This is a genomic window from Bradyrhizobium shewense (assembly GCF_900094605.1).
GTDB classification, from domain to species: domain Bacteria; phylum Pseudomonadota; class Alphaproteobacteria; order Rhizobiales; family Xanthobacteraceae; genus Bradyrhizobium; species Bradyrhizobium shewense.
In genome coordinates, this window is the sequence record NZ_FMAI01000003.1 from 112,480 (window position 1) to 483,324 (window position 370,845).

Sequence of the window (370,845 nt, forward strand, 5' to 3'; positions counted from 1 at the left end):
TGCAATTGCCCGAGCACGTGCCCGCGATCGGCCTTCCAGCGGCGATCCGCACCGTGACGAAGGCACCTGCCGAGGCGGTTGGCCTCACCGACCGCGGCGAGGTCGCGATCGGCAAGCGCGCCGACCTCATTCGCGTGCATGTCGCAGGCCACGTTCCCGTCGTCCGCAGCGTCTGGCGCGAAGGAAGCCGTGTCGCATGAGCGAGACCGTGACCACAGCGCATCATGAGGCGGGCGCGATCGGACCCGGACGGCTCGTGCTGGTGGTCGGTCCCAGTGGCGCGGGCAAGGACACGCTGCTGCGGCTGGCGCAGGCGGCCTGCGCTGACGATCACGACATTGTCTTCCCGCGCCGCATCGTGACGCGTGAATCCTCCGCCGACGAAGACAATGTCGCGCGCGGTCCCGACGAATTCCGCCACGCGTGCGAGCATGGCGATTTCGCCGTGCATTGGGACGCGCACGGGCATTCCTATGCGCTGCCGCTCGACATCAACGACGATATCCGCGCCGGCCGCACGGTCGTCGCCAACGTCTCGCGCACCGTGATCGGCGCGCTGCGCCAGACCTACGCTGACATCGTGGTGGTCGCGATCACGGCGCCGCCGGATGTGCTGGCCGCGCGGCTGGCTGCGCGCGCGCGACAAAGCGACGGCAACATCGCCGAGCGCCTCACCCGCAGCGTCGACGACAGGTCGGCGCAGGCGGACATCACCATCCTCAATGCTGGCAGCGCGGACTATCATGCCCGCCAGCTCGTGCGCGTGATCAGGAATGAGGGCTGGCACGATTAGCCAGTACAGCAAGGAGAACGGAATGTCGGTGATTGAAACGATCGAACAGCTGGAGGCCATCTACGGCGCCACCAACGACGCCTCGACCGTGAAAGTCGCCGACCACGTCACCCCGCTCTACCGCGTCTTCATCGAGAAGGCGCCGTTCGCCGCGCTTGCCACCATCGGCCCCGAGGGCATCGACTGCTCGCCGCGTGGTGATTTGCCCGGCTTCGTCCGTATCCACGATCCCAAGACGCTGATGCTGCCGGATCGCCGCGGCAACAACCGGGTCGATTCCCTGCGCAACATCGTGCGCGATCCCAGGGTGTCGTTGATGTTCCTGATCCCCGGCTCCGGCAATGCGGTGCGTGCCAACGGCCGCGCCCATCTCTCGATCGATCCGGAGCTGCTGGCATCGTTCAAGGTCGAGGGCAAGGCGCCGCGCAGCGTCATGGTGATGAAGGTCGACGAAATCTACTTCCAGTGCGCCCGCGCCATCGCCCGCTCTGACCTCTGGAATCCCGATAAGCGCATCGATCCCAAGACGCTGCCGACGCCCGGCCAGATCCTCGCCGAGATGAGCGACAACAAGGTCGGCGGCGCGGAGTACGATCGCATCTGGCCCGAGCGCGCCGCCGCGACGATGTGGTGAGAACTTTCTTCCCCTCTCCCCTTGTGGGAGAGGGTGGCTCGCCGCATAGCGGCGAGACGGGTGAGGGGGTTCTCTCCGCGCGCTAGTCTCGCTCATTTGAACCTGCGGAACGAACCCCTCATCCGGCGCTTCGCGCCACCTTCTCCCACAAGGGGAGAAGGAAGAGGAGCGAGCCGCGCGAGATAAATCCGGCTGCCACCGCTCACCGTGGGAGAAGCGCTCCAGCGCGCTCACGGCAAATATGGATGGCCATTTCATTGACCTGACGCGCCAATCGCTTGATATTCGGAGCCTCGAAACTGCTCTCCGAGCTTGAAGCCGCGACATGAAAACCGAACACCAGCGCAATCCCGATGACATGCAAGCCTGCATGACGCGGCGCTGTGTCTCGGTCGCAACCGGCGCCTGTTGTTGTTGCTGACGGCCTTCTAGCAACTCCCGCACGAAGAATCTTCAGACAGGAGCGCCGGAATTCCGGCGAACGAGCAGTCATGTCTCACACCCAGTCGAACGCCTACATCATCGAGATCCACGACCGTGCCGCGGGCATCGTCACGAGGGATGCCCGCGGCTTCCGCTTCTTCTCCTCCGAGCGCCTGTTCGACAGTCTCGAAGGCCGCCAGTTCCGCTCGGCGCGCGAAGCCGAACGCGCGGCGCGGGCCGTGTTCTCGGAGCGTCGCAATCGCCTGAGCTGATCACCTCCGGCGGCGTGCCCTGGTGCGGGCCGCTTTCTTCGCGGCAGCGGAGCGGGTCTTGGCGCCCTTGGTCTGGCTCGCCTTCCGCGCGGCAGCTGAACGCGACGCCGCGGTTCGCCGGTTTGCGGCTCGCTTGCTCTGTTTCGACAGCGCGCTGCGGGATGCGGTGGAGCGCGGCTCCTTCTTCAGGACCTTCTCGATGGCGCGCGACACCTTAGGCCGGCGCTTCGGCGTGCGTTTGCCTTGGCCGACCTCGTAAGCATATTTGGCGCTGCGGCGTGTCGATGCCTTGGTTCGCCCCTTGCGCGGCGGCGGCAGATCGACGCCGGCGCGGCGTGCCTCGGACAGGCCGATCGCGATGGCCTGCTTGGTCGACCGCGCGCCGTGCCTGCCCTTCCGGATCCTGTCGATCTCGTCCTTGACGAATTCGCCGGCCTGCGTGCTTGCCGATTTGCCCGCGCGCTTGTCCTGCTTCGCTTTGCGGATCACTTCTTGTCTTGGCATGGGTGAGTTCCCTCAAGATGTCCAGGGATGTCTCACCGCAACGCGCCGGATGATCGATTGATCCTTCTCAGTTCCGCAAGGCCGCCAGCAGTTCGTCCGGCCGCTCGGCCATGATCATGTGGCCGGCACCCGGTACCACGACGGTCTTCGCATGCGGGATGGCAGCGGCAAGCGCCTTGCCTGCCTTCGCCGGGGTCATCATGTCCCGTTCGCCGAGAATGAGCGTCGTGGGCACTTTGACAGTCGCCGCCGCGGTCAGCGCATTCGCGTAAGCATTGCAGGCCGACAAATCCCTGAACAGCACGCCGGGCTCGCAAGACCTCAGCACCGCCTGCGCGCCACCATGCATCCACAGGCCGGGCGCGAGACTGCCGCCGAGCTCGGCGTTGAAGCCGAGGCCCCAGATCGAGACCATGTCGTTGGCATCCTGGGAGTTGGCCTCGGCGGCCTTCAGCAGATCCGGGCCGACCGTCATGGTCGCGGCGGTGCCGATCAGGCTCAGCGCCGAAACCTTGTCGGGATGCCGGGCCGCCGTCTCCAGCGAGATCAGCGACCCCATGGAATGGCCGATCAGATGCGCCTTCGCGGCTCCTGCCGCATCGAGCAGCGCAGCGGTCCAGTCGGCCATCTCGGCGATGCTGCCGAGCGAAGGTCCGCTGGAGCGGCCGTGACCGGGAAGATCCGGCGCCAGTACGGAAAAACCGTGATGGGCGAACCAGCGTGTATGCAGCGCCCAGGTCGAATGGTCGAAGCCGGCGCCGTGGAGGAAGACGACCGCGGGCAGGGACTTGTCGAAGTCGCGGCCGCCGGTTGCGACGAACACCTCGATGCCGTTGACGGAAAGCTTCATGGTGTCAGACCTTCTGCGAGATGCGCAGCGCCTGCGCGAGATCGTCGATAATGTCGCTTGCGGTCTCGATGCCGACCGACAGCCGCACCAGCTCTTCGCCGATGCCGGCCGTCTTGAGCTGCTCGGCGTCCATCTGCTGATGCGTGGTCGACGCCGGGTGGATCACCAGTGTCTTGGCATCGCCGACATTGGCGAGGTGGCTGATCATGCGCAGCGATTCGATGAACTTGCGCCCCGCAGGGCGGCCGCCCTTGATGCCGAAGGAGATGATCGAGCCGGCGCCGCGCGGCAGCAGCTGTTTGGCGAGCTGATAGTCCGTGTGAGTCTCCAGCGAGGGATGCAGCACCCAGTCGACGGCTTTGCTGGATTTGAGTGCTTCCAGCACGAGATGCGTGTTCTGCATGTGACGGTCCATGCGCACGCCCAGCGTCTCGACGCCCTGCAACAGCTGGAACGCGTTGGTCGGCGACAGGCAGGCGCCGAAATCGCGCAGGCCCTCGGTGCGCGCGCGCATGATGAAGGCGGCGGTGCCGAACTGCTCGTCGAAGACGATGCCGTGATAGCCGCCATAGGGCTCGGTCAGCACGCCGAACTTGCCGGATGCGCGCCAGTCGAAGCGGCCGCCGTCGACGATGGCGCCGCCGATCGCGATGCCGTGGCCGCCGATCCATTTGGTCGCCGAATGCATCACGATGTCGGCGCCAAGCTCGACGGGCCGGCTGAGATAGGGCGTGGCAAAGGTGTTGTCGATCAGCAGCGGAATTTTTGCGTCATGTGCGATCTGAGCGACCTTGGGAATGTCCAGTACTTCCAGCCCGGGATTGCCGATGGTCTCGCCGATCACGAGCTTGGTGTTCGGCTTGATCGCTGCGCGGAACGCATCGAGATCGCGCGGCTTCACAAAGCTAGTGGTGATGCCGAAGCGCGGCAGCGTGTGCGCCAGCAGGTTGATGGTGCCGCCATAGAGCGAGCTCGACGCCACGATGTGATCGCCGGCGCTCAGCAGCGTCGCGATCGCCAGATGCAGCGCGGCCATGCCGCTCGCGGTGCAGATCGCGCCGACGCCGCCCTCCAGCGCGGCGAGCCGCTCCTCCAGCACGCCAGTGGTCGGGTTGGAGATGCGCGTATAGATGTGGCCGGCGCGCTCCAGGTTGAACAGCGCCGCGGCGTGGTCGGAATCCTGGAACACGTAGGACGTGGTCTGGTAGATCGGCACCGCGCGGGCTCCGGTCACGGGATCCGGATGCTGGCCCGCATGCAGGCTCAGGGTCTCGAAGGCAGGCGGTTTTGGCGCGGGCATGCGGGGGCCTCGTTGGTCGGTCGGCGGAGGGGGCGTTGTGCCATAAAATCGCGCACGAAGTCAGCCCATTGACTCTCCACAAGAGGTCGTCATGCCCGGGCCTCCACGTTCTTTGTACTAGGGAGGAAGACGTGGATGGCCGGGACAAGCCCGGCCATGACGCTGTAGCAGCATGCGCGCACCCAACTTCTACCGTCCGCGCCTAACCCCCGATCGCCTGCTCGATACTCCGCGCCTCCCGCAGCAAAATCTCCGCGACCTCCTGCTCGCGGCGGGGGCCGAGCCTCGTCCGAACCGCGGAGACGGTGATGGCCGCGGCCGGTCGCCCATCCGGGGTCTTGATCCAGGTCGAGATCGATTTCGTGCCCTGCACGAGGCCGATCTCCCTCAGGCCATATCCCAGCCGTCGCGCGGCGGTGACCTCGCCGAGGACCGTCGCCACATCGGTCTTGTAAGCCTCGAACCTCTTTTCGTTGGCTGCGACGATCTTTCGCGCGTCCTGCGCCGGCACCGCGGCGAGGATGGCGACGCCCGCACTGGAGACGCCGAGCGGCCGGCGCGCGCCGATCTCGATGGACAGCACCTGGATCGGATAGATTCCGATCCTGCGGTCGACGCACAGCGTGTCATTGCCGGTGCGCACCGTCAGGAACAGCGTGTCGCCGATCTCGGTGGAGGCACGTTGCAGCGACGGATTGGCGGCGATCAGCAGCCGCGACGGCCGCGGCCGTGCCAGCGCCAGCTCCGGCACCTGGTTGCCGACCGCGTAGCGGCCGGTCCGCTCGTGCCGCTCGACGATGCCTTCCTCAATCAGCACGTGGATGATGCGGTGCACGGTCGGACGGGTGAGGCCGATCGCGCGGATCACCTCGGCCAATGGCACACCGTCCTCGCGGCCTGCGGCAAGAATGCGCAGCACCGCGAGCGCGCGCCGGATCGCCTGCGCGCCCTGTCGCGGTGATGTCGCGTTGCGGGCGATTCTCGTCTTGTCCATAATATGGACAAGAACGCCACAATTCACTCGACAGGACAAGCGCGCATCTGAAGATTGCGCCCCGATCGAGCTGCCGTGCGCATCGCCGCACGCGACATGAAATTGGAAGCGCTGCCGGGAGGTTAACATGAGATTAATCTGGATTGCCATAGCTGCCGCCACCGCGATGCTGGCAGGGCCCGCGTCGGGCCAGCAATGGCCCGCCCGCAGCGTCAAGCTGATCGTGCCTTATCCGGCCGGCGGCAATGTCGACAGCGCCGCGCGCATCGTCGCCGACAAACTTCAGGAAAAGCTCGGCCAGCCCTTCATCATCGAGAACAAGGCCGGCGCCGGCGGCATGATCGCGGGCGAAGCCTTCGCGAAATCGGCACCTGACGGCTACACGCTGTTCGTCGGCGCCAACGGCCCGGTGCTGTTCGCAACCGAGATCAACAAGCGTGAAGCCTATAACTGGAAAAAGGACTTCATGCCGATCTCGACCATCTCGATGACGCCGCTGGTGCTCGAGGTGCATCCGTCGGTGCAGGCGACGACGCTGAAGGAATTCCTCGACCTCGCCAAGCGCGAGCCCGGCAAGTTGACCATGGCCTCGCCCGGCCCCGGCACCACCAACCATCTGCTCAGCGAGCTGATGCAGTCGAACCTTGAGCTGCAATGGGTCACCGCGCACTACCGCGGCAATGCGCCTGCGATCAACGATCTGCTCGGCGGCCAGGTGCAGTTCGCGTTCGACCAACTCACGGTCAGCCTTCAGCACATCAAGGCCGGCCTGTTCCGCGCGCTTGCCGTCACCAGCCCGCACCGGCTGAAGTCGCTGCCTGACGTGCCGACATTTGCCGAGCTCGGCTACAAGGACTTTGATGGCCAGACCTTCACCGGCCTGTTCGCGCCCGCGGGCACGCCGGCGCCCGTCATCGAGAAGCTGCACGAGACGCTGGTTGCGATCCTGAAGGATCCTGCCGTGGTCGACAAATTCGAAAAGCTTGGCGGCGAAGCCACGCCGATGACGCCGGACGAGTTTAGGGCATATCTCGAGCGCGAGGACGCCAAGTGGATTCCCGTCGTGCGCAAGGCCAACATCAGGGCGGATTGATCGATGCGGATCGATCCCACCGAGCTCGGGGCCGAGCGCATCTACCGCCTGATGACCGGCATCGTGGTGCCGCGTCCGATCGCCTGGGTGACCAGCCTGTCGAGCAAGGGCGTGCTCAACCTCGCGCCGTTCAGCGCCTTCACCTTCGTCTCGCAGAAGCCGCCGATGCTGGCCATCAGCGTCGGCCGCAAGGGCGCCGACTACAAGGACACCGCGCACAACATCCTCGATACCGAGGAATACGTCATCCACATCGCGGATACCCCGCTGATGTCGGCGGTGCACGACTCATCGGTCGAGCATCCGCCTGAAATCAGCGAGGTCGAGCATCTCGGCCTGGAGACGATTCCGAGCGAGCGCATCAAGGTGCCGCGGCTGGCCGCCGCGCCGGCGGCGATGGAATGCCGGTTCCGGCAGTGCCTCGAATTCGGCGAGGCCAAGAGCCGGCTGATCGTCGGCGAGGTCGTGATGTTCCATTTGCGCGACGGCCTCGTGAACGACGGTAAGGTCGAGACCAAGGCGCTCGACCCGATCGCGCGTATCGGCGGTCCCCGTTACGCCCGCCTCGGCGAGATCGTGACGCTGAACACCGTATTTCAGACGCCCAAATCGAAAGACTGAGCGCGCCGCCTGCCGCGCTGCCCGACACAAATTGGAGAACGACCATGCGACTCCTGAGCTATCTCGCGGACGGAGAGCCGCGTTACGGCGCGGCCGTCGAAGGCGGCGTGATCGATCTGACCAGGCGGATCGGCCGCGACTTCTCCGACGTGAAGGCGCTGATCGCGGCCAACGCGCTGTCCGATGCGCAGGAGGCAGTGGCCGGACAAAACCCGGACTATGCGCTCGACGATCTCGTCCTGCTGCCGCCGGTGCTATCGCCGGAAAAGCTCTGGTGCATCGGCGTCAACTACGCCGAGCGCAATGCCGAGTACAAGGACAATTCGGACCTGCCCAAATATCCCAGCCTGTTCGTGCGCAGCATGTCGTCGATGACAGGCTCCGGTCAGCCGCTGGAGAAACCCAGGGTTTCCGATCAGCTCGACTATGAAGGTGAGCTCGTCATCGTGATCGGGCAGGGCGGCCGTCATATCCCGCGCGAAAAAGCGTGGTCGCACATCTTCGGCATGACCTTGTGCAACGAGGGCACTATTCGCGACTGGCTGCGGCACGGCAAGTTCAACGTCACGCAAGGCAAGAATTTCGATCGCTCCGGCAGCATCGGCCCGTGCATCGTCACGTCGGACGAGCTCGACCCGCGCGGCCCGCACGACATCACCACGCGCGTCAACGGCGAGGTGCGGCAGCAGGATACGACCGAGCGGCTGATGTTCCCGTTCGATTATCTGATCTCCTATCTTTCGACTTTCGCGACGCTGAAGCCCGGCGACATGATCGTGACCGGCACGCCGACGGGGGCGGGCGTTCGCTTCGATCCGCCGCGCTGGCTGAAGGTGGGCGACGTCGTCGAGGTCGAGTCCAGCCGCATCGGCGTGCTGCGCAACACCGTCGCCGCGGAGCAGTAAACGATGCTTGATGCCACCACGATCGAACGGCTTGCGGCGCGCCTGGATGAGGCGGAGCGCACCAAGACGCTGATTCCGATGTTCACGAAGGAATATCCCGACTTCAGCATCGAGGATGCCTACGCCGTCCAGCGCAGCTGGACAAAACTCCAGCTCGGCCGCGGCCGCATCATCAAGGGCCACAAGATCGGCCTGACCTCGAAGGCGATGCAGAACGCGGTCGGTATCTCCGAGCCCGATTACGGCGTGCTGTTCGCCGACATGTTCTATGCCGACGCCACGCCTGTTCCGTTCGACCGCTTCCACGCGCCGCGGATCGAGGTCGAGCTCGCCTTCGTGCTGAAGGCGCCGCTTCGCGGTCCCGATTGCACCATCTTCGACGTGCTCAACGCCACCGACTACGTCACGCCGGCGCTGGAGATTCTTGAAACGCGCATGCACCGCGTCGACCCGGAGACGGGCAAGACGCGAAAAGTGATGGACACGATCTCCGACAACGCGGCGAATGCCGCACTCGTGCTGGGGGGGCGGCCGTTCCGGCCGCTCGATGCGGATTTACGCTGGATCGGCGCGCTCCTGTTCCGCAACGGCGAGGTCGAGGAAACCGGGCTCGCGGCCGGCGTGCTCAATCACCCCGCGAATGGCATCGCCTGGCTCGCCAATCGCCTCGCGCCGCATGACGAGCATCTTAAGGCCGGCGAAGTCGTGCTGGCGGGATCGTTCACACGCCCCGTCGACATCCGCCGCGGCGACACGTTCCATGCCGATTATGGCGCCTTCGGCTCGGTGTCGTGCCAGTTCGTCTGAATCAATAACAAAGAGGAAGCGCACCATGAGTGGTCACACGCGGCGCAAGAGCATCCACATCGGGGGCTTCAAGCACGCCAACCCGATTCCGAACGCCTGCCGCATCGGCAATCTCGTGATGTCCGGCGTCATCCTCGGCCGCGATAACGCCGGCGTCATGCCGGAGAGTCTCGACGCCCAGTGCGCCAACATGTTCGCGCATATGAAGGCGACGGTGGAAGCCGCCGGCGGCACCACGGGCGACATCATCAAGATGACGGTGTGGCTGAAGGACCGCACGCAGCGCGGCCCGGTCAATGTCGAGTGGCTCAAGATGTTTCCGGACGATCATTCGCGCCCGGCGCGTCACGCGCTGCCGATGGACAATATGGACGGCGGCGCGCTGGTGCAGTGCGACTTCACTGCCGTGATCGACTGAAGGAGTTTGCGCATGCCGACCTATCTGCCGTTCGATCCCAATCCGCGCCGCCCGGTCAAGGCCCCGCCGCCAAAGACCGTCGACAGCCAGTTCCACGTGCTCGGGCCCATCGACAAATATCCGGAACGTCCCGGCGCCGCCTACCGCATGCCGACCGCGACCTGGGAGGCCGCGCTGCGCGTCCACAAGACGCTCGGCATCGAGCGCGGCATCATCGTGCAGACCACGACCTACGGTGCCGACCATGCCGTCGTGCTCGACGGCCTCGCCGCGATGGGCCCGAACTATCGCGGCTGCGCCAACGCGCTGGTATTCGCGGAGGCGAACGACGCCTATCTCGCCAAGCTGCATGATGCCGGCGTGCGTGGCGCGCGCTTCAGCTTTCGCCAGGAACTCGGCGCGGTATTGTCGGATGCCGATTTCGCCCGCGCGATCGCCCGCATCCGCGAGCTCGGCTGGTACGTCAAGATCCAGCCCGAGAAGGACGGCATCATGTCGAGCGTCGCCAAATACGAGAATCTCGACGTCCCCGTGCTGATCGATCACATGGCGCGCCCCGATCCGGAAGCCGGCAAGAACGATCCGAATTTGCGCAAGATGCTGGAGCTGCTGGCCAAGGGCAATTTCTGGGTGATGCTGTCGCTCGGCGAGAAGACCTCGAAGGCCGGCGCGCCCTACGACGACGTGATCCCGATCGCGCGCGCCTATATCGAGGCCGCCGTCGACCGCTGCGTCTGGGCCAGCGACTGGCCGCACCCGGTCTCCGTGAAGCAGCCGCCCAACGACGCCGATCTGCTCGAGCTGATGTACCGCTACGCGCCCGATCAGGCGGAGCTGGAGAAGATTCTCGTCCACAATCCGGCAAAGCTGTTCAGCTTTCCGGACTAGTCGGAGCATTCACGGTCGGGGGGGCCGCATGTTGATCGTCTCGGCACGAAGGCTGCATCGTCCGGTTTGGCGGGCAGCGCTCGCTTGCATCGCAAGTGTTGCCTCCACCGCAATCGCAGCAGCAAGCGACACCATCCCGCCCGTGACCGCGTGCGACCGGCTCCACCAGGAGTCCGGTCCGACGATGCGCGTCGGCGAGGCGCAGTCACGTCCGGCGGCCGGCGGGCTGGCCGCCCATTGCGAAGTGATCGCGTATCTTCACGAGCGAACCGGCGCCGACGGTCAGAAGTTTGCCATCGGCCTGCATCTCCGATTGCCGGACGCCTGGAACGGCCGCTTCGTGTTCCAGGGGCAGGGAGGCACGGACGGCGTCCTCGGTAACGGTGATGCGCAGCCCGGCGGCGGCCAGCCGAGTGCGCTCAATCAGGGCTACGCGACGGTTACGACCGACGCCGGCCACAGCAACGCGCCGGGCGCCCTCGGCGGCGCCAGCTTCGGCCTCGATCCGCAGGCACGGATCGATTTCGGTTATCGCGCCGACGACGTCGTGACGCGGCAGGCGAAGCACTTCATCCAGGCCTATTACGGCCGCTTGCCAAAATACTCCTATTTCCTTGGCTGCTCCAACGGCGGGCGGCACGGCATGGTGATCACGCAGCGCTTCCCGGAGCATTTCGATGGCGTGGCAGCCGGCGCGCCGGCGTTTCGAATGCCCGAGAAGGGGCTCTCGGGCGCCGCGGTGACGCAAGGCTTTGCCGCGATCGCACCGAAAGCGCCGGACGGCCGCCCCATCCTGGCGCAGGCCTTGTCCCAGGCCGATATGGATTTGCTCTCCAAGGCGATCGTTCAGTCCTGTGATGCAGCCGACGGGCTTGCCGAAGGCATCATCGACAATGTGCCGGCCTGTCGTTTTTCGCCGCGCACGCTGCAATGTCCTGCCGAGAAAACCGCGAGCTGTCTCTCCGCCGTGCAGGTCGGCGCGCTCGAAAGCTATTTCCAGGGCCCAACCACGGCACAGGGGCGCCGGATCTATGCGTCCTATCCCTATGATTCCGGCGTTGCCACGGAGGGATGGCGGCGCTGGATTCTCGGCACGGCACCCGACAGCCGCGTCAACGCGTTCAACGTGTCCTTTGGCGCGACCCTGGCCTATCTCTACATGACGCCGCCCCACGCGCCGTTGGCGAACGAAGCTGAGGCCGTTTACGACTTCTATCGCTCCGTCGATGTGACGGAAGCCCACGCGAAAATCTTCGGCACGAGCGCGGCGATGCCGGAAAGTTCCGTGCAGACGATCTCCGCGAACTCAGTCGATCTCCCCGGCTTCCGCCAGCGGCGCGGCAAGCTGCTGCTCTATCACGGCGTCAGCGACCCCACGTTCTCCGCGCTGGATACGCTCGACTGGTACACGCGCCTCACGAATGCCGCGGGCGGAGAGGAGACCGCCGACTTCGCCCGGCTCTTCCTCGTGCCCGGCATGAACCACTGCTCGGGAGGGCCCGCCACCGACAGCTTCGACGTGCTGACCCCGCTGGTGAACTGGGTCGAGCAGGGCCACGCGCCGGACAGCATCCAAGCTCGCGCGGGCGCGAAGACGCCCTGGCCGGACCGCAGCCGGCCGCTGTGCCCCTATCCGCGCCAGGCGCGCTATCTCGGCACTGGCAGCATCGAGCAGGCCGAGAACTTCACCTGCGCCGTCCCTTAAGCCGCCGCGACGCTCGCGCTGCGCAGGGCTCACGCCGCCGGCTGCTTCGCCAGCCGATCCCGCACCTGCGCCGCGATCTCGAACGAGCGCAGCCGCGCGGCGTGGTCGTAGATCTGCCCCGTCGTGATCAGTTCGTCCGCGCCCGTCTCGGCAATCAACGCCTTCAGCTTCGCTTCGACCACATCAGGCGAGCCGACCGCAGAGCACGACAGCGACTGGCCGACCATGGCCTTCTCCGCCGGCGACCACAGCGCATCCATGTCGTCCACCGGCGGCGGCAGCGGGCCGGGCGTGCCGCGGCGCAAATTGATGAACTGCTGCTGCAGCGAGGAGAACATCCGCTGCGCCTCCGCGTCGCTATCGGCCGCGAACAAATTGACGCCGATCATCGCGTAGGGCTTGTCGAGCTGCGCCGACGGCTCGAAGCGCGCGCGATATTCGCGCAGCGCCGGCATCATCATCTGCGGCGCGAAATGCGAGGCGAACGCGAACGGCAGTCCGAGCATCGCGGCAAGCTGCGCGCCAAAGGTGCTCGATCCCAAAATCCACAGCGGCACCTTGGTTCCCATGCCGGGTACAGCGCGAATCGCCTGGTTCGGCTGCACATCGCCAAGCAGCGCCTGCAGCTCCAGCACGTCATGCGGAAAATTCTCGGACGTGGTGGCAAGGTCGCGCCGCAGCGCCCGCGCGGTGAACTGGTCGGTGCCCGGCGCCCGCCCGAGCCCGAGATCGATCCGCCCGGGATAGAGCGATTCCAGCGTGCCGAACTGCTCGGCGATGACCAGCGGCGAATGGTTCGGCAGCATGACCCCGCCGGAGCCGACGCGGATCGTCTTCGTTCCGCCCGCGATGTGCCCGATCACCACCGACGTCGCCGCGCTCGCGATGCCCGTCATGTTGTGATGCTCGGCCAGCCAGAACCGCTTGAAGCCCCAGCCTTCCGCATGCCGGGCGAGATCGAGCGAATTGCGGAACGCCTGCGCGGCGTCGCCGCCTTGGCAGATCGGCGCGAGGTCGAGCACGGAGAAGGGGATCATGGGGAGGGTACCGGTGGCAAGGAGTCGTGCCACCACATGTAGTGTCCGTGCGCAGGAAGGGTAGAGCACTTGCGAAACCCATCATGCCATCGAACAAGGCCTCGATGGTGTCCGCATCGCTCGCTTCTCCAAGACGCAGTTCGAGCGGCTCGCACCCCGTTCACAACACTGTTATTGCGACCTCGGGCGCCCGTCGCCTCAACTGGGCGTTTCACGCCTGTTGTTGTATCATCGGCGCTGCCATTGCATGGCGGACTCGTGTCCCGGACGCGGTGCAGCGTGAAACGCTGCTACGCAGAGCCGGGACCCATCAGGCTAGGCCCCGGCTCTGCGGCGCATCACTGCGTGCTGCACCGCGTCCGGGGCACGAGAAATCATCGTACGGCGCGCGATCGCGCCGACCGCCCGGAGGAACTGACATGGCCATTGTCGTATTCAATCGCCGCAATCTCCTCGTCGCCGGCGGCGCCGTTCTGGCAACCGGCTTGCCCGGCCTGCTGTTGCCCGCTCGCGCGAACGGCCTCGCGCCGACCGAAACGATGTCCGGTGGTGCGAACAACTACCGCAAGGGTGCGGCGATCATGGATCGCATCGGCAAGGGTGGCTTCTGGATGAGCGGCACCGTGCGCCGCGCCGGCGACGGGGCTCCGCTCGCCGGGCAGCGTATCCAGATCTGGGCGCACACGACCGAAGGCCAGGAGCACGAGCCGCAGAGCCACGGCGCCACGCTCACCGACAAGGACGGCAAGTTCCGGCTCGAGATGCCGCAGATCATTCCGATCTTCGGCCAGCCGCATGGTCACCTCGCCTATGACAGCGGCGAATTCAAAACCGTCTTCCTGCGGCCGGTGATGCGGAGCGCCAAGGAAACCAGCCTCGATGCGCATTTCGTCCTGCAGCCGGCCTGATCGGGCCAGCGAATGACGGGGTGGAGATCGGCCCGGGCGATCCTGATCTGGGTTGCCCTCGCCCTGGCCATCGGCGTGCCGATCGCCGCTGCTGCGGGCAGCGAGCAACTCGCCTGGCGCGGCCCGGTCTACATCCTCGCCGGATTCGCCGGAATTATCGCGCTCGGTCTCGTGCTGGTTCAGCCGCTGCTGATCGGCGGATATCTGACGCCGCTGTCGGCCTATCGCGGACGGCGTGCCCATCACTGGATCGGCGGCGCGCTCGCCTTCGCGGTGGTGATCCACGTCGCCGGGCTCTGGATCACCAGTCCGCCTGATATGATCGACGCCCTGACCTACGCGTCGCCGACGCCATTCTCGCCCTTCGGCGTGACCGCGATGTGGGCGATCTTCGCCGTTGCGCTTCTAGCTCTTATGCGCCGGCGGTTAGAGCTGCGGCCGCGAACCTGGCGCTTGATTCATATGCCGCTGGCGATCGTCATCGTCGTGGGCAGCGTGGTCCATTGCCTGCTGATCGAGGGAACGATGGAGACGATCTCGAAGGCGGTGCTGTGTGTGTTGGTCCTTGCGGCAACTGCAAAGGTCATGATTAACCTGCAGGTGTGGCGAAAGCGAAGGACGCTGCGCGGGGAAAGTGTCGCGCGGCAGTAGGCTGGATCGTGTAGGATGGGTAGAGCGAAGCGAAACCCATCTCGCTCGGTCTGCAGCGGAAGCTTGATGGGTTTCGCAAGTGCTCTACCCATCCTACGAAACTGCGTCCGTGGCCGACAGCCCCGGATTACGCTAACGCTCCATCCAGGCTACGCCGCTCTGCTTGCCGCAGATAGCGGCGGGGCGTATCTTAGCGCAATGGTTGTCACGGCCCCCGATCTGGAAGCGTTCCTGCTCGCGACGCCGTTCTTCGGCGGTCTTCCGGAGCCAGGTCTCGACCTGCTGATGTCCATGCTGGTCGAGCGCCGCTTCGACGCGGGCGCAACCGTCGTGGCGGAGGGCGAGCCGGGCCGCTCGCTGTTCATCGTCAAATCCGGCCGGCTCGCGGTGAGCAAACGGACGAAGGCGGGCAGCGTCATCCCGATTTCCGTGCTGGAGCGCGGCGACTTCTTCGGCGAGATGACGCTGATCGAAATGCAAAACCGCTCAGCAACGGTTGTCGCGGAAAGCCCGACAGTGCTGTACGAGCTGACCGCCCAAAATCTCTACGCCTGCTACAAGGCCGACATCCACGCCTATGTGATCGTGCTGCAGAACATCAACCGCGAGCTGTGCCGGCGGCTGCGTCGGGCGGATGATCGGTTTGCCCGACGTGCGGCGGGTAACGAAATTGATAGTGCGTAGGATGGGTAGAGCCCTTGCGAAACCCATCATGCTTCGTCACCACTCCGAAAGGATTTGATGGGTTTCGCTTCCGTCTTCGCTCCTTGGCTACGGCGGACAAGTCGCTTGACCCATTCTACGGACTTAGGCCGCCCGTTGGCCCGAGTCGTTGAGCCCGGCCCGTAGAAGCGGCTGTGGCGTGCCGTACATGAGCGTTCGCCATAACCATTCGACGGGACCATATCGGTGCCGACCCAACCACCATCCGCTGAAGATGACCTGGGCGACGTAGACCACGAGCCCGATCGCGAGCGCTTCGGCGGCGCCGAGATGACCGAAGAGCCCAAGGCCGTAGCCATAGAAGATCCACCCGAAGATTACGGATTGGGCGAGATAGTTCGTGAACGCCATGCGGCCCAGCGGCGCGGCCCAGCCCAGCAACGCGTTCCCCCTGGCCGAGCTGGCGATAGCGATGATGATGGCACCGTAGCCGAGCGCAAGCAGGATCGTGCCTGCGGGAGTGGCCAGTACGCCGAAACTCGTGCCGGCCATCGCGTTCCCTGCTCTCAACAGGATCATGGCTGCACCGAGACCAACGCAGCCGGCCCCCGCCGTGAACAGGAGGACGTGATTCGGCTTTTGCAGGACGCCGCTGCGCCACACAAATGCACCCAATAGAAACAGGCCCAGGGTGCGAGGGAAGACATAGATGTGCAGCGGGAGGATCAAAGCGATTTCGCGAAGCCGGAACGCCAGCACCTCACCGAAGTTTCCAGTTGCATAGACGCGGTTCGCCTCTTCCACATTGCTTTGGATCGACGCGAGGCTGGGGAACAGCCCAGGCGGCGACCATACCTGCATCGTCAGGTAAAGCCCGAGAAACGCGGCCGCGCCGGCCAGCAAGAGCCAACGGGGACCAAACAGGAACGGCAGAACGACGAGACCTGCTATCGCATATGCGGTGAGAATGTCGCCATTCCAGATCAGGCACAGGTGAATCAATCCGAATATCAGCAATACGAGGAGACGGCGAAACAACAGAAGCGCGCGACGCGAGTTCGCCGCAAGATGCTCAAACTGGATTGCGAGTCCCACGCCGAACAGGAGCGAGAACAGCGCAAAAGCCTTCATGTCCACGGCCAGCATCAAGACCGTCTCGACAGCTCGATCCAGGGACGATGCAGGCAGTGCAGCCGGCAGGAAATGCTGGAAGATCGAGACGCGGAATTCGGTAACCAGGTTGATCGCCAGAACGCCAAGCAGGGCCACGCCACGAAGTGCATCGATGCTTTCGATGCGGTCGGAAGGGCTTATGGGGCCGGGGAGGCTTTCGTGGATCGGAGCGTAGACCATTGTGCCACGACTATAGATTGTGGCGCGGGTTTGGGCACCCTCATTTCGCCTATGGCCCCCTGCACCGGTGCTCTACGCGCAGAACTCTTCGCGCGTGGGATGGATAGCGCACCTGCGAAACCCATCATGCTTCGTCACCACCCGAAAGGATTTGATGGGTTTCGCTTCCGCCTTCGCTCCTTGAGCTACGGCGGACAAGTCGACACCGATCCTGCGAGCCGGTGCCTTGATACGGCTACAGCAACGCCATCGCGTGCAGCGAGTTTCTATGAAAGCCGAAGGCAACGATGCCGGAGAGCAGCAACGCAATCCCAGTCACGATCAGGCAACACGCAATCACTATCGGAGCCCCTGGTTTTCATCATCCACGGCAAAGACGATAATAGATAAAATTTTACCGACAATCGAAAGGAAGGATTAACCTTACCTGCGCGGCCAAACCGGCCGGAGCTCGGTATCAGCGCGTAGGATGGGCGGCGCGCAGCGAAACCCATCGTGCCTTAGCCCGAACAAACGGCTGCGCGGACGGATGAGCGGTTCGCGGCACTGCAGATGAATGGCCGAAAATGGATGGTGCGCAGGGGACAGAGCCGCTGCGAAACCATCATGTTTCGCCACGGAGATCGGCCTCGACGGATCTTGGCAGTCACGACTTGTCGTGCGCGTACTTCTCCAAGACCAGCCGATTATACTCGTCCCTGACGGCCCTGCGGGAAATATGTCCCTTCCGGTCTTTGGCGATTTTCAGAAGATCAGGGTCGGTCGGTGCCTTCGATTTCCGCCGAAATCTCGCAAAGAGAGGGGTCGTCGGCTCCGACATCCTTACAAACAGGCGGTCGAACCATCCCATTGTGTCCTCCCGGACAGGCCGCGAGCTAAAAGACTATCACCATGAAACGAGGGGGCAACGTACAGTGCGACGGCATCTTTTCAAAAAAGCGCGCCAGCACACAGTTTGCAGCGGCCGCACGCTTGAGCGACACATGCCAAGCGTCTGGCGCCTCGGCCGTCCGCGAAAGCGTGACCTGCATCGGGTCAAAACCCGATACTAACCGCAACGCTTCTGACCCGTCGGGCAAAACACCCAAAATCCGTCAATCCCTCCCCGCAAAAATATTCCACTTTACCGAAATTCGGAATTGCGGCATATTCCCGCCATCCCGGCCCGATGGAGAGGGGCGATCGTACGTCGCAACGAACGTGGGCCGGGGTGCGGTGGACGCGGCTGCGTCGGGCACGGGAAGGCGGGACCAGGGCGGGTTAACCCCGTGAGGTCCTTCTCCGTGTGACGAACGGCGCTGTCGCGTACGGCTAAACCATGTGGTCCTGGCTGTCGTTGCTACAGCCAAGCTTTCGCGAAGATGCATCGGCCGACCGGACGTGGTGCATCGCCTTTCGCGAGGTGACGGAGGCCAGAAGGAACTCGGCTCCGGGGAGAGCAGGCATAAGCCGTCAACCCATCGCGCAGGGAAGGCCGGGTGTTTTCCGGCCCACCTGTTTTCCGCCTGCGCATTTGCGTGTGCAAATTCTTCGCGCAGCGGGTCATGGGTGCCAGCCGGCACCCGGTCTTCCCTGCGCCCTCTTCAAGGAAGAGGGTCAAGGAAAGCAGCAAAACTCGCACGCTTCGCGCCGCGAGAGCGTTGCTTGATGTGTGAACGCTGGAATGAACCGACGATCCGCCTCGCAGGTCGCGTGTCTCAGCGACGCTGGGAGCAATCGCAAATGAAACCGACTTCCCTTGCGGCCATCCTTCGAGACGCCCGCCGTTGGCGGGCCCTCAGGATGAGGACAGAATGCGTGGCTGCAGGCTCCACGAGCTTCGATGCTGCTTAGCCTCATCCTGAGGAGGCGCGTAAGCGCCGTCTCGAAGGACGAGGCGCGCGCTCAGGTCGCGCAAAATCCCATCTGCAACGGCTGCTCAGCGGCGGGCGGCGATCGCCGTCAGCTCCAGCTTGACGCCCGGGCCGAGATCCGCGACGCCAACGGCCGCACGCGCCGGCAGATGGGCCGCGGTGAAATAGCGCTTCCACACCTGATTGAACGCCGCCTTGTCGGCGAGATCAGCCACAAAGATCGTCACCTGCAGAACGCAGGAGAGATCGGAGCCGGCCCCATCGAGCAGGGTCTTCAACTGGCGCAGCACATCGTCGGCCTGGCCCGTCATATCGAGCCCCGCATCTTCAGGGACGATGCCGCCGAGATAAAGCACGCCATTATGCTCGACGATCTCGTGGAGCAGTCCTTCATAGGGCAGGGAACGTGTGATCACGATCGCATCCATGGGTGTTGCGGGCTCGCTGCCAAATGGAGCTCTCGCTTCAATGGGGAAAAATGGTGCTGCCAGACAGGATTGAACTGTCGACCTCTCCATTACCAATGGAGTGCTCTACCACTGAGCTACGGCAGCATGTGCTGGTGAAGAATCGGGCGCCCGAGGGGCGCTACCAAGCGGGCCGATATCTGCCACAAGCCCCCCTCCTGTGCAAGCTTGCTAGGCCCGTCAAACCGAGAAAATCGAGCCGATATCGAGGGCAAAATGCCCGTTTTGGCGCGAAACCACCGACTTTCCGGCGATTCGGGCTCCAATATCCCCCGCCAACTGGCCAGTTGCCCCGGGCCTCGGATTCGATCCATTTCGCGTTTCGCACGAATGGATCGCGCTCGCCTCTTGAGCTGTCGCCATTCGGTGGCATCCTGCCGCCGACCGTTGTGATGGACCCGTGATGGCTGACGAAACCGACAAGAGCACGAACCAGGCGAGGACGTCCCGAGACGACCGCCTGAAATCGGCGCTGCGCGAAAACCTGAAGCGGCGGAAGCTGCAGGCGCGCGAACGCGCCGCAAGCACTGACCCCTCGCAGAACGACGATAGTTCCCTAAATGAGGGGGCCGCTGGGAAAGCCGGCACTTAAGAAATTTGAATGAGCGAGCATGACGATGGGGCAGAACGGACAGCAACCAACCGGTGACGAGGCGCTGATGTCGCGCTTCACCCGCCCCGAGCAGACTTTTCCGGCGCTGACGCCGGCCGAGATCGAGCGCATCAGGCATTTCGGCGAAGTCCGCAGCTACGCGGACGGCGAGTTCCTGTTCGAGACCGGCAAGCCCGGGCCCGGCATGTTCGTAGTGCTGAAGGGCCATGTCGCCATTACCCAGCGCGATGGCCTCGGCCATGTCACCCCTGTCATCGACCAGGGGCCGGGGCAATTTCTGGCCGAGCTCAGCCAGCTCTCCGGACAGCCGGCGCTGGTCGACGGCCGCGCCGAGGGCGATGTCGAGACGCTGCTGTTGCCGCCGGACCGGCTGCGCGCGCTGCTGGTCGCCGAGGCTGATCTCGGCGAGCGCATCATGCGCGCGCTGATCCTGCGCCGGGTCAATCTGATCCAGGGCGGCATTGGCGGCCCGGTGCTGATCGGACCGTCGAACTCCGCCGGCGTGGTGCGGTTGCAGGGTTTTCTCACTCGCAACGGTCAGCCGCATCATCTGCTCGATCCCGATCGTGATCCCGACGCGGGCGAATTGATCGCGCGTTATTCGCCGAAGCCCGAAGACTGGCCGCTGGTCGTCGCCGCAAGCGGCGCGGTGCTGCGCAACCCCAGCGAGACCGAGCTTGCCCGCGCCATCGGCATGATCGGCGGCGCCAAGGACGGCCGCATCTACGACGTTGCGGTCGTCGGCTGCGGACCGGCCGGGCTCGCCACCGCCGTGTATGCGGCGTCCGAAGGGTTGTCCGTCGCGGTGCTCGACATCCGCGCCTTCGGCGGCCAGGCCGGCGCCAGCGCGCGCATCGAAAATTATCTGGGCTTTCCGACCGGCATCTCGGGCCAGGCGCTGACTGCGCGCGCCTTCACCCAGGCGCAGAAGTTCGGCGCCGACATCATGATTCCGGTGACGGTGAAGTCGCTCGATTGCACGCGCAAGGACGGCGCATTCGCGGTGGCGCTCGACGGCTGCGATCCCTTGCGCTCGCGCGCGGTCGTGGTTGCGAGCGGCGCGCGCTATCGCCGGCCGGAGATCGCGAACCTCGACACGTTCGAGGGGCGCGGCGTCTGGTACTGGGCCTCGCCGGTCGAGGCGAAGCTGTGCGCTGGCGAGGAGGTGGCGCTGGTCGGTGCCGGCAATTCGGCCGGCCAGGCCGCCGTGTTCCTGTCGGGGCACGCCAAGAAAGTCTTGATGATCATCCGCGGCGGCGGCTTAGGGGCCAGCATGTCGCGCTATCTCATCGAGCGCATCGAAGCGACGCCGAACATCGAATTGATGTTCAACACCGAGATCACAGCGCTCGAGGGCGACGAGGCCGCGCTGCTGCGGCGCATCCGCTGGAAGAGCCGGCTGTCCGATGACGAGGATTTTTCCGACATCCGCAATCTCTTTCTGTTCGTCGGCGCCGATCCCGCCACCGCCTGGCTTGACGGCTGCGGCGTGACGCTCGATCGCGGCGGCTTCGTCGTGACAGGCGCGCAGTCCGAGCAGAACCAGGGCAGGCTGGTGGCGCCGCTGGAGACCTCCGTGCCGGGCGTCTATGCCGTCGGCGACGTCCGCTCCGGCTCGGTCAAGCGCGTCGGTGGCGCCATCGGCGAGGGCGCGCAGGTGGTGGCCTCCCTGCACGGCTTTCTCGGCGACGCCGCAAAACCGGCGCTTTAGTCAAGGACAAGACAAGCGAATGGCAAGTCGAATGAGGCTTGCCATCGTGCCGCGTCCTGCGGACTATCGCGGCACCCGCGAGGCGTATCGCCCGCGGAACGAACAAGAGATCAATCGGGAGGACTAAATGGCTGAAGTCGTCGTGCTCTACAAGACACCCAAGGATGCTGCCGCCTTCGACAAGTACTACGCCGAGACGCACATTCCGCTCGCCAAGAAACTTCCCGGCCTGAAGAAATACGCCGTCAGCAAGGGCCCGGTCGCATCTCCCGCTGGTCCTTCCGGAATCCATCTCGTCGCCATTCTCACCTTCGACAGCGTGGCCGACATCCAGGCGGCCTTCGGCAGTCCGGAAGGCAAGGCCACCGGCGCCGACGTGCCGAAATTCGCCAGTGGCGGCGCCGACCTCTTGATCTTCGACACCAAGGAAGTGTGAGGCTCGATTCGACTTTCGTCGAAATCTGCCGTCGTTTGTGACAGCGGTGCAAAAAATTCAGCCATGCGTTTGTCGATTCGCACGATGACGCATGGCTTCGCACATGCATGTGACGACAACGCACGTGGCAATCCCATGAGGGTCGTAATACTACTCTCCTGACTTCAACGCTGGAAGAGTAGGAGAGATGTCATGGTCCTCGGCTTGAGCTTGCCCGCCCTCACGTTGGTCCATGTCGTCATCAGCCTGATCGCCATCGCCGCCGGCCTTGTCGTGATGTTCGGCCTGCTCGGGTCGAAGTCGATGCCGGGCCTCACCGCAATCTTCTTAGCTTTCACGATCCTGACCAGCGCCACCGGCTTCCTGTTTCCGTTCGAGAAGCTGCTGCCCTCGCACATCATCGGCATCATCTCGCTGGTGCTGCTCGCCATCGCCTGCTTCGCGCTGTACGGCATGAAGCTCACCGGGGCCTGGCGCCCGGTCTACGTCGTGACCGCGATGATCTCGCTGTATTTCAACGTCTTCGTGCTGGTCATCCAGTCGTTCCTCAAGGTGCCGGCCCTTGCCGCGCTCGCGCCGGCCGTGGCGCCGGCGCCGCCGTCGGGTCCCGTGTTCGCGGCGGTGCAGGGCATCGTGCTGGTGTTCTTCGTCGTGCTCACCATCGGCGCCTGGCGCCGCTACAAGCCGATGGCGTTGGCCTGATCACCGACATCCGGTCGTCATTCCGGGGCATCGCGCAGCGATGAACCCAGGTGCGCAATCGCGCACCTGAGAATCTCGCGCAACAATCTCCAGATTCCGGGTTCGCGCTCACGCGCCCCGGAATGACGTCTCTCACTGAAGGAGCAATCCATGCCCACCATCACCACCAAAGACGGCGTCGAGATCTTCTACAAGGATTGGGGCAGTGGCCAGCCGATCGTGTTCAGCCATGGTTGGCCGTTGTCGGCCGATGACTGGGACGCGCAGATGATTTTCTTCGCCAACAACGGCTATCGCGTCATCGCTCATGACCGCCGCGGCCATGGCCGCTCGTCGCAGGTTTCCGACGGCCACGACATGGATCATTATGCCGACGACCTCGCGGCCGTCACCGCGCATCTCGACCTCAAGAACGCCATCCATGTCGGCCATTCCACCGGCGGCGGCGAAGTCGTGCACTACATCGCGCGCCACGGCGAGAGCCGGGTGGCGAAGGCTGCGATCCTGTCCGCGGTGCCGCCGCTGATGCTGCAGACCGCGGCCAATCCCGGCGGCCTGCCGAAGAGCGTGTTCGACGATCTGCAGAAGCAGCTCGCCGCCAGCCGCACGCAATTCTATCGCGACCTCCCTGCCGGCCCATTCTACGGCTACAACCGTCCCGGCGCAAAGCCGTCGGAAGCGGTGATCCAGAACTGGTGGCGCCAGGGCATGATGGGTGGCGCCAAGGCGCACTACGACGGCATCGTCGCGTTCTCGCAGACCGACTTCACCGAGGATCTGAAGAAGATCAACGTGCCCGTGCTGGTGATGCACGGCGACGATGACCAGATCGTGCCTTACGCCGATTCCGCGCCGCTGTCGGCCAAGCTGCTGAAGAAGGGCACGCTGAAGACCTACAAGGGTTTCCCGCACGGCATGCCGACCACGCACGCCGAAACCATCAACGCAGACCTGCTGGCGTTCTTCAGGGAGTGAGCAGGATGACTCTTATCCCCTCTCCTCGCGGAGACGGGTGAGGGATCTCTCTCCGCGAGTCCGGAATCGTAGGGTGGGCAAAGGCGCACTTGCGCCGTGCCCACCACCTGCCATTGATTACGAAGAAGACGTGGGCACGCTTCCGCCTTCGCTCTGCGAGCTACGGCGGACGAGTCGCGTTGCCCACCCTACGATACTAGTCTGGAGGGTTAAGGCACCACTCACTTCAAGATCGCCCTGATCGCATCGAAGGTGCGCTTGACGAAAGCTTCCGGCTTCTCCCGCGCGCCTTCGCCGATCCAGCTCTCGCCGCCGACGCGCATCGCGCCGGTGGCGATCATGGCGACGAGCCGGGCCTGCAGCCGGTCGGATTTGGTTCGTGCGCGTTGGGCAAGGCCCTCGGCCAGCGCGCGCTCGAGCTTCTCGTATTTGAGCTGATCGCGCGCCTGCAGCGCGGGATTGTCGCGCTTGAGCCGCGACATGGCCGCGGCTTCCGCCGGATCGAGCCGCTTGACCGCCGCCGCGATCGCATTCTCCGCCGCCGTCAGCATGGATTCGTCCGCGGGCCGCACGACGACCTCGGCGACCAGCGCGCTGGCGGCATTCTCCTGCCAGGCCGCCACCACGTCCTCTTTCGACGCGAAATAGTGGAAGAAGCTCCGGCGCGACATCTCAGCCGCCGCCGCGATATCGTCGATGGTCGTGGCCTCGAAGCCGCGCTCCAGGAACAGCGTCATCGCCGCCCGGGTCAGCCGCTCGCGGGTCTGTTGCCGCTTGCGCTGGCGCAGACCGGGCACGGCCGGGGATTTTCCGCCCCCGGACAATGATTTGACGCGTTTCCGGACCACCTTCGAAGCCTTCAAATTAGTTCACCTCTTGCAAAATTGCACTAAGTGCACATTTAGACCGGTCGCGGGCCTCGTTCCAGCCCCGAACGGAGACATGGCATGACCGACTGGACCACGGCAGACATCCCCTCTCTCAGCGGCAAGACGACCGTCGTCACGGGGGCGACGGGTGGCCTCGGTTACGAGACGGCGATGGCGCTGGCTGGCGCCGGTGCCATTGTCATACTCACCGGCCGCAATGACGCAAAGGGCCTGCGGGCGATCGAAGGCATCTGCGAGCGGTTTCCCAATGCGCTGATCGCCTACGAGCCTCTCGATCTCGCCAGCCTTGCCTCCGTCGCCGACTTTGCCAGGCGCTTTGCCGCCGGCAACGAGCAGCTCGACCTCCTCGTCAACAATGCCGGCGTGATGGCGCTGCCGAAGCGGCAGCAGACCGAGGATGGTTTCGAGATGCAGCTCGGCACCAATTATCTCGGTCATTACGCACTGACGGCCCACCTGTTGCCGCAGCTTCGCCGCGCGAAGGCGCCTCGTGTTGTCAATCTCGCGAGCCTTGCGCACCGCTCCGGCACGATCAATTTCGACGATCTGCAAGCCAAGCATTCCTATCGTTCGTGGCGCGCCTATTGCCAGTCGAAATTGGCGATGCTGATGTTTTCGCTCGAATTGCAGCGTCGCAGCGACGCGGCCGGCTGGGGTGTGAGCAGCATTGCCGCGCATCCCGGCTTTGCGCGCACCGACCTCGTGGCGAACGGGCCGGGCGCCAACACGTTCCAGTGGCGGATCGGCCGGCTGCTCCAGCCGCTGTTCAGCCAGTCCGCCGCCGAGGGCGCACTGCCAACGCTGCTCGCCGCGACTTCGCCCGCGGCAGAGCCTGGCAGCTATTACGGCCCGAACGGATTCTACGAAATGAAGGGGGCGCCCGCGGCGGCGAAGATCATGCCACACGCGAAGGATTTCGCCACCGCTGCCATGCTGTGGGATGTCTCGGCGACGCTGACCGGTGTATCCTTCGACGAGATCGCGGCCGCGGCGTGAGCCGCGAGCCCGCCAGGAACATCTCGATGCAAGTCATCATCTTCGGCGCGACCGGCATGGTCGGGCAGGGCGTTCTGCGCGAATGCTTGGTCGACACCGGCATCGCCCGTGTGCTCGTGGTCGGCCGCAGCCCGACCGGGGTGCGCAACGCCAAGCTCACCGAGATCATCCACGACAATTTTCTGGACTATTCAACGATCGAGGCCCAGCTCACCGGCTTCGATGCCTGCTTCTTCTGCCTCGGCGTGTCCTCGATCGGCGTGAGCGAAGATCGCTACCGCCATCTCACCTATGACCTCACGCTTGCGGCTGCGACGACGCTGGCTCGCCTCAATCCGCAGATGGTCTTCACCTACGTCACCGGCGCCGGTACCGATTCCAGCGAGCAGGGTTCGCGGATGTGGGCGCGGATCAAGGGCAAGACCGAGAACGATCTCTTGAAGCTGCCGTTCCGGGCCGCCTACATGTTCCGGCCCGGCGCGATTCAGCCGCTGCACGGCGCCCGTTCCAAGACCGCCTGGGTGCAGGCGGTCTATGCCGCAACCGGGCCGCTCTGGTCGGTGCTGCGCAGGCTCTCGCCCCGGCTCGTCACCTCGACCGAGCAGATCGGCCGCGCCATGAATCCGCGTCGCCCGGGAGGGGTATCCGCGGAACGTGCTGGAGATGGAGGATATCAATAGCCTCTAGCCTGCCGGCCCGTTAGTTTGAGCGGAAATTTCGGGGCCTGTGTGCGTTGAGCCCTGTCCATTCCCAAGGAGACGCGTCGGCGATGTCGCCCCAGCTCAAACTGATCGCACTCGACGCCGACGATCTCGCCGTGATCTCGACCCATGTCCAGGACGCCCGTGTCCAGGCCTCCGACATCATCTGGCGGCAGAGCGAGAAGCGGCTTGTGGTCGGGATGAGCCGGCTGGACTGGGAGCAGACGCTGGAGGGCGAGGCCGAGCCGCGCCGGCTGGTCGCCGCGCTCCGCTTCGACCGCGTGCTCGCCTGCAAGTCGCGCAACATCGAGCTCGCGGCTCCCGACAAGGTCCTGGACCTCGTCGGTATCGAGTTTCATCCCCGGGACGGGCGCGACGAGGAGCCCGGCGGCAGCGCCCTGCTCTTGTTCGCCGAGGGCGGCGCCATCCGGCTCGACGTCGAATGCCTGGAATGTGAGCTGACCGACCTCGGGGCCGACGCACTGGGAACGGGATTGGAGATCGAAGGGGAGGGATGAGGTGACCTGTATACCAGCCGCACCGGCTCAGGCCTGCGCCAGAACGGCGGCTTGCGAGGGTTGACGCCGCTTCCCCGCCGCGCCATTGAGCAGGGGACCTGGTGCGCCAATCCGCCCCAAACACCAGCCAGAAGCCAAGCCAGACATGCCCGTTCGCCTCGACCGCAGCAGCGCCGATTTTGACCAGCGATTCGCGGCCTTCCTCGCCGCCAAACGCGAGGTCTCGGCCGACGTCGAAGCCGCCGCGCGCGCGATCGTCGACGACGTGGCCAAGCGGGGCGATGCCGCGCTGCTCGAGGCCACCGCAAAGTTCGACCGCTTGACGCTGGATGCATCCGGCCTTCGCGTCACCGCGGCCGAAATCGAGGCCGCGAACAAGGCGTGCGATGCCGCGACACTGGATGCGCTCAAGCTCGCGCGGGACCGCATCGAGATCTATCACCGCCGGCAGCTGCCGCAGGACGAGCGCTTCACGGACCCGCTCGGCGTCGAGCTCGGCTGGCGCTACACCGCGATCGAATCCGCCGGCCTCTACGTGCCCGGAGGCACTGCGGCCTATCCGTCCTCGGTGCTGATGAACGCGGTGCCCGCGAAGGTCGCCGGCGTCTCGCGCCTGGTGATGGTGGTGCCGTCGCCCGACGGCAAGCTCAATCCGCTGGTGCTGGCGGCGGCTTCGCTCGGCGGCGTCACCGAGATTTACCGCGTCGGCGGCGCGCAGGCCGTGGCGGCGCTGGCGCACGGCACCGCGACGATCGCGCCGGTCGCAAAGATCGTCGGCCCAGGCAATGCCTATGTCGCCGCCGCCAAGCGGCTGGTGTTCGGCAAGGTCGGCATCGACATGATCGCCGGCCCCTCCGAGGTGCTGGTGATCGCCGACGACACCGGCAATGCCGACTGGATCGCCGCGGATCTCCTCGCGCAGGCCGAGCATGATGCCAGCGCGCAGTCGATCCTGATCACCGATTCCGCACGCCTTGCCGCCGACGTCGAAAAGGCGGTCGAGGCGCAGTTGAAGACGCTGCCGCGTGCCGCGATTGCCAGCGCGTCCTGGGCCGATTTCGGCGCCATCATCATGGTGAAGAACTTAAGCGATAGCATTCCTCTCGCGGATGCGATTGCCGCCGAGCATCTCGAGATCATGACCGCGGATCCCGATGCGCTGGCTGCGAAGATCCGCAATGCCGGCGCGGTGTTCCTCGGGCCCCATACGCCGGAGGCGATCGGCGACTATGTCGGCGGCTCCAATCATGTGCTGCCGACGGCGCGCTCGGCGCGATTCTCCTCAGGGCTGTCGGTGCACGACTTCATGAAGCGCACCTCGATCCTGAAATGCGGCCCGGATCAGCTGCGTGCACTCGGACCGGCCGCGATGACGCTCGGACAAGCGGAGGGGCTGGACGCCCATTCGCGTTCGATTGGATTGCGCCTCAATCTGTCATGACAGTGCTGCCCGAACAGGACGACTCGACCAATCGCATCGTCGGCGTCACGCTCGACGAAGAATCGATCGGCCGTTCCGGGCCTGATATCGAGCATGAGCGCGCGATCGCGATCTACGATCTGATCGAGCAGAACCTGTTCGCGCCCGATGGCGCCGACGGGAAGGGCCCGTTCACGCTGCATATCGGCATCACCGGCAGCCGCCTGATGTTCGACATCCGCCGCGAGGACGGCACGCCCGTCGTCGCGCATCTGCTGTCGCTGACGCCGTTCCGTCGGATCGTGAAGGACTATTTCATGATCTGCGACAGCTACTACCAGGCGATCCGCACCGCGACCCCCGACAAGATCGAGGCCATCGACATGGGCCGTCGCGGCATCCATGACGAGGGATCGCGCACGCTGCAGGAGCGGCTGAAGGGCAAGGTGCGGGTCGATTTCGAGACCTCGCGCCGGCTGTTCACGCTCATTACTGTCCTGCACTGGAAGGGCTAAGCGCGATGGCGGGTCCGCCACGCGCACGCGATCCGCAATCGGTGCTGTTCGCCTGCGCGATGAACAGCGTGCGCTCGCCGATGGCCGAGAGCCTGTTGCAGCACATGTTTCCGCAAGGCCTCTACGTGAAATCGGCCGGCGCGAGGCGCGGCGAGCTCGATCCGTTCGCGGTGTCCGTGATGGCCGAACTCGGCCAGGACATCTCCGCCCACAAGCCGCAGACCTTCGAGGAGCTGGAGGATTGGGAGGGGCTGAATTTCGACCTCATCATCACGCTCTCGCCCGAGGCGCACCACAAGGCACTGGAGCTGACGCGGACGCTGGCGGCCGACGTCGAATATTGGCCGACGCAGGATCCAACCACCATCGAGGGCAGCCGCGACCAGAAGCTGGCAGCCTATCGCGACGTCTGCGACCAGCTGTTGATGCGCATCCGCCGGCGTTTTGCGAAGGTGGGCGCGGCGTCAGGTTGATCTCGTGCCGCGGACGCCTCTTACCCTCGCCCCTCGTGGGGAGAGAGGCGGAGAAGGCGTAACACCGGCGTCACAGACTGAGGGCACACGCATCTCGGCATCCCCTCGAATCACCAAAGCTCGGGTTCCCGGGTTGTGAAATCAGCCCCCTTCCGATAGGTTCCGCGCGCAATTCACCCCCTGCTCATCCCCCAAATCACCTGATGCTTGGCCGCCCCAAATTCGTACTTGCCTCCGGTTCGCCGCGGCGCCTGTCGCTGCTCAACCAGGCCGGCATCGAGCCGGACGCGCTCCGGCCGGCCGACGTCGACGAGACGCCGAAGCGGGGCGAGCTGCCGCGCGCCTGCGCCAATCGGCTCGCAAGGGCCAAGGCGGACGCAGCGCTCAAATCGGTGCAGCTGGATGACGAGCTGCGCGGCGCCTTCATCCTCTCCGCCGACACCGTGGTCGCTGTCGGCCGCCGCATCCTGCCCAAGGCGAATCTCGTGGACGAGGCGGCGCAGTGCCTGCGCCTGCTGTCGGGCCGCAACCACCGCGTCTACACCGCGATCACCCTGGTGACGCCGCGCGAGGCGTTCCGCCAGCGGCTGGTCGAAACCCGCGTCCGCTTCAAGCGCCTCTCGGAAGACGACATCCAGGCCTATATCGGCTCCGGCGAATGGCGCGGCAAAGCCGGCGGCTACGCCGTGCAGGGCATCGCCGGCTCCTTCGTGGTGAAGATGGTGGGGTCCTACACTAACGTCGTCGGCCTGCCGCTCTACGAGACCACCACGCTGCTCGGCGGCGAGGGCTTTCCGATCCGCTTCGGCTGGCTCAACGCCACCGCGGTGTGAGCCGACAAGCCGCGGCTCAACAAAATCGCGAAAACAACCCCATGCACAGTAGAATGGCCTGACGGGGTGCACGCGCCGCCGGTACGAGGAACCCGTTTGCCGACAGGCTCTTGAACCCCTTCACCCCGTGCAAGCCGCCGACATCATGGACAACCACGTTAAAAAGCCCGCCAGCCCGCTAAAAACCTGCCCGATCTGCGGCAAGCCGCAGTCCGAGGCCACCCGTCCGTTCTGTTCCTCGCGCTGCCGCGACGTCGACCTGAACCGCTGGCTGAAAGGCTCCTACGTCATCCCCGGCCGCGACGATGACGTGGATGACGTAGAATAAGACGTGATATCAATAATTTAGCAGATCGTTCGCCCTGCCGCGCGCCAGCCGCGGCAGCTTGTGCACAGCCGGGCCGCGCCCGGCGAAGCCACTTGGCGAAGCCGGGTGGACAGGCCGCTTCCGGCCCACTATAAACCGCCCGCTCGATGGGCTTTGGCCCCTCTCTTGGAGCACGCCCAGGTAGCTCAGTTGGTAGAGCATGCGACTGAAAATCGCAGTGTCGGTGGTTCGATTCCGCCCCTGGGCACCAAATCTGCGATTTTCTACGCCAAATTACGACTTTGCGCGATTTTGTGCGCTTGACGGTACGCCTGCGGGCTCCGTGAGAGAGGCTTGCGTGGCGGAGCTGTCCTCCCAATGGCCAGAGCGAATTGGAAGAGTGCTCGGCGCTCCGCAAACGCGACTAATCTATTTCCCGGTCAGACCCGGTTGGGATGATCCCGCGCATGGCCCTGACGAGCTGGTGCCGCTCTGAGCTCGTGGCTGCGCCGATACCATTGGAGGAACGCCTGTCGTGATTGGCGACGATGATCGACAGGAGCTCGCGGCGGGGGCGTCGGTCCGAAATTCACCCATCCTCTGACCCTCGCGGATCACCTCGTTGAGGCCGTCTTAGAATTTTCGACAGGCGAATTATCGGCCACTTCAGCAAGCAGTACGGCAGAAGGCTAGCGGCCGGAGCCGCTGGCGTGAATTTAATTGCGGCGACGGGATGCGAGACAGCAGCTTAACGAAATCTCAGCCTGCTTGGAACCTCTGCCTGTGCTGCGTGTTGCGTGCAAAAGTCTGGCTTCAACATTCGGCAACGGCGAAGGTCCTCCGCGCAGCGGGACCAGCGGATCATTCAATCCTGCTATCGGAACTGAGGCTAAGGCCCAAACGAGCGCCTTTTTTCTTTGAACTATGAGCACGAGAAACGGGGTCAACCGACCAGGACCCGCAAAGGTAGCTTGGCGGTGCATTTTGCGCCTGCCTGTGCTGTCCTCGTTCCGAAAAGACCCGCACCATTCAAAGGAGCGCACCCATGGCTAAGCTGTGTGATATCTGCGGTGTCCGTCCGGCAAGTGTGCGCGCCCGGGTAACGACCGGCGACGGGCAAAGCCAGACACTCGACCTGTGCGAGATCGACTATCGCCGCTTGGCGCGGCAGCAGCGTCCGAGCTCTCGCTTGGAGTCGTTGTTCGGGGGACGCGGGAGCCTGCTCGACGACTTCTTCGGCGATGACTTCTTTGGCGGGACCCCGTTCGGCGATCGAGCGGGGCCGACCGGCCAGTCCATCCCGATCGGATCGAGCCGCGGGCGTCGGACCGGCGATGCAGAGGAGCGCCTGAGCGAACACGCCAAGGAGCTGTTGCAGGTGGCGGCGCGCCGCGCCGTCGACTTCGGACGGCGGGAGGTTGACACTGAACATCTGCTTTTGGCACTCAGCGAGAGCGACGTCGTCCGCACGGTGCTCGGCCAATTCAATATCTCCGTCGACGAACTGCGCCGACAGGTCGAACAGGACGCGCCGCGCGGCGACACCAAGCCAGACGAAAGCGCCGAAATCGGTGTCACGCCGCGCCTGAAGAGCGTTCTCGGTCACGCTTTCAACGCCTCCCACGATCTCGGCCATTCCTATGTCGGCCCCGAGCACTTCCTGATCGGCCTCGCCGAGGAGGAGGAAGGCATTGCCGGCGAAGTGCTGCGCCGCTACGGGCTCACGCCGCAGGCGATCAGGCAGCAAATCGTCAAGGTAGTCGGGCGTGGAGCCGAGACAGGTCAGGTCGAAACGCCCACCAATACGCCGACCCTCGACAAATACTCCCGCGATCTGACGAAGCTCGCGCGCGAAGGAAAGCTCGACCCCGTGATTGGGCGCGCCCACGAGATCGAGACCACAATCGAGGTGCTCGCGCGGCGCAAGAAGAACAACCCCGTGCTGATCGGCGAGCCCGGCGTCGGGAAAACGGCAATCGTCGAGGGGCTGGCACAGCGCATCGTTGCGGGAGAAGTGCCGGAGACGCTGCGAGACAAGCGTCTTGTGGAACTGAGCATCAATTCCCTGGTGGCGGGCTCGAAATACCGCGGCGAATTCGAGGAACGCGTTCAGCAGGTGCTCAAGGAGGTGACGGAGCGCCAGGACCAGCAGATCCTGTTCATCGACGAGATTCACACCATAGTCGGGGCCGGCCAGGGTGGCGGCGAAGGCGGGCTCGATGTCGCCAATGTGTTCAAGCCGGCGCTTGCGCGGGGCGAGCTCAATCTCATTGGCGCCACCACGTTGAACGAATATCAGAAGCATGTTGAGAAGGATGCCGCACTGGAACGCCGGTTCCAGCCCATCTTTGTCCCGGAACCAAGTGTTGCGCAGACCATCATGATCCTGCGCGGCCTGCGCGACACGCTGGAGGCGCATCACAAGGTGACTATCACGGACGAAGCGATCATCGCGGCCGCGGAACTCTCGGATCGCTACGTCACCGGCCGTTTCTTGCCCGACAAGGCGATCGATCTGATCGACCAGTCCGCCGCACGGGTGAAGATCTCCGCGACCGCGCGGCCGGTCGACGTACAGGAACTGGAGGCGGAAACGCGGCAGCTCAAGCGTGAGCAGGACTACGCCACCTCGCGCAAGCAGTTCGACCGCGCCGCCGAGATTCAGAGACAGCACGAGGCCAAGAGCAATGAATTGCAGCAGGCGAACGAGCGTTGGCGCCGCAGCCGGGGCTCCGGAACCGCCGAGGTGCGCAGCGAGCATATCGCGCAGGTGGTCTCCAAGCTCACCGGCATTCCCGTCAGCGAGCTGACAACCGAGGAACGCGAGCGGCTGGTCAAGCTCGAGGAGCGGCTGCACCAGCGTGTGATCGGACAGGATGAGGCGGTCAAAGCCGTGAGCGACGCCGTGCGGCTCGCCCGCGCAGGCTTGCGCGAGGGTCGCCGGCCGATCGCCACCTTCCTGTTCCTGGGTCCGACGGGTGTCGGCAAGACCGAACTCGCCAAGGCACTGGCGGAGGCGGTGTATGGCGACGAGGATGCCATCGTGCGGCTCGACATGTCGGAATACATGGAGCGGCACACCGTCGCCCGGCTGATTGGCGCTCCGCCGGGCTATGTGGGCTATGAGGAAGGCGGGCAGCTCACCGAACGCGTGCGCCGGCGGCCCTACAGCGTGGTGCTTCTCGACGAAATCGAGAAGGCCCATCCGGATGTCTACAATGCTCTCTTGCAGGTATTCGATGATGGCCGGCTGACCGATGGCAAAGGCCGCGTCGTCGACTTCACCAATACGATCATCATCGCGACGAGCAATCTCGGTGCCGAGATCATCCAGCGGCAGCTGCGCATGGGAGAGAGGGACGCGGACGACCAGGCGAAGCTGCGGCGCGAGCTGATGGATATCTTGCGCGGGCATTTCCGGCCGGAGTTCCTCAACCGCATCGACGAGATCATTGTCTTCCATGCGCTCGATCGCGAACAGATCCGCAGCATCGTCGATCTGCAGCTTGAGCGCGTGAAGCGGACCGCGCACGGGCAGGGCGTCACGCTTGAGATCGATGACTCGCTGATCGAGCACGTTGCCGCCGCGGGCTTCCGACCGGAGTATGGCGCCCGCGAATTGCGTCGGCTAATCCGCTCCGAACTGGAAACCGAGCTGGCCCGTGCGCTGCTCGCCAACGATGTGCACGAGGGTGACATGGTCCTGGCACGGTGGGACGGCATTCGGCAGGCGGTTGTGCTGGAGCGACGTGCGACGTCGGAGCGGGGCAAGGCGGCCGCTTGAGCGACAGCGTGCCCAGAGCTTGGAAGGGAACGACCTATGGACGTTCAGTTGGGATCTCGGAGACGAGCCGATCTCGAACGCACCGACCAACCCGCTCGCGAGGATGACGAGACCAGGCGAGGGGACGATCGGCGGACGGAACAGAAAGAGATCCCGACGCTCGATTCGGTCGAAGAGGCGAGCATCGAATCCCTTCCGGCGAGCGATCCTCCGGCCTGGACCGGCGTGATCGTTCGCTGAAGGGTGGAGTCAGCCCGCTCTTGCCCGGCAGCGCAAGCCACGTGCCGATCCCCGCTCGGCGAGTACCCGCAGTCTCGCTTCAAGGTTTAAGCAAGAGCCGATCGCGGAGATCGACGACCGGACACCGATTCTGGCTGATCTCGGACGCAAAGCGACCGCGCAAGTGAAGCAAGCGCACGGGTTTCGAAGATGGCCAAGGACCCTGGCTTCCCGTCGATAGGAAGATGCCAAGGGAGATGCTCAAGTTGAGGGGCCGGCGCCGAGTCGTCACTCGTCGTCTTGGAGCATGAAGGGGAGAGGAGGCGCCTAATGTCGCTGAGAGAGGTGTTCGCTGCCGCGCGTGCGGAATGGACATTGATGACATTCTATCAGAGATTCGAGCACCTCGTGATCCTCGTGCTGACGGGGCTGATCGCTATTGTCGTCGTGTTTGCGGTGTGGAATTTGACGCTGAAGATTCTGATCAGCATCCTGTTGACGAGTTCGTTCGATCCGACCGACTATTCGATTTTCCAGGCGATATTCGGAACGATCCTCACGGTCATCATTGCCCTGGAATTCAAGCGATCGCTATTGGTCGTGGCGGAACGACGCGAAGGTGTTGTGCAAGTCCGCACCGTCATTCTCATTGCTCTTTTGGCCATCGTCCGAAAGATGATTATTATCGATCTCGCGAGCACTGATGCGACGCACCTCTTTGCGCTTGCTGTATCGATTCTGGCACTCGGTGGCGTCTATTGGCTTGTCCGAGATCAGGACAGACGCGAAGATATTTATCAGCGAGAACGCAATCGCCCTTTGCCTCCACGCGCGCAAGGCTAATGGAGGAGTAGCTGGGCGAGGGGAAGCTACGAGCTTGGTCGTATCGGGCAGCCATCTGCAACGACGAACCCCAGCCTCTCCGGCCCGGCGACTGCCATTTGCGTCGCCGACGCGGACTAGGCTCACACTGCTCGCAAGGTCTCCTTCGGCGTTTCGCGGATCAGCGCGTCGAGATCGTTCTGCTCAAGCGTCTCCTTCTCGAGTAGCTTCTTCGCGGCCCGATCGAGGATCGCACGCCGCGCGTTCAGGATGCCCTGGGTACGCTGGAACACGCGCTCGACGATCGCGCGTACCTCGTGATCGACGGCTGCCGCGGTCTCTTCCGCATAGTCGCGCTCGCGCACGGGATAGGCCCGGTCGGCGCTGGCCAGCAAGCTGCCGGGCTCGTGATCATAGGCGACGCTGCCGAGCTTTTCCGACATGCCGTAGCGCGTTACCATGCTGCGCGCGATGTCAGTGACGCGGCGGAGGTCGTCTGCGGCACCGGTCGAGAGATGGCCGAATACGATCAATTCGGCCGCGCGGCCGCCAAGCAGCACCGCCATCTTGTTCTCCAGCTCCTCTTTGGTCATCAGGAAACGGTCCTCGATCGGGCGCTGGATGGTGTAGCCGAGCGCGCCGACGCCGCGCGGAATGATCGACACCTTGTGCACGGGATCGACGCCCGGCAGTGACAGCGCCACCAGCGCATGCCCCATCTCGTGATGGGCCACGATCTCACGCTCCCTGGCATTGAGCAGGCGGTTGCGCTTTTCCAGTCCCGCGACGATGCGTTCCACCGCGTTGCTGAAATCGGTCATTGCGACCGCCTCGGCGCCGCGTCGGGTCGCCAGCAGCGCCGCTTCGTTGACGAGGTTGGCAAGGTCGGCTCCGGTAAACCCGGGCGTCAGAGATGCGACCGCTTCGGCATCGACGTCCGGGGCCAGCTGCACCTTCTTCATGTGCACCTTGAGGATTTCGATGCGCCCCTTCTTGTCGGGTCGGTCGACCAGCACCTGACGGTCGAAGCGGCCGGCGCGCAACAGCGCGGGATCCAGGATTTCCGGCCGGTTCGTGGCCGCGAGAATGACGAGGCCGGAACGCGAGTCGAAGCCATCGAGTTCGACCAGCAGCTGATTGAGTGTCTGCTCCTTCTCGTCGTGTCCGCCGGCGAACGGGCCGATGCCGCGTGCCCGGCCGAGCGCGTCGAGTTCGTCGATGAAGATGATGGCGGGGGCTTTTTCGCGTGCCTGCTGGAACAGGTCGCGCACCCTTGCCGCGCCGACGCCCACGAACATCTCGACGAATTCCGATCCGGAGATCGAGAAGAACGGAACCTTGGCTTGGCCGGCGACGGCCTTGGCCAGCAGCGTCTTGCCGGTTCCCGGCGGTCCCACCAGCAGAACGCCCTTCGGCATGCGTCCGCCAAGCCGGCCATATTCCTTTGGATTCCTGAGGAAGTCGACGATTTCGCACAGTTCGTCCTTCGCCTCATCGACGCCGGCGACGTCGGCGAAGGTCACGCCCGTATCCGACTCGACATAGATCTTGGCCTTGCTCTTGCCGATCGCCATCAACCCGCCGCCAAGCCCCTGGCCCTCGGCAACGCGCTTGCCGATGTACCACCACAGCCCGAAGAACAGGAGCACCGGCATCACCCAGGACAGCAAATCGCGCAGGAACGTGCTCTCGATCTGGCCGGTGAATCGGACGCCGTACTTTTCGAGCTCGCCGGCGAATTCCGGGTCGACCCGCGTGGTGACGAATTGCTTCTGACCGCCCGGCAGCGGCTCCTTCAGCGTGCCTTGCAGGAAGCGGTCGGAGACGCCGACGCTTTCGATCTTGCTCTCGCGCAGCAGTTGCTTGAACTGGCTGTAGGGAATCGGCGCCACCTGGCTTGCCGTGGCGACGAAGTACTGGATCAGCAGAATGCCGAGCAGGGCGGCGATCGTGTAGCCGATGTTGAAGCGGGTTTTGCTGGTCATCTCAAATCACTCCGGCCAAACATTCACGCCGCCTCTTGCGATCGAGTCGGCGTGGCTGTTGCATCGCGATGCGCCGCTGTGTCGATGGGGCGCTTGGCAGGATCGTGTGGGATCGCCCGAAGTTCTGGATCCCGCCCGGGTGATCCCAGCATGGTATAAGACAGGCCCTGCCGGTTGGCGTAGGCGATCGCCGATTTCGCCGACGGAAACGAGAGTTCGACCTGCGCCAGGGGATCGTCATCCTCGGTCCAGCCCATCAGGGGTTCGATCCGCAGCGGCGAGCGGCGCTCGAATCGCAGCTTCCACTCCCGCCGGCGCAAAGGGGCCGAGGTCATCGGCGAACGAGCCGGTCGGTAGATCAGCGCGTGCGCGTCGCGGGGAAAAATCGATCGGGTGACGGGCCGGGCCGCGTCATGCGACAGCGAGGTTGAGTTCAAAAAGGCTGAATGAAGCACGTTCATCGGAGCCTCCATCGGGTAAAAGGCGGCGGGCGGGAGCAGCGGGCTGCTCCCGCCCAACCAGCCTTAGTTGCTCTTGATCGCAATCTTCTTCACTTTTTCCTTTGCTGTCGGCGACTTCGGAAGCTTGACCGTCAGAACGCCGTTGTGGAACGACGCGTCAACCTTGTCAGTCTCGATTTCGTCGACAGGGATGCGCCGCTCGAAACGCCCGTAATAGCGTTCGCTGAAGCGACGCTCCTTGTCTTCGGTCTCGCTCTTCTTCTCGCCGCTGATGGTCAGCATGCCGTTGGCGAGTTCGACCGCGACGTCCTTCTGCTCGAGACCGGGAAGCTCGGCCGTCACCTTGACTTCCTTGTCGGTCTCGCTCACCTCGACATTCGGCCAGCCCATTGCGTGAGCCGATCCGAACGGGGCGACATCGAAGGACCGAAATGCGTCATCGAAGAGCCGGTTCATTTCGCGGTGCAGTGACAGGAAAGGGTTGCCCTCACCGCGGTAGGAGCCCAACTCACGAGAGCCGTTGTTCCACGGCATGAGATCGCGAAGTGCCATGTCATACTCCTTTCATTTTTTCTCGACTGTTCCATTCCCAAGGCACGCCAAGCCGCGCGCGGCATCGGCCGACGGCCTGCGCTGCCGCAGCTTGACGAGCCAGTCGTCAGGCCGCGCTCTTCTCGATATTCCGGTTGTCGTTGCCGGCAACGTCGATCGCGATGCGACGCGGTTTCATCGCTTCCGGCAGCTCCCGCACCAGGACGATCCTGAGCATGCCGTTCTCGAAATGCGCATCCTTCACCTGGACGAATTCGGCCAGGTTGAACACGCGGCGGAACGGCCGCAGCGAGATGCCCTGATAAAGATAGTCGTGATCAACCTTGTCGGCCTTGCGGCCTTCCACCGTGAGCATGTTCCGCTCGGCGGTGACGGTGATCTCATCAGGAGCGAAGCCGGCCAGTGCCAGCGAGATTTCGTAACTGTCCTCGCCGATGCGCTTGATGTCATACAGCGGATAGCTATCGCTGTCGTTCATCGCGCCGTTGACCAGGTCGAAAAGGCGGTCGAACCCGACGGTCGAGCGCCAGAGGTCGTTTAGATCATAGGCTCTCATAGCCACATCCTCCTTTGAGCAACATGGATACAAGTACCCCCGGGGAGTTCCCGTTGGCGTTGGCCGGACCCGTATGGCATCCGGCGCCACGTCACCGTGGCGAGGGATGAATTAGAAAGATCGGATTTCGTTTCAAGGGGGCTAAGTGTATTGCGCGGCAAGGACCCTGACCTAAATCCACGCTGCCGCGTTGGGTAAGGAACGAAACCCGGCGCCAGTGCAGTATTTGATCCATAGCCGCTTTTTTTGCGTTTTTTGCGCAGCCAAGGCGACCGCGAGGCGTCACCATGCGCGACGAAGACCTTGACCTCGCCCTTGAATAGACATTCCCGGCAAGCGAAAAGATACTCCCCGGTGAGCGCCATTATGCGCGGCGTCCTTGAATCTTCTGCAACCGCCTTCAGTGGGCCTCCGCTACCGTGCCAAGCGCTCACGCCACCATACTAAGGACAAACAGCGGTTCGTCGTGTCGGTGGTTGCGTATGATTCCCTCCCTGGGCACCATTCCCCTGACGTCGGACATCCCCGAGGTGTGGCTGCTCCTGAGGCACTACCCTCGTTCGCTATACGTGGCCGGCGGCCGCTGATATGATCCTTGGACGGTAAACGGCAGCTCGCCACCATACTGTTTCTGCGATGCCGGCCTTCTGATCGGACCTCGATCCCGCTCGCGCCCTTTCGCTTTGCCTCGACAAGAACGCTGAACAAATCGTCAACGGCTGCCGCGTCCCCGCTCACATTGGGAGATGTGCCATGGCTGCATCGGACTGGCGTCTCGAAGGCGAATGGATGAAGAACTGCACCTGCGCGTTTGGCTGCCCCTGCGATTTCAACGCACGGCCGACCCAAGGCTATTGCAAGGGATTGGTCGCCATGCGGATCGCCAAAGGACATTTCGAAGGGACCAGGCTCGATGGTCTCTGCTTTGCGATCACGGTCGATTTCCCTGGGCCGCTGCACGAGGGCAACGGGACAATCCAGCCCATCATCGACGAGCGCGCCACGGCGGAGCAGCGTCAGGCGTTGTTCGATATCTTTTCCGGCAAGCATTCGGCCGAAGGCACGCTTTTCCAGATCGTCAGCATGATCGTGACCAAGATCCACGATCCGGTGTTTGCGCCGTTCGAGTTTTCCTTCGACAAAGAAGGACGCGTCGCAAAACTCGTCGCCAGGGGCGTGCTCGAGACCGATGTCGAGCCGATCAAGAATCCGGTGACCGGTGATCCGCACCGCATCCAGGTGGTCATGCCCGAGGGGTTCGAACATCGGTCGGCCGAGGTCGCATCCGCCAACATCCGCTCGACCGGCGCGATCCCGTTCGAGACCCAGGGTACGCATAGCTCGCTCGCCAATGTCGTGCAGACGCCCGATGGCGTAGCGGCATGATGCAGCGCTGACACCGACACAAAACCTCGGTGTCAGCTCCTCATCGCTATGGACAAGTCGATGCAGGGGCGCTCGATACTGGAACACCTGCTCCACCGCGACCGGCTGATCGTCGCGATCGGGACTGCCGCAGTGGTGGCGCTCGCCTGGGCCTATCTCGCCGCGGGCGCCGGCATGGACACCGAGATGATGACCGACATGCCGGACATGGCGCCGATGCCGTGGACGCCATTCTATGGCGTGCTGCTGTTCGTGATGTGGTGGGTGATGATGGTCGCGATGATGGCGCCGAGCGCGGTGCCCACCGTTCTCTTGTATGCGACCGTCAAGCGCAAGCAGGAGACTGCCTCCCGCGCCGCAATCGATGCCTGGATCTTTCTCGCCGGCTATCTCGTGACGTGGGCGGGGTTCAGTCTCGCCGCGGTCCTGGTGCAAGGAGCGTTCGAACGCTTCGGATTGCTGTCGATGGCGATGGCAAGCACCAGCGCGATTCTGGGCGGCGGCGTTCTGATTGCAGCAGGGGTTTATCAGTTCACGCCTCTCAAACAGGCGTGCCTGCGCTACTGCGAGAGCCCGCTGTTGTTTCTCAGCCGACATTGGCGGCCCGGCACGCGCGGCGCATTGCGAATGGGATTTCGCCACGGCAGCTACTGCGTCGGCTGCTGCTGGTTTCTGATGGTATTGCTGTTCGTCGGCGGCGTGATGAACCTGGCCTGGATCATCGGCATCGCGCTCTATGTCGCCGGCGAGAAGCTGCTGCCGTTCGGCCGAAGATTGAGCTATGCGGCAGGCGGGGTCCTCATCCTGTCCGGCACCATCGTTCTTGCGCGCGCAATCTGAAAAGCCGCTCCAAAGGCGGCTAAAATGTGCAGCTTTCGACATGCCCATGTACCTGATTGCTCAAGGCCAGCCGACCTCCGTGATGATACGGATGCTTGAAGCTGAAGAATTGAGCTTTGCCCAAACAAAAACTTAAGGCTGTTTCAGCTACCTTTGCGCTATGAACAGCACCCGCGCGCCGCTGTCGGCCGCGGGTGTCCCTGTGCAGTCGAGGCGGAGACAAGGCGATGCCAATACTGCGGGCGAGCGCAGTTCTGCCCTGGCGGCCGAAGCGGGGGTGCGCGTCGTGATTCCCGCAGGGGCAGTCCGCAAAGCCGGAAGAACGATCCTGCGGAATGGTCCGCTGCAGATCGCATTGTTCTTTCTGCCCCTGGTCTGGATCGGCTATTTCGCAATCACCGCGTCGGAGCGGATGGATGCGGTCGTGCAGGCGCGGTCGCACGGCGACAGCGTCGCCGAACTGTTCGAGGAAAACACCGAACGCATCTTCGAGCGCGTCGATCAGTCATTGCTGGTGGTACGAGCGCTCTACGCCCAGGATCCGCTCACCTTCAGCTTGAAGTCATGGTCGGACAAGGCCCGCATTGCGACCGGCGACGTGGTTCAGCTCGCATTGATCGGATCGGGCGGATACATGATCGAGACGACTGCGGGCTATTCCGGCCCGCCGCTTTATCTTGGCGATCGCGAGCACTTCATCAATGTCATGGCGCAAGCCGACGATCGCCTCTACGTCGCCAAGCCGGTGCTGGGACGGGCCTCGAACAAATGGACGATACAGCTCGCAAGAAAGTTGTTCGACCTCGAGGGGAATCCGGCCGGGGTGATCGTCGGCTCGATCAGCGTCGACGTAGTCGGCAGGTTCTACGATACGGCAAAGCTCGGCGTCGGAGGAACGCTGGTGCTCAGAAATGCCAATTACGTCGTGCTCGCCGCCCGGGGCGTGGACCAGGGCTCCGTGCTGGGACAACGCACACCCAGCCGCGTCGAGGGCGAGCTCGGTGACGGCTTCTATGTGCAATATTGGAACGAGAACCGACCGAACCGCAGCGACCGGCTGATCACGGCGCGCAGGTCGCGCGCGTTTCCGCTCATCTTCACCGTCGGCATTTCGGAGCAGGAGATTTATTCCCGCTCCGCCGTCAGGCAGAAGGTCTATCTCGGCGGCGCGCTGCTGCTGACGTTCATTATCCTCGCCGCGACGACATTCCATTGGCGACGGCAGCAGGCGCTGGATCGCGCTCACCGCGAGCGGCGCGATTTTGCCAGCAAGTTCGAGGATGCGCTCAGGAACCTTCCCCAGGGCTTGAGCATGTTCGATGGCCGTGACCGTCTGATCGCATTCAACCGGCAATGGCTCGAACTCTATGGCCTCCTGCCGGAAGACATTCGGATCGGCATGCATTTCCGGGATATATTCGCAAAACAGACCGCCGTGCTCGACGTCGAGGCCTATCTCGTCGATTTGAAGAACCGGCTCGCCCGGTCGGAGCAGATCTCGAACACCGTGCAGTTTCCCGATGGACGGGTCGTCTACATCTCCTACGGCCGGCGCGAGGGTGGCGGCTGGGTCGCTACTCATGAGGACATCACCGAGCGCAAGGCGTCGGCGGACCGCATCGAGCGGCTGGCGCATTACGACAGCCTGACCGGCCTTGCCAACCGCAACCTGTTCAAGGAGCGCATCGACGAGGCGCTGGCCAGCTCGCGCCGGCTGGAGCCTGGGTTCGCCGTACTCCTGCTCGATCTCGACAAGTTCAAGTCCGTCAATGATGCGCTCGGCCATCAATGCGGCGACGCGTTGCTGAAGCAGGTTGCCGACCGGATCAAGGCGCAGATTCGTGATGCCGATACGGCGGCGCGAATTGGCGGCGACGAGTTTGCCGTGATCGTGGCCGCGATGCGCGACGGCGCTGCAAGCCTGGCCGAGCGGCTGGTCCAGGCCATTGCCGAGCCCTATCACATCGATGGCCATCCCGTCGTGATCGGCTGTAGCATTGGCCTTGCGCTCGTGCCCGAGCACGGCACGCGGGTCGATGAGATCCTTCGCAACGCCGATCTTGCGCTCTACAGGTCGAAGAATGCCGGCCGAAGCTGCTTCCACCTCTATTCAGCGGAGCTCAAGGCGGAAGCGGACCAGCGCAACGTGCTCGAGATCGAGCTGCGCGAAGCGATCTGGCGCGAGGAGCTGGAGGTATTTTATCAGCCCGTGATCGAGCTCGGCACCGGCCGGGTAAAATCGGTCGAAGCCCTGGCGCGCTGGCATCACGGCACCAGGGGCTACATTCCTCCGGCTGAGTTCATTGCGGTTGCGGAGGCGGGGGGCTTGATCGTCGAGCTCGGCAATCAGGTGCTTGCCCGGGCCTGTCGCGATGCGATGAGCATGCCGGCCGACGTTAAGGTCGCCGTCAATCTCTCTGCCCTGCAATTTGCCGGCACTAATCTCGTCGACAGCGTGACGTTTGCGTTGGCGCAGAGCGGCCTTCCGCAAACCCGGCTCGAGCTCGAGATCACCGAGAGCGTATTTCTCGCCGACACCGAGGAGAACCTCAAGACGCTGCAGCGCCTCAAGGCGCTCGGCGTCTCCATTGCCCTCGACGATTTCGGTGTCGGATACTCGTCTTTGTCCTATTTGACGGCCTTTCCTTTCGACAAGGTCAAGATCGACAAATCGTTCATCGACAGGATCGATCGCTGCGAGACCGTCGCCGTGCTGAAGTCCATCGTGCAGCTCGCGAAGACGTTGAAGCTCTCGATCGTCGCCGAGGGGGTCGAGTCCTCCGAGCAGGTCAAACGGCTCCAGTCACTCGGCATTCCGCTCGGCCAGGGATTTCACTTCAGCAAGCCCGTGCCGCTCGCCGACCTCTCGTGGCAAGGCCTCCCGGCGCGACGGAAACGGCGGGCGGCGTGAGCTGAATGCCTCCGGCGTTTGTCATCATCGCCCGCCGCCCAGGAGCTGAGCAGGTGAAGCCTCCCTATCAATAGCTTGGAAGGGGGCAAGACCTGGTGGTCCCCTGGCACGCTTCCGCTGAGAGCCGAAGGACCGCACCGCGCGGAGCCAATTCCCGAGCCAAATCGCACCCGCCGATCCTGGCATTCTGCTTGCTCAGTCATGACCAAAGCCGGGCCTCGGCAGGGAGGCCCGTTTCAGGTTGAGGCATGCGATGCAAGAAATGTCCCGTTCTGGTACTGCCGGCGAACTCCGGCTCGATGCGTTGATCGCCGATTTGTGGTGGCGCGTTCGGCTGTTGAATACCGACATTCTCGAGGAGGAAGCCAAAGCCGGCGTGTTCGACGTGCTTCAGCCGACATATCCGCTGCTTGCACTGAACCTCCGAGCGCGGCGCGACAATCTGGTCTCGACGATCGGCGTGCTCGAGGAGCGTGCGAAATCGGTGTCGGAAGCGGCTTGAGGGCGGTCTCCGGTGACACCGGAAACGTCAGCGAGGTGGCTCTTCACGGTGCTGACGGACACGCCGAGCGTCGAAGATCACGTCGCGTGTCTGTCCTTCGCAGATGGCCACGACAGACAAGCCGCCATGCGGGCTTCGTGCTGCGGATGACGCGTGATCGCCAGCGTCCCGATCGTCGCCGCGTGATCGGCGACACATATCATTCCAGCGGGTCGATCTAGCTTGGCGTCAGGTGGCTCGCAGTGATCCACCGGGAAGAGGACAAGACTTATGCGCAATACCATCCTTGTGGCCTTCGCAGCGATCACCTTGGCAAGCGCGGTGACGCCCGCGAGCGCGCTGACCATCGTCCGCGATCATCGCGACCCGCCCATCGTGCGCGACCATCGCAATCAGACCATTGTCAGGGACCACCGCACGCAGCCCGAGGTCCGCGATCATCGCCACTAAACGTCCCGGCGGCGGAGCCGAACCGAGCGGGTTCGGCTTCGTCGTCTTGTCGAAAAGCCCGACAATCGTCCCGCGCACAACGCCGATGTCCATTCGCGATTGTGAGGCCTGAGTACGCGCCAGGTTCCTGCCGCCATGCTATTGCTGCCTCCGCAACTTTCCCGTGAGGCCGCCATGCTCCCCATTCCCGCCGACATCTTCACCGAGCCCGAGGACGTCTCGCCCGACGGCCTTGCCAATCTCGGCCCGCTTCGCCGTCTCGCAGGGCATTGGCAGGCGGACAAGGGCATCGACATCAATCCGAAGGCGGAGGGGCCGGAGCGGCGGACCTTCATCGAGCGCATCCGCATGGACCCGATCGATCCGCAGGCCAACGGGCCGCAATTGCTGTACGGGCTGCGCTATCACATCCACATCAACACGCCCGAGGAAGACATCACCTTCCACGACCAGGTCGGCTATTGGCTGTGGGAGCCCGCGACCGGGTTGATCATGCAGACGCTGGCGATTCCACGCGGGCAGGTGCTGCTGGCTTCGGGCAAGGCCGGGCCCGACGACAAGACCATCTCCGTCACCGCGAAGCGCGGCGAGACCGGCTACGGGATCTGCTCGACCGACTTTCTGGAGCAGGCCTTCCGCACCGACTCCTACCGCTGCAACATCACCTTCAACGACGACGGCAGCTGGACCTATCTGATCCAGACCGAGTTGTTCGTGCGCGGCGCGCCGTTCGACCATCGCGACACCAACACGCTGCAGCTCGTTGCACCGCCGAAGCTCAATCCGCTCGCGGTGATCGTGAACGATCGCGCGAGGGGGGATGGGCCGGCAGAGTGAAGCGCGGCGTCGGAGACTTTGCATGAAGCCCTATGTCATCTGTCTGATGCACTCCAGCCTCGACGGTCGCACGCATCCCAGCCGCTGGCGCCCGAAGGGGGCGGGCACGGACTGGTTCGAGAAGATCCATGACGAGCTCGGCGGCGATGCCTGGGTGATCGGCCGCGTTACCGGCGCGGAGTTCGCCAAGGGCAAGCCCTATCCCGCGACGAATGACGCGAAACTGCCGCGTGAAAACTGGTTCGCGCGGCGGGACGCCAAGACCTATGGAATCGTGCTCGACGCGCAGGGCAAGATCGGCTGGGGGCGCTCGGACATCGGCGGCGATCCGATCGTCGTCGTGCTGACCGAGAGCGTGCCGGATTCGCATCTCGCGGGCCTGCGCGGCGAGGGCGTATCCTACATCTTCGCCGGCAAGTCCGAGCTCGATCTGGCGCTGGCGCTGGACATTCTCAGCCGCGAGTTGGGGGTGAAGCGCCTGCTGGTGGAGGGTGGCGGCGTCGCCAATGGCGCGTTCCTGCGTGCCGGTCTGATCGACGAGTTCAACTTGATTCTCAGCCCCGCGATCGATGGCGCAGAGGGCGCGCCCTTCGTGTTCTCTTCAACCGAGGCGGACAGCGACAAGCGCGCGCCGATCACCGCGATGACGCTGGAGAGCACGCGCGAGCTCGGCGGCGGTGTCCTGTTGCTGCGCTATCTGATCAAGAACGATCCGCAAGCCGCGAGCCGGTAACGCGCGGCCATGCCCGAGACATCAGAGCATATCGTCATCGTCGGCGCCGGCGCGGCCGGCCTGATGGCGGCGCGCGAGCTGGCGCGGACCGGCCGCAAGGTGACGGTGCTGGAGGCGCGCGAGCGCTGCGGCGGCCGGATCCTTCCGCTGCCGGTCTCCGAGTTCGGCTACCCCGCCGCGGGCGGCGCCGAATTCGTCCATGGCGAGGCGCCGGTCACGCGCGGGCTGCTGCGCGAGGCCGGGCTGTCCCTTCACGAGATCGAGGGCGAACAGTGGAGCTTTGACGGGATCAAGCTCACGCGCGAGGATCGCGACGATCCGCACAAGGCGGAGCTTCAGGCCGTGCTGAGGGACTTGAAGGACGATCTCTCCGTCGCCGAATTCCTGCGCCGGCATTTCGCGGGGGATGACTATGCGCCGATGCGCCAATCGATCGAGCGGATGGTCGAGGGCTATGACGCAGCCGACCCCGAGCGCGCCTCGACGCTGGCGCTGCGTGAGGAATGGATGGACGGCGGGCACGCGCCGCAGGCGCGCATCGATGGCGGCTATGGCGCGCTGATCGACTATCTGGCGGCCGACTGCCGCAGATGCGGCGTGACCATCCATTTCGGCTGTGTGGTATCGGCGATCGAGGAGGGCGGCGACACGGCGGCCGTTCGCTGCGGCGGGGGCGATGTCCACGCCTGCGATCGCGTGATCCTCACCGTGCCGCTGCCGCTGCTGCCCGAGATGGCTCTGCCGGCGAGCGCGCGCGCGAGGCTTGCTGCGACCCAGGACATCGGCTTCGGCAACGTCATCAAGATCGTGCTGCGGTTTGCGCGGCCGTGGTGGCGCGAGCGGCACCAGGATCTCGCAGCCATGACCTTCCTGTTGTCCGACCGGACCATCCCGGTGTGGTGGACGCAATATCCGAGCGGGCAGGCCGTGCTCACTGGCTGGTTCGGCGGCCCGCGCACGGCGGAGCTGGAAAGCCTCGATCCGCAAGGACTGATCCATGCCGGGCTCGATTCGCTCGCGGCCATCTTCAAGCTGTCGCGCGAGGACATCGCGCGCGAGCTCGTGGCGGCGGCGGCGACCAATTGGGCGCATGATCCCTTTGCCCGCGGCGCCTATTCCTGGGCGACGCCGCGGACGCGTGCGGCACAAGCGATCCTCGCGCGTGCCGATGGACTGGTGCTGTTTTCCGGCGAAGCTCTCTATCGCGGCCGTGACATGGGCACGGTGGAAGCGGCGCTTGCGAGCGGCCAGGAGACGGCAGGGATGATTTTGCGGGGGTAAGAAAAAGGCCCGCATCGCGGGCCTTTCCTTTTACCATCGGCTGCCGCCGAAGCCGAACGTCACGGAGGGACCGCCGCCGCCGTAATACCCGTACGGTCCGCCGCCGTAATAGCCGTGATGCCGCGGGTAGTAGCCGTAGTTCCTGTGGTGCGGACGATAGTAGCCGTGATGGTGGTGATGCTGACGCCAGTGATGATGGTGGCGATGGCCGTGGTGCCGGTGCTGCGCGCTGATGTCGGTCGATTGGGCTGCCGGCGCGTTCTGCTTCGCGCCTGAATTATTGGCCGCGTTCGCCGCCGATCCGCCGGCGAGCGCCGCAGCACCGACCGCCATCGCGACAATGAGATACTTCATGGTGTCATCACTCCAGTTGAATGTCGTGTGACAACAGATGGGCGCTCGCCGCGTTCCGGCCAGTGCGGGCGTCGAAACGACGCAGGATTGCGACGCCCGATTCGCTCGCATGAGTGTGCGTCGTGAGATTTATTGTCGCATCATCCGCATTGATCGCATTGCTGCCATCACTTGGCCGCGAACGAGGCGAGCACGTCGTCGCTGGTGACGATGCGCGCGAACTCGCCGTTGAGGTTCGACAGCGTCATTGCATGGATTTCTTCGGCGGAATGCTTGTCGCCGTCGGGCCCGATGCGGTCGAACGTCCATGTCGCATCGCGCACGAGATGCGCGTCGAAACCGAGATTGCCGGCCATCCGCGTCGTCGTCTCCACGCAATGATTGGTGGTGGCGCCGCAGATCACGAGCGTACCGATGCCGGCCGCGCGCAGGCGCTTTTCCAGGTCGGTGCCGATGAAGGCGCTGTTGACGCGCTTGATGATAACCGTCTCGCCCGGCTGCTCGTGTGCCTCGTCCTTGACGGCGTAGCCGGAACGCGATGGCAGAAACGATGAATTCGGCTTCGTGCCTTCATGGCGGATATGAAAGATCGGCGCGCCGCGCGCTCTGAATGCCTGCAACAGACTGGCGATCCGCGCCACCGCATCCGGATTGTTGCGCCGCTGTCCCGCCGCCTCCCATTCGTCGAACGCGCGCTGGACGTCGACGACGATGAGAGCGGGGAGGGGGCTGGTCATGATCGGACCTTTCGGGCGGGTGTGGTGGCGAATATGCGAGGCGACAGGGATGGTGCGCAATGCCGATCTTCCCTCGTTTCGGGCCCGTAGCCCGGATGGAGCGTAGCGTAATCCGGGGCCGCTTTATCCTCTGCGAGATTGTCCCGGATTGCGCTGCGCTCCATCCGGGCTACGGGACCCCTTTCTACGGATGCGGATCGGGAAAGCCGTGGCGTTCGGAGAGCGCGGCGAGGATCGCGTCCTTGTCGGCGATGAAGGCGCGGCCGTGATGACTGCCGGTCTGATGCGGCGAGGTCGCTCCGTCCGCCAGAACGAGCAGCGGCAGCGACTGGTTCTCTTCGCCGAGAAGTGCGATCACCAGCTGCCGCGGGCGCGGCCACGCGATGCGCTCGACATCCAGCTTTTCGGCGAGCTGCGGAAATGAAGCCAGCACGCCCTCGATCAGCGCGCAATGCCAGCAATAGAACAGGCGCCCCGGAAAGGCCGGATCCTCGAAACCGGGGCGCAGCAGAAACAGGCGGTCGCGCGTCATGGTCGCTCCTTGCATGGCCGCCTTGCTGAGGATCAAAGCGGCAAGGGCTGGCCGGCCTAGTGTCGAGGCACCAAATGGTTGGGAATCGATGAGACGCGAGAGGACGCCATGCCGGGGCTGACGAGTCAACCGGACGGACTTGCCGGAATCGGGACGCTGCCGCAACTGCTGCGCTGGCGCGTCGAGGCGACGCCGGCGGCGGAGGCCTATCGTCATTTCGATGCGACCGCGCAGCGCTGGGTCAGCCAGTCCTGGCACGAGATCGATGCGGGATTCGAGCTGTGGCGGCGCGCGCTCGCCGCGGAGGAGTTCGCGCCGGGCGAACGCGTCGCCATCCTGATGCCGAACGGCATTGCGCATATCGCCATGGACCAGGCGGCGCTGTCGCGCGGCCTCGTGCCGGTGCCGATGCATGCCGTCGACAACCCCGACAGCATCGCTTACGTCCTCGTCGATTCCGGCGCGCTGCTCTTGTTCGTCGATACGCTGGAGCGCTGGCAGGCGATCGTGGCGACCGGCCAGCCGCTCGACCATCTCAAGCGCGTCGTCTGCGCGGATGCAGGCGGGCTCATCACGCCGGACGCGCGCATCGTCGGGCTCGACCACTGGCTCGCACAAGCACCCGGCGCGACCGCGCCGCTGCCCGATGTCGTGATCCGGCCGGACGATCTCGCCGCCATCGTCTACACCTCGGGCACGACCGGGCGGCCAAAGGGCGTGATGCTGTCGCATGGCAATGTCGTCGCCAATGTGAAGGCGATCGCGCATCGCATCGCCGCCGAACCGCACGACGTCTTCCTGTCCTTCCTGCCGCTTTCGCACACCTTCGAGCGCACCGGCGGCTACTACTATCCGATCGCGGCCGGCGCCTGCGTCGCCTATGCCCGCTCGGTGCCGCAACTCTCGGAGGACCTGAAGCGTGTGCGGCCGACGGTGCTGGTCTCGGTGCCGCGGATCTACGAGCGCATTTACGCGCCGATCATGCAGCATCGCGCATCAGCAAGTTACATCGAGCGCTTGCTGCTCGACCTCACCATCGCCGTCGGCGGGCGGCGTTTCGATGCACGGCAGCGGCATGGCGTGCCGTCGCTGCTGGACCGGCTGGCCTGGCCGCTGCTCAAACGGCTCGTCGCCGACAAGGTGCTGGCGCGGCTCGGCGGCCGCCTGCGCGTCGCGATCTCCGGCGGCGCGCCGATCGCAGAGCCCGTCATTCGTCTGTTTCTCGCGCTCGGGCTGGATGTGCTCCAGGGCTACGGCATGACGGAGACCTCGCCGGTGGTCTCCGTCAACACCATCGAGGACAATGATCCGCACTCGGTCGGCCATGTCCTCGACGGCGTCGAGGTGAGGTTAGGCGAGAACGACGAATTGCTGGTGCGCGGCCCCAGCGTGATGCTCGGCTATTGGCACAAGCCGGAGGAGACACGCCGCGTCAAGGACGCCGACGGCTGGCTGCACACCGGCGACCAGGCCCGCATCGAGAACGGGCGTATCACCATCACCGGCCGCATCAAGGACATTCTGGTCACGTCCACCGGCGAGAAAATCGCGCCGGTCGATCTGGAGACCGCGATCCTCGCCGATCCCTTGTTCGAACAGGCGCTGGTGGTCGGCGAGCAGCGGCCGTTCCTCGCCGCGCTGGTCGTGCTGAATGCAAAAGCCTGGGTGCAGGAGAAGGAAAGACTGGCGGCGAGCGGCAAGCGAGGCGGCGCGGCGGAACGGGCTGCGCTGCTGGCCAGGATCGCGGCGGCCGTGAAGGCCTATCCGTCCTACGCGACGCCGCGCGCGGTGTGGTGGACGCTGGATCCGTGGACCATCGCGAGCGGCCTGCTCACGCCGACGCTGAAGAACAAGCGGCCCGCGCTCGAACGCCGCTTCGCGGACGAGATCGAGCACGTCTATGCGAAGAAGCCCGCGGCGATAACGTCGACGTGATTTCGCCGCTCCCCGCGGTTGATCCAGCGCAACTTCGGCCGCTGCCTCGCGATGCAATGTCGCTCGCGAATTCGAAGGCAATCGAGGCAAGTCATGAAGGCGTATTTCATCGGCGGTGGCATCGGATCGCTTGCGGGCGCGGCGTTCCTGATCCGCGATGCGCAGCAGGCCGGGCGCGACATCGTGATCTACGAAGCGCAGCCGCTGGTCGGCGGCAGCCTCGACGGCACGCTGCTCGCGAACGGCGCCTATTCACTGCGCGGCGGGCGAATGCTGACCACCGATCACTACGAATGCACCTGGGATCTGCTCTCCAGCATCCCTTCGCTCGAGCATCCCGGCCTCAGCGTGCGCGAGGAGACCATCGCATTCAACCAGGAGAACCCGGCGCACTCGAAGGCGCGGCTGGTCGATCGCAACCGTTTCAAGGTCGACGTCTCGCATATGGGTTTCTCCGCGCGCGACCGGCTCGAGCTGCTGCGGCTCACCGAGGCCTCGGAGGAGACGCTCGGCAATAGCCGCATCACCGACTGGCTCTCGCCGAAATTCTTCGAGTCCAATTTCTGGTACATGTGGCAGACCACCTTCGCGTTCCAGCCCTGGCACAGCGCGGTCGAGCTGAAGCGCTATCTGCACCGCTTCATGAACGAGTTTCCGCGCATCGAGACGCTCGCCGGCGTCAAGCGCACCGTCTACAATCAGTATGACGCGATCGTGCGGCCGCTTGCGGATTGGCTGAAGCGGCAGGGCGTGCAGTTCGTGCGCGGCACGCGCGTCACCGACATGGCGATCGAGCGCGAGGGCGGACGCTTGCGGGTACGCCAGCTCGTGCTCGATCGCGACGGCCGCATCGCCAATGTCCGGCTCGAGGACGGCGATCTCGTATTCTTCCAGAACGGCTCGATGACGGACGCCTCGAGCCTCGGCACGATGACAGAGCCGCCGCCGCATCTGACCAAGAAAGATAGCCAGGGCTGGGCGCTGTGGGAGACGATCGCGCAGGAGCGTCCCGAATTCGGCAATCCCGCCGCGTTCAACAGCTCGATCCCCGAATCCTATTGGCTGTCCTTCACCGTCACCTGCCGCGATCCACTCTTCTTCGAGAAGATGGAGGCGTTCTCCGGCAACCGGGCCGGCACCGGAGGCCTCGTCACGTTCAGGGATTCCAACTGGCTGATGTCGGTCGTGCTCTATCACCAGCCGCATTTCGCCGGACAGCCGAAGAATGTGCAGGTGTTCTGGGGCTATGCGCTGCATCCCGACCGCGTCGGCAATTTCGTCGCCAAGCCGATGTCCGATTGCGGCGGTGCGGAGATACTGAAGGAGCTGTGTGGCCATTTGAATTTCGATGTGGGCGTGTTCGAGGACGCGATCTGCGTGCCCTGCCGCATGCCCTACATCACCAGCATGTTCATGCCGCGCAATCTGACCGACCGGCCGCTGCCGGTGCCGAAGAATTCGGTCAACCTCGCTTTCGTCAGCCAGTTCGTCGAAATCCCCGACGACGTCGTGTTCACGGTCGAATATTCGGTGCGCGCGGCGCAGATGGCGGTCTATCAGCTGATGAAGATCGATCGCCCGGTGCCGCCGGTGACGCGGCACGACAAGTCGCTCGCGGTCATCTTCGCGACGCTGGAAAAGGCGTTCGCGTGACGGCTGGCCAGCGTCGCTGGCGCCTGCGATAGAAGCTATCGCGGCGCTGCCAGCGGCAGGCTGACGTGAAAGACGGCCCCCCCTGACGGTACGTTCTCGGCCCAGATGCGCCCGCCATGCGCCTCGACGATGGTATGGGCGATCGAGAGGCCGATGCCCATGCCTTGCGCCTTGGTCGTGAAGAACGGCTCGAAGATCTCCGTCACTTTCTCTGCGAGGATCCCGTCGCCGGCATCGGCGACCGAGACGAGGGCCACATTACCGTCGGCAAGACTGGTTCGGCCGATGACGCGGCGCCGCTTGTCCGGGAGATGCGCCACGGCATCGATGCCGTTCACGACGAGATTCAGGATGGCCTGCTGGAGCTGGACCTTATCGCCCCTGACGCGGATATCCGCGGATGAGGGTTCGGTCATGAGTTCGACGTCGTGGGTCAGGGCCTGCACGGAAAGGAATCGAAACACCTCGCCAACCATCGCATTAAGATCGAGCTCGCGCCGTTCGGTCGGGTCTCGCTTCAGAAACGAGCGCAGCCGGCTGATGACGTCGGCGGCCCGCTGATCGTCCCGGCGAATGTGGTCCAATATGTGCCTGATCTCGCCGAGGTCGGGCGCCGGATTCCGCAAGATCTGCTGGGCCGTCTCGGCATTGATCAGGATGGCGGCGAGTGGCTGGTTCAGCTCGTGGGCGAGCGAGGCGGACATCTCACCGGCGGTGGCGCGGCGATTCATGTGGGCGAGCTCCGACATGCGTTGCCGTGCCTCGACCTCGGCCACGAAGCGCAAGCGGCGCTCGCGAAGCAGAATGGCGATCATCAGCGCCTGCACCAGAACGACGCTGGCGACGATGGTGACGTGCCAGTGATACTTCTCCCAGAAGGTCGGTTCACGGAAACGCACCTCGCTGCCGGGAGGCAGATGGGCCTCGTCCACGTTCCAGCGTTTCAGCTCCCGCCAGTCGAAGATCGGCTTCACGTTATTTCCGCCGAAGGGGACGATGCTCGACGGGGCCTCGCCGTCGAGAATCCGCATGGCGACTTCGCCGGCTTCCCGTCCGATCATTTCGGGCAGCAGCAGGAAGCCGCCCACGCCCGAGCGCCCGAGGAACGTATCGGACGTGATGATGATCGGGCGGTTGGCGCTCTGGGCGATGCGTGCGAGCGCGGCGGCCGGGGAATAATAGGTGCCTTCGCCGTCGGAATACATCGCCGAGGTCAAGATCGCGGAGCGCGCGGGCAGTGAGGCGACGTGAGCGCGGACCTCGCGCAGCACCGCGCCCGACAGATCGGTGACTTCGAGGTCGGGCATTGCCGCCGCGAAGTCCTGCTTCCAGTGTCCGTATGTCAGCGGATTCTTCCAGGCCTCGCCGACGAGAACGACACGGTTGAGGTCGGGAACGACGGCGCGGGCTGCGGTCAGCAGCTGCGCCGGTCTCACCCGTGCGAAGACGGTCGTCGTGTTGGGCAGGAACAGCGCGCGGGTCTCGGGCAGATCGGGCACGAAGCCGTAGACGACCGGCGCTGCCGGCCAGATCTCCTGCTTGCGCTTCTGAAGGAATTTCGCCGATGAGACTCCGATCGAAACGATGACGTCGATCGGCTGCTGCGCATATTTGGTCTTGAAGTGACCGACCAGGCTCTCTTCGTAGTCCGGTCCCGGAAAGCGGGCGAGATCGAGGCTCTCGCCGTAGGTCACCGTGTGGCTCGTCCCGTTCGGCTTCGCGGCGGCGCGGATGCCGGCAAAGATCTCGGAATAGAAGGGCGAGCGAAAATCAGCCTCTTCCAGAACCAGGATTGAACGCTGCCGCTTGCCGTCGGCAGCGATGCATTCACGCGACAGGCTTGCGAGCAGGCAGATGATCAGGATGCGCATGAGCCCGGTGATCATACGCATTGCCGGGCTCTCGGCCCCGCCTCCAGTTGCAATCGGGCTTCCTCGGTGAGGACGCGCGAGAGCATACAAGCCGGACCTGGAGTTTCAAACGGAAGGATGCGCTTTCACTTCGCTGACACAGCAAGCGAGACGAAGTGCCGCTACTTGAACGGATCCTGGATCGACGGCGCCGATTGCCGGATGCGGCGCACGCTCACTGGGGTGCCGTCGGAGACGAAAAGCAATTCGTAGCGCCGGCCTTCGCTGTCGGTGGCGGAGCAAGTGACGTCGGTCACCCTCCTGGCGGCGAAATTGCCGGTCTGGCGGCAGAGGCCGGTGGAGGTCTGCTCGGCCGGCACCGGCAGGCCGTCGACCCTGGGGCGGTCCTTGGAGTTGAGCAGCATGCGGTCGATCGGCAGCTCGTAGGAATTGTCGTCGGCGCGCTTGCCGTTCTCGCCGGAGAACGACACGACATGGCTGTCGTCGGAGGGATCGTCGACAGCGACCGCGAAATTGACCCGGCCCTTGTCACCATGGGCGTAGGCCACCGTCTTGCAGGCGAAGGTGCGCCCGGCGACCTTGAAGGTCTTGCAGTGGCCGGACATCAGCGCCAGCAGGTCGATGAAGGCATTCTGCGGCGCCGGCGGATTGTTGACCGGGATCGGTCTGGAAGTCTCGGCAAAACAAGGACTTGCCCCCGCGGCAAGGGTCGCGGCGAAGACTAGCGTGGCGGCCTGAAGCGGTCGGCAGAGGCGCATCGGAAGGCTCACGTGCCAGGGAACCACGGTCAGGTTCCGCACCATAACGATCGAACCGCAAATTGGTTGCGATCCCGTTTGTCCTGCAAGTCCCGCCTGAAATACCACCGCGCCACCCCGACGGCGATTCATCCAAATCGCCCAAACCGTCCCGCAGGCACTTGCCGTCAGGCCGGTGTTTTTTTCGTGGCGGAACTCAGGCCATCGCCGCCTGCCAGCGCGTATCGCGAAGTGAGGGCCGGCGGTGCAGGCGGGCGTCCAGCAGGGCGCGGGCGCGGGCGAGCTCGCCGCCGCGCATGAGGGCGACGATGTAGGTGTCCTCGACCAGTTCGCGCTGGGCGTGGCTGCCGCCGATCCGCACGACCTCGCCGAGAACCGGCGCCAGCGTTTGCGCGCATGAAGCGTAATTCTCATCTGCAAAGGCCGCCAGCGCGCGGAAGATAGCCGGCACCACGGGGCCGGCCGGCAGCTTGCCCTCGGCGAGGCGCTGCTCGATGGCCGCAAGGCGCGTGGTGAGCGCCGGGTGATTCTGCGTCGCTACCGCGAACAGCGCCATATGGATATCGGCAAAGGACAGGCTCGACTTCGGAAACAGTTTTTGCGCGCTGGCGTCGGCTTCCAGCCACAGCGCCTCCGGCACGGAATGGCCGTAAGCCGACACGCGCCACAGCAGCGAGGCGGCGTCGGTGATGATGTTGAGCGGCGGCGCCTGCGTGACCGACGGCTGGAGCACGTCGGCATAGATCGACAGTGCGCGGGTCGCATCGCCATGCTCGAGCGCGCCGAGCGCCTGGTGCCAGCTTATATGGCCGTGCAGGATTCCGGCGTGGTCGTAAGTCGGCATCCAGTCGTTGACGAGGCGGTCGGCCGCCTCGATCGAGCCGTCCTCGAACATCGCATGCAGCACGGCGTGTGCGGCGTGGGCATTCCGACGGCGCAAATTGAAGCCGCGCTCGGTCATGGCGCGGCCGCGCGCGACGTCGCCGTTTTCGGTCATCGCCCAGCCGGCCATGGTCAGGAACCACCAGTCCTCGCCATAATGCTGCGCAAGCCGCTCGCACAGCTCATGCCGCGCACGGTCGTGGTCGGCCATGCCGGAGAAGGCGAACAGGCCGAACGCGCCGAGCGGCAGCGACAGCACCAATGCATCGCGTGGCGAGCTCTCGATATGCCTCAGCGTCGCTGCGATCGCCTCCGGCAGCCGGCCCTCGATCGCCAGCGCCAGCGTCTCGACATGCGAGCGCTCGCGCTCCGTGCCGCGCTTGGCGACCAGCTCGCGCGCGAGCGCCGCCTTGCTTCGGGCGAGATCGCCCTGCTGGTAGAAGGCGTGCACGCGCGCGCGGGCGATATGGGGAAGCGCAAAGTCCGGGTCGGCCGCGATCGCGCGCTCCAGCATCTCCGCCATGCCGGTCCAGCCCGCAAGCATGAGGTCGACGCCCTCGCGATAGGCGCCAGCGGCCACATCGGATGTGGTGGAGAGCGGCAGGCCGTAACGGTCTTCGTGCGGCATCGTCGTCTCCCGGTTTCACGCCGTCCGCGCGCGGCGGCCTTCGATCGGGTAGGCGGGATCGTTGTAGCCCGGCGTCGAGGGATGGCCTGGCACGACAAGCCGATCGATCAGTGCCTCGTCATCCCCAGTGAAGCGATAGTCGAGCGCGCTGATGTAGCCGTCCCACTGCTCCTCGGTGCGGGGCCCCGCGACGATCGAGGAGACGAAGGCGGAGTTGAGCACCCAGGCGACGGCGAACTGGCCGGCGGTGATGCCTTTCTTCTCGGCGTGCGACTTGATCTCCTGCGCGAGCTGAAGCGATTCCGGCCGCCATTCGGTCTGCATCATGCGGGTGTCGTTGCGGCCGGCGCGCGTCTCCTTGTCCGGGGTGGCATCGGGCTTGTATTTGCCGGTGAGGACGCCGCGCGCCAGCGGGCTGTAGGGCACGATGCCGAGGCCGTAATAGGAGCAGGCCGGAAAATGCTCGACCTCGGGCATGCGGTTCATCGCATTGTAATAGGGCTGGCTCACCGCAGGACGGTCGATGCCGAGGCGGTCGCAGATGTTGCAGATCTCGGCGACGCGCCAGGCGCGGTAGTTCGAGACGCCGAAATAGCGCACCTTGCCGGCGCGGATCAAATCGCCCATCGCGCGCACCGTCTCTTCCAGCGGTGTCGAATGGTCTTCCTTGTGCAGATAGTAGATGTCGATGTGGTCGGTGCCGAGCCGCGTCAGGCTTTCGTCGGCGGCCTGCAGCACCCAGCGCCGTGACAGTCCGCCGCGATTGGGATCGTCGCCCATGGGATTGGCGAGCTTTGTGGCCAGCACCCAGGCGTGGCGGCCTTTGCCGATCGCGCGGCCGACTACTTCTTCGGAGGCGCCCTTCGAATAGGCGTCCGCGGTGTCGATGAAGTTGATGCCGGCATCGCGCGCCTTGTCGATGATCCGCTTTGACGTGGCTTCATCGGTCGGCCCGCCGAACATCATGGTGCCCAGACAAATCGGCGACACTTTCAGGCCGCTGCGGCCGAGCTGACGGTATTGCATGGGCGGGTCCTCGATATCTTTATGGAGCGCAGCATAGCCAGCTACAGTCGTCATTGCGAGCGCAGCGAAGCAATCCAGCAATGCCGCTTCCTCTCGTCGTCCCGGACAAGCGCGCCCCAAGCGCGCGCAGATCCGGGACCCATAACCACAGGGTTGCGTTCGGCGAAGACTCGGAGTTACGAGCTTCGTGCCACAACTGCTCCCTGTGGTTATGGGTCCCGGCCTGCGCCGGGACGACAGCGGAGTGTGTGGTTGCGGCAGTGGCAACCTGACCGAACAGCTACCCCGGCCCCTTCAAAATCTTGAACACGCCATTCGCCATCACGATGCAGCGACCATCCACGGTCACCTCCGTGCTCATGAAGATCAGGCTGCGGGTCGAGCGCACCACGCGCGGGCGGGAGATCAGGATGTCGCCGATCTGGCCGGCCTCGACGAAATGGGTGTCGAGCTGCACCGTCGCCATGAACTCCTTACCGGAGACGTAGCGGGCGGTCATGCCGCAGGTGCGGTCGGCAAAGGTCATCATCACGCCACCCTGGACCATGCCGCGACGATTGTGGTGCTTGTCCTCGGTCGCGAGCGCGAATTCGTAATGACCGTCGATCTTGCGCTCCCACAGGGGACCGATCAGGTGCATGAAGCCCGTGGTCTCCAGGATGGTCCAGCCGTCTGATTTCAGCCTTGCGGCGGCCTTGTTGGTCATCTCGTCGTCCATTCCGGTGCGAGCCTTGCGATCTCGTTTCATCGGGGCCGGACGTGGTGTAGTCAAGCATCATGAGACCGTTCGACGATGCCACACGGCGGAATATTGCGGATGCCTGCGCGGCCTTCATGCGGCTGCCGGCGGGTGAAGCACCGACGACGCTGAAGCGTGCCGCGGTGGCGGTTGCGCTGACCGCGAGCGAGGACGATGACACCGCATTCCTGCTCACGCTGCGCGCATCACATCTGCGCGCCCATCGCGGCCAATGGGCGCTGCCGGGCGGCCGCTGCGATGCCGGCGAGACGCCGGTCGAGGCGGCGCTACGCGAGCTCGACGAGGAGCTTGGCCTTCGCCTCACCGGCGCGCAGGTGCTCGGCACGCTCGACGATTATCCAACCCGCTCAGGCTATTTGATCACGCCCGTCGTGGTCTGGGCCGCCGACAGTGCCGCGATCAAGCCAAACCCGGACGAGGTGGCTTCGGTCCATCGCATTGCGCTCGACACCATCGAGCGCGATGACGCTTTCGATTTCGTCGGGATCCCCGAGAGCGCGCGCCGCGTCATCCGTTTCCATCACCAGGAAAGCCTGATCCACGCGCCGACGGCGGCGCTGATCTACCAGTTCCGCGAGGTGCTGGCGGGCCGGCACACCCGCGTCACCGAGCTGGAACAGCCGGTGTTCGCCTGGAAGTGACGATGGTAAACGGCGCGTTAACGTGACGGTTACCGGATGCCTGCTAAGAGGGCAGCATGCATCATTCGATTCGAAACAACCTCTCTCGAAATAGCCTTGCGCTGGTTCCGCTTGCGCTCGTCCTGCTCGCGCCCGCCGCGCGTGGCGGCGAGATCGACGCGCTGCCGCCCGCCGTTCGCGATGCCAACGCCCAGCTGCTGTCGCAGTTTTTTGCGCAAGGCGGGGGAGCCTCGCCGGCCGTGCTCGAATATCGCCGCAAGCTTGCGGAATATCAGGCGGCGCGCGCGGCGTTCGACGCCGAGGCCGGCGCCTATTGGAGCCAGATCTCCGAGAAGCGGAAAGGCCGCAACGCCAAGCGGCGCAGCGGGCAGCAGGTGACGCTCGACGACTACGTGCTGGGGCATCCGCCGCTCTATAACGGGCCGAAGAAGCCGGTGAATCCCGACCCGGAGGAAACGCCGGATCGTCCCCCCAAAAAGCCGATCCCGGTGGTTGCCGATTTCCTGCGCGCGGCGCAGGAGCTCTACCAGTTCACGCCGCAGCGCCCGGCGAGCGAGATCGAGTTCAAGCGCGCCTATGCGCGCTACGCGCTCGCCTCCGGGCTGACGCGCGAGCAGGCCGTGCGGGTCTATTCGTTCGAGACCGGCGGCACCGGCAGCCACGACGTGCAGGCGGGAATCGAGCATGGCGGTAAGCGCGCGATCTCGACCGCTATGGGCTACAACCAGCTCCTGACCACCAACAGCGTCGAGCTGCTCGCCGAGCAGGGGCACGAACTCATTCGCGCGCTCTCCGAGAAGGTGGCGCGGACATCAGGACCGGCGCGCCAGTCGCTCGAGCACAAGCTCGTCGTGCTGAAGAAAATGGTGGCGCATGCGAAGTCGGTGCCCGACACCTGGTCGGAGCACGAGAAGATCGGCAACACCGCGCAGGGCTGGGCCATGCATGCCATGGTGCTCGACATCGATGTCGGTCCGATGCTGCAGACCCACAAGCTCCTGACCTCGGTGCTGTTCGCCCGCGCCAAGGGCTATACCCGTCCGCTGACGGCGGCCGAGCTCGAGATGATGAACCTCACCGGCGACGGCACCGGGCTCGACATGGTGACGATGCCGCAGGCGATGCGCGAGCAGGTGCCGACCTCGAACTTCTTCCAGCGCGGCGGCTACGAGCGCAACCCGGTCGCGATTCGCCACAACACGGTGGCCAAGCTGCTGGCGGTGACGGACGACCGGATGGACGCGAACAGCAGCAAACCCGGTGCAAGGGAATTGGCGGGCGCGTTTTAGGGAACTGGCGAGCTGCCGTAGGGTGGGCAAAGCGAAGCGTGCCCACCATTTCGATCAGAACGAGGTGCTAGATGGTGGGCACGGCACTAACGCGCCTTTGCCCACCCTACGGCAGCTTCGTTCGTGGCGAGAGCCGCCGCTCCTATTGATCCGGCCCGAACTTGAACTTGCCGTCGCCTTCCAGATAGGGGCCGCTGCGCATGTAGAGCTGGCCGTTGTGGCCGATGAAGAACAGCGTGCCCTTCGGGACCTTCTTGGCGCCCTTCAGGAGCTCGCCGGCGTTGCTGGTGCCCATCTTGTAGGAAAAGGTCTTGCCCTCCCTGTCATAAGCGTAGCCGGTGTCGGGCTTGAGCTCCCACGGCGTTGCCGGGGCTTGCGCGAAAGCGGGCGCGGCGAATGCGCCGAGCACCGTTACGAGTGCAGCCGATACAAGTGCAAATGTCTTGGTTGAAAATGCCATCATCCATCCTCCCCCGTCGCTGGGGTACCCGGCTTGAACAAATCACGAACGGCATATCCGGGTCAATTTGCGAAAGCGCCGCAGCGCATCACGTCTTGCCCAGCAGTTTGTGATTTTCCCTTCGTCCCCTCGCGACTATGTTCCGCTTTCCGTCTAGAACGCAACTCGACAAAATTATGGGTGGGGATGATTCGGATGCGCCATGTGATTAAACTTTGCTGGGCTGCTGCATTGTCGTTGACGGCGCTGGCACCGGCCGCCCGGGCCGATGATTACCAGCTCAGCCACAACCAGCGGATTTCGTGCAGCCGCGGCCTTGCCCCGGGCAAGCTGAACACGGCGACCTGCAAGTCCTACACCTACCTCTTCAACACCAAGACCTCGGAATATTTCCGCTGCCAGGTCTCGCTGGCGCTGACCCGCGACAACAAGGAAGTCATCAACGTCCAGACCGACGGTGGCTGCACCAAGAAGCCGCGCATCTTCGAGACCGACGGGAAGTATGATTTCGACGCGACCGAGACCGAGCCGCCGAACACCAATTCGTTCTTCGGCCCCGGCGGCTATTCGGTGTGGGCGGCCGATGTCGGCGCGCAGAAGGTGCGCGGCTGCATCATCATCTCCTCCGGCCTCGGTTCCGACATCTCCAAGTGCCTGGACATGACGTTCCAGTGAAACGTCGCTCGCGATGGCGGCGCTCCGGACTACGGCTGCGCCACCTCGCCGCACCTCGGGTTCCCGAAAAATCCAGCCGGATCGGCCGTTTACCGCAGTCCTGTTTTGTCTTTTGGATGGGTTGACCCGCATCCCTCATCCGGCCAATTTCGCCGCCGGTTTGGGGAGAACAACAACCATGAAACGGACCATTTTCGGCGCGGCCGCGGCTCTTGCTCTGGCGGCGTCGGCACCTTGCGCGCAGGCGCAATCCTTCATCAACGTGCTGACCGGCGGCACCTCCGGCGTCTATTATCCGCTCGGGGTCGCGATCGGGAAGATCTACGGCGACAGAATTCCGAACGTGAAGACGCAGGTGCAGGCCACCAAGGCGTCGGTCGAGAATTTGATCCTGCTGCAGCAGGGCCGCGGCGAGCTGGCGTTCACGCTGGGCGATTCGCTCAAAGCCGCCTGGGACGGCGAGGAGGAGGCGGGCTTCAAGACCAAGCTCGACAAGCTCAGGACCATCGGCGCGATCTATCCGAACTACATCCAGATCGTCGCGACCACTGAATCCGGCATCAAGACGCTGGCCGACCTCAAGGGCAAGAGCCTCTCTGTCGGTGCGCCGAAGTCCGGCACTGAGCTGAATTCGCGCGCGATCCTGGCCGCCGCCGGCATGAGCTACAAGGATCTCGGCAAGGTCGAATACCTGCCGTTCGCCGAATCCGTCGATCTCATGAAGAACCGCCAGCTTGCAGCGACGCTGCAATCGGCCGGCCTCGGCGTCGCCTCGCTGAAAGACCTTTCGACCTCGAGCCCGATCACGGTGGTGTCGGTGCCGAAGGAGACCGTCGACAAGATCGGCCCGCCCTTCGTCTCCGCAATCATTCCGGCCAACACCTATACCGGCCAGGACAAGGACGTGCCGACGGCGGCCGTGATCAATTATCTCGTCACGAGCTCCGCCGTGTCCGACGATCTCGCCTATCAGATGACCAAGCTGATCTACGAGTCGCTGCCGGAATTGCAGAACGCGCACGCGGCCGGCAAGGAGATCAAGCTCGAGACCGCAGCGACGGGCAGCCCGGTTCCGCTGCACCCCGGCGCGATCCGCTATTACAAGGAAAAAGGGCTGATCAAGTAACTTCCTCCGTCGTCATTCCGGGTTCGATGCTCCGCATCGCCCCGGAATGACGGTGGAGAGATCGTTCGCGAATGCCCGGGATCGTCCCGGGCATGACGTTTTTGGGGCCCTGTGCCAATGCTATTGGGCATGGACAGGCTGAGGACGAGATAGATGCTGGAAAAGGCAGAGGGCACGGCGACCGCGCCCGAGAAGGTCAAGGTCGAGTTCGACAATTTCGAGCACGGTTTCCCGGAAGGTTTCGGTCCGGGTTGGTGGGGGCAACTCGCCTACTGGATCGGCATCGCCTTCGCCACCTTCCAGCTCTATGTCGCCGCCTTCAACTATCTGCCGAGCCAGGTGGTGCGCGGTGTCCATGTCGGCTTCCTCGTCCTGCTCACCTTCGGCCTGATCGCCAATTTTACCGCGAAGAGCAATGTCGGCCGCGCGCTCGGCTGGGTGATCGGCGGCGCCGGCTTCCTGTGCGGGCTCTACCAGTGGATCTTCTATGCCGATTTGATCGCGCGCGACGGCGACCCGACGCGGCTTGATCTCGTGGTCGGCACGGTGCTGGCGGTGCTGATCTTCGAGGGCACGCGGCGCCTGATGGGCGCGGCGCTGCCGTTGATGTGCGGCGCGTGCCTCGTCTACTGGTTCTTCGGCCAGTACCTGCCGTCGCCGCTCAACCATCGCGGCTACGATTTCGACCAGATCATCACGCATCTGTCGTTCGGCACCGAAGGCTTCTACGGCGTGCCGATCTACGTGTCGGCGACCTACATCTTCCTGTTTATCCTGTTCGGTTCGTTCCTGGAGCGCGCCGGCATGATCCAGCTGTTCACCGACGTTTCGCTCGGCCTGTTCGGCCGCACCCGCGGGGGACCTGCGAAAGTCGCGGTGTTCGCCTCGGGCATGATGGGCACGATCTCCGGCTCGGGCGTCGCTAATGTCGTGACCGTCGGCCAGTTCACGATTCCCTTGATGATCAGGTTCGGCTATCGCCGCGCGTTTGCCGCGGGCGTCGAAGCCACGGCCTCGATGGGCGGGCAGATCATGCCGCCGGTGATGGGCGCGGTCGCCTTCATCATGGCCGAGACGCTCGGCGTGCAATATTCCGAGATCGTCAAGGCGGCGGCCATTCCCGCGATCCTCTATTTCGCGTCCGCGTTCTGGATGGTGCATCTGGAAGCCGGCAAGCACGGCCTCGTCGGCATGAAGCGCTCGGAAATCCCGAGCGCCTGGAGGGCGCTGGTGACGCGCTGGTACCTCGTGCTGCCGCTCGCCGCCCTCGTCTACATGCTGTTCGAGGGATTTACGCCGCTCTATGCCGGCAGCATGGGTCTGGCGCTGACGGTGGCGCTGATCCTCGGCACCGCCATCACCACCGGCGCCTCCTCGAATGTGATCCGCACCATCTTCTGGATCGGCCTTGCGCTCGTCGTCGCCGCGCTCTCGCGTGACGGCCTCAAGATCGTGCCGGTCGCCAGCGTCGTCGTGGGGCTGATCGTGATCACCGCCTTCGTGCGCGGGGGCTTTGCGGCGTTGCGTGCCTGCCGCGACGCGCTGGCCGAGAGCGCCAAATCCGCCATCACCGTCGGCATGGCCTGCGCCATCGTCGGCGTCATCATCGGCATGATGTCGCAGACCGGCGTCGGCACCATCTTCGGCGGCTGGGTGATCGGGCTCGGCGAGAAGAGCCTGTTCCTGGCGCTGATCATGACCATGCTGCTGTCGATCCTGCTCGGCACCGGCATCCCGACCATCCCGACCTACATCATCACCGCCGCGCTTGCCGCGCCCGCGTTGGCCAAGCTAGGGGTGCCCTTGATCGCGAGCCACATGTTCGCGTTCTACTACGGCATCATGGCCGACCTTTCGCCGCCGGTGGCACTGGCGGCGCTCGCGGCGGCACCGATCGCGAAGGAGAACCCGGACAAGATCGGCTGGGAGGCGATGCGCATCGCGCTCGCCGGCTACGTCATTCCGTTCATCTTCGTCTACTCGCCGGCATTGATGCTCCAGGCCGGCGACCCCATGGCGGCCAAGCTCGGCTTCTATGGCGCGGTGGCGCTGGCGACCGTCAAGGCATTGGCAGCGATCGGCCTGTTCGGCATGGTGGCGATCGGTTTCCTGTTCACCCGGCTGACGCTGATCGAGCGCCTGGTCGCGCTCGGCGCAGCGTTCTGCCTGCTCGGCGATTTTCCGTTCAGCGACACCGCGGGCTTTCTGCTGACGGCGGCGATCGTGCTGTGGCAATGGCGGCAGCGCCCGCCTGTAACGGTCGAGGCGGTGTGAGCCTCTGCTTCGCAACGGCTTTCGGCGGGAAGGCGCTGGTACTGTCTGCGTTCACGCTGGTGTGGACGCATTCGATCGCGAAAGTCGACTGGCAGGAGGATTGGCGCGTCACCCCCGCCGGTCTCGAACTGGTGCAGGCCCGCGTCAAGGGCACCGGCCCCGGCATGGAGCCGCCGCCCGAGGCGCGGCTGGTCGACGGCTGGTTTCAGTGGCAGCCCGCGCAGGCACCGATGCAGGAGGTCATGCTCGGCAATTCGGGCGCCGCCGGTGAATGGCGGCTGTGCCATGACGGACAGTGCCGGACGCTGTCGGAGATTGTCGGGCATCCCATTGGTGCTAACGTCACCATGATGAAGGTGTGCAACGATCCGTAGCCCGGATGGAGCGAAGCGCAATCCCGGACAGTGGCCCCGGATTACGCTTACGCTCCATCCGGGCTACAACAAGAACAACAACAAGGAGACACACGATGGATCGGCTCAAGGGCAAGGTTGCGATGGTGGTGGGGGCCGGGTCGATCGGTCCCGGCTGGGGCAACGGCAAGGCGACCGCGGTGACCTTTGCGCGCGAGGGCGCGCAGGTGTTTTGCGTCGATCGCAATGGCGCGGCCGCCGAGGAGACCGCAAAGATCATCACCGGCGAAGGCGGCAAGGCGACCGCGTTCACCGCCGATGTGTCCCGCGCGAGCGAGATCGAGGCGATGGTGGCGGCGTGCCTGAAGGCCTATGGCCGCATCGACGTGCTCGACAACAATGTCGGCATCGCCGAGATGGGTAGCGTGGTCGAGGTGACCGAGGAGAGCTGGGACCGCGTCTTCAGCGTCAACCTCAAGAGCGCCTATTTCGCCATGAAGCACGTCATTCCAGTGATGGTGAAGCAGGGCGGCGGCTCGATCATCAACATCTCCTCGATCGCCTCGATCCGCCACATGGGCATCTCCTACGTCACTTACGGCACCTCGAAGGCGGCGATGAATCAGATGACGCGCACCACCGCGATCGAGTTCGCGCGCCACCATGTGCGAGTGAATGCGATCCTGCCCGGCCTGATGAAGACGCCGATGGTCGAACACTCTGCCGGTCTTGCCGCCAGCTACGCCAAGGGCGATGTCGAGGCGATGTGGCGCGCGCGCGATGCGCAGGTGCCGATGGGGCACATGGGCGATGCCTTCGACGTCGCCAACGCCGCGCTGTTTCTGGCGTCGGACGAGTCGAAATATGTGACCGGGATCGAGCTCGTGGTCGACGGCGGGATCACGTGCAAGGCGGGGGCGTGATTTCAATCTCTGCTGTCGTCCCCGGGCGCGCAACGCGCGAACCCTGGACCCATAACCACAGGGAGAAGTCGTAGCGCGAGCCGGTAACTCCGAGTCTTCGCCAAACCACGGCCTGTGGTTATGGGTCCCGGATCTGCGCTACGCCCCAGTCAACGCTTCGCGTTGCCTGGAGCCTCGCTTGTCCGGGACGACAGCGGTGATTACTGCGCCAGCGCCAGAATTCCGCCGGCGAACGAATGCCACGCCGCGGTCTCGCTGATCGGCCAGTTCAGGACCTTCACCGCCAGCAGCGCGAGCGTGCCATAGATGTAGACCGGATGCACGCGGCCTTCGGTGCGCCAGTCGCGCACCATGGCGACGACGAGGAGCAGCGATGCGACGACGGCCGGCGCGATCGTCACCGGCACCGGCGGCGGGCCGGGCGGTCCCGGAGGCGCCAGGAAGGTCAGGAACCATCGCGCGATCGCGGCATCGAGGATCGAGACCGCGGCGAGCAGCATCAGGCGCTTGTGAATCTCGGGTCTGCGCGTGTTCATGATCGCGAGCACGAACACGATTGCGAAGAACGCAATCCCGCTCATCGGCACGATCGAGAAGCCGATGCCGGCCTCTTTCTGCCCGAGCGCGGCGGAATGCTGCATCACATGCACGGAGGCGAGGAAGCCGAAGATCGTCATCGCGGTGGCGAGCGACACGCCGGCGATGCCGAGCGAACGGTGATTGACCACGCGCCCCGAGGCCGCGAGCCAGGTCTGAAGCACGAAATAGACAGACCAGGTGAAGAACAACAATCCGTGAAAGTGAATCACGGGGCTCGCGGACAGCGTCCGGTTGGCGAGGGGAACCCAATAGGTCGGTGCGAAGCCGAGAAACGCGGTGGCCGCGCAGGCCAGGGCCATATGCAGATAAAAATATCGCGCAGGCGACGCATCTCGCGCGCGTACACGACGGTCGTCGGTCAGAGTCGTCATCAGGAATGAGTCTGGGGAGGTGGGGTTTGGTTCAAACCCCGCTGTCGTCCCGGGGCGCGCGTAGCGCGAGCCCGGGACCCATAACCACAGGACGTGGTTCTGTCGTTGGCTGGCAACTCCGTGTCTTCGCCAAACATAATTTCGTGGTTATGGGTCCCGGATCGGCGCGCGCTTAGGGCGCGCTTGTCCGGGACGACAGCGAGATTGTTGCGTCATCCCCCCGCGCTCAATTCTGCGCGATCGAGCTCCTCTTCGAGCCGGTGGAAGGCATCGTCGCCGATCACTTCGGTGGCGCGGAGGTCGAAGATCGATTTGCGGGCGGCCGCGATGGCGCGGCGGCGCAGGGGATCGGCGGGCAGCTCGCCACTGGCGATGCCACCGTGAGGATCGCTCCCGGCCTGCATCAGGATGGCGCGATATTCGAGCCGCAGGATCTCCGCCTCCTCCGACGGATCGCTCTCGATCGCATCGAGCGCGGCGCGATAAGCGACGGCGCGGGCGCGCGCGACCTCGGTGCCGACGGGGTCGTCGTCCCTAAGGCCGAACGCCAGGATCAGCGGCCGCAGCGTCAGGCCCTGGATCACCAGCGATCCCAGCACCACTGCAAAGGCGATGAAGACGATGAAGTCGCGGTAGGGAAAGGTTTCCGGCAGCGCAAAAGCTGTGGCGAGCGTGACGAGGCCGCGCATGCCGCACCAGGAGATGATGAGGCCGCCCTTGGTCGAGGCGACGGCCCTGGGATCATTCGGATGATAGATCCCCTGCGCGACCAGCACACGCAAGGTCGCGCGATAGAACGTCACCCAGGCGAGGCGCACCAGGATCACCGTCAGCAGGATCCAGCCGGCGGCCACGCAATATTCCCAACGCACGTCCGCATCCAGCCGCGTCCAGATCGGCCGCATCTGCATGCCGATCAGCATGAAGGCGAGCACGTTGAGCACGAACACCATCGTTTCCCACACCGCATAGGACGGCACCCGCAGCCGTGCTGGCATGCGCGCCCCCGCCGTGCGCGCCATGGTGATGGCGTAGACGACGATGGTGAGAATGCCGGAGAGGCCGAGATGCTCCGCGGCGATCCAGACCATGAAGGTGGTGGCGAACTGCACGATGATCGCGCTGGGTGCTTCCTTGACCCGTTCCAGGAGCAGCGGGATGATGTAGCCCGCGAGCAGGCCGCCGACGACACTGCCGACCAGGGCCAGCGCCATCGTCGGCGCGACCTGGCTCCATGTCAGATGCTCGGTGGCGACGGCACCGACCGCGATGCGATAGATCAGAAGCGCGCTCGCGTCGTTGAGCAGGCTTTCGCCCTCCAGGACTTTCACCATGCGGTGGGGCAGCTTGACCTGGCTCAGGATCGCGACCGCAGCGGCCGCATCGGGCGGCGCCACGATGGCACCGAGCGCGACCGCGGCGGCCCACGGCATATCGGGCATCAGCCGGTGCGCGACGAAGGCGACGCCCGCCGTGGTCAGGCCGACCGCGGCGACGACCAGGGTCGAGACCGGAACCCAATTGTTGCGCAGGTCGCGCAGCGAGGTGTCGAAGGCGGCATCGAGCAGCACCGGTGCGACAAAAAGCGCCAATGCCAGGTCCGGCTCCAGCGCCCAGGACGGGCTGGACGGCACGAAGGCGATCAGCGCGCCGCCGATGGCGAGAAAGGTCGGGTAGGGGACCTTGATCCGCCGCGCCAGCGCCGATAAGGCAACGGCGCCGAGCAGAAGCGCGATGATCCATTCGAATGTCGACACGATGATCCCCGAAGCCGGTTTGAGCGGCGCCACAAGCTAGCACCAATCCGGCCGTATGATGGATAGTACGGCCCCGAGGCAAGACTTAAGGCAAGCCAGAAAGCAAGACATCCGACTGCAACGAGCATGCGTTTTCAAAAACTCATTCAATCGTCAGGTGCCGTATTGTTTTGCGCGCTGTCGCTGAATGCCGCCCGGGCTGCGACCGGCGGCGAACCGGCTGCGGTGATACAGGTCGATGTCGCCTCATGCCTCGCGGCGACCGCGGCAGACGATGTGGACAAGGCTGCCACGGCCTGTGCCGCCGTGATCGACAATGAGAAGACGGCGAAGGGGGATCTGATCAAGGCGCTGATCGCGCGCGCCGCGTTCTATGCGCGCCACGACCAGGTCGACCGCGCCATCGCCGACGACAGCCGCGCTCTTTTGCTCGACCCTGCGCTCGCCGACATCTTGAATGCGCGCGGCGGGCTCTGGCTGAAGAAGGGCGACAAGCCCAAGGCGGTGCAGGATTTCGGCGCGGCGCTGAAGATCGATCCGAACCACGAGAAGGCCAAGGCCAATCACAAGGCAATGGCGCGCGAGCTGGAGCGGATTGGCGCGCAGATGGCGGTCGCCGGCAAGCCCAGCTTCAATTGCAGGCGTGCGGCTCGGGCGGTGGAGAAGGCGATCTGCGGCAACCGCGAGCTCGCCGATCTTGATCGCGAGATCTTTGCCTCCAATGCCCGTGTGATCCGGGAGGCGCGCAATCCGGCGGAAGCGAAGAACCTCCAGCGTGAACAGGACGAGTTCATTGCCCGCCGCAATGCCGGGTACGGCCGGGCGGGGTATGATCTGAAGAAGGCGATGCAGGAGCGGCTGCAGCGCCTGAATGGCGTGGACGGGTATTGACGATTCTTCGCCTCTCCCCGCAGGCGGGGCGAGGGAGTGATGCGCCGCGCGCCCCTAACTGTTCCCAAATTGAACCCATTTCTTCCCTGCCGCGACAATGGTGAGAACCCGACGCCACGGAGCCCTCTTGCCATGTGCGGCACGCATTCTTCCGCGCAAGCGCATTCGCTTGCCAAAATCTCGCTTCGCGCTTTTCTTCTCGGGGCGGCGATGAGCCTCGTCCTTGCAGCCCCCGCCTCGGCGGGCACCGATTGCGTGATGGGCAGCAAGGCTGCTCCCGCGGAGCTGATCCCGGCCTGCACCGTCATCATCAACCAGGGCGCAAGTCCCGCGTCCGACCGCGCGGCGGCGCTGCTGGTTCGCGCCGACGCCAATGCGCGGACTTCGGGCGGCCTCACGCAAGCCCTGCGGGACATCGACCGTGCCATCGCAATCGACGGCAAGAATGCAAAGTCCTGGCGCCTGCGCGGCGACCTCTTGCGCGAAGCCGGCGGCGATCTCAACCGCGCGGCGGCGGATCTGAGCAAGGCGATCGAGCTCGATCCGCGGGATGCGGAGGCTTACGAGCTGCGCGGTGTCGTGTATACCACCCAGCGCAGGCTTGACCGTGCGCTCGCCGATTACGACCAGGCGATCAAGCTGAAGCCGGATGATGCACAGGCATGGTCCGACCGCGGCGTGAACTACTATCTCGGCGGCGACAACGAGAAGGCGATCAAGGATCTCAGCGAGGCGCTGCGGCTCGATCCCAACCGTCCGCGCACCTACACCAACCGCGGCGCGGCATACAAGAAGCTCGGCCAGCTCGACAAGGCGGTGGCCGACGACGGCGAGGCGATCAGGCTCGATCCGAAGGTGCCCGAATATTTTGACAACCGCGGGCTCACCTATGCCGCCATGAAAGAGTACGACAAGGCGATCGCCGATTACGACCAGGCGCTGCGCCTGGCGCCCCGGCCGAACTTCTTCACCAACCGCGGCGATTCCTACCAGTTCAAGGGTGAGTTCGGAGCGGCGCTCAGCGACTACGACGCTGCGCTGAAGCTCGATCCGAATTTCGCGCAGACCTACAACAACCGCGCCGTGCTCTACAAGAAGATGGGCGAGCGCAAGAAGGCGCTGGCCGATTACGAGACGGCGCTCAAGCTCGATCCCGGTAACGAGAATGCTGCCAACGGCCGCCGCAGCACGATCGCGGAGATCGCGAAATTCGGCGGTGAGCCGCCGCGGGTGCTGAATGCGGCGTCCGGCAATGGTCCGTCCTTCGAATGCGCGACGGCCAGGCGTGAGGTCGAGAAGGTGATCTGCGCCGATCCGCAGCTGGGCGTGCTCGACCGCCAGATCGCCGAGACCTACGAGCGCGTGCTGAAATCGGCGGGCAAGCGCTCGGCTGGCGAAGTACGCAAGACCCAGCGCGATTTCCTTAGCCTCCGCAACGCCAGCTTCGGCCGGCCGGGCTATGATCTGAGGAAGGTCATGCAGGAGCGGTTACAGAAGCTGAATGCGACGGAGAGCTAGTCGCTGCCACGCGCAAGACGTTCCCTCCCCCTTGTGGGGGAGGGTTAGTGAGGGGGTAGCCACGAACTCGGAGCGGAGTTCGTGGCTACCCCCTCTCCGGCTCTCCCCCACAAAGGGGGAGAGAGCCCACCTATGCTGTCGCGCTAGTTTGCCTCGATCTCCACGGCTCGCTTATCGCTTCGACGATACCCATCCTTTTCAGCTTGAACCGCCGCCCGTTCCCGGGAAAATACCTCTCAAACAAGGCCGACACTTGATCCGGGTCATGGCGGGGCGACCGTCCGGCCGCAAGGTTCGAGGTCAGGCCAATAAAGGTAACGGGAGCGCGGGAATGAACATCCAGGGCAACAGCAGTTATCACGAGGTCCATGCCCGCTCGCTGACCGACCCCGAAGGCTTCTGGGCCGAGGCGGCGAAGGAGATCGACTGGATCGAGCCGCCCAAATCGATCTTCGACCCCTCGCAGGGAACCTATGGCCGCTGGTTCACGGGGGGAGTCGTCAATACCTGCTACAACGCGCTCGACCGCCATGTCGAAGGCGGCCGCGCCGACCAGGTCGCGCTGATCCACGATTCACCGCTGGCGGACAGCGTCACCAAATTCACCTATGCCGAACTGCTGAACGAGGTGCAGGCGCTCGCCGCCATCATGCAGGATTTCGGCGTCGCCAAGGGCGATCGCGTCATCCTTTATATGCCGATGGTGCCGGAGGCCGTGGTCGCGATGCTCGCCTGCGCGCGGATCGGTGCGGTGCACTCCGTGGTGTTCGGCGGCTTTGCCGCGAAGGAGCTTGCCACCCGCATCGACGACGCGCAGCCGAAACTCATCCTCTCCGCAAGCTGCGGCATCGAGCCCGGCCGCATCGTGCAGTACAAGCCGCTGCTCGACGAGGCGATCAGTCTTGCCGGCAGCAAGCCGAAGGCCTGCATCGTGCTGCAACGCCCGCAGCTCACTTGCGACCTGGCCCCGGGGCGGGACTACGATTGGGCAAGCCTGCGCCGCAAGGCGATGAACGACGGCAAGAAGGCCGCATGCGCGCCTGTCGCCGCGACCGATCCGCTCTACATCCTCTACACCTCGGGCACCACCGGCATCCCGAAGGGCGTCGTGCGCGACAATGGCGGCCATCTCGTCGCGGTGAAATGGTCGATGTTCAACCTCTATGGCGTCAAGCCCGGCGAGGTGTGGTGGTGCGGCTCCGACATCGGCTGGGTGGTCGGCCACAGCTACATCGTCTACGGCCCGCTGCTGCACGGTGCGACGACGATCATGTATGAGGGCAAGCCGGTCGGCACGCCCGACGCCGGCGCGTTCTGGCGCGTGATCGCCGAGCACAAGGCGGTCGCGTTCTTCACCGCGCCGACCGCGTTCCGCGCGATCCGGAAAGACGATCCGGAAGGAAAGTTCATCCGGCAATACGACCTGTCGAATTTCCGCACCCTGTTCCTCGCCGGCGAGCGTGCCGATCCGCCGACGGTCGCATGGGCGGAGCAGCAGCTGAAGGTGCCGGTGATCGACCATTGGTGGCAGACCGAAACCGGCTGGTGCATCGCCGGCAATCCGGTCGGGCTCGGCATGCTGCCGGTGAAGCACGGCTCGCCGACGGTGCCGATGCCGGGCTACCAGGTCGACGTGGTCGACGAGGCGGCAAAGCCGGTCGGGCCCAACACCATGGGCTCGATCGTCATCAAGCTGCCGATGCCGCCGGGCTGTCTGCCGACGCTGTGGAATCAGGATGCGCGCTTCAAGGAGGCTTATCTCAGCGAATTCCCCGGCTATTACAAAACCTCGGATGCCGGCTACAAGGACGAGGACGGCTATGTCTTCGTCATGGGCCGCACCGACGACATCATCAACGTCGCCGGCCATCGGCTCTCCACCGGCGGCATGGAGGAGATCCTGGCCTCGCATCCCGATGTTGCCGAATGTGCCGTGCTCGGCGTCAAGGACGCGATCAAGGGCGAGGTGCCGTGCGGCTTCCTGGTGCTCAAGGCCGGTGTGAAGCGTGCGCCCGCCGAGATCGAGAAGGAGATCGTCGCGCTGGTGCGCGACAAGCTCGGCCCGGTCGCCGCCTTCAAGCTCGCGATCACCGTGGGACGCCTGCCCAAGACGCGCTCCGGAAAGATTCTGCGCGGCACCATCAAGAAGATCGCCGACGGCGAGTCCTGGACCATGCCGGCGACGATCGAGGACCCCAAGACGCTCGACGAGATCGGGGAGGCGCTGAAGGGGCGGGTGTGAGGCGAAGCGTCATCCCGGGGCGGTCCGCAGGACCGAACCCGGGATCTCGAGATTCCCGGTGCGCAATTGCGCACCTGAGGGCTGTTGCTTACGCTCCATCCCGGGACGACCGACTCCATTGGGGGCTTGAATAGGCCGCATTTTTCCGCTCAACCCTCATCCTGAGGAGCGCGCTTGACGCCCGCTGCGCGGGCTCCTCACCATGAGGACGAAAGAGCTGCTATGAATGCGAAGCCGTTTCTTGCGATTGTGTTTGCGGGCCTCATGCTCTCCGCCTGCTCCGCGCGCTACCAGACGCCGGTGGCGATGGGCGGCGACGATGACGATGCGGTCTGCCTGAGCCGGGGCAATGCGCAGGGCTCGCCGGAATACGTGGCCTGCCGCAAGGACCGCGACGTGCAGCGCAACGCCGCCACCGCCCGTGCCGATCGCCGCCAGCGCGACCTCGGCGAATACATGCTGAACCATCCTGAGCGGCCGTAGGTCGCCCGGTTAACGGAGGGATTCATGAACGAGGACCAGTTCAACACGTCTTTGCGCAAATTCCTCAAGCAGGTCGGGGTCACCTCACAGCGCGAGATCGAGAAGGCCGTGCGCGATGCGATCGCCGCCGGCCGGATCAAGGGACACGAGAAGCTCAAGACGAAGATGGTGCTGACCATCGATGGAGTCGGACTCGTCCACGAAGTCGACGACGTGATCGAGCTCGGCTGAGCTCCTGCGTGCCATCCGCTCCACGTCCCTTCTGACTTTCGTCTTGGGGCTCGACTGTCCGGGCCGGGTCGTCCCGCCATCAAGCAAAAACGCGGCGGATGGCTCCGCCGCGTTCGAATCGATTTGGACGTTCGGCGCGAGGCGCGGAGCCTTACTCCTCCTCGTCTTCCTGCTTCTTGCCGCCGAGCGTCTTCAGCTTGGCGAACACGGCGTCGAGGTTGAGGTCGTCGCTCGATCGCTCGGCCGGCTCGAACTCGTCCTTCTTGGTGGTCTCGGACGCCGGCAGCAGGGTCGCGCCGCCATAGGCTGCGTCGATCGGCTTCTCCTTGGCCGCGCGCGCCACCTCGAAATCGAGCTCGATCTGCGAGCAGAGGCCGAGGGTGACAGGGTCGATCGGGGTCAGCTGGGAGGTGTTCCAGTGGGTTCGGTCCCGCACGCTCGCGATGGTGCTCTTGGTGGTGCCGACCAGACGCATGATCTGGGCGTCCTTGAGCTCGGCATGGTTGCGCAGCAGCCAGAGGATGGCGCTCGGACGCTCGTGGCGGCGCGAGACCGGGGTGTAGCGCGGGCCCTTGCGCTTGGGCTGGGGCGGCAGCACCACCTTGCTCTCCTGGAGGCGGAGCCGATAATCCGGACTCTTCTCGCCCTTCTCGATCTCCTCGCGGGTCAGCTGGCCGTTGGAGAGGGGATCCATGCCCTTGATGCCCTGGGCAGCATCGCCGTCGGCGATCGCGCGCACCTCGAGGGGGTGCATCTTGGTGAAATCGGCGACCTGGTCGAAGGTCAGCGCGGTGTTGTCGAGCAGCCAGACGGCGGTCGCCTTGGGCATCAGCGGTGCGTTGCTCATGGCAAATCTCCTTTGTGCTTCGCCCACCCCTCTGGAGGCGAAACCGGTGGTCATCAGCGATGACTGGGAATTCGCGCTATATAAGCCCGGAGGGGGTAGCCACGCAATGGTTCTGCTATAGATAGTGCCTTGACAGCGCCCGAAAGGGGGCCCAATTCCCTGTAAGCCCGTACCCAAGCCCTATTCCATCCATCGACCGCTTCCCGCCCATTTGGCGAGGTGATTCGGTCCCGAGATCGCTCAATGTCAGCCAAACCAGACCTCAAGATCGTGCTTTGTTCTCCCCGTGGCTTCTGCGCCGGGGTGGTCCGGGCGATCGACACCGTGGAACGGGCGCTCGATAAGTACGGTGCCCCCGTCTATGTTCGCCATGAGATTGTGCACAACAAGTATGTCGTCGACGGGTTGAAGAAGAAGGGCGCCATCTTCGTCGAGGAGCTGGCCGAAATCCCGGAAAACACCAGCGCCCCGGTGGTGTTCTCGGCCCACGGCGTGCCGAAGTCGGTTCCGGCCGATGCCCAGTCCCGCAATTTGTTCTCGCTGGATGCGACCTGCCCGCTGGTGACCAAGGTGCACCGCGAGGCCGCGATCCACTTCAAGCGTGGCCGCGAGATCTTCCTGATCGGCCACTCCCATCACCCCGAAGTGGTCGGCACGCTCGGCCAGCTTCCGACCGGCGCCGTGACCCTGATCGAGACCGCCGAGGACGCCAAGACGATCTCCCCGAAGGATCCCAACAACCTCGCCTTCGTGACCCAGACAACGCTGTCGATCGACGACACCGCGGAGATCGTGGCGCTGCTGAAGGAGCGCTTCCCGAACATCAACGGGCCGCACAAGGAAGACATCTGCTACGCCACCACCAACCGCCAGCTCGCGGTGAAGAAGGTGGCGCCGGTGGTCGACGCGCTCATCGTCGTCGGTGCCCCCAATTCGTCGAACTCGCAGCGCCTGCGCGAGGTCGCCGAGCGCGAGGGCTGCGGGATTGCGGTGCTGGCGCAGCGTGCCACCGACATCGACTGGGACAAGTTCGGCAACATCAAAAGCCTCGGCATCACCGCGGGCGCCTCCGCGCCGGAAGTGATCGTCGAGGAGATCATGGACGCGTTCGCCGAGCGCTACACGCTGCATGTGGAGACGGTCTCGGCCGCGGAGGAGAACGAGTTCTTCCCGTTGCCGCGTCAGGTGCGCCCCGAAGCCGCCGCCGAGTAGACTTTTATGGCGGTCTACACCGACGTTGCCGCCGAAGAGCTTGCGGATTTCCTGAAGCAATACGAGCTCGGCGAATTGCTCTCCTACAAGGGCATCGCCGAGGGTGTCGAGAACACCAACTTCCTGCTGCATACCAGCCAGGGTTCGTTCATCCTCACGCTCTACGAGAAGCGCGTGGCGAAGAATGACCTGCCGTTCTTCCTCGCCCTGATGACGCATCTGGCCGAGCACGGCATCAACTGCCCGCTGCCGGTGAAGGGAAGAGACGGCGAGGCGTTGCGCGAGCTGTCGGGGCGTCCCGCGGCGATCATCACCTTTCTCGAAGGCATGTGGCCGCGCAAGCCGAACGTGGCCCATTGCGCCGGTGTCGGTGGGGCGCTGGCGAAGATGCATCTGGCCGGTGCGAACTTTGCGGTTCGGCGCGCCAATGCGCTGTCGGTCGCGGGCTGGCGGCCGCTGTTCGATGCGGCTTCGAACCGCGCCGACGAGGTGCAGCCGGGCCTGCGCGCCTTTCTCGCGACCGAGCTCGACCATCTCTCGAGCGGGATCTGGCCGGACAATCTGCCGGAGGGCGTGATCCACGCCGACCTCTTCAACGACAACGTCTTCTTCCTCGGCGACCAGCTCTCGGGGATCATCGATTTCACCTTCGCCTGCAACGACATGCTGGCCTATGACGTCGCGATCTGCCTCAACGCCTGGTGCTTCGAGCCGGATCATTCCTTCAACGTCACCAAGGCGCGCGCTTTCCTCAACGCCTATGGCCGCGTGCGAAAGCTCTCTGGCGCCGAAGAGGCCGCGCTGCCGCTGCTGGCCCGTGGTGCCGCGATCCGCTTCCTGCTGACGCGGCTGGTGGATTGGCTCAACGTGCCCGAAGGCGCGCTGGTCAAGCCGAAGGACCCGCTGGAATATTTTCGCAAGCTGCGCTTCCACCAGAGCGTGACGAGCGTACGCGATTACGGGCTGATGCCGTCAGGATTGGTCGCGTGAGCGAGCGTCCCAATGTCACGATCTATACCGATGGCGCCTGCTCGGGAAATCCCGGGCCGGGCGGCTGGGGCGCGATCCTGAAGTTCGGCGACAAGGAAAAAGAGTTGAACGGCGGCGAGCGCCACACCACCAACAACCAGATGGAGTTGATGGCCGCGATCTCCGCGCTCGAGGCGCTGAAGAAGCCGTGCACGGTCGATCTCTATACCGACAGCCAGTATGTCCGGCAGGGCATCACCGGCTGGATCCACGGCTGGAAGCGCAACGGCTGGCGCACCGCCGACAAGAAGCCGGTGAAGAATGTCGAGCTATGGCAGCGCCTGGATGCCGCGCTGAAGCAGCACGAGGTCCGCTGGCACTGGGTCAAGGGCCACGCCGGCCACCCCGAGAACGAGCGCGCCGATCAGCTGGCGCGCGACGGCATCGTGAAGGCGCGGTTGCAGCAGCGGCTGGCGGAGTAGGGGCGAGCCGTCGGCGCGCCACCTTCAACTGTCATCGCCCGCGAAGGCGGGCGATCCAGTATCCCAGAGACGGTTGTGATTGAGCTGAGACGCCTCGGCGTACTGGATGCCCCGCCTTCGCGGGGCATGACAGTGTCATTTGTGGCCAAGAGCTACGCGCGGCTCAGAGCTGCCCCAGCAGCGTATCGCCGCCGGAGACCTCGACCTTGCCGGGCATCGCCTCGAGGTTGAGCTTCTTGACCACGCCGTCCTCGACCAGCATCGAATAGCGCTTGGAGCGGATGCCGAGGCCGTTGGCGGAGGCGTCCAGCTCCATGCCGATCGCCTTGGCGAATTCGGCATTGCCGTCGGCGAGGAAGATGGCCTCGTCGCGCTGGTCGGTGTCACGCTTCCAGGCGTTCATGACGAAGGCGTCGTTGACGGACACGATGGCGATGCTGTCGACGCCCTTGTCCTTCATGGCATAGGCGTTGAGGAAGATGCTCGGCAGATGCATCTTGTGGCAGGTGCCGGTATAGGCGCCGGGCACCGCGAACAGCGCCACCTTCTTGCCCTTGAAGATATCGTCGGTGGTCTTCACTTGCGGGCCTTCCGCCGTCATCACGCGGAATTTCGCCTCGGGCAGCTTGTCGCCAGTCTGGATCGCCATTGTCGGTCTCCCTGAATATCGATCCCGCTTATTAGACCGTGCGGCGGGCCCGCACAATATTGCCGGCGGGCGAAGCGGTGAGGGTGGGGCCCCTTCACCGTGATGTCATCAACCGGCGAAGCCGCCCTTGTCGAGGAAGGCCTGCTCTTCCTCGGTGCTGTCGCGGCCGAGCAGGTGGTTGCGGTGGGGAAACCGGCCGAACCGCTGGATGATGTCGGCGTGCTCCCGGGCGTATTTCAGGTTTTCGGCATTCTCGGTGTTCTGAAACAGCGCGACGCAGTGCAGCTGGTCGGGCAGGTGCTCGGAATGCATCAAGGGCAAATAGAGGAATTCGAGCAGGACCGGATCGATCCTGCCATCGACCCCGCGATCGATCGCCCGGCGGGCGACGTCGCGCGCCTGGGCATCGCTGGCAAAGGCCTGGGACGTGCCGCGGAACATGTTGCGGGGGAATTGGTCGAGCACGATGACCAGCGCGAGTGCGCCGTCATCGCTTGCCTCCCATGAAGCGAGCTCGCCGGCGACCGCCTTCTGCCACAAAGCAAGGAAGCGGCGCCTGACCTCGGCATCGAAGGCGTCGTCGCGCTTGTACCAGCGCTCGCGGCCGGCCTCGCGCCAGAAGGCGAGAATGCCCGATGGCGCGATATCGCCGCCCGCGGTCATGAAACGGCGACGCGCTTACGCCGCCTGAGCCTTCTTCTCGTCGCGCAGTTCGCGTCGCAGGATCTTGCCGACATTGGTCTTGGGCAGGTCGCTGCGGAATTCGATGTGCTTGGGCACCTTGTAGCCGGTGAGCTGCTCGTGACAGAATTTGATCACCGCCTCGGCGGTGAGGTTCTGATCCTTCTTCACCACGAAAGCCTTCACCGCTTCGCCCGACTTGGAATCGGGGATGCCGATCACGGCGCATTCGAGCACGCCCGGATGGCTCGCGATCACTTCCTCGATCTCGTTGGGATAGACGTTGAAGCCGGAGACCAGGATCATGTCCTTCTTGCGGTCGACGATCTTGGTGTAGCCCTTCTCGTCCATGATGCCGATGTCGCCGGTGCGGAAATAGCCGTCCGCGGTCATCACCTTGGCGGTCTCCTCGGGCCTGTTCCAGTAGCCGGACATCACCTGCGGACCCTTGGCGCAGATCTCGCCCGCCTGGCCGAGCGGGACTTCGTTGCCGTCATCGTCGCGGATCGAGATGTAGGTCGATGGCACGGGAATGCCGATCGTCCCCGTGAACTCGGTGGCCGTTGCCGGATTGCAGGTCAGCGTCGGCGAAGTCTCCGACAGGCCGTAACCCTCGGCGATGAAGCAGCCGGTGATCGCCTTCCATTGATCGGCCACGGGGCGCTGCACCGCCATGCCGCCGCCGTTGGAGATCTTCAGCTTGGAGAAGTCGAGCTTCTTGAAATCAGGGTGGTGCATCAGGCCGTTGTAGAGCGTGTTCACGGCCGGGAAGCTGTTGACCTGGTATTTCGCCAGCTCCTTGACGAAGCCGGCGATGTCGCGCGGGTTGGGGATCAGGAGATTGCAGCCGCCCGCGCGCACCGCGAGCAGGTAGCAGGCCGTCAGCGCGAAAATGTGATAGAGCGGCAGCGCGCAGACGATCATGAGCTGGTCGACATGCGGCGGCGCGGCGAGCGCCGGCTGGAGCCAGGCGTCGTTCTGCAGGACGTTGGCGACGATGTTGCGGTGGAGCAGGGTGGCGCCCTTGGAGACGCCGGTGGTGCCGCCGGTATATTGCAGGAAGGCGACGTCGCCCGGCGAGAGTTTTGGCTTGTTGAAGGTCATGCCGCGGCCGGCCGACACCGCATCGTTGAAAGAGACCGAGCCCGGCAGCGACCATGCCGGTACCATCTTCTTGACGCGGCGGACGACGAGATTGACGATCACGCCCTTGAAGCCGAGCAGATCGCCCATGCTGCCGACGATGACGTGCTTGACCTGCGTCTTGGCGATCACCTGCTCGACGGTGTGGGCGAAATTCTCCAGCACGATGATGGCTTCGGCGCCGGAATCCTTGAGCTGGTGCTCGAGCTCGCGCGGGGTGTAGAGCGGATTGACGTTGACCACCGCGAAACCGGCGCGCAGCGCGGCAGCCGTCGCGATCGGATATTGCAGCACGTTCGGCATCATGATGGCGATGCGGGCGCCGCGCTGCAGCCCGCGGCCCTGCAAATAGGCGGCGAGCGCGACCGACATCTGGTCGAGGTCGCGATAGCTGATGGACTTGTCCATGCAGATGAACGCCTTGCGGTCGGCGAACTTGGTGAAGCTCTCTTCAAGAAGATCGACCAGCGATGCGTATTGGGTCGGCTCGATATCGGCGGGCACGCCGGGCGGATATTGCTTGAGCCAGATGCGCTCCATGGAAAACTCCCCTCATCTACCAGAGCCCGCTGTGTCTCGGGCTTGCCTCATTGCTGCCAGTATCGAGCTTGCTGGAACGGGTGGCAAGTCGTTGAGGCTTAATAGGTCAGGAAGTGGCTACTGGAATCGTCGAGTAGCCGCGCTGCCGCAGGTGCGAAGCGCGGGGGCGGCTCGGCGCGCCGTTAACTGTTGTTGGCCGGCTTGGCGGCGGGCTTGGTCGCGGCCTTGGGCTTGGCGGGCTTCGGATCGCTGCTTGCTGCAGGCTTCTCGGCGGGTTTTGCCGCCGCGTCGTGCTTGGCGGCCGCATGCTTGGGCGCCGCCGGCTTCGCCGCAGTCTTGGTGTCGCTCTTGTCGTTGCTCTTATCGTTTTTCTTGGCCTCAGCCGGCTTGGCGACAGGCTTCACGGCCGCCGTCTTGGTGTCCTTGGCGGCGTCCTTGCCCGCGTCTTTCGGCTTGTCGGCCGCGTCAGGCTTCTTGGCCACGCGCGACTTCTTGCCACGCGGCTTTGACGCCGTCTGCTGGTCGGCATCGGCCGCGACCGCCGCGATCAGGGCGGTGCCGGTGCGGGTCGGGCCGGTATAGACCAGCACGGGCTCGGTCGCCGCTGGAGCCGAGGCCATCAGCTCGGAGGCCTTCATCAGGGGCGGCTGGAGGCCGGCGGTGAAGAAGGTCACCTGGGCTTCGCCGCCGGTGGCCGAGGCGGATCCGCTGGTGCCGCCATTGGCCGCAATCAGCGCATCGTCGTCGTCGCTGGCCGGCCGCTTGCGATGGCCGCCGCACATCTCGTCGCGCAGGTTCGGCGGCGAGGCGTCGACCGGCACGAGGTTATCGACCGTGCCGAGCGAGGGGCGCAGCCACGTCAGATTGTCCTGGCCGAAGCCGCGCTCCAGCAACTGCGCCGCCTTCACCGCGCGCGCGGTGCCGGAATTGGCGCCGAGCACCACCGCGATCAGCCGGCGGCCGTTGCGCGTGGCCGAGGCGACGAGGTTGTAGCCGGAGGCGCAGATGAAGCCGGTCTTGAAACCGTCGGCGCCAGGATAGCGGCCGATCAGCTTGTTGAAATTGCCGGTGGTGCGCTTGCCGAAGCGGATCGCCGGGATGTGCACGAAGTATTCGTATTCCGGAAGGTCGCGCAGGAACGAGCGGGCGAGGATGCCGAGGTCGCGCGCCGACGTGATCTGGCCGTCGGCAGGAAGGCCGTTCGGATTGACGTAGCTGGTCTGCGTCATGCCGAGCTTCTTCGCGGTATCGTTCATCATCGCGGAGAAACCGTCGATCGAACCGCCGACGCCTTCAGCGAGCACCACGGCCATGTCGTTCGCCGACTTGACCATCATCATCTTCAACGCGTTATCGACGGTGAGTTGCGTTCCCGGACGGAACCCCATCTTCGAGGGCGATTGCGAGGCTGCCGTCGGCGATACCGTAAGCAGCGAGTCGAGCGTCAGCCTGCCGTCCTTGACTGCCCTCAACGTCACATAGGCTGTCATGATCTTGGTGACGGAGGCCGGATACCAGGGAATGGTCGCGTTGTCGGCCTGCAACACCTTACCGGTATCGGCCTCGATCAGCAGCAGCGCTTCGGCGCTCGCCGCGCGCGGCGCAAGCAGCGCGGCACATGCGAGCGTCGCAGCGAACAGGTTGAACAGGGATTTGCGAAGCAGCGGGCGTAGGGCGTGCACTATCCGATTCCGGTCCTTGGAGACCCGCCTGATACGGGCGGTGCTCGTGATCTGATCGTCGGTTCTGAAATCCAGCGCCGCCGCTTGCGGCGCCGCAAACCTATACCGGCTGGTGCGTCGAGAACAGGGGCATGAGCGGGGTATTCCGCAATGAAATAGGCCGAATTTCGACGATCCTGTGGGGACTTGCTACGGGGATTTGGCGGCAGTCGCAGCAGCCTCAGCGGCTGTCACACTGGCCCGCGTGGTCTCGTGAACCATGAACTGGGCCCTGGCGAGCTCGGCGAAATGGCCGCTCTTGGCCACGAGTTCATCGAAAGTTCCGCTTTCGATCACCCGCCCGTTCTCGAACACCAGGATCCGCGTGGCGTTGCGGATGGTGGAGAGCCGGTGGGCAATCACGAAGGTGGTGCGGCCCTTCATCACTTCGTCGAGAGCGGCATTCACCTTGGCCTCGGTGACGGCGTCGAGCGCGGAGGTGGCCTCGTCCAGGATCAGGATCGGCGGGTCCTTCAACAGCGCGCGGGCGATTGACAGCCGCTGCCGCTCGCCGCCGGAGAGCATGCGGCCGCGCTCGCCGGCATTGGTCTCGAAGCCGCCGCTGCGCTCGATGAAATCGAGCGCCTGCGCACGCTCGGCCGCCTTGCGCAACTCGGCCTCGGTCGCATCCGGCTTGCCGACGCGCAGATTCTCCTCGATCGAGCGGTTGAACAGCAGCGCCTCCTGGAACACGACGCCGATATTCCGGCGCAGCGAGGTCAGCGTGACGCCGCGCACGTCCATGCCGTCGATCTTGATGAAGCCCGACTGCGGGTCGAAGGCGCGATGCAACAGCGCGATCGCGGTGGATTTGCCGGCGCCGGTCGGGCCGACCAGCGCGATGGTCTGGCCGGGCAGTGCGGTGAAGGTGAGGTCCTCGATCGCCGGTCGCTTGCCGTCATAGGAGAAGGTGACGTCGTTGAACTCCACGAGGCCGGACAGCCTGCCGGCGTCGATCGCGTCGGGCCTGTCGTGCACCGCGGGCACGGCGTCGAGCACATTGAAGAACTCGCGCAGGCGGGGCGCTTCCATGAACACGTTGTTGATGAAGCTCACCACCTGCTCGAGCTTCTGGATCAGCAGCGTCGCAAAGCTCACGAACATCACGATCTCGCCGACCGAGGTGAGCCCCTGGTCGTGCAGCGCGATGCCGAGCGTGAAGATCGCGAGCACGGTGATGGTGGTGGAGGCGCGCGTAATGACGGTGACGAGCGCCCACCATGACAACACCGGCATCTGCGCTTCGAGCAATTGATCGGCGATCGAGCGCAGCCCCTTTACCTCGGATTCGACGCGCACGAAGCTCTGAACCAGCGCGACATTGCCGAGCGCATCGGAGGCGCGCGCGGACAGCTCGCTATATTGCTCCTCGACCGCCATCTGCATGCCGAAGGTCTTGCGCACCACGAAGGTCGTCAGCGCGGTGAAGACGATGCAGAGCACGAACAGCAGGATCGCGAGCCGCCAGTTCAGGTAGAGCGACAGCGGTAGCAGCACCACGACCGAGAGGATCGCGGCAAAGTGCTCGCGGAAGAAGCCGAGCCACAGCCGCCACAAGGCGTCGGTGCCGTTGAGCATCACCTTCATCAGTCGGCCCGAATGGGTGCCGGAGTGGAAGGTCAGCGGCAATTGCAGGATGTGCTCGAAATAGTCGGTCAGCACCGCCTGGCGCTGGCGGTGCGAGAGCCGGTCGGCCTGCAAGGCCACGAGCGCGCTGCAGAGAATGGTGAACAGCCCGAAGGCGACCCAGGCTACCAGGAACGGCCAGGCCGAGCTCGACCCGGCCACCGTCTTGCCCGAGAGCACGTCGACGATCCGCCCGAACAGCACGGGTTCGGCGAATTGCGAGCCCGCGAGCAGGAGATTGGCGACCGCGAGCAGCCAGCCCAGCCGCGCCTCCTTGCCGAGCAGTTCGAGAACACGTGTGTAGAGACGGAGGATGGGCATGCGGGCGACGAACTCGAGCGGGTAACGGAGCCCGTATTTTAAGCAGGGATCGCGCGGGAGATATAGCGGAAGCTGTCAGTTTTGCTCAGTTGATCAGCCGGCCCGCCACCGGCGGCAGGAACCGGTCGTCGAAGATGTCGCCCGCCGTGGGCCGTTTGCGGAATTTGAAGTCCTGCGCGATCTGGTCGATCGAGCGCTCCAGGCGCGCGGGCTCGATGCCGCCGAGGCCGTTGCGCTTGACCTCGTCGGTCAGGATGTTGTCGGCGAGGACGGTGCGCAGGCGCTCCAGCTCCAGGTCGCGGTCGCCGTCGTCGATGCGGCCAGCGGCCTCGTCCGCCGCACGTGCCGGCTCCTTGATGGTCGCATTGATGCCGGCGATCAAGGCGCGGACGAAGCCCTTCACGGCGTCCGGCTTCGCCGCGGCGAAGGCGGGGTTGACGACCACGGCGAAGCCATAGGCCTCGCAGCCATAGTCGGCATAACGCAGCACGACGAGATCGGCTCCGGGCACGCCGCGGTCGCGCAGGTTCACCGCGGAGAGATAGTTGAAGCCTGCGACCGCATCGACCTGCCCTGCGGACAGGATCGGCTCGCGGACCGCGGCGCCAATCTTGTGGAATCTGACGCGCGATGCCTTGATGCCGTTCTGCTGCGCCAGCGCCGGCCACAGCCGCATCGACAGATCGCCGTCGGCAACGCCGACGGTCTTGCCGTCGAGATCGGGCAAGAGATGGATGCCGCGGCTCCTGCGCGCGACGATCGCGTAGGGCGCGCGGTTGGACAGCACGAACACCGCCTTGACCGGCGCCGAGTCCTCCTTGTCGCGAAGGCGGATCAGCTCGTTGATGTCGACCAGCGCAAGCTCGCTGTCGCCCTTGGCGACGCGTGCGAGCGCCTCCGGCGATCCGGCTGCGCTGTTGAAGGACACGTTGAGACGTTCGGCGCTGAACCTGCCGTCCTTCGCCGCAAGGAAGAACGGCGCCATGCTCGCGTCCAACGGACGGTCGAAGGTGAAGTGAATCGCAATGGACGGCGCAGCGGTCTCGGCCGCACTGACATCGCGTGCAACGAGCGTTGCAAGCGAGATCGAGAGAGCCAGCAGGCAACGGAGGGCGGTCGTCTTGAATCCTGACATCGATTGCGCCGGTTCCGCATTGTTATGGTTTCGTGACGCTTTGCGGCGCCGGCTGCGGCCAGTCTCTCCGCGCCAACATGAACGGCAGATGAGCGGCGGTTGCGGCACGATTACGCAACCCCGTTCAGCTTGTGTTGGGGTTGGGGAACCCAACTTAGGCTGTGCGGGTTTGAAAGGCATGAGCCTGTCCGCAGGCGTCCATTCCAGGTCCCAAGGAGGGCCCAAGACATGTTCGAGCGATTCTCCAAGTTTGCGGGCCGAAAGGCCGTTCTTGCCACCGCCGCGGTGCTGGCGCTGACCGCGCTTGCCCCGACCGCATCCTATGCAGGCGGCCGTCACTGGCATGGTGGTGGAGGCGGCGCGGCCGCAGCTGCGGCTTTCGCGGCCATCGGCACCGGTCTTGCCATCGCCGCGACCCGTGACTCCTATGCCTATGACTACGGTCCGGGCTATGGCTATTACGGCGGTCCCGCCTATTACAGCGGCCCTTCCTACGGGCCCTATTATGGTCCAGGCCCGAACTTCCAATATCAGCGCTACGGCGGCACTGCTCCGTCCGAGTTCTGCGGCCAAGGTTACTACCAGAACTGCTACTAGCTCTGGCAGCTGGAGTTGACCATGACAGGCCGTCGCGCTTGCCGCGCCGGCCTGTTTTCTGCTTTTATTGCCGCGCGTTAACACGCTCGCCATTTGTTTAGAGTAGTTTTGAGTACCATGAGTGATTCGCTTGAGCGGCTATATCTGGCTGTGCTCGCGGCCAGGGATCTTGATCCGGCAACATCGCGTACGGCCCGGCTGTTTCAGCGCGGGCCCTCGAAAATGGCAAAGAAGCTCGCCGAAGAGGCCATCGAGGTCGTGATCGACGCCGTCAACGGCGACACCGATGCCGTGATACGGGAAAGCGCCGACCTTCTGTACAATCTCACCGTGCTCTGGGCCTCTGCCGGCGTGCGCCCCGAGGACGTCTGGCGCGAGATGACGCGGCGGGAAGACATGCTCGGCATCGCCGAGAAGCTGCCGAAATCGCCGATGAAGCTGCCCAAGGTCGCGTCACCGCGCGTGGCTGCCAGGCGGCCAATTGTCGCGCTTGAGGGGCGTGCCGCGCGCAAGCGCCACTAAAGCGCGATAAGATCAGGGTGAATGGTTCATCGCGCTTTAGCTTCTTGTTTGAGCATGATCTTTCCGGAAAACCGCCGCATACTTTTCCGGATCATGCTCGAAACGTCATAATTCGCCTCAATCTCGGCATGGACAAATCCGTCCCATGGTGCTTCATCGCGGCGCCATGCTGAAACGTATTTACGACTGGTGCATCGACGCCGCTCACAAGCCCTACGCGCTCTGGATCATGGGAGCGGTATCTTTCGCCGAAAGCTCCTTCTTTCCGGTGCCGCCGGATGTGATGCTGATCCCGATGTCGCTGGCGCGCCCGCAGCGCGCCTGGCTCTACGCGACCGTCTGCACCATCACCTCTGTACTCGGCGGCATCCTGGGCTACGCCATCGGTGCGCTGCTGTTCGACTCGGTCGGTCATTGGCTGATCCAGGTCTACGGCCTCGGCGACAAGGTCGACGCCTTCCGTGCCTCCTATGCGGAGTGGGGCGCGGTGATCATCCTGCTCAAGGGTTTGACGCCGATCCCCTACAAGCTCGTCACCATCACCTCGGGCTTCGCCGGCTACAACATCTTGTTGTTCACCATCTGCTCGATCGTCGCGCGCGGCGGACGCTTCTTCATCGTCGCCATCCTGCTCAACCGCTATGGCGACTGGATCCGGGTCCAGATCGAGAAGCATCTCGGTCTCGTGGTGGCGGTCGGTGCCGCCGTGCTGGTGCTCGGCTTCGTGGTGGCGATCAAGTTGATCTAGATCCACAGCGCTTTGCCACCGGGCCGGGTTCGGCTACGGTTGCCGTCATGATGGTTCGATCCGGCAATCCGGCCTTGCGGCTCGGGACGCTGATATCAGCAGTGCTGCTGGTCCTGCTCGGTGCCGCCGGGACCGGATGGCCGCAATCCGCTCCGCCGGCGCTTGGCTTGCAGGAGCAGGGACCGCAGGCCGCGCCTCAGCCGTCGACACCCGCTCCATCGGCGCCGCCGGCGGCAGCGGAAAATCCCGGGCTGATCAATGAAATGGGCAAGCTGTTCGACAAGCTGCCCTCGATCCTGCCGCCGATCAAAAGCCCGAGCGAGACCATGAACGATCTGTCGCGGCTGGCGAAGCCTTCGACCATGGTGTCGGGCCGGGTGGCCTGTCCGGCCTCGTCCAACGGCGCGCCCGATTGCAAGCAGGCCGCCGACCAGCTCTGCCAGAGCAAGGGTTACAAGGACGGCAAGAGCCTGAATGCCGACTCCGCGGAAAAATGCTCGGCCAAGGTCCTGATTCCCGGCAGGGCTCGCAAGCCGGACGACTGCCGCACCGATACTTTCGTGACCAGCGCGCTGTGCCAGAACTAAAGGACGTCGCGCGAGCAACAAGGAGCGCCCATGAGCCGTACGGAGCAGGACTTCCTCGGACAGCGTGAGATCGCCGACGACATCTATTACGGCGTCCAGACCATCCGGGGTAAGGAGAACTTCCACATCACCGGCATTCCGATGAACCAGGAGCCTTACTTCGTGAAGGCGCTCGGTTACGTCAAGAAGGCAGCCGCTATGGCCAATCGCGATCTCGGCGCGATCGAGGCCAAGGTCGCGGACGCGATCATCCTCGGCTGTGACCGCGTGATCGCCGGCGACATGATGGACCAGTTCGTCACCGACTTCATCCAGGGCGGCGCCGGCACCTCCACCAACATGAACGCCAACGAGGTGATCGCGAACCTCGCGCTGGAATCGCTCGGCTTCGGCAAGGGCGACTATCAGCACGTCAGCCCGAACGATCACGTCAATTACGGCCAGTCGACCAACGACACCTATCCGACCGCCTTTCGTCTCGCGCTGATCCTGCGGCTCGAGAGCTACATGACCGCGCTGCGTCAGCTCCAGGAAGCTTTCTTCGTCAAGGGTCGCGAGTTCGACCGTGTGCTGAAGATGGGCCGCACGCATCTGCAGGATGCCGTGCCGATGTCGCTCGGGGCCGAATTCCGGGGCTGGGGCACCACGATCGGCGAGGAGGTCGACCGCATCTCGGAAGCGCGTGCGCTGTTGCGCGAGATCAATCTCGGCGCCACCGCGATCGGAACCTCCGTCACGGCTGCGGTCGGCTATCCCAAGCTCGCGGTCCGACACCTCAGCGCGCTGACCGGCGTCGACTTCATCCTCGCCGGCGATCTCGTCGAGGCGACCTCCGACACCGGCGCCTATGTCCAGCTCTCGGGCGTCCTGAAGCGCACCGCGAGCAAGCTGACCAAGATCTGCAACGACATCCGCCTGCTCGCCTCCGGCCCGCGTGCCGGCTTCAACGAGATCAACCTGCCGCAGTTGCAGCCGGGCTCCTCGATCATGCCGGGCAAGGTCAATCCCGTCATTCCCGAGGTCGTCAACCAGACCAGCTTCCTCGTCATCGGGCTCGACACCACGGTGACGCTCGCGGCATCCGCCGGCCAGCTCCAGCTCAACGTGATGGAGCCGGTGATCTCGTTCGCGCTGTTCTTCTCGATCCGCACCATGGAGCGCGCGGTCAACAGCCTGCGCGAGAATTGCGTCGTCGGCATCACCGCTAACGAGGAGCACACCCGCAACATGGTGCTCAACTCGCTCGGCATCGTCACGGTGCTGAAGCCGCTGCTCGGCTACAAGCAATGCGCCGAGATCGCGCGCGAAGGCTACAAGAGCGGCAAGTCGCTGCACCAGATCGTGGTGACCGAGCGCAAGCTGCTGACGCAAGAGAAGTGGGACGAGATGTTCTCGTTCGAGCGGCTGATCAATCCGGATCTGATCGGGTAGCGACGTCATTTTCAACTTTCGCCTCGTCATTGCGAGGAGCCCTTGCGACGAAGCAATCCAGACTTCCTCCGCGGAGGCAGCCTGTATTGCTTCGCTGCGCTCGCAATGACGGCTGTCAAAGAATTCCGCGCCTAGGAATTGCACTCGCGGCATCCGCTCCGGCGACAAAACGCAATACTTGACAGTGGAAAGATTGCCTTGTTGGTATGGCGGTCAACCTTCCATTGATTGCCAACAGAGGATCGTCCCGCAATGTCCATGCCTGCCTTGTTCAAAGGACGCCTGTCGATCCCCGTGATCGGCTCGCCGCTCTTCATCATCTCGGTGCCCGATCTCGTGATCGCGCAGTGCAAGGCAGGTGTGGTCGGCTCGTTTCCGTCCCTGAACGCGCGGCCGCCGGAGCTGCTCGACGAATGGCTGGCGCGCATCACCGAGGAGCTCGCGGCCTATGACCGCGCCCATCCCGACAAGCCCTCGGCGCCGTTCGCGGTCAACCAGATCGTGCACAAGTCGAACAACCGTCTCGACCACGACATGCAGCTCTGCGCCAAGTACAAGGTGCCGATGATCATCTCCTCGCTCGGCGCACGCGAGGAGCTGAACCAGGCGGTGCACGGCTGGGGCGGCATCGTCTTCCACGACGTGATCAACCAGAAATTCGCGCACAAGGCGATCGAGAAGGGCGCCGACGGCCTGATCCTGGTCGCGGCCGGCGCCGGCGGCCATGCCGGCACCATCTCGCCGCTGGCTTTCGTCGCCGAGACGCGAAAATGGTTCGACGGCCCGATCGCGCTGTCGGGTGCGATCGGCAACGGCAAGGCGATCCGCGCCGCGCGCATCTTGGGGGCCGACTTCGCCTATATCGGCTCGGCCTTCATCGCGACCAAGGAAGCCAATGCGGTGGAGAAGTACAAGGAGATGATCGCGGGATCGACCGCCGACGACATCGTCTATTCCAACCTCTTCACCGGCGTGCACGGCAATTATCTGAAACCCTCGATCCTCGCCGCCGGCATGGATCCGGAAAATCTGCCGACCTCCGATCCCTCCAAGATGAATTTCGGCACCGACGCTTCCGGCGAGCGCGCCAAGCCGAAGGCCTGGAAGGAAATCTGGGGCTCGGGCCAGGGCATCGGCAGCGTAGAGAAGGTTATGCCCGCCGCCGAGTTGATCGCGCGCTTCAAGAAGGAATACGACGAGGCGATCGATCCGCCGTTGTAGTTCTCGTGTCCCGGACGCGCCGCAGCGTGCTCTGCTGCGCACCGCTACGCGCTGCGCAGCGTCCGGGGAACGCCAGCCGAGAGACCGAGCCAATATGCCCCCCATCTACCGCGTCGACGGCAACAGCGTCGTCACCAGTCCGGATGCCGCCGGTCCCTGGGATCGGCGCATGCAGCACGGCTCGGCGCCGGCGTCGCTGGTGACCTGGGCGGCCGAGCGCATTCCGACACCTGCTCCGATGGATATCGCGCGCGTCACCATCGATCTGATGCGGCCCGTTCCGGTCGCGCCGCTGACGATCGCGACCGAGGTCTTGCGCGAGGGCCGCAAGATCCAGCTCTGCGAAATCAAGCTGCTCGCCGACGGCGTGCAGGTCGTCGGCGCCACCGTGCTCAAGATCAGGCGCCAGGCGCTGTCGTTGCCCGACGACGTCAAGGCGCTGCCGGTGATGCTGCCCATGCCGGAGGACTCGCTGGTCGAGGACGGTCACGCCGCCACCAGCCCGTTCGTGCGTTCGGTCTCGATGCGCGCCGCGCGCGGCCGCTTCGGCCAGGCCGGCGCCGGCGCGATCTGGTTTCGCGTCGACCATCCGCTGATTGCCGGCGAAGCAATCTCGCAGGCCATGCGTGCCGTGGTCGCCGCCGATTTCTCCAACGGCACCGCCTCGACCCTCGACTTCCGTGCCTGGACCTACATCAACGCCGACCTGACCGTGAATTTTTCGCGCCAGCCCGTCGGCGATTGGATCCTGCTCGACGGCGACTCCTGGATCGGACCGGACGGCGCGGGGCTCGCAATGTCGCGGCTGGCGGATAGGCAAGGCTATTTCGGCCGCGCGGTGCAGAGCCTGGTGATCGAGAAGCGGTAAGCGTGACGGCCTTTGCAGCGGTCGCTCTGTGAGCCGATTGAACGGGCAGGCTTCCGCCGCCGCGGAAGGGATGCTTGGTCGTGTGCGACGAGGCATCCTGCCAGTTCACATTCCGTAGAAGATCTTGATCTCCCACAGCACCACGACGATAGCCGTGATCAAGGTGACCGCGGCGACTGCACTTTCCAGGGAAGCGACTCTCATCTCTTACTCCGCTTCCCAGCCCCATCAGCGGTCTAGTTGATTCCCTGATTCGCCTGCAATCGGGCGGCCATCGCCGGCGCATACTCCGTTGCTCGTTGTGGTGCCGGGGCCACAATCACACCGTAAAATCCCGGGGTATTTAGCCCACCATCCGGTCCCGCCCGCTCCAGAACCCCGCACGCAATACCTTCTTGTCGACCTTGCCGACGCCGGTCATCGGCAATTGCTTGACGAACTGGATCTGCTTCGGGGCATGCGCCGAGCCTTTTCGCGTCTTCACGAGGTTGATCAGCTCGTCCGGATCGGGCCTTGCGCCCTCGCGCGGCACGACGATGGCGGTGACGGCCTCGCCCCATTTCTCGTCGGGAATGCCGACGACGGCGACCATCGCCACGTCCGCATGCTGCGACAGCACGTCCTCGACCTCGCGCGGAAAGATGTTGAAGCCGCCGGACACGATCATGTCCTTCTTGCGGTCGAGGATGAACATGTAGCCGCGCTCGTCCTTGCGCGCGATGTCGCCGGTGTGGACCCAGCCGTTCTTCAGCGTCTCGGCGGTGATGTCGGGCCGCTTCCAGTATTCCGCCATCACATGCGGGGCGCGCACGCAGATTTCGCCGGCCTCGCCCGTGTTCACCTCCTGGTCGTTGTCGTCGAGGATTTTGACCTCGCAGGCCGCGATCGGGAAGCCGCAGGACAAAAACAGCTCCGGCGTCCTGGGATCGTGATCGGCCTTGCGCAGCACAGAGACCGGATAGCATTCGGTCTGGCCATAGAGCTGCGAGAACACCGGCCCGATCCGCTCGATGCCCTCGACCAGCCGGCTCGGCGACATCGCCGACGCCCCGTAGAGCACGAGCTCGAGCGAGGACAGGTCGGTCTTCCCGAGCGAGGGATGATCGAGCAGCACGTAGATCATGGTCGGCACGAACAGCGTGAAGTTGATGCGCTCGCGCGCGATCGTGGTCAGCACGGCCTCGGGATCGAATCCCTTCAGCATGTGCACGGTGCCGCCGCGCATCAAGGTCGGCAGCACCTTCGTGCCCGCGACATGGCTGATCGGGGCGACCGTGAGGTAGCGTGCCGCGTCGGGGATCTCGAAATCGGCGAGGATCGCGGCGGCGGCTCCGGCATTCTCGCGGTGATAGCGCAGCGCGCCCTTGGATTTTCCGGTGGTGCCGCCGGTGTAGTTCAGCGTGGAGAGATCGTCGAGGCCGGCGAGGCACAGCGCGCTGGCGTGTCCCGCGCTCTCGACGGCCGCCAGCAGATCGACACCGTAACCGGCCGGCCCCATGGTGAAGACCGCCTTCAGCCGGCTCGCCCTCGCGGAAAGCTCGCCGCCGCGGTCGCGGAAGGCGGCCGCGTCGACCACCAGCATCTCGGCCTCGGAATCCTCGAGCTGGAACAGCTGGTCCTCCAGCGATCCCAGCGGATGCAGCCAGGTGATGCAGAGCCGCGACAATTGCGCGGCAACGCCGGCGCACCAGCTGTCGGCGCGGTTCGCGGTGAGGAAGGCGACGCGCGCGCCCGCCTGCAGTCCAAGCCGCATGAACACGCCCTGGATGCGTCCGATCAGGTCGATCGTTCCCTGATAGCTCAGCGATCCCTCGGGCCACGCGAAAGCAGTGCGACCGGGATAGCGCGACAACGCCCGTAGCGTCTGCGCACAAGTCGGGGACGATGCGTGGAGCGGATCGGACATATGTTTCCTCGTTGCTTTGTCATCGGCTTCTGGCGTGCCAATGTTGCCGGTGACGCTAGCACAGAGACTGCGGGAGGAAACGACAAAGCCCGCACGGCGAGGCAAGCGTGACGAGGAGATTTGCGTGCCATCAGATCGACTGCAACGCTTCGGCGATCGTCTCGCTCTGCCGCTGATCGCAGCGCCGATGTTCCTGGTGTCGGGCGTCGAGCTCATGGTCGCGGCCTGCCGCCATGGGGTGATCGGCAGCTTCCCCACCGCGAATTGCCGCAGCACGGACCAGCTCGATGATTGGCTCGCCGCGATCGCGATGCGGCTGCGCCAGCACGAAGATCAAACCGGCTGCAAGCCAGCACCACTCTGCCCGAACCTGATCGTGCACCGCTCCAATGCACGGCTCGCGCAGGATCTCGCCGTGCTGCTGCGGCACAGGCCGGAGATCGTCATCACCTCGGTCGGCTCGCCCGCGCCTGTGGTGAAGCCGCTGCATGACGCAGGCGCGCTGGTGCTGGCGGACGTCGCTTCCATCCGCCACGCCGAGCGGGCGGCGGAAGCAGGTGCCGATGGGCTGGTGCTGCTCACGGCGGGCGCGGGCGGGCAGACCGGCTGGCTCAATCCGTTCGCCTTCGTCCGCGCGGTGCGCGCATTCTACGACGGCATCATCGTGCTCGCCGGCGGCATCAGCGATGGCCGTGCGCTGCACGCGGCCGAAGTGCTCGGCTGCGATCTCGCCTATATGGGCACGAAATTCATCGCGACGCGCGAGAGCATGGCGGACGAACGCCACAAGCGCATGCTGGTCGAGAGCTGCGCTGACGACATCTTGCTCACCACTGCGTTCACGGGGTTGCAGACCAGCATGCTGAGGCCGTCGATCGTGGCCGCCGGCCTTGATCCCGACGATCTCCCGGCACGGGGCGCGATCGATATCGCTGAGGACATTGACGTTGCCGCGCGCGAGAGCCGGCCAAAGCGCTGGCGCGACATCTGGAGCGGCGGCCACTCGACCTCGGGGGTGACGGACGTGCCGGCGGTTGACGAACTGGTTGCGTGGACGCTCGCCGAATATCGTGCGGCGGGCGGGCCGTAGGCGCAGCCCGTCGAGCCCGGCCACGACGGTGTGGATCACGGTTAATCCCGGGCTCCTCCGCCCCCCTTATTTAACGGCAGATTAACCAACGCCGGCCAAGAATCCCCTCACGGTCCGCCATTCAGGGCCGAGAGGAACAGGCGATGGACTTCGATTTTCTCAACAGCAAGACAGCGGCTTCGCTGGACGAAATCCGCGTCCGCGTCGCTCATGCGCTGGCGCGCCACCCGATGTGCCGCAACGTCCGTTTCGACATCGTCAGCGTCCCCCGCACCCGCCGGGGCGGCAACTGGACGGTGACGCTGCAATCGGTCGAGCCGCGCGCGGTGTGGGAGGCCTCGGAGATCGTCGCCGACATCCAGGACGCCTACGACCTTTCGGCAGTTGCCTGATTTCCTTGAATTTTCCGGGCGATGTCGCCGCAGTCCGCGCGATTGCCGCCGCGATGGCACGGTTAAGCCTTAATTATCGCCCAGTTGTCGGGCAGTGATCACGTGGACTTGAAGTTGGGCGCGGAGAGACGTTTGTCCAAAGCCATCACCATCGTTGTGCTGACCTGTTTCCTCGTCCTGGGCGCCGCCACCACCGCCATTCTTGGCCGGGACAGCGTGCCCAGCGTCAGCGAAGAGATGATCGCGCAGACGCCTCCGGCCAAGCCGCTCGCCACCAACCGCGCCGCCAAGGCCGACCGTCTGGTTCCGACCCTGGCCCTGGCTTCGGCCGCGTTCGAGCCGGTCCAGGTGTCGGCCGACAGGCTTTCGCAGGCACCCGTGCTGGCCGAGCCGTTGCGCCAGGCTTTTGCCGCTGCCACGCCGTCCGATTTCCCGATGCCCAAGGCGTCGAGCCTGTCCGAAGCGCCCGCTGCGGCGGAGGTCCCCGCCGTCGAAGTTCCGGCCAAGCCGAAGGTTGTCGCCAAGCCGCAGCCGCAGAAACACTATACCCTGCTATCCGACGCACAGATCTCCGGCATCCGGGATCGCCTGAAGCTGTCCTCGTCGCAGGAATATTACTGGCCTTCGGTCGAGACCGCGCTGCGCAACGTTGTCCGCAAGATCTCGGCCAACAAGCTCTCCAATCCGAACGCGCCACCCAGCGCGCAGATCGATCCGAATTGCGACGAGGTCCAGCAGTTGAAGTCGGCAGCCATGCCGCTGCTGTTCCAACTGCGTGACGATCAGAAGGAAGAAGTGCGCAAGCTCGCCCGCCTCATCGGGCTCGAGAAAGTCGCGCAGCAGATCTGACGCGCGGGTTTCCTCCGGGAACCGCTCCTGCATCAGGAACATCTGGCAATCAACGTGCGTTGCTCGCCCCAAAGAGGGAGTGGATCAAATGCGCGCCTCGACAGCCTATTTCGTCGGTGCCGGAACCATTATCGCGGCCATTGCCATCGGTCTTGGCGGGGGCATCGTTGCCGGCAACATCATGAATCCGGTCGCGTCCAAACAGGGCCCGGACACCAGCAAGATGGCGCAGCGCGCGGAGTCCGCGGGCGCGCCGGCACAGACGAGCGCGCCTTCGGAACGCGTCAATTATCTCACCGGCTCGCAAGCCTTCGGCGCAATGATTGCCGCGCCGGCGCAAGCCGAAGCGAAGCCGGAAGTCGTCAAGCCTGACTCGCAGCCCACTCAGGCGAATGCCGGACCGCCGGCGCCGCCGCCTTCGCAAGCGGCCGCGGTCGAGCCGCCCAAGGAACAGTCCAAGGAACAGTTCAGGGAACAGTCGAAGTCAGCAATCGCATCGCCTCCGCAAGCCGCAAAGCCGGCTGAGCAGCAGGCCTCGACCGAGCCGGCCTCTTCACCCGAGAACGCCTATGCCAAAGCGAGGGACTCCGACGCGAAGCGCGCGGCGTCCGAGCGGCGCCGGATGGAGCGCCGCGAGCGCTGGGCCGAGCGCCGCCATTACGATTCCCGCGAGCAGCGCGGCTTGCGCGACCGCACCGATTGGGACGACGTCGCGCGCAACATCCGCGAAGATTCCGATGTGCGCGATTACGCCAGCCGGCCGCGCGGCGGCTTCCCGCAGATCAGGCTGTTCGGGCCCGACGACGACTAGCGCCTAAATTAGCTTGCGATCGCGGCTGCGATGGGAGAGGGCGGCGCCACCGTCACGTCATTCCCGCGCGCCGCAATCCTTCGAGATAGTGCGCACGATCCTCGTCCCGCAGCATCGGCAGCTCGCGCGTGATCCAGGCGAGCGAGACTTCGGGCTGGGCGCGGCGCAGGCCCTCCAGGGCCGAGGCCGCCAGCGCCGGATCTCCTGACATCCCGGCGGCGGCCGTCAGCACGCGGTGCGCGCCGACGAAATCGCCGCGCTGCCGCATCGACTCCCGCGCCATCTGCATAGCTCCGTCATAGTCACGGCCGACGAACCGGGCATAGGCAGCAACCCCGCAATAGATCGCTGCGAGCGGATCGCGCGGGCTCAGCCGCAGCGCGCGACGTGCGGCAGCATCGCCCTCCTGCCAACGTCCGGCGTAGCACAGCGTCACGCCGTAAAAGGCGTGCGCCATCGCGAAGTTCGGGTTGAGCGACAGCGCCAGCTCGAACTCTGCCAGCGCGTCGTCGAAGCGGCGGCGGAACAGATAGGTGTAGGCGAGGCCGTGATGGGCCCAGGCGTCCTCGCGATCGGCCTCCACCGCCGCGAGCGCCGCGCGTTCGGCGATCGGCACTGTCGCGGCCATGTCGGCCCAGCCCATATGCGCGCCGAAGATATGGCTGGTCGCGAGCAGGCCCAGCGCCTTGCCATAGGTGGGATCGATCGCGACGGCCTTTTCGAGCAGTCCCTGCGCGGCGGCATTGTCCTCGCGCGTGCTGCGCCAGTGATGCGACAAGGCGCGCATCACGAGGTCCCAGGCGTCCAGGCTCCCGGGCGGCTTCTGCTGGGCGCGGAAGCTCTCGGCGGCGTAGAGCTGCGGCTCGATCGCGGCAACGATCGCCTCGGTGATCTCGTCCTGCACGGCGAAGATGTCGGCGAGCTCGCGGTCGTAGCGCTCGGCCCAGAGATGGCTTCCGGTCGAGACGTCGTTGAGCTGGGCTGAGATGCGCAGGCGCTCGCCGCTCCGCCGCACGCTGCCTTCGACCACGTAGCGCACCCCGAGCTCCTGCGCGACCTCGCGGATGTGCACGGCGCGGCCCTTGTAGACGAAGGAGGAGTTGCGCGCGATGACGAAAAACCAGCGCAGCTTCGACAGCGCGGTGATGATGTCCTCGCTGATGCCGTCGGAGAAATAATCCTGCTCGGCCGCGCCGCTCATATTGGTGAAGGGCAGCACGGCGATCGCCGGCCGCTCGGGAAGCGCGAGTGCGGCGCGCTGCACCCGTGCGGCGTAACCGGGCTCCGGCGCGATCGCGCCACCCATCGTGCTACCTTTGGCCTCGACATCTCCGACGAAGCGAAAGCCCTTGCGGGCGATGGTGCGGATCAGCGCCTGGCTCGCGCCACTATCGCCGACGGCCTTGCGCGCCGCGTTGATCCGGCTAGTCAAGGTGGATTCGGAGACGCTGCGCCCGTGCCAGATCTTGTCGATCAACTCGTCCTTGCTGACCACCCGGTCGCGGTTCTGCATCAGGTGGACGACGAGATCGAAAACCTGCGGCTCCACGGCAACGGGAACCTGCTCGCGGCTCAGCTCGCGCCGGTCGGTATCGAGAAGGTGGTCCCGGAACAGAAACTGCACGTCGAAACTCAGGCCTCATTACGAATTGCGGCTAGCAAAAAACAAAATGAAATTTGGGTCGAAAACTGTGAGTCTGCCGAAGGGGCCGCTTGGTTCATCGCGATCGCGTGATGGCAGCCATGCCGTGCGATTGGGGCAGACGCTGTGGGCGACCTGTTGACCGGATATTCCGTCCGAAATCGACCCGTCGTCCTGAGGTGCGAGACGCGCGGCGCAAGGCGCCGCGTGGGGAGCCTCGAAGGATGAAACGGCCGCGATGCAGCCGGGCCGTCCATCCTCCGAGGCCTCCGCTTCGCTCCGGCACCTCAGAATGACGGGCGATCGTGCGACGTGCGCCGTATGTCGTCGTGCGGGACGAATGTGCGATCAACCGCGAATGTCCTTTGCCGGACCGCGTGCCCTGCGTAAGCTGTCGCCCACACAAACACCAACCACGAAGAAACGCCGATGCCCGCTTTTCCAGCCTCCACCACCGTGCTCGATTCCATGCTGTTCCGCGACGCCTTCGGTACGCCCGAGATGCGGGAGGTGTTCTCCGACGTCGCGCTGGTGGCTCGCTATGCCGAGGTCGAGGTGGCGCTGGCGAAGGCTGAGGCGAAGTGTGGCGTGATCCCGCAGGAGGCCGCCGATCAGATCGCGGCGCGGACCGACGTCGCCGCGCTCGATTTCGATCTGCTCAGGCAGGAGACCGACATCGTCGGCTATCCGATCCTCCCTCTGGTGCATCAGATGGTGAAGCAGTGCGGCGAGGCCGGCCGCTACGTGCATTGGGGCGCGACCACGCAGGACATTATGGACACCGCCGTGGTGTTGCAACTGCGCGCTGCGCTCGGGATCGTCGAGCGCGACATCGCCGAACTCCGCCGCATCCTCGCCGATCTCTCGCAGCGATATCGCGATACGCCGATGGCCGGCCGTACCCATCTCCAGCAGGCGCTGCCGGTGACCTTCGGTTACAAGACTGCGATCTGGCTCGCCATGTTCGACCGCCATGCCGAGCGTCTTGTGCAACTGAAGCCGCGCGTGCTGGTCGGCCAGTTTGCCGGCGCCGCCGGCACGCTGGCCTCGCTCGGCGACAAGGGTTTTGAGGTGCAGGAGGCGCTCTGCGCGGAGCTGCAGCTCGGCATTCCCGCCTCGACCTGGCACGTCGCGCGTGACGGCTTTGCAGAAGCCGTGAACTTTCTCGCGCTCGTCACCGGCTCGCTCGGCAAGATCGCACTCGACATCATGATCATGGCCTCGACCGAGTTCGCCGAAGTCTACGAGCCCTTCGTCAAGGGACGCGGTGCGTCCTCGACCATGCCGCAGAAGCGCAACCCGATCTCGTCGGAGCTGATGCTGGCGGCGTCCAAGGCGGTGCGCCAGCACGCCGGCCTGATGCTCGATGCTATGGTGCAGGATTTCGAACGCGCCACGGGCCCCTGGCACGCCGAATGGATGGCGATTCCGGAGAGCTTCGTGCTGACCGCCGGCGCGCTGCACCAGGCGAAGTTTGCACTCGCAGGCCTCATCGTGGATGAGGCGAAGATGAACGACAATCTTGCGGTCAGCCGCGGCCTGATCGTGGCCGAGGCGGTCATGATGGGGCTCGCGCCACAGCTCGGCCGGCAGGAGGCCCATGACGTGGTCTATGACGCCTGCCGTCAGGCCAACGAGAAGGGAATGAGCCTGGCCGACGCGCTGTCCGTGGACTCCCGGATAGCGAGCCGCATCGATCGCGCCACAATCGAGGCGCTCACCTCACCGAAAAATTACCTCGGGCTCGCGCCCGCCATGGTTGACCGGGTGCTGAAATCGGCAACGCGTTGAAAACCAAAATGCGTGAAACTGCGTACCTTCTCCATGTCGCAATGTGCTCGCGCACTTGCGTCCCGCGATGCTAGACTTAGATTGAACGACAGACTTTCGGCAGAGGGCCCCGCATGACTGATCACCGCAATTCCGCCACTCCCATCGATCCCGTGAAGCTCGACCGGCTGGCCGAGGTGGCGGTGAAGGTGGGCCTGGGCTTGCGGCCGGGACAGGATCTGCTTCTGACGGCGCCCGCGATCGCGCTGCCGCTGGTGCGGCGGATCGCCGTGCATGCCTACAAGGCCGGCGCCGGCATCGTGACACCGATCCTGTCGGACGAGGAGATGACGCTGGCGCGCTACCGCCACGGCCACGACAGCAGTTTCGATCGTGCCGCCGGCTGGCTTTACGAAGGCATGGCCAAGGCGTTCTCCGACAACACCGCGCGGCTCGCCATCGTCGGCGACAATCCGATGCTGTTGTCGGGTGAGGATCCTTCCAAGGTGGCGCGCGCCAGCAAGGCGAATTCGATGGCCTATCAGCCTGCGCTGGAAAAGATCGTCAATTTCGACACCAACTGGAACATCATCGCCTATCCGAGCCTGTCCTGGGCCAGGCAGGTGTTTCCTGATGATCCCGAGGACGTCGCGGTCGGCAAGCTCGCGGATGCGATTTTCGCGGCGTCCCGCGTCGATCGCGAGGACGCGATGGGCAATTGGGCGAGCCACAATGCGGTGTTGCGTGAGCGTACCAACTGGCTCAATGGCCAGCGCTTCCGCGCGCTCCAGTACAACGGACCGGGGGTCGACCTCACCATTGGCCTTGCCGATGGCCACGAATGGGAGGGCGGCGCCTCGCTCTCCAAGAACGGCATCAGCTGCAACGCCAACATCCCGACCGAAGAGGTCTTCACCACGCCGCATTGCCGCCGCGTCTACGGCCATGTCGTGAGCTCGAAGCCGCTGTCCTATCAGGGCACGCTGATCGACAACATCGCGGTGCGCTTCGAGGACGGCAAGATCGTCGATGCAAAGGCTTCGCGCGGCGCAGAGGTGCTGAACAAGGTGCTCGATACCGACGAGGGCGCCCGGCGCCTCGGCGAAGTGGCGCTGGTGCCGCATTCCTCGCCGATCTCGCAGAGCGGGCTGTTGTTCTACAACACGCTGTTCGACGAGAACGCAGCGTCCCACATCGCGCTCGGCCAGTGCTATTCGAAATGCTTCGTCAACGGCGCGCAGCTCACCCCACAGCAGATCGCCGCGCAAGGCGGCAACCAGAGCCTGATCCATATCGACTGGATGATCGGTTCGGCCGAGACCGATATCGACGGCATCTTGCCCGATGGCAGCAAGGTACCGGTATTCCGCAAGGGCGAGTGGGCGAAGTAAGCCGCCGCTCGTCATGCCCGGGCTTCCACGTTCTTTGTGCCGCAAGGTGTGGATGGCCGGGACAAGCCCGGCCATGACGGTGCAAATACATAAAGTCCAAGTGCTCGCGTCTAGCCCCCTCACGCCGCCGCGTTGCGCAGCATCGGATTGTTGTCGATGCTGAAGCGGTTGAACAGTGTCGTGAACGGGCTGCCGTCGGTGGCCCGCACGATGGCGTCGGAAGCAGCGATCGCCTCGTAGAGCGCGCCGACGGGATCGTCCGCCTCGTCCATGTCGAGGCTCTTGAGGATCTCCTCGCGAGCCTCGTTGATCTCGTCCTCGTCGTCGAGCGTCGTCTCCAGCGCCTCCGCCGCACGCCGCATCTCCGCGAGGTCGCCGCCGCCGGAAAATTTGAGGATGTCGAGCCAATAGGGACGGGCGACGACGAGCTGGACGAACGCCTCGAACCTATCGGCGATAATTCCGGCGCGGCCCTCCGATGAGACGTAGAGCACATTCTGCGGCGGCAGAAGCACGTACGCGCCCCCGGAGCCGTCACTGCCGATCTGCCTGGGGTTTTCGATGCCGTCGATGGTGAACCAGGGCTCCTCGTCCGGCGCGAAGGAGACATCGAGGCTGACCAGCCAGGCAACGGCCTCACGATTGGCTGTCAGAACCTCGGGCGTGAGGGGCATCGGCATGGCTCCGTTTTATGCTTCCGCGCACTTTGTCGCACCCCGGAAAAGATCGGTTCATGTGCTCGAATTTGCAGGGAAATCGCCGCGTTAACCGCTTCGCGCCTGCAACTTCCGGCTGATTGTCGGGGCCCGCGTAAGAAAGAATTAAAAACCGATGACTAGCGTTCCCGGCATCTTTCGAAACAATCCGGGCCGAGACCCGGCAATATTTTATTAAATCCGCTGGGGAAGAAGATGTCGCGCGCATTGATTGAAATCGGTAGTTGCAATGTCGAGCTTGAGCTGCGGCCGATCGAGCCGTCCTGGATCATCGAGGGCAATCCCGTGTCGCGCTCGCACATCCTGTCCACCAGTGCCGACGGCACCGCCTCGACCATCATCTGGCAGTGCACCGAAGGCCGCTTCAACTGGTACTACGATATCGACGAGACAATCATGATCATGGAAGGATCGATCGTGCTCGAGAGCGACGGCATGCCGCCCAAGCGCTACGGCCCCGGCGACGTGATCTTCTTCCGCGACGGTGCGCATGCCAAATGGCATGTCGAAGGCCACGTCAAGAAGATCGCCTTCTGCCGCAAGACCAATCCCGTTATGATCGGCTTCCTGATCCGCGTCGTCAACAAGCTGAAGAAGATCTTCGCCCTCACCGGAGAGCGCCGTCCGGCCTCCCTGATGGGTGCCGGCTAGAGCATGATCCGGAAAAGTGTGCAGCGGTTGTCCGAAAAGATCATGCTCAAACAATAGTCTCAATTCAAGAACGCTTCCCAGCGGCCACGACGGAAGAGGGGTCGGGATCAACATCCCGGCCCCTCTTCTCGTCATGACGGCAGCTCGAGCCGATAGACGTCGGTGGCGGTCTGCGAGAACAGCGCGGTCTTCTCGGCCTCGCTCAGGGGTGAGGCGATGCGCTTGAAGGCGTTGAAGATCACCTGGTAGCTGCACTGGCCCTTGTCCGGCGGGAAGTTGCTCTCGAACATCGCGCGCTTGGGTCCGAACGCCTCGATGCAGGTCTCGACGTAAGGGCGCCAGGCCGCGGCGAGCTCCTCGGATGACGGCGGCCTCTCGCGCAAATGGAAGTCGTAGCCGAGCAGGCACATGGCTAGGCCGCCGAGCTTCACCACCACGTTCTCGCATGTCGCGATCTCGCGGATCGAGGCGCGCCATTGCGCAAACACCTCTTCGCGCCGCCCTGCAAAGCGGCCGACGCCGGCCGGGCCGCCGCAATGGTCGAGCACGATCCTGGTGTCGGGGAAGGCGCGCGCCAATTCGGTCAGCTCGCCGATCTGTGGATGGAACAGCCACGCATCGAAGCTGAGGTTGAGTGGGGCCAGGCAGGCAAAGCCTTTGCGGAAAGCTGAATCCTGCAACAGTCCCTTCGGCCGGTTCGCATACATGCCGGCGACGACGGGATCCTCGTCCCAGGCCGAGGAATGCCGGATGCCGCGGAAGCGGCCATTGCCGGCCGCGATCTCGGCTTCCAGCAGCGGCTTGGCGGCCTCGCCCAGCAGCAGATTGGCGTGGCTGACGATGCCGGCGCAGATCGCCGCCTTGCCGTAAGCGCCGCTCGCGCTCATCGCGGCGACGCCGTTGGCGAACTCGACTTCGCCGACGGGCCGGAACGCTTCCGGCCCATGCGCGCGATACATCGAGCGGCAATCGACATAGACGGTCGCGATGACGTTGTGGCCGGAGGCGATGTCGGCCGCCATTTCCTCGATCAGATAGCGGTGGCCGCGATTCCAGAGATGGTGATGGGGATCGACGATCGGCCGCAAGGGATCAATGATCTCCTCCCGATGCAGCGCGAGCCAGTCCTCGCGCGGCTCGACGAACAGCCCGCTCGTATTGCCGGGCACGCTGCTTGCAGCCATCGGTGTTCGCTCCCTCATGTTCTTATGTCAGGAGCCTAACATCTCACACGCACGCACAGCAGCGCGCGTTGATCAGAGCACCATGGCAACGGCGGAAGAGGTGCGCTCCCTCTCCCGCTTGCGGGGAGGGCTGGGGTGGGGGTGCTTCCGCAATGGGACACTCCTGATGCGGAGAAAGCCCCCACCCGGCGCTACGCGCCGACCTCCCCCGCAAGCGGGAGAGGTTGCAGCGAGCCCGGAGCCCTCGGCTTCAACCAACAGCCATCAGATCTTTAGTCCTTCCGCCGCTTCGCCTTCACATCGACCATCAGCTGCCAATCACTTGCATCGGCCGGCTTGACCTCGCCGAGCCAGTGGAAGGAATCGCCGGTGATTTCCGTAAAGCTCCAGCGCGTCAGTTCGCCGGCCTCCGTCGTGCCTTCCTGCACGATGTCGGCGCCGCGCGGCCGGCCGATCTGCTGGCGGAAGACGCTGCGTCCGGGATCGAACCAGGAAATCCGCCACGCATCGATGGTCGGATCGTAGACGCGCAGCGTCGTGCCGTACCAATTGCCCGCAATCGGAAAGGCCTGAGAGCCCGCGGGGCGCGGGATGATCCAGACGTCCTGGACCGCGCGGCCCTCCAGCACCCAGCCAAAATGGATCTCGCCGCGCGCGGTATGTTTTGTTCCATCGAGGCCGTGGGCCGTGATTTCGGCGTCCCAATCGCCGACAAAGCGGCCATAAAGCTGCAGCGCCGCGGCGTACTCGGAATTCGGTCCATCGGCGTGCAATAGTCGCGCAAAGTCGTTCATGTCGATCTCCTGTTGCGAGGAGATCAGCACCGAAAGACGGCAGAAGGCTTGGAGAAAATTGCGCCTCAGACACCGTCGAGGATGATCACCGTCGGCTTCGACGGCAGCGCATCCCGCGACATCCGGAACGACCGCTCGGAGCGCCGGTCGATCTCGAACTGCTGGCCGATCCGGCGCATGAAATCGTCGAGCGGGGTGGCGAAGCGGTGCATCGGCAGCACCACCGAAGCGCGCAGCCGCCTGGTGATCTCGGAGACGCCGTCGAGCGACATGGTGTAGGTGCCGTCGATCGGCACCATCACGATATCGAGCCGTCCGATCTGGGCGAAATGGCTGTCGTCGAGCTTGTGATGGAGGTGGCCGAGATGGCCGATGCAGAGGCCGGCGACCTCGAAGATGAAGATCGAATTGCCGTCGCGGATCATGTCGGTGCCGGCGTCGTCGCCGAAATAGCGGCGGATGTCGGTTGTGACATTGCGGATGAAGGCGTCACTGATGCGTTCTGAAACGATCGCCGGCTTTCCGTCCTCGCCCCAACCATGCAGCACGTGAGGAATGCGCTTATCGGGAAACAGAGAGTAGTGCGTGCTGTGGGCCCGGTTCATGGTCACGACGTCGGGCAGCCGCCCGACCTGGTAGGCGCCGCTATAATCGGTCGCGATGCGCAAGCCGCCGGGCGTGTCGATGAAATAGGTGGAATGACCGGCATAGGTGATCTCGACCTCGCCTGTGCCGGCCGTCGGCCGGAACGCGACCGGCAGGATACGCGGTGCCGCGTTGGCCATCGCCAGGCATTCGCTGCGCTGTGGCTGCTGGGCGAGGGCAGGGGCGGCCAGCCAACTGAGAAACGCAAGAGCCGTCAGCAATGGTCGAAACATGCAGAACCGTCCGCCGCTCATCGACGATCTGCTGAGTGTATCTACGAATTATCCTCGCGTCATGTGGTGCCGGCCAGCCGCGCCAATCCGCCGCTTGCCTCGATCAGTTTCACGGCTTTCCTGTCGAAGGACACGAAAGTGTCGGCTCCAAGCCAATTGCCTTCATGGGCGATGACGCCATCGGCGAAATCGCCCCCGGCATCGAGGAACGCCAATCCAGCCTCGGCTGCCGGCCGATCGACGACGGCATTGGAGGCATTGATCAAATGCCGGATCGAAGCCGAGATATTCTCAGCCGAAGTTTTGTAGCCTCGAGAGAGAACCCAGGCCAGCTCGCACAGTGCGGGGATCGAGATGGCTATTAGGTCTGCCTTCTTGAGAAGGGCTTCGGCCACCTTGCTCTGTTCGGCGTCATCCCCGACCAGAACGCGCACCAACACGTTGGTGTCGGGCGTTATCTTCATCGCTTGCCGGTCCAGCCGTCAGCGATGACTTCGTTCATCTCCTCGATCGACAATGATCGACCGTTCGTTTTTCCTCTCAGGAAACCGAAGGCATCCGAAATCTTTCCGACGGGCCGAGCTGCCTTCACCTCAACCCGCCCTCCAGGAAGCTTCTCTATCGAGATCTTGTCGCCGGGATGCACACCGAGGTGCTCCAGGAGATCCTTCCGCAGCGTAACCTGCCCCTTTGCCGTGACAGTAAGCGTGCCCATGGGATCCTCAATCCTTGATAGCCAATAGGTAAGGTAATTTAGCCTTACTTTCAAGTGAGGCAGGCAAGGCTCCTCTCACACGCCTTCAATCCCGCCTTGGGCTGAACTTCCAGGTGATCGCAACGAGGCTCGCGGTGATCAGGCCGCTGATGAGGCCGGCGATGGGGAGTGCAAGCAGCAATGCCGCGGTTGCGGCCCAGCCGATCGAGGAGAACGCTTCGGCGAAGGTCGCAAGCCGCGACGAGGTCTGGCGGCGCCGGAATTGGCTGCGCCGGGCCTGCACCCGAAACCAGAGCTGGATCGCGGTCGCGGAGGCTGCGCTGAGGATGATCGCGCCGGCACTCACGGCAGCCTGGATCGGTGCGGCGAAGGCCAGCGCGCCGATCAGCGGGCAGAAGATCACGGCGATCGCGATCAGCACCACCTCGATCTTGGCGCGGATGACCGCGGATGGCGTCAGCGGCGCAGTCGCGACCAGGTCGGGGGCGTCTTCGCCCGAGATCGTCAGCCAGGCCAACCCGCCGGCAAGCTGTCCGGCCGCCATCACGACGACCGGCGTGATCAGCGTCAGCGCCGCGGAGCTGTCGGCAAAATTGCGCCAGAGCAGCAGCGCCGGCGGCACCAGATAGAGCAGCTGCATCAGGGTCTGCGAGATCAGCCAGGGATCGCGCCAGAGCAGCGAGAACTCCTTGCGCCGCAGCGCCTGCTGCCGCGACCCGGCGCGGAACGGGCGCTCCTTCGCGCGCCTGCTGCCGGAGGCGCCGTAAGCGGCGGCATCGATCGCCGTGTCGGCAAAGCGGTGCGAGAAGATCGCCATGACGCTTCCAAGCAGCACCAAAGCGAGCGCCAGGAGCGGCAGCAGCGCTTCGCTGTCGCCCATCGCCGCCCGCGCCGGCCACCACCAGATGCTGTCGACATCGGGGGCATGGGCGGCCACGCTGCCTGAAGTCAGGATGGTGAAGCGCGACAGCGTGCCGTAGGACATGATCGCCGCGATCTGGAGCGCGATCACGAAGCCGGCGCCGATGATCGCGGCGAGGATCTGGGCGATCAGGCGCGTGCGCGCCGGGCCAATCAGGCGAAACAACAGGATGGTGACGGCGATCGCGACCGCCGCGGCCGAGAGGCCCATGACGACGACCACCCCGAATGCGCTGAGCCAGCGCGCGCCGCCGCCGATCACGAGCACGTCGATGAAGGGCGTCGAGAACAGCAGCGCGATCGCGGTGACGGTCAGCGCGATCGCGGCGATGCGGACCGAGAACAGATTGGCGAGCGTCGCCGGCGAGGACATGATCAGGTCGAGATCGGCGCGGGCGTAGAACACCCGCGTCACCGATTCGATCGCCTGCGACAGCATCAAGGTCCAGGCGAGAAAGATCGTCGCCGAGATCACGATCAGCGAGGATTTGTCGAGCGGCAGCTGCAGATCGGCGAAACGGCCGATCACCGCCCAGGCCGGCAGATGCAGCAGCGCGGCGAAGCAGACGAGGCCGATGACCGCGGCGCGCGCCCGCTTGCGCCGTCCACCGGTCATCATGGCGAACCATTCGCGCCAGGCGAGCCGGAGCTCGTGGCGTGCGAACCAGGAGAGCGCGGTTGCCGAGCTCATGCGGCTTCCGGAAGCGTCACCAGCGCGATGAAGAGATCTTCCAGGCTGGTGTCGGCATGGCCGTTCTGCTGGCGCAGCTCGGTCAGCGTGCCCTCGGCCACCAGGCGGCCCGAGGCGATCACGCCGATGCGGTCGGCCATGCGCTCGGCGACTTCGAGAATATGCGTGGTCATGATGACGGTGCAGCCGGCGCGGACACGCTCGCTGAGCAGGCCCTTCACGTGGCGGGCGGAGACGGCATCGAGCCCCGTCAGCGGCTCGTCGAGAATGATGAGGCGGGGATCGTGCACCAGCGCGCCGGCGAGAGCGACCTTCTGGCGCATGCCCTTGGAAAAGCCCTCGCAGCGCTCGTGCCGATGCGGCTCCAGGCCGAGCGAGCCGAGCAGGTCCTGCGCCACCGGCTTCGAGACCGACGGCGCGATGCCCCAGAGGCCGGCGACGAATTCGAGATATTCGAGCGGGGTCAGCTTGTCGTAGATCATCGGCTCGTCGGAGACCCACGCCATCACCTGCTTGGCGGCGACGGGATTTTCGAGCGCATCGATGCCGAAGATTGAGACCGCGCCGGAATCGGGCCGCAACAGGCCCGCAACCATGCGCAAAGTGGTGGTCTTGCCGGCGCCGTTGGGGCCGACCAGCGCATAGAATTCGCCGGCGTGAATGGTGAGATCGAGGCTGTCGACCGCCAGACGGTCAAAACGCTTCGTTAACCCCAGGACTTCCAGTGCCGACTTGTCCCGCTTCATGACGGCCACACTATCCGGTTTTGCATCGCTCGTGACCATGATCCCAAGATGTTTCGGCACCGTGAATCTACGGCCCACAAATTCCGCCATCCGGTTTCGACTAATGGCAAGTCACCGTTTGTTGACAGCGCTGAACGGTTCAGGCTGAATTGGTTCCGGACAAATGGCGCTAACGCAGCGAAACGACTGCGCAGCGACTGGACACAAGATGCGGCAAGGCGGTCAGGAAGAACCGGCGGTTGCATCGGGAGGACGCGCGTCAATGCTGGATTTCGTTCAGCAGCTGGTCAGCGGTGTTGCGCTCGGCTGCGTCTACGGCCTGATCGCGCTCGGCTTCGTGCTCGTCTACAAGGCCACCGAGGTCGTCAATTTCGCCCAGGGCGATCTGATGATGCTCGGCGGCTTCTTCGCCTTCACCTTCATCGGCATGATGGGCCTGAACTACTGGATCGGCTTTGCCGGTGCGGTGGCCGCGATGGCCCTGTTCGGCATGCTGGCAGAGCGCGTGGTGGTGCGGCCGATCCTCGGCTATCCGCAATTCTCCATCATCATGGCCACCATCGGGCTCGGCTATTTCCTGCGCTCGGTCGCCGGCATGATCTGGGGCACCGATGATCTGAAGATCGAGACTCCGTTCAGCCAGGGCGTGCTCCGCATCGGCTCGCTGGTGCTCGCCTACGACAAGCTCTCGGTGATCGCGGCGACGATGATCCTGTGCACGCTGCTCTATCTCTTCTTCAACAAGACCACGCTCGGCACCGCGATGCGCGCCAGTTCCGAGAACATGCTCGCGGCCTACTACATGGGAATCCCGGTCAAGCGCGTGGTGTCGGTCGTCTGGGCGATCAGCGCGGCGGTCGCGACCTGCGCCGGCGTGCTGCTGGCGCCGATCACCTTCATCCATTCCAATGTCGGCCTCGTGCTCGGCCTGAAGGCGTTTCCCGCTGCGGTCCTCGGCGGCTTCGGCTCGATCCCGGGCGCCGTGGTCGGCGGCGTCCTGATCGGCGTGATCGAGAGCATGGCGGGCTTTTACCTGCCCGAAGGCTGGAAGGATGTGGCGCCCTACCTCGTGCTGCTCGCCGTGCTGCTCTTGAAGCCAGAAGGCCTGTTCGGCCACCACGTCCGCAAGAAGGTCTGAACGCAATGCGCTTCCTGTTCAAGACCGACTATGAGGACGACATTAAGCTGTTTCCGCATTCGGGCTATCTGGTCTCGTACGGCATCCTGCTCGCACTGCTGCTGATCGCGCCCTTTGTGCTCTCCAGCTATCTGATGAGCCAGCTCGTCTTCGTCTGCATCTATGCGATCGTCGGCGTCGCGCTGCTGATCCTGACCGGCTTTACCGGCCAGGCCTCACTCGGTCACGCCGCGTTCCTCGCCATCGGGGCCTACACGGCGGCATACTTGCAGAAGTACAACGTGCCGTTCCCGGTCTACTTCCTCGCCGCCGGAGGTTTGACCGGCATCATCGGCGCGATGGTCGGCTTTCCCGCTTTGCGCCTCACCGGCATCTACCTCGTCATCGCCACCATCTCCTTTGCCTTGATCGTCGAGGAGATCCTGGCGCGCTGGGAAAGCGTCACCCACGGCAACGAGGGCATGCGGGTGAAGACGCTGTCGCTGCTCGGCGTCACCGTCCCGCGCGACAGCCCCACCTTCTATTTCCTCTGCCTCTCCGTGCTGGTGCTGACCATCGTCGGCACGCTCAATCTGCTGCGCTCGCCGACGGGACGTGCCTTCGTCGCGATCCGCGACAGCGAGACGGCGGCGCGCAGCATGGGCGTCAATGTCGCGCTCTACAAGGTGAAGTCGTTCGCGATCTCGGCGGCGATCACCGGCTTTGCCGGCGTGCTGTTCGCGCACAAGCTCTCCTTCATCTCGCCGGAGATGTTCACGCTCCAGCTCTCGATCGAGTTCATCATCGTGATCCTGATCGGCGGCACCTTCAGCCTGCACGGCGCGGTGCTGGGAGCGATCTTCATCGTGATGATCGATCCGTTCCTGACGTATCTGAAGGACGACATGCCCGGCATGATCGCCGGGATCGCGGCGACGTTCGGTGCCAGCACGGCCACCGCGGGAAACATCCAGTCGAAGGTCGCGGCCTTCGCCTCGCTCAACGGCCTCAAGGGCGCGATCTACGGAATCATCATCGTGCTGTTCGTGCTGTTCGAGCCGCTCGGTCTCTACGGCCGCTGGCTCAAGATCAAGCTGTTCTTCCAGCTATTCCCGCTCTACAAGCGCGCCACCTTCAAGCGGCAGAAGATCTACGTGAAGTCGGAGCGGAACCGATGAGCTATTTCCGCGCCGACAATTTGTCGCTGCATTTCGGGGGCCTCAAGGCCGTCGATGCGGTCTCGTTCGCGGTGGAGAAGGGCGAGATCCTCTCGATCATCGGGCCGAACGGTGCCGGCAAGAGCTCGATCTTCAACCTGATCTCGCGGATCTACCGGCCGACCTCGGGCCGCATCTTCTTCGAGGACCAGGATATCACCGAAGAGCCGCCTTACGACATCGCCAAGCTCGGCATCGCCCGCACCTTCCAGAACATCGAGCTGTTTGAGAATGCGACCGTGCTCTCCAACCTCCTGGTCGGCCGTCACCGGCACTCGACCACGCAGCTCTGGCAGGAGCTCTTGTTCCTGCCGAGCGTGCGGGCCAACGAGAAGGTGCATCGCCGCAGGGTCGAGCAGGTCATCGAGTTCCTCGATCTCGAACCCTATCGCGACAAGCTGATCTCCGGCCTGCCTTACGGCGTGCGCAAGGTGATCGAGCTGGCGCGCGCACTGTGCTCGGAGCCGAAGCTGATCCTGCTCGACGAGCCGTCGTCCGGCCTCAATGTCGAGGAGACCGACGACATGTCGTTCTGGATCCGCGACATGAAGAGCGAGCTCGGCATCACCGTGCTGATGGTCGAGCACGACATGTCGCTGGTCAACCGCGTCTCCGATCGCGTCATCGCGCTCAACTACGGCCGCGTGCTGGCAATGGGCTCGCCCGCCGAGGTGCAGCAGCATCCTGACGTCGTCGCCGCGTATCTGGGAGCTTGACGCATGGACGCCGCCGTCACGCCCGAGATCATCCTGAAGCTCTCCAACATCGAGAGCTATTACGGGCCGATCATGGCGATCCGCGGCATCTCGCTGGAAGTGCCGCGCGGCCGCATCGTCACCCTGCTGGGGGCGAACGGCGCCGGCAAGACCACGGTGCTGAAGACCATCTCGGGCATTCTCGACCCGCAAAAGGGCTCGATCGAATTCCTGGGCAAGCCGATCCAGCGCATGGAGGCCGACCGCATCGTGCGGCTCGGCCTCAGCCATGTGCCGGAGGGACGCGAGGTGTTTCCGTTCCTGTCGGTGCGCGAGAACCTGATGATGGGGGCCTATCCGCGCAAGGACCGCGACGGCGTCGCGGAGGATCTCGAGCGCGTCTATGGTTACTTTCCGCGGCTGAAGGAGCGCATCAACCAGCCGGCCGGCCAGCTCTCCGGCGGCGAGCAGCAGATGCTGGCGATCGGCCGCGCCCTGATGAACCGGCCGACGCTGCTGCTGCTCGACGAGCCGTCGCTCGGCCTGTCGCCGCTGCTGGTGAAGGAGATCTTCACCATCATCCGCCGCGTCAACGAGGAGCAGGGCATGTCGATCCTGCTGGTCGAGCAGAACGCCAAGGTGGCGCTGGAGACGGCGCATTACGGCTACGTGCTGGAGATCGGCCGTATCGTGATGAACGACACCTGCGACCGCTTGATGCATTCCCAGGACATCCAGGAGTTCTACCTTGGCGCCAAGGAAGCGGGCGCGCGGGGCGAGCGGCGCTGGAAAAAGAAGAAGACGTGGCGGTGAGGAAGAGCTGGCAGTAAGATGAGCTTGCCATCCGCTATAGAGACCGCCGGCAAGGCAGGCAGCGGAGGCAGGCGACAAGGAGGAGAGGCGCATGGCCCGACCGGCGGTGCTGACGGTCGCTGATACGATTGCGAAGAGCTTCTTGCGCGCTGCGGAGACGCGGTGCGATCGGCCGGCCATCCGCGAGAAGAAATTCGGCATCTGGCAGCCGACCAGCTGGCGCGAATGGCTGGCGATATCGAAAGAGATCGCCTACGCGCTTCATGCGACCGGCTTCATGCCCGGCGACGTCGCCTCGATCATCGCCAACGCCGTGCCGGAATGGGTCCATGCCGACATGGGCATCCTGTGCGCCGGCGGCGTCGCTTCGGGCATCTACCCGACCGATGCGTCGTCCCAGGTCGAATATCTCATCAACGATTCCCGCACCAAAGTGATCTTCGCCGAGGACGAGGAGCAGCTCGACAAGATCCTCGCCTGCCGCGCGCGCTGCGCGAGCCTGCAGAAGATCATCGTGTTCGACATGGAGGGCCTCAGCGGCTTCTCCGACGACATGGTGATGTCGCTCGACGAGTTTCGCGCGCTCGGCCGCAATCACATGGTCGGCCGCGAGGCGCTGTGGCAGGAGATGATCGACAGCCGCAGCGCCGGCGATCTCGCGATCCTGGTCTATACATCCGGCACCACCGGTCCCCCCAAGGGCGCGATGCACGCCAACCGCAGCGTCACGCACCAGATGCGTCACGCCAATGACTTCATCCCGGCGCAGGAGGACGAGGACAGGCTGATCTTCCTGCCGCTGTGCCACGTCGCCGAACGCATCGGCGGCTACTACATCTCGGTCGCTCTCGGCTCGGTGATGAATTTCGCCGAGAGCCCGGAAACCGTGCCGGACAATTTGCGCGAGGTGCAGCCGACCGTCTTCCTCGCGGTCCCCCGCATCTGGGAAAAATTCTACTCCGCCATCACCATCGCGCTGAAGGATGCGACCCCGCTCCAGCAATGGGTCTATCGCCGCGCCATCGGCATCGGCTATCGCATGGTCGATTACCGGATCGAGGGCAAGGCGCCGCCGCTGTCGTTGCGCCTCGCAAGCCGGATCGCCTACCGGGTCGCATTCCGCAACATCCGCCGCATGATCGGGCTCGATCGCTGCCGCGTCGCCTTCACCGGCGCAGCGCCGATCGCGCCGGAGCTGATCCGCTGGTATCTCGCGCTCGGCATCGACATGCACGAGCTCTACGGCCAAACCGAGAATTGCGGCGTCGCCACCATGATGCCGGCGACGCGGATCAAGCTCGGCTCGGTCGGCACCGCCGTGTCCTGGGGCGAGGTCGCGCTGTCGCCCGAAGGCGAGATCCTGATCAAGGGCGACTTCCTGTTCATGGGCTATCTCAACCAGCCGGAGAAAACGGCGGAAGCGATCGATCAACGCGGCTGGCTGCACACCGGCGACGTCGGCACCATCGACAATGAAGGCTTCGTCCGCATCACCGACCGCATGAAGGACATCATCATCACCTCCGGCGGCAAGAACGTCACGCCCTCCGAGATCGAGAACCAGCTCAAGTTCTCGCCCTACATCTCCGATGCCGTCGTGATCGGCGACAAGCGGCCGTATCTGACCTGCCTCGTGATGATCGACCAGGAGAATGTCGAGAAGTTCGCCCAGGACCACGATATTCCCTTCACCAACTACGCGAGCCTGTGCCGGGCGACGGAGATTCAAGACCTGATCGGGCGCGAGATCGAGCAGGTCAACGGCAATTTTGCCCGCGTCGAAACCATCAAGAAGTTCTACCTGATCGAGCGCCAGCTCACTCCGGAGGACGAGGAGCTGACGCCGACCATGAAGCTGAAGCGCGGTTTCGTGAACAAGCGCTACGCCGCCGAGATCGAGGCGATGTATCGCGAGCGCGCGGTTGCTTGAGCATGATCCGGAGGATCATGCTCAAGAGAGATGGATTTGAGAAAACGGCGAAGGCTTAAGAGGCCCGATCCTTCGCTCAACACGGGCCACTGAAGGAGGAGACTGCAATGTCGAAATCGCTGAAGGCGCTGGGCCTGGCGGTGAGCGCCCTTGCGCTGACCTGTGTGCCGGCCGCCGCTCAAACCAAGGTCACCAATGAGGGCATCTCGGCATCCGAGATCGTCATCGGCACGCATCAGGACCTGTCGGGCCCGATCAAGGGCTGGGGCGTGCCGGTCTCCAACGGCATGAAGATGGCGGTCGAGGAGGTCAACGCGGCGGGCGGTGTCCAGGGTCGCAAGATCAAGCTTGTCGTCGAGGATAGCGGCTACGATCCGAAGAAAGCCGTGCTGGCGTCGCAAAAGCTGATCGAGCGCGACAAGATCTTCGCGATGGTGGGACCAATGGGATCGCCGACCGTGCTCGCTGCGCAGGATATCCTGCTCGACGCCGGCGTGCTTCAGCTCTTCCCGCTGACGGCGGCCGAGTTCACCTTCAAGTTCGATGCGGCCAAGCCGCAGGAGCGGCTGAAGTTCAACAACCTCCTGCCCTATGTCGAGAGCACGCGCGCAGCGCTCAAATACATGATTGAGGCAAAGAATTTCAAGAAGCCGTGCATCATGCATCAGGATGACGAGTACGGAAAAAACGTGCTCGATGGTTTTAACCAGCAGCTCGCCGCCATGAAGGTGCAGCCGGCCTCGATCACGAGCTACAAGCGCGGCGCCTCCGACTTCTCGGCGCAGGTCGCCAAGATGAAGTCCGACGGCTGCGACCTCGTCGTGCTCGGCGCGGTCCTCCGTGAGCCTATCGGCACCATGACCGAGGCCAGGAAGCTCGGCTGGGAGGTCACCTTCCTCGGTGCCACGCCCGTCAACGTGCTCGAAGTGCCGGCGCTCGGCAAGGAAGTGGTGGAAGGCTTGTATGCCGCTTCGAACTTCGAAATTCCCTACGAAGACACCGCGAAGGGAAAGGTGAAGGACTGGCTCGTCAATTACAAGAAGATGTTCAACGCCGACGCCAACACTCAGGCGATCATCGGCTACAATGCGGTGATGACGTTCGCGCATTATGCCAACAAGGCTGGCAAGGATCTCACTGGCCAGAAGATGCTCGACGCGCTGGAGTCCGGTGACAAGTTCCAGGATATCTTCAATTCGCCGCCGACCGTGTTCTCGAAGACCAACCATCTCGCCACCACTGTCACCCAGGTGCAGCAGGTGAAGAACGGCCGTTGGGTCCTGGTGAAGGACAATCTGATGTTTTGATGCGGGCTCTCTCGCGGCGAGTTCAGTGCACCCTCTCCCCTTGTGGGAGAGGGTGGCATAGGCGGCCTACGGCCGCCGTCCTCAGAACGCCGATGCTTCGCATCGGCTATGGCGTAGCGTCGAGCCGGGTGAGGGGTCTCTACCCTCACGAATAGTCTAGCGAGTGGAAAGAACCCCTCATCCGTCGCGCTCGCGCGCGCCATCTTCTCCCACAAGGGGGGAAGGAAGAAGCACCTACGATCCCCCGCTCGCCGTCCCCGAATTCACCGGCGCCAACTCGTCCTCGCGGCAGCGCCAGCCGTCGGCGGCCTTGACGAACGCAAAAGTGCGCTGGATCCTCAGGCGACGCGTCACGTTGAAGGCTTCTGCCGAACGCTCCTTGTTGGCGGCGCCCGGCTGCGGAAGACCCGTCCTGGCGTCCCAGCAGGTGCCGGTGCAGCTGGATGCGACCTTGCTGCACATGGTGAAGGGCGCCAGCACCGCCATCTCGATTTCGCCGGTGACCTGAGCCTCCTGCTCGGTCACCTGGCTGTCGAGCGCGTAGACGCGGTTGATGCGGAGGAAGCTGCCGCACGAATTGGCCGCATGGATCCGCGCCGCGCAGAAGTCGACCGCGTCGGTGTCGGGGATGCGGGCCGCGACCTGCCGGCCGAACACCTTCTTGGGATCGCCCTTCGCCGCGCGGATATCGTCGGCCTTGTGCTTCAAATGATCGGCGAGGCAATCCTCTGCGGATTCGAGCTCCTGGAGCGGCACGTTCTCCTTGCCGACCAGATTGCATTTGCGATCGCGCTCTCGTGTCCACCTGCCATATTCGGCGAAGGCAAAGCGCGCTGCGGTCGGGTCCAGCTTGCCGATCAGGCCGAGCACCTGGCCATTGAGCTCCGTTTCGGCAAGTGCCAGCGACGGGTCCGCACAAATCACCGCGCCCGCCGCGGTGTTGGCTGCGAGGCAGTCGAAATCCGGATCGCGCAGGATCGCGGCGCGCTCCTCGGTCACCTTGAGCAGGCACGCCTTCACCCGCTCGAAATCGTCGGGGCGGATCGCGGTCTGGCCGACGATGCCGCAGCCGAGATTGCGCTGGCGGATCCAGATCGCATTCTCCTCGATCGCAGGCAGGCGATCGGGCAGGCGGGCGAGCCGCGCCTCGATCGCGGTGTTCAGCTTCTCGGCGGCGGCGGCAAGCGTGGCATCACCGCAGAACAATTGATTGCCGGGGTCGCGAATCTGCTGGCAGTTGTTCTTGGCGAACAGCGGCAGCCGATCGGCGATGGAGCGGTCGGACTGCGCTGACGCGGGTGAGACGAGCGCCAGCAGCGCAATCACAGTCAGCACGATGAACCGCATTCCCGTCGCCCCCGCAAAGCCGTGGCCATGCTAGCCGCCCGGATCGCGTGGTGGAATGAGTTTTTGGTGAACGGAGGTTCGTAGCCCGGATGGAGCGAAGCGTAATCCGGGATTCGTGCGACAAGCGACAGCGGCCCCGAATTGCGCTGCGCTCGATCCGGGCTACAAGATGGATCAACGTGCCTCGGCGGCGACCATCGAGACCTGCATCGGTTCGTCGACATATTTCATCACGGCCGACTGATGGAGCGCGAACAGCGGCCGGTAGCTCCGCGCAGCGTCGTCCTCGACCATCGCCATGCGGCGGTTGTCGAGCATCAGCCAGCGGCCGTCGAGACGCGCGGCGACAACCGCGTGCTCCTCGCCGGCCCTGACGTCGCGCACCACGAGGATGCGGAGGTCCTCGGCGGCCACGCCCGCCAACCGCAGCGCGGCCAGCTTGGCGACGGCATAGTCCTCGCAATCGCCGGCACCGCGCGCGAAGGTCGCAAGCGGCGAGCTCCAGACGTCGTCGATGCCGTCATTGGCGGCCCGGATGGCAAGGTTGATGGCGCGGTTGGTCTCGCCGAGCCGGGCGCGCCCGTAGCGGGCGCGGGCCTGGTCGACGATGGCGAGCAGCTTCAGGGCCGCCGGCGAAGCGCAATTGTCGCGGTCACCGTCGCATAGCGCGAGCTGCACCATGTCGCCGTCGAGCTTGTCCTTCAGCGCGAGCCATTTCTGTTGCAGGCTGCCGGCGGAGATGGCGAAGGCGAACACGCCGAACGGCTCGGCGGATTTGCGCACGAGTAGGCCTGCGCCCGGCGACAGCAGCGTGCCGGCGCGAAGCTCGGCGGTCGACCCACACAGGACCAATCCGCACAGGACAAGGAATGCGCGCCAGGCGCGCGAGCGAGCAGCGGTCTCCATCTGACATCCCCTTCCAGCTTCGCCAGATCCCCCTCGACCTGAACGTGCCGGGCTTTGTTGCTTTCGCGGAGATAGTGCGAGACGGGCCGTTTTGTTCTGCTTAACGCGCCCGGCTGGGGTTCCAAAACCGGGGAACAGGCTGAAACGGGCCCGTCCAAATTGCGTAAAATTTTACGATTCGCCGGCTAGGAGGTGTCCGGCTGCCGCGAAATCGAGCCAATTGCAGACACAAGTTGTGGCAGTGCCGAATCTGGGCCCTATGGCTAACGACCCCCTATTTCATGGGGTTCTGTTAGTTAGGTCACAGATTTAAGTGCGTATTTGCCGCAGGATGCTGCGGGACCTCGCGAAGGAAAGATGACGCAAGTATCTGCTCCGTGATTATACGTCAGCTTACTTTGGATGACTGGAAATGCGTGGAAACAGGCTGAATTCGACTTCCGAATATTTGAGAGATTACTTTCGCTTCTCTATAGCGGCGCCAAGCCGTGTGGCCTCCTGGGGCCAAGTGATGCGAAATCACACAAGCAATAGATGGTATCGCTAAGGACTTGCTAATGCTATGCAAGCTTAGGCGGTCGATACTTACTTAAATTTTAACCCTTTTTACGGTGCCCGGTTGAATTACGCTGGCCAATTTGACGCCGCGATTCCTTTGGACGGCCAGGGTTCCCGTTCGCCCGGCGGCGCTCATGTCGATTCCTTTACGGCGAAAGCGCATGGCCACGTGCCGGAGGGCGCGTTCGTTGTTCCCGACCCCAACCTGATCTTCAACGGCGAGTTCAAGCGCGCGGGTCTTGATCTCGTGCTGTCCCACGAGGGGCACGAGTTCGTCGTTCACGATTATTTCAGGGGCGACAAGCGTGCCGCGCTCGCCTCACCCGACGGCGCCCATCTCGCCGGCGAAATTGTCAACGCGCTCACGGGCCATGTCCAGGTCGCTCAAGCCGCCCCCGGCGGCGCTGCCGCGGCCCAGGTCATCGGCCACGTCACCAAGCTCGTGGGCAGCGCGACCGCGATCCGCAATGGCGTCTCGGTCATCCTGAACAACGGCGACAATGTCGAGAAGGGCGACGTGGTTTCGACCGGCGCGGATTCCACGCTCGGCATCACCTTCATCGACGGCACCGTGTTCGGCCTGTCCTCGAATGCGCGGATGGTGCTGAACGAGATGGTCTACGACCCCAACGGGTCGAGCAATTCCTCGCTGCTGAGCCTGGTCGCCGGCACCATCACCTTCGTGGCCGGCGAGACCGCCAAGCACGGCGACATGAAGATCGACACGCCGGTCGCCACCATGGGCATCCGCGGCACCGCCGTGCTGACCCAGATCAACTTCGTCGTTCCGGCCGGAGGCGGCGATCCGCAGCCGCAGGCAAGCTTCCAGGTGCTGGTCGAGCCGAACGGCACGACGGGCTCCTACATCCTGTTCGACAAGGTCACGCTGCTGCCGATCGCGACGGTCAACCAGGCCGGCCAGATGATCCAGATCAGCGGCGGCAACGTCTCGATCTCCAATGCGCTGATGTCGCCGGACGTTCAGAAGCTGATCACGGACGTGTTCACGCTGAAGTTCACCGACAACAACACCAACACCAAGCTGACCACGAACTTCACCGACACGCTCACGCCGATGAGTCTGGACGTGGTGTTCAAGTCGGGGGGCGGCGCCGTCGCGACCGCGACATTCGTCAATCTCAATCCGCAGGGATCGGAGGCGCCCAGCACGTCCACGCCGCCCATCGTGCGTATTCCCGGCCAGCCGATTGTGCAAAGCTTCGACGCCGGCGGCAATGCGAAGACGGCGTTCGCGCTGACCGAGCGTGCTGACGCGACCGGCGACACGCATTCCGATACGATTTCCGGCCTGATCAGATTCGTCGATCAAAACCTCGGCGACCGGCCGACGGTGAGCATCAGCCTCGCCGAAGCGCCGAACTACGTCTACAAGGACGCCGGCCAGCACGACGTCACCGGCTCGCTCTCGGCGCTCCAGAAGCAGGACATTGCGGCGACCCAGATCCAGATCAACGTCGTCCACGACGCCGGCAACAACAACAACGGCTCGGCGGTCTGGACGTACACGATTCCCGACAACGTCTTCGACTTCCTCGCGGCCGGCGAAACGCTGACGCTGACCTATATGGTCCGCGTCGACACCAATTTCGCAGTCAATCCCGAGTCCAGGTTCATCCCGATCACCATTACGGTCACGGGAACGAACGACAAGCCCACCGTCGCGACGTTGGGCGGAACCGTCATCGAAAAGGTCGGAACCGGCAACGAGGCTCTGGATACCATCACGGGCACCGTCACCTTCACCGACGTCGATCTGACGGACCGCCCGATCGTGAGCGCGGCACTCTCGTCGACCCAGCCGTTCAAATATCTCGACGCCGAAGGCAACGATATCACGTCGCTGACGCCGCAGCAGCTCGCGGCGATCGCCGCCGTCGAGGTGCCGCTGACCGTGGTACAAGGCGCGGGAAACGGCAACAACGGTTCGGCCACCTGGACCTACAGCGTTCCCGACCATCTGTTCGATTTCCTCGCCAAAGGCGAGAAACTGACCCTCAACTACGTGGTGCAGGTCGATGACGGGCACGGCGGTGTCATCAGCACGCCGGTTACCGTGTCCATCGACGGTGCGGACGTCAATGTCGAGGGCACCAACGACGTGCCGACGATCGTCGAAGATCTGACCACGCCGACCGGTGCGGTGACCGAGGATACGGCGGCCACGCTCGCCGCCAACGGCACCATCACATTCAACGATCCTGATCTCACGGATACGCACACCGCGAGTTTTTCGCTGAAGTCGACGATTTCGAGCGCGCATCTGCCGGGCTTCAGCGACGGCACCTCGCATATCGGCACGTTCAGCCTCGGCTCAGTGAATGAAAGCCCGGGCGCCAGCTCCCGCGGGTCAGTGGGCTGGACCTTCACGCTCAACAATAACGACCCGGTGCTGCAGTCGCTGGCCAAAGGCCAGACGATCACGCAGGTCTACACCGTCACGGTGATCGACAACAACGGTGCGGCGGTAACGCAGGACGTCACGGTCACGATCACAGGGACCAACGATGCCCCGACCATCACCAGCGATGAAGACGCGGCGAAGGGCTGTGTCACCGAGGACGCGGGCCTGACACTCTCGATCGGCGGCACGTTGGCCATCCAGGATTTGGACCTGATCGACACCCACGGTGCGCAGGCGGTGTTCAAGTCGGCGACGTCGAACGCGCAGCTGCCCGGCTTCGACGGCAACACGCCGCTCGGCACTTTCACGATCGATTCCGACGTCGCGGAGTTCAATACCGACACCGATAATGGCGCGACGGTGGGCTGGCACTTCAGCCTCGGCAATAACAACGCCGTGCTCCAGTCGCTGGCCAAGGGCCAGACCATCACCCAGGTCTATACCGTCACCTTTACCGACAACCACGGTGCGCAGGTCTCGCAGGACGTGACCGTCACGATCAACGGCGCCAACGACGCGCCGACGGTCACGAGCGATGCCTGCGCGGCAAAAGGCGAGGTCCTCGAGGATGAGGGCACCTCGCTGACCACCGGCGGCACGCTCGCGATCCAGGACGTCGACCTGATCGACACCCATACGGCGCAGTGGTCGTTCAAGTCGTCGTCCGTCAGCACGGATCTGCCGGGCTTCGAAACCAGCTCGCCTATCGGCACCTTCTCCATCGGCACGTTGTCCGAATCCAACGCCGACACCAACAACGGCGCGACGCTCGACTGGCACTTCACGATCGACAACAGCGATCCCGTGCTGCAGTCGCTGGCGGAAGGGCAGACCATCACTCAGGTCTACACCGTCACGTTCACCGACAATCACGGCGCGCAAATCTCGCAAGACGTCATCGTCACCATCACCGGCACCAACGATGCGCCGGCGGTGTCCTATGTCACGTCGGACTACATGAACTTCGACGGTGCGACCATCGCGGTCGGCGACGTGCCGACGGTCGCCACGGACGACGTGACGTTGGGCGGCTGGGTGAACTGGAACGGGGACGCTGCCTCCGCCGGCCAGGTCTTGTTCTACAATGGCAATACATCGACCACCGGTTTCGGTCTCATGGGCACCGTCATCAGCGGCAAGCTGGAGATCGCGATTCTCGAGGGCGGTGTCGAGGTCCAGAACACCGGCTTCGCGCTCACTGCGGGGGAATGGCATAACCTCGCCTTGACGCGCGATAACGGCATCTTCACGCTCTATGTCGATGGCAGCGCCGTCTATTCCCACAGTGGAGGCGTGAACGCGATCGCTGGCGCTCCGGAACCGTCCTACATGATGATCGGGGCGGCGAGCGCAAGGTTCGCCCCGGGCTTCGGCGCGGAAGGCTTCTTCGGCTCGATCGCCGATGTCAGCGTCTGGACCGCCGCGCTCACGCAGACGCAGATCCAGTCGATCGATTTCACCGCGCTCACCGGCCACGAGGCGAATCTGGCCGGGTATTACCAGCTCGCCGACGGCAGCGGGACCACGGCCTCCAATGCGGTCAACCCCGCCAAGAGCCTCGCGATCGAGGGCGATGCGGATTGGGCAAGTGGCAGCTCCGGGCCGGGCGGCGCCGTTGCCGATCTGATGGAAACCAATGCCGGCCAGCTTGCGCATGGCGTGCTGGTGGTCTCCGACGTCGATGCGACCGATCACGTCACGGTGTCGGTCAGCCAGGTGCAAGCCTATCTCGGTGGCGCGCTGCAAACGGGCAGCGTCGGCGGGCTGTCGAATGCCGACCTCTTGGGCGATCTCACGGTCCCCTCGGGCGACATCCTCGACGGCACCGCGACTCATACGCAGTTCACCTGGAACTTCAATTCGCACGGGCAGGCGTTCGATTTCCTCGCCGCCGGCCAGACGCTGTCGCTGCAATACACCATCGTTCCGTCGGATGCCGAGGGCGCTGGCACGAGCGCAGTCGTTACCGTCAACATTGCCGGCAGCAACGACGCGCCGACGCTTGCGGATCTCCACATCGGTCCGCTCTCGGACACGGCTGCTGCCGACACCTTCTGCGATCTGACCGGAACGTTGGCGGGCAACGATGTCGACACCGGCGAGACGGCGACGCTGACCTATGCCGTCATCAATGCGGATCACCATGCGGCGACGACGGTCGGAGGATTGTACGGGACGCTGACGGTCAATTCCGACGGTACCTACAGCTACGTTCCGAATGCCGAGGCCATCAACGCGCTGGCGGCAGGACCCTACACCGATACGTTTACGGTCCAGACCACGGACGTGCATGGTGCGACCGGCACGGCCACGCTCACGGTGGACGTGACCGGCACGGACGACGCCACAGGCCCGGTCATCGACACCGAGCACTTCCAGGTCGAGCACATCATCGAGAACAGCAACGACATCGTCACAGAACTTGCCGTCATCGACACCGATGCAGGCGCAGCGGTCGATACGTTCACCGTCACCCTGTCGACCGCACATCCGAACGTCAGCAGCGTCTATTTCGCTCCCATGACGGGCTCGCTGGACGCAATCAACGCGGGCCTCGCGAGCGGCGGCACTGGCATCGTCTACGATCCGACAGGCGCCAGCACCGATGATTATCCGGAGCCGCCGGCGACCGACCAGATCATGCTGACTGTCACCGACTCGGCCGGCCACTCCGACACGGTCAATTTTATCTTCGCCGAGGGAGCGAGCGGCCAGGGTATCATCTTGCAAGGCGCCGGCGGCAAGGACGTCATTTTCGCGACCGAGTCGAGTGATACGTTGATCGGTGGCGGGGCCAAGGACCAGTTCGTGTTCGCGCCGACGTTGTCGCAGACCGCGGTTCAGCACACCGTGGACGACTTCCAGCTCGGCCTCGACAAGATCGATTTGCGCCAGTTCACCAGCATCACGTCGTGGACACAGGTCTCCCAGCTTGCGGAGCAGCAGGGTACCGATACCTTGGTGACGCTCGATAGCAGCGACAAGATCCTCCTGAAGAACATGGTCGCCGGCAATCTCCACGCCAGCGACTTCATTCTTCATGTGAGCTAAAGGCGTCCGATCAGGCGCGCGACATTTCATTCCACTTTGATCGCGGCAAAAAACCCTTATCCTGTGCGACCGAGCCATGGCCATCTGTGCCATTGCGATCCGAGATCGAACCCGAGGCGGTTGCAGGAAGTCCGATCGAAATGAAACGTCTCAAGATCCTGCGGCGGTGGTTTGCGCGCAAGTTCGGCTTCGCCCGGCTGATGTGCCTCGCGCTGCTGGTTATATTCGCCGGCGCGCGCCTGTGGGACCCGCCGCCGATCCAGGAATTGCGGCTGCGCACCTTCGACATGTTCCAGCTGATCGATCCCAGGCACAAGACGTCGCGGCCGGTCGTCATCGTCGACATCGACGACAAGAGCCTTGCAAGGCTCGGCCAATGGCCGTGGCCGCGCACGCGCATCGCCGACCTGATCCAGAACCTCACAGACAGCGGCGCGGTGGCGATCGGCTTCGACGTGGTGTTCTCGGAGCCCGACCGGCTCAACCCGGATCTGGTCGCGAGCCAGATGCGCTATCTCGACGACGCCACCCGCGCCAAGCTGCGCGAGCTGCCGAGCAATGACCAGGTCCTCGCCGACGCGATCAAGCGCTCGCGCGTCGTGCTGGGTGAGACCGGGCTTCCAGAGGTCCTGTCCGAGCTCGACAAATCGCTTCCGTTCACGGGCGTGGCTACGCTCGGGGAGGACGGGGCCGAGCGCTTCCTGTTCGAATTCCCCGGCCTGCTCCGCAACGTGCCGATCATCGAGAAGATCGCGGCCGGTCGCGGCCTGTTCTCGATCCGGACCGAGCGTGACGGATTGATCCGCCGCGTGCCGATGATCATGCGCGCCCAGGGCAACATCATGCCCTCGCTCAGCCTCGAGATCCTGCGCGTCGTCACGGGAACGCCGACCCTGCTGGTCCGCACGGACAAGGCCGGTATCAGGTCGATCCGCCTCAAGGGTCTGGAAGTTCCGACCGACAAGAACGGTCAGCTCTGGGTGCACTATGCCCGCCGGGATCCTTCGATCTACGTGTCCGCGGTCGACGTGCTCGACAACAGCCTGCCGCCCTCCAGGTTCGCCGGCAAGCTGGTGCTGGTCGGTACCTCTGCGGGCGGATTGAACGACATCAAGACCACGCCGGTGTCCCGGGCCATGCCGGGGGTCGAGATCCACGCCCAGGTGCTGGAGAGCGTGCTGAGCGGCGCGGTCATCTCGCAGCCGAATTATGCGCTCGGCGTCGAATTGCTGGCCGCGCTCGTCATCGGCCTGCTCGTGATCATCTTCACGCCGAATCTCGGCCCGGTGCGCCTCGTGCTCGCGGGTGCGACCTTCGCCGCCATCCTGGTCGGTGTGTCCTGGTTCTTCTACGCGCAGTACCGCTACCTCATCGATTTCACCTATCCGCTGCTCTCGACCACTGCGGTCTATTTGACGCTGATCTTCGCGAGCTTCGTGCGCGAGCAGCGACAGCGCGTGCAGATCCGCGGGCAGTTCGCGCAATACATGTCGCCGGTTCTGGTCGAGCAGCTGGCGCAGTCGCCGGAAAAGCTCGTGCTCGGCGGCGAAGAGCGCGAGATGACGATCATGTTCTCGGACGTGCGCGGCTTCACCACGATCTCGGAAAGCTACAAGCAGGACCCGCAAGGCCTGATTGCGCTGATGAACCGCTTCCTGACGCCGCTCACCGATGTGATCATCGAGCGGAAGGGCTACATCGACAAATACATGGGCGACGCCATCATGGCGTTCTGGAACGCGCCGCTCGACGATGCCGAGCACGAGGTCAACGCCTGCGAGGCCGCGATCCAGATGCTGGAGCAGATCGACGCGGTCAACAAGGAGCGTGAGCAGGAAGCCGCCGATGGCGGTCATGTCTACATTCCGCTCAATGTCGGCATCGGCCTCAACACCGGCATCGGCGTGGTCGGCAATATGGGATCGGACCTGAAGAAGAATTATTCGGTGCTCGGCGACAGCGTGAACCTGGCTTCACGCCTGGAAGGCCAGTCGAAGGAATACGGCTTCCCGATCATCGTTGGATCCAGGACCGCGCTTGCCGCCAAGGACAAGTTCGCGATCCTCGAGCTGGACTTCATCATGGTCAAGGGCAAGACCGAGCCGGAGGTGATCTACGCCATCGCCGGGCGCGAGGACGTGATGCAGTCGGGCGCCTTCCAGCGCCTGCGCAACATCACCATCGAAATGCTCGGCTGCTACCGCGGTCGCGACTGGCAGGGCGCACTCGATGCGATCGAACGCGGCCGTCACAGCGAGGACGCCGACACGCTTGAAAAGCTGTTCAGACTCTACGAGGCGAGGATCAGGGATTTCCAGCTCAACCCGCCGCCGGAAGGCTGGACCGGGGCGTATGCGCTCCTGACGAAGTAGTAGCGACAATCACCGCTCTCGTAGGGTGGGCAAAGGCGCGGTAGCGCCGTGCCCACGATCTTGCTCGGCAATGTAGAAATGGTGGGCACGCTTGCGCTTTGCCCACCCTACAACACCCGTGTTTGCCCTCACTCCATCCCGATGGTCGTCAGATCCTGAAACCAGTGTTGCGCCTGCACGAACTGCTTGATCTTCGGCGACAGCGCGTGCGGGTTGGTATCGTGCACGACCCAGACCAGCGTGGCATCGTCCACGATCAGCGCGTGCGCCTGCGCCAGCAGCTCGTCCTGCTTGGCGCTATCGAACGTCTGCTTGGCTTCGTCGATCAGAGCATCCACCTTCGGGTTCTTGTAGCCGCCCCAGTTGACGCCCACAGGCGCGATCTGGCCCGAATGGAAGAAGCGGACGATGGCGTAGAGCGGGTCTGACGTGACGTAGGCGATGTTGTTGGCGGTGATGCCGGCGTTGATCTCGTCGGCCGCGCCCTTGCGCCAGTGCGTATAGAGCGTTTCGAGCTCGACGACCTTGAAGTCGATGTCGATGCCGATCTCCTTGAAGCTCTGCTGCAGGAATTCGTTCATCGGCAGCGACAGCATCTGGCCGGTGCCGCCCTGTGCGATGATGAAGGTCGCCTTCAGCGGCTTGGCCTTGGAGTAGCCGGCTTCCTCGACCAGCTTCTTCGCTGCAGCCGGATCATATTTCAGCTCGAAGCCGGGCTTGCCGAACCACGGGCTGGACGGGTCGACCTGGCCCTTGGCAGGCTTGGCAAGGCCATTCATCAGCCCGACCACGGCGTCGCGGTCGATCGCGAGGTTCAGCGCCTTGCGCAGGCGGATGTCGGTCCAGGGCGAGCCCGGCAGCACGCTGAGATGATAATTCCAGACATGCGGTGTGACGTTGTCGACGAGCTTCATGCCGGCGGCTTTCAGCTGCGGCACGGCATCCGGCGCCGGCGTCTCGATCAGATCGACTTGCCCCGCGAGCAGCGCGTTGGTGCGGGTCAGCGCTTCCGGCATCGGCACCAGCACGATCTTGTCGGCCTTGGGAATGCGCTTCTTGTTCCAGTAGTCCGGGTTCTTGCTGAGTTCTGCAAGCTCGCGCGGTACCAGCTTGGTCAGCTTGAACGGGCCGGTGCCGGAGGGCTGGCTCGCGAACTTGTCCCAATCCTTGCCGAGCTTGTCATACTGCGCGGGGCTCGACACCAGGAACCACAGCATCTGATAGGGAAAGAAGGAATCGACCGTCTTGGTGGTGATCTCCACGGTGAAATCGTCGATCTTGGCGTAGCTCGCAACGGAGGGAAGGCGGGTCTTCACCTGCGCGCTTTGGCGCTTGTCGAATTGCGGCGCCTTGTCGTTGAGCACCTTGTCCAGATTCCAGATCACGGCGTCGGCGTTGAACTCGCTGCCGTCGTGAAACTTCACGCCCTTGCGAAGCGTGAAGCGCCATTTGGTCTTGTCGGCATCATCGACCTTCCACTCGGTGGCGAGCCCCGGCACCAGCTTGCCGGGCCGGTCGGCGACGTCCATCTCCCAGGCCACCAAGGGATCGTAGATCGTATAGGCCGTGAACTGATAGGCGCCGGCGCCGCGATCGGGCTGACCCGTGGTGAGCGGAATGTCCGCCATCGAGATGCCGTAGCGCACCACCGTTTCGGCGCGCGCCGAGATTGCGGACAACGCCAGTGCAAGCACGACGAGACAAATCGATAGACGAACACGCATGGCCTAGAGCTCCCAGGGATTTCGGGACCGAACTTGCAATCTTGATGCCAGAATAGGCAGCGCGGCGCGTGCACCCGCCTGCGACCTACAAGGACTTGTCGTCGCAGGGCCAAATTGCAGAATAAGTTTCTCTTTGGCATAGCCATTGCATACGATTGCATCAAAAATAGTCATCGAAGCCGGAAAAGGATTGAGGCGATGCTTACTAAGAAGAAGAACACGCGCGCGGCATGGATCGCGGTGCTCGCTCTAACGACGGTGGCTGCATGGCCGCGTGAGGCCAGTGCCGAAACCGTGCTGCGCATCGGCATGACCGCTGCCGATATTCCGCGCACACTGGGCCAGCCCGATCAGGGTTTTGAAGGCAACCGCTTCACCGGCCTCACCATGTACGACGCGCTGACCGGCTGGGACCTGTCCTCCGCCGAGAAGGCGAGCGTGGTCATTCCCGGCCTTGCCACCGAGTGGAAGGTCGACGATGCCGACAAGACCAAGTGGGTTTTCAAGCTGCGCCCCGGCGTGACCTTCCATGATGGCTCCCCGTTCAATGCGGATGCGGTGGTGTGGAACGTCGAGAAGGTGTTGAAGCAGGACGCGCCGCAGTTCGACGCCAGCCAGGTCGGCGTCACGGCCTCGCGCATGCCGACGCTCGCCTCGGCGAAGAAGATCGACGACATGACGGTCGAGCTCACCACCAAGGAGCCCGACAGCTTCCTGCCGATCAACCTCACCAATTTGTTCATGGCGAGCCCGGCGAAGTGGCAGCATTTCTACGACAAGGCCGAAGGCGCCGACGCCAAGGCCAAGTCGCAGGCGGCGTGGACGGCGTTTGCCAAGGACGCCGCAGGCACCGGCCCGTGGAAAATGGCGAGCTTCACGCCGCGCGAGCGGCTAGAGCTCGTCAAGAACGCGAGCTATTGGGACAAGGCGCGCGTGCCCAAGGTCGACAAGATGGTGCTGTTGCCGATGCCGGAAGCCAACGCGCGCACCGCGGCGCTGCTCTCCGGTCAGGTCGACTGGGTTGAGGCGCCGGCGCCGGACGCACTGCCCGAGCTCAAGCAGCGCGGCTTCAAGCTCTACGCCAACGAGCAGCCGCATGTCTGGCCGTGGCAGTTCTCGCGCGTCGAGGGTTCGCCCTGGAACGACATCCGCGTGCGCAAGGCCGCCAACCTCTGCGTCGATCGCGAAGGTCTCAAGGACGGCCTGCTCGCCGGCCTGATGGTGCCGGCGACCGGCACCTTCGAGCCCGGCCATCCCTGGCGCGGCAAGCCGAGCTTCGAGATCAAGTATGACAAGGCGGCTGCGCAGAAGCTGATGCAGGAGGCCGGGTTTGGCCCCAACAAGAAGCTGACGGTCAAGACCCAGACCTCCGCCTCTGGTTCGGGCCAGATGCAGCCCTTGCCGATGAATGAGTATCTCCAGCAGGCCCTTGCCGAATGCTACTTCGATGTGCAGCTCGACGTCATCGAATGGAATACGCTGTTCACGAACTGGCGCCGCGGCGCCAAGGATCCCTCGGCCAACGGTTCGCACGCGACCAACGTGACCTATGCGGCGATGGACCCGTTCTTCGCGCTGGTGCGCTTCCTGCAATCGGGCATGGCGCCGCCGGTCTCGAACAATTGGGGTTTCATCAACAATCCCAAGTTCGACGAGCTGGTGAAGAAGGCCCGCCAGACCTTCGATCCCGCCGCGCGTGACGCCGCGCTCGCCGAGCTGCACGCGGCCTCGGTCGACGATGCCGCCTTCCTCTACGTCGCCCACGACGTCGGCCCCCGCGCCATCAGCCCAAAGGTCACGGGCGTGGTGCAGCCGAAGAGCTGGTTCATCGACTTCTCGCTGGTGTCGATGAAGTAGTTCGCACCACACGAACAGTGCACCCTCTCCCCTTGTGGGAGAGGGTGGCTTCGCGACAGCGAAGCCGGGTGAGGGGTCTCTCTCCGCGAGTGGCCCTTTCTCTCATTCGATAACGCTGTATCCGCGGGTAGAACCCTCATCCGGCGCCGTAGCCGAAGCTTCGCTTCGGCGTCGACTTAAAAACGGCCGCCGGAGGCGGCCTATGCCACCTTTTCCCACAAGGGGAGAAGGAAGAAAGAAACAACGTGCTCGCCTATATCGCCAGACGCATCGTCTATGTCGTTCCGATCGTCATCAGCGTCGCGCTGGTGTGTTTTCTGCTCGTGCACATCACGCCGGGCGATCCGCTGGTCGCGGTGCTGCCGGCCGATGCCTCGCAGGAGCTAGCCGCGCAGCTCCGTTCCGCCTATGGCTTTGACCGCAAGCTGCCGGTGCAGTTCGGCTTGTGGCTGATGCGCGCGCTGCACGGCGATCTCGGCAATTCCATTGCGACAGGGCGCCCCGTGCTCGCCGAAGTCATGCGCGCGGTCAGCAACACCGTCACGCTGGCGATTGCCGCCGCGATCATCGGCTTCACCATGGGCATCCTGCTCGGCCTGATCGCCGGCTATTTTCGCGAGACCTGGATCGACAAGCTCGCGACGTCCTTTGCCATCGCGGGCGTATCCGTGCCGCATTATTGGCTCGGCATGGTGCTCGTCATCATTTTCTCGGTGCAGCTGAACTGGCTGCCCGCGGTCGGCGCCGGGCCGGGCGGCTCCGCCACCTGGGCCTGGGACTGGGCACACCTGCAATACCTCGTGCTGCCGGCGATCACGACATCCGTGATTCCCATGGGTATCGTCACCCGCACGGTGCGCGCGCTGACCGGCGACATCCTGAGCCAGGATTTTGTCGAGGCCTTGCGCGCCAAGGGGCTGCATGAGCGCGGAGTGTTCCGCCACGTCATCAAGAACGCCGCGCCCACCGCGCTCGCGGTGATGGGGCTTCAGCTCGGTTATATGCTCGGCGGCTCGATCCTGATCGAGACCGTGTTCTCCTGGCCGGGCTCGGGTTTCCTGCTCAACTCGGCGATCTTCCAGCGCGACTTGCCGCTGCTTCAAGGCACGATCCTGATCCTGGCGCTGTTCTTCGTCTTCCTCAATCTCATGGTCGACATCGCGCAAGCCGCGATCGATCCGCGCATCAAGCGGGGCTAGCAATGAGCGAGCTTCCGTTGTCTGCCACAGCCGACGCCGCGCTGCAGGCTGCGCCCGCGACCAAGGCGCGCGGTTATTGGGCGACCGTCGGCCGCCGCATCCGGCGCGACAAGGTCAGCATGGCCTGCGCGCTGGTGCTGCTGTTGATCTTCCTGTCCGCGATCCTCGCACCGTGGCTGGGTCTGGAAGATCCCTACAAGGGCTCCATGATCCGCCGCCTGCGCCACATCGGCACTGTTGGCTACCCGCTCGGCACCGACGAGCTCGGCCGCGACATGCTGGCGCGACTGATCTATGGCGGGCGGCTGTCGCTGGTCATCGGCATCCTGCCTGTGATCCTCGCCTTCTGCATCGGCACCTCGTTGGGCCTCGTCGCCGGCTATGTCGGCGGCAAGCTCAACACCGCGATCATGCGCACGATCGACGTGTTCTACGCCTTTCCCTCCGTGCTGCTGGCGATCGCGATCTCCGGCGCGCTGGGCGCCGGCATCCTCAATTCCATCGTGTCGTTGACGGTCGTGTTCGTGCCGCAGATCACCCGCGTCGCCGAAAGCGTCACCACGGGCGTGCGCAACATGGACTTCGTCGAGGCCGCGCGTGCCTCCGGCGCTGGACCCATCACCATCATGCGGGTGCACATCCTCGGCAATGTGCTCGGCGCGATCTTCGTTTATGCTACCAGTCTCATTTCGGTCTCAATGATCCTGGCCGCCGGTCTTTCCTTCCTCGGTCTCGGCACCAAGCCGCCGGAGCCGGAATGGGGCCTGATGCTCAACACCTTACGCACCGCGATCTACGTCAATCCCTGGGTCGCCGCATTGCCGGGCGCGATGATCTTTGCGGTCTCGATCTGCTTCAACCTGCTCTCGGACGGCCTACGCAGCGCCATGGACATCAGGAACTAGGCCATGAGCGAGAGCAACACTTCCGTTGAAATGCTCGAGCCGGTCGAAGACCGCGGCGGCCTCGCGCAGCCGCTGCTTCAGGTCAACGGCTTGACCAAGCACTTCCCTGTTCGCGGCGGGCTGTTTGCCGCAAAGCGCACCGTGCGTGCCGTGGACAATGTCTCGTTCTCCGTCGCCAAGGGCGAGACCGTCGGCATCGTCGGCGAATCCGGCTGCGGCAAGTCCACCACCGCGCGCCTGCTGATGCATCTGATGCCGCGCGACACCGGCGACATCATCTATGACGGCATGACCGTCGGCCAGTCGCTGAGCTTGCGCGAATTGCGCCGCGGCATGCAGATGGTGTTCCAGGACTCCTATGCTTCGCTCAACCCGCGCCTGACGATCGAGGAATCGATCGCTTTTGGCCCCAAGGTGCACGGCATGGCCGATGGCGCGGCGCGCGCATTGGCGCGCGAGCTGCTCGGCAAGGTCGGCTTGCGCTCGGAGAACTTCGCCAACCGCTATCCGCACGAGATCTCCGGCGGCCAGCGCCAGCGCGTCAACATCGCGCGCGCGCTGGCCCTGTCGCCGCGGTTGGTGATTTTGGATGAAGCCGTCTCCGCGCTCGACAAATCCGTCGAGGCGCAGGTGCTCAACCTGCTCGCCGATCTCAAGCGCGAGTTCGGGCTGACCTATCTCTTCATCAGCCATGACCTCAACGTCGTCCGCTACATCAGCGATCGCGTGCTGGTGATGTATCTTGGCGAAGTCGTCGAGCTCGGCCCGGTCGACCAGGTCTGGGACAACCCTGCGCATCCCTACACGCGCGCACTCCTTGCGGCGATGCCGTCGTCTGACCCCGACAGGCGCACCGAGCAACCGCCGATCACCGGCGATCCGCCCAACCCGATCGATCCGCCCCCGGGCTGCCGCTTCCACACCCGTTGCCCGTTTGCGGAGCCGCTCTGCGCAAATGCGACACCAAAGCTCACCGCGCTGGATAATATGGGCCACGAGGCCGCGTGCTACATGGCGATACCGGGTTCAGGCCACAGCCGCGCGCCCAGGGAGAAGACCGCATGACGAGACCGACACCGAAAGAGATCAAGCCGATTGCGCTAGTTGCCGGCGTCCCCGTGGATGACGAGATCGCGACGCGCATCTCCAATTCCATCGGGCCTGCCTTCGAAGGCTTCGCGGCCATCGCCGGCACGCTGCCGTTCGACCTCGAGCCCGCGCTCTATCCGATCGCGCAGACGCAGAAGGTGTCGAAATGAGCACTGAGCCTGCATTGATGACGCTCACCGAGGTCGCGCGCGCGATCGCGATGAAGCAGGTGTCCTCGCATGAGGTGACGCGCGCGCTGCTGCACCGCATCGAGCAGTGGCAGCCGCATCTCAACGCCTTCATGTCGATCGAGGCCGAGGCTGCATTGAAAGCGGCGGATGCCGCCGATTCCGAGCTCGCCAAGGGCAATGTCCGTGGTCCACTGCATGGCGTGCCGCTCGCGCACAAGGACATGTATTACGATTCCGGTCACGTTGCGACCTGCGGCTCGCTGATCCGCCGCGACTTCGTGCCGACCGTGACCTCCACGGCGCTGCAACGCTTGAAGGACGCCGGCCAGGTCCGACTCGGCACCCTGCACCTCGCTGAGTTCGCCTACGGTCCGACCGGGCACAACGCCCATTACGGTCCGGTGCGCAATCCCTGGAATGTCGCGCACATCACCGGCGGCTCCTCGTCGGGCTCCGGCTCGGCGGTCGCCGCGCGGCTGACCTATGCGGCGCTGGGCTCGGACACCGGCGGCTCGATCCGGATGCCCGCGCACTTCTGCGGAGTTACCGGGTTGAAGACCACGGTCGGTCGCGTCAGCCGGGCCGGCGCGATGCCGCTGTCGCAGTCGCTGGACACCGTCGGCCCGCTTGCCCGCACCGCCGAGGATTGCGCGCTGCTGCTGGCGCTGATGGCCGGCGCGGACCCTGCGGATTCGACCTGCAGCCACGAGCCGCTGTCGGACTATGTCGGCGCGACCAAGGGCTCGCTGAAAGGCCTGAAGATCGGCGTGCCTGCGTCGTTCTATGTCGACGATCTCGACAGCGAGGTCGCGCGCGTGCTGGACGAGACCATCGCGGTGCTCAAGCGCGAGGGCGCCGACATCGTCACGGTCGAGCTGCCGGACCAGCGGCAATTGTCCTCGGCGAGCCAGCTCGTGCTTGCCGCCGAAGCTGCCGCCTTCCACAAGCGCTGGATGATCGAGCGTCCGCAGGACTATGGCCCGCAGGTCTTGATGCGGCTTCAGAACGGTCTCGCCGTTCCCGCCATCACTTATCTCGAGGCGATGCGCTGGCGCGGCCCCGCGCTCGCTGCGCACAACGCGGCCACTGCAGGCGTCGATGCGGTGATCGCGCCGGCGTCCCCGGTGCCGGCGCCGACGATCGAGGAGAGCGATGTCGGCGGCGGCCCGAACGCACCGGCCATGGTGCAGCGGCTGACGCTGTTCACCCGCCCGGTGAACTTTTTGGGCCTGCCGTCGCTCACCGTACCCTCCGGCTTCACCAAAAGCGGCCTGCCGGTCGGCATGCAGCTGATCGGCCGTTCCTTCGACGAAGCGACCCTGCTCACCATCGGCGCCGCCTTCCAGCGCGTCACCGACTATCACGATCGATTGCCGAAACTGCCGTCATGACAAAGCTCGTCGAGATTTCAGGCCTCAACATCCGCTTCACCGGGGAGCGCACGGTTTATGCCGTGAACGATCTCAGTCTCTCGCTGGGCAACAGTGAGGTGTTGGGCCTGCTCGGCGAGTCCGGTTCGGGCAAGAGCGTGACGCTGCGTGCGCTGATGCGGCTGTTGCCGAAGAAGCGCACGCAGATTTCGGGTACCGTCAACGTCATGGGCCGCGACGTGCTCGCCATGAACGACGTGGAGCTGTCGTCCTTCCGCGGCCAGACCGTGTCGATGATCTTCCAGGAGCCGGCACTGGCGCTGGATCCGGTCTACACCATCGGGGCGCAGATCGCCGAAAGCGTCGTGCGCCACGAGGGCAAAAGCTACGCTGAGGGCAGGGCACGCGCACTCGAAATGCTCGAGGTCGTGCGCATTCCCTCAGCAAAACGCCGGCTCGATGCCTATCCGCACGAGATGTCCGGCGGCATGCGCCAGCGCGCCATGATCGCGCTGGCGCTGGCCTGCCGGCCAAAAATCCTGCTCGCGGACGAGCCGACCACCGCGCTCGATGCCACCGTGCAGATCCAGATCCTGCTCTTGCTGCGCGAGCTGCAGCGCGAGTTCGGCATGTCCGTCATCTTCGTCACCCACGATATCGGCGTCGCCATCGAGATCTGCGACCGTGTCGCGGTGATGTATGCCGGTCAGATCGTGGAGCAGGGCACGCTTCGCGACATCGTCCGCAGCCCGGTGCATCCCTATGCCAAGGGCCTGCTCGCCTCGACGATTCACGGCGCCAAGCGTGGCGCCCGCCTCGAAACCATCCCCGGCACGCCGCCCTCACTGGCCGAGAAACCCCACAACTGCTCCTTCGCCCCGCGCTGCGCCGTGGCGCAGCCCCGTTGCTTGGAGCAATTGCCTGCCAATGTGGCGGTCGGGCCGGGCCGGGCGGCGCTATGTGTTCTGGCGGAGCAGGCGGCGGCGCTGTCATAATATTTGAACGGCGCTGCAGCAGCGCTCCTTCCTTTGAAAGTCCTCCACGGCAACACCGAGTTGTCACAGTTCACCGGCGACTGCAGGCAGAAGCCGTTCTACTTTGCATGGGGTTGTTTTCGACATTTTTGTCGGAGCCGGGTGAAGCGACTAGCATTCAGACGCCATTCATCCCGGTTCCCGTTCCATGCGGCCGTTCATGCAGAGGGACCAGACTTATGTACATTTCAAACGAAGGCCTGCTCGTCATCCTGTTCGTCGGCCTCGTCGCCGGCTGGCTCGCCGGCAAGGTGGTGCGCGGAACGGGGTTCGGTATCATCGGCGACATCGTGGTCGGCATCGCCGGTGCGCTGGTGGCAAGCTTCCTGTTTCCAAAGCTCGGCATTCGCCTCGGCACGGGCCTGGTATCCGAGATCGTCTATTCCGCCATCGGCGCGGTCATCCTGTTGCTGGTGGTGCGGCTGGTGCGGGGCGGCGGCCGGTTCTAGTAACCGCCCGGTTCGGTCGATCGGAACTAGCCGCCTCTCCAGAACTGGGGAGGGGCGGCGGCTACGCACCAAAAAGCCGCAAAGACTGTGAAATACCGGACTTGCGTGCGGGGCCATCAGGGGTAGATGTGGGCCATCAGGGTTTTGGATGAACCCGGCTGCGTTGGACGCAGGGCGAACATGATGTTAATCCGGGGCGAGTACCCTGAATTGCCCGTGAAATCAGGGGCCTTGGCCCCCACCTGAAAGAGATCAGACTGATGGCAGCCGGTCCTGGCGTCCGCCGTTCAGAACTCGGTGACGCCTTGCGCGCTTGTCGCACGGCGTTCATCGGCGTCGGTTTCATGAGCTGCATGATCAACCTGCTCTATCTGACCGGGTCGATCTTCATGCTGGAGGTTTACGACCGGGTGCTGCCGAGCCGCAGCGTCCCGACCCTGGTCGGCCTGATCATCCTCGCCAGCTTCCTCTACATGGCGCAGGGCGTGCTCGACATGATCCGCAACCGGATCCTGGGGCGGATCGGCACCGCGCTCGATGAAGCCCTCAACAAGCGCGTGTTCGACACCATCGTGCGCCTGCCGCTTCTGGTCGGCAGCCGTAACGAAGGCCTCCAGCCGCTGCGTGATCTCGACAACGTCCGCTCCTTCCTCGGCAGCATGGGCCCGAGCGCGTTCTTCGACCTGCCCTGGCTGCCGCTCTATCTTGCCATCTGTTTCGCCTTCCACGTCATGATCGGCGTCACCGCGCTGGTCGGCGCCATCATCCTGGTCGGGCTGACGCTGGTCACCGAGTTCATGTCCCGCCAGCCGGCGCGCGAGGCGATGGGGCTTGCCGCCCAGCGCAACGATCTCGCCCAGGCCAGCCGCCGCAACGCCGAAGTCATGGTGGCGATGGGCATGGCCGGCCGGATGAACCAGCGCTGGAGCGAGACCAACGAAAAATATCTCGCCGGCAATCAGCGCGCGAGCGACGTTGCCGGTGGTCTCGGCGCAGTCGCAAAGGTACTGCGCATGATGCTGCAATCGGCCGTGCTGGCGGTCGGCGCCTATCTCGTCATCCACCAGGAGGCGACCGCCGGCATCATCATCGCCGGCTCGATCCTATCCGCCCGCGCGCTTGCGCCGGTCGATCTCGCCATTGCGCACTGGAAATCCTTCGTCGCGGCGCGCCAGAGCTGGCACCGCCTCACGCGCTTGCTGGAGCAGATGCCGGCGCAGACCATGCCGACCCAGTTGCAGGCGCCCACCAGCCGGCTCTCGGTCGAAGGCGTCGCCATGGTGCCGCCCGGCGACCAGCGCCTCATCGTGCAGGACGTCACCTTCGCGCTCGCCGCCGGCAACGGCCTCGGCGTGATCGGCCCGAGCGGCTCCGGCAAATCGTCGCTGATCCGGGCGCTGGTCGGGGTCTGGCAGCCGGTGCGCGGCAAGGTGCGGCTCGACGGCGCGGCGCTCGATCAATGGTCGTCCGACATGCTTGGCCGGCACATCGGCTATCTGCCGCAGGACGTCGAACTGTTCGGCGGCACCATCGCCCAGAACATCAGCCGGTTCGATCCCGAGGCGACGTCCGAGGGCATCATCGCGGCTGCGAAAGAAGCCGGCGTGCACGAGATGATCATCAAGATGCGCGAGGGCTACAACACCCAGGTGGGTGAGCAGGGCACAGCGCTTTCCGCCGGCCAGGCGCAGCGCGTGGCGCTGGCGCGCGCGCTCTATGGCAACCCCTTCCTGATCGTGCTCGACGAGCCCAACTCCAATCTCGACACCGAAGGCGACGAGGCGCTGACCCGCGCCGTCCGCGCCGCTCGCGAGCGCGGCGCCATCGTGGTCGTGGTGGCGCACCGTCCGATCGGCGTCGAGGCGGTCGACCAGGTCCTGGTGCTGCGTGACGGCCGCATGCAGGCGTTCGGCCCCAAGGAGCAGGTGCTCGCCCAGGTTCTGCAGCCGCGCGTGACGCCGCCGGCCCCGATCAAGATCGTCAGCGAAGGCGGAGTGGCCAAACCATGAGCACGATGGCCATCGGCGGCCCGAAGCCCGCCGCGAACAAGACCGTACGCGAATCCATCAGGTTTCACCTGATCCTCGGCTTCGTGATCGTGCTGGTGCTTGTCGTCGGTCTCGGCGGCTGGGCCTCGACCGTGCTGATCTCGGGCGCGCTGATCGCGCCGGGCCAGATCGTGGTCGAATCCAACGTCAAGAAGGTGCAGCATCCGACCGGCGGCGTGGTCGGCGAGGTGCGCGCCCGCGACGGCGACCTGGTCAAGGCCGGCGATATCGTGGTGCGGCTCGACGACACCGTCACCAAGGCCAACCTTGCCATCGTCACCAAGAATCTCGACGCCGCGCAGGCGCGTGCGGCGCGCTTGCAGGCCGAGCAGCGCGGGGTCGACAGGATCGAATTTCCGCAAGCCCTGATCGAGCGCGCCAGCGATCCCGACGTCAAGCTGCTGCTCTCCGCCGAAACCAAGCTGTTCGACGTCCGCGTCAACGGCCGCACCGGACAGAAGGCTCAGCTTCGCGAGCGCATTACGCAGCTCAACGAGGAGATCGCGGGTCTCAGCGCCCAGGAGAAGGCCAAGGATCAGGAGATCGCGCTGGTGCAGAACGAGCTCACCGGCGTGCGCGAGCTCTACGACAAGCGTCTGGTGCAGATCTCGCGCCTGACCCAGCTCGAACGCGACTCGGCCCGTCTCAACGGCGAACGCGCGCAATACATCGCTTCGCGCGCCCAGGCCAAGGGCAAGATCACGGAGACCGAGCTCCAGATCATCCAGGTCGACAAGGACGTGGTGAGCGAGGTCTCCAAGGATCTGCGCGAGACCAACGACAAGATCGGCGAGCTGATCGAGCGCAAGGTCGCCGCCGAAGACCAGCTTCGCCGCATCGACATCCGCGCGCCGCAGGATGGCATGGTGCTGCAATCCACGGTGCACACGGTCGGCGGCGTCATCACCGCCGGCGACGCTCTCATGCTGATCGTGCCGCAGGCCGACGATCTCCAGGTCGAGGCCAAGGTCAATCCGGTCGACATCGACAAGCTCCAGATCGGCCAGAAGACGCTGCTGCGCCTCTCCGCCTTCAATCAGCGCACCACGCCGGAGCTCAACGGCCTCGTCAGCCGCGTCTCGCCCGACGTCACCACCGACCAGCGCACCGGCCAGAGCTACTACACCATCCGCGTCTCGATGCCGGCCGAGGAGATCGCCCGTCTCGGCGACGTCAAGATGATCCCGGGCATGCCGGTGGAAGCCTTCGTCCAGACCGGTGACCGCACCATGCTGTCCTATCTGATGAAGCCGCTGCACGACCAGCTGATGCGAGCGTTCCGGGAGAAGTGACGCGCGAACGCGCGTCATCCCGGAGCGCGCTTAGCGCGCATCCGGGATCTCGAGCGGCAGCCTCGGTCTCGTAGGGTGGGCAAAGGCGCGATGCGCCGTGCCCACCGTCTCTTACACGACGAGCATATTGGTGGGCACGCTCCGCTTTGCCCACCCTACGGCACTGACTTCTTTGCTATAGTTCGACTCAAGCCCATCAACCCGGCGGTCGACCATGCAATCCCCATCCTCCATCGCCACCGAATCCTTCGCCGACGCGTCAGCGGCCGTCACCCGCCTCGAAGAGATCTACGAGCGCAACACAAAATTCCTGCGCGATCGGTTCGAGGCCTATGTCGGCGGCGAAGCGATCACGACGCGGGTGCGCGCCTATTATCCCTTCGTCCGCCTCACCACCGCGACCCACGCGCGGCTGGATTCGCGTCTCGCCTACGGCTTCGTCGCCGGGCCCGGCGTCCATGAAACCAGCGTGACGCGTCCGGATTTGTTCCGGAGCTACCTTGTCGAGCAGATCGGCCTCCTGATCCAGAATCACGGCGTGCCCGTCGAGATCGGCGAGTCCGCCGAGCCGATCCCGATCCACTTCGCCTATCGACGCGACATCAACATCGAAGCTGCGATCACCACGAGCGAGAATTCCCCTGTCGCGCGATCGCTGCGCGACGCCTTCGACGTGCCCGATCTCGCCACCATGGACGATTCGATTGCCGACGGCACCTTCGAGCTTCAGCCTGGCGCGCCCGAGCCGCTGTCGCTGTTCCGTGCTGCCCGTGTCGATTACTCGCTGCGCCGGCTCTATCACTACACCGGCACCGACCCCGAGCATTTCCAGAATTTTGTCATTTTCACCAACTACCAGTTCTATGTCGACGCCTTCGCGCAGCTCTGTCAGCAGCGGCTCCAATCGAGTGAGGCCGGCCTTGAAGCCTTCGTCGCGCCGGGCAACGTCATCACGCGCAGCGGCGGCGCAATCAGCGGCGTTGCGCCGGCGCGCATGCCGCAGATGCCGGCCTTCCACCTCGTCGCATCGGGCTATCGCGGCATCACGCTGATCAACATCGGCACCGGTCCGTCCAACGCGCGCAACGTCACCGACCATGTCGCCGTGCTGCGCCCGCATGCCTGGCTGATGCTCGGCCATTGCGCGGGCCTGCGCAACACGCAGCGCCTCGGCGATTACGTACTCGCGCACGGCTATGTGCGCGAAGACCACGTGCTCGATCGCGAGCTGCCATTGTGGGTCCCGATCCCCGCGCTGGCCGAAATGCAGGTCGCGCTGGAAGAGGCCGTTGAGTACGTTACCGGCCTCGAAGGTTTCGAGCTCAAGCGCCTGATGCGCACGGGGACGGTGGCAAGCGTCGACAACCGCAATTGGGAGATCTCCGGGCCTGAGGTGATCCGACGTATGTCGCAGTCGCGCGCGGTCGCGCTAGACATGGAATCGGCCGCGATCGCCGCCAACGGCTATCGCTTCCGCGTTCCCTATGGCACGCTGCTCTGCGTCTCCGACAAGCCGCTGCACGGCGAGATCAAGCTCGCGGGCATGGCCAGCGAATTCTACCGCCGCCGCGTCGGCCAGCATCTCGAGATCGGCCTGAAGGCGCTGGAACGGCTCAAGCAGCAGGAATCGGAGCGGCTGCATTCGCGAAAGCTGCGCAGCTTTGCCGAGGTCGCCTTCCAGTAAAGGACACAGGAACTGTCGTACGCATGCTGACGCCTCCGTGAGCGCAGCGTCCTGGAATATTGCCGCCGAGGCAGGGTTATCAATTGGTCCGGGGCCGCTTGAAACACTGAGGAGGCAGACATGATCGCAGCGATGATCAGGCGCGTCGTGTTGGGTACGTTCGCGGCAGCCCTATTGTGCTCGCCGGCCTTTGCCGCGGGCGGAGGCGGCGGTGGTGGAGGCGGGGGCGGCGCCAGCTCCACGGATCCGTACGCCGGCGCCTATTCGGATCAGAAACCGCAGCCGACCTATCCGAAGCGCCCGGGCGCCAAGGCAACCCAGAAAGGCAAGAAGCCGAACAATCAGTCCAGCATCGGCGATCCCGCATTCGCGGCCGGCTACCGCGTGGCCTACGACACCATCTACGAGCGCAACGACTATGCGGCAGCGATCGCGCAATTGAAGTCGCTCGGCCATGATGACCATCCGAACGTCGCCAACCTCATCGGCTACTCCTATCGCAAGCTCGGCGACTACGAGCAGTCGCAGGTTTGGTATGAGCGCGCATTGAAGGCCGATCCGAACCACGTGCTGACGTGGCAATATTACGGGCTGTGGCAGCTGGAGCGGGGCAATCGCGAGCAGGCGCTGTATCATTTGAGCCGGATTGCCTCCATCTGCGGGACCGGTTGCGAGGAGTATCGGTCGCTGGCCGCCGCGCTCGACAGGCCGACCGGCACGGCGCTCGTCTACTGAAGCTGGAGAGCAGCCGGTTCGTCAGCCGCGCTCTTGATGGGCGCCGGATGACCGCCACGTCCTTCGGCGCGGATAGTGACAAGGCGTCAGATTTTCAGCATTGTCCCGTTCGGGGGCGCGACGGGACAATTGGATGCCGCTGACGCGCGACAAGATCATTGGCCATGACCTCGAACGGCTGGCCTTTCGCTTCACCATGCTAAGCGGCGACGAGGTCGTGCAGTGCCAGATCAGCGACGCCGCGATGGACGAGCTCGCGGGCATGCAGGGCACCGAAAGCAGCGCACGGCAGGCGCAGTTCTTGTCGTTGCGTGAGACCATCGAGCGGATTGCGTCAGATCTCTACGACGAAGCACCGCGATTCCAGGGATATGTGGTGCGGATCTTCATGCGGCATTTGGGGCGGTGATGCCACATAATCCAGTGTCATCGCCCGCGCAGGCAGGCGGGCGATCCAGTACTGCGAGACAGTTGTGATTGAATCGATAGGCCGCCGCGTACTGGATGCCCCGCTTTCGCGGGGCATGACAGCGGTATTTGCTGCGAGACTACCCCCACTCATTCGAGAAGCAGCTCACCCCTGCAGCTTCCTCAACAACAGCCTCAGCGCCGTCGCAGCAAACATTTGCATGTTGCCGAACCGGTCGTTATTGCCGGTCTCCAGCGTCATGACCTCCGCCACAGGTCCGCTCACCGCCATGCAGCTATGGCCGGCGGCGTCGCCGTAGCGGTTGCCGGTGGGGCCGGCTGCGCCGGTCTCGGACAGGCCCCAGTCGCTGTCGAAGCGCATTCGCATCTGCTCCGCCAGCAGTTGCGCGTAGGGCTCCGACGAGGAGCGAAAGCCCTTCATTCCCTCGTCCGAAATATCCATCAGCACGCGCCTGGCATCGCGGGTGTAGACCACCGCGCCGCCGAGGAAATAGGCGGACGCGCCGGGCACCGCGAGCAGGCTGGCCGCGATCAGGCCGCCGGTTGAGGATTCTGCCACGGCGATGGTCTGTTTGCGCGCGATCAGCTTCGCTGCGACCTGTTCCGCAATGCCGACGAGCTCTTTCATCCCTAACCCCTTATCTCTTCGCAACCGAGCTCAGCCTTCCTAGCATATGACAGGACGCTTGGCTGAGTTGCGGGCGACGGGCAGGCCTGCTTGAATGCCGGGTACAAGAAGAGACATGCGAGGAAACGTGAGAAGGGAGACGTCATGGCGTCCCTGATCGCCGGCGGGGTGGATTGCGACGTGCATCCGGCCGTGCCGCATCTGACCAGCCTGCTGCCCTACCTGAACGACTATTGGCGCGATCAGGTGACGACGCGCGGCATGGTCGACCTCGTCTCGCAATCCTACCCGCAGAACTCGCCGATCGTGGCACGCCCTGATTGGCGCCCCGAGAGCGGCAAGCCGGGCGAGAGCCTCGACGACATGCGGCGCCATGTGCTCGATCCGTTTCAGCTCAGCTACGCCATCTGCAATCCGCTCTACGGCGTGCAGATGGTGTTTTCGGAAGATTTGCAGGCTGCCTTCTGCCGCGCGCTGAACGACTGGCTGGTGAAGGAGTGGCTCGATCGCGACAAGCGGCTGCGCGGCTCGATCGTGATCCCGACGCAAAGCGTCGAGAAGGCCGTGGCAGAAATCGAGCGCTGCGCGCAGGACAAGCGCTTCGTCCAGGTGCTGATGCTTGTGATGGGCGATACGCCGCTCGGCAAGCGCGCGCTGTGGCCGATCTATGAAGCCGCGGAACGGCTGGAACTACCCGTCGGCGTCCACGCGGGTTCCGCCTATCACAATCCGCCGACCGCCGTGGGATGGGGTTCCTATCACATCGAGGACTATGTCGGGCAGGCCCAGGCGTTCCAGACGCAGCTCACCAGCCTGATCGTCGAGGGCGTGTTCGCCAAATATCCGCGCCTGAAAATGGTGATGCTGGAATCCGGCGTCTCCTGGATCTCTCCCTATCTCTGGCGCCTGCACAAGTTCTGGCGCGGGGTGCGGATGGAGACACCCTGGGTTGATCGCGCGCCGCTGGATATTGTGCGCAGCAACATCCGCTTCTCCTTACAGCCATTTGATGCACCGCCAGACGAGGCGACATTAATTCGCCTGTTTGATCATATGCAGTCCGACGAATTGGTCCTATTCTCCACGGACTATCCGCACTGGCAGTTCGAGGGCCAGGACGCGCTGCCCGAAGGTCTCACCCCCGATCTCGTGCGCAAGATCATGATCGAAAATCCACATGCGACCTATCCCCGCCTGAAATGAGCCCGCTGCCAAAGGAGGCAAGGCGATGAATATCCAATTCCGCGAGAGCCAAGAAGCCGCTTCCCCACTGACCGTCAAAACCGCGATCGCGGACTGCGACATCCATCCGGCACGCGCCACCCGCACCGAGCTTTATCCCTATCTCGCCAAACGCTGGCAGCATCATCTCGAAGTCTATGGCGTCCATGCCTATCAGGGCATGACGGAAGGCCCGCCCTATCCGAAGGCCCAGCCCAATGCCTCGCGCCGCGATGCCTATCCGCCCGAAGGCGGCCCGCAGGGCTCCTCGCTGTCCTTCATGCAGAAGCAGCTGCTCGATCCCAACAACGTGCAGCTGGGCGTGCTCAATCCGCTCAACACCGGGCAGGGCATCCGCAATCACGAGCTCTCGGCCGCTTTGTGTTCGGCGATCAACGACTGGCAGATCGACAAATGGACCAGCAAGGACAAGCGGCTCAAAGCCTCGATCGTCGTCGGCAATGAGGACGGGCTGTCGGCCGCCGCCGAAATCCGCGAGCGCGCCGGCGACAAGAACTTCGTGCAGGTGCTGCTGCTCAGCCGCAATGTCGAGCCGCTCGGCCAACGCCGTTACTGGCCGATCTACCAGGCCGCGGAGGAAGCCGGCCTTCCCGTCGGCGTCCACGCCTTCGGCTTCGGCGGCAATCCGATCACGCCGTCGGGCTGGCCGTCCTATTACATCGAGGAGATGGTGGGGCACTCGCAATGCCAGCAATCGGCGCTGGCCAGTCTTGTTTTGGAAGGCGTGTTCGAGCGTTTCCCGAAACTGAAGATGGTGATGATCGAGGCCGGCTTCGGCTGGGCGCCGTCGCTGGCGTGGCGGCTCGACAAGACCTGGCAGCGCCTGCGCAGCGAGGTGCCGCATGTGAAGCGGCCGCCGTCGGAATATATTCGCGAGCAGGTGTGGTGGACCACGCAGCCGATGGAGGACCCGGAGCGGCGCGAGGATCTGTTCGACGTCATCAACTGGATCGGCTGGGACCGCCTGTTGTTCGCCACCGATTATCCGCATTGGGACTATGACGAACCCTCCCGCGTCTTGCCGGCGGGCGTCAGCGAAGTCAATCGCGAGGCGTTCTATCTCGGCAATGCGCGCGCGCTGTACGGGATTGGTTGATGGCGCGGCATGTGATCGCGCCGGTCGATGAACTGCCGCCGGGGACGCGAAAATTTCTGGAGATCGACGGGCGGCCGATTGCGGTCTTCAACATCAAGGGTGAATATTTCGGCCTGATGAACCGTTGCCCGCATCAGGGCGCGGCGCTGTGCGAGGGCCCGCTGATCGGTCTCGCGCAGTCGAAGGAGCCCGGCGAGATCGAATACACCAAGCTCGGCGAGATCATCCGCTGTCCCTGGCACGGCTGGGAGTTCGACATCCGCACCGGTCAGTCCTATTGCGATCCCCGCCGCTTCCGCGTGAAGGCCTATCCGGCGCATGTCGAGCCGGGCGCGAGCGTGGTGAAGGGGCCGTATGTCGCCGAGACCGTTACGGTGAAGGTCGAGAGCGATTACGTGGTGGTGGAGCTGTAGCCTCATCTCTTCACCCTCCCCTGGAGGGGGAGGGTTGATCGCGCGGAGCGCGAGCGGGGTGGGGTGATCTCTCCCCACGGACAGCGTTCGATGCGGAGGGACCTTCACCCCACCCCGTCTCACATTATCGCTGCGCTCAATGTGAGCCGACCCTCCCCTCCAGGGGAGGGTAAGAGGCGGCGATGATCGAAGCGACCATCAACGCCCCGCCACAGGCTCGGCCACCGCATCATATGTCAGCACCGCCTTGCCGCCGCCGCGGTACACCGTCGAGGCCGCGATGATGCCGAGCAGTGCGGCGAGCATCAGCCAGAAGCCGGGCGAGGCCTTGTCGCCGGTATGCTCGATCAGCAAGGTCGAGGCGAACGGCGTGAAGGTGCCGAACAGGGCGGCGGCGAGCGCGAAGGCGAGCGAGAAGCAGGTGGTGCGCACATCCGCCGGCACGATCTCGACCAGCGCGCCGAGCATGGTGCCGCTGTAGACGCCGAAATAGAACGAGAACATCATCTCGACCGCGAGCAGCTTGCCGAAGCTCGGCGCCGCCACCAGCCAGTGCAGTGCCGGGTAGGCGGTGACGAGCGACAGGCCGGCGATGGTGAGCAGCACCGGCTTGCGGCCGATGCGGTCGGACAATGCGCCGCCGATCGGGTTCCAGAAGAAGTTGGTGACAGCGACGAGCAACGTCACCAGCAGCGCGTCCTGCGTCGACAGCTTCAGCACCGTCTTGCCGAAGGTCGGCGTGTACACCGTGACGAAGTAGAACGTCGTCGTGGTCAGGATTGCGATCATCATGCCGAGGATGACGATGCGCCAGTTGGCGAGCGCGGAGGCGAACACCTCGCTGGCCGTCGGATGCTTCTTCATGGCGAGGAAGGCCGGCGTCTCCTCCAGCGTCCGCCGCAGGACAAAGATCAGGGGGATGATCAGGCATCCGACGAAGAAGGGAATGCGCCAGCCCCAGGCGGCGACGGTGTCGGCCGGCATCACCTCCGAGAGGATGTAACCGAGGATCGAGGCGACGAAGATCGCGACCTGCTGGCTCGACGACTGGAACGAGGTGTAGAAGCCGCGATTGCCCGGCGTGGAGATCTCCGAGAGATAGACCGACACGCCGCCGAGCTCGACGCCGGCGGAGAAGCCCTGCAGCAAACGTCCGACCAGCACGATGACGGGCGCGGCGATGCCGATGGTCGCGTAGCTCGGGCAGAACGCGATGACGACGGTGCCGAAGGCCATGATGGCGAGGGTGACGATCAGGCCTTGGCGGCGGCCGATGCGGTCGATGTAAGCGCCGAGCACGATCGCGCCGACCGGCCGCATCAACGCGCCGAGCCAGAACACGCCGAAGGTGTTGAGCAGCGATGCGGTCTCATCGGAGGAGGGGAAGAACGCCTTGCCGATCGCGGCCGCATAGAAGCCGAACAGGAAGAAGTCGAACTGTTCGAGAAAATTGCCTGACGTGGCGCGCAGGATGGCGCCGATGCGCGATTTGATCGCGGGTGGTTTGGTCGATGCGGCTGGTCCAGCCATGGCGTTGCTCCCCTTGGAAAGGTCTGGCCGGACCGGGAAATGATCCCACGGCAAGGCGACAGAGACTGCGACAATCTGCCACGCCTCTTCCCGCGGAGGGCGCCGCGAGTCAATCGATTTTGCCGGGGAAGCTGATGATTTTTCAGGCTTTATTTTGCGTCGCAGCGAGCATCCAGTGGCGGAATGCGGTCAGCTTCGGTGCTTCGCGGCGTCCCTCGGGCGCGACCAGGTAGAAGCCGGCGTCGGCCGGCAGCGCGATCTTGAAGGGGACCACGAGGCGGCCCTTGGCGATGTCGTCCTGAACGTAGGAGGTCCGTCCCATCGCGACGCCAATGCCGTCGATCGCGGCCTGGATGGTCATGAAGATCATGTCGAAGGTGATGCCGGGGTGCCTCGCGATGTCTGCCGGCAGGCCCGCCGCGGTCAGCCAAAGCCGCCAATCGTCGCTGTTGGCGCTTGAGGTGTGCAGCAGCGGATGGTTTCCCAGGTCTTCGGGCCGGCGCAGTGGCTTGTCGCCACGCAATAGCGACGGACTGCACACCGGAAACAGCTCATCCGCCATCAGCCAGTCGGCGCGCAGGCCCGGCCACTGGCCGCGGCCGTAGCGAATCGCGGCATCGACATTGTCGCGCTGGAAGTCGACGAAGCTGGTCGAGGTGGTGATACGAACGTCGATGCCGGGATGCTGCTCCTGGAAATCCGTCAGCCGCGGCAACAGCCATTTTGCGGCGAGCGAGGCCAGCGTCGAGACCGTCAGCACCTTGTCGTCGTCCTTGCGCAGCAGCCGGTCGGTCGCAAGCCGGAGGTCATTGAAGGCGGCGCGGACGCCGGGGAGGTAGTCGCGCGCCTCCGGCGTCAATGCCAGCGCGCGGTTCTGCCGGATGAACAGGCGGATGCCGAGCTCCTCCTCGAGCCTTCGGATCTGATGGCTGATCGCGGTCTGCGTCACGTTCAGTTCGGCCGCCGCCAGCGTGAAGCTGAGATGGCGCGCGGCGGCCTCAAACGCCCGCAATCCGTTCAGGGACGGTAATCTGGCAGTCATTTGGCAGCAGGATACATGACGTTAATTCATGCGAAAAGGTACAAATTGTCGTTTGTCGCAGTGCACCAGGAAGCAGATATTAGCGGTCAACTTAGCTCCAGGAGCTGAAAATGTCTACTTTGACTGACAATTCGATGACAAATCATCATGCACCGGGCCTGATCGAGCAGATCGGCGAGACGCTTCACGTCTGGCACGAGCGCTACCGTAACAGGCGCGAGCTCACGCAATGGACCGCGCGCGACCTTCAGGACGTCGGGCTGTCCTGGAGCGATATCGCCTACGAGGCCGACAAACCCTTCTGGCGGGCCTGATTGGCCGCCAGGCCGGCGCCGCCTCATCAGAGGGGCGCCGGCGGTCCCTTTTGTCCCGAGCATGTGCCATGACCGCTCTTCGCCTGGAAGATTTGAAGCAGTATTCGGACACGCTGCGCACCCGGCAGGGTGAAGCGCTCAATGTCCGCTTCGTTGAGCCGCGCGATACCGACGAGATTCAGCACTATTTCCGCTCGCTCTCGACCCGCTCCCGCTACAACCGTTTCTTCGGCGCGATCAGCGAGCTGCCGAACGGACTGCTGCACGACTTCCTTCAGGTCGGCGAGCGCGAACGTTTCACCGTGGTCGCGACCATGATGATCGACGGTTTCGAGACCATCGTCGCCGAGGCGCGCTATGCGCTGCACGCCGAAACCGCCACGCTCGAATTTGGCCTGTCGGTCCATGATCGCTGGCAGGGCCGCGGCATCGCCACAGCGCTTCTGAAGAATCTCGAATGCCGCGCCGCTGCGCTTGGCGCCGACCACATCTTTGGCGAGACGCTGCGCTCCAACGAGACCATGATCTCGCTCGCCCGCAAATCCGGCTTCGCTTTCGTCAATCACCCTGATGACTGGAAGCTGGTGCGCTTCGACAAGGAGATCACAGTCGCAGCAAAGGACATCCCCTGTGCGAGCTGGCGCCTCGCCGCCCTTTCCCGTCAGGCCGAAAGCCCCTCAGCCTCGGCCTGACACCACTGCAGGCCCGGCTCTGGGTGAACCAGGGCCGGGCTTTTTTTTGCTTGTAGATCCGTCATCGTGAGGTGCGAGACGCGCGGCGCAACGCGACGCGTGGGGAGCCTCGAAGGATGAACGGCCCCACCGCATCCCCGGTGTCGGACTTCGCGCAGCAACAGTCGGGCCGTCGCCCTTCGAGGGCCGCTGAAGAAGCGGCCACCTCAGGGTGACGGTCATAGATCTTAGAACGCTGCTACTTCCCCGTGAACACCGCTTTCCGCTTCTCGATGAACGCCTGCACCGCCTCCTTGTGATCGGCGGTCGTGGTCAGGCGGATCAGCCGTTCGGCCTCGTGGTCGCGCGCGGTTTCGAAATCGAACAGCACGGCCTCGTCGAGATTGTCCTTCATGTAGCGCAGCGCCAGGCGCGGGCCCTCGGCGAGCGACTTCGCCAATGCAAAGGCCTCGGTCTGCAATTTGTCATCAGGCACGACGCGGTTGACGAGGCCGATCGCTTCGGCCCGCACCGCATCGACACGGTCGCCGGTGAACATCAGCTCGCGCGCCCGCGCGGTGCCGACGAGACGGGTGAGCAGCCAGGCGATGCCGTAATCACCGCTCAGCGCGATGCGGGCATAGCCGGTGGCGACGAAGGCCGATTGCGCGGCGATGCGGATGTCGCAGGCCATGGCGATGGCGAGCCCGGCGCCGACGGCGGGGCCGGGCAGGGCGGCGATGGTCGGCTTGCGCACCGACACAAGCGCACCGGTGAGCAGCCGTTGCCGCTCCTGCAGATCGGCGATGCGATCTTCCAGCGGCATCTCGAGCTTTGCCTTGTCGCGATGGGCGCCCATGCCCTTGACGTTGCCGCCGGCGCAGAACGCTTCGCCCGCGCCGGTGATCAGCAGCGCGCCGACGCCGGGGTTCTCGCCGCAGCTCCGGATCATCGTGCGCAGTGCCGGGGTCAGCGCGTCCGACAGCGAATTGCGCGCCTCCGGCCGGTTCAGCGTGATGACAGCGACGCGGTCGCGAATGACGCAGAGGAGCTCGTTGGTGCCGGTGTCGATGGTGGTTTCCGTGGTCATTGATCCTCCCTGCTCTTGTTGGACTAGTAGGGTGGATTAGCGAAGCGTAATCCACCTCTTCTCTAATGCGCGGTGATAAAAGAGGTGGGTTACGCCTTCGGCTAACCCACCCTACGGCATCTCGCCTCAGAACTTCTCCACCCAGGGCCGCAGCTCGAGCTCCCAGCTCCAGGCGCTGCGCGGCTGCTGCAACACATTCCAATAGCTCTGCGCGATCGCGTCGGGATCGAGCATCGAATCCGGCTTGTCTTCGGCTTCCGTCCGCGCCGCGCTGCGGATGCCGCCGTCGATCACGAAATGCGCAATGTGGATGCCTTGCGGCGACAATTCGCGCGCCAGGCTCTGTGCGAGGCCGCGCAGCGCGAACTTGCCCATCGCGAACGAGGCCGACTGCGCGTAGCCCTTGATGCTGGCGGAGGCGCCGGTGAACAGGATCGCGCCGTGCTTGTTCGGCAGCATGCGCTTGGCCGCCTGCTGCGCCACCAGGAAGCCGCCATAGGCGCTGACCGCGATGGCGTTGGCGACGTCGGCCGGAACGAGGTCGACGAACGGCCCGCGGGTGCGGCCGCTGGCGTTGTAGACGACGAGGTCAGGCGTGCCGATCTCGCGCTCGACCAGGCCAAACAACCGCTCGACCTCGTCGGGCTCGGTGGCGTTGCAGGCATAGGCCTTGGCGCCGGTCTCGCTACAGAGCGCGCCCAGCTTCTCGATCTTACGCGCGGCGAGCGCGACGCGAATGCCTTGCGCAGCGAGCAAGCGCGCGAGCGAAGCGCTCAGGCCTTCGCCGGCACCGACGATGAGGGCGATCTTGTATTTCGGATGTTCCATGTGTGGTCTCTCGGAAGCGGGGAGCGCATGATCTATGCATGGCTTTCGCGAACAACCAGCCGGCGCGATCACAATTCCGCAGAGCGAATTGCTCCTTCACCGCGATCATGCCTCCCTGACGATTTGCAGCTTTATCCGTACCTGCGACTGGAGCATGATCGACATCATCCCAAGCGGCAAGCGCTAAAGTGCCGCGGAATGTCCGCAGGTTGCGGAAACGAAGAGGACGATCATGCATAAGCCGGCCCCAGCGCAGCCAAAGAATGTCGCGGCCGCACCATCCGGCCTGCTGGCGCCCGACACCACAGGCATGAATTTCTACCGCGCCGATCCTGCGCTGACCGACCTGTTGCGCATCCATCTGCCGGAAAATCTGTTCCGTCATATCGAGCCGCATCTCGATCGCCTCGGCGAACTTGCCGGCGGCCGCCTCGACGACTGCGCGCGGCTCGTCGACCGCCACACGCCGGTGTTGCACCAGCGCGACAAGTTCGGCCGCGACGTGCAGTCGATCGAATATCACCCGGCCTATCGCGAGTTGGAGAATGCTGCGTTCGGCGAGTTCGGCATCCATGCGCTCTCGATCCGCAAGGGCATCATGGGCTGGCCGGACAAATATCCCGTGGTGGCCAAGCACGCCTTCACGTTCCTGTTCAACCAGACCGAATTCGGCATGGGCTGCCCGATCAACGTCACCGACGGCTGCGCAAAGCTGCTGGCGAATTTCGGCAGCGAGGCGCTAAAGGCGAAATATCTGGACGGCCTGACCTCGACCGACATGAGCAAGCTGACGCAAGGCGGCCAGTTCATGACCGAGAAGGAGGGCGGCTCCGATGTCGGCACGCTGACCACGCGCGCGGTGCAGGAGGACGACCATTGGCGCCTCACGGGCGAAAAATGGTTCTGCTCGAATGCCGACGCCAAGGTCGTGATGCTGCTCGCGCGCCCCGAAGGCGCCGGCCCCGGCACGCGCGGCGTCGGCCTGTTTCTGATGCCGCGCTTCCTCGACGACGGCTCGCAGAACCACTACCGGATCGTGCGTCTGAAGGACAAGCTCGGCACCCGCTCGATGGCCTCGGGCGAGATCAAGCTCGAAGGCGCGATCGCCTATGCGGTCGGCAAGCTCGACCGCGGCTTCGTGCAGATGGCCGAGATGGTGAATTCGTCGCGGCTCTCCAACGGCGTCAAATCGACCGCGCTGATGCGCCGCGCCTATCACGACGCGATGACGGTCGCGACCAATCGCGTCGTGTTCGGCAACCGCATCATCGACCTGCCGCTCGGCCGGCGGCAGATGCTGAAGATCATGCTGCCGGTCGAGCAGGCGCTGTCGATGAGCTTCCTCACTGCGGACGCGCTCGACCGCGCCGAGGCCGGAAGCCAGGATGCGGCGGCATTGTTGCGTATCCTGACGCCGACCCTGAAATTCCGCGCCACCCGCGATGCGCGAAAGGTCTGCGGCGATGCGCTCGAGATGCGCGGCGGCATCGGCTATATCGAGGAATTCGCGACGCCGCGTCTGCTGCGCGACGCGCATCTCGGCTCGGTCTGGGAAGGCACCGGCAACATCGTCGCGATCGATGCGCTGCGGCGCGCGGTCGGCCGCCACGGCGCGGAGTCCGCGCTGGCGGCCGATCTGCATGCCCGGCTCGACGACAGCGCTTCCGTGCCGCAGGCCTGGCGCGATCGCCTGCGGGCTCTTGTCGATCGCGCTGTCGGCTTCGCGCGCGAGGTTGCGGGGACATCCGAGAACGAGGCCGATGCGCGTCGTGCGACGAGCCTGCTCTATCATGTCGCCAGCGCCGTCGCGCTCGCCTGGGAGGCACATCGCATCCACGAGATGCGCGGCGATGCGCGCCGGCTGCTGTTGTCGCGGCTGGTGATCGATCATCGGGTGTCACCGAGCGATCCGTTCCGGCTCACGGAAAATGCGACGCAAGCCAGGATCGCCGCGCTGCTGCTCGGCGACAGCTCAGCCGGCATGAGCGAGGTTGGCGAACTGGTTCTGGCAGCGTAGGCTGCACTCCACGATCAAACCAAGAAACGCGACAGGGAGTGCTCGATGAAGGCCGCCGTCCTCTATGAAGTCAACCAGCCGCTCGTCATCGAGGACGTCAGCCTGCCGAAGCCGGGCCCGCGCGAAGTTCTGATCCGCACCACGGTCGCCGGGCTCTGTCACTCCGACCTGCATTTCATGGAAGGGCTCTATCCGCATCCGCTGCCCGCGGTGCTCGGCCACGAGTCCGCCGGAGTGGTCGAGCAGGTCGGCTCCGATGTCACTTACGTCAAGCCGGGTGACCACGTCGTCACTTGCCTGTCGGTGTTCTGCGGCACCTGCGACAACTGCACCACGGGCCGCACCGTGCTCTGCACCGACACCACCGTGAAGTTGCTGCCGGGCGCCTCAAACCGGATGCAGTGGTCCAAGCCTGAGAAGCTGCACCAGTTCCTCAATCTCTCGTCCTTTGCCGAACAGATGCTGGTGCACGAGAACGCGATCGTCAAAATCCGCAAGGAGATGCCGCTCGATCTCGCCGCGCTGATCGGCTGCGGCGTCATCACCGGCTATGGCGCGGTGGTGAATACCGCGAAGGTGACGGCCGGCGAGACCGTGGCGGTGATCGGCTGCGGCGGCGTCGGCATGGCCGCGATCAACGGCGCGCAGATCGCCGGCGCCGGCCGCATCATCGCCATCGACACCAATCCGGCCAAGCTCCAGCTCGCGACCAAGCTGGGTGCGACCGACATCATCAATCCCGCCGACGGCGATGTCGTCAAGCAGGTGCGTGATCTCACCAATGGTGGCGTGCATCATTCCTTCGAGGTGCTCGGCCGCAAGGAGACCGCCGAGCAGGCGTTCGGCATGCTCGCCTCCGGCGGCACCGCCACCATCGTCGGCATGATTCCGTTCGGCCAGAAGATCGAGCTGCACGGTTTTGATTTCCTGCGCGAGCGCCGGATCCAGGGCTCCTCGATGGGCTCGAACCATTTTCGCGTCGACATGCCGCGCCTGGTCGACTTCTACCTGCGGGGACGACTGCATCTGGAGGACTGGATCTCGGCGAAATTGAAGCTGTCCGAGATCAACGAGGGCTTTGCCAACATGAAAGCCGGCAAGACGCTGCGCAGCGTGATCGTGTTCGACAGCTAGCACAACCGACGCCGTCGTCGCCCGAAAATTGAAGTCAACGCGACGCGCCCGGACCGTCGGCCGAGGCGCAGCGCGTCTCCTTGACGAGCAGCAGCGTCATGGCCGTGGCAAGTCCCGCGACGAGCATATACGCGACGGATACGTTCAGGCCGGCACCCGCGAACAGCAAATAGGAGAACAATCCCGCAGTCGACGCGGTGAAGCCAAGCCAGGCAAGCCTCGGAAAGCGAAATCCACGTTCGCCGTGCCGGAGATCGAGCACGAGGTAGAACACCAGAAAGGTGTTGCAGAGCGCGGCCGGCAACAGACCCATGACGATCTCGCTCTCGAATGCGAGGTAGGATAACACGCCATCGACCTGGGCAATCACCGCGAACGGCAGATAGCGCAGATTGAGGCAGGCCAGGGCGATCGCCGCAAGCTCGAAGCCGTAGAAATAGCGCTCGTGCATCTTCGGAAGCAGGTACGGCATGAGGATGAGCGATACACACGCCACGAGCAGAATGAACTCTGGCCCGGTCCGCTTGAATTGTGCGATGAAGATCGATAGCGCAAGCCCGCTCGCCGCCGCGAGCACGAGGCCGGCGGCGACTCCGACCGCGTACGGCGTTCCTCCTGCGAACACCCAGAGGTTCGCTGCATTCATGGTCAGGTGATGAAATGTGTTGGCCTGGCCGAGATAGATCCCGAGTACGGAGACCAGGGATCTACCGGCGACGAGAACCGGAATGGCGAGGATCGCATAGGTTGCCGGAATAGCGGCAAGCCATGCCACGTGGATCTTGCGGCGCAGGATCATGCCCAGCACGAACGGCCCCAGGAAGACGCCCTGGGCCTTCACCGAGCAGGCCACTGCGAATGGCAGAACGCCGTTTCGGTCCCGCATGAACATCGCCACGGAAGCCAGCGCGAAGAAGGTCCAGATCGAATCGGCCTGTCCCCACATTGCGCCGTTGAAGAGCACCGTCGGCGCAAGCCACACCGCGCAGAAGGCCAGGGAGGTGCGCAACGGCACGCCTGTAACGCGCCAGATCATCCGGGCCACCACGATCGCGCAGCCGAACTCGAATATCGCCGAGATCATCTTCACGAGGGAGAGCGGCTGGCCCAGCCAGTCAAATCGGGCGGCGATCAGCAGCAGGTAGCTGTAAAACGGCGTGTAGTTGGTGAAAGCCTCGGCCAGCCCGCCAATGCCGTGATCTCGCGCGAAGCTATACCAGGTGATGTACTCGGCGGCGTCGGCGGTTTCGTGTTCCCGCGCGAGGTAACGCAGCACAAGACCCATGACCGCGCACCCGATCGCTACCGCAATCGGAATGCGCCATCTCTGGGGCAGCGTCTCCTCTTGATTGACGCGACGATAGGGGTCGCGGAGCGCGCCTATCTCAATTGTGTCGTTTGTCACGCAATCACTCTCGCCGGATTGGAGCGGTACCCTCGCCGGGGCTCAGAAGCACTCCGAGCTTCGCAGCGTGTCCTTGTGACATGCTCGAGATCGATGCCCTGAGGGGACCTCTCGTCACTTGCAATTTTGACGGGCGAACGATTGCCAGCTGGATAAATGTCAGATCAGCGGTTTGCCCATTGCTCGGGAAAAGATTGTTTGGTTAGCGATTTCTTTATGGCGGTCGTCGAATACCCCGCGGTGCGAAGGGGGAACGGCAGCGTTCCCTCGTCACCGCGACACGTGTGCCGACACCGCGAGCCACTTGCCATTTTGCTTTGCCCAGCAATCGGTGTAGCGCCCCGTCGCCTGCTGGCCATCCGCTGTGGTGTAGGTCGTCGCGGCGTGGATGACGGCGAAGTCGCCCATGATGCGGATGATGACGTCGCGCTCTTTCAAGTTCCGGATCGCGATCGGCCGCGCCGTCTGCTCCAGGAAGGCGGCACGGTCGACCAGCGTCTTGTCGGGATTGGAGCAATAAAACTCCGTCGCCAGGATTTCGTCGAAACGTTTGACGTCGCAGTTCTGCACGGAGGCGACGTAGTCACGGTTGAGGGCGGTCAGTTGGTCGAGGTCCTGGCTCATGGTGCTTCCTCTCGGTCATTCCGGGGCGCGTGACGCGCGAGCCCAGAATCACGACGTTGTCGTCCTCCGTCATTGCGAGGAGCCCGCGACAAAATTGCGAAGCAATTTTGCGCTGGCGGCGACGCAATCCAGACTGTCGCATCGAAAAATTCTGAATCGCTTCGCTTCGCTCGCAATGACGGGAAGAACTAGTCATTAAATAATGGCGGCGGCGTGAACCCGCCGAACTCACGCTCGATCAGTTCAGCGAGCCTCAGCGGCGTACGGTCTTCGAGGAAAGGGCCGATGATCTGGACGCCGACCGGCAGGCCATCCTTCGACAGGCCGAGCGGAACGGCCGTGGCCGGCAAGCCCGTCAGCGTTGCGATGCCGGGCCAGGCAAGCTGGTCCGGATAAACATGGTCCTTGCCGTCGATATTGATCCGGCGCTTCTCCTGCTCCGGCGAATGATCATGCGGATAAGCGGGGGTCGGCATGATCGGACAGATCACCGCATCGAATGTCCTGAACAATTGCCGCCACTGCGCGCGCAGCCCGGCGCGCGCGCCCTCGTCGAACACCCAGGCCTGATGGCTCGAGGTCATGCCGCGCAGCCGCTCGGCCGCAAGACTCTTGTCGTCGGGAGAGAGCTGCGCCGCGCCGGCCCGCGCGCCGGCGAGAATGTCGGGAGGAAAGAACGCGCCGAGAAAGCTCATCAGCATGCGCATATAGAGGCGCGAGGCTTCGCGGAAGTCTGGAAACAGCGGGCTTTCGCGCGCGACGTCCGCGCCGGCGCCCGTCAATCGCCCGGCCAGCGTCTCGATCGCGCCGCGAATGTCGGCATTCGCGGGCAACAACGGATGGCTGTCGATCACGAGCAGGCGGAAATCCTTCAGCTTGTCGTGGCGTGCGTCCGGCAGCGCCAGCTTGTATCCGATGCCGAGGTCGACCGGATCGGGACCGGCCATCACGTCCAGCAGCAGCGCCAGATCGGCTGCACTCCGGGCCATCGGGCCGATCACCGCCATATCGCGTTCCATCGGGACCGCAGGAAATGGCGGCGGCGTATGGCCGCGCGTGGGACAGAGATTGTAGGTCGGCTTGTGCGCATAGACGCCGCAATGGAATGCCGGCACGCGCAGCGAGCCGCCGATGTCGGATCCGAGCGAGAGCGGTCCGTAGCCGGCCGCAAGCGCTGCCGACGAGCCGCCTGATGAGCCGCCGGGCGTGCGGCCGAGATCATATGGATTGTTCGTCGTGCCGTAGATGTCGTTGTAGCTCTGCCAGTCTCCCAGGCCGACGGGAACGTTGGTCTTGCCGAGAATGACGCCGCCCGCGTTCTTCACCCGGGAGATCGACAGCGCGTCCTCGGTCGGCTTGAAATCCTTTTGCGGTGTCCAGCCCCAGGTTGTGGGCAGGCCCGCGATGTTGAAGGATTCTTTCACCGTCACCGGAATTCCGAGCAGCGGTTTTCTTTCGCCGCGCGCCAGCGCGACATCGGCCTCGCGTGCCGCACTGCGGGCGCGATCAAAATCCCGCACGCAGATCGCGTTGACCTTGCCGTCGTGACGCTCGATGCGGTCGATGGCATCCTGCGTAAGCTCGACCGCGGAGACCTTTTTTGCGGTCAAAGCGGCCGACAGTTCGACCGCGCTCTTGAAACTCCATTCCGATCTGGCCACGGCGCTTCTCCTGCTCTTGTTGTCGGGGGATGATGCGCAGTTTGCCCGAATGCTGCAACCGCCGTTTGATCGCGATTGATGTCCCGGCCGAGCCGGGGCATGACAGCGAGGGTGGGGCCTACGCCGCCCCGATCAGCACGCCCACCGCGAGCACGATCGCGCCGCCGAGCACGATCTGGAACACGGCCTGGAGGAACGGCGTGTCCATATAGCGGGAGCGAATGAAGGCGATCGCCCACAATTCGAAGAATACGACGACGCAGGCGATCGCCGTCGCGATCCAGAACGCATTGGCCCAATGATCCGGCACCAGATAGGGCGCGGTGTGGCCAAGCCCGCCGAGCGTCGTCATCGCGCCGCAGGTGACGCCGCGCAGCCAGGGCGAGCCGCGCCCCGTGAGCGATCCGTCGTCGGACAGCGCCTCGGCAAAGCCCATGCTGATGCCGGCGCCGATGGATGCGGCGAGGCCCACAAGAAACGTCTGCCAGTTCTGGTGGGTGGCGAAGGCCGCCGCAAACAGCGGCGCCAGCGTCGAGACCGAGCCGTCCATCAACCCGGCGAGGCCCGGCTGCACATATTGCAGCACGAACATGCGGCGATTGGTGCGATCCTCCTCAGCGCGGACGTCGGAATTCAGGATCTCGCCCGTCAGCTTTGCGGCGGTCTCCTCGTGACCTTTCTCGGCTTCGGCGAGATCGCCGAGCAGCCGGCGCACGCCGACGTCCTGGGCCTGTTCGGCGGCCTTCACGTAGAAGCGCTCCGCCTGCATCTCCATGGTCTCGACTTCCCTGCGGATGGCGTCGAGCGACAGGTTCTTGGTCAGCCAGACCGGGCGGCGGCGCAGGAATCCCTTAACGTCCTCGCGCCGGATCGGCGGCAGATGCTTGCCGAAGCGCTGCTCGTACAATTCCAGCAACATGTGCCGGTGGCCGCGCTCCTCCTCGGCCATCTCCTCGAAGATCTTTGCCGTGTCCGGGTAACGCTCGCGGAGGTCCTCGGCGAAAGTCATGTAGATGCGGCTGTCCTCCTCCTCGGAGGAGATCGCGACCGCAAGCACCTCGCGCTCGGTCAGATCGGCAAAATTCTTCACGGCGGCCCTGTATCACTAGTTTAGAATTATTCTAAACTATATAATGGGCCGGGGTTCCCGGGTCAAATCAGGCCTTGCCGGCCTTGGCCAGGAAGTCGAGCAGCAGCCGGCTCACCTCGGCGGATTGCTCCTGCTGCACCCAATGGCCGGCGCCGTCGATGAGATGGCAGCCGAGCATCCTTGTGCAGCCGCGCCCCTGCATCGCCTCGAACGCGCCCGGACGCTGATAAGTGCCCCAATCCTGCTTGCCCGAGATGAAGCATGAGGGCACGTCGATGCTGCGTCCTGCAAACAGCTGCATCTCGCTATTGAGCATGCCCGAAGTGCCGTAGCGATACCATTGCAGCCCGCCCTGGAATCCGGTGCGGCCATATTCGGCGCTGTAATAGGCGAGGTCGCTGTCCGGCAGCCATTGGTTGGCGGCGATCGCGGCGGGCGAGGGCATTTCCTTCGCAACCGTCTCGGCCATGGTCTGGTTCAGGTCCATCACGTAGTAAGTCGGCAGTTTCGCGAGTTCATCCGCCGACCAGGACTTCAGCGGATACGGCTTGTTGTCGGTCCAGTCCGCGCTCTTGTGATGATAATAGGCGCGCAGGAAATCATGGACGCCCTGCGGCGCGTGTTGCATGTCGGCGTTCGCCTCGCGTGTCGAATAGTACCATTGATAGTGCTTGCGCGGCCGCGGCAGCGCGGCGAGCTCGCGATGCACGGGGTCTTCGGCGGGCGGCTTTGCCGGTGTGTCGACCGTATTGAAGGGCAGGGGCGGCGGCCCACCGAACGGCGCGCTCATCATCGTCACCGAACGAAACACGTCGGGCCTTATCAGCGCGCACCAGGATGCGACCGGGCTGCCGAAATCATGCCCGGCCAGATCGACCTGCCTGTAGCCGAACGCCGACACCAGAGCGAGCGCGTCGCGCACCAGGTTGAGCAGAGAGAACGGCGCGAGATCGCCGTGGTATTCCGCGCGCCATCCCGTGGTGCGGCCATAGCCGCGCTGGTCCGGCGCAATCACGTGATAGCCGGCCGCAGCCAGCGTCGGCATCACCTTGCGCCAGGAGAAGGCGAGCTCGGGAAAGCCGTGCAGCAAGAGGAGGCATGGCCGCCCCGTGGTCTCGAAGCCGGCCTCCAGCACATGCATGCGCAAGCCGTTGATGCCGTCGATGTAACGCGAGCGGATTCCGGCGGGCAGGGGGATGTCGGGAAGCGCAGTCATCGTGTCTCTCCACTCGGGCGGAATCGTAGGGTGGGCAAAGGCGCGCACCGCGCGCCGTGCCCACCATCTTTCCGCGACGCGTTTGGTAGGGTGGGCACGCTTCGCTTTGCTCACCCTACGGCATCTTGCTAGACGGCGGCGCACACGAACGCATTGCCCTTGCGCCGGATCTTCCCCACCGACGGCGAGGGGAAATGCGCGGTGCAGCACAGCGTGTCGGTGTCGCAATAGCGTTCCAGGAAGCTGCGGCGCGTTTTCGCTGCCGCGACTGGATCGACGTCGAACTTGATCGACAGCTCCGGATAGAGCGTCTGCAGCGGCGAGTGCATGAGATCGCCGGAGAACACGGCGTCGTCCTTGCCGCGGCCCATCGTGATGGCGATATGACCCGGCGTATGGCCCGGCGTCGGCAGGATGCGGACGTGATCGCCGATCTCATGATCGTTGCCGACGAGCTCGTGGCGTCCGGCCTCAACCACCGGCAGCACGCTGTCGGCGAAGGGAGCTACTTCGGCCTTCGCATTCTGCTCGGTCCAGTGGTCGAATTCCTGCCGGGCGAAGACGTAGCGCGCCTTGGGGAAGGTCGGCACCCAGCGGCCGTTCTCCAGCCGCGTGTTCCAGCCGACGTGATCGACATGCAGATGCGTGCACATCACGAAGTCGATGTCCTCGACCGCAAATCCGGCGGCGCCCAGCCCGCGCAGATAGGTGTCGTCGGTCTTCATGTTCCATTTCGGCCGAGGCCGCGGCTTGTCGTTGCCGATGCAGCTGTCGACCAGGATGGTGTGATGCGGTGTCTTCACCACATAGGACTGAAAGCACAGGAGCAGCACGTCCTGGTCATCCAGCGCCTTGCTCTCGCGCATCCATGCCCGGTTCTCGGCCAGTACCTCGGCCGTCAATCCCGGCAGCATCTCCAGCGCCGGGACGAACGAGGTCTCCTGCTCGATGACGCGATGGATGGTGAGATCGCCGACCGCGTATTTCAGGCTCATGGTAGCTCCTGCGGTTATGCCGCCGGCGGCACCGAGATCTTCACGGAGGGCCGCTCCAGCATCTTCTGGTGGAAGGCGTCGAGTTTTGGATAGGCCTTGCGCCAGCCGCAATCGGCGAAGCGGAAGTCGGCATAGCCGAGCACGCAAACGAGGCCGATCTGCGAGATGTCGAACGGGCCGTTCAGGACCTCAGGCATGTTCTCGAACCGCGCCATGCCGGTCCACGCCCTGTTCCAATGGTCGTCCGACCACGCCTGCCATTGCAGGCCCTGCGGCCGCACCATCTTCTCGTAGCGGCACAGCAGCATGGAATCGAGCATGCCGTTGATCAGGGAATGATTGGTCTTGGCCTTCCAGCGCCGCGGGCCGTAATCCGGGATCAGGCTGCCGCCGGCGATCTCGTTGAGATATTCGACGATGACGTAGGAATCCAGAATGACGTCGCCGTCATTGGTGATCAGCACCGGCAGCTTCTTCAGCGGCGTGATCTTCGAATAGTCCTCATTGGCCGTGCCCGGCGCGACGCTTGCGGGCACGAGCTCGATCTTGTCGATCAGCCCGAGCTCGATCGCGGCGATGCGCACCTTGCGGGCGAAGGGCGAGGCGGGGGAGAAGGTGAGTTTCATTTTGGATCCTTGTTGTCATTCCGGGGCGATGCGAAGCATCGAACTATGGTGCGCAATTGCGCACCTAAGAATCTCGAGATTCCGGGTCTGGCGCTCTCGCGCCATCCCGGAATGACAAAGAGGGAATCGCGCCCTACGCCGCGATAATCTCCTGCCTCTGCTCGCCGAGACCCTCGATGCCGAGGCTGACGACGTCGCCGACATTGAGGAAGGTCGGCGGCTTCATGCCGAGGCCGACGCCGGGCGGGGTGCCTGTCGTGATGACGTCGCCGGGCAGCAGCGTCATGAACTGCGAGACATAGGAGATGCACTTGGCCATGGAGAAGATCATGGTCTTGGTCGAGCCGGTCTGGCGGCGCTGGCCGTTGACGTCCAGCCACATCGACAGGTTCTGCACGTCCTTGATCTCGTCCTTGGTAGCGAGCCACGGTCCGAGCGGGCCGAACGTGTCGTGCGACTTGCCCTTGGTCCACTGTCCCAGGCGCTCGATCTGGAAGGCGCGCTCGGAGACGTCGTTGCAGACGCAGTAGCCGGCGACGTGATTCAGCGCGTCGGCTTCCGAGACATATTTCGCACGGGTGCCGATGATCGCGGCGATCTCGACCTCCCAGTCGAGCTTGGTCGAGCCGCGCGGCTTTTCGACCGCATCGTTCGGCCCGGACAGCGACGTGTTGGCCTTCATGAAGATGATCGGCTCGCTCGGGATATCGGCGCCGGTCTCCTTGGCATGGTCGGAGTAGTTGAGGCCGATCGCGACGAATTTCGAGATGCCGGTGACGGGGGCGCCGAACCGCGGCTTGCCGGAGACCGCCGGGAGCGAGGCGGGATCGAGGCCTGCCAGCTTCTTCAGGCTCTCCGGCGAATAGGCCTCGCCGGTGAGGTCCTTCAGATGCGCCGACAGGTCGCGCAACTGGCCGGATTTGTCGATCAGGCCGGGCTTTTCCGCACCCTTCTCGCCATAACGAACAAGCTTCATTCTCGTTTCTCCCTAGGAATGGACCGATCGCTTAAACAGCTTCATGGAACAGGGCGAGGGGAAATTCAACCGCCCAGAGCGGGGCGCATTGCAGCCCTTCCTTGTAGGGTGGGCAAAGGCGCGGAGCGCCGAGCCCACCAATTCATTTTGGTTGCCCGGGATGGTGGGCACGCTTCGCTTTGCCCGCCCTACGAATTCTACGATTGCAGCGCCACAAACCTGAATGCCTCTCCATCCCGCCTGATATGCCCGGCCGAGAAATGGCCGCCGATCACCAGCGTCGGCGTGTCGGCAAAGCGGCCGAACAATTCGCGCCGTGTCCTTGCAGATTGGCTCTGGTCGGAATCCGCGGTCGAGGACCAGTCGAGATGCGCCATCTGGCAGGGGTGATGGGCGACGTCACCCGTGAGCAGACCCTGTTCGCCGTCCGATCGGATGAGAATGCTCATATGGCCGGGACTGTGGCCGGGGGTCGGGATCATGCTGATCTCCTCGCACAGCCGGTGATCGCTCGGGATCAGATCGGCCCGGCCGGCATCGACGATCGGCTTTACAGAATCCTCGAACACGGCTCGCTTGTCCGGCTCGGTCGAATGCTCCAGCCAGTGCTCGTATTCGGTCTTGCCGAAGACGTAGCGCGCCTTGGCAAATGTCGGCACCCATCGGCCGTCGACCAGCCGCGTATTCCAGCCGACATGATCGACATGAAGATGCGTGCACAGCACCGTGTCGATGGTGTCGGGCGCAAAGCCTGCTGCCATCATCGTCGCCAGGAACGGCGTGGTGCGGTTGTTCCAGGTCGGAACATTGCGGCCCTGCTTGTCGTTGCCGAGGCCGGTGTCGACCACGATGCGGCGCGAAGGCGTCTCCACCACAAGCGAATGGATCGACATTTTCAGCCGGCCCTCTTCGGTGGCGAAATGCGGGATCAGCCAGGGAAGCTTCTGGATCTCTGCGTTGCTCGCGAGCGGCAGGATGAAGCGGGTCGAGCCGACCGTCTCCAGCTCCACAATCTTGGTGATTTTGACCTGGCCGACCTTCCACTGCATTCGGTGCCTTCCCATGTTTTTGCCTCACCATCCCCGTCATTCCGGGGCGATGTGCAGCATCGAACCCGGAATCTCGAGATTCTCAGGTGCGCAATTGCGCACCATAGTTCGCGACTTCGCCGCGCCCCGGAATGACGGGGGAAAGACAGGCGAAAGATGCGCCGTTTCCGCCATCAAGCGCAATGGATCATCTGACGCGGTGCGGCGTTATCGCGGGAACCCCAGGAAAAAGCCGAAGAGGAAGCCATGCCAGAGCTTGCGATTTCCGCGGAGAAGGTCGCCTTCATCATCGAGAAGGCGCGTGAATTCGACGTCAAGCAGGGGGATTCCGATCCGGATTCCGGCTCGAACCCGACCGATGACGACGCGGTCGACGTCCTCGAGGATGACGGCTCCGATCCTGTCGTCCAAGAGCTCGGCAGCTTCATGATCGCCTTGAACGAGGACGAGCAGCTTGATCTCGTCACGCTGACATGGCTCGGTCGCGGCGACGGCACCATTGACGATTGGGACGATTTGCGGGCCCGCGCGGTGGAGGCGCGCACCGAATATCGCAGCCCGCGCCGCGAAACGGTGCATTACCTGCTCGGCGAGCCGATGCTGGGCGATCTGCTGGCAGGCGGGCTCGACGAATTCGGCATCGACTGGACCGACGAGCGCACGACGGCCGACCCGAGCGAACGGGACGAAGACGAACCGACGAAACGGCGGTGATGATCGGGCTCTGACGCCTCCACATCGTCATGGCCGGGCTTGACCCGGCCATCCACGTCTTACTTTGCTGAACAAAGAATGTGGATGCCCGGGACAAGCCCGGGCATGACGATCTTTCGTGGAATGCGCCGTTGCGAATGCGATTTACAACGTCCCCGGGAACGCGCCGCCATCGAGCAGGATGTTCTGCCCGGTGATGAAGCCGGCCTTGGCGCCGCACAGGAAGGCGCAGGCATATCCGAACTCGTCGGGCTGGCCGAAGCGCCCGGCGGGGTTGAGCTTGGCGCGCTCGGTCAGGATCTGCTCGGCCGAGACGCCGCGCTTGTCGGCCTCGGCCTTTGCGGTGCCGGTCAGGCGGTCGGTCTCGAACGGGCCGGGCAGCAGGCCGTTGATGGTGACGTTGTTGATCACGGTCTTGCGCGACAGGCCGGCGATGAAGCCGGTGAGGCCGGCGCGCGCGCCGTTGGAGAGGCCGAGGATGTCGATCGGCGCCTTCACCGCGGCCGAGGTGATGTTGACGATGCGGCCGAACTTGCGCGCCATCATGCCGTCCACGGTCGACTTGATCAGCTCGATCGGCGTCAGCATGTTGGCGTCGATCGCCTTGATCCAGTCGTCGCGGGTCCAGTTGCGGAAATCGCCGGGCGGCGGGCCGCCGGCATTGTTGATCAGGATGTCGGGCTCGGGGCAGGCCTTCAGCACGGCTTCGCGCCCGGCCGGCGTCGTGATGTCGCCGACGATCTCGGTGACCTTCACATCAGGATAGGCTTTCCGGATCTCGTCCGCCGTCTTCTTCAAAGCTTCCGCGCCGCGCGCGGTCAGCGTGACGTCGACGCCGGCCTCCGCCAGCGAGATGGCGCAGGCGCGGCCGAGGCCCTTGCTGGATGCGCAGACGATGGCGCGGCGACCTTTGATCCCAAGATCCACTGTTTCACTCCCGTAATGTCAGGCAGGTTTTGGATGGCATCCATTCTAGCCAACATCGGCGCCGCTGATAAGGCATGGGCTCGCATCAAAATGCATGGCGCGTCCGCGCGGGGCGATGCAAATGCGCAGGCATGATCCGGAAAAGTGCGTGGCGGTTTTCCGAAAAGATCATGCCCAAACAACAAAGGCGCGATCTTCTCGCGCTTCAGATGCGCCGCTCCTGCTTGAGGCGGTCGATCGCGGAGGTCGCTTCCGGGGGCAGCGATTTGAAGCCCATCTGACCGGCCGTCGAGAACAGCGGCCGCAGATGCGAGCCGGCGAGAAAAGGCGGCTGTTTGTTGGCCGGCACGATCTGGTCGAACACCAGCACCAGCGTGGTGGCGACGAGACCGACCCTGACGGCGCCGAGCGCGGCGCCGCCGAGCCGGTCGCCGATGCCGGCCTCGCGGATCGTGTCGTTCAGCGCCAGGCGGCCGATATAGCCGAACAGCATGCCGACCACCACGAAGATGCCGAACAGCCAGATCCAGTTCTGCAGCAGCGGCGCATTCGGGTTGCCGGCGATCTGCGGCACGATCAGCGGCATCAGCGCGACCGCGATCGGCGCGGCGAGCAGATAGGCGAGGATGGTCATGGCGCTGCGGAGCAGGCCGGTCCTGAAGCCGAATCCGACCGCGATGGCGAGCGCGGCGTAGACGGCGAGATCGAAATTGTTCATCAGCAAAACCCGGCCTCGATGGAACGAATGAACGCCGGACCGATCATTCCGGTTTCAGATCGCTAAAATCGTCTGTATTGATGGCTCCAAGAGCGTAAGGGTTATCGCCAATGTCAGACCTATTTGACGTCAGTAAAGAGACCATCCTCGTCACGGGCGCGAGCCAGGGGCTGGGGCGGCAATTTGCCCGGGTGCTCGCCGCCCACGGGGCAGCCGTCGCGCTCGCGGCGCGTCAGGCCGACAAGCTGAAAAGCCTGGAGGAGGAGATCCGCGGCAAGGGCGGCCGCGCCGCCGCGGTCGCGCTCGACGTCACCGACACGGCCTCGATCGCGCGGGCCGTCGACGCAGCAGAGGCCGCGCTCGGTCCCGTCACGGTGCTGATCAACAATGCCGGCATCGCCATCGAGAAACTCGCCACCGAGCAGACCGAAGCGGATTGGGACGCGGTGATTGGCGCGAATCTGAAGGGCGCCTATTTCCTCGCGACGGAACTCGCGCGGCGCATGATCGCCCGCAAGCAGTCAGGCAACATCGTCAACATCGCCTCCGTGCTCGGCACCGGCGTCCTGAAGGCGGTGTCGCCCTACGCGATCTCCAAGGCCGGCATCATCCAGGCGACGAAGGCGATGGCGCTGGAGCTCGCCGGCCAGAACATCCGCATCAACGCGCTCGCGCCCGGCTATATCGACACCGAGATGAACCACGCTTTCTGGTCGACGCCGGCCGGCGAACGCCTGGCCAAGCGCATCCCGCAGCGCCGTGTCGGCGCCGAGTCCGATCTCGACGGCGCGATTCTGCTACTGGCGTCACAGGCGTCGCGGTACATGACGGGGAGCGTGATCACGGTCGACGGTGGTTTCCTGCTCAATTGAGCCCGGCTGTCGTCCCGGACAAGCGCGCCTCAAGCGCGCGCAGATCCGGGACCCATAGCCACAGGGAGAAATTTGGCGAGGACTCGGGGTTAACATCTCGCGCCACAACTACTCCCTGTGGTTATGGGTCCCCGCGTTCGCGGGGACGACACCGAGAATGACGCGGCAGCATCGCCTAACTCGCCCGCATCTCCGCCCTGATCATATCCGCCGCCTTCTCCCCGATCATGATGGTCGGCGCGTTGGTGTTGCCGCCGATCAGCGTCGGCATGATCGAGGCGTCGACGACGCGCAAGGCCTCGACGCCGTGCACCTTCAGTGCCGGATCGACCACGGCCAACGCGTCCGTCCCCATCTTGCAGGTGCCAACGGGGTGATAGACGGTGTCCACGCGACTACGCAAAATGTTGCGGATGTCGTCGTCGGTTCGCACGTCGGACGTGAACATGTCCTTCTTCTGCAGCGCGCGCAGCGCCGGCGTCTCCATCAGCCGCCGCGTGGTCTTGAAGCCCGCGACCATCCTCTCGAGATCCTCCTCTTCGCCCAAAAAGTTCGGATCGATCAAGGGCGCTGCGAGCGGATCGGCGCTCTTCAGGGACACGCTGCCGCGGCTCTTCGGCCGCAACAGGCAGACATGGCACGAGAAGCCCGCCTCCTTGTGCTTCTTGCGGCCGTGGTCGTCGAGCATCGCGATGACGAAGTGGAGCTGGATGTCAGGCACGTCGAGATCGGGCCGGGTTTTCAAAAAGCCGCCGCACTCGGCGAAATTGGTGGTCATCAGGCCGCGTCGTTCGCTGCGATAGCGCTGGATGGCACGGAGCAGGGACGGCAACCGTCCGAGCGAGGCATGAACGAAGTGCGGAAAGTCGGAGGCGTAGACGAACACGAAATCCGGGTGGTCCTGCAGGTTGCGCCCGACGCCGGGCAGATGGTGCACGACGCCAATACCGTGCTTGCCAAGCGCATCTCCATCGCCGATGCCCGACAACATCAGCATCTGCGGTGACTGGAAGGCGCCGCCAGCAAGGATCACCTCGCGGCGCGCGCGCAGCCGCTTCGTCTGCTTGCCCTGCATATATTCGATGCCGATGGCGCGTCCGCCCTCGAACAGGATCTTCGTGGCGTGGGCCCCCGTCTCGACGCGCAGATTGGCGCGCTTATCGATGTGGGGATGCACATAGGCGCGCGCCGCGCTCCAGCGTTCGCCATTGTGCTGCGTCACCTGATAGCTGCCGAGCCCTTCGTGATCCTCACCATTGAAGTCCTCGCGAATGCGGAACTGCGCCTCGCGTGCGGCCTGATGGAAGACATCATGGATCGGATTGTCCGCGCGCAGTCGATTGACATGCAGCGGGCCGCCCTTGCCGTGATACTCGCCGTCGAAATCGGAATTGTTCTCCGAGCGCTTGAAATAGGGCAGCACGTCCGCATACGACCAGCCGGCATTGCCGAGCGAAGCCCAATGGTCGTAGTCCCATTTGTGGCCGCGGATGTAGACCATGGCGTTGATCGCCGAGGAGCCGCCGAGGCCCTTGCCGCGCGGCTGATAGCCGATGCGGCCGTTCAATCCCTCTTGCGGTACGGTATCGAAAGCCCAGTTGGCCGTTTTGTAAGGCAGAGCAAGCCCGAACGGTGTGGTGATGCGCCAATTGTCGTTCGTCCCGCCCGCATCGAGCAACGCGACGGATGTCGCCGCATCCTCCGACAGCCGCCCCGCAACCGTGCAGCCGCCGGAGCCCGCGCCCACGACGACGAAATCGAATGTATCGGTCACTTGTTTCCCCCACGAAAGTTCTTTGTTGTTTTCGTCATTGCGAGCGTAGCGAAGCAATCCAGGCTGTCTCCGCGGAGGGATTCTGGATTGCTTCACTGCGCTCGCAATGACGGTGTTTGCCGCCCCTACGACATGAAGCGCATCAACTTCTCCAGCCGCGCGATCTTGCCGCCATAGGGCGGATAGAGATCGGCGAGGCGGTTGAACTTGGAGCGATAGAACACCGGCTTCAGCTTGCTGAACGTGCGAAAGCCCCATTCGCCGTGATAGGCGCCGGTGCCGGATGCGCCCACGCCGCCCATCGGCTGGTTGATTTGCGTGAAGTGAAACAGGCAGTCGTTGATTGTGACGCCGCCGGAGATGGTGCGCGCCAGCACCTCGTCGCGCGCGGTGCCATCCTTGCCGAACCAGTACAGCGCGAGCGGCCGGTCGCGATGGTTGATGAAGGCGATGGCATCAGTGGGATCGCGATAGCCCAGAACAGGCAGCACCGGCCCAAAGATCTCCTCCTGCATCGCCGCCATCGCGTCGGTTGCGCCGACGATCAGCGTCGGCGGGAATTTGCGATGCGCCTTCCAGTTCGGATCGTCCGCCTTCGCCGGCTGCAGGATTTTTGCGCCGCGCTGCGCCGCGTCCGCGACGAGGCCTTCGAGCCGGGCGTAATGCCGGTCCGAGATGATCGAGCTGTAGTCCTTGTTTGAGGGATCGGTGCCGAACATCCGCCGCATCTGGGCGCGGACCTTCTCGGCGAAGGCCTGCAACGAGCGCTCCGGCGCCAGCACGTAGTCCGGCGCGATGCAGGTCTGCCCGGCATTGAGCAGTTTGCCGTAGGCGATGCGCTCGGCCGCTTCATCGAGATCGGCCGAGGCATCGATGATCGCAGGGGACTTGCCGCCGAGCTCGAGGGTAACAGGCGTCAGGTTACGCCCGGCGGCCTCCGCGACCAGCCGCCCAACCCGGGACGAGCCGGTGAACACGAGGTGATCGAACGGCAGGCGCGCAAAGGCCTCAGCGATCTCGCCCTCGATGCCGGTGACGAGCAGCTCAGTCGCATCGAATCGCGCGGCGACCGTCTCCTTCAGCAGGCCTGCGAAGTGCGGCGTGAGCTCGCTCGGCTTGATCAGGACGCGATTGCCGGCGGCGAGCGCGCCGATCGCGGGCGCGAGCGTGAGCTGGAGCGGATAATTCCAGGGCGCGATGATGCCGACGACGCCGAGCGGCTGCGGCATCAGCCGGTTGCGCGCGGGCAGGAATTGCAGCGCGGTCGCGACCCGCTGCGGCGCCATCCAGCTCTTGAGGTGCTTTGTGGCATGCCGGATCTCGGAAAACAGCAGCATCGTCTCGGCGATGGTGGTCTCGACCGCCGAGCGATGGCCGAAATCGGCCGAGATCGCCTGCCGGAAACGCTCCTCGTTGTCGGCGACCACGGCGCGCAACCGCGCCAGCCGGTCGAGCCGCTCGGCAAGGCCGGCCGGCGGCTCGTCCCGCGACCGCGCGACCATGGCGTGGAAGGCCTCCTCCAGCGCTCCGACCGGGGCGCTCGTCAGGGATTTGTCCACGGCGATCCTCCCTCAAGGGCGCGTTTCAGCCCTCATCTTGTTGCCGCAAGCTGGCTCTTTGTGGAACTTCTGGCAAGAGTGCAAGGAATGCAGCCGAAATCGGTCGCTTCCCCTGTCATAAAGTCGAAAAAAACGTTCCCGCGGCCCTTTCCAAAGGCAGCTCGGGTTGGTACATACCCCCCGCACCCGACGGGCTTTGCCCGGGGTTGCCTTCCAAGGAAGCCTTTGGGACGGACGAGAAAAGCCACGCGAACAGCGCGGGCCTCAACCAACCATCCCCGGGATCCAACTGAAGGCAAAGCAAGTGTTTAACGCGGGGTGGAGCAGCCCGGTAGCTCGTCAGGCTCATAACCTGAAGGTCATAGGTTCAAATCCTATCCCCGCAACCAAATTCGGAATGCCGGTTCCGATGAGAAAATGGCCCGCTGGATGCGGGCCATTTTTTTTGGGGGGGGAAGAGCCTCAATGTCGACTCTCTCGAGCCGCGCCGTGCCCCCCTGGCAGAGCGTGCGAGCCGCGCGACTTGGCGACAAGCGCGCCAATATAATCTTCGAGAGTGGTCCTCCCGCGTTCGAAGGGCGCCGACATCGCAAAGCCGCTATCGACGCTGACCGCGGTCATTCGCGCATAAGACTCGGCCGCTGCGGCAGAGAAGCCCAGCTTTCGATAAGCCGCAATCCATTGATCGCGCGGTAGGACCTCGACCTTCACCGGATTGCCGAGCGCCGCCGCGAAGACATCCGCTACGTCCTGCGGCGAATAGCGCTCGGGTCCTTCGACATAATGTACATCATGATCGCAGGGCCGCTCCAGTAGATGGCGCGCGGCCGCTTTGCCGAGATCGGCGGGCGCGACCATCGGGATCTTCATGTCCCCCGGAATGATTGTCGGCAACACGCCTCGCTTCGCGGCACCGAGCATTTCGTCCCAGTTGCTCATGTAGTAGGCGCCTCGCTGTATAGTCGCCGGTGTCGATCGCGCGGCAAGCGCCTGCTCGAAATCGTAGAGGATATTGAGATCCCCGCAGCGCTCGCCCGGCTGGGCGCCATAAGTGGACGCCGCGACGACTTTCTCAAGACCAGATCCGTCGACTGCCGCGACGATGCTCCGAACAGTAGCATGTTCCTCACGATCGGTGTCGGTCGAGACATCGGCGTTCGGGTTTAGCAGGAAAGCGCGGGTGCCCGTCCTGAACACCGCACGCAGGGCTTCGGTGTTGCGCACATCGACGACCGCGGTCTGTGCGCCGCGTTTGCGCCAATCGGCATCGTTGTCGCTGCTGTGAAGCACGGCCGTGACTGGCCGACCTGCACTCAGCAACGTCGACGCCACCGCTGAGCCGACACGGCCGTTTGCTCCGATCACGATGAACATTTCTGCTCTCCATAAGGCTGAATCGGATAAATATTCCGAGTCGCCCATGGTTCCGTAATCGACCCAGTAGGATAGGAAGGGCGCAAATCACAGTTGCCGGCGGCGCCTCGTTCCGACACCTCCTCTCAATTATTCGGAGAGCGTTCGCGAAAGTCGTGCGGCCGCCTCGGTATCGGTGGGTGCGCATCCCCGCGACCAAGTTCGGATTTTACTGGATCCGAGACGAAAATGGCCCGCATGGCGCGGGCCATCTTTGTTTTGGGTTTTGTGACCTTATAGAGGTCATCGTCTGCCACGCGACCTTTGCAGATCGGATTGCGCGGCACGCGCGGTCAATGACAGCAGAAAGCGCTCAGTAAGCGAGCTTTGGATACCAGTCGGTGCCGCGCCCGTCTGGCGTGGTGTCGAGGATGGTCCAGAGCGGATCGATGTCGGGCGCGCCACGTGGGTCCTGTTGGGGGTCGGCCATCGTGGCACCCATCTCGCCGGACCAGAAATGCCGGATCGTGCCGTCGCGCTGCGTGAACACGCTGTAGCCGGGCACATCAGCAATCTCGGCGCTGACGTAATCGCGCGTGTAGTCCCCCGAGATGTCAGAGAAGATCTTGTGTCGTGTCCAGCCACGCGCCTTCTTTGCCTCGATCAATCGCGCGATCGGCGATCGCGCGATGAAGACGAACGCAATACGCTGCTCGATGTCGGGCAATTTGTGCTCCCACGTGCTCATGAATGAGGTGCACATCGGGCACGGCGTCTGCCGCTGCGGGCCGAACATGTAGCTGTAGATCGCGAGCGTCTGCTTGCCGCCGAACAAATCGACGAAATTCACTTTGCCATTCTCGCCTTCGAACGCGTAGTTCTTCTTCACCTCGCCGCCGGGCGGCAGGGCCCGGCGCAGTTCAGCGACACGCTCGATATGACGACGCAGCTCGATCTCCTCGGCCAGGAGGCTTTGCCGAGCGCGGCGGTAGTCGGCGCTTTCGTTGGGAAAATGAGCTTTGTTCGTGCGAGCGAGCTCGGAAGCAGGCTTCAGGATGGAACTATCCATGGCGTGACCTCTGGTTGGGGCCGATATCTCTGAAGACGTCCAGTGGCGCCTCGTTCCGACACTTCCGCTCACTTATTCGGAAAGCCTTCGCGTAAGTGAGTGCGCCGCAAATCCATCGCAACGTCGCTCGAACGACACGATATCGCGGCGGAACCCAACCTGCATCCGGGCGTCATATGAGACTGCGGGATAGAACTTGCTTCTTGATTCGCCGTCGTTCGGAAGGGACTGGTCCCATGAAGTTCGAGGATTTCGAAGCCGCCGATGTTCCGGCCGAGGAAGCGCGGATTTTCATACGTCGGGCCGGTTCGGGACCGCCCATTCTCCTGCTGCACGGATTTCCCCAGACGCATCTGATGTGGCGAGACGTTGCGCCATTGCTCGCGCAAGACTTCACCGTAGTCTGCGCCGATCTTCGCGGATATGGTCGCAGCGCTTGTCCGCCCTCCAGCCCGGACCACGCGCCATATTCGAAACGGGCGATGGCAAAGGACATGGTGTCCGTCATGGCAAGGCTTGGCTTCGACCGTTTCTCGGTTGTGGGCCATGATCGTGGCGGCCGCGTCGCTTATCGGATGGCGCTCGACCATGGCGAACGCGTGGAACGGCTCGCCGTCCTCGACATCATTCCGATCGCCGATGCCTGGGAGCGCACCGACAAGAAACTGGCGGTCGGCTATTGGCCCTGGTCGTTGCTCGCGCAGCCTGAACCTCTCCCTGAGCGGCTAGTGTCCGCAGCTCCCGATGCCGTCATCGACAATGCGCTCCATGGCTGGGGGTCGCGAGCAGACAGTTTCAGTCAGGCCGTCCGGACGTCCTATGTCGAGGCGTTGCGCGATGAGGCGCATGTTCACGCGATCTGCGAGGAATATCGCGCGGCGGCGACGATCGATCATGAGCACGATCTGGCGGATCGCAATTCCGGCCGCCGGATTGATTGCCCTGTCCTGATCCTCTGGAGCGGCCGCGGCCCGTTGAATTCCTGGTATGCGAGCGAGGGCGGCCCCTTGGGGCTATGGCGGACCTGGGCCGATGACGTGCAAGGAAAGCCGCTCGATGGCGGGCACTTCTTTCCGGAGGATATTCCGCAGCAGACGGCCCATGAGCTGAATCGGTTCTTCGGGAGCGATAGCTAGTCGCCCGTCCGCAACCTGCGAAGATGGCTCGCTCGCGTCCGGCGCGATGCTCACCACGACCTCGGTGGTGTCGGCGTCCGACCGCCCCTCCGGCCAGAACTGGCCGACCTCGATGGTGCCTTCGACGTCCAAGAGTCCAACGGGAATCGGCCGCTCCTCTCAAACCGGCGCGGTCGCTCCCTTGAGGCGGCGACCCGCGCGGGCGAGCGAACGGCAGCGGATCATCTTGCTACGACAGGCCCATGACGGGAGGTGGGACGGGCGCGACGCGCGCGCGGCCCTTGCAAACAAAACGCCCGCGCACCTCAAGCGCGCGGGCGACGATCGAAGCCGGTTGCGTCTGCAGATCAGGATCGATACGGACAGACCATCGTCAGGTTCAGCAGCGCCGGCTTGTCCGAGCCTTTCTTGTATTCCCACTCCAACCGGATCTCGTGTCGATGGGCATAGGCATCGCTTGCCGCGTGGGTGATGATCTTCGTCTTCATCGGGATCGGCGGCTCGGAGTTGAAGCATTTCCGCACGCAGGCATCGAGCAGGTCACATCGTGTCAGCGGGATGACGCCGGGCTCGTCCCTGGAGAGCGGGACCGTGTTCGGCTGGGTGCTGAGGTCGACGCGGGCGCGGCCCTTCTCCTTGTGCCAGTACTTGGCGCTGCCCTGCGGCCACCTCGACGGCGGGTTCAAGATCAAATGGTACTGGCCGTATTCCAGGGTCGGCAGGTCGATGTCGTCGGATGCCTTCAGCTTGGCGACGCTCTTTTTCATGTTCGCCAGGGGATAGTAATTGGCGTTCATCAAGTCTCGAAATGCCTTGCCGCTATATACCAGTCCGGCCATCGCCTCTTTCCCTCGATATGTTTGTTTGTCAAAAACCGTAGCGTCTGGCCGCAAATACGCGCGATGCGGCGGCCGATCACACAATTTGTTGTGTGCGGGCACGCTACCACCCACGACTGTACTTCGTCCAGCGAGCTACCATCCGGTAAGGTCGCGTATCCCGCAAGCCTAATTGCCATGCAGTCCCCTATTGGTAATGTAAGCCGAACGTCTCGTGGGCGCGGGTAGCGAAGACTGCTGAGGCAGTCGTTTGAAGGCGCTGGAATGAATTGCTTCGCGTGTCAGTCGGCAATCGGTCCGGGCGACAGCTGGTGCTCCAAATGCGGAGCGGCGGTCCGCGAGCGCGTTGAGCCCGACAGCGAACGGCGGTTCGTGACCATTTTGCGCGCCGACGTCGTCGATTCCACAGGACTTGTCGCCGAGCTGGAGCCGGAGGCCGCGGTGTCGCGCCTTGAGCCGGCTCTCGCGGCGATGAGAGGCGCGGTGCGCCAGTTCGGTGGCATCGTCAGCAAGGAGCTGGGAGACGGGCTGGCCGCCGTGTTCGGTGCCCCGATCGCCGACGACAATCACGCGCCGCTCGCCTGCCACGCGGCCATCGAGCTCGTCCGGCGTGTTGGCAGCCTGGGCGATCCCGGTCTTCAGGTCCGGGTCGGGCTCCACTCGGGCCATGTGGTCGCCTACATGGTCGCCAGCGAATTTTCCAAGGTCTATGAGATCGGCGGGGCCGCCCAGCATCTGGCCGCGCGGCTGGAAGCGGCGGCCGAAGCGAACCAGGTCTACGTCTCTGAGGCCTGTCAGAAGCTCGCGGATGGACACGTCCGCTTCGAATTCCTGGGCCGCAAGACACTCCGCGGTTTCGGCGAGCCGATGCCTGTGTACCGGGTCATGGGCGCGAGCGATCTTTCGAGCTGGCGGGTCCGGCGTGCGCGCAGTGTTTCCCGATTTGTCGACCGCACGACGGAGCGGGCCTTGCTGTGGCGTGCGGCCGAAAGGGTCAGCGCCAGCCGCCAGACCGTTCTGCTCATGGGTGACGCGGGCATCGGAAAGTCGCGGCTTGCGCACGAGTTCGCGCAGGACCTTCGCGCCAGCGGCTGGCGGCTGATCGATGCCGAGTGCAGCCCGAATCTCCAGGGCGCGCCGTACAGCGCCCTCAAGCGATTGTTGCTGTCTATCTTCGAGTCGGCCGCAAGGGATCAGGCCAGGGCGGATGATCCCAGAGGGGCGTTGCCGGCCGTGCAGCAGCGAGCCATCGAGGCGGTCCTGGACCTGCCGATCTCCGATCCGCAATGGGACGAACTGGAGCCGCACGCGCGCGGGCGCGCGATTTCAGATGCGAGCTGCGCGATCGTCGAGAGCATCGCCCGTCGTCAGCGCACGATCCTTCTGATCGAGGACCTGCACTGGATCGATCGGGCCAGCGATACGGTCATGGCCACTCTCTCCGCGCTGCAATGTCCCGATTTGCTCGTGCTGCTGACCACGCGGCCCAACGGGATGCCGGTGTGGATTGCGCGCTGTCACGCAGAGATCGTGGCCATGCGGCCCCTCGACGACGATTCGGGCTTGGCCATGCTCGCCGAAATGCTCGGCCCCGCCACCACCAACGCGGATCTGAAAAACCGGATCATCTCCCATACCGCCAACGTTCCGCTGTTCATCGAGGAAGTCTGCCGCAGTCTGAAGGATAGCGGCATGCTCCTCGGTCAATGGGGCGACCTGTCTCTTGCGCGTCCCGTGGAAGAACTCGGCATTCCCACCAGCATTCAAGGTGTGATCGCGGCGCGGCTCGATCGCGTGTCACGACAGGAACGATCGCTCCTGCAGATCGCCGCGGCGTTTGGTCCCCGGACAAACCAGGCCCTGCTTCGGAAGATCGCGGCCTTGCCGGAAGGCGTGCTGCAGGATTGCCTCACCGCGCTCGACCGGGCCGAACTGCTCGTCAGGATCGATAGCGAGTTGGAGGACTCGCTCGAATTTCGGCACGAGATGGTCCGGCAAGTGACCTACGATTCCATGGTCCAAAAGGTGCGCGAAAGCATCCATGCCAGCATCCTCGCAGCGCTCGAGGACGACGAGGCATCGAACGACGGGCCGGACGCGCTCTGCTATCACGCGACGAGGGCGAAGGATTGGCACAAGGCGTTTCACCATGGCAGAAGCGCCGCTCGAAAATGTCTGGTGCGCTCAGCCTATGCCGACGCGGTCGACTATTTCGAGATCGCAATGGGGTCTCTCGACAAGACCCCGGTGACGCAAGCGCGAGAAGCGGACGCCATCGATCTCCGGATGGAGGCGCGCTTGGCCTTTGCCGGATCGGGGCGCGTCGCCGAAGCCCTGGATCTGGGACGCGAAGCCGAACGGCGCGCCGATGCAATCGACGACATCGGGCGCAAGATCGCGGCCATGACCGTGAGAGCGGGCGCGCAGAACTTCTACGGAACGCCGGTCGAAGCTGTCGCGATCGGAGAAGAGGTCGTGCGTCTGGCGGAAAGCTCAGGCAATCCCGGCTGGCGTAATCTCGCGCAATATGGTCTTGGGCAGGCCTATTTTCTCTGCGGCCGCTATCAAAGCGCCGAGAAGATGCTGGCCGCGGCACGTGCCGGTCTCGTGGGCTCGGCATCGAGTGCCCCGATTGGCACGACTCCACGATCCTTGCTCCTCCTCTGCTGCATGATGAACGGCATCACCCACACCGTCATGGGTGAGCTCGACGCCGCTGAGCAGCTCCAGCAACAGGCCGCCGCGATCGCCGAGGAGACCGGCCGTCCCTACGACCGCGTCGCCGCCGCCTATAGCGGCGGCTGGCTGATGCTCGGCCGGGGCGACCCGGCGGCGGCCGCCGCCATCCTCGAAGACGGGTTTGTCCTGGCGCAGAAGCACGGCATCCGCCTGTTCGTGCCGGTGCTCGCCTGCCACCTCGGCATGGCCTATCTGGAGCAGGGCCTGTTCGACCGGGCGCGCGGCATGCTGACCGAGGCGCGCGAGGAGGCCAAGGCGGTCGGCTACACCTCGGCGGTGCTGCGTAGCTCGATCTACCTTGCGCTCGCGACCTGCCGCCTCGGCGATGTCAGGGCTGCGCAGAACATGCTGCGCGAGGCGCGCAACACCGCCCGCCAGCAGGGGTTTTCGGGCCTCGAGGCCGAGGCCTTGTTCGGCGAAGCCGTTGTGACGCCCGCCTCCAGTACGGAGAGCAGGGCGGCCATCCTTACTGCGCTGCGCGCGGCCATCGCGATCGCCTCCGAAAGCGGCGCGCTGCCACTCCAGCGCAAGGCCGAGGCGATGCTGACCGAGGTGCTCGCCCAGGGCAGCGAGCTCATCTGACGCCGCGTCCCGCCGGGTCTGCACCTTGTCGCTGCGGACCGAACCGTCGGCCCAGAATGCCGAATGAATCTCGTAGGTAGCACAAGGGGTTAGCTACTGTGCATGGGGTTGTTTTCGACATAATTGGTCGGGCGCCGCCTCCGGATGGCTGCGAGAGGCAGCCCCGCTCACCGCAGTGACGAAGCCCTTGCGCGGACGCCAAGGTGGGCTACCGTCGGTGACTAGCCGCAGGGCCAGGTGACTTTTGATCTTGATTTTTTAGCATCGCATTTTGCCGGCGCCGCGATGGCGCGACGCCTACCGGATGAGGCGGGGCCATGATCACACGGGACCAGTCAGCTTTGTTGGCGCCGGTCGAGCGCGACCTCAGGCTCGATCTCTTCCGCGGCATCGGCCTGTGGATGATCTTCCTCGACCACATCCCGCACGACGTCGTGGCCTGGCTGACGCTGCGCAATTACGGCTTCAGCGATGCCGCCGAATTCTTCGTCTTCATCTCCGGCTATCTGGTCGGCTGGATCTACGGACCGATCGTCGCCGGCGGCTGGTTTCTCGCCGCAGCGAAGCGGCTGTGGCGGCGTGCGGCCGAGCTGTATGTCGCGCACATCATGCTGTTCCTGCTGTTCACCGCGCAGATCGCCCGCACCGCGCGTCGCTTCGACAATCCGATGTACCAGCACGAGTTCAACGTATTCAACTTCCTGGCGCATCCGGACGAGCTGATCGGGCAGGCGATCGTGCTGAAATACAAGCCGGTCAATCTCGACGTGTTGCCGCTCTACATCACGCTGGTGCTCGCCTCGCCCTTCATCGTCTGGTGCCTGGTGCGCCGGCCGAACCTGACGCTCGCCGGCTCGGTCGTGCTCTACGTGCTGGCGCGCTGGTTCAACTGGAACGTCGCCTCCTATCCGCCCGGCACGACGTGGTACTTCAATCCGTTCTGCTGGCAGCTGATGTTCGTGTTCGCGGCCTGGTGCGGCGTCGGCCAGATCGACAAGGTCGCCAGATGGGTGTGGTCGAAAGCGGCGATGGGTCTGGCCGCGGCCTGGCTGGTGTTCGCGCTGCTGATCGTGATGACCTGGCACGTCCCCGCGCTCGAGGCGCTGATCCCGAAATGGATGATCAAGGCGATCTACCCCATCGACAAGACCGACCTCGACATGCTGCGCTTCACGCATTTCCTGGCATTGGCAATCTGGGTCACCCACTTCCTCTCGCGCAAATGGCGGGCGCTGCATGGGGTCTGGCTGCGCCCCGTGATCCTCTGCGGCCAGCATTCGCTGCCGATCTTCTGTCTCGGTGTGTTCCTGTCGTTCTCGGCGCACTGGATCCTGACGCAATACACCAAGGGCGTCTGGGAGCAGTTCGCCGTCTCCATCATCGGCATCGTCATCATGGTCGGCGCGGCCTGGCTGCTCGACCGCGCCGAGCGCGTGCCGAACCTGTTCGTGAAGGTGACGGAGGTCGAGGAGCCGGAGATGGTCGAGAGCGCGCAGGCCGCGACCGCCGGCGCGGCTCCCGCGAGCCGCTGAAGCATCGTCCGCATGTCCTGGAGAGCCCAATGTCCAAACGTTTGTTGACGATCGCCGGCGCTCTCCTGTTTCTCGTCTGCGGTGCATCGGCGCAGGCGCCGTCGCCGGAGGCGATGAGCGCGGCACGCAAGCTCGTCGTCACCTTGAAGATCGCCGATCAGTATCGTGCATTGCTGCCGCAGCTCCTGCTCAAGCTCCGGCCCGTGGTTGCGCAGGACAGGCCGGAGATCGAGCGCGACTACGATGCGGTGACGGCACCCGGCTCCGAGATCTATGCTCCGTTCGTAGCGTCCATGGTCGAGCAGATCGCGGCGTTCTATGCCCAAAGCTTCACGGTGGACGAGCTGCGCCAGATCGAGGCGTTCTATGCCCAGCCGGCGGGCCGAAAGTTCCTGGAGAAGTCGGATGCGCTGGCGCAGGCGAGTGCGCAGATCGGCCAGGACGTCAGCCAGAAGGCCGCCGACGAGTTGAAGCAGCGCCTGATCGAGGCGCTGCGCCAGAAGGGACACAAGCTGTAGGCTGTGCGTTGTCTGGCTCGCGCGCGGCGAGCCTCACTTCACCAGCGGGCAGCCGCCATCCTTCAGGGGCCGAAACGCCTGGTCCGCGGGCACCTCGGCGAGCAGCTTGTAGTAATCCCACGGACCCTTGGATTCCTCGGGCTTCTTCACCTGAAACAGGTACATGCTATGCACCATGCGGCCGTCCTCGCGCAGCACGCCATTGTCCGTGAAAGCATCCTTCACCGGCAGCTCGCGCATCTTCGCCATCACCGTCTTGGTGTCCCTGGTGCCGGCAGCCTGCACGGCCTTGAGGTAATGCAGCGTCGCGCTGTAGGTCGCGGCCTGGTTCATCGTCGGCATGCGCTTGACGCGCTCGAGGAAGCGCTTGCCGAAGGCGCGGGTCTTGTCGTTGAGATCCCAGTAATAGGCCTCGGTGATGATCAGGCCTTGCGCGAGCTTCAAGCCGAGGCTGTGCACGTCGGAGATGAACATCACGATCGCGGCAAGGTTCTGGCCGCCGGCGACGATGCCGAATTCGCCGGCCTGCTTGATCGCATTGATGGTGTCGCCGCCGCCGTTGGCGAGGCCTATGATCTTGGCCTTGGAAGCCTGGGCCTGGAGCAGGAACGAGGAGAAATCGGCTGTATTGAGCGGATGCTTGACGCTGCCCAGCACCTTGCCGCCCGCGGCCTTCACGACATCGCCGGTATCGCGCTCGACCGAATGGCCGAACACGTAGTCGGCGGTGAGGAAGAACCAGGTGTCGCCGCCGTTCTTGACGATGGCGCTGCCGACGGTGTGCGCGTTGGCATAGGTGTCGTAGGTCCAGTGCGCGGTGTAGGGCGAGCAGGATTTTCCGGTGATGTCGGAGCTGGCCGCATCCGTCACGATCATGATCTTCTCGTACTGCTTCGACAGCTCCATCACCGCGAGCGCGGTCGCCGAGGTCGGCAGGTCGATGATCATGTCGACGCCTTCGGTCTCCCACCATTTGCGTGCGATGGTGGAGGCGACGTCGGGCTTGTTGAGCACGTCGGCACTGACCATGTCGATCGGCTTGCCGAACATCTGACCGCCGAAATCCTCGATCGCCATTTTGGTCGCCTCGACATTCCCCATGCCGCCGATGTCGGAATAGACGGAGGAGAAGTCGGAGAGCACGCCGATCTTGAGCGGCGCCTGCTGGGCCGAGGCAGGGGTGATCAGGGCAGCCGACAGCAAGCCGGCCGCAGACACGAGTGCTGCGATGGGTCTCATGGATACGTTTCCTCTTGAGCGGGACTATTCTGTCCCTTTGTCCGACAAAGCTAGAGCGGGGTTCCGGCGGAGTCAATTTCCTCTGTAGATGTTATAAATGACGTAGTTTGACGCACCCGCCCGTCGGCGCCTATACTTTGTCCGACAATCACCATTGGAGGCCGATTTGCCCATCGCGCCGCTGTTCCGACCGATAGATATCGCGCCGGCCTATCAGAAGGTCGCCGACGCCATCGAGCGCGAGATCGTCAATGGCCGCATCAAGCCCGGCGATCCCATCGGCACCGAGCACGATCTGGTCCGCCAGTTCGGCGTCAATCGCTCGACCATTCGCGAGGGCATCCGTGTGCTGGAGGAGGGCGGGCTGATCAGCCGCGATTCCTCGCGCCGCTTGCACGCCTGCCTGCCGCGCTACAGCAAGCTCGCAAGCCGTCTCAGCCGCGCCCTGGTCCTGCACGAGGTCACCTTCCGCGAGCTCTACGAGGCCTCGATGACGCTCGAGGTCGCCAGCATCGAGGGCGCGGTGGAACGGGCGAGCGAGGAGAACCTCGCCGAGCTCGCCGGCAATCTCGCGCGCAGCGAAGCCGCCGTTGGCAGTCCCGCGATGCTCGCCGAATGCGATGCCGAATTCCACGTGCTGGTCGCAAAAGCCTCGCAGAACCGCGTGCTCCAGCTCGCGCGCGAGCCCGCGGCGCAGCTGTTCTATCCGACCACCGAGATGATCGTGACCGGTGTCGCCGAAGGCGGCCCGCGTCTCGTCGCGGCGCACCGCCATCTCATCGACGCGATCCGCCGCCGCGATCGCGAGGCCGGCGTGCTCTGGACGCGCCGGCATTTGCAGGACTGGCGCCGCGGCTTCGAGAAGATTGCTTCGCTCGATCGCTCGGTCGAGCACATGTACATGGAGCACGCGCAGGCGGCCCGGCGAAGATAACGCAAGATATCAAGCAAGAAATCCAACAAACAAAGACACCACACGGAGGGACACATGACCGGCGACACCGCAGCCACCATTGCGAAGGCACGCGAGCATTCCATCGGCGATCTCCTGCGCCGCTCGGCAGGCCGCGATCCGAACAAGCTCGCGGTGAGCTGCGGGGATGTGAGCTGGACCTTTGCCGAGATGGACGCGATCTGCAACCGGCTCGGCCGTGGTCTGCTCGGGCTCGGCGTGAAGAAGGGCGACCGCCTCGCGGTGCTGTCGCGCAATTCGCACGCCTTCGCCGCGCTGCGCTTCGCAGTGGCGCGGATTGGCGCGGTTCTGGTGCCGATCAACTTCATGCTCAATCCGGACGAGATTAATTTCATCCTGAAGAGCTCCGGGGCAAAATTGCTCGCGACCGGTCCCGATTTCGTCGAGCCGGCGAAGGCCGCCAGCGCGAAAGACTGTGCGGTCGAAAAAATGATCTGGCTGCCGGGCGAGGATCCCGCGTCGGCGCCGGCGGGCCTCACCACCTTCGACGACCTGCTTCATTCCGACGGCTCGTTCCTGGAAGCCTCGGTCGATAGCCGCGATCTCGCGCAGATCGTCTACACCTCAGGCACCGAATCGCTGCCCAAGGGTGCGATGCTGACCCATGAAGCGGTGATGTGGCAGTATGTCAGCTGTATCATCGACGGCGGCATGAGCGTGGACGACAAGTTCCTGCACGCGCTACCGCTGTATCACTGCGCCCAGTTGGACGTGTTCCTCGGGCCACAAGTCTATCTCGGCGCCTCCGGCGTCATCACGGGCAAGCCGACAGCCGACAACATCCTGGCCCTGATCCAGGCCCACAAGATCACCTCCTTCTTCGCGCCGCCGACGATCTGGATCGCGATGCTGCGCTCGCCGAATTTCGACAAGTCCGACCTGTCGTCCCTGCAGAAGGGCTATTACGGCGCCTCGATCATGCCTGTGGAAGTTTTGCTCGAGCTTCAGCGCCGCCTGCCCGCCGTAAAATTCTGGAACTTCTACGGTCAGACCGAAATCGCGCCGCTCGCGACCGTGCTGCGGCCGGAGGACCAGCTGCGCAAGGCAGGCTCGGCGGGAAAGCCGGTGCTCAATGTCGAGACGCGCGTCGTCAACACGTCAATGGAAGACGTTGAGGTCGGCGAGGTCGGCGAGATCGTGCACCGTTCGCCGCATCTATTGTCCGGCTATTACAACGATCCCGTGAAGACTGCGGCAGCATTCACCGGCGGCTGGTTTCACTCCGGCGATCTCGCCACCGTCGACGAAGAGGGCCACATCACCGTGGTCGACCGCGTCAAGGACATGATCAAGACCGGCGGCGAGAATGTCGCCAGCCGCGAGGTCGAGGAGATGGTGTATCGTATCCCGGCGGTTTCCGAGGTTGCCGTCGTCGGTCTGCCCGATCCGCGCTGGATCGAGGCGGTCACCGCCATCGTCGTGGTCAAGAGCGGTGAAAAGCTGGACGAGGACGCCGTCATCAAGCACTGCGCCGGTCAGATGGCGCATTTCAAGGTGCCCAAGCGCGTCATCTTCGTGGATGCCTTGCCGAAGAATCCCAGCGGCAAGCTGCTCAAGCGCGAGCTGCGCCAGCGCTTCGTCGGCGGCGAGACGCTCGACAAGGCGATCCAGAAGAATTTTGGCGCGTAAGGCCGGGCGGCTTTTGGCTGCGTCATGATCGAGTTCGCTAGCCGGCGTCGCCGGCCAGCTTCCTGACGTCGTCGGGCGTCTGTCCGAAGCGGCGGCGGAATGCGCGATGGAAGTAGGATACGTCGTGAAAGCCCGCGAGATGCGCGATTTCGATGATCTTGCGCACGTGCATGGCGGGATTTCGCAGCAGACGTTCGGCACGCAGCAGGCGCTGTTCCAGCACGAAGCCGCTATAGGTGATGCCGGCCTGCTCGAACAGCAGCTGGATCGTGCGCGGGCTGACCCGGTGCGCGGCTGAAAGGACGGTGAGCGACAGCGCGGGGCTGTCAAGCTGCGCCAGGATGTCGGACTTGAGGGTTTCGAGACGCGCTGCCGCCAGGCCGCGCATTCGGGCCTCTTCGGCGACATCGCCGCGCGCTCCGATCATCAGCACCGAAAGGTCGAACAGGTGCTGCGAGACCGCGTCCAGCTCCGCGGGGTCGAGCTTGTCGGCATGCTCATGCGCGAGATCATAATAGCGCAGGAACATCGATGTGATCGGATTGGCGCCGGGGATCGAGCGTGCAATCAAATCCTCAGCATTCGGGCACGCGCGCAGCAGCGCCTTGCGCGGCAACAGCGCCGTCTGGAAATTGCCAAACCCTGTCTGAGTGATGTGGGCGCCCTTGATCGAGGGATCGCCGATCGTAACGTCGCCCGCGGCGATCTCCAGCGGTCGTTTTCCCATGGCCCCGCTGAGCGCCGAATTGGGCGACATCGTAATGATCAATTCGTCGTTCGTGCCCAATGACACGAAAGACATTGGCGTGCCGAACGAGGCCGAGAGCCTGATGCGGGGAAGAATCGCCGGCGCAATGGTTCGGTGAACACGCCCGTCTCCGACCTGCACGAAATCGACGTTGGCCACCTGACGGCAAAACTGCTCGCGCCATCTTTCATAGGCCGGGCCATTCGGGTCGCCATCGAATGAGAGTTGTGGCTGGATCATCGATCGGAAGGGCAGGTGTTGACGGTTTACGGCAGGTTGTATCGTCAGGCCGCTGCGCCGCAACGGCAAAAGCGGCCGATTGCGTGATAAGCCACTCGCAACGGCGCGCAGAGACCGCGACTAGGTGCCGCAGTCCCCGTGTGCGTGGACTGCAAAAGCACGTCGCGCCGTGGCGTTCGGGTGGCGGTGAGCCTCAGTATTTCTTCACTGCCGCCCCGAAGGCCAGCCACAGCGCCATTGAGGCGAGCCCGAAGCCGCCGAGCAGCAGGAAGGTCGGCCCGTAGCCGATCCATTGCGCGATCCAGCCGCCGAGCGCGGGACTGAGGCTGGCGCCGATGCCCTGCACCGTAATCACGGCGCCCTGGCCGAGATTGATGCGGCCGCTGCCGTTCAGCGCGCGCGCGACCATGCCGGGAACGGCGACCGTCTGCAGGCCGGTGCCGATACCGTCGAGCACCTGCATCGGTATGACGCCCCACCATCCCGTCACGAAGAAGGCCAGCACGCCGCGGACGGGCAAGAACATGAAGGACACCAGGATCACCGGCCAATAGTTGCGCTTGCTCGCGGCCTTCATCGCGATCAGCGAGGTCACGATCATGACGCCTTGCGCGATCACCACGGTGGTCGCGACGAAGCTCGGGCCGTTGGCCTGTCCCTCGGCCACGGCCGCAAGCCCGTAGAGCGGTACAATGGCGGCATTGCCGAGGTGGAAGACCGCGAGCGCGAGTGCCAGCACGAGCAGAGCCTTGTGCTTGAGCAGCATCGTCATCGCATCCGGCGGAGCCTTGGAGTCGTCTTCCTTGCTGCCGCGTGCGGCACGGTCGTCGATCGCTTTGGCGGGGATCATCATCACGCAGGCGATCGCGATGGCGCCGAACACGGCCGCCAGCACGAACACGGCGACATAGCCGAACCTGTAGCCGAGATAGCCGGACAATGCCGCGCCGACCATGTTGCCGGCGTGGTTGAAGGCCTGATTGCGGCCGTTCAGCGCGTTGAACCCCTTCTGCTTGGCGATGCCGAGCGTGATGCCTGTAACCGCCGGCACGATGGCGGCACTCGCCAGCGATTGCGCCACTTGCGAGAACGTCACCGCCCAGAAGTTTTGTGAGATCAGGATGATGGCGGAGGCGAGAACGACGCAGATGCCGGGAATGACGACCCACAGGCGTTTGTTGCGGCTGGAATCGATGAAGCCGCCGATCGGGGTCGTGACCAGCATGCCCGCGACATTGCCGATCGTCATGGCGGTGCCGATCAGCCCGGTCGCCCAGCCGCGCTCCTGGAGGAAGACCCCGATGAACGGCCCAATGCCCGACTGCATGTCGGCCATGAAGAAGTTGAGCGCGAACAGAGGCCAGATACGGGACGAGGAGGGAGGCCGCGATGTCATCGATACCTAAACATGCTCTTCGTGTGTCGCGATCCTCTTGACCATCCTTTCGGCGTGGACCTGAACGTAACGGGCGCTCGCCGCGTTGGTTCCAGTCGTCTCCTTGCGCTCATCGATCTTGCCGAAAGCTCGGTCGCAATGTCATCCTGCGACCTTCCCACGGAGCTCTGGTCATGCCTCTCTGGACCTGCGAAACCTGCGGCGCGCAATTCCCGAACGGCGGAAATCCGCCCGCCTCCTGCGTGATCTGCGAGGATGAACGGCAGTTCGTGAACTGGAAGGGGCAGACCTTTCTTACGCGCGAGGAACTCGCGCGGGGGCACCGACTGGTGGGACGCGACGATCTTGGTCTCACCGGGATCGGCCTGGAGCCGAGCTTCGCGATCGGACAGCGCGCGCTGCTGGTGCCTCAGGGCGACGGCTGCGTGATGTGGGATTGCATTCCGCTCGCGACCGATGAAGCCATCCAGTACGTGGCGGCGCTCGGCGGGCTGAAGGCGATCGCGATCTCGCATCCGCATTACTACGGCGCGGTCGCAGACTGGAGCGATACCTTTGGCGGCGTGCCGGTCTATCTGCATGCCGACGATCGCGCTTTCGTCACGCGGCCGCATCCCTCGATCGTGCACTGGACCGGCGAGAGCCACCGCATCTCAGACGATGTGCTGCTGCTACGCACCGGCGGTCATTTCGCCGGCGCCACCATGTTGCACTCGGCGCACAGTGCGGACGGCAGGGGCGCGCTTCTCACCGGCGACATCGCCCAGGTAACGATGGACCGCCGCTTCGTCAGCTTCATGTACTCCTATCCCAACTACATGCCGCTCAATGCAGCCGCGGTGCGCCGGATTGCGGCCGCCGTCGAGCCGCTCGCCTTCGATCGCATCTATGGCGCCTGGTGGGGCCGCAACATCGCTAGCGGCGCCAAGGCCGCCTTCGCGGCGTCGGTGGAGCGCTACATCGCCGCCATCGCCTGAGCCGGCGAGCGGATCTAATTTATCTTGCCGGTCTCGAATAACTGTACTACAAGTACAGTTATAAATCTGCTGCAATGACGCAGCTGCAGGCCCGGCATGATCGATGCATCGTGGAAGCCGCGGCGATCTGCAGCCGCGCAAGCGGAGTTCGGTTCATGACGGCGCACTACGAGATCTTCGAGGCTGGCGACGTTGTCCTCCAGTCCGGGACCGTTTTCCCTTCGCTGAAGCTTGCCTACAAGACCTACGGCACGCTGAGCGGTGCAAAGGACAACGTCATCCTCTATCCGACCTCGTTCAGCGCGCAGCATTTTGACACCGAGTGGCTGATCGACCCGGATGGCCTGCTCGACCCCACGCGCTACTTCATCGTCATCCCGAACCTGTTCGGCAACGGCCTGTCGTCCTCGCCGTCGAATACCGCAGCGCCGTTTCCCGAGGTGACCTATCACGATGCGATTGCGGTCCAGCATCGGCTCCTCACCGAGCGTTTCGGCATTTCAAAGCTGGCCCTCGTCTATGGCTGGTCGATGGGCGGCATGCAGGCCTATCACTGGGCGGCGTTGCACCCTGATATGGTCGAGCGTGCAGCCGTGGTCTGCGGCAGCGCCCGTTGCGCGCCCTATAACCATGTCTTCCTGGAGAGCGTGAAGGCCGCGCTGACCGCCGATCCCGCCTTCCGCCACGGCCGCTTCGCCGAGAAACCCGTCGCCGGCTACCGCGCCATGGGGCGCGTCTATGCCGGCTGGGCGATGTCGCACGGCTTCTATCGCGACGAGCTCTGGCGCGAGGCCGGTTTCACCTCGCTGGAAGATTATCTCGTCCGCGTCTGGGACGCGACGTTTGCCCGGCGCGACGCCAATGATCTGCTGGCGCAGATCGGCATCTGGCAGAATGGCGACATCAGTCGCTGCGCGAGCTTCGCTGGCGATTTCGATCGCGCGCTGGCGGCGATCAAGGCGCACATGCTGCTGATGCCGGGCGCGACCGACCGTTATTTCGATGTCCGCGACAACGAGGACGAGCTCGGCCGGCAGGTCAACGCGAAATCCGCCGTGCTGCATCCGATCCCGTCGCTGCATGGCCATCGCGCCGGCAATCCCGTCGGCAATCCGCGCGACCAGGCCTTCATCAAGGCCGAAATCGCGGACCTACTCGGCAAGCAGGCAGGCAACCGATCATGACCGACACCGCCGTTTCAGAGTCCGGCCACCGCCTGAAGCCGCTGACGCCGGCCCTGCTGCGCGAATTGTCGGTCCGCTCCGATCTCAGAGGCGCGGCGCAGAGCCTTGGCCATTATGGCGTGATCGCGCTGGTGGGCGCGCTGATCTGGAAGATTTCGTCGACGTGGGGCGTGCTCTGGGCGCTGCCGCTGATGGCGGTGCAGGGCTATGTCGTCGCCTTCCTGTTCATGGCGGTGCACGAGACCGCGCACAAGACCGCGTTCAGGAGCCGCAGCCTCAACCTCGTCGTCGGGTATCTCTCGGCCTTCCTCATCGGATTGCCTTACGAATATTACTGCCTGTTTCATTGGGACCATCACCGCTTCACCCAGGATTCGGACAAGGATCCCGAGCTGATCGTCGGCGTAAAACCGACATCCGACACGCAGCTCGCGATCGCCTATAGCGGCCTGCTCCAGGTCGCCGGCCGTCTCCGGCTGACGCTCGGCCATGCGGTCACGGGAAAGGTCACCGTGCCCTGGATCCCCGAAAACAAGCGCGCCGTCATCGTGAGAGAGGCACGTGCCTATGTCGCGGTCTATCTCCTGCTGCTCGCGCTCTCGCTGTGGTTCTCATCAGGGCTGCTGCTCTGGGTCTGGATCGTCCCGCTTGTTATCGGGCAGTTGTTCCTGCGGCCCTATCTCTATGCCGAGCATACCGGCTGCGAGCGGACCCGCAGCGCTTTTCAGAACACCCGCACCACCTATACCGCCGCGGTGGTCAAATGGTTCGCGTGGAACATGCCCTACCACGTCGAGCACCACGCCTATCCCTCCATCCCGTTTCACGCGCTGCCGAAGCTGAACGAGATCGTCGACGGCGACATCGTTTATCGCGGCCGCGGCTACATCCAGACGACGCGCGAAACCTGGGCCTGGTTTCGCCGGAATCTGAAGAGCCGGTAACCAAACGCAAAACTCCGGCCGCAGCGCGACCGGAGCTTTGTTTGGAAGGCGAGATATCAGTAGATCCCGTACGCGCAGACATTCACGACGCGGACGCGCATGCCATGGCGGGTCTGAACGAGGCGCTCCTGGTAGCAGTTGCTGACGCCGGTGTTGACGTAGACGCCGCCGAAGCCCCAGCCCGGACCCCAGCCATGACCCCAATGGTGATGGTGGAAACCGCCAGCCGAGGCGGCTGTGGGCGCGAGAGCGGCAACGCCGAGCGAACCGGCGGCGATCAGACCGAGAGCAAGCTTACGAAACATCTTCATTCTCCAGTGTGGCGCTAAGGCCGTTGTTGTGTCCCTGCATCTCGGTCGGGCCGAGACGCGAATGCGTTCACCCGGGAGGAGGAGAATCGTGTTTCAGGAATGTTTCGTGGGCTGCGGCGAAATATGCCGGCCTCATGTTTTGCGCGCCGCGCGATAGCGCGCGGCCATCGCCTGCGTTAGCTCCGCCATCTTGTCGCGGAGGTCGGCGGGCTCCAGCACCTCGGCCTCGGGGCCGAGCCGCAACAATTCGGCCGCGGCGTGCCAGGACGTCTTGCCAACAGGCACGCGCGCAATGCGCCAGCCGTCCGCATCAACGGTCTCCTCGAGCTGCGTGCGCGCCTTGATGTACGGCTGGCTCAGCGCGTCGAGCAGCTTGACGCCGAACGGCGACAACCGGACGATCGCGACATTGGGATGCATCTCGGCCTCGAGACGCAGCGTCGCGGCCTGCCAGTAGGCGGCGAGATCGAAATCGGCGGGACGATCGAAGCCGTCGTCGAGCGCCGTGCAGTCGAGCACGCGCGCGACGCGATAGGTGCGCACGCTGGCGTCGACCTGGCCGGCGAAATACCAGCTCCCGCCCTTCAGCACGAGGCCGAGCGGCGCGAGGCGACGCTGCTTCTCAGCGCGCCAGCTCTGGTAGCGGATCTTGATCAGTGTCCCGCGCAGCACCGCGCCGGCAATCGTGCGCAGATGCTTCGGCTCTTCGGCCTCGCCGAACCAGCCCGGCGCGTCCAGATGAAAGCGCTCCTGCATCCGGCTGGCATCCTGGCGCAGATGGACGGGCAGCGCCGCCATCAGCTTGTTTTGCGCGGCGATCATTGCCGCATCCAGCCCGAGCGCCGCCGCCGGGCCCGGCAAGCCCGCCAGGAACAGCGTCTCGGCCTCGCTCTGCGACAGGCCGTTCAGCCGCACGCGATAGCCGTCGAGCAGCCGATAGCCGCCCTCCGCGCCACGGTCGGCGTAAACGGGAACGCCTGATGCCGCGAGCGCGTCAATGTCGCGATAGATCGTGCGGACCGAGACCTCGCAGGCTTCCGCAAGTTCGGGCGCGGTGACTTGCCCCCTGGCCTGGAGGGTGGTGAGGATCGACAACATTCGGCTCGCGCGCATGGATTGCTTAAACCATACCTGACACAGGATGTCAGGTATGGCCCGCTACAAGCTGCCCATCGCCCGCTGGCCCGATGGAGACCTGCCATGACCGATTCGAACCGCATCACGCTGTATTACTCGCCGCAAAGCCGCGCCACCGGCACGCGGGTACTGCTGGAGGAGCTGGGTGCGCCCTACGATCTGCACGTCCTCAACATGAAGGCCGGCGAGCAGCGTCAGCCCGCTTATCTCGCCATCAATCCGCTCGGCAAGGTCCCGGCGATTCGCCACGGCGATGCCCTGGTGACCGAGCAGGTCGCGATCACCATCCATCTCGCCGATCTCTTCCCGCAGGCAGGTCTGACGCCCGCGCTGAACGATCCGCTGCGCGGTCCTTATCTGCGCTGGATCGCCTATTACGGCTCATCCTTCGAGCCGGCGCTGATCGACAAGTTCATGCAGCGCGAGCCGGCGCCGATCACGCAGTCGCCCTATGCCGACTACGACACTATGCTCGGCGCGCTCGAAGCGCAGCTATCGAAGGGGCCGTATCTGCTCGGCGAGCGGATGACGGCTGCCGATGTGTTGTGGGGCGTGGCGTTCAGCTGGACCATGATGTTCGGCATCGTACCGAAGAAGGACGTTTTCGTCCGCTATGCCGAACGCATGACCGCACGGCCTGCATTCCAGCGCATCAATGCGGCGGACGACGAGATGGCGGCGCAGCATGCGAAGGCGGTTGGGGGCTGAGCAGGCGCCTCAATCTCCACTGTCGTCCCGGGGGGCGCGTAGCGCGAACCCGGGACCCATAACCACAGGGAGATATTTTGCGAAGACCCGGAGCGATCAGCTTTGCTCCATAACCACTCCCTGTGGTTATGGTCCCGGATCTGCGCTTCGCTTGTCCGGGACGACAGTTGCGTTTGCCGCGCGCTCGTACTCCCTGACCAATCCCCTCAAAACCTCGGCGGTCGCTTCTCCGCAAACGCCTTGATGCCTTCCTTGATCTCGTCGCCGCGCATGCTGTCGCGGTGGCGCTGGTCGGCGGCGCGGTCATCGAGCTCGCCGCGGGCGAATTCGTTGATCGCGCGCTTCATGCCGCGCATCGCCTGCGGGGCATTGCCGGCGAGGATGTTGGCGAGCTTGTCGACCTCCTCGTCGAGGAATTCCACCGGCACCATCGCGGTGAGATAGCCGATGCGCAGCATCTCCGGCGCGCTGATCTTCACCGCCGTCAGGAACAGCTTCTTCGCATTGTCGACGCCGAGCCGGGTGACGTAGCGTTTGATGCCGCTTCTGTAATAATGCAGCCCGAGCCGCGCCGCCGGCATGAACATCTCGGCGGTGTCGACGCCGATGCGGAAATCGCAGGCGAGCGCGAGGTCGGTCGAGCCGCCATAGACGCCGCCGTTGAGCCGGCAGATCGTCGGCACGCCCAGATCCTCCAGCCGGTTGACGACCACCTCAAATGCAGAGCCCGCGCTCTGCTGCTCGTTGGCGCTGACGGCGCGCTCGGCGACCGAATTGAGGTCATAGCCGGCGGAGAAGGCGCGTCCGGTGCCGGTCAGCACCAGCACCCGGATATCAGGAGCCGCCTCGACCAGGTCGAACAGCCTGACGAGCTCGTCGAGGTCCTCGGCCTGCAGCCGGTTGAGATGCTTGGGCCGGTTGAGGCGGATGGTGGCGCGGGCGCCGTCGCGTTCGAGCACGGGGGCGGTGGCTGCGTCGGTGATGTCCGACATTCTTGTCTCCTTTTTTACTTGTTTTCGAGTGCGCGCCGTTTCGCCTCGGCGTCGATGGTCTCGGCGAGATCGGGATGTCGTGCCATCAGCACGCGGAAGTCGACGAGGTCGAGCACCAGAAGCCGCGACACTTTCGTGGTCGAGACGTTGGCGCCGCGCATGTTGTTGCCGAGCAGCGCCATCTCGCCGAAGAAGGCGCCTTCACCGAGCTGCACTTTCTTGCCGGGCAGCTCGACCTCGACCTCGCCGGCGGCGATGAAATACATGCAGTCGCCCTGTGCCCCCTTGCGGATGATGAGGGTGCGCGCTGGCAGCTCCATGGTCCGCAGCATGTGAGTGACGTCGGCAATCGCGGAGGGCCCGAGGGCCGCGAAGAATGGCACCTTACTGACGGATTCCCAGGTCTTGAGGAAATTGTCGCGCCGCGTCTCGGCGGCAAATCCGGTCGCCAAAATACCGGTCCAAAGGCCGAACACGCCGAGGCCGGAGATCATCACCGCGGCCGCCACGATGCGCCCGAGCGGCGTGACCGGCACGACGTCGCCGTAGCCGGTGGTCGTGAGTGTGACGACGGCCCACCACAGCGCGGCGGGGACGCTGCCAAAAGTCTGGGGCTGCACGTCCCGCTCCAGGAAATATTCGGCGACGGAGGCGAGGAAGACCACCATCAGGAAGATCACGAGCACGCTGAGCAGCGGGCCCGATTCCAGCACCAGCACGCGGCGAAGCTGCCGCAGGCCGGGGATGCCCGGCACCACCTTCAGCACCCAGAGCACGCTGAGCAGCCAGGCTGTCTTCGGCTCGGCGCCGAGGAGAAGCGCGACCGGCACCGCCAGCGCCCCGATCGCATCGACCAGCCCGGCGGAGGAGGACATGTACAGCGACAGCCGCCCCTGCTGCGTCATGTGGCGCAGCCGCACCAGCCATTCGAACACGAAATAGGCGAGGCAAGTCCAGAGCAGGGCGTTGATCCAGCCGTGCGCCTCCTGGGCGCCCTTGTCCGACAGCAGCACCATGCTGAGCACGCCGACGGTCACAGCCACATAGGCCGCCTTGGTCATGTTGCGGCCGGCCGTGGCGGCCGCAAACTGGGCCAGAGCGGAAATCAGCGGCTTGGACATGCGGAAAGGCGGCTCGATCTTGAGATCAGTCTTAGGACAAGTCTACGGGGTCCCGGCTGCGACGTCGGCGCCAAGGTGCCTGCCCGAACGAGGGCCGTCAACGCGGGCGACGGCAGCAGGCAGCATCATCGGCGCCGCTGCACCGAGCCCGCGGATCGGCACGGCCGTTGCCGGCGGGGTGGCTACCTGAAATGCGGCGGCTCGTCGTAGCCACGGCGGCTGCTGAAGAACAGAAGCACCATCAGCCCGACGCCGACAATGACGGAAAACCCCGCGCCCAGTGCCAGCGCCACATAGCCTTCCGTCGGGATCGGCTCACCTTCGACCGCCATTGCGGAATAGGCGAAGTAGCCGGCCGCCGCTTCCCAGAAGGAGGATGATGAGGAGTGCACGCATGCTGCGGTCTCCGGTTGCAACCGGAAACCAACGGTTGCAGATGGGCTGGGTTCCAGACGGGCGATCGTCACGATCTCCCTCCCGTGCCCCGGCTCTGCAGCGCAGCACGGAGTGATGCGCTGCAGAGCCGGGGGCCATCCAGCGGCGCAAGCTGCGGTTCCTGGGTCCCGGCTCGGCGCCGCAACGCCTTCGGCATTGCGGCTTGTCCGGGACAAGAGATTGATGGGCGGCCCAACCGGGCGGCCGTCAGGCGCTCTGGGCGGTCTTCACCACCACGACATTGCTGTCGTCGTGCTGGGCAGGGCCGCCGCCCTGCACCGTCTTCTCGGTTTCGCCGGCATGGCGTTTCAGATAGTCGCGACGCATGCCGATCTCGTCGCGGACGAACTCGTAGCCGAGCTTGAAGGTGTCGAGCCCGTCGGTGCTGATCGTGCCGTCTCTGAGCCCAATGACTGCCCCGCGTAAAATGCCCTCCAGCTCGTCCTGGAGACATTCGAGCTGATCCAGAGAGTGGGCGTGCTCGATCCGCTCACCGATGTCGAGGATGGCGGTGGAGAGCTCGCTGGCCTTCTCCGGTGCGATGCGGGTGATCTTGGCGTAGATCGCCGCGAAGATCGAGCCGATGACGCTGAGCGCGGCGGCGCCCAGATACATCAAGTCGCTGTACTTATCCATGAACGACTTGGTGTCGTCGTTGATGTAGTCGGCCGCCCCCTGGTGCGCCATCACGAAGGCGTCCTTTTCGGTCGAGGCCGGCTCAATTCTGCTGGCAAAGCCGTTGTCGAGCCCGAGCGCGGATTTGTTCTCGTAGATGGTGCGCGCCAGCTCGCCCGCCGTGGATGGCGACATCCTGGATTGCGTGACCAGCAGCCATTCGAGCCCGATCGTGTCGAGATCGTCATCGGGAATTTGCGGCGACGTCGACAGCGTGCCCGCCGTCAGCGTCTCGCTGGAAATGCCCGGGAGCTTGCGCGCCAGCGCCTTGGCCTCGTCGATCGCGTTGAGCGTGAAGCCGCCGCGCTTGGCGACCTGCTCATAGGCCTTGTCGCGCACCGCCCTGGAGGCATGAACGAGGGCGATCACCGCGCCAAAGCCGTTTGACGGCGCAAACAGCTTGTCGAGCGTCGTGCCCTGCGGCGCCATCTGGATCTTGGCGGCGTCCGGACCGTCGGGGATGTCGAGGATGCCGCGGACGAAGGCAAGGGAGGATTCGTTCTCGGCGAGAACGGCGACCTTCTTTTTCTTCAGCTCGGCGATCGACTTGATCTTCTTGTTGCCGGGGCCGAGCAGAAGCACGAGGTCGTGCTCGAGGATCGCGAGCGTGCGCGCCCGCAGCGGCACCTTGGCGTCGGTACGCAGCACGGCGAGATCGGCCTGCTTGCGGTCGAACTGCACGAGCGCCTTGGCGTTGTCGGCGTTGTTGACGACCTTGATCCGGAAGCGCGAGGCGTTGGACTTCAGCAGGGCGGCGAACTTTGCCGCGAACAGCGCCTCGTCGCTGTTGGGAGCGCCGACGGCAAAAGTCAGCGTCTCCGAATTGTGCAGCATGGCACGGCCGCCCCAGACGGTGGCGAGCGACAGCAGCAGGGTCAGCACGACGTAGAGGAAGACCTGTTGCTGATTGGTCTTGATCACCTTGGGACGCCGCGACGGCGGCTCGATCGGGGATGTCGTGGGGCCTTCAGTACTCATGGCAGCACTCTGGCCTTATTCTCCGGTGAGGGGCGGCTCGCGGACATGATCGCGGCGGGCGCCCTGCAATTCCTAAACGTCTGAAAAAAGAACGATATTCTGTGCCGGCAATGATAGCGCGCCGGGACCGGAATGCAAATTTCGAGCCGAGGGTAACCTTACTCGACGCGGACGCGGCGAAAAGGTCATCCTATCACCGGTTAGCCACACTTGGCGATTTTCCGGTTCCCCCCGGCTGCATTCCGCCGCGGGAGATGTCATAAATCGAAGGTCCCGGCGATTTGACCGGTCCAAGAAGAAGTTGCGCTGAACGCTCCAATTTTTCTTGTCACCTCAATGAGGGCGTCGGCTTTGTCGTTTCCACCCATGTCATCGGCGATTCCGGTCGAAGCGCTCATTGGCTGGATGTTGCTGCTCACCTTCAAGCACATCATCGCCGATTTCGTCCTTCAGACCGCCTGGATGGCGCACGGCAAAGACCAGAAGCACGGCTGGGCCCTGCCGCTTCTGGTGCATTGCCTGATTCACCTTGCGGTTGCGCTGCCGCTGATCCTGATCGTCGCGCCGAAATTCTGGTTCGTGGCCTTTATCGACTTCGTGATCCACATCACGATCGACCGCGCCAAGGGACTGGTCTCGGCGAATTTCGGCGTCGACCTTGCGCATCCCTGGTTCTGGACCCTGATCGGCGTCGACCAGGCCCTGCATCATCTCACCGGCTTCGGCCTCTCCATCTTCATGGCTGCGAACTGAGGGTAGTGGCCTCGGGGCGACGGTCGGGCCTGCATGGTTCGAGACGGCGCCACGCGCCTCCTCACCATGAGGGGATAGTGTCTTTCAGCAGCTCCAGACCTCATCCTGAGCAGCCGGCCGAAGGCGGGCGTCTCGAAGGATGGCCGCGGGGAAGCTCTTCGCCGCCTCGGATTCGCGGCGAGCGCGCAAGCACCCCGGGTGACTACCGGGCAGCGTGGTTAACCTTTCATTAGAGAATTGCGCTGCATCTTCCGCACACGAGGGAGAACTGCAATGTTTTCAAGCCGCGACACTTTTGAAAGCGATTTCTGCCCGGTTCGCGACGAGCTCCTTGGCGAGATGTATCGCGCCAGCGAGAGTGGCCTGCCGAGGCTGGTTGAGAGTGTTTCCCCTGACGCGCGCGCCAGGCTGGCGCTGTTCTGCTATCGCCGCAGCCATCTGCATTCGCTGGCGGTCGCGATCGCAGGGAGCTGCAACGAGCGCGATCTGATCGAGAACGGCGGCCGTGTCGGCTCGACGCTCTACGCGCTGTCGCGCGAAGGCACGGCGAAATCCACGCCGTCGCTGTCGGGCGGGCGCAAGCCGATCACGCTGTCGACCAAGCCGCTCTCGGTGCTCGCACCGCTGGACGATGAGATCGACGACGAAATCGGCGAAGCCGTTCCGGCCTAACTTGCTTCGATAGCCGGAAGCCCGAACTTCCGCCGCGCCATCGCGCATTCGGCGTCCCCCGGCATGCAGGTGCGGCACACCTCCGGTCGCACCGCATAGATGCCGCATGCGGTCGCTTTTCCAATATCCCCTTGCAAGGCCGAACAGCGATCGCCCTCGCAACGCATGCCGGATTGGCGGTCGTTGACCAGCGCCTCCGGAATCGCGGCAAGCTCTTCATCGCTCTCGATCGAGAAGCGCGGCCAGTTCGCCGAATAGCCGCAGCAGGCGCCGCAACTCTGGCAAACGCTCGACAGATCGACGGGGGAAATCTCTTCCATCGTCCTCACATGTCCTTGTCAGGTGTCTTTGGGCGGGCCCCAGACCAGGCTCTGCCGCCATCTCGCGCGAAGCACGTCGCGCCGCTCGGGGTATCTCTCGTCGAGATAGTTGGCGTCGACCACGCGGTCGGTGCGGAAGCTGCGGAAGTCGCCGCGTAGCTCGCACCAGGCTGCCAGCAGGCGCACGGCTTCGAGATAGCCGACCGAGATCGGCCAGATCATGCGCTCGCTGGCGCGGCCCTGCTCGTCGCGATAGCGCAGCATGATCTTCTTGCCTTCGTGGATCTGGGTGCGCGTACGTACCATGTCCAGGCGGTCCGGCTCCCTGTTCCAGCTCGGCCGAGCCCGACTCGCCGGCTCCAGCACGAAGGGACGCAGGCGCTCAGGCACGGTGTCGGCGATCTTGGCCATCAGATCTTCGGCCGCGCGCGCCAGTGCCGAATCGGCATGGCCGGCGACCCATTGTGCGCCGAGCACCGCCGCCTCGATCTCGTCGGGCGTGAGCATCAAGGGCGGGAGATCAAATCCCTTTTCCAGGATGTAGCCCATGCCGGCTTCACCGCGGATCGGCACGCGCTGGCCGATCAGCGTCGCGATGTCGCGATAGATCGTGCGCTTCGAGGTCTCGAGCTCGGCCGCGATGGCGTCCGCCGTCAGCGGCTTACGCGTGCGCCTCAGCACCTGGATGATTTGAAACAGCCGGTCGGCGCGTCTCATGCGGGTCCCTTGTCGGTGATCTTTTCAGAAGGCGGCGCGCGGCTGCTGACAGGATGTTGGCAGCAGGGGGGTTCTATACCGGGACAACACATCGACTGAAGAGGATTTGTCCATGATCATTCCGACCCATTTCGGCCCGGCTATTCCGATGTTGCGGGCACAGGCGTGGTCCGCCTCGGCGTTCGGCCGCCTCGTTTCGCTCGATCTCATGGCCGTCGACCTCCGGTTTGCCCTCGCAAGCGTGGTGGCACGCCCGCTGATCCAGGCCGCGGACGCGCTGGTCCGCCACGTGATGGGCCGTGCCTGGCGGGGGGCCCGTTTCGCAGAAGATATCACGGCTGCTGCCACCATGGTGGCAGCAGCCCGGCACTAGGTTCCGTCAACTTTTTCGGTGGTTCAGGAGAAGCTTTCATGATCACGCTCTACGGATTTGGCACCGGCTTCGGCCTGCCGGAAATCAGCCCCTTCGTCACCAAGACGGAAGTGCAGCTCAAGATGGCGGGACTGCCCTACCGCAAGGAGCGGGCAATGCCGCCCGCCTCGCCCAAGGGGCAGCTGCCCTTCATCGACGATGGCGGCGAGGCGGTGGCCGATTCCACCTTCATTCGCGCCCATATCGAGCGCCGATACGGCTTCGATTTCGATGCCGGGCTGTCGCTGACCGACCGCGCGCAGGCCTGGGCGTTCGAGCGAATGATCGAGCACCACATCTACTGGGGCCTGGTCGGCGCGCGCTGGGTCGATCCTGTCAATTTCGCCAAGGGGCCTGCGCATTTCTTCGACGGCGCACCGGAGCACAACCGCGAGAAACTGCGCGAGGATGCGCAATTCCGCGTCGCCGAGAACTATCTGCTCTCGGGCCTCGGCCGCCATGGGCCCGATGACGATGTCGAGCTCGCCGTGCGCTCGCTGTTCGCGCTCTCGGTGCAGCTTGGCGACAAATCGTATCTGATGGGGAACAAGCCCTGCGGCGTCGATGCCACCGCCTTCGGTATGCTCGCCGGCATCCTCTCGCCATTCTTCGAATCGGCCCTGCGCGAGCGCGCCGAGGGCTTTCCGAACCTCACCGCCTATGTCGATCGCATGATGGACAATTACTATCCGGAGTTCGCCTGGACCCCGCTGCGGCAGGCGGCTTAGCGCCTGATGATCGAGACCCCCGCCAGCGCTCCGACGAAGGTGCGTTCCCTCCCCCCTTGTGGGGGAGGGCTAGGGAGAGGGGTCGCTCAGGAAACGGTGTCGGTTGTTGATGACGTGCCGAGAGCTGGTGCTCGACGGAAGGAATCCCCGTGTTGCACCCCCCTCCCTGCCCCTCCCCACAAGGGGGGAGGGAACGGAGAGAGAGATGTTGTTGGCCCGAATCCGATTTGATTTCTCACACGCGGTTGCTCGATCTCAGCCGCAAAAGCAAAAGAGCCGGCCCATTGGGCCGGCTCTCGTCGTCTCGAAACTTTCACTATGCCTACTTCACCAGCGAGTACTTGCCGTTCTTCACCGTCAGCAGGATGCGCGAGCGCTCGTCGAGGCCGTAGCGGTCCTTTTCGGTGAAGTTGTAGACGCCCTGGCTTGCCGCCAGTTCCTTCTCCGTCAGCAAGGCCTGGCGGATCGCTTCGCGGAATTCCGGCGTACCGGGTTTTGCGGTCTTCAGCGCGGTCGGGATGATGCGCTTGAGGATCTCAAAGGCGTCGTAGGAATGGCCAGCGAACTGGCTGCGGCTGTTCGGGCCGTACTTTGCCTCATACGCGGCGTTGAGCGCGAGACCCGGCTTCTTGGTGGCGGCTTCGTCCGGCTGGTCCTCGGGGTCCATCACCGGACCCGACGCCATCAGCACGCCTTCGGCCGCTTTGCCGGCGATGCGGATGAAGTCCATGCTGGCTGCGCCATGGGTCTGGTAGATCAGGCCCTGATAGCCGCGTTCGCGCAGCTCGGTCTGCGGCAGCGCGGCCGCGGTGCCCGACGCGCCGACCAGGATCGCATCCGGGTTGGCGGCGACCAGCTTCAGCACCTGTCCGGTCACCGACGTATCGGGACGGGCGAAGCGTTCCTCGTCGACGATGGTCATGCCCATCGGCACGGCCTGGGCTTTGAGGTCGTTGAACCAGAGGTCGCCATAGGAGTCGGAATAGCCGATATAGCCGAGCGTCTTCACGCCCTTGCTCTTCATGTGCTCGTACAGCACCTTGCCCACGATCGGGATCGGCTGCGGCATCGCCACCGACCACTTCATGCGCTCGGGCGTGATCGGGAAGGGCGCCAGGCCGAAATGCGGAATGCCGGCTTCGTTGGCGACGTTGGAGACCGCGATCGTCGGCGGCGTCAGCGCCGAGCCCATGATGATGTCGGCCTTGGATTCGGTCACGAAGCGGCGCGCGTTGGTGGTTGCGGTGGTGGGATCGCCGCCGTCGTCGAGCACGATCACCTTCAGCGGCACGCCGCCGATCTCCTTTGGCACGAATTCCAGCGCGTTGCGCTCGGGAATGCCGAGCGCGGCGCCGGGGCCGGTCGTGGTGGTGGTGATGCCGATGGTGATTTCGCTGGTCTGAGCCAGCGCGGGCAGCGCCGGCAGGGCAAGCGTCGCCGCGGTGATGGCGGCGGTCAGGTAAAAGCGTTTCATCTATTCCTCCCTTTACGTGTTTCTTTGAAAGCAGAAATCGGGGGGTAATTCAGCCCCCTCTTTTGGCGATGCGGCGATTAGCTCCGGACTTAACTCCCCGTGAATTTGGCTACCATTTCCGCCGGGAACGGTGCCGATTTCAGCTTGTCGGGGTTAACGGGATCGCGACCGACGAGGACGCGGGTCTCAAAACCCTCGATCGCCAGCGCGTCACCCTTGTAGACGTTGTGCTTCACCTCGAAGCTCGATCGCTTGATGCTCTCGATCTTCGTTTCGATGGTGATCCAGTCGCCATAGGTCGAGGGGATGTAGAACTTGGATCGCGTGTCGACCATCGGGATGCCCACCAGGCCGTACTTGCGGACCAGATCCTGCTTGGAGAATCCGGCGACCTCGAACAGGGTCGAGGTCGAATCGTCGAACATCGCGAAATAGCGCGGGTAGTAGACGATGTTGGCGGGGTCGCAATCACCCCACTGGATCTGTACGTCGCGCCGGTTCACGAACATGTGTCGCGCGCCTTATTTCGGCGCCATGCGCAGCGAGCCGTCGAGGCGCACCACTTCGCCGTTCAGGTAGGAGTTCTCGACCATGTGCAGGGCGAGCGCGGCGAACTCGTCGGCATGGCCGAGCCGGCGCGGGAAGGGGATGGCGGCGGCGAGCGAGTCCTGGGCTTCCTGCGGCAGGTTCGCGAGCAGAGGGGTCAGGAACAGGCCGGGCGCGATGGTCAGCACGCGGACGCCGAACTGCGCGAGCTCACGCGCGATCGGCAGCGTCATGCCGACGATGCCGCCCTTGGAAGCCGAATAGGCTGATTGCCCGATCTGACCGTCATAAGCGGCAACGGAGGCCGTGTTGATGATGACACCGCGCTCGCCGGTCGCCTGCGGCTCCAGCTTGGACATCTCGGTCGCGGCCAGGCGCAGCATGTTGAAGGTGCCGATCAGATTGACCTTGATCACCTTGTCGAAATCGGCGAGCGCCATCGGGCCGTCGCGGCCGACGACGCGCTTGGCAACGCCGATGCCGGCGCAATTGACCAGCACGCGCGGCGCGCCAAGAGCCTTGGTCGCCTGCGCGATCGCAGCTTCAGCGGAAGCGGCATCGGAGACGTCGCAGGTCACGGCGACGCCCTTGATCTCGGCGGCGACGGTTTCCGCCAGCTTGGCATTGAGGTCGAACACTGCGACCTTGGCGCCCTGCGCCGCAAGTTTTCGCGCGGTGGCAGCGCCCAGTCCCGATGCGCCGCCGGTGACGATGGCTGCCTGATCTTTCAACAACATGGCGTTCTCCTGTAGCTTATGTCCGGGTTAGCCGACCGATATCACACGGTCCGACGGATTGGCAGCGTAGAGCTCCTCGATCAATTCGGTGCGATGCTCGAGCACCGCGCGCTGGTTGATCGAGCCCTTGTCGGTGACCTCGCCCTTGTCGATCGAGAGCGGCGCGTCCATCAGGATCGCGCGCGTGATCCGGGTCGAGGAACCCGTGGCTTGGCTGAGGAAACGGGTCAGGCGCTCGCGAAAAGCCTCGCGCACCAGCCGGTCGCGCGTCGCGACGACGAGATCGTCGGTCGGCAGCGTCGGGTTGATCAGCCGGCAACCGTCGAGGTCGAGCACGACCAGCGCCGAGACCTCGTCACGATTGATGCCGGCAATGACGACGTCGCGTACCAGCGGGGCGCAGGCCGCCGTGAGGCGCGCGCGCAGCGGGCCGACGCTGACCCAGGTGCCGCTGGCGAGCTTGAAGTCTTCACCGACACGGCCGTCGAAATCGAAGCCTGCGTTGAGATCCTCGGGATCGGCGGGCTTGAGCGCATCACCCATCTTGTAAAATCCTTCCTCGTCGAAGGATTTCGCGCTGATGTCGGGCTGGCGCCAGTAGCCGGGCATGACGTTCGGCCCCTTGGCGCGCACTTCCAGCTTGCCGTTGTTCGGCACCAGTTTTGCGTCGTTGCCCGAAACAGGAAGACCGACATGGCCGGAGCGGCTGGTGCGCGGATTGACCGACATGAAGAACGGCGCGGTCTCGGTGGCGCCGAGCCCGGTCAGCATCGGCACCCGATAACCTTTTTCCTTCACCGCGAGCTCGTCGAGGCTGTCCCAGATGAATGGCGACAGCGCGGCGCCGGAGAAGAACATCGCGTGCAGCCGGTCGAAGAACTTTGCGCGCAGGCCCTGGTCATCGCGCAAATAGGGCAGCAGTGATTCATAGCCCTTGGGCACGTTGAAATAGACCGTCGGTGAGATCTCCTGGAGATTGCTTACGGTCTCCTCGATGCCGCCGGGCATCGGCTTGCCGGCGTCCAGATACATCGAGCCGCCGTTGTAGAGCGTCAGCCCGATATTGTGGTTGCCGCCGAAGGTGTGATTCCAGGGCAACCAGTCGATGATGACGGGCGGCTCGTCCTTGAGGAAGGCGAGCGTCTCGCGCAACATCACCTGGTTGGCGCAGATCATGCGCTGGGTGTTGATGACGGCCTTGGGGTTGCCGGTCGAGCCCGACGTCAGCAGGAATTTCGCGATCGTGTCGGGGCCGATCTTGCCGTGGACATCGTCAAGATCGCCGCGGATCGGCGTCGCCATGAGGTCGGCGAGCGTGGTGACGTCGCGGCCCGGCACCTGGCCGTAGGACGCGGCGATCTCGGTGCCGAGCGAGACGTTGGCGGCAAGCGCATCGGCGAACTTGTCGGCATCCTCGGCGAAGACGAGGCCGGGCGTCAGCAGCTTCATCAGGTAAGAAAGCTTGCCGTAATCCTTCGACACCAGCGAATAGGCCGGCGACACCGGGCAAAACGGAATGCCGGCATAGAACGCGCCGAAGGCCAGCAATGCGTGATCGATCGAATTGCCGGAGAGGATGACGACCGGCCGCTCCGCCGACAGGCCGCGCGCGATCAGGCCCGACGCAATGTGACGGCTGGCGACGAGCAGCTCGGCGTAAGTGATCTTGCGCCAGCCGCGGCCGCCTTCGCGCTCGGCCATGAAGACACGGTCCGGCGTGGTACTGGCCCAGTGATGCAGACGGTCGGTGAGGCGAACCGGATAGTCGCCGAGCGGCTGTTTCGGCCTGAGGTAGATCGTGCCGTCGTCGCGGCGTTCGATGTCGACGACGGGGTCGCCGAATGAAATGGGCCGCAGCGGGAAAGTGCTCGCGCCGCGCTCCATGCTGGAAGAGGACGGCTGCGCGCTCATGACTTGGGCTTTACCTTTGCGGTCTTGTGTTCGAGGAACTCGCGGATCCGGCGCTTTGCCTCTTTGTCGCTCTGCGCGACGGTCGCCATCAGCGATTCCATCAGCAGGCCGGTCTGCGGATTGGCCTCCGCGATCATCGGCAGCGCCTGGAGCACGGCGAAGTTCGTCAGCGGCGCGTTCGAGGCGACCTTGGTCGCAAGCTCCATCGCCTTGCCGAGCCCGTTGCCGGCCTCCGTGACATATTGCGCGAAGCCGTAGGAGGCGCCTTCGGTTGCGCTGTAGACGCGGCCCGTCAGCATCATGTCCATCATCCTGGCAACGCCGATCAGCCGCGGCAGCCGCACCGAGCCGCCGCCGCCGACGAAGATGCCGCGCTGGCCCTCTGGAAGCGCGAAATAGGTCGAGGGCTCGGCGACGCGGATATGCGCCGAGCAGGCAAGCTCCAGCCCGCCGCCGATCACGGCGCCCTTCAGGGCTGCGATCACGGGGACGCGGCTGTACTGGATGCGGTCGAACACCCGGTGCCACATCTGGGAATGGAGCAGGCCGCCGGTCGCGTCATGCTCGGTCAGTTCGGAGAGGTCGAGGCCGCTGGAGAAATGATCGCCGATGCCGTGGATGACGACCGCGCCGATATCCTCGGGCAGGGACGCAAAACACTCGCCGATTTCCAGGATGATGCCGTCGTTGAGCGCATTGCGCTTGGCCGGCCGGTTCAGACCCACGGTCAGAACCCGGTCCGCCCGCTCGATCCTCAATAGCCCGGAGGCACCCGCGTCAGCGGTCTCGGCGTTTCCCTGTGTCATTTGCGTCCTTGTCAGAATAGTTATGTTGTATAACGAATTTTGGGGGAGTCAAGGAGGGGCTGAGTTCTGGAGTTCCGGAAAGCCGGTCAGGGGGTAAAATCCTTCCCCAAATTCGATGTCGTCCCTGCGAACGCAGGGACCCATAACCCCAGGGAGAGATTTGGCGAAGACTTGCCGTTCGGTACTCCCACCGCCCGCAATCGATAGATTCCGCGGTATGGGTCCCTGCGCCACGTGCGCAATTGCGCACTAGGCAGGGACGACGAGCGGAGTATGTGGTCACATCACCTGATGCACGTCGATCACCACGCGATCCGCATGCCGCGCCGCCGAGCCGACGAAAACGTGCTCCATCAACCAGCGATACTTTTCGTGCCCGGTCTCGAATTTCGGCACGGTGCGGAAATAGATCAGCTTGGGATCGACCGGCTCGCCGCGCTTGAGCTTCTGCAGCAGCTCGACCGGTCCGAAACGCATGCCCTTGTTCTCGACATAGACGATGGCGCCGTCGTCGGTCTCGAAGGCGTATTTTGCCTCCAGGTCGATCAGCTCGTTGGGCCGGATGATCTGGAAGTCGGCGCCGAACGGCAGCACCTTGCCTGATATCGCGCCCGTGACCTCACCGCCGATGATCGGGATGATGCGGCGGACACCGATGCCGGTCTCGCCGGCGGTGACGACGTCGCCGATGCGCGCGGTGATGGTGAAGACGTACTTCGTCTCGAGCGTCGGTGTCGTCATGCTTCACCCTGTCAATGCGCCATCATCCGCGTCGGCAGCCAGGTCGCCAGCAGCGGGAAGGCGATCAGGATCACGAGGCGGATCAGGTCCGTGACCACGAACGGAATCACGCCCTTGAAGATCGTGGAGAAGGAAACGTCCTTCACCACGCTCTTGATGACGAAGACGTTCATCCCGACCGGCGGGTGGATCAGGCCGAGCTCGACGGTCATGACGATGATGACGCCGAACCAGATCGGGTCGAAGCCGAGATGCGTGATGACGGGGAAGATGATCGGCACCGTGAGGATGATCATCGCCATGGCGTCCATCAGGCAGCCGAGCACGAGGTACATCACCATGATCAGCGCCAGCACGCCGTAGCTGCCGAGACCGAGGCCGGTGAGGAATTCGGTCACTTTCTGCGGCGTCTGCGTCACCGTGAGGAAATAGCCGAAGATCAGCGCGCCGATCAGCACCGTGAACACCGCCGCGGCGGTGCGCGTCGCCTGCAGCAGCGAGGCCAGGATCTTCTCGCGGTCGAGCCGGCCCGTCAGCACGCCGATGATGAACGCGCCGGCGGCGCCGACGCCGCCGGCTTCCGTCGGCGTGAAGCGCGGCAAATAGGGCAGGCCGTAGAGGCCGCCGATCACGAAGATGAACAGCAGCACCGGCGCCCAGATCTCCTTCAGGCCGGCAAAGCGCTCGCGCCACGGCGTCACCTTGCCCTTGGGCAGGAAGTCGGGACGGAAATAGCCGATCAGGAAGATCGTGATCATGTACATGCTCATCGCGAGCAGGCCCGGGATGATGCCGGCGATGAAGAGCTTTCCGATGTCCTGCTCGGTGATGATGCCGTAGACGGCGAGCACCGTGGAGGGCGGCAGCATCGCGCCCAGCGTGCCGCCCGCCGCGATCACGCCGGTGGCGAACGATTGCGGATAGCCGAAACGGCGCATCTCGGGATAGGCGACGGCCGAGAAGGTCGCGGCGGTCGCAACCGACGAGCCGCAGATCGCGGCAAAGCCGCCGCAGGCCCCGACGGTGGCGATGCCGAGGCCGCCGCGCAAATGTCCGACGAAACCGTTGGCCGCACGGAACAGCTCGCGGCTCATGCCGGAATTGGACACGAACGAGCCCATCAGCAGGAACATCGGGATGACGCCGAAGGTGTAGTCGGTCACCGTACGCATCGAGGTCTGACCGACCAGCTTCAGGGCCGCCGTCCCGTTGACGAGATAGGCGAAGCCGGAGACGCCGACGAGGCCCATCGCCATGCCGACGGGCACGCGCAGCAGCATCAGGACAAACAGGGAGACGAAGCCGATTACGGCGACGGCATCGGTGCTCATGATTACTCCGTCGCCTTCAATTTGGGATCGTGCATGTCTTCGGGGTGGAAGATCAGGCGGTAGGTGCGGATCGCGATCAGCAGCACGGCACAGACGTCACCGACCCAGGCGATCGCGAAGAACGGCCATGTCGGCATGTGCATGTCGAAGGTCAGGACATTGTCGTTGTAGGTGCCGCGCACCTTGTCGAACAGTGTCCAGGTCTGCACCGTGACGACGAACAGCAGCACCAGGGTTGCGAACACGTCGATCCAGCGTTGATGGCGCGGTCCGACATTGCCCCAGACGAGGTCGACCGTGATGTGGGTGCCGCGATAGGAGGTCGCGGCGATGCCCCAGAAGATCAGGATGCCGAGCAGCATGCGGCCGATGTCGAAGGAATCGGGGATCGAATAATTCAGCGTGTTGCGCAGCAGCACCGACAGGAAGATGTCGAGCGCGACGATGCCGACGAAGCCGGCCGCGATCCATTCGATCGTGTCGATGATGCGGTCCATCCAGGAGCGCTTCATGGGGTGGTCCTGTTCAAGATGAGTGCGTTGCATCCACGACCGTGCTGCGCTCCCTCTCCCGCTTGCGGGGGAGGGTTGGATTGGGGTGCCTCCACAGAGAGACTCCCCAAGGGGAGAGAGCCCTCACCCGGCGCTCCGCGCCGACCTCTCCCGCAAGCGGGAGAGGTCGAGCGAGTATGGGCCTCACTCCGCCAGCGCGTTGTATTTCTTCAGCGAGGTCTTGAGGTCCGCGAGCGCGGCGTCCGGATCGGCTCCGGCCTTCTTGGCGCCGTCAGACCAGGTCTTCACCAGCGGCTCGGCAGCCTTCTTCCAGGCAGCGGTCTGCTCGGGTGCCAGCTTGTAGACCTCGTGGCCGGATTCCGCCTTCACCTTGTCGATGCCGGCATCCTCGAACTTACCCCAGTGCTCGCCGACCACGCCCGCCATTTCGACCGAGCAGTTCTTGTCGATCGCGGCCTTCTGCTTGTCGGACATCGCGTTGTACTTGTCCTTGTTGATCACGAACACGAAGGTCGTGGTGTAGAGCGGCGCCTCCATGTCGTATTTGGTCACCTTGTCGATGCCGAACAGCACCAGGGAACCCCAGGGGAAGGTGACGCCGTCGGCGACGCCGCGCTCGATGATGTCGCGGACCTCAGGCGCCGAGGACTGCACATTGGTGCCGCCGAGCGACGTCACGAAGTTCGCCATGGTGGCGTGCGCCGGGCGGATCTTCATGCCCTTCACGTCTTCGGGCAGCACGATCTTCTTGGTCTTGGAATGGAACGAGGAGGGCGAGTGGACGAAGGCGAGGCAGTATTTGACGTCCTTCATCTCCTTCTCGGCATATTTGCGATACCAGGCGTCCAGCCCCATCGAGCCGCCCTTGGCGTCCGAGATCAGGAACGGCAGTTCGCCGGCGCCGACGATCGGGAAGCGGCCGGGCTGGTAGCCGGGATTGACATAGGTGACGTCGGCGATGCCGTCGCGCGCCATGTCGTAATGGTCGAACGCCTTGCCGAGCTGCTGGGCCGGAAACACCTTGCCCTTGATGGTGCCGCCGGAATCTTTCTCGACCGCGGCAGCCCAGTCTTCCAGCGACTTCTGCAGCGGATGCGAAGCCGGCACCCAATGCGAGATCTTCAAATCGAAGGTCTTGTCCTGCGCGAAGGCAGGCGTCACGCTTGCGGCCAGCAGCAACGCCAGACAGGCTTTCCTCATCACACGTCTCTCCCTGTTTTCGACGGCGGGCTTCGATGGCCCGGTCTCTTTAATTAACATGTTATCTAATCGGCCGGCGCGTTCAAGCCGGAACTGACGCGCACTTCGCCGCGCCGTCTGCGTCAGCCATGCTGCATGGATTTGTCGCTGCCCGGCGACGGCCCTCCCCTTTTGCCCAACCGTTATATGATATAATTATCGTGCGCGGAGCAACGCGACAAGCGAGCCACGAGCAAAGCCTACAGGATCGGAAGGAGCAAGTATTGCGGACAAAAGTCGCAATCATCGGGGCCGGGCCGGCCGGATTGTTGCTTGGGCAACTGCTGCACGCATACGGCATCGACAATGTCATTCTGGAGCGGCAGAGCCCGGATTACGTGCTCGGTCGCATCCGCGCCGGTTTGCTGGAGGAGGGAACCGTCGCGCTGCTCGACGAGATCGGCGCCGGTGCGCGGGCGCATGCCGAAGGCCTGGTGCATGAAGGCATCGAGCTCGCCTTTTCCGGCCGCCGTCACCGCATCGACATGAAGGCGGCGACCGGCAAGACGGTCATGATCTACGGCCAGACCGAGGTCACGCTCGACCTGATGAACGCGCGCAAAGCTGCCGGTCTCATCTCGGTCTACGAGGCCAGGGACGTGCAGCCGCATGATTTCGACGGCAGTCACCCGCGCGTAACCTGGGTCAAGGACGGCGTCACCCACGCGATCGATTGCGATTTCATCGCCGGCTGCGACGGTTTTCACGGCGTCAGCCGCGCCAGCGTCCCGGCCGGGGCGATCGAGGAGTTCGAACGGGTCTATCCGTTCGGCTGGCTTGGCATCCTCTCGGAGACGCCGCCGGTCAGCGATGAGCTGATCTACTCCAACCACGCCCGCGGCTTTGCGCTTTGCACCATGCGCTCGACCAGACGCAGCCGCTACTATGTGCAGTGTTCGCTCGACGACCATGTCGACCAATGGCCGGACGACCGCTTCTGGGACGAATTGAAGCGCCGGCTCGACCAGGAGGCGGCCGATAGCCTCGTCACCGGCCCCTCGATCGAGAAGAGCATTGCGCCCCTGCGCAGCTTCGTCGCCGAGCCGATGCGCTTCGGCCGGATGTTCCTGTGCGGTGACGCCGCCCACATCGTGCCGCCGACCGGCGCCAAGGGACTGAATCTCGCTGCCAGCGACGCACATTATCTGTCGGGCGCGCTGCGCGAATTCTACGACGAGAAATCCAGCGCCGGCATCGACGCCTATTCCACCACGGCGCTGGCGCGGGTCTGGAAGGCGGTGCGCTTCTCCTGGTGGATGACCTCGATGCTGCACAAATTCCCCGACACCGGCACCATCGGCGCGCGCATTCAGCTCGCCGAGCTCGACTACGTCACGCAGTCGCAGGCCGCGATGACGTCGCTGTCGGAGAATTATGTCGGGTTGCCGTTTTAGGACGGGGCCGACGGTGCCGTAGGGTGGGCAAAGGCGCCCTTGCGCCGTGCCCACCACTTCCCATAATTGCGAAAGCGCGTGGGCACGCTTCGCTTTGCCCACCCTACGGCTCGGTCATTGTGGCGCCACCCGTGTTTCAAACACGCGAGCAAATCCCGTTTAAAACTTTGTAATTGATGCAACCGTCATCGCCATCGCGTTCAATGCTGACGACACGGCAACGCGAGACAACCATGACCGCCACCGACATTCCCGCCGGCTTCGAACCGCTCTTTCGCAAGAGCCCTCTCACCGAACCCTGGGAGCCGCTTTACTCCAAGAACACCGACAAGGCCGTCATCATCGGCCTCCGGCTGGCCAGGCCCCACACCAACGGCCGCGGGCTGATCCATGGCGGCCTCATCGCGGCGCTCGCCGACAATGCCATGGGCTATAGTTGTGCGCTGGTGACCAACTGGACCACGTCGTTCGTGACGGTCTCGCTTTCGGTCGATTTTGCCGGCTCCGCCGAGATCGGCCAGTGGTGTTCGATCGAGAGCGACGTGATCAAGACCGGCAAGACGATCTGCTTTGCGCAGTGCCTTGTGAAGGCCGACGATGCCGTGATCGCGCGCGCCAGCGGCACGTTTCGGGTGGTGCCGAAGAAGGGGTGATCTCTCCGTGTCCCGGACGCGCTGCAGCGTGCAACGCTGCTGCGCAGAGCCGGGGCCCATGTCTCGACATGGCACCCTGCCGTCTTCTGGGCCCCGGCTCTGCGCCGCTCCGCGGCGCGTCCGGGACACGTACCTACCCAAACCTCCACTCCGCCGTCTCCACCACGAGATCGACGAACGCGCGCACCTTGGCCGAGAGCAGGCGCGAGGTCGGGTAGATGATGTGGATCGGCAGCGCCGGCTGCTCGTACTTCGCCAGCACGATTTTCAGCCGTCCGCGCTTCAGCCCCTCGGCGGCCTGATAGGCCAGCACGCGCGTCACCCCGCCGCCGGCTTCGGCGTATTGCAGGGCGGCGTCGGCGCTGTTGCTGATGAAGCGGGGCGATGGCGCGACCTCGATGTCGCGGCCGTCGTGCACGAAGTGCCAGCTGGCGGACGGGCCGAACTGAATGGTCTGGTGTTCAAGCAACGCGTCCGGCGTCTTCGGCTCGCCGTGACGCTTCAGGTAGCCCGGCGTCGCCACCACGATCCGCCGCATCTCACCGACCTGGCGCGCCACCAGCGAGGAATCGGCGAGATGACCGATCCGCACCGCGACATCGACGGCGTCCTCCACGAGATTGACGAGATGGTCGGACAAGCGCAATTCCCCGCCCGCCCCGGGATACCGCTTGAGATAGTCGGTCATGACCGGCCCGACATGCAGCCGGCCGAAGCCGACCGGCGCCGAGACCACCAACCGTCCGCTCGGCCGGTTGCGCTCCTCCCGCGCGGAGCCGTCGGCCTCCTCGACATCGGCGAGGATGCGCCGCGCGCGCTCCAGATAGCGCGTGCCGACGTCGGTCAATCTCACCTGTCGGGTGGTCCGCTGCAACAGCCGGGCGCCGAGATGCTCCTCCAGCGCCGCGATCAGTCGCGTTACCGCCGAGGGCGACAGGTGCAGCTTGCGCGCCGCCGGCGCAAAGCCGCTGAGATCGGCGACGGTGACGAAGGCGTGCATGGCTTCAAGGCGGTCCATGTCATTATTGCATATATTGCAACGATGAAGTGTCAAGCGGGTAGATTGTTTTAGTCGGCGAAAGGTCCATTTTGGTGGTCGAAGACGCAGCGATGCGACGGAATTAGGAGATGTTCCGATGGCGACAGCAGCCCACACCTATGCCAGCGACGTGGCCTTCACCCCCGCGGTGAAGGCGATCCAGGCGCGCAAGGGGTCGCGCGAGGCCTATGGCCGCGTCGAGCAGCGCGGCTGGCGCACTGAGGTCGATGAAAACCTCGAGGCCTTCCTCACTGAGGCCAACAGCTTTTACTTCGCCACCGCTTCGGCGGACGGCCAGCCTTATATCCAGCATCGCGGCGGCCCGAAGGGCTTCCTCAAGGTCCTGGACAAGCAAACGCTGGCCTTCACCGACTATGCCGGCAACCAGCAATATCTGACGCAGGGCAACCTGTCGGAGAATCCCAAGGCCTACATCTTCGTGATGGACTACGCCCATCGCCGCCGCGTGAAGATCTGGGGCGAGGCGCGCGTGGTCGAGGACGACGAGGCGCTGACGACGTCGCTGATGCCGAAGGGCTACCGCGCGCGGCCGGAGCAGGTGATCCTGTTCAAGATCGCAGCCTGGGACACCAATTGCCCGCAGCACATTCCGCAGAAGTTCGATGCGGGCGATGTTGCCGCGGCGCTGGCGGCGAGGGATGCGCGGATTGCAGAGCTGGAGGCGGAGGTCGCGGCGCTGAAGGAGAAGGCGGGTTGATTTTCGAACTACGCGCACGGTGCACCCTCTCCCCTTGTGGGAGAGGGTGGATTCGATGCGAAGCATCGACGCCGGGTGAGGGGTCCCTATCCTCACGAGCAGTTTCGCGTGCGGAAAGAACCCCTCATCCGGCGCTTCGCGCCACCTTCTCCCACAAGGGGAGAAGGAGGGACAGCGCCGTTGCAGTGCAAGCGACCAGCAAACCTAAATCACGCTCTCGCCTTCGTGCTGGAAGCCGAGATAGCTCGCCGCAACCCGTTCATTCGCCGCGATGTCGCTGGCCTTGCCCGAGAGCACGAACTCGCCGAGCTCCATCACATAGGCCTGGTCCGCGATCTTCAGCGCGGCCTGGGCGTTCTGCTCGACCAGCAGCACCGAGACGCCGCTGGCGCGGAGCTCGGTGACGATGCGGAAGATGTCGGCGACGATGATCGGCGCGAGGCCGAGGCTCGGCTCGTCCAGCATCAGCAGCTTCGGCTCGCCCATCAGCGCGCGGCCCATCGCGAGCATCTGCTGCTCGCCGCCGGAGAGCGTGCCGGCGAACTGCTTGCGCCGCTCCTTCAGCCGCGGAAACAGCGTGTAGACGCGTTCCATCGAGGCTTTCGCCTTGCTGCGCTCGATGCGGAAAGCGCCCAGCTCGAGATTGTCCTCGACATTCATGGTCACGAACAATTCGCGGTGCTCGGGAACGAGACCGAGCCCCATCGCGACGCGGTCCTCGATGTCGAGCCGGGCGAGATCGTGGCCGGCGAAGGTGACGCGGCCTTTCAGCGGCAGGATGCCCATGATGGCGGAGAGCAGCGTGGTCTTGCCGGCGCCGTTGGCGCCGACGATGGTGACGATCTGGTTTGCGCCGACCTCGAGCGAGACCGAGCGCACCGCCTCGACCTTGCCGTAGGCGACATGGGCGTCGGTGACGGACAACAGCGCGCTCATGCCGCCACTCCGAGATAGGCCTTGATCACTTCGGGATTGGTCTTGATCGTGGCGGGGGTGCCTTCGGCGATCTTGGTGCCGAAATCGAGCACCACGATGCGGTCGGCGAGGTTCATGACGAAGCCCATGTCGTGCTCGACCAGGAGGACGCTCATGCCGCCATCGCGCAAGTCACGCAGCAGCTTGGCGAGCTGCTGCTTCTCCATGTGGCGCAGGCCGGCGGCCGGTTCGTCGAGCAGCAGCAGCATCGGATCGACGCAGAGCGCGCGGGCGATCTCGACGATGCGCTGCTGGCCAAGCGAGAGGCTGCCTGCGAGCTGGTGCATCTGGTCGGCAAGGCCGACACGCTCGATCTGGCGGGCGGCCTCCGCCAGCAGTCTGGCTTCGTCGGCGCGGTCGAGCCGCAGCATCGAGGCGATCGGGCCGGAATGGCCGCGCAGATGCGCGCCGATCGCGACGTTCTCCAGCACGGTCATGTCAGGGACCAGCTTCACATGCTGGAAGGTCCTGCTGATGCCGAGCTTGACGATCTCCTGCGGCGGCGCCTTGTCGACCTTCTTGCCGAGCACCGAGACCGAGCCTGACGTGGCCGACAGCACACCGGTGATCAGGTTGAAGGTCGTGCTCTTGCCGGCGCCGTTCGGGCCGATCAGCGCGACGATCTCGCGGGCCTGGACGTCGAAGGAGACGTTGTTGACCGCGACCACGCCGCCGAACTGTTTTCGCGCCTTGTCGACCTGGAGCAGGATGCTGGACCGGCTAAGCGTGCGGGGACGCTGCTCCAGCTTGAGTGAGGTGTCCGGCTTCTTGCCACCGGTCCGCTCCGGCAGGAACGACATCAACCACGGCCAGAGGCCGCCGGGCGCGAGCTGCAGCAGCGCCACCAGCATGATGCCGAACACGATGGTCTCGACCTGTCCGGAGCCGGGCAGGATCAGCGGCAGATAGCTCTGCAGCACCTCTTTCAGCACTACGACGATCGCCGCGCCCAAAACGCCGCCCCAGACATAGCCGGCGCCGCCGACCACCGCGATGAAGAGATATTCGATGCCGGCCTGCGCGCCGAACGGCGTCGGGTTCACCGCGCGCTGGAGATGGGCGTAGAGCCAGCCCGACAGGCCGGCGAGCACGGCGGCATGGATGAACACCAGCAATTTGGCGCGCGGGGTGTGCACGCCGAACGCCTCGGCGGCGACATGGCCGCGCCGGAGCGCGCGGATGGCGCGGCCGGTGCGGGAATCCAAGAGGTTCATCGTCAGCAGCGCCGAGAGGACCACGGCGACCCAGATCGCGTAGTAGATCGAGCCGGGCGAGAGCATCTTGAACGTCCCGATCGACAGCGGCGGGATCGCCGAGATGCCGTCGTTACGGCCGAGAAACTCCAGCTTGCTGAAGAGATAGAACAGCCCGAGCCCCCAGGCGAGCGTGCCGAGCGGCAGATAATGGCCGGAGAGGCGGACGGTGATCAGTCCGAGCAGCACCGCTAGTGATCCGCTGACCAATAGCGACAGCGGCAGCGTCAGCCAGGGCGACAGTCCGTAGGCCGTCGACAGCACCGCGGTGGTGTAGGCGCCGAAGCCGACGAAAGCTGCCTGTCCGAACGAGGTCAGGCCGCCGACGCCGGTCAGCAGCACGAGGCCCATCGCGACGAGGGCCGCAAGGCCGATATTGTCGAGCAGCACGATCCAGAACGGCGGCATGCCCGGGACGAACGGGATCGCGGCCATGACGGCTGCGAAGACGATGATGGGAAGGCGGCTTTGCATCTTAGCCTCAGTCCTTCTCTTCTTCGACGGCGGGCGCGGCGAGCGAGCGCAGCAGCAACACGGGGATCAGCAGCATGAAAACGATCACCTCCTTGTAGTTGGAGGCATAGAAGGACGAGAACGCCTCGACGAGGCCGACGACCAGCGCCGCGGCGGCGGTGAGGGGATAGCTGACGAGGCCGCCGATGATCGCGGCGACGAAGCCCTTCAGGCCGATCAGGAAGCCGCTGTCATAGTAGAGCGTCGTGATCGGCACGATCATGATGCCCGACAACGCGCCGATGACGGATGCCAGCAGAAAGGCGATCTGCCCCGACAGCGTGGTGCGGATGCCGACGAGCCGCGCCCCCAACCGGTTCACGGCGGTTGCGCGCAGCGCCTTGCCGTAGAGGGTCAGGCCGAAGAACAGCCAAAGGGCGACGATGAAGGCGATGGTGATGCCGTAGACGGTAAGGCTCTGGCCGGTGAAGCGCAGCGAGCCCGCGGTGAACGCGCCGGACAGCACGGCGGGTCCGCGCTGGCCTTCGGCGCCGAAGAACAGCAGGCCGAGGCCCTGCAGTGCCAGATGGACGCCCACGGATGCGATCAGCAGCACCAGCACGGAGGTGTGCGCCAGCGGCTGGAATGCGACGCGGTAGAGATAGAGGCCGATCATCGCCACGATCACCAGCGACAGCGCGATCGAGACCGCGACCGGCGGCTTCTGCGCGGCGAAGTAAACCGTCAGCGCCAGCACGATGGCCGGCAGCACGATATTGGTGAGGGCGCTGCGCACGATCAGGCGGCCGTGCAGCGCCTTGCGCGCGACGAACAGGTCGAAGGCAAAGGCGCCGATGCCGAGGGCCAGCGCGAGCTTGGCCGTGCCCGGCATCTGGCCTGCGGCCAGCGTGGCATAGGTCAGTGCGCCGTAGGTGACGAATTCGCCCTGGGGAATGAGGATGACGCGGGTGACGGCGAACACCAGCACCAGCGCGAGGCCGAGCAGCGCATAGATCGCGCCATTGGTGATGCCGTCCTGCACCAGGAACAGCATGATGGTGGTATTCAAGACCGGACGCTCCCCCTTAAGATAACGGACCGGTCCCCTCGATCGCGGTGGACGGTCCGCTCACAGCCATTGAAAAACGCATGCGATATTTGATATGGTCCATAACAATTATCAAATATAACATCAAGGGCGGGAACGATCCCTCCCGAATTTAGCGGGATTACGAGCACGAGGCGATGACCGTTTCCAGAGCCGCTGAAAAGTCCTCCGAAAAGCCTGCCGACTCGGCCAAGGGCCGCAAGGACGCGGCCGAGGTGCAAGGCCAGGGGGCTGCTGGCGAAGCGCTCCAGCTCGGCGAACTCTCGGAACAGCTCGGCTATGTGCTGAAGCGGGCGCAGCTCAAGGTGTTCGAGAACTTCCTGCGCTGCATGGCCTCGCTCCAGCTCACGCCGGCGCAGTTCTCCGTGCTGCTGCTGGTCGAGAAGAATCCCGGCCGTAACCAGACCGAGATCGCCTCCACCCTCGGCATCCTCAGGCCGAACTTCGTGGCCATGCTCGACAATCTCGAGAGCCGCGACCTTTGCGCGCGGATCCGCTCTACCAACGACCGCCGCTCGCACATCCTGGTGCTGACCGACAAGGGCAAGGCGGTGCTGGCCCGCGCCAAGAAGCTGGTCGCCACCAAGCACGAGGCCCGGCTCAACGAGCTGCTCGGGCAGGCCAACCGCGAAGCCCTGATCGCGATGCTTGCGAAGGTCGCGAGCGAGTTCTGAGGCGGCGCTCCACGTCCGCGTCATGCCCAGGCTTGGCCCGGGTGTCCACGTTTTTGGGCAGCGAGGGAAGGCGTGGATGGCCGGGTCAAGCCCGGCCATGACGGGGGAGAAATCTCAGCCTCAATCCACCAGGATCACCCTGATGTCGTTCACGTTGGTCAGCGTCGGGCCCGGCAGCAGCAGGTCGCCGGTCGCTTCGAAGAACGTCGTGGCGTCGTTGTTGTCCAGGTACGCTTGCGGCTGAAGCCCCTGCGCCTTCATCTTTGCGAACGTCGTCGCGTCGATCAGCGCGCCGGCGGGGTCGGTGGGGTTGCCGGCGCCGCCGTCGGCGCCGTCGGTGTCACCGGCCAGCGCCGAGATGTCAGGCGTGTCCTTGAGCAGAGCGGCGAGCGCCAGCGCGTATTCCTGGTTCGGCCCGCCACGTCCATTGCCGCGCACCGTGACGGTGAGCTCGCCGCCGGAGAGGATCGCGAGGCGCTTGCCTTGCGCGCGCGCTTGCAGCGCCAGACTGGCGTGAGCGGCGGCGACCTCGCGCGCCTCGCCTTCGAGATCGGCGCCGAGGTCGATGGTCTCGTAACCGGATTCGTGCGCGAGCTTCACCGCGGCGTCGAGCGACTGCTTGGGCCGCGCGATCAATTCGAAATGCGCGCGCGCGAAGGCGGCATCGCCGGGCTTGCAGCTTTCGTTGCCCGGATCGTCGAGCGCGCGGCGGACGGCATCGTCGATGTCGAGCTTGTATTTCGCGACGATGGCGCGCGCATCGGCCAGCGTGGTCGGATCAGGCACGGTCGGACCGGAGGCGATCGCGGAAGCATCGTCATGCGGCACGTCCGAGATCGCGAGCGTCACGATCTCGGCGGCATTCTTGCCGGCGCGTGCGAGACGGCCGCCCTTGATCCGCGACAGGTGCTTGCGCACGACGTTCATCTCGCCGATCGGCGCGCCCGAGCGCAGCAGCGCCTTGTTGACCGCCTGTTTCTGCGCGAAGCTGATACCGTCGCTGGGCGCGATCCAGTTCGCCGAGCCGCCGCCGGTGAGCAGCACCAGCAGCAGATCGTCCGGCCCGGCCTCGCCTGCGAGCGCGAGCGTGTCGGCTGCGCCCTTGAGGCCAGCCTCATCCGGCACGGGATGCCCGGCCTCGACCACGCGGATGCGGCGCGTCGGCACGCCGTAGCCGTGACGCGTGGTGGCGATGCCGACGAGCCGTTCCGGCGCCAGCTTGAGCGTGTCGAGATAATGCCGCTCGGCCGCCGCGGCCATGGCGCCCGCGCCCTTGCCGGCAGCGAGGCAGATCACGCGTCCTTTCGGCGCGGGCCCCAAATGCGGCGCCAGCACCACATTGGGATGGGCGGCGGCGACGGCGGCGTCGTAGAGCGCGCGGAGCAGGGGACGTCGGTCGGTCATGACGATGGCCTTCGGCAGACGGAAGAGACTGGCGGCATACGCCGCCGTTCCTCCTGCCTACCGCATCGGACGCCAAAGCGTAAGCACGCTTTACCATCATTCGATTGTGCAATCGCGTGATCAGAATCGGCGGGCAAGCAAAAGCCCCCTGCGATGGTCTCGCAGGGGGCTTTCATCGTCGTGTCCTTCGGCTAGCCGCCGACGTCGGCGCTGATCACGTCGCCGAACAGTTCCCAGCGTTCGCCCTTGAACTTCTCGAGCCGGAGCTGGCTGATGGGTGCAAAGTCGGTCGCGGAGGTGTTGATCTGGATTCCCGGCAGCAGCGCCTCGGTGCGGAAGTCCTTCAGGTTGGCGGCCTGCTTCATGACGTTGGCGCGCGTGAGATCATCACCGCATTGCTTCAGCACCTGAACCAGCGTCTGCGCCACGGCAAAGCCGACGATGGTGCCCTTGTCGAGCTTGTCTCCTTCCGGGAAGTATTTGGTCATGAAGGCGAGAAACTCCTTCATGCCGGCGTCATTGTTCCATTCCGGATCCGACACGTCCTTGAGATAGTCGGCGGAGATGATGTCCTGGCCGTTCTCGAAACCGGCCGGCTTCATCACGCTGCCGACGGAGGCCGAGACGTTGTTGAGGAAGTGCAGTGGCTTCCAGCCGATCTCGGCATTCTTCTTGATCGCCTGCGCCGCGAACTTCGGCGTGGTGATGTTCATGAAGACGTCGGCGCCGGTCGACTTGAGCTTGACGATATGGTTGTCGATGGTGGGCTCGGAGGTCTCATAGCTCTCCTCGATGACGATCATCGAGGCGGCTTTCGCGCCCAGGCCGTCCTTGAGGCCCTTCAGATAGTCCTTGCCGTAATCGTCGTTCTGGTAGAGCACGGCGATCTTGGCGTCCGGCTTGTTCTTCAAGAGCCACTTCGCGTAGATCTGCGTCTCGCTCTGGTAGTTGGGCTGCCAGCCCATCGTCCACGGGAAGTTCTGCGGGTCGTTCCACTTGGTGGCGCCGGTGGCGACGAACAGCTGCGGCACCTTCTTCGAGTTCATGTATTTCTGGATCGCCGAGTTCGGCGGCGTGCCGAGCGAATTGAAGATGAACAGCACCTCGTCGCTTTCGACCAGCTTGCGCGCCTGCTCCACCGTCTTCGGCGGCGAATAGGCGTCGTCGTAGCTGATGTAGTTGATCTTGCGGCCGTTGATGCCGCCCTCTTCGTTGATCTTCTTGAAATAGGCGGCTTCGGTCCGCCCGATGATGCCGTAGGCGGAGGCCGGTCCGCTGTAGGGCATGATGTTGCCGATCTTGATCTCGGTATCGGTCGCGCCGGTATCGTATTTCTTCTGGGCCGACGCAGTGGAGGCCGAGGCCGCAACGAGCGCAAGCGCCAGTGACGCGGCCGCAAGTTTGCCGGTGACAGCGGGCATTCCTATCTCCCTATTTTCTTGGTGTGTGTGCGCCCCTTTTCTTGTCTCGGTTTTTTTGGCGACGCTGCCGCAATTCAATACGATTTGGCTGATGCCTTCAACAGAAAGCCCCCGGGACGGCGTCACGGGGGGTGCGTCTTTAGTAGTCAGGGACGGCCGGCTCTCGTGTGCGACTGCGAGAAGGTCCGGCTGTCTTGAGTTGTTTAACCAAAAAGGAGCGATTTTGGGTTGCGCCGCTTCAGTGGCCCATCTCGCTGGAGATGATCTCGCCGAACAGCTGCCATTTCCGGCCCTTGAAACGCATCATCTGCAACTGCTCGATCGGGGCGAAATTGTCCGGCGCGGTGTTGATCCTGATGCCGGGCAGCAGCGTGTCGGGCTCGAAATCCTTCAAGGAGGCTGCCTGCCTCATGACGTTCTCGCGGGTGAGGTCGTCGCCGCACATCTGCAGCACTTTGACCATGGTCTGCGCGGCGGCATAGCCGAACACGACGCCGGCATCGAGCTTGTTGGCCTTGGGATCATACTGCGCGAGGAAGTCATAGAATTTCTTCATGCCGTCGTCGGCATTCCACTGCGGATCGGAGCCGTCCTTGGTGTAGCTCGCCGACAGCAGGCCTTGCGAGACCTCCAGGCCCGCCGGCTCGATCACGCCGCCGACGGAGGCCGATACGTTGGAGACGATGTGGACCGGACGCCAGTTGATCTCCGCCGCCTTCTTGATCGCCTGCGCGGCGAATTTCGGCGTGGTGATGCTGATGAACACGTCGGCGCCCGAGGCCTTCAGCTTCACGACGTGCTCGTCGATGGCGGGCTCCGACGTGTCGTAGCTGTCTTCCAGCACGATCATCGAGGCCTTGGGCCCGAGGCCATCCTTTAGCCCCTTCAGATAATCCTTGCCGAAATCGTCGTTCTGGTAGAGCACGCCGATCTTTCCGTCCGGCTTCTCCTTCATGATGTACTTGGCGTAGATCCGCGCCTCGCTCGCGTAGCTGGGCTGCCAGCCCATGGTCCAGGGGTACTGCTTGGGATCGTTCCACTTCGAGGCGCCGCTCGCCACGAACAATTGCGGCACCTTCTTCTCGTTCATGTATTCGCGAATGGCGCCGTTGGTGGACGTGCCGAGCGAGCCGAAGATCAGCAGCACCCCATCGCTCTCGACCAGCTTGCGCGCCTGCTCCACCGTCTTCGGCGGCGAATAGGCGTCGTCATAGGAGATGAACTTGATCTTGCGCCCGTTGATGCCGCCCTCGGCATTGACCTTGCGGAAATAAGCTTCCTCGGCCTTGCCGATCGCGGCATAGGCCGAGGCCGGGCCGCTATAGGGCATGATGTTGCCTATTCTGATCTCGGTATCGGATGCGCCGCTGTCGTACTTCTTCTGCGCCAGTGCCGGGCTGCTCATCGCAGTGCACAAAGCGAGCGCGGTCCAGAGGGCCGCAACCTGAAAACGAACGGCGGACATTGTTCTCCTGCCCCGAGTTGGATCGGCGCCGCATTGAACAAGATTAGCGCCTGCCGTCAACAAAAAGCCCCCGCGATCGCTCGCGGGGGCTTCTCGAGGGTCGGACTATTGCGTCAGCGTGTCACTCGGAGGCGACGTCGCCGCTGATGATCTCGCCGAACAGTTCCCACTTCTCACCCTTGAAGCGCTGCATCTGCAGCTGCGCAATCGGGGCGAAGTCGGTAGCGCTAGTATTGATCTCGACGCCGGGCAGGAGCGTATCCGGCGCAAAATCCTTCAGCGAAGCCGCCTGCTTCATGAGATTGGCGCGGGTGAGATCGTCACCGCACATCTCCAGGACCTTGGCCAGGGTCGAGGCCGCGCCGTAGCCATAGACCATGCTGGTGTCGGACTTGTCGGCACCCGGCATGTACTTGTCGACGAACTCGTTCCACTTCTTCATGCCGGGGTCGTTGGCCCACTGCGGATCGGTGGAGTCCTTGGCATAGGCCGCCGACAGCACGCCCTGTGCATTCTCGAAGCCGGCGGGCTTCATCACGCTGCCGACCGAGATCGAGACGTTGGTGAGGATCTGGAGCGGCTTCCAGCTGAGCTCGGCCGTCTTCTTGATGGTCTGCGCCGCGAATTTGGGCGTCGCATAGATCAGCAGCACGTCGGGATTGGCGGCCTTGATCTTGACGATATGGCCGTCGATCGACGGCTCGGACACCTCATAGCTCTCTTCCATGATGATCATGGACGCGCCCTTGGCGCCGAGACCGTCCTTGGTGCCCTTGAGGTAGTCTTTGCCGAAATCGTCGTTCTGATAGAGGATCGCGACCTTGGCGTCGGGCTTCTCCTTCATCAGCCATTTCGCGTAGATCTGGGCTTCGCTCTGGTAGGAGGGCTGCCAGCCGATGGTCCAGGGGAAGTTCTTCGGATCGTTCCACTTGGTGGCGCCGGTGGCGACGAACAGCTGCGGGATTTTCTTGGCGTTGAGGTACTTCTGGATCGCGCTGTTCGAGGGCGTGCCGAGCGGATTAAACACGGCCAGCACCTCGTCGCTCTCGACCAGCTTGCGGACCTGCTCGACTGCCTTCGGCGGCGAATAGCCGTCGTCATAGGTGACGAAGTTGATCTTGCGGCCGTTGATGCCGCCCTTGTCGTTGATCATCTTGAAATAGGCTTCTTCGGTCTTGCCGATGATGCCATAGGCCGACGCCGGACCGCTGTACGGCATGATGTTGCCGACCTTGATCTCGGTGTCACTTGCGCCGGTGTCGTATTTCTTTTGGGCGAGTGCTGCGCCGGAGGTGAGAGTGATGGCCGCCGTTGCCGTGACCAGCGCGGTGGCTCGCAGTGTTCTTCCAAAATGCAATTCGATCTCCTTGCTTAATTTAACGGGACTTCAGTTCTTTTTGAACTTGCCGACGAGTTGCTGGCCAATGATCGCGATCTGCCTTGCGCCGTGCGGCACGAGATAGATGACGAGGAACAGCAGCACACCGAACACCGCGCCGGAGAGGCCCTTGGAGATGCTCTCCGCCATGTTCGGCACGAAGATGATGAAGGCCGCACCGACGAACGAGCCGGGCAGCCAGCCGACGCCGCCGACCACCATGCCGAGGAACAGCGAGATCGCGAGCGTGATGGTATAGCTGTCGGGGGCCACGAACTGCACCGCGATGGCGCCGAGCGAGCCGGCAATGCCCGTGATCGCCGCCGACACGCCGAAAGCCAGCGTCTTGTAGAGTGCGACGTTGACACCCATCGAGGACGCCGCGATCTCGTTGTCGCGGATCGCCATGAAGGCGCGGCCCGACCTCGAGCGCAACAGGTTCACCGAGAGCATGTAGATCGCGATCGTGACGATGAGCGTGAAGTAGTACAGCCACGTGTCCTGCGACATCGGCAGGCCGAACGGCGCGTCCGGCTTGGTGACGACGAGGCCCTGCACGCCGCCGGTCCAGTGTTCCAGGAAGTTCAGCTTCAGCAGCTGTGGCATCGCGGTCGCGAGTGCGAAGGTCGCGAGCGCGAGATAGACGCCCGACAGTCGCAGCGCCGGTTTGCCGAACAGGTACCCGAAGCCGAAGCAGACCACGGCGGAGATCGGAATGGTCAGCGCGTAGTTGATGTTGGCGTGCTCCATCAGCACCGCCGACGTATAGGCGCCGACGGCGTAGAACGCGCTCTGGCCGAGTGAGAACTGGCCGGAGCCGCCGGTCAGGATGTTCAGCGCCAGCACGGCGAGCCCGTAGATCAGGAGCATCGTCATCTGGAAGATGACGAAGTTCTTGACGAACATCGGCACGATCAAAAGCGCCGCGAGCACCACCAGCGAGGTGCCGGTGCCCAGCGTCATGGCCCGCTTCGGAACGGCCTCGACCGCCTGGTGGCCTTCTGCAACGACTTCTTCTGCAGCGCTCATGATCAAACTCGCTTGACGATGTGCCGACCGAACAGGCCGGCGGGTTTGACGACCAGGACGGAGATGATCAGCGCGAGCGCGATCGGGAGTTTCAGCTCGTTGCCGACGCCGGGGATGTAGGTGCCGGCGAGGTTCTCGAAGACACCGACGAGGAAGCCGCCGACCACGGCGCCGAACGGGCTGGTCAGTCCGCCGAGCACGGCCGCGGCAAAGCCGTAGATCAGCACGCCGCCCATCATGTTCGGCTCGAGGAACACGACCGGTGCGATCAGCATGCCGGCGATCGAGCCGATCGCGGTCGCCATGCCCCAGCCGAGCGCGATCATCCAGGAGGTGTTGATGCCGACGAGGCGGGCCGATTCAGGCACGGAGGCGGCCGCGCGCATGGCAAGACCGATCCGCGTGTACTGGAAGAAGAAATAGAGGCCGAGCAGCAGCAGTATGGTGACGCCGATCATGCCGGCCTGGTGGGTCGAGATCAGCTGGCTGCCGAGGAACGGCGCGGAGCCGAACGGGGTCGGATATTGCTTGATGGTGAAGTCCCAGATCAGGCCCGCCGAGGAGTTGATGATCGCGAACAGCGCGATGAACCCGGCGACGTTGGTCAGCACCGGTGCCTTTGTCAGCGGCTTAAACAGAATCCGCTCGATCGCGATACCGGCGGCGAAGGAGAAGGCCAGCGTGATCACGAAGGCGGCCCAATAGGGCACGCCCCATTGCATCAGCTGCCAGGAGATGAAGGTCGAGAACATCGCCATCTCGCCCTGCGCGAAGTTGAGATGGTCGATGGCCTGGTAGATCATGACCACGGCGAGCGCCATGCAGGCGTAGATCGCGCCCGTGGCAATGCCGGCCAGGACCTGGTTGGTGAACAGCTCCATTGTCCCGGCTCCCTCAGTAACCCAGATAGGATTTGCGGATTTCTTCGTTGTTCGCGATGTCCTTGGCGTTGCCCGACATCACGATGCGACCGGTCTCGATCACATAGGCCTGGTCGGCGAGCTCCAGCGCGAGCTGGGCGTTCTGCTCGACCACCAGGATCGACACCTTGTCCTCGCGGTTGATCTTGCCAAGGATGCCGAACAGATCGCGCACCACCAGCGGCGCGAGGCCGAAGGAGGGCTCGTCCAGCAGCATCAGCCGCGGCCGCAGCATCAGGGCGCGGGCGACCGCGAGCATCTGCTGCTCGCCGCCGGAGAGCGTGCCGGCCTGCTGGGTGTGGCGCTGCTTCAGCACCGGGAAATGCGCGTACATGCGCTCGATGTCGGAGACGATGCCGGCGCTGTCCTTGCGGGTGATGGCCCCGAGCTGGAGATTCTCCTCCACCGTCATGGTGGTGAAGGTTCCGCGGCCCTGCGGCACATGGGCGATGCCGAACCGCACGATGCTCTCGGTGGAGCGGTTGTTCAGCGGCTTGCCGTCGAACTCGATGCCGCCGGTGGAGCGCACCATGTTGCAGATCGCGCGCAGCGTGGTGGTCTTGCCGGCGCCGTTGGCCCCGAGCAGCGTCACCAGTGAGCCCTCGTTGAGCGAGAAGGATAGGCCATGGAGCGCCTGGACCTGGCCGTAATAGGCGCGCAGGTCCTTGACGTTGAGCAATGTCGTCATTGGTCCTTGCTCCCGAGATAGGCCTTGATGACGTCGGGGTCCGCCTGCACCTGGGCCGGCGTGCCTTCCGCGAGCTTCTTGCCGAAATTCAGCGCAACGACATGGTCGGCGATCGACATCACCAGGCCCATGTGATGCTCGACCAGCAGCACGGTCATGTGCCGGTCGTCGCGAATGCGGCGAATGAGGTCGCCGAGCACGTAGACCTCTTCGTGGTTGAGGCCACCGGCGGGCTCGTCGAGCAGCAGGATTTTGGGATCGGCCGCCAGTGCGCGCGCCAGCTCGACGCGCTTCTGCGTGCCGAAGGGCAGGCCGGAGACCACGGTGTGGGCGACGTCCTCGAGGTCGAGATAGGCGAGGATCTCGTGCACCTTCTTGTTGACGCTGGTTTCGCTGCGGCGAACCCAGGCAAGCTTCAGGGAGTCGCTGATGATGTCGCTCGAGGTCCTCGAATGCGCGCCGACGCGGACGTTGTCCATCACCGAGAGATTCGGAAACAGTGCCACGTTCTGGAAGGTGCGGCCGATGCCGATCTCGGCGATCCGGTGCGGCGGCCGCGTCAGGATGCTCGCGCCCTCCATCAGGATGTCGCCGGATGACGGCTGGTAGAGCCGGGACAGGCAGTTGAAGAGCGTGGTCTTGCCGGCGCCGTTGGGGCCGATCAAGCCGAGGATCTGGCCCTTTTGCATGTCAAAGGACACGCCGTTGAGCGCGATGATGCCGCCGAACACGACGCTGACGTCGCGAACCGCGAGCAGGGGCGATGTCCCCTGCGCGAGCTGTGCCTGCGTCATCTCGTCTCGCTCACGTCATTCAGTGAGCGAAGGGGCGATGCGAACCGCTCCCGATGATGACAAAGGCTATCTGAATCCCTCGGCCACACGCGCAACTTTTCCTCCTGATTTCAGCTTTTTGCTGACGTCTTTTTTGGAATGCGGCATTAGACCCCCGAGCGCCGCTTCGATGTTCCTTACCATCGCTAAGAGACGCGGTCCAATGTCGTTGATCAAACGCTCTTCCGTGAAGCGGAATGCGGGCGCGCCGCAATTGAATGCGTAGGGACCGGTTCCGTCGTTGAGCCTGAGTGCGACGCCGGCGGCGCCGATGTCGTCGTGCCAGTCGCCGACGGAGATCGCAAAACCGTATTTCGCGACGGTTTCGCCGGAACGTTCCAGCCCATCGCGCATCTTGGGCCAGCGGCTGCCGTAATGTTCGCGCAAGAGGCGCGACAGGTCTGCGCGATCCGCGTCGTCGAGCGCCCAGAAATAGGCGCGGCCCATCGCGCTGGTTGCAATCGGTACACGGGAGCCGACGTCAAGTTGAACCCCGACGGTCTCGCTGCCGCGGCTTTGCCCGAAATAGATCATGCTATGACGGTCGCGGCCGCCGACGGCGACGGCGCCGCCGGTCGCGCGCATCACGTCCTCGCGGAACGGCTCGGACAAATGCCGAACGCCGAGATTGGCGAGCGCGGCGTAGCCGAGCGACATCGCCGCGGGTGTGAGCTGGTACTTCTCGAAGCGGGGAACCGGCGCAAGATAGCCTAGCTTGGTCAAGGTGTAGGTCAGCCGCGACACGGTCGGCTTCGGCAGGTTGGTGCGAGCCGCAATCTCCTGATTGCCGAGAAGGCCGTCATTGGGGTGGAATGCGCGCAATACGTCCAGTCCGCGGGAAAGCGCGACGACGAAATTCCGATCGGTCGCAGTCTTCTTTCCTGTACGCTTCATCCCTGATCTGCTTCTTGCGCGGAGTCGTTGACAAGCCACGTGCTTCAAAATAACCCTGCCGTCAAGATGCGGAATTAAATTCCGCACCGCGAAATCGAACAAAAGTAAATCCCCACCGAGGAGGGAACACCGTGAGCGAAGTGGTCAAGCTTGAGCGTCATGACGAAGTCGGGATCGTCACCGTCGACAGCCCTCCGGTCAACGCGCTGAGTGCCGCGGTCCGCGGTGGTATCCTGGAGTGCATCAAGGCCGCCATTGCCGATCCCGCCATCAAGGGTATCGTGCTGACCTGCGCCGGCCGCACCTTCATCGCCGGCGCCGATATCACCGAATTCGGCAAGCCGCCGAAGGCGCCCGCCCTCAACGACGTGCTGTCCGAGATCGAGAATTCGCCCAAGCCGGTGGTTGCCGCGATCCACGGCACCGCGCTCGGCGGCGGCCTCGAGGTCGCGCTCGCCTGCCATTTCCGCGTCGCGGTGAAAGAGGCCAGGCTCGGCCTGCCCGAGGTGAAGCTCGGACTTCTGCCGGGCGCCGGCGGCACCCAGCGCCTGCCCCGCGCGGTCGGTCCCGAACTCGCTGTCAAGATGATCGTCGGCGGTGATCCCATTGGTGCTGCGGAAGCGCTCAAGAACGGCCTGATCGAGGAAATCATCGAGGGGCCGGCATCGGGCGGCGAGGCCTTCGTGCGCAAGCTGCTGGCCGAGAAGCGCCCGCTGCGGCGCCTGCGCGACGACGATTCCAAGATCGCGGCGGCCAAGGCCGACCGCTCGATCTTCACCAATGCAGTCGCCGCTATGACCAAGAAATCGCGCGGCCTGGAAGCCCCGTTCGCTGCCGCCGACGCCGTGGGCTACGCCATTGACCTACCCTTCGACGAAGGCCTGAAGAAGGAGCGCGAGGGCTTTCTGAAGCTCGTCGCCAGCGATCAGTCGAAGGCGCAGCGTTATGCGTTCTTCGCCGAGCGCGAGGCTGCCAAGATTGCGGGCGTTCCCGACGGCACCAAGTCGCGTCCCGTGAACCGGGTCGCCATTCTCGGCGCCGGCACCATGGGCGGCGGCATCGCGATGTCCTTTGCCAATGCCGGCGTTCCCGTCACCCTGATCGAGACCGGCGAGGAGCAGCTCAAGCGCGGCATGGGCATCATGCAGAAGAACTGGGAAGCGACCGCCGCGCGCGGCGGCATCCCGGCGGACGCGCCCGCCAAGCGCATGGCGCTGATCAACGGCGTCGTCGGCATCGAGAATGTCGGCGATGCCGACCTCGTCATCGAAGCCGTGTTCGAGACCATGGCGGTGAAGAAGGAAGTGTTCGGCAAGCTCGACCAGTACGTCAAGCCCGGCGCCGTGCTCGCCTCCAACACCTCGTATCTCAACATCGACGAGATCGCGAAGTCGACCAAGCGTCCGCAGGACGTGCTCGGCATGCACTTCTTCTCGCCGGCCAACGTCATGAAGCTGTGCGAGATCGTGCGCGCCGACAAGACCGCGCCGGATGCGCTGGTCACCGCGGTTAACATCGCGCGCAAGATCGCGAAGGTGCCGGCCGTGGTCGGCGTCTGCGACGGTTTTGTGGGCAACCGCATGCTGGCCCAGCGCGGCAAGCAGTCCGAGAAGCTACTGTTCGAGGGCGCGTTGCCGCAGCAGGTCGACGCGGTCGTCACCAAGTTCGGCATGCCGATGGGACCGTTCGCGATGGGCGACCTCGCCGGCCTCGACATCGGCTGGCGCTCGCGCAAGGACCGCGGCATCAAGTCGGAGATCGCGGACGCGCTGTGCGAAGCCGGCCGCTTCGGCCAGAAGACCGGCAAGGGCTACTACAAGTACGAAGCCGGCAGCCGGTCGGCGCTGCCCGATCCGGAAGTCGAGAAGCTGATCGACGAGACGCTCGCACGTCTCGGCCGCAAGAAGCGCGTCGTCAGCGACGACGAGATCCTCGAGCGGATGATGTACCCGATGATCAACGAGGGCGCGAAGATCCTCGAAGAGGGCATCGCGGCGCGTCCCTCCGACATCGACGTGGTCTGGCTCTATGGCTATGGCTGGCCGATCTACCGCGGCGGCCCGATGTTCTGGGCCGACAGCGTCGGCCTCAAGCACATCGCCGATCGCCTGGCCTTCTACGCCAAGGAGACCAACGACCCCAGCCTCGAGCCCGCGCCGCTGCTGAAGAAGCTCGCGGCCGAAGGCAAGACGTTCGCCTCGCTGGCGGCGGCGTCGAAGGCGGCGTGATCGGATTGGGTGCCGCTGCAATGTCGCGCTCCGGGCAAAGCTCTCTCCGTTCCCTCCCCCCTTGTGGGGGAGGGGCAGGGAGGGGGGTGGCCCCGGGCGAGGTCAGTGCTTGTGGCTACCCCCTTCCCCAACCTTTCCCCACAAGGGGGAAGGGAGCCCGTCCGCCGGTGCCCACCTCACACGACCCGGCGACTACCGTTTTGCAGAGTATCGATCGCCAATGACCCATCCCGGCGAACAGTTCTATCCCGAGGGCGTGCGGTGGGACGACACCATCGTCCAGGGCTCGCTGCCTGACCTGCTGTCGAAAGCTGCCGCCGATTACGGCCCGCGCACCGCTCTGGAATTTCGAGATCGCCCGATCACATACACGGAGCTCGCAGCTCAGGCCGAGCGCGCGGCGGCGGCGTTTCTGCGCGCCGGCTGCGGCAAGGGAACGTCCATCGCGCTGTTCCTCGGCAACTCGCCGGACCATCCCGTCAATTTCTTCGGCGCGCTGAAGGCAGGCGCCCGCCTCGCGCATCTCTCCCCGCTCGACGGCGAGATCGCGCTGACCCACAAGGTCTCCGATTCCGGCTCGCGCCTGCTCGTCACGTCGAACCTCGCCGCGCTGCTGCCGACCGCGCTGAAATTCCTGGAAAAGGGGCTGATCGATCGTCTCGTCGTCTGCGAGGACGATCATTGGGGCAAGGTCGGCACGCCGCAGGCGGCGATCCCGGATGATCCCCGCATCGTCACTTTTAAGTCCTTCGTCGAGGGCGCGACCGCACCGGTAGCGTGGCCGGTCGTGACGGCCGACGACGTCGCGCTGCTGCAATATACCGGTGGCACCACCGGCCTGCCCAAGGGTGCGATGCTGACGCACGGTAATCTCACCTCGGCGGTGTCGATCTACGATGTCTGGGGCAAGCCATCGCGCGCCGCGCGGGGCGAGACGATCGAGCGCGTGATCTGCGTGCTGCCGCTGTTCCACATCTACGCGCTGACCGTGGTGCTACTGTCCTCGCTCAGCCGCGGCAATCTGATCTCGCTGCATCAGCGCTTCGACGTCGAAGCCGTGATGCGCGACATCGAGGTCAAGCGCGCGACATATTTTCCGGGCGTGCCGACGATGTGGATCGCGATCGCCGCGCTGCCGGATCTCGATAAGCGCGACTTCTCCTCGCTCGCCACCATCGGCTCAGGCGGCGCGCCGCTGCCGGTGGAGATCGCCAACTTCTTCGAGCGCAAGGTCGGCAAGAAGCTGCGCAGCGGCTGGGGCATGACCGAGACCTGCTCGCCCGGCACCGGCCATCCGCCTACCGGCCCCGACAAGCCCGGCTCGATCGGCCTGATGCTGCCCGGCATCGAGCTCGACGTGGTCGCGCTCGACGATCCCAAGCGCGTGCTTGCGCCGGGCGAAGTCGGCGAGATCCGCATCAAGGGCCCGAACGTCACCAAGGGCTACTGGAACAAGCCGGAGGGATCCACGGATGCCTTCGTCGACGGCCGCTTCCTCACCGGGGACATCGGCTATGTCGACAGCGACGGCTATTTCTTCCTGGTCGACCGCAAGAAGGACATGATCATCTCCGGCGGTTTCAACGTCTATCCGCAGATGATCGAGCAGGCGATCTACACCATCCCGGGCGTGCACGAGGTGATCGTGCTCGGCATTCCCGATCCGTATCGCGGCGAGGCGGCAAAGGCCTTCATCAAGCTGAAGCCGGACGCAAAGCCGTTCTCGCTCGACGAGCTGCGCGCGCAACTCACTGGCAAGCTCGGCAAGCACGAATTGCCGGCCGAGGTCGAGTTCGTCGACGATCTGCCGCGCACGCCAGTCGGAAAATTGTCGCGCCACGAATTGCGTCAGCAGCAGAAACCGTCACAATCCACTAAAACCGCATCAGGAGCTCGTTCTTGACCGACGCCGTCATCGTTTCCACCGCCCGCACCCCGATCGGCAAGGCCTATCGCGGCGCGCTCAACGCCACCGAGGGCGCCACGCTGCTCGGCCACGCCATCGGCGAAGCCGTCGCGCGTGCCAAGGTCGATCCGAAGGAGATCGAGGATGTCGTGATGGGCGCGGCGCTGCAGCAGGGCGCGACCGGCGGCAACATCGCGCGCAAGGCGCTGCTGCGCGCCGGCCTTCCCGTCACCGTCGCCGGCACCACGATCGACCGGCAATGCGCCTCGGGCCTGCAGGCCATCGCGCTCGCCGCGCGTTCGGTGATCTTCGACGGCGTCGAGATCGCGGTCGGCGGCGGCGGCGAGTCGATCAGCCTCGTGCAGAACGACAAGATGAACGGCTTCCACGCCCAGGACCCGGCGCTGCTGAAGATCAAGGGCGAGGTCTACATGCCCATGATCGACACCGCCGAAATCGTCGCCAAGCGCTACGGCATCTCGCGCGAGAAGCAGGACGAGTATTCTTTGGAGAGCCAGCGCCGCACCGCGGCTGCCCAGCAGGGCGGCAAGTTCAAGGAGGAGATCGCGCCGATCACGACGCAGATGGCAGTCACCGACAAGGCGACCGGCACCGTGTCGATGAAGGACGTCACGCTGTCGCAGGACGAAGGTCCGCGCCCCGAGACCACGATCGAAGGTCTCGCCGGCCTCAAGCCCGTGCGCGGCGAGGGCTTTTCGATCACCGCCGGCAATGCCAGCCAGCTCTCCGACGGCGCCAGCGCGTCTGTCATCATGAGTGACAAGGAAGCTTCCAAGCGTGGCCTCAAGCCGCTCGGTATCTTCCGCGGCTTCGTCTCGGCCGGCTGCGAGCCGGACGAGATGGGCATCGGTCCGGTCTTCGCCGTGCCGCGCCTGCTCAAGCGCCACGGCCTCACCGTCGACGATATCGGCCTTTGGGAGCTGAACGAAGCCTTCGCGGTGCAGGTGCTGTATTGCCGCGACAAGCTCGGCATCGACCCCGACAAGATCAACGTCGACGGCGGCGCGATCGCGGTCGGCCATCCCTACGGCATGTCCGGCGCGCGCCTCACCGGCCACGCCTTGATCGAAGGCCGCCGCCGCAAGGCCAAATATGCGGTCGTCACCATGTGCGTCGGCGGCGGCATGGGCGCGGCCGGCTTGTTCGAGGTTTTGCAGTAATTCACAGGAGGATCCGATGGATCTCGCATTCACGAAAGAAGAGCAGGCGTTTCGCGAGGAAGTGCGGCAGTTCTTCCGCGACAACGTGCCGCCGGATACGCGGCGCAAGATGGTCGAGGGGCGTCACCTCAGCAAGGACGAGATGGTGACGTGGTGGCGCATCCTCAACAAGAAGGGCTGGGGCGTCAGCCATTGGCCCAAGCAATATGGCGGCACCGGCTGGACCAGCGTGCAGCACTACATCTTCAACGAGGAGCTGCAGTCCTATCCGGCGCCGCAGCCGCTCGCCTTCGGCGTCAGCATGGTCGGCCCTGTCATCTACACCTTCGGCAACGAGGAGCAGAAGAAGCAATACCTGCCGCGCATCGCCAATGTCGATGACTGGTGGTGCCAGGGCTTCTCCGAGCCCGGCTCCGGCTCCGACCTTGCCTCGCTCAAGACCAAGGCCGAGCGCAAGGGCGACAAGTGGATCATCAACGGCCAGAAGACCTGGACCACGCTGGCCCAGCACGCTGACATGATCTTCTGCCTCTGCCGCACCGATCCCGGCGCCAAGAAGCAGATGGGCATCTCCTTCATCGTGTTCTCGATGAAGTCGAAAGGCGTCACGGTGCGTCCGATCCAGACCATCGATGGCGGCGTCGAGGTCAACGAAGTGTTCTTCGACGACGTCGAGGTTCCCGTCGAGAATCTGATCGGCGAGGAGAACAAGGGCTGGGACTACGCAAAATTTCTGCTCGGCAATGAGCGCACCGGCATCGCCCGTGTCGGCGTCTCCAAGGAGCGGCTGCGTCGCATCCGCGATCTCGCCGGCAAGGTGGAATCCGGCGGCAAGCCGATCATCCAGGACGCCGCTTTCCGCGAGAAGCTCGCCGCCTGCGAGATCGAGCTGAAGGCGCTCGAGCTGACTCAATTGCGTGTCGTCGCCGACGAAGGCAAGCACGGCAAGGGCAAGCCCAATCCGGCCTCCTCGGTGCTGAAGATCAAGGGCTCCGAGATCCAGCAGACCACCACCGAGCTGCTGATGGAAGTGATCGGCCCGTTCGCCGCGCCCTACGACGTGCATGGCGACGACGGCTCGAACGAAGCCATGGACTGGACCGCCCAGATCGCGCCGAGCTACTTCAACAACCGCAAGGTCTCGATCTACGGCGGCTCCAACGAGATCCAGCGCAACATCATCGCCAAGGCGGTGCTGGGGCTCTAATGTCATTCCGGGGCGCGCGTCAGCGCGAACCCGGAATCTCGCGCCACAATCTCTGGATTCCGGGTCCCCGCGCTATCGCGCGTGTCCCGGAATGACGAAGCAAAATTCCGGGTACGAGGAACCAAACAACATGGATTTTGATCTGAACGAGGAGCAGCGGCTTCTCAAGGACAGCATCGACGGCCTGCTGACCGATTCCTACGATTTCGAGAGCCGCAAGAAGTACATGATGGAGAAGGGCGGCTGGAGCAAAACCGTCTGGCTCAAGCTCGCCGAGCAGGGCCTGCTCGGCCTGCCCTTCGCAGAGGCCGATGGCGGCTTCGGCGGCGGCGGCGTCGAGACCATGATCGTGATGGAGGCGCTCGGCAAGGCGCTGGTGCTCGAGCCGTATCTGGCGACGGTGGTAATCGGCGGTGGCTTCCTGCGCCATGCCGGCACCGACGCGCAGAAGGCCGCGCACGTGCCCGGCATCATCGACGGCAGCAAGACGCTGGCCTTCGCCCAGCTCGAGAAGAACTCGCGCTACGATCTCTTCGACGTCGCGACCACCGCGAAGAAGAAGGGCGACGGCTGGGTCATCGACGGCGAGAAGTTCGTCGTGCTCAACGGCGAGAATGCCGACACCTTGATCGTCACCGCCCGTACCAAGGGCGAGCGTCGTGACAAGGCCGGCATCGGCGTGTTCCTGGTGCCGGCGAATGCCAAGGGCGTGACCAAGAAGTCCTACCCGACCCAGGACGGCCTGCACGCCGCCGACATCACGCTCACCGGTGTCGAGATCGGCCCCGATGCCGTGCTCGGCAACCCCGAGGATTCGCTGGCGCTGATCGAGCGTGTCGTCGACGAAGCCCGCGTCGCGCTCTGCGCCGAGGCGGTCGGCCTGATGGACGAATCGCTCAAGACCACGGTCGAGTACATCAAGACCCGCAAGCAGTTCGGCGTCGCGATCGGCTCGTTCCAGTCGTTGCAGCATCGCGCCTCCGACATGTTCGTCGCGGCCGAGCAGGCCCGCTCGATGTCGATGTTCGCGACCATGGCTGGTGATTTCGAGAACGCCAAGGAGCGCTCCAACGCCATCGCCGCGGCCAAGGTGCAGATCGGCAAGTCGCTGAAATTCGTCGGACAGCAGGCGATCCAGCTGCACGGCGGCATCGGCATGACCATGGAGGCGAAGATCGGCCACTACTTCAAGCGCCTCACCATGATCGAGAACTCGTTCGGCGACACCGACTACCACCAGCGCCGCGTCGCGGATGGTGGCGGGCTGATCTGAGCTGATCTAGGCCACACGAAGACTGTCATGCCCCGGCTTGACCGGGGCATCCAGTACTCCGCGGCGGCTATGCGTTTCACGCAACTTCAGCCGCAGAGTACTGGATCGCCCGATCAAGTCGGGCGATGACACCGAGTAAATGGCGTCAGCGGAGCAACAACAATGAAAAACACCCCGTTCGATCTCACCGGCAAGGTCGCCGTGATCACCGGCTCCAGCCGCGGCATCGGCCGCTCCTCCGCCGAATTGCTGGCAAAGCTGGGCGCCAAGGTCGTGGTCTCCTCGCGCAAGGCGGACGCCTGCAAGGAGGTCGTCGACGGCATCACCGCTTCTGGCGGCGATGCCACCGTCATTCCCTGCAACATCGCACGCAAGGCCGAGGTCGAGGCGCTGATCGCGGGCGCCACGAAGCACTACGGCAAGATCGACATCCTCGTTTGCAACGCCGCGGTGAATCCCTATTACGGCCCGCTGCTCGACATCACCGATGAGGCCTTCGACAAGATCATGGGGAGCAACGTCAAGAGCAACATCTGGCTCTCCGCGCTCGCGATCCCGCAGATGGCCGAGCGTGGCAACGGCTCCGTTGTCATCATCTCATCGATCGGCGGCCTGCGCGGCTCCACCGTGATCGGCGCCTACGGCATCTCGAAAGCGGCCGACTTCGCACTGTGCCGTTCGCTCGCCGGCGAATGGGGTCCGAAAGGCGTCCGCGTCAACTGCATCGCGCCCGGTCTCGTCAAGACCGATTTCGCCCGCGCGCTGTGGGAAGACGAAGCCATGCTGAAGCGCCGCACCGCCACCACGCCGCTGCGCCGCATCGGCGAACCCGACGAAATCGCCGGCGCGGTGGCCTATCTTGCCTCGGATGCCTCGAGCTTCATGACGGGGCAAACCATCGTGATCGACGGTGGTGTGACGACGGCGGCGGTATAGCCGCCGCTCGCATGGCTACGGCCCGCGCGCGTCGCGGCGCCCGGCGAGTGCGCTTTCGATGGCGCGCGCGACGATCAGGGACGATCGTTCGTCGAGATGAACCCCGTCGTCCCAGCGCAGCTCGTTCCCCGGCGGATCGACCAGCAGCCAGAGGCTGCGATCGGGGAAGGCTTCGTGGACGATCTCGCCGGTCGTCCGGACCATGCGCGAGCCCTCGATCTCCGGCGCGAAGGGAATGTGGATCAGGAAGACTCGAACGCCGCGCCCCTGCAGATCGTCGATGAGTTGCCGCATGCGGACCACATTCGCGCGTGCCGGGGCGGTCGGGTCGCCGTCATTCATCTGCTGCAGCGCGCGGTCGAGATAGACCTTGTTGTCGAAGGTCCCGGGCGGGCGGGCGAGCAGGCGATTCTGCTCGGCGCGCGACCGGGCGGCATCGGGGCCGGCGTGATTCCAGGTCTCATAGGCCGCGATCGCCGTCCGCACCGGCCGCAGCAGCAGGGCCTCCGCGCCCGCGCCATGCGAAAATGTCTCGATCAGCGCGCCGTCGGCTTCGCGCGACAGCACATTGGTCTCGATCAGCACGGTCTTCGGCAGGCGCGCTTGCCCGGCGACGATGGCGAGGCCGGTCACCGGCGAGCCGCCGGCCAGCGCCAGGTTGCGCAGGCGTGGAAGCGAGAAATACTCCTCCTTGAGACGCCAGGTGACCGAGCTGCCGACCAGCACGATGTCAGGCACCGGCTCCTGAACATAGCGGTTGAGGGTGACGAGGGTGCCGTCGCGCGTGGTGACGGCAGGCTGCTGCAGGGCCGAGCCGTAGCGTGGGGCGGCCAGGCCGCAGGCCAGCAGCAGCGCGGCCGCAGCCGCCGCGCACCTGACCAGCCATGAAAGCGTCGAGACCTGCTGCATCGTCAGAACTGGAAGTAGATGAAGGCGCTGTCGGCGCCGGCTTCGAGATGAGCCAGCGCCGCGAGCCCGCCATAGAGATATGGCTCCCACCGCCGCAACCGGCCCGCGACCAGAGCGCCGATGCCGGCATGCTGGACGATCACGGGCAGGGCGTAGAGCAAAGCGAGATTGGTGAACAGCTTGGGCGGATTCGGCGCGTCGGTCGCGATGAACATCCCCTTGAGGTAGCCGAGCGCATGGTCGAAGTCCGGCAGCTTGAAGAAGATCCAGAGCATGGTCACGCAGAAGAACACGATGCCCATCCTGATCACCCGCAGCGCCGGAGCCTCATTGCCTCGAAGCTTCAGGAACGGCCGCTCGACCACCAGCAGCAGCCCGTGCGCCATGCCCCACAGCGCGTAGCTCAGGCTCGCGCCGTGCCACAGACCGCCGAGCGTCATCACGATCATCAGGTTGAGACAGGTGCGTACCCGTCCATGCCGGTTGCCGCCGAGGGGAATGTAGAGATACGTCCTGAGCCAGGTCGACAGGGAGATGTGCCAGCGCGTCCAGAACTCGGAGAACGACGTCGAGATGTAGGGCAGGTTGAAGTTCACGGGCAGGCGATAGCCGAACAGCAGCCCGAGCCCGAGCGCAATCGCCGAGTAGCCGAAGAAGTCGGCGTAGATCTGGTAGCTGTAGAGAAACACGAGCAGCCAGCGATCCTGCGTGCGCAGCGTCTCGTAGAGCGGGAAGTCCATGTAGGACGTCATCTCGTTGAGATTGTTCGCCACGTACAGCTTGAAGAAATAGCCGACGAGAATCCACTTTGCGGCCTCGACGAAGGCGACGTCGCCGATCCGCTTCGGCACGATCTGCGGCATGAACTGCGCCGCACGCGTGATCGGCCCGGACACCAGCTGCGGGAAGAAGATGATGTAGAGGAACACATCGCGCAGGCGCGCGGTGCGCTTCTCGCGCGTGAGGTCGACCAGCAGGCTGATGTTGTGGAACACGAAGAACGAAATGCCGATCGGCAGCGGCAGCCGCAGCAGGAAGTCGATCGGCGCGGCGCCGGTCAGTTGCGCTGCGCCGGCGTCGAGGAACAGGAACTTGTATTTGAAGAACGCCAGCAGGCCGAGATTGAAGACGATACCGGCCGGCATCCAGACGGCGCGGTTCTCGAACGCGAGCACCAGGCAGACATAAGTGCCCAGCACCGCGATGAGCAGCAGCGGCAGCAGCTCGGGCTGGCCGAAACCGTAGAAGAACACGCTCGCCAGCACCAGCAGCTGCACCTGGAAGCGGCGCAGCGGGGCTAGGTAATAGGCGCCGAACACCACCGCGACGAAGATGCCGAACTGAAAGGAAGTAAACGTCATGCCGCTCCATTGTCCCGGCATGGCGTTTAGCATTTTTGCCAGAGCGGTCCTAGTCGCTGGGGTAGAGGCCGCATCTTCTTTCCCTCGCCCCTTGTGGGAGAGGGTGGCTCGCCGCCTAGCGGCGAGACGGGTGAGGGGTATCTCTCCGCGGGTCCAACTGCCGTTCGAATTCGCTGAAGCAACCCCTCATCGGCGCTTCGCGCCACCTTCTCCCACAAGGAGAGAAGGGAAGGCGTCGGCACCGACGCGTACTTGACCTCTGGCCGGCAATCCCGTTTCTTTGCCGCGACACAACGACCCCTCTGGGAAACGCCAAGAAAACATCAGGGTAAGCCGCCATGTCTTTCGTCCTCGCCATCGACCAGGGCACCACCTCCTCGCGCGCGATCGTGTTTCGCGGCGACATATCCATTGCGGCGAAGGCGCAGCAGGAGTTTTCGCAGCATTTTCCGGCCTCGGGCTGGGTCGAGCACGAGCCCGAGGACATCTGGACCTCGACGGTGATGGTCTGCCGCGAGGCGATCGAGCAGGCCGGCATCACCGCAAAGGACATCGCGGCGATCGGCATCACCAATCAACGCGAGACCACCGTGGTGTGGGACCGCGCCACCGGCCAGGCCGTGCACCGCGCCATCGTCTGGCAGGACCGCCGCACCGCCGACATCTGCGCCAAACTCAAGGCCGACGGCCGCGAACCCGTGATCTCGCAGAAGACCGGCCTGATCATCGACCCCTATTTCTCCGGCACCAAGGTCGCATGGATCCTCGACCACGTCCCCGGCGCGCGGGCGCGCGCCGCGCGCGGCGAGCTGATGTTCGGCACCGTCGATTGCTACCTGCTCTGGCGTCTCACCGGCGGCAAGGTGCACGCCACCGACGCCACCAACGCCTCGCGCACGCTGCTGTTCAACATCCATACCGGACAGTGGGACGACGAATTGCTGGAGATCATCGGCGTGCCGCGCTCGATGCTGCCCGAGGTGAAGGACTCATCCGCCCGCTTCGGCGAAAGCACGCCCGATCTGTTCGGCGGCGCGATCGCGATCTCCGGCATCGCCGGCGACCAGCAGGCGGCGACCATCGGCCAGGCCTGCTTCCGTCCGGGCATGATGAAGTCGACCTACGGCACCGGCTGCTTTGCCTTGCTCAACACCGGCACCACGCCGGTCGCGTCGAAAAACAAGCTGCTCACCACTGTCGCCTACCAGCTCGATGGCAAACGCACTTACGCGCTCGAAGGCTCGATCTTCGTCGCCGGCTCAGCGGTGCAGTGGCTGCGCGACGGCCTCGGCATCATCAAGCACGCCGCCGAGACCGGCCCGCTCGCGGACCAGTCCGACTCCATGCAGAGCGTCTATCTGGTCCCGGCTTTCGTCGGCATGGGCGCGCCCTATTGGAATCCGCGCGTCCGCGGCGCCTTGTTCGGCCTCACCCGCAACACCGGCCCCGCCGAGCTCGCCCACGCCGCACTCGAAAGCGTCTGCTACCAGACCTTTGATCTCTGGGCCGCGATGCGCGCCGACTGGCCAAGCTCGGAAACCGCCAGCGTCGTGCTCCGCGTCGACGGCGGCATGACCGCATCGGACTGGACCATGCAGCGCCTCGCGGATTTGCTGGACGCGCCGGTCGATCGCCCCGTGATCCAGGAGACCACCGCGCTGGGCGCCGCCTACCTCGCCGGCCTCCAGGCCGGCGTCTATCCCGAGCCCACAAAGTTCGCCGACAACTGGCGCCTCGAACACCGCTTCAAGCCCAACATGAGCCAGGCGACGCGCGAGCGGAAGCTCGCTGGCTGGGCGCGCGCGGTGAAGGGCGTGCTGGCGAGCGATGAGGGGGAGGGGTAGTACGCCTCTCTCTCCGGGTCGTCCCTGCGAACGCAGGACCCATACCGCGAGGTCTATCGATGGCGGGCGGAGCCAATCCCGAACGACCGACCGATCTTCGCCAAACCACTTCCTGTGGTTATCGCGACGAGCGCAAGCGCTCGCGCGGAGGTCCCGGATCTGCGCTCGCTCCGCTCGCTTGTCCGGGACGACGACAGAATGTGTAGCGCCGGCCGGAGCCACTCGCGGTGATGCGGAGCAAGCAAGAATGATCCTCCCCGACGGCTATTCCGACGTGCCCGCCGGCAAGATCGCCGCCGTCGTCACCCATCTGGAGATGACCGCGCCTCCCGCGCGCCGTGACGATCCCTCTGGCACCCGGACCCTGCGCAGGGTCGATACCCCCACGCTTCCTTGGTACCGCGATCTGTTCCGCCGCGTCGGCGAGGACTGGCTGTGGTTCTCGCGCGCCCGCATGACCGACACGGAGCTCGCCGCAATCATCCACGCGCCCGATATCGAGGTCTACGCACTGGTGGTGGACGGCCGCGATGAAGGCCTGCTCGAGCTGGACTTCCGCGAGCCCGCCCAGTGCGAGCTGGTCTATTTCGGCGTCACTGCACCCTTGATCGGCACCGGCGCCGCCCGCTTCCTGATGACCCGCGCGCTGGAGCTCGCGTGGTCGCGCGACGTCCGCCGCGTCTGGGTCCACACCTGCACCCTCGACCATCCATCGGCCGTTGCCTTCTACCAGCGCTCCGGCTTCCGCCCCTTCCGCCGCCAGATCGAGATCGCCGACGACCCGCGCCTCGACGGAACGGCGCCGCGTGATGCGGCGAGGCATGTGCCGATCATCGAGTAGCGCGTGAGCAAGCATAGCCCAGATGAGCGGCTGGCCCGCCGCAGGTCGGAGGCGAACGCAATCAGGGAGACCGTTGCCGCATCTCGCTGTTGCGCATGTCGGTTAAGATCGTCCGCTGCCACACGCTCCGCCGTCATCCTGAGGTGCGCGCTCTTGCGCGCCTCGAAGGATGGGCGGCAAGCGCCCGTGGCCTATCCTTCGAGGCTCCCCTTGCGGTGCTCGCGCCTCAGGATGACGGCTGAACTTGTGGCAGTACCTGTAGCCCGGATGGAGCGAAGCGTAATCCGGGGCAGCGTCGCCGCATTCCGCTGCGCTCCATGCAGGCTACTCCTCAAAACACCTCCTGCTTCCCCCGCGCCAGCGAAAACCCCCGCTGCATCGCGTTGAAGCAGGTGAGCCCCGTCTGCTCCGATCGGCACGTAAACCCCGCGCGCTGCCACACCTCGCCATAGGCCAGCATCGGCAGCGAGGCGTCCATCACGGTGTCGCCGGCGCAGATGCGCCCCGCGTTGCCTTTCGCGCTCATCTCGAAGGCGTGGCCATAGTCGAGCTCGCAATCGGCGGGACGGCGCGGGCGGCTCTCCATGTTCATGATGTCGCAGCGGAGCACGCCCTGACCGTTGTCGGCGAAGAACTGGCAGACGATGTTCTTCGACGGTGTCAAAAAGCCGATCGGGCGATCCTGTGCCTGGGCAAGGCTCGCGGTGGCGAGCAGGACGAGCGAGAGGAGAGATCGCAGATACATGAGAGGAGCCCCGGCTAGTACGCTGTCTATTGATCTCGCGTTGTTGCGTCATGTGCAATGCTCTTGTTCCAAGATAGTTGTTGCAGCCGTTGCGCATTGGCGATGAATTGGACGGCCCTGCCGTGTCCAACCGCTGGAAGAGCAAGAAACATGTTCCTGATCGGCCAATATGATTCCCCCTTCGTCCGCCGCGTCGCGATTGCGCTGCGGCTTTACGGGCTCGCTTTCGAGCACCGGCCGTGGTCGACCTTCGGCGACGCCGACCAGATCGCGCCGTACAATCCGCTGCGCCGGGTGCCGACTTTGGTGCTCGACGACGGCGAGGCGCTGATCGAGAGCACGATCATTTTGGATTATCTCGACGAACTTGTCGGGCTGGAGAAGGCGATGCTGCCGCGCACCGGCGCCGAGCGGCGGACCCACTTGCGCATCTGCGCGCTCGCTTCCGGTCTCGGCGACAAGGCGGTGAGCCTGCTCTATGAGCGCGTGCTGCGGAAGGAGCAGCTCGCGTTGTGGGTCGAGCGCTGCCAGGCGCAGATCGCGGACGTGCTGAAGGTGCTGGAGGCCGAGCGCGCGAAGGTGACGACGCCGTATTGGCTGGGTGGCCGCATCGGCCACGCCGACATCGCGGTGGCCTGCGTCGTCCGCTTCACCCGTGAGGCGCATCCTCAGCTGTTCGAGCCTTCGCGCTATCCGGCGCTGTCGGCGCATGCCGAGCGTTGCGAAGGGCTGGCGCCGTTTCAGGAGATCGTACAGCCGCTGGCGCCGCCGAAGGGGTGAGCCGCATCAAGCGCCTCTATGCGAACCCGATTTTGATCAGGATCGTCAGGAAAAGGCCTCCGACGACCGCGCAGACCGCGGCACCGATCAACGGCCCCAGCGCGCCTTCCCGGCTCGCAGGCTCCAGCACCGCGTGTCCCGGCTGTTCCGGATCGTAGTAAACTTTGACGTTCTGCCCGGGACGATGTTTCGCCGCGGCCTTTTCGGCGACCTCGCGCAGCCCGGAGATCATGGTGCCGCCCCAATCGACTTCGGTGCCGATGAAGTCGCGCTTGCCGACCCTGTAGGCGTAGCGGAGGTCGACTTGATAGCGGTGTTGGAGCTTGCTGGATCGTGACTTGTCGTCGTCGCTCTTCTCCTCGATGATTTCCTCGATCACGTCGCAATGGGTGACCCTGCCGGCCGCCGTCGGCCAGCGCAGGCTGGCGCTCGCCAGCCGGCGCGTCCGGACATAGGCTGCGAGGCAAAACACGCCGCCCACGAGCACGATGATCGGCAGCGCGAACGCGAACAGCGGAACGCCGTTGCTGGTGTAGAGCACGTGCCCCGTGAGCGAATGCGCGGTGAGCGTGGCGGCAATGACGCCGAACACCATGGTGAACGCCACCAGCGCCGCGAGGTTCTGCGCGGCAGCAGGTTCGAGCAGCGCCTCGGTCGGTTGCTTCGGATCGACATGGACGTCGACATGCGCGCCGACCGGATACCGTCCGATCAGTTTTGCGGCCAGGACCCGCGTCGTGATGACTTGGCCGCCGACAAAGACCTTGTCGCTTTCCAGCTCAAGGCCGCCGGCCTGATAGCGATAGCGGATGACAGGCTTGGCGTCGTTCTGATCGTCCGAGGCGTGCGTCGCCGGCTGATCGACCCTGGAGACCGTGATGATGCCCTCCACCTTGTCCCAGCTCCGCGCGGCCTGCATCCGGCCTCGCACGCGGACCAGATTGAACAGCGTCAATCCAAACAGAAGCACGGCGACGCCGGCGGCAATCTGCGTCCACATCAATTGTTGGGCGTCCAGCATCCGATTCCCCCGCGCCTCGGCCGTGATCGCCATTGGTCGCGGCGAGCGCGCGTTGCGTTCACGGCACTGCCGCCGTTGCGGGAGATCGTGCAGCCGCAGGCCTGCGAAGGTGTGATTCCCGGGGCGTCATTCCGGAACGAAGCACGCGGGCCCGGAATTCCGAGGTTGCGGCGCGAGATTCCTGGTTCGCGCTTTGGCCGGAATGACGGGGGCGACTACTTCCTCAGCGTCACGCCGTTCGCCCGCAGATACTCGTCCAGTTCAAACCCCAGATCCTCGGCGCGATCGAAATACGCCTCTGCGGCATCCGGGTCCTTCGCCATCCCTTCGCCGCGCGTGGCCATCACGCCGAGCGCTGCGGCGGCGCGGCCGATGCCGAGATCGGCGGCGCGCTTGTACCAGTGGATGGACTCGCTGAGATTCTTCTCGATGCCAGACAATTGCCCGGTGGCATAGAGAGCGCCGAGATTGGCGCAGGCGCGCGGCTGGTCGCGTTGTCCGGCCTGCTTCAGGTAGAACACTGCCTTGTTGCGCTCACCGATGCCTTGCATCGCATAGACGAACAGCTCGAAATAGGCATCGGCATTGCCGCGCTTCGCCGCTTCGAGATGCAATGCAAGACTTCTGGCCACGTCCTTCGGTTGCCCGCGACCGTTGTAGGCCATCAGCCCCAGGAGGTAGCGCACCGCGCCATCGGGGTCGTCGCCGGCAAGCGCTTTCTGGGCGTAAGCATAGGCGTCGTCATATTTCCTGAACGTCCAATAGAGATTGTACGCCGTGAGATAGGCGCCGTAATCCGAGCCGAGTTCGGCCGCGCGTTTGTAGGCAGCGATCGCAGCGTCGCGATCGCGCGGCACGCCCCAGCCGTTCCAGAGGCAGCGGCCATAGTCGACCCAAGCGTTGGCGTGCCCGCCGAGCGCGACCTCATGCAGCGCTCTTGCAAGCGTGTCGCGACTCTCGACCGGCGCCTGGCTTGCCTCGATCGCCTTGAACAGGGCTACCGCGGCCAAATAGAGCTGGTCATCGCGCGACGGCGAGCGGGGTTGGGCAAGGAGCTGTGTGACGGTTTGCATGGTTCCGCTGGCATCATTTGATTTGGACGGACGCTGCGCAACCTCGGCCGCCGCCGCCTCGAGCGGGGCAGCATGACGCGAAACAAAGATCCCGCCCATCATCACGAGGCAGAAGGCCAGGATTTCCAGACGATTACGAATGCCGTCCTCCCGCGCGCCGATCGGCTCGAAGTGCTGCCCTGGGTCCCGGCTCTGCGGAGCGGCACTTCGTTCCCGCCTCGCGTCCGGGACACGAGATCGAAGCACGCGGCATCGAGTGCGGAACTCACGCGGCAGGCGATGATGGAATATTACCAGTGCTTTGCCCGACGGAGCAAGCCGCTTCGGCAAGTCCGAAATTTCTCAGGGTTTTCAACCCCATCGCTACTGTGCATGGGGTTGTTTTTCAGATTTTTGGTTTTGCAGCCAGAGCGGGGTCTATCCCGCCCCCGCGCGCTTCTTCTGCCAGACCAGATGCACGGCGCAGGTGCAGCCCGGCGGATGCGAGGCGAGATCCGCTGGGGTCTCGTCGTTCGCGGGTGTCGCGGCAAACGCCTTGTCGGTCCCCTCTCGCGACGGGATGTAGTTCAGCACCGGCGCGAGCCAGCGCTCGGCTTCCGCGACGCTCATGCCCTTGCGCGCGGCGTAGTCCTCGACCTGGTCGCGCTCGATCTTGCCGACGCCGAAATAATAGCTCTCGGGGCTGGCGAAATAGAGCCCGGACACGCTGGAGCCCGGCCACATCGCAAAGCTCTCGGTCAGCTTCACGCCGCAGGTCGCTTCCGCATCGAGCAGCTCGAACAGCGTCGCCTTCTCGGTGTGGTCGGGCTGCGCGGGATAGCCCGGCGCGGGGCGGATGCCCTGATACTTCTCGAGGATCAGCTCGTCGTTGGAGAGCGTCTCGTCCGGCGCGTAGGCCCAGAACTCGCGGCGCACGCGGGCGTGCATGCGCTCGGCGAAGGCCTCGGCGAGGCGATCGGCCAGCGCCTTGCACAGGATCGAGGAGTAGTCGTCGTTGGCCATCTTGAAGCGGTCGGCGACCGCATCCTCGCCGATGCCTGCCGTGACGACGAAGCCGCCGACATAATCGGGCACGCCCGCGGGCGCGATGAAGTCGGCGAGCGCCGCATTGAAGCGGCCCTCGCGCTTCTCGAGCTGCTGGCGCAGCGTGTGTAGCGTCGCGATCTTCTTCGTGCGGCTCTCATCGGCATAGAGCGCGATGTCGTCGCCTTCGGCGTTCGCCGGCCAGAAGCCGATCGTCGCGCGCGCCCGGAACCATTTTTCCTTGACGATGGTGTCGAGCATTTTTCGCGCGTCATCGTAGAGCGAGCGCGCGACCTCGCCGACCTTGGCATCGTCGAGGATGGCAGGGAAACGCCCCGCGAGTTCCCAAGTCTGGAAGAACGGGGTCCAGTCGATGCAGTCGACCAGCTCGGCGAGGTCGTAGTCGTCAAAGCTGCGGATGCCAAGGAAGGTCGGCTTCACCGGCTTGTTCGCGGCGAAATCGACCGGCACGCGGTTGGCGCGCGCTGCGGCGAGCTTCAAGCGCTTCTTGTCGGCCTGCGCGCGCAGATGTGCGTCCGAGATTTTTGCGTATTCGGCACGCACCTCGGCGGCATAGGCTTCGCGCTTCTCGGGCGAGAGCAGCGAGGAGGCAACGCCGACGGCGCGGCTGGCGTCGTTGACGTGCACGACGGGGCCGGCGCGATAGCTCGGGTCGATCTTGACGGCGGTATGCACGCGGCTCGTGGTGGCGCCGCCGATCAAGAGCGGCAGCTTGAGGCCCTCGCGCTGCAATTCGCCGGCGAAGAATGCCATCTCGTCGAGCGAGGGCGTGATCAGGCCTGAGAGACCGACGATGTCGGCCTTCTCCGCCTTCACGGTCTCGACGATCTTGGCGGCGGGCACCATCACGCCGAGGTCGATCACCTCGAAATTGTTACACTGGAGCACGATGCCGACGATGTTCTTGCCGATGTCGTGGACGTCGCCCTTGACGGTCGCGAGCACGATCTTGCCGGCGGAGGAGGAGCCTTCCGTGCCGATGCCATTGGCGAGGTTGCGCGCCTTCTCTTCTTCCATGAACGGCATCAGCCAGGCTACCGCCTGCTTCATCACGCGGGCGGACTTCACCACCTGCGGCAGGAACATCTTGCCGTCGCCAAAGAGGTCCCCGACCACGTTCATGCCGGCCATCAGCGGGCCCTCGATCACGTCGAGCGGACGCGAGGACTGCTTGCGCGCCTCTTCCGTGTCCTGCTCGATGAATTCGGTGATGCCGTGCACCAGCGAATGCGACAGTCGCTTCGCCACCGGCCATTCGCGCCAGGCGAGATCGGCTTCCTTGGTCTGGGTCTTGTTGCCGCGGAATTTCTCCGCAAGCGCCAGCAGCCGTTCGGACGCGCCCGGATCGCGGTTGAGGACGACGTCCTCGCACACCTGGCGCAGCTCAGGATCGATGTCGTCATAGACGATCATCTGGCCGGCATTGACGATGCCCATGTCCATGCCGGCCTTGATGGCGTGATACAGGAACACCGAGTGCATGGCCTCGCGCACCGGCTCGTTGCCGCGGAACGAGAACGACAGATTGGAGACGCCGCCCGAGATGTGCGCGCCAGGCAGGTTCTGCCTGATCCAGCGCGTCGCCTCGATGAAGTCGACGCCGTAATTGTTGTGCTCCTCGATGCCAGTGGCGATCGCGAAGATGTTCGGATCGAAGATGATGTCCTCGGGCGGGAAGCCGACCTTGTTCACCAGGATGTCGTAGGCGCGCTTGCAGATCTCGGTCTTGCGCTTGAACGTGTCGGCCTGGCCGACTTCGTCGAACGCCATCACGACGACAGCCGCGCCATGTCGGCGGGCGATCTTGGCCTCGTGAATGAACTTCTCCTCGCCTTCCTTCATCGAGATCGAATTGACGACCGGCTTGCCCTGCACGCATTTCAGGCCGGCTTCGATCACGGAGAATTTCGAGGAATCGACCATCACGGGGACGCGCGCGATGTCGGGCTCGGCAGCGACGAGGTTGAGGAACGTCACCATCGCAGCTTCGGAGTCGAGCAGGCCCTCGTCCATATTGACGTCGATGATCTGCGCGCCGTTCTCGACCTGGTCGCGCGCGACTTGCAGCGCCGCCGTGTAGTCGCCGGCCGTGATCAGCTTGCGGAAGCGGGCGGAGCCCGTGACGTTGGTGCGCTCGCCGACGTTCACGAACGGGATCGCGTCGGTCAGGATGAAGGGCTCGAGGCCGGAAAGCCGCAGGCGCGGTTCGATCTCCGGCACGATGCGCGGCTTGTGCGGGGCGACGGCGGCGGCGATCGCCGCGATGTGGTCCGGTGTGGTGCCGCAGCAGCCGCCGACGATGTTGACGAGGCCATCGCGCGCGAACTCGCCGACGAGGCGCGCCATGTATTCGGGCGTCTCGTCATACTGGCCGAACTCGTTGGGCAGGCCGGCATTTGGATACGCACACACCAGCGTGTCGGCGACGCGGCCGATATCGGCAATGTGCGCGCGGAGGTCTTCGGCGCCGAGCGCGCAGTTGAAGCCGATGGTCACAGGCTTGGCGTGCCGCACCGAATGCCAGAACGCTTCCGGCATCTGGCCGGACAGCAGGCGGCCGGACTTGTCGGTGATGGTGCCCGACACCATCACGGGCATGTCGATGCCGCGCTCTTCGGTGATCTCGGCGATCGCATAGAGCGCCGCCTTGGCGTTCAGCGTATCGAAGATGGTCTCGACCAGCAGCAGGTCGACGCCGCCGTCGAGCATGCCACGGATCTGCTCGCCATAGGATTTGCGCAGATCATCGAAGGTGACGGCGCGGTAGCCGGGATTGGAGACGTCGGGAGAGATCGAGGCGGTGCGGTTGGTCGGGCCGATGGCGCCCGCGACGAAGCGCGGCTTGCCGTCTTCGGCCTCGACGCGTCGTGCGGCATTGCCGGCGAGGCGGGCGCCTTCGCGCGCCATCTCGTAGACGATGTCGGTGAGGTCATAATCGGCCTGCGCGATCGACGTCGTGGAGAAGGTGTTGGTCGCGACGATGTCGGCGCCGGCGCGCAAATACGCCGCGTGGATGTCCTCGATTGCCTGCGGCTGGGTCAGGATCAACAAATCGTTGTTGCCGCGCAGGTCGCGATGAAAGTCCTTGAAGCGCTCGCCGCGGAAGGCGGCCTCGTCGAACTGCAGGTTCTGGATCATCGTGCCCATGGCGCCGTCGAGCACGAGAATACGCTCGCGCGCGGCGTTGAGCAGGGCAGTTCGCTTGGGAGAGGTGGGTACGGTCATGTTGTCTTAAGCCGCCTTCTGCGCGCTCTTGGCGCGGATGCCGAGCAAATGGCTGATCGCGAACACGAGATCGGCGCGGTTCATGGTGTAGAAATGGAAAGTGTCGACGCCGTGCTTGGCGAGCTTCTGCACCTGGCCGGCCGCGACGGTTGCGGCCACCAGCTTGCGGGTCTCGGCGTCGTCATCGAGGCCTTCGAATTTCGCGGCGAACCAGTCCGGCACGGTGGTGCCGGCGCGCGTCACGAAATTGCGGGCCTGCTTGAAATTGTGCATGGGCATGATGCCCGGCACGATCGGGATGTCGATGCCGCGCGCCCGCACGCGGTCGAGATAGCGGAAGTAGAGGTCGTTGTCGAAGAATACCTGGGTGATCGCGCGCGTCGCGCCGGCATCGACCTTGGCCTGCAGCGTGTCGATATCATCATCGAAGTCGCGCGCCTCGGGGTGCTTCTCCGGATAGGCGGATACGCTCACTTCGATGTCTGCATGCCGCTTCTTGATGCCGGCGACGAGCGCGGCGGACGTCTGGTAGCCGTCGGGATGGCTGGAATAGGCCGTGCCGATGCCTGCGGGCGGATCACCGCGCAAGCCCACGATGTGGCGGACGCCGACCTCGTGATAGCGGTCGACGATCTCGTCGATCTCGCCGCGCGAGGCGCCGACGCAGGTCAGGTGCGCCGCCGGCAGCAGCGCGGTCTCTTTCAGGATGCGGGCGATGGTCGAATGGGTGCGCTCGCGGGTCGAGCCGCCGGCGCCATAGGTCACCGAGACGAATTTCGGGTCGAGCGGGGCGAGCCGGTTGATGGTCTCCCAGAGATTGCGCTCCATATCTTCCGTCTTGGGCGGAAAGAACTCGAAGGAGATCGCAGGCCGCTTCAGGTGCCCGTCTTGCCCGTCGGCTCGGGCAGGAATCGTCAGATCGGTCATGGCACCACTCGCTCCAGATGTGCCGCCAGATCCTGGCGGCCGACGGTCAGGTCTAGCTTGGGAGAGCCTATGATAGGACAAAGGTAGTTTGATCGACAGCCCATCAATGATGGGAAATGGCCCACTTATGCCAACAATGGCTGAATTATTGAATGTCTATCGGTCTGATTGGGATGCCGGTATCTTCATAATAATCTACTTATTTCAATAGTTTGTGGAAGTTCTGATGGGTGCCTGAGGCAGACGACGTGGGTGGGCAGAATGGAATCAATGTTGTTGGGGTTGTCTTTGGCCCACCGCCGCGCTTCGGTCGACTGCGCGGGATCGCGGTCTGCACACGTCAGATCTGCGCAGCCGCCCCATTGTCGCCGCGCGGCCCTCCACTAGCTTAGCGCGCCATGATCCCGCTCTCCGTCCTCGACCTCTCCGTCGTCACATCAGGCACCAGGCCCGCCGCGGCGCTGCGCAACAGCATCGACCTGGCGCGCCATGTCGACGGCCTCGGCTATGTCCGCTATTGGCTCGCCGAGCATCACAACCTCGCCTCGGTCGCGAGCCCCGCGCCCGACGTCATGATTGGGCAGATCGCGGCGGTGACGAAGCATATCCGCGTCGGCTCCGGCGGGGTGATGCTGCCCAACCACGCCCCGCTGGTCGTCGCCGAGCGATTCAAGATGCTGGAGGCGCTGTTTCCCGGCCGTATCGACCTCGGCCTTGGCCGGGCGCCCGGCACCGATGGCGCCACCGCCTATGCGCTTCGCAGCCGGCTCGACCGCCGCGAGGGCGACGATTTCCTGGAGCGGCTGCACGAGCTGATTCTGTGGGAGACCCGCGAATTTCCCGCAGGGCATCCCTACCACAACGTCGTCGCCATGCCCGACGACACCAAACTGCCGCCGATCTGGCTGCTCGGCTCCAGCGATTATTCCTCGGAATTGGCCGCACAGGTCGGCATGGGCTTCGCCTTCGCGCATCATTTCGCGTCCCACGACGCGGTCGACGCGATGGTGCATTATCGCAACCGCTTCCAGCCCTCGGCCTGGCGTGCGAGCCCCCACGCCATCCTCGCGGTCGCCGTCATCATCGCCGATACCGATGAGGAGGCCGAACGGCTCGCCAGCTCGTTCGACCTCAACCGGTTGCGCCGCGACCGCGGTCAATATCTGCCGCTGCCGAGCGTCGAGGAGGCACTGGCCTATCCTTACTCCGACTCCGAGCGCACCTCGATTCTCCGCAACCGTTCCCGCCTGTTCGTCGGCAGCCCCGCGACGGTGCGGAAGAAACTGCAGCCGCTAATCGACGCGAGCAAGCCGGACGAGCTGATGGCGATCACAGCGGTGTACGATCACGAGGCGCGGAAGAAGTCGTATTCGCTGCTCGCCGAGGCGTTCGGGTTGGTGAAGCCGGCAGCCGCATAGGAACTGCCGTGCCCCAGACGCAGCGCAACGCCCTTCAGCGGTGCGCTGCTAAGCCGGGGCCCATCGCAGCGCCGGGTCGCTTCGCCCCTGGGTCCCGGCTCGCGCTTCGCGCGTCCGGGACACGAGATCAATCCTGCTGCGTCTCGCTGAACGTCGCGCGGAAGGGGTGGCCGGGATACACGCCGACGATGCGGAATTCGCGCGAGAAGAATTTCAGCTCCTCGATCGCGAAGGCGAGACCCTTGTCTTCAGGGTGGCCGTCGACGTCGGCGTAGAACTGCGTGGCGAAGAAATTGCCGTCGACCATGTAGCTTTCGAGCTTGGTCATGTTGACGCCGTTGGTGGCAAAGCCGCCGAGCGCCTTGTAGAGCGCGGCCGGCAAATTGCGCACCCGGAACACAAAAGTCGTGACCAGCGGACCGGAGCCTTGGGTGGCCCATTTCGGCTCGCGCGCCAGCACCACGAAGCGGGTGGTGTTGTGCGCCTCGTCCTCGATGTCCTCCGCGAGGATGTCGAGGCCGTAGATCTTGGCGGCGAGGCGGGAGGCGATCGCGGCCACCGTCTTGTCCTTGCGCTCGGAGATGTCGCGAGCGCTGCCGGCGGTGTCGGCATGTACGATCGGCTTGATGCCGAGCTTGCGGATGATGCGCCGGCATTGGCCAAGCGCATGCACATGGCTCTCAACGCTCTTGATGTCGTCGAGCTTGGTGCCCTTCACCGCCATCAGCTGATGCCGGACCGGCAAAAACCATTCACCGATGATGAAAAGGCCGGACGCCGGCAAGAGGTGATGGATATCGGCGACGCGGCCCGCGACCGAATTCTCGATCGGGATCATGCCGAGATCGGCCTCGCCCGAGGAGATCGCCGACAGCGCGTCCTCGAAGGTGGCGCAGGGCATCGGCTCGGCGTCGGGATAGGCCTCGACGATGGCGATGTGGGAATTGGCCCCGGGCTCGCCCTGGAATGCGATCTTCATCTTGCTCATGTCTTAAAAGTGCTCCTGGGTCGGCCTTGTAACAGCGGCTCAGGATTTGGAAAGGATGCTGCGGGCGGTTTCCAGGTCCGCCGGCGTGTCGACCCCGCGGGGCACGGTGTCGACGATGGTGAAGTCGATGCGCATTCCGGCCTCGAGCGCCCGGAGCTGTTCGAGCTTCTCCTGCAATTCCAGCGGCGAGGGCGGCAGCGAAACGTAACGCTCGAGCGCGGCGCGGCGATAGGCGTAGAGGCCGATATGGTGGTAACGCGGTCCGTCGCCGGTCGGCGCGGTCGCGCGTGTGAAATAAAGTGCACGCATGCGCTTGCCGCCGAGTGAGGTTCCGATCGCCTTCACGACGCTCGGGGCGAGGTCCTCCTCCTCGGTGTGGATCTGCGAAGCCAGTGTCGCGATGTCCACGGCCGGGTCTTGCAGGGGCGGCAGCACCTCGCGGATGTTGCCGATCGTGATCGTCGGGAAATCGCCCTGCAGATTGACCACGATCTCCGCCTTGCCGTCCGGATCGAGCTTCTGCATGGCCTCGTGGATGCGGTCGGAGCCGGAGGGGTGTGTGGGGCTGGTCATCACGGCCTCGCCGCCATGGGTTGTCACGACCGAAGCGATCTCGGGCGTGTCGGTCGCGACCGCGACCCGGCCTATTCCGGCGGCCTCGGCGCGGCGCATCACGTGCACGATCATCGGCAATCCCGCAATATCGGCGAGTGGCTTGCCGGGCAGGCGGGTGGCGGCCATACGGGCCGGGATCAGCACCAGGATGCGAGGATCGATCATCGGGTCAAGAGCCTGGAAACGGGGCGTTTTCCGCGCCGAGAAATGGGGTGGGGACGGGCCGAAAGCCGGGTCGCTTATACGGGTTGCAAGACCCCGGGCAAACCGATATCTCAATGGCAAAACTCGGGGAAACAATAGGGAACGTTTGATTCTCCCGAGGCTCGTCCTGGCGGCCGATTGCGCCGCTGTTTCCTTCTTGCGGTGGGGCCTGGCCGGAAATGGACTCTTTCGAACTCAATAAAATCATGGGTGCCGTGCTTGGTACCTGTCTCTTTCTCTTGGTGACCAGCTTTACCGCCCAGGCTCTTTTCTCGCCCAAGATGCCGGAAAAGCCGGGCTTCGAGATCGCCGTGAAGGAAGACGCCGGCCACGGCAAGGAAGGCGGCGCTGCCGCCGCGGCCTCTGAGCCGATCGAAAAGTTGCTCCAGACCGCCTCCGTCGAAAAGGGCGCGGCGGCCGCCAAGAAGTGCGGTGCCTGCCACACTTTCGAGAAGGGTGGCCCGAATCGCGTCGGTCCGAACCTCTATGGCGTCGTCGGCGAGAAGAGGGGTGAGGGCCGCGGCGGCTTCAATTTCTCCGCTGCCATGAAGGGCAAGGCCGGTACCTGGACATTCGACGACCTGAACAAGTTCATCGCCAATCCGAAGGGCTTCATCCCGGGCACTGCGATGGGCTTCGCCGGTATTGCCAAGGATTCCGAGCGCGCCGACGTCATTGCCTATCTGAATTCGCTGTCAGAGCATCCTCAGCCGCTGCCGACCGCGTCGAAGTAAGGCCTCAAGAACCTGATCTGGAATATGCGGCCAGGCTGAAAAGCCTGGCCGTTTCCTTATCCGGGCCTCGCGGTGACGTTATCGGGGCGTTTGGCCGCATCCGACGGGCCGTCCGGCCTTCCAAGATGAGGAAAAAGCAACATATTCGGTCGAAACCTCGCCTATATTGGGAACTTAAAGGAGTAGCCTCCTTCAAGACAGGAATGTTGATTTGGCTATCACCCGACGTGATCTCCTGCTCACCGGCACTGCGGCCGCAGCGCTTCCCGCCCTCGGTTCCGTAGCGGGCCTTTCCGTCGTCGGCAGTGCCGAGGCGCAATCGGCGAATGAGCTTCCTTGGCGCCATGCCTTGTCGCTGTTCGGAAAGGTCAAGTACCCCGCCGACTTCAAGCGCTTCGACTACGTCAATCCGGAAGCGCCCAAAGGCGGCGTCGCGCGCCAGATCGCGGTCGGCACCTTCGACAATTTCAATATCGTCGTGTCGGGCGTGAAGGGGCAGGTCGCCGGTGCCGTCGCATTCATCTACGAATCCCTCACGACGCCCTCGCTCGACGAAGTCTCGACCGAATACGGCGCGCTCGCCGAGGCCGTCAGCCATCCGGACGACTTTTCTTTCGTCACCTATCGTTTGCGGCCGGAGGCCAAATGGCACGACGGCAAACCTGTTACCGCGGATGACGTGATCTTCTCGCTCGATTCCTTCAAGAAGCACCACCCGATGTACTCGGCCTATTACAGCCATGTGGTGAAGGCCGAAAAGGTCGGCGAGCGCGAGGTGAAATTCGTATTCGACGCGCCGGGCAACCGCGAACTGCCGCAGATCGTCGGGCAACTTACAGTCCTGCCGAAGCATTGGTGGGAAGGGACCGACGCGCAGGGCCGCAAGCGCGACGTGTCCGCCACCACGCTCGAAGTGCCGCTCGGTTCCGGCCCCTACAGGGTCAAGGACTTCGTTGCAGGACGGTCGATCGCGCTGGAGCGCGTCAAGGACTATTGGGGCCGCGACCTCGCCTCCAATGTCGGTCGCAACAATTTCGACGAGCTGCGCTACGAATATTTCCGCGACGCCACCGTCGCGATCGAGGCCTTCAAGGCCGACCAGGTCGATTGGCGCACCGAGAACAGCGCGAAGAATTGGGCGACAGCCTACGACTTCCCGGCCGTGAGCGAAAAGCGCGTGATCCTCGAGGAGTTCGCCAATCGCAGCTCGGGCGTGATGCAGGCGTTCGTGCCGAACCTGCGCCGCGGCAAGTTCAGCGACCCGCGCGTGCGGCGCGCGCTCAACTACGCGTTCGACTTCGAGGAGATGAACAAGCAGATCTTCTACGGCCAGTACAAGCGCATCAACAGCTATTTCGACGGCATCGACGAGCTCATGGCGATCGGCTTGCCGCAGGGCAAGGAGCTTGAGATCCTCGAGACCGTGCGCGCCCAGGTCCCGCCCGAAGTCTTCACCACGGCCTACACCAATCCGGTCGGCGGCAGCCCGGAAGCCGTGCGCGATAATTTGCGCGAGGCGCTGCGGCTGTTCAAGGAGGCCGGCTACGAGGTGCGCGACCGCAAGCTGACCGACGTCAAGACCGGCGCCCAGTTCACCCTGGAGCTGCTGAACTCGGATCCGAGCTTCGAGCGGATCACGCTGTTCTACAAGCCGTCGCTGGAGCGGCTCGGCATTGCGGTGAGCGTGCGGACGGTCGATCCGACCCAATACGAAAACAGGACGCGCGAGTGGGATTTCGATGTCGTCACCAACTCGTGGGGCGAGTCGCAGTCGCCGGGCAACGAGCAGCGCGAATTCTGGTCGTCCAAGACGGCCGACATCGCAGGTTCGCGCAACATTGGCGGCATCAAGAATCCGGCAATCGACAAGCTGATCGAGCGGGTGATCTACGCCAGGGATCGCGACGATCTCGTCGCCGCGACCAAGGCGCTCGACCGCGTGCTGCTGTGGAATCATTACGTCGTGCCGCAATGGACCTATACGAAGGTACGCACCGCGCGCTGGGACCGTTTCGGCCGGCCGACGGAAATGCCCAGATACGGTCAGTCCGGCTTCCCGTTCATCTGGTGGTACGACGCAGACAAGGCGGCGCGGATCGCAAAGAAGTCGTGAAGGATATTCCCCGCATGAGGCAGATGTCACGCCGCCACGTGCTGGCCTTGGGTGTCGGCAGCGCCGTTGGTGCGTCCCTGAATGCGCAGCTGCTGCGTAGCGCGCGTGCATCGGAAGCCGGGATCGAGGCTCACGGCATCTCGGCGTTCGGCGATCTCAAATATCCCGCCGACTTCCACCATTTCGACTACGTCAACGTCGATGCGCCGAAAGGCGGCACGTTCTCACTCATTCCGTCGGTGCGCGCCTACAACCAATCCTACCAGACCTTCAACTCGCTCAACGCCTTCATCCTGAAGGGCGACGGCGCTCAGGGCATGGACATGACGTTTGCGCCACTGATGGTGCGCGCAAGCGACGAGCCTGATGCGATGTACGGGCTTGCCGCCAAATCCGTGCAGATATCGCCGGACAAGCTGGTCTACCGCTTCACGATGCGGCCGGAGGCGAAATTCCACGACGGCACGAAGCTCACCGCGCATGATGCGGCGTTTTCGCTGATGACGCTGAAGACCAAGGGACATCCCCTGATCCTGGTGCAGCTGCGCGACATGGTCAACGCGGAGGCGGTCGACGACGCAACGCTCGTCGTTACCTTTGCCAAGGGCCGGGCGCGCGACGTGCCGCTCTATGCCGCCAGCCTGCCGATCTTCTCGAAGCCGTACTACGCATCTCGCCCGTTCGATGAATCGTCTCTGGAGATCCCGCTGGGCTCGGGTCCGTACAAGGTCGGCAAGTTCGAGGTCAATCGCTACATCGAGTATGAGCGGGTGAAGGACTGGTGGGCTGCCGATCTGCCGCCCTGCCGCGGTACCTATAATTTCGATGTCGTGCGCTATGAGTTCTATCGCGACCGCGACGTCGCCTTCGAGGGGTTTACCGGCAAGAACTATCTCTACCGGGAAGAGTTCACCTCACGCATCTGGGCGACGCGATACGACTTCGCGGCCGTGAAGGATGGCCGCGTCAAGCTCGAGATCGTGCCCGACGACACGCCGTCCGGCGCGCAGGGCTGGTTCATCAACACCCGGCGCGAGAAATTCAGAGATCCCCGCGTGCGCGAGGCCCTGATCGACGCTTTCGACTTCGAGTGGACCAACAAGACCATCATGTACGGCGCCTATGCCCGCACGGTGTCGCCGTTCCAGAACTCCGATCTCATGGCCAGCAACGGGCCTCCGTCGCCGGAAGAGCTGAAGCTGCTCGAGCCATTCCGCGGTCAGGTTCCCGATGAGGTGTTCGCTGCGCCCTTCGCGCCGCCGGTTTCCGACGGATCGGGGCAGGACCGAGCTCTCTTGCGCAAGTCGCAGCAGCTGCTCAACGAAGCCGGCTTTCCGATCAAGGATGGCAAGCGAATGCTGCCGAGCGGAGAGGTGTTCAAGATTGAATTCCTGGCGGAGGAGCCTTCGCTTCAGCCGCATCACGCGCCGTATATCAAGAACTTGGGGACGCTCGGCATCGAGGCGAGCCTCCGCCTCGTCGATGCCGTGCAATATCGCGCGCGCGTGGAGGATTTCGACTTTGACATGACGATCCAGCGCTTCAGCATGTCGGCGACGCCGGGCGATGCCATGCGGGCGTTCTTCTCGTCGCAAGTCGCGGCAACCAAGGGCTCGTACAATCTCGCGGGCGTCGCCAGCCCGGCGATCGACGCCATGATCGAGAAGATCATGGCAGCCGAGAGCCGCGAGGAATTGACTGTCGCCTGCCGTGCCTTTGACCGCTTGTTCCGCGCCGGCCGCTATTGGGTGCCGCAATGGTATAACAAGACGCACCGGCTCGCGTACTGGGATCAGTTCAGCCATTCCCAGAAGCTGCCGCGCTACGCCAATGGCGTCGGCGCTCCCGACATCTGGTGGTCCGACCGCGCCAAGGCGGCCAAGCTCGAGCGGGCGAAATAGCCATGAGCGCCTATATCGCCCGCCGCATCCTCCTGATGATCCCGACATTGCTCGGAATCCTGTTCGTCTCCTTCGTCGTCGTGCAGTTCGCGCCCGGCGGCCCGGTCGAGCGCGTGATCGCGCAGCTCTCGGGGGCCGACACCGGCGGCACCTCGCGCATTTCGGGCGGCAGCGACTTTGCGCAGCGCGCGCCCGGGCAGGTCGGGGCGGGGGGCGATGCCATCAACTCGAAATATCGCGGCGCGCAGGGCCTCGATCCCGACTTCATCAAGAAGCTCGAGGCACAGTTCGGCTTCGACAAGCCGGCGCCGGAACGCTTCGCGCTGATGGTTTGGAATTTTGCCCGCTTCGATTTCGGCAAGAGCTATTTCCGCGACGTCAGCGTGCTCCAGCTGATCAAGGAGAAGCTGCCGGTCTCGATCTCGCTCGGCATCTGGCTGACATTGATCACCTATCTGATCTCGATCCCGCTCGGCATCCGCAAGGCGGTGAAGGACGGCACGCGATTCGACACCTGGACATCGACCGTTCTCGTGCTGGGCTATGCCATTCCAGGCTTTCTGTTCGCGATCCTCCTCATCATCCTGTTTGCCGGCGGCTCGTTCTTCAACTGGTTTCCGCTGCGCGGACTGACCTCGGACGGCTGGTCGCAGTTTCCCTGGTACTGGAAGATCATCGATTATTTCTGGCATTTGACGCTGCCGCTGATCGCCATGGGGCTCGGTGCCTTCACCACCATGACGTTCCTGACCAAGAACTCGTTCCTGGACGAGATTCGCAAGCAATACGTCATGACTGCGCGCGCCAAGGGCTGCGGCGAGGGCCGGGTGCTTTACGGCCATGTCTTCCGCAATGCGATGCTGATCGTGATCGCGGGCTTCCCGGGGACGTTCATTCACGCCTTCTTTTCTGGCTCGCTTCTGATCGAGACCATCTTCTCGCTGGACGGGCTTGGGCTGCTCAGCTTCGAGAGCGTGCTCAATCGCGACTATCCCGTAGTGTTCGGCACGCTCTACATCTTTTCGCTGGTCGGCCTCGTGATCAACCTGGTCTCCGACCTCACCTATATGTGGATCGACCCACGGATCGATTTCGAGGCGCGGGAGGTCTGATGACGGTTACCGCGCCGACGCCGATCGAGACCACGACCCAGTCCCCGCTGGGCGAGGTCGTTCCGATCACGCGCAAGCCCTTCGTGCCTTCGCCGCTCAACAGGCGGCGGTGGCAGAACTTCAAGGCGAACCGCCGCGGCTACTGGTCGTTCTGGATCTTCATCGCCTTGTTCGTGGTCTCGCTGTTCGCGGAGTTGATCGCCAACGATCGGCCGTTCCTGATCAAGTTCGACGGCCGGCTCTATTGGCCCGCTTTCGTGACCTATTCGGAAACCACCTTCGGCGGCGATTTCGAGACCGCTGCCGACTATCGCGACCCCTATTTGCAGAAGCTGATCAAGGACAAGAACGGCACCATCGTCTGGCCCCTGATCCGTTATTCTTACGACACCCACAATCTCGACCTGCCGACACCGGCGCCGTCGCCGCCGACATGGATGCTGACGGAAGCGCAATGCAAGCCGGTGGTGGAGAAGAAGGGGCTGAAGAGCTGCCGCGACCTCGAATATAACTGGCTCGGGACGGACGATCAGGGGCGCGACGTGGTCGCCCGGCTGATCTATGGCTTCCGCATCTCGGTGCTGTTCGGCCTTTGCCTCACCATCGTCTCGTCCGTCATCGGCATCGCAGCGGGAGCGGTGCAGGGATATTTCGGCGGGCGGGTCGATCTCATCTTCCAGCGCTTCATCGAGATCTGGACCGCGATTCCCTCGCTCTATCTTCTCCTGATCCTGTCCTCGGTGCTCGTGCCGGGCTTCTTCGTGCTGCTCGGCATCCTCCTGCTGTTCTCCTGGGTCTCGCTGGTCGGTCTGGTGCGGGCCGAGTTCCTGCGCGGACGCAATTTCGAATACATCCAGGCGGCGCGGGCGCTCGGCGTCTCCAACCCCGTCATCATGTTCCGCCACCTGCTGCCGAACGCGATGGTCGCGACCATGACGTTCCTGCCCTTCATCGTGTCGAGCTCGGTTATGACGCTGACGGCGCTCGATTTCCTGGGCTTCGGCCTGCCGCCGGGATCGCCTTCGCTCGGCGAATTGCTATCGCAGGCCAAGGCCAATGTGCAGGCCCCCTGGCTCGGCTTCTCCGGCTTCTTCTCGGTCGCGAGCATGCTGTCGCTCCTGATCTTCATCGGCGAAGCCGTGCGCGACGCCTTCGATCCGCGCAAGACGTTCAGGTAGGCCGATGGACGCGATCAACCAGCCCCTGCTTGCCGTTCGCGATCTCTCGGTGGCCTTTCACCAGGGCGGCTCCACCACGCTTGCGGTCGACAAGGTCTCCTTCCAGATCAAGCGCGGCGAATGCCTGGCGCTGGTCGGCGAATCCGGCTCCGGCAAGTCCGTCAGCGCGCTCTCGATCCTCAAGCTGTTGCCCTATCCGAACGCCTCGCATCCCTCGGGCAGCATCCGCTTCAAGGGGCAGGAGCTGATCGACCGATCCGAGCAGCAGATGCGGGAGATTCGCGGCAGCGACATCTCCATCATCTTCCAGGAGCCGATGACCTCGCTCAACCCGCTGCACACGATCGAGGCGCAGATCGGCGAGATCATCCAGCTGCACAATCCGACCAGCAATGCCGAGGCGCGCCGGCGGACGCTGGAATTGCTGACGCAGGTCGGCATTCCCGAGCCGGAGACGCGACTGAAGAGCTATCCGCATCAGCTCTCCGGCGGTCAGCGCCAGCGTGTGATGATCGCGATGGCGCTCGCCAACGAGCCCGATCTGTTGATCGCGGACGAGCCGACGACGGCGCTCGACGTCACGGTGCAGGCGCAGATCCTGGCGCTGCTCGCCGAGATCCGCTCGCGGCTCGGCATGAGCCTGCTCTTCATCACCCACGATCTCGGCATCGTGCGCCGCATCGCCGACACCGTCTGTGTCATGAAGAGCGGCGAGATCGTCGAGCAGGGACCGGTCGAGCAGGTCTTCAAAGGCCCGAAGCATCCCTACACGCGCGACCTGCTCGCGGCGGAGCCGAAACCCGATCCGGCGCCGCCGCAGCCGGGTGCGCAGGTGGTGATGTCCGCCAACGACCTGAAGGTCTGGTTTCCGATCAAGCGCGGCCTGATGCGCAAGACGGTCGGCCACATCAAGGCGGTCGACGGCGTCAGCATCGCCGTGCGCAAGGGCGAGACGCTCGGTGTGGTCGGCGAGTCAGGCTCGGGCAAGACCACGCTGGGGCTCGCGCTGCTGCGGCTGATCTCCTCGAACGGACGCATCGTGTTCCTTGGGAAAGACATCCAGGGGCTGCGTTTCAAGGAGATGCGGCCGTTCCGGCGCGACATGCAGATCGTGTTCCAGGACCCGTTCGGCTCGCTCAGCCCGCGCATGTCGGTCGCCGACATCATCGCCGAAGGTCTCTCGGTGCATCAGCCGAAGCTGTCGGGCGAAGAGCGCGAGGCGCGCGTCGTCAAGGCGCTGGAGGACGTCGGGCTGAAGCCTGACACCCGCTACCGCTATCCCCATGAATTCTCCGGCGGCCAGCGCCAGCGCATCAGTATCGCGCGGGCGGTCGTGCTGGAGCCGGATTTCGTCGTGCTGGACGAGCCGACCAGCGCGCTCGACATGCTGTTCCAGGCGCAGATGGTCGATCTGTTGCGCGAACTCCAGCGCAAGCGCGAGCTCACCTACATGTTCATCTCGCACGATCTGCGCGTCGTCGCGTCGCTTGCGAGCCATCTGATCGTGATGCGCGGCGGCAAGGTCGTCGAAGAGGGGCAGGCCGCCGAGCTGTTCAAGAACCCGAAGACCGAATACACGCGCGCGCTGTTCGCGGCGGCGTTCCGGCTGGAGACGGCGGGCAACGGGTCGGTGGCGACGTAGCCTGTCATTTCCAGACGCGCGACATTGCGGCGCCCGGAGCGTTTCGCCGGAGCAGGCTGCACGGGGCAGCCCGCGCAGCCCGCCTTGATGTTACGCGGCGCGTTCCTTGTCTGACGCTTCCTCGAGTGTGGCCGCAGTATCTTCCAGCTTCTTGTCGTAATTGGCCTCGAGCCTCTCGATACTATCGGCCCACATCCTCAGCATTGAGACCTGGAAGTGCATCATCGGCTTCAAGGCATTCATGCCGATTGCTGTCGCTGCGGCGATCCGCCGTTGAGGGTCGGGCACGAAACGGTTTGCATTGGTGTCGTCTGCCATGCTGTTCGCTCCTTCGCTCTGGTGTATGACCTAAGCTATCTGTCCTGTTGCGAACTGCTTGCTTCCAAACGCTCGGCCAGAAGTTGATCTGCCGCGCGGCGCGCGCATTGGTCGTCATGCAATTCATCCAGCTTTTTCAAGTAGGCGACCGCGGCTATCTGCAAGAGATCGAAATCATCCTCGCCGGTACCGCGAAGATTGGAGATGTAGCTGTAGAGGGCGGAACGCCTGTCGTCGTTCTCGCTGATGCCGCTGTGGAGCAGCAAGTAGTTTCGCCAAGCGAACGCACACGCGCCTTCTCTGGCTTGAGAACTCATGGGCACCTCCTAAAGCCAGAGAAAGACTGACGCCGCGTTTCGTTCCGCAAATCTCCTCAGATGTAACGTTGTTCCGTAGCTGCGCCGCAAGGTAAACCATTCTGCCGGTGCCAATGCGCCCGTTCCGTCAGCAACCGCGTCCGAAACCTGCTCGGATGCCGAGAACAAAGATCGGGTACGACCCTCTCGATCCACGGCCCTAGAGCCGCTTGATCGCGACGACCTCGCTGCCGGCCTGCCTGATCCGAGCAATCGCCGGCTGGATCGCCTCGATCACCGTCGCCATGTGATGCGCGTTGGCGTGAACCATCGTGCTGCCATCGCGGACGATGGCGACATGGCCCTTCCAGAAAATGAGATCGCCGCGCAGCAAGCTGTTTCGCTCATGCTGCTCCAGCGCGCGGCCGAGCCCAGCCAATTGCATGTCGCTGTCGCGTGGGCAGCCGATGCCCGCTGATGTCAGCGAGACCTGGACGAGGCCGGAGCAATCGATGCCAAAACTACTTTTGCCGCCCCAGAGATAGGGCGTGCCGGCGAAGCGTTCGGCGACCGTCACAAAATCCGGCTCGCGATGATCGAGCGGGACGAGATGGGCCTTGGGCAAATATTGTCCATCGCGCGTCACGGCGAAGCTGCCGTCCTCGCGCGCCACAGCCAACCTGGATCCCATCACGAGCGTATCGGCCGGCGGCAGCTTGATCGAGGGACCGGGGAAGGCGAACGTCCGCAGCGCACTGACCACATGGGTCGGCGTCGCCGAGGATTTCATGAGCGCCGCATCCGGTAGCCAGCCGACATAGCCATCGCCATTGAGCTGGCCCCACGCCCAGCCCTCGCCGTTGCGGTCGTAGACCGTGACGCGTTCGCCGCGCAGCGCCTCCGTCATCAGCATCGCGCCCGACGACGGTTGCTCCCGCACCGGCGCGACCGGATCAACCACCTCGAATTCCTCGCCGGTGACGAAGCGATCAGCCTCGACCTTGCCTTCGAGATATTTCGCGGCGAGGTCGCCCCGCGCCGGCGTCAGCCTCGGGTCGTATTTTTGATCATGCATAGCGCTCGCTCAGCAAGGTGTAGATGGCGCGTGCGGCCTGGCACTCGCCGCCTTCGGGACGGGCCGGCTTTGCCGACGGCGTCCAGCCGTAGATGTCGACATGCAGCCAGCTCCTGGCCTGCTCGACGAAGCGTTGCAGGAACAGCGCGCAGGTGATCGAGCCGGCAAAGCCGCCTGATGGTGCGTTGGTGATGGTAGCGGTCTTGGAGTCCAGCCAGGAATCGTAAGGCGGCCACAACGGCATGCGCCACAACGGATCGTTCTCCTGCATCGCGCAGCGCGATAGGTCGGCGGCAAGGCTCTCATCATTGGTGTAAAAGGGCGGCAAATCCGGTCCCAGCGCGACACGCGCGGCACCGGTCAGCGTGCCCAGATCGATCAGCAGATCGGGCTTCTCCTCATCAGCCAGCGCCAGCGCGTCGGCCAGCACCAGCCGGCCCTCCGCATCCGTATTGCCGATCTCCACCGTGATGCCCTTGCGCGAGGTGAAGATGTCGAGCGGGCGGAAGGCGTTGCCGGCGACCGCATTCTCCACCGCCGGAATCAGCACGCGCAGCCGCACCTTCAGCTTCGCATCCATCACCATGCGCGCCAGCGCCAGCACGTTGGCGGCGCCGCCCATGTCCTTCTTCATGATCAGCATGCCGCTCGACGGCTTGAGGTCGAGCCCGCCGGTGTCGAAGCAGACGCCCTTGCCGACCAGCGTCACCTTGGGATGATCGGGATCGCCCCAGCCGATGTCGATCAGCCGTGGCGCGCGGTTCGAGGCCATGCCGACGGCGTGGATCAGCGGGAAGTCCTTCTCCAGATCATCGCCGACGGTGCAGGCGAAGCTTGCGCCGAACTCTGCAGCGAGGGCTTGCGCGGCGGCGGCCAGCTCCGCCGGCCCCATGTCGTTGGAGGGCGTGTTGATGAGGTCGCGCGCGAGCATCGCCGCGTCAGCGATCCGCTCGATCTCGGCCGCATCGATGCCATCGGGCGGCACCAGCCGGACGTCGGGCCTGTCAGCCTTGCGGTAGCGCGCGAAGCGGTAGCGCCCGATCGCAAAGGCGAGCGCCGCCAGCCGTGCATCGTGGGGTGCATTGGCAAAGCGATAGATCCCCGGCGGCAGCAGGCCGGGCAGGGCGCCGGGCCGGAAACGGTCGCGCGATCTCGCCCCCTCGTCCTCGAGGCCGAACAGCACCTGTGCGATTGCGCCGTCGGGCGCAGGCAGCGCCAGATAGGCGCCCGGCTTGGCGGCAAAGGCGCATGCCGCGGCGAACGCGCGTTGCGGCGGCGCCAGCGCCTCGGCGACCTGATCCCAGCTCGATTTGGTGACGAAGGTGATCGGGATGGCGGCGGGTGACGTCTCGAAGACAGAAGGCATTGGCGGGTCCGGATCGTCAGATCAAACGGGTCATGCGAATGGATGAGACTTCGCAGAGTTTCGCCGCCGCTGCAATCGGCTTTGCTGTCACCGTTCGGCGAGCCGCTACTCGCGGCGAGGGGGCCATGCTAGGTTCCGGCAACGGTCGCCAGAGTTGGAGATCAGGCGACCGACGACAAGGCGCGCCGGGAGGAAATGCAATGGAATTTGTGTGGAGCGTGGTCACATTCATTGGCGAGGCCGTTGAGGCGATCTTCGGCTATGTCGAGCATCACCATTGGATCTTCGCGTTCCTTGCCGGCGGTTATGTCTTCTATCTCCACGACCGCTCGGTCCACGCGCGATTCGATGCGCTCGACAGGCGCGTCGACGAAATCCGCAAACGGCTTGCCATCGAATATTGATCGGGCGAGACCAAACCGTCGTCGCTCGTATCTCGTATCTCGTGTTGAGAGCTGCCGTTCCCGTGAGCGCGGCTTCGACCTGCTGCTGCCGGATTGCAACCGCGCAAGCCTGACGACGCTCGCGAGCGGGAATATCGACGAGAGCGCAGCCCGGGGCCGTGTTAACCGGCCGTTAGGGTTAACAGTCTATTGCTGGCGCGTTCGGCTCGATCAATCGGCTCGAGAGTCAAAGCGTCATGCGTCTACGGTTCAGTCTTGCTCGGCTCCTTGCGTCCACCTCGCTGGTCGCGGCGGTGGCCATGGGTCTCGGCGGCTGCACGGGCATGTCGAAACTCTCCGACGTGACGGGCTCGATCGGGCCGCGGGCGGAGGCGGCTCCCGCCGATCCGGCGCGCGCCGTCGAGGTCTATGGCGAGCGCTACCGCGCCAATCCCAAGGACGCCGATGCCGCGCTCGCTTACGGTCAGGCGTTGCGCGCCAACGGTCAGCGTGCCCAGGCCGCCGCTATGCTCGAGCAGGCGACCATCGCCAATCCCGGCAACAAGGCGCTGCTCGCCCAATATGGCCGCGCCCTCGCCGACAACGGCAATTTCCAGCAGGCTTACGACGTGCTGTCGAAAGCGCATTCGCCTGACAATCCGGATTGGCGCCTGCTTTCGGTGCAGGGCACCGCGCTGGACCAGATGGGCCGTCACGAGGAAGCGCGTTCCTACTACGCCAGCGCGCTCAAGATCGCACCGGGTGATCCCGGCGTGCTCTCCAATCTCGGCCTGTCCTACATGTTGTCGAGAGACCTTCCGAAGGCCGAAGAGGCGCTGCGGCAGGCCTACGCCTCGCCGCGTGCGAGCATCCGGGTGCGGCAGAATCTGGGCCTTGTCGTCGGTCTGCAGGGCCGCTTCGCCGAAGCCGAGACCATCGTGAAGGCAGATCTGCCACCGGATCAGGCCGCGGCCAACGTCGTCTATCTCAAGGAGATGCTCAGCCGCAGCGACACTCCCCGCGGCGCACCGAAGCGGACGCCGGTCGCCTCGCTCAGCCAGCCCGACTGATCAGACCTGATCGTCTCTTCTATCGTCTCATCCTGAAAGTTGCCCGCGAGCCGCATGCGCGGCCCGGGTCTTGCGTCATTGCATCTCGGAGATCTTGATGCCGGTCGGTCCGAGAATGACGACGAACAGCACGGGCAGGAAGAACAGGATCATCGGCACGGTCAGCTTCGGCGGCAGGGCGGCAGCCTTCTTTTCGGCCTCGTTCATGCGCATGTCGCGATTTTCCTGCGCCATGACGCGCAAGGAATGTCCGAGCGGGGTGCCGTAACGCTCCGCCTGCTGAAGCGCGAGACAGACCGATTTGACGCCCTCGAGTCCGGTGCGTCGCGCCAAATTCTCGTAAGCGACCTTGCGATCCTGCAGATAGGATAATTCGGCCGTGGTCAGCGTGAACTCCTCCGACAGTGCGATCGACTGTCCCACGATCTCGGTGGCGACTTTCCGGAACGCCATCTCGACTGACATGCCGGATTCGATGCAGATCAGAAGCAGGTCGAGCGCATCGGGAAAAGCGCGCTTGATCGAGAGCTGGCGCTTGGAGATCGCATTCCTGAGGAACAGCATCGGCGCCTGGAGGCCGAGATAGGCGGCGCCGATGCAGATGCCTATCTTGATCGGCATGCCCTGCTGAAGATGCGCGATCAAGAAAACGTAGACGACCGAGCCGATGAAGAGCACCATCGGTGCGACCATGCGGGCAAACAGGAAGGTGATGTAGGGCGCCTGACCGCGGTAACCCGCCATGATCAGCTTGTCGCGCGCGGCTTCCTGCGCGAGCCATTTGGTGAGGTTGAAGTCCTCGACGACCTTGGAGACGAGCTGCTTCGGCGTCTGGCGCAGCGTGACCTTTTCATTCTTGTGAAGGCGCTCACGCTCCCGCTGCCGGATGCGCTCGCGCTCGCTCGCCACCGCCTTCATGCGTTTGGAGAGGCCTTCGCCGGCGAACAGGGGCATCACCAGCGTATAGACGGTGGCGCTGGCGGCAATGGCCGCCAGCATCATGGTCATGAAGTGGACGTCATGTAGTTTCGCGACGAGAAACTGGACCATACTGCACCGTCAGAAATCGAAATTGATCATCTTCTTCATCACCATGATGCCGACCGCCATCCAGACGACGCAGCCGACCAGCATGAGCTGGCCGGTAGGATGGGTCCACAGCACCGAGATGTAATGAGGCGTCGTGAGGTAGACGAGGAACATCACGATCGGCGGCAGCGAGCCGATGATGCCGGCCGAGGCCTTGGCTTCCATCGACATGGCCTGGATCTTCTCCCTCATCTTCTTGCGGTCGCGCAGCACCTTGGAAAGGTTGCCGAGCGCTTCGGAGAGGTTGCCGCCGGATTTCTGCTGGATCGAGATGACGATGCCGAAGAAGTTGGCCTCCGGCAACGGCATGCGATCATAGAGCCGCGAGCAGGCCTCGCCGAGCGGCATGCCGATCGCCTGGGTCTCGATGATCGCCAGAAACTCGCTGCGCAGCGGCTCGGGCGCGTCGGCCGCGACGACCTTGATCGATTCGAACAAGGGCAGGCCTGCCTTGATGCCGCGGACGATCACGTCGACCGCATCGGGCAGTGCCGCAAGGAACTTGGCCTCGCGGCGCTTTTTCAGGAAGCCCAGTGCCCAGCGCGGCAGGCCGAAGCCGCCGGCAAAGGCGAGGCCGGCAGCACCGATCAGGCCGCCGCCGGCGAACAGAGCGGCTGCGAAGAACGCGCCCGCCACGGCGGCGGAGACGATCCAGAATTTCTGCGGCGTCCAATCGAGCCCCGCCTGCGACAGGCGGACGGGGAGTGGAGCGCTCTTCTCCTGCAGGCGTCGCGCCTCGAGATCCTTCAGCGTGGTCTCGACCTGCTCGCGGCGCGAGCGCTGGGTCTTCTCGGCTTGGCGGGCCGTGGGCGCCTCGGCGCGCGAGATCGAGGCGCGGCGGCTTTCGGCCTTTCGTTCCCCGGACAGCAGCGGATAGAGGAAGACCCAGGCGATGCCGCCGACCGCCGCGGTGGCGAGGAATGCGAGGGCGAGGACCTGCATGTTCATGCTGACCTGCTCACGTATTCGGCGCGACTTCCGCCGCGTCCAGCGCAGCGGCAAGGCGCTTCTCGTCGCCGTAATAGCGGGCGCGTTCCCAGAATTTCGGGCGGCCGATGCCGGTCGAGCGGTGCCGGCCGATGATCTTGCCGTTGGCGTCCTCGCCGACCATGTCGTAGAGGAAGATGTCCTGGGTGATGATGGTGTCGCCTTCCATGCCCATCACCTCGGTGATGTGGGTGATGCGGCGCGAGCCGTCGCGCAGGCGCGCAGCCTGGACGATGACGTCGATGGAGGCGCAGATCATCTCGCGGATGGTGCGTGAGGGAAGCGAGAAGCCTCCCATCGTGATCATGGATTCGCAGCGCGACAGGGCTTCGCGCGGGTTGTTGGCGTGCAGCGTGCCCATCGATCCGTCATGGCCGGTGTTCATGGCCTGGAGCAGGTCGAACGCCTCGGGTCCGCGAACCTCGCCGACGATGATGCGCTCGGGGCGCATACGCAGGCAGTTGCGCACCAGCTCGCGCATGGTGATCTGGCCCTCGCCCTCGATGTTGGGCGGTCGGGTTTCCAGCCGCACCACGTGAGGCTGCTGGAGCTGGAGCTCGGCGGCGTCCTCGCAGGTGATGACGCGCTCGTCATGCTCGATATAATTGGTCAGGCAGTTGAGCAGCGTGGTCTTGCCGGAGCCGGTGCCGCCGGAGATCAGCACGTTGCAGCGGACGCGGCCGATGATCTGGAGGATTTCAGCGCCCTCCGGCGAGATCGCGCCGAACTTGACCAGCTGATCGAGCGTCAGCTTGTCTTTCTTGAATTTGCGGATGGTGAGCGTGGGGCCGTCAATCGACAGCGGCGGCACGATGGCGTTGACGCGGGAGCCGTCGGCAAGGCGGGCGTCGCAGATCGGCGAGGATTCGTCGACGCGCCGGCCGACCTGGCTGACGATGCGCTGGCAGATGTTGAGGAGCTGCTGGTTGTCGCGGAAGCGAATTCCCGTGCGCTGGATCTTGCCGGCGACTTCGATGTAGACGGTGTTGGCGCCGTTGACCATGATGTCGGCGATGTCGTCGCGCGACAGCAGCGGCTCGAGCGGGCCGTAGCCGAGAACGTCATTGCAGATGTCGTCGAGCAGTTCCTCCTGCTCGGCGATCGACATCACGATGTTCTTGATCGCGATGATCTCGTTGACGATGTCGCGGATTTCCTCGCGCGCGGACTCCGAATCGAGCTTGGCGAGCTGGGCGAGGTCGATCGCCTCGATCAGCGCGCCGAAGATGGTCGCCTTGACCTCGTAATAATTGTCCGACCGCCGGCTCTCCATGGCCGGAGGCGGCGGCGCCTTGGCAGGCGCAAGCGGCGGCGAGGCGACGGCCGGCGGAGGCGGGGCGCGCGACACCGTCGGCGCCGGAGCCTGGGCAGGCTCGGGCGACACGGCGCCGGGCTTGGGCGCCCGAAGGTCGGTGTCTGTTCCGCTACGCTTACCGAACACTTAACAACTCCATGCGGCGGCTTATTTTCCCCGCAACTTGTCAATCAGGGGTGAAAGCAGGGACGACTTTTGTTTCTTGGTCTCGCTGCGGCCGGTCAGGCGCTGGGCGATCTGAAGAAACATCTCGATCGACTTGTGGTTGGCGGAGATCTCCGCGATCATCTGGCCGTTGTTGGCGGCCGAGCCGAAGATCTGCGGCTCGAACGGGATCGAGACGATCGGCTGGCTCTCGATCGCCTTGGCGAACTCCGCGGCGGCGATTTCGGGGCGTTTCGGCACGCCGACCTGGTTCAGGCAGTAGAGCGGTGGCCGGTCGTTGGGGCGCGCGGCCTTCAACAGATCGAACAGGTTCTTGGTATTGCGCAAATTGGCGAGGTCGGGCGCGGCCACGATCAGGATGTCGTCCGCTCCGATCAGGGCGCGCTTGGTCCAGCCCGACCATTGATGCGGTATGTCGAGCACGATGCAGGGCATGGTGGAGCGCAGGGTGTCGAACACGGCGTCGAAGGCGTCGGTGCCGAAATCATAGACCCGGTCGAGCGTCGCCGGCGCCGCCAGCAGGCTGAGATGGTCGGTGCATTTCGACAGCAGACGGTCGATGAAGGCGGTGTCGACGCGATCGGGTGAGAACACGGCGTCGGCAATGCCCTGCGGGGGGTCCTGGTTGTAGTCGAGCCCCGCGGTGCCGAAGGCGAGGTCGAGATCGGCGACGACGGCGTCCATGGCGAGGTCGCGCGCGATCGCCCAGGCGACATTGTGGGAGATGGTGGAAGCCCCGACGCCGCCCTTGGCGCCGACCACGGCGATGATGCGGCCGACCGCCTTGGCTTCCGGCGCGGAGAACAGGTTGCAGATCGAGCGCACGACGTCGATCGCGCCGACCGGCGCCAGCACGTAGTCGCTGACACCGCGGCGCACCAGCTCACGGTAGAGTGTGACGTCGTTGATGCGGCCGATCACGACCACGCGGGTGCCGGCGTCGCAGACGGTGGCGAGCTGGTCGAGCCCGCCCAGCAGGTCGTTGCGTCCGTCGCTCTCGAGCACGATGACGTTCGGCGTCGGGGCCGAACGGTAAGCCTCGGTTGCAGCGGCCATGCCCCCCATCTGGATCTTCAGATGGGCCTTGCCGAGACGGCGGTCTTCGCCGGCCGCCTGGACCGCAGCGGCGGTTTCCACGGTCTCGCAGAAGGCCTGGACCGAGACGCGCGGCGCGGGCGCAATATGCTCCTCGGCCGGCGGAGGAGCAGCGTCCGGCTGCTCTTCGTGTGTCTGGCGAGCGTAGCTGATCATTTGCCGGTGTCGCTGAGTTTGGCCTTGTCGGCCTCAGGATAGGTGGTCGCCGTCGTGAGGCCCTTGCGATACTTCTCGAGAGCGGTGATGCGCCGCGCCGTGTAGGACGGAGTTTCAGGCCGCGGCTGCTCGAGGTCCGACGGATTGTCGACCATCGCCGCGAGGTTGCGCTGATAGGCGCAGCCGTAATTGTAGTAGTCCTTGTTCTCGAACCATCTCTTGTTCTTTATCGAAGGGCCGACGTCTTCCGGCCACAGGCCGCAGGGACCCGCGACCGCGGCGATCTTGGAATAAGTGAGCCGGATCGGCGGCAGGAAGCGCTTGTCTTCCGGCTGGTAGGGTCGAACGTTGACGCCGCGCGGCGGAACGCCTGCTCCCGCCAGCATCGCCTGGATTTCACGCATCGTGTCCGCGACCGGACGCGCATTGGGCGTGCCGGACGGCACGTCGATACGGATGGCGCCCGTGCCTTCGTGCAACCATGCCGATGCGACACCCATCACGTCCGCGCGCTGGGCGGCGGTCAATCCGCCGCGGGCATGGCCGACGAAGACGACGATCGAACGATTTTGCTCCTCGATCGCGATCGGATGGCGCTGCTTGTAGTCGTCGGGAATGGAGGCCGTGACGGCTTCGTCATGCTGGCACCCGCCGAGCGCGAGCGCCATGCCGACGAGCGCGCCACCGAGACGGATGGCGCGTTTGCGAAGCTGGGGTGGTCTTGTGATCATCGTGAAGTCCCCGTTCCGCCTCAGTCGGTGATGAAGCCGTAGGTGCCGCGGTAGTTCTTGGCCGGTTCGGTCCGGCCGGGCACGCCGTAGATGCGGTTGATATTGCCGAGTAGCTGGGCCTGTGGATCCGCAGGCGGGGCGAAGCCGTCATCCGGCCGCGACAGGTCCTTTGGCGCCACCGCGCGAACGACATAAGGCGTCACGATCACGACCAGCTCGGTCGCGTTGTTGACGAAGTCGCGGCTGCGGAACAGCGTGCCGAGGACCGGGAGCTGCATCAGTCCCGGCAATCCGCTGACTGCCTGCTTGGTCTGCTGCTGGATCAGTCCGGCCATCGCCATCGCGCCGCCGGAGGGAATTTCCAGCGAGGTCTCGGCACGGCGGGTCCTGATCGAGGGCACCGTCACCGAGTTCACCGACGTCGAGGTCACGGCCTGCGACAGCGTGATCGAATTCTCGTTCGACAGCTCCGAGACCTCGGTCATCACCCGCAGGCTGATCTTGCCTTCGCTCAGCACCACGGGGGTGAAGTTGAGCGAGATGCCGAACTTCTTGAAGCTGATCTGGGTGGTACAGACATGCGTGGTGGGATCGCACGCATAGCCCGCCGGCACCGGGAATTCTCCGCCGGCGATGAACGTTGCCGATTCACCGGAGATCGCGGTCAGGTTCGGTTCGGCCAGCGTGCGGATCACGCCAGCGGTTTCCATCGCGCGCAGGGTGGCCTGCACCGACGGCGCCGCGCCGAACTTCGTGGTCAGATTGTTGCCGTCCACGAGGTTGTGGCCGAGAGCGGTGAACGGATTCGAGTTGGAGAAGCTCACCACCGACGTGCCGTAGTTGAGGTTCGCGGTCAGGTCGATGCCGAGCTGCTTGACGATGTTGCGCTGGACTTCGGCCACCGTCACCTTGAGCATGACCTGGTCGCGGCCGCGGACCACGATCGAGTTCACCACCTTGTCGGCGCCGCCGGCCAGGCGCGCGGCGAGGTCGTTGGCCTGCTGCGCTTCCATCGGGTTCGCCGCCGTGCCGGTCAGGACGATGCCGTCACCGAGTCCGTCGATCTGGATGTCTGAATTCGGCAGGACCTGCTTCAGCGCCGCCCGCACACCGTTGAGGTCGCGCTTGACCGCGATGTCATAGGCCGCGATCTGCTGGCCTGCAGAATCGAAGAACACGATGTTGGTCTGGCCGAGCGCGGCGCCGATGATGTAGGCGCGCTGCGCCGAGCGGACCACCGCATTGGCGATCTTGGGGTCAGCGACCAGCACGTCCTTGATGTCGCGCGGAAGGTCGATCACCACGGACTTGCCGATGCCGAGCGAGAGGAAGCGGGCGTTCATCTGACCGTCGGCAGCGACCGGCGCGCCGGGGCGATAGTCGGCGGCGACCACGGGGGTCAGCACCGGGTTGAATGCCAGCGCGAACGCGGCCGAAAACGACAGGGCGCGGACCATGGAGGTTCGCATCGTCGCCAGATCTGCCCTGCATTTCATGTCGCCTGTCCTCATCGTGCTTTCGCCGTCGAGCTCGGGACGCCGTAGCGAATGATCGAGACGCCGTCGCGCTTCTGGGCGGATTCGTCGAGCGTGATCTCGCTCATCTTGACGTCGGCAATGCTGCGCAGCGCCAGCGAGAGCGTTCCGGCCTGACGGGCCGAGGAAAGCGCCTGGGTCTGTGCGGAAGTGAGTTCCAGGGTCACGGTCTTGCCGACCACGGCGTTCTGGCCGTCCTTCTCCTTCGGGGCCTGGTCGATGGCGAGGACGCGCACATTGACCAGGATGATCTCGGACGTGATGACGTCCTGGCCTCCGGCGGCCTGGTCCGGGTTCTTGAGGCGGCGCGTGAGCAGGACGTCGACGCGGTCATTGGGCAGGATGAAGCCACCTGCGCCGGTCTCCGGCGAGATTTCGGTCGAGATGGCCCGCATGCCGCTGGGCAGGATGGCCGCCATGAATCCGGAGCCCTCGGCCTTGACCAGCTTCTGGTCGCGGATCGGCTCACCCTGAATGAACGGCGCGCGCGCGATCGAACCGGTCACCTGGGTCACGCCCTCGGGACGCTCGTTGCGGCGGATGAAGGTGGCGCTGGCGGTCGCGGCCGGCCAGGTTTGCCATTGCAAATCTTCCGGCTTCACGGTCTGGCCGAGACCGATGTCGTTCTTGGCCACGAGAACGTCGACGGTCGGAAGCTGCGCAACCGGGGCCGGAGGCGGCGCAGAATTGTCCGAGCCGCTCGCCAGGTACGCGGCGACACCGCCGGCGCAGATGGCGACCGCCAGGACGACAATGCGTGCCCTATTCATACGCTTCACTTTCCAACAAAACGCCGCGACGCTGACGCCGCCGTAATCGGCAGTTGACCAGCTATTCGTCAAAGCATGGTTAATGAGGCGTATCTAAATCGCGTTAACGCCGGGTTTACCCGGTGCGTTCAGCGCAGCGCGAGGTGAGCGAGATCAATCGCCTTCACCCATTCGGTCTCCGGGTAGACCATCAGCGCACTCAGTGCGAGCGCGATGCCGTAGGGGATGCCGCTCTCCTTGGCATGCAGCCGGGCGAGCCAGGCTTGGCCCGCCAGCCCGTAGGGCAGCGGCCATTGCCGGAACTGGAGCAGGAGCAGCGTCAGCGCCCCGCCGAACAGCGAGGCGTAGAGCAGGAAGTTCATCAGTTGTGCGAAGCCGAACCAGAGTGCGACGGAGGCCGCGACCTTGGCGTCGCCGCCGCCGACCCAACCCATCGCAAAGCAGGTGAAGGCGATGACCAAAAGAAGCGCGCCGGCGCTGACATGACTGAGCATCTCGTAAGGTGCCATGCCACCGGCGAGGGCAAGCGCGAAGAAGCCGGCGACCAGCGCCAGTGACACCCGGTTCGAGATCGTCATCGTGAAGAGATCGCTCGCGGCAGCAAACGCCATCAGGGCCGGGAAGAGCAGAAGGCGCGCAAGGTCGAGGATCATGGGCTGCGTCTTGAGGCCTGGGTTTGCCGCGGAAACTGGCGTCGGGCGATGCTAGCCGGCAGTGCTAAACAAACCGACAACGGCAGCAAGCGACCCATGCGGCTGAAGCCGCGGAACGCGTCGTCACCAGAGGCTGGCAATGCGCACGGCGAGCGCGGCCGTCGCAAGCAGCAGCGCAAGGCAGACCCAATAGACCGGCGAGCCGGCCTGTGCCGCCGCCGTCTCGTTTGCCGCAATCGCGGCATCGGTTCTGTACTTACGCAACGCCACTGGAACTCGCCGTCTTCGGAAAAACAAAGGCCCCGGAGATCCGGGGCTTTTGCCGTCGTTCGTCGGTCGCTTACTTCAGCGAGCTGCTGATCGAGGTGAATTTGGCGTTCAGCGTGGTGCCGAGGTTGTTGACGACGGTGATGATGGCCAGCGCGATGCCGGCGGCGATCAGGCCGTATTCGATGGCGGTGGCGCCGGATTCATCCTTCGCGAAACGTGCAATCAAGTTCTTCATGAACATAACTCCATCTGGGGTGGGGATCGCCTCGTTCGGCGCCGTCTTTGACCCGATGAACATGAGAGCCGAGCTCTTTCGGTAGAGTTAATTCGATCGGGCAAACCCGCCTGCGGCGCGATGCTTTGGCCCAGAGTGAATTTCGTCTTAAGGCGGCGCCTGTAATTCGTTCCGGTTCCGGATGTACCGTCGGCGCGGCGCCGGCTTCACGCTCCCTTAAATTTAGCGGCGTAGGCGTAACAGAGCTGGAATTCGCAAGAGAGGCGACGATGTCGAGCCTGCCCATGCAAGTCGCCCTGATGCTCGGCGAGACCATCGTCAAGGTGATCCCCATCACCTTCGCGCTCGCTGCGGTGTTCACCGTGCTCGAACATTTCTGGGCCTGCAATGCCGGCGCGCCGTGGTGGCGCAAGCGCGAGATCGTCACCGACATCTGCTACTGGTTCTTCGTTCCGGTGTTCGCCCGCACCATGCGGATCGGACTTCTGGTCGTCGGCGCGAGCCTCGTCTTCAACATCCACGACGCCGACGAACTCATCGCCTTCTATGACAATGGCCACGGCCCGCTGTCGTTAATGCCGCTCTGGGTCCAGGCCGGATTGTTCCTGGTCCTGTCCGACTTCATGCTGTATTGGCTGCACCGGCTGTTCCACGGCGGCGGGTTCTGGAAGTACCACGCGGTCCATCACTCCTCGGAGGAGATAAGCTGGATTTCGGCGGCCCGCTTCCATCCCGTCAATCTCGTGCTCGGCACGATCGGCGTCGACGTCGTGCTGCTGATGGCCGGCATTTCCCCGAACGCGATGGTCTGGCTCTCCCCGTTCACGACCTTCCATTCGGCCTTCGTGCACGCCAACCTGAATTGGAGCTTCGGGCCGTTCAAATATTTGCTGGCGACGCCGGTGTTCCACCGCTGGCACCACACCTCGCTCGAGGAGGGCGGCGACACCAATTTTGCCGGCACGTTCCCGATCTGGGATGTTCTGTTCGGCACCTTCCGTATGCCCGAGGGTAAACTGCCGCAGGATTACGGCAAGGACGAAGCGACCATGCCGAAGGAGATCGCGGGCCAGTTCGCCTATCCGTTCCGCCGCTAGCCTCGAAGGCGGGAAAACGCCAGTCTGTTCAAACAATAGTCGGCGAGTTTGCGGAACGTTCACGAATTAAGGGCAGGTTAGCCGGGTCGGGCACTGGCTCCGTTGTATCGAGTCGCTTCTGCCGGTTTGTGACGTCCCGGGGGTAAGAGTATGCGTAAAGAATTGCTGCGCCGTCGGGCGCGCGTTTGTCTTCTGGTTGCGGCCGCGGTGTTGGCATCGCCGGCCGCCGGCCTTGCCGACCCCACCGCCGACACCATCGCCGTCAATGTCGACCAGGCCAAGCTGGTGCGGCTGCCCGGCAAGGTGGCGACCATCGTGGTCGGCAATCCCCTGATCGCCGACGTCACGCTCCAGCCCGGCGGCATGATCGTCGTGACCGGCAAGGGCTATGGTGCCACCAATTTCATCGCGCTCGACCGGGCCGGCGAGATTCTGGTCGATCGCCAGATCCAGGTCGAAGGTCCGAGCGACCGGCTCGTCACCGTCTATCGCGGGATCGAGCGCGAATCCTACAGCTGCGTGCCGCTTTGCCAGCGTCGCGTGACGCTCGGCGACAGCGACACCTACTTCAACAACACGATGAGCCAGGCCGGCTCGCTGAGCGCCAGCGCCAGCGGTGGTGGTGGCGGCGGTCCGGCCAAGTCCAACTAGCAGCACCGATCGGCGGGTTTGCCCGGACAGCATCCCGCCAGGCTCGCTTTGGGGATACGAGGCAGGGGGCTCTGCGCGCCCGCCGCGCTTTCCGTGGGCTCGGGGCGCTGCTGGTTAACGCATTCTTAACGGCGCGGTCCGTCGGCTGCGGATCGCCTGAAACACTTAGACAATCAGTTTCCGCTATTGAACGGGACAGTTGATCGCCCGTTGCTGGGGAATTTGACGCGATGACATCGCCTGCACCTTCGAGATTCACACTCCGGAAAGCGCTGGGCCGATTTTGCGGCAACCGCCGCGGTTCCGCGGCCGTCGAATTCGCCCTGGTCGCACCGATGTTCTTCGGGCTGCTGTTCGCCATCATCGAAACGGCGCTCATGTTCTTCGCGAGCCAGGTGCTCGAGACCATCACGCAAAATTCCGCGCGCGCGATTCTGACCGGCCAGGCGCAAGCGCAGGGCGGTTCGGTGGCGGCCTGTCAGACCAAGCCCAACGTGGTCATGGCGTGCGACCAGGCGACGTTCAAGGCCTATGTGTGCACGCAGATCCCGGCGCTGTTTGATTGCAGCAAGCTCTACGTCGACGTCGTGAGCACCAGCTCCTTCGGGTCGCTAAGCCTGACGAACTACGGCGATTCCTGCAATTTCACCCCCACCGGCATGCAGTACAGTGCCGGGACCTCCGGCCAGGTGGTGGTGGTGCGGCTGTTCTATCAGTGGCCGCTCATCGTCACCGGCCTCGGTTACAATATGGGTTGCAGCAACAAACGGCTGATGGTGGCGACCATGGCCTTCAAGAACGAACCCTTCTGAGACAGATGGATCCGAGCGGACCGATGCAGGCGATTGCGAATATCTGGCAGAATGCACGTTGTTCCGTGCGCGACTTCGTCGCCGACAAGCGCGCGCTCGCGGCGACGGAATTTGCGGTCATCGTCCCGCTGATGCTGGTGATGTTCTTCGGCACCGTCGAGTTCTCGTCGGCGGTGGCGATAGATCGCAAGGTCACATTGATCGCGCGGGCTCTGTCCGATTTGGCATCGCAGTCGGTCAAGCTCACCGATGCCGACATGAAGGATACGTTCACGGCGAGCATCTCGGTCATCATGCCCTACGACGCTACCCTGGTGAAGGGTACGGTCTCCCAGATCCAGATCGATGCCAACAGCATCGCCACGGTCCAGTGGAGCAGGGCCGGCACCATTGCGAGCGGTGCGACGCAAGCGACGCTGGCGACCTCGGCCCGCAAGCCCGGCGACAAGGTCACCAGCATGATTCCTGCGTCGCTGTTGATTCCGTCGACCTACCTCATACTCAGCGAGGCGAGCTACACTTACACGCCTTCCGTAGGCTATGTGTTGAAGTCGAGCATACCCTTGGGCGATCTGTCCTACACCCGGCCGCGCCAGGTCGCCTGCGTTCCCTATCCCTATCCAGATAACAACAACCAATCGACGTGCTGACATCGGCGAGCAGGTGCAAAAAAGGAAAAAGGCCGTGCGTCGCGCACGGCCTTCTTGTTTTCTTTGGCTTGCGCGAGCCGATCGGGCCAAGCGCCCGGCGGCTCAGCCTTCAGAGCGGAGGTTGTCCGCTGCCGACTTGCCGGAACGGCGGTCGGCCACGATCTCGTAGGAAAGCTTCTGGCCTTCACGCAGCGTGCCGAGGCCCGCACGTTCCACAGCGCTGATGTGGACGAACACGTCCTGGCCGCCGTCGTCGGGCTGAATGAAGCCGAAGCCCTTGGTCGCGTTAAACCACTTCACGGTTCCCATGCTCACGGGGATAGTCCCTTCTCAGATAACACAATGTTAGAGCCTGCTTGCGCAGGCCGGTTAGATCGAATTTTTGGAAGGGTCGTCAGCGTGTCTGAACCGGCTGTACCGGTGGATGCTAATGTCGTCCGGCCGAAAATCGATAAATTCATTTTATCGGAATTGAGGCCTCAAAACAATCCGGCCATGCACGATTTTTTGATCCGCCGCGATGTCCGCGGCGGATCCACATAAGGGTCGGAATCTTAGTTCCACTCAAGCGCCTAGCGACGGCGGAACTGGCCGCCGCGCTGGCCCGGGCGAGGCGGTCCACCCACCCCGCTGGGACGCTCGTCCTTGTGGCGGAAAATCAGCCGGCCCTTCTCGAGGTCATAGGGCGACATCTCCACCGTCACGCGGTCGCCTGCCAGCGTCTTGATGCGGTTCTTCTTCATCTTGCCGGCGGTATAGGCGACGATCTCGTGTCCGGCGTCGAGCTGCACGCGGTAGCGTGCGTCGGGGAGGATTTCGGTGACCAGTCCTTCGAACTGGATCAGCTCTTCCTTAGCCATGAATTTCTCCAGGTCGTGGACGGCTAGTGCGAATAGGGTTTGCGGTTCGGTTGGCCGTTCGGCCGACTCTCACGGCGCAAAAAGGCAACGCCTTGTATCCCATCAGCTGCCCCGGCGCTATGCGCGGAACGCTGTTCTGGACGACTGCCTGCAGAAGAAAGCGTCTTCCCGCCAGAGCGTGGACGACGAGACCCCTTTGAGCCCTTCGGGCCATTGCCGGGCCGCCCGTCAGCATGTCGCGCTTCGCCGCCATGTCGGCCTTCACCGGGGCGTCCATCGCCGTGCTTGCCGGCGCTATGGTGGCGTCCGTCGGAATGTCGTTCGTCGTTACGACGCCCGTCACCGTGGCGTCCCTCGCCATGCCTTGCGCCTTGCGGACGCTGGCCTGGGCGGCCTCCGCGGCCCTGTCGTTGCTGCGGCGCGGGAGGACCCGCATCGCGGCGGCCGGCGTCGGTGCGGAGATCTTCGCGCGGCAATGCCACCTTGATCAGCCGTTCGATGTCGCGGAGATAGCTGAGTTCCTCGCCGCCTGCGACCAGCGAGATCGCGGTGCCGTCGGCGCCGGCGCGCGCGGTGCGGCCGATGCGGTGGACGTAGGTTTCCGGCACGTTGGGCAGGTCGAAATTGATGACGTGGCTGATGCCGTCGACGTCGATGCCGCGGGCGGCGATGTCGGTGGCGACCAGGGTGCGGATCTCGCCCGAGCGGAACTGGGCCAGCGTCCGTTCGCGATGGTTCTGCGACTTGTTGCCGTGGATGGCGCTGGCGGGGATGCCGGCCTTCTCGAGTGACTTCACCACCTTGTCTGCGCCGTGCTTGGTGCGGGTGAAGACCAGGGCGCGGTTGACCGGCTCGTCCTTCAGAAGCTTGGTCAGGAAGGCGGGCTTGGCGGAGAAATCGACCTGGACGATGCGTTGATTGATGCGCTCGGCGGTCGAGGACACTGGGGTCACCGCGACGCGGGCGGGGTCCCGCAGCATCGCGTTCGCCAGCTCGGCGATGTCCTTCGGCATGGTGGCCGAGAAGAACAGCGTCTGCCGCTTGATCGGCAGCTTGGCGACGATTTTGCGGATGTCGTTGATGAAACCCATGTCGAGCATGCGGTCGGCTTCATCGAGCACGAGGAACTCGACGCTCGACAGTTTCAGCCCGTTGCTCTGCACGAGGTCGAGCAGGCGGCCGGGGGTGGCAACCAGCACTTCGACGCCCTGCATCAGCGAGCGGACCTGACGGCCCATCGGAACGCCGCCGATGGCGAGCGTCGAGGACAGGCGGATGTGGCGGCCATAGGCGTTGAAGCTGTCGAGGATCTGGCCGGACAGCTCGCGGGTCGGCGACAACACCAGGACGCGGGTCGTCTTGGGCTGCGGCTTGATACGGTGCTCGAGCAGGCGGTGCAGGATCGGCAGCGCGAAGGACGCGGTCTTACCGGTACCGGTCTGGGCGATACCGACGACGTCGCGGCCGGTCAGCGCCGTGGGAATGGTCTGGGCCTGGATGGGGGTGGGGGTGACGTAATTCTCTTCTTGAAGAGCGCGCGCGATGGGTTCGGCGAGGCCGAAGTCCTGAAACGAAGTCAAAAGAGGGGTTCTTTCCATGTCAAAAGCGCAACGCCCGGCGCATTCAGCGCGGCGCACGCAAAAGGGTGTCGAGAAGACACCTGCGTGTTTGGGGTGTCGGATGGCTTGGGAGATATGGGGCAAGCCAGAGGCCCGTAAGGGCTTAAGAACACGCGGCTCGCGACGACCGCTTGATTCGCAAGAGGTCTCGGCTGCTCATATGGAACATCGAGGGGGCGCTTTCAAGGCAATCTCGCCCAAAACGGCGATTGCAGTGCAAAAATAGTTATGCCGGAAATTTAGCCAGAATAGAGGATTTGCTCATAAAGTAATCAGCCTGCCGCTTTGGCATACATTTGGATTGCTCAAGATTTGGGCTGGTTCCGGGGCGGGAAACTTTGATTTCTGGCAGTTTTGTCAGCAAAACCAATTGGTTGTCAGGTGCCCAGTCCATGGCATGGTTCTTGCGAATCCGTTAATCGCAGGCGGCCGTGGGGCCGTTTCGCAGCGTTTTTCACGTCTGCGTCAGGGAGATGAGACACTCATGTTTAGCAAATCCACTCACGATATAGCGGCGTCATTTAGCCGCCGCGGCGTGCTCGCCGCGACCGCCGGACTGGTGCTCGGTCTGGCTTCATTGACTGGCGCCAAGGCCGCGGATGACACCATCAAGGTCGGCGTGCTGCACTCCCTGTCCGGCACCATGGCCATCAGCGAAACCACGCTGAAGGACACCATCCTTTTCCTGATCGACGAACAGAACAAGAAGGGCGGCGTTCTCGGCAAGAAGCTCGAGGCCGTTGTCGTCGACCCCGCGTCGAACTGGCCGCTGTTCGCCGAAAAGGCGCGCGAGCTGATCACCAAGGACAAGGTCTCGGTCGTGTTCGGTTGCTGGACCTCGGTGTCGCGCAAGTCGGTGCTGCCCGTCTTCAAGGAGCTGAACAACATCCTGTTCTACCCCGTGCAGTACGAGGGTGAGGAGAGCGAGCGCAACGTGTTCTACACGGGTGCGGCGCCGAACCAGCAGGCAATCCCCGCCGTTGACTACCTGATGAAGGACGAGAAGGTGAAGCGCTGGGTGCTTGCAGGCACCGACTACGTCTATCCGCGCACCACCAACAAGATCCTGGAAGCCTATCTGAAGTCGAAGGGTGTCGCCCAGGAAGACATCATGATCAACTACACGCCGTTCGGTCACTCCGACTGGCAGACGATCGTGGCCGACATCAAGAAGTTCGGCTCGGCCGGCAAGAAGACCGCGGTGGTCTCGACCATCAACGGCGACGCCAACGTTCCCTTCTACAAGGAGCTCGGCAACCAGGGCATCAAGGCGAAGGACATCCCGGTCGTCGCGTTCTCGGTGGGTGAAGAAGAGCTCGCCGGCATCGACACCAAGCCGCTGGTCGGCCATCTTGCCGCCTGGAACTACTTCCAGTCGATCAAGTCGCCGGAGAACGAGAAGTTCATCAAGGCATGGCAGGCCTACACCAAGAACCCGAAGCGCGTGACCAACGATCCGATGGAAGCGCACGTGATCGGCTTCGACATGTGGGTCAAGGCGGTCGAGAAGGTGAAGTCGACTGATCCGGACAAGGTGATCGACGCTCTCCCGGGCATCGAAGCCAAGAACCTGACCGGCGGCGTGTCGAAGATGCTGCCGAACCACCACATCACCAAGCCGGTGTTCATCGGCGAGATCAAGGGCAACGGCCAGTTCGACGTGGTCTGGAAGACCCCGGGTCTCGTCGCGGGCGATGCCTGGTCGAAGGAGCTCGACGGCTCCAAGGACCTGGTCGGCGACTGGGTCGGCAAGAAGTGCGGCAACTTCAACACCAAGACCAACAAGTGCCTCGGTTCGGGCTCCTGATCCGGATCTGACACGCCATAGCACGCCCGGAGAAGGCGGCGATCCCGCCGCCTTCTCCACTCATTTCTGCCGGGGTCATTCACAGTGCCAGCCCATTTGTCCGCGCGCCTCTGCTCGCTTGCGCTCTCGTTGTTCCTGATCGCGTTCACGCTGCCGGCCCTCGCCGGTCCGTTCGAGGATGCGGTCGCCAAATTCGCCAACGATGATTATTCCGATACGGACGAGGCGATCGGTGTGGTCGCAAGCAGCGGCAATCCGCTGGCTTTCCCCATCATCAGTGCGCTTCAGGACGGCCGCCTGATGGCCGACCCCGACAGCAAGAAGGTTTACGTCACCGGTGCCGACGGCAAGTCGATCGATGCCGCGACCGGCCAGGCGGTGGCCAGCGTTCCCGACAGCGCGAGCGCGGTCCGCCTCAACAACCGCCTGCGCCGCAGCGTCGACGCCGCGCTCGGCAGCCTGACGCTCCAGTCGCCGGACGTCGGAACACGGCTGCAGGCAGCGCAATCCGTCTTCAAGTCGCATGAGGAGACCGCGCTCGAGGCGGTCGACGCCGCGCTCGCCAAGGAAACCAACAGATCCGTCAAGGCTGCGCTCGGCGACGCCCGCGCGGCCATCCTGCTGTTCAAGCCGGACGCCACCGAGGTCGAGAAGCTGGAGGCGGTGGCCGCCCTCAAGGGGCGCGGCGACCAGGAGGCGCTGGCGCTGCTCACAGGCATGGGCGACCAGCCGGCATCCGTGACCAAGGCCGCCGCGAGCGCGATCGGCTCGATCCAGAATTCGCTCGCGGTCTGGTCGATGGTGCAGAATGCCTGGTACGGCCTCTCGCTCGGCTCGGTGCTGTTGCTCGCCGCGATCGGGCTCGCCATCACCTTCGGCGTGATGGGCGTGATCAACATGGCGCATGGCGAGATGGTGATGATCGGGGCCTACACCACCTTCGTGGTGCAGGAGGTGATCCGCACCCGCTATCCCGGCCTGTTCGACTATTCGCTGCTGATCGCGGTGCCGCTGGCCTTTGTCGTCGCCGGCGCGATCGGCGTGCTGATCGAGCGCAGCATCATCCGCTTCCTCTACGGGCGTCCGCTGGAGACGCTGCTCGCGACCTGGGGCCTGTCGCTGGTGCTGCAGCAGGCCGTGCGCACCATGTTCGGCCCGACCAACCGCGAGGTCGGCAATCCCTCCTGGATGAGCGGCGCCTTCGAGCTCGGCCAGATCACCATCACCTACAATCGGCTCTGGATCCTCGTGTTCACGCTCGCCGTGTTCGCGATCCTGCTCGCGATGCTGCGCTACACCGCGCTGGGCCTCGAGATGCGCGCGGTAACGCAGAACCGCCGCATGGCGGCCTCGATGGGCATCGCCACCTCCCGCGTCGACGCGCTGACCTTCGGGCTCGGCTCCGGCATTGCCGGCATCGCCGGCGTGGCGCTGTCGCAGATCGACAATGTCAGCCCCAATCTCGGCCAGAGCTACATCATCGACAGCTTCATGGTCGTGGTGTTCGGCGGTGTCGGCAATCTCTGGGGCACGCTGGTCGGCGCCTTCACGCTCGGCATCGCCAACAAGTTCCTGGAGCCGGTCGCCGGGGCCGTGCTCGGCAAGATCGCCATCCTGGTTCTCATCATCCTGTTCATTCAAAAGCGCCCGCGCGGCCTGTTCGCGCTCAAGGGCCGTGCGGTGGAAGCATGACCCCTCACATGCTGACGCGATCGCTGGACCGCAGCGCGACAATCTTCCTTGCCGTCGTCGCGGCCTGCGGCATCCTCATCCCGCTCTCCAATTTGCTGCTGCCCGCGGGCTCGTTCCTGCAGGTGCCGACTTATCTGGTCGCGCTCTGGGGCAAATATGTCTGCTACGCGATCCTCGCGCTTTCGATCGATTTGATCTGGGGCTATTGCGGCATTCTCTCGCTAGGCCACGGCGCCTTCTTCGCGCTTGGCGGCTACGCGATGGGGATGTACCTGATGCGGCAGATCGGCACCCGCGGCGTCTACGGCAATCCGATCCTGCCCGACTTCATGGTGTTCCTGAACTATTCGAAGCTGCCCTGGACCTGGTACGGCTTCGACATGTTCTGGTTCGCGGCGCTGATGGTGCTGCTCGTGCCCGGCCTGCTGGCCTTCTGCTTCGGGTGGCTCGCGTTCCGCTCCCGTGTGACCGGCGTGTATCTGTCGATCATCACGCAGGCGATGACCTATGCGCTGCTGCTCGCCTTCTTCCGCAACGACTTCGGCTTCGGCGGTAACAACGGCCTGACCGACTTCAAGGACATTCTCGGCTTCAACGTGCAGGCGGAGGGTACCCGCGCCGCGCTGTTCGCGCTGAGCTGTCTGGCACTGATCGCAGGCTTCCTGATCTGCCGCGCCATCGTTTCCTCCAAGCTCGGCAAGGTGTTGATCGCGGTGCGTGACGCGGAGTCGCGCACGCGGTTCCTCGGCTACCGCGTCGAATCCTACAAGCTGTTCGTGTTCACGGTATCGGCCTGCATGGCCGGCGTCGCCGGCGCGCTTTACGTGCCGCAGGTCGGCATCATCAATCCCTCCGAATTCGCGCCCGGCAATTCGATCGAGGCGGTGATCTGGGTCGCGGTCGGCGGCCGCGGCACGCTGGTCGGCGCCGCGCTCGGCGCCGTCGTCGTCAACTACGCCAAGACGTTTTTCACCTCGGGCATGCTCGCGCCGTACTGGCTGTTCATGCTTGGCGCATTGTTCATCCTGGTGACGCTGCTGCTGCCGAAGGGCATTGTCGGCACTTTCAACGCTTGGTGGGATCAGTCGAAGGAAAAGCGCAGCGCCGCGGCCATGGCGAGCGCCGCGGCCGAGGACGGCGTCACCGAACCCAAGATGGCGGAGTAAGCGCAAATGAACGTCATGGACAACCGCGCAACCTCCGCAATGCTCTATCTCGACGGCGTGCACGTCTCGTTCGACGGCTTCCACGCCATCAACAATCTGTCACTGACACTCGAGCCCGGCGAGATGCGCGCCATCATTGGTCCGAACGGTGCCGGCAAGACCACGATGATGGACATCATCACCGGCAAGACCAAGCCCGACGAGGGCACGGTTCTGTTCGACGGCGTCACCGATTTGACGCGGCTGGACGAAACCCGCATCGCCGAGCTCGGCATCGGCCGCAAGTTCCAGAAACCGACCGTGTTCGAGAGCCAGAGCGTGCAGGACAACCTCCTGCTCGCGCTCAATGTCGACCATAGCGTCAAGGGCACGTTGTTCTGGCGCGGCAGCAAGGCGGAGTCCGAGCGCATCGACAAGGTGCTGGAGACGATCCGTCTCACCGAGGCCCGTAACCGCCTTGCCGGCAGCCTCAGCCACGGCCAGAAGCAATGGCTGGAGATCGGCATGCTGCTGGCGCAGGACCCAAAACTCCTCCTCGTCGACGAGCCCGTCGCGGGGATGACCGATGTCGAGACGCATCTGACCGCCGAGCTGCTGAAAGAGATCAACAAGACCCACACCGTGATGGTGGTCGAGCACGATATGACCTTCGTGCGCGAGCTCGGCGTCAAGGTCACCTGTCTGCATGAAGGCACCGTGCTTGCCGAAGGAACCATCGACCAGGTCTCGTCCAACGAGCGGGTCATCGAAGTCTATCTGGGACGCTGAGCGATGCTTGAGGTCAAGGATATCAATCTATTCTACGGCGCGGCGCAGGCGCTGCGCGGCGTCTCGATCTCGGCCGAGCCGGGCAAGGTGACCTGCGTGCTCGGGCGCAACGGCGTCGGCAAGACCTCGCTCTTGCGCGCCATGGTCGGGCAATATCCGATTTCGTCGGGCGCGATCGTGCTCGACGGCAGCGACATCACCGGCCTCAAGCCCTATGAGCGGGCGCGCAAGGGCATCGGCTTTGTGCCACAGGGCCGCGAGATCTTCCCGCTGCTCACGGTCGAGGAGAACCTCAAGACCGGCTTCGGTCCGCTCAAGCGCGAGGACAAGCACATTCCGGACGACGTGTTCTCGCTGTTTCCGGTGCTGCAATCCATGCTCGGCCGGCGCGGTGGCGATCTCTCCGGCGGCCAGCAGCAGCAACTCGCGATCGGTCGCGCGCTGGTGATGCGGCCGAAATTGCTGCTCCTCGACGAACCGACCGAGGGCATCCAGCCCTCGATCATCAAGGACATCGGCCGCGCCATCTCCTATTTGCGCAACCTCGGCAACATCGCCATCGTGCTGGTCGAACAATATCTCGACTTTGCCTGCGAACTCGGCGACAGTTTTGCCGTGATGGATCGCGGCGCGGTGAAATTCACCTGCGATCGCGCCAATTTGGACGCGAGCGAGATCAGCCGCCAGATGGCGCTGTAAGCCGTTCTGCCGCGACCGGCTGGGGGAGGCGGATGCGCAGCGACGTTTCGGTCACGTCAGGGGTTTTCGAGGCGAACCGTGCCCGCGGCGCGGTGCGCTTCGACGTCCATGCGCGTGACGGCGTGACGCGGCGCGGCGTCTTGCATGAATCCGGCTCGCTGCGCGTGCGTTTTCCTTCGCCGGAAGGCGAGGGGCTCTCCGGCGTGTTCGTCAACACGGCAGGCGGCGTTGCCGGTGGCGACAGTTTCGAGATCGACATCGCGGCGGGCCAAGGCTCGCGCCTGACGCTGACGACCGCCGCCGCCGAAAAGGTCTATCGGGCGCCCGGAGCCGCGGCGCAGCTCAGCATCGCCTTGAACGTCGCTGCAGGCGCGCATCTTTCCTGGTTGCCGCAAGAGACGATCCTGTTCGACCGCGCCCGGGTCCACCGCCGCTTCGATATCGAGCTTGATGATGCCGCCTCGCTCCTGCTCTGCGAGATCGTGGTGTTCGGCCGCGCTGCCATGGGCGAGCGGATGGAGCAGGGCGAGTTCGTCGACCGCTGGCGGCTGCGGCGTGGTGGCAGGCTGGTGTTTGCCGAGACCATCAGGCTCGACGGCAATATCGGCGCAAAGCTTGAGCGATCCGCCGTCGCCAAGGGCGGTGCCGCGATCGGCACGGCGCTGATCGTGCCCGGTGACGAGGCTCTGATCGAGCGCATTCGCGCGGCCTCGGACTCATTCTCTGGCGAGGTCGGAATCTCGGCGTGGAATGGCTTTGCAATGGCCCGGTTCTGTGCCCAAGATGCGGCGCGGTTGCGGGCCGACATGATGGCCGTGCTGGCGCGCACTGGAACGGCCCTGCCGCGACTCTGGCTGAACTGACCGGCTGAATTGACGTGTTGAACGGAAGAGATTCTTCATGAACCTGTCTCCCCGCGAAAAGGACAAGCTTCTGATCTCGATGGCGGCCATCGTGGCCCGCCGTCGGCTGGACCGCGGCGTCAAGCTCAACCATCCCGAAGCGATCGCGATCATCTCCGACTTCATCCTCGAAGGCGCACGCGATGGCCGCACCGTCGCCGAGCTGATGCAATCCGGCGCGCAGGTCCTCACCCGCGACCAGGTGATGCCGGGCATTCCCGAGATGATCCACGACATCCAGGTCGAGGCGACCTTTCCGGACGGGACCAAGCTCGTCACCGTCCACGAGCCGATCAGGTAATTCGAATTCGTCATTCCGGGGCGCCCGCAGGGCGAACCCGGAATCCAGAGGTTTTGGTTTCGAGATTCCGGCCTTCTCGCTGCGCGAGCCCCGGAATGACGAGGAGGATAGAATGATCCCCGGTGAACTCTTCATCCAGGACGGCGAGATCGAGCTCAATGCCGGCCGCAAGACCGTGACGCTGACAGTCGCCAACACCGGCGATCGCCCGATCCAGGTCGGCTCGCACTACCATTTCTTCGAGACCAACCCCGCGCTGAAATTCGACCGCAAGAAAGCCCGCGGTATGCGCCTCGACATTGCCGCCGGCACCGCCGTCCGCTTCGAACCCGGCCAGACCCGCGACGTGCAACTCGTCGCCATGGCGGGCAAGAAGACGATTTACGGTTTTCGTGGCGACGTGATGGGGAAGCTGTGATCTCAGCAGGAACGAGCGCGGTGCGGCACGGTTGAGGCGGAAACGGAGGTATTTCCCATGCTGTCGCCCGTCCGCCTCGTCTCAGAACCCGCCGAACTCGCTGCGCACCGTCACAACGGCATGGCGCGCAAGCGGCGGGGGAGCGAGCCTTACGTCAATCATCTTGCCGAGGTCGCGAACCTGCTGGCGACCGCGACCGACGGCGCCGATGCCGAACTGGTCGCGGCCGGCTGGCTGCATGATACCATCGAGGACACCGACACCACGCGCGAGGAGCTGGCGCAGAAATTCTCGGAGCGTGTTGCCTCCCTCGTCGTCGAATGCACCGACGACATGAGCCGTCCCAAGGCAGAGCGGCGGCGTCTGCAGATTGTCGATGCGCCGAAGAAATCTGCTGGCGCGAAGCTGATCAAGATCGCCGACAAGATCAGCAACATCGGCGCGCGTATTCAGACCGATCCGAGTGCGGACGAGCGCGACGATCTCGCTGATTACGTTGGATGGGCCACGCAGGTCGCTGCCGGTTGCCGCGGCGGCAATCCGTGGCTCGACGAGAAATTCGATGATGCCGTGAAAGCAGCGAGGGCTTTGCTGTGAGTCACCAAACATTCAAACGCAAACGGGGCTTGTGATGTCCGTCAAAATAAAGCGTTCCGTCTATGCCGACATGTTCGGCCCGACCACCGGCGACAGGGTGCGGCTGGCCGACACCGACCTCATCATCGAGGTCGAGAAGGATTTCACCACCTACGGCGAGGAGGTGAAGTTCGGCGGCGGCAAGGTGATCCGCGACGGCATGGGGCAGTCGCAGGTCACCAACAAGCAGGGCGCGGCCGACACCGTCATCACCAATGCGCTGATCGTCGATCACTGGGGCATCGTGAAGGCTGACGTTGCCATCAAGGACGGCATGATCGCCGGCATCGGCAAGGCCGGCAATCCCGACATCCAGCCGGGCGTCACCATCATCATCGGTCCGGGCACGGATGTGATCGCGGGTGAGGGCAAGATCCTCACCGCCGGCGGCTTCGACAGCCACATCCATTTCATTTGCCCGCAGCAGATCGAGCACGCGCTGATGTCTGGCGTCACCTCGATGCTGGGCGGTGGCACCGGCCCGTCGCATGGCACCTTCGCCACCACCTGCACGCCGGGTCCCTGGCACATGGGGCGGATGATTCAGTCGTTCGATGCCTTCCCGGTCAATCTCGGCATCTCCGGCAAGGGCAACGCCTCGCGGCCTGCTGCCCTGGTCGAGATGATCAAGGCCGGCGCCTGCGCGCTGAAGCTGCACGAGGACTGGGGCACCACGCCTGCGGCGATCGACAACTGCCTGTCGGTTGCCGATGCTCACGACATCCAGGTGATGATCCATACCGACACGCTGAACGAATCCGGCTTCGTCGAGGACACGATCAAGGCGTTCAAGGGCCGCACCATCCACGCCTTCCACACCGAGGGCGCCGGCGGTGGTCACGCCCCAGATATCATCAAGGTCGCGGGGCTCAAGAACGTACTGCCGTCCTCGACCAACCCGACCCGGCCGTTCACGCGCAACACCATCGACGAGCATCTGGACATGCTGATGGTGTGCCACCACCTCGATCCCTCGATCGCGGAAGATCTGGCGTTCGCGGAAAGCCGTATCCGCAAGGAGACCATCGCGGCCGAAGACATCCTGCACGATCTCGGCGCACTCTCGATGATTTCGTCTGACTCGCAGGCCATGGGCCGTCTCGGCGAGGTCATCATCCGGACCTGGCAGACTGCCGACAAGATGAAGAAGCAGCGCGGGTCACTGCCGCAGGACAAGGGCAAGGACAACGACAATTTCCGCGTCAAACGCTACATCGCCAAATACACGATCAATCCCGCCATCGCTCATGGCGTGTCGAAGCTGATCGGCTCGGTCGAGAAGGGCAAGCTCGCCGATCTCGTGTTGTGGTCGCCGGCTTTCTTCGGCGTCAAGCCTGACTGCATCGTCAAGGGCGGCATGATCGTCGCTGCCCCCATGGGCGATCCCAATGCCTCGATCCCGACGCCGCAGCCGGTGCATTACCAGCCGATGTTCGGCGCATTCGGCAAGGCGCGCACGGCGTCTTCCGTGGTGTTCACCTCGAAGGCGGCCATCACCGGCGGCCTCGCGCGAAAGCTCGGCATCGACAAGAAGCTCTACGCGGTCCAGAACACCCGCGGAAAAATCTCGAAGAAGAGTATGATCCACAACGATGCCACGCCCAATATCGAGGTCGATCCCGAGACCTATGAGGTGCGCGCGGACGGCGAGCTGCTCACTTGCGCGCCGGCCGAGGTGCTGCCGATGGCGCAGCGATATTTCATGTACTGAAATAGCGCCTCAACGCATGTCCCCGGGATTATGTCCAGAGGGCATGTCCGGGGATGGCTTTTACGGTTTTGCGTTCGATCCCGCCTGGTCTAATGTCCCGCCCGGTATCTAACCTTAGAAGAAAAGCCGGGAGGATTTCTCGTGATCTACGTCGTTGCCACCTTGACCATCAAGCCCGAGACGCGCGCCGAATTCATTGCAGCCGCCACCGCCTGCATCAAGGAGACGCGGAAAGAGCCCGGCAATATCGCCTATGATCTGCATGAAAGCGTCACCGATCCTGCCAAGATGGTGTTCGTCGAGCAGTGGGAGAACGCCGAGGCGCTGGTACCACATCGTGGCATGGAGCACATGAAGACGTTCGGGCGCGTGGCGGTCAAGTGCTTCACGGCACCGCCGAAGATCGAAGTGATCACGCCCGAGAAGGTCGAGACAAGGTAAAAGCGCATGATCCGGGCGACGCAGGTCAGGGGACAGCACCGCTTCACGGAAGCGCCGGCGGATACGGTGGTGCTCGATTTCGACGATCGGCACCGCCGCCGCATGGCGATGACGGGAACGCGGGGGCTCGAATTCCTGCTCGACCTGGAACAGGCCGTCGCACTGCGCGGCGGCGATGCGCTGGTGCTGGAGGACGGTCGGCTCGTCGAAGTGGTCGCTGCGCCCGAGCCGCTGCTGGAAATCCGCGGCCGCGATCCGCATCACCTCATCCGCGTCGGCTGGCACCTCGGCAACCGCCATCTGCCGACGCAGATCATGGCCAAGGCCCTGCGCATTCGCCGCGATCACGTCATCGAGGCGATGGTGAAGGGTCTCGGCGCGCGCGTGATCGAGATCGAGGCGCCGTTCGATCCCGAAGGCGGCGCCTATGCCGATGCCGGCCACGCGCATGGGCACGACGATCATGCGCGTCATGATCACGGGCATCATCATGACCATGGTCACGATCACCATGGCCATGATCATCACGCTCATGACCACCACCACCATGATCATGCCGCGCATGATCATGGGCACGATCATCACCACGACGAGCATTGCGACCATCCCGACCATCACCACGGCCACAAGCATGCTCATGACCACAAGTGAGCCGGTCGCGGTCCGCGACCTCGCCGAGGGCGAGGCGGCGGCGCTGTACCGGCTGATGACCTGGCTGTCGCCGGCATTCCCGGTCGGCGGCTTCTCCTATTCCAGCGGCATCGAATGGGCGGTCGAGGCGGGCGACATCGTCGATACGGCCACGCTGGCCGACTGGCTCGACGCAATGCTCGGCGACGGCTCCGGCTTTTGCGACGCGACGTTTCTCGTGCATGCCTATCGTGCTGCAGCGATGGGCGAAGATGCGACCTTGAGCGATATCGCCGAGCTCGCCGCGGCCATGGTGCCGTCGCGCGAGCGGCAGCTGGAGACGACCTCGCAGGGCCGCGCCTTCATCGACATCGCACGCGCTGCCTGGGATGTAGACGGCCTGGATGCCATGGTTGCGGCTTGCCGCACGCCACTGGTCTATCCCGTCGCGGTCGGCGTGGTCGCCGCCAAGCACGGCGTGGCGCTGGCGCCGACGGTGCACGCGTTCCTGCATGCGTTGGTATCGAACTGGATTTCGGCCGCCAGCCGGCTCATTCCGCTCGGCCAGACTGACAGCCAGCGCGTGTTGGTGAGGCTGGAAGCGGCCGCCGCCGCCACCGCCTATCGTGCGCTGAATGCGATACTGGAAGATCTCGGCAGCGCGACCTTCCGCGCCGATCTCGCCAGCCTGCGGCACGAGACGCAATATACCCGGCTGTTCCGGTCGTGAGCGGTGCGGCCTTTGACCCATCGAGAAAGAGCGAATGACATGTCGAAATCTCACGGCCCCTTGCGTGTCGGCGTCGGCGGTCCCGTCGGATCGGGCAAGACCGCGCTGATGGACTTGCTCTGCAAGACCATGCGCGAGCGCTATGACATTGCCGCGATCACCAACGACATCTACACCAAATGGGATGCCGAGTTCCTGGTGCGTTCGGGCTCGCTGACGCCGGACCGCATTGCCGGCGTCGAGACCGGCGGCTGCCCGCACACCGCGATCCGCGAGGACGCCTCGATGAACCTCGCCGCGGTGGCGGACATGCGGGCGAAATTTCCCGGGCTCGACCTCGTTCTGATCGAATCCGGCGGCGACAATCTCGCTGCCACTTTTTCCCCGGAGCTGGCCGACCTGACCATCTACGTCATCGACGTGGCCGCCGGCGACAAGATCCCGTCCAAGGGCGGCCCTGGCATCACCCGGTCCGACCTGCTGGTCATCAACAAGATCGACCTCGCCCCCCATGTCGGCGCCTCCTTGGAGAAGATGGACACGGACGCCAGGCGCATGCGCGGCGAGCGCCCCTTCGTCATGACCAATCTGAAGAAGAGCGAGGGCCTTGACCGCATTGTCGGCTTCATCGAGGCCAAAGGCGGCCTGAAACGGGCGGGCTGACAGCGCGCGACGACTTGGCGCATGCCTTTTTCGCCATTAACCTTGGGGCCGGGCCGCAACCACGGAACAAATTTCGGACACGGCGATTAACTACCTCCGGTGCCCGGGCAATTCGCCAGACCATCGGCCGGGCGGATTAAGCTTTCCAGGCGACCCAAGTTGCGTACCGATGCCTCCTCCTTCATTATCTCTGCCACCGGGGTTCACCCTGTTTCGGCACATGGCCGTTCGAGCGGCGTTCATATGCTCCTTGTTTATTGCCGACCTCCTGCTTTCGCCTGAGTAGTCGCGTGGTCCGGCTGGGTTTCATCATCGGTTTCATCGCTCTGCTCGGAGCCTTGCTCTCCGGGCTTGCGGCCTATCGCGTCCACGACCAGGAGCTGGCGCTGGATCGAATCGCGCTCGCGCGCGCGATCGACGTTCATGCCAGCCTGGTGCAGGACCGGCTCACCGAGCGCGAACTGCTCGCACGTGTCGCCTCAGGCCTGTTCCGCACACCATCCGTGATCAAGCCGAACATGCTGGAGCCGCTGCGCTCGGCCATCTATGCCTTCAAGACCGATTTCGTGGTGGCCGGCTGGATCGCCCGGCTGAAGCCGAACGAGCTTACGGCGGCGCAGGCTGCCATTGGGGGCGCCGGCTTCCCGAATCCGAAGATCCGCACCTTTGACGACAAGCCGATCAATCCGGCCGAGATCACCCAGCCGATCGACGTGCTGTTGGATCTCGAGCCGCGCAGCGACGAGACCAAGGCCCTGCCTGGCCGTAGTTACGACCAGGATCAGGTTCGCAGCGCCATGTTGACACGGGCCCGGCTCGAGAAGCGGTCGGTGGCGTCGGACCCGATTCCGCTGTTGCGCGGCAACGGGCCGGTCGGGGTCATTGTGGCAGCTCCCGTCATTCCCGAGGGGGCGACCGAGCCAGCCGGGTTCGTCACCTTTTCCTACGAACTCGCCTCGCTGATGCTGACCAACGACGACATGTCGTTGTTCTCGGTCGCGCTCAGGGACCCGCGCAAGGAAGGTGGCGAGCTCGTTGCCAACGATCAGGGCATCGTCTCCACCCGCATGACGACGGCGGACGGGCCGACGCCATCGGCGACGCGCACGGTGAGTTTCGGCGGCCGTGACTGGCAGCTGGGTTATTACGCCAAGACCAACTCGGCGCGTCGCGCCGAGCAGACCGCGATCATCGTGGCTGCGATCGGCTTTGCGATTACTGCGATGGTGTGCGGCTTGTTTGGCTATGTCGCCTACAACAATCTGCGGCTCAGCCGAGAAATCCAGGTCAGAATCGGCTTCGAGCGCCGGCTGACCGCGGTGATCGACGAGCTCAACCACCGGGTCAAGAATATCCTCGCGGTGATCCAGTCGATCGTGACGCGCACCTTGCGTCACGGCTCGGACATCGACGTCGCTCGCGAGCTCCTGATCGGGCGCATCCACGCCATGTCCAACGTGGTCTCGCTGCTCAGCGAGAGCCAGTGGCAGGGCGTCAAGCTGAAGGGCCTGTTCGAGGCGCGCGCCATCCCGCATGCCGACCGCATCGCCGTCACCGGTCCTGATATCGCGGTCAGCGCGCGCGCGGCGCAGAGCCTCTCGCTACTGTTCTTCGAACTTGCCTCGCATTCCGACGAGGGCCTGTCGCTGGTCGGAAAGCACCCGCACATCACCGCCAGCTGGACCGTGACGGGCGAGGGGGCGGGCGAGGTCTTCCATTTCCGCTGGGAGGAGCTCAACACCAGCGAGGCGACGCGCCGCCCCGATTCCGATTTCGGCCTGATCCTGCTCGACCGCGTCGCCCCCGAGGCGCTGGGCGGCACCGCCAAGCGCTATTTCACCGACGCTTCCTATGTCTACGAGCTGACCGCGCCGATGGAGACGGTGGTCGACATGACCGAGCGCGACCGCACGGACAAGATCTCGGCACCGGTGAGGCCTGCGCGATAGAAGCCGCCGGCTTCAGCCTCGGACTGTCCCTTCCTAACCCTTGGGCCGCAACACCAGGTCGACCAGGTTGCGGGCGTAGGCCGGCGTGATCGGCGCGATGCCGAAGACGTAGCGGTAGAACAGGCCGCCATAGATCGCGTCGTAAAGATCCTCAGCCGGCCCTTCGGCCAGGATGCTGCCATCGTTCTGGCCTGCCGCGATCATCTCGACCAGCGCGTCGCGACGGAATTGCAGATAGCGGGCATAGAACAGCTCGGCGGAGCCGGTTTTGGAAATGCATTCGGAGATGACCGCGAGCTGGACCTTGCCGAACTCGCCCTGGAGCGCCTCGGCGTAGGCTGCGGCATGGCGGCGGGCGCGCGCTGCGGGGTTGCCGGAGCTCACCGCGGGCAGCGGCAGCATCTGCGCGGCATGTTGAAGAAAGGCGTCGATCAAGAGCGCCTCGCGGGACGGCCACCATTTGTAGATCGTCATCTTGGAGACGCTGGAGTGGCGGGCGATTGCGTCGATGGTGGTGGCGGCAAGGCCAGTGGACGCCATCAGCGTATAGGCGCTTTCGAGAATGGCGTTGCTAGTCTCGATCGATCGCGGCCGGCCGCGCCGGGGCGCGCTCTCGGCCTCTTCACCCCCGCTTTTCACCATCGCCACGCCCGGTCTCCTCACGCACAGCCTCTCCGCATAGCGCAGCCGCCGCTTTCGGCCTAGCAGAATCGCACGATTCTCTGCCTGGAGCGTTTTCGAGCGAAGTGGATCCCGGCTGCCGTGAAGAAAACGACCCAAAACAAGAATCCAGGGCCCGTTCCGATTCCATCGGACGAAATTGGCTCTAAAGCATGATCCGGAAAAGTGCGCAGCGGTTTTCCGAAAAGATCATGCTTAAACAACAACCTAAAGCGCGATGACGATTTATCCTCATCGCATCGCGCTTTAGGCCTGCTGCCGCAAGGCCGTCGGCAGATCCTGCCACTTCGACCAGGCGACATAGTAGGCTACCGCGGTCATGGCGGCGAAGCCGGCGAGGCTCACCACGATCTGCATCGCCACCAGATTGGCGCTGGTGATCAGGATGAGATGGCCCGCAAACGACAGGAACACCCCGACGCAGAACACGGCGAGCCATTCCTCGCCACATCGGATGACCGCCTGCAGCGGCTTCAATTGCAGGCCGGGATGATTGGCCGGAATGAGATGGGTCGCCAGCAAGGCGAGCGCGAGGAAGTGAATCACGCGATAGGGCGCGAGGTTTTCCTTGTCGGTCGGCGCGATGCTGTCGAGGAGGAGGTCGGGCAGGTAAGCCGACATTGCCGGCGAATTGCGCAGCAAGGTGATGGCCATCGCGAATACGAGATAGGTGCCGGCGAGAATTCGCAGCCAGGGCATGTCACGTAGCGCGCGCCCGGGCGCGCCCGTCACGGCGAACCAGCCCCCGAGCACCATCAGCATCTGCCAGCAGAGCGGATTGAAAGTCCATTCCTGGTCCGGATAGACCCGAAAATTCCAGTCGAACCAGCGTGCGGCAAGATACAGCGCGACCGATGCCGCCAGGGTCAGGTTCGGCCACCGCAACAGACCCCACAGCGCGAACGGAAAAAAGGCCATCAGCGGGATCATCAATTGCAGGAGATCGAGGTTCAGTGGCTCCTCCTGGAGCACGAGGCCGCGGACCAGGATCCGCAGCGGGTGCTCGAGAATGCCCGAGATATTGTATTCGTGGATGATCTCCGGCGCCATCGACTGCGAGGCGACATAGGCGATGGTGTCGATGTAGATCACGAACAGCACGACATAGGCGGCGTAGAGCCGCCAGACGCGGCGGAAGATGCGCGTCGCCGCGACGAGGTAGCCCCGTTCAAGCGCCATCCGGCCGTGGATGATGGCGACGCCATAGCCGACGACGAACACGAACAGGTCAGCGGCGCCGCTGAAGCCGAAATTGCGCAGCGTCAGCAGGTTGACGACGTTGTTCGGGATATGGTCGACGAAAACCGACCAGTTGGCGATACCGAGCGTCAGATACAGCCTGGCGTCGTGATGGAATGCGGCGAGGTTCGCCTTAACGGACGGTTTCATTGATTAAAATAGCTTTGGGAATCAGGGTGATACTTTTAACGGCAACCGCCTGCCCATCCGAGTAGCGTTTGCGTGATGGCTGGGGCAGCCGCGCCGTTATGGCGCGAAATTGCGCGGTGTCTTATCGACGAATTCTGATAGATGCGCTCGGAGGACTTACAACGAAATTTTCTAAGCTATTCGGCGGGCTCGGCCGACGCCTCGTCGGGAACGCCCGCGCGGCTCGCCATGATGCCGAGGGCGACGCCGCCGATCGCCAGGATCGGCAGTAGCCGTTTGATGCCGATGGCACGGACGATCTGCAGCCCGGTGGCGAGCAGCATGGGATCCGCGAGCATGCTCTGCGCCGCCGACTTCGCGGCGCGCTCGGCCGCGATCTGGGCGCGCTTCTGCACCTCGCGCTTGTAGCCCCAATAAGAGCCTGCCGCTGCCAGCGTCAGCAGGAAGAAGATGCCGGCGCCGGCAAGACAGGCCTGCACCGGGCCATATTTCTCCAGCACCGAGATGAAGGCGGCGGCGCAGAGGAAGCACGTCGTCACGAACAGCGCGAAGGCCGCGGCTGCGGCAAGCGAGGTCAGCCGCACCGTCGTGCCGGTGGATGCACTGATCCCATCGATAATGCGCTGAAACATGGCCCTCGCTCCTCAATTCCCCGCAAGCCAAACCGTCACGGGCCGACACCGGCAACGCGCCGGTGCCGACGCCTCAACACGCGTCCGCAAATCTTACCGGCGCCAGGCGGCACCGATCAGAAAGCCGATGCCGAGCGCGAGTCCGACGGTCGCAAGCGGCCGCTGTGTGATCGCGTCTTCGAGCGTCTCCTCGATCGAGCCGTAGGCTTCCTGGGCCGCGCCCATCATTGCACTGCCGCGCTCCGACACGTCGTCGAGCGCGGTATCCATGTTCTCGCGCGCCTGGCGATAGCCGCGGCGAGCCTGCTTGCTGGTGGAATTGGCAAAGGTGTTGAGCGCGTCGGTGATCTGGTCGGTGAGGGCGGCGATATCGCTTTTCACGGCTGCTACATCCTTCTCGAGGCGTTCTCTGGTGGCTTTGTCGGTCCAGTCTTTCATCCCGGCTTCGGCATTGGTCGTGGACATCGGGAGCTCCAAACTGTTGACGGCTGAGATAGCCGGAAAACGTTTCGTCGTCGGGGAAGTTCCGTTCACGGAAACCGGTCAATCCTGCGGAAGCTGCGGCGCATCCGCCGGCAACAGATGCTCCTTCAGGATCAGCGCGACGATCAGGAGCGGCGACGACAGGAAGGCGCCCATAGGCCCCCACAGCCAGGTCCAGAACGCGAGCGCCAGCAGCACGGCGAGCGCGTTCAGCGCCAGCCGCCGCCCGATGATCATGGGCGTGACGAAGTGCCCCTCCAGGAAGGTGAGGCCGCCGAAGGCGAGCGCCGCCATCAGGCCGCCGCTGATGGTTGGGAAGGCGACCAGCCCCACCACGAGCAGAACGGCGAACATCGCGATCGGCCCGATGATCGGGATGAAGTTGAGGGTTGCCGCGAGCGCGCCGAGCCCGGCCGGATTGGGCATGCCGGTGAGCGCGCAGACGAGGCCGGTGGCGACGCCGACCCCAATATTGATGAGCGTGACGGTCAGGAGGTAGTTGCCGAGATGGACCTCGATCTCGTTGAGGATCCGAAGCGTGCGCAGCCGGGCGTCGCGGTCGCTGAAGGTCATGATCAGCGCCCGGCGCAGGTCGCGCCAGCTTGCGATGAACAGGATCAGGGTGACGAAGAACAGCAGGAATTCGGTAAAGGTCGGTGACAGGAATTCCAGCGTCGGCTGCACCCAATCGAATTTCGGCATCTGGAAGTTCGGCAGTCCTTCCGAGCCGCCGACCATGGCCTGCAGCTCTCGCCACAATGCGAGCGGTCGGTCGAACACGTGCAGCTTGTCCTTCAATTGCGCGCCGAGCTCCGGCAGGCGCGTGCTCCATTCCATCGCGGGGGAGGCGATCAGCGCCACCACAAAGGCCACCACGGCGGTCCCTGCAACTACGATCAGAACGGCACCTACGCTGCGCGGCACCTTGTACCGCTCCAGAAAGCCCGCCGCCGGCGACAGCATGGTGCCGGTGACGAAGGCCATCACTACCGGCAGGAAGAAAGCTCTTCCAACGTAGAGCACGGTAACGACCGCAATCAGTAACAAGCCGGCAAGCGCGAAGGCGACGAACTCGGTGCGGCGGATCACCGGCGGCAGCTCGATATGGCTGTCGGGAAGCGGACTGCCTTCGCTGTTGCCGGGAATCAGACGTTCACTGGGAAGGACGCGCACAATCTCTCTCCCGCACGGAAGCCTCGATCCGCGCGCCCATTTGGCGAGCTGATAATGCGCCAGCAGTGCCGCGGTTCCATCGCGGCTTCGTGAACACGCGCTCGCTTGACTGTGACAAGGATGCCGCGCGCAGGGCCGGAACCTGAATCGCCCCCGCGGCGTTTGTTCGCAAGCGCATCACCCTGATGCACGCATTTAACGGGGCAGCACATGACAAAGTTCTCTGCAGTCCGTCGCCGCTTCTCGCCGCGCGTCGTCACCGCCTTCGCTTTCGCAACCGCTCTGCTGGCGGTGCCTATCGCTGGCGCGAGCGCGCAGACGTACGGCTATTCGCCGATGCAGCCGCAGACGTATCCGCAGGACCAGGGTTACGCGCAGGGCTATGTGAACGAAGCGCCGCAGGCTGCCGACGAGGATGCCCAGCTGCCCGATCGCCTGCGCAAGCAGGTCGTCGGCTTCGACCGCAGCGAGCCGGCCGGCACCATCGTCATCGATACCAACAACACCTATCTCTATTACGTGCTCGGTAATGGTCGTGCGATCCGTTACGGCGTCGGCGTCGGCCGCGAAGGCTTCACGTGGTCCGGCGTGCAGAGCGTCAGCCGCAAGGCGGAATGGCCGGACTGGCATCCGCCGGCCGAGATGATTGCGCGCCAGCCCTATTTGCCGCGCTTCGTCGCCGGCGGTCCCGGCAACCCGCTCGGGGCGCGTGCGATGTATCTCGGCTCCAGCGAATACCGCATCCACGGCACCAACGATCCCTCCACGATCGGCAAGTTCGTCTCCTCCGGCTGCATCCGCATGACCAACGAGGACGTCACCGACCTGTTCAGCCGCGTCAATATCGGCGCCAAGGTCGTGGTGCTGCCGAAGAACGCGCCGCTGATGGCCAAAGGCGGCGACCCCGCGCGCAAGCGTCCAGCCGTGACGGCGATGCCGTCGGGCCGGCAGGCGTTGAATATTTCGGCGTCCTCGGCCGTGAATTAAGTCTGAGTGAGGTGACATGAGCAGACGTATGAACGGCAGGCTCGCTGGCGGTCTGGCAATCCTGGTCATTGCCTCCGCCGGTGTCGCTCAGACGCCGTCGGCGCACGCGGAGGATTTCTTCTCGGCCCTGTTCGGGGGCTTCCGGATGCGGCCGCCGCCGGAGATCCGTATGCCTTTCCCCAACGACGGCATGCCCCGCTACGACGCCCCTCGCCAACGCGCGGCCTATGGCGGCGGCACGGCCTATTGCGTGCGCGGCTGCGACGGCCGCTACTTCCCGGCGCAAGGCAATGATGCCGAGAGCAAGGCGCAATCCTGCAAGAGTTTCTGCCCGACGTCGGAGACCTCGCTGGTCTATGGCGGCAACATCGAAGACGCCACGACCGACAAGGGAAAATCTTATTCGGAATTGCCCAATGCGTACCGCTATCGCAATGAGATCGTCGCGGGCTGCACCTGCAACGGCAAGGATCCGGTCGGGCTTGCGCAGGTCAAGGTCGACGACGATCCTACCCTCCGCAAGGGCGATATCGTCGCCGGCGCTGACGGCCTGGTGGTCGCCAGCCGCAACGCCAACGACCGCCGCGGCGTCGCGATGAATTTTTCGCCGCTGCCGGAATCGGTGCGCGCCAAATTCCGCCAGGTGCCGGTGGTGGCGAAGGAGTAGCGGCGGCTTCACGTGGGGTCTAGCGCTACCGCCTCAATCTCCGGTGTCATCCCCGCGTTCGCGGGGATGACACCGAAGGTGTAGAGGCAGCTTGCTGTCTAACTTACAACGTTACGCCGCGCGGATCTTGCCGAGGAAGTCGCTGACCTCATGGCCGAGCTGGCGGCTCTGGCTCTCCAGCATCTCGGAGGCCTGCTTCACATTGTCGGCGGCTGCGGCGGCAGCGTCCGCATCGGCTTTGACGCCGGTGATGTTGTCCGAGACGTTCTTGGTGCCCTGCGCCGCGAATTGGGTGCTGCGCGTGATCTCCTGCGTCGCCGCACCCTGCTCCTGCACCGCGGCGGCAATGGCGGTCGCCACTTCGTTCACTTCGCCGATGATGCCGCCGATGGTCTGGATCGCGTTGATGGCGTCGCCCGCGACTTTCTGGATGTCGGCGATCTGTTCGGAGATTTCCTCGGTCGCCTTCGCGGTCTGGCTTGCCAGCGACTTCACTTCGGAGGCGACCACGGCAAAGCCGCGGCCGGCTTCGCCGGCGCGCGCCGCTTCGATGGTGGCGTTGAGCGCGAGCAGATTGGTCTGCGCCGCAATGGTGTTGATCAGGCCGACGACCTCGCCGATGCGCCCCGCCGACTTCGCCAGGCCCTGCACGGTGCCGTCGGTTTCGCGCGCCTGCGTGACGGCGCGACCGGCGATGCCTGCGGCATGCGCAGCCTGCTGGCTGATGTCGTTGATTGAGGCCGAGAGCTCCTCGGCGGCGGCGGCGACGCTGTCGACGCTCATGGAGGCGTCGTTGGAGGCCTTGCCGGCGACCTGGACGCGATCGTTGGTCTGGCGCGACACGGCGGAGAGGTCGCCCGAGGTCTTGCGCATCTCGCCGGACGCCTCGCCCAATTCGCCCAGCGTCTTGCGCACCGCGCCCTCGAACTCGCCGACATAGGCCTCGACGGCGCGCTGGCGTGCGGCAGCGCCCGTATTGCGCTCGCGTTCCTGCTCTTCGATCTTGAGCTTGTCGGTGGCCTGCTGCTTGAAGGTCTCCAGCGCGCCGGCCAGTGCGCCGATCTCGTCCTGACGATCGAGATAGCCGCTGTCGACGGCAAGGTCGCCGCCGGCGACCTTCAACATGGCGTCGCGGATGGTGTTCAGGGGATGGATCACGCGACGGCTCACGAGCATGACCGCGCCGACGGCAAGGCCTATGGCGAGCGCCAGCAATCCGAGCTGCACGATCAGTGCGCGCTGCGCGGCGCCGCGCTGCTCCAGCGTATGGGCCTTGGCGGCGTCGAGAGCGGCTTCCGCCACTGTGACAGCGCTGGAAAGGCGGCCGACCGTGAGCGGGCTCCACTGGTTGGCGGTCATCTCGGCCTTCTCGCCCTTGACCAGCGTGTCAGCGAGGCGGTCCCGCAGGGTCAGATATTGCGGCTCGAAATAGGCGGTCTTGGCCGCGGCCATGGCGGAGACGAGTGCGGGCGGCAACTGCATGCCCGAGGCTGACAATTCCAGCGCCTTCCACATCGCCGACGTGCCGCCGACATGCTGGGTGTAGCTGTTGCGGGCTTCCGGTGTGATCTTGCCGGCGGCAAGACCGGTCGAGACGACCAGCGAAGCTTCGCCCGCGGTGTTGCGGAGCAGCCAGGCGTTCTGCTTGATCGACAGCAGCTGGTCGATCACGGCGTCCTGGTGATTCACGGTGGCGGCCAGGACGTTCGACAGCTTGTCGAGCGTTTCGAGCAGGCCGCCCGTCGTCTCCATATATTCCTTCGGCAGGCCGGCCCGACGCTGATCCCTGGGCTTGGCCATATCCGCCCAGAACTGTTTCTGCTCTTCGGTCAGCAACTTGTGGAGGCGCGCAAGCTCCGGCACCGGCGTGCCTGATTGCGGGAAGTCCATGACCGGCAGCAGCTCCAGCGCGCGTGCCATTGCGGGCATCTCGGTGTCCCGGATCGCGCGCAGATATTTCTCGATCTCGGCATCCATCGGTTCGGCCGAGTTGAGGAGCCGCGTCGTGGTCGATCGGTCGGTGCGCAGGCTGTGCATCGCCTTGAACAAATCGGCGGATGCGTCGGCGGTCTGCGAGATGCGGTTGGCGGTCTTGAGGCGATCCCAGGACTCGAAGGCGGTGAGCGAGAGCGCGAGCACCACGCAGGCCGACGTGATCGCGATCACCGCCTTCAGCAGCGCGGATACGGTCAGACGATTCAGCATCGAAGTCCCCCCAATTCCCATTGCAAAGCTCTTGAAAACGCCCGGCAGCATCGACAAGCCCGGCGCGGCAGAACGGCAATCGCACGCCGTTTGCGGCCCACGGCCCCGGCGTCATTTCCGCATCTGAATGGAAAAGGGTAAAATTTTAGGCAGGCCGTCCGATCGTAGAAGTACGTATTTACTAGAAGTTGCAGTGGGTTGCCGCGATGGAACCAGCGCGGGAGACAGGCGTTAGAGCGGTGGTCGCAATTTGCCTGAAGGGGGTCTCGCGATGCTGGTGGGCGTACTCGTCACTTTTCTCGTCGTTATTCTCGTCCTTTATCTCATCAACATGCTGCCGATGGACGGCCGCGCCAAGCAGATCGCGCGCGTGGTCGTCATCATCATCGGCATCGTGTCGCTGTTGAAATATCTCGCGGTGTTCTAGCGAAGGTCACGTAGCCCGGATCAGCGCCGCGATATCCGGAGTGCCGCAACAAAGGTCCCGGATGTCGCTTCGCTGATCCGGGCTACTCGCCAAACAAGAAGCCCCGGCTTTCGCCGGGGCTTCGTTGCACTGCTTCAGTGCAGCGATTTGAGCCAGTCGTCGACGTCTTGACGAACCTGGTCCTTGGCCTTGCCGTAGCGTTCCTGGATCCGGCCCTCGAGCTGCTCGCGGCGGCCCTCGATCAATTGAAGATCGTCGTCAGTGAGCTTGCCCCATTTCTCCTTGGCCGATCCCTTGAACTGCTTCCAGTTTCCTTCGATGCGATTCCAGTCCATGACCATCTCCCAATGGTTGATGGCCGTACAACGCGACCGGCACGCGGCCGTTCCGCTGCGCGGCGCGACGTTTCGCCCGCTGCGCTCAACAAAAAAGCCCCGGCGTGAGCCGGGGCTTTCGGTGTTTCGAGCGGGCCGACTATCAGCCGTTCGCCTTGGCCTCGCGGCGGCGCGCGGTGAGGATGTATTCGGTGTAGCCGTTCGGCTGCTCGCGGCCTTTGAAGATCAGGTCGGAGGCGGCCTTGAAAGCGACGCCGTCGAAGGCGGGCGCCATCGGCTTGTAGATGGCGTCGCCGGCGTTCTGCTTGTCGACCACGACCGCCATGCGCTTGAGCGATTCCATCACCTGCGCCTCGGTGATCACGCCCTGGTGCAGCCAGTTGGCGAGATGCTGGCTGGAGATGCGCAAGGTGGCGCGGTCTTCCATCAGGCCGACGTCGTGGATGTCGGGCACCTTGGAGCAGCCGACGCCCTGGTCGATCCAGCGCACGACGTAGCCGAGGATGCCCTGGCAGTTGTTATCGATCTCCTGCTTGACGTCATCGGGCGCCCAGTTCGACTTCGACACCGGAATGGTGAGGATGTCCGAAAGCTTTGCGCGCGGTCCGCCTTTGGTGAGCTCTTCCTGGCGAGCGATCACGTTGACCTGGTGGTAGTGCAGCGCGTGCAGCGTCGCAGCCGTCGGCGAGGGCACCCAGGCGGTGGTGGCGCCGGCCTGCGGATGGCCAAGCTTCTGCGCCAGCATGTCCGCCATCTTGTCGGGGGCGGCCCACATGCCCTTGCCGATCTGGGCGTGCCCGGGCAGGCCACAGGTCAGGCCCATGTCGACGTTCCAGTCCTCATAGGCCTTGATCCAGGCCTGCGCCTTCATCTCGTTCTTGCGGATCATCGGGCCGGCTTCCATCGAGGTGTGGATCTCGTCGCCGGTGCGGTCGAGGAAGCCGGTGTTGATGAACATGATGCGCTTGGAGGCGCGCTGGATGCAGGCCTTGAGATTGACGGTGGTGCGGCGCTCCTCGTCCATGATGCCGACCTTGAGCGTGTTCTCGGGCAGCGACAGCATCTTCTCGACGCGGTCGAAGATCTCGCAGGTGAGCGACACCTCGTCCGGGCCGTGCATCTTCGGCTTGACGATATAGGCCGATCCCGTGCGGCTGTTCTTGACCTTCGAGTTGCCCTTGAGGTCGTGGATCGCGAGCAGGCCGGAGACGGCGGCGTCCAGAAGGCCTTCCGGAATCTCCTCGCCCTTCTCGTCCAGCACCGCGTCGGTGAACATGTGGTGACCGCAATTGCGCATCAGCAGCAGGCTGCGGCCGTGCAGCTTGACCTCGCCCTTGCCGTCCGGGGTCTTGTAGCTGCGGTCGGCGTTGAGCGAGCGCGTCAGCGTCTTGCCGCCCTTCTCGAAATCGGCCGACAGCGTGCCGTTCATCAGGCCGAGCGTGTTGCGGTAGACCAGCACCTTGTCCTCGGCATCGACGGCCGCGACCGAGTCCTCCATGTCGAGGATGGTGGAAACCGCGGATTCCATGATCATGTCGGCGACGCCGGCCGGATCGTCCTTGCCGATCGCGCTGCTGCGGTCGATCTTCACCTCGACATGCAGGCCATTGTTGGCGAGCAGCACGGCCGAAGGCGCGGCCGCATCGCCCTGGAAGCCGGCGAACTGCGCCGCGTTTTTCAGCGCGGTGGCATTGCCGCTCTTCAGCTTCACTGCGAGCTGGCCCGCGACGACACTGTAGGCGGTGACGTCGGTATGGCTGCCGGTTGCGAGCGGCACGGCGGCATCGAGGAACGCCTTGGCCTTGGCGATCACCTTGTCGCCGCGCGCCTTGTTGTAGCCCTTGCCGCTCTCGGACACGTCGTGCGGGATCGCGTCGGTGCCGTAGAAGGCGTCATAGAGCGAACCCCAGCGCGCGTTCGCTGCGTTGAGTGCATAGCGCGCATTGGTGAGAGGCACGACGAGCTGCGGGCCGCAGATCTTGCCGATTTCCTCATCGACATTGGCGGTCTCGACCTTCTGGGTCGCCGGCTCCGGAACGAGATAGCCGATCTCCTTCAGGAAGGCCGTATAGGCATTGAGGTCGAACGCCTTGCCCTTGCTCGCGCGGTGCCAGTCGTCGATCTTGGCCTGCAACGTGTCGCGCACCGCAAGCAATGCGCGGTTCTTCGGCCCCAGATCCTTGATGATGGCGGCAAGCCCGGCCCAGAACGCATCCGGCGCGATCCCCGTTTTCGGGGCCGCTTCCTTGGCGATGAAATCAAACAGGACGGGAGCGATCTTCAATCCGTGGGCGTCGACGCGTTTCATGATGGGCTTTCTTGTTGGAAATGGCTGTTTTTGGCTGCTTTTGACCCGACAGCAGCAAAATGCGCCCACGAGGGAGCGGCTTTCGGGGCCCTATTAGCCCCAAAACAAGGGCGGTGAGAAGACCCCCAAGGGTTTGTCAAAATGTCAAGAGAAGGTGTGGGCCCCCACGCACCGGTGTCATTCCCCGCGAAAGCGGGGAATCCAGTACGCCGCAGCTTCTCCGTATCCCAAAGCTGTCTCTGGAATACTGGGTCGCCCGGTCAAGCCGGGCGACGACAGCGGGGAATAGGACGGCCTCAAATATTCGCGGCGAGGTCCACGACTTCGTCGAACAGCACGCCGGTGTTCTTCAGCATCTGCTCGATCTCGTCGGCCGCCTCGGCGACGGTTCGCGTCGAGGTGTCGATCACGAGCTCGGCCGCCTGCGGCGCTTCGTAGTCGTTACCGATGCCGGTGAAGGATGCCAGCGCGCCGGCGCGAGCCTTCTTGTAGTGGCCCTTGGGATCGCGATCCTCGCAGACCTCTGCCGGCGTCGCGACATGGATCTCGCGGAACGCGGTGTCGGCGATGCGGCGTGCGGTGGCGCGGTCCTCGCGCGCGGGCGAGACCGCGGCGACGATGGCGATATGGCCGTTACGGGCGAGATGCGTTGCGACTTCGGCAAGGCGGCGGATGTTCTCGCTGCGATCAGCAGTGGAGAAGCCGAGATCGCTGTTGAGCCCGGCGCGCAGCGTGTCGCCGTCGAGCAGGATCGGCGAGCCGCCATTGGTGAACAGCCGCCGTTCCAGCGCCTTGGCGAGCGTCGACTTGCCCGAAGCCGGCAGGCCGGTGAGCCAGACCACGGCGCCGTTGTGCTGATAACGCGCGGAGCGCTCGTCGGGGCGAAGCGCGGATTCCACCGGCACGATGTCGACGGGCACGGCGCGCTGGCCGGCATCGACCGACAGCACCAGACCGCCGCCGGCGATGCGTCCGGAGACTTCGATCACGAGACGACCGGTGCGCGGATTCTCGGTGTAGGGATCGGTGGCGATCGGATTCGACAGCGAGATGTCGATCTCGCCGACATGGTTGCGGCCGATCGCTTTGTTCTCGGTGCTCGAGAGCTCGCCCGGATCGACCGCCTTCTCGATCGCGACGACCGTGGCGCGGCTTTCCTTCGGCCCGCAACGGACCAGGAGCTGGTCGCCCTTGGCGAGCGGCTTGTCGTGCAGCCAGAAGATCCGCGCCCGCAGCCGGCGCGTCTCGCGCGGGGCGCTGCCGGCATGCGCGACGATGTCGCCGCGCTCGATGAACAATTCGCGGTCGAGCGTGATGCCGACCGAGCGGCCCGCGCCCTGCCGTCCCGCAACCGGCGTCGCCGGCCAGCTCTCGACGGTCTTGATCTTCGCGATCTTGCCGGCCGGCATGATCACGATCTCGTCGCCGGCAATGAGGCTGCCGGACTCGATGCGGCCCGCCACGATGCGGCGGTCGTCGAACTTGTAGATCGCCTGCACCGGCAGCCGCAGCGCCAGCGCTTCCAGCGGCCGCGCCGGCTCGAGAGCGTCGAGCGCCTCGACCACCGTCGGGCCCTTGTACCAGGAGATACGGTCGGTGCGCATCGCGACGCCGTCGCCGTCGCGCGCGGAGATCGGGATCACCGCCGTGGGCTTCACGCCGAGGCCGTTCAGATGTGCGGAGATCTCGTCGCTGATCTCCTTGAAGCGCTCTGCGGAGAAGTCGACGCGGTCCATCTTGTTGACGACGATCGCGACCTGCTTCACGCCGAGCAGATGCAGGAGATAGCCGTGCCGCCGTGTCTGGTCGCGCACGCCTTCGAGCGCGTCGATGATCAGCACCGCGCCGTCGGCCTGCGAGGCGCCAGTGATCATGTTGCGCAGGAATTCGGCGTGGCCGGGCGCGTCGATCAGAACGATGTCACGCGAATTGGTGCGGAAGCGGATCTGCGTGGTGTCGATGGTGATGCCCTGGTCACGCTCGGTCTGGAGCGCGTCGAGCAGGAACGACCATTCGAACGGCATGCCGCGCCGCGCACTGACGGCCTTCAGCATCTCAAGCTTGCCGTCGGGCAGGCTGCCGGTCTCGTGCAAGAGGCGGCCGACCAGCGTCGATTTGCCGTGGTCGACATGGCCGACGATGACGATGCGGACCTGCGGACGGGTGGTGCCGTTCGGGGTGGCGGGCGAAGCCGGGGTGACGATCATGTTCATATCGCGCTCGCGTCCTGAGATCAGAGATAGCCGGCGACGCGCAGGCGCTCGAAGGCGTCCTCGGTCTCGTGGTCGAGTGCGCGGCCGGCGCGCTCCGGCACCTTGGTCTGCTCGAGCTCGATCAGGATTTCGTCGATGTTGGACGCGGTCGATGCGACCGGATTGGTGATGTCCTGATCGCCCAGCGAGCGATAGCGCTTGCCATCCTTGGCGAGATACAGCGGGATGATCGGGATGTTCTCGCGCTTGGTGTAGGCCCAGATGTCGGCCTCGGTCCAATGCAGGATCGGATGGATGCGCAGATGCGCGCCTTGCGGCGGCGAGGCGTTGAAATGGTCCCAGAACTCCGGCGGCTGGTCGCGCACGTCCCAATTGCCTTCGAGCCCGCGCGGCGAGAACACACGCTCCTTGGCGCGCGTTGCCTCCTCGTCACGGCGGATGCCGGCGATCAGGCCGTCAAAGCCAAATTTGCCGAGCGCCATCTTGAGGCCTTCGGTCTTGCGCGCCGCGGAGCGGGCGGCCGGCGGCAGCGTCGGATCGACGGCATCGATGGGCGGGCAGGGCTCGACGCGCAAATCGAGATCCCACTCCTTGCCGTAATGATCCCGAAAGCGGTACATCTCCGGAAACTTCTTGCCGGTGTCGACATGCAGTGCCGGGAAGGGCACGCGGCCGAAGAACGCCTTCCGCGCCAGCCAGATCATGACGTTGGAGTCCTTCCCGAGCGACCACAGCAGCGCGATCTTCTTCAACCGGGCGAACGCCTCGCGGAAGATGTAGATGCTCTGCGCCTCGAGCTGGTCTAGATGGTCCATGCTGGGGGCAAGATCAGCAGAAAATTCTTGCGTGCGTGCGCGCTCGGCCGGGGCCGGGCTGCTCGGTCCGCTCGCTGCGGAATCGTCCTTGAGAAGATGCATCTCTGCCACTTTGCGTTTGGAGGCGAAAATTCTATAGTTGCGGCGCGGAAGAGAAGAAAAAATTTTCTCTTTGCGCGCTCGAAATGACACATATATAGAAAATAATTCCAGTCAACCCCGGATGTGGGGGAAGCGAGTATCGCATGCGGTTCTTGCCGGTGTTTCTCGATCTCAAGGCCGGTCCGGTGATCCTCATCGGCGCGGGTGAGCTTTTGCGTGCCAAGCTGCGCGTGCTCTCTGCCGCCGGTGCGCGCATCCGCGTGCATGCGATCGACGGCAATCAGGATATGGACCTCGGCTCCGGGGACGCGGCGCGTATCGAGATCGCGTCGGGCGATCCGCTCACCGCCGATCTCTCGGGAGTCATCGCCATCGTCTGTGCCGGCGCGGGCGATGTCGGCGTGGCGATGTCGGCGCGAGCGAAGGCACTGGGCCTGCCCGTCAACGTCATGGACGATCTCGAACATTCCAGCTTCATCTTCCCGGCGATCGTCGATCGCGGCGATGTCGTGGTCGCGGTAGGTACCGGCGGCACTTCGCCTGTCGTTGCACGGCGCGTGCGGGAGAAGATCGAGGCGCTGCTGCCGGCCCGTATCGGTGAGCTCGCCGAGTTCATCGGCGGCTTTCGCAAGTCCATCAACGAGCGCATCACCGAGTTTCCGCTGCGCCGCCGGTTCTGGGAGCGCGTCATCGACGGCCCGATCGGCGCCGCCGTGCTCGGCGGCCGCAGGAGCGAGGCGGATGCCGCGCTCAAGGCGATTGCCGATCCCTCCGAATTCGCGCGTGCCGACAAGCCGGAAGGCTCGGTCGCGCTGGTCGGCGCCGGTCCCGGCGATCCCGATCTTCTCACCATCAAGGCGCTACGCGCATTGCAGGACGCGGACATCGTCTTCCATGACGAGCTGGTCTCGGGCGAAATTCTCGACCGCATCCGCCGCGACACCACGCGCGTTGCCGTCGGCCGCCGCGTCGGCAAGCCCGGCATCGGCCAGGACGCCATCAACAAGCGCATGATCGAGGCCGCGCAATCCGGCCAGCGCGTGGTGCGGCTGAAGGGCGGCGATCCCTTCGTGTTCGGCCGTGGTGGCGAAGAGGTCGAAGCCCTGCGCGCGGCAGGCGTCGCCTATTCGATCATCCCCGGCATCACCGCGGGGCTCGGCGGCGCCGCCGATTTCGAGGTGCCGCTCACCTACCGTCATGAAGCGACCCGCATCACCTTCCTCACCGCGCACAAGGCGCGCGATGCGGAAGTCGTTGACTGGTCGACGCTGACCGACACCAAAATGACCGTCGTGGTCTACATGGGCAAGACTGCCGCGCCCGCAGTGCGCGCCGGCCTGTTCGCCGCCGGCCGTTCGCCGGAGACGCCGGTCGGCGTGTTCGCGCGTGTGACGCGTCCCGACGCGCAGGGCGCGATCGGCACGCTGCGCGACCTTCCCGAGCTGGTGCGGCGGGTCAGCGGCGGTCCCGCCATTCTCATCATCGGCGAGGTGGTCCGGCATGCCGGTTCCCTTCGTCGCGAAACCCCAAAGCAAATCATCTCTGACCTATTGGATGCAGCCGAATGACCTCTCCGCTTGAACAGAAGAAGATCAAGATCGCCGGCCCCTCGATCGTGACCGCCAACCGGACCTGGGACGGCATCGTGGTTTATCGCACCGCTGCCAAGAGCTGGTCCGCGGACCTGTCGGAAGCTGCGATCGTGCGCAACTCCGACGAGGCCAAGGCGTTGCTTGCGGAGTCCGTGGCCGATGACGTCGGCGCGATCGGTCCCTATATCGCGCCGGTGCAGGTCGGCGCGGACGGCAAGATCGAACCCGGCAATCTGCGCGAACAGATCCGCCGCACCGGTGTGACCATCGGACAGTCGGCCCAGGTTTAAGGCGCTTTCTTATGTATGCTTACGACGAAATCGACCGCACGCTCGTCAACGAGCGCGTCTCGGAGTTCCGCGACCAGGTGAAGCGGCGTCTTTCCGGCGAGCTCACCGAGGACGAGTTCAAGATCCTGCGCCTGCAGAACGGCGTCTATCTGCAACTGCACGCCTACATGTTCCGCGTCGCGATCCCCTATGGAACGCTGGCGACGAACCAGCTGCGGGCGCTCGCCCATGTCGCGCGCAAATACGATCGCGGCTACGGCCATTTCACTACGCGGCAGAACATCCAGTTCAACTGGATCAAGCTCGCAGAGCTGCCGGACGCGCTGGAAGATCTCGCCAAGGTCGGCATCCATGCCATGCAGACCTCCGGTAACAACATGCGCAACGTCACCTCGGACCAGTGGGCCGGCGTCGCGCCGGGTGAGATCGAGGATCCCCGCATCTGGTCGGAGCTGATCCGCCAGCACACCACGCTGCATCCGGAATTCTCGTTCCTGCCGCGCAAGTTCAAGATCGCGATCACCGCGTCGGACCACGACCGCGCCGCGATCAAGATCCACGACATCGGCCTTCGCCTGATCAAGAACGAAAAGGGCGAGACCGGCTTCGAGGTGCTGGTCGGCGGCGGTCTTGGCCGCACGCCGTTCATCGCCAAGACCATCAAGCACTTCGTGCACGGCCGCGATATCCTGAGCTATATCGAGGCGATCCTGCGCGTCTACAATCAGTATGGCCGCCGCGACAACATCTACAAGGCGCGCATCAAGATCCTGGTCCACGAGCTCGGCATCGAGAAGTTCTCGCGCGAGGTCGAGGAGGAGTGGCAGCACATCCGCAACTCCTCGCTCCAGATCGACGACGAGGTGATCGAGGACATCCGTTCGCGCTTCACCTATCCGGCTTACGAAAAGCTCCCGCACATGCCGGACGAGCTGCGGCAGGCGGCGGCCGATCCCGACTTCGAAGCGTGGCGCAAGAACTCGGTGGCCCCGCACAAGAACCAGGGCTACTCCATCGTCACGATTTCGCTGAAGCCGATCGGCGCGCCTCCGGGCGATGCCACGGCGGAGCAGATGGATGCGCTGGCCGATCTCGCCGACAAATATTCCTTCGGTGAGATCCGCGTCGGCCACGAGCAGAACCTGGCACTGCCGCATGTCGCCAAGCGCGACCTGCCGGCGCTGTGGAAGGCGCTCGACAAGCTTGGCCTTGCGACACCGAACGTCAATCTGATCACCGACATCATCGCCTGCCCGGGTCTCGATTATTGCTCGCTGGCGAATGCACGATCGATCCCGATCGCGCAGGAGCTGACGCGGCGCTTCGCCAACCACGAGCTCGCCAACCTGATCGGCCGGCTCCACATCAACATCTCAGGCTGCATCAACGCCTGCGGTCATCACCATGTCGGCCATATCGGTATTCTCGGCGTCGAGAAGAACGGCGAGGAGGTCTACCAGATCACCATCGGCGGCCGCGCCGACGAGAACGCGGCGCTCGGGAACCTGATCGGGCCGGGCGTCAAGTTCGACGAGGTCGCCGACGTCGTCGAGGACATCGTGGAAGCCTATCTGGCGCTGCGCGAGCGGCCTGAAGAGCTGTTCATGGACACCGTGAAACGCCTCGGCGTCGAACCCTTCAAGGAGCGCGTCTATGCCACTCGTTAACGGCGGAAAGATCGCCGACGACAGCTTCGTCAAGCTGGCCGTCGACACGCCGCTGCCCGAGGGCGGCGACATCCTGGTGCCGGCCGAGCGCTTCATCGGCGAGGCCGATGCGCTGCTCAAGCGCGCCGGCAAGGTCGGCGTGATCTGGCCGAACAACCGCGACATCGCCGAACTGGTCCCCTATCTCGGCAAGATCGCAGTCGTCGCGCTGGTGTTCCCGACCTTCCGCGACGGCCGCGCCTACAGCCAGGCCCGCCTGCTGCGCGAGCGTTACAATTACCGCGGCGAGTTGCGCGCCACCGGCCAGGTGCTGCGCGACCAGTTCGTGTTTATGCTGCGCGCCGGCTTCGATTCCTTCGAGGTCAAGAAGCAGGCCGACGCGGAAGCCTTCATGCAGACCGCAAAGCGCTATTCGGTATTCTACCAGCCGACCGGCGACGGCCGCATCACGGCCTTGCACCGGCGCATGCAGCTGCGCCATTCCGAAGGCGTCGGCACGTGAACGCGATCTCGCCTCAGGTTTCGTCGACGTCAGTCTCTGCGCTTCCGTCAGCGGACGAACTCGATCGCGCGCTGCGCGATGCCTCGCCCGCGGAGATCGTCGCCGCGGCGCTGAAGACGGTCGGGCGCGAGAAGCTGGCGCTGGTGTCGTCGTTCGGCACGGAATCGGCAACGCTGCTGAAGGTCATGGCGGACGTCGACCCCGCGATTCCCGTGATCTTCCTCGATACCGGCTGGCTGTTCGAGGAGACGCTGGCCTATCGCGACACGCTGATCGCGACGCTTGGATTGAAGGACGTCCGCTCGATCAAACCGGCGGAGGAGACGCTGGCGCGCGAAGATGCCGACCGCGATCTCTGGTTCTCCGACCCCGACGCCTGCTGCCGCATTCGTAAAGTCGAGCCGCTGGCGCGGGCATTGAAGCCGTTCTCGGCCTGGCTCAACGGCCGCAAGCGCTTCCAGGGCAATGCGCGCGCCGATATTCCGGTGGTTGAAGACGATGGCGTGCGGTTGAAGTTCAACCCCTTCGCCAACGTCTCGCGCGAGGAACTCGAGGCCATCTTCGTCCGCGCCAAATTGCCGCGTCATCCACTGGCCGCCTCCGGTTTCCTGTCGGTTGGGTGTATGCCTTGCACGAGCAGAACGGCCGAGGGTGAGGATGAACGTGCCGGTCGCTGGCGCGGCCGGGCCAAGACAGAATGCGGCATCCACACGATGAAGACTTCGTAGCACAGTCACGCTGCCACGCTGCGAACAAGAAAATCCGGTTTCGTTGACTTAAGCGCGTTTCGCCGCGAGTTTCGCCTGCCTTCGCTGACACCGACGTCGTCGAAGTGAATGGAGATGGACATGATGCGCCGTATCGTTCCGCTCGCTGCAGGACTTCTCGCGACGGTTTTTGTGGCAAGCGCGGCTCTCGCTGCCGATATCAATTTGCTCAACGTGTCCTATGATCCGACGCGCGAGCTCTATGCCGAATTCAACAAGGCGTTCGCGAACGCCTATCAGAAGGAAACCGGCAAGAGCGTCGAGATCAAGCAGTCGCACGGCGGCAGCGGTTCGCAGGCGCGCGCGGTGATCGACGGATTGCAGGCCGATGTGGTGACGCTCGCGCTCGCCTACGACATCGACGCGATCGCCGGCAAGGGCCTCACGGCGACGGACTGGCAGAAGCGGTTGCCGCAGAATGCGTCGCCCTACACCTCCACCATCGTGTTCCTGGTGCGCAAGGGCAATCCCAAGGCGATCAAGGACTGGGACGATCTGATCAAGCCGGGCGTTGCCGTGATCACGCCGAACCCGAAGACGTCGGGCGGCGCGCGCTGGAATTATCTGGCGGCCTGGGGCTTTGCGCAGAAGAAATACGGCGCCGCCGACAAGGCCAAGGACTTCATCGGAAAGCTCTATCAGCAGGTGCCGGTGCTCGATACCGGCGCGCGCGGCGCCACCGTGACCTTCGTCGAGCGCGGCGTCGGCGACGTGCTGCTCGCCTGGGAGAACGAGGCGTTTCTCGCCCTGAAGGAATTCGGCCGGGAGAAATTCGAGATTGTGGCGCCGCCGCAATCCATCCTCGCCGAGCCGCCGGTCGCGATCGTCGACAAGATTGCCGACAAAAAGGGCACCCGCAACGCCGCCGATGCCTACCTCCAGTACTGGTACACCAAGGAGGGGCAGGAAATCGCCGCTCGCAACTTCTACCGCCCGCGCGATGCCGAGATTGCCAAAAAATACGAAAACGCCTTCGCAAAGGTCGAACTATTCACGATCGACGACGTTTTCGGTGGTTGGACCAAGGCGCAGAAGGAACATTTTGCCGACGGCGGCATCTTTGACCAGATCTATAAGAACTGATCTGGCGCTGTCTTAAGGGCTTTAGCAGGGGGCCTGGTGAGCGCACTCGCAGCACGACGCCGGACATTGCCGGGCTTCGGTCTCACCATGGGACTGACGCTTTCCTGGCTGTCGATCATCATCCTGATTCCGCTCGCCGGGCTGTTCCTGAAATCGCTCGAGCTCAGCCCCGAGCAGTTCTGGAACATCCTCTCCAGCCGACGCACCCTGAATGCCCTGCGGGTTTCCTTCGGCCTTGCGTTCGCGGCGGCCAGCGTCAACCTCGTCATGGGCAGCATCATCGTCTGGGCGCTGGTGCGTTACCGCTTCCCTGGCCGGCGGCTGTTCGACGCCATCGTCGACGTGCCCTTCGCGCTGCCGACGGCGGTCGCCGGCGTCGCGCTGACCGCGCTGTTCGCCGAGAAGGGCTGGCTGGGGGCGCCGCTGGCGGCGCTCGGCATCAAGGTGGCGTTCACGCCGGTCGGCATCTTCGTCGCCATGATCTTCATCGGCATTCCCTTCGTGGTCCGCACGGTGCAGCCGGTGCTGCAGGATCTCGACCCCGAGATCGAGGAGGCCGCGGGCAGCCTGGGCGCCAGCCGGTGGCAGACCATCATCCGCGTGATCCTGCCCTCGCTCGCGCCGGCGCTGCTCACCGGGCTCGCGCTCGCCTTCGCCCGCGCGGTCGGTGAATACGGCTCGGTGATCTTCATTGCCGGCAATCTGCCTAATGTCTCCGAGATCGCGCCGCTCTTGATCGTGATCCGGCTGTCCGAATTCCGCTACGCCGACGCGACCGCCATCGCGGTGGTCATGCTAGTCGTCTCCTTCGTCATCATTTTCGCCGTCAACCGGCTCCAGCGCTGGGCGCGGAGCCGGATCCCGGCGCGCTGAGGGGGATGCGATGACGATGCAGATCGCAGACTCCGTGTCGCTCTCGGCTCCCGACGCCAAGGCACGTGCGAAGGCCCGGGCACATGCGGCGGCGGCGCAAGACAATTTGCGCACCGAGCCGCGCGCGGTGCGCATCACGATCATCGCGTTGGCGATGATCTTTCTTTCCGTCTTCGTCGTGCTGCCGCTGGTGGTCGTGTTCGCGCAGGCCTTTTCGAAGGGGATCCTCGCCTATCTCTCCGCGCTCGCCGAGCCGGAGGCGCTGGCCGCGATCAAGCTGACGTTGATCGTCGCGGCGATCTCGGTCGGCCTCAACCTTGTCTTCGGCCTCGTCGCCGCCTGGGCGATTGCAAAATTCGATTTCGCGGGCAAGACCTTCCTGATCACGCTGATCGACCTGCCGTTTTCGGTCAGCCCGGTGATCTCCGGCCTCGTCTTCGTTCTGCTGTTCGGCGCGCAAGGCTATTTCGGCAGCTGGCTTAGGGATCACGACATCCAGATCCTGTTCGCGGTGCCCGGCATTGCGCTCGCCACCACCTTCGTGACCTTCCCGTTCGTCGCGCGCGCGCTGATCCCCCTGATGCAGGAGCAGGGCACGCAGGAGGAGGAGGCTGCGGTTTCGCTCGGTGCCTCGGGTCTTCAGACCTTCTTCCGCGTCACGTTGCCCAACATCAAATGGGGCGTGCTCTACGGCGTCCTGCTCTGCAATGCGCGCGCGATGGGCGAGTTCGGCGCGGTCTCCGTCGTCTCCGGCCACATCCGCGGCGAGACCAACACGATGCCGCTGCTGGTCGAGATCCTCTACAACGAATACCAGTTCGTCGCCGCCTTCGCGATCGCCTCGCTGCTGGCGATGCTGGCGCTGATCACGCTGATCGCAAAGACGGTTCTCGAACGTCACCTCGACGAAGGACACGACGCAAGTGACCATTGAAGTCAAAAATCTCGTCAAGAAGTTCGGGAGTTTTGCCGCCCTCGACGGCGTCGATCTCAAGGTCGACAATGGAGAATTGCTGGCGCTGCTCGGTCCATCAGGCTCCGGCAAGACCACCTTGCTGCGGATCATCGCCGGCCTCGACTGGCCGGATTCTGGCGAGGTCTCCTTCAACGGCGAGGACGCGCTGGCGCAGGGCGCGCGCGAGCGGCATGTCGGTTTCGTGTTCCAGCATTACGCGCTGTTCCGCCACATGACCGTGTTCGAGAACGTCGCCTTCGGCCTGCGCGTGCAGCCGCGCGCGGTCCGCAAAGACGAGGCGGCGATCCGCGCGCGGGTCAAGGAGCTGCTCGACCTCGTGCAGCTCGACTGGCTCGCCGACCGCTATCCGAGCCAGCTCTCCGGCGGCCAGCGCCAGCGCATTGCGCTGGCCCGCGCGCTCGCGATCGAGCCGCGCATTCTCCTGCTCGACGAGCCCTTCGGCGCGCTCGATGCCAAGGTGCGCAAGGAGCTGCGCCGATGGCTGCGCTCGTTGCATCACGAGATCAACGTCACCTCGATCTTCGTCACCCACGACCAGGAGGAGGCGCTCGAAGTCGCTAACCGCGTCGTCGTCATGGACAAGGGCAGGATCGAGCAGATCGGCTCGCCCGACGATGTCTATGAAACCCCGGCGAGCGCTTTCGTCCACGGCTTCATTGGTGAATCCATCGAGCTCCCGGTTCAGGTCGAAGGCGGCGTGATCAGGCTCGGCGACCGGCCGCTTCGGCTCGCTGCCGACGGGCTTGCGCCTGGCGCGTCAAAACTGTTCGTGCGGCGACATGACATGCTGGTCGGGCCCCCCGGCAGCGGCGCCTTCGAGGGCGCGGTCCAGCACGTCCGCAATTTCGGTCCCGTTCAGCGCGCCGAGGTCGCATTGTCGGGCGGCGAGACCATCGAGATCGACGCCCCCCGCGACAAGGAACTGCGCGCCGGCGACACCATCGGCCTCAATCCCCGCCGCTACCGGATCTTTGCGGGCTAGGCTCCGGTCATTCCGGGATGGTCCGTAGGGACCAGACCCGGAATCTCGAGATTCGGGGTTCGATGCTTCGGCATCGCCCCGGAACGACATCGAGCAGATTTTCCTCAAAATTCACCTTTCAGCCACGGTTGGTATGCAACAACGGCCCCTCATTTGGGGGCTCTACATGCGCGCTGCGGCCGCAATTCTCATCACTTTGCTGCTTGCCGGCTGTGCCGGCAACGAGGCGCCGGTCCAGCAGCCGTCCATGTATGCCGATATGGCGGTCCCGGGCTCCAAGCTCGATGCGCAGGCGGCCGCGATCATGATCTCGCAATACCGCCAGAACAACGCCCTTGGCACCGTTGTCATCGATCCCGATCTGATGCGGCTCGCCGAATCCCAGTCCCAGGCCATGGCTGCGGCCAACAAGATGGATCACGACGTCCGCGCGCCGCTGGCCAAGCGCCTTGCCACCGGCGGCTATCCCGCCACCGTTGCCGTCGAGAACGTCTCGGCCGGCTATCATACGCTGGCGGAAGCGTTTTCCGGCTGGCGCGACTCGCCGCCCCACCGCGCCAACATGCTCAAGGGCGGTGTCACAAAATTGGGCATAGCGGCGAGCTATGCTCCGGGCACCAAATACAAGGTGTTCTGGACCATGATCCTGGCCTCGACGGAGCCCCGATAAGCCAGACTTGATCCCGGATGCATTGACGCCGCGGCGGAGGGGCGCCACGGTGGCTCGCCTTTTGCTATTGTTCATCCATGACCGATCGTAGCCCGGAATCCGCCAGCATCCCTGCGAATGCGCAACGCGTCCTGGTCCTTCAGGGCGGCGGCGCGCTTGGCTCCTATCAGGCCGGCGCCTATCAGGCGCTGTGCGGCCATGGCTTCGAGCCGGAATGGGTCGCCGGCATCTCGATCGGCGCGGTCAACGCCGCCATCATCGCCGGCAACGAGGGCCCGACGCGCGTCAAGCGGCTCAAGGAATTCTGGGAGATGGTCTCCGCGCCGGTGCCGTGGAAGCCGATCGGCAAGAGCGACCACAGCCGCGAGCTGTTCAACTCGACCAGCGCTGCGCTGATCGCGACCTTCGGCGTGCCCGGCTTCTTCACGCCGCGCATCCCGCCCGCGCCGCTCTGGCCGCCGGGCAGCTCGCAAGCCGAGAGCTACTACGACACCGCGCCGCTGAAGAAGACGCTGGAGCGTCTGGTCGATTTCGACCGCATCAACGATTTGAAGACGCGCCTGTCGGTCGGCGCGGTCGGCGTCACCTCGGGCAATTTCAAATATTTCGACAATTACGAGTTCAAGAAGCTCGGCAAGACCATCGGCCCCGAGCACATCATGGCCTCTGGCGCGCTGCCGCCTGGCTTTCCGTCCGTCGTCATCGACGGCGAACATTATTGGGATGGCGGTATCGCCTCCAACACACCGCTCGACTATGTGCTCGATGCCGAGGTCGATCGCGACATGCTGATCTTCCAGGTCGACCTGTTTTCCGCGCGCGGAGACTTACCGAATTCACTGCTCGAGGCGACCGAGCGCGAGAAGGACATCCGCTTCTCCAGCCGCACGCGGATGAACACCGACAAGAACAAGCAGATCCACAACGCCCGCAGGGCGGTGCGCGACCTGATCGGCAAATTGCCAGATTATCTCAAGAATGATCCTTCCGTCGAATTCCTTGCGAAGGTGTCGCGCGAAAGCACCGTCACCGTCGTGCATCTGATCTACCGCAGCAAGAACTACGAATCCTCGTCCAAGGATTACGACTTCTCGCACGTCGCCATGGTCGAGCATTGGGAGGCCGGCGTGCGCGACGTGCATCTGTCGATGCGCCACAAGGACTGGCTCGAGCGGCCGCAGTCCGGCGAGACCATGGTGACTTACGATCTCACGGGGGACGTCACCGCACCCCCGGCAAAAAGGAGCGAATAGAATGGGTAGTCTGTCAGGCAAGAACGCCGTCGTGACCGGATCCACCAGCGGCATCGGGCTCGCCTACGCACGTGCCTTCGCCGCCGCCGGCGCCAATGTCGTCATCAACGGCTTCGGCTCGCCGGAGGATATCGAGAAGGAGCGCGCCAAGATCGAACAGGACTTCAAGGTGAAGGCGATCTATTCGCCCGCCGACATGACCAAGCCGGCCGAGATAGCCGGCATGATCGCGCTCGGCGAGAAGACTTTTGGTTCGGTCGACATCCTCGTCAACAATGCCGGCATCCAGTTCGTCTCGCCGATCGAGGAATTCCCGCTCGAGAAGTGGGACCAGATCATCGCCATCAACCTGTCCTCGGCCTTCCACGCCATCCGTGCCGCCGTGCCCGGCATGAAGAAGAAAGGCTGGGGCCGCATCATCAACACGGCATCGGCGCATTCGCTGGTCGCCTCGCCCTTCAAATCGGCCTACGTCTCGGCCAAGCACGGCATCGCAGGCCTGACCAAGACCGTGGCGCTGGAGGTCGCGACCCACAAGATCACCTGCAACTGCATCAGCCCCGGTTACGTCTGGACGCCCCTGGTGGAGCGGCAGATCCCCGACACGATGAAGGCGCGCAATCTGACGCGCGAGCAGGTCATCAACGACGTTCTGCTCGACGCGCAGCCGACCAAGGAGTTCGTGACGTCCGAGCAGGTCGCGGCATTGGCGCTGTTCCTGTGCGGCGATGATGCCGCCCAGATCACCGGCACCAATCTCTCGATCGACGGCGGCTGGACGGCGGAGTAGGGATTCCGGAACGAGGAGCCGTAGGGTGGGCAAAGGCGCGTCAGCGCCGTGCCCACCATGCTTCCGCAGTTGAAAGGGACGGTGGGCACGCTTCGCTTTGCCCACCCTACGAAACGAGAACGAGGCGTCCGCTCCCGCTCAATGCGTCCAGGCCAGCGCCGTCACGAACGCCGACGACAGGTTCAGCTCCGCAAACATGATCTTGCCTGCGACCACGAACAGCACGCTGGCAAGCGTCAGCCGCAGCACCGTCTCCGGCACCCGCGTCGCGCTGTAGCTGCCGATGATGATGCCGGGCAGCGAGCCCATCAGCAGCACGCCCATCAGCGCCCAATCCACGTCGCCGAGCGCCCAGTGCCCGATGCCGGCGACCAGCGTCAGCGGCACCGCATGGGCGATGTCGGAGCCGACGATGGTTGCCATGGGCAGGCGAGGGTAGAGCAGCAGCAGCACGGTCACGCCGACCGCACCGGCGCCCACCGACGAAATCGACACCAGCACGCCGAGCACGATGCCGGTGACGACGGTGGCAATCGCGGTGGTGCGCTCGTCGACCTGCTCGAGCCGGCCGCGATAACGCCCCATGATGGATTTGCGGAAGATCAGCGAGGTCGCGGTCAGCAGCAGCGCGAAGCACAGCACCAGATTGACCAGGCTGCGCTCGGAATCGCTTTTGAGATCGAGCTTCCACAGCACCAGCAGCGTCACTGCGCTCGCGGGAATGCTGCCGCAGGCGAGCCGCAGCACCGCGGGCCAGTGTACGCTGCGCGACCAGCCATGCACCACGCTTCCGCCGGTCTTGGTGGCGGCGGCATAGAGCAGATCGGTCCCGACCGCGGTGGAGGGATGAACACCGAACAGCAGGATCAGCAGCGGCGTCATCAAGGAACCACCGCCCACGCCGGTCATCCCGACGAGTAGGCCGACGCCGAAACCGGAGGCGACGTAGAGTGGATCGATCATGTCTGGAGAATCTTAGGTTGATCTCGTCGGTTGGGCAATACGACGTAGAATAAACTTTCCCTGGAGCCAACCGCTTGGGCGGAATAAGAAAAATTGTGCTGCGAGTCGGAAATGGAGAGGTATTTTCGGTTGTTCCCAGGCGCGCTGCGAAACAGTCGTTCCCCCAGCGGGAGTGAGCAAGGACGGCGCCGTAGTACCTATTTACCGAACGCCAGTACGTGCAGCCCCAACCGCTGTCGCACGATCCAGAACAGCAGCACCGTCTCGAAGGTGAGCGAGATCGAGGTCGCGGCCGCGGCGCCGTGGCCGCCGTAGCGCGGCACCAGCGCGATGCAGAGCACGAGGTTCATCACGAAGGCCAATGCATAAGCGAGCGCGCAGATCTTCTGCTGGCCGAGCATGTTGAGCAGCCGCTCGACCGGTCCGATCGCGGAGCGCACCACGAGCCCAACCGCGGCGACGAACATGATATCGTAGCCGACCACGAATTGCGGCCCGAACAACCAGAGCAGCGGCTTGCCGAGCGCGAGCAGCACGATGGTCGCCGCCAGCGACGGCCAGAACGTCCAGTTGATCGCATGTGTCACATAGGCCGACAGGCGTGCCTTGTCGCCGCTTGCGTTGTATTCGGCGAAGCGGTGCGCCGTCGTTGCCGACATCGCGTAGTGGATGAACGAGACCAGCGCCAGCGTCTTTACCACCGCGAAGTAGACGCCGACCTCGTCGGAGGGGCGGAATTGCTGCAGCACCAGCACGTCGGTGTAGGACAGCAGCAGGTAGAAGCTTTCGACCAGCAGGATCGGTAGCGAGACGGCGAGCCAGCCGCCGATGTCATAGGTCTTTGGGCCGGGCGCGATATGGCCGGCGAGCTTGCGGTTCAGCACCACCATCTGCCCGGTCATCGCGATCCACACTGCGCCGGCGCTCGCAACCATCGCGGCGACGGCGCCGAGATGATAGCCGAGCAGGAAGGCGATAGCCGTGATTCCGATGATCAGCCCCTGGCGGATGATGAATTGCGGCATCAGGCCGAGCCGCATCCAGTCATGCGAGCGCGCGATGCCGTCTTGGGTGTTGGCGACGACGAAGGCGGGCAGCGTCATGCAGCCGATATAGAGTGGCAGCTCCTCGGCCGGGTCGATCCAGGGCGACAGCAGCCTGACGATGCCGGCGAGAGCGAGCGAGACCAGCGTGGACACCGCAAAGGTCAGCCAGCGGCTGCCGGAGAGAAAGCCGCGCAGCAACGCCTGCTCGCCGCTGGCGCGATACTCTGGAATGATCTTCTGCGCCGAGGCCGAGATGCCGAAATCCATCATGCTGCCGAGCAGCAGCACCCAGGTCCAGACATAGACGTAGATGCCGTAGTCGGACGTGCCCATCCAGCGCGCGAGCAGCACCTGCGAGACATAGGCAAGGCCTGCGCTGATGACGCGGATGATGAAGATGGTGCCAGCCAGCCGCCGCGTCAGCGATGCCTCGCTCGGGCCGCCCGTCAGCCTGGCCCGCAGCCGCGCGATCAGCCCGGCCGGTCCGGTCGTTGCAGGTTCTGCATCCATCACGGCCACGAAAAGTCCCCAGTCTTCCGCATGCCGCAGGCTTGCTGCGGTGGCCCTGGGGCTTAGCAACCATTCGTTAAGATTCGGTTGGGTGGCGTTCCATACTCGGTGTCGTCCCGGACGAGCGAAGCGAAGATCCGAGACCCATAACCCCGGGAAGAAGTTGCGGGCGAGCTGGTCACTCCGAGCCTTCGCCAAACCACCCCTGTGGCTATGGGTCCCGGATCGGCGCGCGCTGAGGCGCGCTTGTCCGGGACCACAGCTGAAAGTGGAGCGCGAGCTGTGCAACTTCCTCGCGCTAACCGATACTCACTCCAAATTCGTATTGAACTCGTACGACTTCTCGGGCCCGACCAGCGTGAATTTCAACGCTGCGCCGTCGGGCCTGGCGCCCGGCGGCAGGCCGTCGAGCTCGAACGAAAAGCGCTTCACGCGAGCCGGGCTGTCTTTGACCGGAGCTGGAATCGGCAGCGCCCAGTCGGGCGTCGGACCTTCCACGAACAGATTAACGTTGCGCCCATCCGGCGTGACCACGTCGACCGTCACCTTGGTGGCGCCGTCGCGCTTGACGTCGCGGATGGTGAGCGGGTTGGGATCGCCGATATTGGCGGGCTTGGGCACGGTATCGAGTGCCGCACGCAGATTGGCATCCTCGGTCGAGGCCACGCTGTTGAAGCCGAGCTCGGCGCTGGCCTCGACCGGAATGCAGAGTTTTTCGCACACCGCGTAATTGATCTCTGCGCGCAGGGTCACGGGCTTGTCGGCCGCTTTGGCGACGATGCGCAGGGGTAGCACGATCTGGTTGTGATAGCCGATCGAATGGCCGCCGGCGCCGTCGTCGAATTTCAGCGGCGCAGGCCACATCACCGTCACCGCCTCGACATTGTCCGACTTGGAAAAGTCGAACCGCGGCGGGACGCCGGAATCGCCGGGGGAGCGCCAATAGGTCTTCCACCCCTGCTGGAGCTGGATGGCGATACCGCCGAGCAGGACGGCGCCGCTGCGCGATCCCGCCAATAGCCGCACCGCGGAATGTCCGTCGCGCTGCCACGGCGAAGCGTCATCGGCACGGGCTACGATGGCCAGCGACGACGCAAACAGGGTTGTTGCGACGCCAATCGCCGCACGCAGGGGAACTCTTGTGAGCATGGCACGTCTTTACAGGGGCGTCCTGAGGCAAACCATTGAATTGCTTGTGATGGATGCACTTGAATCAAGTCTCTGCAAGCCTTGATTTGACAGCGGCCCGGCCCGACATCAGGATAGGAATTGAAACCGGAGTGCTTAACCGATGGCTCCCACAGGCAAGAGGACGGGCGAAAGCACCCGCAGCGCGGGACCCGTACTCCCTAATTCGGCCGGTTATCTCGACGGCCGGCTCTTGATCGCGATGCCGGTGATGGGCGATTCCCGCTTCGAACGCTCGGTGATCTATCTCTGCGCCCATTCGGCGGAGGGAGCGATGGGCATCATCGTGAACCATCCGGCTGGCAGCATCGACTTTCCCGAACTCTTGCAGCAGCTCGGCATCATCAAGAAGGGCGAGCACATCAAGCTGCCGGAGAATGCCGAAAGCATGAAGGTGCTGCGCGGCGGTCCGGTCGATACCGGGCGTGGCTTCGTGCTGCATTCCAGCGACTTCTACATCGAGAACGCGACGCTGCGGATCGACGACGGCGTCTGCCTCACCGCGACCGTCGACATCCTGCGCGCGATCGCCAATGGCTCCGGCCCCAAGCACGCCATCCTCGCGCTCGGCTATGCCGGCTGGGCGCCGGGCCAGCTCGAGACCGAGATCCAGAGCAACGGCTGGCTGCATTGCGATGCGGATGCGGACCTGATCTTCGGTGACGACGTCGACGACAAGTACGGACGAGCCCTGCGCAAGATCGGCATCGACCCCGGCATGCTCTCGAACGAGGCGGGGCACGCGTAGGTGCTTTAGTCGCTACCGCGACATACTCCGCGGTGGTGCGTCATCCTCCGCTGTCGTCCCGGACAAGCGCGCCTCAAGCGCGCGCCGATCCGGGACCCATACTCCCAGGATGAAGTTAAGGCAGACCGGTCACTCCGAGTCTTCGCCAAACCATGTTCTGTGGTTATGGGTCCCGGATCTTCGCTTCGCTCGTCCGGGACGACAGCGGAGGTTGCCGCGCTACTCCGCCGCCTGCTGCTGGACCGTCGGCTCCGTCCCCGCCACCGTCGCGCGGCGCATGTCGCGAGGTTGCGACTGGTCATAGCGGCGGACGCGGTGCATGGTCTGGCGATTGTCCCACATCACGAGGTCATGCAGCTTCCATTTGTGGACGTAGACGAACTCTCCTTGCGTTGCGTGCTCGTTGAGATCGCGCAGTAACAGCCGGCCCTCGGGCACGCTCATGCCGACGACCTTGCCGGCATGGGATGACAGATACAGCGACTTGCGGCGATGCACGGGATGCGTCCGCACCAGCCTTTGCAGCACCGGCTTGAACATCTCCTTCTCATCCTCGGTGTATTCGGTGAAGCCGAGCGATCCCCGCGAATACATCAGCGAGTGCTCGCAGATGAGATCGTCGATCTCCGCCTTGGTGTCGTCGTCGAGCGCGTCATAGGCGGCGCGCATGTCGGCGAATTCGGTGTTGCCGCCCTTGGGGTTCACCACGCGCGCCGACAGCAGCGAGAATTTTGCAGGGATGGGCCGGAACGAGCTGTCGGAGTGCCACAGGCAATTGCCGAGGTTGAACAGATTGGCGCGACTGTCCTTAGGCAGCGGCTTGCCGTCCTTGCCGAGGTTTGAAACATCGTTCAAGCCCGAGTTGAGACGGTATTCGCTGGCCTTGGTAATGTTGCCGCCGCGCGCATCCTCACGCTGACCGAAGTTCAGCGCAAAGGCCATCTGCTGCTCGTCGGTGATGTCCTGGTCGTGGAAAACCAGCACCGCGTATTTGTCCATGGCGGCCTCGACCTCGCGCGCCTCGACCTCGGTGAGGGGCTTTCGCAAATCGAGGCCGGAAACCTCGCCGGCAAAGTGCTTCTGAAGCTGCCGGATGGCGATCGTCATGGCGTTTTCTCCCGCATGTGCGAGCGGTTGGCCCCGCTCTGTCGGCGAAAAAGCTACTCCCGCACTCGCCGTTGTCAACGCTCGGCGCGCATGGCTGCCTGTAGCCCGGATGGAGCGTAGCGTAATCCGGGGCGTCGTTGCGTGTGGCACGATTCCCGGATTGCGCTTCGCTCCATCCGGGCTACGGCGCCTTATCAGCTCTTACGCATTCCGCGCCATCAACCCGCCGTCGACCGGGATCACCGCGCCGGTGAGGAAGGACGCCGCCGGCAAGCACAGGCTCAGCGTCATATGCGCGACCTCCTCCGGATCGCCGTAGCGGCCGAGTGCGGTGCGGCGCTTGGCATAGATTGTCTTGTGTTCCTCCGAGATGTGGTCGGTGATCCCGGTGCGGATCGGACCCGGGCAGATGCAGTTGACGGTGACGCCCTCGCGGCCGAGCTCGACGGCGAGCGAGCGCGTGAGGCTCGCCACGCCGCCCTTCGCCGCCGAATAGGGGCTATGCAATGCGGTGGCGCCGAGTGCCTCGGTCGAGGCGATGTTGACGATGCGCGGGCTCTTCGATTTGCGCAGGTAAGGCAGTGCGGCGCGGATGATGCGCGGATGCGCCGTCAGCATCACGGCGATGCCCCTGGCCCAGGCGTCCTCATAGGCCTCGTCGTCGATCGCGACGCGCACGGAGATGCCGGCATTGTTGACGACGATATCGAGCCCGGCGAAATGTGCCGCAGCATCATTCACGACGCGCCTGATCTCGGTGCCATCGGCGACGTCGAGCTTCCAGGCTTTTGCCGAACCGCCGCTCGCCGCGATCTCCTCCGCGACAGCGAGTGCGCCTTGCTCGTCATAGTCGGTGACGGCAACGTTCGCGCCCTCCGCAGCGAACAATTGCGCGGTGGCGCGTCCCATGCCGCTGGCGGCGCCGGTGACGAGAACGGTCAGGCCCTTTACGGACCGGCTGAGCCGTTTGAACTCGGACATGCTGTTTCCTCGCGCCCTGCTTGTTCTTGTTATGATTGACAAGGCTGGCATCGATCCGCAGACAGGTCAAACAAGCAAGACAAAAGGGGAGGCCGCGATGGCGAACGAGCTCGATTTCTCAGGCAGGCAGGTGCTGGTGGTCGGCGGTTCCAGCGGGATCGGCAACGGCATCGCGCAAGCGTTTCGCGCGAGGGGCGCGCATGTCGCGGTTTGCGGCACGCGTGCGCAGCCAAAGGATTATTCGATCGAGGAAGGTTCTGATCTCACGGGCCTGTCTTATGCGCAGCTCGACGTCAGCAACCCCAGTGCGATCGAGGCGTTCAAGCCCTCCTTCGAGCGGCTCGACGTGCTCGTGCTCGCGCAAGGCGCGGTGCTCTATCGCCGCGGCGAGTTCGAGATGAGTGGCTTCCGCAAGGTGGTCGAGGTCAATTTGATGAGCCTGATGGCCTGTGCGACGCGATTTCATTCCATGCTGCGGGATGCGAAGGGTTCGCTGATCATGGTGTCCTCGACCGCGGCCTATCATTCCACCATGGGCAATCCCGCCTATAACGCGTCGAAGACCGGTGCGGTCGGATTGACGCGGACACTGGGCGAAGCCTGGGCGGAGGACGGCATCCGCGTCAACGGCATCGCGCCAGGACTCGTCGACACCAAGATGACCAAGGTAACGACCGACAATCCCAAGCGGCTCGAAGGTGCATTGTCACGCATTCCGCTGCGGCGGCTGGGCACGCCGGCCGACATGGCGGGCGCGGCTCTGTTCCTGGCTTCGCCGCTGTCGTCCTACATCGTCGGACAGACGCTGGTCGTCGATGGCGGGCTCATCCTTTAGCTGGTCCGTAGCCCGGATGGAGCGCAGCGTAATCCGGGGTCCTCCCATTACGGAAAGACCCTCCCGGATTACGCTGCGCTCCATCCGGGCTACACACCTTCGTAGGGGTTACACTTTCGCAAACACTTGGAACTGGGCCGCGCCTGATCGGTTACTTCGGCTGACCACCGAGGAGGATCATCATGGACACGGATCGGATTGTTGGATCGGCCAAGGAATATGCCGGACGCGCGGAAGGCGCGATCGGAGACATGGCAGGCGATGCGAAGACGCAGGCGTCGGGCAAGGCGCGGGAAGCCGCGGGCACGGTGCAAAATCTCTACGGCCAGGCCAAGGATGCCGTGCGCGAGGCCGGCGAGACTGCGGCCGACTACGCCAAGGACGCCTACGACAACAGCGGCGAGACCCTTCGCGATGGCACGCAAGCATTGTCGAAGAAGGTGCAGGACAATCCGCTCGGCGCGCTGCTGGTCGCCGGCGGCATCGGTTTCGCGCTCGCGCTTCTGATGTCGCGCCCCGCGCGTCGTCCCCCGCCGTCGCGCTGGCGCTATTAGGACTTGTGACCAAGTCCCGTAACTAACGCCCGAACTCTCGTGCCCCGGACGCAATGCGGCCTAGGCGATGCGTAGCATCGTCGGCAACGCCGCATTGCTGAGCCGGGGCCTATTCTTTTGTGAATGCCGCACGAATTGGGTCCCGGCTCTGCGCCGCATCACCAAGAGGCGCTGCGTCGCGTCCGGGACACGAGGCCTTACCTTACCGGAACATCTCGGCCGAGCGGCCAACGTTACCCGGCGGACGCGGGACCCCGGGATTGGGATTCGGATTGCGCGGACCGGGCGCCGGCGCCAGTTGACGCGGCGGCGGTGGCTGCGGAGAGCCGAAGCCGAAGAAATCGCGGAATGAGGGCGTAGCCTGTGCCGGTTGCTGCGGTGGGACCGGCGGCTTCTTCGGCGCAAGTTTCGGCGGGGCGATCGCGGCAGCGGCTCCCGGCGCGGTGGGATTGGCGACGCCGCCCTCAGGCGTCGTCGCGGCCATCGGCGTATCGCCCTTGGCCTGCTCGCGGCCGACTTCGCGGCGCGGCCAGGCATAATCGTCGGCGCGGCCGGCCGGAGCGGCCAGCGGCTCGCCCTTCACCATTGTCTTCGCAGCGAGCGCATCGACCGCGGCGGGACGCGAGCCCGGGCCGCCCAGCAATTGATCGGTCGAGATCGAGGCTGCAACCAGCGGCACGATCGGCCCCGCCAGCGGCCGCGGTGCGGGCTTGCCGGGCTCGGCGCTGGTGTCGGGCGTCGCCGGCTCGCTCGGCAGCGCGATCGGGCCGGAGCGTCCTGCCAGCAGGCGCGTGATCTCGCGCTCGACATAGTGCGCGAGCTTACGCGCGCCGGGCTTTGTGAAGAAGACACCGTCAGAGCTGCGGAGTTGACGGATCTGGCCTTCGAAGTCAGGACCCTTCTGGAGGAAGCGGCCGGCCTCGTCGACAAACCCGTCCCAGACGTCGACATAGGTAATGCCGGCCTTGGCCGCGCCTTCGCGATAGAGCGAATCCAGGAACAGCATGTCCGCCGTGCCCTTCTGCCCGCGGATGGCGGGAAGGCCGACCCACAGCACCGGCACGCCCTTGGTCTTGAGGACGTTGGCGAGCTCCTCGATCTTCTTGCCATAGAGCTCGACCCAGCGGTCGTCGCGGAATTCGTAGAGGCCGTTCGGATTGCGGGCCGTCTTTTCGGGCGCGGCCGCCGGCGCGTCGGCATTGTCGGCGTCGTCCTGCGGCAGATCGGCATCGGCAGGCTTGTCGTCGGGCTTGGCGGCGGTGTCGTTGCCGGGCTTGGCGTCCCCCGGCTTCGCTGGCTGTTTGGCGCGCGCGCCCTTGTCGTTCTTCTTGTCCTTGTCTGCGGCGGCCTTGTCCGTCTTGTCGGCGACGGGCTCGCGGATCGCGCTGCGGTCGTTGAGGCCCAGCATGACGACGATCACGTCGGGCTTCTCGGTCTCGAGGATGCCCTTTGCGGCAGTCGTCCAATCCGCGGGCTCGCCGCGCGGCTGGTACTTGATCAGGCCGGACGTGGTCTTGTGCTTGCGGATCACGCCCATGTCGGGCTGCTCGGTGTAGGCGTCTTCCAGGCCATAGGCGAGCCAGTCGGCCATGGCGTCGCCGATCACGAGCACGTTCTTCTCAGGGATGGTGTCGCGCTTGGCTGGTGCCGGCGCGCGCGAAAAATCCTGCCGTGGCGCCTGCGGCTGTTGCTGCTGGAACGGCGCGAAGAAGTCGCCGCCGAACCAGCCGCCGCCTCCGCCACCGCCCCGTTGTGGTGGCGGAGCCGAACGCTGCGGCGGGCCGCCGAAGCCGGGGAAGTTGAAGAACTGCGCCGAGGCAGGCCCTGCGACCGAGACCAGAATCGCAAGCGCCGTCCCCAGCGCGATCAACGGGCCGGTCTCGGTCAGCGCCTTGAACAGGGACTTCGGCTTCGACATGCGATCTCGGGCCAGCGCAATGGGGATCGGAGGTAGCTCAATATAATAACGGAATCAGGCGCCAAACGGGCAAATTCCGTTGCAGATTCTTGTGCCCATACACCGGGGAACAGCCGCCTGCGTCAAGGCTGCCTGCCAAAATCCCTGTTCAGGGGTTACTTTCGGCGCGATTTTACCGTCCGCGGAGCCGTTCCAGCGCGTCCGAGGAGGCAAATCCGTCCGCGGGCACTCCGATCGAGGCCTGGAAATTGCGCAGGGCTTCCCGGGTCTGGCCGCCGAACTGGCCGTCCGGGGTGCCCTTGTAGAAGCCGCGCTGAGCCAGCAACTGCTGCAGCTCCAGCCGCTCGGTACGCGACAGCTCGCGTTCCTGCCGCGGCCAGGGTTGCACGAAGGGCTGCCCTCCGCGTAGGCGGTCGGCGAAATGGCCGATCGCCAGCGCATAAGCCTCGGCCGGGTTGTACTTCATGATGACCCGGTAATTCTGCAGCATCAGGAAGCCGGGCCCCTGCGCGCCGGCGGGGGCCAGCAGATAGGCCTTCTCGGCCGGATGCGGGAACGGCTGGCCCGTCGCCCGCTTCAGCCCGAGCTTCTCCCATTGCGCGATCGTCATCGCCTTGGCGCGGTCGGCCAGCATGTAGTTGAAGCCCTGCGGCACGACGACCTCGAAGCCCCAGGTCTGGCCGGCCTGCCAGCCGTCTTTCTTGAGGTTGTTGGCGGTCGATGCAATCAGGTCGGTCGGATTGTCGACGACGTCGCGCCTGCCGTCGCCATCGCCGTCGACGGCAAACCGCTTGAACGCGGTCGGCATGAACTGGGTCGGGCCGAACGCGCCGGCCCAGGAGCCGCGCATCTGCTCCGGCCTGAGGTCGCCGCGATTGAGGATCTCCAGCGCGGAAAGGAACTCGTCCTTGAAATAGGCTTGGCGGCGGCCGATGCAGGCGAGCGTCGCGGTCGATTGCAGTACGCTGCGATCGCCCATCTGCGTCGAGTAATTGGACTCGATGCCCCAGATCGAGGCGATGATGTAGCGGTCGACGCCAGTGGCCTTTTCGGTGGCGTCGAACTGCGCCTTGTATTTGGCGAGGATCTCGCGGCCCTTGGCGAGGCGGTTGTCGTTCACGAGGATGTCGAGATAGTCCCAGATCGATTTTGTGAACTCCGGCTGCGAGTCCATCAGGTCCATGATGCGCAGATCGGGTGAGAGCCCGGCCGTGAAGCGCTGGAAGTTTTCCTGGGTGATGTTGCGCCGTGCGGCATCGGGCCACATCGCGGCAACGCAATTGCTGAAATTGCCGGCGGCCTCGCGGATCGCCGCGGCCGTCATCAGCGGATGGCCGGAAGCCCCGTCCTCACCGCTCCAGGGGAGAGCGCCGCCGGGACCGGGCGCAGGTTGCGAGGGCGCAGCGTTGGGGCCCGAGAAGATGCCGCCGAACAGATTGGACAGGCCGTTCTGCGCCTGGGCGTGCGCGCTGACGGGCAGCAGCAGAGCGGCCGCGATCATCGCCGCGCCGGTCACGGATCCCGCCCGTCTTGCCTGCCCTGCCACCAATTGCATCATGTCCCACCCATCGGCCTTCCAAAAATCTGCCATCAGGAGGCCCGGTTACGGTTGCCAATAGCTTAACAAAGGTGAAATTTTGGTGGCGGCCTTTTTCTTAACTCTGCGCGGGTGAGGCCCCACATCCGCCTTTGTTGGCGGCTGCAAACAGGCTAGCAAGATGCCATTGCTCCGTTCCGCCGTTCCCATGTGCCCCCAGGTATTCGAACAATCACATGAAAATTCGCAAAGCCGTATTCCCCGTCGCCGGCCTCGGCACCCGTGTCCTGCCCGCCACCAAGGCGATGCCGAAGGAAATGCTGACCATCGTCGACAAGCCGCTGATCCAGTACGTCTATGACGAGGCGAGGGAGGCCGGCATCGAGCACTTCATCTTCGTCACCGGCCGCAACAAGAATGTCATCGAAGATCATTTCGACCGGATGTTCGAGCTCGACGCGACGCTCAGCCAGCGCGGCAAGAAGGCCGAGCAGGAGATTTTGGCGCAGAACCAGCCTGAAGCCGGTGCTGTCAGCTTCACCCGCCAGCAGGCGCCGCTCGGCCTCGGTCACGCGGTCTGGTGCGCGCGCGACATCGTCGGCAACGAGCCGTTCGCTGTCGTGCTGCCCGACGAACTCGTGCTCAACTCGCCCGGCTGCCTCAAGCAGATGATCGAGACGGCGTCCACGCTCGGCGAGAAATCCAACCTGGTCGCGGTCGAGGCGGTGCCCGACCATCTCACCCATCAATATGGCATCTGCGGCGTCGGCAAGCGCAGCGGCAAGATGTTTGAGGTCGACGGCATGGTCGAGAAGCCGGCCAAGGGCACCGCGCCCTCCAATCTCTCGATCACCGGCCGCTACATCCTGCAGCCTGAGATCTTCAAGATCCTCGAGACACAGGAGCGCGGCGCCGGCGGCGAGATCCAGCTCACCGACGCCATGATCGGCCTTGCCAAGTCGCAGAAGTTCTACGGCGTCGAGTTCGAGGGCGAGCGCCATGATTGCGGCTCCAAGCCCGGCTTCCTCCGCGCCAACATCGCCTACGGCCTGAAGCGCCCGGAGCTGCGGGACGGGCTGATCGCGGAGATGAAGAAGTATCTGGGGCAGTAGTCGCCACACTCGCGGTGTCGTCCCCGCGAACGCGGGGACCCATACCGCGTGATCTATCGATCGTGTTCGGCAGCAGTCCCGAGCGACTAGTCTTCGCCAAACCACTTCCTGTGGTTATGGGTCCCAGAGTTCGTGCGCAATTGCGCACTAGGCAGGGACGACACCAATGGTGTGGTGGATTGCTTCGCTCACAATGACGAGGAGCGAACCTCTCACGCCACCAGCGACAGCTTCGGCAGGCTCGCAACCACCGACTGATTCCGTCCGCCCGCCTTCGCCGCATACAGCGCCTTGTCGGCGGCGGCGACCAGGATCGCCCAGTCCATGCCAGCGGTGGGAACGAGGCTGGCGACGCCGCAGGAGACCGTCAACATCACCTCGTCGTCAGACCAGCCCTGCACCTTGAGGCGGATCGTCTCGGCGACCTTGAAGGCGTCGGTCGCAGACGTGTTGGGGAGCAGCACCGCGAATTCCTCGCCGCCATAGCGCGCGGCGCAGTCGCCGGCCCGGCTCACCGAATCGGAAATGCAGATGGCGATGCCGACCAGCACCTGGTCGCCGGCCTGATGGCCGAACGTGTCGTTGTAGGCCTTGAAGTGATCGGCATCGATCATCAACAGCGCGACGGGCGCCTTCTGCCGCATGGCGCGCCGCCATTCGACGTCGATGACGGAATCGAACTTGCGGCGGTTCTTCAGGCCGGTGAGCGCGTCCGTCGTCGCCATCTCCTCGAGCTTGCGCTCGGCCTCGGCACGGCGGCCGATCTCGCGCGCGAGCACCAGCGTCGATCCCAGCACGAACAGCGCAAGCGCCAGCACCACAGCGCCGATGCGATACGCCTCCTTCTGCCAGAGCGCGAAAACCGCGGTCAGCGGCTTGCCCGCCACCACGAACAGCGGACCATTGTCGGCGCTGCGGACATAGAGCCGCGGCGTTGGATCGACCGGGCCCTTTCCCGAATAGGAGGTGCCGACCGGGAGATTGTCGGGCTTCCAGGCCCGCCGGTCGTTCAGGTTGGTGCCGATGATGTCGAGATCGAACGGCCGCCGCATCATGATGGTGCGGTCACGCTTGAGCACGGTGATGGTGTCTTCAGGATCGAGGTTCAGCCGCTCGAACAATTCGTGGAAATAGCTGAAGCGGATCGAGCCGGCGACGACGCCGAGGAAGCCGCCGTCGGTATCGCTGATGCGACGGCTCAGCACGATCGCGTAGGCGCCGCGGAACAGCATCGGGCGGCTGATGAACAGCCCGACGTCGGGATTGTCGCGGTGAACCTTGAAATACTCCTCCTCGCTCCGGTTCTCGGGGAGGGGATCGAGCGTGGAGGCGTCGATGGCCAGCCTGCCCTCGGGGTCGAAAACCTGGATGGCGCCGAAATGCCTCGCCGTCGTCGCATGATCGAACAGGATCAGGTGACGGATCGGCTTCGACACGGTCGCGAGTTCGGGCAGCAACATGTTGCTGGCGACCGCCTTCAGCGCCAGATCGTAGATCTCGACGTTGCGGCTGACGTCGGACTGGATGGTGGTCGCGAGGTTCTCCAGCGTCTGGCGGGCGAGCGCCTCCTCGCCCCGGCGCATGTCGAGCATGACGTTGACGCAAATGGCGGAAAAGCCGATCACCGTCACCACGGACGAGATGATCAGCAGCTTCGCCGAAATCCGCCACGGCCGGCGGGCCATGACTTCGCGCCATCCAGACAGCATCGCTTGCTCCCGATCCCCTAGTGGATGCGCCCGAAATCTTGAGTAGTGTTTAAGGTGGAACAGCGCTGCCGTAGTGAGTTAAGAATCGGTTTACGCCGCTCACGGTTTTGGGCAGATCTCCTGCGAGCAGACCGGTTTCGGACGAGAGGACTGATGTGAACGACTACGACGCGTTGCGCGACTATCTGCTGCGGCAGAAGCAGGCCGAATTCGTCCTGAGCTTCGAACAGATCGAAGAGATCATCGGTGCGGCCCTGCCGCGCGCGGCCAATCGGGCCTCATGGTGGGACAGCCTGCGCAGCCCCGACATCCAGATGCCGCAACGCGAAGCCTGCCTTGCTGCCGGGTTCAAGGCAATGCGGATGCCGGACGGCCAGAGCGTGCGGTTCACGAAGATGAAGAAGGACGGGCGGCGGTAGCGGCGGAGCACCCGGTCAGGTGGGTGAAGGTCTCTCCATATCCAACAGTATCGTAGGGTGGGCAAAGCGAAGCGTGCCCACGACTTCTGTCGCAGTGCTGGATGGATGGTGGGCACGGCGCAAGTGCGCGCCCACCCTACGATACCGGATTCGGGAGGGACGAGCGCCTAGCTCGCCGCTTCGAGCCGCACTTCCGTCAGCAGGCGCATCGCCGCGTCCGCGTCCATCGGCTCGCCGAAGGCAAAGCCTTGCGCGTATTCGCACCCCATCTGGTAGAGCTCGACCGCGTCGGAATCGGTCTCGGCGCCTTCGGCGACCACGTCCATGCCGAGGTCGTGCGCGAGCGCGATGATCGACTTCAGGATCACCGGGCGGGTGCCGCGGTTGGTGGTGCGCACGAACGATTGGTCGATCTTGATGGTGTCGAACGGGAAGCGCTGCAGATAGGCCAGCGAGGAATGGCCGGTGCCGAAATCGTCGAGCGAGAGCCCGGTGCCCAGCTCGCGGATCCGCGTCAGCATCTGCGCCGCGTGCTCCGGATTCTCCATCACCAGCGATTCCGTCAATTCCAGCTTGAGCGTGCCGCGCGCCACCGATGAGCGCGACAGCACGGTGCGGATGTCGTGGATCAGATCGTGGCGCAGCAATTGCCGCGAGGAGACGTTGACGGAGGCGAAGATCGGCTCGCGCGAGCGCATCGCGCGCTGCCAGATCGAGAGCTGCTTGGCGGTCTGGTCGAGCACGAACATGCCGAGGTCGACGATCAGGCCGGTCTCTTCGGCGATGGTGATGAATTCCGAGGGCGCCATGCGGCCGAGCTTCGGGTGATCCCAGCGCACCAGCGCTTCGAAGCCGGCGACCGAACGATCCTCCAGCCGCACGATCGGCTGATACAGGATCGTGAGCTCCTGTCGCTCGATGGCGCGGCGCAGCTCGCTCTCCAGCGTCAGGCGGTCGGTCTTCCGCGCGCGCATGGCGGGCTTGTAGACGTCGATGCGGTCGCCGCCGATGCGCTTGGAGTGATACATCGCAAGCTCGGCATCCTTGATGATCTCGTCCGTGAGCTGAACTTGCGGATCAGAAAGCGCGAGACCGATCGAGGCCGTGAGAAAAATCTCGCGATCGTTGAAGGCGATCGGCGCCCGGATGGTCTTGCGGATGGTCTCGGCGAAGGCGGTGATGCGGGCCGGGTCCTGCTCCGAGAGCAGGATCAGGCCGAACTGATCGCCGGCAAGCCGCGCCAGCGTGTCCTGCGGCTTCAGGATGCGGGTGAGGCGGCGGGCCAGCGTCAACAGGATGGAATCGCCGACCGCGATGCCGACGGAATCGTTGACCTGCTTGAAGCGGTCGAGGTCGATCACCATCAGCGTCGGTCGCAGCGTCGGCATGGTCTTGGCGAAATGCGCCACCGCACCCAGCCGGTCCATGAACAGTTTGCGGTTGGGCAGGCCGGTGAGGTTGTCATGCACGGAATCGTGCAGCAGGCGTTCCTCGGCGTTGCGCAGCTCGGTGACGTCGGTGAGCGTGCCGACCACGCGCGAGACCTCGCCGTCCGAGCCGACCACCGGGCGCGCCTTCAGCGCGAACCACATGAAATGGCCGTCCGGCGTGCGCAGGCGGAAATCCTGCACCAGTCGGCCGCGGCGCTGATCGAGCACGCTGTCGAGCGCGGCGCGGAAACGGTCCTGGTCGAGCGGATGCAGCACTTCGAGCCACGAGGCGGCCGGGCCTTCCAGCGTGCCGCGCTTCAGTCCGAGCAGGGCTTCGGTTTCGGGGCTGGTGAAGACCTTGTCGGCGGAGACGTCCCAGTCCCAGATCAGATCGCCGGAGCCGGCCAGCGCCAGTGCGCGCCGCTCGATGTCGGAGACCACGCCGGTGGTGGCGCCGCCGCCGGCAAAGGCGTGCTGCATCACCGTGAATCCGATCAGCATCACGATCAGCACGAGGCCGCCGAGCAGGGCAGGGCCGACGATGTCGTTGGTGACGGAACCTGCGACCGTCATGCCGGCCGCGACCACCCAGACCACCAGCAGGAACCAGGTCGGGATCAAGAGCACTGCGCGGTCGAAGCCGTGGGTGGAGAGATAGACAATCAGCGCGAAGCCCGCGAAGGCGATCAGCACCAGCGAGATGCGGGCGATGCCGGAGGCCACCGCGGGATCGAACAGGGCCAGCGCCACCAGCGACCCGAGGAACGCGAGCCAACCCACCGTGATGTGCGAATAGCGCACATGCCAGCGACTGAGATTGAGATAGGCGAACAGGAACACCAGCAGCGTGGCCGCCAAAATCGCTTCGCCCGCCGCGCGCCAGATGCGCTCGGCGTTGTTCGACATGTCGAGCACCTTGCCCCAGAAGCCGAAATCGACGCCGATATAGACCAGCACGGCCCAGGCCAGCGCCGCGGCGGCCGGGAACATGATGCTGCCCTTCACCACGAACAGAATGGTCAGCACCAGCGCCAGCAGGCCCGAGATGCCGATCACGATGCCCTGGTACAGCGTGAACGAGTTGACCTTGTCCTTGTAGGCTTCCGGCTCCCACAGATAGAGCTGCGGCAGCTTGTCGGTGCGCAGCTCCGCGACGAAGGTGATGACGGCGCCGGGGTCGAGCGTGACGCGGAACACGTCGGCGGTCGGGCTTTCCTGTCGCTCCGGCCGGTCGCCGGTGGAGGGCGTGATGGTCGCGATGCGCGACAGGCCGAGGTCGGGCCACAAGAGCCCCGAGGAAACGATGCGGTAATGCGGGGCGACGATCAGGCGGTCGAGCTGGTCGTCGGTGTTGTTGGCGAGCGCGAACACCACCCAGTTCTGGCCGCCCTCGCGGGCGCGCACTTCGATGCGGCGGACGATGCCGTCGGTGCCGGGCGCGGTGGAGACCTGGATGCGGTCCGCATCGCTGCGCTGATGCTCGAGCACGCCGGTGAGGTCGATCGCGGGCGCGTCACTGCGGACGCTGACGGCGTCGAGCGCGCGCGCGGGATACGCGGCGACAAGAATCATGAGGCCCAGCGCGATGGGCGCGAGGCACCTGATCAGACGCAAGGCCAGTTCTCCGCGTTCGACGCAAACTCTTCAGGTGAAGACGATTTCAGACCGAACGGGATGAGTTCGGTGCGTCGCGATAGATGCCACGAAAGCAAGGAAAATCAAAGGGTTTCCGCCGCCGCCTGTGGGCCGGAGGCCTAGACCTCCAACACAATTTTGCCAATATGTGCGCTCGTTTCCATGCGCCGGTGCGCATCGGCCGCCTTTTCCAGCGGGAAAGTGCTGTCCATCAGCGGTTTGACGCGGCCTTCGCGCAAAAGTGGCATCACTTTCGCTTCGATTGCGGCCACCATCGCCGCCTTGTCCGCATTACTACGGGGGCGCAGGGTCGAGCCGGTATGGGTCAGGCGTTTCACCATCACCTTGGCGATGTTGACGTTGACCTTGGGCCCGTTGAGCGTCGCGATCTGCACGATCCGGCCATCGACCGCGGCGGCATCATAATTGCGATCGACATATTCGCCGGCGACCATGTCGAGGATCAGGTTGGCGCCTTCCTTGTTGGTCGCTTCCTTGACCACGGCGACGAAGTCCTCGGTCTTGTAATTGATGGCGCGGTCGGCGCCTAATTTGAGGCAGGCGTCGATCTTGTCCTGCGATCCGACGGTGACGAACACTTTCGCACCGAACGCCTTCGCCAGCTGGATCGCCATGGTGCCGATGCCGGAGGAGCCGCCATGGATCAGCAGGGTCTCGCCTTCCTTCAGGCCACCGCGCTCGAACACATTGTGCCAGACCGTCATCAGGGTTTCCGGCAGCGCACCGGCTTCCTTGATCGACAGCGCCGGCGGCACGCTCATCGCCTGGGCATCCTGGGCGATGCAGTACTGCGCATAGCCACCGCCGGCGACCAGCGACATCACCTTGTCGCCGATCTTGTGCCGCTTGGCATTGCTGCCGACGGCAACCACTTCGCCCGCGATCTCGAGACCGGGCAGGTCGCTGGCGCCGGGCGGCGGCGGATAGGCTCCCGAGCGCTGCGCAACGTCGGGCCGGTTGACGCCGGCGGCCTCCACCTTGACCAGGATCTCGTCAGGACCGGGCTGCGGCAGTGCGCGTTGTTCCGGGACCAGCACCTCCGGTCCGCCGGGCTTGGAGATGGCGACCACGGTCATTTGCGCGGGCAGCTTGTCCATGATGTGTCCTTGGGTGAAGGTGCGGGATGAACGAGGCCCTTGCTTAGCCAGCGTGATCCAAGCTGGCAACCGCCTCAGCATTGTGTGCGCGAACGCAGGAGGAACGAGGATGGCGACGGAAGACGACGACCGCCCGCGCAAGAAGATCAGCCATGAAATCGGGCAGGACCTCTCACTCTTGTCGGTCGAGGAACTGACCGAGCGCGTCACGCTGCTCAAGACCGAGATCGCAAGGCTGGAAGAAGCCGCCACGAAGAAGCGCGCCTCGCGCGATGCGGCGAACAGCTTTTTCAAGTCGTAGGATTTTCACGACTCTCGTGTCCCGGACGCGGTGCGGCACGCAGTGACGCTCCGCAGAGCCGGGACCCACGTCTCGCCAAACACCATCTCGCGTCGTCATTCCCGGGCGGCGCGCAGCGCCGAGCGACCATGCGCAATTGCGCATCGTAGCTCGCGACTTCGTCGCGCCCCGGAATGACGGCGGAGAGTTTTGTTCCGCCCCCCGCTCGGTCACTGGCCGACATGGCTAACGAACCCTCAAAAAATTCGCTCGTTTACGGTCGATTAAGCTTTCGGGTTTATGACTGGAACTGTCCTCGTTTGGACACCGAGTGGCTCCTGTCCACTCTGTTTGACGCCTCCCTGTTATCAACTTTCAAAGCCGCCGGTCTCCGGCGGCTCTTTTTTTGCGCACGGGGTTTCGAGCGGCGTGGCTACCGCTTCGCGTCAAGAATATGCGTCAAAACAAGAGTCTCCGCCCAGTTGCATTCCGAGGAATGACCCGCGGAAACCATATCCGCGCTTGTCACTGGACTCCGCGTCCCGCCCGCGCAATGATTTGTTCATCATAAGCCGGCGCCAAAGCCGGGCAGTCAAACAGTTGCGTAAGAGGCGTTAACCATGGAACGTTTGCAGGCCGACGGCGCTCTCGTTCAACTCAGCGAGCGGTTCACCAATTCTGCGGCGTTCGGCGTCCTGTTCCGTGAGGGCATGGACCTCGTCGAAGAGACCGCCGCCTATCTCGACGGCGCCGGCCGCACCGAGGCCAAGGCGCTCGACCGTGCCGTCAGCCTCACCTACGCAACCGAGAGCATGCGTCTCACCACCCGCCTGATGCAGCTCGCCTCGTGGCTGCTGCTGCACCGCGCGGTGAAGGAAGGCGAGATGACGCTGAGCCAGGCCAATCGCGAGAAGACCAAGGTCAAGCTCAGCGCCGCCGATCCCGGCCCCTCCGACACCATCGAGAAGCTGCCCTCGCAGCTCCAGGACCTGATCCATCGCTCGATGAGCCTGCAGACCCGTGTGCGCCGCCTCGACACCACCATCCACACCCCGCCGGCCGAACACATCGCGATCGGCAATCCGCTGGTGCCGCACCTCAACGCGCTGAAGGCGGCGTTCGAGCGGTAAGGTTCACAGGTGCCGTAGGGTGGGCAAAGGCGCGCAGCGCCGTGCCCACCATCTCTCAATTGGGACTACAACAAGGGTTTGGTGGGCACGCTTCGCTTTGCCCACCCTACGAATTCTCGGTCTTGGTCGAGAACGCACCCCCACAAACAAAAACGCCCCCGGCTCTCCGGGGGCGTTTTTCGTCTCCAGCCTTTGCGGGCCGGATCAATCCTTTTTGAGAAAGCCCGAAAACTTCTTCTGGAAGCGCGAGACGCGGCCGCCGCGATCCATCAGCTGGGCATTGCCGCCGGTCCAGGCCGGGTGCGACTTCGGATCGATGTCGAGGTTCAGCGTGTCGCCTTCCTTGCCCCAGGTCGAGCGGGTCAGGTACTCGGTTCCGTCGGTCATCACGACCTTAATTGTATGATAGTTCGGGTGAATTTCGGCTTTCATGGCAATTCCTCGGCGCCCCGGCGCCTTCTTGGGTGGCTATCGAATGACGGATTTGGGCGGCTCTATACCTCACGAAACCCGCTAAAACAAGCCATCCCGGCCGGTGAACCGGGTTTGCCCCCTAAGGGACTTCCCGGATTTGCCACTACCCTTGCCCCGGCCTATTGGGAGCAAACGAATGCAATGGGTTGGATCTCATGAGCGCAGTGGAACGGCTTGATGACCAGTATGCCGATCAGCCCGGAATGAACGCCGCGGACACGCCCTCGATCGAGGCCGAGCTGATCGAAGAGCCGGCCAAGGGTCGCGCCAAGCTGCGGCCGCTGCTTGCGCTGGCGCCCTATGTGAACCGTTATCGCGGCCGGGCGGCGCTGGCCTTCGTCGCACTCACGGTCGCGGCCCTGACCACGCTGCTGGTGCCGGTCGCGGTGCGCCGGATGATCGATTTCGGCCTGACGCCCGAGGGCATCGAGCTGATCAACAGCTACTTCTCGGTGATGCTCGCGGTGGTCGGCGTGCTCGCGCTCGCCAGCGCCGCACGCTACTACCTCGTGATGACGATCGGCGAGCGCATCGTCGCCGATCTCAGGCGCGACGTGTTCGCCCATCTGCTGTCGCTGTCGCCCGCCTTCTTCGATTCCGCACGCAGCGGCGAGCTGATCTCGCGGCTCACCGCCGACACCACCCAGCTCAAATCGGCCGTCGGCGCCTCCGTGTCAATCGCGCTGCGCAATCTGATGATGTTTCTGGGCGCCGCGGCGATGATGGTGATCACCAGCCCGAAGCTGTCGGGCTTCGTGCTGCTGGCCATCCCTCTGATCGTGCTGCCGCTGGTTGCCTTCGGGCGCTGGGTGCGGCGTCTGTCGCGCAATGCGCAGGACACGCTTGCCGAGGCCTCCGCCTATGCCGGCGAGCTGGTCGGCGCGATCCGCACCGTGCAGGCCTATACCAGCGAGCCATTCGCCGAGAAGCGTTTCGGCGGCGAGGTCGAGCAGGCCTATGAGGCCGCGCGCACCTCGACCCAGGCGCGCGCCGTGCTCACCGCCATCATCATCTTCATCGTGTTCGCAAGCGTGGTCGCGATCCTCTGGATCGGCTCGCATGACGTCCTCACCGGCGCGATTTCGCCGGGCCGGCTCGGTCAGTTCGTGCTTTATGCGGTGTTCGCCGCAGCCGGCCTCGGCCAGCTCAGCGAGGTCTGGGGCGAGGTCTCGGCGGCATCAGGCGCGGCCGAGCGGCTGTTCGAGATCCTGCATGTGCAGCCCGACATCAAGGCGCCCGCGTCTCCCCGCGCGCTGCCGGTGCCGGCACGCGGCGAAGTCGGCTTCGACCGGGTCAGCTTCGCCTATCCGGTGCGGCGCGACGTCAATGTGCTCGATGCGGTGTCATTCACGGTGCGGCCCGGCGAGAAGGTCGCGATCGTCGGTCCGTCCGGCGCCGGCAAGAGCACAATCTTCCATCTGCTGCTGCGCTTCTACGACCCGCGCAGCGGCGCGATCTCGCTCGACGGTGTGCCGGTCAAATCGGCAGATCCGCGTGATTTCCGCGCGCGCATCGCACTGGTGCCGCAGGAATCGAACGTGTTCGCCGCGAGCGCCCGCGAGAACATCCGCTTCGGCCGACCCGATGCGACCGATGCCGAGGTCGAACGCGCCGCCGAGCTCGCGCATGCCGCCGAATTCATCCGCCGCCTGCCCGAAGGTTTCGACACCCCGCTCGGTGAGCGCGGTGTGACGCTGTCCGGCGGCCAGCGCCAGCGCATCGCGATCGCACGCGCGATCCTGCGCGATGCGCCGCTGCTGCTGCTCGACGAAGCCACCTCCGCGCTCGACGCCGAGAGCGAGACGCTGGTGCAGACCGCGCTGGAAGAGCTGATGCGCCACCGCACCACGCTGGTGATCGCGCATCGCCTCGCCACCGTGCTGTCCTGCGACCGCATTCTGGTGATGGACCAGGGCAAGATCGTCGAGCAGGGCACGCATGCCGAGCTGGTGGCCGCGAACGGGCTCTATGCGCGGCTGGCGAGGTTGCAGTTCGAGGGGGCGTGAGGCGCTGCGATCGGCGTGGGTTCTGCGATCGTCACTACAATCACGGTGTCATTCCCCGCGCACGCGGGGAATCCAGTACGCCGCGGCTCCTCGGTTCTAACCTCACTGTCTCGGAGTACTGTCATCACCCGCTTTCGCGGGTGATGACAGCGGAGCTTGGGGCAGGTGCTTCGCGCCACTCGGTCAGCTACCGGCACTTCGGCGATAGCGCAGGCACGTTTGGCCACGGCCAGTTCTTCCAGCTGCCGTCCTCTCCGACGCAGGCTGAGGCTGATGCCGTCTCTGTCGATTTGGAGACCTCGGGCGCAGCAAAACGCTGGTCGACATAGGTCGTCGATAGATATCCGGCGACGATGACGCCCAGAAACACCGAGGAACCCTTGGCAAGATCGCGCAGCCGCATCGATCGCCTCCATTCGCTTGTCATCGCTGACACAACGAATAACCGACCTCGCAGGATCCCTGCGTGACAGGCCTCACGCCCGCCAGAATTACGCCCGCCAGGCCATCTTCAGCACCGGCCGGCCCGAGGTCGGGTTCACGTCGTCGCCGGCATGCGCAAAGCCGTTGCGCTCGTAGAAGCGGATGGCGCGAGAATTGTCCTTGTTGACGAGCAGCGTGATGCCTGATGGCGACAGGCGTTTCGCTTCGTCGACCAGCAGCCGGGCGGCGTCCGAGCCCCAGTGATCAGGGTCGACCACGAGCTGGTCGAGATAGCCGTCGCCGTCGATGGTGACGAAGCCGGTGAGGGCACCATTCTGCTCGGCGACGACAATGGACGCCTTCGGTACCAGATCCCTCAGCCAACGCTCGCGCCACCATTCCAGCCGTGCCGCGAAGTCGATCTGCGGATAGGCCTGCTGCCAGGTGCGATGCCAGAGGTCGATTGCGGCGGCTTCGTCGGAGGCCGCGTAGGGGCGGAGATGTATCGCGCTCACTACCGCTCCGTCAGCTTCAGCTCGATGCGGCGATTGCGCTTGTAGGCCTCTTCCGTGTTGCCGGGATCGAGCGGCTGGAATTCGCCGAAGCCGGCCGCGACGAGGCGCTGGGCGGGCACCCCGAGCGAGACCAGATATTGCACCACCGAGATCGAGCGGGCCGCGGACAGGTCCCAGTTCGACTTGAAGTTCGGACCGTTGACCGGACGCACATCGGTGTGGCCATCGACGCGCAGCACCCAGGGGATGTCGCTCGGGATCTTCTTGTCGAGCTCGATCAGCGCGGCTGCCAAGGTGTCGAGCTCGGCGCGGCCCTCGGGCAGAAGCACCGCCTGGCCAGTGTCGAAGAACACTTCGGACTGGAACACGAAGCGGTCGCCGACGATGCGGATGTCCGGGCGGTTGCCGAGGATGGCGCGCAGGCGGCCGAAGAATTCCGAGCGGTAGCGCGACAATTCCTGCACGCGCTGCGCCAGCGCCACGTTGAGGCGGGAGCCGAGATCGGCAATTCGATTTTGCGATTCCTTGTCGCGCTTCTCGCTGGCGTCGAGCGCCTCTTCCAGCGCCGCCAATTGCCGCCGGAGCGCGCTGATCTGCTGGTTCAGCACCTCGATCTGGGCCAGCGCCCGCGCCGAGACCGCCTTCTCCGAATCCAGCGCCTTGCCGAGCTCGGAGGTCTTGCCTTGCGCGTCGCTGCCGGCGGCAGCGAGGCCATCGTAGAGGCCCTTGATGCGGTCGCGCTCGGTCTCGGCCGAGGCGAGGCCGGCCTTCAATTGCGAGACCTGGTCGTCGAGCGTGAGCTTGCCGAGCTTCTCCAGCGACAAGAGCTCGTTGAGCTGGGCGATCTTGGCGTTGAGCTGCTCCAGCGCCTTGTCCTTGCCGGTGACCTCCTGCGACAGGAAGAACTGCACCACCAGGAACACCGACAGCAGGAACACGATCGACAGCACCAGCGTCGACAGCGCGTCGACGAAGCCGGGCCAGTAGTTGAAGGCGCCTTCGCTGCGGCGGCCGCGCGCTAGAGCCATGTTGTCCGTCTCCACCTTCGTCCCGGACGCGATGCAGCGTGTAACGCTGCTTCGCAGAGCCGGGACCATATTGTCCCTGACGCTGGGCCCCGGCCCAGCGACGCATCATTTCATGCTGCATCGCGTCCGGGGCACGAGATCGTCTCAGCTCTTTTCCGGCTGGCGGGCGATGCGCTCCAGCAGGCGCCGGATCTCGCGGTTCTGCTCGCCCTGGCCGTCGGCCCATTCGCGGATCATCTGCTGCTCGGTGCGCATGTGCGAGACCAGGGCCTGGATGGCTTCGGCAAGGCTCGCCATCGCCGCCGTGGTGCCGCGGCTGGCGCTGCCTTCCTCGAGCACTGAGCGTAAGCGTTCGACCGCGGCCTGGAGCTCGCCGCTGGCGACCCCGCCGCCGCCGGAAGCGACCGCGACCTCGCCGCTGCCATATTCGCGCACGGTGGTGGCGAGCCAGTCTTCGAGGTCGGTGTAAAAGCGGTTCTGGGCCTGGCTCGATTGCAAATCGAGGAAGCCGAGGATCAGCGAGCCGGCGAGGCCGAACAGCGAGCTGGAGAACGAGATGCCCATGCCGCCCAGCGGGGCTGCGAGGCCCTCCTTCAGCGTGTCGAACAGCGCGCCGGAATCGCCGCCGACCTTGAGCCCGTCGATCACCTTGCCGACCGAGCCGACCGTCTCGATCAGGCCCCAGAAGGTGCCGAGCAGGCCGAGGAAGACCAGGAGGCCGGTCATGTAGCGCGAGATGTCGCGGGCTTCATCCAGGCGGGTCGCGATCGAATCGAGCAAATGCCGCATGGTGGTCTGGGTGATCGACATCCGCCCGGAGCGCTCGCCGCCGAGGATCGCCGCCATCGGCGCCAGCAGTTTCGGGTGCCGGGCCGGCGCCAGGCCAGGATCGGCGATGCGGAAATTGTTGACCCAGGACACCTCAGGGTAGAGCCGGATGACCTGGCGAAAGGCCAGGATGATGCCGATGAACAGCACGCCGCCGATCAGGGCATTGAGGCCGGGATTGGCGAAGAAGGCCTGGATGATCTGCTTGTAGAGCACCACGCTGACCAGCGCGCACAGCACCAGGAAGACCAGCATCCGCACCAGAAAAACGCTGGGTGAGGATAGCTTTGTGTACTCGATATCCATGGGGGAGCGGGGCGAGGTGCCTGACGGCATGGCCGGTATCATCCATTCCAAAAGCTTGCGTGCGGCGCGCACTATGGCACAGCGCCGGCTCAAAAAAAGCGCCGGATGCGCCGATTTCGGGGACAGCTCGGGGAACCCGGACCGCAAGCGGGGCTTTGATAAGCAGGTATCTGCAGAGATTCGCCATTCCGGGGGGCGCATGAGCGTCGTTTCCGCGATCATCGGGACTGCCGAACGCGTGCCGCTGCCGGACGTCTTGATTCGCGCCGCGATCCAGCGCCTGTGCTCCCGCAGCGCAACCCGCCTCGCCGCGCATGATGCGGCCGCCGATGCCGCTTTCGCCGGGCGGATGATGCTGCGGCCGATCGCCGAAAACGCGGAGGCCGGGCGTGAGGAAGTGCCCGCGGCGTTCTTCGCCGGTGTGCTCGGCCCCAGCCGCAAATATTCCTGCTGCTTCTACAGGACCGATGCGACCACCTTGCAGGAGGCGGAGGAGGAGGCGTTGCGCCAGACGGTCGAGCATGCCGGCCTCGCCGACGGCCAGACCATCCTTGAGCTCGGTTGCGGCTGGGGCTCGCTGTCGCTGTGGATGGCGCGGCAGTTTCCGCACGCCAAGGTGACGGCGGTGTCGACCTCGCAGGCGCAGCGCGCTTATGTCGAGGAGGAGGCGCGGCGGCGCGGCTTGCTGAACCTGCGCGTGGTCACTGCGGACATGAACGTGTTTGCGCCCGACGGCGAGTTCGACCGCATCGTCTCGGTCGAAATGTTCGAGCAGATGATGAACTGGCGCAAGCTGATGTCGCGGCTGCGGTCTTGGCTCGCGCCGGATGGGCGCTTCTTCATGCAGATCGTCACCCATCGCTCCGGCTCGCAGCTGTTCGACCGGCTCGATCGCGAGGACTGGATCGCGCAGCACGTCTTCACGGGCGGGCTGATGCCGAGCCATCACCTCGTCAGGCAATTCCACGACATCTTCACGGTCGAGAAGGAATGGTGCTGGAGCGGCGCGCATTATCAGCGCACCGCCAACGACTGGCTCGCCAATTTCGACGGGCACCGGGATGCGATCGAGGCGCCCCTGCGCCAGGTCTATGGCGAACAGACCTGCCTGTGGATGCGGCGCTGGCGCTGGTACTTGCTCGCGACGTCGGGCCTGTTCGGTTATGCCGATGGAACCGAATGGGGCGTCAGCCACTACCGGATGAAAGCTGCGGGGTAATTGCGATGTTCCGCCGCAGCACGCCGCGATGGAACCTGACTCACAATCAGGTGAGTCCATAAAAGTTACATAAGTTCAACAGGATACATTGTGTGACAATGAGCCGCCTGCAGCACGCGTTGCATCGCAGCAGGTGCATTCTATTTTGACGGCATCAGCCGCACGGAATCGCCCAGAACGGGCCGCGCGCGGAGCGTGATCAGTTTCAACAATATCGGGGCACTTAACTTCATGTCAGGACTTCGCGCGCGATCGGCATGCGTTGCTATGATGCTCGCGGCCCTTGCGCCGCTGCTTGGTGCTTGCGACGAATCCAGCTCCGCCATTTCCGCTGCCCCGCCGGCCTATCCGGACGTCAGCATCGTCATCGTCAAGCCGCAGCCGCGCGCTGTGGTCCGGGAACTGCCGGGCCGCATCGCGCCGACGCGTGTCTCCGACGTGCGGCCGCGCGTGTCCGGCATCGTGGTCGAGCGCCTGTTCCGCCAGGGCAGCGAGGTCAAGGCGGGAGATGCGCTCTATCGTATCGATCCGCGTCCGTTCGAGGTCGAGGTGTTGGCCAACGAGGCCGCGCTCGCCAAGGCGGAGGCCGCGTTGATGCAGGCCAAGCAGCAGGCGCACCGTATCGCCACGCTGACCAGCCAGCGCGCCGCGCCCGAGGCCGAGAACGAGAAGGCCGTGGCCGCCGAGCGCCAGGCCCATGCCGAGGTCGAGGGCCGCAAGGCGGAGCTCGCGCGGGCAAAGCTCAATCTCGACTATGCCACCGTGCGCGCGCCGATCGACGGCGTGGTCGGTGCGGCTCTCGTCAGCGAGGGTGCGCTCGCCGTGCAGAACGAGACCAATCTCGCCACCATCCAGCAGCTCGATCCGATCTATGCCGACTTCACCCAGTCGGTGAACGAGCTCAACCAGCTCCGCCGCGCCTTCGAGACCGGCGACCTCGAGCGCATCGCCTCCGATGCCGCCAAGGTGCATCTGGTGCTCGACGACAACACGCTCTATTCGCTCGACGGCAAGCTGCTGTTCTCCGACGCCAAGGTCGATGCCCACACCGGGCAGGTGACGTTGCGCGGCGAGTTCCCCAATCCCAAGCGCGAGCTGCTGCCGGGCATGTATGTCCGCGTCCGCATCGACCAGGGCCTCGATAGCGACGCGATCGCGGTGCCGCAGCAGGCGATCCAGCGCAATGGCGGCGGCGGCAGCGAAGTGTTCGTCGTCAAGGACGACAACCACATCGCGGTGCAGCCGGTGCGCACGGGGTCGGTGCAGGACGGAATCTGGTTCGTCACCGAAGGCCTGAAGGCCGGAGACAAGGTCGTGGTCGAGGGCTTCCAGAAGTTCGCCGCCGGCGACAAGGTCAAGCCGCAATCCTGGTCGGAGGCGGACGCGACCGCGGACAACCGGCACGCCCAGAAGCTCACGCGGTAACGCGCCATGGCGAGTTTCTTCATCGACAGGCCAATCTTTGCCTGGGTGGTCGCGCTGTTCATCTGCTTGATCGGCGCGATTGCCGTGCCGCTGCTGCCGATCGCGCAATATCCGATCATCGCGCCGCCCTCGATCTCGATCTCGACCAGCTATCCCGGCGCCTCGCCCGAAAACCTCTACAACAGCGTCACGCGCCTGATCGAGGAGGAGCTCAACGGCGCCTCCGGCATCCTCAATTTCGAATCGACCAGCGACTCGCTCGGCCAGGTCGAGATCATCGCCAATTTCGTGCCCGGCACCGATACCAGCGCGGCCTCGGTCGAGGTGCAGAACCGCATCAAGCGGGTCGAGGCGCGCCTGCCGCGCGCGGTGATTCAGCAGGGTATCCTGATCGAGGAAGCCTCGAGCGCGGTGCTCCAGATCATCACGCTGAATTCGACCGACGGCAGCCTCGACGAGGTCGGGCTCGGCGACTTCATGATCCGCAACGTGCTCGGCGAAGTCCGCCGCATCCCCGGCGTCGGCCGCGCCACGCTCTATTCGACCGAGCGCTCGCTTCGCGTCTGGGTCGATCCGGCCAAGCTCGTCGGCTACGGGCTCACCGCCGACGACGTCAACAAGGCCATTGCCGCGCAGAACGCGCAGGTCGCTTCGGGCAGCATCGGCGCCGAGCCGTCGACCTCGAGCCAGCGCACCTCCTCGCTGGTGCTGGTCAAGGGCCAGCTCTCTTCCCCGGATGAATTCGGCGCCATCATCCTGCGCGCCAATGCCGACGGCTCGACCGTGCGCCTGCGCGACGTTGCGCGCATCGAGGTCGGCGGCCTCAGCTACCAGTTCAACACGCGCCTGAACGGCAAGCCGACCGCCGGTCTCTCGGTGCTGATGTCGCCGACCGGCAATGCGCTGGCCACGGCGAGCGCGGTCGAAGAGAAGATGAAGGAGCTGTCGCGGTTCTTCCCGGCCAACATCTCCTACGAGATTCCCTACAACATCACGCCGGTGGTCGAGGCCTCGATCAAGAAGGTGCTGATGACGCTGGTCGAAGCCGTGGTGCTGGTGTTCGTGGTGATGTTCCTGTTCCTGCAGAACATTCGCTACACCATCATCCCGACCATCGTGGTGCCGGTGGCGCTTCTGGGCGCCTGCACCACGCTGCTGCTCGCCGGCTATTCCATCAACATGCTCTCGATGTTCGGCATGGTGCTCGCGGTCGGCATCCTCGTCGACGACGCCATCGTCGTGGTCGAGAACGTCGAGCGCATCATGAGCGAGGAGGGGCTGCCGCCGAAGGAGGCGACACGCAAGGCGATGTCGCAGATATCGGGCGCCATCATCGGCATCACGCTGGTGCTGATGGCGGTGTTCGTGCCCATGGCGTTCTTCCCGGGCTCGGTCGGCATCATCTACCGCCAGTTCTCCGTGACCATGGTCGCTGCGATCGGCTTCTCCGCGTTCCTAGCGCTGTCGCTGACGCCGGCGCTGTGCGCGACCTTGCTCAAGCCCGTCGCGGCCGGCCACGGTCATGCGAAGCGGGGCGTGTTCGGCTGGTTCAACCGCGTTCTCGAAGGCGGCAAGGAAGGCTATTCCCGCACCGTCGGCCTCTCGCTGAAGCGGACCGGCCGCCTGATGCTGGTCTATGTCGCGCTGCTCGTCGGCCTGTCCTGGGCCTTCGTCAGCCTGCCGGGCGGCTTCCTGCCGATCGACGACCAGGGCTTCGTCACCACCGACGTGCAGACGCCGTCGGATTCGTCCTATCCCCGCACCGAGGCCGTGATCGAGAAGGTCGAGAAATATCTCGCCGAACGGCCGGGCGTGAAAGATGTCACCTTCCTCACCGGCTTCAGCTTCTCCGGCCAGGGCATGAACACCGCGCAGGCCTTCATCACGCTGAAGGACTGGTCGGAGCGTGGACCGAAGGACTCGGCCGCGGCGATCGTCAACGACATCAACCGCGATCTAGGGGCGTCGATCCGCGATGCCAAAATCTCCGCGCTGCAGCCGCCGCCGATCGATAATCTCGGCAACTCCTCGGGCTTTTCGTTCCGCCTCCAGGACCGCGGACAGAAAGGCTATCCGGCCTTGATGCGCGCCGCCGATCAGTTGATCGCGGAAGCCAACGCCAGTTCCGTGCTCCAGAAGGTCTATATCGAAGGCCTGCCCGAGGCCGGGGTGGTCAATCTCATGATCGACCGCGAGAAGGCCGGTGCCTTCGGCGTCACCTTCGAGGACATCAACAACACGATCTCGACCAATCTCGGTTCGAACTACATCAACGACTTCCCGAACCGCGGCCGCATGCAGCGCGTCGTGGTGCAGGCCGACGCCCGCGACCGCATGCGGACCGAGGACATCCTCAACTACAACGTCAAGAACAGCCGCGGTCAGCTGGTGCCGTTCTCGTCCTTTGCCACGGTGGAATGGGCGCGAGGCCCGACCCAGATCGCAGGCTTCAACTATTATCCGGCGGTGCGCATCTCCGGCGAGGCCAAGCCCGGCTTCACCTCGGGTGATGCGATCGCCGAGATGGAGCGCCTTGCCGGCAGGCTGCCGCGCGGCTTCGGTTACGAATGGACCGGGCAGTCGCTCCAGGAGAAGCTGTCGGGCTCGCAGGCGCCGTTCCTGCTCGGTCTGTCGGTGTTCGTGGTGTTCCTGTGCCTCGCCGCGCTCTACGAGAGCTGGACCATTCCGCTCGCGGTGCTGCTCACGGTGCCGCTCGGCATCGTCGGCGCGGTGATCGCGGCCATGCTGCGTGGCCTGCCCAACGACGTCTATTTCACCGTCGGCCTAATCACCATCATCGGCCTTGCGGCAAAGGACGCGATCCTGATCATCGAATTCGCCAAGGATCTGCGGAAAGAAGGCAAGCCGCTCGTCGAAGCCACCATCGAGGCCTGCCGCCTGCGCTTCCGCCCGATCCTGATGACGGGCCTCGCCTTCATCTGCGGCGTGCTGCCGATGGCCATCGCCCACGGCGCCGGCGGCGCCAGCCAGCAGGCGCTCGGCAGCATCGTGATGGGCGGCATGATCGCGGTGGTGATCCTGGCGCTCTTGATGGTGCCGGTGTTCTTCGTCTCGGTGCAGCGCGTGCTGGCGGGGGATCGGGAGCCGAAGGCGGCGAAGCAAGGTGAGGCGTACGGACCGCCGGCGCCGGTCAAGTCATAAGGCAAACTGTCATGCCCTGCCTGGTGCGCAATTGCGCACGGGGGCGGGGCATCCAGTACGCTGCGGCTTCTCCGTATCCCACTAGCGTCTCTGGATACTGGATCATCCGCCTTCGCGGATGATGACAGCGGAGTGATTGGCTCGCGCGTCTACTGCTACGCCGGCTTCCGCAAAATCTTCACCAATTCCCCGTGCACGTACTCATTCCCGCACACCACGTGCCCGGTGACCAGCGCATCGCCCGGCGTCGCGATGTCGCTCACGGTGCCGCCGGCTTCGCGCACCATCAGCATACCGGCGGCGATGTCCCAGGATTGCAGATTGCGCTCCCAATAGCCGTCGAGGCGGCCGGCGGCGACGAAGGCGAGGTCGAGCGAGGCGGCGCCGAAGCGGCGGAGGCCTGCGACGCGGTCCTGGATCGCGGTCATCTCGCGGCGGAATTCCTCGTGGTCGCCGCGGCCGATATGGGGCAGGCCGCAGGCCACCACGCATTCGTTGAGCTGGCGACGGCCGGCGACGCGCAGGCGCTGGTCGTTGAGGAAGGCGCCTTTGCCGCGCTCGGCGATGTAGAGCTCGTCATTGGCGGGGTTGTAGATCACGCCCGCAATGATCGTGCCCTCGCGCACGAGGCCGATCGAGATCGCGAATTGCGGGATGCCGTGCAGGAAGTTGGTGGTGCCGTCGAGCGGGTCGACGATCCAGGTGTGGCTCTTGTCGGAGCCCTCGCGCGTGCCGCCCTCCTCGCCGATGAAGCCGTAGCCGGGCCGCGCCTTGGCGAGGTCCTGGTAGAGGATCTCCTCGGCGCGCTTGTCGGCGAGCGAGACGAAATTGGCCGGCCCCTTCAGCGAGACCTGGAGATGCTCGATCTCGCCGAGATCGCGCTTGAGGCTGCGGCCAGCGCGGCGCGCAGCTTTGACCATGACGTTGATAGTGGCGGAATACAGCATGAGCTCTGGTCTTGTCGGGGGAAATGGCGGGAAATCGCGCCTGTTTGGGGATTGGGTGCCCTGCAAGGGCCCTCAGGTCAAGTCATTTGGTCCCGAGCCATTTTTTGGCGGCAGCCTCCGCCTTGGCCCGGTCCTCGGCCGGCAGGTCGGACAATTGCTTGTCGAGCTCCGGGTCGCCCTTGCCGGCGGTTTTGGCCACCAGGTGCCATTTGAAGCCCTCGACCTTGTCCACGGACGTGCCCACGCCGTTGATCAGCACCCACGCCAGCCGGTTCTGCGCGATCGCGCTGCCCTGGCGGGATGCCTTGCGGAGCAGGGCGACGGCAGCCGGCTGGTTCTTCGGGGTGCCGGTGCCGTTGAACATGGCGATGGCATATTCGACCTCGGCGTCGACATTGTCGGCGAGCGAGGCGGCCTGGAGCAGCCGCACCGACCGTTCCTGGTCCTTCGGCACGCCGGTGCCTTCCTTGTAGAAGGTCGCCAGCGCGTATTGCGCCTCGGGCAGGCCTGCATCGGCGGCCTGGCGTAGCAGCTCGGCCGAGCGCTTCACGTCCTGCGGCAGGGTCTGGCCGTCGAGATAGAGCAGCGCGAGGTTATAGGCCGCCCTGGGCTCGCCGAGCTTGGCGGCGGACGCCATCAGCTTGACCGCCTCGCTCTTGTCGATCGGGCCGCCGCGGCCCGAAATGCGCAGCATGGAGAGTGCGAACATCGCCTCGCGGTCGCCGGCATCGGCCGCGCGCTTGTACCATTCGGCTGCCTTGGCGTAGTCGCGCCGCATGCCCATGGCATTGGAATAGAGCTCGCCGAGCATGGTCATCGCCTTGGGATCGCCCGCTTGCGCGCGGGCGGTGGCGAGGTCGAATGCGGTCTTGTATTGACCGCGCTGATACGCGCCGAACACCAGATCGACGTTGGAATTGTCGGTGGAAGGCGCGGGGATCACGGTCGCCGGCTTGGGCGAGGAGGTCGGCTTGGGCGAGGCTGACGGCTTCGGCGCCGGCGCGGCCTCCTTCTTCTTGGTGATCGTGTGCGGCTTGGACTTTTGCTTTTCGGGGGCCGCGCTCGGCGTTGCAGCCGGCGGGGTGATCTGGAGCTGCGCGGCCGCGGGCACTGTGAGCAGCAATGTGGCCAGCATGGTGATGCAGGGAACCTTCATGTCGGGCGCTAGCCGTGCTCCTGACCCGCAGGATCCTGGCCCGCAAGCGCCATCGCATGGGCCTTCTTGATCGCAGCGTCGACCTCGATCAGCGCGGCCTTGGGCCCGCGCGGATCGGCCCAGACGAACTCGCCGACCAGCACGAAATCGGCGCCGCTGGCAGCGAAGTCGTGGGCTTCCTGCAGCGACATGGCAAAGCCGACGCAGGGCGGCTCGAACAGCTCGGCCCACCAGTCCAGCCGCTCCGCGATCGCCTGCGCCTGGGGACGCTGGCCTTTCGCATCGGGCTCGCCGAACAGCACGTAATCCGCTCCCATCTCGCCCGCATCCATGGAATGGTGCCGCGTCGTCAGCCCGCCAACCCCGGCGATGCGATCGGGCTTGAGCGATGGCAGCGCCTCTTTCAGCGCAGCGATGCCGGGGAGGTGGGCGCCGTCCGCGCCGCCGCGCGCGACCAGCTCGGCATGGTCCTCGACGAGCAGCGCGGCGCCCGCTTTCTGCACCGGCGGCGCGAGCGCCTTGATGCGCGAGATCATGGTGCGCTGGTCGGTCTCCTTCAGCCGCAGCAGCACGGCCGCGACGTCGGCGGCGGCGAGCAGACCCGGCAGCTCGGCGACGAGCGCAGCGGGATCATCGACGACGGGCGTCGCGAGATAGAGGCGCGGCGCCGGGCGCGGCGGAGGCGGTTTGTTCGACAAGATCTAGGCTGCCTTCTTTTCCAGGCTACTTTGCCATTCGCCCTTTGAGGCGAGGCCGTTCATTCGCGCGCGATGGCTGAAGGCGCGCTGTCCGGCCGCGACGTTCTCGGCCTTGCCGGACCAGGCTTTCTGCGGCGCGGCTTGCAGGGCGCGGCCGTAGGAGAAGGTCAGGCCCCAGGGCAGCGGACCGAGCTTGTGCATGGCGTTGAGATGCGCGGTCGCCTCTTCATCCGACTGGCCGCCGGAGAGGAAGGCGATGCCCGGCACGGCCGCGGGCACGCAAGCCCTGAGCAGCCGTATCGTCTTCTCGGCGACCTCCTCGATGGGGGCCTGCTTTGCGCATTTCTTGCCTGATATGGCCATGTTGGGCTTGAGCACCATGCCTTCGAGCGCGACGCGCTGCACACGCAATTCCTGGAACGTCTCGTTGAGCACGCGGGTCGTCACCTCATAGCAGCGGTCGATGTCGTGATCACCGTCCATCAGCACCTCGGGCTCGACGATCGGCACGATCTGTGCGGCCTGGCACAGCGCGGCATAGCGGGCCAGCGCATGGGCGTTGACGCTGATCGCGGTCATCGAGGGGATGCCGCTGCCGATGTCGATCACCGCGCGCCATTTTGCGAAGCGTGCGCCGCGCTCGTAGTACTTCTTCAACCGCTCCGCGAGCCTGTCGAGCCCGACCGTCACGAGCTCGCCGGGGCACATCGGCAGGGCCTGCGTGCCCTCGTCGACCTTGATGCCGGGAATGGCGCCGCTTTGTTCGATCAGCTTCACCAGCGGTGTGCCGTCCTTGGCATCCTGCCAGATCGTCTCGTCATAGAGGATCACGCCGGAAATATACTGGCTCATGGCCTCCGTGGAGCGGAACAGCATCTCGCGATAGTCGCGGCGGTTGCCTTCGGTCGAGTCCACGCCGATCGCGTCAAAACGCTTCTTGATGGTGCCGGAGGATTCGTCGGCGGCGAGGATACCCTTGCCTGATACGACCATGGCGGTCGCGATTCTGTTGAGCTCAGTCAGATTCATCGAGAGGTCCTCCCAAAACGATTCTGCCCTTGCCCGTGAAAATAGACCGTTCTCGGGCAATTGCCGAGTTAACGTTCGTCGCAGGGTAAAGGGGATTTCTGTCATTCCGGGATGCGCCGAAAGGCGCAGGCCCGGAATCCATAACCCAAGGCTGTGGTTATGGATTCCGGGCCTACGCGGAGCCTGCCATCGGGCCACGCATTCGCGCGGACCCGTTGGCGTGTCCCGGAAATGACCCGGGAATGGGCTTGAGCGGCTTACGCCGCCGCGCGATCGCTACGCGACGCGGGGGTCCAGCTCGCCCTTGGCGTAGCGCTTGGCCATCTCGGCGGTGGTCAGGACCTTCTTGATCTTGGAGGCCTGGCCGGCGGTGTTGAACTCCTGGAGCCGCTGCTTGCACAGCTTGGTCATGGCTTCCATCGCCGGCTTCAGATATTTGCGCGGATCGAACTCTTCCGGATTGTCCTTGAGCACTTTCCGAATCTGGCCGGTCATGGCCATGCGGTTGTCGGTGTCGATGTTGATCTTGCGCACGCCGTTCTTGATGCCGCGCTGGATCTCGGACACCGGCACGCCCCAGGTCGGCTTCATCTTGCCGCCATTGGCGTTGATGATCTCCTGCAGGTCCTGCGGCACCGAGGAGGAGCCGTGCATCACCAGATGCGTGTTCGGCAGCTTGCGGTGGATCTCCTCGATCACGTTCATGGCGAGAATGTCGCCGTCCGGCTTGCGGGTGAACTTGTAGGCGCCGTGCGAGGTCCCCATCGCAATCGCGAGCGCGTCGACCCTGGTCTCCTGGACGAACTTCACGGCCTCGTCCGGATTGGTCAGGAGCTGGTCGTGGCTGAGCTTGCCCTCGGCGCCGTGGCCGTCTTCCTTGTCGCCCATGCCGGTTTCGAGCGAGCCGAGCACGCCGAGCTCGCCCTCCACCGAGATGCCGCCGAGATGGGCCATGTCGGTCACGGTCTTGGTGACGCCGACATTGTAGCCCCAGTCGCCGGGGGTCTTGCCGTCGGCCTTGAGCGAGCCGTCCATCATCACCGAGGTGAAGCCGGCCTGGATCGCGGTCATGCAGGTCGCCGGCTCGTTGCCGTGGTCGAGATGCACGCAGACCGGAATGTGCGGATAGATCTCGGTGACCGCGTCCATCATGTGCTTGAGCATGACGTCGTTGGCGTAGGAGCGCGCACCGCGGGAGGCCTGGATGATGACCGGCGCATCGACCTGGTTGGCCGCGTCCATGATCGCCAGCGCCTGCTCCATATTGTTGATGTTGAAGGCCGGTACGCCGTAATCGTTCTCTGCCGCGTGGTCGAGCAATTGACGTAACGTGATCCGAGCCATCTGTCTTTTTCTCCCGTTGGGGCCTTGCGGGGCCGCTGATTACTCGCCGATCTGGCTTACTTGACGCGCAAAACCTCGACGCCGGGCAGGGGCTTGCCTTCCATCCATTCGAGGAACGCGCCACCGGCGGTCGAGACATAGGTGAAGTCACCGGCCACATGGGCCTGGTTGAGCGCCGCGACGGTGTCGCCGCCGCCTGCGATCGAGATCAGCTTCTTGGCCTTGGTGCGCTCGGCGGCGTGCCGGGCGGCCGCGACCGTGCCGCGGTCGAACGGCTGCATCTCGAACGCGCCGAGCGGTCCGTTCCAGACCAAGGTCGCCGCATCGTCGATCGCGGCGTGGACGCGGGCGATCGATTGCGGGCCGACATCGAGGATCATGCCGTCGGCCGGAATCGCATCGAGCCCGTAGGCATGCGACGGCGCGTTGGCGGCGAAATGATAGGCAACGGTGGCGTCGACAGGGAGGATGATGGCGCAGTTGGCGGCTTCCGCCTTCTCCATGATGCGCAGCGCGGTTGGCGCGAGATCCTTCTCGGCCAGCGACTTGCCGACGCCGACGCCCTGAGCGTGCAGGAAGGTGTTGGCCATGCCGCCGCCGATCACGAGCGCGTCGACCTTGCTGACGAGGTTTTCGAGCAGGTCGATCTTGGTCGAAACTTTTGCGCCGCCGATGATGGCGATAACAGGCTTGGTCGGCGAGCCCAGCGCCTTCTCCAGCGCGACGAGCTCGGCCTGCATGGTGCGGCCGGCATAGGCCGGCAGCTTGTGGCCGAGGCCTTCGGTCGTGGCGTGGGCGCGGTGCGCCGCCGAGAACGCGTCATTGACCCAGATGTCGCCGAGCTTTGCCAGCTCCGCGACGAAGGCCGGATCGTTCTTTTCCTCTTCCTTGTGGAAGCGGGTATTTTCCAGACACAGGATGTCGCCGTCGTTCAGGCTGGCTACGGCCTTGGCCGCGGGCTCCCCGATGCAGTCGTCGGCGAAAGCGACGGGCTTCTTCACCACCTTCGACAGCGCTTCAGCGACAGGCTTGAGCGAGTCCTTGGCGTCGCGCCCCTTCGGCCGGCCGAAATGCGCGAGCAGGATGACCTTGCCGCCCTTGTCCGAGATTTCGGTGATGGTCGGCGCGACGCGCTCGAGCCGGGTCGTGTCGCTGACGCGGCCATTGTCCATGGGCACGTTGAGATCGACGCGCAGCAGCACGCGCTTGCCCTTCACATCGACGTCGTCGAGGGTGCGGAATTTGTTGGTCATCGGACACTCTCTTGTCCCGGGCCTCTAGGAGGTCATTCCGGGGCGCGCGCAGCGCGAACCCGGAATCTCGAGATTCCGGGTCTGGTCCTTCGGACCATCCCGGAATGACGGTGCACTAGAACGCACCAGATCCTTAGATCACCTTCGCGATCGCGACGGCGGTGTCCGCCATGCGGTTCGAGAAGCCCCACTCGTTGTCGTACCAGGACATCACGCGCACCAGCGTGCCGTTCTGCACCTTGGTCTGGTCCTCGTGGAAGGTCGAGGAGTGCGGGTCGTGGTTGAAGTCGATCGAGACGTTCGGCGCGGTGGTGTAGCCGAGGATGCCCTTGAGCTGCTGCTCGCTGGCGCGCTTCATTGCCGCGTTGATTTCCTTGGCGTCGGTGGCGCGCTTGGCGATGATCTTGAGGTCGACGACCGAGACGTTCGGGGTCGGCACGCGGATCGCGACGCCGTCGAGCTTGCCCTTGAGCTCCGGCAGCACGAGGCCGATCGCCTTCGCAGCACCGGTCGAGGTCGGGATCATCGACATCGCAGCCGCGCGGCCGCGATAGAGATCCTTGTGCATCGTATCGAGCGTCGGCTGGTCGCCGGTATAGGCGTGGATGGTGGTCATGAAGCCGGTCTCGATGCCGACGAGATCGTTCAGCACCTTGGCAACCGGCGCCAGGCAGTTGGTGGTGCAGGAGCCGTTGGAGATGACCAGGTGCTCCTTGGTCAACGTCTCATGGTTGACGCCGTAGACGATGGTGGCGTCGGCGCCGTCGGCCGGCGCGGAGACCAGCACGCGCTTGGCACCGGCGGTCAGATGCGCGGACGCCTTGTCCTTCGAGGTGAAGATGCCGGTGCATTCCATCGCGATGTCGACGCCGAGATCCTTCCACGGCAGCTTCGAGGGATCGCGCTCGGCGGTCACCTTGATCTTGCCGCCACCGAGATTGATCGTATCGCCGTCGACGGTCACGGTGCCGGGGAAACGGCCATGGACGCTGTCGAAGCGGAGCAGATGGGCGTTGGTCTCGACCGGCCCGAGGTCATTGATGCCGACGACCTCGATGTCCTTGCGGCCGGACTCGGCGATAGCCCGCAGGATGTTGCGGCCGATGCGGCCAAAACCGTTAATTCCGACGCGGACTGCCATGTTTCGTCTCCTTCAATGACCGTTGTCATCCCGCACAACGCGCTATGCGCGCCTGCGAGGGTTTTTTAGGGGCGGGCGCCCGGTTCGGCCGGGCGGTGCTTGATCATATGAGAGATTACGTAGTCCTTTTTTGCGGCAAGCTCAACTCTCAGCTAACGCGCTTCAGCACAGCGTTAACTGCAGCCTCGGCGGTAATGCCGAAATGCTTGTAAAGCTCCTTTGCAGGGCCGCTTTCGCCGAACGAATGCATGCCGATAAATTCGCCATCCTGGCCGATCACGGCATCCCAACCCCAGCGCACGGCGGCCTCGATCGCGACCTTGACCGGTGCGTTGCCGATGATCGCGGCGCGCTTGGCCTCTGGTTGCGCTAACAACAGCTCGAGCGAGGGAACGGAGACAACGCGCGACGCGATGCCGCGTTCCGCGAGCTGCTTCTGGGCGGCGACCGCGATCTCGACCTCGGAGCCGGAGGCGAACAGCGTCGCCTTGGCTTCGCCCTGGGCTGCGACCAGCTCATAGGCGCCCTGTGCGCAGGGATTGTCGTTCGGTGCGGTGGTGCGCAGCTGCGGCAGGTTCTGGCGCGTCAGCGCCAGCACGGTCGGGCCGTCGATGCGGTTGAGCGCGAGCTCCCAGCACTCGGCGACCTCCATGGAATCGCACGGGCGGAACACGCGCATGTTCGGAATGGCGCGAAGCGCGGCGAGATGCTCGACCGGCTGATGGGTCGGGCCGTCTTCGCCGAGGCCGATGGAATCGTGCGTCATCACGTAGACGACGCCGGAGCCCATCAGCGCGGCAAGGCGCATCGCGGGACGTGCATAGTCGGTGAACACCAGGAAGGTCGCGCCGTTCGGCGCGAAGCCGCCATGCAGGAAAATGCCGTTCATCGCCGCGGCCATGCCGTGCTCGCGGATGCCGTAATGGATGAAGCGGCCCTTCGGCGTCTTCGCCGAGAACGCGGTCGCCGATTTCGCCTTGTTGTTGTTGGAGCCGGTGAGGTCTGCCGAGCCTGCGAGGAATTCCATCGGCATGGCGCCGGCGATGACTTCGATCACGGCTTCCGAGGATTTGCGGGTGGCCGCGATCATCGGCTTTTCCAGCAATTCCTTCTTGTACGCGCGCACGGCCTTTGCGAGCGAGGCCGGACGCTCATGGCGCAGGCGGCGCTCGAACTCGGCGCGCTTGCGGCTGCCGAGCTCACCGAGCCGGCCCTCCCATTCCTGGCGCGCCGCAGCGCCGCGGCTGCCGGCTGCACGCCACGCCTTCAGCGCGTCGTCTGCGACCGCGAACGGCTCGAGCGAGATGCCGAGATTTTCCTTGGCGGCCTTGAGCTCCTCGGCCCCTAACGCCTCGCCATGCACCTTCGAGGTGCCCTGCTTGTGCGGCGCGCCGAAACCGATGGTGGTGCGGCAGGCGATCAGCGTCGGCTTGCCGGATTTCTTCGCGCGCGTGATGGCGTCGGCAATCGCCGCCTGATCGTGGCCGTCGATCCTCTCGGCGGCCCAGCCCGCCGACTTGAAGCGCTTCACCTGGTCGACGGAATCGGAGATCGAGGTCGGGCCGTCGATCGAGATGCCGTTGTCGTCGTAGAGCACGATCATCTTGTTGAGCTTCCAGTGCCCGGCCATCGCGATCGCTTCCTGCGACACGCCTTCCATCAGGTCGCCGTCGGAGGCGAGCACATAGGTGTGGTGATCGACGATCTTCTTGCCGAATTCGGCCGCGAGCATCTTCTCGGCGAGCGCCATGCCGACCGCGGTCGAGATGCCCTGGCCGAGCGGGCCCGTCGTGGTCTCGATGCCGTTGGTGCGGAAATTCTCGGGATGTCCAGGGGTGAGCGAGTCGACCTGGCGGAACTGCTTGATCTGGTCCAGCGTCATCTCGGAATTGCCGGTCAAATACAGCAGCGAATAGAGCAGCATCGAGCCGTGGCCGGCCGAGAGCACGAAGCGGTCGCGGTCGGGCCAGGCGGGCGCGGCGGCGTCGAATTTCAGGAATTGCGTGAACAGCACCGTGGCGATGTCGGCGGCACCCATCGGCAGGCCGGGATGACCCGATTTCGCCTTCTCGACGGCGTCCATCGAAAGGCCGCGGATCGCGTTGGCCATACGGGTGTGATCGACCTGCGTCATGTCTGAAATCCGTCTGAAATGAGGCGCTTGGAGGCGGTGTACGCCCGCGCGGGAGGAGCCTGGCGGCCACTGAAGGTCGGGGCTGGGATAGCACCTCGGTTCCGGGAGTCCAAGGCAATCAAACGCCGATTCGGCCGTAAAAGTTGCCTGCGGCAGCTTCGAAAGTGGAGCTCCGTTTCGAGGTGATCGCGCAGGCAGGAACCCACGGGTCGGGACGATCCACTCCTGATCTAGCAGTGCATAGTTTCGCGGCGGCGTTGCGCTTGGCTAGCTTGCCACGTAAATTTCTGCTTCTAACCGCTTGCCGAACCGAGTCTTTTGCCGGACGGCACGCCCCAGGAAAAGGCCACTGGGCAAAGGCCACAGGTTCCGCCGCTGACTACATGAACGATCGCGTGTCCAACAGTGCCGCCATGACGGAGTCCTCCGCGGTCGAGATCGAGATCGCGACCCGCAGGCTGATGTCGGCGCTCGACGCGCTCGAAAGCGCGGTTGAGCGTCGGCGCGACGCCGATCGCGACGAGAACGAGCTTGCGGCACGAATCCAGGCACTGGGCGCGGATCGCTCGCGGCTCGCCGACGAGCTCGACGGCGCGCTGGTGAAGGCGCGCAAGCTCGAGCGCACCAATCGCGAGATTACCGACCGGCTGGATTCCGCGATCGTCACGATACGCTCGGTGCTCGATACCGGAGAGGACGGATGAGCCACATCAACGTCACCATCAATGGCCGGCAATACCGCATGGCCTGCGAGGAGGGCCAGGAGGTGCGGCTGCTCAAGCTCGCGGAAAGCCTGGAGACGCGGATCCAGTCGCTGCGCGGAAAATTCGGCGAGATCGGCGATGCGCGCCTCACCGTGATGGCGGCGCTGACCGTCTGCGACGAGCTGGTCGATGCCGGCAACCGTGTCCGCACCATGGAGCAGGAGCTGACCGAGCTCAGGGACTTCCGCAACGCCGCCGTCGAGCGCGCCCGGATGACGCAGACCGCGGTGGTGAATGCCCTGAACGCGGCAGCCGAACGCATCGAGAAGTCGACCCAGGTCCTGAACCGGACGGTGGGCAACGGCATCGCGATCGGGTAGGGGCCACCCTCCCCTGGAGGGGTCCGGGACGAGCGAAGCTCGCCCGTGGGTCGATCGCGCGCAGCGCGAGCGGGGTGGGTGATCTCTCCACTCGGGCAGTGTTCGGCGTGGAGAGACCGTCACCCCACCCCGGCTCACATTTCGCTTCGCTCAATGTAAGCCACCCTCCCCCTCTAGGGGGGTGGCACCGCGAGGGCCGCCAATGCGAACCAGCATCGGGCTGGCGATTCGTAAGTATCGTTGTTACATTGCGCGGGCGAGGCTGCGACGCGCGTCAGGAGCCATATATCCCCGGGGCCTTATCGATCCTTTAGGGAACTGTCCCTGGCCGGGCCCGTGGGCCCGGACATATGGTGCCCACCTACTTTCGTAGGGAACTCCGGGATCGAGTGCTTCAACGGCGTACGCGGCTTCGCACTTTTGTTTGCAATGCGTTCTTGTCGAATGGCCGTCTACGACAAACCGGCAGTGTCATGCCCCGCCGAGTGCGCAATTGCGCACGGGGGGCGGGGCATCCAGTACGCCGCGGCGTCGATGTCTGATCACTGGCGTCTCTGGGATACTGGATCACCCGCCTTCGCGGGTGATGACAGCGGAGCAAGGCTCCGCATTCGGAGCAAGCGCGCATGCCCAATTCGAAAGCCGAACTCCGTGCCAAGGCCCTCGCGGCACGCGACGCGCTCAGCGAGAAGAAGCGCAGCGCTGCCGCCGCAAAGCTCGCCAAGCGCGGACTGCCGTTCCAGCTTCTGCCCGGCAGCATCGTCTCCGGCTATTCGCCGATCCGCAGCGAGATCGATCCAATGCCGTTGCTGAAGAAGCTCGCCGAACAGGGCGCAAAGCTGGCGCTGCCTTGCGTCACCGCGCGCGGCCAGTCGCTGATCTTCCGCATCTTCCACCCGAACGATCGCTTGATGCTCGGCCCGCTCGGCATTCCCGAGCCGTCGCCGGCCGCAAGCGAAGTCATCCCGGATATCATGCTGACGCCGCTGGCGGCGTTCGATCGTCTTGGCCATCGCATCGGCTATGGCGCGGGGCATTACGACTTCACCTTCGCGCATTTGCGCAAGGCCAAGAACATCGTCGGCATCGGGCTCGCTTTTGCGGCGCAGGAGATCAAGGCGGTTCCGGCACTATCCCACGACGTCGCGCTGGATTATGTGCTAACGGAATCGGACGTGTTCGATTTCCGGAGTTCTGAAGTTGCGCATTCTCTTCGTGGGTGACGTCGTCGGCCGTGCAGGACGCACGGCCATCGCCGACTATCTGCCCGGCATGGTCAAGGACTGGTCACTCGATTTCGTCGTCGTCAACGGCGAGAATTCCGCCGGCGGCTTCGGCATCACGGAAGCGATCTACCAGGAGTTTCTCGACGCCGGCGCCGACGCGGTCACGCTCGGCAACCATTCCTGGGACCAGCGTGAAGCCCTTGTGTTCATCGAGCGCGCCGAGCGCCTGGTGCGTCCGGCGAACTATCCGCGCGGCACGCCCGGCCGCGGCGCAGCCCTGGTCGAGACCAAGAACGGCAAGCACGCGCTCGTCGTCAACGCTTTGGGCCGCGTCTTCATGACCCCGTTCGACGATCCCTTCGCAGCACTGGAGCGCGAGCTCGGGGCCTGTCCGCTCGGCGTTGCCGCCGATGCCGTCGTCGTCGACTTCCATTGCGAGGCGAGCAGCGAGAAGCAGGGCATCGGCTTCTTCTGCGACGGCCGCGCCAGCCTCGTCGTCGGCACGCACACCCATGTGCCGACCGCCGACCACCAGATCCTCACGGGCGGCACCGCCTACATGACCGACGCCGGCATGACCGGCGATTACGATTCCATCATCGGCATGCAGAAGGAAGAGCCACTGCGCAGGTTCACGTCGGGGATTCCGTCGGGACGTTTCGAGCCGGCGGCGGGCGCAGCGACGCTGAGCGGCGTCGCCGTGGAAACCGATGATGCAACGGGCCTCGCGCTCAAGATTGCGCCGGTGCGTGTCGGCGGAAGGCTGGAGCCGGCGACGCCGCGGTTCTGGTTGAGTTAGCAGAGCCGCGTCAACCTCGGTGTCGTCCCCGCGAACGCGGGGACCCATAACCCCACGGAGTAGTATGGGGCAAAGCTCCCACTCCGAGTCCTCGTCAAACTACTCCCTGTGGGTATGGATCCCGGATCTGCGCTTCGCTTGTCCGGGACGACGGCGGAGATTGACGCGCGCGATTGCGCATCAATCTCGCCGGCGCATCAATCCGCCGTCTGCTCCCGCATCTCCGCGATATCCTTCCCCGTCAGCTTCGAGCCCTTCGCCCCAAACCGCCCGGTGACGTAATTCGCCACCGCCGCGATCTCGTCGTCGGTGTAGGCGCTGCCGAACGCCGGCATCGACAGCGCGCCAGCTGGCGTGTGGCGCTTCGTGCCTGACAGCACGATCTGCGCGACGTTGGTGGCGGCGGGGTCGTTGACGGCCCAGGTGCCGGTCAGCGTTGCCATCGGCGACACCGGGCTCTCGCCGCTCCAGCCGTGACAGCTGGTGCAGGCGCTGGCGAACACCTTCTTGCCGCGTGCGTCCGCCGTGACGCCGTCCTTGTGCGAGGCGGGGGCGACGGGCGCCGTGGTGGCGGGCAGGTCAGGCGAGGGCACCGGCGGCACGCTGCGCAGATAAGCAACGATGCTGCTGATGTCCTCCGGGGCGAACTGGCTAAAACTGTGGTCGACGGCTTCACCCATCGGGCCCGATGCCGAGCCGTGGCCCGGCGCGTGGCCGAGCGACAGATAGGAGATCAGATCCTGGTCGCTCCAATTGCCGAGACCCGTCGCCTTGTCGGAGGAGATGTTGAAGGCGCGCCAGCCCGCCGTGATCGCGCCGGCGAACCTCTTGCGGTTATCCAGCGCAAAACCGAGATTGCGCGGGGTGTGGCATTCGCCGCAATGCGCCAGCGCTTCGACAAGATACGCGCCTCTGTTCCATTCCGGGCTCTTCGACGTATCAGGCGCAAAGCGCGTGTCCGGATTGAACACGGCCGACCAGACAATCATCGCCCAGCGCTGGTTGAACGGGAACGACAGCGTATTCTCCGGCGCCTTCGCGCGCACCGGCGGCAGGCTGAACAGATAGGCCTTCACCGCCAGCACGTCCTCGTCCGTCATGTAGGTGTAGGACGTGTACGGCATCGCCGGATAGAGCCGCGCGCCGTCGCGACGCTGGCCGTGCTGGACCGCATTCAGAAAATCCTGGTCGCTGTAATTGCCGATGCCGGTGTCCTTGTCCGGGGTGACGTTGGTCGAATAAAGCGTGCCGAACGGCAGCTTGAACGCGAGCCCGCCGGAATAGTCCTTCTCGCCCGGCTTGGTGTGGCAGACCATGCAGTCGGCCGCCTTGGCGAGATATTCGCCGCGCTCGACCAAGCTTGCCTTCTCCAGCTTGGCGGGCACGCCGGTCGGCTTGCCTGCGCGGTAATCCGCCAACGCCACTTTCGTGCCGCCGGCGAAGTCGAGCGGGCCGGGCCCGCGAATGATCCAGACGCCGAGCCCTGCTGCGACGATGGCAATCGCAGCGACGCTTGTGAGGATACGCATCTTGCCGCTCATGCCTTCTTCCCCGCAGCCAGGAGTTTTCGGTCAATGGGCAGGCGCCGTAGCGCCACGCCGGTTGCGGCAAGAATCGCGTTGCGCAGCGCCGGCGGTCCGGCGTTGACGCCGGCCTCGCCGATGCCGCCGGGCGCTTCGCCGCTCTTGACGACGATCACCTCGATCTTCGGCGTCTCGTTGATGCGCATCATGCGGTAGTCGTGGAAGTTCGATTGCTGCACGCGGCCCTTCTCGATGGTGATCTCGCCATAGAGCGCGGCGGTGAGGCCGAAGATCAGCCCGCCCTCGATCTGCGCCTTCACCGTGTCGGGGTTGACTGCAATGCCGGTGTCGACCACCGAGGTGATGCGGCGGAGCACGATCTCGCCGATGTCGTCGATCTCGGCCTCCACTACGGTCGCGATGAAGCTCGCGAATGACGGCTGCACGCAGACGCCGCGGCCGACGCGCGGAGGCAGCGGTTGACCCCAGTCGGATTTCTCCGCGACCTGGTTGAGCACCGCGAGCATGCGCGGGTTCTTGGTCAGCATGGACTTTCGGAACTCGATCGGGTCCTTGCCCGCCTTGCGCGCGAGCTCGTCCATCGCGCATTCGACCGCGAACACGTTGTTGTTGGGGCCGACGCCGCGCCAGAAGCCTGTCGGCACCGACAGCGGCTCGGCGCGGACATATTCAACGTGGAAATTGGCGAAGTCGTAGGGTGCATCGACCGCGGCATCGATCGCGTCGATGTCGATGCCCTTCTGGAAGGCCGGCGGCAACCAGCGCGCCAGCACGGCGGAGCCGGCGATCTTGTACTTCCACCCCGCGACCTTGCCGTCGACCAGCGATGCCGTGATCTGGTCGCGATAGACCGGACGGTAGACATCGTGCTGGATGTCCTCCTCGCGGGTCCACACCACCTTCACCGGGTAGTCGACCTGTTTTGCGATCTTCACCGCCGCGATCACCATGTCGGGCTCGAGCTTGCGGCCGAACCCGCCGCCGAGCAGATGATTGTTGACGATCACCTTGTCGACCGGAAGCCCAGCGGCCTTCGCCGCCTCCGATTGCACGCGCGTCATGATCTGCGTGCCGGTCCAGATCTCGCAGGAGTCGGGCTTCACGTGCACGGTGGCATTGATGGGCTCCATCGATGCATGCGCCAGGAACGGCAGCTCGTAGGCCGCCTCGAACTTGTCGCCACTCGCCAGCGCCTTGGTGATGTCGCCGTCGGATTTGGCGACCGCGCCGTCCTTCTGGCTAGCCTTGCGCAGATCGTCCCAGACATCCTTCGTGGTGATCGCAGCGTTGGGTCCCTCGTTCCACTCGATCTTGAGCGCTTCGAGGCCCTTCTTGGCCGCCCACATGTGATCGCCGATCACGGCGACCATGTCGTCGAGCACCACGACCTTGCGCACGCCGGGGAGCTTCACCGCGGCGCTGTCGTCGATCTTGCCGACCTTGCCGCCGAACACGGGGCAGGCGGCGACCGTCGCGAACTTCATGCCGGGCAGGATCGCGTCGATGCCGTAGACGGCCTTGCCGTTGACCTTGTCGGGCGTGTCGAGCCGCTTCAGCGGCTGGCCGATGATGACGAAGTCCTTGGGGTCCTTCAGCACGACATCCTTCGGCGGGGTCTGTCCCTGGGCAGCGAGCGCCAGCGCGCCGTAAGCGAGCTTGCGGCCGCTCGCTTCATGCGCGACCTCGCCCTTCGATGCCGTGCAGCTCGCGGGCTCGACGCCCCATTGGGCGGCCGCGGCCTGCACCAGCATCGCGCGCGCGGTGGCGCCGGCCTTGCGCAGCGGCGTCCACCAGGCGCGGATCGAATTGGAATTGCCCGTGACTTGCAGGCCGAAGGTCGGATTGCCGTAAAGCTTGTCGTTGGGCGGAGCGTGCTGCACCTCGACCTTGCTCCAGTCGGCATCCAACTCTTCGGCGAGCACCGCCGAGATCGAGGTATAGGTGCCCTGGCCCATCTCGACCTGCGGCATCATCAGCACGGTGCGGCCGGTCTCGTCGATGCGGATGAAGGCGTTGGGCGCGAATTTGCCCTCGGTTGCATCGCGCGGCTGCACCGGTTCGTTGACCGCGGCGCGCAGCGGCAGATGGAAGGCGAGCAGGAAACCGGTGGCGAGACCGCCGGTCAGCAACGCGCGGCGGGAGACGCTGTGATGTGCATTCATGGTGGACCTCAGGACTGACGGCCGTTGGCGGCCTGCTTGACGGCCTCGCGGATGCGGACATAGGTGCCGCAGCGGCAGATGTTGCCGGCCATCGCGGCGTCGATGTCGGAATCGTCAGGCCTGGGCGTAGCGGCCAGCAATGCGGCGGCCGACATGATCTGGCCGGACTGGCAATAGCCGCACTGGATCACTTCGAGATCGAGCCAGGCCTTCTGCACCTTCGCGCCCGCAGGCGTGCTGCCGACATGTTCGATCGTGGTGATGGCGCGGTTCTCGACCGCGCTGACCGGCAGGACGCAGGAGCGCACCGCCTTGCCGTCGACATGCACCGTGCAGGCACCGCATTGCGCGATGCCGCAGCCGAACTTGGTGCCGGTCATTCCGAGGATGTCGCGCAGCACCCACAGCAGCGGCATTTCAGGCGGCGCATCGAACGATTTCGTTTCGCCGTTGATGGTGAGAACAGTTGCCATATGCATCCCCTTGCTCGCTCGAACGCTTGCGGCGATCTAGTCAGCGAATTCGCGCGCGACAATAATCATACCGATACGAAACGATGAAGCGTCGCAATCTCCGGCAATGCATATTTGCGCTGCTGACGCGTCAGCCCATGACGTTCACGAATTTGTGCGGCGCTCGCTGCCAGCGTTTTGGGCTGATTGATATGATAATCGTCATGTTTTGACGCATTTTCGGCGCACGTCTCGTCGATCACCGCAGATTGTCGTGCGGATGCGCAAAATCATGCGATGACGAAATACGTGCGATTGGGAAAGTCGTGGCTGAGAGTACGGCCGAAATCGTTGTGCCTTCTCCCCTTGTGGGCCTGTTGCGTTATCGGCTTTTGAAGTTGAGGACGGTAGGAGAAGGGCCGTGGTTACGGCAATTGCCAGCCAAGTCTGTAGTGGTCGCCCTCGGCGGGCGGCTCAGGCCGCGATCGTGGCCCACCGCCTCATGTTGAAGGCGATCGAGGCGAGCAGGATCTGCCCGCTTGCCTTCATCAGACCAACGTAGCGGATGCAAGTCAGTCGCATGCGGCGTTTGAGAGTGGCGAAGGTGGTCTCAACCTGGGCTCGTCGGCGCGCGATGAGGCGGTTGTAGCGTTTGAGCCTTGGCGGCAGTTCCGGATGATGTCTGTTGGGACGGAACGCGATGCGGGGCTTTTTGCCTTCT

At 64.5% G+C, this 370,845-nt stretch carries 343 protein-coding genes, 3 tRNA genes, 1 other RNA gene and 2 pseudogenes (1 of these 349 only partly in view); 187 read left to right on the top strand and 162 right to left on the bottom strand.

The features are described 5' to 3' along the window. The 4 genes from GA0061098_RS07445 to GA0061098_RS07460 all read left to right on the top strand — a co-directional run. Nucleotides 1–200: the 3' end of an alpha-D-ribose 1-methylphosphonate 5-triphosphate diphosphatase gene (locus GA0061098_RS07445; protein ID WP_091955655.1), read on the top strand. 958 nt of this gene lie to the left of the window's left edge; 200 of the gene's 1,158 nt are visible here — the last part of the coding sequence; its start codon lies off the left edge, out of view; the stop codon is at nucleotides 198–200. Continuing rightward, a complete protein-coding gene (phnN, locus tag GA0061098_RS07450; RefSeq protein WP_091955658.1) occupies nucleotides 197–793 on the top strand; it encodes a phosphonate metabolism protein/1,5-bisphosphokinase (PRPP-forming) PhnN in 597 nt (198 codons plus the stop codon). Before GA0061098_RS07445 ends, phnN begins: the two co-directional genes overlap by 4 nt. A 22-nt stretch (nucleotides 794–815) precedes the next feature. Beyond that, nucleotides 816–1,427: a pyridoxamine 5'-phosphate oxidase family protein gene (locus tag GA0061098_RS07455; RefSeq protein WP_091955661.1), complete on the top strand. Its 612-nt coding sequence runs from the start codon at nucleotides 816–818 to the stop codon at nucleotides 1,425–1,427. A 491-nt stretch (nucleotides 1,428–1,918) separates the two neighbouring features. Beyond that, on the top strand, nucleotides 1,919–2,122 hold the full coding sequence (locus tag GA0061098_RS07460) for a hypothetical protein (RefSeq protein ID WP_091955664.1): 204 nt from the start codon (nucleotides 1,919–1,921) through the stop codon (nucleotides 2,120–2,122). On the opposite strand, the gene GA0061098_RS07465 is transcribed toward GA0061098_RS07460, so the two are convergent. From GA0061098_RS07465 to GA0061098_RS07480, 4 genes are all read right to left on the bottom strand, one after another. Beyond that, entirely contained in the window at nucleotides 2,123–2,626 is a 504-nt protein-coding gene (locus GA0061098_RS07465) for a DUF6496 domain-containing protein (RefSeq protein WP_091955667.1), read from the bottom strand. A 67-nt stretch (nucleotides 2,627–2,693) separates the two neighbouring features. Beyond that, nucleotides 2,694–3,476, bottom strand: coding sequence for an alpha/beta fold hydrolase (locus GA0061098_RS07470; RefSeq protein WP_091955670.1), 783 nt, complete (start codon nucleotides 3,474–3,476; stop codon nucleotides 2,694–2,696). 4 nt (nucleotides 3,477–3,480) lie between these two features. Then, nucleotides 3,481–4,776: an O-acetylhomoserine aminocarboxypropyltransferase gene (locus GA0061098_RS07475; RefSeq protein ID WP_091955672.1), complete on the bottom strand. Its 1,296-nt coding sequence runs from the start codon at nucleotides 4,774–4,776 to the stop codon at nucleotides 3,481–3,483. Between the two features lie 202 nt (nucleotides 4,777–4,978). Next, the gene (locus GA0061098_RS07480; protein ID WP_165637215.1) at nucleotides 4,979–5,770 is read right to left on the bottom strand and encodes an IclR family transcriptional regulator; all 792 of its coding nucleotides are present in this window, start codon (nucleotides 5,768–5,770) and stop codon (nucleotides 4,979–4,981) included. Nucleotides 5,771–5,897: 127 nt separating this feature from the next. Between GA0061098_RS07480 and GA0061098_RS07485 the strand changes: the two genes are divergently transcribed. From GA0061098_RS07485 to GA0061098_RS07515, 7 genes are read left to right on the top strand one after another with little or no spacing between them, the layout of a single operon-like run. Then, the gene (locus GA0061098_RS07485; RefSeq protein WP_091955678.1) at nucleotides 5,898–6,863 is read left to right on the top strand and encodes a Bug family tripartite tricarboxylate transporter substrate binding protein; all 966 of its coding nucleotides are present in this window, start codon (nucleotides 5,898–5,900) and stop codon (nucleotides 6,861–6,863) included. A 3-nt stretch (nucleotides 6,864–6,866) separates the two neighbouring features. Continuing rightward, complete coding sequence (locus tag GA0061098_RS07490; RefSeq protein WP_091955680.1) at nucleotides 6,867–7,484, top strand: flavin reductase family protein; 618 nt, start codon at nucleotides 6,867–6,869, stop codon at nucleotides 7,482–7,484. A gap of 44 nt (nucleotides 7,485–7,528) precedes the next feature. Further along, nucleotides 7,529–8,389, top strand: coding sequence for a fumarylacetoacetate hydrolase family protein (locus GA0061098_RS07495; protein WP_091955682.1), 861 nt, complete (start codon nucleotides 7,529–7,531; stop codon nucleotides 8,387–8,389). Between the two features lie 3 nt (nucleotides 8,390–8,392). Continuing rightward, the gene (gene hpaH / locus GA0061098_RS07500) at nucleotides 8,393–9,196 is read left to right on the top strand and encodes a 2-oxo-hept-4-ene-1,7-dioate hydratase (protein WP_091955683.1); all 804 of its coding nucleotides are present in this window, start codon (nucleotides 8,393–8,395) and stop codon (nucleotides 9,194–9,196) included. A 25-nt stretch (nucleotides 9,197–9,221) separates the two neighbouring features. Then, a complete protein-coding gene (locus GA0061098_RS07505; RefSeq protein WP_091955686.1) occupies nucleotides 9,222–9,614 on the top strand; it encodes a RidA family protein in 393 nt (130 codons plus the stop codon). A gap of 12 nt (nucleotides 9,615–9,626) precedes the next feature. After that, on the top strand, nucleotides 9,627–10,502 hold the full coding sequence (locus GA0061098_RS07510) for an amidohydrolase family protein (RefSeq protein ID WP_091955688.1): 876 nt from the start codon (nucleotides 9,627–9,629) through the stop codon (nucleotides 10,500–10,502). A 28-nt stretch (nucleotides 10,503–10,530) separates the two neighbouring features. After that, nucleotides 10,531–12,207, top strand: a complete 1,677-nt coding sequence (locus tag GA0061098_RS07515; protein ID WP_245323186.1) for a tannase/feruloyl esterase family alpha/beta hydrolase — start codon at nucleotides 10,531–10,533, stop codon at nucleotides 12,205–12,207. Nucleotides 12,208–12,236: 29 nt separating this feature from the next. Here the strand turns inward: GA0061098_RS07515 and GA0061098_RS07520 are convergent, their stop codons facing one another. Further along, on the bottom strand, nucleotides 12,237–13,244 hold the full coding sequence (locus GA0061098_RS07520) for an LLM class flavin-dependent oxidoreductase (protein ID WP_091955689.1): 1,008 nt from the start codon (nucleotides 13,242–13,244) through the stop codon (nucleotides 12,237–12,239). Nucleotides 13,245–13,663: 419 nt separating this feature from the next. On the opposite strand from GA0061098_RS07520, the gene GA0061098_RS07525 reads away from it, so the two are divergent. The 3 genes from GA0061098_RS07525 (at nucleotide 13,664) to GA0061098_RS07535 (ending at nucleotide 15,487) form a co-directional block, all read left to right on the top strand. Then, the gene (locus tag GA0061098_RS07525; protein WP_091955691.1) at nucleotides 13,664–14,152 is read left to right on the top strand and encodes a peptidase associated/transthyretin-like domain-containing protein; all 489 of its coding nucleotides are present in this window, start codon (nucleotides 13,664–13,666) and stop codon (nucleotides 14,150–14,152) included. Between the two features lie 12 nt (nucleotides 14,153–14,164). Continuing rightward, nucleotides 14,165–14,803, top strand: coding sequence for a ferric reductase-like transmembrane domain-containing protein (locus GA0061098_RS07530; protein WP_091955693.1), 639 nt, complete (start codon nucleotides 14,165–14,167; stop codon nucleotides 14,801–14,803). A 198-nt stretch (nucleotides 14,804–15,001) separates the two neighbouring features. Continuing rightward, nucleotides 15,002–15,487: a cyclic nucleotide-binding domain-containing protein gene (locus tag GA0061098_RS07535; protein ID WP_091955695.1), complete on the top strand. Its 486-nt coding sequence runs from the start codon at nucleotides 15,002–15,004 to the stop codon at nucleotides 15,485–15,487. Between the two features lie 123 nt (nucleotides 15,488–15,610). On the opposite strand, the gene GA0061098_RS07540 is transcribed toward GA0061098_RS07535, so the two are convergent. The 3 genes from GA0061098_RS07540 to GA0061098_RS07555 all read right to left on the bottom strand — a co-directional run bounded on the left by GA0061098_RS07540 (nucleotide 15,611) and on the right by GA0061098_RS07555 (nucleotide 19,226). Next, on the bottom strand, nucleotides 15,611–16,819 hold the full coding sequence (locus tag GA0061098_RS07540) for a DUF418 domain-containing protein (protein ID WP_091955696.1): 1,209 nt from the start codon (nucleotides 16,817–16,819) through the stop codon (nucleotides 15,611–15,613). Between the two features lie 1,918 nt (nucleotides 16,820–18,737). Next, nucleotides 18,738–19,088: a RidA family protein gene (locus GA0061098_RS07550; protein ID WP_091956016.1), complete on the bottom strand. Its 351-nt coding sequence runs from the start codon at nucleotides 19,086–19,088 to the stop codon at nucleotides 18,738–18,740. Between the two features lie 63 nt (nucleotides 19,089–19,151). Then, nucleotides 19,152–19,226, bottom strand: a tRNA-Thr gene (locus GA0061098_RS07555). A 316-nt stretch (nucleotides 19,227–19,542) separates the two neighbouring features. On the opposite strand from GA0061098_RS07555, the gene GA0061098_RS07560 reads away from it, so the two are divergent. The 5 genes from GA0061098_RS07560 (at nucleotide 19,543) to GA0061098_RS07580 (ending at nucleotide 23,576) form a co-directional block, all read left to right on the top strand. Further along, nucleotides 19,543–19,731, top strand: a complete 189-nt coding sequence (locus GA0061098_RS07560) for a hypothetical protein (RefSeq protein ID WP_091955700.1) — start codon at nucleotides 19,543–19,545, stop codon at nucleotides 19,729–19,731. A gap of 25 nt (nucleotides 19,732–19,756) precedes the next feature. Beyond that, on the top strand, nucleotides 19,757–21,463 hold the full coding sequence (locus tag GA0061098_RS07565) for an FAD-dependent oxidoreductase (protein ID WP_091956017.1): 1,707 nt from the start codon (nucleotides 19,757–19,759) through the stop codon (nucleotides 21,461–21,463). 127 nt (nucleotides 21,464–21,590) lie between these two features. Further along, the gene (locus GA0061098_RS07570; RefSeq protein ID WP_091955701.1) at nucleotides 21,591–21,899 is read left to right on the top strand and encodes an EthD family reductase; all 309 of its coding nucleotides are present in this window, start codon (nucleotides 21,591–21,593) and stop codon (nucleotides 21,897–21,899) included. 192 nt (nucleotides 21,900–22,091) lie between these two features. Next, nucleotides 22,092–22,601: a hypothetical protein gene (locus GA0061098_RS07575; RefSeq protein WP_091955703.1), complete on the top strand. Its 510-nt coding sequence runs from the start codon at nucleotides 22,092–22,094 to the stop codon at nucleotides 22,599–22,601. Between the two features lie 150 nt (nucleotides 22,602–22,751). Continuing rightward, nucleotides 22,752–23,576, top strand: coding sequence for an alpha/beta fold hydrolase (locus GA0061098_RS07580; RefSeq protein WP_091955705.1), 825 nt, complete (start codon nucleotides 22,752–22,754; stop codon nucleotides 23,574–23,576). Between the two features lie 221 nt (nucleotides 23,577–23,797). Here GA0061098_RS07580 and GA0061098_RS07585 read toward each other — a convergent pair whose 3' ends face one another. Next, nucleotides 23,798–24,439, bottom strand: a complete 642-nt coding sequence (locus GA0061098_RS07585; RefSeq protein WP_091955707.1) for a TetR/AcrR family transcriptional regulator — start codon at nucleotides 24,437–24,439, stop codon at nucleotides 23,798–23,800. 84 nt (nucleotides 24,440–24,523) lie between these two features. Here GA0061098_RS07585 and GA0061098_RS07590 point away from each other — a divergent pair, with 84 nt between their 5' ends. The 11 genes and pseudogenes from GA0061098_RS07590 (at nucleotide 24,524) to GA0061098_RS07645 (ending at nucleotide 35,075) form a co-directional block, all read left to right on the top strand. Continuing rightward, nucleotides 24,524–25,462, top strand: coding sequence for an SDR family oxidoreductase (locus GA0061098_RS07590; RefSeq protein WP_091955708.1), 939 nt, complete (start codon nucleotides 24,524–24,526; stop codon nucleotides 25,460–25,462). A gap of 26 nt (nucleotides 25,463–25,488) precedes the next feature. After that, nucleotides 25,489–26,149: pseudogene (locus GA0061098_RS07595) on the top strand (Rossmann-fold NAD(P)-binding domain-containing protein). 82 nt (nucleotides 26,150–26,231) lie between these two features. Next, nucleotides 26,232–26,681, top strand: coding sequence for a DUF2948 family protein (locus tag GA0061098_RS07600; RefSeq protein WP_018321264.1), 450 nt, complete (start codon nucleotides 26,232–26,234; stop codon nucleotides 26,679–26,681). Between the two features lie 145 nt (nucleotides 26,682–26,826). Continuing rightward, entirely contained in the window at nucleotides 26,827–28,122 is a 1,296-nt protein-coding gene (gene hisD, locus GA0061098_RS07605) for a histidinol dehydrogenase (protein ID WP_091955711.1), read from the top strand. Beyond that, entirely contained in the window at nucleotides 28,119–28,616 is a 498-nt protein-coding gene (locus tag GA0061098_RS07610) for a UPF0262 family protein (RefSeq protein ID WP_091955714.1), read from the top strand. Before hisD ends, GA0061098_RS07610 begins: the two co-directional genes overlap by 4 nt. Before the next feature lie 5 nt (nucleotides 28,617–28,621). Continuing rightward, nucleotides 28,622–29,089 (top strand): arsenate-mycothiol transferase ArsC, encoded by a 468-nt coding sequence (locus GA0061098_RS07615; RefSeq protein ID WP_018321267.1) that lies wholly within the window; start codon nucleotides 28,622–28,624, stop codon nucleotides 29,087–29,089. Between the two features lie 203 nt (nucleotides 29,090–29,292). Continuing rightward, on the top strand, nucleotides 29,293–29,922 hold the full coding sequence (locus tag GA0061098_RS07620; protein WP_007597557.1) for a Maf-like protein: 630 nt from the start codon (nucleotides 29,293–29,295) through the stop codon (nucleotides 29,920–29,922). A 145-nt stretch (nucleotides 29,923–30,067) separates the two neighbouring features. After that, nucleotides 30,068–30,250 (top strand): DNA gyrase inhibitor YacG, encoded by a 183-nt coding sequence (yacG, locus tag GA0061098_RS07625; RefSeq protein WP_091956018.1) that lies wholly within the window; start codon nucleotides 30,068–30,070, stop codon nucleotides 30,248–30,250. Nucleotides 30,251–30,424: 174 nt separating this feature from the next. Beyond that, a tRNA-Phe gene (locus GA0061098_RS07630) sits at nucleotides 30,425–30,500 on the top strand. Nucleotides 30,501–31,274: 774 nt separating this feature from the next. Then, a complete protein-coding gene (locus tag GA0061098_RS07635) occupies nucleotides 31,275–34,013 on the top strand; it encodes an ATP-dependent Clp protease ATP-binding subunit (RefSeq protein WP_091955716.1) in 2,739 nt (912 codons plus the stop codon). A gap of 549 nt (nucleotides 34,014–34,562) precedes the next feature. Then, nucleotides 34,563–35,075, top strand: a complete 513-nt coding sequence (locus GA0061098_RS07645; protein ID WP_091955721.1) for a phosphate-starvation-inducible PsiE family protein — start codon at nucleotides 34,563–34,565, stop codon at nucleotides 35,073–35,075. 122 nt (nucleotides 35,076–35,197) lie between these two features. On the opposite strand, the gene ftsH is transcribed toward GA0061098_RS07645, so the two are convergent. The 4 genes from ftsH to GA0061098_RS07665 form a co-directional block, all read right to left on the bottom strand. Beyond that, nucleotides 35,198–37,039 (bottom strand): ATP-dependent zinc metalloprotease FtsH, encoded by a 1,842-nt coding sequence (gene ftsH / locus GA0061098_RS07650; RefSeq protein ID WP_091955723.1) that lies wholly within the window; start codon nucleotides 37,037–37,039, stop codon nucleotides 35,198–35,200. Between the two features lie 23 nt (nucleotides 37,040–37,062). Then, the gene (locus GA0061098_RS07655; protein ID WP_091956019.1) at nucleotides 37,063–37,500 is read right to left on the bottom strand and encodes an NADH dehydrogenase ubiquinone Fe-S protein 4; all 438 of its coding nucleotides are present in this window, start codon (nucleotides 37,498–37,500) and stop codon (nucleotides 37,063–37,065) included. Nucleotides 37,501–37,563: 63 nt separating this feature from the next. Then, on the bottom strand, nucleotides 37,564–38,052 hold the full coding sequence (locus GA0061098_RS07660) for an Hsp20/alpha crystallin family protein (protein ID WP_091955725.1): 489 nt from the start codon (nucleotides 38,050–38,052) through the stop codon (nucleotides 37,564–37,566). A 106-nt stretch (nucleotides 38,053–38,158) separates the two neighbouring features. Further along, nucleotides 38,159–38,608 (bottom strand): Hsp20 family protein, encoded by a 450-nt coding sequence (locus tag GA0061098_RS07665; protein ID WP_091955727.1) that lies wholly within the window; start codon nucleotides 38,606–38,608, stop codon nucleotides 38,159–38,161. Between the two features lie 753 nt (nucleotides 38,609–39,361). On the opposite strand from GA0061098_RS07665, the gene GA0061098_RS07670 reads away from it, so the two are divergent. The 8 genes from GA0061098_RS07670 to GA0061098_RS07705 all read left to right on the top strand — a co-directional run bounded on the left by GA0061098_RS07670 (nucleotide 39,362) and on the right by GA0061098_RS07705 (nucleotide 47,548). Continuing rightward, on the top strand, nucleotides 39,362–39,994 hold the full coding sequence (locus GA0061098_RS07670) for a DUF1326 domain-containing protein (protein WP_091955729.1): 633 nt from the start codon (nucleotides 39,362–39,364) through the stop codon (nucleotides 39,992–39,994). A 60-nt stretch (nucleotides 39,995–40,054) separates the two neighbouring features. Further along, the gene (locus GA0061098_RS07675; RefSeq protein WP_245323187.1) at nucleotides 40,055–40,834 is read left to right on the top strand and encodes a DUF2182 domain-containing protein; all 780 of its coding nucleotides are present in this window, start codon (nucleotides 40,055–40,057) and stop codon (nucleotides 40,832–40,834) included. Between the two features lie 355 nt (nucleotides 40,835–41,189). Next, nucleotides 41,190–43,745, top strand: a complete 2,556-nt coding sequence (locus GA0061098_RS07680; protein ID WP_165637217.1) for a bifunctional diguanylate cyclase/phosphodiesterase — start codon at nucleotides 41,190–41,192, stop codon at nucleotides 43,743–43,745. A gap of 253 nt (nucleotides 43,746–43,998) precedes the next feature. Then, nucleotides 43,999–44,247, top strand: a complete 249-nt coding sequence (locus GA0061098_RS07685) for a hypothetical protein (RefSeq protein ID WP_028140731.1) — start codon at nucleotides 43,999–44,001, stop codon at nucleotides 44,245–44,247. Between the two features lie 270 nt (nucleotides 44,248–44,517). Next, nucleotides 44,518–44,697: a hypothetical protein gene (locus GA0061098_RS07690; protein ID WP_038972180.1), complete on the top strand. Its 180-nt coding sequence runs from the start codon at nucleotides 44,518–44,520 to the stop codon at nucleotides 44,695–44,697. 174 nt (nucleotides 44,698–44,871) lie between these two features. Further along, nucleotides 44,872–45,534, top strand: coding sequence for an FABP family protein (locus tag GA0061098_RS07695; RefSeq protein ID WP_091955735.1), 663 nt, complete (start codon nucleotides 44,872–44,874; stop codon nucleotides 45,532–45,534). Between the two features lie 22 nt (nucleotides 45,535–45,556). Next, the gene (locus GA0061098_RS07700) at nucleotides 45,557–46,267 is read left to right on the top strand and encodes a dihydrofolate reductase family protein (RefSeq protein WP_091955737.1); all 711 of its coding nucleotides are present in this window, start codon (nucleotides 45,557–45,559) and stop codon (nucleotides 46,265–46,267) included. A 9-nt stretch (nucleotides 46,268–46,276) separates the two neighbouring features. Further along, nucleotides 46,277–47,548: a flavin monoamine oxidase family protein gene (locus tag GA0061098_RS07705; RefSeq protein WP_091955739.1), complete on the top strand. Its 1,272-nt coding sequence runs from the start codon at nucleotides 46,277–46,279 to the stop codon at nucleotides 47,546–47,548. Nucleotides 47,549–47,578: 30 nt separating this feature from the next. On the opposite strand, the gene GA0061098_RS07710 is transcribed toward GA0061098_RS07705, so the two are convergent. From GA0061098_RS07710 to GA0061098_RS07720, 3 genes are all read right to left on the bottom strand, one after another. Then, entirely contained in the window at nucleotides 47,579–47,902 is a 324-nt protein-coding gene (locus tag GA0061098_RS07710) for a hypothetical protein (RefSeq protein WP_165637218.1), read from the bottom strand. A 167-nt stretch (nucleotides 47,903–48,069) separates the two neighbouring features. Beyond that, nucleotides 48,070–48,639 carry a cysteine hydrolase family protein gene (locus GA0061098_RS07715; RefSeq protein WP_091956021.1) on the bottom strand — a complete coding sequence of 190 codons (570 nt, stop codon included), beginning with the start codon at nucleotides 48,637–48,639 and terminating at the stop codon, nucleotides 48,070–48,072. Nucleotides 48,640–48,823: 184 nt separating this feature from the next. Then, nucleotides 48,824–49,171: a DUF3088 domain-containing protein gene (locus GA0061098_RS07720; protein ID WP_091956022.1), complete on the bottom strand. Its 348-nt coding sequence runs from the start codon at nucleotides 49,169–49,171 to the stop codon at nucleotides 48,824–48,826. A 108-nt stretch (nucleotides 49,172–49,279) separates the two neighbouring features. Between GA0061098_RS07720 and GA0061098_RS07725 the strand changes: the two genes are divergently transcribed. Both GA0061098_RS07725 and GA0061098_RS07730 read left to right on the top strand, forming a co-directional pair. Further along, on the top strand, nucleotides 49,280–51,106 hold the full coding sequence (locus GA0061098_RS07725) for an AMP-dependent synthetase/ligase (RefSeq protein ID WP_165637219.1): 1,827 nt from the start codon (nucleotides 49,280–49,282) through the stop codon (nucleotides 51,104–51,106). A gap of 51 nt (nucleotides 51,107–51,157) precedes the next feature. Continuing rightward, nucleotides 51,158–52,759, top strand: coding sequence for an oleate hydratase (locus GA0061098_RS07730; RefSeq protein ID WP_283807984.1), 1,602 nt, complete (start codon nucleotides 51,158–51,160; stop codon nucleotides 52,757–52,759). 35 nt (nucleotides 52,760–52,794) lie between these two features. Here the strand turns inward: GA0061098_RS07730 and GA0061098_RS07735 are convergent, their stop codons facing one another. The 5 genes from GA0061098_RS07735 to GA0061098_RS07755 form a co-directional block, all read right to left on the bottom strand. After that, nucleotides 52,795–54,651 (bottom strand): sensor histidine kinase, encoded by a 1,857-nt coding sequence (locus GA0061098_RS07735; protein WP_091955745.1) that lies wholly within the window; start codon nucleotides 54,649–54,651, stop codon nucleotides 52,795–52,797. 140 nt (nucleotides 54,652–54,791) lie between these two features. Continuing rightward, nucleotides 54,792–55,388, bottom strand: coding sequence for a hypothetical protein (locus GA0061098_RS07740; protein ID WP_165637220.1), 597 nt, complete (start codon nucleotides 55,386–55,388; stop codon nucleotides 54,792–54,794). A gap of 196 nt (nucleotides 55,389–55,584) precedes the next feature. Continuing rightward, complete coding sequence (locus tag GA0061098_RS07745) at nucleotides 55,585–56,898, bottom strand: tetratricopeptide repeat protein (protein WP_091955747.1); 1,314 nt, start codon at nucleotides 56,896–56,898, stop codon at nucleotides 55,585–55,587. A gap of 15 nt (nucleotides 56,899–56,913) precedes the next feature. Further along, nucleotides 56,914–57,924, bottom strand: coding sequence for an aldo/keto reductase (locus GA0061098_RS07750; RefSeq protein WP_165637221.1), 1,011 nt, complete (start codon nucleotides 57,922–57,924; stop codon nucleotides 56,914–56,916). Between the two features lie 280 nt (nucleotides 57,925–58,204). Next, nucleotides 58,205–58,630, bottom strand: coding sequence for a PaaI family thioesterase (locus tag GA0061098_RS07755; protein ID WP_165637222.1), 426 nt, complete (start codon nucleotides 58,628–58,630; stop codon nucleotides 58,205–58,207). 71 nt (nucleotides 58,631–58,701) lie between these two features. Between GA0061098_RS07755 and GA0061098_RS07760 the strand changes: the two genes are divergently transcribed. Then, nucleotides 58,702–59,325: an NUDIX hydrolase gene (locus GA0061098_RS07760; RefSeq protein WP_165637223.1), complete on the top strand. Its 624-nt coding sequence runs from the start codon at nucleotides 58,702–58,704 to the stop codon at nucleotides 59,323–59,325. Between the two features lie 56 nt (nucleotides 59,326–59,381). Next, nucleotides 59,382–60,614, top strand: a complete 1,233-nt coding sequence (locus GA0061098_RS07765; protein ID WP_091955757.1) for a hypothetical protein — start codon at nucleotides 59,382–59,384, stop codon at nucleotides 60,612–60,614. A 142-nt stretch (nucleotides 60,615–60,756) separates the two neighbouring features. Here the strand turns inward: GA0061098_RS07765 and GA0061098_RS07770 are convergent, their stop codons facing one another. Next, nucleotides 60,757–61,074 carry a hypothetical protein gene (locus GA0061098_RS07770; RefSeq protein ID WP_091956024.1) on the bottom strand — a complete coding sequence of 106 codons (318 nt, stop codon included), beginning with the start codon at nucleotides 61,072–61,074 and terminating at the stop codon, nucleotides 60,757–60,759. A 195-nt stretch (nucleotides 61,075–61,269) separates the two neighbouring features. Here GA0061098_RS07770 and GA0061098_RS07775 point away from each other — a divergent pair, with 195 nt between their 5' ends. The 5 genes from GA0061098_RS07775 (at nucleotide 61,270) to GA0061098_RS07795 (ending at nucleotide 66,425) form a co-directional block, all read left to right on the top strand. Beyond that, entirely contained in the window at nucleotides 61,270–61,749 is a 480-nt protein-coding gene (locus GA0061098_RS07775; protein WP_038948879.1) for a hypothetical protein, read from the top strand. Between the two features lie 178 nt (nucleotides 61,750–61,927). After that, nucleotides 61,928–62,875: a TAXI family TRAP transporter solute-binding subunit gene (locus GA0061098_RS07780; RefSeq protein WP_091955763.1), complete on the top strand. Its 948-nt coding sequence runs from the start codon at nucleotides 61,928–61,930 to the stop codon at nucleotides 62,873–62,875. A 153-nt stretch (nucleotides 62,876–63,028) separates the two neighbouring features. Beyond that, on the top strand, nucleotides 63,029–65,149 hold the full coding sequence (locus GA0061098_RS07785; protein ID WP_165637224.1) for a TRAP transporter permease: 2,121 nt from the start codon (nucleotides 63,029–63,031) through the stop codon (nucleotides 65,147–65,149). Continuing rightward, nucleotides 65,110–65,523: a DUF1850 domain-containing protein gene (locus GA0061098_RS07790; protein WP_091955765.1), complete on the top strand. Its 414-nt coding sequence runs from the start codon at nucleotides 65,110–65,112 to the stop codon at nucleotides 65,521–65,523. The genes GA0061098_RS07785 and GA0061098_RS07790 overlap by 40 nt, the downstream gene beginning before the upstream one ends. Nucleotides 65,524–65,618: 95 nt before the next feature. Next, nucleotides 65,619–66,425, top strand: coding sequence for an SDR family NAD(P)-dependent oxidoreductase (locus tag GA0061098_RS07795; RefSeq protein WP_091955767.1), 807 nt, complete (start codon nucleotides 65,619–65,621; stop codon nucleotides 66,423–66,425). 200 nt (nucleotides 66,426–66,625) lie between these two features. On the opposite strand, the gene GA0061098_RS07800 is transcribed toward GA0061098_RS07795, so the two are convergent. Both GA0061098_RS07800 and GA0061098_RS07805 read right to left on the bottom strand, forming a co-directional pair. Next, on the bottom strand, nucleotides 66,626–67,396 hold the full coding sequence (locus tag GA0061098_RS07800; protein ID WP_091955770.1) for a hypothetical protein: 771 nt from the start codon (nucleotides 67,394–67,396) through the stop codon (nucleotides 66,626–66,628). Nucleotides 67,397–67,608: 212 nt separating this feature from the next. After that, on the bottom strand, nucleotides 67,609–69,186 hold the full coding sequence (locus GA0061098_RS07805; RefSeq protein WP_091955772.1) for a cation:proton antiporter: 1,578 nt from the start codon (nucleotides 69,184–69,186) through the stop codon (nucleotides 67,609–67,611). Between the two features lie 93 nt (nucleotides 69,187–69,279). Here GA0061098_RS07805 and GA0061098_RS07810 point away from each other — a divergent pair, with 93 nt between their 5' ends. The 5 genes from GA0061098_RS07810 to GA0061098_RS07830 all read left to right on the top strand — a co-directional run bounded on the left by GA0061098_RS07810 (nucleotide 69,280) and on the right by GA0061098_RS07830 (nucleotide 74,518). Continuing rightward, complete coding sequence (locus GA0061098_RS07810) at nucleotides 69,280–70,044, top strand: tetratricopeptide repeat protein (protein WP_091955774.1); 765 nt, start codon at nucleotides 69,280–69,282, stop codon at nucleotides 70,042–70,044. 132 nt (nucleotides 70,045–70,176) lie between these two features. Continuing rightward, nucleotides 70,177–71,562 carry a tetratricopeptide repeat protein gene (locus GA0061098_RS07815; RefSeq protein ID WP_091955776.1) on the top strand — a complete coding sequence of 462 codons (1,386 nt, stop codon included), beginning with the start codon at nucleotides 70,177–70,179 and terminating at the stop codon, nucleotides 71,560–71,562. 331 nt (nucleotides 71,563–71,893) lie between these two features. Then, nucleotides 71,894–73,804: a propionyl-CoA synthetase gene (locus tag GA0061098_RS07820; RefSeq protein ID WP_091955778.1), complete on the top strand. Its 1,911-nt coding sequence runs from the start codon at nucleotides 71,894–71,896 to the stop codon at nucleotides 73,802–73,804. 222 nt (nucleotides 73,805–74,026) lie between these two features. Continuing rightward, a complete protein-coding gene (locus tag GA0061098_RS07825) occupies nucleotides 74,027–74,287 on the top strand; it encodes a hypothetical protein (protein WP_091955780.1) in 261 nt (86 codons plus the stop codon). Nucleotides 74,288–74,311: 24 nt separating this feature from the next. Next, the gene (locus tag GA0061098_RS07830; RefSeq protein WP_091955782.1) at nucleotides 74,312–74,518 is read left to right on the top strand and encodes a DUF6494 family protein; all 207 of its coding nucleotides are present in this window, start codon (nucleotides 74,312–74,314) and stop codon (nucleotides 74,516–74,518) included. 151 nt (nucleotides 74,519–74,669) lie between these two features. Here GA0061098_RS07830 and GA0061098_RS07835 read toward each other — a convergent pair whose 3' ends face one another. Then, the gene (locus GA0061098_RS07835; protein WP_165637226.1) at nucleotides 74,670–75,365 is read right to left on the bottom strand and encodes a DUF1013 domain-containing protein; all 696 of its coding nucleotides are present in this window, start codon (nucleotides 75,363–75,365) and stop codon (nucleotides 74,670–74,672) included. 243 nt (nucleotides 75,366–75,608) lie between these two features. On the opposite strand from GA0061098_RS07835, the gene ispH reads away from it, so the two are divergent. The 3 genes from ispH to rnhA are packed head-to-tail and all read left to right on the top strand — an operon-like array spanning nucleotide 75,609 to nucleotide 78,028. Next, complete coding sequence (ispH, locus tag GA0061098_RS07840) at nucleotides 75,609–76,577, top strand: 4-hydroxy-3-methylbut-2-enyl diphosphate reductase (RefSeq protein ID WP_028140700.1); 969 nt, start codon at nucleotides 75,609–75,611, stop codon at nucleotides 76,575–76,577. A 6-nt stretch (nucleotides 76,578–76,583) separates the two neighbouring features. Further along, nucleotides 76,584–77,567 carry a homoserine kinase gene (locus GA0061098_RS07845; RefSeq protein ID WP_091955786.1) on the top strand — a complete coding sequence of 328 codons (984 nt, stop codon included), beginning with the start codon at nucleotides 76,584–76,586 and terminating at the stop codon, nucleotides 77,565–77,567. Continuing rightward, nucleotides 77,564–78,028 carry a ribonuclease HI gene (gene rnhA, locus GA0061098_RS07850; protein ID WP_091955789.1) on the top strand — a complete coding sequence of 155 codons (465 nt, stop codon included), beginning with the start codon at nucleotides 77,564–77,566 and terminating at the stop codon, nucleotides 78,026–78,028. Before GA0061098_RS07845 ends, rnhA begins: the two co-directional genes overlap by 4 nt. A gap of 163 nt (nucleotides 78,029–78,191) precedes the next feature. Here the strand turns inward: rnhA and GA0061098_RS07855 are convergent, their stop codons facing one another. The 6 genes from GA0061098_RS07855 to GA0061098_RS07880 form a co-directional block, all read right to left on the bottom strand. Continuing rightward, on the bottom strand, nucleotides 78,192–78,677 hold the full coding sequence (locus GA0061098_RS07855) for a peroxiredoxin (RefSeq protein ID WP_091955791.1): 486 nt from the start codon (nucleotides 78,675–78,677) through the stop codon (nucleotides 78,192–78,194). 108 nt (nucleotides 78,678–78,785) lie between these two features. Further along, complete coding sequence (locus GA0061098_RS07860; RefSeq protein ID WP_091955793.1) at nucleotides 78,786–79,340, bottom strand: DUF924 family protein; 555 nt, start codon at nucleotides 79,338–79,340, stop codon at nucleotides 78,786–78,788. Between the two features lie 15 nt (nucleotides 79,341–79,355). Further along, nucleotides 79,356–81,041, bottom strand: a complete 1,686-nt coding sequence (locus GA0061098_RS07865) for a long-chain fatty acid--CoA ligase (RefSeq protein WP_091955795.1) — start codon at nucleotides 81,039–81,041, stop codon at nucleotides 79,356–79,358. A 182-nt stretch (nucleotides 81,042–81,223) separates the two neighbouring features. Then, entirely contained in the window at nucleotides 81,224–82,723 is a 1,500-nt protein-coding gene (locus tag GA0061098_RS07870) for a D-alanyl-D-alanine carboxypeptidase family protein (RefSeq protein WP_091955797.1), read from the bottom strand. Between the two features lie 189 nt (nucleotides 82,724–82,912). Continuing rightward, nucleotides 82,913–84,709 carry a glucan ABC transporter ATP-binding protein/ permease gene (locus GA0061098_RS07875; protein ID WP_091955799.1) on the bottom strand — a complete coding sequence of 599 codons (1,797 nt, stop codon included), beginning with the start codon at nucleotides 84,707–84,709 and terminating at the stop codon, nucleotides 82,913–82,915. Between the two features lie 85 nt (nucleotides 84,710–84,794). After that, a complete protein-coding gene (locus GA0061098_RS07880; RefSeq protein WP_165637227.1) occupies nucleotides 84,795–85,844 on the bottom strand; it encodes an ABC transporter substrate-binding protein in 1,050 nt (349 codons plus the stop codon). A 228-nt stretch (nucleotides 85,845–86,072) separates the two neighbouring features. Here GA0061098_RS07880 and GA0061098_RS07885 point away from each other — a divergent pair, with 228 nt between their 5' ends. From GA0061098_RS07885 to GA0061098_RS07915, 7 genes are all read left to right on the top strand, one after another. Beyond that, nucleotides 86,073–86,441, top strand: coding sequence for a hypothetical protein (locus tag GA0061098_RS07885; protein WP_028140692.1), 369 nt, complete (start codon nucleotides 86,073–86,075; stop codon nucleotides 86,439–86,441). A 117-nt stretch (nucleotides 86,442–86,558) separates the two neighbouring features. Next, complete coding sequence (hisE, locus tag GA0061098_RS07890; protein WP_091955803.1) at nucleotides 86,559–86,963, top strand: phosphoribosyl-ATP diphosphatase; 405 nt, start codon at nucleotides 86,559–86,561, stop codon at nucleotides 86,961–86,963. 145 nt (nucleotides 86,964–87,108) lie between these two features. Beyond that, nucleotides 87,109–87,711, top strand: a complete 603-nt coding sequence (locus GA0061098_RS07895) for a YqaA family protein (protein WP_201760106.1) — start codon at nucleotides 87,109–87,111, stop codon at nucleotides 87,709–87,711. Nucleotides 87,712–87,758: 47 nt separating this feature from the next. After that, nucleotides 87,759–88,298 (top strand): hypothetical protein, encoded by a 540-nt coding sequence (locus GA0061098_RS07900; protein ID WP_091955805.1) that lies wholly within the window; start codon nucleotides 87,759–87,761, stop codon nucleotides 88,296–88,298. A 30-nt stretch (nucleotides 88,299–88,328) separates the two neighbouring features. Next, nucleotides 88,329–89,729, top strand: a complete 1,401-nt coding sequence (locus tag GA0061098_RS07905; RefSeq protein WP_091955807.1) for an aspartate ammonia-lyase — start codon at nucleotides 88,329–88,331, stop codon at nucleotides 89,727–89,729. Between the two features lie 252 nt (nucleotides 89,730–89,981). Then, nucleotides 89,982–90,950 (top strand): NAD(P)H-dependent flavin oxidoreductase, encoded by a 969-nt coding sequence (locus tag GA0061098_RS07910; RefSeq protein ID WP_091955809.1) that lies wholly within the window; start codon nucleotides 89,982–89,984, stop codon nucleotides 90,948–90,950. Nucleotides 90,951–91,044: 94 nt separating this feature from the next. After that, nucleotides 91,045–91,818: a thioesterase family protein gene (locus GA0061098_RS07915; protein ID WP_091955811.1), complete on the top strand. Its 774-nt coding sequence runs from the start codon at nucleotides 91,045–91,047 to the stop codon at nucleotides 91,816–91,818. A gap of 343 nt (nucleotides 91,819–92,161) precedes the next feature. Here the strand turns inward: GA0061098_RS07915 and GA0061098_RS07920 are convergent, their stop codons facing one another. After that, on the bottom strand, nucleotides 92,162–93,724 hold the full coding sequence (locus GA0061098_RS07920) for an AMP-binding protein (protein WP_091955814.1): 1,563 nt from the start codon (nucleotides 93,722–93,724) through the stop codon (nucleotides 92,162–92,164). A gap of 124 nt (nucleotides 93,725–93,848) precedes the next feature. On the opposite strand from GA0061098_RS07920, the gene GA0061098_RS07925 reads away from it, so the two are divergent. From GA0061098_RS07925 to GA0061098_RS07940, 4 genes are all read left to right on the top strand, one after another. After that, nucleotides 93,849–94,814, top strand: coding sequence for an NAD(P)H-dependent flavin oxidoreductase (locus GA0061098_RS07925; RefSeq protein WP_091955815.1), 966 nt, complete (start codon nucleotides 93,849–93,851; stop codon nucleotides 94,812–94,814). A gap of 143 nt (nucleotides 94,815–94,957) precedes the next feature. After that, nucleotides 94,958–95,206, top strand: a complete 249-nt coding sequence (locus tag GA0061098_RS07930) for a hypothetical protein (protein ID WP_091955816.1) — start codon at nucleotides 94,958–94,960, stop codon at nucleotides 95,204–95,206. A 132-nt stretch (nucleotides 95,207–95,338) separates the two neighbouring features. Next, complete coding sequence (locus GA0061098_RS07935) at nucleotides 95,339–96,055, top strand: hypothetical protein (RefSeq protein WP_165637228.1); 717 nt, start codon at nucleotides 95,339–95,341, stop codon at nucleotides 96,053–96,055. Nucleotides 96,056–96,143: 88 nt separating this feature from the next. Further along, nucleotides 96,144–96,866 carry a hypothetical protein gene (locus GA0061098_RS07940; protein ID WP_165637229.1) on the top strand — a complete coding sequence of 241 codons (723 nt, stop codon included), beginning with the start codon at nucleotides 96,144–96,146 and terminating at the stop codon, nucleotides 96,864–96,866. A gap of 52 nt (nucleotides 96,867–96,918) precedes the next feature. Here the strand turns inward: GA0061098_RS07940 and GA0061098_RS07945 are convergent, their stop codons facing one another. Beyond that, on the bottom strand, nucleotides 96,919–98,490 hold the full coding sequence (locus GA0061098_RS07945; RefSeq protein WP_091955817.1) for a winged helix-turn-helix domain-containing tetratricopeptide repeat protein: 1,572 nt from the start codon (nucleotides 98,488–98,490) through the stop codon (nucleotides 96,919–96,921). 447 nt (nucleotides 98,491–98,937) lie between these two features. Here GA0061098_RS07945 and pcaB point away from each other — a divergent pair, with 447 nt between their 5' ends. Together pcaB and GA0061098_RS07955 are read left to right on the top strand one after the other, a co-directional pair. Beyond that, the gene (gene pcaB / locus GA0061098_RS07950) at nucleotides 98,938–100,299 is read left to right on the top strand and encodes a 3-carboxy-cis,cis-muconate cycloisomerase (RefSeq protein ID WP_091955818.1); all 1,362 of its coding nucleotides are present in this window, start codon (nucleotides 98,938–98,940) and stop codon (nucleotides 100,297–100,299) included. A 113-nt stretch (nucleotides 100,300–100,412) separates the two neighbouring features. Beyond that, entirely contained in the window at nucleotides 100,413–101,669 is a 1,257-nt protein-coding gene (locus GA0061098_RS07955) for an aminopeptidase (protein ID WP_091955819.1), read from the top strand. Between the two features lie 119 nt (nucleotides 101,670–101,788). On the opposite strand, the gene GA0061098_RS07960 is transcribed toward GA0061098_RS07955, so the two are convergent. Beyond that, nucleotides 101,789–102,343 carry a hypothetical protein gene (locus GA0061098_RS07960; RefSeq protein ID WP_091956029.1) on the bottom strand — a complete coding sequence of 185 codons (555 nt, stop codon included), beginning with the start codon at nucleotides 102,341–102,343 and terminating at the stop codon, nucleotides 101,789–101,791. A 237-nt stretch (nucleotides 102,344–102,580) separates the two neighbouring features. Between GA0061098_RS07960 and GA0061098_RS07965 the strand changes: the two genes are divergently transcribed. Next, nucleotides 102,581–103,036, top strand: coding sequence for a cupin domain-containing protein (locus GA0061098_RS07965; RefSeq protein ID WP_165637230.1), 456 nt, complete (start codon nucleotides 102,581–102,583; stop codon nucleotides 103,034–103,036). A gap of 131 nt (nucleotides 103,037–103,167) precedes the next feature. Here the strand turns inward: GA0061098_RS07965 and GA0061098_RS07970 are convergent, their stop codons facing one another. The 7 genes from GA0061098_RS07970 to GA0061098_RS08000 form a co-directional block, all read right to left on the bottom strand. Then, nucleotides 103,168–104,220 carry an amidohydrolase family protein gene (locus tag GA0061098_RS07970; protein ID WP_091955821.1) on the bottom strand — a complete coding sequence of 351 codons (1,053 nt, stop codon included), beginning with the start codon at nucleotides 104,218–104,220 and terminating at the stop codon, nucleotides 103,168–103,170. Nucleotides 104,221–104,492: 272 nt separating this feature from the next. After that, entirely contained in the window at nucleotides 104,493–105,014 is a 522-nt protein-coding gene (locus GA0061098_RS07975) for a hypothetical protein (RefSeq protein ID WP_165637231.1), read from the bottom strand. Nucleotides 105,015–105,079: 65 nt separating this feature from the next. Next, nucleotides 105,080–105,892: an MBL fold metallo-hydrolase gene (locus GA0061098_RS07980; RefSeq protein ID WP_091956030.1), complete on the bottom strand. Its 813-nt coding sequence runs from the start codon at nucleotides 105,890–105,892 to the stop codon at nucleotides 105,080–105,082. Between the two features lie 59 nt (nucleotides 105,893–105,951). Beyond that, the gene (locus GA0061098_RS07985; RefSeq protein WP_091955825.1) at nucleotides 105,952–106,356 is read right to left on the bottom strand and encodes a type II toxin-antitoxin system VapC family toxin; all 405 of its coding nucleotides are present in this window, start codon (nucleotides 106,354–106,356) and stop codon (nucleotides 105,952–105,954) included. After that, nucleotides 106,353–106,607, bottom strand: a complete 255-nt coding sequence (locus GA0061098_RS07990) for an AbrB/MazE/SpoVT family DNA-binding domain-containing protein (RefSeq protein WP_018321341.1) — start codon at nucleotides 106,605–106,607, stop codon at nucleotides 106,353–106,355. The genes GA0061098_RS07985 and GA0061098_RS07990 overlap by 4 nt, the downstream gene beginning before the upstream one ends. An 85-nt stretch (nucleotides 106,608–106,692) precedes the next feature. After that, nucleotides 106,693–108,219 (bottom strand): permease, encoded by a 1,527-nt coding sequence (locus GA0061098_RS07995; protein ID WP_091955827.1) that lies wholly within the window; start codon nucleotides 108,217–108,219, stop codon nucleotides 106,693–106,695. Beyond that, a complete protein-coding gene (locus GA0061098_RS08000; protein WP_165637232.1) occupies nucleotides 108,216–108,965 on the bottom strand; it encodes an ABC transporter ATP-binding protein in 750 nt (249 codons plus the stop codon). The genes GA0061098_RS07995 and GA0061098_RS08000 overlap by 4 nt, the downstream gene beginning before the upstream one ends. Nucleotides 108,966–109,227: 262 nt before the next feature. Here GA0061098_RS08000 and GA0061098_RS08005 point away from each other — a divergent pair, with 262 nt between their 5' ends. From GA0061098_RS08005 to GA0061098_RS08030, 6 genes are all read left to right on the top strand, one after another. Continuing rightward, complete coding sequence (locus tag GA0061098_RS08005; protein WP_091955829.1) at nucleotides 109,228–110,103, top strand: branched-chain amino acid ABC transporter permease; 876 nt, start codon at nucleotides 109,228–109,230, stop codon at nucleotides 110,101–110,103. A gap of 5 nt (nucleotides 110,104–110,108) precedes the next feature. Continuing rightward, nucleotides 110,109–111,260 (top strand): branched-chain amino acid ABC transporter permease, encoded by a 1,152-nt coding sequence (locus tag GA0061098_RS08010; RefSeq protein ID WP_091955830.1) that lies wholly within the window; start codon nucleotides 110,109–110,111, stop codon nucleotides 111,258–111,260. Further along, complete coding sequence (locus GA0061098_RS08015; protein WP_091955831.1) at nucleotides 111,257–112,015, top strand: ABC transporter ATP-binding protein; 759 nt, start codon at nucleotides 111,257–111,259, stop codon at nucleotides 112,013–112,015. Before GA0061098_RS08010 ends, GA0061098_RS08015 begins: the two co-directional genes overlap by 4 nt. Nucleotides 112,016–112,018: 3 nt before the next feature. Further along, nucleotides 112,019–112,807, top strand: coding sequence for an ABC transporter ATP-binding protein (locus GA0061098_RS08020; protein ID WP_091955832.1), 789 nt, complete (start codon nucleotides 112,019–112,021; stop codon nucleotides 112,805–112,807). A gap of 91 nt (nucleotides 112,808–112,898) precedes the next feature. After that, nucleotides 112,899–114,737, top strand: a complete 1,839-nt coding sequence (locus GA0061098_RS08025; protein WP_091955833.1) for an AMP-dependent synthetase/ligase — start codon at nucleotides 112,899–112,901, stop codon at nucleotides 114,735–114,737. Nucleotides 114,738–114,844: 107 nt separating this feature from the next. After that, entirely contained in the window at nucleotides 114,845–116,044 is a 1,200-nt protein-coding gene (locus GA0061098_RS08030) for an ABC transporter substrate-binding protein (protein ID WP_091955834.1), read from the top strand. Nucleotides 116,045–116,278: 234 nt separating this feature from the next. Here the strand turns inward: GA0061098_RS08030 and GA0061098_RS08035 are convergent, their stop codons facing one another. Continuing rightward, the gene (locus tag GA0061098_RS08035) at nucleotides 116,279–117,391 is read right to left on the bottom strand and encodes a lysozyme inhibitor LprI family protein (protein ID WP_091955835.1); all 1,113 of its coding nucleotides are present in this window, start codon (nucleotides 117,389–117,391) and stop codon (nucleotides 116,279–116,281) included. A gap of 174 nt (nucleotides 117,392–117,565) precedes the next feature. Further along, the gene (locus tag GA0061098_RS08040) at nucleotides 117,566–118,297 is read right to left on the bottom strand and encodes a transglutaminase-like cysteine peptidase (RefSeq protein WP_091955836.1); all 732 of its coding nucleotides are present in this window, start codon (nucleotides 118,295–118,297) and stop codon (nucleotides 117,566–117,568) included. A 619-nt stretch (nucleotides 118,298–118,916) separates the two neighbouring features. Between GA0061098_RS08040 and GA0061098_RS08045 the strand changes: the two genes are divergently transcribed. Both GA0061098_RS08045 and GA0061098_RS08050 read left to right on the top strand, forming a co-directional pair. Continuing rightward, nucleotides 118,917–124,328, top strand: a complete 5,412-nt coding sequence (locus tag GA0061098_RS08045) for a VCBS domain-containing protein (RefSeq protein ID WP_091955837.1) — start codon at nucleotides 118,917–118,919, stop codon at nucleotides 124,326–124,328. 140 nt (nucleotides 124,329–124,468) lie between these two features. Then, on the top strand, nucleotides 124,469–126,700 hold the full coding sequence (locus GA0061098_RS08050; RefSeq protein ID WP_091955838.1) for a CHASE2 domain-containing protein: 2,232 nt from the start codon (nucleotides 124,469–124,471) through the stop codon (nucleotides 126,698–126,700). Nucleotides 126,701–126,828: 128 nt separating this feature from the next. On the opposite strand, the gene GA0061098_RS08055 is transcribed toward GA0061098_RS08050, so the two are convergent. Then, nucleotides 126,829–128,424 (bottom strand): ABC transporter substrate-binding protein, encoded by a 1,596-nt coding sequence (locus tag GA0061098_RS08055; protein WP_091955839.1) that lies wholly within the window; start codon nucleotides 128,422–128,424, stop codon nucleotides 126,829–126,831. A gap of 198 nt (nucleotides 128,425–128,622) precedes the next feature. On the opposite strand from GA0061098_RS08055, the gene GA0061098_RS08060 reads away from it, so the two are divergent. The 13 genes from GA0061098_RS08060 to GA0061098_RS08120 all read left to right on the top strand — a co-directional run bounded on the left by GA0061098_RS08060 (nucleotide 128,623) and on the right by GA0061098_RS08120 (nucleotide 142,686). Beyond that, a complete protein-coding gene (locus GA0061098_RS08060) occupies nucleotides 128,623–130,281 on the top strand; it encodes an ABC transporter substrate-binding protein (protein ID WP_091955840.1) in 1,659 nt (552 codons plus the stop codon). 245 nt (nucleotides 130,282–130,526) lie between these two features. Next, nucleotides 130,527–131,480, top strand: coding sequence for an ABC transporter permease (locus tag GA0061098_RS08065; RefSeq protein WP_091955841.1), 954 nt, complete (start codon nucleotides 130,527–130,529; stop codon nucleotides 131,478–131,480). Nucleotides 131,481–131,482: 2 nt separating this feature from the next. After that, entirely contained in the window at nucleotides 131,483–132,385 is a 903-nt protein-coding gene (locus GA0061098_RS08070) for an ABC transporter permease (RefSeq protein WP_091955842.1), read from the top strand. 3 nt (nucleotides 132,386–132,388) lie between these two features. After that, nucleotides 132,389–133,450 carry an ABC transporter ATP-binding protein gene (locus tag GA0061098_RS08075; RefSeq protein ID WP_165637233.1) on the top strand — a complete coding sequence of 354 codons (1,062 nt, stop codon included), beginning with the start codon at nucleotides 132,389–132,391 and terminating at the stop codon, nucleotides 133,448–133,450. Continuing rightward, nucleotides 133,447–133,644 (top strand): hypothetical protein, encoded by a 198-nt coding sequence (locus tag GA0061098_RS08080; RefSeq protein WP_028140661.1) that lies wholly within the window; start codon nucleotides 133,447–133,449, stop codon nucleotides 133,642–133,644. Before GA0061098_RS08075 ends, GA0061098_RS08080 begins: the two co-directional genes overlap by 4 nt. Then, nucleotides 133,641–135,056 (top strand): amidase, encoded by a 1,416-nt coding sequence (locus tag GA0061098_RS08085; protein WP_091955843.1) that lies wholly within the window; start codon nucleotides 133,641–133,643, stop codon nucleotides 135,054–135,056. Before GA0061098_RS08080 ends, GA0061098_RS08085 begins: the two co-directional genes overlap by 4 nt. Then, a complete protein-coding gene (locus GA0061098_RS08090) occupies nucleotides 135,053–136,030 on the top strand; it encodes an ABC transporter ATP-binding protein (protein ID WP_091955844.1) in 978 nt (325 codons plus the stop codon). Before GA0061098_RS08085 ends, GA0061098_RS08090 begins: the two co-directional genes overlap by 4 nt. Nucleotides 136,031–136,248: 218 nt before the next feature. Continuing rightward, on the top strand, nucleotides 136,249–136,518 hold the full coding sequence (locus tag GA0061098_RS08095; RefSeq protein WP_018321362.1) for a GlsB/YeaQ/YmgE family stress response membrane protein: 270 nt from the start codon (nucleotides 136,249–136,251) through the stop codon (nucleotides 136,516–136,518). A gap of 260 nt (nucleotides 136,519–136,778) precedes the next feature. Further along, a complete protein-coding gene (locus GA0061098_RS08100) occupies nucleotides 136,779–138,527 on the top strand; it encodes a type I secretion system permease/ATPase (RefSeq protein ID WP_091955845.1) in 1,749 nt (582 codons plus the stop codon). After that, nucleotides 138,524–139,858 carry an HlyD family type I secretion periplasmic adaptor subunit gene (locus GA0061098_RS08105; RefSeq protein ID WP_129590822.1) on the top strand — a complete coding sequence of 445 codons (1,335 nt, stop codon included), beginning with the start codon at nucleotides 138,524–138,526 and terminating at the stop codon, nucleotides 139,856–139,858. The genes GA0061098_RS08100 and GA0061098_RS08105 overlap by 4 nt, the downstream gene beginning before the upstream one ends. Nucleotides 139,859–140,072: 214 nt before the next feature. Further along, nucleotides 140,073–141,542 carry an AMP nucleosidase gene (locus GA0061098_RS08110; RefSeq protein WP_091955846.1) on the top strand — a complete coding sequence of 490 codons (1,470 nt, stop codon included), beginning with the start codon at nucleotides 140,073–140,075 and terminating at the stop codon, nucleotides 141,540–141,542. Between the two features lie 120 nt (nucleotides 141,543–141,662). Continuing rightward, nucleotides 141,663–142,277 carry a tetratricopeptide repeat protein gene (locus GA0061098_RS08115; RefSeq protein WP_091955847.1) on the top strand — a complete coding sequence of 205 codons (615 nt, stop codon included), beginning with the start codon at nucleotides 141,663–141,665 and terminating at the stop codon, nucleotides 142,275–142,277. Nucleotides 142,278–142,410: 133 nt separating this feature from the next. After that, nucleotides 142,411–142,686, top strand: a complete 276-nt coding sequence (locus GA0061098_RS08120; protein WP_020508771.1) for a DUF1488 family protein — start codon at nucleotides 142,411–142,413, stop codon at nucleotides 142,684–142,686. A 165-nt stretch (nucleotides 142,687–142,851) separates the two neighbouring features. Here GA0061098_RS08120 and GA0061098_RS08125 read toward each other — a convergent pair whose 3' ends face one another. After that, complete coding sequence (locus GA0061098_RS08125; protein ID WP_091955848.1) at nucleotides 142,852–143,334, bottom strand: CinA family protein; 483 nt, start codon at nucleotides 143,332–143,334, stop codon at nucleotides 142,852–142,854. 144 nt (nucleotides 143,335–143,478) lie between these two features. On the opposite strand from GA0061098_RS08125, the gene GA0061098_RS08130 reads away from it, so the two are divergent. From GA0061098_RS08130 to GA0061098_RS08140, 3 genes are read left to right on the top strand one after another with little or no spacing between them, the layout of a single operon-like run. Beyond that, nucleotides 143,479–144,537 (top strand): amidohydrolase family protein, encoded by a 1,059-nt coding sequence (locus GA0061098_RS08130; protein ID WP_091955849.1) that lies wholly within the window; start codon nucleotides 143,479–143,481, stop codon nucleotides 144,535–144,537. 25 nt (nucleotides 144,538–144,562) lie between these two features. After that, a complete protein-coding gene (locus GA0061098_RS08135; RefSeq protein ID WP_091955850.1) occupies nucleotides 144,563–145,672 on the top strand; it encodes an amidohydrolase family protein in 1,110 nt (369 codons plus the stop codon). Next, nucleotides 145,672–146,085, top strand: coding sequence for a Rieske (2Fe-2S) protein (locus GA0061098_RS08140; protein WP_091955851.1), 414 nt, complete (start codon nucleotides 145,672–145,674; stop codon nucleotides 146,083–146,085). Before GA0061098_RS08135 ends, GA0061098_RS08140 begins: the two co-directional genes overlap by 1 nt. Before the next feature lie 198 nt (nucleotides 146,086–146,283). Here GA0061098_RS08140 and tcuC read toward each other — a convergent pair whose 3' ends face one another. Further along, entirely contained in the window at nucleotides 146,284–147,615 is a 1,332-nt protein-coding gene (tcuC, locus tag GA0061098_RS08145; RefSeq protein WP_091955852.1) for an MFS transporter, read from the bottom strand. 142 nt (nucleotides 147,616–147,757) lie between these two features. Continuing rightward, entirely contained in the window at nucleotides 147,758–148,657 is a 900-nt protein-coding gene (locus GA0061098_RS08150; protein ID WP_091955853.1) for a transcriptional regulator GcvA, read from the bottom strand. A gap of 110 nt (nucleotides 148,658–148,767) precedes the next feature. Here GA0061098_RS08150 and GA0061098_RS08155 point away from each other — a divergent pair, with 110 nt between their 5' ends. Together GA0061098_RS08155 and GA0061098_RS08160 are read left to right on the top strand one after the other, a co-directional pair. Beyond that, on the top strand, nucleotides 148,768–148,971 hold the full coding sequence (locus GA0061098_RS08155) for a DUF1127 domain-containing protein (protein WP_091955854.1): 204 nt from the start codon (nucleotides 148,768–148,770) through the stop codon (nucleotides 148,969–148,971). Nucleotides 148,972–149,039: 68 nt separating this feature from the next. Then, the gene (locus GA0061098_RS08160; protein WP_091955855.1) at nucleotides 149,040–149,663 is read left to right on the top strand and encodes a GNAT family N-acetyltransferase; all 624 of its coding nucleotides are present in this window, start codon (nucleotides 149,040–149,042) and stop codon (nucleotides 149,661–149,663) included. Nucleotides 149,664–149,901: 238 nt separating this feature from the next. Here the strand turns inward: GA0061098_RS08160 and GA0061098_RS08165 are convergent, their stop codons facing one another. Continuing rightward, the gene (locus GA0061098_RS08165; protein ID WP_091955856.1) at nucleotides 149,902–150,732 is read right to left on the bottom strand and encodes an enoyl-CoA hydratase; all 831 of its coding nucleotides are present in this window, start codon (nucleotides 150,730–150,732) and stop codon (nucleotides 149,902–149,904) included. A 126-nt stretch (nucleotides 150,733–150,858) separates the two neighbouring features. Further along, nucleotides 150,859–151,560 (bottom strand): SDR family oxidoreductase, encoded by a 702-nt coding sequence (locus tag GA0061098_RS08170; RefSeq protein ID WP_091955857.1) that lies wholly within the window; start codon nucleotides 151,558–151,560, stop codon nucleotides 150,859–150,861. Nucleotides 151,561–151,594: 34 nt separating this feature from the next. Here GA0061098_RS08170 and GA0061098_RS44805 point away from each other — a divergent pair, with 34 nt between their 5' ends. From GA0061098_RS44805 to GA0061098_RS08180, 3 genes are read left to right on the top strand one after another with little or no spacing between them, the layout of a single operon-like run. Then, the gene (locus GA0061098_RS44805; protein WP_165637234.1) at nucleotides 151,595–151,747 is read left to right on the top strand and encodes a hypothetical protein; all 153 of its coding nucleotides are present in this window, start codon (nucleotides 151,595–151,597) and stop codon (nucleotides 151,745–151,747) included. 45 nt (nucleotides 151,748–151,792) lie between these two features. After that, the gene (locus tag GA0061098_RS08175) at nucleotides 151,793–153,577 is read left to right on the top strand and encodes an acyl-CoA dehydrogenase family protein (protein ID WP_091955858.1); all 1,785 of its coding nucleotides are present in this window, start codon (nucleotides 151,793–151,795) and stop codon (nucleotides 153,575–153,577) included. Nucleotides 153,578–153,622: 45 nt separating this feature from the next. After that, nucleotides 153,623–154,711, top strand: coding sequence for a Zn-dependent alcohol dehydrogenase (locus tag GA0061098_RS08180; RefSeq protein WP_028140641.1), 1,089 nt, complete (start codon nucleotides 153,623–153,625; stop codon nucleotides 154,709–154,711). Nucleotides 154,712–154,745: 34 nt separating this feature from the next. On the opposite strand, the gene GA0061098_RS08185 is transcribed toward GA0061098_RS08180, so the two are convergent. From GA0061098_RS08185 to GA0061098_RS08225, 9 genes are all read right to left on the bottom strand, one after another. Further along, a complete protein-coding gene (locus GA0061098_RS08185; RefSeq protein ID WP_091955859.1) occupies nucleotides 154,746–156,116 on the bottom strand; it encodes a hypothetical protein in 1,371 nt (456 codons plus the stop codon). Between the two features lie 270 nt (nucleotides 156,117–156,386). After that, nucleotides 156,387–156,740 carry a nuclear transport factor 2 family protein gene (locus GA0061098_RS08190; RefSeq protein ID WP_091955860.1) on the bottom strand — a complete coding sequence of 118 codons (354 nt, stop codon included), beginning with the start codon at nucleotides 156,738–156,740 and terminating at the stop codon, nucleotides 156,387–156,389. Between the two features lie 188 nt (nucleotides 156,741–156,928). Continuing rightward, nucleotides 156,929–158,401: an amidase gene (locus GA0061098_RS08195; RefSeq protein ID WP_091955861.1), complete on the bottom strand. Its 1,473-nt coding sequence runs from the start codon at nucleotides 158,399–158,401 to the stop codon at nucleotides 156,929–156,931. A 118-nt stretch (nucleotides 158,402–158,519) separates the two neighbouring features. Continuing rightward, on the bottom strand, nucleotides 158,520–159,491 hold the full coding sequence (gene mbfA, locus GA0061098_RS08200; protein ID WP_028140637.1) for an iron exporter MbfA: 972 nt from the start codon (nucleotides 159,489–159,491) through the stop codon (nucleotides 158,520–158,522). 67 nt (nucleotides 159,492–159,558) lie between these two features. Further along, a complete protein-coding gene (locus GA0061098_RS08205) occupies nucleotides 159,559–160,707 on the bottom strand; it encodes an alpha/beta fold hydrolase (protein ID WP_091955862.1) in 1,149 nt (382 codons plus the stop codon). Nucleotides 160,708–160,835: 128 nt separating this feature from the next. Continuing rightward, a complete protein-coding gene (locus GA0061098_RS08210; protein WP_091955863.1) occupies nucleotides 160,836–161,702 on the bottom strand; it encodes an MBL fold metallo-hydrolase in 867 nt (288 codons plus the stop codon). 14 nt (nucleotides 161,703–161,716) lie between these two features. Further along, a complete protein-coding gene (locus GA0061098_RS08215; protein WP_091955864.1) occupies nucleotides 161,717–162,328 on the bottom strand; it encodes a glutathione S-transferase family protein in 612 nt (203 codons plus the stop codon). A 133-nt stretch (nucleotides 162,329–162,461) separates the two neighbouring features. After that, nucleotides 162,462–163,304, bottom strand: coding sequence for a fumarylacetoacetate hydrolase family protein (locus GA0061098_RS08220; protein WP_018321387.1), 843 nt, complete (start codon nucleotides 163,302–163,304; stop codon nucleotides 162,462–162,464). Between the two features lie 197 nt (nucleotides 163,305–163,501). Further along, the gene (locus GA0061098_RS08225) at nucleotides 163,502–164,353 is read right to left on the bottom strand and encodes an MBL fold metallo-hydrolase (protein WP_165637235.1); all 852 of its coding nucleotides are present in this window, start codon (nucleotides 164,351–164,353) and stop codon (nucleotides 163,502–163,504) included. A 246-nt stretch (nucleotides 164,354–164,599) separates the two neighbouring features. Between GA0061098_RS08225 and GA0061098_RS08230 the strand changes: the two genes are divergently transcribed. Then, nucleotides 164,600–165,067 (top strand): DUF3775 domain-containing protein, encoded by a 468-nt coding sequence (locus tag GA0061098_RS08230; protein WP_091955866.1) that lies wholly within the window; start codon nucleotides 164,600–164,602, stop codon nucleotides 165,065–165,067. A gap of 144 nt (nucleotides 165,068–165,211) precedes the next feature. On the opposite strand, the gene GA0061098_RS08235 is transcribed toward GA0061098_RS08230, so the two are convergent. Both GA0061098_RS08235 and GA0061098_RS08240 read right to left on the bottom strand, forming a co-directional pair. Next, nucleotides 165,212–165,994, bottom strand: a complete 783-nt coding sequence (locus GA0061098_RS08235) for an SDR family oxidoreductase (RefSeq protein ID WP_091955867.1) — start codon at nucleotides 165,992–165,994, stop codon at nucleotides 165,212–165,214. 205 nt (nucleotides 165,995–166,199) lie between these two features. Then, complete coding sequence (locus GA0061098_RS08240; protein WP_091955868.1) at nucleotides 166,200–166,712, bottom strand: CvpA family protein; 513 nt, start codon at nucleotides 166,710–166,712, stop codon at nucleotides 166,200–166,202. 110 nt (nucleotides 166,713–166,822) lie between these two features. On the opposite strand from GA0061098_RS08240, the gene GA0061098_RS08245 reads away from it, so the two are divergent. Next, nucleotides 166,823–167,584, top strand: a complete 762-nt coding sequence (locus GA0061098_RS08245) for an SDR family oxidoreductase (protein WP_091955869.1) — start codon at nucleotides 166,823–166,825, stop codon at nucleotides 167,582–167,584. A gap of 175 nt (nucleotides 167,585–167,759) precedes the next feature. On the opposite strand, the gene GA0061098_RS08250 is transcribed toward GA0061098_RS08245, so the two are convergent. Then, complete coding sequence (locus tag GA0061098_RS08250) at nucleotides 167,760–169,358, bottom strand: GMC family oxidoreductase (RefSeq protein WP_091955870.1); 1,599 nt, start codon at nucleotides 169,356–169,358, stop codon at nucleotides 167,760–167,762. A gap of 125 nt (nucleotides 169,359–169,483) precedes the next feature. Then, nucleotides 169,484–170,860, bottom strand: a complete 1,377-nt coding sequence (locus tag GA0061098_RS08255) for a coniferyl aldehyde dehydrogenase (RefSeq protein WP_430649255.1) — start codon at nucleotides 170,858–170,860, stop codon at nucleotides 169,484–169,486. A gap of 369 nt (nucleotides 170,861–171,229) precedes the next feature. On the opposite strand from GA0061098_RS08255, the gene GA0061098_RS08260 reads away from it, so the two are divergent. After that, nucleotides 171,230–171,306, top strand: a tRNA-Met gene (locus tag GA0061098_RS08260). Between the two features lie 73 nt (nucleotides 171,307–171,379). On the opposite strand, the gene GA0061098_RS08265 is transcribed toward GA0061098_RS08260, so the two are convergent. Beyond that, complete coding sequence (locus GA0061098_RS08265) at nucleotides 171,380–172,291, bottom strand: NmrA family NAD(P)-binding protein (protein ID WP_091955872.1); 912 nt, start codon at nucleotides 172,289–172,291, stop codon at nucleotides 171,380–171,382. Nucleotides 172,292–172,643: 352 nt separating this feature from the next. Continuing rightward, nucleotides 172,644–173,339: a DUF899 family protein gene (locus tag GA0061098_RS08270; protein WP_091955873.1), complete on the bottom strand. Its 696-nt coding sequence runs from the start codon at nucleotides 173,337–173,339 to the stop codon at nucleotides 172,644–172,646. A 236-nt stretch (nucleotides 173,340–173,575) separates the two neighbouring features. Here GA0061098_RS08270 and GA0061098_RS08275 point away from each other — a divergent pair, with 236 nt between their 5' ends. Further along, the gene (locus GA0061098_RS08275) at nucleotides 173,576–174,475 is read left to right on the top strand and encodes an alpha/beta fold hydrolase (RefSeq protein ID WP_091955874.1); all 900 of its coding nucleotides are present in this window, start codon (nucleotides 173,576–173,578) and stop codon (nucleotides 174,473–174,475) included. Between the two features lie 347 nt (nucleotides 174,476–174,822). On the opposite strand, the gene GA0061098_RS08280 is transcribed toward GA0061098_RS08275, so the two are convergent. Beyond that, nucleotides 174,823–175,314 (bottom strand): hypothetical protein, encoded by a 492-nt coding sequence (locus tag GA0061098_RS08280; protein ID WP_091955875.1) that lies wholly within the window; start codon nucleotides 175,312–175,314, stop codon nucleotides 174,823–174,825. Between the two features lie 264 nt (nucleotides 175,315–175,578). Here GA0061098_RS08280 and GA0061098_RS08285 point away from each other — a divergent pair, with 264 nt between their 5' ends. The 3 genes from GA0061098_RS08285 to GA0061098_RS08295 all read left to right on the top strand — a co-directional run bounded on the left by GA0061098_RS08285 (nucleotide 175,579) and on the right by GA0061098_RS08295 (nucleotide 180,685). Continuing rightward, on the top strand, nucleotides 175,579–178,635 hold the full coding sequence (locus GA0061098_RS08285) for an ATP-binding protein (RefSeq protein ID WP_091955876.1): 3,057 nt from the start codon (nucleotides 175,579–175,581) through the stop codon (nucleotides 178,633–178,635). A 317-nt stretch (nucleotides 178,636–178,952) separates the two neighbouring features. Beyond that, on the top strand, nucleotides 178,953–180,167 hold the full coding sequence (locus tag GA0061098_RS08290) for an OpgC domain-containing protein (protein WP_091955877.1): 1,215 nt from the start codon (nucleotides 178,953–178,955) through the stop codon (nucleotides 180,165–180,167). A gap of 29 nt (nucleotides 180,168–180,196) precedes the next feature. Continuing rightward, the gene (locus GA0061098_RS08295; protein ID WP_091955878.1) at nucleotides 180,197–180,685 is read left to right on the top strand and encodes a DUF2059 domain-containing protein; all 489 of its coding nucleotides are present in this window, start codon (nucleotides 180,197–180,199) and stop codon (nucleotides 180,683–180,685) included. A gap of 33 nt (nucleotides 180,686–180,718) precedes the next feature. On the opposite strand, the gene GA0061098_RS08300 is transcribed toward GA0061098_RS08295, so the two are convergent. Beyond that, complete coding sequence (locus GA0061098_RS08300; RefSeq protein ID WP_091955879.1) at nucleotides 180,719–181,924, bottom strand: ABC transporter substrate-binding protein; 1,206 nt, start codon at nucleotides 181,922–181,924, stop codon at nucleotides 180,719–180,721. Nucleotides 181,925–182,090: 166 nt separating this feature from the next. Between GA0061098_RS08300 and GA0061098_RS08305 the strand changes: the two genes are divergently transcribed. Further along, nucleotides 182,091–182,858, top strand: a complete 768-nt coding sequence (locus tag GA0061098_RS08305; protein WP_091956033.1) for a FadR/GntR family transcriptional regulator — start codon at nucleotides 182,091–182,093, stop codon at nucleotides 182,856–182,858. A gap of 54 nt (nucleotides 182,859–182,912) precedes the next feature. Then, nucleotides 182,913–184,526: an acyl-CoA synthetase gene (locus tag GA0061098_RS08310; protein WP_091955880.1), complete on the top strand. Its 1,614-nt coding sequence runs from the start codon at nucleotides 182,913–182,915 to the stop codon at nucleotides 184,524–184,526. Between the two features lie 37 nt (nucleotides 184,527–184,563). Here GA0061098_RS08310 and GA0061098_RS08315 read toward each other — a convergent pair whose 3' ends face one another. Next, a complete protein-coding gene (locus tag GA0061098_RS08315; protein ID WP_245323189.1) occupies nucleotides 184,564–185,577 on the bottom strand; it encodes a helix-turn-helix transcriptional regulator in 1,014 nt (337 codons plus the stop codon). 130 nt (nucleotides 185,578–185,707) lie between these two features. Beyond that, nucleotides 185,708–186,910 (bottom strand): MFS transporter, encoded by a 1,203-nt coding sequence (locus GA0061098_RS08320; RefSeq protein ID WP_091955882.1) that lies wholly within the window; start codon nucleotides 186,908–186,910, stop codon nucleotides 185,708–185,710. A 173-nt stretch (nucleotides 186,911–187,083) separates the two neighbouring features. On the opposite strand from GA0061098_RS08320, the gene GA0061098_RS08325 reads away from it, so the two are divergent. From GA0061098_RS08325 to GA0061098_RS08335, 3 genes are all read left to right on the top strand, one after another. Further along, complete coding sequence (locus tag GA0061098_RS08325; RefSeq protein ID WP_091955883.1) at nucleotides 187,084–187,887, top strand: MBL fold metallo-hydrolase; 804 nt, start codon at nucleotides 187,084–187,086, stop codon at nucleotides 187,885–187,887. A gap of 155 nt (nucleotides 187,888–188,042) precedes the next feature. Then, nucleotides 188,043–189,071 (top strand): alpha/beta fold hydrolase, encoded by a 1,029-nt coding sequence (locus GA0061098_RS08330; protein ID WP_091956034.1) that lies wholly within the window; start codon nucleotides 188,043–188,045, stop codon nucleotides 189,069–189,071. Continuing rightward, on the top strand, nucleotides 189,068–190,015 hold the full coding sequence (locus GA0061098_RS08335) for a fatty acid desaturase (protein WP_091955884.1): 948 nt from the start codon (nucleotides 189,068–189,070) through the stop codon (nucleotides 190,013–190,015). The genes GA0061098_RS08330 and GA0061098_RS08335 overlap by 4 nt, the downstream gene beginning before the upstream one ends. Before the next feature lie 56 nt (nucleotides 190,016–190,071). On the opposite strand, the gene GA0061098_RS08340 is transcribed toward GA0061098_RS08335, so the two are convergent. Beyond that, a complete protein-coding gene (locus tag GA0061098_RS08340; protein WP_091956035.1) occupies nucleotides 190,072–190,320 on the bottom strand; it encodes a hypothetical protein in 249 nt (82 codons plus the stop codon). Nucleotides 190,321–190,458: 138 nt separating this feature from the next. Further along, nucleotides 190,459–191,439 (bottom strand): helix-turn-helix transcriptional regulator, encoded by a 981-nt coding sequence (locus GA0061098_RS08345; RefSeq protein WP_091955885.1) that lies wholly within the window; start codon nucleotides 191,437–191,439, stop codon nucleotides 190,459–190,461. Nucleotides 191,440–191,526: 87 nt separating this feature from the next. On the opposite strand from GA0061098_RS08345, the gene GA0061098_RS08350 reads away from it, so the two are divergent. Next, entirely contained in the window at nucleotides 191,527–192,171 is a 645-nt protein-coding gene (locus tag GA0061098_RS08350; protein ID WP_091955886.1) for a glutathione S-transferase family protein, read from the top strand. A 206-nt stretch (nucleotides 192,172–192,377) separates the two neighbouring features. On the opposite strand, the gene GA0061098_RS08355 is transcribed toward GA0061098_RS08350, so the two are convergent. From GA0061098_RS08355 to GA0061098_RS08370, 4 genes and pseudogenes are all read right to left on the bottom strand, one after another. Continuing rightward, nucleotides 192,378–193,163: an enoyl-CoA hydratase/isomerase family protein gene (locus GA0061098_RS08355; RefSeq protein ID WP_091955887.1), complete on the bottom strand. Its 786-nt coding sequence runs from the start codon at nucleotides 193,161–193,163 to the stop codon at nucleotides 192,378–192,380. Nucleotides 193,164–193,177: 14 nt separating this feature from the next. Continuing rightward, nucleotides 193,178–194,284, bottom strand: a complete 1,107-nt coding sequence (locus GA0061098_RS08360) for a cyclic nucleotide-gated ion channel (RefSeq protein WP_091955888.1) — start codon at nucleotides 194,282–194,284, stop codon at nucleotides 193,178–193,180. A gap of 182 nt (nucleotides 194,285–194,466) precedes the next feature. Then, nucleotides 194,467–194,680: pseudogene (locus tag GA0061098_RS08365) on the bottom strand (hypothetical protein). 246 nt (nucleotides 194,681–194,926) lie between these two features. After that, nucleotides 194,927–196,372: a TAXI family TRAP transporter solute-binding subunit gene (locus GA0061098_RS08370; RefSeq protein ID WP_091955889.1), complete on the bottom strand. Its 1,446-nt coding sequence runs from the start codon at nucleotides 196,370–196,372 to the stop codon at nucleotides 194,927–194,929. Nucleotides 196,373–196,777: 405 nt separating this feature from the next. On the opposite strand from GA0061098_RS08370, the gene GA0061098_RS08375 reads away from it, so the two are divergent. Both GA0061098_RS08375 and GA0061098_RS44810 read left to right on the top strand, forming a co-directional pair. After that, nucleotides 196,778–197,125: a DUF3307 domain-containing protein gene (locus GA0061098_RS08375; RefSeq protein ID WP_049801962.1), complete on the top strand. Its 348-nt coding sequence runs from the start codon at nucleotides 196,778–196,780 to the stop codon at nucleotides 197,123–197,125. A gap of 273 nt (nucleotides 197,126–197,398) precedes the next feature. Continuing rightward, nucleotides 197,399–197,797 carry a hypothetical protein gene (locus GA0061098_RS44810; protein WP_165637236.1) on the top strand — a complete coding sequence of 133 codons (399 nt, stop codon included), beginning with the start codon at nucleotides 197,399–197,401 and terminating at the stop codon, nucleotides 197,795–197,797. Here the strand turns inward: GA0061098_RS44810 and GA0061098_RS08385 are convergent. Next, nucleotides 197,794–198,117: a YkgJ family cysteine cluster protein gene (locus tag GA0061098_RS08385; RefSeq protein WP_091955891.1), complete on the bottom strand. Its 324-nt coding sequence runs from the start codon at nucleotides 198,115–198,117 to the stop codon at nucleotides 197,794–197,796. The two genes, GA0061098_RS44810 and GA0061098_RS08385, sit on opposite strands and share 4 nt — an antisense overlap. 18 nt (nucleotides 198,118–198,135) lie before the next feature. Beyond that, nucleotides 198,136–198,834 carry a helix-turn-helix transcriptional regulator gene (locus tag GA0061098_RS08390; RefSeq protein ID WP_026202551.1) on the bottom strand — a complete coding sequence of 233 codons (699 nt, stop codon included), beginning with the start codon at nucleotides 198,832–198,834 and terminating at the stop codon, nucleotides 198,136–198,138. A 112-nt stretch (nucleotides 198,835–198,946) separates the two neighbouring features. On the opposite strand from GA0061098_RS08390, the gene GA0061098_RS08395 reads away from it, so the two are divergent. After that, on the top strand, nucleotides 198,947–199,207 hold the full coding sequence (locus GA0061098_RS08395) for a hypothetical protein (RefSeq protein ID WP_018321420.1): 261 nt from the start codon (nucleotides 198,947–198,949) through the stop codon (nucleotides 199,205–199,207). Nucleotides 199,208–199,245: 38 nt separating this feature from the next. Further along, nucleotides 199,246–199,974, top strand: coding sequence for a glutathione S-transferase family protein (locus tag GA0061098_RS08400; RefSeq protein ID WP_028142153.1), 729 nt, complete (start codon nucleotides 199,246–199,248; stop codon nucleotides 199,972–199,974). Nucleotides 199,975–200,296: 322 nt separating this feature from the next. On the opposite strand, the gene GA0061098_RS08405 is transcribed toward GA0061098_RS08400, so the two are convergent. The 9 genes from GA0061098_RS08405 to GA0061098_RS08445 form a co-directional block, all read right to left on the bottom strand. Continuing rightward, nucleotides 200,297–201,448 (bottom strand): ABC transporter substrate-binding protein, encoded by a 1,152-nt coding sequence (locus tag GA0061098_RS08405; RefSeq protein ID WP_091955892.1) that lies wholly within the window; start codon nucleotides 201,446–201,448, stop codon nucleotides 200,297–200,299. A gap of 89 nt (nucleotides 201,449–201,537) precedes the next feature. Then, the gene (locus tag GA0061098_RS08410) at nucleotides 201,538–201,957 is read right to left on the bottom strand and encodes an acyl-CoA thioesterase (RefSeq protein ID WP_028142151.1); all 420 of its coding nucleotides are present in this window, start codon (nucleotides 201,955–201,957) and stop codon (nucleotides 201,538–201,540) included. Nucleotides 201,958–201,969: 12 nt separating this feature from the next. Continuing rightward, nucleotides 201,970–202,731 (bottom strand): SDR family NAD(P)-dependent oxidoreductase, encoded by a 762-nt coding sequence (locus tag GA0061098_RS08415; protein WP_091955893.1) that lies wholly within the window; start codon nucleotides 202,729–202,731, stop codon nucleotides 201,970–201,972. A 27-nt stretch (nucleotides 202,732–202,758) separates the two neighbouring features. Continuing rightward, nucleotides 202,759–204,642, bottom strand: coding sequence for a feruloyl-CoA synthase (locus GA0061098_RS08420; RefSeq protein WP_091955894.1), 1,884 nt, complete (start codon nucleotides 204,640–204,642; stop codon nucleotides 202,759–202,761). Next, nucleotides 204,639–205,448 carry a crotonase/enoyl-CoA hydratase family protein gene (locus tag GA0061098_RS08425; protein ID WP_028142148.1) on the bottom strand — a complete coding sequence of 270 codons (810 nt, stop codon included), beginning with the start codon at nucleotides 205,446–205,448 and terminating at the stop codon, nucleotides 204,639–204,641. The genes GA0061098_RS08420 and GA0061098_RS08425 overlap by 4 nt, the downstream gene beginning before the upstream one ends. Before the next feature lie 279 nt (nucleotides 205,449–205,727). Next, nucleotides 205,728–206,189, bottom strand: a complete 462-nt coding sequence (locus tag GA0061098_RS08430; RefSeq protein ID WP_091955895.1) for a DUF3237 domain-containing protein — start codon at nucleotides 206,187–206,189, stop codon at nucleotides 205,728–205,730. A gap of 11 nt (nucleotides 206,190–206,200) precedes the next feature. Beyond that, entirely contained in the window at nucleotides 206,201–207,520 is a 1,320-nt protein-coding gene (locus tag GA0061098_RS08435; protein WP_028142146.1) for a TRAP transporter large permease, read from the bottom strand. Between the two features lie 2 nt (nucleotides 207,521–207,522). Further along, entirely contained in the window at nucleotides 207,523–208,032 is a 510-nt protein-coding gene (locus tag GA0061098_RS08440) for a TRAP transporter small permease (protein WP_018321429.1), read from the bottom strand. Between the two features lie 183 nt (nucleotides 208,033–208,215). Continuing rightward, complete coding sequence (locus tag GA0061098_RS08445) at nucleotides 208,216–209,232, bottom strand: TRAP transporter substrate-binding protein (RefSeq protein WP_091955896.1); 1,017 nt, start codon at nucleotides 209,230–209,232, stop codon at nucleotides 208,216–208,218. 263 nt (nucleotides 209,233–209,495) lie between these two features. On the opposite strand from GA0061098_RS08445, the gene pobA reads away from it, so the two are divergent. Continuing rightward, the gene (gene pobA / locus GA0061098_RS08450) at nucleotides 209,496–210,665 is read left to right on the top strand and encodes a 4-hydroxybenzoate 3-monooxygenase (protein ID WP_091955897.1); all 1,170 of its coding nucleotides are present in this window, start codon (nucleotides 209,496–209,498) and stop codon (nucleotides 210,663–210,665) included. Nucleotides 210,666–210,898: 233 nt separating this feature from the next. Beyond that, nucleotides 210,899–211,318 carry a PaaI family thioesterase gene (locus GA0061098_RS08455; RefSeq protein ID WP_091956036.1) on the top strand — a complete coding sequence of 140 codons (420 nt, stop codon included), beginning with the start codon at nucleotides 210,899–210,901 and terminating at the stop codon, nucleotides 211,316–211,318. Nucleotides 211,319–211,451: 133 nt separating this feature from the next. Here GA0061098_RS08455 and GA0061098_RS08460 read toward each other — a convergent pair whose 3' ends face one another. Then, entirely contained in the window at nucleotides 211,452–212,336 is an 885-nt protein-coding gene (locus tag GA0061098_RS08460; RefSeq protein WP_091955898.1) for a LysR family transcriptional regulator, read from the bottom strand. 118 nt (nucleotides 212,337–212,454) lie between these two features. On the opposite strand from GA0061098_RS08460, the gene GA0061098_RS08465 reads away from it, so the two are divergent. Then, complete coding sequence (locus GA0061098_RS08465) at nucleotides 212,455–213,075, top strand: pyridoxamine 5'-phosphate oxidase family protein (protein ID WP_091955899.1); 621 nt, start codon at nucleotides 212,455–212,457, stop codon at nucleotides 213,073–213,075. 204 nt (nucleotides 213,076–213,279) lie between these two features. Here the strand turns inward: GA0061098_RS08465 and GA0061098_RS08470 are convergent, their stop codons facing one another. From GA0061098_RS08470 to GA0061098_RS08480, 3 genes are read right to left on the bottom strand one after another with little or no spacing between them, the layout of a single operon-like run. Beyond that, nucleotides 213,280–214,011, bottom strand: coding sequence for an ABC transporter ATP-binding protein (locus GA0061098_RS08470; protein ID WP_091955900.1), 732 nt, complete (start codon nucleotides 214,009–214,011; stop codon nucleotides 213,280–213,282). After that, nucleotides 214,008–215,777, bottom strand: coding sequence for a branched-chain amino acid ABC transporter ATP-binding protein/permease (locus GA0061098_RS08475; protein ID WP_091955901.1), 1,770 nt, complete (start codon nucleotides 215,775–215,777; stop codon nucleotides 214,008–214,010). The genes GA0061098_RS08470 and GA0061098_RS08475 overlap by 4 nt, the downstream gene beginning before the upstream one ends. A 7-nt stretch (nucleotides 215,778–215,784) precedes the next feature. After that, a complete protein-coding gene (locus GA0061098_RS08480; RefSeq protein ID WP_165637237.1) occupies nucleotides 215,785–216,825 on the bottom strand; it encodes a branched-chain amino acid ABC transporter permease in 1,041 nt (346 codons plus the stop codon). 176 nt (nucleotides 216,826–217,001) lie between these two features. On the opposite strand from GA0061098_RS08480, the gene GA0061098_RS08485 reads away from it, so the two are divergent. Next, the gene (locus GA0061098_RS08485; RefSeq protein WP_091955902.1) at nucleotides 217,002–217,538 is read left to right on the top strand and encodes a MarR family winged helix-turn-helix transcriptional regulator; all 537 of its coding nucleotides are present in this window, start codon (nucleotides 217,002–217,004) and stop codon (nucleotides 217,536–217,538) included. A gap of 120 nt (nucleotides 217,539–217,658) precedes the next feature. Here the strand turns inward: GA0061098_RS08485 and GA0061098_RS08490 are convergent, their stop codons facing one another. The 9 genes from GA0061098_RS08490 to GA0061098_RS08530 all read right to left on the bottom strand — a co-directional run bounded on the left by GA0061098_RS08490 (nucleotide 217,659) and on the right by GA0061098_RS08530 (nucleotide 227,570). Next, entirely contained in the window at nucleotides 217,659–218,942 is a 1,284-nt protein-coding gene (locus tag GA0061098_RS08490) for a glycerate kinase type-2 family protein (protein WP_091955903.1), read from the bottom strand. 191 nt (nucleotides 218,943–219,133) lie between these two features. Next, nucleotides 219,134–220,363: an ABC transporter substrate-binding protein gene (locus GA0061098_RS08495; RefSeq protein ID WP_091955904.1), complete on the bottom strand. Its 1,230-nt coding sequence runs from the start codon at nucleotides 220,361–220,363 to the stop codon at nucleotides 219,134–219,136. A 238-nt stretch (nucleotides 220,364–220,601) separates the two neighbouring features. Next, nucleotides 220,602–221,828, bottom strand: coding sequence for an ABC transporter substrate-binding protein (locus tag GA0061098_RS08500; RefSeq protein WP_091955905.1), 1,227 nt, complete (start codon nucleotides 221,826–221,828; stop codon nucleotides 220,602–220,604). Between the two features lie 121 nt (nucleotides 221,829–221,949). After that, nucleotides 221,950–223,185, bottom strand: coding sequence for an ABC transporter substrate-binding protein (locus GA0061098_RS08505; RefSeq protein WP_091955906.1), 1,236 nt, complete (start codon nucleotides 223,183–223,185; stop codon nucleotides 221,950–221,952). 30 nt (nucleotides 223,186–223,215) lie between these two features. Next, the gene (locus GA0061098_RS08510) at nucleotides 223,216–224,235 is read right to left on the bottom strand and encodes a branched-chain amino acid ABC transporter permease (protein WP_091955907.1); all 1,020 of its coding nucleotides are present in this window, start codon (nucleotides 224,233–224,235) and stop codon (nucleotides 223,216–223,218) included. A gap of 2 nt (nucleotides 224,236–224,237) precedes the next feature. After that, nucleotides 224,238–225,116 (bottom strand): branched-chain amino acid ABC transporter permease, encoded by an 879-nt coding sequence (locus GA0061098_RS08515; RefSeq protein WP_091955908.1) that lies wholly within the window; start codon nucleotides 225,114–225,116, stop codon nucleotides 224,238–224,240. A gap of 13 nt (nucleotides 225,117–225,129) precedes the next feature. Beyond that, nucleotides 225,130–225,843 (bottom strand): ABC transporter ATP-binding protein, encoded by a 714-nt coding sequence (locus tag GA0061098_RS08520; protein WP_018318824.1) that lies wholly within the window; start codon nucleotides 225,841–225,843, stop codon nucleotides 225,130–225,132. Beyond that, nucleotides 225,840–226,637 carry an ABC transporter ATP-binding protein gene (locus GA0061098_RS08525; protein WP_091955909.1) on the bottom strand — a complete coding sequence of 266 codons (798 nt, stop codon included), beginning with the start codon at nucleotides 226,635–226,637 and terminating at the stop codon, nucleotides 225,840–225,842. Before GA0061098_RS08525 ends, GA0061098_RS08520 begins: the two co-directional genes overlap by 4 nt. A 66-nt stretch (nucleotides 226,638–226,703) precedes the next feature. Continuing rightward, on the bottom strand, nucleotides 226,704–227,570 hold the full coding sequence (locus tag GA0061098_RS08530; RefSeq protein WP_028142130.1) for an IclR family transcriptional regulator: 867 nt from the start codon (nucleotides 227,568–227,570) through the stop codon (nucleotides 226,704–226,706). Nucleotides 227,571–227,701: 131 nt separating this feature from the next. Here GA0061098_RS08530 and GA0061098_RS08535 point away from each other — a divergent pair, with 131 nt between their 5' ends. The 6 genes from GA0061098_RS08535 (at nucleotide 227,702) to GA0061098_RS08560 (ending at nucleotide 236,301) form a co-directional block, all read left to right on the top strand. Beyond that, nucleotides 227,702–229,798 carry a 3-hydroxyacyl-CoA dehydrogenase NAD-binding domain-containing protein gene (locus GA0061098_RS08535; protein ID WP_091955910.1) on the top strand — a complete coding sequence of 699 codons (2,097 nt, stop codon included), beginning with the start codon at nucleotides 227,702–227,704 and terminating at the stop codon, nucleotides 229,796–229,798. 220 nt (nucleotides 229,799–230,018) lie between these two features. Further along, entirely contained in the window at nucleotides 230,019–231,701 is a 1,683-nt protein-coding gene (gene pimA / locus GA0061098_RS08540) for a dicarboxylate--CoA ligase PimA (RefSeq protein ID WP_091955911.1), read from the top strand. Continuing rightward, the gene (locus GA0061098_RS08545; protein ID WP_091955912.1) at nucleotides 231,698–232,885 is read left to right on the top strand and encodes an acetyl-CoA C-acyltransferase; all 1,188 of its coding nucleotides are present in this window, start codon (nucleotides 231,698–231,700) and stop codon (nucleotides 232,883–232,885) included. Before pimA ends, GA0061098_RS08545 begins: the two co-directional genes overlap by 4 nt. A 16-nt stretch (nucleotides 232,886–232,901) precedes the next feature. Then, nucleotides 232,902–234,092, top strand: a complete 1,191-nt coding sequence (gene pimC, locus GA0061098_RS08550) for a pimeloyl-CoA dehydrogenase large subunit (RefSeq protein ID WP_091955913.1) — start codon at nucleotides 232,902–232,904, stop codon at nucleotides 234,090–234,092. A 130-nt stretch (nucleotides 234,093–234,222) separates the two neighbouring features. Then, nucleotides 234,223–235,365, top strand: a complete 1,143-nt coding sequence (gene pimD / locus GA0061098_RS08555; RefSeq protein WP_091956038.1) for a pimeloyl-CoA dehydrogenase small subunit — start codon at nucleotides 234,223–234,225, stop codon at nucleotides 235,363–235,365. A gap of 162 nt (nucleotides 235,366–235,527) precedes the next feature. After that, nucleotides 235,528–236,301: an SDR family NAD(P)-dependent oxidoreductase gene (locus tag GA0061098_RS08560; protein ID WP_091955914.1), complete on the top strand. Its 774-nt coding sequence runs from the start codon at nucleotides 235,528–235,530 to the stop codon at nucleotides 236,299–236,301. Nucleotides 236,302–236,316: 15 nt separating this feature from the next. Here GA0061098_RS08560 and GA0061098_RS08565 read toward each other — a convergent pair whose 3' ends face one another. Together GA0061098_RS08565 and GA0061098_RS08570 are read right to left on the bottom strand one after the other, a co-directional pair. Then, a complete protein-coding gene (locus GA0061098_RS08565) occupies nucleotides 236,317–237,210 on the bottom strand; it encodes a hypothetical protein (RefSeq protein WP_091955915.1) in 894 nt (297 codons plus the stop codon). A 2-nt stretch (nucleotides 237,211–237,212) separates the two neighbouring features. Next, entirely contained in the window at nucleotides 237,213–238,571 is a 1,359-nt protein-coding gene (locus GA0061098_RS08570) for an MBOAT family O-acyltransferase (protein ID WP_161499981.1), read from the bottom strand. A gap of 338 nt (nucleotides 238,572–238,909) precedes the next feature. Here GA0061098_RS08570 and glpK point away from each other — a divergent pair, with 338 nt between their 5' ends. Together glpK and GA0061098_RS08580 are read left to right on the top strand one after the other, a co-directional pair. Continuing rightward, the gene (gene glpK / locus GA0061098_RS08575; protein ID WP_091955917.1) at nucleotides 238,910–240,415 is read left to right on the top strand and encodes a glycerol kinase GlpK; all 1,506 of its coding nucleotides are present in this window, start codon (nucleotides 238,910–238,912) and stop codon (nucleotides 240,413–240,415) included. Between the two features lie 247 nt (nucleotides 240,416–240,662). Next, nucleotides 240,663–241,256 (top strand): GNAT family N-acetyltransferase, encoded by a 594-nt coding sequence (locus GA0061098_RS08580; RefSeq protein WP_091955918.1) that lies wholly within the window; start codon nucleotides 240,663–240,665, stop codon nucleotides 241,254–241,256. A 331-nt stretch (nucleotides 241,257–241,587) separates the two neighbouring features. Here the strand turns inward: GA0061098_RS08580 and GA0061098_RS08585 are convergent, their stop codons facing one another. Continuing rightward, entirely contained in the window at nucleotides 241,588–242,001 is a 414-nt protein-coding gene (locus GA0061098_RS08585; protein ID WP_091955919.1) for a DUF6636 domain-containing protein, read from the bottom strand. Nucleotides 242,002–242,151: 150 nt separating this feature from the next. On the opposite strand from GA0061098_RS08585, the gene GA0061098_RS08590 reads away from it, so the two are divergent. Beyond that, complete coding sequence (locus GA0061098_RS08590; RefSeq protein WP_091955920.1) at nucleotides 242,152–242,781, top strand: glutathione S-transferase family protein; 630 nt, start codon at nucleotides 242,152–242,154, stop codon at nucleotides 242,779–242,781. A gap of 16 nt (nucleotides 242,782–242,797) precedes the next feature. On the opposite strand, the gene GA0061098_RS08595 is transcribed toward GA0061098_RS08590, so the two are convergent. From GA0061098_RS08595 to metF, 4 genes are all read right to left on the bottom strand, one after another. Further along, nucleotides 242,798–243,802 carry a DUF3592 domain-containing protein gene (locus GA0061098_RS08595; RefSeq protein WP_091956039.1) on the bottom strand — a complete coding sequence of 335 codons (1,005 nt, stop codon included), beginning with the start codon at nucleotides 243,800–243,802 and terminating at the stop codon, nucleotides 242,798–242,800. A gap of 215 nt (nucleotides 243,803–244,017) precedes the next feature. Continuing rightward, nucleotides 244,018–245,205, bottom strand: coding sequence for a tetratricopeptide repeat protein (locus GA0061098_RS08600; RefSeq protein ID WP_245323190.1), 1,188 nt, complete (start codon nucleotides 245,203–245,205; stop codon nucleotides 244,018–244,020). An 87-nt stretch (nucleotides 245,206–245,292) separates the two neighbouring features. Further along, on the bottom strand, nucleotides 245,293–249,144 hold the full coding sequence (gene metH, locus GA0061098_RS08605; protein ID WP_091955921.1) for a methionine synthase: 3,852 nt from the start codon (nucleotides 249,142–249,144) through the stop codon (nucleotides 245,293–245,295). 6 nt (nucleotides 249,145–249,150) lie between these two features. Then, entirely contained in the window at nucleotides 249,151–250,071 is a 921-nt protein-coding gene (gene metF, locus GA0061098_RS08610; protein ID WP_091955922.1) for a methylenetetrahydrofolate reductase [NAD(P)H], read from the bottom strand. A 398-nt stretch (nucleotides 250,072–250,469) separates the two neighbouring features. Between metF and GA0061098_RS08615 the strand changes: the two genes are divergently transcribed. Beyond that, nucleotides 250,470–251,489 carry an LLM class flavin-dependent oxidoreductase gene (locus tag GA0061098_RS08615; protein WP_091955923.1) on the top strand — a complete coding sequence of 340 codons (1,020 nt, stop codon included), beginning with the start codon at nucleotides 250,470–250,472 and terminating at the stop codon, nucleotides 251,487–251,489. Nucleotides 251,490–251,616: 127 nt separating this feature from the next. On the opposite strand, the gene GA0061098_RS08620 is transcribed toward GA0061098_RS08615, so the two are convergent. Together GA0061098_RS08620 and GA0061098_RS08625 are read right to left on the bottom strand one after the other, a co-directional pair. After that, complete coding sequence (locus GA0061098_RS08620; protein ID WP_091955924.1) at nucleotides 251,617–252,477, bottom strand: prephenate dehydratase; 861 nt, start codon at nucleotides 252,475–252,477, stop codon at nucleotides 251,617–251,619. A 39-nt stretch (nucleotides 252,478–252,516) separates the two neighbouring features. After that, nucleotides 252,517–253,257 (bottom strand): 3-deoxy-manno-octulosonate cytidylyltransferase, encoded by a 741-nt coding sequence (locus tag GA0061098_RS08625; RefSeq protein ID WP_091955925.1) that lies wholly within the window; start codon nucleotides 253,255–253,257, stop codon nucleotides 252,517–252,519. 218 nt (nucleotides 253,258–253,475) lie between these two features. Here GA0061098_RS08625 and GA0061098_RS08630 point away from each other — a divergent pair, with 218 nt between their 5' ends. The 6 genes from GA0061098_RS08630 (at nucleotide 253,476) to GA0061098_RS08655 (ending at nucleotide 261,976) form a co-directional block, all read left to right on the top strand. After that, nucleotides 253,476–254,030 carry a c-type cytochrome gene (locus tag GA0061098_RS08630; protein WP_091955926.1) on the top strand — a complete coding sequence of 185 codons (555 nt, stop codon included), beginning with the start codon at nucleotides 253,476–253,478 and terminating at the stop codon, nucleotides 254,028–254,030. A 211-nt stretch (nucleotides 254,031–254,241) separates the two neighbouring features. Beyond that, nucleotides 254,242–256,143, top strand: coding sequence for an extracellular solute-binding protein (locus GA0061098_RS08635; protein WP_091955927.1), 1,902 nt, complete (start codon nucleotides 254,242–254,244; stop codon nucleotides 256,141–256,143). A 14-nt stretch (nucleotides 256,144–256,157) separates the two neighbouring features. Beyond that, nucleotides 256,158–258,044, top strand: a complete 1,887-nt coding sequence (locus GA0061098_RS08640; RefSeq protein ID WP_091955928.1) for an extracellular solute-binding protein — start codon at nucleotides 256,158–256,160, stop codon at nucleotides 258,042–258,044. Nucleotides 258,045–258,046: 2 nt separating this feature from the next. Beyond that, the gene (locus GA0061098_RS08645; RefSeq protein WP_091955929.1) at nucleotides 258,047–259,156 is read left to right on the top strand and encodes a microcin C ABC transporter permease YejB; all 1,110 of its coding nucleotides are present in this window, start codon (nucleotides 258,047–258,049) and stop codon (nucleotides 259,154–259,156) included. Beyond that, a complete protein-coding gene (locus GA0061098_RS08650) occupies nucleotides 259,156–260,334 on the top strand; it encodes an ABC transporter permease (protein WP_091955930.1) in 1,179 nt (392 codons plus the stop codon). Before GA0061098_RS08645 ends, GA0061098_RS08650 begins: the two co-directional genes overlap by 1 nt. Nucleotides 260,335–260,338: 4 nt before the next feature. Next, complete coding sequence (locus tag GA0061098_RS08655; protein WP_165637239.1) at nucleotides 260,339–261,976, top strand: ABC transporter ATP-binding protein; 1,638 nt, start codon at nucleotides 260,339–260,341, stop codon at nucleotides 261,974–261,976. 90 nt (nucleotides 261,977–262,066) lie between these two features. Here GA0061098_RS08655 and GA0061098_RS08660 read toward each other — a convergent pair whose 3' ends face one another. The 4 genes from GA0061098_RS08660 to GA0061098_RS08675 form a co-directional block, all read right to left on the bottom strand. Continuing rightward, the gene (locus GA0061098_RS08660) at nucleotides 262,067–262,294 is read right to left on the bottom strand and encodes a hypothetical protein (RefSeq protein WP_091955931.1); all 228 of its coding nucleotides are present in this window, start codon (nucleotides 262,292–262,294) and stop codon (nucleotides 262,067–262,069) included. Nucleotides 262,295–262,329: 35 nt separating this feature from the next. Further along, nucleotides 262,330–262,611: a hypothetical protein gene (locus tag GA0061098_RS08665; RefSeq protein ID WP_091955932.1), complete on the bottom strand. Its 282-nt coding sequence runs from the start codon at nucleotides 262,609–262,611 to the stop codon at nucleotides 262,330–262,332. 199 nt (nucleotides 262,612–262,810) lie between these two features. Further along, the gene (locus tag GA0061098_RS08670; protein WP_091955933.1) at nucleotides 262,811–263,665 is read right to left on the bottom strand and encodes a C40 family peptidase; all 855 of its coding nucleotides are present in this window, start codon (nucleotides 263,663–263,665) and stop codon (nucleotides 262,811–262,813) included. Then, the gene (locus tag GA0061098_RS08675) at nucleotides 263,658–265,031 is read right to left on the bottom strand and encodes a leucyl aminopeptidase family protein (RefSeq protein ID WP_091955934.1); all 1,374 of its coding nucleotides are present in this window, start codon (nucleotides 265,029–265,031) and stop codon (nucleotides 263,658–263,660) included. Before GA0061098_RS08675 ends, GA0061098_RS08670 begins: the two co-directional genes overlap by 8 nt. 200 nt (nucleotides 265,032–265,231) lie before the next feature. On the opposite strand from GA0061098_RS08675, the gene GA0061098_RS47185 reads away from it, so the two are divergent. Continuing rightward, nucleotides 265,232–265,435: a hypothetical protein gene (locus GA0061098_RS47185; protein ID WP_091955935.1), complete on the top strand. Its 204-nt coding sequence runs from the start codon at nucleotides 265,232–265,234 to the stop codon at nucleotides 265,433–265,435. 236 nt (nucleotides 265,436–265,671) lie between these two features. After that, nucleotides 265,672–266,484 carry a tetratricopeptide repeat protein gene (locus tag GA0061098_RS08685; RefSeq protein ID WP_091955936.1) on the top strand — a complete coding sequence of 271 codons (813 nt, stop codon included), beginning with the start codon at nucleotides 265,672–265,674 and terminating at the stop codon, nucleotides 266,482–266,484. A gap of 75 nt (nucleotides 266,485–266,559) precedes the next feature. Here GA0061098_RS08685 and GA0061098_RS08690 read toward each other — a convergent pair whose 3' ends face one another. The 10 genes from GA0061098_RS08690 to GA0061098_RS08730 all read right to left on the bottom strand — a co-directional run bounded on the left by GA0061098_RS08690 (nucleotide 266,560) and on the right by GA0061098_RS08730 (nucleotide 275,485). Continuing rightward, nucleotides 266,560–267,534 carry a type II secretion system F family protein gene (locus GA0061098_RS08690; protein ID WP_091955937.1) on the bottom strand — a complete coding sequence of 325 codons (975 nt, stop codon included), beginning with the start codon at nucleotides 267,532–267,534 and terminating at the stop codon, nucleotides 266,560–266,562. A 9-nt stretch (nucleotides 267,535–267,543) separates the two neighbouring features. Continuing rightward, nucleotides 267,544–268,521, bottom strand: a complete 978-nt coding sequence (locus GA0061098_RS08695) for a type II secretion system F family protein (protein WP_028142104.1) — start codon at nucleotides 268,519–268,521, stop codon at nucleotides 267,544–267,546. 10 nt (nucleotides 268,522–268,531) lie between these two features. Next, entirely contained in the window at nucleotides 268,532–270,001 is a 1,470-nt protein-coding gene (locus GA0061098_RS08700) for a TadA family conjugal transfer-associated ATPase (protein WP_091955938.1), read from the bottom strand. A gap of 21 nt (nucleotides 270,002–270,022) precedes the next feature. After that, nucleotides 270,023–271,291 (bottom strand): CpaE/TadZ family protein, encoded by a 1,269-nt coding sequence (locus GA0061098_RS08705; protein WP_091955939.1) that lies wholly within the window; start codon nucleotides 271,289–271,291, stop codon nucleotides 270,023–270,025. Continuing rightward, nucleotides 271,288–272,022: a CpaD family pilus assembly protein gene (locus GA0061098_RS08710; protein ID WP_091955940.1), complete on the bottom strand. Its 735-nt coding sequence runs from the start codon at nucleotides 272,020–272,022 to the stop codon at nucleotides 271,288–271,290. Before GA0061098_RS08710 ends, GA0061098_RS08705 begins: the two co-directional genes overlap by 4 nt. A gap of 20 nt (nucleotides 272,023–272,042) precedes the next feature. Then, nucleotides 272,043–273,518: a type II and III secretion system protein family protein gene (locus tag GA0061098_RS08715; RefSeq protein ID WP_165637240.1), complete on the bottom strand. Its 1,476-nt coding sequence runs from the start codon at nucleotides 273,516–273,518 to the stop codon at nucleotides 272,043–272,045. A gap of 11 nt (nucleotides 273,519–273,529) precedes the next feature. Continuing rightward, nucleotides 273,530–274,327, bottom strand: a complete 798-nt coding sequence (gene cpaB / locus GA0061098_RS08720) for a Flp pilus assembly protein CpaB (RefSeq protein WP_165637241.1) — start codon at nucleotides 274,325–274,327, stop codon at nucleotides 273,530–273,532. A gap of 128 nt (nucleotides 274,328–274,455) precedes the next feature. Then, complete coding sequence (locus tag GA0061098_RS08725; protein ID WP_091955942.1) at nucleotides 274,456–274,980, bottom strand: A24 family peptidase; 525 nt, start codon at nucleotides 274,978–274,980, stop codon at nucleotides 274,456–274,458. Nucleotides 274,981–275,103: 123 nt separating this feature from the next. Then, nucleotides 275,104–275,244: a hypothetical protein gene (locus GA0061098_RS44815; RefSeq protein ID WP_162130992.1), complete on the bottom strand. Its 141-nt coding sequence runs from the start codon at nucleotides 275,242–275,244 to the stop codon at nucleotides 275,104–275,106. A 76-nt stretch (nucleotides 275,245–275,320) separates the two neighbouring features. Beyond that, nucleotides 275,321–275,485 (bottom strand): Flp family type IVb pilin, encoded by a 165-nt coding sequence (locus tag GA0061098_RS08730; protein WP_007599783.1) that lies wholly within the window; start codon nucleotides 275,483–275,485, stop codon nucleotides 275,321–275,323. Nucleotides 275,486–275,754: 269 nt separating this feature from the next. Between GA0061098_RS08730 and GA0061098_RS08735 the strand changes: the two genes are divergently transcribed. The 4 genes from GA0061098_RS08735 (at nucleotide 275,755) to GA0061098_RS08750 (ending at nucleotide 278,695) form a co-directional block, all read left to right on the top strand. Then, entirely contained in the window at nucleotides 275,755–276,582 is an 828-nt protein-coding gene (locus tag GA0061098_RS08735; RefSeq protein ID WP_091955943.1) for a sterol desaturase family protein, read from the top strand. A 150-nt stretch (nucleotides 276,583–276,732) separates the two neighbouring features. Next, nucleotides 276,733–277,233 (top strand): pilus assembly protein N-terminal domain-containing protein, encoded by a 501-nt coding sequence (locus GA0061098_RS08740; protein WP_091955944.1) that lies wholly within the window; start codon nucleotides 276,733–276,735, stop codon nucleotides 277,231–277,233. Nucleotides 277,234–277,463: 230 nt separating this feature from the next. Then, nucleotides 277,464–278,045 (top strand): TadE/TadG family type IV pilus assembly protein, encoded by a 582-nt coding sequence (locus GA0061098_RS08745; RefSeq protein ID WP_091955945.1) that lies wholly within the window; start codon nucleotides 277,464–277,466, stop codon nucleotides 278,043–278,045. Between the two features lie 23 nt (nucleotides 278,046–278,068). After that, the gene (locus GA0061098_RS08750) at nucleotides 278,069–278,695 is read left to right on the top strand and encodes a TadE/TadG family type IV pilus assembly protein (RefSeq protein WP_165637242.1); all 627 of its coding nucleotides are present in this window, start codon (nucleotides 278,069–278,071) and stop codon (nucleotides 278,693–278,695) included. 102 nt (nucleotides 278,696–278,797) lie between these two features. Here GA0061098_RS08750 and GA0061098_RS08755 read toward each other — a convergent pair whose 3' ends face one another. The 3 genes from GA0061098_RS08755 to GA0061098_RS08765 all read right to left on the bottom strand — a co-directional run bounded on the left by GA0061098_RS08755 (nucleotide 278,798) and on the right by GA0061098_RS08765 (nucleotide 281,153). Beyond that, nucleotides 278,798–279,010 (bottom strand): cold-shock protein, encoded by a 213-nt coding sequence (locus GA0061098_RS08755; RefSeq protein WP_028142093.1) that lies wholly within the window; start codon nucleotides 279,008–279,010, stop codon nucleotides 278,798–278,800. A gap of 257 nt (nucleotides 279,011–279,267) precedes the next feature. Further along, nucleotides 279,268–279,555 (bottom strand): translation initiation factor IF-1, encoded by a 288-nt coding sequence (gene infA, locus GA0061098_RS08760; RefSeq protein ID WP_008131890.1) that lies wholly within the window; start codon nucleotides 279,553–279,555, stop codon nucleotides 279,268–279,270. Between the two features lie 23 nt (nucleotides 279,556–279,578). Continuing rightward, a complete protein-coding gene (locus GA0061098_RS08765) occupies nucleotides 279,579–281,153 on the bottom strand; it encodes a DEAD/DEAH box helicase (protein WP_091955947.1) in 1,575 nt (524 codons plus the stop codon). 505 nt (nucleotides 281,154–281,658) lie between these two features. Here GA0061098_RS08765 and urtA point away from each other — a divergent pair. The 15 genes from urtA (at nucleotide 281,659) to GA0061098_RS08840 (ending at nucleotide 295,687) form a co-directional block, all read left to right on the top strand. Next, on the top strand, nucleotides 281,659–282,981 hold the full coding sequence (gene urtA / locus GA0061098_RS08770) for an urea ABC transporter substrate-binding protein (protein WP_026202068.1): 1,323 nt from the start codon (nucleotides 281,659–281,661) through the stop codon (nucleotides 282,979–282,981). Between the two features lie 84 nt (nucleotides 282,982–283,065). After that, nucleotides 283,066–284,673: an urea ABC transporter permease subunit UrtB gene (urtB, locus tag GA0061098_RS08775; RefSeq protein WP_091955948.1), complete on the top strand. Its 1,608-nt coding sequence runs from the start codon at nucleotides 283,066–283,068 to the stop codon at nucleotides 284,671–284,673. Then, complete coding sequence (gene urtC / locus GA0061098_RS08780; RefSeq protein ID WP_091955949.1) at nucleotides 284,670–285,839, top strand: urea ABC transporter permease subunit UrtC; 1,170 nt, start codon at nucleotides 284,670–284,672, stop codon at nucleotides 285,837–285,839. Before urtB ends, urtC begins: the two co-directional genes overlap by 4 nt. 6 nt (nucleotides 285,840–285,845) lie before the next feature. Continuing rightward, nucleotides 285,846–286,607: an urea ABC transporter ATP-binding protein UrtD gene (gene urtD, locus GA0061098_RS08785; protein WP_091955950.1), complete on the top strand. Its 762-nt coding sequence runs from the start codon at nucleotides 285,846–285,848 to the stop codon at nucleotides 286,605–286,607. Between the two features lie 3 nt (nucleotides 286,608–286,610). Further along, nucleotides 286,611–287,306 (top strand): urea ABC transporter ATP-binding subunit UrtE, encoded by a 696-nt coding sequence (gene urtE / locus GA0061098_RS08790; protein WP_018318770.1) that lies wholly within the window; start codon nucleotides 286,611–286,613, stop codon nucleotides 287,304–287,306. 32 nt (nucleotides 287,307–287,338) lie between these two features. Then, nucleotides 287,339–288,169 (top strand): urease accessory protein UreD, encoded by an 831-nt coding sequence (locus GA0061098_RS08795; protein ID WP_091955951.1) that lies wholly within the window; start codon nucleotides 287,339–287,341, stop codon nucleotides 288,167–288,169. Nucleotides 288,170–288,206: 37 nt separating this feature from the next. After that, entirely contained in the window at nucleotides 288,207–288,509 is a 303-nt protein-coding gene (locus GA0061098_RS08800) for an urease subunit gamma (RefSeq protein WP_007605424.1), read from the top strand. Nucleotides 288,510–288,621: 112 nt separating this feature from the next. Then, on the top strand, nucleotides 288,622–288,927 hold the full coding sequence (locus GA0061098_RS08805) for an urease subunit beta (protein ID WP_026202067.1): 306 nt from the start codon (nucleotides 288,622–288,624) through the stop codon (nucleotides 288,925–288,927). Nucleotides 288,928–288,984: 57 nt separating this feature from the next. Further along, complete coding sequence (locus GA0061098_RS08810) at nucleotides 288,985–289,524, top strand: HD domain-containing protein (protein ID WP_091955952.1); 540 nt, start codon at nucleotides 288,985–288,987, stop codon at nucleotides 289,522–289,524. A gap of 34 nt (nucleotides 289,525–289,558) precedes the next feature. Then, nucleotides 289,559–291,274 carry an urease subunit alpha gene (gene ureC / locus GA0061098_RS08815; RefSeq protein WP_091955953.1) on the top strand — a complete coding sequence of 572 codons (1,716 nt, stop codon included), beginning with the start codon at nucleotides 289,559–289,561 and terminating at the stop codon, nucleotides 291,272–291,274. A gap of 141 nt (nucleotides 291,275–291,415) precedes the next feature. Further along, nucleotides 291,416–291,715 (top strand): putative quinol monooxygenase, encoded by a 300-nt coding sequence (locus GA0061098_RS08820; RefSeq protein ID WP_018318764.1) that lies wholly within the window; start codon nucleotides 291,416–291,418, stop codon nucleotides 291,713–291,715. A gap of 6 nt (nucleotides 291,716–291,721) precedes the next feature. Continuing rightward, complete coding sequence (locus GA0061098_RS08825) at nucleotides 291,722–292,366, top strand: urease accessory protein UreE (protein WP_091955954.1); 645 nt, start codon at nucleotides 291,722–291,724, stop codon at nucleotides 292,364–292,366. Continuing rightward, a complete protein-coding gene (locus GA0061098_RS08830; protein WP_091955955.1) occupies nucleotides 292,347–293,075 on the top strand; it encodes an urease accessory protein UreF in 729 nt (242 codons plus the stop codon). Before GA0061098_RS08825 ends, GA0061098_RS08830 begins: the two co-directional genes overlap by 20 nt. A gap of 39 nt (nucleotides 293,076–293,114) precedes the next feature. Further along, a complete protein-coding gene (gene ureG / locus GA0061098_RS08835) occupies nucleotides 293,115–293,738 on the top strand; it encodes an urease accessory protein UreG (protein ID WP_008131868.1) in 624 nt (207 codons plus the stop codon). A 290-nt stretch (nucleotides 293,739–294,028) separates the two neighbouring features. Further along, nucleotides 294,029–295,687, top strand: a complete 1,659-nt coding sequence (locus GA0061098_RS08840) for a CHASE domain-containing protein (RefSeq protein WP_091955956.1) — start codon at nucleotides 294,029–294,031, stop codon at nucleotides 295,685–295,687. A 33-nt stretch (nucleotides 295,688–295,720) separates the two neighbouring features. On the opposite strand, the gene GA0061098_RS08845 is transcribed toward GA0061098_RS08840, so the two are convergent. The 5 genes from GA0061098_RS08845 to GA0061098_RS08865 all read right to left on the bottom strand — a co-directional run bounded on the left by GA0061098_RS08845 (nucleotide 295,721) and on the right by GA0061098_RS08865 (nucleotide 300,045). Then, nucleotides 295,721–296,329, bottom strand: a complete 609-nt coding sequence (locus GA0061098_RS08845) for a TetR/AcrR family transcriptional regulator (RefSeq protein ID WP_165637255.1) — start codon at nucleotides 296,327–296,329, stop codon at nucleotides 295,721–295,723. A gap of 285 nt (nucleotides 296,330–296,614) precedes the next feature. Continuing rightward, the gene (locus tag GA0061098_RS08850; protein ID WP_091955957.1) at nucleotides 296,615–297,757 is read right to left on the bottom strand and encodes an OpgC domain-containing protein; all 1,143 of its coding nucleotides are present in this window, start codon (nucleotides 297,755–297,757) and stop codon (nucleotides 296,615–296,617) included. 176 nt (nucleotides 297,758–297,933) lie between these two features. Further along, on the bottom strand, nucleotides 297,934–298,389 hold the full coding sequence (locus tag GA0061098_RS08855; protein ID WP_091955958.1) for a hypothetical protein: 456 nt from the start codon (nucleotides 298,387–298,389) through the stop codon (nucleotides 297,934–297,936). Between the two features lie 93 nt (nucleotides 298,390–298,482). Beyond that, a complete protein-coding gene (locus GA0061098_RS08860; protein WP_028142077.1) occupies nucleotides 298,483–298,854 on the bottom strand; it encodes an ElaB/YgaM/YqjD family protein in 372 nt (123 codons plus the stop codon). A 78-nt stretch (nucleotides 298,855–298,932) separates the two neighbouring features. Next, nucleotides 298,933–300,045, bottom strand: coding sequence for an AI-2E family transporter (locus GA0061098_RS08865; protein WP_091955959.1), 1,113 nt, complete (start codon nucleotides 300,043–300,045; stop codon nucleotides 298,933–298,935). Nucleotides 300,046–300,255: 210 nt separating this feature from the next. Here GA0061098_RS08865 and GA0061098_RS08870 point away from each other — a divergent pair, with 210 nt between their 5' ends. Then, the gene (locus tag GA0061098_RS08870; RefSeq protein ID WP_091955960.1) at nucleotides 300,256–301,032 is read left to right on the top strand and encodes a L,D-transpeptidase; all 777 of its coding nucleotides are present in this window, start codon (nucleotides 300,256–300,258) and stop codon (nucleotides 301,030–301,032) included. 16 nt (nucleotides 301,033–301,048) lie between these two features. Next, nucleotides 301,049–301,699, top strand: coding sequence for a DUF2865 domain-containing protein (locus tag GA0061098_RS08875; RefSeq protein WP_091955961.1), 651 nt, complete (start codon nucleotides 301,049–301,051; stop codon nucleotides 301,697–301,699). Between the two features lie 111 nt (nucleotides 301,700–301,810). Here the strand turns inward: GA0061098_RS08875 and GA0061098_RS08880 are convergent, their stop codons facing one another. Next, nucleotides 301,811–303,904, bottom strand: a complete 2,094-nt coding sequence (locus tag GA0061098_RS08880; protein WP_091955962.1) for a methyl-accepting chemotaxis protein — start codon at nucleotides 303,902–303,904, stop codon at nucleotides 301,811–301,813. Between the two features lie 271 nt (nucleotides 303,905–304,175). Here GA0061098_RS08880 and GA0061098_RS08885 point away from each other — a divergent pair, with 271 nt between their 5' ends. Continuing rightward, nucleotides 304,176–304,331, top strand: coding sequence for a Thivi_2564 family membrane protein (locus GA0061098_RS08885; protein ID WP_007599832.1), 156 nt, complete (start codon nucleotides 304,176–304,178; stop codon nucleotides 304,329–304,331). A 134-nt stretch (nucleotides 304,332–304,465) separates the two neighbouring features. On the opposite strand, the gene GA0061098_RS08890 is transcribed toward GA0061098_RS08885, so the two are convergent. From GA0061098_RS08890 to cysD, 4 genes are all read right to left on the bottom strand, one after another. After that, nucleotides 304,466–304,666 (bottom strand): CsbD family protein, encoded by a 201-nt coding sequence (locus GA0061098_RS08890; RefSeq protein WP_026312563.1) that lies wholly within the window; start codon nucleotides 304,664–304,666, stop codon nucleotides 304,466–304,468. Nucleotides 304,667–304,808: 142 nt separating this feature from the next. Further along, entirely contained in the window at nucleotides 304,809–306,974 is a 2,166-nt protein-coding gene (locus tag GA0061098_RS08895; protein WP_091955963.1) for a malate synthase G, read from the bottom strand. A gap of 296 nt (nucleotides 306,975–307,270) precedes the next feature. Next, on the bottom strand, nucleotides 307,271–309,187 hold the full coding sequence (gene cysC / locus GA0061098_RS08900; protein WP_091955964.1) for an adenylyl-sulfate kinase: 1,917 nt from the start codon (nucleotides 309,185–309,187) through the stop codon (nucleotides 307,271–307,273). Between the two features lie 20 nt (nucleotides 309,188–309,207). Continuing rightward, nucleotides 309,208–310,002 carry a sulfate adenylyltransferase subunit CysD gene (gene cysD, locus GA0061098_RS08905; protein WP_026202064.1) on the bottom strand — a complete coding sequence of 265 codons (795 nt, stop codon included), beginning with the start codon at nucleotides 310,000–310,002 and terminating at the stop codon, nucleotides 309,208–309,210. 245 nt (nucleotides 310,003–310,247) lie between these two features. On the opposite strand from cysD, the gene cysG reads away from it, so the two are divergent. From cysG to GA0061098_RS08965, 12 genes are all read left to right on the top strand, one after another. Then, nucleotides 310,248–311,672, top strand: a complete 1,425-nt coding sequence (gene cysG, locus GA0061098_RS08910) for a siroheme synthase CysG (RefSeq protein ID WP_091955965.1) — start codon at nucleotides 310,248–310,250, stop codon at nucleotides 311,670–311,672. Continuing rightward, nucleotides 311,669–311,986, top strand: a complete 318-nt coding sequence (locus GA0061098_RS08915) for a DUF2849 domain-containing protein (RefSeq protein WP_018318747.1) — start codon at nucleotides 311,669–311,671, stop codon at nucleotides 311,984–311,986. The genes cysG and GA0061098_RS08915 overlap by 4 nt, the downstream gene beginning before the upstream one ends. Before the next feature lie 11 nt (nucleotides 311,987–311,997). Beyond that, nucleotides 311,998–313,653: a nitrite/sulfite reductase gene (locus GA0061098_RS08920; protein ID WP_091955966.1), complete on the top strand. Its 1,656-nt coding sequence runs from the start codon at nucleotides 311,998–312,000 to the stop codon at nucleotides 313,651–313,653. Further along, nucleotides 313,640–314,155 carry a DUF934 domain-containing protein gene (locus GA0061098_RS08925; protein ID WP_091955967.1) on the top strand — a complete coding sequence of 172 codons (516 nt, stop codon included), beginning with the start codon at nucleotides 313,640–313,642 and terminating at the stop codon, nucleotides 314,153–314,155. Before GA0061098_RS08920 ends, GA0061098_RS08925 begins: the two co-directional genes overlap by 14 nt. Continuing rightward, entirely contained in the window at nucleotides 314,152–314,883 is a 732-nt protein-coding gene (locus GA0061098_RS08930) for a phosphoadenylyl-sulfate reductase (protein WP_091955968.1), read from the top strand. The genes GA0061098_RS08925 and GA0061098_RS08930 overlap by 4 nt, the downstream gene beginning before the upstream one ends. A gap of 120 nt (nucleotides 314,884–315,003) precedes the next feature. Then, nucleotides 315,004–316,005 (top strand): sulfate ABC transporter substrate-binding protein, encoded by a 1,002-nt coding sequence (locus tag GA0061098_RS08935; RefSeq protein ID WP_165637243.1) that lies wholly within the window; start codon nucleotides 315,004–315,006, stop codon nucleotides 316,003–316,005. A 36-nt stretch (nucleotides 316,006–316,041) separates the two neighbouring features. Beyond that, nucleotides 316,042–316,878 carry a sulfate ABC transporter permease subunit CysT gene (gene cysT / locus GA0061098_RS08940; protein ID WP_165637244.1) on the top strand — a complete coding sequence of 279 codons (837 nt, stop codon included), beginning with the start codon at nucleotides 316,042–316,044 and terminating at the stop codon, nucleotides 316,876–316,878. Between the two features lie 10 nt (nucleotides 316,879–316,888). Continuing rightward, complete coding sequence (gene cysW / locus GA0061098_RS08945; protein ID WP_091955971.1) at nucleotides 316,889–317,812, top strand: sulfate ABC transporter permease subunit CysW; 924 nt, start codon at nucleotides 316,889–316,891, stop codon at nucleotides 317,810–317,812. Then, nucleotides 317,802–318,836: a sulfate/molybdate ABC transporter ATP-binding protein gene (locus GA0061098_RS08950; protein ID WP_091955972.1), complete on the top strand. Its 1,035-nt coding sequence runs from the start codon at nucleotides 317,802–317,804 to the stop codon at nucleotides 318,834–318,836. Before cysW ends, GA0061098_RS08950 begins: the two co-directional genes overlap by 11 nt. Before the next feature lie 166 nt (nucleotides 318,837–319,002). Further along, entirely contained in the window at nucleotides 319,003–319,506 is a 504-nt protein-coding gene (locus tag GA0061098_RS08955) for a CAP domain-containing protein (RefSeq protein WP_018318739.1), read from the top strand. 77 nt (nucleotides 319,507–319,583) lie between these two features. After that, a complete protein-coding gene (locus GA0061098_RS08960; RefSeq protein WP_091955973.1) occupies nucleotides 319,584–320,759 on the top strand; it encodes a DUF3734 domain-containing protein in 1,176 nt (391 codons plus the stop codon). Nucleotide 320,760: 1 nt separating this feature from the next. Next, complete coding sequence (locus GA0061098_RS08965) at nucleotides 320,761–321,549, top strand: 3-hydroxybutyrate dehydrogenase (protein WP_018318737.1); 789 nt, start codon at nucleotides 320,761–320,763, stop codon at nucleotides 321,547–321,549. A 138-nt stretch (nucleotides 321,550–321,687) separates the two neighbouring features. Here the strand turns inward: GA0061098_RS08965 and GA0061098_RS08970 are convergent, their stop codons facing one another. The 3 genes from GA0061098_RS08970 to GA0061098_RS08980 all read right to left on the bottom strand — a co-directional run bounded on the left by GA0061098_RS08970 (nucleotide 321,688) and on the right by GA0061098_RS08980 (nucleotide 325,217). Beyond that, a complete protein-coding gene (locus tag GA0061098_RS08970; protein ID WP_091955974.1) occupies nucleotides 321,688–322,512 on the bottom strand; it encodes a sulfite exporter TauE/SafE family protein in 825 nt (274 codons plus the stop codon). A gap of 197 nt (nucleotides 322,513–322,709) precedes the next feature. Next, a complete protein-coding gene (locus GA0061098_RS08975; protein WP_430649254.1) occupies nucleotides 322,710–324,077 on the bottom strand; it encodes a flippase in 1,368 nt (455 codons plus the stop codon). 300 nt (nucleotides 324,078–324,377) lie between these two features. Then, nucleotides 324,378–325,217: a protein-disulfide reductase DsbD domain-containing protein gene (locus tag GA0061098_RS08980; RefSeq protein ID WP_091955975.1), complete on the bottom strand. Its 840-nt coding sequence runs from the start codon at nucleotides 325,215–325,217 to the stop codon at nucleotides 324,378–324,380. A 142-nt stretch (nucleotides 325,218–325,359) separates the two neighbouring features. Here GA0061098_RS08980 and GA0061098_RS08985 point away from each other — a divergent pair, with 142 nt between their 5' ends. Beyond that, nucleotides 325,360–326,004 carry a YqgE/AlgH family protein gene (locus GA0061098_RS08985; protein WP_028142053.1) on the top strand — a complete coding sequence of 215 codons (645 nt, stop codon included), beginning with the start codon at nucleotides 325,360–325,362 and terminating at the stop codon, nucleotides 326,002–326,004. Nucleotides 326,005–326,223: 219 nt separating this feature from the next. On the opposite strand, the gene GA0061098_RS08990 is transcribed toward GA0061098_RS08985, so the two are convergent. Beyond that, nucleotides 326,224–327,111 (bottom strand): TauD/TfdA dioxygenase family protein, encoded by an 888-nt coding sequence (locus GA0061098_RS08990; protein WP_091955976.1) that lies wholly within the window; start codon nucleotides 327,109–327,111, stop codon nucleotides 326,224–326,226. A gap of 201 nt (nucleotides 327,112–327,312) precedes the next feature. Continuing rightward, entirely contained in the window at nucleotides 327,313–328,092 is a 780-nt protein-coding gene (locus GA0061098_RS08995; RefSeq protein WP_091955977.1) for an SDR family NAD(P)-dependent oxidoreductase, read from the bottom strand. A gap of 97 nt (nucleotides 328,093–328,189) precedes the next feature. On the opposite strand from GA0061098_RS08995, the gene GA0061098_RS09000 reads away from it, so the two are divergent. Further along, nucleotides 328,190–328,927, top strand: coding sequence for an SDR family NAD(P)-dependent oxidoreductase (locus GA0061098_RS09000; RefSeq protein WP_091956045.1), 738 nt, complete (start codon nucleotides 328,190–328,192; stop codon nucleotides 328,925–328,927). A 182-nt stretch (nucleotides 328,928–329,109) separates the two neighbouring features. Next, nucleotides 329,110–329,481 (top strand): CsbD family protein, encoded by a 372-nt coding sequence (locus GA0061098_RS09005; protein ID WP_018318729.1) that lies wholly within the window; start codon nucleotides 329,110–329,112, stop codon nucleotides 329,479–329,481. Nucleotides 329,482–329,683: 202 nt separating this feature from the next. Here GA0061098_RS09005 and GA0061098_RS09010 read toward each other — a convergent pair whose 3' ends face one another. After that, on the bottom strand, nucleotides 329,684–331,399 hold the full coding sequence (locus tag GA0061098_RS09010) for an SGNH/GDSL hydrolase family protein (protein WP_091955978.1): 1,716 nt from the start codon (nucleotides 331,397–331,399) through the stop codon (nucleotides 329,684–329,686). Between the two features lie 172 nt (nucleotides 331,400–331,571). Next, nucleotides 331,572–332,957 carry a lytic murein transglycosylase gene (locus GA0061098_RS09015; RefSeq protein WP_208610637.1) on the bottom strand — a complete coding sequence of 462 codons (1,386 nt, stop codon included), beginning with the start codon at nucleotides 332,955–332,957 and terminating at the stop codon, nucleotides 331,572–331,574. 215 nt (nucleotides 332,958–333,172) lie between these two features. On the opposite strand from GA0061098_RS09015, the gene galU reads away from it, so the two are divergent. After that, nucleotides 333,173–334,048, top strand: a complete 876-nt coding sequence (galU, locus tag GA0061098_RS09020; RefSeq protein ID WP_018318726.1) for a UTP--glucose-1-phosphate uridylyltransferase GalU — start codon at nucleotides 333,173–333,175, stop codon at nucleotides 334,046–334,048. Nucleotides 334,049–334,260: 212 nt separating this feature from the next. Here the strand turns inward: galU and GA0061098_RS09025 are convergent, their stop codons facing one another. Then, on the bottom strand, nucleotides 334,261–335,757 hold the full coding sequence (locus GA0061098_RS09025; RefSeq protein WP_091955980.1) for a sensor domain-containing diguanylate cyclase: 1,497 nt from the start codon (nucleotides 335,755–335,757) through the stop codon (nucleotides 334,261–334,263). Between the two features lie 155 nt (nucleotides 335,758–335,912). Here GA0061098_RS09025 and GA0061098_RS09030 point away from each other — a divergent pair, with 155 nt between their 5' ends. Beyond that, entirely contained in the window at nucleotides 335,913–336,176 is a 264-nt protein-coding gene (locus tag GA0061098_RS09030) for a DUF7662 domain-containing protein (protein ID WP_165637245.1), read from the top strand. A 167-nt stretch (nucleotides 336,177–336,343) separates the two neighbouring features. On the opposite strand, the gene GA0061098_RS09035 is transcribed toward GA0061098_RS09030, so the two are convergent. Together GA0061098_RS09035 and GA0061098_RS09040 are read right to left on the bottom strand one after the other, a co-directional pair. After that, nucleotides 336,344–339,220, bottom strand: a complete 2,877-nt coding sequence (locus GA0061098_RS09035; RefSeq protein WP_018318723.1) for an EAL domain-containing protein — start codon at nucleotides 339,218–339,220, stop codon at nucleotides 336,344–336,346. 140 nt (nucleotides 339,221–339,360) lie between these two features. Beyond that, nucleotides 339,361–340,359, bottom strand: a complete 999-nt coding sequence (locus GA0061098_RS09040) for an NAD(P)H-quinone oxidoreductase (protein WP_091955982.1) — start codon at nucleotides 340,357–340,359, stop codon at nucleotides 339,361–339,363. Nucleotides 340,360–340,468: 109 nt separating this feature from the next. On the opposite strand from GA0061098_RS09040, the gene GA0061098_RS09045 reads away from it, so the two are divergent. Both GA0061098_RS09045 and rcdA read left to right on the top strand, forming a co-directional pair. Continuing rightward, nucleotides 340,469–340,660, top strand: coding sequence for a DUF1192 domain-containing protein (locus GA0061098_RS09045; protein WP_018318721.1), 192 nt, complete (start codon nucleotides 340,469–340,471; stop codon nucleotides 340,658–340,660). Nucleotides 340,661–341,259: 599 nt separating this feature from the next. After that, nucleotides 341,260–341,769 (top strand): protease adaptor protein RcdA, encoded by a 510-nt coding sequence (gene rcdA, locus GA0061098_RS09055; RefSeq protein WP_091955984.1) that lies wholly within the window; start codon nucleotides 341,260–341,262, stop codon nucleotides 341,767–341,769. 204 nt (nucleotides 341,770–341,973) lie between these two features. Here the strand turns inward: rcdA and rpmE are convergent, their stop codons facing one another. Continuing rightward, nucleotides 341,974–342,201 carry a 50S ribosomal protein L31 gene (rpmE, locus tag GA0061098_RS09060; protein ID WP_007599895.1) on the bottom strand — a complete coding sequence of 76 codons (228 nt, stop codon included), beginning with the start codon at nucleotides 342,199–342,201 and terminating at the stop codon, nucleotides 341,974–341,976. 197 nt (nucleotides 342,202–342,398) lie between these two features. Here rpmE and GA0061098_RS09065 point away from each other — a divergent pair, with 197 nt between their 5' ends. Then, nucleotides 342,399–344,249: an ABC transporter ATP-binding protein/permease gene (locus GA0061098_RS09065; protein WP_091955985.1), complete on the top strand. Its 1,851-nt coding sequence runs from the start codon at nucleotides 342,399–342,401 to the stop codon at nucleotides 344,247–344,249. 187 nt (nucleotides 344,250–344,436) lie between these two features. Here the strand turns inward: GA0061098_RS09065 and GA0061098_RS09070 are convergent, their stop codons facing one another. From GA0061098_RS09070 to GA0061098_RS09085, 4 genes are all read right to left on the bottom strand, one after another. Next, nucleotides 344,437–344,652 (bottom strand): hypothetical protein, encoded by a 216-nt coding sequence (locus tag GA0061098_RS09070; protein ID WP_091955986.1) that lies wholly within the window; start codon nucleotides 344,650–344,652, stop codon nucleotides 344,437–344,439. 88 nt (nucleotides 344,653–344,740) lie between these two features. After that, nucleotides 344,741–345,187, bottom strand: coding sequence for a GNAT family N-acetyltransferase (locus GA0061098_RS09075; protein ID WP_091955987.1), 447 nt, complete (start codon nucleotides 345,185–345,187; stop codon nucleotides 344,741–344,743). Then, nucleotides 345,187–346,215, bottom strand: coding sequence for a peptidoglycan -binding protein (locus GA0061098_RS09080; protein WP_091956046.1), 1,029 nt, complete (start codon nucleotides 346,213–346,215; stop codon nucleotides 345,187–345,189). The genes GA0061098_RS09075 and GA0061098_RS09080 overlap by 1 nt, the downstream gene beginning before the upstream one ends. Nucleotides 346,216–346,359: 144 nt before the next feature. Beyond that, nucleotides 346,360–347,379: a flagellar motor protein MotA gene (locus GA0061098_RS09085; RefSeq protein ID WP_165637246.1), complete on the bottom strand. Its 1,020-nt coding sequence runs from the start codon at nucleotides 347,377–347,379 to the stop codon at nucleotides 346,360–346,362. Between the two features lie 169 nt (nucleotides 347,380–347,548). On the opposite strand from GA0061098_RS09085, the gene GA0061098_RS09090 reads away from it, so the two are divergent. From GA0061098_RS09090 to GA0061098_RS09100, 3 genes are all read left to right on the top strand, one after another. Next, on the top strand, nucleotides 347,549–348,568 hold the full coding sequence (locus tag GA0061098_RS09090; RefSeq protein ID WP_165637247.1) for an SAM-dependent methyltransferase: 1,020 nt from the start codon (nucleotides 347,549–347,551) through the stop codon (nucleotides 348,566–348,568). Nucleotides 348,569–348,799: 231 nt separating this feature from the next. Continuing rightward, a complete protein-coding gene (locus tag GA0061098_RS09095; protein WP_091955990.1) occupies nucleotides 348,800–349,993 on the top strand; it encodes an efflux RND transporter periplasmic adaptor subunit in 1,194 nt (397 codons plus the stop codon). Nucleotides 349,994–349,999: 6 nt separating this feature from the next. Beyond that, a complete protein-coding gene (locus tag GA0061098_RS09100; protein WP_091955991.1) occupies nucleotides 350,000–353,155 on the top strand; it encodes a multidrug efflux RND transporter permease subunit in 3,156 nt (1,051 codons plus the stop codon). A gap of 155 nt (nucleotides 353,156–353,310) precedes the next feature. Here the strand turns inward: GA0061098_RS09100 and GA0061098_RS09105 are convergent, their stop codons facing one another. From GA0061098_RS09105 to tkt, 8 genes are all read right to left on the bottom strand, one after another. Then, entirely contained in the window at nucleotides 353,311–354,102 is a 792-nt protein-coding gene (locus tag GA0061098_RS09105; protein WP_038971383.1) for an inositol monophosphatase family protein, read from the bottom strand. Nucleotides 354,103–354,184: 82 nt separating this feature from the next. Then, a complete protein-coding gene (locus GA0061098_RS09110) occupies nucleotides 354,185–355,258 on the bottom strand; it encodes a tetratricopeptide repeat protein (protein ID WP_091955992.1) in 1,074 nt (357 codons plus the stop codon). A gap of 8 nt (nucleotides 355,259–355,266) precedes the next feature. Continuing rightward, a complete protein-coding gene (locus GA0061098_RS09115; protein WP_091955993.1) occupies nucleotides 355,267–355,956 on the bottom strand; it encodes a thiamine phosphate synthase in 690 nt (229 codons plus the stop codon). Between the two features lie 3 nt (nucleotides 355,957–355,959). Further along, a complete protein-coding gene (locus GA0061098_RS09120) occupies nucleotides 355,960–356,985 on the bottom strand; it encodes a class I fructose-bisphosphate aldolase (RefSeq protein WP_091955994.1) in 1,026 nt (341 codons plus the stop codon). A gap of 276 nt (nucleotides 356,986–357,261) precedes the next feature. Next, nucleotides 357,262–358,329, bottom strand: coding sequence for a class II fructose-bisphosphate aldolase (gene fba, locus GA0061098_RS09125; RefSeq protein WP_091955995.1), 1,068 nt, complete (start codon nucleotides 358,327–358,329; stop codon nucleotides 357,262–357,264). A gap of 56 nt (nucleotides 358,330–358,385) precedes the next feature. Beyond that, entirely contained in the window at nucleotides 358,386–359,582 is a 1,197-nt protein-coding gene (locus GA0061098_RS09130; RefSeq protein WP_091955996.1) for a phosphoglycerate kinase, read from the bottom strand. A gap of 133 nt (nucleotides 359,583–359,715) precedes the next feature. Further along, a complete protein-coding gene (gap, locus tag GA0061098_RS09135) occupies nucleotides 359,716–360,723 on the bottom strand; it encodes a type I glyceraldehyde-3-phosphate dehydrogenase (protein WP_091955997.1) in 1,008 nt (335 codons plus the stop codon). Between the two features lie 148 nt (nucleotides 360,724–360,871). Further along, on the bottom strand, nucleotides 360,872–362,857 hold the full coding sequence (gene tkt, locus GA0061098_RS09140) for a transketolase (RefSeq protein WP_091955998.1): 1,986 nt from the start codon (nucleotides 362,855–362,857) through the stop codon (nucleotides 360,872–360,874). A gap of 383 nt (nucleotides 362,858–363,240) precedes the next feature. On the opposite strand from tkt, the gene GA0061098_RS09145 reads away from it, so the two are divergent. The 5 genes from GA0061098_RS09145 (at nucleotide 363,241) to GA0061098_RS09165 (ending at nucleotide 365,966) form a co-directional block, all read left to right on the top strand. Then, nucleotides 363,241–363,561 carry a DUF4164 domain-containing protein gene (locus tag GA0061098_RS09145; protein ID WP_201760155.1) on the top strand — a complete coding sequence of 107 codons (321 nt, stop codon included), beginning with the start codon at nucleotides 363,241–363,243 and terminating at the stop codon, nucleotides 363,559–363,561. Further along, nucleotides 363,558–363,941: a cell division protein ZapA gene (locus tag GA0061098_RS09150; RefSeq protein WP_018318702.1), complete on the top strand. Its 384-nt coding sequence runs from the start codon at nucleotides 363,558–363,560 to the stop codon at nucleotides 363,939–363,941. The genes GA0061098_RS09145 and GA0061098_RS09150 overlap by 4 nt, the downstream gene beginning before the upstream one ends. A 256-nt stretch (nucleotides 363,942–364,197) precedes the next feature. Further along, nucleotides 364,198–364,358: non-coding RNA, 6S RNA (ssrS, locus tag GA0061098_RS09155), on the top strand. A gap of 209 nt (nucleotides 364,359–364,567) precedes the next feature. Then, the gene (locus tag GA0061098_RS09160) at nucleotides 364,568–365,164 is read left to right on the top strand and encodes a 5-formyltetrahydrofolate cyclo-ligase (protein ID WP_091955999.1); all 597 of its coding nucleotides are present in this window, start codon (nucleotides 364,568–364,570) and stop codon (nucleotides 365,162–365,164) included. Beyond that, nucleotides 365,142–365,966: a TIGR00282 family metallophosphoesterase gene (locus GA0061098_RS09165; RefSeq protein ID WP_165637249.1), complete on the top strand. Its 825-nt coding sequence runs from the start codon at nucleotides 365,142–365,144 to the stop codon at nucleotides 365,964–365,966. The genes GA0061098_RS09160 and GA0061098_RS09165 overlap by 23 nt, the downstream gene beginning before the upstream one ends. A 197-nt stretch (nucleotides 365,967–366,163) precedes the next feature. Here the strand turns inward: GA0061098_RS09165 and GA0061098_RS09170 are convergent, their stop codons facing one another. The 5 genes from GA0061098_RS09170 to GA0061098_RS09185 form a co-directional block, all read right to left on the bottom strand. Continuing rightward, nucleotides 366,164–367,507, bottom strand: a complete 1,344-nt coding sequence (locus GA0061098_RS09170) for a c-type cytochrome (RefSeq protein ID WP_091956001.1) — start codon at nucleotides 367,505–367,507, stop codon at nucleotides 366,164–366,166. Beyond that, the gene (locus GA0061098_RS09175) at nucleotides 367,504–369,672 is read right to left on the bottom strand and encodes a xanthine dehydrogenase family protein molybdopterin-binding subunit (protein ID WP_165637250.1); all 2,169 of its coding nucleotides are present in this window, start codon (nucleotides 369,670–369,672) and stop codon (nucleotides 367,504–367,506) included. The genes GA0061098_RS09170 and GA0061098_RS09175 overlap by 4 nt, the downstream gene beginning before the upstream one ends. Before the next feature lie 8 nt (nucleotides 369,673–369,680). Further along, nucleotides 369,681–370,145: a (2Fe-2S)-binding protein gene (locus GA0061098_RS09180; RefSeq protein WP_208610636.1), complete on the bottom strand. Its 465-nt coding sequence runs from the start codon at nucleotides 370,143–370,145 to the stop codon at nucleotides 369,681–369,683. A 65-nt stretch (nucleotides 370,146–370,210) separates the two neighbouring features. Continuing rightward, the gene (locus GA0061098_RS44820) at nucleotides 370,211–370,387 is read right to left on the bottom strand and encodes a hypothetical protein (protein ID WP_165637251.1); all 177 of its coding nucleotides are present in this window, start codon (nucleotides 370,385–370,387) and stop codon (nucleotides 370,211–370,213) included. A gap of 211 nt (nucleotides 370,388–370,598) precedes the next feature. Then, nucleotides 370,599–370,845 (bottom strand): transposase (locus tag GA0061098_RS09185; RefSeq protein WP_165637252.1); only part of this gene is annotated, 247 nt, incomplete at its 5' end.

Excerpts from the sequence above, each read along its gene's own strand:
- phnN (WP_091955658.1), top strand. The coding sequence starts at position 197 with ATGAGCGAGACCGTGACCACAGCGCATCATGAGGCGGGCGCGATCGGA.
- GA0061098_RS07455 (WP_091955661.1), top strand. The coding sequence starts at position 816 with ATGTCGGTGATTGAAACGATCGAACAGCTGGAGGCCATCTACGGCGCC.
- GA0061098_RS07460 (WP_091955664.1), top strand. The coding sequence starts at position 1,919 with ATGTCTCACACCCAGTCGAACGCCTACATCATCGAGATCCACGACCGT.
- GA0061098_RS07465 (WP_091955667.1), bottom strand. The coding sequence starts at position 2,626 with ATGCCAAGACAAGAAGTGATCCGCAAAGCGAAGCAGGACAAGCGCGCG.
- GA0061098_RS07470 (WP_091955670.1), bottom strand. The coding sequence starts at position 3,476 with ATGAAGCTTTCCGTCAACGGCATCGAGGTGTTCGTCGCAACCGGCGGC.
- GA0061098_RS07475 (WP_091955672.1), bottom strand. The coding sequence starts at position 4,776 with ATGCCCGCGCCAAAACCGCCTGCCTTCGAGACCCTGAGCCTGCATGCG.
- GA0061098_RS07480 (WP_165637215.1), bottom strand. The coding sequence starts at position 5,770 with ATGGACAAGACGAGAATCGCCCGCAACGCGACATCACCGCGACAGGGC.
- GA0061098_RS07485 (WP_091955678.1), top strand. The coding sequence starts at position 5,898 with ATGAGATTAATCTGGATTGCCATAGCTGCCGCCACCGCGATGCTGGCA.
- GA0061098_RS07490 (WP_091955680.1), top strand. The coding sequence starts at position 6,867 with ATGCGGATCGATCCCACCGAGCTCGGGGCCGAGCGCATCTACCGCCTG.
- GA0061098_RS07495 (WP_091955682.1), top strand. The coding sequence starts at position 7,529 with ATGCGACTCCTGAGCTATCTCGCGGACGGAGAGCCGCGTTACGGCGCG.
- hpaH (WP_091955683.1), top strand. The coding sequence starts at position 8,393 with ATGCTTGATGCCACCACGATCGAACGGCTTGCGGCGCGCCTGGATGAG.
- GA0061098_RS07505 (WP_091955686.1), top strand. The coding sequence starts at position 9,222 with ATGAGTGGTCACACGCGGCGCAAGAGCATCCACATCGGGGGCTTCAAG.
- GA0061098_RS07510 (WP_091955688.1), top strand. The coding sequence starts at position 9,627 with ATGCCGACCTATCTGCCGTTCGATCCCAATCCGCGCCGCCCGGTCAAG.
- GA0061098_RS07515 (WP_245323186.1), top strand. The coding sequence starts at position 10,531 with ATGTTGATCGTCTCGGCACGAAGGCTGCATCGTCCGGTTTGGCGGGCA.
- GA0061098_RS07520 (WP_091955689.1), bottom strand. The coding sequence starts at position 13,244 with ATGATCCCCTTCTCCGTGCTCGACCTCGCGCCGATCTGCCAAGGCGGC.
- GA0061098_RS07525 (WP_091955691.1), top strand. The coding sequence starts at position 13,664 with ATGGCCATTGTCGTATTCAATCGCCGCAATCTCCTCGTCGCCGGCGGC.
- GA0061098_RS07530 (WP_091955693.1), top strand. The coding sequence starts at position 14,165 with ATGACGGGGTGGAGATCGGCCCGGGCGATCCTGATCTGGGTTGCCCTC.
- GA0061098_RS07535 (WP_091955695.1), top strand. The coding sequence starts at position 15,002 with ATGGTTGTCACGGCCCCCGATCTGGAAGCGTTCCTGCTCGCGACGCCG.
- GA0061098_RS07540 (WP_091955696.1), bottom strand. The coding sequence starts at position 16,819 with ATGGTCTACGCTCCGATCCACGAAAGCCTCCCCGGCCCCATAAGCCCT.
- GA0061098_RS07560 (WP_091955700.1), top strand. The coding sequence starts at position 19,543 with ATGGCTGACGAAACCGACAAGAGCACGAACCAGGCGAGGACGTCCCGA.
- GA0061098_RS07565 (WP_091956017.1), top strand. The coding sequence starts at position 19,757 with ATGGGGCAGAACGGACAGCAACCAACCGGTGACGAGGCGCTGATGTCG.
- GA0061098_RS07570 (WP_091955701.1), top strand. The coding sequence starts at position 21,591 with ATGGCTGAAGTCGTCGTGCTCTACAAGACACCCAAGGATGCTGCCGCC.
- GA0061098_RS07575 (WP_091955703.1), top strand. The coding sequence starts at position 22,092 with ATGGTCCTCGGCTTGAGCTTGCCCGCCCTCACGTTGGTCCATGTCGTC.
- GA0061098_RS07580 (WP_091955705.1), top strand. The coding sequence starts at position 22,752 with ATGCCCACCATCACCACCAAAGACGGCGTCGAGATCTTCTACAAGGAT.
- GA0061098_RS07590 (WP_091955708.1), top strand. The coding sequence starts at position 24,524 with ATGACCGACTGGACCACGGCAGACATCCCCTCTCTCAGCGGCAAGACG.
- GA0061098_RS07600 (WP_018321264.1), top strand. The coding sequence starts at position 26,232 with ATGTCGCCCCAGCTCAAACTGATCGCACTCGACGCCGACGATCTCGCC.
- hisD (WP_091955711.1), top strand. The coding sequence starts at position 26,827 with ATGCCCGTTCGCCTCGACCGCAGCAGCGCCGATTTTGACCAGCGATTC.
- GA0061098_RS07610 (WP_091955714.1), top strand. The coding sequence starts at position 28,119 with ATGACAGTGCTGCCCGAACAGGACGACTCGACCAATCGCATCGTCGGC.
- GA0061098_RS07615 (WP_018321267.1), top strand. The coding sequence starts at position 28,622 with ATGGCGGGTCCGCCACGCGCACGCGATCCGCAATCGGTGCTGTTCGCC.
- GA0061098_RS07620 (WP_007597557.1), top strand. The coding sequence starts at position 29,293 with ATGCTTGGCCGCCCCAAATTCGTACTTGCCTCCGGTTCGCCGCGGCGC.
- yacG (WP_091956018.1), top strand. The coding sequence starts at position 30,068 with ATGGACAACCACGTTAAAAAGCCCGCCAGCCCGCTAAAAACCTGCCCG.
- GA0061098_RS07635 (WP_091955716.1), top strand. The coding sequence starts at position 31,275 with ATGGCTAAGCTGTGTGATATCTGCGGTGTCCGTCCGGCAAGTGTGCGC.
- GA0061098_RS07645 (WP_091955721.1), top strand. The coding sequence starts at position 34,563 with ATGTCGCTGAGAGAGGTGTTCGCTGCCGCGCGTGCGGAATGGACATTG.
- ftsH (WP_091955723.1), bottom strand. The coding sequence starts at position 37,039 with ATGACCAGCAAAACCCGCTTCAACATCGGCTACACGATCGCCGCCCTG.
- GA0061098_RS07655 (WP_091956019.1), bottom strand. The coding sequence starts at position 37,500 with ATGAACGTGCTTCATTCAGCCTTTTTGAACTCAACCTCGCTGTCGCAT.
- GA0061098_RS07660 (WP_091955725.1), bottom strand. The coding sequence starts at position 38,052 with ATGGCACTTCGCGATCTCATGCCGTGGAACAACGGCTCTCGTGAGTTG.
- GA0061098_RS07665 (WP_091955727.1), bottom strand. The coding sequence starts at position 38,608 with ATGAGAGCCTATGATCTAAACGACCTCTGGCGCTCGACCGTCGGGTTC.
- GA0061098_RS07670 (WP_091955729.1), top strand. The coding sequence starts at position 39,362 with ATGGCTGCATCGGACTGGCGTCTCGAAGGCGAATGGATGAAGAACTGC.
- GA0061098_RS07675 (WP_245323187.1), top strand. The coding sequence starts at position 40,055 with ATGCAGGGGCGCTCGATACTGGAACACCTGCTCCACCGCGACCGGCTG.
- GA0061098_RS07685 (WP_028140731.1), top strand. The coding sequence starts at position 43,999 with ATGCAAGAAATGTCCCGTTCTGGTACTGCCGGCGAACTCCGGCTCGAT.
- GA0061098_RS07690 (WP_038972180.1), top strand. The coding sequence starts at position 44,518 with ATGCGCAATACCATCCTTGTGGCCTTCGCAGCGATCACCTTGGCAAGC.
- GA0061098_RS07695 (WP_091955735.1), top strand. The coding sequence starts at position 44,872 with ATGCTCCCCATTCCCGCCGACATCTTCACCGAGCCCGAGGACGTCTCG.
- GA0061098_RS07700 (WP_091955737.1), top strand. The coding sequence starts at position 45,557 with ATGAAGCCCTATGTCATCTGTCTGATGCACTCCAGCCTCGACGGTCGC.
- GA0061098_RS07705 (WP_091955739.1), top strand. The coding sequence starts at position 46,277 with ATGCCCGAGACATCAGAGCATATCGTCATCGTCGGCGCCGGCGCGGCC.
- GA0061098_RS07710 (WP_165637218.1), bottom strand. The coding sequence starts at position 47,902 with ATGAAGTATCTCATTGTCGCGATGGCGGTCGGTGCTGCGGCGCTCGCC.
- GA0061098_RS07715 (WP_091956021.1), bottom strand. The coding sequence starts at position 48,639 with ATGACCAGCCCCCTCCCCGCTCTCATCGTCGTCGACGTCCAGCGCGCG.
- GA0061098_RS07720 (WP_091956022.1), bottom strand. The coding sequence starts at position 49,171 with ATGACGCGCGACCGCCTGTTTCTGCTGCGCCCCGGTTTCGAGGATCCG.
- GA0061098_RS07725 (WP_165637219.1), top strand. The coding sequence starts at position 49,280 with ATGCCGGGGCTGACGAGTCAACCGGACGGACTTGCCGGAATCGGGACG.
- GA0061098_RS07730 (WP_283807984.1), top strand. The coding sequence starts at position 51,158 with ATGCAATGTCGCTCGCGAATTCGAAGGCAATCGAGGCAAGTCATGAAG.
- GA0061098_RS07735 (WP_091955745.1), bottom strand. The coding sequence starts at position 54,651 with ATGCGTATGATCACCGGGCTCATGCGCATCCTGATCATCTGCCTGCTC.
- GA0061098_RS07740 (WP_165637220.1), bottom strand. The coding sequence starts at position 55,388 with ATGCGCCTCTGCCGACCGCTTCAGGCCGCCACGCTAGTCTTCGCCGCG.
- GA0061098_RS07745 (WP_091955747.1), bottom strand. The coding sequence starts at position 56,898 with ATGCCGCACGAAGACCGTTACGGCCTGCCGCTCTCCACCACATCCGAT.
- GA0061098_RS07750 (WP_165637221.1), bottom strand. The coding sequence starts at position 57,924 with ATGCAATACCGTCAGCTCGGCCGCAGCGGCCTGAAAGTGTCGCCGATT.
- GA0061098_RS07755 (WP_165637222.1), bottom strand. The coding sequence starts at position 58,630 with ATGACCAACAAGGCCGCCGCAAGGCTGAAATCAGACGGCTGGACCATC.
- GA0061098_RS07760 (WP_165637223.1), top strand. The coding sequence starts at position 58,702 with ATGAGACCGTTCGACGATGCCACACGGCGGAATATTGCGGATGCCTGC.
- GA0061098_RS07765 (WP_091955757.1), top strand. The coding sequence starts at position 59,382 with ATGCATCATTCGATTCGAAACAACCTCTCTCGAAATAGCCTTGCGCTG.
- GA0061098_RS07770 (WP_091956024.1), bottom strand. The coding sequence starts at position 61,074 with ATGGCATTTTCAACCAAGACATTTGCACTTGTATCGGCTGCACTCGTA.
- GA0061098_RS07775 (WP_038948879.1), top strand. The coding sequence starts at position 61,270 with ATGCGCCATGTGATTAAACTTTGCTGGGCTGCTGCATTGTCGTTGACG.
- GA0061098_RS07780 (WP_091955763.1), top strand. The coding sequence starts at position 61,928 with ATGAAACGGACCATTTTCGGCGCGGCCGCGGCTCTTGCTCTGGCGGCG.
- GA0061098_RS07785 (WP_165637224.1), top strand. The coding sequence starts at position 63,029 with ATGCTGGAAAAGGCAGAGGGCACGGCGACCGCGCCCGAGAAGGTCAAG.
- GA0061098_RS07790 (WP_091955765.1), top strand. The coding sequence starts at position 65,110 with ATGGCGGCAGCGCCCGCCTGTAACGGTCGAGGCGGTGTGAGCCTCTGC.
- GA0061098_RS07795 (WP_091955767.1), top strand. The coding sequence starts at position 65,619 with ATGGATCGGCTCAAGGGCAAGGTTGCGATGGTGGTGGGGGCCGGGTCG.
- GA0061098_RS07800 (WP_091955770.1), bottom strand. The coding sequence starts at position 67,396 with ATGACGACTCTGACCGACGACCGTCGTGTACGCGCGCGAGATGCGTCG.
- GA0061098_RS07810 (WP_091955774.1), top strand. The coding sequence starts at position 69,280 with ATGCGTTTTCAAAAACTCATTCAATCGTCAGGTGCCGTATTGTTTTGC.
- GA0061098_RS07815 (WP_091955776.1), top strand. The coding sequence starts at position 70,177 with ATGTGCGGCACGCATTCTTCCGCGCAAGCGCATTCGCTTGCCAAAATC.
- GA0061098_RS07820 (WP_091955778.1), top strand. The coding sequence starts at position 71,894 with ATGAACATCCAGGGCAACAGCAGTTATCACGAGGTCCATGCCCGCTCG.
- GA0061098_RS07825 (WP_091955780.1), top strand. The coding sequence starts at position 74,027 with ATGAATGCGAAGCCGTTTCTTGCGATTGTGTTTGCGGGCCTCATGCTC.
- GA0061098_RS07830 (WP_091955782.1), top strand. The coding sequence starts at position 74,312 with ATGAACGAGGACCAGTTCAACACGTCTTTGCGCAAATTCCTCAAGCAG.
- GA0061098_RS07835 (WP_165637226.1), bottom strand. The coding sequence starts at position 75,365 with ATGAGCAACGCACCGCTGATGCCCAAGGCGACCGCCGTCTGGCTGCTC.
- ispH (WP_028140700.1), top strand. The coding sequence starts at position 75,609 with ATGTCAGCCAAACCAGACCTCAAGATCGTGCTTTGTTCTCCCCGTGGC.
- GA0061098_RS07845 (WP_091955786.1), top strand. The coding sequence starts at position 76,584 with ATGGCGGTCTACACCGACGTTGCCGCCGAAGAGCTTGCGGATTTCCTG.
- GA0061098_RS07855 (WP_091955791.1), bottom strand. The coding sequence starts at position 78,677 with ATGGCGATCCAGACTGGCGACAAGCTGCCCGAGGCGAAATTCCGCGTG.
- GA0061098_RS07860 (WP_091955793.1), bottom strand. The coding sequence starts at position 79,340 with ATGACCGCGGGCGGCGATATCGCGCCATCGGGCATTCTCGCCTTCTGG.
- GA0061098_RS07865 (WP_091955795.1), bottom strand. The coding sequence starts at position 81,041 with ATGGAGCGCATCTGGCTCAAGCAATATCCGCCCGGCGTGCCCGCCGAT.
- GA0061098_RS07875 (WP_091955799.1), bottom strand. The coding sequence starts at position 84,709 with ATGCCCATCCTCCGTCTCTACACACGTGTTCTCGAACTGCTCGGCAAG.
- GA0061098_RS07880 (WP_165637227.1), bottom strand. The coding sequence starts at position 85,844 with ATGTCAGGATTCAAGACGACCGCCCTCCGTTGCCTGCTGGCTCTCTCG.
- GA0061098_RS07885 (WP_028140692.1), top strand. The coding sequence starts at position 86,073 with ATGTTCGAGCGATTCTCCAAGTTTGCGGGCCGAAAGGCCGTTCTTGCC.
- hisE (WP_091955803.1), top strand. The coding sequence starts at position 86,559 with ATGAGTGATTCGCTTGAGCGGCTATATCTGGCTGTGCTCGCGGCCAGG.
- GA0061098_RS07895 (WP_201760106.1), top strand. The coding sequence starts at position 87,109 with ATGGTGCTTCATCGCGGCGCCATGCTGAAACGTATTTACGACTGGTGC.
- GA0061098_RS07900 (WP_091955805.1), top strand. The coding sequence starts at position 87,759 with ATGATGGTTCGATCCGGCAATCCGGCCTTGCGGCTCGGGACGCTGATA.
- GA0061098_RS07905 (WP_091955807.1), top strand. The coding sequence starts at position 88,329 with ATGAGCCGTACGGAGCAGGACTTCCTCGGACAGCGTGAGATCGCCGAC.
- GA0061098_RS07910 (WP_091955809.1), top strand. The coding sequence starts at position 89,982 with ATGTCCATGCCTGCCTTGTTCAAAGGACGCCTGTCGATCCCCGTGATC.
- GA0061098_RS07915 (WP_091955811.1), top strand. The coding sequence starts at position 91,045 with ATGCCCCCCATCTACCGCGTCGACGGCAACAGCGTCGTCACCAGTCCG.
- GA0061098_RS07920 (WP_091955814.1), bottom strand. The coding sequence starts at position 93,724 with ATGTCCGATCCGCTCCACGCATCGTCCCCGACTTGTGCGCAGACGCTA.
- GA0061098_RS07930 (WP_091955816.1), top strand. The coding sequence starts at position 94,958 with ATGGACTTCGATTTTCTCAACAGCAAGACAGCGGCTTCGCTGGACGAA.
- GA0061098_RS07940 (WP_165637229.1), top strand. The coding sequence starts at position 96,144 with ATGCGCGCCTCGACAGCCTATTTCGTCGGTGCCGGAACCATTATCGCG.
- pcaB (WP_091955818.1), top strand. The coding sequence starts at position 98,938 with ATGCCCGCTTTTCCAGCCTCCACCACCGTGCTCGATTCCATGCTGTTC.
- GA0061098_RS07955 (WP_091955819.1), top strand. The coding sequence starts at position 100,413 with ATGACTGATCACCGCAATTCCGCCACTCCCATCGATCCCGTGAAGCTC.
- GA0061098_RS07960 (WP_091956029.1), bottom strand. The coding sequence starts at position 102,343 with ATGCCCCTCACGCCCGAGGTTCTGACAGCCAATCGTGAGGCCGTTGCC.
- GA0061098_RS07965 (WP_165637230.1), top strand. The coding sequence starts at position 102,581 with ATGTCGCGCGCATTGATTGAAATCGGTAGTTGCAATGTCGAGCTTGAG.
- GA0061098_RS07970 (WP_091955821.1), bottom strand. The coding sequence starts at position 104,220 with ATGGCTGCAAGCAGCGTGCCCGGCAATACGAGCGGGCTGTTCGTCGAG.
- GA0061098_RS07975 (WP_165637231.1), bottom strand. The coding sequence starts at position 105,014 with ATGAACGACTTTGCGCGACTATTGCACGCCGATGGACCGAATTCCGAG.
- GA0061098_RS07980 (WP_091956030.1), bottom strand. The coding sequence starts at position 105,892 with ATGTTTCGACCATTGCTGACGGCTCTTGCGTTTCTCAGTTGGCTGGCC.
- GA0061098_RS07985 (WP_091955825.1), bottom strand. The coding sequence starts at position 106,356 with ATGAAGATAACGCCCGACACCAACGTGTTGGTGCGCGTTCTGGTCGGG.
- GA0061098_RS07990 (WP_018321341.1), bottom strand. The coding sequence starts at position 106,607 with ATGGGCACGCTTACTGTCACGGCAAAGGGGCAGGTTACGCTGCGGAAG.
- GA0061098_RS07995 (WP_091955827.1), bottom strand. The coding sequence starts at position 108,219 with ATGAGCTCGGCAACCGCGCTCTCCTGGTTCGCACGCCACGAGCTCCGG.
- GA0061098_RS08000 (WP_165637232.1), bottom strand. The coding sequence starts at position 108,965 with ATGAAGCGGGACAAGTCGGCACTGGAAGTCCTGGGGTTAACGAAGCGT.
- GA0061098_RS08005 (WP_091955829.1), top strand. The coding sequence starts at position 109,228 with ATGCTGGATTTCGTTCAGCAGCTGGTCAGCGGTGTTGCGCTCGGCTGC.
- GA0061098_RS08010 (WP_091955830.1), top strand. The coding sequence starts at position 110,109 with ATGCGCTTCCTGTTCAAGACCGACTATGAGGACGACATTAAGCTGTTT.
- GA0061098_RS08015 (WP_091955831.1), top strand. The coding sequence starts at position 111,257 with ATGAGCTATTTCCGCGCCGACAATTTGTCGCTGCATTTCGGGGGCCTC.
- GA0061098_RS08020 (WP_091955832.1), top strand. The coding sequence starts at position 112,019 with ATGGACGCCGCCGTCACGCCCGAGATCATCCTGAAGCTCTCCAACATC.
- GA0061098_RS08025 (WP_091955833.1), top strand. The coding sequence starts at position 112,899 with ATGGCCCGACCGGCGGTGCTGACGGTCGCTGATACGATTGCGAAGAGC.
- GA0061098_RS08030 (WP_091955834.1), top strand. The coding sequence starts at position 114,845 with ATGTCGAAATCGCTGAAGGCGCTGGGCCTGGCGGTGAGCGCCCTTGCG.
- GA0061098_RS08035 (WP_091955835.1), bottom strand. The coding sequence starts at position 117,391 with ATGCGGTTCATCGTGCTGACTGTGATTGCGCTGCTGGCGCTCGTCTCA.
- GA0061098_RS08040 (WP_091955836.1), bottom strand. The coding sequence starts at position 118,297 with ATGGAGACCGCTGCTCGCTCGCGCGCCTGGCGCGCATTCCTTGTCCTG.
- GA0061098_RS08050 (WP_091955838.1), top strand. The coding sequence starts at position 124,469 with ATGAAACGTCTCAAGATCCTGCGGCGGTGGTTTGCGCGCAAGTTCGGC.
- GA0061098_RS08055 (WP_091955839.1), bottom strand. The coding sequence starts at position 128,424 with ATGCGTGTTCGTCTATCGATTTGTCTCGTCGTGCTTGCACTGGCGTTG.
- GA0061098_RS08060 (WP_091955840.1), top strand. The coding sequence starts at position 128,623 with ATGCTTACTAAGAAGAAGAACACGCGCGCGGCATGGATCGCGGTGCTC.
- GA0061098_RS08070 (WP_091955842.1), top strand. The coding sequence starts at position 131,483 with ATGAGCGAGCTTCCGTTGTCTGCCACAGCCGACGCCGCGCTGCAGGCT.
- GA0061098_RS08075 (WP_165637233.1), top strand. The coding sequence starts at position 132,389 with ATGAGCGAGAGCAACACTTCCGTTGAAATGCTCGAGCCGGTCGAAGAC.
- GA0061098_RS08080 (WP_028140661.1), top strand. The coding sequence starts at position 133,447 with ATGACGAGACCGACACCGAAAGAGATCAAGCCGATTGCGCTAGTTGCC.
- GA0061098_RS08085 (WP_091955843.1), top strand. The coding sequence starts at position 133,641 with ATGAGCACTGAGCCTGCATTGATGACGCTCACCGAGGTCGCGCGCGCG.
- GA0061098_RS08090 (WP_091955844.1), top strand. The coding sequence starts at position 135,053 with ATGACAAAGCTCGTCGAGATTTCAGGCCTCAACATCCGCTTCACCGGG.
- GA0061098_RS08095 (WP_018321362.1), top strand. The coding sequence starts at position 136,249 with ATGTACATTTCAAACGAAGGCCTGCTCGTCATCCTGTTCGTCGGCCTC.
- GA0061098_RS08100 (WP_091955845.1), top strand. The coding sequence starts at position 136,779 with ATGGCAGCCGGTCCTGGCGTCCGCCGTTCAGAACTCGGTGACGCCTTG.
- GA0061098_RS08105 (WP_129590822.1), top strand. The coding sequence starts at position 138,524 with ATGAGCACGATGGCCATCGGCGGCCCGAAGCCCGCCGCGAACAAGACC.
- GA0061098_RS08110 (WP_091955846.1), top strand. The coding sequence starts at position 140,073 with ATGCAATCCCCATCCTCCATCGCCACCGAATCCTTCGCCGACGCGTCA.
- GA0061098_RS08115 (WP_091955847.1), top strand. The coding sequence starts at position 141,663 with ATGATCGCAGCGATGATCAGGCGCGTCGTGTTGGGTACGTTCGCGGCA.
- GA0061098_RS08120 (WP_020508771.1), top strand. The coding sequence starts at position 142,411 with ATGCCGCTGACGCGCGACAAGATCATTGGCCATGACCTCGAACGGCTG.
- GA0061098_RS08125 (WP_091955848.1), bottom strand. The coding sequence starts at position 143,334 with ATGAAAGAGCTCGTCGGCATTGCGGAACAGGTCGCAGCGAAGCTGATC.
- GA0061098_RS08130 (WP_091955849.1), top strand. The coding sequence starts at position 143,479 with ATGGCGTCCCTGATCGCCGGCGGGGTGGATTGCGACGTGCATCCGGCC.
- GA0061098_RS08135 (WP_091955850.1), top strand. The coding sequence starts at position 144,563 with ATGAATATCCAATTCCGCGAGAGCCAAGAAGCCGCTTCCCCACTGACC.
- GA0061098_RS08140 (WP_091955851.1), top strand. The coding sequence starts at position 145,672 with ATGGCGCGGCATGTGATCGCGCCGGTCGATGAACTGCCGCCGGGGACG.
- tcuC (WP_091955852.1), bottom strand. The coding sequence starts at position 147,615 with ATGGCTGGACCAGCCGCATCGACCAAACCACCCGCGATCAAATCGCGC.
- GA0061098_RS08150 (WP_091955853.1), bottom strand. The coding sequence starts at position 148,657 with ATGACTGCCAGATTACCGTCCCTGAACGGATTGCGGGCGTTTGAGGCC.
- GA0061098_RS08155 (WP_091955854.1), top strand. The coding sequence starts at position 148,768 with ATGTCTACTTTGACTGACAATTCGATGACAAATCATCATGCACCGGGC.
- GA0061098_RS08160 (WP_091955855.1), top strand. The coding sequence starts at position 149,040 with ATGACCGCTCTTCGCCTGGAAGATTTGAAGCAGTATTCGGACACGCTG.
- GA0061098_RS08165 (WP_091955856.1), bottom strand. The coding sequence starts at position 150,732 with ATGACCACGGAAACCACCATCGACACCGGCACCAACGAGCTCCTCTGC.
- GA0061098_RS08170 (WP_091955857.1), bottom strand. The coding sequence starts at position 151,560 with ATGGAACATCCGAAATACAAGATCGCCCTCATCGTCGGTGCCGGCGAA.
- GA0061098_RS44805 (WP_165637234.1), top strand. The coding sequence starts at position 151,595 with ATGCATGGCTTTCGCGAACAACCAGCCGGCGCGATCACAATTCCGCAG.
- GA0061098_RS08175 (WP_091955858.1), top strand. The coding sequence starts at position 151,793 with ATGCATAAGCCGGCCCCAGCGCAGCCAAAGAATGTCGCGGCCGCACCA.
- GA0061098_RS08180 (WP_028140641.1), top strand. The coding sequence starts at position 153,623 with ATGAAGGCCGCCGTCCTCTATGAAGTCAACCAGCCGCTCGTCATCGAG.
- GA0061098_RS08190 (WP_091955860.1), bottom strand. The coding sequence starts at position 156,740 with ATGAGCCAGGACCTCGACCAACTGACCGCCCTCAACCGTGACTACGTC.
- GA0061098_RS08205 (WP_091955862.1), bottom strand. The coding sequence starts at position 160,707 with ATGACTGCGCTTCCCGACATCCCCCTGCCCGCCGGAATCCGCTCGCGT.
- GA0061098_RS08210 (WP_091955863.1), bottom strand. The coding sequence starts at position 161,702 with ATGAGCCTGAAATACGCGGTCGGCGATCTCACCATCCATCGCGTCATC.
- GA0061098_RS08215 (WP_091955864.1), bottom strand. The coding sequence starts at position 162,328 with ATGAAACTCACCTTCTCCCCCGCCTCGCCCTTCGCCCGCAAGGTGCGC.
- GA0061098_RS08220 (WP_018321387.1), bottom strand. The coding sequence starts at position 163,304 with ATGAAGCTTGTTCGTTATGGCGAGAAGGGTGCGGAAAAGCCCGGCCTG.
- GA0061098_RS08225 (WP_165637235.1), bottom strand. The coding sequence starts at position 164,353 with ATGCAGTGGAAGGTCGGCCAGGTCAAAATCACCAAGATTGTGGAGCTG.
- GA0061098_RS08230 (WP_091955866.1), top strand. The coding sequence starts at position 164,600 with ATGCCAGAGCTTGCGATTTCCGCGGAGAAGGTCGCCTTCATCATCGAG.
- GA0061098_RS08240 (WP_091955868.1), bottom strand. The coding sequence starts at position 166,712 with ATGAACAATTTCGATCTCGCCGTCTACGCCGCGCTCGCCATCGCGGTC.
- GA0061098_RS08245 (WP_091955869.1), top strand. The coding sequence starts at position 166,823 with ATGTCAGACCTATTTGACGTCAGTAAAGAGACCATCCTCGTCACGGGC.
- GA0061098_RS08255 (WP_430649255.1), bottom strand. The coding sequence starts at position 170,860 with ATGGTCGCGCGGTCGCGGGACGAGCCGCCGGCCGGCCTTGCCGAGCGG.
- GA0061098_RS08265 (WP_091955872.1), bottom strand. The coding sequence starts at position 172,291 with ATGTTCATCGTGATCGGAGCAAACGGCCGTGTCGGCTCAGCGGTGGCG.
- GA0061098_RS08270 (WP_091955873.1), bottom strand. The coding sequence starts at position 173,339 with ATGGATAGTTCCATCCTGAAGCCTGCTTCCGAGCTCGCTCGCACGAAC.
- GA0061098_RS08275 (WP_091955874.1), top strand. The coding sequence starts at position 173,576 with ATGAAGTTCGAGGATTTCGAAGCCGCCGATGTTCCGGCCGAGGAAGCG.
- GA0061098_RS08280 (WP_091955875.1), bottom strand. The coding sequence starts at position 175,314 with ATGGCCGGACTGGTATATAGCGGCAAGGCATTTCGAGACTTGATGAAC.
- GA0061098_RS08285 (WP_091955876.1), top strand. The coding sequence starts at position 175,579 with ATGAATTGCTTCGCGTGTCAGTCGGCAATCGGTCCGGGCGACAGCTGG.
- GA0061098_RS08290 (WP_091955877.1), top strand. The coding sequence starts at position 178,953 with ATGATCACACGGGACCAGTCAGCTTTGTTGGCGCCGGTCGAGCGCGAC.
- GA0061098_RS08295 (WP_091955878.1), top strand. The coding sequence starts at position 180,197 with ATGTCCAAACGTTTGTTGACGATCGCCGGCGCTCTCCTGTTTCTCGTC.
- GA0061098_RS08300 (WP_091955879.1), bottom strand. The coding sequence starts at position 181,924 with ATGAGACCCATCGCAGCACTCGTGTCTGCGGCCGGCTTGCTGTCGGCT.
- GA0061098_RS08310 (WP_091955880.1), top strand. The coding sequence starts at position 182,913 with ATGACCGGCGACACCGCAGCCACCATTGCGAAGGCACGCGAGCATTCC.
- GA0061098_RS08320 (WP_091955882.1), bottom strand. The coding sequence starts at position 186,910 with ATGACATCGCGGCCTCCCTCCTCGTCCCGTATCTGGCCTCTGTTCGCG.
- GA0061098_RS08325 (WP_091955883.1), top strand. The coding sequence starts at position 187,084 with ATGCCTCTCTGGACCTGCGAAACCTGCGGCGCGCAATTCCCGAACGGC.
- GA0061098_RS08330 (WP_091956034.1), top strand. The coding sequence starts at position 188,043 with ATGACGGCGCACTACGAGATCTTCGAGGCTGGCGACGTTGTCCTCCAG.
- GA0061098_RS08335 (WP_091955884.1), top strand. The coding sequence starts at position 189,068 with ATGACCGACACCGCCGTTTCAGAGTCCGGCCACCGCCTGAAGCCGCTG.
- GA0061098_RS08340 (WP_091956035.1), bottom strand. The coding sequence starts at position 190,320 with ATGTTTCGTAAGCTTGCTCTCGGTCTGATCGCCGCCGGTTCGCTCGGC.
- GA0061098_RS08345 (WP_091955885.1), bottom strand. The coding sequence starts at position 191,439 with ATGCGCGCGAGCCGAATGTTGTCGATCCTCACCACCCTCCAGGCCAGG.
- GA0061098_RS08350 (WP_091955886.1), top strand. The coding sequence starts at position 191,527 with ATGACCGATTCGAACCGCATCACGCTGTATTACTCGCCGCAAAGCCGC.
- GA0061098_RS08355 (WP_091955887.1), bottom strand. The coding sequence starts at position 193,163 with ATGTCGGACATCACCGACGCAGCCACCGCCCCCGTGCTCGAACGCGAC.
- GA0061098_RS08360 (WP_091955888.1), bottom strand. The coding sequence starts at position 194,284 with ATGTCCAAGCCGCTGATTTCCGCTCTGGCCCAGTTTGCGGCCGCCACG.
- GA0061098_RS08370 (WP_091955889.1), bottom strand. The coding sequence starts at position 196,372 with ATGAGTACTGAAGGCCCCACGACATCCCCGATCGAGCCGCCGTCGCGG.
- GA0061098_RS08375 (WP_049801962.1), top strand. The coding sequence starts at position 196,778 with ATGTTGCTGCTCACCTTCAAGCACATCATCGCCGATTTCGTCCTTCAG.
- GA0061098_RS44810 (WP_165637236.1), top strand. The coding sequence starts at position 197,399 with ATGTTTTCAAGCCGCGACACTTTTGAAAGCGATTTCTGCCCGGTTCGC.
- GA0061098_RS08385 (WP_091955891.1), bottom strand. The coding sequence starts at position 198,117 with ATGGAAGAGATTTCCCCCGTCGATCTGTCGAGCGTTTGCCAGAGTTGC.
- GA0061098_RS08390 (WP_026202551.1), bottom strand. The coding sequence starts at position 198,834 with ATGAGACGCGCCGACCGGCTGTTTCAAATCATCCAGGTGCTGAGGCGC.
- GA0061098_RS08395 (WP_018321420.1), top strand. The coding sequence starts at position 198,947 with ATGATCATTCCGACCCATTTCGGCCCGGCTATTCCGATGTTGCGGGCA.
- GA0061098_RS08400 (WP_028142153.1), top strand. The coding sequence starts at position 199,246 with ATGATCACGCTCTACGGATTTGGCACCGGCTTCGGCCTGCCGGAAATC.
- GA0061098_RS08405 (WP_091955892.1), bottom strand. The coding sequence starts at position 201,448 with ATGAAACGCTTTTACCTGACCGCCGCCATCACCGCGGCGACGCTTGCC.
- GA0061098_RS08410 (WP_028142151.1), bottom strand. The coding sequence starts at position 201,957 with ATGTTCGTGAACCGGCGCGACGTACAGATCCAGTGGGGTGATTGCGAC.
- GA0061098_RS08415 (WP_091955893.1), bottom strand. The coding sequence starts at position 202,731 with ATGTTGTTGAAAGATCAGGCAGCCATCGTCACCGGCGGCGCATCGGGA.
- GA0061098_RS08420 (WP_091955894.1), bottom strand. The coding sequence starts at position 204,642 with ATGAGCGCGCAGCCGTCCTCTTCCAGCATGGAGCGCGGCGCGAGCACT.
- GA0061098_RS08425 (WP_028142148.1), bottom strand. The coding sequence starts at position 205,448 with ATGACACAGGGAAACGCCGAGACCGCTGACGCGGGTGCCTCCGGGCTA.
- GA0061098_RS08430 (WP_091955895.1), bottom strand. The coding sequence starts at position 206,189 with ATGACGACACCGACGCTCGAGACGAAGTACGTCTTCACCATCACCGCG.
- GA0061098_RS08435 (WP_028142146.1), bottom strand. The coding sequence starts at position 207,520 with ATGAGCACCGATGCCGTCGCCGTAATCGGCTTCGTCTCCCTGTTTGTC.
- GA0061098_RS08440 (WP_018321429.1), bottom strand. The coding sequence starts at position 208,032 with ATGAAGCGCTCCTGGATGGACCGCATCATCGACACGATCGAATGGATC.
- GA0061098_RS08445 (WP_091955896.1), bottom strand. The coding sequence starts at position 209,232 with ATGAGGAAAGCCTGTCTGGCGTTGCTGCTGGCCGCAAGCGTGACGCCT.
- GA0061098_RS08455 (WP_091956036.1), top strand. The coding sequence starts at position 210,899 with ATGACCGCCACCGACATTCCCGCCGGCTTCGAACCGCTCTTTCGCAAG.
- GA0061098_RS08460 (WP_091955898.1), bottom strand. The coding sequence starts at position 212,336 with ATGGACCGCCTTGAAGCCATGCACGCCTTCGTCACCGTCGCCGATCTC.
- GA0061098_RS08465 (WP_091955899.1), top strand. The coding sequence starts at position 212,455 with ATGGCGACAGCAGCCCACACCTATGCCAGCGACGTGGCCTTCACCCCC.
- GA0061098_RS08470 (WP_091955900.1), bottom strand. The coding sequence starts at position 214,011 with ATGAGCGCGCTGTTGTCCGTCACCGACGCCCATGTCGCCTACGGCAAG.
- GA0061098_RS08475 (WP_091955901.1), bottom strand. The coding sequence starts at position 215,777 with ATGCAAAGCCGCCTTCCCATCATCGTCTTCGCAGCCGTCATGGCCGCG.
- GA0061098_RS08485 (WP_091955902.1), top strand. The coding sequence starts at position 217,002 with ATGACCGTTTCCAGAGCCGCTGAAAAGTCCTCCGAAAAGCCTGCCGAC.
- GA0061098_RS08490 (WP_091955903.1), bottom strand. The coding sequence starts at position 218,942 with ATGACCGACCGACGTCCCCTGCTCCGCGCGCTCTACGACGCCGCCGTC.
- GA0061098_RS08495 (WP_091955904.1), bottom strand. The coding sequence starts at position 220,363 with ATGCCCGCTGTCACCGGCAAACTTGCGGCCGCGTCACTGGCGCTTGCG.
- GA0061098_RS08500 (WP_091955905.1), bottom strand. The coding sequence starts at position 221,828 with ATGTCCGCCGTTCGTTTTCAGGTTGCGGCCCTCTGGACCGCGCTCGCT.
- GA0061098_RS08510 (WP_091955907.1), bottom strand. The coding sequence starts at position 224,235 with ATGAGCGCTGCAGAAGAAGTCGTTGCAGAAGGCCACCAGGCGGTCGAG.
- GA0061098_RS08515 (WP_091955908.1), bottom strand. The coding sequence starts at position 225,116 with ATGGAGCTGTTCACCAACCAGGTCCTGGCCGGCATTGCCACGGGCGCG.
- GA0061098_RS08520 (WP_018318824.1), bottom strand. The coding sequence starts at position 225,843 with ATGACGACATTGCTCAACGTCAAGGACCTGCGCGCCTATTACGGCCAG.
- GA0061098_RS08525 (WP_091955909.1), bottom strand. The coding sequence starts at position 226,637 with ATGACGCAGGCACAGCTCGCGCAGGGGACATCGCCCCTGCTCGCGGTT.
- GA0061098_RS08530 (WP_028142130.1), bottom strand. The coding sequence starts at position 227,570 with ATGAAGCGTACAGGAAAGAAGACTGCGACCGATCGGAATTTCGTCGTC.
- pimA (WP_091955911.1), top strand. The coding sequence starts at position 230,019 with ATGACCCATCCCGGCGAACAGTTCTATCCCGAGGGCGTGCGGTGGGAC.
- pimC (WP_091955913.1), top strand. The coding sequence starts at position 232,902 with ATGGATCTCGCATTCACGAAAGAAGAGCAGGCGTTTCGCGAGGAAGTG.
- pimD (WP_091956038.1), top strand. The coding sequence starts at position 234,223 with ATGGATTTTGATCTGAACGAGGAGCAGCGGCTTCTCAAGGACAGCATC.
- GA0061098_RS08560 (WP_091955914.1), top strand. The coding sequence starts at position 235,528 with ATGAAAAACACCCCGTTCGATCTCACCGGCAAGGTCGCCGTGATCACC.
- GA0061098_RS08565 (WP_091955915.1), bottom strand. The coding sequence starts at position 237,210 with ATGCAGCAGGTCTCGACGCTTTCATGGCTGGTCAGGTGCGCGGCGGCT.
- GA0061098_RS08570 (WP_161499981.1), bottom strand. The coding sequence starts at position 238,571 with ATGACGTTTACTTCCTTTCAGTTCGGCATCTTCGTCGCGGTGGTGTTC.
- glpK (WP_091955917.1), top strand. The coding sequence starts at position 238,910 with ATGTCTTTCGTCCTCGCCATCGACCAGGGCACCACCTCCTCGCGCGCG.
- GA0061098_RS08580 (WP_091955918.1), top strand. The coding sequence starts at position 240,663 with ATGATCCTCCCCGACGGCTATTCCGACGTGCCCGCCGGCAAGATCGCC.
- GA0061098_RS08585 (WP_091955919.1), bottom strand. The coding sequence starts at position 242,001 with ATGTATCTGCGATCTCTCCTCTCGCTCGTCCTGCTCGCCACCGCGAGC.
- GA0061098_RS08590 (WP_091955920.1), top strand. The coding sequence starts at position 242,152 with ATGTTCCTGATCGGCCAATATGATTCCCCCTTCGTCCGCCGCGTCGCG.
- GA0061098_RS08595 (WP_091956039.1), bottom strand. The coding sequence starts at position 243,802 with ATGCTGGACGCCCAACAATTGATGTGGACGCAGATTGCCGCCGGCGTC.
- metH (WP_091955921.1), bottom strand. The coding sequence starts at position 249,144 with ATGACCGTACCCACCTCTCCCAAGCGAACTGCCCTGCTCAACGCCGCG.
- metF (WP_091955922.1), bottom strand. The coding sequence starts at position 250,071 with ATGACCGATCTGACGATTCCTGCCCGAGCCGACGGGCAAGACGGGCAC.
- GA0061098_RS08615 (WP_091955923.1), top strand. The coding sequence starts at position 250,470 with ATGATCCCGCTCTCCGTCCTCGACCTCTCCGTCGTCACATCAGGCACC.
- GA0061098_RS08620 (WP_091955924.1), bottom strand. The coding sequence starts at position 252,477 with ATGAGCAAGATGAAGATCGCATTCCAGGGCGAGCCCGGGGCCAATTCC.
- GA0061098_RS08625 (WP_091955925.1), bottom strand. The coding sequence starts at position 253,257 with ATGATCGATCCTCGCATCCTGGTGCTGATCCCGGCCCGTATGGCCGCC.
- GA0061098_RS08630 (WP_091955926.1), top strand. The coding sequence starts at position 253,476 with ATGGACTCTTTCGAACTCAATAAAATCATGGGTGCCGTGCTTGGTACC.
- GA0061098_RS08640 (WP_091955928.1), top strand. The coding sequence starts at position 256,158 with ATGAGGCAGATGTCACGCCGCCACGTGCTGGCCTTGGGTGTCGGCAGC.
- GA0061098_RS08645 (WP_091955929.1), top strand. The coding sequence starts at position 258,047 with ATGAGCGCCTATATCGCCCGCCGCATCCTCCTGATGATCCCGACATTG.
- GA0061098_RS08650 (WP_091955930.1), top strand. The coding sequence starts at position 259,156 with ATGACGGTTACCGCGCCGACGCCGATCGAGACCACGACCCAGTCCCCG.
- GA0061098_RS08655 (WP_165637239.1), top strand. The coding sequence starts at position 260,339 with ATGGACGCGATCAACCAGCCCCTGCTTGCCGTTCGCGATCTCTCGGTG.
- GA0061098_RS08660 (WP_091955931.1), bottom strand. The coding sequence starts at position 262,294 with ATGGCAGACGACACCAATGCAAACCGTTTCGTGCCCGACCCTCAACGG.
- GA0061098_RS08665 (WP_091955932.1), bottom strand. The coding sequence starts at position 262,611 with ATGAGTTCTCAAGCCAGAGAAGGCGCGTGTGCGTTCGCTTGGCGAAAC.
- GA0061098_RS08670 (WP_091955933.1), bottom strand. The coding sequence starts at position 263,665 with ATGCATGATCAAAAATACGACCCGAGGCTGACGCCGGCGCGGGGCGAC.
- GA0061098_RS08675 (WP_091955934.1), bottom strand. The coding sequence starts at position 265,031 with ATGCCTTCTGTCTTCGAGACGTCACCCGCCGCCATCCCGATCACCTTC.
- GA0061098_RS47185 (WP_091955935.1), top strand. The coding sequence starts at position 265,232 with ATGGAATTTGTGTGGAGCGTGGTCACATTCATTGGCGAGGCCGTTGAG.
- GA0061098_RS08685 (WP_091955936.1), top strand. The coding sequence starts at position 265,672 with ATGCGTCTACGGTTCAGTCTTGCTCGGCTCCTTGCGTCCACCTCGCTG.
- GA0061098_RS08690 (WP_091955937.1), bottom strand. The coding sequence starts at position 267,534 with ATGGTCCAGTTTCTCGTCGCGAAACTACATGACGTCCACTTCATGACC.
- GA0061098_RS08695 (WP_028142104.1), bottom strand. The coding sequence starts at position 268,521 with ATGAACATGCAGGTCCTCGCCCTCGCATTCCTCGCCACCGCGGCGGTC.
- GA0061098_RS08705 (WP_091955939.1), bottom strand. The coding sequence starts at position 271,291 with ATGATCAGCTACGCTCGCCAGACACACGAAGAGCAGCCGGACGCTGCT.
- GA0061098_RS08710 (WP_091955940.1), bottom strand. The coding sequence starts at position 272,022 with ATGATCACAAGACCACCCCAGCTTCGCAAACGCGCCATCCGTCTCGGT.
- GA0061098_RS08715 (WP_165637240.1), bottom strand. The coding sequence starts at position 273,518 with ATGAAATGCAGGGCAGATCTGGCGACGATGCGAACCTCCATGGTCCGC.
- cpaB (WP_165637241.1), bottom strand. The coding sequence starts at position 274,327 with ATGAATAGGGCACGCATTGTCGTCCTGGCGGTCGCCATCTGCGCCGGC.
- GA0061098_RS08725 (WP_091955942.1), bottom strand. The coding sequence starts at position 274,980 with ATGATCCTCGACCTTGCGCGCCTTCTGCTCTTCCCGGCCCTGATGGCG.
- GA0061098_RS08730 (WP_007599783.1), bottom strand. The coding sequence starts at position 275,485 with ATGAAGAACTTGATTGCACGTTTCGCGAAGGATGAATCCGGCGCCACC.
- GA0061098_RS08735 (WP_091955943.1), top strand. The coding sequence starts at position 275,755 with ATGTCGAGCCTGCCCATGCAAGTCGCCCTGATGCTCGGCGAGACCATC.
- GA0061098_RS08740 (WP_091955944.1), top strand. The coding sequence starts at position 276,733 with ATGCGTAAAGAATTGCTGCGCCGTCGGGCGCGCGTTTGTCTTCTGGTT.
- GA0061098_RS08745 (WP_091955945.1), top strand. The coding sequence starts at position 277,464 with ATGACATCGCCTGCACCTTCGAGATTCACACTCCGGAAAGCGCTGGGC.
- GA0061098_RS08750 (WP_165637242.1), top strand. The coding sequence starts at position 278,069 with ATGCAGGCGATTGCGAATATCTGGCAGAATGCACGTTGTTCCGTGCGC.
- infA (WP_008131890.1), bottom strand. The coding sequence starts at position 279,555 with ATGGCTAAGGAAGAGCTGATCCAGTTCGAAGGACTGGTCACCGAAATC.
- GA0061098_RS08765 (WP_091955947.1), bottom strand. The coding sequence starts at position 281,153 with ATGGAAAGAACCCCTCTTTTGACTTCGTTTCAGGACTTCGGCCTCGCC.
- urtA (WP_026202068.1), top strand. The coding sequence starts at position 281,659 with ATGTTTAGCAAATCCACTCACGATATAGCGGCGTCATTTAGCCGCCGC.
- urtC (WP_091955949.1), top strand. The coding sequence starts at position 284,670 with ATGACCCCTCACATGCTGACGCGATCGCTGGACCGCAGCGCGACAATC.
- urtD (WP_091955950.1), top strand. The coding sequence starts at position 285,846 with ATGAACGTCATGGACAACCGCGCAACCTCCGCAATGCTCTATCTCGAC.
- urtE (WP_018318770.1), top strand. The coding sequence starts at position 286,611 with ATGCTTGAGGTCAAGGATATCAATCTATTCTACGGCGCGGCGCAGGCG.
- GA0061098_RS08795 (WP_091955951.1), top strand. The coding sequence starts at position 287,339 with ATGCGCAGCGACGTTTCGGTCACGTCAGGGGTTTTCGAGGCGAACCGT.
- GA0061098_RS08800 (WP_007605424.1), top strand. The coding sequence starts at position 288,207 with ATGAACCTGTCTCCCCGCGAAAAGGACAAGCTTCTGATCTCGATGGCG.
- GA0061098_RS08805 (WP_026202067.1), top strand. The coding sequence starts at position 288,622 with ATGATCCCCGGTGAACTCTTCATCCAGGACGGCGAGATCGAGCTCAAT.
- GA0061098_RS08810 (WP_091955952.1), top strand. The coding sequence starts at position 288,985 with ATGCTGTCGCCCGTCCGCCTCGTCTCAGAACCCGCCGAACTCGCTGCG.
- ureC (WP_091955953.1), top strand. The coding sequence starts at position 289,559 with ATGTCCGTCAAAATAAAGCGTTCCGTCTATGCCGACATGTTCGGCCCG.
- GA0061098_RS08825 (WP_091955954.1), top strand. The coding sequence starts at position 291,722 with ATGATCCGGGCGACGCAGGTCAGGGGACAGCACCGCTTCACGGAAGCG.
- GA0061098_RS08830 (WP_091955955.1), top strand. The coding sequence starts at position 292,347 with ATGCTCATGACCACAAGTGAGCCGGTCGCGGTCCGCGACCTCGCCGAG.
- ureG (WP_008131868.1), top strand. The coding sequence starts at position 293,115 with ATGTCGAAATCTCACGGCCCCTTGCGTGTCGGCGTCGGCGGTCCCGTC.
- GA0061098_RS08845 (WP_165637255.1), bottom strand. The coding sequence starts at position 296,329 with ATGGTGAAAAGCGGGGGTGAAGAGGCCGAGAGCGCGCCCCGGCGCGGC.
- GA0061098_RS08850 (WP_091955957.1), bottom strand. The coding sequence starts at position 297,757 with ATGAAACCGTCCGTTAAGGCGAACCTCGCCGCATTCCATCACGACGCC.
- GA0061098_RS08855 (WP_091955958.1), bottom strand. The coding sequence starts at position 298,389 with ATGTTTCAGCGCATTATCGATGGGATCAGTGCATCCACCGGCACGACG.
- GA0061098_RS08860 (WP_028142077.1), bottom strand. The coding sequence starts at position 298,854 with ATGTCCACGACCAATGCCGAAGCCGGGATGAAAGACTGGACCGACAAA.
- GA0061098_RS08870 (WP_091955960.1), top strand. The coding sequence starts at position 300,256 with ATGACAAAGTTCTCTGCAGTCCGTCGCCGCTTCTCGCCGCGCGTCGTC.
- GA0061098_RS08875 (WP_091955961.1), top strand. The coding sequence starts at position 301,049 with ATGAGCAGACGTATGAACGGCAGGCTCGCTGGCGGTCTGGCAATCCTG.
- GA0061098_RS08880 (WP_091955962.1), bottom strand. The coding sequence starts at position 303,904 with ATGCTGAATCGTCTGACCGTATCCGCGCTGCTGAAGGCGGTGATCGCG.
- GA0061098_RS08885 (WP_007599832.1), top strand. The coding sequence starts at position 304,176 with ATGCTGGTGGGCGTACTCGTCACTTTTCTCGTCGTTATTCTCGTCCTT.
- GA0061098_RS08890 (WP_026312563.1), bottom strand. The coding sequence starts at position 304,666 with ATGGACTGGAATCGCATCGAAGGAAACTGGAAGCAGTTCAAGGGATCG.
- GA0061098_RS08895 (WP_091955963.1), bottom strand. The coding sequence starts at position 306,974 with ATGAAACGCGTCGACGCCCACGGATTGAAGATCGCTCCCGTCCTGTTT.
- cysC (WP_091955964.1), bottom strand. The coding sequence starts at position 309,187 with ATGAACATGATCGTCACCCCGGCTTCGCCCGCCACCCCGAACGGCACC.
- cysD (WP_026202064.1), bottom strand. The coding sequence starts at position 310,002 with ATGGACCATCTAGACCAGCTCGAGGCGCAGAGCATCTACATCTTCCGC.
- cysG (WP_091955965.1), top strand. The coding sequence starts at position 310,248 with ATGCGGTTCTTGCCGGTGTTTCTCGATCTCAAGGCCGGTCCGGTGATC.
- GA0061098_RS08915 (WP_018318747.1), top strand. The coding sequence starts at position 311,669 with ATGACCTCTCCGCTTGAACAGAAGAAGATCAAGATCGCCGGCCCCTCG.
- GA0061098_RS08920 (WP_091955966.1), top strand. The coding sequence starts at position 311,998 with ATGTATGCTTACGACGAAATCGACCGCACGCTCGTCAACGAGCGCGTC.
- GA0061098_RS08925 (WP_091955967.1), top strand. The coding sequence starts at position 313,640 with ATGCCACTCGTTAACGGCGGAAAGATCGCCGACGACAGCTTCGTCAAG.
- GA0061098_RS08935 (WP_165637243.1), top strand. The coding sequence starts at position 315,004 with ATGATGCGCCGTATCGTTCCGCTCGCTGCAGGACTTCTCGCGACGGTT.
- cysW (WP_091955971.1), top strand. The coding sequence starts at position 316,889 with ATGACGATGCAGATCGCAGACTCCGTGTCGCTCTCGGCTCCCGACGCC.
- GA0061098_RS08955 (WP_018318739.1), top strand. The coding sequence starts at position 319,003 with ATGCGCGCTGCGGCCGCAATTCTCATCACTTTGCTGCTTGCCGGCTGT.
- GA0061098_RS08960 (WP_091955973.1), top strand. The coding sequence starts at position 319,584 with ATGACCGATCGTAGCCCGGAATCCGCCAGCATCCCTGCGAATGCGCAA.
- GA0061098_RS08965 (WP_018318737.1), top strand. The coding sequence starts at position 320,761 with ATGGGTAGTCTGTCAGGCAAGAACGCCGTCGTGACCGGATCCACCAGC.
- GA0061098_RS08970 (WP_091955974.1), bottom strand. The coding sequence starts at position 322,512 with ATGATCGATCCACTCTACGTCGCCTCCGGTTTCGGCGTCGGCCTACTC.
- GA0061098_RS08980 (WP_091955975.1), bottom strand. The coding sequence starts at position 325,217 with ATGCTCACAAGAGTTCCCCTGCGTGCGGCGATTGGCGTCGCAACAACC.
- GA0061098_RS08985 (WP_028142053.1), top strand. The coding sequence starts at position 325,360 with ATGGCTCCCACAGGCAAGAGGACGGGCGAAAGCACCCGCAGCGCGGGA.
- GA0061098_RS08990 (WP_091955976.1), bottom strand. The coding sequence starts at position 327,111 with ATGACGATCGCCATCCGGCAGCTTCAGAAGCACTTTGCCGGCGAGGTT.
- GA0061098_RS08995 (WP_091955977.1), bottom strand. The coding sequence starts at position 328,092 with ATGTCCGAGTTCAAACGGCTCAGCCGGTCCGTAAAGGGCCTGACCGTT.
- GA0061098_RS09000 (WP_091956045.1), top strand. The coding sequence starts at position 328,190 with ATGGCGAACGAGCTCGATTTCTCAGGCAGGCAGGTGCTGGTGGTCGGC.
- GA0061098_RS09005 (WP_018318729.1), top strand. The coding sequence starts at position 329,110 with ATGGACACGGATCGGATTGTTGGATCGGCCAAGGAATATGCCGGACGC.
- GA0061098_RS09010 (WP_091955978.1), bottom strand. The coding sequence starts at position 331,399 with ATGTCGAAGCCGAAGTCCCTGTTCAAGGCGCTGACCGAGACCGGCCCG.
- GA0061098_RS09015 (WP_208610637.1), bottom strand. The coding sequence starts at position 332,957 with ATGATGCAATTGGTGGCAGGGCAGGCAAGACGGGCGGGATCCGTGACC.
- galU (WP_018318726.1), top strand. The coding sequence starts at position 333,173 with ATGAAAATTCGCAAAGCCGTATTCCCCGTCGCCGGCCTCGGCACCCGT.
- GA0061098_RS09025 (WP_091955980.1), bottom strand. The coding sequence starts at position 335,757 with ATGCTGTCTGGATGGCGCGAAGTCATGGCCCGCCGGCCGTGGCGGATT.
- GA0061098_RS09040 (WP_091955982.1), bottom strand. The coding sequence starts at position 340,359 with ATGGACAAGCTGCCCGCGCAAATGACCGTGGTCGCCATCTCCAAGCCC.
- GA0061098_RS09045 (WP_018318721.1), top strand. The coding sequence starts at position 340,469 with ATGGCGACGGAAGACGACGACCGCCCGCGCAAGAAGATCAGCCATGAA.
- rcdA (WP_091955984.1), top strand. The coding sequence starts at position 341,260 with ATGGAACGTTTGCAGGCCGACGGCGCTCTCGTTCAACTCAGCGAGCGG.
- rpmE (WP_007599895.1), bottom strand. The coding sequence starts at position 342,201 with ATGAAAGCCGAAATTCACCCGAACTATCATACAATTAAGGTCGTGATG.
- GA0061098_RS09065 (WP_091955985.1), top strand. The coding sequence starts at position 342,399 with ATGAGCGCAGTGGAACGGCTTGATGACCAGTATGCCGATCAGCCCGGA.
- GA0061098_RS09070 (WP_091955986.1), bottom strand. The coding sequence starts at position 344,652 with ATGCGGCTGCGCGATCTTGCCAAGGGTTCCTCGGTGTTTCTGGGCGTC.
- GA0061098_RS09080 (WP_091956046.1), bottom strand. The coding sequence starts at position 346,215 with ATGGCTCTAGCGCGCGGCCGCCGCAGCGAAGGCGCCTTCAACTACTGG.
- GA0061098_RS09085 (WP_165637246.1), bottom strand. The coding sequence starts at position 347,379 with ATGCCGTCAGGCACCTCGCCCCGCTCCCCCATGGATATCGAGTACACA.
- GA0061098_RS09090 (WP_165637247.1), top strand. The coding sequence starts at position 347,549 with ATGAGCGTCGTTTCCGCGATCATCGGGACTGCCGAACGCGTGCCGCTG.
- GA0061098_RS09095 (WP_091955990.1), top strand. The coding sequence starts at position 348,800 with ATGTCAGGACTTCGCGCGCGATCGGCATGCGTTGCTATGATGCTCGCG.
- GA0061098_RS09100 (WP_091955991.1), top strand. The coding sequence starts at position 350,000 with ATGGCGAGTTTCTTCATCGACAGGCCAATCTTTGCCTGGGTGGTCGCG.
- GA0061098_RS09105 (WP_038971383.1), bottom strand. The coding sequence starts at position 354,102 with ATGCTGTATTCCGCCACTATCAACGTCATGGTCAAAGCTGCGCGCCGC.
- GA0061098_RS09110 (WP_091955992.1), bottom strand. The coding sequence starts at position 355,258 with ATGAAGGTTCCCTGCATCACCATGCTGGCCACATTGCTGCTCACAGTG.
- GA0061098_RS09120 (WP_091955994.1), bottom strand. The coding sequence starts at position 356,985 with ATGAATCTGACTGAGCTCAACAGAATCGCGACCGCCATGGTCGTATCA.
- fba (WP_091955995.1), bottom strand. The coding sequence starts at position 358,329 with ATGGCTCGGATCACGTTACGTCAATTGCTCGACCACGCGGCAGAGAAC.
- GA0061098_RS09130 (WP_091955996.1), bottom strand. The coding sequence starts at position 359,582 with ATGACCAACAAATTCCGCACCCTCGACGACGTCGATGTGAAGGGCAAG.
- gap (WP_091955997.1), bottom strand. The coding sequence starts at position 360,723 with ATGGCAGTCCGCGTCGGAATTAACGGTTTTGGCCGCATCGGCCGCAAC.
- tkt (WP_091955998.1), bottom strand. The coding sequence starts at position 362,857 with ATGACGCAGGTCGATCACACCCGTATGGCCAACGCGATCCGCGGCCTT.
- GA0061098_RS09145 (WP_201760155.1), top strand. The coding sequence starts at position 363,241 with ATGAACGATCGCGTGTCCAACAGTGCCGCCATGACGGAGTCCTCCGCG.
- GA0061098_RS09150 (WP_018318702.1), top strand. The coding sequence starts at position 363,558 with ATGAGCCACATCAACGTCACCATCAATGGCCGGCAATACCGCATGGCC.
- GA0061098_RS09160 (WP_091955999.1), top strand. The coding sequence starts at position 364,568 with ATGCCCAATTCGAAAGCCGAACTCCGTGCCAAGGCCCTCGCGGCACGC.
- GA0061098_RS09170 (WP_091956001.1), bottom strand. The coding sequence starts at position 367,507 with ATGAGCGGCAAGATGCGTATCCTCACAAGCGTCGCTGCGATTGCCATC.
- GA0061098_RS09175 (WP_165637250.1), bottom strand. The coding sequence starts at position 369,672 with ATGAATGCACATCACAGCGTCTCCCGCCGCGCGTTGCTGACCGGCGGT.
- GA0061098_RS09180 (WP_208610636.1), bottom strand. The coding sequence starts at position 370,145 with ATGGCAACTGTTCTCACCATCAACGGCGAAACGAAATCGTTCGATGCG.